A 461,373-nucleotide genomic window follows, 5' to 3' on the forward strand; every position below is an offset into this window, starting at 1 on the left:
CAGCAAACGTCGCCCGCAGGATCCAACCCGCGGCAGACATGATCCGCAGGATCCGGCCCTCGGTGGATGCATAACGCTCGAACTCGCACCTCCCGCCTTCGCCCCTTACACAGCACAACGCCCACCTAGGCCCATGGCACGATCCCCAATTATTAAACAAGGACCGGCCTAGTGGCCGAGGTGGGCGCTAGATCGAGCTGCGAGGCGGCGATTTTCTACCGACCCCCAGCGCGCGGGACACAACTGCGAGCACTCCGCCGCAGACCCCCTGCGCGCGGCGCCATGCCGCACTTGAGGAGCTTCGCCAGCGAGCACTCCGCCGCGCGGTTTATTTCCTCACGTAGAGCCGCAGGGTGACATCGGCGGTGATGGCTGCAAAGCCCACGCCGATGAGCGCGATCACGGGCGCGAGCACCCACACGTGCTGGTCGAGCACGGGCGCAATAATGTGCGAGGAGTAGAGGTCGGACAGTGCCTGGTCCACCACGAGTTTCTTGCCGGCGAACAGCCCAGCAACGGCGAGCACAGAGCCGATGAACGCCGCAAAGACAGCCTCCATGATGAACGGCGCTTGGGTGTACCAGCGCGAGGCTCCGACGATGCGCATGATCTTGGTTTCCTCACGCCGGTGGTAGGCGGCCAATTGCACCATGTTGGCAATGAGGAACACTGCTGCCACGGCCTGCACGGCGGCGATGAGGAAGGTGGCGTTTCTAATCGAGTCGAGGTTGTCCGTGGCGGCGCGCACATCATCGTTTTGGTCGATAATGGCGATGACCTGATCTTTGTCACGGATGGGATCCAGCGGCGAGTCGTCGAGCGGATCGGTCAACTGCACATGCAGCGCAGCCGGCAGCGCGTCCTCGCTGGTGGATTCCACCAGTTGAGGGTCGGTGTCTTTAAACAGCTCCACGAAGCGCTGGTAGCTATCAGAGCGGGAGCGGAAAGTAACTGATTCCACGCCCTCGGCCCCGTCGAGCGCTTCACGAACCTCCTTGCAGGCGTCGCTCTCACAGGTGGGGTCGTTGGCCGAGATGTCATCGTCGAATTGCACGATGGTTTCCACTCGGTCGAGGTAGATGTCCTTGGTGCGTTCGGTCATGTTGGTCACCAGAATGCCGGTGGCGAGCAGCGCCAGCGAGATCGCGGTGGTGATGACGAGCGCGATGGTCATGGTGATGTTGCGGCCTAAGCCTTGCAGGGCTTCGCGCAGCACGATTCCAAGCCTCATGATGTTGTCTCCTTTTGTATCCCGCTGCTACTAGTTGCCTTCGCCGTAGACGCCGCGGACGTCGTCACGGACGAGCTTGCCTAGGTCTAACTCGATCACGCGACGGCGCATGGCATCCACCGCGCCGGCATTGTGGGTAGACATCACCACGGTGGTACCGGTCTTGTTGATGCGGTTGAGCAGCACCATAATGTCCGAGGAGGTGTGCGGGTCAAGGTTGCCGGTGGGCTCGTCGGCCAGCAGCAACAGCGGCCGGTTCACAAAGGCGCGCGCGATGGCGACGCGCTGCTGCTCACCACCGGAAAGCTCGTTGGGCATGCGGTTGGCCTTGGCCTCAAGACCAACCATTTCGAGGGTTTCGGGCACGAGTTTCTCGATGGTCTTTCGGTCCTTGCCGATCACTTCGAGCGCGAAGGCTACGTTGTCATAGACATTCTTCTTCGGCAGCAGCTTGAAGTCTTGGAAGACAAAGCCGATTTTGCGCCGCAGCTCGTTAATCTTCTTCCCGCGCAGGGCGTTGACGTGGAAGTCGTCGAAGTATATATCGCCACTCGTCACGTCCTCTTCGCGCACGAGCAGCTGCAGGAAGGTGGACTTGCCCGATCCTGACTGTCCGATCAGGAAGACAAATTCGCCTTTTTCAATCTCGAGGTTGATATTGTCCAACGCTGGGCGCGTGGAGGTCTTGTATGTCTTAGTTACACCATCAAACGTGATCACATGAACCACCCTAGTTCCCAACAGTCACATTGAAAACTCTGCTGTTGGCTGGTGTTAAAGTCTGCGGCTTCGTCACGAGCACGAGCTTATCGACGCTCACCTGCGTCAATTCCACGCCTCGCCCGAGGCTTTAATCCTCTTCGGTGTCGCGCCCGACTCGCCAGCGAATGCCAGCCTCAAGCAGATCGTCGATATCCCCATCGAGAACCTTGGAGGGATCATTGACTTCGAAGTTCATCCGCAGATCCTTCACCATTTGGTAGGGGTGCAGCACATAGGATCGCATCTGGTTGCCCCACGAGGCATTGCCACCAGCGCCGAGGGCTTCCATCTCGCTGCGCTCTTCTTGACGCTTGCGCTCGAGCAGCTTGGCCTGCAGCACCCGCATGGCCGAAGCTTTGTTTTGGTGCTGCGATTTTTCATTTTGGCAGCTCACCACGATTCCGGTGGGAAGGTGCGTCAGCCGCACCGCAGAGTCGGTGGTGTTCACGCTCTGCCCGCCAGGGCCTGAGGAACGAAACACGTCGACGCGAATCTCGGAATCGGGCACATCAATGTGGTCGGTCTTTTCCACCACGGGCAGAACTTCCACCTCGGCGAAGGAGGTTTGGCGCCGCCCCTGGTTATCGAAGGGCGAAAGGCGCACCAAGCGGTGTGCCCCCTGCTCCACCGACAGGGTGCCGTACATGTATTCGCCGTGCACGACGAAGGTGGCAGATTTAATACCGGCTTCTTCGGCATAGGAGATGTCATAGACATCCACCTTGTGCCCCTTCTTGTCGGCCCAGCGGGTATACATCCGCATGAGCATCTCTGCCCAGTCGGCGGCATCCACCCCGCCCGCACCGGAGCGAATATTAATCACGGCCTCGCGGGAGTCGTACTCGCCCGACAGCATCGTGGTCACTTCGAGTGATTCGATCTCCTTCTGCAGCGACTCCAGCTCCTCGTTGGCTAGATCATCGGGTTCGCCTTCTTCCTCGGCGAGCTCGTACATCACCGGCAAATCGTCGACACGCTGCCGCAACTGGGTGAGCTTTTTCAGCTGGGCCTGCTTATTCGACAGCTCGGTGGTGACAGCCTGGGCGTGATCAGGATCGTCCCAGAGCGAAGGATCGGCGGCCTTCATTTCCAGCTCGCGCACGGCATCGCTCAACCCCACCGGGTCGAGCACCTTCTCGATGGTGCTCAGGGTGGAATCAAGGCTCGCATGCTGGTGCTGAATCTCGGGGCGCATAGTTGTTCATTCTTGCATATTGGGCGGGCACCCTGAGCGTGCTCTCCCCCACCAAGCGGCACTGTACTCACCCACAGGCAGCAGACAAGGCACAATGGTGGACATGAGTTCTTTAGCTGAGATGATCTCGTCTGTCACTAATACCTTCGTTGTGGCCCAACAGGACCGCTCTGATGAGCAGTTAGCCCAGGCGCTGGTGTACAACGCCAGCCGCCTGGCTTGGCGGATGCGGGAGGTGGGTATCACCACCGAACGCAAGACCAGCGTCTCAGATGTGGTCACCGAGGCCGACCGCGCCGCCGAAAGCTTCGTCTCCGATGCGCTCAAGGCACTTCGCCCCGAGGATGGGGTGCGCGGCGAGGAGGGCAGCTCCCGGGAATCCAGCTCCGGCCGCTATTGGGTGATCGATCCCATCGACGGCACCTTTAATTTCTCCCGCGGCTCGGATTATTGGTGCTCGGCTCTGGCATTGGTCAGCGGCGACCCCGAGAATCCCGAGCGCGTGCACTTTGGGGCAGTGCACCGTCCCGACATGGGCTACACCTGGTTTGGCGGCCCAGAGATCCCCACCACCCGCGATGGCAAGCCACTGACTGAACTCAGCGATGCTGATATTGCCTCGATTCCCCTGGCCACCTATCTCCACCCCACCTATGTGGGCAATGCCGAGGTGGCCGGCGCGTGGCAGGCGGTGGCACAACTGCCGTCTACGATCCGCATGTGGGGCGCCGGCAGCGTGGATCTGGCAAGTGTCGCCGATGGCACGATGGGGGCGTGGATGCAGCACTCTGTGCCCTGCTGGGATTGGCTTCCCGGCCGTGCCCTCGTGGAGGGCATCGGCGGCGCCACCGCCCAAGTGGAGGCAGGCGGTGTGCTCTGGTCCATCGCTGGTAACTCCCAAGCTGTGAAGCAGATCCGCGCCGCATTGCAGGCTTAACGCCCCCAGAACCTTCATTCATCTACTAAGGAGTCAGTAGTGCCAACTTATGCCGAGGATCTCGCCCTTGCTCTCGAGCTTGCGGACATTGCCGATGGCATCACCACCGATCGTTTCCACGCCGCCGACCTTAAGGTGGAGTCTAAGCCTGATCTCACTCCGGTCTCCGATGCAGACACTGCCTGCGAGCAGGCCTTGCGCGAGCGTCTTAGCACCGATCGCCCCCAAGACAGCATCCTGGGCGAGGAGTTCGGTGGCGACTACGAGGTTGCTGGCCGCCAGTGGGTGATCGACCCCATCGATGGCACCAAGAATTTTGTCCGCGGCGTACCCGTGTGGTGCACCCTTATTTCTTTGCTTGTCGACGGCACCCCCGTGGTCGGAGTGGTCTCGGCCCCAGCTCTGAGCCGTCGCTGGTGGGCTAGCTCTGGGCAGGGAGCATGGACCCAATTCCAGGGCGCTTCACCGCGGCGCATCGAGGTTTCGCGGGTCTCGAATCTGGCGGATGCATCGGTGTCCTTTTCCTCCCTTGCCGGCTGGCAGGAGCGGGGCCAACTCGAGGAGTTTGTGCGCCTGAGCGAGGACACTTGGCGGCTGCGCGGCTATGGGGACTTCTTCTCTTATGCCCTCCTAGCAGAAGGGGCGGTGGATATCGCCCTCGAGCCTGAGGTTTCCCTCTGGGATCTGGCCGCGCTCAGTGTTCTCGTCACCGAGGCCGGCGGGCGTTTTAGCTCCGTCGATGGCGAGGACGGCCCTCACGGCGGCAGCGCCCTAGCCACCAATGGCCTCCTCCACGAGGAGCTCCTCGGCCGCTTTGCCCGCTAAACCGCACTAAGGATCCGCCAGACAGTTCAACGCTCCCACCCACCTCCTTCTGATTCTTGGAGGGCGGGTGGGAGCGTTGGTGTCTCACGCGCCGCTGCGGCGCAGCGGGCTCTGCGGCGCTAGGCCAGCTCGATCAGCGACTGGCCGCCTTGGACGGCGTCGCCGGCATCTACGTTGATGGCCGCCACGGTGCCGTCGGCGGGAGCGGTCACCTCGGTTTCCATCTTCATGGCCTCGAGAACCACGAGCACCTGACCGGCGGAGATCTCCTCGCCCTCGCTGACGAGCACCTTGCTGACCGAGCCGGACAGCGGCGCCACGACGGCATTAGCGGAGACTCCCTGCACGGAGGCGGTAGCCGGCTCGGCGGACGGCGACGAGCTGCCGCCGAACACGATCGGGCCTAGGGTGCGCTTGTCTTCTTCAACCTCAACGTCCACGCTGTAGGCGATGCCGTTGACGGTAACTTTCAGTTTCATGATGCTTATACCTTTAACAACTTGATCTACAGGTGAGCGGAACGGGTTTGGATGACCTGGCGGCCTTGGTGTGCCCAGGTGCGGTGACGCTGGAAACGCACTGCCTTGACCTTGCCCTTGTTGCCCAAGTAGGCCGACACTGCGGCGCTAATGGCAAAGAGCACATCCTCGGGGATGTCCTGGTCGGAACGGGCCCTGAGCTCTTTGACCTCGTCCTCCAGCGCGCCAACTCGGGTGTTGAGCTTCTGGATGAGCTGGTAGAGCTCCTCGTTGCTTTTCGGTTTCATACTTAGACCTTCTCCCTCGCTTCGTTCGCGCCGCTGGCCTTAGGCCGGGCCCAGGCCGTGCTTCTTGAACGGGCGGGTAACACGCTTGTTGCGGAGCATCTCGAGGGCGTTGGCGATCACCGCGCGGGTATCGGCCGGGTCGATGATGTCATCCACCAGTCCACGGGAGGCGGCCATGTACGGGGTGGAGAAGGTGCGCTTGTACTCGGCCACCATCTCCTCACGCTTGGCCTCGGGATCTTCGGCGTTGGCGATCTCCTTGCGGAAGACCACGTTCACCGCCCCCTCGGCACCCATGACGGCAATCTCTGCGGTGGGCCATGCGAAGACGCGATCGGCACCCAGATCCTTCGAGCACATCGCCAGGTGGGCGCCGCCGTAGGACTTACGCAGCACCACCGTCACCTTCGGCACCGATGCCGAGGAGTAGGCGTAGAGCATCTTCGCTCCGTGGCGGATAATACCGCCATGCTCCTGCGCCACACCGGGCATGAAGCCTGGAACGTCCACGAGGGTGACCAACGGGATGTTGAAGGCGTTACAGAAGCGGATGAAGCTCGAGCCCTTGTCGGAGGAGTTGATATCCAGCACACCAGAGACCACATTGGGCTGGTTGGCGATGATACCAACGGTGCGGCCCACCATGCGGCCGAAACCGACCACCATGTTGCGAGCGAAGCCCTCTTGGACCTCGAGGAAGTCACCGTGGTCCACGATGCGGGCGATTACCTCGCGCACGTCGTAGCCCTTCTTGCCCTCCACAGGCACGATGTCGCGCAGCGACTCGTCCGGCTCCACCACGGGATCGGGATCAACCACCGGCGGCTCTTCGGTGTTGTTCTGTGGCAGGAAGCTGAGCAGTTTCTGGGCAATCAGGATGGCTTGGTCATCATCGTCGGCCACAAAGTGAATATTGCCGGCCTTAGCCATGTGAGCATCGGGGCCACCGAGCTGCTCGGCGGTGACATCTTCGCCGGTGACCGACTTGATCACGCCAGGGCCGGTGATGAACATATTGGCCTTGCGGGTCTGGATGATGAAGTCCGTGAGCGCCGGCGAGTAGGCGGCACCACCAGCGCAGGGGCCAGCGATGATGGACACCTGCGGCACCAAACCCGACAGGGTGACGTTTTCGTAAAACACCTTGCCGTAGCCGGAAAGGGAATCGATACCCTCTTGCACGCGGGCTCCGCCCGAGTCGTTGATGAACACGAAGGGAGTACCGGTCACGCCGGCCTCGCGCATGGTTTGCGCCACCTTATTGGACTGGGTCTCACCGGCGGAGCCGCCCATGACGGTGAAGTCCTGGGAGGCGACGTGTACCAAGCGGTCGAAGACCACACCGGTGCCGGTGACCACACCATCTGCCGGGGCGTTGGCCTTATCCATCCCGAAGTGGGTGGTGCGGTGCTTGGCAAACATGCCAGTTTCTTGGAAGGTGCCCGGATCCAGCAGCTTCTCGATGCGCTCGCGGGCGGTAAGCTTGCCGCGCTCGTGCTGCTTTTCTAGACGGTCCGCTCCTCCACCCAGGGATACGCGCTCGCGTTCCTCGGCAAGGTGGTCGAGGCGTTCTTGCATTGTTGGCTCGTGAGTATCAGCCATTGTTTACTGCTTTCCTCTTCTCGTACGTGTCTACGTGGCCCGCGCTGATTAAGCGGGCTCCACCTTGACGGTCTCGCTGCGGCCACCGACGGTGACTCGGTAGCTGATGGGCTCGCGCACCGCATTGGCGGCACCGGACGCAGCCTCTGCTTCCTTCTTCATCTGTTCCTCGGTCTTGCCCACATTCTTCGGGCCCTCGTGGCGGGTCTTAAAGAAGCCGGGCGCCACAGACGGGAATAGCGCGTTGGTCAACACGTCCTCATCGGTGCCGTTGAAGCCGTCGAGCTCCTCGGCGGCGGCGGTGAGCTGATCCCACTCCGGCTCGAGCAGATCGGCTGGGCGGCAGGTGATGGGTTCCTTCTTGGTCTGCTCCTCAGCCTGCTTGATCAACTCGGGGTTACGCTCGCCGATGCACTCGCCGTAGTAGCCGAGCATGAGATCAGCGAACTCCGCGGTAAGCACCTTGTAGCGCCCCATGAGCACGTTGAACACGGCCTGGGTGCCGACGATCTGAGAAGACGGGGTAACCAACGGCGGGAAGCCGGCATCCTTACGTACGCGCGGCACCTCCTCCATCACCTCGTCGATGCGGTCGCCCGCACCCTGGGCGGTGAGCTGAGACTCCATGTTCGAGAGCATGCCGCCGGGAATCTGCGAGAGGAAGATGTTGGTGTCCACCAGAGTCTTGGACTCGAACTCCTTGTACTTCGGGCGGACCTTCTTGAAGTGGTCACGGATGGCGATGAGCTTGTCCATGTCCAGATCAGTCTCGTAGTTCGTGCCCTCAAGCATTTCCACGAGAGACTCCGTCGGGTTGTGACCCGGGCCGAGAGACATCGAGGAAATGGCGGTGTCGACCACATCGGCCCCGGCCTCGATGGCCTTCATCAGGGTCACCATGGTGACACCAGTGGTGGAGTGGCAGTGCACGTTGATCTGCGTGTCTTCGCCGTAGGTCTCCTTAATGCCGCGGATGATGTCATAGGCCGGCTGCGGCTTGAGCAGTGCAGCCATATCCTTCAACGCGATCGAATCTGCACCCATGTCCAACAGGCGACCCGCCTGCTTGATGTAGCCTTCCACGTCATGCAGCGGGGAGACGGTATAGCAGATGGTGCCCTGGGCGTGCTTACCCACGTTCTTGACCGCCTTCATGGCGTGCTCGAGGTTGCGCGGATCGTTCAACGCGTCGAACACGCGGAAGACATCCATGCCATTTTCGGCAGACTTCTCCACGAACTTATCCACCACGGTGTCCTCGTAGTGGCGGTAGCCGAGGAGGTTCTGGCCGCGCAGCAGCATCTGCAGGCGCGAGTTCGGCAGCAACTTGCGGAAGGTGCGCAGCCGCTCCCAGGGGTCTTCGTTCAGGAATCGAATGCAGGCGTCATAGGTTGCGCCGCCCCAGCACTCCACGCTCCAGAAGCCGGCCTGGTCCATCTCTTCGCAGACATCAACCATGTCTTCCATGGCCAGACGAGTTGCAAACAAGCTCTGGTGCGCGTCGCGGAAAGCGACTTCGGTTACGCCAATTTTTTGTGGGCTCATACTGCTTCACCCTAGTGGGATTTCCGCCCTAACGCAGATCAATTGCCATGAGTGAACGGACACGATGGCGCAGGAAACCCACATAGAAATGTGGGAGAGTGCCTGCAATCCCCCTACCCCCACCCCAGTTGTGAGCGAAAACAAATGAACCCCACAAAACCGGACATTCGTCCCATGTCTTTAAATACATGAGCCCGCACACAGATGCCCGTCTATGTGTGAGCAATGTCCCACCTTTGAACGGCGTTCATGTTACGGCTCCGTAACTTATGGGGGTGGCGCAGCTCCCTCCAGGCACACAAAACCCCGACCCGCGCACCTGCACAGATCGGGGAGAAGTGAAACCTAGAAGGCTTTACTCAGCACCGGGGAAGGTGAAGTCGCCGAAGCTGATGAGATCGTCAGAACCCCAGTCGGTGGAGAACTGCTGGCCGTCAGAACCCCACTCGGTGGAGAACTGAGCGCCGGAGAAGTCAAGCTGCTCAGGAACAAAGTTCGGAGCGAAGGTAGGCAGGGAGCTACCGGCCTCGACGTACAGGTCCTTGATCGGGCCCTCAACGATTTCCTGGATCTGAAGAACGAAAGACATACACTGACTCCTCTTGGTCTGTAGCCACCGAGTGACTGCTGTTTACGTGCACAACAAACACTAAGAGACTGCCAAAATGATTGCAATAACTTTCCCTGCGTTAACCACCAGTTCACCTCGGTTATCTTCAGGCTGGATTCAGACTTTCCTCAGGAAACATTTCCAATAGCCCAGCTAAACCACTGATTTTCGGTGTCACAGCACACACCCACCCGGCCCGCAGGAGCCCTCGAGGGCCACATCCCACCCCCTCCTAGGCCACCCCCTCCATCCACCCCCATATCCCTCGGCGCACCATCCGATTGACACCACCTATCGTCTATTCCCACCCTTTCCCTCTTGCTTACGCCGCCGCTTTCTTTATCGATTCCTCCACCTAATTGTTCGCAGGAAGCGCTGTTTCAGCGCCATACACTGCAGATTTTTCCCTGTAGACCAATAGTTTTCGCCCCTCACAATCGCGCCCCTAAGACGCATCCAGAAAACAAAGGGTTACCTCAGCAGCAGCGTTAGCCACACAGGTGATTATTTTTCTGCCGCTCACCCACGCCGGACACCTGCCACCTCCCCGCTGTCCGAGTGGGGGCTGAGGATAAAGCGCCTAAGCGTGCGCTGAGAAACTGGCGTGGATGTTGGCAACGAGGAGGCGTCTATAAGCGCCTACAAAGAAACACCGCCCATACACAAGCATGGGCGGCGTAAGACAACGGCGAGCGCTAGAGGCGGCGGAAAGGCTTGATCAGCACACTGGGGTGCGGGTGTCTTGAGAGGTATCGCTACGCCCTTGGCCGTGTCCCTTGGTTGTGAGTACCACGTACTCGGTATCACCGTCATACGCGGGGACGCTGAGTTGTACACGGAAGGAGCCATCCTCCCCCATGGGAGCCGTGCTGGGCATACTGCTTGCCATGGAGGCCATGGCCGCGGGATACACCCACCAAGTGGAGCCGGCTTCCATAAAGTCCTTGTTAGGATCGGCGCCGACGAAGCTGTCGGAGTGCCCATAGAATCCCGGCACGGTGGAGGGCGCGATCGCGACGTAGATTCCGGGGCCACTCGTAGCAAATCCCGAGCCGCCGATCGTCACCTCACCACCCTCCCGGGCTGCGGTGCTGACCGTCACCATGGGTGTCGAGTCAGCATGGGCTGCCGGTACGGCCATGCCCGATAGGAGGAGTATGAAACCGAAGAACAGGCTCACTATCTGCCTGTGCGTCGTTGTGACCATGCGAGGTCCTTTCATCGAGGGAGAATGTCAGACCTCACTATAAATTAGGTTAGGCTCACATATACTTAGTTAGGTGTCTATGCTATCCCACCCATCCACTCCGACCGCGCTATGAGCATGTGAATTTTCCCCCACACACTGGCACAACAGCATGGCGCACGCCCACAGAGCGACAACCCCAGCACCACCATCCCTGCCACTACTGTGAGCACAATCGCAGCACCGCACAACCCCTTGGCTAGCCACCGCTAGCGACAGCCTGCCACCGCTACTTCGCGTAACTATTAGAAACTCGTCGGTCCGCTTGTCGACCAGGATGTGCGGGCACCGGTGCCGCTGGGTCGGGATAGCCCATGGCCACGATCACGGCCACACTGCGATCCTTCCGATCTCCAAGGCCGATGATGTCCTTGATAGCGTGTTCATCCCATCCCGTAGTCGGGTTAGTGACCAAGCCTTCGGCTTGAGCCGCAATCAGTGCGGTGCCGGCCGCGAGCGTGGCGTCGATAATCGCTGCCTTGACACGCTGTTGCTCGGTTTGTTGCTGCTTATAGTTGCGCACATAGTCGGCCTTTGCCCCAAGAATCTCCTCGGCATCCTCCGGCCACAACTCACTACGCCCCACAAACACTAGGACTGCTGGGGCGGCAGCGAACTGCGGTTGCCCGGAAGAGTCAGTTAGCGCCTGCCGAAGCGCCGGGTCAGTCACCACCACAACATCGCGCAGCTGCAGGTTGAAGGCACTAGGGGCCTCCAAAGCTGAGGAGACCACTCTGTCCAGCACTGCATCTGGAATCGGAGTATCCGCGTACGTGCGCACCGTACGACGCTGCGCAATAAGAGAATGAACAAGAGAAGACGTATTACCCATGCCCACTACAACAGTGAATGGGGGCTGTTATTCCGCACTCCCGCCCTGTAGGGCGGGCTGCTCGCTGCGCTGCTGAGCTAGACCGTCTGGTTCGCCGGTCTAAGGAGACTACCTGTGCTTCTTGTGCCCCTCTCCCCGCTTACTGACGCATTCCTGGATGTCTCCATCGCCGGTGAGCCTGTCTCCGCTGCGCAAAATGGCGGCTTCCTCGCCGCGCTCACCGACCTCGTCGCGGGCCAACTACTCGGTCCACATCATCGCTGAACACGCACACACCCCTAGCACGTCTCGTACCCGCTCTGCACGTCCACGCTTTCCCAGCGAGAACCCCAGCTGGGAGAAAATCGGACACCGCACCCCTCAGACTTCATCTACACTCAGGCTGTGTTCCACTCACGTGATGAAGCTCTCAAAGCCATAGCGGCTTTCAGCCAGAATTACCCACAGCACCTGCACGAAGGTCTAAATCAGCTTTTGGCTGAGCAGCTCATTCCCGTCGTGGGCGTGCACAGCGGCGAACACTCAGAGTGTCCTACCGGCTCGACCAAACTGGGCGGTAGTCCTGACATGGCGCCCGGCGCGACGTGGCCCGTCCCAGATCCGCTCTCAGCCGAGGATGCACCTGCGCAGCTAGCGTTTTTCGCACAGATCGACCTCGCTGAGCTCGCCCGAGTCACGGCAGACCGCCGCGCAGCTGAGCTCGATGTGCCTGACACCGGCAGACTCTTATTCTTTGCTTGCCCCGAAAAGGCCACCGCTGATGCCATTGATGAGGCGGAGGGAGATCCACAGCGCCGCTTCTGCCGGGTGATCTGGGATACTACACCGGCGGAAGAAACCCAGCGACTGGCTGTGCCCGCCGCGTTGCAGGAGGATACCTCCGACGGCGATGTTTTCCACGATCAGCAGTGGGACTCCTTTTGGTGCCCAGAAAAACCTTGCACACTCATTCTGGGCTGGTCAACCCTAGGCGAGGACTCACCCGAGCTTCACGACTACCTCGAGCATTGTGCAACCAATCCCCCAGCAGGACTGGCCGATCCGGAGCAACAGTCAGAAGCATTGAATGAGTTTTACTGGAATGCAGAAGAATTAGTGCCCGGCAGAGAGTGGACTACCACGATGATCGGTGGGGGCCCCATCTGCGAGCAGTCGGATCCTCGCGGCTATGTTGATGACACGAACCCCGCGGCGTGGCAGCAGCTGTTCCAGGTATCGCTGCCCGATCTCCTTGGGGAATACTCAGAGGGAACTGCTTACTTCCTTATCCCTCACGATGCCCTTAGACGCCGCGACTTCTCCGAAGCGAGGGTCGAGTTTCAGCAGACTTAACTCAGATCCAAGCCGAATCGGTTGTGAGAGACGAGTCTGAATTTAACGAGCCACTACTCACTACTTGGGTCTGCCTTATTCCCCAGCTAGCAGCGAATACACGGCACAATCCCTGAACCGATCTCGGTCAAACAGGGCTCGACGCAGCACTCCTTCGAAGGTGAATCCAGTCTTCTCTGCGACGCGCCGAGAAGCTCCATTATCGGCGATTGCTCGAATCTCTAGGCGTAGTGCACCGTGGTCGAAGGCGAATTGGCTCACGGTGCGCACTGCGTCGGTCATCAGCCCTTTGCCGCGGGCCCACGGAGCGGTCAGATAACCGAAGGATAGATACAGGCCCTGTTCTACGTTGCGCAGGTCGATCTGCCCCATGTAGCGAGCAGTGGTGTCGCCAGCGTCAGTGATCACCCAGTACATGCCGGAATCATCGTGCTGCGTCATGTCCACGAAACTCTCCGCCTGTTGCCGCCCGTATGGGTGCGGCACGGTGGTGAAGCGTTGAGTATCGGGGTCGTTACCGGTCACCAGCATGTCCTCGATATCGCTTGTGCTGTAGCCACGCAGCTTCACCTTGGTGCCTGTCAGTTCCTTCCACTTATACGGCCACGTCATATCATCCATACTGGACAATACTAGAGAAAGGTGGTGTGGGATCGGCGCGCGGTGGGCCGCTTCGTGTCACGTGCTAAACCGCTCACACAGGCGCACCGGAAAGATAGCGGCGTCCCCTTTGCCTCCCTATCTCTTAGCGGCCTCCACCCCCATACGGCACTTAGGGTGCTTTGCTCGGGATGCCTCCAGACTGCGAGCAGCATTGTCATCAACCCTCGTCTATCGGGTCCACGGGCACCATCTAGGCACGACTAGCGTTGTGACAACAGGCGTGCGCCGGCTCCCGGGTTCACGCGCCACAGGACCGTGGATGTGTCACTACAGCAAGACCCCCACCGGACATTCAAGTGCGGGTGGGGGATGGCCTGCCAGATTGGCGTAGAGATGCACGCCGCAGACGCTCAACCCTCGCCGAGGCTCCACCTACACATCCCGCCCCGCACCACACAATGCTCGCCACGTGTTCAGTTCTCAGCACGCTCGCCACATGTGTGCGGGCATCGTATAGAACCTCACTGGCCCTACCGAGAACTCCAGAACACACTGAGGCGTGACTAGTTCTCACCACCGTCCGCAGCCATCATTGCGATGTAGGTATCTACTGCCTGCCCCGAGCGACTGAGGTATTCCGTTAGCAACTCATCGAGCTGATCGTCTGTGCATCCGACTTCCCCCAGTGCCGCACCGGAATCCAGCTTCATACGCACACTGTTCTCCGAATCCACTGAAGGGATCGCAGTCGGTGCGACCGTGTTTTGGTTCCAGTTCACAGCTGGACCCATCCTTGAGCAAAGTCCAATGCGCTTGCTCCCCTAGCTCACCCAGTGCACCACCAGCTGATACCTAAGAGAACAGTCATTCCCGCGTGAGTGTGCGCATGCCAACCTTTTTGATCGTTAACCCACGCCCTCGGGAACGTACCAGCGCAGCAAGAAACCCCCGACTTCCAATCGGAAGCCGAGGGTTCTCGGAAAGTGGTAGCGGGGGCAGGATTCGAACCTACGACCTCTGGGTTATGAGCCCAGCGAGCTACCGAGCTGCTCCACCCCGCGTCGGGTGCATGTATGCACTTGTTGCTGCTTTAGAACCTTAAGCGGCTCTGTCTCAGCGACGTGTACCTACTATACAGACGAATACCTCAGCACCCAAATCGCCGCGTGCACTGCGGTTTCTTAGCCATCCGAGCCGCTGGGCCGGTGATTGAGAGTGCGCGCGGTGCGCCCCTAGTGTTCTAGGACCACGCAGACACCATGGCCTCACCTGCACGCGTTTCGTCCACACGCGTTCCTCTCGCCTACTGGAGCCCTGAGCGGTCTGTGCAGTTAACGAGAAAGCCCACAACCACCTCCACGGGGTTGTGGGCGTCTCGGCATCTTCGAATGCGTGTCAGGGCAGGAGGTTAGTTTTGGTAGTTCTCCTGGTAGTCACGCACCGCGCGGTCCAATTCGTCGAGGGCACGGCCATACTCCTCGTTGGAGCCATTGCGGGCATTCTGCAGCTTCTCGAGGGCGCGGTTAATGCGATCAATAGCTTCGCCCTGATCGCCGCTGCCGCTGGCCGGTCCGCTCGGGGTGTCCGAGTCTTCCTTCTTCTCCTCGGCGGATGCTTCCTCGTCCTTCTTCTCGCCTTCCTGCTTGGCATCATCCTTGGGCTCGTCCTTGCCGCCATCGACGCCTTCGGCCTCGTCCAAATCTGCGGCTTCCTTGGGGTCGATGCCCACTTGGTCGAGAGCTTCGGCGATGGTCGGCGCATAGCCCACCTTGCCGTTGTAGGAAATGAGCACGCGCAGCAGCTTCGGGAAGGCGGATGCCTGGTCCTTTCGCTGGGTGTACACCGGTTCCACGTACAGGATTTCGCCGCCGCCGACGGGCAGGGTGAGCAGATTGCCGTCAATCACCTTGTTGGTGCGCTCCCACAAGGAGCGGTCGCGGGCGATTTGGTCGGAGGAGATCATGGTGTCCTGTGCCTGACGCGGACCCTGGGTTTGGGTATTGGTCGGGAGCACGCGCACCGTGATGTGGCCGTAGTTGTCCGGATCGGAGGACACCGCCATGTGTGCGGACAAGAATTCTCGCTTCAGTCCGCGGAACGGGGTGATCATCTGGAAGCTGGGCTCACCGGTCTTAGGATCGGCGGCCACCACGTAATAAGGCGGCTGCGCCAACTGGCGCCCCTCGTTACCGCCGGACTGATCACCGGAGCGGGTTTCCGTCGCGGTCGGATCGGTGGGCACGGACCAGAAGGCATCGTTGTTGAAGAACACGCCAGGGTCATCCACGTGATAGCGGGTCATCAGCTCTCGCTGCACCTTGAAGAGGTCCTCGGGGAAGCGCAGGTGCTCCATGATCTCTGGGGAGATCTCGGACTTCGGCTTCACCGTATCGGGGAAGATATCGCTCCACGCCTTGAGCACCGGATCCTTCTCGTCGAAGGCGTAGAGCTCAACATCACCGTCGTAGGCATCCACCACCGCTTTGACGGAGTTACGGATGTAGCTGACCTGTTCATTGAACAAGGCTTGGTTGGTGCCTTCAGGGTTGCGGGCATCCTCAGTGGCGTTCGATAGCGAGGTGCGCTCGGCGTAGGGCAGGTTGGCCAGAGTGGTGTAGCCGTCCACGATCCACTTGATGCGACCATCCACCACTGCGGGGTAGGTCTTGGAGTCGGTGGTCAGCCACGGCGCCACCTTCTTCACGCGCTCTCGCGGGTCGCGGTTAAAAATGATCTTGGAGTCGCTTCCCACGCGATCGGACAGCAGCAGGTTCAGCTCCTGGTAGCGCAGGGCGAAGGCGGCACGGTTGAACATGTTGCCCACGTCCACACCACCGGTGCCGTCATAGGTAAAGCGATCGGTATCGGTGTCATACTCCACCGGCCCCGCCCCAGTATCGCCAACAATGGAGTAATCCACGTTCGCGGGCACCGCACTAATCACCGGACCGTAGTAGGTGCGCGGCTGGTCCACTTCGATGCCCAGCTTCTTTACTTCCTCATCGTTGCGGTTCTGCTTAAGAGATTGCAGGTCCGACACGTTGTAGACGGGGTAGCCACCACGGGTGGACCCCACATCCCGAGCCACCTCGTCCACTTGGTTGGCGGGGGCGGCGATGAAGCCATTGCCGTGGGTGTACACGGTGTGGCGGTTGATCCAGTCGCGCTGGTTATCACTCAACGCGTTGGGATCCATTTCGCGGGCGGTCACCACATAGTCACGCAGCTCCCCATCGGTGGTGTAGCGGTCGATGGCGAGGGTGTCGGGAAAGCCGTAGAAATTGCGCAGCTGTTGCTGCTGAGTGAAGGTTGCGGCCAATACCTCGGGATCAAGTAGGCGGATATTGGACAGGGTGGCGCGATCATTAGCCACCTCTTCATCGGTTGCGCCTTCTGCACCCCAGTTGTCCATGTAGGTGACGTTGTCGTCGGTGAGGTTATAGGCGTAGCGCGTGGAATTGATGTTGCGCTCGATATATTCGCGTTCCTTTTCCGCGCGGTTCGGCTTCACCGAGAATTGCTCAATAATGAGCGGATAAGCAGTTCCGATGACCACAGCGGACAGCACCATCAGGCCAGTCGCCAGCGCGGGGATGCGCAAATCCTTCAGCACAACAGCCGAGAAAAACGCAATAGCCACCACAATGCCGATGACCATCAATAGGATCTTGGCGGGAAGGATGGCGTTGATGTCGGTGTAGCCGCCACCGGTGAAGGTTTCGTGCTTATTAAAGAGGAGTGAATAGCGTTCGAGGTAGTAGCTCGCTACCTTCACCAGCATCCACAGCCCGGCGGTCACGGTCAGCTGTACCCGAGCGGCCTTGGAGATAGACCCGCGCACCCCAGCGGCGCGGTTGCCTACGCGAATACCACCGAGCAGGTAGTGGCCGATTAGTCCGATGAAGAAGGCAACAACCAGAAATACCGACGCATAGGACACGATGAGCTGCAGCATTGGCAGCACAAAGGCGTAGAAGCCGAGGTCGTGGCCGAATTGCGGATCCGTTTCACCGAAGCTTTCGCGGGAGAAGAACATCAGCACGGTGCGCCATTCACGCTGGACTGCGAAACCGCTGAACAGCCCGAGCAGAACCGGCAGCCCGATCAGTACGCCCCGCAGCGAGGACTCCACTGCCTTGCGGTACTGGTGAATGGGGTTGTTCGGGTCGAGAGCTTCGAGGGAATCTGGACGGTTTTTATAGGTGACATATCCGGCGATAAACGCGATCAGACCAGCCACGAGAGCGCCCACAAAGAACAGGACGATGCGGCTGAGTACTACTTTGCTGAAGACACCGGTGAAATCAACTTCTTTGAACCACAGCCAGTCGGTATAAAAGCCGACGACCATGGGGGCGATCACCACAAGAGCGATAATGATGCCTAAGGTCCAGCTGAGGGCCTTCGGTGGGCGTTTAATGGGCGGGCCGGACGAGGGCCGCTTATTCGACAACGCTATTCTCCTTGATGCACATTGTTAGGTTAAGTCACGCTCAATCAGCCACGGTTGCCGTACCGTTGAGGCATAAGGCGATACCGTGCGAGCGCGATCGACGCCAGCTAGCTAGTGCGGTGCGTGTGACAGTGCGCGTGGACCCCCTCATGCTGATCGAGGACGCCCGGCAGCCACACCTAGCTCCGGCACATCTCACACTCATATCTACCAAAACTGAATAGACAGTTCACCACATTACGTAATCCAAGGAAACCATGGGCAATCACGAAGAATCCGCAGCAACGTATCTTCTGCCGCAGGCCCTTAACAAGGCCATGCTGGAGGCAGTCGAGTTCATTCACGCCGAGGGGTGGGATGCATCCCCCACCCTGTTCGCACTGGTTCCTCGCGAGCGGCTTATCGACGCTCTCCCGGAGGATATCGATGACTCACCCTTCGTTCTCGTGGTGCAAGACAACCTGCCCGGCCACATCGTGGCAGGTTCAGAGGAATTAGGCGATTACATCGCCCGCATTGTCTGGCCCGAAGGCGTCGAAGGCGCCGTGCTGGCCCAAGAAATCATGTTCAAAGATAGCGAGGATCAAGCGGATGCGGATGCTCGCCCAGCACGGTTGTTTTCCGGCGTGGTACGCGGCGGCAGCGATCTGACTCTCCTGCAGCTTCGCCCCACCGAGGAGGAACTCGAAGCCAAGGGGGCCTTCGCGGAGGACGATATTGAGCTTCGCGGCGGCACTGGGGTGGCCCCTGGGGTCATTGCCGCCTTGCGCTATTCCTTTGAGGAAGAGTGATCACACAATCCCTATCACCCGCACTGCTGGGTGAACTAGCATGGATGATGCGCTGTGCCCACTGGATTCCTGCGGCGTGAGCCTCAAGAAGTCAGGCTTGTGGGAGATGGTGGCGTGCGCATCGGCCTTGCATCCACACGGAGGAAAATAGCACTGTCATGAAAGATTTTCGGTTGTTGCCTGTAGCGGCGCTCGCCGTGGCCGCTGTCGTCACAGTGGCGGGATGCTCTGATTCAGCGGATGCCCCGGATTCTCAGGACTCCTCATCCACCTCCTCTACGTCCTCCCAGTCCACGGAGCCCTCCTCCTCTGAGGCGGAAGAGAGCAGCGAGACGGCGTCGACAAGCGCCGCGGATAGCGCCGATGCCTCGGATTTCAAGGACGCCTCTATCGCCGAGGCCTATGACATCTATGGTGATTTGGCGCCGCGCGAGCTGTTTGAGCAATTAAATGATTGCCAACCCAATGGCCTGCCAAACTCGAAGACGTGCACCGGCCCTAAGGTGGGCACTTTTCAGTTCATGAGTTCGAAGACCAAGGCTGTATCTGTGATGCAGGCGCTGACTGAGTTTTCGAATTCGCAGGTAGTGGAAAAGTCCGAGGACCGGGTGGTGGGCTGGTCCATTATGGGCACGACGGCGATTGTGACTGTGGTCAATAAAGACAAGGGTTTATTGCTGCAGCAGATGGTATCGACCGATGATGTGGATCCGGAAGAGCGCATCTATGAGTTAGGGCTCGCCCAGCAGCCCGAGCAGTCGCAGGCGGAAACTTCCGAAACTAATAAGGACAACTCCGAAGATAAAGACACAAAAGACAACGGGGACGAAAAGTAGCTCACCTAGAGCCACAGCGCGCTAGGAGAGTAATGCAACAGGGCGATTATCCGCAGGTAGGGTAATCGCCGCCGGTGTGATAGGCCTCCAAGGCCGAAATGGCGCCAGCGAGGTCTGTGACCTTAATAATCTCCATGTCGCCGTGATCGCCCTTGAGCGCTTCAGCGCAGTTGGCTTCGGGGGCGAGGAATACCTCGGCGCCGGCGTCACGGTGGGCGGCGGTGACCTTGTGTTGAATTCCGCCGATGGGCCCCACGCTGCCGTCGGCACTGATCGTGCCTGTACCGGCTACATTCAAAGAGGCGTTGATGTCCTCCTCGGAGAGCTTTTCCACCACCCCGAGAGTAAAGATCAGCCCGGCAGAGGGGCCTCCCACATCCTCGAGGTGAAAATCCACATCCACGTTGTCGCCTGGAATCGCCCGCATCACAATGCCCAGCAGTGGCTCGCCCTCGCGCCGAGAATTCTCGCCTAGGGTGATGTTTTTCTCCTGTTGCTCTCCCTGCTCGGAGCGCACAGTAACTGTCACTTCATCGCCCACCTTGTGAGATTGCACGATCTCGCGGGCCTGCTCGGGCGTGGCCACCTTCGTGCCGTCAATGGCACGCACCACCTCACCCGGGTGTATCTGCCCATCTGCGGCGGAATCTGCTGACACCGACACCACCTCAACCTCAGTGGGGTGCTTGAGATAGTTCATAGCGGCCACTACCGCCGCGGACTCGGAGTCCACGAAGGCCTGCCGGTTGATCTCTTGGATCTCTTCTTCCGTCTTATCCTGAGGGAAGACGGCATCGATAGGCACGATGGTGTCATCAGTAAACAGCCACCGCCCCATCGTTTGCGCAAGCGACATGTTGTGGCGCACGACCACCGTGGTCATGTCTAGGCTGCCGGTGGTCTCATGGGTGGGGGTTCCCGTAATCTCCACCACGGGTTTCCCCGCGAACTCGGAGAGCACATCGTAGGTGGGACCAGGCCCCTCGGCAGCGTAGGGCACGGTGAGTGGGATGTCGGTGCCGGGAACGTGATCGAGGCTGGCGAGCACGGCGAGCGCCACCACGGGGATGGCGCCGTAGGTTAAGGTGCGCTTTCGAGGGTTCACGTCAGACCACATTACCTTCCTCACCCGCGCATCGATTCACCCCTACCGCGGCTGACGGGCGACGCGGCGGGTGTTCGCTCTCAGCGTGGCTGTGGTGCTAGCAAGCGCTCGTTTGGGCGCGGTAGATTTGGATCCATGAGCCGTAACGGATTTGGATTTTCCTTTGGTAATGATGACGATGACGATGACCGCCGTCGGGATGACCAATCGCCCTTTGGCATGTTCTTTTCCGGAGGCTCGGGGGGTGACCCTAAGTTTGTATCCGGTGGTTTAGGAGACATGCTCAACCAGTTTGGGCAGATGCTCAGCGATATGGGCTCGAGCATGAATGACCCCAACTCGGAGGGGCCGGTGAATTACAACCTCGCCGAGCGTATCGCCCGCCAAGCCGCTGGGTCGCCGGATTCGGTGCGTGCCAACGATGCGGAGGCAGTGCGTGAATCGGTGCGTTTAGCGGAGCTGTGGCTGGACGACGCCACCCACCTACCCACCTCGGAAGCAACGGTCCAGGCGTGGAACGCCCACGATTGGCTGCAACACACGCTGCCGATGTGGAAGCGTTTTGTTACCCCTGTGGCCGAGCAGATGAACGAGGCGCAATTCGATAACGTGCCGGAGGAAGCAAAGGAAATGATCGCGCCGATGCGCGGCATGCTTTCCCGTATGTCCTCGATGAATTTCGGCATGCAGCTTGGCAACGCGCTGGGCGAGCTGGCCACCCAGGCCCTGACGGGATCGGACTTTGGTCTGCCCGTGGCTCCGCGCGATACCACCGCCGTGCTGCCGCATAATCTGCACGCCATGTCCAAAGACCTGGGGGTGCCCGCCCAGGAGGCATTGGTGTATCTCTGTGCCCGCGAGGCCGCGCGCCAGCGCTTGTTTAAGCACGTGCCTTGGTTGGTGGAGCGGCTCGTCTCCTCCGTGGAGGAGTACGCTGCCGGGCTGGTGATCGACACCTCCAATGTGGAGGAAGCGATGCGGGAGATCCAGACCGAGGCCCAAGATCCCGAGGGTATTCAGGAGGCCATGGCCCGGCTGCAGGGCATGGACCTCTCCCCCACCGTCACCTCCCGCAACGCCGGCGCGGTGAGCCGTTTGGAAACGATGCTGGCTCTCGTGGAAGGCTGGGTGGAGCTGGTCGTGACCGAGGCTATGGGCGATCGGGTGCCGTCTACCGCGGCGATGAACGAAGCTTGGCGCCGCCGCCGTGCCACCGGCGGCTCGGCCGAGAAGGCCTTTGCCAAGGTGGTAGGCATCGAGTTCGCCGCCCCCAAGGTGGCCGAAGCTCAAGAGCTGTGGCGGCGGGTCGAAACCGCGGTGGGTATTGAGCGCCGCGACGCCGTGTGGGATCACCCCGATTTCCTGCCTGTTGCCGAGGATCTAGATAACTCCGCCGAGTTCATCGACGGGCTGCTGGGCTCGGAGGATGCCGGCGATTTCGATCCCATCGCTGAGATCGCCAAGCTTGAAGAAGAACTTGCGCGCGAGGCCGAGCAGGACACTGGTGAGGCCGACTCAAAGGGCACCGACTCTACGGACAGCGACCCTAGGGACACCGAGTCCGGCGACAGCGACGCCGATACCGACTCCTAGTCGTCTACTGCGACCAGCGGATCCTGCTCCTAGCCGGCGCAGGATCAGCTGGGCGCGCGCTGCTCCATGAAGCTGAGGGCTTCTAAAAAGCCCTCAGCTTTTTCTGTGTGCGGATAGCGCATCACCCATGCACGAAACTCTGGCCCGTGCCCACCGGGGACGAAGGTGTGCACCATTTCGTGCACTATCACCGCGTCCACCACATAGCTGGGCAAAGGCTTGAGCCTGTGGCTGAGGCGAATTGATCCCTCGGCCACGCTGGTAGATCCCCAGCGCCGATGCTGGTTGCGCACCCAGCGGATAGAACTTATGCGGGCGCGCGACTCGAGATACTGGGCGTTGAGTTCCTCGGCGCGGCGTCGTAAAGCATCATCGTCGTGCAGCTGGCCGCGAGCGCGCTTCGCTTCGATGCGACGGACCAAAGAGGCCACCATCTTTTCTTCCTCGCGGGCGCTCATCCGCGCGGGAATGCGCACCACATAGCCGTCGCCACGGGCCTCGATGGCGGCGGTTTTCTTGCGCTTTGCGGAACGAATCACCGTCACTGGGGGCTGCTTGTGAGTCACAAGCACGCCAGTGTAGTCCGCCTCCGCTGCGCGAGGGGTGTTCGTGTAGTAGAACTATCTCCAGACACGGCGGCGGCACGGGCCGCTGCCGATGCATCTTGGGGTTTGGGGGAACGTCACTATGCAACCACCGGCTGAGCATCATGCCACCGCTGCGGCGCGCGCATCGCTGCGCCTACGGGACGGGATTGCGGTATTCATCCGTCCTTGCGGCGCGCTGCAATTCGGGCAAAACCCGCACACCGCGGTAGTGATCGACGAGTTCACGCCGCTGATCGGCGTCGCCATCGCCCGCAGGTTCAGGCGGGTGCACACGCCCACACCCCGCTCCCAGCTGGCCGCATGGTTGGAAGAAGCCGGCATGTCGGCCACTGCGGCGCGCTCGCTTATCGACGATCTCCTCGAGCACCACATCCTTCAGGCCTGTCCAGACATCGGCCGCACCGCCAGCCTCATTGGGCGTTCCGAACTCGCCACGCAGGTGCAGGGCGTGCTCGAGGCCACTGGGGTGAGTGTGCACCGGCCGCAGCACCCGGATTTTGTGTATTCCTTCGTGCACGACATCGCCCAGCTTCCCACCCATCCGGTGCTCGTAATCGATGAAATCAGCCAGCATCGGCTCCTCGCCCCGCTGCTCACCCGGCTGCTGGCTGAGCAGCAGCCGCTGATCCTGGCCGATGTGATCGATGGCCACTATTGCATTGGGCCGATCCGCCGAGGCAATCGCGGCCCCTGCCCGCTGTGCATGGAGCTTTACCGCAGCGACGCCGACCCAGCATGGTCCGACATTCTCGCCCAGCGCATCCCGCATAAGCTCGAACCCAACCCCATCACCACCACCGCCACCGCCGCGGTGATCGCCGCGCTCGTGCAGGCCGTCCACGAAGGCACCCAGCCGCAGCTGGTGGCTGCCGGCACCCGCTGGAGTATCACTCACACCTCGGTGCGGGAAGATCAGGTGGCGGCTCACCCCATCTGCCCCGTGTGCTTCGAGGTGAACTCGACTAGGCCCTAAACAGCCTGGGCGCCGGGGGCTAGCGAAGCTCGTCGAGAAGCTGCAGCAAGGACTCGCCGAACTGCTCCACCTTCATCGGCCCGATCCCCGAAATATCCAGAAGCTCAGCTTTGGTGGCGGGCATCTCCTCGGCGATCGCGGTCAAAGTGGCATCGGTAAACACGATATACGCTGGGGCGTTGAGGTCTTCCGCCTCGGCGCGGCGCCACTGCTTCAGGCGCTCGAAGATCGCCGCATCCGCCCCCGATGGGCAGTCCTCATGCCGGCCCGCCACTTTGTCCTGCGGGGTCATCAGCGACTTGCCGCACACTCGGCAGCGCTTCGAACGGCGAGAACGCGGCGGAACCGAGGAGATATCCACCTCCGGCACCACAACATCCAAAAATCGGCTGCGCTTGCGTGAGGCCCGCCCGCCTTCTTTGCGAGCCAGCGCCCACGAACAAAACAGATGCTCGCGGGCACGGGTAATACCCACATAAAACAGTCGGCGTTCCTCCTCGATGGCCTCGTTCCCCGATTTGATGGCGTGGCTAATCGGCAGGGTTTTCTCCACCAAACCCACCACAAACACCGCATCCCATTCCAGGCCCTTAGCGGCGTGCAAGGTGGCAAGGGTGACACCCTCGACCGTCGGATCCTGCTTAGCGGCGGCGCGTTGATGCACCTGATCCATCACCTCCTGCAACCCCCACGTGGGATGCGAGGTGGTGAGATCCTCGATCACATCGGCCAGCGCCTTCAGGGACTGCCAGCGTTCGCGCTGCTTAGCGCCCTCAGGTTCTTTTTCGCTCAGGCCCACATCAGCAAGCAGATCGCGCACAAACCCATTGAGCTCCACCCCACTCGGGCCGATGCGCTTCAACTCTTCTTCGGCCACTCCCGCCGTGCGCTCCACCTGGATCTGGCGGTTGAGTTTCTGCGCGGCGCGCACCAGCAGCGCCATCGCTTGGCGTACCTCGGCCCGGTCATAAAAACCCTCGCCTTGCTGGACTTGATAGGGGATGCCGGCGTCGGCAAGCGCCTGCTCATACGCGGGCGACTGGGCGCGGATTCGAAACAGCACCGCAATCTCGGAGGTAGGAACCCCATTATTCATGAGCTCGTGGATGCGCTGAACCACCCCGCGAGCCTCGGCGTGTTCATCCGCAAAGGATTCAAAGCTCGGCGCCGGGCCCGGTGGGCGCAGCCCCTCTAGCTGGAGGCGCGTACCGGCAATGCGGCCGCTGGCCTCCCCGATCACCATATTGGCCACCGTGGTGATCTGTGGGGTGGATCGGTAGTCGCGCTGCAGGCGCACGGTGGTGGCGTGTGGATAGCGGCGCTGGAAGTCCAGCAGATAGCGCGGGGTGGCACCAGTAAAGGAATAAATGGTCTGGTTGGCATCGCCCACCACCGTGAGATCGCTGCGATCGCCGAGCCACGCATCCAAGACCCGCTGCTGCAGCGGGGTGACATCCTGGTACTCGTCCACCACGAAGGTGCGGTATTGATCGCGAAACTCCTCGGCCACCGCTGGGGCGTTCTCTAGGGCCCCAGCGACATGAATGAGCAGATCATCGAAGTCGAGCAGCACCCCCTCCTTGGTGTTTTTCAACTGCTCGTAGCGCTCATACGCCTGGGCGATCTTAGCCGGATTCGCCGGTGCGGTGCGCAGGGTCTTTTCTACCTCCTGCGGATAGGCCTCAGGGGTGAGCAGGCTCGCCTTAGCCCACGAGATCTCGCCTAGCACGTCTCGAATGGATTCTGTCGAGGTATCCAACCCCACCGCCCGCACCGCCCGGGCCACCGCGCCAAATTGATTATCCAGCATCCGCCACGGCAAATCACCGGCAATCGAGGGCCAAAAATAGGCCAATTGTCGGCGCGCCGCGGAGTGGAAGGTGCGGGCTTGCACGGCCTGAACCCCCATGCTGCGCAGCCGTTGCCTCAGCTCGCCCGCGGCACGGGTGGTGAACGTGACAGCCAGCACCCGGTTCGGCGAGACCATGCCCTCGTTTACGAGGTTGGCGATGCGGTAGGTGATGGTGCGTGTTTTACCGGTACCGGCGCCGGCCAGAATGCAGACTGGGCCGCGTGGCGCCGCGGCGGCGCGGCGTTGGTCCTCGTCGAGGTCATCGAGGCTGAACATGGCGTCGAAAAGCACCTTCCCTGTGATGGTGGTGTGGTCGTTCTTAGGCACGCAGCGCGTCGAAGAGCCTACCGGCCGCCCACGCGTGCATCATGCTGTGCGCTATAGATCCTGCCCGCGGCTGCGGAAAGCGCTGTTCACGAATGTCGCTGGCGCTTACCCACCGCGTTTCCCGCAACTCGTTATCGGTGGCGCTGTGGGGACGCACGTCGCTGGTGGTGCCGTACATGCCGAGCATAAGCGAGCCGGACAGCGGCCACGGCTGGCTGGCCACATAGCGCACCCGCTCTACCCGTCGGCCGGTTTCCTCCCGCACCTCACGAATGAAGGCCGACTCCACCGACTCACCAGGTTCGACATAGCCGGCGATGAGCGAAAAATACTGGGAGCGCTGCGCGTTCCGGCCCACCAGAATGCGCTGCTGTTCGCGCAGCTCCACCACCCCGATCACGGCGGGATCGATGCGCGGAAACACCCAGCCAGAGCCACCCCGCGCCTGGGCGGAATCCGCGAGATAGTCCAAAGCGGAGCCGTCCGCGGGGTCGAAATGCGTGTTGTCCTTGTACTCCACTAGTGCCAAGGCCCGCAGCAGCGCGGCGTGACCGGCGATGGAGCCGTGCCAAAACTCGGGATCTCCAGGCCCAAGAATCCGTGCCCCCAGCTGCTCGGCGCACGCGAGCGCCTGGGCTTCCCCCTTCACAGCAAAGAGGGCTCGCTGCGTATCCACGCTCACTCGCCGAGCAATAGCCTCGGCGCTCACGCCACAGACGTGAAGCTCCTCGCCGCTGAGCCCACAGGCGATGACATGCTGCGGACCGACGAGGAAATAGCGCGCTGTTGATTCCTGCGCCACGGGCTAGGTGCTTTCCCCGCGCGAGGACTCCGCCTCGGCGATATCGGCGGAAAGCACACGGCGCACATAAAGCAGTCGGTCGCCGGGTTCGACAGACTCCGCCTCCTGGGCATCGATGCGGTAGAGCTTGCCGGAGCGCACCACACCCAGCACGATATCCGCCAGGTGGCGGGGGTTGGCGCCCACCTCGTCTTCTTTCACCATCCGCTCCGCAATGGAGAACCCCTCGCCCGGGGAGAGAAGATCTTCCATCATCTCCACCACCGGCGGGGTAACAGTGGCCAGGCCCAGCATCCGGCCGGCGGTTTCGGAGGAAATCACCACCGAATCGGCGCCGGACTGCTCCACTAGGTGCAGGTTTTCGGATTCACGCACCGAGGCCACGATCATCGCCGAGGGCGCGATCTCGCGCACCGACAAGGTGATGAGCACCGCGGTGTCATCTTGGTTGGGAGCCACCACCACTGCCCGAGCACGCGACACCCCGGCTAGCTTGAGCACATCGGACTTGGTGGCGTTGCCTTGGACAGTCACGAGATTGTGCCCCGAGGCGCGCTCCAAGGCCTGCCGGTTGGTGTCAACTACCACGATCTGTCCGGGCGGTACACCGTCCGCCAGCAGCGCGGTCACTGCAGAGCGTCCCTTGGTGCCGTAGCCGATGACCACTGTGTGATTGCGCAAGCGCTTCCTCCATCGTTGGATTTGTAGGGTGCGGCGGGATTCCTCGGTGAGCACCGCCAGCGTCGTGCCCACCAAGAGGATCAGGAAGGCGATACGCAGCGGGGTCACCACAATAACGTTCAGCAGGCGGGCCCGGTCGGTCACCGGGGCGATATCGCCATAGCCGGTGGTGGAAAGCGACACCACCGAGTAGTACAGCGCATCGAGGAAGGACAACGGCTCGGTGTAGCCGCCGCTGTCGAAGTAAACGATCACCGTAACCGTGAGGATGAGCACGATGGCATAAACCACGCGGCGGGCGATGAGCAACCACGGCGAGGAGCGCCGCTCCTGCGGGATCCGGATGATGTTCAGCAGCGCATAGTCCGGCAGATCATCCAGTTCAGTGGGGCGGCGCACCACGGGTTGCCTAGCGCGGGCTCGGGTACCGAACCTATTACGCATTCTCGCCACGGCTACATCCTTGCTGCTCGGGTGCGGGGGTCATGGTGGTGCTCTCCAGCCCGCGCGCTCCACGTGATTGCCCAGCCTCATGGTTTTAGGACTGGTGGTCGTTGGCGTGCATAAGCGCGGCGAGCTCTATCTCATCGGGTAGCTTACTCGGTTCGAGAGTGTGATCGTAGGCGATGTAGTGGAAGGCTGCACGCACCGACTCCGGATCAATCTCCCGACCCAACCGGCTCGACAGCAGACGCGACCACGCAAGCCGGTAGACGGCCAGCTGGATTTGGGCTGCCTGCATGTCCGCACCTGTGGGCGGGCGTCCCGTTTTCCAATCCACCACATACCAGCCGGAGGCCTCATCGTCTCCGAAGTGGAAGATCGCATCGATACGGCCACGCACCATGCTGCCGCCAATAGAGATCTCGAAGGGATGCTCCACGTAGGTGGGGGTGCGATCCGCCCACTGGCTTGCAAGGAATTTCTGCTTGAGCTGCTCTAGCTCCACGCCTTGGGGATCGATCTCCTCCCCCGTGCCGGGCAGCTGGTCATCATCGAGCAAGGAGGTAGCTCCGAATCGATCCTCGATCCACTGGTGTAGTGCCGTGCCGCGCTTGGCGTAGGCATTGGGTTTGAAGGGCACGGGGCGGTGCTGGCGACGGGCGAAATCCTCTGGGCTGGCCTTGAGCGAGACCAAATCCGAGGTCGATAGCTCATGGCTAAGCTCCACGCTCACCACGGGATTAAGGGCCGCCTCGTGCTCGGCGATCAGGGCCGCCACCTCGTTGCGCCATAGCTGGCTGATCTCGCTGCTATTGGCGGGGAGATCTTCCCACCGCCGGTGGCGTGCCGCATGCACGGCCGTGGCGGCCTCGTCGAGTATCCGCGTGGAATAGTCTGGGTTGTCGTGGGCGATTCCTAGCGCTGTGGCCTTCTCCTGCTTCCACTGGCGCGGGAAGTAATTGTCCACCTCCGGCTCATCGGGCGCGGCTGGGGCCTCCTGGGGTGTGCTCTCCGCTGCGGCATCCTCACCGCTGGGCTCGTGCCAATGCACCACGGAGTCTGGGGCGAGGTCTCGCAGCGCGGTGAGGTGCTCGAAAGGCTTGACCTCTTTATCACTCGCTGCGGGTCGTGCCGAGCCGGTGACGATCAGCGTGTGCTCGGTGCGGGTTATCGCCACGTAGAACAGGCGCACCACCTCGTCGAGATGCCCCTGCCACAGCTCGTTGCGGTGCTCGGCGATCGCCCGCGAAGCCTCGGTTTGGGTGGTGCATCCCTCAAGGTCCAACACGGGCACCCCATTGGGATTCTCAACTCCGGAGATATCCACAACGGCGGCGTCACCACGAAGCACCGGCGGCAGCTCTTTGACCTCATTGATCCAGTGGTCGAAACTCTTCCGCTTGCTCTCCGAATCGTTGTAGGTGCTGTTATCGCAGTGCAGCACCGCAACGGTGTCCCACTCCAGGCCTTTGGATTTGTGAACGGTGAGCAGCTGCACACGGTCACTGTGTACCGCTACCTCAGCGCGGTCAAAACCGTCCTCTCTTTCTTTGGCCAGCTCGAAATAACTGAGCATGGACGGCAAAGACGCACCGGGAGTACGGCTAAATTCGGCCACCTTTTCTGCCAGCTGGTTCAGGTGTGCCACTCCGGCGCTGCCGTCCGCACTCGGGTCTCGGCGCACGAGGGCCTCAGTGCGGATGGAAAACACCCGCTCGATATCCGCAATGATCTCGGTCAGCGGCTTCGATAGCGAGTAGGAACGCAGATACCGCAGCTGGGAGCTCAGCTCGGTGAGGCGCCGGTAGCCTTCCTCGCTGTAGAGCTCTGGCTCTCCAAGATCGGCGATGGCATCCACAAGCCCCACGTGGGCATCGGGCTCATCGCTGAGAGCGCTGTCGATGGAGGCACGTAGCCGCTCGAGTGGATCGGCGGACGATAGCCTGGGGTCTTCTACCTTCTCCCCGCTGGAATTCACCCTGCCCGCTATGTTTTCGGCGCGGCGGTGCAGCACGGCGAGGTCTTGCAGGCCGAGGTTGACCAAGGGTCCACACAACACCCGCATGGCGGCGGCATTGTTATCAGGGGCCACCAGCATGGTGGCAATAGCAAGTACATCGGCCACCTCGGGTACCTCGAGCAGCCCAGCTAGGCCGACGATCTCATAGGGGATACCGCGCTCAGCCAAGGCTGCGGCGATGGCTCCGATGTGTATGTTCTTTCGCACCAGCACCGCCCCCGTGAACCGCTGCCCTGCCTCTTGTTTTTCGTGGAAGCGCCGGGCCAGACTATCGGCCACATACTCCACTTCTTCTTCGTTCGTGTCGAACCACCCGAGCGAGATATCGCCACTGCCTGCATCTGGCCGAGAGCTCAGCTTCTCGACGCTACGCTGGGCCCCATCCCGTTCCAGCACGGAGGAGGACACGGCGTTGGCTAGCTCGAGCACTCCGCTCGGGTTACGCCACGAGGTTGTCAGCTGCGCTTTCGGCGCCGCTGAGGTGGTGCCATCCTCTGCGATCGCAGGGAAGTCCTTGGCGAATTGCTCGAGGTTGGTGGAGGTGGCGCCACGCCACCCGTAGATAGCCTGCATGGGGTCGCCAACGGCGGTCACGCTTAGCGCGCGATCGGTGCCACCAAACAGACTCGACAGCAGGAGTCGTTGCGCATTCGAGGTGTCTTGGTACTCATCGAGCATGACCACGCGAAACTTGCGGCGTTCTTTATATCCCACCTGCGGGTAGTTCTGGGCGATACGCGCGGCCGCGGAGAGCTTCTGCCCAAAGGTAGCCACGTTGTCGCGCTTCATGTGGCGGCGGAGCTGCTGCACCAGCGGAATATAGGCCTCGCGGAGCTGGAGGCGGTGAATGAGTTTCTCCACATCTCCGGTGTATTTCTTTTTTTGGCGCGGGCCGGGATCGAGTCCATCAATCAGCGCCACGTACTCGCGTTGGGCAGCATCAAGATCCTCTTCATCCACGAGGTGTGAATCGAGTGCTTCCATGAGGTTGATGGTGTCTTTGATCGCCGTGCTCATACTGGGGCTGCCGGCGATGGGGGTGGAATGATCGCGCACGACTTCGTAGCAATATTGATACAGCTCGGTCTCAGTGATGAGCCGTGCGGTGGTTTCAATGGGAAGCAGCAGCCCATACTCGGATACAAGATCGCCGCAGTAGGAATCATAGGTGGAAACTTTCGGCTCAATGCTGAGCTCGCGACCCTGTTCATCCACCGCAAGCCCCAGCGTGTTCTTCAACGTTGCTAGGTTGCGCCGAATGCGTTGTTCCAGCTGGGATGCTGCTTTCTTAGTGAAGGTTAGGCCCAGCACTTGGTCTGGGCGCACGAGTCCGTTGGCCACGAGCCACACCACGCGCGCTGCCATGGTTTCCGTTTTGCCTGCGCCGGCGCCCGCCACCACCAGTAGTGATCCTTGGTCTGCCCCGATCACCTCGGCTTGCTGTTCGGTAGGCGCATAGGGCTGATTCAGCTTGTGTGAAAGTTCGCTGGGTGAGAGACGAGCGTGAGTGTGCTTAGCCATTGAAGAGGCTCCTTCCCTGCTCCTGTGCCGGGCACACCGCTGTCAGCGTGCAGTACTTGCATTGGTTTTCGTTGATCTCGGCGAGCAGCCGAGGCTGGGTGGTGTGGCGGGCAAGTTCGATGAGCTTTCCCTCGAAGTCCGCGAGCTGTTGCTCATCTAAACGCGCCTGCTGCCGAGTTGTGGTGCTTTTGGTGCCGGTTCCGACATACACCAGCACTGCCCCATCGCGCTCCAATTCCGGATCATCGGGGCCGCGGGTGAAGAGATTGCCTTCATCATCGAGGCGGGCATGGGACACCGCCACTTGGTAGGCCGAGAGTTGGGCGTGCGAAGCAACATCCTTCAGCCCAATGGCTTCGGCAGAGGTTTTGTAGTCCACCACACGCAGGTTGTCTCCAGCGCGGTCAATGCGGTCAAGCCGACCCGAAATCAGCACATCATGGTCGCCATCGTCAAGGTGGCCGATCCGCACCCTCGCTCGGCGCTCGATGCCCACGAGGGTGGTGTCAGTGTTGGCTCCCTCGATCCACCGAGCTGTTTTGTCCAGCATGGTCCGAAACTTCTCTGTCTCGGCCTCCACGCGCCACTCAGCATCGTCGAGCTGGGCGCGAAACGCCTCCATGACGAGTTCTCGAGCTGCCTGCTCCTCCGCACCATTGTCGAGGGTCTCGGCAAAGGCGTGAACGAGCGAGCCCACGATCTGCGGACTACCGCTGGCGGAACTAGCGAAATCACCCACAGAGCCCACGAGAGGACAATCGAGGCTTTTTTCGATACGCGAGGGAGACAGGCGCACCGTAGCGCCGGGTTTCACGAGTGGCTCAGTGGTGGAGCTTTCCCGCATACCCCACCATTCATTGGGGTTGGCGCCCAGCACTCCGGCCTCTGCTAGGCGGGCGAGATGATAAGCGGCGTGCTCCCGATCGGCGGGCCTAGACTGCGGGTTTTCGAGGCAGCGCCGCAGCTCCGCAATCACACTCGACGTAGAGAGCATGCGCGGCTGCACGATCTGCACGGCCGAGTCCGCATCCTCGCTGTCTACCACCGCCTCGGCGCTGTGTACTCGCATACTCACCGGATACTCCGCGAGGAAGCGGGAGGGTTCGGTGGTCCCGTCCTCGCTGCCGCTGTCATCCACAGCCACGATGTAGAGCTGTTCGGTCGCTCGGGAACACGCCAAGTTGAGCAGGCGGCGTTCCTCTGCTTCCCGCTCGACCGTGTGGGTGACATGCACCCCTGGGTCGATGTCCTCGTCTGTGTGGTTGATCAATTCTTCCTGACCGAAGAGGGTGCCCGTCTCTCCTAGTTGCGGCCACGCACCTTCATTGACTCCTGCAACTAACACGAGGCGAAAGTGCATGCCCACGACCGAGTGGGCGGTAAGGATGGTGACGGCGTCCGTTTTTGCGCCCCGCCGCTCGCGGGTGAGCGAAGGCACATCGAGGCTGTCGATATAGGAGATGAAGCTGGAAAAGGAGGCCCCGGGGCGACGCTCGGTGTAGTCACCGGCGGTGTCGAACAATGCCATGGCTGCGTCGAGATCTTGATCTGCCTGGGAACCGGACGCCCCACCACGTAGCGAGACCGCCTGCAGGTGCTGGGCTAGGCCGGTGGCCTCCCACAGCGCCCACAGCACCGCTTCCACGGACTCGCCTCGTTCATATGCCGCTCGGCCTGCATCGAGAACGTCAGCGGTGCGCTGCAAAATCTGGGTCTCGCGCTCCGTGAGATGCTCACGGATCTCGGCATTTTCCGGCGCGGTGTAGCCCGGGGATTGAGGAAGCAGGAGATCCTCAAGTACCTCGATGGATCGGCGGCCGCCACCGTGGTGTTTCTCTGCGGCTCGCAGACCGCGCAAGAGACGACGGTAGGTGACAGGATCGGCGCCGCCGACGGGGCCGAGGATGAGCTCACTGAGCTCGGCGCTACTGATTCGGCCCAGTAGGCTTCGTGCGGCGATGAGCAGGCTCGACACCACCCGCTGTTCTTTCAGCACCATCGCCGAGTTGTCCACGTGAACGGGCACACCAGCAATGAGAAGCGCACGTTGGAGGCTGCCAATCTCTCCTGAACTACGCACGATCACCGCGATATCGCGCCAAGCCACCTTATCGAGTAGCCCAGCACGACGCACGCGATCCGCGATGAAGTCGTGGTGGCTTCGAGCATCCGCAGCCACCACATACTGTGAACGCGCGTGGACGTGAGGCTGTGTCAGTTCGATGGTGTGCTCGGCTTGATAATCGGTGAAGAAGTCGGGATCCGCGCCGCGGAAGTGGAACACGGAATGCTCAGGGTTGCCGCCGAGCACCATGAGCGTGGTGTGCGGAGTGAGCGCCTCGATCAACCCAGCCGCTTTAGGGTCGAGATTCTGAGCATCATCAACCAGCACATACCGCGCTGAGCGGGCGACTTGTTGGGCGAGCCGGTCATCATCAATGATCAGGCGATGAGCCTCGGCCAAAAGCTCGGAGGCATTGAGCGAGTCCTGCCCCGAAAGCGCCATGGTGTGGCGATACTCTCGCAGAAACTGCCCCGCGGCAGTCCAGAGGGGGCGGTTCCAGTCCTCTCCGAGCTGCTCGAGGTCCCCGGCGCCGAGGCCGCGCTCTTGAGCGCGCAGCAAAAAATCACGCAGACCGCGGGCGAAGCCGATAAGTTCGAGTGCCTCGTGTTGCTCGTCCGGCCAATAGGCTCCGCCGCGCTCGCGGTGGCCGTCGAGAAGCTCGCGAATAACCGCATCCTGCTCGGCTCCGGTCATCATGCGGGGCGAGGTGCCGATATCGTTCTGGCGCGAGGCCCGGACAATTGCGAAAGCTAAGGAGTGAATGGAACGCACGAGCGTCCCCGCCGAGGCAAAGCCCTCTGCGCGGCTACCCAAAATAGAGGAGAGCTCACTGCGGTGATAGCTCGCCGTCTCCTTGGCGGTAGTGATCAGCGCAATCTCTGCCGGATCCACTCCCGCGTTGATCAACCCCACCACCGTATCGCTCAAGGCGGAACTCACGCCCGTGTTGGCGGCGCCACTCAGCTTGACGGTGCCCGTCAATCTAGCTTCCACTAGCTCGCGTGCCTCGCAGGACCACGTCCTGCGAGGCGTATCACGCGGACCAGGATAAGTCACTGTCACCGTAGGGTTCGGTGGTGGGGCCATCAGCGGGGTGCTATTCATGCCCATCATTGTTGCAGAGGAAGTGGACACTCACAGCGATCTCACCCTCAAAGAACTAGAACACGCATTCGACACTAAGGGTGGGGCGTGCCCTTACGCTCCCAAGGGCACGCCCACACCCCGAACTAGGAATGCGGTAGGCCTGCGCTAAGAATCGGCGTCCAATCGTTCACCTATTTCACGAGCCAAAGCCACGATACGGCGACTGTGTGCTGGGCGGGTTGCTGGGTGCAGCGCGTGAACGTAGAGGCGATACAGCACACCGCGGGCGGCAAGGGCGTCGAGATAACGCAGATGTGAGAAACGATCCAGTACCCCAATATCCACGGCATCGGCGATAATGCCGTCGACCATCGTCAGTGCCGCAGTGTAGGCATGCGGATGGGCCACGGGCACGATCTCAGTCACGATCGGAGCCTGGCTACCGGAAAAGATGGTTGTGCCCAGCATGTCAGCGTGGCCCAACTGCGTTTCGAGGGGAATATCAGGCACGCGGCTATGCAGCTCCGCAGCGGCAGTGAGCGCCTCCACCTCGTGGCCGTGGGCTTCCCGATTGCCGTCGAAAGCTCGGGCGAGCAGTTCGGCGGGCTGGTCTGACCAGGCAGCACGGTCAGCCAGGTGGAAGATACTGGCCTCACCGTCGATGCGCGGCACATCACGGTTGACCCACTGGGGCACGCGCACCTCGGCGAGGGCGTCCGCAAGCCGGAGCGCGGCACTGACGGTTTCATCGACGCGCTGAGCTGGCTCCCCCACGACGAAGGCGTTGGCACGAAAACCGGAGATCACCACGCGACCATCTGTAGAGCGCACCGGCCGTACGAGCCGCACCCCAGTGGGATGAAGGCTCTCGCGCAATTTCGCCGACCACGCAGCGAAAGAGGCGGAGGATGCTCGGGAGATCACCACGTTTCCGCATTTGATGCCGTTATCCCACGCACTGCCGAGCCGCGAGGACGCGGCGATGTGGTGGGTGGGCACTCGGAAAGCCTCGAATACATGCCCCGGTACCGAGCCCACGGGTGTCGAGTCGGTGGTGTCAGTCATAGCCCCTAGACTAGCGTTTCATCCCGCCAGCTCCGCGCTCACACCACGGCCGCGCGAGGATTTACTGCTGTGAGGGCTGCTCGGTGTCGTGATTAAGCCACCAGTACATGATGCCCCCGTCGAGGGTGATCACGCGCTCAAAGCCATGCGCTAGCAGGATTCGGGCGGCTTCCTCGGAGCGCACCCCAGCCTTGCAGTACAGCGCCACTGGCTGGGCCCGGTCTACCGCGGCCACGGGGCCGAGATCCCCAGCACGCAGTTGTGAGAGCGGGGCCAGCAGGCTATCGCCTAGCACTCCCCCTTCCCATTCGATGGGCTCGCGCACATCCACCGAGATCATGCCCTCCTCGAGCAAGACGGGCAGCTCGGCCATGGAGCGATGCTCCGGTTGGCCGCTGGAATCGGTGGGCTGCGCGGGGTGCGTGGGGTTCATGCTGTCCTTCCCTCCGGAGGTGTGAGGAGACGAAAAGCCCGTCGTTGACTGAACCTTCTCCGCCTCCGTATTGGGTTGCTCGGCGCCTGCGAAGTCACAGGCATCTGCCACGGGGGTGTGCCGTAGTTTCGCTGAGTCGGGGTTGGGCGCAAAGGAGAATGTTTTAAAGCTCGAGCGCGCGGCATCCCACGTGGCGAGTCGACCGATGAGCGGGGTACCGAAGCCGGTGATCAACTTGATCACTTCGGTGGCCATCATGGTGCCGATCACTCCGGGCAGAACCCCGAATACCCCAGCCTCGGCACAGTTGGGCGCGCTGCCCGGCGGTGGCGGGGTGGGGAAGATATCTCGTAGCGTATAGCCCTCGGCGAATACGGAGAGCTGCCCGCCGAATTGCTGGATGCTTCCCCACACCAACGGGATATCGTGCTCGGCACAGTGGTCAGCCACTAGGTAGCGGGTGGCGAAATTATCGGATCCATCCACCACGATGTCGTAGCCGTTGAGGATCTCCTCCACTGTGGTGGCGTCGAGTGCGCTCGGGTGGGTGCGCACCGTGATCTCTGGGTTGAGTTCCTGTACGCGCCGCGCTGCGGATTCCACCTTGGGCACACCGATATCACAGCTACGATGCACCACCTGGCGCTGCAGGTTCGAAAGCTCCACGTAATCGCCGTCGCAGATGCCCAGGCACCCCACCCCCGCTGCGGCGAGGTATTCGATCACAGGACTACCCAGCCCACCGGCCCCGATGCTCAGCACCGAGGCGCCGTTGAGCTTCTGCTGTCCGCGCAGCCCGATCCCAGGCAGGGAAAGGTGGCGGGCGTAGCGTTCCGCCGCCTGTGGTGGCAGCGGCCGCGGGGGGAGAGTCACCGAAGTTAGTCCTTCTTGCCTGTCGGATAGGGCCATGCGTTGTAGCTGCAGGTGGCCTGGTCATCGGGGTAGATCTCGTTGGGGTCGATCTTGTTCAGCTCCGAGTTAGAGAGACTGAGGGTCTGCTGCATCATGATCGGCGCGAGCGCGCCGTCGCGGCCGCAGGGCACGTGCTGGGCATAGCCGATGCCGTGCCCAACCTCGTGGTTGATGAGGTATTGACGGTAGGCGCCGAGGTCGCCGGCGAAGGGTCGCGCACCGCGCACCCAGCGGGATTCGTTAATCACCACTCGGTTGCCGTCGGAGGTGAAACAGGAGGTCTCCATGGCGAGGTTGGCGCCGCATTCCTTGTGGGTGGTGGCCACAGAGGTGAGCTGGATGTGCAGATCCGCTTTGTCGGCATCCGCAATGTGCTTGAAGCCAAATTCGGGATCGGCGGTCCAACCCTTGGGGTTGGTGAGGGTGGCATCCACCATCGCGGCAAAGCCGTCATCGCCGCCGTAGTGGGCGGGATCGAGCCCGTCTTCTACCTGGATGACATAGGTGAAGGTGCGGGGGCGCCCTGCCCCAGCTTCGGCGCCGGGATTACCCACGGTTCGGTAGGTGCCCTTCCCTTTGTCAGTGTAGGGCCCGCCATCAGGCAGCTCTCCGCCTTCGGTCATGAAGTCGAGATCAGCTGGGTTGGGCACGGGGGGACGGCGGTCGTTATCGGCGGTACTGGTGGCTGCGGGCGGGTTGGGCGGGGTGGTGTCCGCAGGCTGCTGAATGATGTCTACCAGCACCCATACGGTGATGATTGCGAGCACCGGAATCGCATAGGCTCGCCAGCCATAGTCGCGGGCAAAGCGCACGAAGAAGGAATCCTGAGCCTCGTCCGCTTCTCGACGCTCACTCGCAGCCTCGTGCCGCCCGTGCCGAGAGCGAGTCTCCTGCCGCTTCGGGCGCGGGTCAGCAAGATCATCGTGGTCATTCCACGCGTTGTAGCGGTCGGGGCGGTTCTCCCCGTCCAGGCCGCGTGGGTGTCTTCTCTCGTCGATGACTCGCTACTCCTTTTAGCTCGTGCGCGTGTGGGTGGTCAACCAGGTGCGTTAGTTGATAAAGCCCACCGGGTGCGCGTGTGCGGAACCAACTTCCACATATGCAATGGAGCTACCGCACACCACGTAGGTACGGCCCTTGTCATCGTCGAGAGTCAGCGAGCTCGGCTCTTCCGCCTCGAGCACCTTCTTCACCTGTGCCAGCACCTGGTCTTGGGCGGTGTTGGTGGCGATCACGAGCTCGCGTGGGCTGTCGTTGAAACCGATCTTGATGTCCATGAAGTGATGCCCTCTTTTCTCTATCTGTGCCATTCGCGCGGCACCTGCCTAGGCTACCGCGCCGGCGCGTATGAGCAACGATTATCGTCTCACATGCGCGGCCAGGAGGGTAGCTGCCTGCACTGCGCACTGAGGCATTCTCCAATACTAGTGGCAGGCCAGTTAGTATCTATAGATGTGTCTGACCAAGGATCCTCCACCGCTCACGATCAGCCTCGCTCTGCCCGCTCGAGGCATTCTCGACGCCGCGTACGCCGCGTAACCACCCGCCAGCGCCCAGCCGAGTCCCCGCAGCCGACTCAATCGGCACCACCCGAGGACACTCAGGCCCATGCCTCGGCCTCGGCTGCAGCGGCCGGCTCCTCGGCGTCGACCAGCACGCCCACCCCGCAGGGTTCGAGCACTCCCACCTTCGCCGAGCTGGGTGTAGCCGTAGAGATTGTTGAGGCCTTGGCAGCCAAGGGCATCACCCATACCTTCGCCATCCAGGAACTCACCTTGCCCTTGGCTCTTGATGGCGCCGACATCATCGGCCAGGCGCGCACGGGCATGGGCAAAACCTTGGGCTTCGGCGTGCCGGTGCTGGATCGCGTCTTCGATGCCGCCGACGTGGCTGAGCTCGATGGCACCCCACGCGCGCTGATCGTGTGCCCCACCCGCGAGTTGGCGGTGCAGGTGAGCGAGGATCTCATCAGCGCCGCCGCGAAACTGCCGGTACGGGTGACAGCCATTTATGGTGGCACTCCTTATGAGGATCAGATCTCCGCGCTCGAGCGCGGTGTGGACGTGGTGGTGGGCACTCCCGGCAGGCTCATGGACCTTGCCCAGCGCCAGGCGCTGCGGCTGGATCAGGTGGCTATCTTGGTGCTCGACGAGGCCGATGAAATGCTCGATCTAGGGTTTCTACCTGACATCGAAAAGCTCATGTCCATGCTCACCCATGCGCATCAAACCATGCTGTTTTCGGCCACCATGCCCGGCCCTATCGTCACCTTGGCGCGTGGTTTCTTGCACAAGCCGGTACATATTCGTGCCGAGTCAGCGGAGTCCTCGCAGACCCACTCCTCTACCCGCCAAGTGGTGATGCAGGCGCACCAGATGGACAAAACCGCCATCATCTCCCGCATCCTCCAGGCTCCCGGCCGAGGTCGCACCATCATCTTCACCCGCACCAAGCGCTCCTCGGCGATGCTGGCGGAAAACCTCGCCGCCCACGGCTTCTCGGTGGGGGCGGTGCACGGCGATATGGGGCAATCTGCGCGCGAGCGTTCGCTCAGCGCCTTCCGCGAGGGCCGCATCACGATTCTGGTTGCCACCGACGTGGCGGCCCGCGGTATCGATATCGACGATGTCACGCACGTCATCAATTACCAGACCCCAGATGATCCGATGACCTATGTGCACCGTATTGGTCGCACCGGCCGCGCCGGACACACCGGCATCGCGGTGACTCTGGTGGGCTACGACGAGGTACACAAGTGGGCGCTCATTAATGATGAGCTCAAGCTCGATACGCCCGAGCCTCCGCAGTGGTTTTCTACCTCGCCGGAGCTCTTTGAGGCCCTCGACATTCCGGAGGGTGCCACCGATTCCATCGGCGATGCCCGTCCGGTCTTTGGTGGCGGGGCCTCCAGCGTGCGCAACCGCGGTGGCCGAAAGCGGGGCTCGTCTCATAACCGCGACCGTGGTTCCCACCAGGGTCGCGGTGGCCGCGGCCGCCGGAACTAGAAAGTGACATTCTCTTCTTTCCTCGCCTATGACTTCACGTGACAGCGTGGCGGCCGACTCCGCCTCTTCCACCCGTCGCCGCGGTGTTGGCCCCGCCGGCACCGCCGGCTGGGCTGTGCTGGTGCTTGTAGTGGTGCTCATCTGCGTGCTCACTTTCATCAGTGCTCCAGCGCGCCATGCGCATCTACACAGCACTATCGGCCCCGATCAACAGCCCCCGGCGGTGCCGGACACTGTGACCTCGTTTCCACAGTCGCTACACAAGCAGTGGAGTATCGCTGCCGGGTCCCCGCTACACGAGGACGACACCTATGTGGTGGACGGTCTGGTGATTGCCGCGGAGGAGCATCGGGTCTATGCCTTCGACCCCGCTACTGAATCCGAGCGTTGGTCCTATGAACGCAGTGACGCCACGGTGTGTGCCCTGTCGGTTGCCTTCGCTCAGGTGATGGTGTCTTTTTCCACTGGTTTTGGTTGCGGTGAAACGACCGCGATCGATGCCGATACGGGGCGCTATAAGGCCACCCGTTCGGTACTCACCGCAGAGCCGGTGCACTCTGTGCGCTCGAATGACGCCGCAGGTGTGTACAACGATGAGTTGGTGGTGTTATGGCGCTCGGATTTGGTGCGCACCATCCAGGTGGGCACGGACCCCGCCCCGCAAGAGCGCGAGCAGCTCGGCACGGAGTATTGCCGTATTGGCTCAGCCCTGACGCGGCTCAGCTCCCTGGCATTGGTGGATGTGTGCGCCCCGGGCGAGGCGGATAACGAGACTGGCCAGCTGCTGGCACGGCTGCATTTTTTCGACCGTAATCCCGAGGATTCGCGAAAACCAGAGCCAGAAGAGACTATCGAGTTAGAGCAGCCGGACGCACAGTTGCTGGCTATCGCCAAGGAGGCTGCGGCGGTCTACTACCCACCGCTTGAGCCGGGGGCACAGGGCCGCATTGTTTCCTATGGTCACGATGGCTCGGTTCTGAGTGAGCGCAGTGTGCCGGCGCTGTCCGATCCCCACGATCTCATCCACGCCGATCTGCCGCATCACGTCACGGTGCACACCGATCGCGGTCTTATTCTCTTCCACCCCACCACCCTCGCGGTCGAGCACATCTTCGCCGATGCCATTGGCTCAGGTGTGGCGCTGGGCAGCGATGCGGTGGCCTATCCGGTCCGCGATGGCCTTGCCCTAGCCGAGTGGGGTTCGGGCGAGCGCATCGGGCATGTTCGCGCTTCCATCGATGATGGCGCCGATTCCACCCCCATCAACCTGCGCTTGGCTGGGGACACCATCATCGCCAAGCAGGGTTCGACGATCACAGGGTGGCGTCGATAAGCGCTTATCGACGCCACCCTGGCGGCCCGAATTCCCCGCTAGTACTGCGATGCAGCCCAGCGCACCGCTACCCCATTAAAGAGCAGGCCTAGGCCGATGAATCCTACGATTCCCACCGCGATGGCGAGTGGGGTGTGCCCGCCGCCGTGGATATAGAAGGCAATGGGGATGAGCAGCATGTTGAGCATGAGGATGGGGGCTCGGCCCCAGCGCTTACCGCGCGCGAGCACGATGGCGGCGGCGAACACCGCGCCGAAGAAGATGAGAAAGACCACGCCCGTGCCGAAACCAAGCAGATCGGCGCGGAGTTCGTCTTCGAAGACCGCAGAGTCATCCCGGTAGCCGAGCACGTCACGGATGATGAGAAAAAGCCCGTATCCGATGCCGGCGAGCCCCTCGATTCCGCCGAGTATCGCCGCCCACCGAATGGGGGCAGGCACGGCCGCCTCAGGGGCCTGCTCTGTGCGCGTAGTCGGACGAGGGCGTGGGGATTTATCTGCTCTGCTCACAAAGCATCAGTTTATACCCAGCCCTTGCGGCTTCCCGAGACGTCCCGCTGCTGCACCACGCACGATGCGGTGGGGGAAATCCTTTACACTGGGGAATCGTGCGAAGCCTACTTTTGATGAACCCGAACTCCACGAGCGTCAGCCATGCCATTGTCCGCGAGGTTGTGAGCGCGCTCGCGCCTGTGACGTCCATCAAGGCTGTCCATACGGCCTATCCGCAGCATGCGGAAGAGATCTGCGCCGGGCTGCGGCGTGAGGATTATGACGCCATCATTGTTCTCGGTGGCGATGGCACCGTGGGTGAGGTTATTAATGGCCTGCTCGGCAAGGACATTGATGCCCGCCCAGACGCAGATGTACTGCCACGGCTGGTGATTATTCCTACCGGCTCGGCCAATGTCTACGCCCGGGCCCTCGGATTGCCCAATGATCCGGCGGAGGCCGCCGCCGAGATCGCCGAGTTGCTGCGAGCCGAAGCGGTGCGGCGACTGCCGCTTGCCATGGCCCACAATGTGGGTTCGGCCGATAGCGATGCGCAGGATGATCAGTCCCGGCGCTGGCTGTGCGTGAACCTAGGCATCGGCATTGACGCCGCGGTGATCCACTCGATGGAGCAGGCTCGCAAGCGCGGCATGTCCGCCACTCCCGGCAAATACGCCCTCATCGCGGCCCGGGCGTGGCGCCGTCTGCGGGCGCATCCGCCGCACATCTCCTTCACCGCGGAAACCGCGAGCGGGGTACGCGAGGAAAAGAATCTGCCCTTGGTGGTGGTGTCTAATACGAACCCGTGGACATTCGCCGGCCCAGTTCCGGTTGTGACCAACCCCGATGCCCGAACGGAAGGTGGGCTGTCTATATTCGCCCTCACCAGCGGCGAAGGCCCCGGAGGTTTGGCCGCCCTGATGAAAACTGTGGGATCTAATGTCCGGTTCTGGTCCGCTTTGCCTGTGGATACCGGAGAAATCCAAGTTGACGATATCAACGCTCTTACACTCACCCTCACAGAGAAGACGAAGTGGCAGCTAGACGGCGAATTCATGGGCGAGACAGATCGTATCGATATCGTTTCTGTCCCCGAAGTCATCGACGTGATTGCCCCTGAAGGCCCTCAATTAATGTGAGATATTGCACATTTTTGCGCGAAACTCTAGCCAAGCGGACATACTCGTGCAAGAATTCACCTCAGCGAAGGCAAAGAAAGCAGAACCCTTTGCCACACTTCGGTAGAAGCAGAGCTTAACCACACGTTAAACCCGCAGCTGAGACGGAACGCTTGAGCGGCGGGCGTTATTTTTTCTCCTCTCTGGCTTCTCTGCGGCTAGCATGCACGGGCCCACCTTGAGTGGTGTTGCCCGCCAGCTGTGCGGCCCTGGGATGTTCAGATCAGTGATAAACCAACGCCCCGCGAAGCTTCCTCCCTGCACCCCTCTGTTTGTGTCCGGAGTCTTGTTATCACCACATAGATGCACAGAAACTTTTTGCTTATTTAAGGAGTACACATGGACTGGCGCCACAATGCCGTTTGCCGCGACGAGGACCCCGAGCTCTTCTTCCCTGTAGGAAATTCCGGCCCTGCCCTCGCTCAAATCGCCCGGGCGAAGCTCGTGTGCAACCGCTGCCCTGTGACGAACCAGTGCCTGAAGTGGGCCCTCGAGTCCGGCCAGGATGCCGGCGTATGGGGCGGCATGAGCGAGGACGAGCGCCGCGCGCTGAAGCGTCGCAATAAGGCTTTGGCTCGCCAGCGCTCCCGCGCCACCGTCTAGGACCTGTCTCCTCTCGCCCACCCTCGAGGTGAATTGTTTTCGCCTTTGTTGAGGCGATACACTGGGCACTCAAACTTTAGTTTCATTCTTCACCCACCTCTAGGAAGGAGACCACTATGAGCAAGCGTGGTCGCAAGCGTAAGGACCGTCGCAAGAAGGGCGCTAACCACGGTAAGCGCCCCAACGCCTAAGCCAGCACCGGCCTAGGCCATCGAGCAAAGACAAAACCCAGCCTGACTCTCACATCCGAGTCACGCTGGGTTTTTCCTTATTCACCACTTGCAGCGGTTAGCCGATGGTCCACTCCACCCGCATCTTAAAGCGGATGGTTTCTCGCAGATGAGTGGGCGCCTTCTGGCAGCAGCACCGCCTAAGCAGCTCCTTGACCTGCTCCTCTACTCCTAGCCGCTCGAAGCATTCGGGGCAGGCCTCGACATGCCGCCGCAGTCGCTCACGCTCGCCCGGGGTGCAATCCCCGTCGAGCAGCCGCGCGAGAGAGGCGTAGGCGCGCTCGCAACTTTCAGAGCATTCGTGCTTGCGTCCGCAGTCTCTCATTGGCTCACCTTCCGCGTCGTCGTGGCCGTCTGGGTTGTGTGAGTTTCACTATCTACGCCGATACCATGATCGGCCGCTACTTCCTTCAACGCATCACGCAGCTGTCTTCTTCCCCGATGCAGCCGGCTCATCACCGTTCCGAGGGGAGTGCCCATGATCTCCGCGATCTCTTTATAGGCCAGTCCTTCTACATCGGCGTAGTAGACCACCATGCGGTAATCCTCGCTCAGCTGATTCATCGCGTCTGCGATCTGCGTGTTCGGCAGCAGCTTCAACGCCTCCACCTCGGCAGATTCCAGCCCAGTGGAATCGTGAGTGGAGGTGCTCATCAGCTGATGATCGGTAATTTCCTCGGTAGGCATCTGCTGCGGATGGCGCTGCTTCTTGCGATAGCTGTTGATGTAGGTGTTCGTCATGATCCGGTACAGCCACGCCTTGAGGTTGGTCCCCGGGGTGAAAGAGGAGAAGGCCTGATAGGCCTTGAAATAGGTTTCCTGCACGAGGTCCTCTGCATCTGCCGGGTTGCGCGTCATGCGCAGCGCGCCGCCATAAAGCTGGTCCAGCAGCGGCAGCGCATCCTCCTCGAAGCGCTTTTCGAGGCTGCGCTGATCCTCGCCCGCATGCGCCCGGCCCGTGGCCTGTGCGTTGTCAGGTGTTGTCGCCATGCTTATTCCTGTGGCTCCTGCCTTAAATCGCGTTGTGCGCCTAGCGTTGTATCGTCTTTCATTCTAGGATCCGCCACATCCACGCAGCGCACCGCCTCCTCATTGAGCAGCACCGGCTCCGATGCCCATGCACCATCGGCCTGGCGTACATACAGCGCCACCATGCCGGCGAAGGGCGGTTCACCTACGCGAATCTCGGCACCCGGCACGATCGCGTGCTCGCGCAGGTAGCGCAGAATATCCACGCTGTGATCGTGAATCCGCTCAACCACCGTGTGCTCGCCGGTGGCGATGGCCCTGAGCGTGAACCCGCCCACCGTGTCGATCTCTCCGCTGGCACTGGGAATGGGATCGCCGTGGGGGTCGCGACTGGGGAAGCCGAGGAAGGTGTCGAGCCGGTCGAGCAGCCGATCAGAGATGGCGTGTTCGAGCATCTCCGCCTCCTCGTGCACCTCGTCCCAGCCATAATTCAGCGCCTCGACGAGGAAGGTTTCCACCAGCCGGTGGCGTCTCACCATCGCAAGCGCCAGCTGCCGTCCCTTCTCGGTGAGAGTGATGCCGTGATAGGGCTCGCGGTGGATATAGCCGTTGAGGGCTAGCTTCTTCACAGCCTCCGAGGCGGTAGGAGCCTTTTGCTCCATCGTGGTGGCGATCTCCTTCAACGAGGCTGGGGCATGCGTGCGCTCACAAATATCGAAAATGTTTTTCAAATAATCTTGAGTGCGCACAGGCAGATCGGTGATGGGCGGTACGGGCGTATCCATAGTCTCTAACCCTAATGCCCAGCGGCTCGTTCGCCATGTTTATGCAGCGCTATAGTGAGACGTCGTTATGGCAAAGAAGAAGAACAGGCCCACCTCCGGCGCCGCCACGCCCGCCGTGGCTACCCTCAAGGCCGCCGGGGTTGACTATCGCGTACACGAGTTCGACCCCGGCTCTGATCACTTTGGGCAACATGCAGCTCAGGCCCTCAGCGCCGCGCAAGGGGCCGAGGCATCGGCCATCTTCAAAACTCTGGTGGTGGATCTCAGCGCCGGCCGCGGTCCGCGTCGCATGCTTGCGGTATGTTGCGTTCCCGTCACCGGCTCGCTGTCTCTCAAGAAAGCCGCCCAGGCTTTTGGGGTGGCCAAGGTGAGTATGGCCGATCCCCACGATGCCGAAAAGTCCTCCGGATACATCACGGGCGGAATCTCCCCGCTGGGGCAGAAAAAGCCACTACCCACGCGTATCGACGCCACCGCTACCTCCCACCCCACCATCTACGTCTCCGGGGGCAAGCGGGGGCTGGATATCCAACTCAGCCCCCACGATCTAGCCACCGTGGTAGGCGCGGAATTCAGTGACCTTGCCGCCTCCTCCTAGCTGATGTCGGCAGGTGAAGGTGAGCGTCGAAAAGCGCACCCCTAGGAGATGAGCTCCGGGTAATCGTTACTCACCGCACCTACGGCCTTATCGGCCGGGGAGCTCACGATGTGGGCCCGCAGCGACTCCGGCGAGGGACCAGCGACAATACGCTCCGCCATGTCCTTTTCCCCCATCAGCCACGCGCGGGCTTCTTCTGCTGTGAGAAGACGCGGCATGCGATCGTGGAGCCAAGCGATCGGCTCGGCGCTAGCGGTCGTGATGATCGTGCTCGACAGCTGCTCCACACCGGTGGCCGCCAGCCCCGCTGCCCACAGCAGCTCGCGATCATCTCGGTGCACGAAATAGGGCTGCTTGTCCTTCCACTCGTAGTAGCCGTCCATCGGAATCACGCAGCGTGAACGGGAAAAGGCGGTGCGAAAGGACGGCTTGGAGGCCACCGTTTCAGCGCGGGCGTTAAACAACACAGGGCCGGTGGTGTCCTTCTTCCACTCCGGCAGCAAACCCCAGCGGGCGGCCCGCAGACTCACCGGCGCCGAACTCGCGGCATCGGCGAGAAGCTCGCTGAGCACCAACGCCGGTATCGACTGAGTAGGCGCGATGTTATAGCGCGATGGCGGGCATCCTTGGGGTGTATCGATGTCCGCGACATCCAGCACCCGGCGCGCCTCATCCACCAGCTGCTCATCGGTTGTGAACAAAACAAAACGACCACACATGTCGCCCATTGTGCCACCGCCGCGGCCACGACTCCCCCGTATGCCCACAGCCACCTGCGATTTTGGGGCGCCTCGACGCTAGCATGTGGCCCTGACCCTAGAATCTAAGGTATGGATTCAGCTCGCATGCCCCTGTGGGACAGCCCGTTTGTGAAGGACCCTGTGCGCGCCCGCGTGCACATTCCCGGTTCGAAGTCGATGACCAACCGTGCCCTCATCTTGGCCGCACTCGCAGACTCTCCCTCCACCATCTCAGGGGCGCTGCGCAGCCGCGACACCGACCTGATGATCTCCGCGCTAGCGGACTTGGGCACCTCCATCACCGATGTCTCCGCCTCCCACGGCAGCCCCAACATTGAACTGCGGGTTCATCCCCACGAACTCTCCGGCACCACCATTGATTGCGGACTGGCCGGCACCCTCATGCGCTTCGTCCCTTCGGTGGCGGCGCTCGCCCACGGCACCGTATTCTTCGACGGCGATGTCCAGGCCCGCACCCGCCCCATGGGTGCTGTGCTCAATGGGCTGAGGGGGCTAGGGGCGCGTATCGACGGCACCCGCCTGCCCTTCGAAGTGCACGGCACCGGCAGCCTACCCGGCGGCGACATCTCGATCGACGCCTCTGACTCCTCGCAGTTTGTCTCCGGTTTATTGCTGGCGGCTGCCCGCTTTGATGAGGGCATCGTGCTGCGCCACACCGGCACCGTGCTGCCCTCCCAACCGCACATCGATATGACGATCGCGATGCTGCGCGAAGCCGGGGTGGAGGTGGAGACCTCCGAGCGCCACGTGTGGCGGGTCCGTCCAGGAACGATCCGCGGCCGCCACTGGAAGATCGAACCCGATCTGTCGAATGCCACTCCCTTCCTCGCGGCAGCGGCGGTGAGCGGCGGCGAAGTCACGATCCCCCAGTGGCCCCACACCACCACCCAGCCTGGAGATGCCATTCGCTCCATCCTCACCCGCATGGGAGCGGAGGTAGAACTCCACGCCCGCGGTGATGGCCACGAACTCGTGGTCACCGGCCCTGCGCGGGGTTCTCTGCGCGGCATCGACATGGACATGAGCGATATCGGCGAATTGACCCCCACCGTGGCAGCGCTCGCCGCAGTGGCCAATTCCCGCTCCTTTTTGCGCGGAATCGCGCATCTGCGCGGCCACGAAACCGACCGGCTCGAGGCACTGAGCACCGAAATCAACCGCCTCGGCGGGCGTTGCGAAGCCTCCCCCGATGGGCTCACGATCACCCCGGCACCGCTGCATGGCGGAGTCTGGCACAGCTACCACGATCATCGAATGGCCACCGCCGGCGCCATCATCGGGCTCGTCACCGAGAACGTCCAGGTGGAAAACATCGGCACCACGGCTAAAACCTTGCCTGGGTTCGACACCATGTGGACGCAGATGATCGCTGGCACCCAGCCCACCAACCGCGGTAACGAGGAGTAAGACGAGACAGTGGCTAGATCCCGGCGCGACTTTGACGAATCCGATGTAAAGATTCGCCCCTCCAAGGGCTCGCGGCCCCGCACCAAGCATCGCCCCAAGCACGCTGATGCCGTGTTTGGCATGGTGATCACCAAAGACCGCGGCCGATGGGGCGTGGCGCTTGATGGGCGTAGCTCTGGGGAGACGATCACGTGCATTCGTGCCCGCGAGCTGGGCCGCACCGCCATCGAGGTGGGCGATCGCGTGGGCGTGGTGGGCGATACCAGTGGCCGTCCCGGCAGTCTGGCTAGGATCGTCAAGCTCGCCGAGCGATCCTCAGTACTGCGCCGCACGGCCGATGACACCGACCCCTATGAGCGAATCGTGGTGGCCAATGCGGAAAAGCTTCTCATCGTCTGTGCCGTGGCCGATCCCCCGCCCCGCGCCGGCTTTGTGGAGCGTGCCCTCGTGGCCGCCTATGTTGGCAACCTCTCACCGGTATTGTGCCTGACTAAGTCTGATTTGGCCGATCCTTCCGCTTTCGCCGCCGAGTTCGACGCCCTCGAGGTTCCGGTGGTGGTGTGTGGCATCGATGACTCCCTCGATGAACTCAACACGATAATCGATGGCCATGTCTCTGCCCTGATCGGCCACTCTGGGGTGGGTAAATCCACCTTGGTCAATCGCATCGTCTCTGACGCCCACCGAGCCACCGGCGAGGTCTCAAGGGTGGGCAAAGGCCGCCACACCTCCACCCAATCGGTGGCGCTGCCTCTGGATTCCGGCGAGGGCTGGATCATCGACACCCCCGGTATTCGCTCCTTTGGGCTAGCGCACGTGACCCCAGAGAACGTGATTGCCGTGTTTGATGATCTCGCGGCCGCCGCCGAGAACTGTTCCCGCGGCTGTACCCACCTCGGGCCTCCGGCCGATCCTGAGTGCGGATTGGATGAACTCGAAGGCCCCTCAGCTCGGCGCGCCGAGGCGGTGCGTCTGCTGCTCACCTCATTGCACTCCAATGATGAATGGAAGATGAAGAACCTGTGAGTAGCGAGCCCCGCCCCATACCGCAGCCCGGTGCCTCAGAGCGGGCGCCCGCCGATAGTGGTGATCGAGGTGAGCGCGGCACGAAGGGCACGGGAGTGGCCACGCCGCAGGCCCGCCTGAGGCGCTTGGCGCTGCTGTGTTTCTACACCCTCATCGTTGGCGTGGGCACAGGCCTAGGCGCGGCGGCGTTGGTGAAGACAATGCAGATGGTGGAGCTTGTGGTCTACGGTCGCCATGAGGGCATGACCGCACATCTGACGGCCGGCACCAGCGCCTCCCAGCGCTTCTGGGGCATCACTATCGCCGGGCTCTTAGCCGGTGGGGCATATTATCTGCTGCAGAAGAAGGGCAAGCCGATCCGCTCGGTCACCGAGGGCATGCAGGGCAAGCCCATGCCGGTGCTTTCTACCCTCATCAACGCGTTCCTGCAGATGATCACCGTGGCCGCCGGTGCTTCTGTGGGGCGAGAAAACGCGCCCCGCGAGCTGGGCGCGATGATGTCTAGCCAGCTCTCGCACCGGCTGGAATTAGATTCAGAGACCCGCCGCATCTTGGTGGCGGCTGCCGCTGGGGCCGGTCTGGGCGCGATTTATCACATTCCTTTGGCAGGGGCCATCTTTGCGGTGGAGATCCTGCTGGGCTCGATCACGATCCGAACGATGATGACGGTGCTGGCGTGTTCCGCAGTAGCAACAGTCACCTCCGGCATCGTAGTGGGTAACGATCCCCTCTATGCCACCATTCCACTATCAGAGGGCTGGGGCAATCTTGGTGCCGCGCTCATCGTGGGCGCGCTGTGCGGTGTGCTCGGTGTGATCTTCCGCAGCGTGATTTCGCGCGCAGAGAGTAACAAAACCCAGGGCCCGCACATGCTGTGGACCATCCCTGCCGCCTTCATTGTGGTGGGACTGATATCCATCGAGCTGCCCACCGTGCTGGGCAACGGCCGCTTGGCCGCGACCGAGGTGCTTATCGGCCGGCCGACCCTGGCCTTCGCCGCGGCCTTGCTGGTGGCCAAAGGCATCGCCGTGTTTCTCACCCTGCGCTCTGGTGCTGTCGGTGGTGTGCTTACCCCAGGTTTCGCCATGGGGGCGCTGGCCGGCTATTGCATCGGTGTGTTTGTCCAGCCCTTCATGCCAGGGCTGCCGGCCTCGGACTTTGCGCTGCTCGGCTGCGCCAGCTTCCTGTCCACCTCCATGGCTGCCCCGCTGTTTGCGGTGATCGTGACTATCGAGTTCACCGGCCAAACCTCGAGCGCCTACCTGGCGTTATTCCTTGCCGCCGCCACAGCCTCGCTAGTGGGCCGCGCCGCCAGCGAAACCATGAAGATTCCACTGAACGTCACCATGCCGTGGAACCGCCCTTAAGAGGCTGAACGTCGCTGCGGGGTGCGGCCGGAGAAGTTCAACACGATCTCCTTGACCCCAGGACGAATCTTCTTCAACATGCCCAAGCCGGTGGCCAACCCGCGGCGCACCCCGTTCTCCCCTTCTCCGATGTGCAGGTATTGTTCCACGGGAAACTTCTCACTAAAGGCCGCATTGGAACGCACCTCGGGGGCGTTGTCTTTATCCGCCACCATGAAACGCGGCGGCAGGCTCAACTTGAGCAGAGTCTTTTGCACTTTGAAGAACTGCGCGGGGAAAGACCCGGTGTGATACGGCAGGTCATAGTCGCGGGCAATCTGCTCCACCTTCGCGCCCACCTCCGCTAGACGGTTCGAGGGCATCGTGGGATAGAGGTGGTGCTCGATCTGGTAATTGAGGTTGCCCGAGAGCACGCTCAGCAGGAAACCGCCGCGGAAATTCGCAGAGCCAAGCATCTGCCGCAGGTACCACTCGTTGTGATCTTCGGTGGCGTGCTGCTTCTTGGTAAACGTTTCGGTCTCATCCGGGAAGTGCCCACAGAAGATCACCGAATAGGCCCACAGGTTGCGGATCAAGTTGGCAAGAACATTACCCTTCAACACAGTCGACCCAAGCCCGAAAGGCAGAGCCACGAGCGGGAAGATGGCGTAATCCTTGAGCAACTGATTGCGTACCTTGGCAATGGTTTGCCACAGCTTCGGTTTGGTCTCCTCCCATGTGGCCTTGCCGGCGGGGATTTTGCCCAGCTCGACATCGTAGAAGGCCACCGCCCATTGGAAGAAGGCCGCGAGCACGGCGTTGGTGAGCGGCTGCGCCAAGTGATACGGCTGCCACGGGCGATCCCGTGTGACCCGCAGAACGCCATATCCCACGTCATTGTCCATACCGAGGACATTGGTGAAGGTGTGGTGAATGTAGTTGTGGGAATGCATCCACTGCTCCGAGGGGCAGTTATTGTCCCATTCCCAGGTGGTGGAGTGCACGGTGGGATCATTCATCCAGTCCCACTGGCCGTGCATCACATTGTGGCCAATCTCGAGATTCTCGAGGATCTTCGACAGCGCGAGCAGCCCGGTGCCGGCGGCGAAGGCAGCTTTGTTCTTGCCCCAAAACAGCGCAGCTCGGCCCGCGATTTCGCAGCCCCGCTGCACCCTAATGAGATTCGTAATGTAGCGCGCGTCCCGCTCGCCGAGGTCAGCCTCCACCTCTTGTTTAATCGCGTCGAAGCGAGCTCCGATGGCGGCGATGTCCTCGTCACTGAGATGCGAATAGGCGCGAATATTATCGATAGCCATAATCTGTGTGTCTCTCCTTCGCGTTGCACCGATGGTGCTTTATCTATATCCGGACGTCCCCGCAGGGCACAGAGTTGCACACGCGCACCCGCTCCCCGGGCCCGCACACACTTCCTGTACTTAAATCCATCACGTGGCCCTCTTTGATCTCTTGGACGCAGGTGTGACAGATTCCCATGCGGCAGCCGTGCGGCAGCGCCACACCGGCCCGCTCTGCCGCCTCGAGTACTGTGGTAGCCCCATCGACATCCACCGATGCTTGGCCCCCGATGCTCACCACTCCCCCGGGATTAGCCTCGGCCTTCGAGCGATCCAGATTAAAGCGCTCGCTGCGGATCTGGGCGGGATCTATCACAGACCCCAGCTCCTGCTCCGCGGTACGGATCATCTCCTCGGGGCCACACACATAGACGGCGTAGCTGGATAGCTCCGGGATGGCGTCGATAAGCGACTGCATGGACATTCGCCCCTGCTCGCTGGTGATGGTGAGCAGCAAGCGAACTGAAGGGTGCGCGCCGAGGCGCTCGAGCTCCTCGGCAAAGAGCAGATCGTCGCGTTCACGCACCGAATGGGCGATCACGATGGAGCTGTGCTCGATGGCCCCGGTGTGCTCGATATAGCGCAGCATGCTGATGATCGGAGTGATACCGGTGCCAGCGGAGAGAAACAGCAGCCGCTCCGCCACGGGATCGGTGAGGTGAAAATCCCCAGCCGGCGCGGCGAGACGAATGGCCATGCCCACTCGAGCGTGGGCGATGAGATGCTGCGACACCACCCCACCATCGACGGCGCGCACGGTGATATGGAAGGTGGAATCGCCACCGCGCACCGGCGCATTGGTCAAGGAGTAGCTACGCCACACGAAACGGCCGTTGATGGGCAGGCCAATGCCAATGAATTGGCCGGCGTTAAAATCAAGAGGCACGCCCCACCCAGGGGCGATCTCGAGGTGCACGGTGCGTGCATTGACAGCAGTGATGCGGGTGATCTCCCCGCGAAGTTCGCGCGTGGACCAACGATGATTCAGCAACGCGGTGTAGTCATCAGGAAGCAAAGGGCTGGTGATCGCCCCAAGAATACGGCGGAAGCTACGTAGCCGATCCGGACTAAAGCGGCGGCTACCGGGGGTACGAGCAGGCGGAATGGCCATGGAACGGCCTCCAAATATTTTCTCCACGGGAACTAACTATTACGTTAGCGTACCTTAGCCCCGTCTGTATCGCCTGTCTAGTTTTACCCCCGAAATCTCATCCAGCTAGAGCAGCTCCACCACGAAGGGCAGTTCGGTGGGGTCGTACCACGCCAAGAAATGCTCGGCGGCATCCCCCACCGCTAGCTGCGCGTCCTCGTCCCCTAGCTCGGCAGCCTCCAGCACAGTCAACGCGCGCTCAATATCAGCCTCTGCATCCTCGAGATCAATGTGGAGCGCCGCAACATCGCGCAGCTGCACGGCCGCGGGGCTTAAACGCACAACGGATTCGCCCATGTCCGGCTGAAATTCCACTGCCTCATCGGCCACATCGGCGCTAATGACCACTCGGCGGTGTGGGAAACGTTGCTCGCTATCAATCGCCAGCAACCGAATAGAGGCGAGAGCGGCATCGTCGAAGGCCACCTCGGAGAGTTCCTCATCGTCACCGCTGGTATAAAACTCGCGCAGCGCTGGGGTGAGGGCGAAGCCCCAGCCGTTGCGGGCGTGGATCATCCCCTCGCTGTGCAGCTGCTCGAGCATCGGGAAAGTGGCCGGAAGATAGACGCGCATCGAGTTAGAATTCCCCTTCGATCTCGAAGACGCCGGCGATCTCCACGATGGCGCGATCGAACTGCTGGTAGTACACGCCAATCAGCCCAGCTTCCACAGCGCCACGCACATTCACGATGGAATCATCCACCATGACCAAGTCCTTGCGATCCAGCTCCAAGGTATCAGCGGCAAATTGGAAGGCCTCCACGGTGGGTTTTTCTGCCCCGATTTCACCAGAGAGCAGTACCGCATCCACGATGCCGCGGAACTCCCACTCGCGGATCTCATCGGCGCCGGGACCGCCGGGATCATTGGACAAAATGGCGATCGGCGCGCCCTTCTTCCGCAGGGCAGAGAAGAAATTGCGCCAGCGGCGCTGATCCTCCTCTGAACCGTCAAGCACACCCACATAATCCACTACTAATCCGCGCATGAATTCTCCTTAAAGTAACAACTGTCTCTGCAGCTGCCTTCACTAAAAAGGCGCTGCTATTTCTGATAATGCTTCCTTCACCCACCCCAAGGGGTGCGCTCGGCTAACTCGGCAGGCGCCGCGCCGCTAACCATGCCATACTATACGCGGACAACAGGGGGATTCCACGGGCCACCGGCATGCACGTGCCGGGGATGGTTGCGTTAGCGACCGCGCACCCGCTGCGCAGGAAGGCCATCGACGCGCCCATGAGCGAGAAGACGTTAACCTTTGCCTCGATTGCAGGCAGCACCCATTTGAAAAAATTGCAGCCACTGCCCTCTGCGGCAGTGGGTTCTACAGACCCCGACCATGCGTGTGGCGGCAGCGCGTCCGGTCCGCCGCACGACGCTGCGATCACGAATGCCAGCCGAGGCCCGCATACAGGCCCACATGCCCCGATGCCACGCCGGCACCTCTCGGATCTGCACGGCGTGGCCCTGCCTGCAGTGAGCCGAGTATTGGCGGTGCTCAGCGGTGCCGCCGAGCCGAGTAGCCTCGCCCCAGCCCGCTTCGCTGTGCAGGCGCGGGCACACGTGGCCATGATGCGCCGGCTGATCAACGCCCAAAACGCCTCGCCGGATACCACTGCCCCACCGATCGCTGAGCTCCGCGTGATTCCGGATGTGTATCGCCCCGATCGTTTCGACTTTTTGGTGAGGCTTGGCCGCCCCCTTGGCAGGCTCAGCGAGCACCGCTTTGTGGCTGGGGCCATGGAGCTTTCGACGCATAAAACAACCCGCAAGGTGTGGTGCGTCCACACCCTGCGGGTGTTCTAGTCTCGAGCGCCCTGCGGCCGCTGAGCCGCCTGACTGCTACTGCTCTGCCGGGCCGCGGTAGGTGCGCTTGGATTCGGCCTCGCGCACCTTGGCCACATCGCCGCCGATATCTTCGGCATCGATCTTGCCGTCATTGTTGATGTCAGCGGTGCCTGCCTCTTCCATCTTGGGCACAAACTGCTGGCGCAGGAGGAAGAGCTGGCGGACGGTTTCTTCCTTGATGCCGTCCTTCATGGCGTTGAACATGTCGCCGCCTTCCTTCTGGTATTCCACCAGCGGATCGCGCTGCGCCATGGCACGCAGGCCGATGCCCTCCTTGAGGTAGTCCATCTCGTAGAGGTGCTCGCGCCACTTCTGGTCCACGATGGACAAGATGATGGTGCGCTCTAGGTTGCGCATCTGCTCCTCGCCGCCGAGGGAGGTGACGGCCTCCTCGAGTTCGGCGTAGCGCGAACGGGCATCGTCGATCAATGCGCTGCGCAGATCCTCGGCGTCGAGCTCGCCGGCAGCACCATAGGTGGTGCCATCGATGAGTTCTTGGTAGCCGAAGCTGGGGCCGTAGAGCGCCTCAAGTGCGTTCCACAGCTCGTCGAGGTCCCAGTCCTCCACGTAGCCATGGGCGGTGGCGGCGGAGACATAGGCGGAGAGGGTCTCGTCGATCATGTTCTTCACGAAGGGCTCAACGTCCATGCCTTCGAGGATCTCGCGACGCTCGCCGTAGACCACCTTGCGCTGCTCATTCATCACTTCGTCGTACTTGAGCACGTTCTTACGTGCCTCGAAGTTCTGGTTTTCCACCTGCGACTGGGCGGTCTTGATGGAGTTGGACACCATCTTGGCCTCGATCGGCACATCGTCCGGCACGTTCAGGCGGTTCATCATGGACTCGATGGCTTGGCCGCGGAAACGCACCATGAGCTCATCGCGCAGCGAGAGGTAGAAGCGAGTTTCACCCGGATCACCCTGACGTCCCGAACGGCCGCGCAGCTGGTTATCGATACGGCGCGACTCGTGCCGCTCGGTGCCCAGCACATACAACCCGCCGGCTTCACGTACCTGCTCGGCGTACTTCTCGGAGCGCTTCTTGGCATCGGCGATGGCCTGATCCCACGCCTCCTCGTACTCCTCCGGGTTTTCCACCGGATCTAGGCCGCGCTCACGCAGCGCCAAGTCCGCGAGGATGTCTGGGTTACCACCCAGCACGATGTCGGTACCACGACCAGCCATGTTGGTGGCCACGGTGACATTGCCCGGCAGACCTGCCTGGGCCACATACTGGGCTTCCTGCTCGTGGTGCTTGGCGTTGAGCACGTTGTGCTTGATACCGCGACGCTGCAGCAGCACAGAGAGGTACTCGGAGCGTTCCACGGAGGTGGTGCCCACCAGCACCGGCTGGCCCTTGTCTACGCGCTCGGCGATGTCATCGGCCACGGCCGCGAACTTCGCCTCCTGCGTCTTGTAAATCAAGTCCGGCTCATCGGTGCGCTGGTTGGGGCGGTTCGGTGGCACGGCGATCACGTTGAGCTTGTAGATCTGGTGCAGCTCGGCGGCCTCGGTTTCAGCGGTACCGGTCATGCCGGCCAGCTTGTCGTAGAGGCGGAAGTAATTCTGCAGGGTGATGGTGGCGAGAGTTTGGTTCTCGTTTTTAATCTCCACCTGCTCCTTGGCCTCGATGGCCTGGTGCATGCCTTCGTTATAGCGGCGCCCAGAGAGCACACGGCCAGTGAACTCGTCCACGATCATCACTTCACCGTTGCGCACGATGTAGTCCTTATCGCGGGTGAACAGCTCCTTGGCCTTGAGCGCATTATTGAGGTAGCTGACCAGCTGCGAGTGCTCGGGGGCGTAGAGGTTATCGATGCCGAGTTGGTCCTCGACGAAGGCCACACCCTCTTCCTTCACGCCGATGGTGCGCTTGCGCACATCCACCTCGTAGTGGATGTCTTTCTTCATCAGCGGCGCGATCTGCGAGAAGGCGGTGTACCACTGCGAGGTTCCCTCCACAGCACCGGAGATGATCAACGGGGTACGGGCCTCGTCGATGAGGATGGAGTCCACCTCATCCACGATGGCGTAGTGGTGGCCGCGCTGCACCAAATCGTCGAGCGTGCGCGCCATGTTGTCACGCAGGTAGTCGAAGCCAAACTCATTATTGGTGCCGTAAGTGATATCGGCTGCATATGCTTCACGACGCTGCGCCGGGGTTTTGCTGGCCAGAATCACATCAGTACGCAGCCCAAGGAAGCGGTGCACACGACCCATCCACTCGGAGTCACGCTTTGCCAGGTAGTCATTCACCGTCACCACGTGCACACCCTTGCCCTCGAGGGCATTGAGGTAGGCGGGCAACACACAGGTGAGAGTCTTGCCCTCACCCGTTTTCATCTCGGCAACGTTGCCGAAGTGCAAGGCACCGCCACCCATGATCTGCACCGGGTAGTGCTTCTGGCCGAGCACGCGCCACGATGCCTCGCGGGCCACCGCGAAGGCCTCCACTACGAGGTCATCGACGGTCTCGCCGTCCTCGAGGCGCTTTTTGAACTCATCAGTCTTCGCGCGCAGCTCATCATCGCTGAGCTTTTCGTAATCCGATTCCACTGCGATGACCTGATCAGCGAGGTTGCGCAAACGCTTCACGGCGCGCCCCTCACCCATCCGGAGTAGCTTTGACAGTCCTAGCACAGGCTCTACTTTTCCTTATATATCGACAATCGAAGCGACGCGCCGCTGCATTCCTTCCGCGCCCATAACATCTCGGCACGGCGCACGGCACACTCACGTTCAAGCTTTTGCTGTGGGCAGCATAACGCACTATCGGAGATAAGGCGCAGCTGCCCGCACGTCTGGAACTATTGTACGCACCCCGGCGCGTGGGCGATGCAGCCTACCCTCAGTGCCCCGCACTGACGTGCACTTAACCCTAGGGAGCTGGATAAGTAGCCAACACGCCACCGACCCGCTCCGAGCACCATGGCTCCGAGCGGGTCGGACAGTACGTACTGACTTATGGCGTTAAGAGAGCTAGCTCTCCTCGTCCTCAGTGAGGGCGATCAGGCCGTAGTCGAAAGCGTGGCGGCGGTACACCACGGACGGGCGGTTGGTCTCCTCATCGATGAAGAGGTAGAAATCGTGGCCAACGAGCTCCATCTCCGAGAGAGCATCATCCACGCTCATCGGGATAGCGGCGTGCTCCTTCCGACGAACGATCTGACCCGGCATGACATCCTCCACCTTGTCGGCGTAGGTGTCTGTGTAGCGGTCATCCTCTTCCGCCTTCGCGGACTGAGCCTCGTCCACGAGCTCGCGGGCGATCTCGCCGGTGGACAGCGGGGCGCGGTGACCGGAGCGGCTGATCGTGCGGCGGGCCTTCACCTTGCGCAGGGAACGCTCCATCTTTGCCAGCGCGGTCTCCAGTGCGGCGTAGAAGCTATCTTCCTTCGCCTCGGCGCGAGCCAAGTGACCCTTACCGGTGGCGGTGATCTGAATGCGATCGGCGCGATCGGCGCGGCGCGGATTCGGCTCGTGCTGCAGCTCGACGTGGAAGAAAGTGAGGGTCGGATCGAGGCGCTCGATCTTGGAGAGCTTGGTGTTAACACGCTCAGCGAAGTGCTCGGGAACCTCAACGTTGCGGCCAGTGATGCGAACCTGTGCTTCTGGGCGCAGAGTCTCGGTGTTGTCAGCAGGTGTAGTCACGTGCGTGTACCTCCCGGGGTTGGCCACCACCATCAAAGGGGCTGGATTGCTCCTTCGTGGTCTGCGGTGACGTTGATGTCTTGCACCTCCAGAATACATCTGGTTATGACCAATCTTCTAGGGTTCTCAACCATGTTCGCCCCTAGCGGACACCCCGCTGAAAGCATTGCCCCAGTAACGTGGGTTTCTCTAAGCCGCCGCTAAGGTTATGGCGCCGATCACTGCTACCCCCGCATATGCCAGCGCGGCTCGACTCGCGGCGAGAGTCGAACCGGTGGTGAGGACGTCGTCGACAAGCACACTGGCATAAGGCGGCCGCACTGCCCGCGCCACCCGCACCGAGCCGCTGAGACTACGCCGGCGTTCCGCGGCGCTCATCCCCACAGAATCGCGGGCCCGAGGAATACGAAAGAGCAGTTCAGCAGTGTGTAATCGAGTGTGGCGACACAGGGCGGCCACATGATCACCGCCACGCTGGCGCGCATGTTTTCTGGTGGTGGGCGCCGGCACGAGACTCAGCTCCTGCGGCTCCGGCAACTCCCCGCGGGCGGCAAGATACTCGAGAGCGGCCCGCAGCACGGCGGCGGCATGCGGAATCACATCCACCCGCCCGCGCTCCTTCATATCCAGGATGATCCGGCGGTGCGGCCCACCATAGGGGCCACACGACCACACGGGGATATCCAGCGCCACGGTGGGCATAACCAGCTCCGGCGGCCGCGCCAATGCCCGCTCACAACGGGCGCACACCCGCACCCCCGGTGCCCGACAGCCAGCGCAGTGCACCGGCAGTAGCCATTCCACAGGCCCACTCACTGCATCCTCCCCCTCGTGCGTGCAGCAACCCTCGCCCCAAACGATCGCCGCTGCGGCAGAGAACTACCGCCGCAGCATAAGACTGTCCCCGCAGCTTAGCGCGCCACCACCGGCACCGCACGGGTTCCCTGTAGGGCCGGCACCTCGCGCCAGAAGGTGGAGTTGCCGCCCACGGGCAGCTGCAGCACCGAGTGCTGGTCGGCCACCACATAGGTGGAGTTGCTCGCCGCCACCCCACGCACTGGAGCGGTGATATTGCCACTCGGCAGGGCGATCGTCTCCGAACCATCGGTGGAGATCTGCCACACCGGGCTTTCTTGGCTCTTGGTGCCCACGATCAGCGCCCCCGTGGGCGTCCAGTCCAAGGTGGTGGCCTGGTTACCCAAGGAGGGCGCGATGTTATGGATCGCGGTTAGCTTGTACTCCCCCGGCTGCTCCGGCACTACAGTCGCCAAATACACATCGCCCTGGACGATGAACGCGGCACGCACCCCCGTAGGGGAGAGCCGCAACGCGGTAATTGGCGGGCGCCTGGATTCCTCCTCGGCGTCGATCTGCTCCCACAGCTCATCAATATCCACCTCGGTGTTCGCGATCTCACCGGTGGAAGTGGAGCGGGCAGTACGCACCACAGTGGTGCCATCCACCACGCTCCAAATGGCGTTGCCATCGGCGGCGAAGGTCGGCCGAGTGATACTGCGGCCATCGAGGGCCTTTTTCATCGGCGCGTCGAAGGCGCCGTAGTAGAGAGTGGAATCCTTCACGGACTCATCCACCCCCGACACCTCGGGGTCCTCATCCACGCTGGGGTCGGTGGAATACACCGCCGCCACAGACTCCGAGCTGGCAAACACATCTGCCGACTGCATCACTCCCTTGGTATCGCCTTGGGTAGACACACGCGCTGGGGTGTCGTTCTCGATGGAAAACAGCTCGCCCTGCGCCACGGCATAGAGCGGGAAGGACACCGCAGCGGAGGCGAAAGGATTGAACTCGGCCACATCCGACAACTCGGTGGTATTCGATCCCGCCGACAGCGGCAGCCCATCCGAGGTGATGGCATAGGGATCGGCGATATCGGAGCGGGCCAAGGTCCAGGCCACTTGGGCGCTAAAGAGCTGGCGCTCCTCGGAACTCAGCGTCTGCAGACCGGTGAACTCATAGGCCGAGTCCTGTTTACCAATGAAGGTGGAATCGGTGGGCAGCACCGTTTTCACTCCCTCGCGCAGCGCCTCCCTCGGACCTGCGGCCAACAGGGTGAGCAAGGTGGTGTCTAAGGATTCCTGATCCGAATACACCCAGCGCCGATCCGCCACCAGCCGCTGGAATTTGGGGTCGAAGAAGTAGATATCTCGCGGCTGATACTGCTTGCTCAGCTCGCTCATCTCGATGATCACCCCGTCCGGCAAAGACGCGATGCGCCACTCGCCGTCGACACGCTTAAGCGACATCTCCGCCTCGAAAGAGGCATGCTCGGGCTGATACACCCCTCCCTCACCGAGATAACCCACTACCTCGCCACGCACGGTGTATCCCACCGCCCCGTCGCGCGGGGTGCCCTTGGCGTTGAGGTCCACACGATCAACAATGATCGCCCCCGTGGTGGGCTCCGGGCTGTCCTTCCACGCCCCTGCCGCCTCGGGGGTCATGAAGTTTCGGGCACTGGCGTGGTTTTTGGTCGGATTCGCTGAGGCAGTAAAGAAATCACGCAGCAACAGATCCGGCTCCCGCCCAGGCTCCGGAGTGAGCTCTCCGCCCACATCCACCCCCGGTTCGAAAGACCGCAACGCCTGCGGATCGGAATCGGTGGGCAGGCTGGTGCAGCCCGCCGTGGCCATCGCAGCCGCCACCACCGTGGCGAGCACAGTCTTTCGGGCCGCCCAAATGCGACGCTCGGCCGCACAGGTGGCGGCGGAGAATCGGGGATTAATCGCGCCGGTCATTCTCCTCCTCCTTCGGGGTGTGCTCAGTGGTGTCCTGGTCTGTGGCCTCCGCCGCGTCTGGCTTGTCGAGATGGTCGGTGTCCTCGAGGGGGCCGAAGTCTTCCAGCTCCGCGGCGGCAAGTTCCTCTTCTGAGATTTCCATGAGATCGGCAAAATAATCTCGATGCGGCGGCCGCACCGCCGGCGGCTCATCGGGGCGCTGCCCCTCTGCACACTCGGCTGCCTGGTTCTCGGCGCCGGCCCCTGTGAAGCCGGGCTCGGAGGTGTCGGGGTGAGGATCATCGAAGGCATCGAGCTCCGCCCGCGCCCATTCTTCATCCGTGATCTCGTCAATCACCTGCGTGGCCGGCTCGGCGCCCACAGCTCCGGTCGGCAGCTGGGCGGGGGCATCCTCTGCGGCATCCTCTGGGAGTTCCGCGCTGGCACCCGCGGGCTCGTGAGGCTTATCGACGCCATCCTCTGCCACCTCATCGCTTTCGGTGTTGGCGGCCAGCGCCTCAAACTCATCGGTGTGCAACTCGGTCACGCCAACAGAAATCGAGGTGTCGATGAGATCGAGCGGCAGCGGCGACTCACCATATTCCTCGTGGGGGCGGCGCGGAACGGTGAGACGGAACATGGTGCCCACCCCGAGCTCGCCGATAGCTTCAAGACTGCCGCCGTGGAGTTGGGCATCCTCGCGAGACATCGCCAGCCCCAGGCCAGTGCCGCCGGAGTGGCGCTTCCGGGAGGGGTCGGCCCGCCAGAAGCGTTCGAACACCAGCTCCTCTTGGCAGGATTTCAACCCCACGCCGTTATCGCACACGGCCAGAGCCACGGCTTCGTCGTTGGCGCGCAGACGCACAAGCACCGGCTTGCCCTCGGAGTGGTCGATAGCATTGGCCACGAGATTGCGCAGGATACGCTCGACGCGGCGCGCATCCACCGTGGCCATCACCGGCTGTTGGGGCAGGTCGAAGCGCACCGACACTCCCACTTGCTCGGCGAGGTGCTTGACCTGCTTCCACGCGGAAGTAATTACCGAGCGCACATCCACCTCGGAGGCTGAAAGCGTGGCCACTCCGGCATCGTGTTTGGAAATTTCCAGCAGGTCCTTGAGCAAAGCCTCGAAGCGGTCGAGTTCACGGATAAGCACATCGGAGGCGTGCTGAGTGAGGGGGTCGAGATCCTCGCGCTGCTGGACGATGAGTTCTGCGGCCATGCGCACCGAGGTCAGCGGTGTCGATAGCTCGTGGGAGACGTCCGAGGTGAATTGGCGTTGCAGATCACCGTATTCCTTGAGCTGGTCAATCTGCTTGGACAGCTCCTCGGCCATCGAGTTGAAGCTCATGGCCATGCGCGCCATTTCGTCTTCGCCGTCAACCACCATGCGCTCACGGAAGTGGCCATTAGCGAAGCGCTGGGCGATGCGGGAGGCCGAGCGCACCGGCCCCGTAATCTGTTGGGTGAGCAGCCATGAGATGCCCACCAAGAGCACCAACAGCACCACGCCACCGGCGGCAAAGAGACCGCGCATGAGGGCGAGGGTTTGCTCCTCGTTTTCCATCGAGAGCACCAGATAGACCTGCAGCTCTGGCACACCAGAATCGGTGGGGGTGCCGATGATGAGCGATTTCACGCTCGAGCCGTCTTCTTTGTCCACCATGGTGAACTGGTAGGAGACTTGGCCTTCGCTCACGAAGCGGCGCAGCCGCGGAGGGATCTGGTAACCCTCGGGCGAGCTGATCACATCGGCGTCGTTATCGCTATTGACCACCACCACGGGCTCATACACCGCGGCTTTATCGGCCACGGGCCCGCCGGCGCGGGCTGCCAACGCCGAGCGCGCCGAATTCACCTGCAGCTGCAGGCTGGTGGCGGAGTCAATGGAAGAGATCTGCTGCTCCACAGTCACGCGCGCTCGGTCGATCTCCGAGTTCGCGATATCAAGCTTGGCGTCTACCAGGCGCTGCGTCATGATCGAGATCATAGACAGGCCCAAAATGAGCACAACAAGGGCACACACCACGAAGATCGACCCGATCACACGGATCTGCAGCGAGGTGTTCCACTTGTGGGCGACCGCGTAGCGCAGACGCCGCGCCTCGGATTTGAGTTGGCGGATGGTCACAACGATGAGCCGGCTCGTCTTACACTGCGCCGGTCTTATAACCGACACCGCGCACGGTCAGCACGATCTGCGGATTCTCGGGATTCTTTTCGATCTTGGCGCGCAGACGCTGAATGTGCACGTTCACCAAGCGGGTATCGGAGGCGTTGTGATAGCCCCACACCTTCTCCAGCAGTTCCTCGCGGGAGAGCACCTGGCCGGGCTTGCGGGCGAGCTCTGTCAGCAGATCAAACTCGATCGGAGTGAGCTGGGTTTCCTCCCCATCACGGGTGACGGAGTGGCTCGGGACATCGATCTTCAGCCCGCCGATCTCGAAGTGCTCACCGGGCTCGTCCTCGGTGCGACGCAGCCGAGCGCGGATACGCGCCACCAGCTCTTGGACCTTGAAGGGCTTATTCACATAGTCATCGGCCCCAGATTCCAAGCCAAGTACCACGTCGACGGTGTCGGTTTTAGCGGTGAGCATAATGATCGGCACGGTGGAGTTCTGGCGGATCGCACGGCAAATATCGATGCCGTTCATTCCCGGCAGCATGAGGTCCAGCAGCACCAGATCGGGCTGATGCTGCTCGAAAGCACTCACGGCTTCTGCCCCATCGAGAACCGGGATGGCTTGCAAGCCCTCGGTCTTGAGCACGAGGACCAGCATCTCAGAGATTGCGGGATCGTCATCAACGACGAGAATTTTCGGTGCACCCATAGTGTTTATACTTCCATACCTACAACATTCATGATGCGTTCAGCTGTTTTCTCCGGCGAATCCTGCGCGGAGGCTACGATCCACGGGCTGACCCATTCGGCCGCAGCGAGGCGTCGATAAGCGGCCGCCGTCCGCGTCTGCAGATCAGCGTCTCGCTCATAGGCATCGCGGGTGCGGTTCGCATCGTGAGCTTCGCGACGCCGCGCCCTATCCGCAGCCACCTCGACCGGTGTATCCAACAACACCTGCAGATCAGGCGCGGGCAGCGCGCAGGTGCCAAACTCGAGCTGACTGATCCACTCCACTGCAGACTCATCGTTCAACCGGGCCGACGTATAGGCGGCGTTAGAGGCCACATAGCGATCCAGTAGAAGCACCCGCTGGGGATCGGCCTGGGCGGCGCTGAGCTGCTCCACTACCTCGCGCCGGTCGAGGGCAAAGAGAGTAGCCATGCCATGGACCGAGGAGATGAGATCACCCATCTGCCCCTTGAGGGCGCGATCGGCGAGCTGGGCGTGAATCGAATCCGCATAGCGCGGGAAGGCCAGCACCTCTAGCCCAGTGATGCGCTGCTTAAGGGCAGTCACCAGGGTGTTTTTGCCAGCCCCGTCAATTCCTTCGACGGCAACCAGCATTAGTTGAGGGCCTCGAGGAAGACATCGATATCCATATCCTCCACCGAGTTCTCCAAGAGCTCGGCCGCGGTCTCGCGCAGTTCCTCGCTGCCTGCCCCGCTGAGCTCGCGGATGAAGGGATAGTCCTCCACCACCGCACCAGCGCTATACGGCGCGCCGGCCCAGATAGCGGCAATAGTAGCGGCCGCGAGCCCATTGCTGAGCTCGGCCTCGGATACCTCGGGTTGGCGGGCGGCGAGAGTGCAGGCATCGTCCACAGCCTCCACAATCTCTTCCTCGTCGAGGGTGGAGAGCTCATCGAGGAACTCCACGTTGACGTCCTCGGTGAAGATGCTTTCATCCCAGCTACTCATGTTGACCTCACTCACATGCTTCTTGGTTGACAGGTTCGTTATGCCGCCTCAGCGCCCCGCCACTGCCGAGGCGTGATGCATTACACATATAGCCCAGAGGCGCCCAGCCGGGCCATCGTTTCCGCCCCACCTACCTCGGGTGTGCCATCCCACCTCACCGGAGGGTAGGCGGCCGTGGTTACACCGTAGAAAAAGCGCGGCGACGGGCGCGTGTTTATCCCATATCTACCACGCCTAACGCCGCCGCAATACTCGTGGCCGCCATGGGATGTACACCGCGGCTCACAATGGCAACCCGCGGGTGGGAAAGGGCCCCCTTTGGCTGGGGCGGTGGCACCCTCGTCTGATGTCTGCACTGCCACCCGCCACCTCCGCCAGCGGCGACTCATTAGCACGGAACTCTTTTCACGGGGCCTTAAATCGTGTTATCGTCCTTGGCAAGTTATAGATTCGTTATATTTGCTTGATTGTGTTCCTTCGCAGCTCACGGAGCAGGAAAAGAGGTGAGTGATGGTTGATTCCGACCTCAAGCGGTTTTTCCTGTTCACCTCTGCTGGGCTTGCTATCGCCCTGATCGTGGGCGTGGGCGCATGGTGGCTATCTGCCCCCAACGCCAGCCGTGGCTCTAGCTCCGCCGAAACCCGTGGCGGGTATGTCTCCGTCAACGAGTCCGAGAGCGTGTCAAGCTCCGAGCCGTCCTCGGAGCCCTCCGACGAGCCTTCAAGGACGGAGGAGGACGATCCTAAGGAGTATCACGGCAGCACCTCACGGGTGACTCCGTTGCAGCCGGGTTCCGGCACCGCCCCGCAGGCCCCGAGCAGCTCCCGCACCTCTACCGTGCCGCCGACCAAGATCATTCGCCTGCCCAATACCGGCGAGCCGGGACCAAGCAGCACCCAGCAACAGCCCTCCGCGCCGAGCTCACCACAGGCCCCGAGTGTCACCAGCGAGGAGAGCACCCCTGTGAGCTCCCCGATCAGCAGCACACCAACGCGACCGCAGGATGGCACCTCTAGCCCAGAGAGCCCGAGCTCTCCGAGCAGCAGCGAGCCGGTGCCCACCAGCGCCCCCGATGCCCCGAAGGAGACCGCCCCCACGAGCTCGACGCCGAGCAGCGTGCACGTCGGTTCCTCGGAGACTGAGCCGAGCCCAAGCTCCACAGCGCCGAGCAGCAGCACGGAGCCCACTGCCACCCGCGAGGCCCCGAGCAGCGCCAGCTCCCGCCCGAGCAGCTCGGCCCCGTCCAGCTCCTCGCCGCGTACTTCGAGCCCGTCTAGTTCTTCGGCCCGCTCACCGGAGCCGGTGGAAGCCCCCAGCGTCACCAGCGCCGGCCCCACGGTCAGCTCACCGCGCAGCGTCCCCGCTCAGTAGCCTCGCCCCTACCCACGGCGATTGCCGCACACACCGCAGCTCCGCGTTTTTCTAGCACTACAGGCCCTCTCCCCTATGCGGGGAAAGGGCCTGTAGATGTATCTGCGGCTGCGTTTAGGCATAAGCCCAGAAGACCTGGGCCGCCTCCTCGGCAGTGAGAATCACGTTGCGGTCGCGCTCATCGAGCCACACCGCCTCGGTGGGGCCGATGCGCAGCTGCTCGCCGTTGGCGTTGGTGATCTCAACCTCGCCCGAGCTGCTCACCACGATGGTCGGCCCGTCGAGCTGAAGTTCGAGCGGCTCGGCGGTGGCGTCGATCGTGATGGCGGAAAGATTGAAATCCTCGATTGGAATGGGATAGCGGGTAATCTCTGCGCCCGCGCGCGTGTGCTGCTCTGCTGCCACGAAAGGATCGGCGAGCGGAGCGAAGCCAAGCACCTTCACCAGCTCGGGAACATCCACATGCTTGGTGGTGAGCCCGCCGCGCAACACATTATCGGAGTTGGCCATCACTTCCACGCCCACACCATGCAGGTAGGCATGAAGCGATCCCGCGCGCAGGTAGATAGCCTCGCCTGGGGCCAGTTGCACGTGGTTAAGCAGCAGGGCCCCCAGCACGCCAATGTCATTGGGATAACGCTCATTAATCGCCCGCACATTGTGCAGGGTGTGGGCGATCCACGGCTCTACCTGCTGCTCGTCGACGGCATCGATGGCTTCGATGAGGTGGCGGATCAGCTCCGCCCGCGCACCGGCGGGAATGGTAATCCAGGTGGTAAAGAGCGCCCGGAGGCGGTTTTCCTCTTCCCTCTCCCCCAGCGCCTGACCATCGTCGATCATGTGCAGGTAGCGATCCATCGCGGCGCAGTTGAGCTGGCGCAGCAGGCGGATGGTGTGCTCCAGCGGGCGGAATCCGGCCATGGCCTCAAAGTCGGACAGCGCCACCAGCACCTCGGGCTTGTGGTTATTGTCCTTATAGTTGCGCTGGGCCCCACTGACATCGATCCCGAGGGCATTTTCGCGCTCCCAGCCATCCTCAGCCTGCTGCTTGGACGGATGGGCCTGCAGGCTCAGGGGCTCGTCGGCTGCGAGAATTTTGACGAGGAAGGGCAGTCGGTTATCGAAGCGCTGCGCAATGCGCTTGCCCAGCCACGCGCTGGGGTCCTGGGCGATGAGTTCGCTCAGCGGCTTGCCATCCACCGTGGACGGAGAGGCCGGGTGCGCCCCGAACCACAGCTCGGCTATGGGATGCGGCGCGGGCGCCTGGTCCCCTTTCAACCGTGGGATGGCGGTGCGGGAGCCCCATGGATAGGCTCGCTCGATCCCCGCGAGACGGTGCATGTATTCTATGTCCTCCTTAGCGCGCGAATGTCAACGCGCGCTTGAAAGCGGCCCATGCCGGTGCACATGCCAGCCGTCGCGTCCACTTATCCTGTGGCGCAGCTGGCTGCCCACGCGCGAGCGATGAGCCTTAAGCCTGGTGCAAGTGCCTCGGTGGCGCCCTCGTGCGCGCCCCCGAGTGGCAGCGCGCCGGCAGTGTCTGCCGAATGAGTATCGCAGGATTCGCAGCGCGCTTCAACGGGCATCACAAGCTCGGCCGTGGGGCCGAGTGCCCAAACAACAACCTTCGAGGTTAGCATCACCGGCGGCTCGTCAAGGAATGGGTCATAGAAGATGTCTTCGCCCGTACTGGGGGCAGCCTCGGCGTGGAGGTGGTAATCCTGCGCCGATAGCGCGCTGTGCTGTCCGCCGGCGCGATTAAAAAGTGCAGCGATGAGGGCAGTGAATTCCTCGGTTCCCTCTTTGGCGGCCACATGCACCACGGGGGTGGTGTGCACATATTCGGCGAGCGCCCGCGCGGGATTGACCACCGCCTCGCGCTCGGGGTGGCAGGCGGCTAGCTCCTCGTCCACCTCGTCGGCCACGCAATCGAGAATCTCCGCCACCCCAGCTGGAGCCATGCGCAGCCCAAGGACGCAGGCTGCGAGCACGGCGATGGTTCGCGCTGGGGAGTTCTGGGCTACGGCGGGCAACGCCGGCAGTCCCGTAACTCCCGTTTCTTCGGCGGTATAGGAGGCATATGGGCTGATGAGCGTGCACACGCAGCCGCGGGCGTGGGCCGTGCTGGCGGCGGCATAAGCCTGGGGCTCATGGCGATCATCGCCAGTGATGATGACTACGTCCATCGCCCCGGCGTAGCGAGGTAGCTCGGCGTGGCACACCACCGGCACCGATACATCGGGCAATAGCGCCAGCCCGGCCCGCACCACACAACGATAAAAGTGGTCAGGAGCCACCACGATGATCGATCGCGGCGAGGTACTCAGCTGAAGCTGCCCCTCGCGCACCGCACTGGCGATGGCGCGAATTTGGGCGCCTTCGTGGGCGAGATCGAAGAGCTCGTGGTGATTAGGCATGAGGCGCGCCCCTTTGGGTGAGATGAGTTAGGCGCGAATGATGCCGAGAATCTCGGTGACGAGTTCCTGCACATCGGCCTCGGTGGGTGCCTCCACGTTGAGCCGCAGCAGCGGCTCGGTATTGGAGGCGCGAACGTTAAACCACGCGGGAGTGCCTGCGAGCTCCACGGTCACGCCATCGAGGCGGTCAATGGATTCCGTGCGGTCGGCGAAGGCCTCCACCACTGCTTCTCGACGCTCTTCTTGCTGCTGCGCATTCTCCAACACGGAGTTAATCTCCCCGGAGGCGGCATAGCGGGTGTAGCGGGCCATCAGCTCCGACAGGGGGCCGTCCTGCTCCCCCAAGGCGGCGAGGACGTGCAAAGCGGCCAGCATGCCGGAATCGGCGTTGAAGAAGTCGGTGAAGTAGTAGTGCGCGGAGTGCTCGCCGCCGAACTTGGCGCCGGTATCGGCCATGGTCTTTTTGATAAAGGAGTGGCCCACTCGGGTGCGCTCGGCGGTGCCGCCGTTTTCGGCGATAATCTCCGGCACGCTCTTTGAGGTGATGAGATTGTGGATGATCGTGGCCCCGGGGTGCTCAGCGAGGGTGCGCTCCGCGATGAGGGCGCAGATCGCCGAGGGGCTGACCGGCTGGCCTTTCTCATCGACCACGAAGCAGCGGTCTGCATCGCCGTCGAAGGCCAAGCCCACGTCCGCACCGGTGTCCACCACGAAGCGCTGCAGATCCTCAAGGTTCTTCGGATCCAAGGGATTGGCCTCGTGGTTGGGGAAGGTGCCGTCGAGCTCGAAGTAGAGATCCTTCACCTCAACTGGGGTTTCGGCAAACACCGCCGGTGCCGTCAGACCCGCCATGCCATTGGCGGCGTCGATAGCAACCCGCAGCGGCCGGATGGCAGAGATATCTACCAGGTTCTTGAGATAGTCCACATAGCCCTCGAGTACGTCGCGGCTTTCGGTGCAGCCGGGTTGGCCGTCGAAAAGCGGCACGCCCTCGATGAGCATGTCGGTGATATCGGCCAACCCGGTCTCCTGCCCCACGGGCTTTGCCCCGGAGCGGCACAGCTTGATGCCGTTGTACTGGGCGGGATTGTGGCTAGCGGTGAACATTGCTCCCGCGCACTCCAGCACGCCCGAGGCGTAGTAGAGCTCATCGGTGGAGGCAAGACCCAGCTGGATCACGTCCACCCCCTGAGAGGCGGCGCCATCAGCAAAAGTTTGGGAAAGCTCCGGGGAGCTGGGGCGCATGTCGTGGCCGATGGCCAACAGGCGAGAGCCTTCGCCATAGATGAGGCGGCCGAAGGCGGCGCCGGTGTCATACATAAATTCCGCGTCGATGCTCTCACCGACCACCCCACGGATATCGTAGGCCTTCACTACAGCATGGACTGCCTCTGGCGAGCGCATAAAAGTTCTTTCCTTTGCGGGCACGTAGATCTACAGGTTCACACAAACGTACCCACAACTATAACCTGCCGCTACAGCGCCGAGTCCGTGCGCTTAGGATTCCTCGTCCTCAGCAGGAACGATATACAAATGACGCTTGCCCACCGCACCCTTCGGGCGATCCTGGTGGCTGCGCGCGGGGTGGCGGCGGTTTTCCGCATCGCGGGCGCGCTGCTGCGCCTCAGCCCGGGTAGTGGAGCCGGTTTCGCTCAAGGGCGAGCGCGGGACCAGACCGGAGGCATTCTTACCCACCTCCCGCACGGCCTCGGCGAGAGCGGTGAGGTGCTCGTCATCATCGTGCAGCCCCGTATCGATGCCATCGACGCGCAGCATCTCCCAGCCCAAGGGGGCGGTGATGCGGGCAGCGTGATCGGCGCACAAATCCCAGCTATGGGGCTCATTGCGGGCAGCGAGGGGCCCCACCACGGCGGTGGACTCCGCGTAGGCGTAGGTCAGCGTTGCCACGGCAGGCTTGCCGCAGCCAGGACGGGAACAACGACGAAATTGGCTCACGACCCAAAAGTCTAGACTGTTAGTCAAGGTTTAGACAGTCCTAGGCGGCTGTGCCTCACCCATCTGCCCGCCCAAGCGGCTTAAGGTGAGTAGCTATGAGCACCCTTCCTGCCCGCCTGAACTCCCGCGATCGTCGAGGTCGTGGGGTGCGCGGCCCCCTGATGCCCGCGGCTTTGCCCCGCTTTGTCAGCCGCAGTGAAGATTTTGATCGCGCCGTCCTTCGAGCCTATGCCCCCATTCAGGCCCGCTTTGCCGCCGAGCTGGACCATCTCGACATCGCCATCGACATGATCCCGCGCATGCGATTGCGCACAGACCTCACGATCTTGCCCGACGATATCGCCTCCGATGGTCCCGTGCCCTTGGGGCGTGTCATCTCAGCCGGGGTGGACCGCTATGGCAACCCCACGCGGCCGCGCATCGTGCTCTTCCGCAAACCGATAGAGCTGCGCGCCCCGGACCCCAGCGACCGCGCCGAGCTTCTCGGCACCGTGCTGGTGGCATTGGTGGCATCGTTTCTCAACGTAGCCCCCACCGATATTGATCCCAGCTTCGAACTCTAAGGGCACCACCCCAGCCCCAGTCCCCCAGGTAGCGAAAAAACCTAGACCCTTCATAAGGTCTAGGTTCCTGTTATTGAGGACAGCTCTAGCCGAGCTGCTTCTTCAAGCGACGGCGCTCACGTTCGGAGAGCCCGCCCCAGATACCGAAGCGCTCATCGTGCAGCAGCGCGTATTCCAAGCATTCATCGCGCACTCCGCAGGCCTTGCAGATGCGCTTGGCCTCACGGGTGGAGCCTCCCTTTTCGGGGAAGAATGCCTCCGGATCGGTTTGGGCGCACAGCGCCTGGTCGTGCCATTCCTGCTCGACGGCTCCGAAGAGGTCATCAAAACTGAGTTCACCGTAGGAGGACTCCGCCGCTGCGGAGCGGGTGGTGGCGTCTCCGTGATCCCGCGTACCAGCATCGGAGTAATCACCGTCAATGCTGCTGACCACGAGATGATCGGCCTTATTTTCCACGTCAAGCCCCCTTTCTTTGCCGGCGTGATCTCTTTGCTTCTTCCTCGGCGCGTCTTAGGCGCGGCCCGCACTGCTATCTCTCACTAGATCAGTCCGACAGTATTCGGGGTGGGGCATTCCACGATGCATACGTGCGTGGGAATGTCCTGCTCCTCACCCACCGCAGAGGTGGGATTTTGACTCCGGCTAGCGAGAGGGAATGCGAGCCAGTTACACACTTGTGATTACACACGTGGGCCTAGATATCGTCAAGCCGCTCACGCCATCCGTGGATGAAATTGCACAAATTCGCTGGATAGTCGCCACATTTGTCACAACATTCACAAACCCCCAGCCTTGGGGGTGAGGCATGGGGGTACTACATATAGATGTTGGCGGCCATATATGCGATCACGCCGCCGCGGGATGTCGCGGCGGGCACCGGCGGCACGAGACTTTAGGCGTCCGTCGAGAAACGAATCCCGCCGTCCGGAATGGAGACCCCCGGCCAAATGCGCATCCCGCCGCGCAATTCACAGCGCGCACCCAAGGTGGCACCATCGCCCACGATGGCATCGTGAATATGGGTGTTGGGGCCAATGTGCACTCCGGCGCCGATGATGGAATTGGAGATGATCGCGCCCGGCTCGATGGTGGCGCCATCGAAGACCACAGTGGCATCGAGGCGAGAGCCGGCGCCGATCTCGGTGCCACGGCCCACTACCGTGCCGCCGAGCAGCAGCACCCCATCGCGCACCGCGGCGGAGGGCGCCACCACCGACTCACCGGTACGCCCCGCCAGCAACGGCGAGGGAGCGATTCCGCGCACCAGATCGGAGGAGCCCCGCACGAAGTCCTCCGGGGTGCCCATATCGCGCCAGTAGGAGTTGTCCACGTAGGAGAAGACGCGGCAATCATCCTCGAGCAGGCGGGGGAAGGTTTCGCGCTCCACCGAGACGTTGCGATTCGCGGGAATCGTCTCAATTACCGAACGAGAGAACACATAGGCGCCAGCGTTGATCTGATCGGTCGGCGGATCCTGGGTCTTTTCCAAAAACTCCACCACGCGCCCCTCGCTATCGGTGGTGACACACCCATAGGAACGAGGATCGGCCACGCGCACCAGATGCAACGTGACATCCGCCTGATTGGCGGCGTGGGTATCCAGCAGCGCCCCGAGGTCAGCGCCACCGAGCACATCGCCGTTGAACACAAGCGCGGTGTCATAGCGCAGCTTCTCCAGCACGTTGCGAATACCTCCGCCGGTGCCGAGGGCCTCTTCCTCCACCACATAGTCGATCTCAAGGCCAAACTCGGAGCCATCGCCGAAGTAGGACTCGAACACCTCAGCCTTGTAGGAGGTGGAAAGAACGATGTGGGTCATGCCGGCCTGCTTGATACGGGCCAGCAGGTGCTGCAGGAAAGGCACACCAGCAGTGGGAAGCATGGGCTTCGGTGTGTTCACCGTCAGCGGGCGCAGGCGGGTGCCCTTGCCGCCGACCAGGATCACGGCATCTACCTCGCGCGGCGGCACCTCGGTGCCCTCGGTCAGGGTCGTCGACGCCGGATCGAATGTGTGGGGTGAGCTCATCATCGAGTGCTTCTTTACCTTACTTGTCTCAATCGTCCCGCCCTCGTCTAAGGCGAGGGCAGCACGCAGGGGTGAGCCGCAGCCATAAACAGTGGCGCTTTCCTTGTAATGTAGCCCAGCCCGCGGGCGCGACGGTCGCGGCACGCCCACGCGCCACAGCGAATATCGGTGGTGATGTTCACAAGCGCCGCCCCCACCAGCAGCCGGCTAGCGTGTCGCGCTGCGGCGGGCTCGCGCGACGGCAAGCACTTCCCGCAACTTCAGCCCAGTTCGCAGGGCTAGGCGCAGCGGCAGGTGATAGATCTTGGGGTAACGATCGGCCTGAAAGCGATAGGCGGATTCGTGGTGAGCGGGCAGCAGCTTGCCGGGGTCTCGATCAGCCACATGCCCCTTGGCATGGGTGATGATCGCGGCGGGTTCAAAGACGTTGTCGTAGCCGGCGCGGCCTAGGCGGTCGCCAAGATCCACGTCCTCCATATACATGAAGTAGCGCTCGTCGAAGCCTCCGATAGCGTCGAAGGCCTCCCAGTTCAGCAGCAGGCAGGAGCCAGACAGCCACCCCGCGGTGTGGGCGGTGGCCATATCGGCGTCGTTGCGATAGGCGCGCGACCATGGGTTGTTTTTCCACACCCCGCCGAGCAGGGCGTGGCCAATGCCAAGCCCCAGGGTGGGCACGGCACGCGCCGAAGGATAGGCGGAGCCATCTGGTTCCTTAATATATGGCCCCACCGAGCCCACCTCGCCCTGCCAGGTGGCCGCAGTCTCTACCAGCTTGTCGATACTGCCGGGACTAAACACCACATCGGGGTTGACCACGAGCAGATAGCGCGGATCCACCTCGCCGGCCGCGCGAGCCTCCTGAAGATGACGGGCGGCAATATTAATGGCATGCCCATAGCCCACGTTGCCCCCGGTGGGCAGGAACTCCGCGCACTCATAGTCACGCGCCGCCGCCTCGGGGGCGCCATCGCGGGAGCCGTTGTCTGCCATGATCACCCGCACCGGCCGAGTGGTGGCTGCGGGTATGGAATCGAGGAAATCCCGCAGGTAGCTGCCCGGGGAGTAGGTGACGGTGATGATGGCTAGAGCATTGGTATCCACAATCACCCCATGCTACCGCTCACAGCGCGGCGCACCCCGCTGCGCCACTCCGGCAGCGGCGCCAATCCCGCCTCCCGCCAGGCTGTGCTCGCCAGCGCCGAGTTGTTTGGCCGACGCGCCGGCCGCGGATAGGCATCAGAACCCACTGGCTGCACCCGCGCTGGATCGGCGCCGAGGCAGCGAAAAACCTCCCGAGCGAGCGTGCACCACGTGACAGGATCCCCGCCGCCCACACCGTGCAACACCCCGGGCAGTGGATGGCCCTGTTCATGCTTATCGACGATCTCCCACAGCCCCCGTGCCAAATCGATCACGAAAGTCGGGTTACCCCACTGGTCGTCGACCACGGTGAGCGTGTCGTGCTCACGCTCCAAGCGCATCATGGTGGACACGAAGTCCTGGGCCTCGGGCAGCACCTCGCCGGAAAACACCCAGGCGGTGCGCACCACGCAGGCGGTCGCGCCCGAGGCGGCTAGGGCCCGCTCGCCGGCCAGTTTGCTGCGCCCGTACACCGTCTCTGGGTGGCAGGGCGCGTCCTCGGTGGCCGGCTGCGGGGCTGGGGCTGCTCCGGCACCCATCACATAATCAGTGCTCACGTGCAGCACGTAGGCCCCGGTTCGGGCGGCATGCTCACCGAGCAGCTGCGGCCCGCGGGCATTAACGGCCTCGGCGAGCTCTGGCTGCCCCTCCGCGCCGTCGACATCTGTGAAGGCGGCGGTGTTGATGATGAGGTCGGCGTCGATAAGCGCACACTGCCGCGCGGAGGTGATGTCCAGCTCACTACGGCGAAGCCAGGTGATCTGATCGCGGCGCTCGGGAGGGCAGGTGAGGCTGAGGGCACGGCCGAGTTGTCCTCCCGCGCCGGTGACAGTGATACGCATGATGGTCCTTCGCTACCGCAGGCGGCGTCTAGGAATTGTTGGGGCTTTGTCACTAGACTCTCATATGCTATCGGCGCGGCGGGCATAACTATGGCCCTGCCGCGCCCACCACCACACGCGGACCTGCCGTGTGCGGAGAAGAGAAATCGTGCGCCACAGTCAGGAGCGTGTAGCAGTAGTGTCAGGCTCGAATCGTCAACGCCACGTCCGCGATATCAGCCCCGCCCCCAAGGCGGGAGTGGACCTGCACCAGGCCGGGCCCAAAGGCTGGCGCGCCGTGGTGGCAGTGCTCTCGGTGGTGGTGCTGGCTATCAGCGGCCTCGGCTACTTTTCCGTGGGGCGCATCGGCTCCGATGTGGCCAGCGCCGGCAACCTCGCACTCGGCCAAGGCTCGGACACTCCCAACGATGGCGCCACCGACATCCTGCTGGTGGGCTCCGACTCCCGCACCGACGCCCAAGGTAACTCGCTCTCCCCCGAAGAAATCGACATGCTTCACGCCGGTGACGAGGAAAATGACAACACCGACACCATCATGGTGGTGCGCGTGCCCTCCGATGGTTCCTCCGCCACCGCCATCTCGATCCCGCGCGATACCTATATTCATGATGGCGAATTCGGCAACCTCAAGATCAACGGTGTCTTCGCCGCCCACAAAGCCAAAGCCACCGAGAAGCTCAACAGCGAGGGCGTGACCGATCCCCAACAGATCGCCCGCGAATCCAAGGACGCAGGCCGCAAGGGGCTGATCAACGCCATCGCTGAACTCACCGGCATCACCGTGGACCACTACGCCGAGGTGGGCCTGCTCGGCTTCGTGCTGCTCACCGACGCCGTGGGCGGAGTGGACGTGTGCCTTAACGAGGCCACCTACGATGAGTTCTCCGGCGCTGATTTCCCAGCGGGGCGCCAAACCCTCAGCGGTAAGGAAGCCCTGGCCTTCGTGCGCCAGCGCCACGGCCTGCCCCGCGGCGACCTCGACCGCATCGTTCGTCAGCAGGCCTACATGGCCTCGCTGGTCCAAACCGCCCTGGAGGCAAACACGCTCACCAGCCCCTCCAAGCTGAACCAGATGGGCGATGCCGTGACCCGCTCGGTGATTATCGACGAGGACTGGGACATCATGAGCTTCGCCACCCAGCTTCAGGATCTCGCCGGCGGCAACGTGCTCTTCGAAACGATCCCCGTCACCAGCATCGACGGCGTGGGCGATTATGGCGAGTCCGTGGTCACCGTGGATCTCAAAGAGGTGCACGACTACTTCGATCGACTCCTCAACCGTGGCGATGAAAACAAGAAGGACGATAAGAAGGACCACGACGCCCCCAAGGACGGCGATACCCCTGACGCCTCCGGCGCTAACAGCACCGGACCCAGCGCGATCACGGACGTCACCGTGCTCAACGCCACCGGCACCGCCGGATTGGCCGCCCAGGTGGGCGGGGCGTTGAAGAATGACGGCTACACCATGGGCGAAATCGGCAACGCCCCCGCCGGGTTGTACACCTACTCCCAAGTGGTGGCCGCCGATCCCCAGGACCCTGCCGCCCAGGCTCTCGCCGAGCAGCTCGGCGGGGTACCCGTCACCGCCTCCCCGAGCCTGAACCCGGGCAGCGTGGTGGTGGTTGTGCACGATGATTACATCGGCCCGAAGGACGAAAACGCCTCGTTGGACACCGAGTCCACCGAGGTCATCGGCGAGCCCGGCACCCAGTTGGAAGAGTCCCAGCTCTCCCCCACCCTCGATGCCGGCGGCGACGGCCCCCGCTGTGTGAACTAGGTTGGGGTGTATGCTCACGCTTTTCGACGCTCACCGCCACGCCCCCAGCGCTCCCGTGTTGACCTTCTATGACGACAGCCGCGGATTCCGCATGGATTTTTCGGCGCTCACCCTAGACAATTGGGCCTCGAAGATGGGCAACTTCCTCATCGAGGAGCTCGAACTCACCCCCGGCGAGCACATCGCCATGGATGTCGATAGCTCGTGGCAACGGCTGGTGCTGCTGCTGGGAGCGGCCGCAGCCCAGATCAGTGTGGTCGACGCGGCCGATCCGCAGGCTGAGGTTCTATGCCAAGAGTCCACCCGCCTCGATCCTGCCGAGCAACGCGAGCTGGTGGCTGTGACCATCGACGGCTTCGGCCGCTCTGCCGCCGAGTGCGGCATCGATATCGGCGATGCGATCGATCTCGGCGCGGAGGTGCGCCTGCACGACGATCACTTCCCACACCCCACCCAACCCTTGGGACAGCTTTACCCAGAAGGCATGGCGGCCCGGGTGCTGCTGCGCGGAGAGCAGCCCGATGCGGATGAGCGCGCACTCGCCGCGATTGGTGCTGGGGGAAGTGCTGTGGTGGTGGCCGGCGAAGCATCTGCTGAGCGTCTCGCGGAGATCGCCGCGGCCGAGAAGGCCTTGCTCGATCCCGCCGAGTCTTAAGCCGCCGCATCAACTGGTGTCTCCGCCCCCGCCCCTGCTTAGCCCTCCCCCGCTTGCCTGCAGCCTTTAGGATGTAGGCCATGGCTTCTGTGCGTTTTCATGATGTCTCCATCACCTACCCCGGCGCGACCCGCCCCTCGGTGAACCATCTCGATCTCGAGATCGCCGATGGCGAGTTCCTCGTGTTGGTGGGCCCCTCGGGCTGCGGCAAGTCCACTACCCTGCGGGCCTTGGCCGGGTTGGAGGCGACCAGCTCCGGCTCCATTTTTATCGGCGAGACCGATGTGACCACCATGGATCCGGCCGAGCGCGATATTGCCATGGTGTTTCAAAACTATGCCCTCTACCCCACTATGACCGTGCGGGAGAATATGGGTTTTTCACTCAAACTGGCCAAAAAGAGCAAGGCGGACATCACTGAGCGCGTAGAGCGGGCCGCCCGGGTGCTCGATCTGGACGGACTGCTGGACCGGCGCCCCAAGGATCTCTCTGGTGGCCAGCGCCAGCGGGTAGCCATGGGGCGCGCGATCGTGCGCGAGCCACAGGTATTTCTCATGGACGAGCCGCTATCGAACCTCGACGCCAAACTGCGTGTACAGACCCGCAGCCAGCTCTCCTCCCTGCAACGTGAGCTTGGCACCACCACCGTCTACGTCACCCACGACCAAGTGGAGGCAATGACGATGGCCGATAGGGTGGCGGTGCTCAACGAGGGCCAGCTGCAGCAGGTGGCCAGCCCGCAGGAGCTCTACTCCAACCCCGCCAATGCTTTTGTGGCTGGGTTTATCGGTTCGCCGTCGATGAACCTCATCGAGGTCTCTGATGCCCAGCACGGGCGGGTGCTGCTGGGCGTGCGCCCCGAGAATGTGCATGTGGCCGATCCGGATGCGCCCCGCACGGGCCGCTGGGCGCCGGTGGAGATCGTGGTGGACTTGGTGGAGGCATTGGGCTCCACTAGCTATCTCTACGGGCACCTGCCCGCGAGCCCCGAAGTGCGCCTAGCGGTGCGCCACGATGGTCGCCCCCTCGAGCGCGGCAGCACACTCACCGTGGAGATGGACCTTTCCCAGGCCCACTACTTCGATGTGGAGACTGGCGTACGCGTCACATAGCCCTCTTTAGGGGTGATCGGATGCACAAGTCCCACGAAGCGTGGGGGTGGGTCACTACATTTGAGGGAAGTTGTTCATAGTACGCAAGGAGTTTTATATGTCGACTTCCCGCAGATCCACCGCCGCTGTTCTCGCGGCCACCGCGTTGGCTTTCACCGCGTGTTCCTCCGACGGTGGTAGCGCCGAAGCCCCCGAGGTGGACAACGCCGATGGTCGTGGCCCCATCACCTTCGCGATGGGTAAGAATGACACCGATAAGATCACGCCCATTATCGAGGCATGGAATGCCGAGCACCCAGATGAGCAGGTCACCCTCTCCGAGCTGGCCGGTGAATCCGATGCGCAGCGTGACACCTTGGTGCAGTCGCTGCAGGCCGGTAATTCGGATTTCGATGTGATGGCCTTGGACGTGGTGTGGACCGCGGACTTCGCCGCCAACCAGTGGCTGGCCCCGCTCACCGATGACCTCGAGGTGGACACCGATGGCCTGCTGGAGGCCACCGTGGAATCCGCCACTTACGGCGACACCCTCTACGCCCTGCCGCAGAACACCAATGCTCAGTTGCTCTACCGCAACACCGAGCTGGTCAAGGACGCCCCAGAGACGTGGGAGGATCTCACCAACTCCTGCGAGGATGTCTCCGACAAGGACTGCCTGACCCTCCAGCTCAAGGAGTATGAGGGCCTGACAGTGAATACCTCCGCCTTCATCCACGGCTGGGGCGGCGAGGTGCTCAACGATGACGGCACCCCCGCGGTGGACTCCGAAGATGCCCGCGCCGGGCTGCAGGCGATGGTGGAGGCCTATGACAACGGCGTGATCGCCAAGAACGCCCTGGCCACCACTGAGGAGGAGACCAACCTGGCCTTCACCGAGGGCAAGACCGCCTACGCGGTGAACTGGCCATACATGTACCGCAACGCCGAGGACTCGGAGGCCACCTCCGGCAAGTTCGAGGTGCAGCCGCTGGTGGCGAAGGACGGCGTGGGCGTGTCCGCTCTCGGCGGCTACAACAACGCCATCAACATCCACTCCGAGCACAAGGCCACCGCGAAGGACTTCATGGAGTTCATCATCTCCGAGGAGAACCAGAAGAGCTTCGCCGAGAACTCCTTCCCGCCGGTGCTGGCCTCCATCTACGATGACGAGGATCTGGTGGACGAGTTCCCCTACCTGCCCGCTCTGAAGGAGTCTCTGGAAAACGCCAAGCCGCGCCCGGTGACCCCCTTCTACACCGCGGTGTCTAAGGCCATCCAGAACAATGCCACTGCCGCGTTGAAGGGTGATGCCACCGTGGACGAGGCCACCGAGTCGATGGCTGAGGCCATCACCAACGCCTCGCGCTAAACACCTGGTGCCCGTCACCTGAAACCCCACCGCCCCTCTGTTCATGTGGGGCGGTGGGTTTTCTGCGCTTATCGACGCCACCTCCCGCCACCGCTTTACTCTCCTTCGCGGGGGCAGCGTCGCTTCGCTGAGACGCAGCTGGCACTACATTAAGTAAAGAGCACCGAAGAATGCTCCACTGCACCCGAGCCCAAGGAAGCGAGTAGTAGCTGATGGAAAGGTTGAAGCAACGGCGGCACGCCGCGATCCTTATCGCGCCGGCCATGACCGTGCTGGCGATCGTGATCGGCTATCCGATCGTGCGCGCCATCTGGTTGTCGTTTCAGCAGGATAAGAGACTCGACCCCACCACGGGAGTATTCGTTGATGGCGGATTCGCCGGTGTCGACCATTACCTATACTGGCTCACCCAACGCTGCATGCAGCCTAATGGCACCGTCAGCACCTGCCCGTCCGGGGTTATCGCCTCCGACTTCTGGCCGGCGGTATGGGTGACTCTCTTTTTCACGGTGGTAGCCGTGAGCATCGAGGTGGTGCTGGGCATGTGGATGGCCATCGTGATGAACCGCGAGTTCAAGGGTCGCGCCCTACTGCGTGCCGCGGTACTCATCCCGTGGGCGATCCCGACCGCCGTAACGGCAAAGCTCTGGCAGTTCATCTTCGCCCCGCACGGGGTGGTCAATTCCCTGCTCGGCCACGATATCGCGTGGACCACCGATCCTTGGGCGGCGCGCTTCGCCGTGATCGTGGCCGACGTGTGGAAAACCACCCCCTTTATGGCGTTGCTCATCTTGGCTGGGCTGCAGATGATCCCGAAGGACGTCTACGAGGCAGCCAAGGTAGATGGGGCAAGCACCTGGCAGATTTTCACCCGCATCACCCTGCCGCTGGTGCGCCCCGCGCTCATGGTGGCGGTACTCTTCCGCACCCTCGACACCCTGCGCATGTACGACCTGCCAGTGATCATGATCTCCGCCTCCTCTAACGCGCCCACAGCCACCATCTCCCAGCTGGTGGTGGAGGATCTGCGCCAAAATAACTTCAACTCCGCCTCGGCGCTATCCACGTTGATCTTCCTGCTCATCTTCGCCGTCGCCTTCATCATGATTCGCTTCCTGGGTGCCGACGTGAACCGCGGCGCCACCGCTGCACAACAACGCAGCGACGACGATGAACACGACCTTCCCTCCTCCACCGTGGCGCTGCCCACGGTGAGCGCCCCGCTGCAGTTGAAGGAGACCAGCCGATGAAAGCTCTACGCAACTACCTAGGCGTCATTCTGATTCTGGTGTGGGGGCTAGCCCCCTTCTACTGGATGCTCGTGACGGCACTGCGCGATAGCGCCCACACCTTCGACACCACCCCGTGGCCCACGCACGTCACCGGCGATAACTTCCGCGATGCACTCGCCACCGATAAGGGCAACGACTTCCTCGCCGCCATCGGCAACTCGCTGATCATTGGTGTGGTCACCACCGCGCTGGCCGTGCTGGTGGGCGTGTTCACCGCCTATGCCCTCGCCCGGCTCGACTTTCCCGCCAAGGGATTTGTCACCGGCATCGTGCTAGCCGCCTCCATGTTCCCTGGCATCGCGCTGGTGACTCCGCTATTCCAGCTCTTCGGCGATCTCGGCTGGATCGGCACCTACCGCGCGCTGATCATCCCCAACATCTCCTTCGCGCTGCCGCTGACGATCTACACTCTCGTATCCTTCTTCCAGCAGCTGCCCTGGGAGCTGGAAGAGGCCGCCCGCGTCGACGGCGCCAGCAGAGGACAGGCATTCCGCACGGTGTTATTGCCCTTGGCGGCACCGGCGCTATTTACCACCGCCATTCTTGCCTTCATCGCCACATGGAATGAGTTCATGCTGGCCAAGCAGCTCTCCACCACCAGCACTGAACCGGTGACGGTGGCCATTGCTCGCTTCTCTGGCCCCTCGGCCTTCGAATACCCTTACGCCTCCATCATGGCCGCAGGCGCGCTTGTGACAGTGCCGCTCGTGATCATGGTGCTGGTTTTCCAACGCCGCATCGTGGCCGGCCTCACCGCCGGTGGCGTCAAGGGCTAGCACGCCGAGGGGCGCGTGGCGATCGAGGTGGCGTCGTCACGCATGCTCACAGCACTGCTCTGCCCTGTAGGATGAGCACAGATCTTCAGCGTGCTAGGAAGGAGCTCCACTGTGGCGCAGTCGGGCGAAATGAAGCGCAAGAAATTGGTGTGGGAGTGCCTCGTCGGTTTCTGTGGCACCTTCGCCGCCCTCGCCGTCGCGCAGGCCGTGGCCAACCTTTTACGCCCCGAACCTCTCGTGTGGCCAGCGCTACTGGCCCTTGTCCTCGTGATTGCCACCGTGACGCTGTGGCGCAGCGGTCAAAACAGGTTTGAGCTTCCGCCAGACGATCCGCAGCGCTGAGTGCCCCAGCGCCCCTGCTTCCCGCAGACACAGCCACAGCACCTCCGGACAGGGAGTGGGAGCGCCAATGGTCTCGACCTCGTAAGCGTGGTGCCACGCCCACAACCGGATGCGTGGCACGTGAAAACGATTAGACACCACCACATAGCGGATATCGTCTCGCCCATAATGCCGGCGCAGAAGCTCGCGCGCGTTCTCTAAATTCTCATTGGTCGATTCTGCCCGCTCCTCCAGCAGGATCAACTCGCGATCGATACCGCGATCGGCCAGCCACCGCGCCATCACAGGAGCTTCCCCACGGCCGGTGACCACCACTACATCGCCCCGTTCTAGCGCCTCGCGGCTAGGGCCGCAGGCCGCCCGCAGCCGCATCTCGAGGGGACGCCGCGGCTGCGCGTGCTCCACACTGGCCCCCAAAACCACCACGGGCCGCGGCTTCGCGCTCACCCGAGCAGCTTCTTCTGCAAGGCGCGGTCCTTTTCCAGCACCTCGTTTTTCATCGTCTCCTGGTAGTCCGCCATCTTCTGCACCAAGGCATCATCCCCAGCAGAGAGCACCCGAACAGCCAGCAGTCCTGCGTTCTTCGCCCCACCGATCGAGACCGTAGCCACCGGCACACCGGCGGGCATCTGCACGATCGACAGCAAGGAATCCATGCCGTCGAGATCCTTCAGCGCCCGCGGAATACCGATCACCGGCAAGGGCGTGGCCGCAGCCACCATGCCCGGCAAGTGAGCGGCCCCACCAGCGCAGGCGATAATGCACTTCAGCCCCCTCGTGTGGGCCTCGCGAGCATAATCCAGCATGCGCTCCGGGGTGCGGTGCGCCGACACCACACCCACCTCGAAGGGCACCTGAAACTCCGCCAAGATCTCGGCGGCAGGCTCCACAGTGGGCCAATCCGAGTCCGAGCCCATGATGATTCCAACGACTGGCTGCATAGTTTCTCCTTCGCTACCGACGCCTCTTATTAATGGGCGTATCGTTTAAGGCCATTGTGCATGAACCATGAAATAGGCGGCGGCCTGGGCCTCGGCGCGCAAGAGCTCCACATCCTGCTCACCGCTGATATTCACATGGCCGATCTTGCGGCCCGGCCGATGCCCCTTGCCATAGAGATGGATCTTGGCGTGTGGATAGCGCGCCCACACCTCCTTCTGCCGCTCCGCCCAGCTCAGTTCTGGATCAGTGTCGCCGCCGAAAATATTGGCCATCACGGTATGGGCGGCAGTGGGGGTAGTAGCCCCCAGCGGCATATCCGCGACCGCGCGCAGATGCTGCTCGAACTGGCTGGTCACACAGCCATCCTGGGTCCAGTGACCAGTGTTGTGAGGACGCATCGCCAATTCATTGACAAAAATCTCCCCCTCCGTGGTCTCGAACAGCTCGACCGCCAGCACTCCTGTCACACCCAAGGTTTCTGCCACCCGGCGCGCCATCGCGGCGGTGCGCTCCTCCACGGCTTCTTCCAGGCCTGGGGCAGGCGCCACGGCGAGCGCACACACCCCGTTGTCCTGCACTGACTCCACCACCGGCCAGCTCACACACTCCCCCGAAGGGCGGCGCGCCACCATGGCAGAGAGTTCGCGGTGCAAGTTCACCTTGGTTTCTGCCATGAGCTCAATGCCTTGGCCGTGTAGGTCGTCGACCAATTCGAGAAGCTCCTGCTCTCCTTGGGGAAACCACACGCCCTTGCCGTCATAGCCGCCGCGGCGAGCCTTCACGCACACCGCGCCCTGCACGCGGGCGTAGAAATCTCGAGCATCCTGGGCGGAGTCGATCGCAGCGAAAGCGGGGACGGGAGCACCCAGCTCGCTGAGGTGCTGGCGCTGGAGCAGCTTATCTTGGGCATAGACCAACGCCTCAGGCCGGGGCTGGATATTTACCCCCTCCGCGATGAGGGTGTGCTGATGCTCATTGGGCACGTGCTCGTGATCGAAGGTGACCACATCCGCGCCAGCACACACCCCGCGCAGATCATCCAGATCGGTGTAGTCCCCTACCACCACATCGTGCGCCACTTGGGCGGCCGAGGAGTCCGGCCGCGAGGCCAGCACGCGTAAGGATTGCCCCAACTCGATGGCCGCTGTCTGCATCATGCGGGCCAGCTGGCCATCGCCGATCACGGCAACGATCGGCACTCCGGGGGCGTGGGCTGGATGGTGGTCACATACGGGCTGCTCTGTACTCACGCATACATAGTGTAGGAGCTCACATCTGCAGTTGGGTATTTAGCCCACGGTCAGCGATACCCCCTAGCGGCGCTGCGCCACCACGGAATTAATAGCCTGGACCGCCTGCTTTGCTTTCGGCACCCCATGAAAGACCATCGGCTGCGGCTGGCCCGCCACCTCGAGGACCACGGCGCCGCGTTGCTTGCTAGCGCGGTAGATGTAGCTCATGCCAATCGACTGCGCACGCCCCCTCAAGAAAGGCCCCCGCACCACCACGCGCTGGGTGGTCACCTTAAATTGGCGCCGCCGAGCACGCACCACTGGCAGCACAAAACGCCACAGCACCAGCACCACCCATAGCAGGAGTACAAGCCCGCGGGTTTCGGCCGGGAAGTAGCCCACGTGCTCATAGCCGGGGCTGCCGGGCAGGCGGTCGAAGAAGCCAATGGCGATCCATGCCAGGCCTGTCCACGCCACCAGTTCGAGCGCGGGGAAGGTAAGCCCTGTCACCGGGGTGGTGGCGTCGAAAAGGCAGCGCTCGCGGTTGTCCACAATGGTCATAGTGGCCTCACAGCCTAGCGCTTCAACCGCAGGTGCTCCACATCCCCAGCGGAGAGCTCGTGCAGCTGCCCAGTAGTATCGCGTACCTGGATTCGGCCATCATCGGCCACCGCCGTGCACTCGCCCTCCAGCACGTGAGTTTCACTCAGATGCACCCGCACCTGCTGCCCAATCGAGCTACACGCCCGGCGATAGGCCTCCATGGGGCTTGTCACCCCTGCCGCCCACTGGCCCAGGCGGTGGTGCAGCGCCAACAGAATATCGCCTGTGAGCTCGGTGCGGTCCACCGTATAGCCCTCGAGCTCCAGCGAGGTCGCGTGCGGCACGGGCAGCTCCTCCGCAGTGAGCGAAACATTCAAGCCGAGGCCCATCACCAGCGCGGGCTCATCGCCTAAAGACACCGCTTCGCCAAGGATGCCGCACAGCTTCTTGCCGTTTAACAACACATCGTTGGGCCATTTCAACTGGGCGGTGATGTCGTGCTCGTGGAGGGCATCGATGAGCGCAAGCCCTGTCATCAGCGGCATGGTGCCGAGCCGGGCGAGGGCCGAGCCGTGCGGACGAAACAGCACAGACAGAGTGACCTGCGAATAAGGCGGGGTCACCCACACTCGGTTCTTGCGCCCCTTGCCAGCCGTTTGAGATTCCGTGACCGCCGCGGACCACGTGGGCGCGCCCTCAGTGGCGGCCTTGGCAAGATCCGCGTTAGTTGAGCCGGTCTCTTCCGTGTAATAGAGGTGCGTGAAAGGCCCGTGGCCGACGACCCGCTGGTGGAGTCGGGCCGTATCAATCGGTCTGCGCTCGTTCATAACCCCTAAGAGTAGTCGCTGCGCCCCGCGCTGCCGCTGGGTTGATGCTCACACCGGCGTGCGGCTTGGGGGTGCTGGAGCGATGGGGCGTGCTGGAGCGATGGGGCGTGCTGGAGCCGGCAAAAAATGTGAGCCCGATCAAAAAGTTCGCCGACATGCCCGAAATTTCTAGACACAAAACAAAGAATGCTCTACTATCCCCAAACATGACAATTTCCTCACCTTTCCGCACTGAGACTCTGCCCGACCCCAATCGGCGCCCCACCACCGCCGAGAAGATCGCCACCTTGAAGCAGCTGCGCTCCGAGGCCGCCACCCCCATGGGCACGCGTCCCATTGAGAAACGGCACGACCAAGGCCGGCTCACCGCGCGGGAACGCTTGGACTTCCTTCTGGATGAAACCTCCTTCGTGGAGACCGACCAGCTGGCACGCCACCGCACCCACGAGTTCGGCATGCATGCTCGCCGCCCCCTCACCGATGGCATCGTTACCGGCTGGGGCACGATCGATGGCCGCGAGGTCTGCGTCTTCTCTCAGGATGCTGCTGTCTTCGGCGGCGCCCTCGGAGAGGTCTACGGCGAGAAGATGATCAAAATCATGGAGCTCGCCGCCGCCACCGGCCGCCCCCTCATCGGCCTCTACGAGGGAGCCGGTGCCCGCATCCAAGACGGCGCGGTGTCGCTGGATCTGATCGCGCAGACCTTCTATCACAATGTGCAGGCCTCTGGCGTGGTGCCGCAGATCTCTGTCATCATGGGCGCCTGCGCGGGTGGAAACGCCTATTCCCCAGCCCTCACCGATTTTGTGGTGATGGTGGATGAAAGCTCCAAGATGTTCGTCACCGGACCGGACGTGATTAAGACGGTCACCGGCGAGCTCATCACCCAAGAGGAGCTGGGTGGCGCCTCCACTCACATGGCCACCGCCGGCAACACCCATTACACCGCCAGCTCAGACGAGGACGCCCTCGAATGGGTCCAGGATCTACTGCGCTATCTGCCGAACAACAACCGCGACCAGGCCCCGTTGGAGGAGCCGGTGGATCTGGCGGAGCTACCCAGCGTGGAGGAGCTGGCGCTGGATTCCATCATCCCCGACTCCCCCAGCGTGCCCTACGATGTGCGTGACGTGATCGCCGCACTCACCGACGACGCGGATTATTTCGAAATCCAGGCCGACCGAGCCGAGAATGTCGTCACCGCCTTCGGGCACGTTGATGGCCGTCCGGTGGGTTTCGTGGCCAATCAGCCCCTACACTTCGCCGGCTGCCTGGACATCGATTCTTCCGAGAAGGCCGCCCGCTTCGTGCGTACCTGCGATAGCTTCAATATCCCCATTGTGATGCTGGTGGATGTGCCCGGCTTCCTGCCCGGCGCGGCGCAGGAGTATGGCGGAATTTTGCGCCGCGGCGCCAAGCTGCTCTACGCCTATGGCGAGGCCACCGTACCGAAGATCACCGTGACGATGCGCAAGGCCTACGGCGGCGCCTACTGCGTGATGGGGTCGAAGGGGCTCGGCGCGGATGTGAACCTGGCGTGGCCGACCGCCGAGATCGCCGTCATGGGCGCGGCTGGCGCGGTGGGCTTCATCTACCGCAAGGAGCTGGCCGCGGCCGCTGCCGAGGGCAAGGATGTGGCCGCCCTCATCGAATCGTACGAACGCGAGTACAACGACCACTTCCTCACCCCCTATCAGGCTGCCGAGCGCGGGCTTATCGACGCCGTCATCTTGCCTTCCGAAACCCGGGAATCCATCATCCGCAACCTGCGCTTGCTGCGGTCGAAGGTGGAACACCGCCACGCCCGTAAGCACGGCAATATCCCGCTGTAGCCCTAGGCCCAGCCGCACCGCGGCCCCACCTCATCTCAGGCCAATACCCACCTTGCTGTGAGATGAGGTGGCAGTTTTTCTGCAGGAAGCTACCCCCGTTTACGTGGATTTTTTGGATGAAAATTGGATTGCAGGCTGCTTTGGACAACATTGTGGCCTTCGGCACCTAAACTTAGGAACTATGACTGCCGCACAGACTCCGGGCGATACCATGCCCGACGTAAACACGACCGCAGGTAAGCTCGCCGATCTGCGAGCACGCCTGGCTGAAACCCAAGCCCCCATGGGCCCTGCTTCTGTGGAGAAGGTCCATGAGGCAGGCAAGAAGACCGCTCGTGAGCGCATCGAGTACTTGCTCGATGACGGCTCCTTTGTGGAGATCGACGCCCTCGCCCGGCACCGCTCCAAGAACTTCGGCCTAGACGCTAAGCGTCCCGTGACCGACGGTGTGGTTACCGGTTATGGCACCATCGACGGCCGCAAGGTGTGCGTATTCTCCCAAGATGGCGCTGTGTTCGGCGGCGCCTTGGGCGAGGTCTATGGCGAGAAGATCGTCAAGATCATGGATATGGCCATTAAGACTGGCGTGCCGATCATCGGCATCAACGAGGGTGCGGGTGCGCGCATCCAAGAGGGCGTGGTTTCCCTCGGCCTCTATTCGAAGATCTTCTTCCGTAACACCCAGGCCTCCGGCGTGATCCCGCAGATCTCGCTGATCATGGGCGCCTGTGCCGGCGGCCACGTCTACTCCCCGGCTCTGACGGACTTCATCGTCATGGTGGATAAGACCTCCAAGATGTTCATCACCGGCCCCTCGGTGATCAAGACCGTCACCGGTGAGGAAGTTACCCAAGAAGAGCTGGGTGGCGCTTCCACCCACATGTCCACCTCCGGTACCTCCCACTACACCGGCGCTGATGATGCAGACGCCCTCGACTGGGTGCGTGAGCTCATCGGCTTCCTCCCGCAGAACAACCGCGATGAGGCTCCGCGCGTGGAAGCCGAAATCATGGAAGGCTCCATCCAGGACAACATCAATGAGTCGGATCTGGAGCTGGACACCCTCATTCCGGATTCCCCGAACCAGCCTTATGACATGAAGGATGTCATCACCCGCATCATCGACGATGGTGACTTCCTCGAGATCCAGGAAAACTACGCCGAGAACATCATTATCGGCTTCGGTCGCGTCGAGGGCCGCTCGGTGGGCATCGTGGCTAACCAGCCGATGCAGTTCGCCGGCTGCTTGGACATCAAGGCCTCGGAGAAGGCCGCCCGCTTCGTGCGCACCTGCGACGCCTTCAACATCCCGATCATCGAGTTCGTGGACGTGCCCGGCTTCCTGCCCGGCACCAACCAGGAGTACGACGGCATCATCCGCCGCGGCGCCAAGCTGCTCTACGCCTACTGCGAGGCCACGGTGGGCAAGATCACCGTGATCACCCGCAAGTCCTATGGCGGCGCTTACTGCGTGATGGGCGGCAAGGAGATGGGCGCGGACATCGTGCTCGCATGGCCCACCGCCCAGATCGCAGTGATGGGCGCCTCCGGCGCCGTGGGCTTCATCTACCGCAAGGAACTCAAGGCCGCCGCCAAGGAGGGCAAGGACGTTCAGGAGTTGATGAAGGAATACGAGGCCGAGTACGATCGCGAACTCGTTAACCCCTACATGGCCGCCGAGCGTGGCTTCGTGGACGCCGTAATTCCGCCGTCCGAGACCCGCGGCCAGATCATCGAGGGCCTGCGTCTGCTCGACCGCAAGGTTGTCAGCGTTCCCGCCAAGAAGCACGGCAACATCCCGCTCTAAGCAGGCGAGCGAGCGCGAGCCCACGAGAAGTTAAAGAGGAAGAAAAGCATGTCAGACTCCCGTCCAGAGAACACGGATTCCCCAGAGACCACTGAAGCAGCAGAGGCTGCGAAGAAGCCCTTCTTGAGCATCGTCAAGGGCAATCCGAGCGACGCTCAGGTGGCCGCGTTGACCACCGTGTTCGCTGGGCTTGCTTCTGCGGCCGCGGCAGCCGAGAAGAAAGAAGTCGACCGCAACATGTGGGGCAACTACGCCGAGCGGCTTAATCGCCCGACCACCTATAACCCCAACGCATTCCGCAACGTCAGCTTCTACTAGCTCCGCAGAAGCAACCAGCGTCGTTCTGCCAGCGCCGCCGCTGAGTGCCACCCACCGTGGTGCCACTCGACGGCGGCGCTGTCGCATGCTCTCCCCTCGAGTGTGCACCCAGTTAGTCCTGCGAGGCGGGCACGTTCTGGGCTAAACCAGCCCCCAGCTACCTCAACGGAGCCTGAAAGAGGATAATTGCTGTCGTTAGCACAACGCTTGCACTGTGACGACCTGGAGCACCTCGCGCCACCCCACCTCGCCTCACCGCTGGCGTGACGGGGCGCCGCGAGGGCCGCGGGATCGTCCAGTTTGTCTTCTTCACGATGGAAAAGAGGAACATGAACGCGACATCCTCCGACACGGGCTCGCCTGCGCCGCAGACGCGTGGCCCCATCAGCGAGTTAACGCTGAGGGCGGTGATCATCGGTGGTCTCATCACCCTGGTGTTCACCGCCGCCAATGTGTACTTAGGGCTCAAGGTGGGCCTGACCTTTGCCACCTCTATCCCGGCTGCGGTGATCTCGATGGCGATTCTGCGTAAGTTCGCGGGACACACCATCCAAGAAAACAACATCGTGCAGACGATCGCCTCTGCCGCTGGTACCTTGTCCGCCATCATCTTCGTTCTGCCCGGCCTGGTGATGATCGGCTGGTGGAGCGGCTTCTCCTACTGGGAGACCGCCTTCGTGTGCGCCATCGGCGGCATCCTGGGCGTGATGTATTCCATCCCGCTGCGCCGCGCCCTCGTGACCGGCTCGGACCTTCCCTACCCTGAAGGTGTGGCCGCCGCCGAGGTACTCAAGGTCGGCGATGAGCAGGGCTCCGCAGAGGAAAACAAGCGCGGCCTGGCCGTGATCGTCGGCGGTGCTCTTGTGTCCGCTGGTTATGGTCTGCTGGCTGCGGTGCGCGCCGTGGCTGGTTCGGTGACCTCCACGTTCAAGTTCGGTGCCGGCGGCACCATGATCGGCGGCAGCCTTTCGCTGGCGCTGATCGGCGTGGGCCACTTGGTGGGCGTGGCTGTCGGTATCGCCATGCTCGTGGGCTTGGCTATCTCCTATGGCGTGCTGCTGCCCATGTTTACCTCCAGCGATATCGCTGCCGGAGGGGATCTGCAGGAAATCGTGCCCAGCATGTTCTCCTCCGATGTGCGTTTTGTGGGCGCCGGGGCGATGGCGGTGGCCGCCATCTGGACCCTGCTGAAGATCATCGGCCCCATCGTTTCCGGCATGAAGGATGCGCTCGCGTCTTCCCGTGCCCGCCACGATGGCCAGTCGGTGCCGCTCACCGAGCGCGACATCCCCTTCAGCATCGTGGTCACCACCACCGTGGTGTCGATGGTGCCGGTGGGATTGCTGCTGTGGCTCTTTGTGAAGGACTCCTCCATCACCCACCACACCACCGGCCTGGTGCTACTCAGCATCATCTATGTGCTCTTGGTGGGCTTGGTGGTCGCTGGTATCTGCGGCTACATGGCGGGTCTCATCGGCGCCTCGAACTCCCCGATCTCCGGTGTGGGCATCATCGTGGTGATCACCGCGGCACTGCTGATCAAGCTGGTCACCGGTAATGAACACGAGACCAACGCCACTCCCCTAGTGGCCTACACCCTGTTTACCTCCGCGGTGGTCTTCGGTATTGCCACGATTTCGAACGATAACCTGCAGGATCTCAAGACCGGCCAGCTGGTGGGCGCGACCCCGTGGCGCCAGCAGTTCGCGCTGATTATCGGTGTGCTTTTCGGTTCGGCCATCATCCCGCCGGTGCTGCAGCTGATGCTCACCGGTTTCGGTTTCGTGGGCATGGAGGGTGCCGGCCCGGACGCCCTCGCCGCTCCTCAGGCGGCGCTGCTGTCCAGCGTGGCAGAGGGTATCTTCGGCGATTCCTTGGATTGGAGCCGTATCGGCCTCGGCGCACTCATTGGCGCCGGCATCATTGTGGTGGACGAGATTTTGCGCCGCACCACCCGTTTCTCTCTGCCGCCGCTGGCTGTGGGCATGGGCATGTACCTGCCCGTGTCGCTGACCCTGATCGTGCCGATCGGCGCGTTCATCGGTTTCTTCTACAACCGCTGGGCTGATAAGCACTCCGATCCGGAGCCGATCAAGCGTCTTGGTGTGCTGCTGGCCACCGGCCTCATCGTAGGCGAGTCGCTGTTTGGTGTGCTCAACGCCGGCATCATCGCCGCCGCAGGCACCTCCGAACCGCTCGCGCTGTTCGGCGATGATTTCGCCCCCATCGCTAACTGGCTGGGTGTGATCGTCTTCGCCGGCGCGGCCGCTGCCATGTATCGCTGGGTGGCTAAGAAGGCCACGAGCTAGGATTCCAGGAGCGTGCGCGCCATGCTCACTGTCGCACCCACTGTGTTGGCGCTTGGTTGTGTGCCTCGGTCGGGGCACCCCGAACGCCACGAGATGGAAGCCCGCTAGATAGCAGCGCTCACCGACGTGGGCCTTCCTCGGACCCCAGTAGGTCTCTCACCTACTGGGGTCCCTGTGTATCTAAGCTGCCGACGCTCAAGGGACACATGCCCCCCGTCTCGCGCAGCCCTACCCTCTTCGTGGGCTCCATTCTTGTCAGCATTCTATAATTTTATTATTTTAGATTCATGGAATTCCATAGTGAACACAGCGAGGACGACCTAGCCAACCTAATGCGTCGACACGGGGAGCTTGAGAACCGAGTCACCGCCCTAGAACGCACCGTGTCCCTACATCACGGCCTGCTCCCTGCAGCTGCAGACGTCGACACGCCTCAAGCACACACGTCTCACCGCGTGATCGAAGGTTCCTCCTCCAAGGAGCCTGACCTCTGGTTGTTGCGCGCTCTTGCTAAGCATTCTGACCCTGCGACGAGGCCTCAAGGATCTGTGGTTTTCGGTGGAAACGCACGCACTTCGGGAACGGGAGATGTTCAATACCAGTGGCATCGCGCGACCGATGCGCTGCTGGAGGTGGACTGGTCCCCCATGCTCGAGCGGCTGCAAGCGATCGCACACCCCATGCGCGGAGCGATACTCCAGCGACTCTTGCAGAGCCCTGCGACAGCAGCCCAACTCGTTAGCGACGGGATTGTCACCTCTCCTGGGACGGCCTATCACCACTTATCGGCACTCTCCGGCAGCGGTTGGGTGAGCAAATCAGGAGATGGCCACTACAGCGTGCGCCCCACTCGAGTAGTGGCACTTTTAACCATCATCGCCGCATCTGAAGACCACTAGGAGGCCCCATCAATGCACTCCTTTCAATCTCAATCACCTGACCGTACAAGGCCTCGTTATCCGGCAGCCGTCGTGGCTGCAATCGCGGTGGGATTAGCGGTTGCCATCTCGGCATTCTTTCTTGGTCCGCAGCGGATCTCACTTTCAACCCAAAGCACTGGTGATGGACACCTAGCCGCTGTCTTAGGCGCCCACGCCGACGCTGGGCAGCACGACCTCTCCGCCTTCGTTGTCTCCGGTGACACGACCACTTTTGCCGGCGTGGGAGCTGACGAAAATACTGAGCTTGAGATAGGTTCCATTAGCAAAATGTTCACCGCTGAGCTACTCAGCCACCGACTGGCAGAAGATTGCCTCACCCCACAGACAACCGTGGGAGATATTCACCCCACGGGCGGCGCCATCGACGATGCCACCCTCATCGAGCTAGCCGAGCACACCTCAGGGCTACCACGCTTGGGAGGTACCAGCCCTCTGCGCAGTTTGGGATTAGCTTTCCTCGGAACAGATCCTTATCGCGGGGTCTCGCCAGCGGAGGTTTTCAAGGCCGCAGGTCGTGCACGGCTTGAGGATCGTGGGCAGGTGCGTTACTCCAATCTCGGCTACGCACTGCTAGGACAGCTTTTAGCAGAACAAGCTGGAAAGCCGTGGCAGGAACTTGTGTCAGAAGAAATCCTAGAACCACTCGGCATGAGCTCTACCTATGCTCCAGTGAGCACGCTTCCCCCGACGGCACCCCATGGATTTACGGCATCAGGCCTGACTGCACAGCCCTGGATTATGGAAGGCTACGCACCAGCAGGCGGCTTACGCTCTACCAGCACCGACATGGCGAAGTTCGCGCAGTTGATTGCATCTCACGCCACATCTGCCGCTGTCAGTTTCGCTAGCCAAGACAGTCCGCTGAGTAGTGACAGGTCTTCCGACTCCCCGCGGGCCCCATTGGGATGGATGCAGGATGCGGACGGCCTGTGGTGGCATAACGGCGGCACCGGCGGTTACTCCACCATCCTCATCATCGATCCACGCACTGGGGACAGTGCATTCGTCGCAGGGAACACCGCTACCGGAGTCGACGATCTGGGCGCTGTCCTGTTGCGGGAAGGACGGTAGACGACTGTGAACACCTACACCGATATTCTCCCGTGGCTCATCCTCGCCTTCATCGTTGGTGACCTAAGTGTTTCCAGCTGGTTTCTGTACTCCAAAAACCTGCGAGGCAAACACCTCACCACAGTCGCCAGACCACAACTGCGTCCAGGTCGCGCCGCGGTACGTGGACTAATCGCCTTGTTCAATGTGGCCTTCGCAGTTTTCGTGCTGCGGGGAAGCCTCATTCCTTGGAACAGCGTTATTCCCGTAGAGCTGTGGTGGGCCGTGTGCATTCTAATTTTCCTCTATAGCTTTCTCACGACGCTGGTGATCGTGACGTCAATGAAGAAAACTGGGATCCCGCGGCAAGAGAGCGCAAGCCCAGACCGTAGCTGACTCACGCCGCGCGATACGTCCTGTTCAGCGACCACACCCCACAAGCGTGCAGCGCGCTGTCCTACACTTGCTCCCATGAAACTCGTGCTGGGATCCTCCTCCCCCTCCCGCAAAGGCTTGCTGCGTGCCGGCGGCATTGACCCGCTCATCCACGCCCCCAATGTCGACGAAGAAGCGGTGCTTGCTTGCCACACCGGAGCCAGCGCCAAGGACGCGGTGCTCGCCCTAGCCGAGGCGAAGGCGCAGGCGGTGGCCCCGCTCTACCCGGAGGATGTGGTGGTGGCGTGCGATTCCATGCTGCTACTGGACGGCAAGTTGCAGGGAAAGCCGAAGACGGTCGACAGAGCCGTCGAACGCTGGCGCCAGCAGCGCGGAAAGACAGCTGAGCTGCTGACAGGGCACTGCGTTGTGCTGCCGGAGACTGCACAACCCAGCGGTGGCGATTCCATAGGCACCGAACGAGTGCACCACGTGGAGTGCGTGCGGACCCTGATCCGCTTTGGCAGCCCGAGCGATGCGGATATTCGCGCCTATGCTGAGGGCGGTGAGCCTTTGTTCTGTGCTGGGGCCTTCACCTTAGAGGCCCAGGGGGCGTGGTTTATCGACTCGATCGAGGGCGATCCCTCCAGCGTGATTGGCCTGAGCCTGCCGCTGGTGCGCCGTGTTCTCGCCGAGTACGGGGTGGATATTTCTTCCCTATGGAACCGTGGGGATCACGCGCACAACTAAACTCCCCTCAGCAGCAGGAAATGGCTAGTGTGGGGCGCATGGCTATTAACAATCTCATGGCACCGCAGCCCGTTCACCTGCCCGCTGACCCCGCAGCCGAGCGCTTTGGCGCCCAGCCTCAGGTCAGCTCCGCAGGGCTGAGCGTAGATTCCGCCGCCGTCGAGGCCGCCCACGAGGCGGTCCGGGAGTACCCGAGCAGCTCGCTGGCGTGGTCCATTCTCGCTATCGATGCCCTCGACCGCGGGGCCGATGTGGCGGCCTATGCCTACGCCCGTACCGGCTACCACCGCGGGCTGGATGCCCTGCGCGGCTCCGGCTGGAAGGGCTTTGGCCCGGTACCCCACTCCCACGAGCCCAATCGCGGCGTGCTCTATGCCATCGCCGCCTTGGCGCTGGCCGCCCAGCGCATCGGCGAAACAGACGAGTACGAGCGCTGCGCGGCGCTGTTGGAGGACTGCGACCATGAGGCCGCAGCCTCACTTATCGTTTAAGATCGCGCATTCTTAGCTAGCGCCTCGGTGGTGGCAGCAAGCAGCGTAGGGATGTCGTCACGGTCGGTGATGACCTCGACCAAGGCCAGCTTTTCGCTGGCCTTTTCTGCGTCCTGCAGGGCGCGCTTGAGCTCGCCGGCGGTGGCCGCGCGGCTGACCTGGGTGGTCGATTCATCGCCGCCGAAGGCCGCGGGAATCAGTTCCCAGTGGGTGGTGGGGATGTCGTTGTAGTACTGGTCGGCGCCGTGGATGGCGCGTTCGACGGTGTAGCCGGAGTTGTTGATCACCAGCACGATGGGGTTGAGGCCCTCACGCACCATGGTGGCCACCTCTTGGATGGTCAGCAGTGCGGAGCCGTCTCCCACCAGCAGGACCGGACGGCGGCTGCGATCAGCAAGCCCGGCACCGAGGGCTGCGGGCACGGAGTAGCCGATGGAGCCCCACAGGGGCTGGCCGATGAACATGGAGCCAGCTGGCATATGCCGATCGGCCATGCCGAAGAAGCTGGTGCCTTGGTCGGCGATCACAATGGAGTCCGTGGGCAGCCACTCCGAGGCGATAGTCCACAGATCGTTTTGTTCCAGCGGGGCGTCGTCCGCGGCGCGCTGCTTCTCTGGGGCAGAGAACTCCCCCAGTGGGTAGGCCTGGGCGGATCCCTCTTCGCCGAGTACCTCGGTGAGGGCATCCATGGCGTCCACGATGTGGATGGGGGCGAAGGCGCGGCCACCGACCGAGGCCTGTTGGGCCTCGACCTCGATGATGCGCGCATCGTCGAGATTCGTAGAGAACCCTGCGGTGGTGTTGTCGGTGAACTCCACGCCTAAGGTGATCAGCCGCTCGGCGTTTTCCACTGCCCCCTTGGCTGCCGGCTTAGAAGCGGCACCGGCGTAGACACCGGCGAAGCGCGGGGAGCGCTCATCCACGAGGGTTTTGCCCCAAGCAAGGGTGGCATAGGGCAGGTCGGTGCTCTCGATCAGCTCTTTAAAGTGCTCCCAGCCGCCGAGGCGGTGCACCAGTAGGTCGGCGAGAATGGTGGTCTGTTTGCCGGCGAGGAACTCACGGGCGGCGTCTTTGAAGGCCTCCACCGCAGCGCGGGAGGACACAGCTGGGCGCTTCGCGGTGATCTCATCGTCTGGACGATAGATGGGGGCGCGGGCAACATCAGGGCTGAGCACAAGGTAGCCGGGGCGGCGCTCGGTGAGCATGGTGCGAATCACGCGGTCGATCTCTCCGGCGGCGTTGGCCGGGGTCAGCCAGGCCTGCGCGCACGTGACCTCGGCGGCCATGTCGAAGAAGTGGTTGAAGCGGCCGTCCCCGAGGGTGTGGTGGACCTTGCGGCCGCTGGCCTGCGTGGCGCGGGAGGGCGCGCCCACGATGTGCAGCACTGGGGCATATTCGGCGTAGGAGCCGGCGGTGGCGTTGATCGCAGACAGCTCGCCCACACCGAAGGTGGTGACCATGGCGGCAAAGCCGCGCACGCGGGCGTAGGCGTCGGCGCAGTAACCGGCGTTGAGTTCGTTGGTGTTGCCCACCCAGCGCAGACTGGGATGGGACAAGATGTTGTCCAGGAAGGGCAGGTTGAAGTCGCCGGGAACACCGAAGACATCGGTGGCGGGGGTTTCGGCCACGCGGTCGAAGAGATAGTCGGCAACGGTGTAGGTGCGCTCCGCCGCTGTGGGGGCGGTTGTCTGTTCAGCCATAGTGATGGAACTCCTCGTGTGATGGTCCAGCTCGATCCAGCACAGGCGGCCAGGGTGTGCCGCGGGGTAGTCCCCTGGATTCGAGCAATGGGTGATTCACGCCGAGGCGCGGCCGCCGGATCACGGTGCCGAGCCTCAAGCGTAGGGCCATGCTACGCCGCATCCGGCCACAGGCGCGGGGCGAAGCCGCCCCTCCACTGGGCATTCTCAAGGCTGAGCAGGAACATCTTTGCCAGCTCCTACAGGTGCATCATGCTTATCGACGCCACCTCGAAGCCTTCTCCCTTCGTGCCGCTTTACACGCGCGGCCACTCCTTCATCACGTCCTCGTGGTCGAGGCTGGTCCAACGGGCGTGCTGCGGTTCTTGGGTGCGCACTGCCGCCACGAGGGACTCCGCCACCCACACATCGCCAACGATCATCATTACGCTTTCCACCAGCCCAGTAAGGGTGCGCGGTTTAGTGGAAGCGGCCTGCTTGACCTTCTCGGTGCGGATGCGCCCGAGGGCGTTGTCCCGCTGGGCATCATCGACCACGAAGGAACGGATGGTATTCAGGGCGTCTACTTCTTGGGTGCCGTCTAAGCCGGCGGCGAGCACTGCCCGCACGAAGGCTTTTTCATCATCGCTCCCAGGCCGCAGCAGCACCATCAGCCGCCGCTGGTTGAGCTCCAGGGCTGCGATGCGCCGCTCAAGCGACTGCACATCAGTCATCAGTTTCTCTCCTTAAGTCACATGCGCCCACCGTCGGCGATGACGGGCGAGGGTGGGCTGATTATAAAACCGCCGCCTGTGCGCGCTACGAAGGCCCGGCCCCGATGAGATTCACCGGGACCGGGCCGAAGTACACGTCTGCTGGCTCAGTGGCCGCGCGGGGTCTTAGGCGTGCTTAGCTTCCACGCGCTTGATGGCTTCCTCGGCCACCATTTCCTGGATGCCCATGTCCAGCTCGGAGGTGAAGCCCACGCAGGAGCAGTTGATCTCACCGAGCACATAGGTGTCGCCGCCGTCGGTAGCGTCGTCAAGCATGAAATCAGCGGTCCAGATCAGCGGGATGTTGTCGCCGCCGAGCTTCTCGGCAATCACGGGACGCACATCGGCGAACATGTCGATGAGCTCCTGCCACTCCTCTGGCTTGTCGTAGGAGTACTTGGCGCCGGAGAAGAGGGTGGCGGAGAAGTTGTCACCGCCAGCGGCCGGCTTCTTGTGCACCACGAACACCGGGTGCGGGCCCACCAGCAGGATACGGATCTCGCCTTCGACGATGCGCGGCATGAAGCGCATATCGACGAGCATGCCGTTGTCGCCGATGATGTACTGATCGCAGAAGTCCATGAACTCGCCGAGCTCGCGCACCTCCGTGTGGTTGTCCACGGCCTCGGTGCACTTGAGCTTGGTGTCGAGCGGCAGCTCAGTACCCGGCTCGATAGAGGCGGACAGCTCCTTATCCTCCAGCTGCACGCGCCAAATGCCGGAGCCGGTGGAGCCGCGGTTCTGCTTGAGCACACGCTCGCCATAAGAAAGGGAGGACGGGAAGGTCTTGTGGAACTCCTCCACGTCGTAGTAGGCGTAGGTATCGTCCGGCACCAGGTCGGTGGAGGCGAGCTTGACCAGCGCATCCTTGGCGCCGTATGCCATCATCTCCTCTGGGGTGGACATGCCCACCAGGCCGGCCTCTTCAGAGAGCTTGGTCAACAGGTTGAAATAGCCCTTCTCGCCGCCGGGGATGTTGCCCGGGTTGACGCGGGAGATATAAGCGTCGAAGTTCTCGGACACGTAGTCAAACAGCTGCTCAGACCACTCAGGGCGGTAGTACACCACCTCGGCGTTCCAGCCCTTGTTCTTAATAGCGTCAACGATCGGCAAGGTGTCCTTGCGGTGACCGTTGAACTGCTTGTCGTTGCCGCCTTCAACCTCGAAAACGACGATGCCCTTCTTCATAAGCCTTAACTCTCCTTGTAGAGCGATTGTGTGTGGGGTGCAGTAGTGAAGCGAAAATAATGGCCGTATAGCCCACGACAGCTGCACTGGGGCGGCGCCGCATGCGCAGAACACACTCGGCACGGCCCCGTAGTAAATGGTCCCTAAGGCCCACTCACGGCAGTGCTCGGCCGCACGAGCGAACCAGCAATACTGCGCTCGCCGCGGATGTGCGATGGTAATTACCTGCACGATCGAGTGCGACTCTCTGGCACTGCCACGGTGCGGAGACTCGTAGAGAACGGGTGCTCAACAGCGAAAAAGCCTTGATAACCATTACTCAGTTAATTCTAAGGCAGCCCTGTTACTTTCGCGCCGCATGACCCTAAAGCGTAATGAATGCCACACTATGCGAGTGAGAGTGACGCTATAACTGGTGATAAAAGTAGAGTGGAAGCTTCTCAAGTGTGCGGGCCCTTATCCCGCTGCCACCGCCGCTGGCTCTGTGTCTGTGCGCCCAATGGTGGCGGGCGGCTTGCTCGTGGCGTCGTCACGCACAAGCCCATAAGGGCCGCGCACACCTATACGCCCAATGTGTGAGGAATGTGATTGCCCATGCCGATCCCCTTTGATCCCAACCCCGTGCTCGCGGACTATGCCCATCCGGAGAAGATCGTGTCGGCGTCGTGGCTGTCTGCTCGGCTCGGCACGCCGGGGCTGCGCGTCGTGGAATCCGACGAGGACACCCTCCTCTACGACATCGGCCACGTGCCGGGCGCTGTGCGCATCGATTGGCGCACCGAGCTCAACGATCCCCTCATCCGCGACTACATCACCGCCGAGCAGTTCGCGGAGCTGATGCGCTCCAAGGGAATCAGCAACGATGACACCGTGGTGATCTACGGCGACAAGTCCAATTGGTGGGCCGCCTACACCTTCTGGGTCTTCACCCTTTTCGGACATAAGGACGTTCGACTACTCAACGGCGGCCGCGACGCCTGGATGGCCGAGGAGCGCGACACCAGCTTCGTGGTTCCGGAATATCCGCGCACCAACTACGAGGTTCCCACGCGCGATGACGCCCCACACCGCAGCCTGGTGGCCGAGGTGCGAGAGAAGATCGGCGCCGCCACACTCATCGACGTCCGCGAGCCCGACGAGTACACCGGCGCAGCCTCCAACGCGGCCGGCTATCCCGCGGACACTGTCTCCCGCACCGGCCACATCCCGACCGCCATCAACGTGCCGTGGAACCGCGCCGTCTACGCAAACTCGCGTTTCCGTTCCCGTGAGGAGCTCGCCGAACTCTACGCCGACTACGATCCGGACGCCGACACCATCCTCTACTGCCGCCTCGGAGATCGCTCGGCACACAGCTGGTTCGTACTGACCTACCTGCTCGGATTCAGCAACGTGCGCAACTATGACGGCTCGTGGATCGAATGGGGCAACATGATCGGCATGCCCATCGTGCACGGAGATAAGCCCGGTACGCTTGACGACGCCACCTCCCGCCACTCCACCAGCTAGGCGCGTCATCTCACCTAGCGCTACTTTTGCCCACAAGACATTCCGGCTAGCATACGGTTAAGGCCCGCAGCCATACGCACCGAAGCTACAGCACCCTAGCGTTCGGCAGCGGGTCTACTACCACCGGTTATTGACCACCATCATGCACTCCCGAGCCCGCGGGAGCGACACAGAATCCCGGGGCCGCCATAGCCGCCAGTACGGCCTGAACGGTTTACCCAAATTTAGGTGTGAACGGTGGGGGTAATTACGAAATAACTGATCCAAGCCGCCTTTGCTTTGTTGTTAGGTGTGTAACAATGACAGGTAGCCCGAAGCTATCTTCACTGCGCACACCAGCGCATAGCGAGGATCGCACAGCAGAAACTTAAAGGTTTTCAAAACTCAGGAGGGGTTTTAGTGACCGTCGAACAAAAGAAGATCACCAAGGTGCTGGTTGCCAACCGTGGTGAGATCGCCGTCCGCGTTATCCGCGCTGCTCGCGATGCAGGAATCCCGAGCGTAGCGGTGTACGCCGAGCCCGACGCCGAGGCACCCTTTGTTGCCTTGGCCGATGAGGCTTTTGCCCTCGGCGGCTCCACTTCGGCAGAGTCCTACCTGGTCTTCGACAAGATCCTCTGCGCCGCCAAGAAGTCCGGCGCCAACGCCATTCACCCCGGCTATGGCTTTTTGTCCGAGAACGGCGACTTTGCCCAGGCTGTCATCGACGCCGGCCTGATCTGGATTGGCCCCTCCCCGCAGTCCATCAATGATCTCGGCGATAAGGTCACCGCTCGTCACATCGCGCTGCGCGCCGATGCTCCGATGGCCCCCGGCACCAAAGAGCCGGTGAAGGACGCCGATGAGGTTGTGGCCTTCGCTGAGGAGCACGGCCTGCCCATCGCTATTAAGGCTGCCTTCGGCGGTGGCGGCCGCGGTATGAAGGTGGCCTACAAGATGGAAGAGGTGGCCGACCTCTACGAGTCCGCCACCCGCGAGGCCACCGCAGCCTTCGGCCGTGGCGAGTGCTTCGTGGAGCGCTACCTAGATAAGGCCCGCCACGTGGAGTGCCAGGTGGTGGCCGATATGCACGGCAACGTAGTAGTTGCCGGTACCCGTGACTGCTCCCTGCAGCGCCGCTTCCAGAAGCTAGTGGAGGAGGCCCCGGCCCCCTTCCTCACCGATGATCAGCGCACCCAGCTGCACGAGTCCGCTAAGCGTATTTGTAAGGAGGCCGGCTACTACGGCGCCGGCACCGTGGAGTACCTGGTGGGCTCGGACGGACTCATCTCCTTCCTCGAGGTCAACACCCGTCTGCAGGTGGAGCACCCCGTGACCGAGATGACCACCGGCTTGGACCTGGTGCGCGAGCAGTTCCGCATCGCTGAGGGCCGCGAGCTGCACATCAAGGAAGATCCGAAGCCGCGTGGCCACGCCTTCGAGTTCCGTATCAACGGCGAGGACGCCGGCTCGAACTTCATGCCTGCCCCCGGCACTGTGGTGAAGTACCACGAGCCCTCCGGCCCGGGCGTGCGCATGGATTCCGGTATCACCCAGGGCTCCGTGATCGGCGGCCAGTTCGACTCCATGCTGGCTAAGCTCATCGTCTACGGAGAGACCCGCGAGGAAGCCCTCGAGCGCTCCCGCCGCGCACTCGCCGAGTACGTGGTGGAGGGCCTGCCCACCGTTCTTCCCTTCCACGCCCACATCGTGGAGAACCCCGCCTTCGTTGGCGATGGCGAGAGCTTCGATGTCTACACCAAGTGGATCGAAGAAGAGTGGGAGAACCCGATCGAGCCGTACGTGGATCCTGCCGATGCCGACGAGGACGAGGAGAAGCTGCCTTCCCAGAAGGTCGTGGTGGAGATCGACGGCCGCCGCGTAGAGGTGGCTCTGCCCGGCGATCTGTCCCTCGGCGGTGGCGCCGGCGGCGCCAAGAAGAAGGCCAAGAAGCGTCGCGCAGGCGGCGGCAAGAAGGCTGTCTCCGGTGACGCCGTCGTCGCCCCGATGCAGGGCACCGTGATCAAGGTGAACGTGGAAGAGGGCCAGGAAGTCAACGAAGGCGACACCGTGGTGGTGCTGGAGGCCATGAAGATGGAAAACCCCGTCAAGGCCCACAAGTCCGGCACCGTGGAGGGCCTCAGCGCCGAAACCGGCTCCGGCGTGTCCAAGGGCGAAGCGCTCATGGAAATCAAGTAGCCCTAAGCTCTCTCCCCCTCCCCCACAGCCGCGTGATCCGCAATGGACACGCGGCTGTGTCCGTGTGTGGCTTATTCATACACAAGCACCACGCACTACCGACCCCTGTCCCGAGTGAACGGGGCAGGGGCCGGCAGTGTGCGAGGGGCGGTGAGCTACTCGATCACGAGCAACAAGTCTCCACCTTCAACCTTGGTGGGCTGCTGCAGCGCCACACGGGTGATCGTGCCATCGATCGGGGCGGTAATAGAGGCCTCCATCTTCATGGCCTCGATCACGGCTACCGCATCGCCGGCCGAGACCTCGTCTCCCACCTTGGCGTTCACGGTGACCGCTCCAGCAAAGGGGGCGGCCACATGGCCGGGGTTGTTCGGATCCGCCTGCTCGGCGGCGGCGGTGATGGACTCCACCGCACGATCGCGCACCTTAATCGGACGGATCTGGCCGTTGACGTTGCACACCACGGTGCGCATGCCCTTATCGTCCGGCTCGGAGATCGCGTCGAGGCGCACCACTAGGCTGGACTGGTTCTCGAGCCGAATCACGGATTCCTCGCCAGCTTTGAGCCCATAGAAGAACTCGCGGTCGGTGAGCACCGAGGTGTCACCAAAGAGTCGACGGTGCTCGGCGAACTCCTTGGTGGGCTGCGGGAAGAGCAGATGGTTGAGCATCTGGCGGCGGGTGGTGGCATCCTCGCTGCGCAGCGCCTCCTCCGACTCGGCAGACAGGGCCTCGAGCGGATCCTTCCCCTGAGCGCGGCCATCTAGTGCTCGGCTGCGCAGCGGCTCCGGCCAACCCCCAGGCGGGGTGCCTAGCTCGCCGCGGAGGAAGGCGATCACGGAATCTGGGATGTCGTATTTCTGCGGATCCTTGGCAAAGTCCGCCGGATCCACGCCCGCTCCCACAAGGTGCAAGGCGAGATCGCCCACCACCTTCGACGAAGGCGTCACCTTAGTCGGCCGACCCAGCATGTCACTGACAGCTGCGTAGTAGTCCTCGATCAGCTCGAAACGATCCGCCAGCCCCAGAGCCGTGGCTTGGGCCTTAAGGTTGGACAGCTGCCCACCCGGGATTTCGTGTCGATACACTCGGCCGGTGGGACCAGCCAAGCCCGTCTCGAAGGGGGCGTACATCTGGCGCACGGCCTCCCAGTAGGGTTCCATGTCCGAGATGGCCTGCAGCGACAGCCCCGTGTCGCGCTCGGTATCGGCGAAGGCCGCCACGATGGCAGAGAGCGAGGGCTGGGAGGTGGTGCCTGCCAGCGGCGCGGAAGCGCCATCCACGGCATCGGCACCGGCTTCGGCGGCCGCCATGTAGGTGGCCAACTGCCCGCCGGCGGTGTCGTGAGTGTGCACGTGCACCGGCAGGTCGAACTCCTTGCGTAGCGCGGAAACCAAGGTGCGGGCCGCCTGCGGGCGCAGCAAACCGGCCATATCCTTGATGGCCAGAATGTGGGCACCCGACTCCACGATCTGCTCTGCGAGTTTCAGATAGTAATCGAGGGTGTAAAGCTTCTCGTTCGGGTCAGCCAAGTTACCGGAGTAGGCCATAGCGACCTCGGCCACGGCGGTATTAGTTTCCAGCACGGCCTCGATAGCAGGTCGCATCTGCGAGACGTCGTTCAGAGCGTCGAAAATGCGGAAGATATCCACGCCCGAGCGGGCCGCCTCCTGCACGAAGGAGTGGCACACGGTGTCCGGATAGGGGGTGTAGCCGACCGTGTTGCGACCGCGCAGCAGCATCTGGATGTTCACATTGGGCATGGCCTCTCGCAGCTGATCCAGCCGGCCCCACGGATCCTCGTGGAGGAAGCGCAGCGCCACATCATAGGTGGCACCGCCCCACGCCTCCACCGAAAGCAGCTCGGGAGTGAGATAGGACTGGGTGCGGGCGGCGTGCACCAACGCCGACTGGCGCACGCGGGTCGCCAGCAGCGATTGGTGGGCATCGCGGAAAGTGGTGTCGGTGACCGCCAGCTGAGAATTGGCACGCAGCTGCTCGGCGAACTTCTGCGGACCGAGCTCCCGCAGCACGTCGCGAGAACCCCGGGGGCGCTCCTCCTTGGGCAGGCTCGGCAGCTTCGCCTTGGCGCGCCCCACCTCAGGGGCGGGGCCGTTGGGCTGGTTGACAGTAACGTCTGCCAAATACTCCAGAATCCGGCTGGGTTCATCGTCGGCGGGCGGGGCCTGCAGCAGCCACGGGTGCTCCTTAATGAAGGAGGTGGACACCCGCGAGTGGAGGAAGTCCTCCTCGCGCAGCAGGGCACGCAAGAAACCGATGTTGGTGGCCACACCGGAGACGGTGAACTCGGCCAAGGCCCGCTGGGCGCGCAGCACAGCGGTGGCAAAGTTCGGACCACGGCAGGTCATCTTCACCAGCAGCGAATCAAAGTGCGCGGTGATTTCTCCGCCCAACATAGCGGCGCCGTCGAGACGCACGCCCGCTCCCCCCGGGGAGCGATAGGCGGTAATCACACCGGTGTCCGGGCGGAAGCCGTTATTGGGATCCTCGGTGGTGATGCGGCACTGCAGGGCCGCACCCTCGGTACGAATGGACTCTTGGGTCAGCCCCAGTTCCTTCAGGGTGGCGCCGGCAGCGATCCGCAACTGGGTTTGCACGATGTCTACCTGGGTGACCTCCTCGGTGACGGTGTGCTCCACCTGCACGCGGGGGTTCATCTCGATAAACACGTGGTTGCCATCCTCGTCCACGAGGAATTCCACGGTGCCCGCACCCACGTAGCCGATGGACTCACAGAACTTCACCGCGTCGGCACAAATACGCTCCCGCAAATCGGCATCAAGATTCTGAGCCGGGGCGATTTCCACCACCTTCTGGTGGCGGCGCTGTAGCGAACAATCGCGCTCATAAAGGTGGATAACATCACCGGAAGAATCGGCGAGGATCTGTACCTCGATGTGCTGCGGATTAATCACGGCGCGCTCAACATAGACGCTGGCATCGCCGAACGCAGACAGCGCCTCACGCGAGGCTTCCTCTGCCAAGGGGCGTAGCTCCTCGGGGCTGGGGATAAAGCGCATGCCGCGCCCGCCACCACCGGCCACGGCCTTCACGAACAGCGGGTACTGCTGCCCTTCGGCAGAAGCCACGATGTCATCAATATTGTCGCTCGGCGTGGACTCCTCCAACGTGGGCAGCCCAGCCTTGCGGGCAGCGCTGACCGCCGCCGCTTTATCGCCGGTGAGCTCGAGGATTTCTGCCGGCGGGCCCACGAAGGTAATTCCCGCCTCGGCGCACTTACGCGCTAGGGCGGCGTTTTCAGATAAGAAGCCATAACCGGGATAGACGGCATCGGCCCCGGATTTTTGGGCGGCGCGAATAATCTCATTCGGATCGAGGTAGGCCTTTACTGGCGCGCCCTCTTCCCCGATGCGCACGGCCTCGGTGGCGTGGGAGCGGTGGAAAGAATTGCGATCCTCAATGGGATACACCGCCACGGTACTGGCGTCGATCTCATAGGCGGCGCGGAAGGCGCGTACCGCGATTTCACCGCGGTTGGCGACGAGCACCTTCTTAAAGCTGGGTAAAGAATTGCTGTCCCTCACAGCGGGAACCTCCTAGTGCTCAGGTGACAATCAATCAGGAACGTGTGTTGCCGTTCACATTGGACACAGCTTAACAGCGTTAGCACCGGTGAACGATAAAGCACTGGACAGCGCATATAAGTGACACGCCCCCATCAACCTCCGGTGCCGTAGCACACATGGAGACCGTGGGGGCGTGTGATGGGATCGGTGCGGTGCCTGCGCACCGGACAGTTGAGACCTATTCGAGATCGTCGTGCTGCACGAGCTGGCGGGCCGCTTCCGTGATGGATCCCGACAGTGTCGGGTACACCGAGAAGGTATCCGCCAGATCGGAGACGGTGAGATTGTGATTCACTGCAAGAGCGATGGGCAAAATCAGCTCAGATGCGGTGGGGGCCACCACCACGCCGCCGATGACCAGGCCGGAGTTCTTGCGGCAGAAAATCTTGACGAAGCCGTGGCGCAGCGCACGCATCTTAGCGCGCGGATTGGTCGATAGCGGCAGCTTGATCTGGCGGGCTGCCACCTCACCGGATTCGATCTGCGCCTGGGTGATCCCCACGGCAGCGATCTCGGGGCGGGTGAACACGGCACTCGACACCGTCTTCAAACGGATCGGGCTCACGCCCTCGCCGAGGGCGTGGTACATGGCGATACGGCCCTGCATGGCGGCCACCGATGCGAGGGGGAACAGATCGGTGCAGTCGCCGGCGGCATAGATTCCCGATACGGAGGTACGGGAGACGCGATCAACCATGATGTGTCCCGAGCGGGCCACCTCTACCCCAACCCGATCAAGACCTAGATCCTGGGTGTTGGGCACGGCGCCGACTGTCATCAACGCATGGGAGCCTTCGATCTCGCGACCATCGGAGGTGCGCACGATCACGCTCTCGCCGGTATTCGTCACGCTATCGACGCGGGCATGCTTCTCCAGTGCCACGCCCCGTTCGGCGAGCACGTCCTCGAGAGTGTCGGCAGCATCGGCGTCATCGTGGGGCAGGATGCGATCGCGGGAGGCGACCATGGTCACCTGCACGCCCATCTCGGCAAACGCGGAGACAAACTCGGCACCGGTCACACCCGAACCGACCACGATGAGGTGCTCGGGCAGCTCCTCGAGGTCATAGATCTGGCGCCAGTCGAGGATGCGCTCCCCGTCGGGGACAGCCCCAGGGAGCACGCGCGGGGAGGCACCGGTGGCGATGAGCACGAGATCACTCTCGATGATCTCCTCTTCGCCCTCGGCGGGGTGCACCTTGACAAAGTGGGTGGCCTGCTTCAGAGAGTTATCGTCGAATTCGGCGCGGCCGTTGACCACGCGCACTCCGGCACGCTCGAGCTGAGTGATGATGTCATGGGACTGTGCCTTGGCCAGATCCAGCACGCGCTTATTGGCTGCACCGAGCGAGAAGAGCACGGTATCGCCGGTATCGACCAGCTTCATGTCATCGGCACGGCGCAAGTCCGTTTTCACGCTGGTGGTGGAGATAAAGCTCTTTGAGGGCACACAGTCGTAGAGAACTGCTGAGCCGCCGGCTCCTTGATCCTCGATGAGCGTGATCTCGGCACCGTATTTGGTGCCGGCGAGAGCAGCTTCGTAGCCGGCGGGGCCGCCGCCGATGATGACAATGCGCTTAGACAAGATTCCTCCGTGCGGATTAGTGCAAAACTATGGGTAGATTCAGTCTAACGAAACCTTAAGGATTCTCTGGGGTATCGGCCCCTGTCGCTGCTTCGGCTGCAAGATAGCGTTTGAGGATCGCGGCGAATAGGCGGATGCCGACGGTGATGGCGCGCTCGTCCACCACCAGATCCCCTTGGTGTAGATCGCCAGGCGTTCCAGTACCGTCCCAGCAGCCGAGCCGCGCCATGGAACCGGGCACGTGCTCGAGATACCACGAGAAGTCCTCGCCACCGGAGGATTGTGGCGCCTCCACCACCGCGTGCGGATCGACGCTCGTGGCGGCGTCGGCAAGCACTGCGGTGGCCACGTCGTCGTTGACTACCGGCGGCACGCCGCGCACGTAGCGCACCTGCACATCGCAGCCCGTGGGGGCCACGACCTGCTGGATGAGCTCCTCCATCAATGGCTGCATAATGCGCCACACCCTGATATCGGCAGTACGAACAGTGCCGAGCAGCACGCCATGCTGTGGCAGGGCGTTGGCGGCGAAGCCGGCCTTGACGGAGCCGAAGGCCAGCACGGTACCGGAGCGCGGATCCACTCGCCGCGATAGCAGCCCCGGCAACTGGGTGATCAGCGCGCCAAGGGCGTAAACCACATCTTCGGTCAGGTGCGGCCGTGCCGAATGGCCACCGTGGCCAGAGACGGTGATGGTGAGACTGTCGGCAGCAGAGGTGATCGCCCCAGTACGCACGCCCACCTTGCCTACCTTGAGTTTGGGCTCTACGTGTAGGGCGTAGATGCTGCTCACACCTTCGAGCGCACCATAGGAGATCACCTCGGGGGCGCCGCCTTCGAGCACCTCCTCTGCGGGCTGGAAAATGAATCTCACCCCAAGGTCCAGATCAAAGCTGGACAGGGCGCAGGCGGTGGCCAATGCGATAGTGGTGTGCACATCGTGGCCGCAGGCGTGCATATAACCGGGCTCTTGAGAGGCGAAGTCCAGCCCGGTGATCTCGGTGATGGGCAGGGCGTCAATGTCCGCTCGAAAAGCTAGCTTCTCGCCGGTGTCGGGGCCTAGATCCACCCGCAGGCCGGTATCGGGAAAGCGCACCGGCTCGAGACCATAAGAGCGCAGCACCTCCTCAAGGAAGGCGGTGGTTTCATACTCGCGGTGCGATAATTCCGGGTGGCTGTGGAGGTGGCGGCGCCAGCGGAGCACCTCATCCAGGTGCTCCTCGATCCAGCCCTGTACATGGCTCCACACATCGCTCACGCGGCTTCGCCCCTCCTTCACACGACAATCCAACTGTGCACTCTTCTTCCATTACACACTAGTGACTTTTCGGCACCAGAACGTGGGTAACACCGTCGGCTTCTACAGAATCCTCCGCTCGTGAATGAGGGTGGTGAGGGCTCGGCCCTATGCCAGCCGCAGCGGAGATCGAGATCTAGCGACATCAGGCCCCATACGGAGAAGGCTGAAGGAACTCGCCGTAGTGCGCGAAGCGATGATCTTATTCCTCCGGCCGAGAAACCCTACTGTCACGTTGGCCCTCGCCGTGCCACCTTGAACCAAGAAACCAGCCCACTGATCGGAGAGATCCTGCACGAGCTCACCACCGATGAGGATTACTCCACATATGGGCGGGTTGCCCATGGGCGCCGATCCGATTGCCACCGCCGTGATACACGCAGGTGAGAGCGTGGATGGTGAGGTGCTGAGCGGCGGCATCGTTGGCCTCGCTCCGAACATGTAACTGAACACACTCCTAACACACAACTGGAGTGTGTTGAGTTGTGTGTTGGTGTTATGTTGGTTTTGTTGCTGGTCACACGGGAGGTTTGAAAGCTATGACTCCATCGGAGCTGAGTGATCTTGTTGATACACTGCGCAAGTTAGGAGCAGATACGGCCAGAGTGGAGGTGAAGGCCTCCGTCAGCAAGCTTCCACGATCTCTTGCCGAGTCAGTAAGCGCTCTAGCAAATGGTGACGGCGGAATCATCATTCTTGGGCTGCAGGAAGCGGAAGGTTTCCGGCCAGCCGAACGCTTTCGGGCCAAGCCGATTGCCGATGCACTTGCGGGAATGTGTGCCAATGACATGCAACCACCAGTCCGCGCAGACATCGAGCTCGTCGAATTTGAGGGCGCAACGGTCGTGACTGCAGTAGTTCCAAGCCTCCCGCTCGAGGAGAAACCCTGCTACGTCAAGACGAAGGGGAAATACGGTGGTTCATTCATCCGAACTGGCGACGGCGATCGGAAGCTTTCCGCATACGAAATAGACCGACTAGAGGAAAACCGCAGGCAACCAGCGTGGGACAGGGTAGTTGTCTCCACTTCTAGCCTCGAAGACCTCGACCCGCAGCTCGTCGCCGGTTTATTAAAGAAGGAGCGATCCCAGAACCCTCGGGTTTTCGGGAAGAAAACCGACGAGCAGGCTCTTGTCTCACTCGGGGTCCTCGCGGAGGATGAGGATGGACAGTTACGCCCGCTACTCGGCGGGCTCTTGGCACTTGGTGAATACCCGCAGCAGTTTTTCCCAAGGCTCAATGTGACATTCGCGGTGTATCCGGGCAGTGATAAAACTTCCTTATCTACCGGACAGAGGTTTCTAGATTCCGCGACGCTATCCGGACCAATCCCGTACTTGGTGGGCGACGTCGTCAATAAAGTTGTGTCGAACATGCGTGTAGGTGGCGTCGTGAAGGGAGCCTTTCGCAGCGACCTGCCGGATTATCCTCCCGTTGCCGTGCGAGAAGCGGTGACGAATGCGCTCATGCACAGGGATTACTCGCCCCAAGCGCTGGGCGCGGGAGTTCAGGTAAATATGTATGCCGATCGCCTGGAGATCACCAATCCCGGAGGGCTGTTCGGGCCGGTCACCATCGAATCCTTAACGAATGGCACTGTGCTACCTGCGTCGCGAAATCAAGTGCTGTCGAAGCTGCTTGAGTCGGTTCCCTACCCTGAAGGTGGATATGTCGCGGAAAATCGGGGTAGCGGCTACCAAGAGATTGAGCGTCAGTTGGATCAAAGTTTGCTGCCTCCGCCTGAACCCGTCGATCGGTTAACGCAGTTCTCTCTAACGTTCGGTCGTCGCCTGCCGACGGAGGCGGAGCGGAGTGCTGCAGCGGGGATGTCCTCGGCAGATCGAATTGTGGAATACCTTCGCTCCCATGCAACGGCTACGAGCAAGGAACTAGCTGGCGCAGCCGGCATTGGTGTCGGTGGAGCCCGGAAAGTGATTAATGGGCTGATCGACAAGGGGATTGTGGAGCGAACTGAGCCGGCTCGAAGCCCGAAACAGCGGTACCGCTTAGCTTGATACGTGTGCCGCTGCCGTTAGCAAGCGTCCCCCCCCTATAACTGGAGGTGCGCTCGAAAGTTTTCTCCCTGTGCGCCATCCTGGCCTTCTTCCTTGGCGAACTCTCGTTACTGGTGCGGATGCACTCAGGCCACGCTCCGAACATGTAACTGAACACACTCCTAACACACAACTGGAGTGTGTTGAGTTGTGTGTTGGTGTTATGTTGGCGTGCCAAGAGCAAACTAGGTGCTCCTCGTCGCTGGATATCGTCGGCAGTCACTGAGGTAGGGGGAGACAATCTGCAGGCACTACAACAGCGCTTCACCAGCGGGTTAGTGAATCTTTCCGCCGCTCAGCGAAGTGAGAACCTACATCTGTAGCAACACTGGGTAAAGGTGAATGCCGATACCGATGCCCACAAGCAGTGCAGCAGATATCCATCCTCTTGTTGCAATGCCCAATACCCACCGCGGTAGCGAGGTGAAGGAAAAATCCCCAACTGTGGCCGAGCGCTGCCGCCCTCTTGTGTTGAGGATCTCAACGGCCATCGCTGCGAGAAGAAACTATCATCAGATTCCAGCCGATGTTCGTCAGTGTTCGGTTGAATAATCTGATCCCCAACCGTTGAGAAGTTTCAGGAGAGAGGGCGAGGCTATCTCAGAAAGTATTGGGGATGTGCCGTTCGAGAGAGTGTCCGACAAAGGGCGCTATCCCGAATCCGCCTGTGGTCATGATCGGTACCAGCAACCCTGCGGGTGCGGTAGGTGGGGCCGCCACGGTTCGTTCCACTGTCACAGTCTGCAGATCTATGAGGGATAGTCGTGGACAAGTGCGACAGCGATCCGCTGAAAGCGACGCGGCGTTGATCGTGTCCTCATCAAGGCGTGAACGACGCTGCACACGATGGGGCTAATCTGGAATATCCACCTCAGCTGCTTCGTGGCCACCCACGTCACCACCAGCAGGGTCACTCTCGCCATCAGCACCGGTGGAGGCTCCAGCATTGTGTTCTGCGCACATGAGCTGTGCCTCTCGCGCCTGCCGCCTGAGTAGGTAGAGCGGGTGGGCTTGGTCGACGAAGCGAGGATCATCGCCGTCGATCATCAAATGCGAGCCGTCGAAAGGCAGCACGTCCTCGGGAGTGCGGGGCCAGACCACATCCACCTCACTGGGTAGCGCTTGAGCGGCCCGGCAGACCCTACGTGGCGGGGTGGTGGCGTCGGGAAGCAGCACGGCCACGGGAACATGTAAGGCACGGGCCAGCCGGTAAGCGGTGGCCAATCGTGGATTAGAGCTGCCGCTTCGGGATGAGACGCCGCGTTCGATGCCGACCACCGCGTTGCGGTGCATCCCAGCTAGTTCCGCGAGGCGCTCTTGGCTGATATCGCGCATCGCCCGCAGTGTGCGTACGCGTTGGCCCAGAGCCACGGAGTAGCTCGGCCAGAAAATTACGTTGTCGTCATCAGCCACCAAAAAGACTCTGCCTACGATGATAGGCAGAGTCTGCACACCATGATGTGCATACCTCACGGGCGTGAGGAGCACCACCGTTGGGTGGGAAAAGCCCTTAGAGGTCGATGTTGCGCGGTCCGTAAAGGCGATCGCCCGCATCGCCCAAACCGGGCACGATGTAGGCATCCTCGTTCAGCTCGGGATCGATGGTGGCGGTCACAAGCCGCACGGGCAGGCCGGAATCTGCCAGGGCTTGCACGCCCGGCTGCGCCGAAACCATGCACACCGCGGTGATGTCGGTGGCGCCGCGGGCATGCAGCAAACGGATGGCGTGCAGCAGCGAGCCGCCGGTGGCGAGCATCGGATCCACCACAAAGACCGGCTGGCCGGTGAGATCCTCGGGCAGGGCCTCAAGATAGGGCACCGGCTCGTGGGTTTCCTCATCGCGCGCCAAGCCGATGAAACCCACCTGGGCGTCCGGGATCATCGACAGCGCGGGGTCGATCATGCCCAGCCCGGCGCGAATGACGGGCACGATGATGGGCGGGTTTTCCAGCCGCACACCCTCGGCCACGGCCACGGGTGTGTGGCAGTCGAAGGTTTCCACCGGCACGTCGCGGCAGGCTTCGTAGATGAGCATCGCTCCGAGGTCCCGGAGTGCGGCACGGAAGGTGGCGTTGTCGCTGCGCTTGTCCCGCATGATGGTCAGCCGCGATGCGACGAGCGGGTGGTCAATAACCTTGGTCTCCATAGGTTCCAGAATAGATCAGTACCCCCAGTGTCCGACGAGGGGAACCACCACAGGTGTGAGCAACGTCTAGATGAGCATGACTGATCTGACTCTCAACCCCGCCCACGCCCGCTCTCTCATCCACGATCTCCTCTCCGCGGCCGCGGCCACCAGCCCAGCTACGGCCTCACCATTGAGCCCCACGCCTGGAATGGAACGATTCGCCGCCGCGCTGCACCGTGCCACCACAGCCTCTGGCGAGCGCAGCCTACAACTCGCCCGGTGTTGCGAACGGCGAGCCGAGGACACAGCTGGTCATCTCAGCTCCATAGAGCTTGTCGACGCCGACCTCGCCGCTTGGCTGGACAGGCAGGTCTAAGAGCAATGCTGAAGGTAATGAACCAACTAGCCACGATGCTGCCCACCACCGCGCTGCCCACCCAATTCGGCGGGGTGACAGACATCTCGGCCGCGCACCTGCTTGCCTCCATGTTTGGCGCCGACGCTGCCCGTCTAACCCGCGCGGCCGGAACCCTGGGTGAAGAGAAAGCCGAGTTGCAGCAGATCATGAACGCGGCCCAGCCGATCATCGCCCGCGCGGCGGCCGACATCGTGCAGCTCGCTCAGCATTATCTCGCCCAATTCGCTGCGCTGGCGCCGCAGCTACTCAGCCCCCTTCCTGCCCAGCAGCTCACCGCCGCGCAGGCACTCGCGGGCCTGCCCCCTGCTACCTTGGCGGCGGCCGGGCAGCGCACCCAGCAGCTCGAGGCCGAGTTGGAGGCCCCTGCCGCCCAGTTGGATCGCATTGCCGAGCGCGGCCCGCTCGAGCTCGAGGAGGCGTCTCATTCTCCGGATAGGAGTCGGGAGGGGGAGGTGGCGTCGGCAAGCGATGCGGGTGCCCGCGCCGTGGCCGCTGCCGAATCACAGTTGGGCACTCCCTATGTGTGGGGCGGCACCTCTCCGAACGGTTTTGACTGTTCAGGGCTGGTGCAATGGTCCTATGCGCAGGCCGGAGTGGAGCTGCCACGCATGGCTCACGAGCAGGCGGTGGGGCGGCAAGTTAGTGCCGAGGAGCTCCAACCTGGGGATCTCGCAGTGTGGGATGGGCATGTGGCGATGTACGCCGGCGATGGAATGATGATCGAGGCCGGCGACCCTGTGCAGAAGAATCCCGTGCGCACCACCAACATGGGGATGGGGTTTCTAGGGTTCTATCGCCCCACCTCCTAAGGCTCGACTAGGCTTTAGCGCATGACTTCTCCGTCCTCTGAGGCACAACAGACGATTATTCCCATTAAGATTTCGCTCACAGAAGGGGACTTCTACACCCTGTGGGCGCCGGCCTACCGCGAGCACGGCAGTGTATGGCAGGCGTTTTTGGGAGACGATGACAATGTCTTCTTCTTCCACTCCCCTGCCGAGTTGCTCGCCTACATCTCCGCTCATCCGCAGCACGATCTCTCGGACCACCCCCGTTGGAAGGCATTCCAATCCAAGCCGGAGGCCCGCGTAGTGCCGGAGGAGTCTGGTCACGCTGACGTGGTGGGTGTGCCGGCGCTGTTGGCCGAACGCCCCAGCCACAATGCCGTATCCGGTACCGCCCGGGCGATGCGGGTGGCCCGCTCTCTCGGCGAGGTGCTGGCAGAGGTGAAGGTGACCTCCTTCTTCTCCGGCCACTCGGTGCTGGACAATCTGGAGCGCGGCTCGGATCACTACATCGGCGATCAGGGCTCGGAGGAATGGACCGGCGTGGGCCGCGTGGTGGTCAATGGCTGGAACGATGTGGTTGACGCCCTCGACGCCCACGTATTCACCCCGGATGTGGATGCCGATGCCGTCGCTGAGGCCGAGACAGCCATCGCCGCATCCCAGGAGCGCATCGCCGAGGAGAAGGCCGCTGCCGAAGCCAAGCGCAAGGAGGAGGCCGAGGCCGCTGATCCCTATGACTCCACCGTGTGGGCCGCCGCTGGTATCGATCCGGTGAAGATCTCCATCGATGGGCGCACTCTCTACACCTTGCGCACCTATGTGGAGGGCCGGCCCGTGTTCTTGGGCAAGTACGGCGAGATCTTCACCTTCAACAACCGCAAGACCATGCCGCGCTGGCTGGCCGAGCACGGCGATCACGATCTGGCCAAGCTCTCCACTTGGGAAACCGTGATGACCGAGGTCAACGGCGGCACCCTAGAGGTGACCGTGCACGAGGACAACGCCTACTCCTTCACCGGTCTCGAAAACGATATCCGCAAGGGCCCCAAGGAGGTGGATACCGAGCAGATGCGCCGCGCCTACGAGCTTTTGGCCGACGCCGCCGACTGGGCTGCCGACGACTCGCTCAACTCCATCCTGTTGGCCCGCCCCAGCCTGCAGGAGTACATCTCCTACATGCTTGGCGGCGCCTCCAGCTACGTGCCCGATCCTCCCTTCAGCAAGGAAGCCGAAGGCTGGAAGGCCCTCACCGAGACCCTCACCCAGCGCTTCAGCAAGTTCTAGGCGCCAAGGCGGCAGGCGCCTACCCCCAGCATCGCTTAGGTGCGGCGCCACCCCACTGACCCACCGTCACCGGTGTCCGGCCCCCGGAAAATATCCCGGGCGGGTGAGTTCCGGTCGGTGGGTTCATTCATGTCTGCGAAAAGATCATCAACACTGTCTTCGTCGAGGTCGTCATAGTCGTACTCGATGTCCTCGGAATCCTCGTCAAGACGGTCGAATACCCCGAATTGTTTGAGTTCCTCAGCGTCATAGAGCGCCAGAACATCCTCATAGTCCTCGCCCAGTAACTCGGCGAGCTCGCTGGGGCCCACCCTGTAGCCGCCGTAGCGGCTGCGCTCATCTGTGCCCTCGGGGTTGATGATCGGAACGATGTCCACCACCAGCTGCACCGGGCGGCCGATGACCTCGGCAATCTCATCAGCCATCGCCATGCTATCGCGCACTGCCAGTAGCACTGCGGCGCGGTGCACCCCGTCGAGCGCCACTTTCTCTCGGATCAGATACTCCTGGGCCGCCATGGTGGCCTTTTCCTCAATCTCTTCATATCGCTCGGGGGATATGCCCTTCAGCTCCGCATTCATGTCACCCCAGAAGGGCGTGATCTCGAGCCTGTCCATCACCACCAAAGGGATCTGACCATCCTCGGCGCGGGGGAACAACTCATTGAGCACAGCCCCAGGTACCTCCTCCTCAGCGCTCTCGGCGCCCACACCGATTCCCTCGGCACCGGTTTCCTCTTCACCGGTATCAGCCACCTCATCATCCTCGGCATTGCCCCTGCCCGCGTCGGGGCTGGAGGCGGCGTGTTCCTCGGTGTTCTCGCCTAGAGTGTCGAGATACTCGGAGTAGTGTGTAAACACCTCGCTCATGCGCGGCAGGAGATGCTCCTCGAGAAGCAGATTGCGTATCTCACGCGGCGCGAAGGCCGCATCGAGAGACAGCAGGGTGATGGTGCGAAGATCCTCAAGGCCTAGGCCACACTCCTGGACTAAAAACATCATCTCGTCGGTTTGGCTCACCCCAGAGACCGAACGATTGTCGGTGTTGATGCTGCACGCAATGCCGTGTCGGTAGAGCGCGGCAAAGGGATGTCTCTGCCCCTGCTGCACGGTTCCCGTCTGGTAATTCGAGCGCGGGCACACCTCGAGGCACACCTTGGTGTCAAAAATCTGCCGCGCCACGGGATGGGTGATGAAGCCATCATCTTCAGGCAGCACATCCGCCAGCCGCACCCCGTGGCCGATGCGGCGCGCTCCGAGCTCTAGCGCTTCGCGGATAGAGTCCACCCCGCTGGCCTCGCCGGCGTGAATGGTCACCGGCACGCAGTGGTGTCGCAGCAGCTCGAAGGCCTCGCGGAAGCGGGAGGCAGGAAAGCCCTCTTCTGGCCCGGCGAGATCGAAGCCCACTACCATGCCGGTCGCGTCTCCTGGTGCGTAGTTGTCCACGGTGAGCTGGGCTACCTCGAGCACCTTGTCTTGGTGGCGCATCCCGCACAGAATAAGGCGCACCACGAGGGTGATGCCGTGATCATCGAGCAGGCCGGTGGCCGCGTAGATCCCCTCGATCGCAGCATCCACCACCTCTTGCATGCTCAGCCCTTTGGTGGTGTGTAGCTCGGGGGCAAAGCGCAGCTCGGCGTAGACACAGTTGTCCGCGGCCAGCTGCATCACGGCATCGGAGGCCGCCATGGCAATGGACTGGGCATCTTGCATCAAGGCCACGGTGGGGGCGAAGCATTCGAGGTAGCCTTCGAGGCTGCCGGCGTTGGCGTTGGTGTGAAACCACTCAGCTAGCGCCTCGGGGGTGGACGCGGGCAGCTCATAGCCCTGCTGCTCGGCCAGATGCACCATGAGTTGGGGTGTGAGGCCGCCGTCGAGGTGATCGTGTAGCGAGACTTTCGGCAGGTCTTTGACGATGTCACGCGGTGGCGGAGGCAGGATCTGAGAGAAAAGAGGGTTCACCATAGCCCACATTCTAAGGTGACACTGGCCTTCTCGCCTTGCGCCGCAGTGGCAGTGATGTGCAATAGACTAGCGAGCTATCATGGCTCATCATTTTTCGCGCGCTTATCGACGCCTCCCCGCTTACCTGCTCGCGCTCTCGCTCAGCACCACCGGGATGCCCATGTCATGGGCGCAGGAGCAGCACACCCCGTCCACCACCCAGACGCCACCGCGCACCACCTCCCCCGACACAGATGATTGCCCCCACGCCACTACCCCTCCCCCGCCGGTGGATACCTCCGAGGAACCTGCCCCTGGCCACAGCTCTCCGCCCCCGCTGCCGGTGGCAGACACTAATGCCGGCGGGGCCAAGCTCAATGACTGCGGTGTGATTACCGCCCGCGGCTTCACCACCCCAGCAGGAAATACCGCCTCGAGCTGGATTGTCTTCGATCTCGATTCGGGAGAGGTCTTCGGCGCCAAAGACCCGCACGGCCGCTACCGCCCTGCCTCGGTGATCAAGGCCCTTTTGGCGCTGGTGAGTATCACCACCTTGGACTTGGACAAGAAGGTGGAAGTCTCCGCGGAATCGGCGGGAATCGAAGGTTCGGCCGTAGGCATCGGCCCAGGCGGGGTGTACACCAACCGGCAGCTGATTAGCGGCCTGCTCATGGCGAGCGGTAACGACGCCGCCCACGCCCTCGCCCAAGAGCTTGGTGGGGATGCTATCGCCCTAGAAAAGGTCAACGCCCTGGCCCAGAAGCTGGGGGCGCGCAATACTCGCGCCGCCACCTACAGCGGACTCGACGGCCCCGGCATGTCTACCACCGCTTTCGACTTGGCGCTCATCTATAGGCAGGCGTGGGCCAATCCCACCTTCGCGGAGATGGTGCACACCCGCTCCATGGATTTTCCCGGCTGGGGCGAGTACGAGGGTTTCGAGGTGTGGAACGATAACCAGCTGCTGTCCGAACACGAGGATTCCCTAGGCGGCAAGACCGGCTACACCGATGATGCCAACCATACTTTTGTGGGGGCGCGCGAGGTCGATGGCCGCAGGATCGCCGCGGTGGTTTTAGATGCCACTATCACTCCCGACAAGCGGGCCTGGCAGATGGCGGATGATCTCATCGACGCCGCCGCAGCCACCCCAGAGTCGAATCCGCCGCTTGGCACGGTCGCTGCATTAGACACAGACACCCAAGCAGCTTCGCCCTCCTCACCGACCGATACAGACAGCACGGAGGCTGCGGCCGCCGATGAAGGCGAAAGCACAGCCTCCCGCGGCAAGGACGTGGCCCTGGTGCTGGCCTTCTTCCTTGCCTTGATTACCGGGGGTGTCGTCGCGCTCGCCGGCTGGCGTTCGCGCCGCCGCGGCCATGTGCGTTAGTTATCCTCCACGAAACGCTTGCGCACAACCTCACCGTGTACAAGCTCATCGTGTTTGGCTACGTTGCCGCGCTGACCGGTAATGCTGAACAGGCACACCGCGCCGGCGATCATGGACACCACAGCCAGGGCGGGCTGCGCCATGAAAAACTTCCACCACGACCGCTTCAGAGATTGAGCCACCGTGAGGTTCTGGCCGGTGCGAACGTCCTTGGTGCGATAGCCCGCCGCCAGCTTCACTGGGGTGGCCCCAAGCAAGGTCTCGCTACCGCACACGTACGCAATCAACACCACGAGGGCAATAAGAGTAGAAGCCACCGGCTGTACATCGGAGACGCCTGCCGCAGCTTGGACAAGTTCCGTGGCAGTCATAGCAACCATCCAGTCGCCGGCACCGCACACAAAACGCACCCCAGGCCCAGGCCTGCGCTCAAGCGGATCTTGGATTGCGCCCTCCGCGCCAGTGACATAGCCTGCCGGGCCGTAGGGCATCATCCCATGCTGGGGCTGGGCCATATTCGGCATGCCCGGCACCGCCTGGCCAGGGGCGGTAGCCACCTGCGGTTGCCCCTGTGGCGGCAGGGTGAACCCTGAGCCCGAGTGAGGCCGTGCGGCGAGATCATCGGGAAGCTCGCCGATCTTGGCAAGGGTATCGAGTTCCTTCCAGCTGCAGGGCCTGCCCAAAGCTTTCTCATCGTATTCCCGCTGCGAATCGGCATCATCCATGATGTCGATGAGGATGCGTACCTCGCGCCGCGGCGACTGCTCGCAATCGAGGCCATCAAGCTCGAGCTCGGCGTCGATAGTGCACAGCCTTCGCAGGGCTGAGTTTCGGTCCCGATCCAGGCCCAACAATCCGTATATATCCACGACAGGCTCGGACGCGACGTGCTGGTAGCTCATTGAGATTCTCCTTGTCGGTGATAGACAGATTTAGAGTAGCGCACACTACGGACACCAAAAGCTATTACGGCGCCGCAGGCGAACAATAGTGCGGAGCCACTCGCCGAGGGACCGCTGCGTCCGCGCACCCCCTTCATCCGCAACACGGCAGGCTGGGGCGCCTCGAATTCCATCAATTCAAGGGCCCGATCGCTGGTAGCCGACCACGCGGTGCACAACATAACGATCTGCCACACAATGAACAGCAACACCATGATCGCGATCGCCGGACCAAACACCGCACCCGCTGGGTAGGCGAAGAAAAAGATGGCAATCGCGTTAGCGCCGCGCTTGAACAGCTCGAGGATGATCGCCCCCACCAGCGCAGGGCGCCACACAATGGACCACGGCACAGGGAATTTCGGCACCGCTTTCATGATCCACGCCACGGCGATGAAGTTGGCGAGCACAGCCACTCCGAATGCCGCTAGGATCATTCCCACTCCCATGCCGGGCACGTGATCCACACCGAGATAAACAATGATCCGCTCGGCTACCGCATTGGTCTGCACGGTGGTCACGCCAAAGGCAATGAGCATCACCACCATGAGGCCGATCAGTTCTGCCACATCGCGCAGCTTGGAGGTAAAGAAGTTGCTGCCACGGGGATCGGCCATCCACACCGCAGTGGTGCCAAAGCGCAGGTTGACCATCCAGTTCGTGCCAGTCCACAGGGCCGTAAAGGCGCCGAGCCCGAGCACCATGCCACGCTGATCCACCGCGGCGGTGATCACGGTCATGAATGTCGGCGCCACATCCCCGCCCAGGTATTCGCTGAGGAAGTCCTCGATGCCGTCGATCAGCCGAGGCTGACTGTTGAGCACGAAACCGGCCGCGGAGAAGACGAGCATGAGAAGCGGAATGATGGACATCACCGAGAAATAGGTGATGGCCGCGCCAAACTGCCAGCCGCCACAGCGAGCGTAACGCTCGATCATGCGCATGGTGTGATCGAACCAGCCCCACCTGGCGCGGCCCCGAGCGATACGGCCGCCGGGGGTGGCGTCGGTGCGCTCGATGCCGAAATCATCCACGGCGGCTGGGTTCGGTGAGGTAGTTGCGGACACGCGCGTGTGTACCCTCCCTAGCCATCTCGGCGCCAAAACCAATGGCAGCTTAGCAAAATCTGAGTTTCATGCCCTGCCGCGCCATCACAGAGCAATGGGCCCCGCTCACGCTGTGTGGTGAACGGGGCCCGCGTGGCGGTGCTGTTATTTGCCGCCGAAGAGCGAGGCGAGCAGCCCACCGGCCACCGCGCCGGCGCCGAGCATAGCCGCGGTCTTGGAGGCCGAGGTTCCGGTGTGGACCTCGCGGCGTACTCGGATCACGGCGGGCTCCGGCACATCGTAATCCACCAAAGCTAAGGACTCCTCGGTGGTGGCTGCCCATGCGGAGGAGTAGAGCAGGATACGCCAGATGAAGTACAGCAGCGCCATCACACCGATGATCGGGCCGAAGGTGGCGCCGGCCGGGTTGGATAGCGCATTGGAGAAGAACAAGGAACCGAATTGCTTCAGGATCTCGAATCCAATTGCGCCCACGAGGGCCGCCTTCGCGCAGGACTTCAACGGGGTCTTGGTGCGCGGCATAAACTTCACCAGCCAGAAGAACACCATGTAGTTCGCCAGCACACCGACGATCACGGCCACCGCATAGGTGATGTAATTAATGCCCGGGATATCGCCTAGGCCGATGTGATCGAGCAGATCGGCGGTGAGCCCAGAGGCGCCCACGGCGGTCACACCAAAGGCCAGCACGAGGGCCAGCAGCAGGGTGATCAGGCCGATGAGATCGCGCAGCTTGTTGACGAAGAAATTGCCGCCCACCGGATTGAGTTTCCACATCTTCGATACGCCGTAGCGCAGGTTGTTCATCCAGCCCAACCCAGACCACAGGGCGGTAAGGGCACCAATTCCAGCGACCGATCCGCGCTGCTCCACGGCGGTGTCGAGGATCTCGGTGAGGGTCTCCGAAATGGACCCGTCCACCGATTCGGTGATCTGCTGGCGCACCTCGTCCAACAGCTGCGGGTTGCCGGCCAAGACGAAACCGAGGCCAGCGAAGAGCAGCATGAGGATGGGGAAAATCGACAGCACCGAGAAGTAGGTGATGCCGGCGGAGTATTGGTTGCCGCCCATCGAGGAATAGCGCTCCTGCATGCGCATGATGTGGTCGAACCACTCGTGCTTAGCGCGAAACGCAGCGATCGCGCCGACATTATCGTCATTGGTGCGTTCGATGCCGTGCACGTCGGTGCGTGCCGGGTTAGCGGTAGTACGTGCCGCCATGGATGTGTGTCTCCTCAGTCTTAAAGTATGCGCGCCGCTTAGCGACGCTTCCCTGCCAAGAAACCCACCCGTTCGTAGACATCGTCCAGGGTAGATTCCGCGATCTCGGAGGCCTTGGCGGCACCCTTGGCCAGAATATTTTCCAGCTCGCCGCGATCGGCCAGGTAGCTGTCGAATCGCTCCTTGAGCGGGGTGGTGAACTCTTCCAGCGCGGCGGCGGTATCGGTCTTCAGCGCGCCGTAGCCTGCTCCAGCATAACCTGCAACGAGATCATCGATGCTGGTTCCGGTAAGCGCAGACTGAATAACCAGCAAGTTAGACACCCCTGGCTTGTTCTCGCGGTCATAGCGAATCTCGCCATCGTTGTCCGTGACGGCAGACTTGATGCGCTTAGCGGAGACCTTCGGCTCATCGAGCAGGTTGATCAGACCCTTGGGATTCGAGCCGGACTTGCTCATCTTCGAGGTGGGGTCCTGCAGGTCGTAGATCTTAGCCGCCCCCTCGGGAATAAAGCCCTCGGGCACCACGAATGTATTCTTGTAGGTGGAGTTAAAACGCTCCGCGAGAGTGCGGGTGAGCTCGAGGTGCTGACGCTGATCCTCGCCCACCGGCACCAGCTGGGGGCGATACAGCAGAATATCGGCAGCCATGAGCATGGGGTAGGTAAACAGCCCGGCACTGGTGCGTTCCTGCCCCTGCTTCGCGGACTTGTCCTTGAACTGGGTCATGCGGGATGCCTCACCAAAGCCCGTGAGACACGTGAGCACCCAGCCCAGCTCCGCGTGGGCGGGCACGTGCGACTGCACGAACAGGGTGGACTTTTCCGGATCAATACCTAGAGCCAAAAGCTGCGCCACGCCCTTGATGGTGCGCTCGCGCAATTCCTTCGGGTTTTGCTCAACGGTGATCGCGTGCAGATCAGGGATGAAGTAGAAGGCGTCATAGGAATCCTGCAGATCAATCCACTGCTTGAGGGCACCTAGGTAATTGCCGAGGTGGTAGGAGTCTGCAGTGGGCTGAATGCCTGACAGTACGCGCTGCTTCTTCTCTGGTCGCGGGGTAGTTGAGCAAGAGTTATCCATAATGTACGGATTCTACAACCCCTCCCAGACACCACCTACTCCCCCTCTCCCATGGAGCATGGAGACGCCTCTACCCTTGCCAGCTTATGGGTTACCCACTATGGTGGTAAACCATAGAACCTAGGAGGTAGTTATGGAGCAGCCGATGTTCGAGCGCATCGCCGCCGATATTTGCGATCTCATCACTCGGGGCGTGCTCTCCACCGGCGAGCGTGCGCCCTCTACCAATGAGCTCGCCCGCTATCACAGCGTTAATCCCACCACCGCTGCCAAAGCCCTCACCTTGCTGCACACCGAGGGTTTGGTGGAAAAGAGACGAGGGTTAGGCATGTTTGTCACCGAGAATGCTCGCGACACCCTCACCCGCCGTCGCAGGGAGCAACTTGATGAGCGCTTCATCGCCCCACTGCTTCGCGAGGCCCACGCCCTAGATATGGACCTCGATGAGGTCATCGAGCTTCTACGTTCCCACCCGATCCCAACGACTCCTACGGAGGTGTAGCACGATGCGCCGTTGCGAACTCAACAATCTTGCGGTACTGGGCATACTCAACGACACCACAACCAGCTTTACTGAAGGCGTACACGCACTTATTGGTCCCAGTGGGGCAGGGAAAACCACCTTTTGCGCGCCATCGCTGGACACGTAGGCACCACCGGTTCGATATCTCTTAACGATGCCACGGGGGTTTCCCTTGCACGGCATGCGTCCGATCTAGCGCTGTCTGGCCGGACTATCGCCGACTACCTCAGCATTCAGCAACTTGCACCTTGGGGGTTTAACCACAGCCACGCCCTCGACCTACTCGATCAGGTGGAGCTGAACCCCAAGACTCGGCTTAGCCAGCTCTCCTTAGGGGCTCGACAAACTCTGTCAGCAATTACCACTCTGGCTTCCCCAGCCACAGTGGCGCTGTTCGACGAGCCCTTTTCCGGTCTAGACGCACATCGTAGACAGTGGCTCCGGCAGCAAATGATTGAAATTTCCGATCGAGTCGTGGTGTTCACCTCGCATCGTCCCGAGGATATCGCGGGCCTAGCCGAAGATATCCGCCTCTTCGCACAGGGCACGCTGAGCGAGGCATTCACCCTCGAGGACACTCGCAATAACTACCCAGTAGTCACTGGCAAACGTAAGGATGTCAACCTCATCGGGGCTCGTACGGAGGTGATCCACTCAACCCACATGCTCGACGCTGTGACGGCAACTCTGTATGCACCCAATGGCATCGATGAGTGCGGCTCAGTACGGGTCGAGTATTTACCCGACACCGAACTCATCGACGCCATAGTTACCCGTACCAAACTCTCAGGAAAGGTCTCACCATGATGTCTGTGTATCTTCGCCCACACCCTCTACTGTTCTGGTCCTGCGCAGCATTGTTCACCTTGATCGCTACTATCGCTTGGGTATTCACACCCGATGGAAACTTGTGGGCCCTGCAAGCCATTATCGCTGCTGCCCCTATCATGTTTTTCGCCGGATTATCTGGGCGGGCCGTGGTTGCTGCTGGAGTACCACGGAGTCGATGGTGGCGAAGCTGTTGGATGGTCGGCGTAGCGTACAGCCTTCTCTTTGCACTGGCGTGTACTCCCCTATCAATGGTGAAACTGGATTACTTCAGCTCCTTTATCACCCAGGTCCCTGGCGTCGCGGGAGATGAGTCCTCGCATTGGGTACTGCTCGGAATTGTCACCTTCTTAACCTTCTTCGTGTCACATTTGATAAGCACAAGTATTGGTGCCACGGCAGCAGCCGTGCACAACGCCTACGGGATACGTGGCACAGCTACCCTCCTCGGAGCGATGGTAGTGATGTATCTCAGTTGTGTCCTCGCACTGAGTTATATTCTCGATCGCGGTACGGAGATCACAATCCCAGCGCCGTGGCCCGGGGTATTTCTCTTCGGCGTGCCCATCATCCTGTTGGCAGCGGCGGTGAGCTATCTCAGCGCCCGCCGCATCGAGCCCTAGAAGGCACCCGCCGAGACCCCTCTACGAGGCGTAGCGCACGTTCAACGGGGAGTGATCGGACCAGCGCAAATCATAGGCATCTGCCTTGTCCACCCACGTGCGCTCGGCGCGCTGCAGCATGGCGGCGGTGGCTGCTTGATAGTCGATGCGCCAGCCGGCATCGGTGTCGAAGGCTTTACCGCGGTAGGTCCACCAGGTGTAGGGCCCATCCACATCGCCTTCGAGGCGGCGAGCCACATCGAACCACGCAGGTTCGGTGGCCGGTTGGCGTAGCGGGGCCGCCGAGGAATAGGAGACCGCCCCAGCGAAGCTGCCGTGGGCCTCTACTTGGCTGGCCCCATCGGGGAAGGTGCCAAACACCGAGTCCATAAAGGCCCTCTCGTCCGGCAGGAAGCCGGACTTTTTCTTATTGGCCTTGTCATTTTTCAGGTCCTGACTGCGGTGGCAGATGTTCCAGTCGCCACCGATCACCATATTCGGATACTCCACGGCCAGCTCATCAAGCAGTGGCCCGAAGGAATCGAGGAAGGCGTATTTTTCATCTTGCTTCTCGGTGTCGGCGGCACCGGAGGGTAGATAGAGCGAGGCGACGCGCATGTTCTCCAGCGGAGCGTCGATAAGCGTGGCGGCGATGAAGCGCCCAGAGTCCTCGAAACCGGGAATGCCGATGGAGACATCCCCCAGTTCGAAGCGGGAGAGAATCCCCACCCCGGCGCGGCCCTTGGCGGCGGCCGGTGCGGTGGCGAGGTGCCAGCCGGAATCGAGAGCGGGCGCCAAGGCGGCGCGGGCTTGGGTGTCATCGGCGCGCACCTCCTGCATGAGCACCACATCCACCCCAGCATCCTCAAGCCAGGCGAGCATGCCGCGGTTGTTCTCGGAGCGCTGCTTGACTGCGGCGCGGACGCCATTGACGTTGACGGAAGAAATCGTAAGAGCCATAGCGAGCAATTCTATCGTGGCCCCCACCACCGTCCCGGCGGTAGCATTGCTTTCACAATCGAAAACTCAGGCAGAAAGGTGGTTTGGCCATGGCATCGAAGCAGGTTCTCGTCGCAGGAGCAGGACTGGTGGGGCTGTGTACCGCCTATAGCCTCGCCCGCGAGGGTCATGCGGTGACGCTGGTCGATAAAGGCCGGATGGGCTCGGGCGCGGCGCGGGGCAACGGCGGCGAGATCACCCCGCTGCAGGCGCTGCCGATGCCGGAGCCGGCGCTGGTGACTCAGCTGGCTGAGGGCGTGATCTCGAATCGCCACTACTTCACCATCGCCCCCTTGGCGCTGCCACGGCTGACGGTCTTTGGTGTGCAGTTCCTGCGCAACTGCACCACCGGGCGGCTCAAGCGCAACACCGCCGCGCTGGATCAGCTGGTGCGCGGGGCGATGGCCGCCTTTGATTCCTTCCACCGCGATGGTATCTCCCTCGCGGGTGGCGGCTGGGGTTATCTCAATGTGCACTCCGATCCGGAGGCGCTGCGTGTCTACCGCGAGGCCCAGATTGAGCGCGCCCGGCTGCTGGGGATTGAGGAGCCAGGCCCGATCCTCAGCCGCGCCGAGTTGGAGGAGCCGCTGCTGCGGGAGGAAGTTACCTGCGGCTATCGCATCCCCACCGAGCGCTATATCGATCCCGATCGTTTCTGCACCGAGCTGCACGAGGCGCTCGAGGAGATGGGCGTGAATATCCGCCCCCACACCGAGCTGCTTTCGCTCGATGACACCCGCGCTACCGTGCGCACTGGGCAGGGGGTGGAGACTATCGGTTTTGATAAGGCGGTTGTCTCCACTGGCGCTTGGCTGAATCGGCAGCTGCGAGGCATTCCTGGGCTCACCTTCTCCGCGGTCACGCCGGGCACCGGCTATAGCTTCCACGCCGAGATGGACACCCTGCCGCGCACGCTCACTATGGGTTTGCATCGCAAGACGCTGATTGTGCCGATGAGCGGCACCGCCCGCGTGGTGGGGTTGATGGATTTCGGGTTCCGCGTGGAGCGCTTCGAACGCCACCGCATGGATTTCTTGCGCGAGCAGGCCTCGCAGTTTATCCACGGCCTCGACGAGACACCGATCTCGCGCGAGTGGACCGGGCCACGCCCGATGACTCCCACCGGCCTGCCCTATATCAGCCCGGTGCGTTCGCATCCGAATATCATCGTCGCCACCGGGCACAACATGCACGGGCTCACCCTCGGACCAGTCACTGGCGAGGTTGTCAGCGCCCTAGTATCCGATCGCGATCCGGGCATCGATATGCGCCCCTTCGCCCTGCCGCGCTTCTAGCTGGAAGCGCTTGTCGACGCCTCCTCGCGGGCCTGTGAACGCTTGAGGTGATAGGCGAATGCCCAGGTGCACACACCCAACACGGCCAGACCGGCGCCGGCCAGCGCGGGGGCGGCGTAGGAGAATCCGGCACCAATAACCACCCCGCCCAACGCCGCGCCGAGGGCGTTGGCGGTGTTCAGCGCAGTGTGATTGAGCGAGGCGGCAAGCATCTGGGCATCGCCTGCATTATCCATCAGCCGAATCTGCAAAATAGGCACGAGCGCACTGGCGGCGGTGCCGATGAGCACGAATACCGGCACCGCTGTCCACACGTTCTGCGAAGCCAGATAGAACAGTGTCATGAGGATCGCCGAGGCGCTGAGCGCGCCCATGATGCCCTTTTCTAGGTTCCAATCGCTGAGCCGGCCGCCGATCACATTGCCAAGCAGCTGGCCAAAGCCGTAGACCATGAGCACCAGCCACATCCAGTGCGGGTTCAGCCCGGCGCGCTCTGTCATGGTCCACGTGATGTAGGTGTAGACGGCGAAGTTGCCGCCGAAACCGATGGTGCCGATCAGCAGCGTCAGCCAGATCTGGGCCTTGCCCAGGGCGCCGAGTTCCGTGCGGGGGCTGGTGGGCGGCATCTCTGTCATGTGCGGCATGAGGAACCACAGCGCCACCAAGGTAATCAGCCCCACCGCGGCCACCAGCGCATAGGCGATCTGCCAGCCGAATGCCGAGCCCAGGGCTTGGGCGGCGGGCACCCCAGCGACGGTGGCCACGGAAAAGCCCATGCCCACATAGGCGATGGAGCGGCCGCGCTGGCCCGCCGGCGCCATGGAGGCGGTGGCAAGGGCCGTGATGGAGAAGTAGGCACCGTGCGGCAGGCCCGCCACGAAGCGGGTGATGAGCAGCATCGCGTAGGAGGAGCTGAACACGGTGACCGCGTGCGAGACGGTAAAGGCTGCCATCAACAGCAGCAGCAGCCGGCGCCGCGGCATGAAGCCGGTGAACAGTGCCACCATGGGCGAGCCCACCATCACGCCCAAGGCGTAGACGGAGATGACGGTACCGGCTTTAGCTTCACTAATGCCGAAGTCGTGAGCGATCAGCGGCAGCAGCCCCATGGAGGCGAACTCGGTCGTGCCAATACCGAAGGCGCCGAGCGCGAAAGCAACCATCACGATGTAGCGGCGAGTATCCGAAATTTCGGTTTGGCGCGGCAGCCTCTTCGTCCGACGCAGCAACAGCTTCTCCCCTTATAAATCTTCACCGAAGTGCAACACGTAGTACAGAGCAGGAGACACTACACCTTTATGCCCACAATGCAATCTCGGCGGGCGGGTGTGGCCTAGGGCGGCGTCGTCCCGCCTTTTTACCCCCACTGGAAATGGGAACAGGTATCCTAGACGGCTGTACTGTTTATTTCCTCAACTCAGGATATATAGGAGACGCATGGCTAAGATCATCTACACCCGCACCGACGAAGCCCCGCTGCTGGCGACCTATTCGCTCAAGCCGGCCGTGGAGGCTTTCGCGGCGACTGCCGGAATCGATGTGGAGACCTCCGACATCTCCCTCGCCGGCCGCATCCTCGCCCAGTTCCCCGACTATCTCGGCGAGGACCAGAAGGTCAACGACGCTCTCGCTGAGCTCGGTGAACTAGCCAAGACTCCGGAAGCAAACATCATCAAGCTTCCGAACATCTCTGCCTCCGTGCCGCAGCTCGTGCGCGCCATCAAGGAGCTGCAGGGCAAGGGCTTCGCTCTGCCGGATTACCCGGAGAAGCCTTCCACTGATGAGGAAAAGGACATTCGCGCCCGCTACGACGCGGTGAAGGGCTCCGCCGTGAACCCGGTGCTGCGTGAGGGTAACTCCGATCGCCGCGCCCCTATCGCGGTCAAGAACTTTGTGAAGAAGTACCCGCACCGCATGGGCGAGTGGTCTGCCGATTCCAAGACCAACGTGGCCACCATGGACTCCGGCGATTTCCGCCACAACGAGAAGTCCGTGATCATGCCGGCCGCCGATAGCCTGAGCATCAAGCTCGTCACCGGCGAGGGCGAGCAGGTGCTCAAGGACAACCTGCAGGTGCAGGAGGGCGAGGTGGTGGACGCCACCTTCATGTCCGCCAAGGCCCTGGATTCCTTCCTCGCTGAGCAGGTGCAGCGCGCCCAGGACGAGGGTGTGCTCTTCTCCGCTCACCTCAAGGCCACCATGATGAAGGTCTCCGACCCGATCATCTTCGGCCACGTGGTGCGTGCCTTCTTTAAGGATGTCTTCGCCGAGTACGGCGATGTGCTGCTGGCCAACGGCCTGAACGGTGAGAACGGCCTCGGCGCCATCCTGGACGGCCTCGACTCCGTTGAGGGCGGCGAGGAGATCAAGGCCGCCTTTAACAAGGCACTCGCCGAGGGCCCGGACGTGGCCATGGTGAACTCCCACAAGGGCATCACCAACCTACACGTGCCCTCCGATGTGATCATCGATGCCTCCATGCCGGCCATGATCCGTACCTCCGGCCACATGTGGAACAAGAACGACGAGGAGCAAGACGCCCTCGCTGTGATTCCGGATTCTTCCTACGCCGGCGTCTACCAGGCCGTCATCGAGGACTGCAAGGCCAATGGCGCCTTCGATCCCACCACCATGGGCACCGTGCCCAACGTGGGCCTGATGGCACAGAAGGCTGAGGAGTACGGCTCCCACGACAAGACCTTCAAGATCGAGGCCGACGGCACCGTGCAGGTCGTCAACTCCGCCGGCGAGGTGCTCATGGAGCACGAGGTGGAAGCTGGCGACATCTGGCGCGCCTGCCAGGCCAAGGACGCCCCCATCCAGGACTGGGTGAAGCTGGCCGTGACCCGCTCCAAGCTCTCCGGCATGCCCGCTGTGTTCTGGCTCGACCCGGAGCGCGCCCACGACCGCAACCTGATCGAGCTGGTGAAGAAGTACCTGGCCGATCACGACACCGAGGGCCTGGATATCCAGATCATGTCCCCGGTGGAGGCAGCCACCTACTCCGTCGAGCGCATCCGCCGCGGCGAGGACACCATCTCCGTGACCGGTAACGTGCTGCGTGACTACAACACCGACCTCTTCCCGATCCTCGAGCTGGGCACCTCCGCGAAGATGCTCTCCGTGGTGCCGCTGATGGCTGGCGGCGGCCTGTTCGAGACCGGTGCCGGCGGCTCCGCCCCGAAGCACGTGCAGCAGCTGATGGAAGAAAACCACCTACGCTGGGATTCCCTCGGTGAGTTCCTGGCCTTGGCTGAGTCCTTCCGCCACGAGCAGCAGTCCAATGGCAACGACAAGGCCGGCGTGTTGGCCTCCGCCCTGGACAAGGCCACCGAAACCCTGCTGAACGAGGGCAAGTCTCCCTCCCGCAAGGTCAATGAGAACGACAACCGCGGCTCCCACTTCTGGCTGACTCTCTACTGGGCCACCGAGTTGGCTCAGCAGACCGAGGACTCCGAGATCGCCGCCACCTTCGCCCCGGTTGCTGAGGCCCTGCAGGAGGCCTCCGAGGAGATCCACCAGGCTCTCATCGACATCCAGGGTGAGCCGGCTGACCTGGGCGGCTACTACGCTCCCGAGGATGACAAGGCCAACGCTGTGATGCGTCCGGTCGCTCGCTACAACGAGATCCTCGACTCGCTGAAGTAAACACCAGCCCGCCGCAGCACCTATGCTGCGCTTAGCGGTCTGAGGCGACACTACTCACTGGGGCAGACGTGAAGGTCTTTCGCCCCAGTGAGTTTTTCTCTGCCGTCTCGACTGCGCCACCACCTCCGCGGCATGGGCGTTCGGTCCAGGGCTTAGGCCTAGGACATCCACCGCTCGGCAATATCGGCGGCGATGGCATCGGCGCGGCGCAGAATCCCGTGGTTGCTGCGCGCCTGGGCGGTCTCCGCCACCGGCCAGTGCAGCCCGGCCACGGAAATACCGAAGGCGTAAAGGCTCGCCCACGGCTGGCCATTAGCGGGATTGATCACCCGCATCGCATCCTCGGAGATCGCCAGCGCCCCGGTGGGGGCGGTACCGGTGGCGTCGCGCAACACCATCTCGGTGGCCACCTCATCGTTGAGGAGCTGCTGCATGAGCGGGTCTGCGCTCACGGAGACATCCGGATTCGGCTGGCGGGCCTCGATACACACCCGGCTGTGGTAGCGCTCGGTGGCATTGAGGCGGGAATAGCCCACAAACCCCTGCGGGGCGGCGGCCTCCACATAGAAGCTCGGGCCGGGCAAAGTGACGATGCCGGCGCTCATGAGCACGTCGAGCTGCTCGAGGCGGAACTGCGGCGGCCCCTGCAGGTTCGAGCTATTCACCCCAGTGAAGAAATCGGAGAAGTGGGAGGTGTAGCTGTGCGCAGACAGCCGTCCCGCCCCCACTGCTTGCTCGATGACAGGCCACGTATCGCGGATCGGTGTAAACCACGAGGCGTCCTCGGTGAGGTAGGTGTGAAGCCAGCTCGACCACTGCGACATATCCACCGCGGGATCTAGGACCTTCTGCCAATCCACATCGGGATAGTGGGCCTCCACCTCGGCGGTAATCAGCGGCCATAGGTCTCGCATGAAATCCACCGGCGGGGTGAGATCCGCTATCGCCTCTGGGGTGAGCACCTGCGGGGTGTACTGCTTAAGTAGGGCCCGCTTGCCGCGATAGGGCAATCCACCGGGAGATCCCGCCACGATGTGCGGCTCCTTCCCCGAAGGCTCATAGCCATCTGCGGTGAAACGCCCGCCGCGCCCCTCAGTGAGGGCCGCCATGTAATCAAAAAAGGACAGCCCGAGCCCCTTGATCAGTACGGTTTCACCGGGCTCGAGCGTCTCCAGCTCAGCCAGATGTTCTGCGGCATTGCCGGGATGGATGTGCAGTGTATCGGTGATATCGAGGTTCTTGAGAGTCTCATCGAGCTGGCGCACATCCGGCGGCAGGAGGGCGGGAATGTGGCCCAGGGTGAGCACGCAGGCGTCGACGCGGATCGATGTTTCCTCGTCCTCGCAGTCAATCTGCCAGCCCTCACCGAAGCGGCTGACCCGCCGCACCCGGCGCGTGTGCACCCGCACTCCCGCCCCGTTGAGCTGAGAAAAGCGCCACTGCAGATACAACCCGTAGAGGGGTCGGCTGGCGGGAGCGTCGGCAAGCAACTGCTCGGCCTCACGCTGCGCCCACTGCCCGCCGAGGGCCAGCCAAGGTTCGGCGGCAGCGCTGTGGGCCCATTCATACAGCGTCGGCCCAGTGCACAGCGGGCCGCTCAGTTCGACGGTCTCGTCGACGAAGGCGGTGACTTCCCCACTGGCGGTATTCATGAGCATCAACGGCGACTGCTCGGGGTTCCACACCGCGCCGGAGCCGGGGGCGTATTCCTCGAACACCTCGATGCACAGATCTCTCACGCCGCGCTGTTCAGCGAATGCCGTGAGCCTTTCTACTACCGCTAGCCCTCGGGGGCCACACCCAATAATCGCTATTCGAGACATACCCCTATTCTATTCCGGAGCGCGCGGCGCTTCGTTTCCGCGTTTCTTAGCGATAAACGCAGACACACTCTACTATGAGCCCCACCACAGTCTGTGCGGAAGCACCGGAGGAAAGGAGCCCATGGACACGAAGTACGAGCGTATTCTTGCTCGCCTCAAGGAACAGACCGCAACCCAATCGATCACGATCGAGTTCAACGGCAGACCTTCCTCGCTCCAGTCGAGCGCCGTGGGCGGCCAGCCCTATCTGGATCCGGGCGAGGAGGCGCCGCGCAGCGCGGATGGCGCGCCGATGGTGTTTCTCGCGCAGATCAACCTCGCGGAGCTTCCCGCCAACGATCTGCTGCCTGGCACTGGCATGCTGCAGTTTTTCATCGGCAGCGATGATCTGCTGGGCGCCACGGACTTTGAGGATATGCGCAAGAACTCCTTCCGAGTGATCCACCGCGACAGCATTGACCCGAGCGTGACCACCAGCGCCTACGCCCTCCCCGAGGATGCCAACCACCCCTTCGACAGCACCGAGGGAGTGGGGCTGGCCTTCAGCCTTGGCCAGCAGGCCATCACCTTCGAGGACTATCGCTTCGATGATGCCTTGGAGCGGGCCGTGATGGACGAGATCGATGACACTGACGATCCCGATGCGGTGATCGACGAGTGCAGGGATATCTTCTATGACATCCCCACCGTTGACGGCCACCACATCGGCGGCTACCCGCGCCTGCTCCAAGATGATCCCCGCACCGAGGAGGAGGATCTAGACGTTCTCCTGCTCCAGATCGACACCGAGGAGCCCATCATGTGGGGCGATCTCGGCGTCGGCACCTTCTTTATCTCCGCCGCCGACCTCAAGGCGCTGGGCTTCTCCCGCGTCGGCTACACCTGGTGCTGCTGCTAGCAGCCAACTAGCACTCAGCGGCGGGCAGTGGACTTCAGCGCCAGCCGCGGCGCTACGCGGCGTGCTCAAACGCTGCGTGCGTGTCTTTCCCCTCGGCCTCGGTGGTAGCAGGCGAGTCGCTCGAGCTATCGGCGTTCGTATCGTCTGCAGGCTCGCCGTTGCTGCCCGCAGAGCCCTCCTCCGCAGCATCGTCTGCAGTGCTGCTTTCTGCGGTGTCGTCCTCAGCGGCAGCGTTGTTCGGGGTTGCCTCTGTGTTCTCGTCCTTGGAGCGCTCGGAGGAAGACGGTGCGCCGGATCCGCAGACAGGCTCTACATCTGCCCCCAGTGCTCGGCGGGTGAGACTGATCGCGCGCGGCGAATAAGGCAGGCCGATGTGCGAGGAGCGGTCCTTAGAACAACCGTCTTGCACCACGATCGCCGTGGAGCCGGGCCCATGGAATTGGGAGTTTTGCAAGGGGGTGACGGTGATGTCCGAGGTGGAGGAAATAGAAATGTAGTTCACGCCCTCGGCTTCTACTCCCCCATCACCGAGAGTGTCCATGGCGTGGGAGCCCTCGAGGAGGTCCTTGGCTGCCCCGCCGAGCAGCCGGTCAGAGGCCTCATACATGGGCAGACCAGCCTCTTCGGCTTCGTGCACGAAGTGAGAAAGCCCCAGCAGGTTGGTGCCGTGGATGACACCACCGATGGTCACCACCGTGCCCACTCCCTCGGCGCCGACCTGCTTGGCATACATTGCGGCCAGCGCCCCGCCGAGGGAGTAGCCCACAATGTCTACCTGTGCCGCCCCGGTGTGGGCTTTGATGGCATCGATGTCCGCAGAAATCTCAGCCAAGGACTCCGAGGCTGGCTTGAGTCCATAGACCCCCTCCACGTTAGAGATCAACGGGCGAGACCCCTCGTACTTGCCGAAGGTGGGAGCATAGACGCAGCGGCCATCGGCAGCCAACGCCGGCCCCAGCGCCGAGAAGGAGCCGTAGGGGTTGGATCCCATGCCGTGGATGAGCACCACGGGGTTGCGGCCATCCTCAGGCACACATCCGGTGTTCACGCCCTCCGGCATCACGCTCGGGTTACGCATTTGGGTGAAGGCCGCGGCGGCCAGGTTCGGTTTCGCGGGGCCGTGGTTGCCTTCGTCGCTCACGGAGACGGCAGCGTGGGCGCTGGGTACGAGTGCAGCGGTGAGGGTGATGACCCCAGCACAGAGAGTGCTGAGATGGCGGCAGAATTGGCGGGATAAAGCCATGGCTGGTCCTTTTTCACGATTCTCTAAACGAATGCTCACAGCGGAGATCGTGCCAACACAAAAGCCGACACTTACCCCCCCCTTGAGCTGGGCTTTTAACGTCGAACCGCAGCCTAATTCTGCCTTATTTAATTTCCCACGAAGGGGTATATACACCACCCCCACCCCTTTTTTGCCAAGCTGGATACAGCTATTTCATCCGGAATATTAAAAACCGGCCGCCACTCGCCCACCCCACTGCTGGCAGTGAATGAAAATCACGCCCCGGATGCGTTCCTGTGTATGTACTGAGCCAACAGCCTTATCGGGCGCCCCCCTATGCCGACATAGCAACGCCCCCATACCTCTCACTGGGTATGGGGGCGATCGCCCTGCTCAAGCAGCTTGCGCGAGGCTTAAGCTAGCTGGAGCTGAAGGGTGCTGCGATATCGCGGTGGTCATAGCTCGAGCCCATGCCGCTCATGTCTGCAGAGAGCATCAGCCCGGGCCCGCAGGCGGCGTCTACTGTGGCACCGAGAGCTTGGCGGGTGAGGCTAATTGCACGGGGAGAGAAGGGCAGGCCAAGGTGGGAGGACATGTCCTGAGAGCAGCCGTCTTGCAGGACCAGCGCGGTGGCGTTGGGGCCGGTGAACTGAGAGTTGGCCAGTGGGGTGACCACCATGTCAGTGCGCGAGGAGATGGAGACGTAGTTCACCCCTTCTGCCTCTACCCCGCCGTCGGCGAGGGCGTTCATGGTGTCGGATCCAGCAAGCAGCTCCTTGGCCACTTCGCCGAAGATGGAATCCGCGGCGGGATAGACGGGCATGCCGGCAGCGTTGGCTTCTTGGGCGTAGCGCGACAGCCCCAGCAAGCTGGTGCCGTGAATGGCGCCGCCGAGGGTGACCACGGTGCCCACACCTTCAGCTCCGGCCTGCTTGGCATACATCGTGGCTAGCGCCCCGCCGAGGGAGTAACCCACAAGATCCACGTGCTGTGCTCCGGTATGGGCTTTGACTGCCTCGATGTCAGCGGTGATTTCGGCGAGCGACTCGGCGGCGGGCTTGAGCCCGTAGATGCCTTCGATATTGGAGGTGACGGGCAGCGGACCGTCGTATTTGCCATAGGTGGAGGCGTACACGCAGCGGCCATCGCCGGCCAGCGCCGGGCCGAGCGAAGCAAAGGAACCATAGGGGTTGGAGTTCATGCCGTGAATGAGCACCACGGGATTGCGGCCATCCTCGGGCACGCACCCGGTGTTGACCCCCTCGGGCATGATGCTGGGATTCTGCATTTGCACGAGCGCGGCGGCGGCCAGGTTGGGCTGGGTGGGGCCGTGATTGCCCTCATCATTGACGGAGATAGCAGCCTGCGCGCTGGGAACAAGGGCAGCGGCGAGGGTAACAACCCCTGCACAGACTGCGCCCATGCGGCGGCGGAAAGTTCGAGATGAAGCCATGTGTATTCCTTCTCTTCGGCGATTCGGTTCGGCGGGCGCACCACAGTTTCGCGCCAGCGGCTGCGGCTCAACATCATCGGCTGCGGCCTAGCCTCGGCGGCTGCGGCAAACATATGCGCCCTGCATGAGCGCTGCGCCTCGCCCTAACGAAAGCGCCGGCGATGTAACCGGCACTACTTTCACGTCAGCTGTGTTACTGGTGTTACACCGAAGCCTAGCCCTGTGTGACTTAATTTCCTACCAACCAGTAAGTTAGCCACCCCCTAAAACTATTTCTGCAGGGATTCAGGGGTATAGACAGGGGTGAATCAAAAAAGTAGGACAAAAGCATCTCGGTGTTATAGCCTTGAGTAAATACAACGTCATACCCACGGGAGCGCGCTGAGGCTGCGCGCTGAGAGGACCCAGCGCATGGGTCGACCGTATGAACCTGTCTGGATAATGCCAGCGAAGGAAGGACTTTTTTTCATGGCCACCCGTCTGTCCGCAGCCAAGAAGGCCCGCAGCGCCGCCCCGCAGCCAGGGGAGCTGACCACCGGCCCGATCTACCGCAGCCACAAGAGCTACCGCGAGGTCACCCACACCAACACCGATGGATCCACCACCACCATGCGCATCCCGGCGCGCGCCATCGAGCTGACCACCGGCGAGAACTTCGAGGTCTATGACACCTCCGGCATCTACACCGAGCAGGATCCACAGCTGGATCTGGAAAAAGGCTTAGAGCCCCTGCGCGAGCAGTGGGAAACCCCCGCCCCCGCACCGGCCTCTGACGCACACCCAGAGAGGCTGGTGCGCACCCAGCTGGCCTGGGCCCGCGCCGGCATTATCACCCCGGAGATGACCTATATCGCCCACCGTGAGGGCTTCACCCCAGAGGAGGTGCGCGAGGAGGTCGCTGCGGGCCGCGCGGTGATCTGCGCCAATCACAAGCACCCGGAAATCGAGCCGATGATCATCGGCAAGAAGTTCGCCGTGAAGGTGAATGCGAACATCGGCAATTCCGCGGTCACCAGCTCCATCGCGGAGGAGGTGGAGAAGATGGTGTGGGCCACCCGCTGGGGCGCGGACACCATCATGGATCTGTCCACCGGCGATAACATCCACGAAACCCGCGAGTGGATTTTGCGCAACTCCCCCGTACCGGTGGGCACGGTGCCGATCTATCAGGCACTAGAGAAGGTGAAGGGCGATCCCACCAAGCTCACCTGGGAGATCTACCGCGACACCATCATCGAGCAATGCGAGCAGGGCGTGGATTACATGACGGTGCACGCCGGCGTGCTGCTGCGCTACATTCCCCTGGCCGCGGAGCGCGTCACGGGCATTGTGAGCCGCGGCGGTTCGATCATGGCGGCGTGGTGTTTGAAAGAGCACCGCGAGTCCTTCCTCTACACCAACTTCGCGGAGCTCTGCGATATTCTCGCCCACTATGATGTCACCTTTTCCCTTGGTGATGGTTTGCGCCCGGGCTCTATCGCTGATGCCAATGACGAGGCCCAGCTGGCCGAGCTGCGCACCTTGGGCGAGCTCACCCGCATCGCCCACGACCGCGGCGTGCAGGTGATGATTGAGGGCCCCGGCCATATCCCCATGCACAAGGTGGCAGAAAATGTCACGTGGGAGGAGCAGTGGTGTGATGAGGCCCCCTTCTACACCTTGGGGCCTCTGACCATCGATATCGCGCCGGGCTACGATCACATCACCTCCGCTATTGGCGCTGCGATCATTGGCCAGGCGGGCACGGCGATGCTGTGCTATGTCACCCCGAAGGAGCACCTGGGTTTGCCAAATCGCGACGATGTTAAGACGGGCGTGATCACCTATAAGATCGCCGCCCACGCCGCGGACCTCGGCAAGGGCCACCCGCGCGCCCAGGAGCGTGATGATGCCCTATCCACTGCCCGTTTCGAATTCCGCTGGCACGATCAATTCGCCCTGGCCCTCGACCCCGATACGGCACTGGATTTCCACGACGAGACCCTGCCCGCCGAGCCAGCAAAGACGGCGCACTTCTGCTCGATGTGCGGCCCTAAGTTCTGCTCAATGAAGATCAGCCAGGACGTGCGCGACTATGCCCAGGAGCACGGGCTCACCTCAGCCGAGGCTATTGAGGCCGGCATGAAGGAGAAATCGGACGAGTTCACCGAGCAGGGTGAGCGCGTCTACCTGCCGATCAGTGAGGCTTCTTCCTAGTCTCCTCGAGCGCACGCTTATCGACGCCCCGTCGCAGCCACAGTGGCCTCGCCGCCACCGGCCACGGCGGGGTGTTTCCCCTCCCATCACCCCCAAAATGAGCTAACTCACATACCAAGCTGTCTATCTCAATGTCGCTGTTCAGCGCCCCTAACCCACGCTCATCCCGCCCTAAAATCCTTGCTGTAGACCGAGCTGTTCGTTAGAGTGGCTGACAACGCAACGCGGGGCGCTCACGATTCGATGCGACCCGCTTTCTTCTGCGGACACTTGGGAAGTCATTTCTTTTCAAGCGCTCGCCGCGGCCTATGGTTCCTCCTACGCGGCGAAGCTGTCTGATTGGTGTTCTTTCGGCGGATTGCTCGAACCGCCTCCGCGTTGTGGCCCACTCTAAAACCCCATGATGAGAGGAACCATCAATGCCTAAGTACAACAATGACAACGCCGCCGACTGGGGCTTTGCCACCCGCTCGATTCACGCCGGCCAGCCGGTGGATTCCGATACCGGCGCGCGCAACTTGCCGCTGTACTTCACCTCATCCTATGTGTTCGATGATGCCGCCCACGCCGCGGCCCGTTTCGATCTCTCCGATCAAGGCCCGGTATATTCCCGCCTGACTAACCCCACGGTGGCCGCCGTCGAGGAGCGCCTGGCCTCCCTCGAGGGCGGAGCGCACGCCGTACTCTTCGCCTCGGGCATGGCCGCCGAGACCGCCGCGATCCTTAACCTGGCCCGCGCCGGTTCCCACATCGTCTCCTCCCCGCGCATCTACGGCGGCACCGAGACTCTTTTCCAGATCACCTTGCCGCGCCTGGGGATCGACGTCACCTTCGTTGAGGATCCAGACGATCCCGCTTCCTGGGCGGCCGCCGCGCAGGACAATACGGTGGCATTCTTCGGCGAAACCTTCGCTAATCCGCAAGCCGATGTGCTGGATATCCCCGCGGTTGCGGAGGTGGCACATGAGCATAAGGTGCCGCTGATTGTGGATAACACCGTGGCTACCGCAGCGCTGGTGCGCCCCCTCGAGCTGGGCGCCGATGTGGTGGTGGCCTCGCTGACCAAGTTCTACACCGGCAATGGTTCCGGCCTCGGCGGAGTGCTTGTCGACGGCGGCTCCTTCGACTGGTCGGTAGAGCACAACGGCGAGCCGAAGTACCCCGATTTCGTCACCCCCGATCCCGCCTACCATGGCCTGCGTTATGTGGATCTGGGGCCGGCCGCCTACGGGCTCAAGGCTCGGGTGGGTCTGCTGCGCGATACCGGCGCCGCCCCCTCCCCCTTCAACGCCTGGGTTACCGCCCAGGGCCTCGACACCGTTGGCCTGCGCGTGGAGCGCCACAACTCCAACGCCCTCGCGGTGGCCCAGTTCTTGGAGTCCCAACCGAAGGTGACCAAGGTTAACTACGCCGGTTTGGAGTCCTCGCCCTTCCACGCCACCGCCGAGAAGCTCGGACTCAGCACGACCGGATCGGTACTGTCCTTTGATGTTGAGGGCGGGCGCGAAGAGGCGTGGGCATTCATCGATGCCCTGCAGCTGCACTCCAACCTGGCCAATATCGGCGACGTGCGCTCCCTAGTAGCCCACCCGGCATCGACGACACACTCGCAGTCCGATGAGGCAGGCCTTGCCCGGGCCGGCATCAGCCAGTCCACCATCCGCCTCTCGGTGGGTATCGAAGCCATCGACGACATCATCGCAGATCTCGAGCGTGGCTTCGCCGCCCTCGAAGCTTAAACCCACGGCGGAGACATACTCGAGGACCCCACGATGTTGAACCTAGGAGCCCCCGGCCAGCTGCACACCGTATCCCTCGGCGAATATCGCACGGAGGCCGGTATCAGCCTGCCGATCTCGCTGGCCTATATGCGCTTCGGCGAGCCCCGCTCCGATGGTTCCAACATCATCTTGGTCGAGCACGCCTTAACCGGCGATGCCAACGCCGCCGACTGGTGGGGCGGGCTCATCGGCTCAGGTCGCGCCTTCGATACCGACGAGTACTGCATCATCTGCACTAATGCGCTCGGCGGATGCCAAGGCTCCACAGGGCCTTCCTCTCTGGATCCGCAGGGCGTACCGTGGGGCTCGCGCTTTCCGGCGCTGTCGATTCGGGATCTCGTACACGCAGAAAAGCTGCTACTCGATCATCTTGGTGTGACCCACCTGCGGGCGGTGGCCGGCGGCTCCATGGGTGGCGCACGCACCCTCGAGTGGGCGCTGCTCTACCCAGAGATGGTGCAGGCTTGTCTCGTGGTGGCGGTGTCCCCGCGGGCCAGCGCCTGGCAAATCGGGGTGCAGCAAATCCAGATTGCGTCGATCACCCATGACCCTTATTGGAACGGTGGGGATTACTACACCACTGAGCGTCGTCCCGAGCGAGGGCTCACCACCGCAAGGAAACTGGCGCACCTAACCTACCGCGGCGAGCTGGAAATAGACGAGCGCTTCGGCACCACCGCCCAACACGGGGAAAATCCCTTGGGCGCGTACCGCGACCCCTCCCAGCGCTTCGCAGTGGAAAGCTATCTTGACCACCAAGGCCGAAAGCTGGTGGGGCGCTTCGATGCCGGCTCCTATGTCACCCTCACCGAAGCGCTCAACCGCTTCGATATCGGCCGCGACCGCGGCGGGCTGGTGCAGGCCCTGGCCAAAATTAACGCCCCCACCATGGTGGCAGGGGTGGATACCGACATCCTGTATCCCTACTATCAGCAGGAACTCATCGCACGGAACGTGCCCAACCTCATCGGCATGGCGCACATCTCTTCACCAGTGGGCCACGATGCTTTCCTCGTAGAGGTACGGCAAATGGACAATATTGTGCGCCGCTTCCTCGCCGGCAGTTAACTGCCGAGCGCGTCAATGGAGGCGGAGATATACATCATCACCCCGCCGATAATCGCCGTGAAGGCGACGTCGAAACGCCGCGAACGCACCGCAAGCACCCCCAGCACGCGGGAATCGCAGACATAGCGAACCGCGGCAAGATAGACCAAGCTGGCACCGAAAATGAAGGTTGCTCGGCGCCAGTGGTCGCTAAAGAGAAATACCGTGGCCACCACGAGCCCCACACAGAACAGCCCCATGAGTGCCTGCTGCAGGCGGATGGGTAGCACAGACGGCGGCAGAGCCCGATCGTGCGGGTTGCCGCTGAGATCCGAGATGGGGTCGACGCGTTCCACGGATCCGATTCTTAAAGCTCGCGCTGCGTCAAACCAGCGAGCTTCTCTGCCCGCTCCACCACATTGCGCACAAGGAAGGCGCGTGTCAGCGGGCCCACGCCGCCCGGGTTCGGCGAGACCGCACCGGCCACCTCCCACACATCGGGATGCACATCACCCATGAGCTGGCCGTCCTTACGGGAGACTCCCACATCCAACACGGCCGCGCCGGGCTTGACCATGTCTGCGGTGAGCATGTGCGGCACGCCCGCGCCGGCGATGATCACATCGGCCTGCTGGGTCTCGGCCTTCAAGTCGGTGGTGCCGGTGTGGCAGAGAGTCACGGTGGAGTTTTCCGAACGGCGCGTGAGCATGAGTCCGATGGGCCGGCCCACAGTCACGCCGCGGCCAATCACCACGACCTTGGCGCCCTCAAGCTCAATGTTGAAGCGGCGCAGAAGATGAATACAGCCATTGGGGGTGCAGGGCAAGGGGGCAGGCTCGTTGAGCACCAGCTTGCCCAAGTTCACTGGGTGCAGTCCATCGGCGTCCTTGGCCGGGTCGATAGCCTCCAGCACTGCATTCTCATCGATGTGCTTCGGCAACGGCAGCTGCACAATGTAGCCGGTACAGCTCTCATCGTTATTCAGCTCGTCGATCACCTCGAGCAGCTCGCCCTGGGTGACATCGTCCGGCAGTTCCTTGCGGATCGAGTTCACCCCGATCTTCTCGCAATCCTTGTGCTTCATGCACACATAGGACTGGCTGGCGGGATCCTCGCCCACCAGCACCGTCGCCAGCCCTGGAGTGATGCCCTGTTCCTTGAGTCGTTCAACTTTCTTCGCCAGCTCGGCGAAGATCTCGTCACGGTAGAGTTTTCCATCCAGTTTCATCGCGGTCATGGGTTCCATTATGACAGACACCCAATGCGTAGGATGAGCCTACGTGAGCACCGAGTCCAGCATCAGCCCCAGCCCCACCTTCCCGTACGCCCATGTGGTCTTCGATAATCCGGTGATTCCCCCGAACACCGGCAACGCGATCCGCATGTGCGCCGGCACCGGCGCAACCTTGCATTTGTGCGAGCCACTGGGCTTCGATCTCAGCGAAAAGCACCTGCGCCGAGCCGGTCTGGATTATCACGACCTTGCCCGCGTGCAGGTGCATTCCTCCCTCGCCGCCTGTCTCGACTCTCTACCCGGCGCGCGGGTATTCGCCTTCACCACCCGCGGCAGCTATCGCCACAGCGATGTGCGCTACCAGCCCGGCGATGTGCTGCTGTTTGGCACCGAGCCCACTGGGCTTAGCGACGCTGCGCTCGCCCATGAGCGCATCACCGCTCAGGTGCGTATCCCGATGCTGGCGGGACGGAGATCGATGAATCTGTCGAATGCTGCGGCTGTTGCGGCCTATGAGGCGTGGCGGCAGCTGGGGTTTCCGGGGAGTGCAGCGCAGGGAGCTTCCGCTGGCGAAGCCGATTAAGCAAAGCGAAGCCCTCCTCGGTGTCAATATGCGCAATCTGCATCTGCACCGGCCCATCCACGAGATCGAGCCGAACGCTGACCAGTCCCAGCCGCTGCTGCAGCGGTCCGCCACTGAGGGTGAGTTCTTGAATGTGCTCTAACTCCACCACGCTCATGGTGCAGCTGAACCGCCCTGTGTGGATGACGGCGTAATCATCCACCAGCGTGATCCCGCGGTAGCGATAGCTCAGCGGTCTAAACCAGCGTGCCTGGCGTGGAGAACGCACCGTGGGCGCACGCAACTCGCCCGGGCGAGCCGGGCCATCGAGATCCTCTTGGGTCACCGGGCTGAGCAGCACACATAGCGCGGTCGCGGTGTCATAATCGCCCACTGGGAGCACGGTGGTAGTCGAGGAGCTGCCCGTGATGTCACCGTAGCCGGCCACGGAAACCGTGAGCTTCCACCAGCCCAGTTTGCGCCACAACAGCGGCTGCGTGAGCGCCACGGCGTGCACACGGTGCAGTGGCACGGTTTGCGAGCGACGCTCCGTCAAGCCATAACGCAGCCGAAGTTCGTGGGTGTGCTCGTTGTGTTCTGCTCGAAAATTCCATGCCCGGTTAACGAAGCTGAGCATAGCGGGCGCACCACCCAACACGATGGGAATGAAAAACCCGAAGCCGATGGGGGTGACTACCACGGCGATCAGAGCGACCACCGTGAGAATGCTGGACCACTGCAGGGCTAGCGCCGCCAGCGCCTGCCGCACGGGCACCGCAGCCATCACCGTGGCCGATCGTGGGTGAGGATCTGCCGCCTCTGTCTGGCTAGCGCCGATATCCTCCTGCTCGCCACCTGCGGTGTCTTGCTCTGCACGGCTGTGGCGCAGCACGATTTCTTTCACCTGCTCGGCGGTGGCCTTTTTCAGATACTGGATTTCCAGTACCGAGTCATTTCCGCCCGCGGTCTCGATACGCACCGCGGCAAGACCGGCGAGGCGAGCGAGGAATGGCTCGGTCACATCGACCGCGTGGATCCTATCGCACCGCGCGGAGCGGGATTGCCGAGTAAACACTCCCTTTTCCACTACCACTTCGTCGCTGCCCAGCCGGTAGCCATTGCGCTTCCACCAGATACGCGACAGGGCCCAGGTGAACCCGAGCAATGCCACGGTGCCGGCGACGCTGAGCAGAACCGGCACCAGCTCGAAGGACTCATAGTCGCGGATCACGCCTAGGATGCCGGAGGCAAGCTCCCGCTGGTTGATAGCGATGGCGACGATCACCGCCAGTAGCGCCGACCAGAAACGAAGCAGGGGTGTCAGCGGGTGAACGCGCTGAAAATCGGCGTTATCTGCAGTGACGGCGGGCTGGGTGGTGTGTGGTTGTTGGTTCTCACTCACAGCCCGCTCATCCTCTCCTTCGCCTTCTCACTGAGGCGCACGCGCAGCTCGACGGCCTCATCAGCGGGCAAACCTGGAATGGTGGAGTCACTGGTGGAGGACGCGGTGTGCAATTCGATGTTCTTCAGGCCCAAAGAACGCTCGATGGGGCCGTTATTGATATCCACGAACTGAATACGCCCATAGGGCACCACGGTGAGGCTATAGAACAACCGACCTCGGCGAATCAGCAATTCATCCTCGGTTTCTGCCCAACCGATGCGCGCCACCTGCACCATGGTGAGCCAGACGATGAATGCGCTGAACCCAGCCATCACGAGCGCGGCCACGATGAGCACGATCTGCCACGCCCCAGAGGCAAAGAAGGCACCGATGGCGAGACCTAGTGTGGTCACGGCTAGCACGGGCACACGGCCGATCAGTCGCGCCTTCACGAGTGCTGGGGATACAGGCTGAAACGTCACGCCCATGGCATCGGCGTCACAGCGGTTGAGGTCAGTGTGGGAAGCCATGGGGTCATTCCTAGCACAGTCGATATATATAGCTTCCACTCAGCGAAAGTCACGAGACCGCAGTTTCAGCATGTCCCCGATGGCTAGCGGCTCGAATTTATCGGCCTCCACGGTGGCCGCCCCCGTGGCGATGCGCACGATACCGCGAACGATCACGGCCTTTGCGGTACGCGCAAGCCGGCGGTAGCGCGCCCACAGCCCCGGCGAGACCACCACATTGATCAGACCGGTTTCATCCTCCATGCCGAAAAACACGGCCCCACTGGCTGTCTGTGGGCGCTGGCGGTGGGTGATCACCCCGGCCACTAGGATGCGGCTGCCGTCTTCTTGTTCCAGCAGTTTCTCGGCGGGCACCACCGCTCGCCGGTGAAGCTCTGCGCGGATGAGCTCAATCGGCTGACTGCTGGGGGTGATTCCAGTGCTGGCAACATCAGCCACCATGAGATCGAAGGTGTTCATCCCCGGCAGCGGCGGGGCGGTGATAGCTGAGAGCCCGGGCAGCATGCCCTGCTGTTCGCTGGCGGCCACGCCCGCCACCCACTGTGCCTGGCGGCGGCTGATACCCATCGACTCAAACGCCCCCGCGCGCCCCAGGCTTTCCACATCACGCACGTTCAGCTCTGCGGCACGTGCAATATCGGCCACCGTCGAGTGAGTAGACAGCCGGTGCCGGATCTTCTCCAGCTTCTCGGCGGCCTGGGTTCGCAGCCCTGCGATTGAGCCCAGCCCCAGCCGAATGGCGCCACTGTCTACCCGCGGCTGCACATCAGAGTGCAGCACTGACACCGGTTGTATCTGCACCCCGTGCCGGCGGGCGTCTTGGATGAGGGACTGCGGGGAATAAAAACCCATGGGCTGAGCGCGCAGCAGGCCCACACAAAACTCGGCTGGGTAGTGATATTTGAACCACGCGGAGAAATACACCAAGGAGGCGAAGGATTGGGAGTGTGATTCTGGGAATCCATAGGCGGCAAAAGCCATGATTTTTAGCCACAGACCGCGGGCTACGTCTTCCTCTATATTGTTGGTGCGTTTGCAGCCGGCGTAGAACTTCGCCCGCAGCGCCTCCATCCTCTCCGGCGAGCGTTTGGAGCCCATGGCGCGTCGTAAAGCATCGGCTTCCACCCCACTAAAACCAGCGGCGTCGACCGCGATCTGCATGAGTTGTTCCTGAAACAGCGGTACCCCGAGAGTTTTACCCAAGGCATTTTCGAGACAGGGATGATCGAACTCCACGGGCTCGAGGCCATTGCGCCTGCGAATATAAGGGTGCACCGAGCCGCCTTGGATAGGTCCTGGCCGTACGAGGGCCACCTCCACCACGAGGTCGAAGAATTCGCGGGGCTTCAGCCTCGGCAGGGTGTTGAGCTGGGCACGGGATTCCACCTGAAACACCCCCACAGCATCAGCTCGGGCCAGCATGGCATACACCTCAGGCTCGGCGAGGTCGAGCTCCCACAGGTTCACCGTGATGCCATGCTGCTCTGCCACCAGATCGATCATGTGGTGCAGGGCCTCCAGCATGCCGAGGCCTAAGAGGTCGAACTTCACCAGCCCCGCAGAGGCGCAGTCATCCTTATCCCACTGCACCACGGAGCGCTTGTCCATGCGGGCCCACTCCACAGGCACCACGTCCGCGATGGGGCGATCGCACAGCACCATGCCGCCGGAATGGATACCCAGATGACGCGGCTGGCCTTCTAGGCTTGCCGCCAGCTGCTGCACCTGTTCTGGCGGGTCGGATACCCCGCGCGACCAGCCATCGCAGCTACCTTGGGGGAAGCCGAGCGCTCGGCCGGCATCGCGCACCGCGCCTTTGTGTCGGTAGGTGATCACATTGGCCACCATGGCGGCGTAGTCGCGGCCATAGGTGTCGTAGACATATTGGATCACCTCCTCGCGACGGCCGGACTCAATATCAATATCGATATCTGGCGGGCCCTCGCGCTCTGGGGAGAGAAAGCGCTCAAAGAGGAGCTTCGCGCTGATGGGCTCCACATTGGTAATGCCGAGGGCAAACACCACCGCGGAGTTCGCGGCCGAGCCCCGCCCTTGGCACAAAATATTGACGCGGCGGCAAAAATCCACGATGCCGCAGACGATGAGGAAATAGCCGGCAAACCCGAGGTGCTCGATCACATCCAGCTCATAATCGATCTGGTCATAGGCCCGGTGGGCGATCTCGGCTGGGCGGGAGGCATAGCGCTGTGGCGCCCACTCGGAGACCAGCGCGCGCAGCTGCGTCATCTCATCCTCACCGTGGCTGGGCAGATCCGGCGCCACAAGGGTGAGGGTGAAAGCGCACTCTTCTGCGATGCGCAGGTTTTCTGCCATGAGCTCTGCGGCGTGCGGCACCATGGTGGCTAGCGCCTTCTCCCCTAAAAGCCAGCGCCCACCCATCGGGTCCAGCTCGGGGGCGTGCTCCCCCACGCTGCGGCGGGCCGCGAGGGCATCCTTCGCGGCGGCGAGCCGACGCGCACCCATGTTGGCCGCGTTTGCCACGGCCGAGACAGTCCCTCGCAGCTGATAGCGGGCACGCAGCGCGTCCAGCTCGGCGTGGTCGTCTGCATCGGTGGGGCGGCGGGTAATGCGGTATTCGAGACGGATATTCTCCGAGCCGAATGCCGCGATGAGGGAAGGTAGATGGGCAGCCCAGGTGACGTCGACAAGCACATACCAGCGCCCACCGGCATCCGCTCCGAGATCGGCAAGAGTGGGATAGACTGTGCGGTCCTTCTGCCCGGCGGCCATCTTCGCGCGCGAAATCACGCGGCTGAGGCGACGGTAGCCCTCCACGTCCTTGGCGATCACGCACAACGGGGAGTCCATCCCCCACTGCTCGCCCACGCTGAGCTCGGCGCCGAAGACGGTACCTAGGCGGTAGCGTGCCGCCGCCTCGGCGAATTTCACCACCCCGTAGAGGCCATCGCGATCGCACACCCCGAGCGCGCGGTACCCCAGCTCGGCGGCCCGAGCCGCCAGCTCCTCCGGTTCGGAGGCGCCATGGAGAAAGCTATAGCTCGAGCGGCAATGCAGATCCACCACACGGCCATATTCTCCTCGAACAGATGATGGCTCAGAACGGGAGGAACGAGGGGCGAGAGCGAGCGTGCCATCATAGTGCCCAGAGAGGATCCTTTCGAGCCTCGACCAGCTCAAAGGTTGGGCATTCAGCCCTAAGAATCTACCATTCCATTCCATGCGCACTACGCTAGCACGATTAGCACATGCGTTCTACCACTCACCGGCCGCGGCCGTAGACCAAGCTGTACAGAACTTAAGTAAGGTGCTAGCGTAAGGCAGCGTCAAATAGACAGCTCTTTCTACAAACTGGTCTACTCCTCAAGGATTCCCCCATGAAGCGATTTACCCGCACCACCGCCGCCCTAGCTACCGTGGCCCTGTCCGCCACCGCCCTTGTGGCCTGCGGCAACGACGATTCCTCCACCATCAAGCTGGGCTCCAGCGATTCCACCCTGAAGCAGTTCGCTGCCTGGGAGGATGTGGCCGCCGATAACGACATCGACCTGGAAGTGGTGAACTTCAGCGACTACAACACCCCCAACAAGGCCCTGGCTGAGGGTGAGATCGATGCCAATAGCTTCCAGCACTTGAAGTTCCTCGCCGAGCACAACGTGGGCTCCGGTGATGATCTGGTGCCGATCGGCTCCACCTACATCGTGCCGCTGGCACTGTACTGGAAGGACCACGATTCCCTCGACGGCATCGAGGGCAAGGAAGTCGTGATTCCTAACGACCCCTCCAACCAAGGTCGCGCCATCAACGTGCTGGTGCAGGCAGACTTGATCACCTTGAAGAACGAGGTGGACAACCCCACCCCGGCGGACATCGATAAGGACAAGTCCAAGGTGAAGGTGCAGCCGGTGGATGCCGCACAGACCCCCACCGGATGGGGCGAGGGCAAGCCCGCCATCATCAACAACTCCTTCTTGGACCGCGCCGGCATCGACCCGAAGTCCTCCGTGTTCGCTGATGATCCCAACTCGGAGCTCGCCGAGCCCTACATCAACGTGGTGGTGGTGCGCGCCGAGGACAAGGACAACGAGCAGCTGAAGAAGCTCGCCGAGATCTGGCACAGCCAGGCCGTGGTGGATGCCGATCAGGAAGACACTGCCGGCACCTCCGTTCCGGTGGATCGCCCCGCCGATGAGCTCCAAGAGATCCTCGATCGCCTCGAAGACGAGATCAAGCAGGGCTAAACCCTCCAACGATCAAGCAGGGCTCAGGCTTGAAAAGCCCCCACCCTGCTCTTAGGCCCCCAGGCCGTGATGCTGGGGGCCTTGATTTTCCACTCTTTTACGTTTTTCCTCTACGTTTTAAGGAACATTTTCGCTCGTGGCACAACAACCACACGCGGCCGCCGCCGGCTCCACCCCTTCCGGCCCTACTGGCACCGCTATTGAATTCCGCAACGTGTCTAAGACATTCTCGACCAAGCGCGGCACGGTGACCGCTCTCGACAATGTCAATCTCAGTGTCGCCCCCGGCGAGATCCTGGGCGTGATCGGCTACTCCGGCGCGGGTAAATCCACCTTGGTGCGCCAGATCAACGGGCTCGATGTGCCGAGCTCCGGCGAAATCCTGCTCGATGGCACCAACATCGTGGGCATGCCGGAGAAGAAGGTACGTCAACTGCGCCGCCACATCGGCATGATCTTCCAGCAGTTCAACCTGTTCTCCGCCCGCACCGCGGCGGGAAACATCGCCTATCCCCTCGAGCTGGCCGGCATGCCCAAGGCCGAGCGCACTAAGCGGGTACAGGAAATGCTCGACTTCGTGGGCCTGTCCGACAAGGGCGGCTCCTACCCGGAGCAGCTGTCCGGCGGACAAAAGCAGCGAGTAGGCATTGCCCGCGCACTGGCCACTAATCCTTCTTTGCTGCTGGCCGACGAGGCCACCTCGGCACTCGACCCGGAAACCACCCAGGACGTGCTGGCGCTGCTGCGCAAGGTGAACGAGGAGTTCGGCATCACGATCGTGGTAATTACCCACGAAATGGATGTGGTGCGTTCCATCGCCGACAAGGTGGTGGTGATGGAAAACGGCCGCGTGGTGGAGCAGGGCTCTGTGTTTGAGGTCTTTTCCGATCCTCAAACCGCCGTGGCCCGCCGATTCGTGGCCACCACGCTGCGCAATGAGCCGGATAATGTGGAGTCCGATGATCTCCGCGGCAAGCCGGGCCGGTTGTTCACCGTCAAGCTCACCGAGAACTCGGGCTTTTTCACCGCCGCTGGCCATGCCCGCGAAGCCAATGTGAGCGTCAATATCGTGCACGGCGGTGTGACCACCCTGCAGGGTAATTCCTTCGGCAAGGTCACTGTGCGCCTCACCGGCGATGATGCCGCTATCGACGAGTTCTATCATTGCCTCACCCAGACCACCGAGATTCAGGAGATTTCTTAAATGGACACCACTTATCTCGCAGCTGATTGGGATCGGCTCGGCGACACGTTCATCGACTCCATCTTCGAAACCCTGTACATGGTGGGCATCACCATGGTGGCCGGCGGTTTCTTCGGGCTCTTGCTGGGCATTTTGCTCTACACCACCCGCCCGAGCGGCATTTTGCGTAACTCGGTTGTCTACGCCGTGCTCAACGTGTTGGTGAACTTCATCCGCCCGATCCCCTTCATCATTCTCATTGCGTTTATCGGCCCGCTGACGAAGCTGGCCATCGGCTCCACCATCGGCACCGGCGCCGCGACATTCGTGATGTCGATCGCCGCCACCTTCGCCGTCGCCCGCATCGTGGAGCAAAACCTTGTGGCCATTGATCCGGGCGTGATCGAAGCGGCCCGCGCGATGGGTGCCTCCCCGTGGAAGATCATCACCTCGGTGATCGTGCCCGAGGCCCTGGGCCCGCTCGTGCTGGGCTACACCTTCATCTTCATCGCAGTGGTGGATATGTCGGCCATGGCCGGCTACATCGGCGGCGGCGGCCTCGGCGATTTCGCGATCGTCTACGGCTATCGTTCCTTCGACTGGACCGTCACCCTTGTAGCCACCGCAGTGATCATCGTGCTCGTGCAGCTCGCGCAGTTCTTCGGCAACTGGCTGTCCAAGAAGATCATGCGCCGCTAGTTCGGCTCACCGCCCCGCGCTTATCGACGCAGCGTCCCTGCCTTTTCAGGGGCGCTGCTTTTTTATGCGCCTCTAGGACTCTTCCTCCTGACGAGTCCTCATGAATAGCTCCGCAAAGGGTCCCGCCGTAACCATGAGCTCCTCGAAGCTTCCCTCCTGCACAACTCGGCCTTTTTCCAGCACGATGATGTGGTCCGCGATGGCCAGCGTGGACACGCGGTGCGAGATCAGCAGCACGGTCTTCGGGGCCAGCCCTTCGCCGCCTTTGCTCCTTGTTTTAAGCATCCGGAAAATGTGTTCCTCGGCGGCGGCATCGATGGCACTGGTGGGTTCATCAAGAATCCAGACAGGGCGGTCCTGCAGAAGCAGACGGGCAATCGCTAGTTTTTGCCACTGACCGCCGGAAAGCTCCCTACCACCCCATTGGGCGCCCAGCGCCTCGTCTAATTCCACGTCTAGGTCCACCTGGTCCAGCGCTTCGTGGCACGCCGCAGCATCGACGCCCTCCGGATGGGTGTTTCCGAGCAGTAGAAACTCGCGGACCGTTAGCTCAAAGTGCTGGAAGTTCTGCGTGAGATAGGAGGTGGTGGCCGAGGAGAGAAGAGTGTGCCCACCGCTGATGTCCTCTGGGAACATCCCGGTCAAGGCATTCACCAGCGTCGTTTTTCCGGCCCCGTTGGCTCCCACGATGGCGGTGACCGCTCCTTCTTTGGCTGTGAAGCTCACATCCCGAAGGATGGGAGTTTGTGACAGCTCCACCGAAAGGTTCTGCACCTCGATGTCGCCGCCGACGCCTGCGGCGTTGTTTTGCCTGGGAGGCAGCGTCGGCGATGCCTGAATGAAATCGACAAAGCGGCGCGTCGACGGAATAGCGAGCGCCAGCTCCCCTACCTGGTAGCCCAGACCGGACATGACTGACGATCCCGTCAGCAACGCGACGATGATGGCCGTCACGTCCGCTACGGAGTCCCCCGTGTTCCACACGATGAGCGCCGAGGACACGAGTAGCCCCACAGTGACGACGCCTGCTATAAGGTCCGCCACAAGCGAGCGATACTCAAGCCCGCAGGCAAGACCCAGCCACGACCGCCAGCTAGCAGACGCCGGTTCCGTAAAAGAGCGGCCGAACTGGGCGAAGGAAATCTCACGGCCCGAGTGCTGGTACACCAGCTGGCTTTCCAAGTATTCGGCGCGACGGGCGTGTTTCGAGCGCTCACCCCATGCCTGGGACTCATAGCGCCCAGCCAGAGCTAGAGCGATGGCCGAGGGGAAAATGGAAAGCACGCACAGCAGCGCTCCGAGCACACTAATCTGCGCCAAGCTGACGAACAGGGAGACGGCCGCCACCACGGCCGCGGCGATGTTCAGCAGAGCCTGTGCAAATCCCACGAGGCGAGTCTCGGCGAGATATTCCTTGGCCTCGCGTGCGGACTCCAAAAAACTGAGCTGCGAGTACGCGGAGTGATCCACCTTGAGCATGGCGTCCGCGAAGAGCTTGTGGCTGTACACCCGCAGGTATTGGGCGTTAATGCGAGAAAAAGCGTAGGAAACGCGCTGAATGATGGCGAAGGAACCGATCAAAAGGGCAGCTAGCGCCACGGTCACACCATCCGCCGCCGCCCCTAGGCGCTGCGCCACCAGCACGGTGAGCGCGGGGATCACCGCCACTACGAGAGTCAGGCCCGTTGCAATGACCGCGCTCCAAGGTGAGCAGACAAAGAACGCTCTCAGCGCAAAAATGTAGGGGTTCTTCTTAGTCATTGAGCTCACCACATCTCATCCATCTGCATCGAAGACTAGACCACCGGGGCGCCAATGCTCCCGCACGTAGCCCTCTCCTTGGGAATCCCTTTTCCACCGACTCACACGTGTTAGGGGCAGCCCTTTTCGTAGCCTTCCCCCTCGAGTCCGGTTCGGCTCCCGCGATATCTGCTGAACTTCAGCTTATAGAATTCATCCCGGCCTGATGCGCCACATTCTTCTAGTCGAGCTACATATCCCTGAACCATACGGGTCTTTAATTTGCGTGAACCGGCCACACACCTTTGCTGAGGGCACGCGTCACTAGCGATGCAGACATCAGTGACCACCTATGGCCAGACTCGGGGTCAATCCCTGAATAAGTAGAGCTTGTCTAAGGGGCGGTCGACTTGCCGCTCACCGTAGGCTTCACTACCTCGCTGCAGAGCAGCACCGTTTCTTACTCCTGCCGATTTTACGAAGCCCACCCCACCTCCATATAGGGGTGGTCCGTAGTCAATTTACTGACACACAGACAGTATTGGTGTTAAAATCAAAGTCGAACTGAACCTCAGTAAGCACCGGCTAGTTTCCGGTTGCGGAATGCTCCAGCCGGACCTTCGGGTCCGGCTCTTTTCATATCTAGGAGGCCCTCATGGCTACGAAGTATCTCGTGGGCATCGATGTTGGATCGTACTCACTCGGATGCGCCGCTATCGAAGTCGATGATGCTGGAAATCCCATCCAGCTGTTGAACACCATTTCTTTTATCCACGATTCCGGGATTGATCCAGACTCGAACAAATCCGCCACCACCCGCCTCGCGGTCTCTGGCATTGCCCGCCGTACTCGGCGCCTCTACCGGCGTCGTAAGCGCCGCACAATAAAGCTCGAAAAGTTCTTATGCGCTCAAGGGTGGAAAACTGTCCCGTTCGAGCAATATACAGATCCGTATCTACCGTGGACGGCGCGAGTAGCGCTCGTTAACGGCTTTATTGCCGATTCAGAGCAACGCGGGGAATATCTATCGATAGCCCTACGCCATATTGCTAATCACCGCGGGTGGCGAAACCCCTACCACTCAACCTCCAGCCTGTATTCGCCCGGCGAACCCAGCGATGCGTTCAACGAGATTCGCGAAGGCTTGAGCAAGCGCATCGGCCACCCTATCCCCTGCGACGCCACCGTGGGGCAGCTCATATCCTTCGCACAGTTCGGCCGCGATCGTCTCCGTGGTGGCGGCAAAAAGAAGGATCTCAAGAACCCAGATCACGCCAAACAGGCCGTTATCTCCGCTCGTCTCCAGCAAAGCGACCATGCCCGCGAGATCAATGAGATCTGCCGCGTCCAAAAAATCGACGACGGCCTGCGTAAGAAGATCATTGATCTTGTCTTCGCTGCGGAATCACCCAAGGGGGCACAAGCGGGACGTGTGGGTAAGGATCCCTTGCAGCCCACCAAGTATCGCGCTCTCAAAGCCTCCGATAACTTCCAGCGTTATCGTGTTGCTGCCTTGATCGGAAATCTCCGTATCCGGCAATCCGATAAGACCCAACGGCGACTCACGGCCGAGGAACGCTCCTTGGTCTTTGACCATCTGATCAATATGCCGGCCAACAAAGAACCCTCGTGGCTCGATGTTGCCGAGATTCTGTCCGTGGATCGCGGGCGACTGCGTGGCACTGCAACCATTACCGACGATGGCGAGCGCGCCGGCGCTAGACCTCCGGTGCACGAAACCAACCGGGTTATTGCACGCTGCAAGGTTAAGCCTCTCACTCACTGGTGGACAGCAGCAGACCCCGATCACCGCGCCGAGATGCTCAAGGCGCTGTCGTACTCCGCGGCACCTAACTTTGACTCCAAGCCTGGTGCCGCAGTGCAGGCGTTTTTCGCGGGCTTAGAGGAAGATGACCACCAAAAGCTCGATGCCCTTCATCTTCCTATTGGCCGTGCGGCCTACAGCGAAGACACTCTTTCACGACTAACTGCTTGGATGCAGTCAGAGAACATGGACCTATATGAGGCGCGTCGCGCAGAATTTGGAGTCTCGGAGGACTGGACTCCACCGAAGCCTCGTATCGGTGAACCAGTGGGAAACCCTGCCGTCGACAGGGTTCTCAAGGGGCTTGCACGCTGGCTGGAAGCCGCTGAAGCCGAGTGGGGCGCACCCGAATCCATCGTGATTGAACATGTCCGCGACGGCTTCTCCAGTGAAAACGTGGCTCGGGAGATCAGTCGCGAGAACGACCGCCGCCATAAGAGAAACCTCAAGCTCTACGCCGAAATGCAGGAGAAACTCAACATCGATGGCGCGGTGCGGCGATCTGATCTATGGCGATACCAGTCCCTCCAGCGCCAGAACGAGCAATGCGCCTATTGTGGCTCGCCCATCACCTTTTCCAACTGTGAGATGGACCATATTGTGCCGCGCGCTGGACAGGGCTCAACCAACGTACGGGAGAACTTGGTTGCCGTATGTCATCGTTGCAATCTCGCGAAAAAGAACATTCCCTTTGCGGTTTGGGCACAGACCTGCACCATACCGGGTGTTTCACTCAGGGAGGCTCTCGAGCGCACCAAATTCTGGCTTCCCGATCCCGGTCAGAAGAAATCCGACTTTAACAAGTTCCGCAGCGCAGTGTGTGAGCGTTTGAAGAGAACTCACTCCGATGAGCCTCTAGACTCACGCTCCATCGAGTCTGTGGCTTGGATGGCTAATGAGGTGCGTGGACGCGTTGCCCAGCACTTCCGCGACTCGGGAACGAACGTTAGCGTGTACCGCGGCGCACTCACCGCTGAAGCACGAAGAGCATCTGGTATCCACAAGCGTTTGCGCTTTATCGATGGGCCTGGGAAAACTCGCTTTGACCGCCGGCACCATGCCGTTGATGCTGCGATCATTGCTTTCACCACCCCCTATGTTGCTCAGACCCTGGCTGAGCGAGCCAACAAACGCCAAGCTGCCTTTATTAACAACGCTCCTCATCAGTGGAAAGAGTACACAGGCGCCGATGATGCTCACCGTGCTGCTTGGAACTCTTGGGTGCCTAAAGTGCGCAAGCTCGCACTCATGCTCCAACAAGCACTCGACAAGGATCGAATCGTAGTCACTTCTAACCTACGACTGCGTTTGGGTAATGGACGCGCGCACGAAGATACCATCGGAGCGCTCAAAACCATTCGTCTCGGCAATGAAATTTCCGCCACCGACATCGACCGAGCATCCTCAGAGGCCCTTTGGTGTGCGCTTACCCGCGAACCCGACTTTGACCCCAAAAACGGGCTTCCTGCTAACCCAGACAGGCGCATTCGGGTTCACGGTTCATGGTTCGATGCCGATGACAATATCAAAGTATTCCCAGTCGGAGCGGGTTGCATCAAGGTTCGCGGGGGATACGCCGAACTGAGCAGATTCCACCACGCGCGCATCTATAAAATCACGGGCGGAAAGAAACCGTCCTACGCGATGCTACGTGTCTATAACGTGGACCTTCTCGACCATCGGGACGAAGATCTATTCTCTGTCGAGATCAAACCCCAAAGCATCTCTGCCCGCCAAGCAGAACCTAAGCTACGCAAGGCACTTGCAGAAGGCACCGCAGATTATCTTGGGTGGCTCGTAGTAGATGACGAGCTGGTGATTGACACATCCAGTTTCACAACAGGACACATCGGCGAGTTTCAGACCGTCTTCGGTCCGGTATCACGCTGGCGACTCGATGGGTTCTATAGCGAGAGTAGGCTCCGACTGCGCCCGCTCCTCATGAGCGCTGAAGGCATAGATCCCCAAATGCCCGATGTTGTGCAAAAAATTGTCGATCGACCAGGTTGGCTCCCATCAATCAACGTTGTCTTCGGCACCGGTCAGGCAAAGATCATTCGCCGCGACTCGCTTGGACGCGTACGCCTGTCTAGCGCAGCTCACCTGCCGGTCTCTTGGAAGGTGCGCTAACATGCATTCCGGCTGGAGAGTTGTAGACTGCTCGAACCTCGAGGGGAGTGTTCGCTATCGCCGCGGTCAGCTTTCTATCCAGCCGGACACCGCGGCAGAGCCTGTCAATATTCCGTTGAGCCACATCGCGGTCGTCATCATAGGCACAAAGGTGAACATATCCGGCGCAGTTTTCTCAAAGCTCAGTGAATATGACATCGCACTCATAATCACTGACTGGCGCGGGGTACCTGTGGCTGGGGCTAATCCTTGGAATGAGCACACACGCATTGGCGCGCGCCAGCAATCACAGGCCTCACTATCCCAGCCTCGGCGTAAGCAGGCGTGGGCGCGAATCGTAAGCGCAAAGATTCATGGCCAAGCAGCCGTAGCACGGGCTCTGAACAGACAGAACACTGAACTCTTGATGAAGCTCAGCCGAAACGTTCGCTCGGGCGATGTAGACAACAAGGAGGCAGTGGCCGCAAGAGCCTACTGGAGGGCCCTAGCGGAAGAACCGAATTTCAGACGACAACCCGGCACTAGTTCGGACGGGTTTAACTCTGCGCTCGACTACGGTTACACACTTCTCAGAGGCACCGGCATGCGGGCAGTAGCTGGCGCTGGTCTTGCTGGGACACTCGGTGTATTCCACCATGGTCGCGCCAACTCCTTCGCTCTGGTCGACGATCTCATGGAGCCCTTCCGCCCATTCGTTGATCAGTTTGTGTTTTCTGTACTTAGACCAACCTCTCCCCTCTCTGCTGATTACAAGCACCGCATTTCATCGTTTCTCCACGCTCAAGCCTTCAACAGTGCCGGCCAGAGTGTCGCCACAGTCTTTGACGACTTTGCCCAACAGTTTGGTTTATACGTAGAAGGAACGGTCGATCGACTGCAGGTGCCGCGTTGGGAGGGGCAGATCAGTGCCAGCGAAGGACAGTGAGCCCGTGTGGTGTGTCGTGATGTTTGATCTTCCGGTTCAAACTAAGAACCAGCGTAGGGAGGCTAATCGCTTCCGTAATCGCTTATTCGATCTCGGTTTCTGCCGAGCACAATTCAGCGTGTACGTGCAGTATTTTCCACTGGCTGCCCGTCTCAGCACAGTAGTGAAACAGGTCAAAGCGCAGCTTCCTGCAGGTGGAGAGGTTCGCATCCTATCCGTGACAGACCACCAGTGGTCAAAGGCGATCCGTTTTTCGAGCCGCAAAGAGCAAGCGGCCGAGGAAACCCCCTCGCAACTCACAATTTTTTAAATCGGAACGCAGAAAATACCCCAGCTCAAGCCCTATTTCTGAGCCTGACTGAAGTCTATCAGGGGTATATCGAACTGAACCCCAGCAGTAGCTTACGCAGCTCAGGGGACGGCGGAAGTCTATCAGGGGTATATCGAACTGAACCCCAGCTGACCGATGGGATCAAGAACGTGCCTCTGAAGTCTATCAGGGGTATATCGAACTGAACCCCAGCGGGTATGCGCAGGCCTACATGTCGAAGAGAAGTCTATCAGGGGTATATCGAACTGAACCCCAGCGCAGTCACTTATCGCGGTAGTCGCGGTGGAAGTCTATCAGGGGTATATCGAACTGAACCCCAGCGTGGTGACCGTGGCCGCGAGGTTCGTTGGAAGTCTATCAGGGGTATATCGAACTGAACCCCAGCGACGGTGCCGTCGATCATGTCCCGCGTCGAAGTCTATCAGGGGTATATCGAACTGAACCCCAGCCCGGGGAGCACGAGCTACGCGAGTTGGAGAAGTCTATCAGGGGTATATCGAACTGAACCCCAGCGGATGTAGGCGCGCTGCTTCTCGGTGGGGAAGTCTATCAGGGGTATATCGAACTGAACCCCAGCGATTCCGGTCGAGTTTCTGGTGAAGATGGAAGTCTATCAGGGGTATATCGAACTGAACCCCAGCGTTTGCCGAAGCCGGTGACTTGTACCCAGAAGTCTATCAGGGGTATATCGAACTGAACCCCAGCGCGATCTTGACTGCAGCGAACGGGTCGGGAAGTCTATCAGGGGTATATCGAACTTAACCCCAGCATGCGGCCAGCGGAATGTAAGCTTCGCCGAAGTCTATCAGGGGTATATCGAACTGAACCCCCGAATAATTCCACCTCGCCCACGCCCCGATCGCTTCAAGGCAGAGGAGTGGTCCACGCAAAAGGCGTCTGCGGTTCGTCGAGCTATGTCGCCCTTCCACGCCCTCTCCGTGAATTGGCCGCGCATCAGCCCCAGCCCCCTACTCGCCACATATGTGGACCCCGCAGGACGCCAATGTAGCCCACCTGGAAAGAGCTCAACGCGTTCCCTTTACGCCAAGCTGCTGCGGCCCCACAGAACAGCAAAATTCACGTGTGTGGAGCCGGGCCGCTTGGTACCCAACTCCCTACCGCGTCACCTCATCCAACAGGTACAGCACGTGCTCGTAGTTGCGGCCGGTGATTTGTTCCATTCCGAGCTCGCAGGTGCGGTTGGAGGATACGTAGGCGTCTACTCGTCCGTGGGCCTCGGCTTCGGCTAGGCCGATGCGTTCGTCGCGGGTGGCCGCGTCGAGAAGCTCAGGGTGGAGCATGCCGCGGTCGCCGGCGGTGCCGCAGCATCCTGCGCCGCGGGGTATGAAGGCTTCGTTGGCGGCGAAGTCGGCCACCGTGACGAGGGTTTCACTGAGTTCCATGTGGGCCAGTGAGCAGTTCGGGTGCACGGCCACCCGGCCGAGGCGCTTGGTGGGGGTGAGGTGCTCGATCAGGCGGGCGGCCCATTGGGTGGAGTCGAGGATCTCGATGCGGGCGAAGTTTTCTGCAAGCTCGCCGTCGAGGCAGTCGGGGATGCCGGAAATGATGCCGTGGGTGCAGCTGGAGGCGTCCACGATCACGGGGATGTCGCCGTGGCGGGACCACTCCCAGAGCTTCTCGGCGGTGCGGCGGGCCATGTAGGTCTTCGCATCCTTAAACCCCTTAGAGCTAAAGGGGGTGGTGCAGCAGGTGCCGGCCACATCGTTGGGAAGCGCCACCTTCTGTCCGGCGCGCCGAGAGAGTGCCATGAGGGTTTCTGGCAGGGAGGCACCGTCGCCTGAGCGACCGAACATGCGGTTCACGCAGGCTGGGAAGTACACTGCGTCGGCCGAGGACAAATCACACCCCGAAGGCAACGCAGCAGCCCCGCGAGATAGGCCATGCTCGGCGGAGGGCACGAGATCGTTATCCATGATGGAGCGCATCAACCCGGTGGCAATGGACACCGAGCGGGCGCCGAGGCTGTCTCCCACTACCTTCTTCACTGCGTCTTGGGCGCTCAGCCCGGCGCGGGCGGCGGTTTCTACTGCGGCCCAGTTTTTGGCGAGGGTCAGCGCCACCTTATTGGCAATCTGGCCGTTTTCGAGTTCGCGGAACAGCTTCATCATTTTGCCGGTGTCGATGCGCAGCGGGCAGGCGATGGCGCAGCTGGAGTCCGCGGCGCACATGTCGATGGCGTCGTAGCCGTACTCGTCGATGAGCGCGCCCAGCATCCGCGACCCGGCGGGCTGGCGCGCCATTTCGCGGCGCAGCACGATCCGCTGGCGCGGGGTGGTGGTGACATGCCGCGAGGGGCACACCTCCTCGCAGAAGCCGCATTCGATACAGGCGTTGGCGATGGCTTCGATAGCGGGGGTGGATTTGAAGTCTTGCAGGTGCACCTCAGCGTTGCGGGTGAGTTGCACGTCGGGGGCGAGAATGCCGGTGGGGTCGATGAGTCGCTTGACGCGCCACATGAGTTCGAAGGCTTGGCTGCCCCATTCGCGTTCCACCAGCGGGGCCATGTTCAGCCCGGTGCCGTGCTCGGCCTTGAGGGAGCCGTCGTATTTGCCAAGCACTAGTTCCGTCATCTCTTCGATGAACTGGTCGTAGCGGCGCACCTCGGCGGAGGAGCCGAAGGAGGGAGTCATGAAGAAGTGCAGGTTGCCGAAGGCGGCGTGCCCCATCACCGAGGGCGGGTAGTTATATTCTCGGAGCAGCTCCATGAGGTCTTTGGCTGCTTCGCCGATGCGCGCCGGCGGGAAGCACACGTCTTCGGTGATGAGCGAGGAGTTTTGAGGGCGCTGGTGCCCGAGCAGCGGCATCAGCCCGGAGCGGATCTCCCAAGCATTGGCTTGGTCGATTGCATCCTCCATGAAGTGCAGCGGGGCGATGAGCTCTGCATCGGCCAGCACGGCTTGGGCTGCCGCAACGGCATCGTCGCGTTCTTCTTCGGTGGTTCCTCCCACCTCGAGGAGAAGCGCCGAGGCGTCGTCGTCAAGCGATGCCCACTCCTCGTGCGCCCCTTTGAAGGAGCCGACCGAGCCCTTCAATACCGGGGAGACCAGCAGTTCGCAGGCCAAGGCGCCTGCCTCCATGAGGCGGTGTACGTAGTCGGCGGCGAGCTCCAAGCTGGGCAGGGTCACCCAGGTCACGGCGGTGTAGCGCGGTTTGGGCAGGGTGGCGATGTCTGCTTCGGCGATGAATCCGAGGATGCCCTCGGAGCCGATCATCAGCTTGGTGAGGATCCCGCTGGCGGTGTCTGCGTCGAGGAAGGCGTCGAGCCGCAGCCCGATGGTGTTGCGGATCGAGAATTTTGTGCGCAGGCGCGCCACAAGGGCCTCGTCGGCGCGAATCTCGTCGCGCAGATCGATCAGTCCCTGGGCAAGCTCCGGCTCGAGCCGCCAGAGGGTGTCATCGGCATCGGGCAGGCGGGTATCGATGATGGTGCCGCTCGGCAGCACAATCTTAAGCCCCTGGACGCAGTGGTAGGAGTCCTTTTCCAGGCTGCATCGCATCCCGCCGGCGTTATTGGCCAGCACTCCGCCGATCGTTGCCACGCTTGCCGACGCCGGGTCCGGCCCCAGCACCCGCCCGTAGCGAGACAGCACAGCCTGTACCCCACCCAGGGCTTCGCCGGGGCGCACCGTGACGGATTCGGGGTGTACCACGAGCCCGCGGAAGTTCTCGCGCACGTCCAGCAGGATGTCATCAGACTGGGCTTGGCCATTGAGCGAGGACCCACCGGAGCGGAAGGTGATCGTGCGATTGTTCTTCTGCGCATAGGCGAAGAGATCGGCGATGTCCTGCTCGCTGCTGGGGCTAGCCACGATCTGCGGGAAGCGCCGATAGGGGCTGGCATCGGTGGCATAGCGCACCAAGTCAAGGGCGCGGGCGCGCACCTTGTCCTCACCGATCAGCGCCTCAAGGTCCTGCTTGAGCTGCTGCGGGCTACCCTCGGCGAGCTCTTCGGGAAAATGATCCGGGTACTCGGCCCCCTCGGGCTGGGGCGGAACTCCAATGCGTGCGGGATTTTTCTGAAAGAGTGCGGGCATAGATAACAGCCTATGCCGTCATCCCATCACCCGTGTGTTTTTCCTAGCTTTCAGCCACAACACGCCGGACACGCCCCACCCACTTGTGGGCTTTCTTCGCCGGCTTGCCGCAGGACGGGATCATCTCCCCGGCTGGTCGCCGCTCGAGGAAGACGTGATAGCTCGACCCATCGGGCAGGCTCACTTCTCGCACCGTTTTCTCCGCACTGTCGTGGCCGGTGAGATCCACTTTCTCCACATAAAGCGAGCCGATCTCGGGGCTGCCATAACTGCGCGCCACCAGGATTTCCGCCACCTGGCCGGCGGCGTCGAAACAGCCGCGCCCGCGCAGCTGCGGCAGGTAGAGCTCTCCACGCTGCGCTGACTCCAGCATCTCGGTGGCGCGCTCAGCGTCCATGTAGGCATAGGAATAGCCCCAGGGCATGAGCATGAGGGTGGCGGCGAAACGGTGCCCCTTCATGTGCGAGGTCTCCCACACCCATTCCTCGTCGAAGCGCTCGCTCAGCTCCGCAGCCAGCGGCCGACCCTTAATGGCACAGCACTGATCGCGCTTGCCGTGGGTGCACACCAGCGCCAGTGGATGCGTCACCTTCTGCCCGCCATTGGCTAGCGGTGTCTCGAGGTTAAGCTCCAGCAGATCTTGAGGGCAGCGCACCTCCAACCGTTCTACTACCGGCGCCTGCAGACCGTTGCCGGTGAAGATGATGAACACGCGGTAGCGACAGCGCGGCTTCGGCCTGCCTGCTGGGCGAATCAGCTGGAAGGAGGCGTCATGCATCCCGAAGAAGTAGGTGAGCTTGCCGCTGAGCTCGCCGCCAAAAGTGCCGCCATCGAGCACATCGTGACTCCAGCCTTGGTGATGCTCAAAGAGCACAAACTTCTGGCCGGTCTTGGCCGTGCCTTCAATAGATTCCTCCCGCAGCTCCGAGCAGCGCATCTGCTCCGGCTCGCAGGACAAGCGACCATCAGTGGGGATTTCTCGGGGTGCACGCACAGTCATAATTCACTAGCTTAGTGGCCCCTTGCTTCGCGCCTCGGCACCTATGTCCGCACGCATGCTTATCGACGCCACCTACCACCCCCATTCCGTATCGCCCATGACACATCCCAGCCACGGCAGCCCAATGTAGTTAGTAGGGTGGAAGTATGAATAACACCACGAACACCCCTGTATTCTCCCGTCGTTTGGGCCGTGCCCTCACCTGCTTGGCCGTGGCCACCTCCCTCGCTGTGGCAGGCTGCTCCCCCGGTAGCTCTGATAGCGCACCCGATTCGCAGACCTCGAGCGCATCTGCCCAAGACACCTCCAGTACCCGCTCCACCGAAACTGTCACCTCCTCCACTACCCTGCCGGCCGAATACGACACGGACGACCGCGAGCCGGTGAATGAAGATCCCGGCATCAAACCGCTGGGCAAGCTCAGCGCCGCAGAGCGCACCTCGGACGAGGAATGGGGCAGCGGCACTGGCAAGGTCCTGCCCACCGCGGTGCGGGTGGGCCGCCACAAGGGTTTCGATCGCGTGGTCATTGACCTCGACGCCGAGGGCGATAGCACCCCTGGCTGGTATGCCGCCTACAAGGCCGAGCCACGCCAGCAAGCAAGCGGGCACATCATTGAAGTCGCCGGCGATACCTACCTCAACGTGGATCTCACCGGCACCGCCTACCCCATGGAATTCGGCGAGGAGTTCGACCCCCTCGACTGGAAAAACTCCTCCGGCAAGGGCATTGTGCAGGAAGTAAAAGACGCCGGCACCTTCGAGGCCCGCACCCAGTTCGTGATCGGCCTCAGCGGCGCTCAACGCCCCTTTTCAGTCACCGTGCTGAAAAACCCGCAGCGCGTCGTTATCGATATCGCGCACGACGCTTAACAGTAGCTGGCCTCAATGCGCCAGGCCCCGTGCACCCACACCAACACCCAGCCATAGACTCGGCTGTCATCACCGGCAGTGAGCTGCAGCCGAGCATGCGCAGGGTGAATACCGCCGCCTTGCGCATGCTGGGCAGACCACCATTGCTCATCAACCGGCCATGGCCCCGCCCAGCCGCTCACTCGCAGCCGCCGCGAACCCCACACCACCACCTCAGGAGCGGCACTGAGAAGCAAATCTTCTACCAACACCACCGGCTCACCGTTGGCGTCGACAAGCCCTATTCTGCTGGCCGGATGATTCCATCCCGGTCCGCGGCGAGTGGGCAGCGGCGCAGGTAGCCGCCCCGGCCACCTACCGGTGTCAGCTTCGGGAATGTGCTCACCACTACTCACATAGCCGATGCGTTCCTCCGCTCCCCGCCCTCCTTGGTCGAAGGGACGCAGCACGGTGTCGGTGCCATAGCGTGACTGCACACGCGTGATCACTTTCTCGGCCCGCTCAGCCCGCTGCGTACTATCGCCGAGGGCCTGCCACAAACCAGCTTCCGCACTGGGCTGCTCCGTTTCCATAGGGATCAGCTGCAGCTGCACAATCCCAGCGCCAAGCCCCTCCTCTTCGCTGCCTGCCTGTTGCTGCCGGCTGGTGATCCACCCACCCAACTGCCAACGCACCCTATCCGCGGTGGCGGACTCATCGAGCGGGGCGAAGGTGCGCCATATCCGCTCGAGGGTGAACTGGGTGGCGCCGTCATCCACGGTGGCCTGAATGCTCAGCTGCACGCATACCTGACCCGCCGCAGCGAGCTGCTCGTGCAGCCGCGCCGCAAGCGAGCGGGCGATGAAGGCGGCCTGATCCACACGCATGATGGGCTCCTCCGGGGTGTACACCACGGCTTCGCCCGGCCCCGCGTCTAAGGCGGGCGCAACGAGACGGGAGGTATCGGCGGCACAGATCTCATAGAGCCGCATCCCCGCGGCGGAAAAACGCGTAGCTACCGCCTCCCGCGGCAGGGCCACTAGCTCCCCACAGGTGCGCACTCCCATCTCTGCCAGCTGCCCCACCAGCCCCGGCCCGATCCCGAGGCTCGATTCAGCCCCAATCACACCCAGCCCTACTTGGTGTAGGAACGCGCGACCACCACCCGCGGGAACCACCGCCCCAAGGCGACCGGCACGGGCCGCGATGATGGCCGTGGCCAGCTCATCGGCCACCCCCGTGCGCAGGTCCACGCCCTGCTCTGAGGCGGCCGTCATGGCCAGATCGACCGCGCGATCCTCCGAACCGTAGTAGCGGGCTAGGCTATCGGCCGCCACTAGTACTAGGCCAGGTCGCAGGACCTCAATGGTGGCAGCCACCTGCGAAAGGGATTCCACAATCGCCGCGAAGGCCTCGCCATCGGCGGTATCGTCTCGGGCAGAGGTGAGCGCTTCGGGGCAGATCATCTGGGCGGCGCGTAGACGCATGCCCCGCACCACTCCCCGGCGCCGCCCCGCATGATTGACCACCCACACGCGCTGCTCGTCATGCACCACCACGGGCACATCTGGACCACTGCCCGTGGTGCGGGAAAGAACCTGCGCCGGCCAGTCGGGATACCACAATGCCAGCACCCGCATCCTAGATCACCTGCAACTGCGCTATCTCTGCACTCGTGCCGGCAGCACTCACTACCCCACCTGCTGGGCGCCCAGCCCCGCGCAGCTCGTAGCACACGGTGCGCGCAGGCAAACCTCGCTGCTGCACCTGCACATCAATATCCACTCCCGTGATCCGGCCGCGACCGGTGGCATCCACTCCGTGGAAGCGCCGCGGAATAGCGGCCAGCCGCATATCGGCATTCGACACCAACTGGGGGCTGCCAATGAGAACCACGGCGCAGTCCCCGCGGCGCAGTTTAGCCCGCAAGGCTCGCTCCGCGGCCGCACTCATACCGCTGAGCTCAGGGAGATAGGCCACCACCACATCCATCCCCTCAGCGAGCACGGAAGCGATATGCACGGTATCTTCTCCCCCACCGCGCACCACGATGATGTTTTCTAATACCCCACCTTCTTCGAGCACCTCGGCGAGGAGAAGATCCTCCCAGCCAACAAGCGCCAACCGCTGCCCATGGGCACTGATATAGGCGAGTAGAGACACCAGCAGGGCGGGGCAATCACTGGCGAGCGTGATCCCGCGACGCGGCAAACCACCACCGGAGATGACCCCCGCTATCACCGCCGGAAGCGCCACACTATCTGCTTTGTCCTGCTCTTTTCCTCCAGCCACCTCAGTAGAGGAAGCGGACTCCCCACCCTGAATACTCACCAGCTGGGCCCGGAGCGCGGCCACTTTTTGCTCACGGCTCAGCGCACTAAGATCAGGACACTGTGCACCTTCTGCACTCACAGCACCCACCCCTTTTGTGCGTTATTGCGGCCCGTTCGACACCCTCGCGTATCGAACATTCGTTCTTACTAGTGCTAGTAAACACCGCCACTCAGCGACCGTCAACCCCGTCGCTATCACCCCCTGCTCCACTGCCAGCGAAGGGGCTAGATAACCTAGGGGTATGCCGTCGATAAGCGAAGTGCGTTCTCTGCCCACCCCCATTCCCACTCCCACCCCCGTGCGTCTCGGCACCTCGGTGCTCTTTGGGTTGGGGGTGGCGGCGCTGAGCACCTCCCTGCCCCGCGGGGTGCAGGTGGCAACCATGGTTCTGTGCATCGGTGTCGGGGTGGCGCTCATTTTCACCCACCCCTACCGGCAGCGCATTCGCAGCTACCTCGAGGAGCGCGGCATGGAGTATCGCACGCGCGCCGGCATGCTCATGCCCCTGTTTCCGGTGTGGCTGGCCCTGATGCTCGCCCCGGTAACAGCACCCGCCGCCCTCTGGGCCACGGCCCTGCTTGGGCTGGCCACTTTCGGCTGGATGTGGCTGGTGTTTCCGCACGTCGATGGCACTCGGATGCTCGCATACGTGGATCAGGCGGACACGGTTTAAACTTTTTTCATGTCCTCAACTCCCCAGCTGATTCACAGCATTGCGCAGTTGCGCGCCCGTCTCGCCGAGCATGACGGCCCCGTGGCCCTGGTTCCCACCATGGGCGCCTTGCACCGCGGGCACCTTTCCCTAGTGGATCGTGCCGCCGCCCAGCCCGATGCGCTGGTGATCGTGAGCATCTTTGTTAACCCCCTCCAATTCGGCGCCGGCGAGGATCTCGATGCCTATCCCCGCACTCTCGACGCCGACATGGCGGCACTATCAGGAACAGGCGCAGATATCGTCTTTGCCCCCTCCCCCGCCGAGATGTACCCGCAGGGCCCACGCACCCTTATCCACCCCGGACCGCTGGGGACGGTGCTCGAAGGCGCGGCCCGCCCCACCCACTTCGCTGGGGTGCTTACCGTAGTGGCCAAGCTCTTCGCCATCACCGGCGCCACCGACGCCTATTTCGGGGAGAAGGACTACCAGCAGTTGGTGTTGATCCGACAGCTGGTTGCAGATCTCAACCTGCCAGTGCGTATCCACGGCTGCCCCATCGTGCGCGAGGAAGATGGCGTGGCGCTATCGTCCCGCAATCGTTATCTCTCCGCAGAACAGCGCACACTGGCCCGCACCCTTTCCGCAGCACTTGCCGCGGGGTGCGCCGCAGGCCATACCCGCGCTGAAGAGGCGGCACAGGAGGTGTGCGCCCGCCACCCCGAGGTCGTGGTGGATTACATCACCCTCACCGACCCTACACTCGGCCCCGCCCCAGCCAGCGGTCCGGCGCGGCTACTCATCGCCGCCCGAGTGGGCACCACGCGGCTGCTCGACAACGCCGCACTCGCAGACTCCTAAACCCGAGCGTGCTCGAGGCAGCGCGCCCGAGACAAGGCCTTAAAAGCAGTGCTCGGCGGCTGGGAAACTGCCCTCGCGCACCGCTTTCTTATAGGCCGCGGCGGCCTCGCTGAGCAGCTGCCCAGCCTCACCAAAGCTCTGCACGAAACGAGGGCGGCGACTGTCCGCGGGCACGGCGGCCATGTCCTGCCACACCAACACTTGGGCATCCGTGTGGGGGCCCGCGCCAATACCAATGGTGGGAATCGGGCAGGCGGCGCTAATCTCCGCAGCAAGCTCTGCGGGCACCATCTCAAACACCACCATCGCCGCCCCGGCATCCACCACTGCTTCCACGTCGCGGCGCAGGCGGGCGGCGGCGTCCTCGCTGGTTCCTTGCACTTTGAATCCACTGAGCGCGTCCACGGACTGCGGGGTAAAGCCCACATGGGCGCACACGGCCAGCCCAGCGCGGCTCAGAGCCGCGATGCGCGGGGCCATGCGCTCGCCGCCTTCGAGTTTGACCACGTGCGCGCCGCTGCGGCGGATCAGCTCGGTTGCAGAGCGCACCGCCTGTTCGTCGCTGGCCTCGTAGGTGCCGAAGGGCAGATCTACTACGACGAGCGCCTTGCCTGCACCGCGTACTACCCCGGCCGCGAGGAAAGCCATTTCGTCGAGGCTGATCTGGGTGGTGGAGTCATAGCCAAAAATCACATTGGCCGCGGAATCGCCCACGAGGAAGCATTCGATGCCCGCGGCCGCAAAGGCGCGGGTGGTGGAGTAATCATAGGAGGTGAGCATCGCCCACCGGGTGCCTTCTGCCTTGTATGTGCGCAGATCAGACAGCCGCACCTTCTTCTGTGGTACTAGGTATCCTGCCTCAGCCATGCTCGTTAGCCTAGCCCCTTTCGGCCCGCGCACCAGAAAAGCACCAGAAAAAGTGGGGGCAGCTGCGCTCTCCCCCTTTTACGGCACCAACTCCCCTTTTCATGCCACCAGCCCCACTCCCGGCGCGAGTTCACGCGGGATGTGGGGCTGGCGGGATCTTCCCAACTGCGGGCACCCCGAGGGGGTGCGGCCGAGACGGCTAGGACTTAGAGCATGCAGCTCACGCAGCCCTGCACCTCGGTGCCGGTGAGCGCGGTCTGGCGCAGGCGGATGTAGTAGATCGTTTTAATCCCCTTGCGCCAGGCGTAGATCTGGGCGCGGTTGATATCGCGAGTGGTGGCGGTGTCCTTGAAGAACAGCGTGAGCGAGAGCCCTTGGTCCACATACTTGGTGGCTACCGCGTAGGTGTCGATGATCTTCTCATAGCCGATCTCGTAGGCATCCTGGTAGTACTCCAGGTTGTCGTTGGTCATATATGGCGCCGGGTAGTAGACGCGACCAATCTTGCCTTCCTTGCGGATCTCCACCTTGGAGGCGATCGGGTGGATCGAGGAGGTGGAGTTGTTGATGTAGGAGATCGACCCGGTCGGCGGCACCGCCTGCAGGTAGCGGTTGAACATGCCGTAGGTGGCCACCGATTCCTTCAGCTCCGCCCAGTCCTCGGCGGTGGGGGTGTGAATGGTGGAGTTGGCGAAGATCTCCTTGACACGCTCGGTGCGCGGCGCGAAGTCGGCCGGATCGTAGCGGTCGAAGAATGCACCGGTGGCGTAGTCGGAGGTCTCGAACTTCGCGAAGTGCTCGCCGCGTTCCTTCGCAATCTGGTTAGAGGCCTTGATGCACTCGTACATCACCGCGGCAAAGTAGGCGTTGGTGAAGTCCAGTGCCTCCTCGGAGCCGTACTCGATGCGCTCGCGCCCCAAGAAACCGTGCAGGTTCATCTGGCCCAGGCCGATCGCATGCGCGTTGTCATTGCCCTTGCGGATCGACGGCACCGAGTCGATGGAGGTTTGCTCCGACACCGCGGTGAGCCCGCGGATGGCCGCCTCGATGGTGGCGGAGAAGTCCGGCGAGTCCACGGTCTTGGCAATGTTGAGCGAGCCGAGGTTGCAGGAGATGTCCTCGCCAATGTGGGAGTAGGTGAGATCATCGTTGTACTCCGAGGGGGTGGAGATCTGCAGGATCTCGGAGCACAGGTTGGAATGGGTGATGCGGCCATCGATGGGGTTGGCCTTGTTCACCGTGTCCTCGAACATGATGTAGGGGTAGCCGGATTCGAACTGGATCTCGGCGAGCGTCTGGAAGAACTGACGCGCGTTGATCTTGGTCTTGCGGATCCGCGGATCCTCCACCATCTCCGCGTAGTGCTCGGTAATGGACACATCGGCGAAGGGCTTGCCGTAGATACGCTCCACGTCATAGGGCGAGAAGAGGTACATATCATCGTTCTTCTTCGCCAGCTCGAAAGTGATATCGGGGATCACCACGCCAAGCGAGAGGGTCTTGATGCGGATCTTCTCATCCGCGTTCTCTCGCTTGGTGTCCAAAAAGCGCATGATGTCCGGGTGGTGGGCGTGCAGGTACACCGCACCCGCACCCTGGCGGGCACCCAGCTGGTTGGCGTAGGAGAAGGAATCCTCGAGCAGTTTCATCACCGGCACCACGCCGGAGGACTGGTTCTCGATCTTCTTAATGGGAGCGCCCTGTTCACGCAGGTTGGACAGCAGCAGCGCCACGCCGCCGCCGCGCTTGGACAGCTGCAGGGCGGAGTTGATGGCGCGGCCGATGGACTCCATGTTGTCCTCGATACGCAGCAGGAAGCAGGACACCGGTTCGCCGCGCTGGGCCTTGCCAGAGTTGAGGAAGGTGGGGGTAGCAGGCTGGAAGCGGCCGCCCATGATCTCATCCACCAGCATCTCCGCCAACCGCTCATCGCCGTCGGCGAGCGTGAGAGCCACCATGCACACCCGGTCCTCGAAGCGCTCAAGGTAGCGGCGACCATCGAAGGTGGTGAGGGTGTAGCTGGTGTAGTACTTATAGGCCCCGAGGAAGGTCTCGAAGCGGAAGCGCTTGGCATAGGCCCGCTTGAAGAGCGACTTCACGAAGGCGAAGTCCCACTTATCCAGTACGTGCTGCTCGTAGTAGTCATTCGTGAGCAGATAATCGAGCTTCTCCCGCAGGTTGTGGAAGAAGACAGTGTTCTGGTTGACGTGCTGCAGGAAGAACTGGTTGGCCGCCTCGCGGTCCTTATCAAACTGGATCTTGCCCTCATCGTCATACAGATTCAGCATCGCGTTGAGCGCGTGATAGTCCAGCTGATCTGCCTTGCGCACCGGTTCGGCCACGTTCTTTCCCATCTCGGCCACAGTTGATCGTTTCCTTTACGTCTTAATATGTTCGTTGCGCGCCACTGCCGGCGCCAACCTGTCATTGCTGTTGTTGGTACTTTTCTTCGCGGTGACAGCTCACGCCCCTAGCCATCCTAGAACACTGACTCTAGAAGCCGCTGGCATTCTCCGTGTGCTGAGAGACTGGCCGCAGCCCGAGCTGCTCAGCGTTCTCACTGAGCCCTTGCTGCACGAGGCGTACGTCCTCATCGGTGCCCATCAGTTCGAAGCGGTACACATAGGGCACGTGGCATTTGGCGGCGATGATATCCCCCGCCACCCCGAAGTCGGTGCCAAAGTTGGAATTCCCGCCAGCGATCACAGCCCTGATGAGCGAGCGATTGTGCTCATTATTGAGAAAGCGGATCACCTGGACAGGCACGGGCTTGGGCTCGCGGCCCATGATAGAAACCCCACCGCCGTAGGTGGGGCAGATCAACACGTAGGGCTCGTGCACGATGAGCGGGTCTGCGCTCTTGTGCAGCGGGATCCTCAGCGCGGGAAACCCGAGCTTATCGACGAACTTTGCCGTATTCCCCGTAGCAGAGGAGAAATACACTACAAGCATGGTGTGCCTGCCGAATCCTGTTATCTGAGTGGGCCAATAGAAACAGGGCCACTCGTTGGTGCTGTGTAACTACTACGAGTGGCCCTTCACTGTCCGCAAGCGATGAGCGGCTAGGCAACCTGGGCGCTGAGCGCGCGAATGCGCTCCGGGCGGAAGCCCGACCAGTGATCGCCATCAGCCACCACCACGGGCGCCTGCACATAGCCGAGAGCCATCACATAATCGAGGGCATCGCTATCCATGCTGATGTCCACGAGGGAGTACTCCAGACCGGCACGGTCGAGAGCCTTCTTGGTGGCGTTGCACTGCATGCAGGCGGGCTTGGTGTAGAGGGTGATAGCCATCGTCGAAAGTGTCCTTATCGCTTGGGGAATGAGTCGCAGACTGCGGGCGCTGCGGCGGAGGTAGGTCATGTCACCAACAAGGTCATCCCTGTGGCGAACTGCTGGAATAGACACTATACGTAGTGCCCATTTACCGCAAGGACACAACATGTAGTAGTTACACGCTGAGAATTCCCAAGATGACAACCGTGTAAGCACTACATCTGCCAAGGAGCTTGCCCCAGCAAAAGCACTTCTGTCTTTACCCGTCTTGGGAGAATGATAAAACCGCAGGAGGGTCGTTATCGAATCGTTATATTCACGGATCTATCCCCACCTACCTATAAAAAACACCGCCTATCCTCACATAGGTAAGGGTAGGCGGTGTATCTAGCGTAGGCTGACGCTTATGCCTGAAGGCTTAGCCCTGACGAGCCTTGAAACGGGGCTCCTTCTTGTTCAGGACGTAGACCTTGCCACGACGGCGCACAACCTGGGCGCCCGGCTTGTTCTTCAGCGACCGAAGCGACTTGCGGACCTTCATCGGGCGCTCCTTTCTATTAGCGCTTATAAGTTCTAGGGGCTTAACCCACCGCGTGGGAACCCTGCCGAACCGCGTCATGAGCGCACGGCACTCACGGGGTTCAATGACACGAACGATTATCATAGACCACCGGCGTGGCATTGTACAAAATGCCGCCGCCTCAGGTGTGGGACTACTATCGGCCGCATGCACACACTTCAAGCAGAGATCATCGACCACCTCGACGTCCACCCCACCATTGATCCGGCGGCGGAAATCACCCGCCGCGTGGATTTCTTAAGCGAGTATCTCATGACCACCGGCATGGCTGGTCTGGTTCTCGGTATCTCCGGCGGGCAGGATTCCACCCTCGCCGGCGCCCTCGCCCAGCGCGCTGTGGAGCAGTGCCGCGACCGCGGCCACAACGCCGAGTTTTATGCGGTGCGTCTGCCCTATGACCGACAATCAGATGAGGCCGATGTGGATGTGGCCATGCGCTTCATCCACCCCGATCACGAGCTGCGCATCAATATTAAGCCCGCTACCGACATGGTGGAAGACGCCGTAGCCCAAGCCCTAGATCAAACCAGCATGAGCGATTTTCACCGCGGCAATGTTAAGGCCCGCGAACGCATGGTGATGCAATATGCGATTGCCGGCGAGCGCAACCTGCTGGTGGTGGGCACCGATCACGCGGCCGAGAATGTTACGGGCTTTTTCACCAAGTTTGGCGATGGTGCCGCTGATCTTCTCCCGCTGTGGGGCTTGAACAAACGCCAGGGCGCGGCACTCCTCGCCGAGCTGGGCGCCCCAGAGAGCACCTGGACCAAGGTGCCCACCGCGGATCTCGAGGACGATCGCCCGCTGCTAGCAGACGAGGACGCCCTCGGGGTGCGCTATAGCGATATCGATGACTACCTCGAAGGCAAAGCCCTCAGCGACAGCGCCCGCGAACGCATCGAAACGCTGTGGCAGCGCGGCCGCCACAAGCGGGTGCTTCCCGCCACCTACGTAGATACTTGGTGGCGCAGCTAGTACCCGCCTTAAGCGTTAGTAGCGCTCCGGCTCTTCGCCGAGCCGGAAGGCGCGACCATTGAGCAGCCGCGGGGTGATGCGCACGAAGTTGTACTTCAGCGTCGGTAGCCACGGCTTGAGATCAAGGCCCTCGGCGTAGTCGATATCTTCGCGGCGATCGAGCACCTCCGCCGTGCCTTGCACCACCACAGACCAGGCGCGCTCCTCGGTGAAGTGATCCACCTCGAAAAGCACGTCCGGGTTGATGAAAAGCGAGAACAGCTTGTTGCCCTGCGCGGTGCGGATATAGATACAGCCATCATCCAACACGTAGTTCACGGGGAAGATGTCCATCTCGTCCTTGCGGCGCACCACCACGCGCCCCAGTTGCTGGGAGTCCAGCTTCTCGAGGCACTCATCGTCGGTGAGAATTTTTACAACATCATTGTCAGCCATAGGCCCCATTGTCCCACTCCCGCCCAGCCTTGGTGGACGGCCGCGACCGCCGGTGGGCCTGCCACATTCCCCTCCCCCAGCTCCTTGCCGCCGAGCGGGGGCCAATCTATAGCCTCCCACCTGCGCCATTAGCCCCACCCACCCCGACTGAGCAGACCCACCCACGGACGCCAGTAGTTGTGAGGATATTCACCGCCGTGCGCGGTGCGGCCACCATTTCGGGGTAGCCCCGGCGGGCCGTGGTGGGGGTGCGAGGTGGCGTCGATAAGCATGTGTGCGCAGGGCGGTGCTTTAGAAGAACAGCGCGTTTCATGGAAAGATGGGGCGACGTTACCTAACCGTAGAGATATCCCTAAGGGGCAACACACCATGAAAGAGAGCATGGCAATCGCCATGGCCTTTGTCGGACTACTTGTGGGAGCGGGCTTCGCCACCGGTAAGGAGATGATGCAATACTTCGTCTCCTTCGGCACCGGGCCTGGGGTGTGGGCGCTCGTGCTCACCGGCGTCATCCTCGTGGTGGTCAGCGCCGTGATCCTGCAGATCGGTAGCTTCTTCCTCGCCGACGAGCATGGCGCAGTGTTTAAGAACGTGGCGCACCCGCGCGTGTCTTGGATTCTGGACGTGGCGGTGTCGATCACCATGGCCACCATGGGCATGATGATGCTCGCCGGTGCCGGCTCCACCTTCGAGCAATCCTTCGGCATTCCCTCGTGGCTGGGTTCGCTGATCATGGCCGTGATCGTGTATTTCGTGTGCTTCCTCAATCCGGTGCGTGTCTCCGGAGTGATCGGTGCTGTCACCCCCGTGATGATCGTGGCCATCGTGGCGCTGTTCATCTACACGGTTGCCACCATCCCGGACGGGTTCTCTGTGGAGGCCGCCAACGAGATCGCCCGCAATGAGCCCACCCCGGTGAAGCCGTGGTGGTGGTCTGCTATTAACTATGCCGGCATGTCTTTGATCTGCGCGGTGGGTATGTCGCTGGTGATCGGCGGCTCCTACACCAAGCTCAAGGCCGTGGCGCGCGGCGGCATGCTGGGTGGGCTCATCCTCACCATCATCCTGGTGCTGGAGACCGTGGTGCTGTTCTTCAACGTGGACACCGCGGCCGGCAAGGACATCCCGATGGCAGCGATCGTCACCGAGATCCACCCGGTGGCCGGCATGGGCCTGTCACTGCTGATTCTGGTGATGATCTTCAACACCGCCCTGGGCGATGTCTATGCCTTCTCCCGCCGCATCCAGGTGGCTACCCCCGCCCCGCAGCGGGTGAACCTGCTGGTGATTCTGGGAATCAGCTGGGCAGTGAGCCTCATCGGCTTCGGCCCGCTCATCCAGATCATCTTCCCCATCCTGGGCTACATCGGCATGGTGATCGGCGTGATCTTCGTGATCTGGCGCATCCGCTGGTCGCACCTTGTGACCGGCGAGAAGCAGCGGCGCTACCGCATCCGCCAGCTCACCCGCGCCTACATCAACCCCAACATCTACGATGACAACTCCCTCGAGCTCAACCACGAGCTCGACGGCTCCAAGGCCAACAACGAAAAACTGCTGGCCACTGTGGCGGACGAGGAGCGCTCCGAGATCGACGCTGATGAGGATGTCAGCGACTATCACGAGCCCAAGGCTTAACGACGCAACCTCCGCGGCCGATACACGGCCAGGCCCGCGGCGAGCACGCACAATGCTCCCGCGGCCAGCGCCCCGATTACCCGGGCAATCAGGGACATAGTGCCCTCAACGCCGAGCGCCACGGCGAGCGCGCTCATCGCCAGCAGCGCCGCTGCGGTGTAGCCGAACAGCATTCCCCGCGCTACCCGCAGCTGGGCCACGGCCCACACCCCGCATAGCGCGCAGCCGCCTGCAAGCACGGCGGCGATAATGGCCCCTCGCGCCTCCCCGAGCACCGCGATCGCCCCCGTGATGAGAACCCCCACCGCGGTGGCAAGTGGTATCCAGCGCATATCGCTCTCCTCACATTAGATTTCAGGTGCGCAGATTATTTCGCGTCCTCGCCTACTGTGCCAGCGACCGCAGCCCCTCGAGGTAGACGCGCGCAAACCATTCCTGCTGATCATCGATGAGCTGCCGCCCCACGGCAGGTAGCTCGCGGGAGATCATGCCGATCCCCATGGCGAAACGAATGGGCGTGACATCCGCCGGAATGAAGCGATGCCGCCGCGCTTTCTTTAACACCCCTGCGAAGACCTCCGTGATGGCGGCGCGGCGTTGTTCCACGATCTCTGCCAGCAGGTTCTCGTCATAGGCGAAGCGGGAAATCTGCTCCGCCAGCGGAGTGATTCCCAGCCGCACTAGCTCGATGATCACGTCATTCCAGTTCTGCCACGGGTCCTCATCCCAGCTATGTTCATGGGCGCGCACAATATCGTGCGCCTGCGCGGTCACTCTTTCAGTAACGGCCGTCACCAGCACTCGCCGGTCGGGAAAATTGCGGTGCACCGTAGCCACGCCCACGCGGGATTCGGTGGCGATCCGCCGGAAGGACACATCGATGCCCTCCTCTTGAAAGAGGGTCTGGGCGGCTGTCACAATGGCGTCACGATTCGCCTGGGCATCTGCTCGCATCTCGGTTCGCTTTCTTCGTACTCGGGCACCACGCCTATAAGTGGAACTTTACACTCCACTTAGGTTCTGTGCGGCCGGTTGCATCCCGCGATACCCGCGCGGGGTCACCCATAGCTCCCCGCCCACCACTTTCCGCCCGACCGCAGCCGCCGTGCGTATCGACGCCACATTCGACGCCGATACATGCCCCCACACCACCGGCGTGGCCACCCCAGGCAACTCCGGCAGCTGCTCCACGAGGTGCTGAGTAGCGGCAGCCGACACCCCTGCCCCTTGAGCTTTAGGGTGTACACACTTCTCCTCCATCACCCACCCCTTGAGGCCATAGGAATGCTCCTCGCGGGCTGCGATCACTCCCACGTCTTCTCCGTCACGGCGGATAACGTACAGCAGCCCCTGCTCAGCTGCCTCACCTAAGGCCTGCTCCGTGGATGGCGTTGCCCACCACAACAGCAACGGGGCGATCTTTTCACACTCCGCATAGATCTCACCCACCAGCGGCGCAGCCTGATCTGCGGCGCACGCCACCAGCTGCACCTGCGAGTATGACGCGCAGCGCGGCGCGGCGCGAAGAACCGCCACCGATTCGGCCATGATGTAGATATCCACCTCGGCTGCAAGCCCTGAGCCCAGCTCGGCCAGCTGCCGCACCCAGCGATCTGGATCCGGCACGGTTATTCGCAGGCATCGCGGCTGTAGTTCTTCGAAATGACGCAGCGGCCCTACCTCAGGATCGGCTAGAAGTTTGAGAGCCTCCACGCTCGGCGGCGCGGAGGTGGCCACCACATCCACGAAGGGCCTGTCCAAGTCGCGATTACGAAAACGCAGGCCGCTGAGCGCCCAGGATCCGTCGATAAGCGTAACGTTCGCATTCGCCCACATCATGGGATCGCTGACTTCCAACGGGATAGCCGCATCGAGCTGCTCGGCAAAGTCGCGGTTATCGAGCCGCTCCCACTCGGGCGCAAGCCATGAGCGTACGAGATCCTCACACTCACCTGCGCCCCACCGCTTAACGGTGGGCGCAAGCCATGGGGTAGCCGCCGCTGAGATACCGCCTAGATCAATCACGCACCCCACATTATGCCCTTAGACCCGGAAAAGACATGCTTGAGCCTATTCGCCTCTGAGACAAGGCAGACACAGACATGTGTGAATACACAGGCAGCCCGGCCTTTGAACTCGGCTCAGCAGAACTAGACGGCCACGAGATCAAGCGCACCACGCCCCGCGCCTAAAAAGCGGCCTGTTTGTGGGGACCTTCTGGGCTGCACTGGGATGTTCTCGGTATGCCACGCCTGGGCCGGCTGCAGTGGGCTATGCCCTAGTGGCCTGCTTCTTGTGGGATTCAGCGGTATCTCCGCCGCCACTGCCTCCACCCTGATTCGACTGGCCACCCTCGCGATGGTGGCGTGGATCTTCGGCGGCAGCAAAAACAGCGATCTTTTTCCCTTGAATTGACTACGCGGCTGGTGGCTGCTCAGCGCCTTCTAGGAAGACGTGATGCTGCCCGCCCACGCCCGCCGCCCCTCTTCTTTCCAGACGTGGTGACAGCGCACACAAGCGCGATCAGACCCAGACGAGCGTCCGCCTGTTCGATAAGAACCGCCCAGATACCTGTGGTGTTCGACTCACACGACACGAGGTGTCCGAGCGTCGTGCTTACATAACTCTTAAGCAACAGCAATCGTCGAGAGAGAGGACCGCTATAGCCCCACCACTACCCCGCTAAAACACCCTTTCCCTTCCACCGGCGTCGATTACAGCCGTCTATCTCATCGACTCGCGGTGGCCCCTCGGCCCGTCCTGGGCCGCCTACTCACGAAAGATTTATACACCCGCCATGACCAATCAGTTCCCTCCCCAAGGACAAGATCCGAACAACTCCCACCCGCCGCAGAATGGCCAGTTCCCGCAGGGCGCGCAGCCGCAGAATGGGCAATACCCGCAGGGCCAGTTCCCGCAGGGCGCGCAGCCCCCGTACCCGCCGCAACCTCCCCAGAAAAAGAAGAAGGGGTGCCTCGTGTGGGGTGCGATCATCGCAGCGATCCTGCTGCTCGTAGGCGCTTGCTCCGCACTATTCAGCGATAGCGATAGCGACACCACTGCGACCAGCGACACCTCCAGCACGGCAGCAGCAGAGAGCACTACCGCCGACGACCAGGACGCCGAGGAAGTCGCCACGGAGGATGTTTCCGAGGAGAATGCCCCTGCCGATCAGCCTCCGGCTGAGGAGAAACCAGCAGAGCAGGATGTGCCGCGGGAACACCGGAACGCTTTGACGAAAGCAGAGTTTTATTTCTCGCAGCTGAACATGTCCAAAGCTGGCATCTATGAACAGCTCACCTCGGAATATGGCGAGAACTTTCCGCCGGAGGCCGCCCAGTATGCGGTGGATAATCTGGATGCGGATTACAACAAGGCAGCTCTGAAGAAAGCGGAGTTCTACTACACGGAGATGTCCATGTCCCTCGATCAGGTGTACGAGCAGTTGGTCAGCGAATACGGCGAGCAGTTCACTCCCGAAGAAGCCCAGTACGCAGTGGACAACTTGCAGGATTAAAAGCATTACCGCAGGGCAGTCAGTCTTTTGTGACATCGGGGCACCTAGCGTGAAAGCCCCGCCCGCATCACTGGAGACTGGCTGCCGTTGTGGAGCGCAGACCACAGCACCCCCACGCTATTTATCACAGGTGTGAAATTCTCGTTCTTATCTTCTCTCTGAGCCATCCAATCGACAGGCTAGATGCGAGAAAAGACAAGGACGAATCCCCATGCCTGCACACGTAGACGCCGAACGACGTCGGCAGCACGTATTGGTGTGCCTCTCGGTACCTGGATAGGCGGAAACGTTCGGGTGGCGGGCAAGTTTTTTGAGCATAGCTCTGGCGGGCTGTGTCGTGCTCTGCCGCATAGCCTTCACCCTGCCTCGTGATGAGGATAGCGATGACACTGCCGGTCTCGGGGAGCAACTGCGCATTATTCGACGACTGCCGGTGTCTCTGGGCCTCGCGGCCAATTGCGTGCTCATGACCGGCTCAACGATGATGCTCACCTACCTCGGCCCCTACCTCAGCGCGACTACCACCAGCGACATCACAGCCCGCGCCATCTCGTTTAGCTTCTCCGGTTTCGCGGGAATGATCGGTATCTGGTGTGGCGGCATAGCCACCGACTCTCTCGGGGCAGACCGAACATTGCTGATAGGAATCGGCACCATCATTGCCTCGATGCTTGCGCTGTGGATTCTGTGGCTTGAGCGTCCGGCATCCCCACCGCTCGTCATCGCCATCGTGTGCTTGTGGGGAGCAATGGCGTTTGGGAACTCACCCGCCATCCAAGCTCGCCTGTATCACCTAGCGGGGCCAGCATCCGAACAAGCACTAGCGTTGAACACCTCGGGCTCGTATCTCAGAGCCTCCTTCGCCTTCATCGCGGTGATCCTCTTGGCCTGGGCCGCACAGTGTTCAACACAGCATCACCGCGCTGACTGGCCCCCGCTCGGCGGACAATTAAAAAACACACACCCTGCGACTCAATCGATGAGAAGCAGGGTGTGTGTTTATCTAGTGGAGCTAACGGGACTCGAACCCGTGACCCCCACACTGCCAGTGTGGTGCGCTACCAGCTGCGCCATAGCCCCTTGGACGTTCTATAACTTACACAGCCCCGTTGATCTTAAGCAAATCAGCTGTTCACACCCACTTTTCCTGCCTGCTGCTCGCGGTGGGTGAAAACACACAAGGCGGCACCATTCCGTGCCGCCTTGCTGCTATCTACCGCTTCGATAACTATTTGCCTACGAGGTCCTTGACCCAGTTGTCGTTGGGCAGCAGTTCCTCGCCGTCGTGGATCACGTGCGGGCTAGAGACCTTACCGGTCTCCTTCTCCAGCTTGGATGCGTTGGCGGTGCTGATCTCGTCGTAGTCACCGCGCTCCGACTGCTTCGAGATGGAATCACGCAGGCTCTTGTCGGCGCCCACTTCGCCAGCGGCGTCGGCGAACTGATCCGGTTCCCAGGAGTACATGGCGTTCTGGTTATTCATCAGATGCGAACGGAAGTTCCAGTACTCGTTGGCCTTGCCGGCCTTAGCGAGGGTGTAGGCGGAGGTGCCTGCTTTGCTCGAGGCGCCATCTTGGCCGCGGTCGAGGAAGTTCAGCGAGCGGATATTCACCACGAGGGTGCCGTCCTCGATGGCCTTAAGCATGTCCTCATCGGAAGCCTCGGCCAGCTCTGCGCAGTGGGGGCAGGAGTAGTCTTCGTACAGGTCCACCTCGGCGGCGTCGTCTTCGGTTGCATCGCTCGTGAGGCGGATGGCGTTGTCCTCAACCTCCACGTTGATGGAAGTGTCCACGGTGTTCGCCGCGATCTCGGCCTTCTTGTCATTGCGGCCTTGGATCACGATGTAGCCAACAACGACCGCAATGATCGCCAGCAGGGCGACAAGCGCCCAGAGGAAGCCCGAGCCCTTGTCATTAGGGTTCTTAATCTTATTGCTCACGAGGGGATCTCATCTTTCACGTTGAGTGGTTGTTCTCGGGTGGGTGCCCCGAGGGAATACGTCTTTTAGGGATACAGTGCCCAACGGCGGAAGGGGTTACACCACACGATCGCCGCTAGGGCCATGAACGCCAGATCTCGCAGGATCTCGAGCGCGTAGGTAGTGCCGGTGACGCTATCATCTACTCCACCACCACCAAAGCAGCCGCAGTCGATTGTTAGGCCACGGGCCCACGCGGAGGCGATACCGAGAATGAACACCACGAGCAGCAGCGCTGACAGCGCCGCGGCGGGACGCAGGAAAAGCCCGAGCAGCAGCATGATCCCGAGGATTAGCTCCACGGCGGGCAGCGCCACACCAATGATGTTGCCCATATCCCAACTCACCAGCTCGTAGGCGTGAACCGCCTGGGCGGAGGCCATGGGGTCCGATATTTTCGCCGCCCCGCTGACTATCCAGATGCCTGCCAAGACAAAACGGGCGCATGCTCCCACAACGGGCAAGCTGAGTAGTCCCGTGAAACCTCGACGTGGCGCGGGCTGGTGTTGAGTGGTGGTCACAGCCTTGAAGGTACTAAAGCGACACAGTCGGATAAAACCTGGTCGGGTGTTTTCAAGGGGATTCACAGCATACTGACAGCTACCAGGGGTGGGCATTTCACACACATCCACCGGCCACGCCGCGCAGGGAGCAACCGGTGGAGGTGGACGTCGATAAGCGTGCCCAGTCTTAGCCGAGCACCTCAGAGACCAAAGCCTGTGCCTCGGCCTGAACCTTCTTGAGATGCTCCTCGCCTTGGAAGGACTCGGCGTAAATCTTGTATTTGTCCTCCGTGCCCGAGGGTCGAGCAGCGAACCATGCAGATTCGGTGGTCACCTTCAGCCCGCCAATGACGGCATTATTACCGGGAGCCTCAGTGAGCTTGCTGGTGATGGGTTCGCCGGCGAGCTCCGTGGCGGTCACATCCTCGGGGGAGAGCTTCTTCAGCACCGCTTTCTGCTCTCGGTTAGCGGGGGCATCGGTGCGGGCATAGGTGGGTGCGCCATAGGTCTCGGCGAGCTCCGCGTAGCGCTGCGAGGGGGTCTTGCCGGTCACAGCAGTGATCTCAGAGGCGAGCAGGTCGAGGATGATGCCATCCTTGTCCGTGGACCAGACTGTGCCATCGTGACGCAGGAAGGACGCGCCGGCAGATTCCTCGCCGCCGAATCCCACAGAGCCATCGATGAGCCCGGGTACGAACCACTTAAAGCCCACCGGCACCTCCACGAGGGTGCGGCCGAGCTCGGCGACCACTCGGTCGATCATGGACGAAGACACCAAAGTCTTACCCACAGCCGTATCGGCAGCCCAGTTGGGGCGGTGCGCGAAGAGATAATCGATAGCCACCGCGAGATAGTGGTTGGGGTTCATCAGCCCGGCGTCGGGGGTGACGATGCCGTGGCGATCCGCGTCGGCATCGTTGCCGGTGGCGATGTCAAACTTGTCGCGGTTATGCACCAAGGATGCCATCGAGTACGGCGAGGAGCAGTCCATTCGGATCGCTCCATCGGCGTCGAGCGTCATGAACCGCCAGGTGGCATCTACGCGCGGGTTCACCACGGTGAGATCCAGCCCGTGCTTCTCCGCGATCACGCCCCAGTAGTCCACCGAGGCACCGCCCATCGGGTCCGCGCCGATCCGCAGCCCCGAGTTTTTGATGGCCGCAAGATCCACCACGTTCGGCAGATCATCGATGTAGGTGTTCAGGTAGTCATAGGTGCCGGCGCGATCATCCAGCACCCCGCTGACCGGGGTGCGCTTTACCCCCTGCAGCCCTTGGGCCAGTAGCTCATTGGCACGGTCAGCGATCCAGTCGGTGGCGCCGGTATCGGCGGGGCCACCATTGGGCGGGTTGTACTTGAAGCCGCCATCGCGGGGAGGGTTGTGCGAGGGGGTGATCACGATACCGTCGGCACGCTTCGGATCGGTGCCCGTCACCCCGCCAGAGAGGCTGCGATTGTGACGCAAAATGGCGTGGCTGACTGCCGGGGTGGGGGTGTAGCGCCCCGCGGCGTCGACAAGCACATCCACCTCATTAGCCAGCAGCACCTCGAGTGCCGAGATCATCGCCGGCTCGGACAGCGCGTGGGTATCGCGACCGATAAACACCGGCCCGCCGATCTTTTCCTTTACGCGATAATCCACAATGGCCTGGGTGGTGGCCAGAATGTGGTGCTCATTGAAGGCCGTGTTCAGCGAAGAGCCGCGGTGACCAGAGGTACCAAACACCACCTGCTGATCCGGATCGGAGGCGTCGGGGGTTCGCGTGTAGTAGGCGGCGACCAGCTCGGCGATATCAATGAGATCGGAATCGAGGGCGACCTTGCCCGCGCGCTCATGAACCATAGGGAAATCAGTCTCCTTGGTTGTTGTTAACAGTGAACGATCACTTCCATCATCCTCCCTTTTTGGCGATCGCGCAGCGGCCTGCCCCACACTCCCGCTGCGTGGCACCCCCGAAACTATGCAGCCTGAGGAAAAAATACGCTTCTTAGTTACCTAGGACACACATAAGGAGTAAGCTGAGCACACTTACGGTGTACTCAGGTTGCGTTCAGGCGTAGATTCCGGGGCGCCACCACCCTGATCAGTTCTACCGAAGGGAGAACAATGGATTCATTGCTCGAGATCCTCAGCAAAATCGGCGGCTTCGTATGGGGCCCCTTCCTCCTGATCCCGTTGCTCTTGGGCACCGGCTTGTTCATGACGATCCGCCTCGGCGGTCTGCAGTTCCGCAAGCTCGGCGTGGCTCTGCGCCACGGGCTCTATGACAAGGGCGAAGAGGGCAAAGGCGATATCAGTAACTACCAGGCCCTCACCACGGCCCTGGCAGCCACGGTGGGCGTGGGCAACATTGTGGGTGTGGCCACGGCGCTGTCGATTGGTGGCCCCGGCGCATTGTTCTGGATGTGGATGACCGGCCTGGTGGGCATGGTGTCGAAGTATTCCGAGGCCTTCCTCGGTGTGCGTTTCCGTGTCACGGATGAAAAGGGCGGTCAATCCGGTGGCCCGCAGCAGTATTTGAAGCGCGGCATCAAGGGGCCTTTGGGCAAAATCCTGGCATTCCTCTTCGCCTTCTTCGCTATTCTCGCTTCCTTCGGTATCGGCAACCTCACCCAGGCAAATGCTGTGGCCACCGGCCTGGAAGATAGCTTCAACATCGATCCGATGGTGACCGGTATTGGCATGTTCGTGCTCGTCGGCACCGTGCTTCTCGGCGGCATCCAGGCCATCGGTCGAGTTACCTCCGCCTTCGTCCCGCTCATGATCATCATCTACATCGTGGGTGCGGTCACCGTGCTCGTGATCAACGTCAACGAGATCCCCCACGCCCTGGCGCAGGTCTTCACCGACGCCTTCACCGGCTCCGCCGCCACCGGCGGTTTCGTGGGTTCCTCCATCCTGGTGGTGCTGCAGATGGGTGTGGCACGCGGCATCTTCTCCAACGAATCCGGCATGGGTTCCGCCGCCATCGCTGCCGCGGCCGCCAAGACGAACCACCCGGTGCGCCAGGCTCTGGTGTCGATGACCCAAACCTTCATCGACACCATCATCGTGGTTACCTTCACCGGCCTAGCAATCATCACCACCGGAGTGTGGACCCTCGGTAAGGACGAGGCCGGCAGCATGACCGCCCGCGCCTTCGAAACCGCCCTGCCCGGCCAATGGGCGGGAACCATCGTTAACGTCTCGGTAGCGTTCTTCGCCTTCTCCACCATCATCGCGTGGTCCTACTATGGCGAGCGCTGCGTAGAGTCTCTCGTGGGCTGGCGCGGCTCTCTGCCCTACCGCATGATCTTCACCGTGGTCGTGTTCATTGGTGCCGTCAGCCACCTCGAAGTGGTGTGGACGATCTCCGACATCGCCAACGGTCTGATGGCCCTACCGAACCTGGTGGGCATCCTCATCCTTTCCGGCCTCATCGCGCGTGAGACCGCGGCCTATCTGCGCTTCGACCCGAAGCTGAAGGCCACCGACGAGCAGGTGCGCCAATTCCGCATCGACTCGAAACTCGACTGGGTATAACCCCCGCAAGCCATAACACTTCGACTACGCTCCTAGAAGTGTTATGGCCTTATATCTTTTAGCCGGCTCAGGCGCCGCACTCGGCGCACTCAGCAGATGGCTACTTTTAGGAGCAGTCGACTCTCTCTGGACGCTGCTGTTCATCAACGCTCTCGGCTCCTTTGCCCTGGGCGTGCTCACCCGCCGCGGTGCCTCTCCGTTCTGGACTACAGGCTTCTGCGGCGGGTTTACCTCATTCAGCGCCTATATGGCGATCGCGACCGCAGATGTTCGCTACGCCGCTCTCACCGTGGTGGTGTGCGTAGCCTGCGCCTATGTGGGATTGAGGGGCTCATGCTTATCGACGCCCTCACGCTAGCCACCGGAGCCTTCCTCGGCGGTGCGCTCCGCGCCTGGTGCTCAACGCACTTGCGGCAACCCTGGGGCACGCTCAGCGCCAATGCGGCAGCGACTTTCCTGCTCGGACTCGTCACCGGCGCCCCGCTGCAGGATTGGCTACTGCTGATTCTCGGCACCGGTGTCGCTGGGGCTTTGTCTACTTGGTCCACCTTGGCTAAAGAAATAGCCACCAGCCTCCAGGAGCAACAGTGGAGACTAGCGGCTGTGACGATCACTGCGCACCTCTTCGTGGGCACGATCGCGTGGTGGGCAGGAACGATGATTATGTAGCTGGAGCAGACGAGCTGCGTTGGGTGCGCTCGAAGAGCCGCACGCGTTGTTTCACAATCATCAACAGGAGAATCAGCGCCACAGTCATCAGTATGTGGCCAATGCCGGAGATACCAGCCAGCGCCGCGGGGTATTCCCCTGTTGGGTTGAGCACCTGCCAGCTGCCCTTAATGATCATGTGGGCGATCATCCATGTCAGCGCCACCGTGTAGGTGATGAAGAAGGCCGTGAAGCGCCGATGGGTATCAATCGATATGGACGCGCTGAGCGCGATGAGGACGAGCGGTACGATCACGCCGAGTACGAGGGCGTGGGTGTGGACGGTGGATAGTTGAGTGTCACCGTCGTAGTCGTGAAGGCGGGTAAATTCGCGGTAGTAGACGCCGGCGATGAGCCCGATTCCGAGGTACACCGCCGCGAGAGTGCTGAGTTTACGCATAATCAGCGATTTTAGCTGGGTATGGAAAAAGAGAGAAGGCGCACCGGGTGGGGTGTGCCTTCTCTCTGTGTTGTGTAGTTTTAGGTCGGCGGTGACTTACTCTCCCACACCCTCCCGGGTGCAGTACCATCAGCGCTGTCGGGCTTAGCTTCCGGGTTCGGAATGGGACCGGGCGTGTCCCCGATGCTATAACCACCGACACATCTATAGGTGTGTTTGGGTGTGTTGTTTCAGATACTGTGTAGTGGACGCATGCGGCTTATAGCGTTTGGTTTTTTGGTTTGTGGTGTGTTTTTTGTTGGTAGGTTAGTACCAGTCACCTCGAACACATTACTGTGCGTCCAGTTCTGGCCTATCAACCCCATAGTCTGTGGGGTACCTCAAAAGAAACCTGGTCTTGAAAGGGGCTTCCCGCTTAGATGCTTTCAGCGGTTATCCTGTCCGTACGTAGCTAACCAGCCGTGCTCCTGGTGGAACAACTGGCACACTAGAGGTACGTCCGTCCCGGTCCTCTCGTACTAAGGACAGCTTTTCTCAAGTTTCAACGCGCGCGGCGGATAGAGACCGAACTGTCTCACGACGTTCTAAACCCAGCTCGCGTGCCGCTTTAATGGGCGAACAGCCCAACCCTTGGGACCTACTCCAGCCCCAGGATGCGACGAGCCGACATCGAGGTGCCAAACCATCCCGTCGATATGGACTCTTGGGGAAGATCAGCCTGTTATCCCCGGGGTACCTTTTATCCGTTGAGCGACACCCAATCCACGATGAGGTGCCGGATCACTAGTCCCTACTTTCGTATCTGATCGACATGTCTGTCTCACAGTTAAGCTCCCTTGTGCACTTACACTCAACACCTGATTGCCAACCAGGCTGAGGGAACCTTTGGGCGCCTCCGTTACTTTTTGGGAGGCAACCGCCCCAGTTAAACTACCCACCAGGCACTGTCCCTAACCCAGATCATGGGCCAAGGTTGAGATATCCGAATCGGTCAGAGTGGTATTTCACCGTGCGACTCCACACCAACTAGCGTTAATGCTTCCACGTCTCCCACCTATGCTACACAAACCGACCCGAACACCAATACCAAGTTGTAGTGAAGGTCCCGGGGTCTTTTCGTCCTGCCGCGCGTAACGAGCATCTTTACTCGTAATGCAATTTCACCGGGCCTGTAGTTGAGACAGCAGGGAAGTCGTTACGCCATTCGTGCAGGTCGGAACTTACCCGACAAGGAATTTCGCTACCTTAGGATGGTTATAGTTACCACCGCCGTTTACTGGGGCTTAAATTCTCCGCTTCGACCCCGTAAGGGTCTAACAGGTCCTCTTAACCTTCCAGCACCGGGCAGGCGTCAGTCCGTATACATCAACTTCCACGTTTTCGCACAGACCTATGTTTTTAGTAAACAGTCGCTTCCCTCTAGACTCTGCGACCACCACCCCGCCACACAGTGACAGGGTAGGGTCCCCCTTCTCCCGAAGTTACGGGGGTATTTTGCCGAGTTCCTTAACTACAGTTCACCCGCTCGCCTTAGTATTCTCTACTCGATCACCTGTGTCGGTTTGGGGTACGGGCCGGTTATATACATCGCTAGAAGCTTTTCTCGACAGCGCAGGATCACCACCATCCCCACCAAGTGGGTACGTATCACGCCTCACCCTTAAAAGCGGCCCGGATTTACCTAGGCCACGGGCTGCGCGTTTACACCAACACAACCAACGGTTGGCGTGGCTACCACTCTGTGTCACTCCATCACTTGACTACGACAGATCAGGCCCCACGCATCCTCACACACCACACACCACAAGGCATGTGACATATGATTCAGGGTGGTTAGTATCACTGCATCATCATTGGTCGCATACAACCGGGTACGGGAATATCAACCCGTTTGCCATCGACTACGCCTGTCGGCCTCGCCTTAGGACCCGACTCACCCTGGGAAGACGAGCTTGACCCAGGAACCCTTGATCATCCGGCGGCAAGGATTCTCACCTTGCATTCGCTACTCATGCCTGCATTCTCACTCGCACACACTCCACCACTGCTTCCGCTATGGCTTCACCGTCGTGCACGACGCTCCCCTACCCAACAACACACACGGTGTTGCTGTCGTGGTTTCGGCGGTGTACTTCAGCCCCACTACATTGTCGGCGCAGAACCACTCGACCAGTGAGCTATTACGCACTCTTTCAAGGATGGCTGCTTCTAAGCCAACCTCCTGGCTGTCTTCGCGATCCCACATCCTTTTCCACTTAGTACACTCTTAGGGGCCTTAACCGACGATCTGGGCTGTTTCCCTCTCGACTACGAAGCTTATCCCCCGCAGTCTCACTGCCACGCTATAACATTCACGGTATTCGGAGTTTGGCTGATGTTGCTAAGATGATAGTCCCGCTCAACCAACCAGTAGCTCTACCCCCGCAAAGAAACACGCAACGCTGCACCTAAATGCATTTCGGGGAGAACCAGCTATCACGGAGTTTGATTAGCCTTTCACCCCTACCCACAACTCATCCCCTCAGTTTTCAACCTAAGTGGGTTCGCGCCTCCACAACCTCTTACAGCTGCTTCACACTGGCCATGGGTAGATCACTCCGCTTCGGGTCCAGGACACGCCACTAAACACACTAGTTAGTATTCGCTTTCGCTACGACTACCCCACAACACGGGTTAACCTCGCGACATGCCGCTGACTCGCAGGCTCATTCTTCAAAAGGCACGCCATCACACCACCACGGGTGCTCTGACGGATTGTAGACACACGGTTTCAGGTACTATTTCACTCCCCTCCCGGGGTACTTTTCACCATTCCCTCACGGTACTAAATACACTATCGGTCACGCCAAGTATTCAGGCTTACCGGGTGGTCCCGGCAGATTCACAGCAGATTCCACGAGCCCGCTGCTACTCGGGAACACGCACACAACCATCAGCACATGCGTTCGGCTACCGGACTCTCACCGTCTACGGTAGGTGATCCCACACCACTTCGCCTCACACACACCAACAATCGAGATGACACGGCAGTATCACCAACACACATGCCCCACAACCAGCCACACGCAACCCCTGCCGAGTATCACACGCATGACTTTTAGCCATCATCCGCTTTCGTTCGCCACTACTCACAGAATCACTCTTGTTTTCTTCTCCTACGGGTACTGAGATGTTTCACTTCCCCGCGTACACCCCCTATGCGGCTATACATTCACCACAAGGAAACACACACCACCACAGCAGCATGCGCTAGGTTTCCCCATTCGGACACCCTCGGATCAACGCTCGATTGACAACTCCCCGAGGACTATCGCGGCCTTCCACGTCCTTCATCGGCTTGACGATGCCCAGGCATCCACCGTGCGCCCTAAATAAAAAACAGACACACAAACAATCAAAAAACACTAAGAACAAACACAATAAAATTGCTCGCGTCCACTATACAGTTCTCAAACAACACACACACCACCAACCCCACCACCACAAAGCAGCAGAAGTCAGCCAGTGTGCCCAAACAAACAAGACAACCATGTTGCCTCAGACACCCAACAATGCACCAGCTTCACAAACGTTTCATCAACATGCTCGTCAACCACACATCCACGCAGCACACGCGCCATAAACAATCATGCGTGTTCCATACAGGAAATTTTTTTAAAAAAATACAAGCCGTGTCACAACAACCATGACACTTAAATAAGCTCCTTAGAAAGGAGGTGATCCAGCCGCACCTTCCGGTACGGCTACCTTGTTACGACTTCGTCCCAATCGCCAATCCCACCTTCGACCACTCCCCACCACAAAGGGCTTGGGCCATGGGCTTCGGGTGTTATCAACTTTCATGACGTGACGGGCGGTGTGTACAAGGCCCGGGAACGTATTCACCGCAGCATTGCTGATCTGCGATTACTAGCGACTCCGACTTCATGGGGTCGAGTTGCAGACCCCAATCCGAACTAAGACTGACTTTCAAGCGATCCGCTCACCCTCACAGGCTCGCATCGCGTTGTATCAACCATTGTAGCATGTGTGAAGCCCTGGACATAAGGGGCATGATGATTTGACGTCATCCCCACCTTCCTCCGAGTTAACCCCGGCAGTCTCTCATGAGTCCCCACCATCACGTGCTGGCAACATAAGACAAGGGTTGCGCTCGTTGCGGGACTTAACCCAACATCTCACGACACGAGCTGACGACAACCATGCACCACCTGTGAACAAGCCAAAAAGGAAAACACATCTCTGCGCCGATCCTGTCCATGTCAAGCCCAGGTAAGGTTCTTCGCGTTGCATCGAATTAATCCACATGCTCCGCCGCTTGTGCGGGCCCCCGTCAATTCCTTTGAGTTTTAGCCTTGCGGCCGTACTCCCCAGGCGGGGCGCTTAATGCGTTAGCTACGGCACAGAAACCATGAAAAGTCCCCACACCTAGCGCCCACCGTTTACAGCATGGACTACCAGGGTATCTAATCCTGTTCGCTACCCATGCTTTCGCTCCTCAGCGTCAGTAACTGCCCAGTAACCTGCCTTCGCCATCGGTGTTCCTCCTGATATCTGCGCATTTCACCGCTACACCAGGAATTCCAGTTACCCCTACAGCACTCAAGTAATGCCCGTATCGCCTGCACGCCCGAAGTTAAGCCCCGGGATTTCACAGACGACGCGACAAACCACCTACGAGCTCTTTACGCCCAGTAATTCCGGACAACGCTCGCACCCTACGTATTACCGCGGCTGCTGGCACGTAGTTAGCCGGTGCTTCTTCTATACCTACCGTCACCAAAAGGCTTCGTCGGTACCGAAAGGAGTTTACAACCCGAAGGCCTTCATCCCCCACGCGGCGTCGCTGCATCAGGCTTGCGCCCATTGTGCAATATTCCCCACTGCTGCCTCCCGTAGGAGTCTGGGCCGTGTCTCAGTCCCAATGTGGCCGATCACCCTCTCAGGCCGGCTACCCGTCGACGCCTTGGTAGGCCATTACCCCACCAACAAGCTGATAGGCCGCGAGCTCATCTTGAACCAAAAAAATCTTTCCACCACCGACACTAAACGATGGTCCTATCCGGTATTAGACCCAGTTTCCCAAGCTTATCCCAGAGTCCAAGGCAGATCACCCACGTGTTACTCACCCGTTCGCCACTCGAGTACCCCAGCAAGCTGGGGCCTTTCCGTTCGACTTGCATGTGTTAAGCACGCCGCCAGCGTTCGTCCTGAGCCAGGATCAAACTCTCCACAAAAAACCAAAAACAACCACCACAAAACGCGGCAGCCGAATCAGTAAAAAGCATACAAGCTTACATGAAAAGCCCAATACACTAGCAAAAAAACAAAAAACAAAAAAAGGGGCAGAATCCGACGAGGAAAACCCACCCCCAAAAAATCATCAACACACACTGCACAAAAAATACAGCACACGCATCAAATCACATGCGACCAAACAAACCCCAATCACAAGGGCACCTGACCCACACACAACCAACACGCACACCACACAAACATGCAGCACACATCAACAAAACAAAGCTGGCACACTATCGAGTTCTCAAACAACACGCGCACAACCAATCGAGTCAGATTACTGACTGTCTTAGGAGGCTTGGTATCAACGCTGTTTTCTTCCCGCCACTCTTCGTTGTGTTCTCACAACGTGGGGCGCTGTCGGTCGCGCTGACAGGAGATAAATCTACATAGATCGCTAGATACACGCAAATCCCCTGCTAGGAGGGGATTTTTCGGGAAGTTTATAGCGGGTTAATCCTTGGCATGACGCGAAGCCGACACTCGAGTGATGCTGGCACCCAGCTGATTCAAGGTCTCCACGAACTGCGGGTAGCCCCTATCGATATGGAAGACATCGTGTACCTCGGTTACCCCGTCCGCGCAGAGTGCCGCGAGCACTAGCCCTGCCCCAGCTCGGATATCGGAGGACCACACCGGAGTGGAGCTGAGCTGCTCTACGCCGCGGACCACGACGTGATGCCCATCCACCGATGTGTCCGCACCCAGCCGCTGCATCTCATCGACAAAGCGGAAGCGAGATTCGAAGACATTCTCCGTAATTACGCTCATGCCTTCCGATACCGCCGCCAAGCCGATGGACATCGGCTGCAAGTCGGTGGGGAAACCGGGGAATGGAAGGGTTTGGTAGTCCACGGCCGAGGGGCGACCATCCATGCGCACACGGAATCCGGTGTCGTAGGTTTCCACCTCGGCGCCGGCAATCTTCAGCTTTTCTAGCGCAATGTGCAGCGCCCGCGGGTTGATCCCGCCGACGGTAATGTCACCGCGAGTCATTGCTGCGGCGTAGGCCCAGGTTCCTGCCACGATGCGGTCGCCAATAACCTCGTGCTCGGCGGGATGCAGCTTGTCCACGCCGTCGATGGTGATGGTGGAGGTGCCTTCACCCGTGATCTGGGCACCCATCTCCTTCAGGAGCACGCAGAGATCCACGATCTCCGGCTCGCGCGCCGCGTTGTCCAACACAGTGCGCCCCTCGGCGAGCACCGAGGCGGTGAGAATGTTCTCGGTGGCACCGACGGAGGGGAAGTCCAATTGGATATAGGAGCCGTTGAGAGCATCCGCCTCCGTGACTACACATCCGTGCTTGATGTAGGTGCGCGCCCCGAGCTTCTCCAGTCCAGACTGGTGCATATCGAGGGGGCGGGAACCGATGGCATCGCCGCCGGGCAGGGCCACCACGGCTCGCCCGCAGCGGGCGGTCAAGGGCCCGAGAACGCACACGGAGGCGCGGAATTGCCGCACCGCATCAAAGTCCGCGTTGCTCTGGGGCGCCGCGGGGGTGCTAATGCGCACGGTGGATCCATCAATCTCCACGGTGCAGCCCAGCCCCTCGAGCACATCACGCATGAGCGGAACGTCCAAGATCTCAGGACAGTTGGTGAGCGTCGTGGTGCCCTCAGCCAGCAATGCAGCGGCCATGAGTTTGAGCACGCTGTTCTTCGCGCCGTGCACTTTCACAGCGCCCTGCAGCCGGGCGCCACCTTCTACCAAGAAATGTTCTTTCACAGTGCACCAGCCTAGTGCCTTGGGTGGGGTTGTGCGCTACCTGCTCGGCGAGCGGTTTTCCCTAGACTCGACGAGTATGAGCGTTCATTTGACCAAGATTTATACCCGCACCGGAGATGACGGCACCACGGGCCTGTCGGATTTCTCCCGCGTGTCCAAGAATGATTCCCGCCTGCAGGCCTATGCCGAGTGCGAGGAAACCAACTGCGCGATCGGCGAAGTGCTGGCGCTCGCCTCCCCCAGTGAGGAGGTGAGCACGGTATTGCGACGGATTCAGAATGAGCTTTTTGATTGCGGCGCGGACCTCGCCACCCCAGTGGTAGAGGATCCTAAATATCCGCCGCTGCGCGTCGAGCCGGAATATATCGAGCGACTCGAGCGCGACTGCGATCGTTTTAACGAGCAGCTTCCCACGCTCGATTCCTTCATTCTTCCCGGCGGCTCCCCAGCCTCGGCGCTGTTACACACCGCTCGGGTGAAGGCCCGCCGCGCCGAACGCGCGGCGTGGGCCGCTATCGCCGAGCATGGCGAGACCATGTCGGTGTTGCCGGCGAAGTATCTTAACCGCCTCAGCGATGCCCTCTTCATTATGGGCAGGGTGGAAAACCAGGGCGAGGATGTGCGCTGGATTCCCGGCGGTGAGCGTTAGGCAGCCGCCGTCTGCTTAGGGCAGGGCCCCAATCCGGCGGGCTGCGTTGACGGCCTCGTAACGGGTGTGGGCCCCGAGCTTGCGCATGACGGAGCGCAGGTAGCTCTTGACGGTTTCGGCGCCAATGCCCATTTCCTCAGCCGCCTCCACATTGGTGTGGCCGAGGGCCACGCAGGCGAGTACGTCTAGTTCACGGGCGGAGAGCTTGGTGGTTTGCTTGACCCGCACAGGCGAAACGAGCTGATCGCAGAGGCTCTCGATTTCCTTGCGCAGATCCTCGTCTCCCACGCGGTTGGCCAGCATCCGCAGCTTGGAGTGGGTGGAGCGCACCTGCTCCCACTCGGCGCCGTTCATCACCCGTCCCGGCTTGGCCCCGCTTCCGCTGACGTCCCCGCGACGCAGGGCGCTATTGACCGCGAGGTCTTGCTCGAGAGTACGGGCGGTCATGGTGACCTCTTCAATCACCTTGTCGCCCAAGCGCACGGGCGAGTGCACGCCCACGTAGAGCACGCCGCGCACATCGCGTTGCACGATCACGGGCACGGCCACGATGGAATGCAGCCCCTCGTCCTGGATGGGCTTGTCATGCTCGTGGGAGATGATGGAGGCTCGGGTGTAGTCGGACACGCCGACGGGGCGACGGGAGGAGACAACGCGGCCACCCACACCAGCGCCTGCCTCGATCACGAGGTTCTGCAGCGCCGGGGTTCGCAGCCCGACCCACGCACTGATCTGGAGTCGGCTATCGGGAAGCACCGTGGCATACATGGTGACCGGGATGCCCGTGGCGGTTTTTAGCGTGGTGAGTGCTGCGCGAATCGCTTCTTCGTCATCTTTGAGACGCTGCGGATCCATACTCTTCTTCCTGCGTTGTTCACCTAATGCCGTTCCGATGAGGAGCGGCACCTCCCACAGAATGTGACTCTTGGGAGGTAGTGGGTGCCCCTGTTCACACCCGCCTCGCTTAGGTTGCTCGTAGGTCAGGATTATAAACAAGAAACGGGGGTAATCATAAGTAGTTACAGGAAGTTTTCAGCACAGCCTGAGGTGAAAAGTTCACAGATTGCTGTATTAATCCCCCGTTTAGGTGCCCCCACCCCCACCGGTCCCACCTCCTCCATTAACCCCTTTTCTCGGCAAATATTTACCTTGCTCTCAGCTTGACGCCACAAATCCCACATTGCGTTCGCGCCGCTAAAAGTGCAGGTAATAGAGGTTCTGAGACTACAGACCTTAGAGCCACCCCCACTGCTACCCCACCCCCAAGCCCCCATAGGTCCATCCCACGCTGTGGGATTTATGGACACGCGGCCGATAATTGCGAAACAAGTCAGATCAAACACTCACGTTGTTTTAGGCCTGTTTAGAGTGATATAAATCACTCAGAAGTCTGCGGCGGCGCGGCTACATCTACGGCCCGCAGCACTGTTCTTCCCAGTGCTCGTGAGACCAGCGGCGCCCACGGAAGCTCCAGTCGCGCCCGCTCCATAAGAGCGGCGTCCGTCATTATCTCCCCACAGGCTCCGGTGCGCACTCCCCCGTCATGGAGCACTACCGCGGTATCGGCGAAGGCATAGGCCAGATCGACATCGTGGGTAGACAGCACAATGGCAGTACCCTCTTGGCGCAGCAGCGCCAGTGTGTGCACAAGCTGCGCGGCCCCAGCAGGATCAAGCCCAGCGGTGGGCTCGTCAAGCAGCAACACCTGCGGGCGCATCGCCAACGCCCCGGCTAGGCTCACCCGCTTGCGCTGCCCATAGGAGAGCTGCTGGGGAACACGTTCGGCGAGGTCGGTGATTTCGGCGCGCTCCATGGCCCAGTCCACCCGCGCCGCGATCTCCTTCTCACTGAGGCCCTGGTTGGTGGGCCCATAGGAAACATCGGCGCGCACGGATACCCCAAAGATCTGATCGTCCGGCTCTTGAAGCACGAGTTGAATCAACGAGCGGGCTCTGGTGCGCCCGGAACGGTTGTAGGTCGCGGGGATGGCGTCGATAAGCACCTGCCCGCTACGCGGCTGCAGCGCCCCGGCCATGAGCTTCATGAGCGTGGATTTTCCTGAGCCATTGGCGCCGAGCAGGGCCATGGCCGAACCCCGCCTGACCTGTAGGTGCACATCATGGAGCACCAAGGGGCCATGCGGGTAGGCGTAGCTGACGGCGTCGAGGGCGATGAGCGTTGGGGAAGCTGTCATGAGGGGTCACCACGCAAAGGGGATGAGGCTCGCGGCGGTTACCGCGGCTAGGCCGATAAGGATCAACGCCAGGCAGCGGGGCCGGGCGGGGGTGAAGGTGCCATAGACGGCAGCGGCGGCGCTATCGGCGCGCAGCTCGAGCCCTTCCTGTAGACGCTGGGCCCGCTGGAAGGCCGCGAGGAAGAGATTGGCCGCTTGATCAGCGGCCGAGCGCACACAGCGCCGCCAGGAGCTGTGCCCGAGCCGCCTCGCCTGGGCGCTCCACATCGCCTGCGACTGGCGATAGAGCAAGGAGGAGAAGCGGTAGATGTGCATGCTCACTACCACGAGAGACTCCGGCACGCCGATCCTTCGCGCCCACGTGAGCTGCGCTGCGATGGGGGTGGTGAGGGCATAAAGCATGGTGATGCTCATGCCCACCAGGCTGCGGCCTGCGACAACCGCAGCATGGCCAAGACCACCCTCAACGACCACAAAACCGCTGGTGGTGAGGTTGATTATGAGCGGCCACATTCCGAGCAGGATGAAGCCGAAAGGCGCCAGCACAAGCCCGAGATACAGCCGCCATCGCACCTGCGCCTGCGCCGCAGCGAACAGAACGATCACTAGCAGCAGCGGCAGTGCTGGCAGCGGCGGCAGTGCGAGGGCGAGGATTAGTGCCCCGCCGAAGCCGAGAACCTTTTCCGACACACTGTGCTGCGCCCAGGGAGAACAGGCGGCAGCAATGTCGACGGGGTTCATTGGGAGGCGGGTGCCTGTGCGCTAGTCTGCTCCCACTTGCTGCGCCCGCGGTAGAGCCCGATCACGTAGCCGAGTAGGCCGGCGCCGAGGGCGGCTTGGAGGGCGAAGAGCCCGGATTCCACCTCGCCGGGCAGTTCGCCCACGAGCGGCTCGAACCAGGGTTCGTAGCCGGGATCGGTGTCTTCCACCAGGGTTTCCGCGGTGGAGTCGGTGCCGGCGAAGGGCTCATCCGAGTCCTTATCGCCGACGTTGAAAAACATGGGGAAAGCGGCGATGACAATGGCCGCGAGGATGAGGGCGATGGTCACGCCCGTGCTGTTATTTTTCATGCCTTCTGCCCTGCCTTTGGCTTATCGACGCTACCCTGCTGCTGCTTCGCCCCAGTGCCGGAACCCAGCACCCCGAGGATGGAGAGCTCGCGGGCGGCGATGGTACGCAAGGAACGGAAGATGAGCACCGTGATGATGGATTCCACGATCGCGAGCGGCACCTGGGTGGGGGCGTAGAGCGCGAGGAAGGTCATGGCCGAGTTAAAGAAGCCATGGGCGTGGTGGGCACCAGCCAGCTGGAAGGCCGTGACCACATAGGTGGACAGGTCCGCGAAGAACGCCGCCAGGGCTATGCCGATGGTGGCGCTGCCGCCGGCCTTGCGCACGGCCAGCCACACCCCGTAGCCAATCCACGGGCCCACGATGGCCATGGAGAAGATATTGGCGCCGAGGGTGGTAATACCGCCGTGGGCGAGCAGCAGCGCCTGGAAGAGCAGCACGATACTGCCCAAGAAGGCCATCACGGGTGGTTTAAACAGCACCGCTCCCAACCCCGTGCCGGTGGCGTGGGAGGAGGAGCCGGTGACGGAGGGGATCTTCAGTGCCGAGAGCACGAAGGTGAAGGCGCCGGCGGCGCCGAGAAGAAGTCCCGTTTCGGGCTTGTCTTTGAGTTGCTTATTGACGCGGAGTGCTCCGTGGATCACGAAAGGCGCGGCAGCCACGCCCCAGCCCACGGCCTGCTCAACGGGCAGGAATCCTTCTGCGATATGCATGGTGGTAGAAACGCTCGTTTCTCTGACTCATGTTCTGGCGAGTCCTCGCACCGGAACCGGTTCGCGCCGAACTGGGCTGACGAAAAGTGTTCGGCTATCGTGTCGCGGCCGGTCTCCTGGCTTAGCTCTCGGCGTATCGATAAAACACCTTCCCGCAGCCCTGCGCTGCAGTGGTGGGTCGGGGATGTGCTCCGACGACATAAGTGATCGAGCGCCTGTGTCTCACGCTGTGGCGAGGCGAGCCCTACAGTGGCGAGGTCCGCTGCGGCGTGGCTGCACGCTGTACCGCATTCCCGTTCTCCGCGACTCACTCACCATAACGCTGTGCACTGGCTTTCGTGGACGAAGGCCCCATATAGGGGTACATCTATAGACCTCTTTGTCTATCTATGTAATACTGGCCTGTCTGGTAATTGTGGGAGCAGAGCGTTATGCTGGGAAGCTGTAACTCTCACTAACGTCTGTGTAAAGGAGTGCAAGACATATGTCACGCATCTACAACAATGTCACCGAGCTCGTTGGCGGTACCCCGCTGGTTCGCCTCAACCGCCTCACCGAAGGCCTCGAGGCCGAGGTGCTGGTCAAGCTCGAGTTCTATAACCCCGCCAACAGCGTCAAGGACCGCATTGGCACCGCTATTATCGACGCCGCCGAGCAGTCCGGGGAACTAAAGGAGGGCGGCACCATCGTGGAAGCCACCTCCGGCAACACCGGCATCGCCCTCGCCCTGGTGGGTGCAGCCCGCGGCTACAATGTGGTGCTCACCATGCCCGAGACGATGTCCATGGAGCGCCGCATCATGCTGCGCGCCTATGGCGCGGAGATCGTGCTCACCCCCGGGCCGGCAGGCATGCAGGGTGCCGTCGATAAGGCACACGAGATTGTGGAGACGCGCGAGGGAGCTATCCTGGCGCGCCAGTTCTCCAACCCGGCCAACCCCAAGATTCACCGCGAGACCACTGCCGAGGAGATTTGGTCTGACACCGACGGCGATATCGACATCTTCCTCGCCGGCTTCGGTACCGGTGGCACCATCACCGGTGTAGGCACCGTGCTCAAGGAGCGCAAGCCCGAGGTGGAGATCATCGCCATGGAGCCCGCCGATTCTCCGCTGCTCACTGAGGGCAAGGCCAGCTCTCACAAGATCCAGGGCCTGGGTGCCAACTTCATCCCCGAGGTGCTGGACCGCAAGGTGATCGATGAGGTCGTCACCGTAAGCAACGAAGACGCCATCGCCACCGCCCGCACGCTCGCCGAGAAGGAAGGCATCTTGGGCGGCATTTCCTCCGGCGCCAATGTATTCGCCGCACTGCGCGAGGCCAAGAAGCCGGAGAACAAGGGCAAGACCATCGTTACCGTCGTATGCGACTACGGCGAGCGCTACGCCTCCACTGTCCTCTTCGAGGATGTGCGCGCTGAATTTAATTAATCGGCTCTGATGTAGGATCGATCCCCATGATCGGTTTCATCTCCACTGCCATCTCCCGCATGCGCGAAGATCTCCAGAACGCCCGCGAGCACGACCCCGCCGCCCGCGGGGACGTGGAGAACGCCCTTGTCTACTCGGGCTTGCACGCCATCTGGATGCACCGCGTTGCCCACGCACTGTGGGTGCGGCAGTGTCGCGGCCCCGCCCGGGTACTGGCGCAATTCGCTAGGTTCCTCACCGGCGTGGAGATTCACCCCGGGGCCACCATCGGCCGCCGCTTCTTCATCGATCACGGCATGGGCATCGTCATCGGCGAGACCGCAGAGATCGGCGATGGAGTCATGCTCTACCACGGCGTGACTCTCGGCGGTCAGGTACTCACCCAAACGAAGCGCCACCCCACCCTCGAAGATGACGTGGTGGTGGGCGCCGGGGCGAAGGTCCTAGGCCCGATCACCATTGGCGCGGGGTCGGCGATCGGCGCGAACGCCGTGGTCACCAAGGATGTCCCGCCCAAGCACATCGCCGTGGGCGTGCCCGCCAAGATGCGTCCGCGGGGCTCGGCTGAGTGCGTGAAGCTGGTCGATCCTGACTGCTACGTTCCAGGCAACGACTACGCCATCTAAGCCCCGCCCACATACACCAATCCCAGTGGACTCTCTGAGACCACTGGGATTGCTGCGTATCTAGCCGGCCACGTGCTCCTGATACTCCGGGTTCTTCGCAATGAAGTGCTCCACGGCGGAGCAGCTCGGCATGATCTTCATCCCTGCCCGGATCGAATCATCCAGCGCGTAGCGGATCAGCGGCGAGGACAGCCCCTGGCCGCGGTACTCATCAAGCACCACGGTGTGGTTGAAGTCGCGCACCGTCTCGTCCACGGCCCGAAACTCGGCATAGCCGGCCATCTGGCCGTCCACCTCGATCACGTAGGTGTTCGAGCCCTCATCGAGGCGCACATGCTGGGAAGCGCTCATCGTATGTATCCGTCCTTTTCTCCTCGTAGTCACACTGTGCTCTGCAGCCGAGGATAGCGCATAAGCGAAAAGCAGCCTTCTCACACGAGGCGAAAAGACTGCTTTTCTTCTTGTGGCCAGAAGCAGGATCGAACTGCTGACCTTCCACTTTTCAGGCGGACGCTCTACCGACTGAGCTATCTGGCCACGATCCTTGCTGTAGAGCAACGATCTGCGACCCTGACGGGACTCGAACCCGCGACCTCCGCCGTGACAGGGCGGCGCGCTAACCAACTGCGCCACAGGGCCATATTCTTTTATGTACCAGCCTCCGATGTATTAATCGGTGCGCTGTGCACGAGTGGATACTCTACATAACGCGCTCCTATACCCGCAAATCCGCAGTTCATAGCGCATTTTTAGGACTATTACGCAATTCTTTCTCTCGCGGCAGGGCTGTGCCCGATGTATAAAGGCGCAGATGCACAAAGCGGCTACCCACTAGAAAACTAGTAGATAGCCGCTTGAAATTGGCGACCCTGACGGGACTCGAACCCGCGACCTCCGCCGTGACAGGGCGGCGCGCTAACCAACTGCGCCACAGGGCCATATTCTTATATGCACTTTCCACGACAGGTGGAAAGTACCCCCAACGGGATTCGAACCCGTGCCGCCGCCGTGAAAGGGCGGTGTCCTAGGCCGCTAGACGATGGGGGCGTAGCCCGCTTTTGGACTGAGATGAATCATACATGATCCTGCAGGGTGCACAAAACCTCAGCTCTAGGGTGGTTTCTTGAGGGCTTTATCAGACTATACTCAGCAGACATGACCACATCTGCTCCCTCACGTTGGTACCGCCTAGGCCTCCCGCTTCTTCTCATCGCCGTGTGGGTGGTGGTCATGGGGCTAGGCGGCCCCCAGTTTGGCGCGATCAGCGAGGTCTCCTCCAATGACCAGGCCTCCTTTTTGCCCGAAAGCGCCGAGTCCACCACTGTGAGCGAAGCTCTGCCCGAGTTCCGGGGTAGCGACTCCATCCCCGCGGTGGTGGTGATCACCGGCGATGCCATATCCCCGACCGAACTGAGCGATCTCACCGAGCAGCTGGGATCCAGCTTCCCCAACCTCGAGTTCAGTCCGCTCATCCCCTCGGAAGACGGCGAGGCCCTCCAGCTCGTGGCGGCCATCCCGAGCGATGCCGATGTGGCAGACACCGTCAGCCGGCTCGACACGGCGCTCTCCGAGCGCCTTCCGGACGGCGATGAATTCTGGGTTACTGGGCCGGCAGGTTTGAGCGCCGATCTTTCCGCCGCCTTCGCCGGAATCGACTCCCAGCTGCTGCTGGTCACCGTGGCCGCGGTACTGCTCGTGCTCATTGTGGTCTACCGCTCCCCGATCTTGCCGCTCATGGTGCTGCTCTCCGCCCTGACGGCGCTGTGCCTAGCGGTGGCCATCAACGTGGCCTTGGCTCGAGCTGGGGTGGTCACCATCAATGGCCAGGTGCAGGGTATTCTCTTCATCCTCGTCATCGGCGCGGCCACCGATTATGGGCTGCTTTATACGGCCCGCTACCGCGAGGAGCTCAGCACCCACGAGCAGCCATGGCAGGCCACGCGCGCAGCCCTCAGCGGCACGTGGGAGCCCATTGCCGCCTCGGCCGGCACTGTGATCGCGGGCTTGCTTTGCCTTGTGCTCTCAGATCTGGTGTCCACTGCCGCCCTAGGCCCGGTGGCTTCACTCGGCATCCTCGCCGCGGTGGCGACCTCGCTGACCTTTCTTCCAGCCATGCTGCTGCTCGCTGGGCGAGCGGCGTTTTGGCCGCGTCGCCCGCGCACGAGCGATGGGCAGACCAGTTCGGCAACGTGGACTCGGGTGGCCGATGCCACCGCCCGCCGGCCCCGTGCCCTGGCCCTCGGTATTTCTGCCGCGCTTGCGTGCGGCTGGTTGGGGCTCATCGGCTTTCAAGCGGATGGGGTGCCCCAATCCGACTTTGTCCTCGGCCAGAGCGATGCCCGTGATGGCCTAGAGGTGCTGGATCGTCACTTTCCCGGCGGCTCCGGCTCGCCCGTGTATGTCTTAAGCGATGAGGCCGATCTGGACTCCACCCTCAGCATCATCGACGCAACCGCCGGGGTGGAACAGCCCAGCGCGCTGCCGGCCCGCGCCGCCGAACCCACCGTGATCGATGGCCAGGTGATGATCCAAGCCACCCTCGATGACCCCGCCGACTCCGACGCAGCGAAGGACACGGTGCGCCGGCTGCGCGAGGCCCTGCCCTCGGCGGCGGTGGGAGGCACCACGGCCGTGGATATGGACACCACCGCCACCTCCCTGAGAGACCGAAACATCATCATCCCCCTCGTGCTGGCGGTGATCACCGTAATGCTTGCGGGTTTGCTGCGCTCGGTGCTGGCGCCGGTGGTGCTTCTCGCCACCACCATCCTCTCCTTCGGCACCGCCCTGGGCCTGTCTGCGCTGATCTTCCACCTCATCGGCTTCAGCGGCGCCGACCCCACCGTGCCCCTCTACGGTTTCGTATTCCTAGTTGCACTCGGTATCGACTACAACATCTTCCTCATGACACGCGTACGCGAAGAGGCCCTCCTCCACGGCACTTATCGCGGGGTGCGGCGCGGGCTCATCACCACCGGCGGTGTGATCACCAGCGCCGGGGTGGTCCTGGCCGCGACCTTCGCCGCCCTAGCGGTGATCCCCATCCAATTCTTGGTGCAGCTGGCAGTGATCGTGGCCCTCGGCGTGCTTATCGACGCCCTCATCGTCCGATCCTTCCTCGTACCCGCGCTGAGCCTGTGGCTCGGCAACCGGATCTGGTGGCCTGCCCACTCCAAGTATCCCCACACATAACAATGCACTCCCCACGCCACTGAGGCGTAGGGAGTGCAGTAAGCGGTGGGCCCTGTGGGGCTCGAACCCACGACCTGCGGATTAAAAGTCCGTAGCTCTACCAACTGAGCTAAAGGCCCGTACGTGATGAGTAGTGTATCAATGCCGCGCGGTGTTTGGAAAAAACCACCCCGCCCACGGGTGGGGCGGGGTGGTTGCTGCGGCTTAAGCGGCCACTAGTCCTGCGGCATCATGGAGCCGTGAGTCATGAAACGCTGGTGGAAGGACAGCGCAGTCTCCAGATCGTGCGGGGTCTGGAGGGTCTTGTTCTTCTTCGCCGCCTCGAGCGCGCGGGAGTAGTACTCCTCCAGCACCGGACGGTAGTCCGGGTGGGCGATGGCGATGATCTTCTCCACGCGCTGGCGCGGTGCCAGGCCACGGAGGTCGGCGTAGCCGTACTCGGTGATGATGACCTTGACGTCCTGCTCGGTGTGGTCCACGTGAGAGACGAAGGGCACGATGGCGGAGATATCGCCGTTCTTGGCCTGGGAGGGGGTGATGAAGGAGCTGATGAAGCCGTTGCGGGTGAAGTCTGCGGATCCGCCCACACCGTTCATCATCCGGGAGCCGGTGACATTGGTGGAGTTGACGTTGCCGTAGATGTCGGCCTCGATCAGACCATTGGTGGCGATCAAGCCGAGGCGGCGCACGACCTCGGGGTGGTTGGAGATCTGCTGCGGGCGCAGCACGATGGACTTGGCGTAGCGATCAGCCTCGGCATTCATCTTCTCGGCGTACTCGGGAGAGAGCGAGAAGGAGGTAGCGGAGGCCATGGTCATCTTGCCGGCATCGATGAGGTCCACCATGCCGTCCTGGATCACCTCGGTGTAGGCCTTGATGTTCTCGAACTTAGAGTCCAGCAGGCCGGACATCACGGCGTTCGGCACGTTACCCACACCGGACTGCATGATGTACTTGTCGTATGCCAGACGACCCGCGGCCACCTCGGCCTCGAGGAAGTCGAGGAAGTTGCCGGCGATCTGCTTGGAGGTCTCGTCCAGCGGCTTGAAGGGGGCGTTGCGGTCCTCGTTATTGGTCTTAACCACAGCCACCACCTTGTCCACATCGATGTCGATGTAGGTGGTACCGATACGATCGCCCGGCTTGGTGATCGGAATGGGCTGGCGGTTCGGCAGCGGCTCGATGCGGTAGATATCCGCCATGCCTTCGAGGTTCTCGGACTGCCACTCGTTGACCTCGATGATGATCTTGTCGGCGGCGTCCAGGTACTCCACGTTGTTACCCACGGAGGAGGAAGGAACCAGGTGGCCTTCCTCGGTGATGCGGGTAACCTCCACGATGGCCACGTCCATGTTGCCGAAGAAGCCCTGGGACACGTACATGCCCAGCTCGGACAGGTGGTAGTCGGCGTAGTAGGTGGTGCCGTCGTTGATCTTGCCGCGCAGGATCGGATCCGACTGGTACGGGGTACGGAAGCGGAGGGCATCCGCCTCGGCGAGAACACCATCGCACTCGGGAGCGGTGGAGGCGCCGGTGAAGAGGTCAATCATATACTCCTCACCCTTAGCGTGAGCCTCCTTGGCGCGCTCTGCGATAGCGGTGGGGAGCACCTTCGGGTAGCCGGCGCCGGTGAAGCCCGACACACCTACCTTGTCGCCGTGGTTGACAAACTGGGCAGCCTCATCCGCGGTCATAACCTTTCCGCGAAGCTTGGCGTTGGCAATACGATCCGACATGAACTCTTAGTTCTCCTTATTTCTGTGTGCAATCCGGTGCGGGCGTGACAGCCCTGCAAGGCGTGATTGCGCCTACCTTTCCTAGCGCAGCGGCAAGCGTGTGCTAGCAGACATCAGTCGTGCGACCGCGCACGCGTCCGCACACCCGCTGTGAACTAGGTTACGCGTCCCACAATAGACGAACTTTTGGTTCGTGTCTCAGGTTCTTCTTCACTACCCCCACCTTGCGGGAGAGCTGCGAATGGGAGGTGGCGCAGATAAGCATGCACACCGTAGAAAAATTGCGCTGAGCGCTGCGGATAGGCGACACTGGGCGGGTGACTACATCGCTCAATCATCAGCCGCTGCAGATCGGTCCGCTCACCCTCGAATCGCCCGTCGTGCTCGCCCCTATGGCGGGGGTAACCAACGTGGCGTTTCGCACACTCTGCCGTGAGCAGGAGTTGGAAAAGATGGGGAGCGTATCGGGGCTGTACGTGTGTGAAATGATCACCGCCCGTGCCCTCGTGGAGCGCAATGAGAAGACGATGCACATGATCGCCTTCGACGAATCCGAGAATCCTCGCAGTATGCAGCTCTACACCGTAGATCCGCACTACACCTACGAGGCGGCGCGCATGATCGTGGACAATGATCTCGCCGACCACATCGACATGAACTTCGGATGCCCCGTGCCCAAGGTCACCCGGCGCGGCGGCGGCTCGGCCCTGCCCTATAAGCGCCAGCTCTTCGCCAACATTGTGGCTGCCGCGGTGCGCGCTACCGAGGGCACGGACATTCCTGTGACGGTGAAGTTCCGCGTCGGTATCGATGACGAGCACAAGACCCACCTGGATGCGGGGCGTATCGCGGCGGACAATGGTGCCGCCGCGGTGGCCTGCCACGGCCGTACCGCCGCCCAGCGTTATTCCGGCACGGCGCGGCTCGAGGAGATCGCTGCCCTCAAGCGGCACATGGTTGAGTCCGGTTTCGGCGATATCCCGGTGCTGGGCAATGGCGATATCTTTGCTGCTCGGGATGCGGTGACCATGATGGAGCGCACCGGCTGCGATGGCGTGGTCATCGGCCGGGGCTGTTTGGGCCGTCCTTGGTTGTTTGCGGAGCTGGCCGCGGTGCTGCGCGGCGAGCCCATGCCTCCCCAGCCCACTTTGGGTGAGGTCACCCGAATCATTCGGCGCCATGCCGAACTCATGGTGCGCCACGATGGCGAGGAGAAGGGCTGTCGCGATCTGCGTAAGCACATGGGCTGGTACCTGCGCGGTTTTCCCGTGGGCGGCGATGTGCGCGGCCAGTTGTCGCGGGTGACCTCGCTGTCTCATCTGGATGAGCTGCTGGCCCCCTTCGCCGAGAGCACCGCCCTGGCCGATGATGCCGAGGGCCCGCGCGGTCGCCAAGGTTCGCCGGCGAAGGTGCTGCTGCCGGAGGGCTGGCTGGATGACCCCGAGGATGCCCGCGTTCCCGAGGGCGCGGAGATTATGCACTCCGGCGGATAGGCGCGCTACCCAGCGCAGCTGGGGTGAAGCCACTATAGTGCAGCGTATGCGCACTGCCTTTCGCGAGCACCTTGACGGTTTTTCCCACGACCTGCTGGTCTTGAGTGATCACGTCCGCGAGACGATGCGGCTAGCCAGCAAGGGTTTGATTGATAATGAGCTCACCCCGGCCGAGGAGGCGCTGTCGGCTGCCACCGCCATGGAGGCCACCCGGCAGCGCTGCGAGGAGCGGGCCATTGCCCTGCTGCTTTTAGAGGGGCCGATGGCTAGGGACCTGCGACAGATCATTTCCTCTATTTATATTGTGGAGCACTTTGATCGCATGGGGGCTCTGGGCATGCACATCGCCCGCGTGGCGCGCCGCCGCCACCCGCATAATGCCGTGCCGGCCACCTTGGTGGGCTATTTCGAGGAGATGTCGCGGATCGCGCTGCAGATGTCGGACAAGATTCATGAGCTGCTGCTCAACCCGGATGCGGATGTGGCCTTGGCGCTGAGCGACGAGGACGATGCCATGGATGATCTCCACGCCCACATCATGCACGTGCTCACCCAGCGCGAATGGCAGCACTCCACCCTCGAGGCCGTGGATGTGACTCTGCTGTCTCGTTACTATGAGCGCTTCGCCGACCACACCGTGGACGTGGCGGCCAGGATTGTGTATCTCACCTCCGGCATGCAGCCGGACGAATACCGGCTGAAGTTGGAGAATGAGCGCAGCGAGGCGGATTTTGCGCGCCGCATCGCGGATCTGGAGCGGCGCTTCTCCCGCGATTAGCCCAGGTCTAGCCGAAGCGCCCGGAGATGTAGTCTTCGGTTTCTTTCTCGTCGGGATTTTCGAAGATCTTCTTAGTCGGCCCGACTTCCACCAGCCGCCCCGGCTTGCCGGTGGCTTCGAGGGAGAAGAATGCCGTTTGGTCGGAGACGCGGGCGGCCTGCTGCATGTTGTGGGTCACGATCACGATGGTGTAGTCCTCTTTGAGCTCGTGGATCAGGTCCTCCACGGCGAGGGTGGAAATGGGGTCGAGGGCCGAGCAGGGCTCGTCCATGAGCAGCACTTCCGGTTCGACGGCGATGGCGCGGGCAATGCATAGCCGCTGCTGCTGGCCGCCGGAGAGCCCGCCGCCTGGTTTATCGAGGCGGTCTTTGACTTCTTCCCACAAATTGGCGCCGCGGAGCGATTTCTCGCACACCTCAGCGAGCTTCTTCTTGTTCTTCACCCCCGCCAAGCGCAGCCCGGCCACGACGTTGTCGGCGATGGACATGGTGGGAAAGGGATTGGCTTTTTGAAACACCATGCCAATGGTGTTGCGTACCGCCACCGGGTCCACCTTCGGGCCGTAGATATCCTCCCCGTCAAGGCTGATGCGCCCCTCTACCCGCGCCCCGGGGATCACTTCGTGCATCCGGTTTAGGGTGCGCAGCACGGTGGATTTACCGCAGCCGGAAGGGCCGATGAAGGCGGTGACAGATTGCGGCGGCACATGCAGGTTCACGTCCTGCACGGCGTGGAAGTCGCCGTAGTAGATATTGACGTCGGTGAGATCAAGACGCTTGGCCATTGTGGTGAGGTTCTCCTGGTGCGGGGGCTAGTGTTTCACAGAGAATTTCGCGGACACGATCCGGGCCGCGATGTTGAGCAGGGCGATGAGGAGCACCAGCGTGAGCGCCGCGCCCCACATCTTGGCCAGCACCGCATCGGAGGAGCCGGCTTTGTACATGTCGAGCATCATCAGCGGCAGCGAGGATTGCGGGCCGCTCGCCGGATCCCAGTTGATGCCCTGGAAGGAGCCGACCAAGATGAGCACGGGGGCTGACTCCCCCATCACGCGCGCAATGGCCAGCATGATGCCGGTGACGATTCCGGACAGGGCGGTGGGCAGCACGATCTTGGCGATGGTCTTCCACTTGGGCACGCCGAGGGCATAGGAGGCCTCACGGAGATCATCCGGCACCACCCGCAGCATCTCCTCGGTGTTGCGCACCACCACCGGAATCATGAGTAGCACCAGCGACAGCGCCACCGCCATGCCGGAGCGCTCGAAGCCGAAGAGCACCACCCACACCGAGTAGATAAATAGCGCGGCCACGATCGAGGGCACCCCGGTGAGGATATCCACCATGAAGGTGGTGACCTTGGCCAAGCGGCCGCCGTTGTTGTATTCCACCAGGTAGATGGCGGTGAAGATGCCGATGGGAATGGATAGCGCCGAGGCGATTCCCACCTGCACCAGGGTGCCCACGATGGCGTGCAGCGCGCCGCCACCCTCGACGTTGTAGAGAATGCCCATTTGCGAGGTGGTCCACCATTCCGGCCGCGCCACCGCACCGATCCCGCGGGAAAACACCTCCCACAGCACCCACACCAGCGGCACCATCGCCACCAGCATCGCGCCGTAGATCACCACCGTGGCCACGCTGTTTTTCGCGCGCCGGCTGGAGGAGATGTGCTGAAAGGAGCTGGATGTGTGTATGTGGGTCATGCTACTTCTTTCGCTTGACGACGCCACGAGCTGCCGCATTCACCACGAAGGTGAGGAAGAACAGCACGAGGCCGGCGGCGATATAGGCGCCCGCCTTGAGGTCATTGTTGAACTCGGGGGCCGCATTGGCGATCGCGGTGGCGAAGGTGGTGCCGCCATCGAAGAGCGAGGCCCGAAATGCCGAGGAGGGCGAGATCACGAGGTAGAGCGCCATGGTTTCGCCGAGAGCGCGGCCCAATCCGAGCATCGCCCCCGAAACATAGCCGGACATACCGAAGGGCAGCACCGTCATCCGCACCACTTCCCACCTCGTGGCGCCGAGCGCTAGGGCGGCCTCGATCTGGCCTTTGGGGGTCTGCACGAAGACTTCCCGGGCCGTGGCGGCGATGATGGGCAGGATCATGATCGCGAGGACGATGCCACCGGTGAGGATCGTGCGGGAGGTGGCGAAGGACGGCGAGTTGTCATAGTGGGCAAAAAGAAACAGCCCACCGGCCCAGCTGTTGATCCACTCGAAGAAGCCGCCGAGCAGTGGGCCCAGCACCTTCACTCCCCACAGCCCGTAGACGATGGAGGGCACGGCGGCCAGCAGATCCACCACGAAGCCCAGTGGCTTCACCCAGCGCGCGGGCGCGTAGTTGGAGAGAAAGATCGCGATGCCCAGCGCTACCGGCATCGCCAGCAGCAGCGCCACCAATGAGACGGTGACAGTCACCGCAAAGAGATTAGGAATGCCGAAGTACATCGCAGAGGTATCGGCGGTGTTCCAATCTCCCGAGTAGGTGAAGAATCCGCGGATCCCCTCCGCGTTATTGAACAGCGCCGGCAGTGCCCGCCACAGCAAAAACGCGCCGATGGCGGCAATGAGCACGGTGATCAGCGCCGCCGAGGCTGTCGACAGCGAGCGGAAGATGCGGTCACCGGGCCGGAAAGAGCCGCGGCTGCTGGGGGCGGGGGCTGCGGGTGGCGTGGCACGCACGTCACGCTGCGGCGTGCTCACCATGGTGGTGCTGGACATGGGTGATACGTCCTTAGGAAAGCTAGTACCGGGTGCTTAGTGGAGGGCGTCGACGGCGTCTTCCAGCTTCTGTTTGAACTCACCGGAGACGGGGATATAGCCCTGCTCCTCGAGTTCCTCGCCTTGGTTAGCGAGGGCCACCTTGAGGAAGTCCTTCACTAGTCCGGCGGTGTTCTCGTCATAGCCGGCGGAGCAGACGATCTCGTAGGTGGTGAGCACCATTGGGTAGGCGCCCTCAATGTCCATGGAGAAAAGCTTTTCTGCGTCTACCACCATGTCGTGGCCCTCGCCGGCATAGTCCAGGTTGTCCAGGGCCTTGCCCACGGTCTCGTTGTTCAGCTCAACGGGGCCGTGGCCGAAGTCGATGTTCGCGATACCCAGGCCGGCCTCGGTGGCAAAACCGGACTCCACATAGGTGATCGCACCCGGGGTGGCGGAGACCTGCCCCACTACGCCAGTGGAGCCATTGGCCCCCGCGCCGGTGGAGGAGGGGAAGGACTTGCCGGTGGTGTCCCACTGATCCGGGACGGCGGCCTTGAGGAACTTTTGGAAGTTATCGGAGGTACCGGATTCCTCGGAGCGGTAGACCACCTCGATCTTCGAATCGGGCAGCTCCACGCCCTCGTTCTCGGCGGCGATGGCCTCATCATTCCACTGGGTGATCTCGCCCTTGAAGATCTTGGCCACGGTCTCCACAGAGAGGTTCAGCCCATCTACGCCCTCGAGGTTGTAGGCCACGGCCACAGGCCCGATCACCATCGGCAGATGCCAGGCGTCATTGCCCTCGCAGCGCTCAGCGGCGGCGGCAACTTGGTCCTCGTCCAGCGGGGAGTCGGAGCCACCGAAGGCCACCTGGCCGGCAATGAATTGCTTCTGGCCGGAGCCGGAGCCGGTGGCGGTGTAGGAGAGGTTATTGCCTGTGGACTCGTTGTATTTAATACCAAAGAGGTCCATGGCCTTCTGCTGGGAGGAAGCGCCCTCCGCTACCAGCTGACCAGAGGAATCAGAGAGGTTCTCCACAGGCTCGGTCCCTCCCGCAGCGTTGTCTCCGGTTTCGGAGCAGGCGGCGAGCACCACAGAGCTGGTGGCGACAAGGCCGAGGAGGGTGGCTGAGCGCTTGAAGTTGTACGTCACAGTGGGTGTCCTTCCGGTGGGTCATGTGTGGGCCGTCCGTGCCCAAGGAATCAACCTAAGGGCGCTACATGACCGCCACGCCGCAGCGCGGTTAACGGAAGGTGAAAAGACAGCAAAACTTGCCCGAACTGCCTTTAGGAGTACACCACGTGCCTTTCGATGGTGCGGAATCCTGCCTGCTCATAGGCCTTGACGGCCGGGGCATTATCGGCTTCTACGTAGAGAATCACGCTGCTGTGGTCTGCAGCCACCAAATGGGCCACGCCGGCGGCGATCAGCGGCGCGCCCAGGCCCTTGCCGCGCCAATGATCGGCCACGCCCACGACATAGATCTCGCCCTGCTCGGCGTTATGCGACTTGGTCCAGTGGAACCCCGCCACCTCGCCGGTGTCGCGGTGCATATACAACAGCACTCCTGCGGGATCGAACCATTCGGTATCCATGCCCGCCTGCAGCCGCGCGAGATCCCATCCCCCTTGCTCGGGATGCCAAGAAAAAGCGGAGTTATTGGCCTCTAGCCAACCGCGCTGCACTGTCTGCTCGCCCCAGCGTTGACAGGCAGTGCTGTAATCCACCAGCTCCAGTTCCTCCACCGGCGGGGTGGTAGAGCTACGGCGCACATAGGCGGTGAGCTCCTCGCCGTCGATGCCCATCACCAGCAACTCACGGCTCACGCTCGCGTGACGACGCCGCGCCAATGCCTGAGCAGCCGGCAGATCGCCGTGGGCCCACACGGCGGGCACGTCTGCATGATCGAGCAGGTGGGTGGCAACGTGGCGGCGTCGACAAGCGGGGTGCACTGCGAGCTCTGCCGAGTCCTCGGCTACCGCCAGCACGCCCGCCGCCGACTCCCCATCAAGGGCCAGCCAGTGGGTGTGGTGAAGGGTGGCGTCGTGTATGCCCCGCACGAAGTGCTCGGACAGCGCCTCCACGCCGTCCTCGTCGTGCACGGCTGCGAGCAGGCTCTCGGTGCTCGAACGCAACGCGTCGTGGGTGGGCAGGTGCAACTTCTCATAACGCATATCCACTAGGGTAGTGATCGTGAAAGGCAAGCGGAGACTACTGCGCGTCACCGCCGTGGTGGCAGCGCTCGGGGTGGCCGGCTGGTTGGCTGATGCCGCCGTGGCTATCAACGTGGAGCGCACGATCTCCCGCTCGGTGGAAGATGCCACCCACCTGCCCGTGCCGCCGCGCGTATATGTGGGCGGCGCGCCCTATAGCGCGGCGCTGGTCACCGGCAATGTGCCTAAGATCTCCACTCACGTCATGGATGTGGATGTGCCTGGCTTCGGCGTGGTCAACGCCACCACGGACGTATTCAACCTCACCATGGACCGCGAGCAGGTGCTCTCCGGCGACCTCGAGGGCGTGGTGGCGCGCGTGATCTCCCGCTCGGTGAGCCTCGACGGCGTGGCCCTGGGCGAGCATTTGAACATGACGGATCTGCAGATCAGCCACCCCTATGACATCTCCCCTTCCGGTGGCACCGCGGCGGAGGTGTTGCTCACCGGCACCCCTGAGGGCCTCGATGCCCCAGTGACGGTGCTGGCGCGGCTGCGCATCAATGGCACCACCATCACCATGACCCCCACCGAGCTGCGGGAGGGCGATGCCCCGCCGGAGGTCATGCAGCGATTCTTCTTCCAGATCGATTCCCGCGAGCTGCCCCTGCCCTCCCAGGCCTCGCAGGTGTTCGTGCGCGGCGGCTCGGTGGTGTTTGAGTCGGAACAGCGCAATGTGCGCTTGGACATCCGCGATCTTTCGCCGCTGGGGCCGCAGGTGCAGGAGATCACCTCCGAGGGAGAGCGCAGCAGCGAGGCGGAGATAGGCAAGCTCGGTTCTTAAGCTTCGTTACTATGGGAGGTTGTGACTAATTCATCGACGAACCATCCCGAAAACCTCACCCCGCGCCTGGACGGCAACGAGGCCGTAAACCGCGCCGCCGAGGTGGCCAAGACCACCGGCGGGCGCAATATTCCGCGTCTCGGCGAGCTGCCGATTCCGGCCGATACCGCCAATCTGCGTGAGGGCCCCAGCCTGCACGATGGGCTCTTGGCGCTGCTTCCCTTGATCGGTGTGTGGCGCGGCGAAGGCCAGGCCGATACCCCCGAGGACGGCGAGTTCACCTTCGGCAACCAGCTGATCTTCTCCCACGATGGCGGCAACTACATCATGGTGGAGTCCACCTGCTGGAAGAAGGACTCCCCCGAATCGCTGGAGTCTCGCGAGAGCGGTTTTCTGCGCATCAACGATAAAGACGAGATCGAGTTCATTCTGTGCCACTCCGGCGGCGCGGTGGAGATCATGTACGGCGAGCCGCTCAACGAGCGCGCCTGGGAGCTCAGCTCCGCCTCCACCATGGCCACCGCCACGGGCCTGACCACCTTGGGCCCCGGCAAGCGGCTCTATGGGCTGCTGCCGAATGGGGATCTTGGCTGGGTGGATGAGCGCCTAGTGGATAAGGAGCTCAAGCCCCGCCGCTCCGCGCAGCTGCAGCGCTACGCGGGCTAAAGCAGCACCGCTTGACCTACATCAGCGCCGCCGTGATCATTTCCTGGATTGCGGCGGCGTTGTCTGTGCCACGCCCTCGGGTGGAGTGGCCATTGATGGAGGTGACTTGGGCTGCAATACGCACCGAGCTGACCAGCCACACCGAGTCGGCGGCCAGCAGCTCACTCACCGAGATATCCCCGGTTTCGCAGGTGTAGCCCTGGGCTGTGGCGTAGCTAAACAGCGCCGCCTGGGTGGTGCCGGGCAGGATCTCCCCGCCCGGCTTGGGGGTGCGGATGGTGGAGCCACTAACGGCCACCACCGTGGAGGTCGCGCCCTCGAGGACCCTGTCGCCCGAGGTGTAGATCACATCATCCATGCCCTGCGCGGCGGCCTGGCGCAGCGCCGCCATGGCGGAGGCGTAGCTGAGGGTTTTTGCCGCGCGCGGACTCGAGCTATCGGCCCCGCGCTCGAGGGTGAGCACCGCCACGCCTTGGGCCCGCTGGGCGAGCTGCTGGGCCCCTACGGCTTTGACGCTGATCCACGCCGAGGGCTCGCCGGTGCTGGCGCGGCCGCGGGTGTAGGTCCACACCATGGCGCCGTCGCAATGGTGGGCGTCCTCCCAGCGGCGGGCCGCACGGCTGATGGCCCGGGCCCAAAGTTCTTCTGCGGGCGGCGGCAGGTGCATCAGCTGTGCCGAGACGGCGAATCGTTCCACGTGCCGCTGCAGATTGCAGGCTCTGCCTTGGCGAACAAGCACCGTTTCAAACACCCCGTCGCCGCGAGTGACGGCGGAATCATCCCAGTACACTAGGGGCGTTTCCGGATCGTGGTCGGCGATCTCTCCGGTGCGCAAGTCGAGGGTGACGATGATGGGGCGTGGAGTCATGCCTTTCATTATTCACGCCCTGCCGGCCTTTGGGGCACAATCAGTGGTATGAGTCATCAAAGCGGAATCACTGGTCTGGGCACCACCGACCACATCTTTCTTGAGTTCGATCTGGCCCCCGGCGCGGACGGGTGCGCGGTACTGCGCCACCTGGCCGAGGCCATCAACCTGCCCACCACCCACGGCGTCAACGTGGTGCTCGGTGTGCGCCCGAGCCTGTGGGCGGCCGTGGCCGACGCCGAGTTTGTGCCGGAGAATGTGCATGACTTCTCCGAGCCGATCTCGGGTCCGTCCATGTCCATGCCCGCAACTCAGCACGATGCGTGGGTGTGGGTGGCTGGCTCCTCTCGTTCCCAGGTGTTCGACATCGCCCGCGAGGTGGCGGATACAGTGCGTTCTTCCGCTACCCTCGCCGGCGAGACCACCGGCTGGGTGTATCAGCACAACCGCGATCTCACTGGATTCGAGGACGGCACCGAGAACCCGCCGGCTCTCGAGGCCCCGGGCGTGGTCGCGGTGCCGCATGGCCAGCCGGGTGCGGGCAGCTCGGTGCTGCTCTACCAGCTTTGGGAGCACAAGTCCGTGGAGTGGGAGGGGCTTGAGTCCCATGTGCAGGAGCAGATCATCGGCCGCACCAAGTCCGATTCCGTTGAGCTGGATGAGGACACCAACCCGGAATCCTCCCACGTCAACCGCACCGTGGTAGAGGTGGACGAGGAGGAGCTGGAGATCTTCCGCCGCAATGTCTCCTATGGCGATATGTGTACCCACGGCACTGTGTTTGTGGGCTTCAGTTTCGATCAGTGGCGCATGGAGGAAATGCTGCGTCGCATGGCCGGCGCCGATGGCGGCCCCGCGGATCGACTCACCGAGTTCACCACCCCGCTGACAGGCGGCTGGTACGTGTGCCCCTCCACGCAGGCTCTGGCCGCGCTCCTCTAGTATGGGCGGGATGAGTGAGACATCCTATCGTTCCCCCGCCCTGTCGCGCCTCGGCGCCTGCCCCGCTCAGGACGCCGATGCCCACCCCGCCTATGAGGGCGTGGCGTGGCATTATGGGGATCCTTTAGGCGAGCAGCGCGCTTTTTCCGAGCAGCCGGTGGTGATCGATCGTTCCCACCGGGTGGTGCTTAAGGTCAGCGGCGAGGATGCCGCGGAGTTTCTCAATAAGCTGCTTTCCCAGAAGCTCGATGACCTCCCCATCGGCGCCGGCACGGAGGCCCTGGACTTGGATGCCCAGGGTCACATCCTCCACGCTCTTGGCGTGTTGCGCACTGAGGAGGGTTTCCTGCTCGACATCCCCCGCCCCAGCGCCGCCAGCCTGGAGGATTTTCTGCGCCGCATGGTCTTTTGGTCCGCGGTGGAGATCACCCGCACGGACTACGGTCTGCTCACCCTCTGCGGCGCCAGCGCACCCTCGGGGCTTAGCCGCAGCGTGAGCGCTCCACTACCGCACACCGACCTGTATGTTCCCGCAGCGCTTATCGACGCCACCCTCACCGACCTCGAATCCCGCGGCACTCGCGTGGTGGGGCTGATGGCGTGGACTGCGGAGCGGGTGAGGCATCTGGTGCCGCTGCCGGAGGTGGATCTGGACGATAAGTCCATCCCGCACGAGGTGCCGCACTGGGTGGGCGGCAGCGCCGTGCACCTGAACAAGGGCTGCTATCGCGGCCAAGAGACGGTGGCCCGGGTGGAAAACTTGGGCTCCTCACCCCGCGTGTTGGTACGGCTTCACCTCGATGGCTCCGCCCCCAGCTTGCCGGTGCCGGGGGCGAGCATCACCAAGGGCAGCCGGCCTCGGGCGGTGGGTCGAGTGGGCACGGTGGTGCAGGATTGTGATTTCGGCCCCATCGCCTTGGCTGTGCTCAAGCGTTCCGCGCTGCAGGCGAAGGATCTGCACGTGGGCGACTGTGCCGTGGCCGTGGACCCTGAGACGATTCCGCAGGATAGCGGGCCCCAAGCCGGCCGCGAGGCGGTGCGGCGTTTCCGCTCCGGCACCCTCTAAAGGCCCCCAGGTGCGACTTTTTTCGTCACATTAGCTATTGTGGACTAACAGGAATACAAGATTGAAGAAACCGATAATGGGGTGCCCTACGCCCGAGGCACTTCAGGCACACTCCAAGGGGGTCTAGCCATGGGTCGCGGCCGCGCAAAGGCTAAGCAGGCTAAGGTAGCTCGTCAACTGAAGTACCACACTCCTGACATGGACTTAGAGCAGTTGCAGCGTGAACTCGCCAGCAACAGCTCCCGTTCGGAGGAGGACGTCCGCGAGGACGATCTCTACTCCGAGTGGGCCGACTACTTCGAGGATGAAGACGAGAAGTAGCGCGTTACTTTAAAAAAACCTCCTTGCTCTTAGAGCAGGGAGGTTTCTTCATGCCTAGTACTGGGGGTGTTCGCCGCTGAGCTGCACCCCGGTGCTGGAGGCGCTGCGCACGGTGCCGATTTCCCAGGCTTCTACGTGCCGGGCGGTGAGCATGGCCAGGGCCCGGTCGCGGTCCGCGGCGGAGACCACGGCCACCATACCGACACCCATATTGAAGGTTTTCTCCATCTCTTCGCGGCTGACCTTACCCAGCTCGGAGATGAGCTTGAAGATCGGCTGCGGCTTCCACGCCGAGCGAGAGATCTCTGCCACGGTGTTCTCCGGCAGCACTCGCACCAGGTTGCCCGCCAGGCCACCGCCGGTGACATGGCAGAAGGTGCGCACATCGCATTCGGCGGCGAGCGCCAGGCAGTCCTTGGTGTAGATGCGCGTGGGCTCCAGCAATTCCTCGCCGAGGGTGCGCTCAAGCTCATCGATCTCTTGATCCAGCGGCAGCCCCGCCGATTCCAACAGCACGTAGCGGGCCAGGGAGTAGCCATTGGAATGCAGCCCCGAGGAGGCCATGCCGATGATCACATCGCCATCGCGCACCCGCTCTGGGCCAAGCAGCTCATCCTCTTCCACCACACCGACGGCGGTGGCGGAGACATCGTATTCCTTCTCCCCCATCACACCCGGGTGCTCGGCGGTTTCTCCGCCGAGCAGGGCACAGCCGGCCAATTCGCAGCCGGTGGCAATGCCGCCGACAATCGCGGCGATGTGCTCGGGCACCACCTTGCCCACGGAGATGTAGTCCTGCAGGAATAGCGGCTCGGCGCCACAGACCACCAAGTCATCAACACACATGGCCACCAGATCGATGCCGATGGTGTCGTGCTTGTCCATGGCTTGGGCCACCGCCAGTTTGGTGCCCACTCCATCGGAGCCGGCGGCGAGCAGCGGCTTGTCATACTTACCGAGGGCAAAGAGCCCGGCGAAACCGCCAATGCCACCACGGACCTCGGGGCGGGTGGCCTTCTTAGCCAGCGGGGCGATGAGCTCTACCGCGCGGTCGCCGGCGGCAATATCCACCCCGGCCGCTGCGTAGGAAGCGCCATCAGAGGGAACGTGATCGGTCATGTCGTGGTCACTTTCTTCAGATTGCGCTGCATGTCCTCCACGAGCGCGGTGTTCGGGTTTCCAGCCGGCATGCCCAGCGGGTACACACCGTCGAAGCAGGCACAGCAGAGATCCTCGCGCTTCTGCTTGGAGGCCTCAACCATGTGGTCGATAGAGACGAAGCCGAGCGAATCCGCGCCGATCGCGGTGCAGATCACATCTACGGCTTCCTCGAGGCTGCGGGCGCCGGTGCCATTGGCAATCAGCTCCCCCGGGGAGGCGAAATCGATGCCGTAGAAACACGGCCACTTCACCGGCGGGGAGGCGATGCGCACGTGCACCTCGGCGGCACCAGCCTCGCGCAGCATCCGGATCAGGGCCCGCTGCGTGTTGCCGCGGACAATGGAATCATCCACCACCACCAGCCGCTTCCCAGCCAGTACCTGCTTGAGCGGGTTGAGCTTGAGCCGGATGCCGAGCTGGCGGATGGTTTGCGTGGGCTGGATGAAGGTACGGCCCACATAGGCGTTCTTCACCAGCCCCTGGGCAAAGGGAATGCCCGAGCCATAGGAATAGCCCACCGCAGCGGGGGTGCCGGACTCCGGCACTGGGATCACCAGATCACCATCGACCGGGTGCTCCTGCGCCAAGGCCGCGCCGATCCCAACCCGAGTGTCGTTGACCGACTGGCCACGGATCACAGAATCCGGGCGCGCCAAGTACACATACTCAAACACACAGCCTTTGTGCCGGGTGGGGGCAAACTGGTGGGAGCGGATACCGGAATCGTCGATAGAGATGAACTCCCCTGGCTCCACCTCCCGCACAAAGGAGGCTCCCACGATATCGAGGGCCGCGGTTTCCGAGGCCACCACCCAGCCCCGCTCCAAACGGCCGATCGACAAGGGGCGGACACCGTGGGGGTCGCGGGCGGCATACAGCTTATGGCCGTCCGTGAATGTCAGGCAGTAGGCGCCGGTGATGCGGGGAAGGAGGTTGAGGGCGGCGTCGACAAGCGAGACCTCCTCGGAGATGCCATCGGCGAGCAGCGCGCACATGATGTCCGAGTCGGAGGGGTGTGTTGCGGGGTCCACCAAACCCTTTTCGGTGGCCTCCTGCAGCAGCTCGAGATAGTTCACGAGATTGCCGTTGTGCCCCAAGGCCACATCGGTGCCATCGGGGGCCACGCGGAACATCGGCTGGGCATTCTCCCAGCAGGCGCCGCCCGCTGTGGAATAGCGAGTATGGCCGATGGCGAGATTACCCCGCAGGGCCTCAAGCGCACCCTCATCGAAGACCTGAGAGACGAGGCCAAGATCCTTGTACACCACCACATTGTCCCCATCACCCACCGCAATACCGGCGGCTTCCTGGCCGCGGTGCTGCAGCGCGTACAGACCGTAGTAGGTGAGCTTGGCGACTTCTTCCCCAGGGGCAAAAACACCGAACACGCCGCACTCCTCGCGCGGGGCGTGTTCTCCGAGATCATCGAAAGCGGATAGGGGCCGGTTTTTCATAGCCACGTGGGTTAATCGTAGTTGCTCATGCCACACCGTGGCGAATATTTAGCCCCACGCGGGGGCGCAGAGCACCACCTCCAGGCCCTCCTCGATGTGAGAATCAGGGCTATATCAGCGGCAACCAGTGGGCTAATTCGCCCGCCCGAGTGCCCGAGACGCTCAGCCGCCCCGCGGCCAGTTCTTCCTCCCATGTGCTGCGCCCGGCGGCGAGACGAAGCCACACCTCAGGGCTCATCTCCACCACATTCGGCGGGGTGCCACGGGTGTGGCGCGGCCCCTCGATACATTGCACCGCCACGAAGGGCGGTACCCGCACCTCCACGCTGTGGCCCGGCGCGAGCTGCTCCACCGTGCGGGCGCTGAGCCGAACCGCCCGGGCGATAGTCGAACGCGGCGCCTGGGGATCCTCACTCTCGCGCACAGCGGCGCGCATCTCTGCGGGGTCAATCTTTTTAGCCATAGTAGGCCCCAGCTTAACTGTTGGTAGCCTGTGAGCTACTGACCCAACCCCTCCGGAGAAAGCGCTTATGTCTGAACTTGTTCACTCCTCCCCCAACCGAGCCCCTTCGCCCAAGGTCACGCTGCGTTTTTTGGCGGCACCCACCGATGTGGTGATGGCCGGTAACTGGGGCGTCTCGGGCGGTCGAGTGTTGGAGTGGATCGATAAGGCAGCCTATGCCTGCGCGGTGGGATGGTCCGGCACCTACTGCGTGACCGCCTATGTGGGCCACATTCACTTCAACCGCCCGATCCCCTCCGGCCACGTGGTAGAGGTGCGCTCCCGAATTGCGATGACGGGCCGCTCCTCGATGCACATCGTGAACGAGGTGCTCTCCGCCGATCCCCGCGACGGCCACTTTTCCCGCGCCTGCGACTGCCTGGTGATCTTCGTGGCCAAGGACCCCAAAACCGGCCGTTCTACCCCGGTGCCGAAGTTCCAGGCCGCCAGCGAGGACGAGCAGCGCGTGGAACAGGCCGCGATCTCGCGCATCGAGCTGCGCCAGGCCATCGAAGAGGAGATGGAAAAGCAGAGCTACGACGGCCCCAGCGACGCCCCGCGGGTGATCACCCGCTTTTTGGCCAAGCCCACCGACGTGAACTGGGGCGGCAATGTGCACGGTGGCACCGCGATGGAGTGGATTGACGAGGCCGGCACGGCCTGCACCATGGAGTGGGCTGGGGAGCGCACCATCGCCGTCTACGCCGGCGGTATACGCTTCTACCGCCCGATCTCGATCGGCGATCTCATCGAGGTGGATGCTCGGTTGATGCGCACCGACACCCGCAGCATGCAGGTGTCGGTGCACGTGCGCAGCGGCGATCCTCGCGGCGGGCGCGAGGAGCTCAAGCAGGCGATCCACGCCACCTTCACCTATGTGGCCACGGACCTCGACAATAATGTGCTGCCTGCCCGGCAGTTCGAGCCGCGCACCGAGGACGACGTGCGCCTCGCCGAGCACGCCACCACCCTGCGCGAACTGCGCGCCCAATACACCCCGCGGCCGCTGGTGCTGCGCGAGGGCCGGGCGTTCGTGGATTAAATCAGCCCCCGCTCGGTGGCCACATGCACCGCCCGGGTGCGGGAATCCACCCCCAGCTTGGAAAAGATATGTACCAAGTGGGTTTTGGTGGTGGCCTGGGAGATGAAGAGCTGCTTCGAGATGTCCTTATTGCTCGCCCCCGTGGCCACCAATTGCAGCACATCGCGTTCCCGCTCGGTGAGCTGGGCCGGGGCGGGTGCTGCCAAGAGTTTCCCGGCGAGGGAGCTTTGCACGTATACCTCGCCGCGGGCGACGGCGCGGATGGCCTCCACGATTGTGTCTACGGGGGCGTCCTTGACCAGATAGCCGTGGGCGCCGGCATCGAGGCAGGCGCGGATGTCGCGCTCGCGATCATAGGTGGACAGGATCACCACCGGTTGCTCGCTGCCGCGGATCACCTCCACCCCGTCGCTATCGCTGGCCCCGAGGCGCAGATCGCAGAGCACCACATCCGGGCGGGCCTCGGCGATAGCGGCCACTGCCTCCGCCACGCTCCCGGCCTCGGCGGCGACGCGGATCTCCGGCTGGGCGTTGAGAATGGCCTTGAGCCCTGAACGGACCACGGGGTGGTCGTCGATAAGCGCTACTGCGATGGACATGCCTTGTAGTTTAGAGCGGCACCCACGCGGAGATGGCCGTGCCCTCGCCTGGGGCCGACTCAATATCCAGCCCGCCGCCCAGCTTCTGCAGGCGCGAACGCATGAAACTCAGGCCGAAGCTCGTGCTGGCGCGATGACGCTCCCACGCCTCGACATCAAAACCAATCCCATCGTCCACGATGTCCATGCGGACATGCTCCTGATCGCTGTCCAGGCTGACCCGCACCCGTGAGGCCGCGGCGTGCAGCCGCACATTCGCCAGCGCCGATTGGGCCACACGCAGCAGCGCGATCTCGATGGGCTCGCTGAACTGGGCGGAGCTGTGCACCTCCAGCTCGGCATCGATCTCGCTGCCGTCCACCATCGTCTGCAGGGCGGCGGCGAGGGGATTGTCCTCCAAGCCATGCGGGGCGAGATCGGCAACAATGCGGCGGACCTCCGCCAGATTCTCGGTGGCCACCTCCTCGATCAATGCCAGCTTCTCCTCCGCCGGGGCCGGATTGGAGGGCTGGGCCAGCAGCCGAATGGAGCTGAGCCCCTGAGCGATCGTGTCATGAATGTCCTGGGAGATGCGGGTGCGCTCATCCATGGCCCCCGACTCACGCTGAGTGGCGGCAAGCTCATCCTGCAGATACGCCATCTCCTCATGTGCCCGCTCGAGATCGCTGAGAATACGCAGCAGCTCCACATAGCCGCGGCTCATGCCGATGGCCACCAGAGCACCGATCGCCGGACCCAGCAGCTGCGGCGCGCTCACCTGATCGTTGTACACCCACGTGGCACCCCATACCCCGGCCAGTACCAGCAGCGCATAGCCCACGAGCAGGGGACCGCGCAGATAGTGCCCGGCGAGCAGGAACAACACAAAGGCCACCCAGGTGAAGGAAAAGCTCACGCACAGCAGACCCAGCCAGATGCACAGCAGCAGCACGGGCCGCCGATGCAGGGCGAAGGCCCCACAGAACACGGCCACGGCGGGCAGCACAATCCACGGCGAGGCCTCGCTTAGCGCCCCGATGGCGCCGACGATCACCAGGATGCACGCGGTGATCGTCTCCCCCACCGCGAGGATGGCAGCGGGCGAAGAGCTCCGCATGCCGAAGGGGTGTTTAGCTGGCGCTACCTGCATAGGCATACTCGGTATTCTCCTTGGGCGCGGCTGGGGCACGGCGGGGCCACCAGATGGCATCACCCAGGGCGCCGAAGGCGGCCGGCACGATGATGGTGCGGGTGATGATGGTATCGAGCAGCACACCGAGTCCCACGATAATGCCCAGCTGGCCCAGGGTCACAAGCGGCAGCACCCCGAGCGCGGCAAACACGCCCGCCAGCACCACACCGGCCGAGGTGATCACCACACCCGTGTGGCTAACCGCCTCCACCATGCCCTCTCGGGTGCCGTGGAGCGCCCGCTCCGTGGAGGCCCGGTGCACGAGGAAGATGGTGTAGTCAATGCCCATGGCCACGAGGAAGAGGAAGGAAATCAGTGGCACCGAGAGATCCAGGGCGTCCACCCCGAATACCGCGCCCGAGATCCAGCTGCCCACGGCGATAGCGGCGCCAGCACTGAGCACATTCAACGCCAGCAAGATTGGTGCGGCCACCGAGCGCAGCAGCATCGTGAGCACCAGCAGGTTAATGGCCAAGATGACCGGCACCAGCACCTTCAGATCGCGCGCATTGCCATCGCGGGCATCCACCTCGGTGGCTTGCTCGCCGCCGACCTTCGCATCGGCCCCCGGAACCTCATGTACGGCTGTACGGAGCTCGCGGACAAAATCCAGCGACTGCTCGGTGCCCGGGGCGGCGTCGGTGGTGACCATGATCTTCGCCCACTCGCCGTCCGTGGACACACCCAGCGGCATGGCGCGCACGACATCGTCGAGGTGGTTGATGGTGGAGAGCACCTCATCCTGATGCGAGGCGCGGGCCAGCACATAGTTCGGCTGGGCCTCCCCAGCTGGGAAGTGCTCCTCCAGGGTGGCGAAGCCGGCCGCGGACTCGGTTTCGGTGCGGAACTTCTCCATTTGATTCAGGCCCACCGTGGTGGAGACCAGCCCGGCAGACAACGCCCCGAGCACGACCACCCCGGCGACAAGCACGGCCACCGGGCGGCGCATGACGGAACTAGCCACGCGGCGATAGAGCGAGGGCTTGACGGACTCCTCCCCCACCTTCGGGATCAGCGGCCAAAAAGCCTTGCGCCCCGCCAGAGACAACGCCGGTGGCAGCACGAACAGCACCGAAACCAGGGCAATGAGAATACCCACAGCCGAGACGATGCCCAGCCCACGGGTGCCGGGTATAACAGCCAGACCCAAGCTCAGCAGGGAGAGCACCACGGTGATATTGGAGGCCGCGATCGCTGGGAAGGACTGCCGCCAGGCCGCGGCGAGGGCCGCGCGGTGATCCTCGTGTCGGACGAGCTCCTCGCGGTAGCGAGAGATGAGAAGCAAGGCGTAGTTGGTGCCGGCACCAAAGACCAAGACGGAGACAATGCCGGCGTCGAACTCGAGGCCGAACTCGCCACCGATCCACGCGGTGACCAGCGCGGCCACCCGATCAGCGATGGCCACCACGGCCAGCGGGATCAGCCACAACACAGGGCTGCGGTAGGTGAGGATAAGTAGGAGGGCGACGATGGCGACAGTAACTGCCAGCAGCGTGAAATTAGCCCCCTCGAAGGCAGCGGCCACATCCGCGCCGAAGGCGGCACCGCCGGTGACGGCGATGTCCAGCCCCTGCGGAGTGTCGGCGGCGATATCGGCGCGCAGATCCTTGAGATAGCTGCCCATCTCGCTACCGCTCTCGGCGGCGGGCACGTCCAACATGATGAGCCCGGCGTGGGCATCATCGCTGAGAATAGGGCGGGCCTGCTCCGCCCCGGGGATCGCCGCTGCGGCGGCGGCAAGATCCTGCTCGCTCAGCGCCGAGTGATCCTGCTTCTTCACCACCGCCATTACGGTGTCCTCGTCCGCGCCGGGGAAATCCTCCATGAGGCGTGCCACCTGGGTGGACTCGGAATCCGAGGGGGCGGCGTCTCGGGCGTGCGAGGCCTCGGTGCCGCCAAGGAGGGCGAATAGAGCGGTGAGTATGCACGCTACAAGGCCGAGGCTGATCCAGCTGTGCCGAGCGCTGCGAAAACTACGAGTGACATCCATGCCTTCAATTTCAGCATCGACGCAGCTCAGAGCACATCGTGCAAGGGGTTGAACCTGGTATCAACCTTTTGGTTGATACCAAGCTCTGCGCCGCTACTCCACCACCGAGTTAGCGCCGGCGGCGTGGCCGAAGAGATCCGGCAAGGTGGAGCTCCATGCTTGCTCCAGCTCGGTCACGGAGACCTCCAGGCTCTCGCCGCCGGGCAGCTCGATGGCCACGGTGTCGCTGTCCGAGGTGGCACCGAGATCCGTCACCGGCACCCCACAGGAGGCGGCGCGGGACTGCACGGCGTCCACATCCTCCTCGCGCACGGCGATCACGGCCCGGGAGGCCGATTCCGAGAAGAGGGCGCTGGTGGGCTGCGAGGCGACGTCGACAAGCGAGAGGCTCATGCCGCAGCCGGAGTGAATAGCCAGCTCAGCGATGGCCTGGGAGAGCCCGCCCTCGGAGAGGTCGTGGGCGGCGAGGATGTCGGTGGAGCCGTGGAAGAACGTGGCCAGGGCCTGCTCTCGGGAGAGGTCCACGCTCGGCGGCATACCGGAGAGATCCCCTGCCACTACCTCCTGGTAGATGGATCCGCCCAGCTCATCCTTGGTTTCGCCGAGCAGCAGCAGGCGGGTGCCCGGAGCGGCGTCGGCGGGAAGATGGGCAGGAATGGAGTGGGCGACATTGTCGATCACGCCCAGCACACCCACCACCGGGGTGGGCAGGATCGCCTCGGTGCCCGTTTGGTTGTAGAAGGAGACATTGCCGCCGGAGACCGGAATCCCCAGCTCGCGGGAGCCATCGGCCAGCCCGTGCACGGCTTCGCGGAACTGCCACATCACCGCCGGATCCTCGGGCGAGCCGAAGTTGAGGCAGTTGGTGACGGCGATCGGCTGGGCGCCAGTGACCGCCACGTTGCGGTAGGCCTCCGCCAGCGCGAGACGGGCGCCGGTGTTCGGGTCGAGCTTGGTGTAACGGCCGGAGGCATCGGCGGAGACGGCCACCCCGCGGCCCGTCTCCTCATCGATGCGCAAGACACCCGAGTTGGCGTTGCGGGCCTGGACGGTATTGCCGCGCACGTAGCGGTCGTACTGCTCGGTGATGAAGGAGCGGGAGCACAACGCCGGGGAGCCCACCATGCGCAGCCACACCTCGCGGGCCACCGCGGCGGACTCGGCCTGTGGGAGGTCGCGCTGTTGCTGCAGCTCATCCTGCCAGTCGGGGCGGGCGAAGGGACGCTCGTACACCGGTCCCTCGTTGGCGATGGTGTGCGCGGGGGCGTCCACCACCACCTCGCCGCGGTGGCGAATCACCAGGTGCTCGCCCTCGGAAACCTCGCCGATCTCGGCGCAGGTGACATCCCAGTGCTCACAGATCTGCTTGAAGCGTTCGACATCCTCGGGCCGAACCACGGCGCACATGCGCTCCTGGGATTCGGAGGAGAGGATCTCGGCGGCCGTCATGTTCTCGGCACGCAGCGGCACGGCATCCAAGTTGATGCTCATGCCGCCGTCGCCGGAGGCGGCCAGCTCGGAGGTGGCGCAGGCCAGCCCAGCACCGCCGAGGTCCTGGATGCCCACCACCACTCCGGCGGCGTACAGATCCAAGCAGCACTCGATGAGTACCTTCTCCGCGAAGGGATCTCCCACCTGCACGGCCGGCAGCTTGCGCTCGGCGCCTTCCTCGAAGGTGTCGGAGGCGAGCACGGACACCCCGCCGATGCCGTCGAGGCCGGTGCGGGAGCCGAAGAGCATCACCTTGTTGCCCTTACCTGAGGCGAAGGCCAGCTTGAGATCCTCGGTTTTGAGCGTGCCCACACACAGGGCGTTGACCAGCGGGTTGCCCGCATAGGAGGGGTCAAACACGGTTTCGCCGCCGATATTCGGTAGGCCGAGGCAGTTGCCGTAGTGGGAGATGCCGTCCACCACGCCCGGCAGGACGCGCTGGGTGTCCGGGGCGTCGGCGGGGCCGAAGCGCAGTTGGTCCATCACCGCGATGGGGCGGGCGCCCATGGCCATAATGTCGCGAACGATGCCGCCCACACCCGTGGCCGCGCCCTGGTGGGGCTCCACATAGGAGGGGTGGTTGTGGGATTCCACGCGGAAGGTCACGGCGTTGCCGTCGCCGATGTCCACCACGCCAGCGTTCTCGCCGATGCCGGCCAGAATCTTGGAGGCCATCTCCTCGGTGGTGGTTTCGCCGAAGTAGCGCAGATGCACCTTGGAGGACTTATAGGAGCAGTGCTCGGACCACATCACCGAGTACATCGCCAGCTCGGCGTCGGTGGGGCGGCGACCCAAGATCTCGGTGATGCGCTGGTATTCGTCATCCTTGAGGCCGAGTTCCGCATAAGGCTGCGGGGCGTGGGGGTCCTGGGTGGCGGCGGCCACTGTGTCATTGAACGTCATGAATAGTACTTCCCTTGTCCTAGGCGGCGACTCGTCCGATAGCAGAAAGGAACAGCTCCAACCCGTCGAGCGAGGGGCCAGTGAGCTCTTCCACGGCGTGCTCTGGGTGCGGCATCAGGCCCACCACGCGGCCATTCTCCGAGCACACGCCCGCAATGCGGTTCATGGATCCGTTGAAATTATCGGTGTAGCGAAACACCACCCGCCCGGTATCTTCCAGCTGCTTAATAGTTTCGGCGCTGGCTTGGAAGCGGCCTTCCCCGTGCTTGGCGGGGATGAGGATCTTTTGCCCCTCGCTCAGAGTGGAAGTCCAGGCCGTGTCGGCGTTCGCCACCTCGAGATACGTATCGACACAATGAAAATGCAGGCCTTGGTTCCTGGTGAGCGCCCCAGGAAGCAGACCTGCTTCTGTCAAAATCTGGAAACCATTACAGATCCCCAGCACCGGCATGCCCTTCGTGGCTGCCTCGATCACCGATTCCATCACCGGCGCCAGCGCAGAAATCGCACCGGAGCGCAGATAGTCCCCATAGGAGAAACCGCCCGGCACCACCACGGCATCCACCCCATGGAGATCCGTATCTTTATGCCACAGGCTCACCGCCTCCGCGCCAGCGAGACGCACCGCACGGGAGGCGTCGACATCATCGAGCGTGCCTGGGAAGGTAATGACACCAATCTTCGCGCTCACTTACACCACCTCAACGCCGAGGACCTCGAAGTCCTCGATCACGGTGTTCGCCAGCAGCTTCTCGGCCACCTTCTCCAGATCCTCCGGGGTGACGGTGTCTTCAACGTCTAGCACGAAACGCTTACCCTGACGCACATCGTTCACGCCCTCAACACCCAGCCGGCCGAGCGCACGCACCACAGCCTGACCTTGGGGATCGAGAATTTCCGTCTTGGGCATCACGTTCACAACTACACGAGCCATAAGTTTTTGCTCCCTTATCACGCATGGATTCTAGGCCCACCCAGCTTAACGCTTTCACAGGACATTCCCATCTCATTTGCCCGCAGCGGGGGTGAGGCCACATGCTTAAGGCATGCTTCGACATGTGATCCCGCGGCGCGGCCGACTCCCTGAACTGCACAGTTCCGGCCGGCTCGTGGTTCTGCTCCACGGCACACTCAGCTCGCCCGGCAACTTCGCAGAACTCGCCACAGAACTCGATGCACGAGGCCGACGCGTCATCGCCCCCGAGTATGGTCGCCGCGGCACCGCACCCCTCAACGACTGTGTCGCCGAGGTGCGTTCCATGCTTATCGACGCCAACTCGCACCTCGACATCATCGGGCATTCCCTTGGCGGGCTGGTGGGGCTCCTCGCCGCCGACTGCCCCGAACTCCAGGGACGCATCGGACGCATCATCGGGCTTGGAGCCTGTTGGCGCGGAGTGCCACCCCACTCGGCACTCAGCCAGATGCTCATCTCTCGCCTCTTGGGGCGCAGTTTCACCGATATCATGCAGCCCTTCGCACCAGTCGTGCCCGAGGGGGTAGACATTGTGTCCATAATCAGCAGCCACGACACGTCCGTTCCGGAATACTCCTCACGGCTCGGCCGAGTCATTGAGCTCTCTGGCGTGCATCACGCTCGGATTCCCGACGAGGTGGAGACCGTGTGCGCGGCGTTGGAGGAGGAGTGAGGGACGGCCCGGCGGTTGAGCATTGGCGGCCGAGTATTGGCGGCTATCGATGCACTCCCAAATGTGCAATGCTAGACCGCACCCAATTAATTGGTGAGGGAAAGTATGTGGAGTCGCCGTATTCCCTCAACCTTAGGAGACCGCCATGGGATCCACCCTTAGCGTCCGCTGCATACCTACCGAGCTGCGCGAAAGCTACTCCTCCCACCCGCTATGCCCACTCGTACTAGAGCTGGCAAACGACCCCATCCTGCGCTTTGACGTGGAGAGCGACATTGACGCCCGCGTCCGCCACCGCGCCGCCCACCGGGCGCTCGTTACCGACGGCGTCTGCCTGCGCCAGCTGCCTCTACTTGCTGCATTCCTACAGGCGCGGCCCATCTTCTCGGCGATGCACTATGAAATTGTGCAACGTAGCGTCGGCACGCTCGACGCCGCCACCGCGGTAGAGGTGGATCTCACCCTGCTGTGGCAGCTCCTTCCGGACTCTGACAACCACACACTTCCCTGCCCCTTTGAGCTGCAGCGGCTGGTGCTCTGGGTTCTCAGCTCCACAACGGAGAATGTGCAGTATGACTGAGGTGTTCGAACCTACCTGAGAGGCTTGCGATGCTTACGTGCTGGTTCGATTAGGAATGTGCAGAACTTGCTCTATCGAACCTATGTTCTATTCAGCCCTAGACAGTGTCCCGCGTCGGTGGCATACTAAGCCCAACAAAACAACCACCCGAACATAAGGACACTCATGATAGATCCCCAGGCTTTCCCCTTTCCCGACGATCACCACTACCAGGGTTTCTTCGGCTACTCCTCGGTCAAGCGGCGAATACACGATGAGTCACTCCGCTTCTGCCACGAGCGCCACTGGGAGCCCGACTCCCCGCTGAGTTCGGAGCTCACCCTCAGCGAGTTCGACCCCCTAGCGGAGAATGCTCGGCGCATCCGCTTCGCACTGCACCTTTTCCGCCAATACGAGGAGCAGCAGGAGCATTACGACGCCTTCTGCTCCTACATGGCCAAACGCTATAGCTGTACCGATGGCTACATTCTGAAGCACCTTGACCTCGCTCAGGCGCTGCTCCGCTTCCCACTGATAGCGGCCTTCCTCAATCTCAGGCCGGTGTTTAACGAGGCTCACCTGTGGGCCTTCACCTACGCGGTGGAGGCCATGCAGGATGAGTTCACCGCCGAGTTCGAAGTGCGCTTCCTCGATCGAATACTCCCCCGAGTCGACCGCCAGGCGCTCAAAGGCCCCTACTGGCTACGCTCCCGCATTGCCGAGATCCTCCGGATGATTGACCCACCGGCCGCCGAAACCGATCAGCCCGACCCCCAGCGCGAGGAGCACGAGTGGGTGGACCTCCAGCACAACCCGCTGACAAATACCTACACCATCACCGCTAACCTCAACGCTCACCGCGGCATGCTGGTAGCCGAGGCCATCTCGGCAGCCGCCCGCGATGGGCGCACCCGCGCGGACGGGTTCGTGGGCCTAATCCTCAATAGCATCGACCTCGACGTGGTCATGCACGTCTACGGCGACTGGTTCAACAAAGGCGCTTGGACCCCGACCACCGGCTGGCTCGGGGATCTCGCCACAGACGAGGTCCTCAGCTGGATCACCCACCTTCAGCTACTGTCCGACTCAGAAAAGCCCGGATACGCCCCCACCGAGGCGCAGCGCCACGAGGTGATCGCCCGCTACGGATGTTGCAACCACCCCGGCTGCCCGGTCCCCGCCAACCGCTGCGAGATCGACCACATCGCCGAATGGCACGAGGGTGACCTAACGGCCACCTGGAACCTCCAGCCGCTGTGCAAGCGGCACCACAACATGAAGACCCTTGGCGAGTACACCGTCACGGTCGACCCGCAGGGCACCACCACGTGGCGCTCCAAGACCGGCGAGATTTCCCGCTCGGTCGCAGAGGGGGTGTCCTCCAAGATGCGGCGCGTCAGCCTAGACAACCGGATGACCCGCCGAAAGAGGGTCAAGCGGCAAAAGAATGAGCGCGTCATGGCCGCCACCGGCACCACCCCAGAAGACCGCAACGAGCCGGCCCCCTTCTAGAGCCGAACAGAGAGAACTGAATAGCGACCACACAGGAACATAGATTAGGCTATCCTCGCCTTAAGTCAAGGAAAGGATGTATGTTGAACAGCCCCTACCAAAGCCTGACACTGCCCAAAGCCCCTCGGCGTAACGATCCTCAGATCATCACCGCTGAGGTGGCGAGCCGCGAGTGGATCGCCCCGCGACTACTCAGGATCACGCTGGCGGCCGAGGAGTTCCACCATTTTCGCCTCACAGGGCCCGATGAGTACTTCGGACTTTTCATGCCCCCACCGGGCACCAACTACGAACCGCTCGAGCCCTATAACGGAGGTAATATTCGCCAGCACACCTGCTACCTACCTGAGGAGCAGCGACCAGCGCTGCGGTGGTACACCGTTAGGAAGCTCGACCCCACCGCTGGGACCATCACCGTCGACATCGCCACCCACGGCGTTACCGACCCCAACACCGAAGGCATCGGCCCCGGACTGCGCTGGGCGTTGAGCGTTCAGCCCGGCGCGGCAGTCGGATACTTTAGCGCCCAAGGGCTGTGGTGTCACGCCCATCCCGAGCAATTGCTCATCGGCGATGCATCCTCCACACCTTCGATTCTCGCGATCCTTGAGTTTCTTGAGTACACAGCGCCAGAAAGCTTGGAACACGTCTCGGTGCTCGTGCTCACGGAAGACCCCGATGATCTAGAGCCAGGGTTGGTGGAACGATGGAGCGCACAACTGCAGTCGTGCCGCGTACAGTACGGCTCCTCGGTAGAGCCCACCCCACTACTCGAGGCCTACCACCCTGGCTACGTGTGGGGCTGTGGCGAGCAATCACTCAGTCGAGCGGTCAAACGCCATGCCTCAGAAAAATGGGGGCTTCCAGCACACAACATTCGCTGGAGCCCCTATTGGATCTACGGTTCGCCTAGGCCCTAAACCTTGGAAATGGCCTCGTCAATCAGTTTCTTGTAGCGATCAAGCATCCATGGCACGCTCAATGGGTTAATCATCGACGATGCTGTGACAAGCGACTGGTCAGTGGGTGCCACCTCGGATCCGCGTTCAATGGCGGGGATCCGAGAATAGGCTGGGTCTTCATGCATCTGGGTCCGATTCTCCTCATCTCGATAGAATGTGAAAATTAGATCGGAGCCGTCTAGCTTGTCCAAGTTTTCAGGACTCAGCGGTGCAGAATCGGTGCCCTCGACGATATCTTTCTCTAGCTCCTCCACTACGGGATCCACGGCCAAACCAAGCTTCCTCACCACGGCCACACGCTGCTCGTCAGGCATAAAGACGCCTAGAGCCTCAGGCCCGGTGTTGTAGATGAAGCTGAAGGTAGTGTCCTTGTAATTCGGCTCCTCGGCCGCCGCAAATTCGTCGTTGATCTCCTTGATGAGTTCGTCCGAACGATCTTTCTCCCCCAGGGCGGTGGCAACGGTGGCAATTTGCTGCTCCCACGTGATTGTCCACGGTTCCTCGGGGTAAGCAACCGTGGGGGCGATCGCACTGAGCTGATCGTATTGGTCTTGGGTAATACCGGACCACGGCGCCAAGATCAGATCGGGCTCGAAACCCAATACCTCTTCGGCGGAGAGCTCCTCGCCACCCTGGAAGAGCTGAGGCAGTTCGCCCTCCATATCGTCGACGGCCTCCTTCACCCACGGCAGGTAGCCAGATTCATCAGCACCCCACGCGTACTCCTCCACGGCAACGGGTACAACACCCAAAGCGATAGCGGTTTCGGCCGACCCCTGGCCGAGAGTGACAACGCGCTCAGGTTTGGTGTCGATCTCAGCGGTCCCAAGAGCGTGCTCAATGGTGATGGTCTCGAAATCGGAGTCTTTGGCGGTCGAAGTGTCACCGCCATCGCTGCTGCAGCCGGTCACGCCAATCGCCGTAGCGACAACGACAGCGACAGCGCGTTTTGCAAGGGAAAAGTTCAGCATGGTGCCCTTTCTCACTAGGTTTCTAGGTAACACTAACTAACCCCAGCCTTTCCTACAATTGGGTGTGTTACTATCGCGGCGTTCCCGATTTCCTCGAATCTGCCCAGTGAGGATCATGTCCCTACACCGTCGCCGCCTCTACGGCCTGCTCCTATTGATCATCATCGTGGTACTCGGGGTCCTTTCCAGCTTGCTATTGGGGGCCCGCGACATACCCCTCGGCACAGCTGTCCGAGCCCTCCCCCACATAGGGGATGACCATATCGTTGATCGGGACATACACGTCATTGCCCACTTGCGCTATCCACGCACACTTCTTGCCTTGCTCGTCGGCGCGGCGTTGGGTGTTGCTGGGGCACTCATCCAAGGGCATACGCGCAATCCGCTAGCAGACCCGAGTCTGCTCGGGATTTCCTCAGGCGCCGCCCTAGCCGTAGTCACAGGATTTTCCTTCTTTGGACTATCCAGTATTACCTCGACCTCATTGTTGGCATTTGGCGGGGCGATTGCGTCCACAATCGTGGTATTTGGTCTTGCCACCTCCGGTAAGGGCCGGATGAATCCCCTCACTCTCATTCTCTCTGGTGCCGCGCTCAGCGCTGTCCTGTACTCATTCACGAGCGCCCTTGTTCTCACCGATGAACAGAACCTTAACCTCATGCGTTTTTGGACGGTTGGTTCCGTAGCAGGCCGCGATCTCTCGGTATTCTATGGTGTACTGCCACTCGTACTCTTAGGGGTTATCGCAGCCCTCGCTACCGGTCCTACGCTCAACGTCCTCAACCTAGGTGAGGATGCGGCGGCAGCCTTGGGTATCAACACCTATCGGGCCCGCATCTGCGGCATGCTCCTCATCTCTCTCCTCGCCGGCGCTGCCACCGCCGCCGCCGGCCCAATCGGTTTCTTAGGTCTAGTCGTACCTCATATTGCGCGCGCGCTGACCGGCCCAGACTACCGTTGGTTACTGCCTTACTCAGCTCTCGCAGGTGCCGCTTTGTTGCTCGTAGCTGATGTCGTTGGCCGGCTCATCGTACGCCCCGGCGAGCTGCAGGTGGGCATTGTCCTAGCGTTTGTGGGAGCCCCGTTCTTCCTCATGCTGATGTACCGAAAGCGGGTGAACGCACTGTGAGGGCACTGCGCTACGGACCCTTATCTACTGTGTGGCGCGTCAGAGCTTTCGTGGCCACCCTCGCCCTCGCAGCGGGCATCATGGTGCTTGCTGGATTGTCTGTGTCGATCGTGGGCGACTACCGGCTCAATATTCTCTCCGTGCTGGCTGGTCACGGTTCTCGCGCCGAGCAACTCGTTGTGTATCAATGGCGCCTGCCCCGAACGGCTACGGCCATAGTGGTAGGCATTGCCTTAGGGCTTTCGGGGGCACTCACTCAATCTGTCACCCGCAACCCACTGGCCAGCCCTGACATCCTTGGCATCACCAGTGGTGCCTCAGCGGCGGCGGTCACGGTGCTCACTCTCGGAGCCGCGACATGGAGCCTACCGCTGGCCGCTCTGGTTGGAGCTTGTGTGACTGCACTCGCCATTTGGGCACTTGCATTTCGACGTTCACTCGACCCCTATAGGCTCGTGCTGTGCGGGATTATTGTGACGGCCCTGTTGCAGTCGTACATCAATTTCTTGATGATCCGCGCTGATATCCGTGATGCAACCAGCGCCCAATTTTGGCTCACCGGTTCACTGAACGCAGCCCACTGGGGGCGAGCGCTTCCACTCTGTGTGGTGATCATTGCGCTGCTGCCGCTCATCGGCTGGATGGCGCATCAACTCAAGGCCACGTCGCTAGGAGAAGATTCGGCGGCCAGCCTAGGAGTTCGAGTCAATGCCAGCTATCTCACATTCCTAGGTGTGGCGGTGCTCGTGGCAGCTCTCGCAGTATCGGCCGCTGGACCCATCGGGTTTGTTGCCTTTGTGGCGCCACAGCTGGCATTGCGGGTATCAGGTGTGTCTACTCCGCCCCTGCTGGCCTCGGCACTGATGGGCGCAGCATTGGTGCTCGCTGCCGATATCACAACCCAAACTCTTCTTCCCACAGAGCTGCCTGTAGGTCTCGTGACCTCAGCACTAGGTGGCCTGTTCTTGATTTATTTGTTGAGAAAGGTCAACGCATGAGTATGAGTGTCACCGCAAAGAATCTCAGCGTCAGCTACGACAAACGCGTGATATTAAACGATCTCAACGTGGAATTTCCCGCAGGCAAGATAACCACAATCATTGGCCCCAATGGCTGCGGAAAGTCAACCTTGTTGCGCGCTACCGCCCGCCTTATGGACGCATCGGGAACGGTAACCCTTGGAGGCCACGATATCTCTACGATGAAGCGGAAGGCGCTGGCGACACGAATCGCGATGCTACCCCAAAGCCCTGAAGCTCCATCAGGTTTGCGCGTAGCCGACTTGGTTTCTCGTGGTCGCCACCCACACCAGCGGTGGTATAACCAGTGGTCCTCTACAGACGAAGCGGAGGTAGAGAAAGCGCTAGCACTCACCGGCTCCACCGAGTTGGCAGAACGGCAGGTAGACGAGCTCTCGGGAGGACAACGCCAGAGAGTGTGGATCTCCATGGTGCTGGCCCAAGATACCGAGGTGCTCTTTCTTGATGAGCCCACCACCTACCTTGACTTGTCGCACTCCCTTGAGGTGCTGCGGCTGGTTCGCGGGCTGCGCGGGCGCACCGTGGTGATGGTTCTCCACGATCTCAACCTAGCGGTGCGCTACTCCGATCATCTGATAGTGATGAAAAAAGGCGCGATCGCCGCCGCGGGCGAGCCGCAGGCAGTGATCACGCCAGAACTGTTGCGCGAAGTCTTTGATCTTGACGCGCTGGTCGTTCAGGACCCGGCAACAGCGGGGCCGTTGATCGTCCCGAAAGACGATCGGCCCTCTACTCCCACTCGATAGTTCCCGGGGGCTTGGAGGTGACATCCAAGACAACTCGGTTGACGTCCTCGACCTCGTTGGTAATGCGGGTGGAAATCTTTTCCAACACATCGAAGGGCAGTCGAGTCCAGTCGGCGGTCATGGCGTCCTCGGAGCTCACCGGGCGCAGCACGATCGGGTGGCCATAGGTGCGGCCGTCGCCCTGCACGCCCACGGAGCGGACGTCTGCCAGCAGGACCACGGGGCACTGCCAGATCTCCTGGTCAAGCCCAGCTGCGGTGAGCTCGGTCCGAGCAATGAGATCGGCCTTGCGGAGTGTCTCGAGACGCTCCTCGGTGACCTCACCGATAATGCGGATACCCAAACCAGGACCGGGGAAGGGCTGGCGGCCCACGATCTCCTCGGGCAGACCCAGCTCGCGACCCACTGCGCGAACCTCGTCCTTAAACAGCAGCCGTAGCGGTTCGACAAGCTCGAACTCGACATCGTCCGGCAGACCGCCCACATTGTGGTGGCTCTTAATATTCGCGGTACCCGAACCACCGCCGGATTCCACCACGTCTGGGTACAGGGTGCCCTGCACGAGGTAGTCCACGCTGGATCCCTCGGGAGCATCCTCCAGCACACCAGCAACGGCACGCTCGAAGGAACGGATGAACTCGTGGCCAATGGCCTTACGCTTCTCCTCCGGATCGCTCACACCCTTCAGCTTGGCGAGGAAGGCATCGGCCTCGTGTGCCGTCACAAGCTTCGCGCCAGTGGCCGCCACGAAGTCCTGCTCCACCTGCTCGCGCTCACCGGCACGCAACAGGCCATGATCCACGAATACACAGGTGAGGCGATCCCCAATGGCTCGCTGCACGAGAGCGGCTGCCACGGCGGAATCCACACCACCCGACAGGCCGCAGATGGCGCGGCCGTGCTCGCCCACTTGGGAGCGGACGGCGTCGACAAGCTCGGTGGCGATATTCGCGGCGGTCCAATTCTGCTCCAGCCCGGCGATCTCCGTAAGGAAACGGGTGAGCACCTCCTGGCCATGCGGAGAATGCATGACCTCGGGGTGGTACTGCACGCCCGCCATGCGCTTATCGACGTTCTCAAATGCAGCAACCGGCGCACCAGCCGTGGTGGCGGTGACATCGAAGCCCTCGGGGGCCTGAGTCACGGCATCGCCATGGCTCATCCACACCTTGTGGGTGGAGTCGAGCCCGGCGTGAAGCACGCCCTCGGTAGCGGTGAGATCGGTGCGGCCATATTCGCGGGCGCCAGTGGCGGCCACAGTGCCGCCCAGGCTAGCGGTCATGTATTGGAAGCCATAGCAAATGCCGAAGATCGGCAGGCCAAGCTCGAAAATATCGGAATCAAGGCGCGGCGCCCCCTCGGCGTACACCGAGGATGGACCACCGGAGAGGATCAGCGCGGCGGGATTCTTCGCCTTGATCTCTTCAGCGGTCGCGGTGTGGGGCACCACCTCTGAATAAATATTCGCCTCGCGCACACGGCGCGCAATTAACTGGGCATACTGGGCGCCGAAATCGACGACCACAACGGGATGAGAATTCACTTGCGTCACAAATGCTTAGCCTAGCAGCCTCCCTAGGCGCCACCGACGTCCACCATCACCAAGCTCATGTGCGAGGCTTCGAGGGCCTCGAGGGCGTGGCGCTCATTGGGTGCAAGATAGATGACATCGCCCGGGTGCATCTCGTGGGGCTCGCCGGCGACGGTGACGTTCAGTCGGCCGTCGATGAGCTGCACCACCACGGCCCGTGGGGAGGAGTGCTCGGCGAGGGTGTCGCCGGCATTGAAGCTAAAGATGACGGTGCGCAGGTGCTCGTTGTTGACGAGGACCTTCGAGGTGGCTGCGGGGAAATCGTTCAGCACGCCAAGCGCGACGGTGGAGGAATCCATGCTTAACTCCTAGGTAGGGTACGCACGGTATTTTACACGCCATTTTCCGTGTTTAAGTTTTTGAAGCCGATGCCCACCGGCACACCGACATTGTCGATCACCCGCACGCCGTCGATCGTGGCGGCCACGAGCAGGCGGGCATCACCGCGCTCAGGAGGGGGACCGAAGGTGCGGGCATCACGCAACTCGACATACTCCACATCCACCCCATCATCGGCACCGAGGAGCTCACGAGCGGTAGCAAGCACGGCCTCGGCGCCTTCTTCGGCGCGGTGGGTAGCGGCAAGCAACGCGGCAGAGAGCACCATGGCCCGCTCGAGCTGCTCGGGACCAAGATCGGCGAGGGCTGGCTGCAAGGCCACACCCGAGGCCGAGCGCGTCGGCGGAACACCACGCACCGAAGCGGTGAAACCATACTCGGAAATCAGCCTCTGCGTGAGCAGCAGAAACTCATAATCGCGCTCGCTGAGCACCACCACATGGGGATTCACCAGCACCAGCAGCCTCAGCATCAGCGATGCACGCTCTTCCAGCTGCTCGAGCCCCGCAGAATCGAGGGCCAGCGTGATCCGCGGTGCGTCCAGCCCAGGCACGCTGGCATCCACCCCCAACTCGCGGGCGTGCTCCTCGGAACACTCCCCCACGAGCACCACGACAGCACGGGGAACGCTCCTTGCGGCGCGAACAAGCGCAACATGCTGCGGCGCCCACGGCTCGGCGAGCGGCACAAGCACCACGGGGCGGCCCGTTTTACGCATGGCGGAGGCAAAGGTGCGCAGCAGATCAGGGGAATCAATCACCCGGGCCGCGCCAGGTTCGAAAGCCATTATTTGTTGAAGTTCTTCAGCAGATCAGCAACCGAGACCGACCCAGCGCGCTCATCAGCACGGCGGCGCCCGTGGTGGGAAGGCTCGGGCTCAGGCTCGGGCTCCGGTTCCCACAGCGGCTCGGGCTCAGGCTCGGGCTCCGGTTCCCACAGCGGCTCGGGCTCAGGCTCGGGCTCCGGTTCCCACAGCGGCTCGGGCTCAGGCTCGGGCTCCGGTTCCCACAGCGGCTCGGGCTCAGGCTCGGGCTCCGGTTCCCACAGCGGCTCGGGAATGTCTTCGACGCGGTTGAACACGGTGGTTTCCGCATCGAAGGGAAGGGGGCTGCTCGGCGGCTCCGGCCGCTCGTCCTCGAGGGAGCTGGTGGCTTCTTCGATCTCGTGGATGCGCTCGGCGGCGGCGCTGAGGGTCTTCGGCTCGTAGTAGATTTGCCCAGTCAGCTGCTCCAGCTGCTCCCGCAGGATCTCGAGCTGCTCACGCACGGCGGCGATATTGTCGTCATGTTCCTCGCGCAAGGCCTCGAGATAGTCTTGCTCGATCTCCAGCTGCTCCGAGCGGTGATCGGCGCGCTCGCGCTCCAGCTTCTCCTCGTACAGGTCGCGCTGGGCATTCAACGCCGCATTCGCCTCCTCCACTTGGTTGCGGTAGCGGAAGACGAGGAAGAAGCCCAGCACCGCGGCCCACAGGGCGGCGAGCACGGCGAGCTTCATCATGGCGTCATTGTTCATGAATAACATGAGCAAGCTGGCGGCAAGTGCCAGCACCACCAGCACGATCAGCGCGATCTGGCCTTTGTCGCTTTGCTCGGCGTGCTGCTGTTCTTCACGAGGGGTGGGGGAGCTCATGAGTCCTTAATCTACCTAAAACTGCCCCGTAGTGGGCTGAGCCCGCGCGGCACGTCAGGCCGGTTCCCCATCCGGCGGCGGTGGCAAGGTGCATCCGCGCTCCAGATATATTCCTGCCGCGGCCAAGGCCACACCGGCTGCCGCGGAGATCACCACGCCCGGAAGATCATTCTGGGCGGCGGCCAAGGAGGAAGCCTTCGGCAATACAAAGGTGGCCATGCCCACATACCAGCCGCCCACGATCGCCCCAGTCCACGCCGATGCTTTCGCCACCACCAGCCACAGGGCCGCGGTGGTGGGATTGAGCTGGGAGCGATCCATGCCGATGTTGTTGTGATCGAGATTCTCTCGCACTCTCCTCCCCCAGATCACACAAACCAGCGCCATCACCCAGAGCGTGACGGAGGCAGTGGCCGAGACTGTCACCAAGGAACCATAGCGTCCCCACGTGAGGATCACGCCAACCAGAGCGCTAAAGCCCCCGGCGGCAAGAAGCCACGAGACAGGTGTGCGTTTCATTCGATCACCTCGATACCGGTGCGTTCGGCGGCCGGGAGAGCGTCGATAAGCGTGCTCAGTGGAGTGCCGCCAAGAGCAGCGTCGGGAGCGATCTCGTGCCAGGGGATGAGCACGAAGCCGCGCTGGTGAGCATAAGGATGCGGGACGGTGAGTGTGGGATCTGTGCTGGTGAAGCCCGGGATATCCACGATGTCCACGTCGAGAGTGCGCGGACCCCAGTGGCGCTGGCGTACCCGCTCGGCGCGGGCCTCGAGGGCCTGGCCGCGGGCGAGTAGCTGCTGCGGAGTGGACTCGGTGTCCACGATGAGAACCGCGTTGAGGAAGTCCGGCTGGTCCTCCACTCCCCATGGCGCGGTGACATAGAGCGAGGAGCAGGCCACCATCTCGGAGCGGAACTCCTCCAGCACGCTCGCCAGATGGGAGCGAGAAGCACCAGTATTGGAGCCGATCGATATCACTGCGCGCATGATTCACTACCTCCTGCGAGAGCGGCGCGCCACCACGGCCACGTCCTGGAAGGGCAGATCGATGGGGGCATCGGGCTTGTGGATGCGCACCTCAATGGCGTGCAGCTGCGGGAAGCGCTCCATGGCCTGCTCCGCGATGGTGGAGGCGACGGTCTCGATGAGATCCATGGGAGGTCCGGTGAGCACCGCGTGGGCCAGCTCGGCGAGCTCACCATAATGCACTGTGCCGGCGAGGGTGTCCTCGCGGGGAAAGTCGAGCCAACAGGTGAGATCCGCCAAAAAGCGCTGCCCGGCGCGTTTCTCGAAGTCGAAAACCCCGTGATAACCGGTGGCTTCGAGGCCAGTGAGTTCAATACGATCAGCCATTAACTCTCCTCAGGATGGTTCCACAACTGGGCCACGTCCACCGCGTCGCGCGAGACAGCCACGTCGTGCACCCGGACACACCACGCGCCCTGCTGGGCGGCAATCGCGGTGACAGCGGCGGTGGCCGGATCCGGATGGGAATCTAGGCCGCGGGCCAGGCGGATGGCGTTGAGGAAACGCTTACGCGACGCCCCCACCAGCACGGGGAACTCACCGGCGGTGAACACGTGAAGGTTGTGCAACAGCTCCCAGTTGTCGCGGGCGGTCTTGGCAAAGCCCAAGCCGGGATCCACGGTGATGTTCTCCGGCCGCACCCCGGCGTCGATGGCGGCGGCGGTGAGCTCGGCGAGGGCGCGGCGCACATCCTCCACCACGCTGCCCGGGGCGTGGGCGGCACCGGAGGCGTTGCCGAAGGTGGCGGCCTTCCAATGCATGAGACACACCGGAAGGTCGGTCTCGGCCATCACCGCACGCATCTCGGGGTCGGCGAGCCCGCCGGAAACATCGTTGATAAGGTCCACCCCCGCCTCGGCTGCGGCGGCGGCCACGGAGGCGCGCATCGTATCAACCGAGGTGGCGATCCCCTCGGCGTGAAGCGCGGCGATCACCGGCACCACGCGCTCACGCTCCACGGCGGCATCCACGCGGGTGGCGCCGGGCCGGGTGGATTCCCCGCCGACATCAATAATGTCTGCCCCCTCGGCCACGAGCCGACGGGCGTGGCGCAGCGCCGCGTCCGGATCAAGGTACCGGCCGCCATCCGAGAAGGAATCCTCGGTCACGTTCACGATGCCCATCACGGTGGCGCGGTGCGGGTGCTGCAGGATCATGGCGGTTTCTCCTAGCATCCGCGGATGAGGCTGAGGGCTTCGGCGCGGGAGGCGGCATCGCGTTGGAATCCGCCGCGCACCGCCGATGTGGTGGTCATCGCACCGGGCTTGCGGATGCCGCGCATCCCCATGCACATGTGCTCGCATTCGATCACCACGATCACCGAGTGCGCGCCCAGCTTCTCCACCAGCGCATCGGCCACCTGGGTGGTTAAACGCTCCTGCACCTGCGGTCGCTTGGCATAGAGATCCACCAGCCTGGCCAGTTTGGATAGCCCCGTCACGGTGCCGCTGGGCCCGGGAATGTAGCCGATGTGGGCGCGCCCATAGAAGGGCACGAGGTGGTGCTCGCACATGGAGTAGATGGGAATATCACGCACCAGCACCAGCTCGCGGTGATCCTCCTCGAAGGTGGTGTTCAGCACTTCGGCGGGGTCCTCGCGCAGCCCTGCGAAGATTTCGCGGTAAGCCCGCGCCACCCGGGCTGGGGTGTCCACGAGGCCATCGCGGTCCGGATCCTCCCCAATGGCGAGAAGGATCTCGCGCACCGCGCGCTCGATGCGCTCGGCGTCAAACTCGTGCTCGCTCATGCTCGCCTACTCCTGCGCCCGGTGGTTGCCGTTGTAGTGCTCGTCCTCGGCGTCTGGGCGCTCGCGCTCCGGCAGGCGGAAACCGATGGCCTCGGTGCTATCGCCGTAGTTTTCCACCCCCGGGTGCTGCTTCTGCGGGTCGGGCTCGTCCTGCGGCCAGCCGGGCACTGTCCAGCCCTCGGGCGGCGGGGTGCCGTAATTCGGAGTGGAGCCGGAGTTCGGAGTCCACGGGCCCTGTTCCGGCGCCACGGGGGACAGCTCCTGCTGGCGCTTGGCCATCTCCGCTTCTCGACGCGCCCTCGCTGCCTTCGAGGCCTCGAGCAGGGAGAAGGGCTTCGGCGGCTCCTCGCCGCGCTCGATAGCCTCCTCCACGGGGGTCTTGACGGGCTCGCGGTCGAACTGGGCCGGGAAGTCGATGTCCTCGGCGGGGAAGACCTCGTCCACACCGCGCGGTTCGATATCGGAGAACAGCGCCTCCAGATCGGGCCGGCGCAGCGTTTCCTTCTGCAGCAGCTTGTAGGCCAGTGCATCGAGGGTGTCGCGGTGTTCGCGCAGGATGCGGTAGCTGGTTTCGTGCGCCTTGCGCAGCAGATAACGCACCTCGTCGTCGATGGTGGCGGCCACCTTCTCGGAGTATTCGATAGAGCCGCCGCGGCCCATGCCGGCGAAGGGATCGCCCTGCTCCTCGCCGTACTTGACCAAACCGAGCTCCGGGGACATGCCGTATTCGGTCACCATGGCCCGGGCGATCTTCGTGGCCTGCTCGATATCGGAGGAGGCACCCGTGGTGGGGGCGCCGAAGACGAGTTCCTCGGCGGAACGGCCACCCATGGCAAAGACCAAGCGGGCAAACAGCTCCTTGCGGTTGTACATGCCCTTGTCGTCTTCCTGGGCCGTCATCGCATGTCCGCCGGTGCGGCCACGCGCCAAGATCGTCACCTTGTACACGCGCTCAATATCCTTCAGCGCCCATGCAGACAGGGTGTGGCCACCCTCGTGGTAGGCGGTGATCTTCTTCTCCTGCTCGGAGATCACCTTGGAGGAGCGGCGCGGACCGCCGATCACGCGATCGGTGGCTTCCTCGAGGGCATCGGCGGTGATCACACTGCCGCCCACTCGGGCGGTGAGCAACGCGGCCTCGTTGAGCACATTGGCCAGATCCGCGCCGGACATGCCGGCGGTGCGCTTGGCCAGAGCCTTGAGATCAGCATCGGAGGCGAAGGGCTTGCCCTTCGCGTGCACCTCGAGGATCTTTTCACGGCCCTTCAGATCCGGGTTGGTCACCGGGATCTGGCGGTCGAAGCGGCCCGGGCGCAGCAGCGCGGGGTCCAAGATATCGGGGCGGTTGGTGGCGGCCATGAGGATCACGCCCTGGCGGTCGCCGAAGCCGTCCATCTCCACCAGCAGCTGGTTGAGGGTTTGCTCGCGCTCGTCGTGGCCGCCGCCCATGCCGGCGCCACGCTGGCGGCCGACGGCGTCGATCTCGTCGACGAAGATAATGCAGGGACTGTTTTCCTTAGCCTGCTTGAACAGATCGCGCACTCGGGAGGCTCCCACACCCACAAACATCTCCACAAAGTCGGAACCGGAGATGGAGTAGAAGGGCACCCCGGCCTCACCGGCAACGGCGCGGGCCAGCAAGGTTTTACCCGTACCGGGCGGGCCGTAGAGCAGCACGCCTCGCGGGATCTTGGCGCCCAGCTTCTCGTAGATGGTGGGATCCTGCAGGAAGTCCTTGATCTCGTGGAGCTCGTCCACGGCCTCGTCCGCACCCGCCACATCCGCGAAGGTGTTGGTGGGCATGTCCTTGGTGAGTTCCTTGGCCTTGGAGCCGCCGAAACCAAAAGGCCCCATGCCGCCGCCCTGCATGCGGCTGAAGAAGAACATGATGAGGGCGAAGATGAGCAGCAGCGGCAGCATCATCGTCAGCATCGAACCGATGAAGGAATCCCGGGTGACCTTGGTGGTGAACTTCTCGGGGTCGGCCTTAGTGACCCGATCGAAGATCTCCGGGGCGGTGCGGGCCGGGTACTGGGTCTGGATCTTCTCCACACCCTCCGTTTTGTCCACGGTGGTGGGCTTCTTCAGCTCGATGAGTATCCGCTGCTCGCGGTCATCAATACGCACCTCTTTGGCGTTTTTGTCATTGAGCTGGGACAGCGCCACCGAGGTATCGACCTCGCGGTAGGAGCGGGTATCGTCCGTCAGCTGCACAATGAGAAACAGCCCCACCAGCGCAACAGCCGCGATAAGCCCGATATTGAGGATCTTTTTGTTCTTCATAGAGGCCTTTGAGTCTAGTCCTTATACACGCGTTCTTTGAGTAGACCGATATACGGCAAATCGCGATAGTGCTCGGCATAGTCGAGGCCATAGCCGACGACGAACGCGTTGATGATGTCGAAGCCGACGTCGAGAAGCTCCACCTTGGCGGACACAGCCTCCGGCTTACGCAAAAGCGTGACCACCTTGAGGGAGGCGGGCTGGCGGTTGGAGAGGTTCTTCATCAGCCAAGAGAGGGTGAGACCGGAATCGATGATGTCTTCCACGATGAGCACATGCTTGCCAGCGATATCGCGATCCAGATCCTTGAGAATGCGCACCACCCCGGAGGAGGACACCGAGTTGCCATAGGAGGACACCGCCATGAACTCCATCTGTGCGGGAATGGAGAGCTCGCGGGAGAAATCGGTGATGAAATACACCGCGCCCTTGAGCACGCACACCAACACGAGGTCATCCTCAATATCGGCGTATTCCTCGCTCACCTTCGCGGCGAGCTCGCGGATACGTGCTTGCAGGGTGGTTTCGTCGATGATGACGGCTTCGATGTCGTCGTGATACTTGCCCGCGGGAACGGCGATGTCCTTGGCAGATTCCATGATGGTTCCTAGCTGCTAATTAGGGGGATTCGTCCATGACGAGTGTGCCACTTTTTCGGCGCACGACCAACCGTAGCCCCTCCGCGGTTTTCCCCACCGCTACCCCACCTTGGCCATGCCAATTCACCAACAGCGCATCAACCGCGTCGATTGTGGCCGCTGAGACGGCCGCATCGTGGTGGCGCAAGAAGGCGATAATGCTTCGTACCCGCAGTGCCCGCGGGGCGGAAGCCAGCGACACGCTCACCCCGTCGGAGTCGATCTCGGGCACCTGAGCAGCAATGAAGTCCGCATCCTCGCGGGCAGTGGCCGCGGCCCGGGCGAGTGCAGGAGCCACATCGGCTCCGGTGATCTCCTCCAACAAGGGCATCACCTTCGAGCGGATCGCTATACGACGCACACTCGCGTCCTCATTAAGCGGATCCTGCCACGGCCTCAACCCCAGCTCCGCGCAGGCACCCACGGTGTCGGCACGCCGCAGGCCTAGGAAGGGCCGCTGGACGTGCCGGTCGCTCACCGCCATCCCCGCAACTCGGCCCCGCAGCGCCGAGAGCAACACAGTCTCCGCCTGGTCATCGAGGGTGTGCGCCACCCACACCGGCCGCGATCCCGCCTGGGCGCGCAGCGCGGCGTAGCGGGCACGGCGCGCGGCCGCCTCCATCCCGCCGGCGCGGGCATCCACCGTCACCGGGGCCACCACAGCCTCCGCCCCCATGCGGCGGGCCGTGGCCGCGGCCTGCTCCGCCACCTCGCGGGAGCCCGGCTGCAACTGGTGGTCCACGCAGATCGCCCGCACCTGCACCCCCTCGGCGAGGGCCGCCGCCACGAGGGCGAGGGAGTCTGGCCCGCCCGACAGGCCGATGGCTGCGGCGGGAGAGGCATGGACGCGGAGGTGGCGTCGACAAGCAAGAAAGTGCGGGCTGCGCCGCGGGAGCGGAATCTCGCCGATGTGAGTGGGCATGGGCTAGAAGGAACGGATCGAGGAGGCGAGCTCGTCCATTGCGGCACGAGCCGGCAGGACAGAGGCATCATTGCAGATGAACGCGAAGGCATAGGTGTGGCCGTTCTCGGCGGGAATGAGCCCGGCCAGCGCCGCGGTGTTGGTGAGCGTGCCCGTCTTGGCCCGCACCCAGCCCTCCCCGGAGCTGCCGCCGAAACGGGCGCTGAGGCTGCCCTCGCCGCCGGCCACGGGCAAGGCATTGAGCAACGGGCGCAGCGCCGGATCGCTCGCCACCGTAGACAGCACCCGCACGAAGGCGGCCGCGGAGATGGCGTTATCGGTGGACAACCCAGAGTTGTCCACCATCTCCATGCCGCTGGTGTCGATGCCATGCTCGGCCAGCACCGCGAGAGTTGCCTCGCGGGAGCCCTCCTGGGTGGCAGGATAGCCGGTGTGTACCGCCACCTCGCGGCCGATCGCCTCGGCCATCACATTGTCCGAATGCACCATCATGGTGTGCAGGCGTACCGCCAGCGGCTCGGAGCTCACACTCGCCACAGCCGGCCCGGTCGCCTCGGCGGCACCCACAAACTCCACGCCCAGCTTCTTCGCCAACGCCTGGGCCACATCCTCCGCCGGGGTGGTCGAGCGCGGCACATCGCCGTACTCGGCGCCGATGCGCGCACCGTTGAGCATCATCGGCTGCATGGGCGCGATGTAGCCGCCGGCGATGTCATCCTTATTCCACTTGGGGCTGAAAGGCTCATCCGGCCACACCGAGGTGTCCATGGCCACCGCCTCCACCGGGGTGTCGGACAGCTGCTCCACCACGCTATCCAGCTGGGCATCATTGAGCATCACATCACCTGCGGCCTTGAGCACCACGGTGCCGGAGCCATCATCGTGAACGGTGGTGGTGAGCTGATCATTCTCACCCAGTGCGATCAGCGCGGCCGCTGCGGTGAGCAGCTTCGTGGCCGAGGCGGGACGCACCTGCTCATCGGGGTTCACCGACCACACCTGCTCGCCCGTACTGGTATCGCTGACCACCCCAGTGAAGGAGCCGAGGCGCGGATCAGTGGCCTTGTCCGCAATCAGCGCGCCCAGCTGCCCATTGTCCACCTCAGCCTGGGGCTCGGCGGCGGCAAAACTGCCGGTGACATCGTGCGCGCTCACCACCTCGGGGTGGCTGAGGCCCCGCTCTGTCACATAGGCCTGGATGCCCACCCCAGCGATGGAGGCGACCGCGGCGCCGGCCACAACGATGGAGGTAACCCACCACGTTTTCGGATTCTTCGCCTTCGCAGACATCTCTTCCCCTACTCTTATGCGCCGCACGTACCCGAGCGATTATAGGCCACGCTACGATAGGAACAGACCCTCCCAGCGAGGGCGTTGTTTGTACCACCCGATACATTTCCAGCCGAAAGGGGCTGCAGCTCACGCCATGTCTGTTGAAGTAACCATCGAGATTCCCAAGGGCTCCCGCAATAAGTACGAGGTGGACCACGAGTCCGGCAAGGTGTATCTGGACCGCTACCTGTTCACCCCGATGGCCTACCCCCTGGACTACGGGTTCATTGACCACACCCTCGGCGAGGATGGCGACCCGATGGATGCCCTCGTGATCCTGCCCGAGCCCGTGTTCCCCGGCGTGATCGTTGAGGCCCGCCCCGTGGGTGTGTTCAAGATGACCGACGAGGCCGGCGGCGATGACAAGCTGCTCTGCGTGATCGACGACGTCCGCTGGGAGCACATCCAGGACATCACCGATGTGCCGCAGGCGCTGCGCGACGAGATCGAGCACTTCTTTGTGCACTACAAGGATCTCGAGCCCAACAAGGAAGTGCAGGGCTCTGGCTGGGGCGATAAGGCCGAGGCCGAGAAGATCCTGCAGGACTCCGTGGAGCGCTACGGCAAGTAAATGATTCTTGTGTGGCAGATGTGATCTGTCTAGGATCAGGTATGAGGAGTCGGCTCCTCCCTTCGAAGTGGAGATCGAAGGGGGCGGGTCGGCTCCTTTATGCTGCTATGCGCCCTTTTTCGCACTCGGTTGGTTAGACTAACGGCTATGGCCATACATCCTGATCTCCCCCAGATGTTGCTTGAGTCCCCTTCTTTCCAACTAGAACGCCTCCGCAGACGCACCCGCGACGAGGTGGAGGCAGCGCTCCACGAGGAGCACACTAACCTGCGGGAGTACTGGGTGTTGTGCTGTCTGGCCGCTGCGAGCGCCTCCAGCCAATCCAAGCTGTGCGACATCCTCTCCATGGACGCCTCCGACATGGTGCGGCTCATCGACGCCCTGGAGGAGAAGAACTGGGTCAAGCGCGAGCGCGATAAGCAGGATCGACGCCGCCAGATCGTCACCACCACCAAAAAGGGCACCAAAGCCCGCACGCAGCTGGCGGAGATCGTCGCCGCGGCCGAGGACCGGGCCCTCGATGAGTCTACGAATAAGCAGCTCAAGCATCTGCGCAAACTGGCGAAGGCGATCATGACCGCCGAAGCCTCCGAGGATTAGGCCGCGTGCTGCCGCCCCACTACCGCGCCCGCGAGCGCGCCCCTCAGCCCCGCACGCTCATCGACATCCTCCACGCCACCGCCGAAACCTTTCCGCAGGCCGCCGCCATCGATGATGGCACCGTGCTGACCTACGCAGAACTGCTGGAGGAGGTCCGCGCCACGGCCACACAGCTGCAGGCCTTGGGCATTGGCCGCGGCGCCCGGGTGGGCATCCGGATGGCGTCGGGAAGCGCGCAGCTGTATGTGGCGATTCTCGGCACCATGCTGGCCGGTGCCGCCTATGTGCCCGTGGATGCGGATGACCCAGATGAGCGCGCCACGCTTGTCTTCGGCGAAGCGCAGATCGATGCGCTTATCGACGCCACCGGGCTGCGCCTGACCACCCCGCTGACCGAGCATTATCCCGCCGGCCCACCCACCGTGGACGACGACGCGTGGATCATTTTCACCTCCGGCTCCACCGGCACCCCGAAGGGTGTGGCGGTCACCCACCGCAGCGCCGCCGCCTTCGTGGATGCGGAATCCCGCTGGTTTTTGGTGGACGCCCCGGCCGGCCCGCTGGGCCCAGACGACCGCGTGCTGGCTGGGCTGTCCGTGGCCTTCGACGCCTCCTGCGAGGAAATGTGGCTGGCGTTTGGCCACGGCGCCTGCCTGGTGCCGGCCCCGCGGTCACTGGTGCGCTCCGGCATGGATTTAGGCCCCTGGTTGATCCGCCGTGGCATCACCGTGGTCTCTACCGTGCCCACCCTCGCTGGGCTGTGGCCTGATGAGGCCTTAGATAATGTGCGCCTGCTCATTGTGGGCGGCGAGGCCTGCCCCCAGGAACTCATCGATCGCCTAGCCACCCCGCAGCGACAGATGTGGAACACCTACGGCCCCACCGAGGCCACGGTGGTGGCCTGCGGTACTCAGCTGCATCCCGGCGCGCCCGTGAGCATTGGCCTGCCCCTCGACGGTTGGGATCTGGCGGTGGTCGATAGCAACCGGCAGCCGGTGGCGGTGGGCGAGGTGGGAGAGCTCATCATCGGCGGGGTGGGGCTGGCCCGGTATCTGGATCCGGCCAAGGACGCCGAGAAATATGCGCCGCTTCCGGCGCTCGGTTGGGAGCGGGCCTATGCCTCGGGCGATCATGTGCGGCTGGAAGAGGATGGCCTGTACTTTGTGGGCCGGATCGACGATCAGGTGAAGATCGGCGGCCGACGCATTGAGCTCGGGGAGGTTGATGCAGGGCTGTCCGCCGTGGAAAATGTGCGCTCCTCCACGGTGGTGGTGCAGAAAACCGGTGGCGGTGATTCCGTGCTGGTGGGCTATGTTTCCTTGAGCGATCCGGCAGCGGGCTTCGATGTGCAGCGGGCGCAGCAGCGTCTCGCTGAGCTCATGCCCGCCGCACTCGTGCCACGGCTGCATGTGATGGAAGAGCTGCCGGTGACCACGGCCGGCAAAGTGGATAAACGGGCACTGCCGTGGCCGCTGCCCAGCGCCACCGTGCACGACGCGGGCATGAATGAGACCGAGCGGTGGCTCGCCGCCGTGTGGGTGGAGGTACTCGGCGTGGCCGTGGATAGCCCCCAGGCAGACTTTTTCTCCCTCGGCGGCACCTCCCTGGCGGCCGCCACCTTGGTGGGCCGGATCCGTGAACGTATCCCCACCGTGTCCGTGCGGGATCTCTACGATAGACCCCGACTGGGGGCACTGGCCGAGTATCTCGATAGCCTCGATCCCCCTGCCACCTCCCAGCGTTCCTGCGCCCCAGTGCCGCGCCGCAGCCGGCTGATCCAGGAGGCCATCCAGCTGCCGGTGATGATGCTGCGCGCCGCCCAGTGGATCAGCTGGCTGCTGCTGGGCAATACCGTGATCCCCGCAGACTGGACGGTGCCGGTGCCGTGGCAGCTCTCCGTGCTGTGCGGGCTGGTGTTTCTCACCCCCGTGGGCCGCTTGCCGCTCGCGGCGGGGATCATCCGGCTACTCACCCGCGGCATTGTCGCCGGGGATTATCCCCGTGGGGGCGGGGTGCACCTGCGGATCTGGACGGCGGAACGAGTAGCGGATGTGTGCGGGGCCCGCTCGATATCCTCGGCTGCGTTTACGGTCAGTTTCGCCCGCATGCTCGGCGCCCAGGTGGGCAAGGGCGTGAACCTGCACACTCCCGCCCCAGTGACAGGCCTGCTGCGGCTCGGCGATTACTGCTGCGTGGAACCAGAGGTGGAACTCTCCGGCTATTGGCTCGACGGCGACATCCTGCACGTCGGCCCGGTGCGCATCGGCGCCTATGCCCGGGTCGGCGCCCGCTCGGTGCTCCTACCAGGTAGCCGCATAGCCGAGGGCGCCCAGGTGGAGCCCGGTTCCTGTGTCACCGGGGACAAGAAGGTAAAGAAGTGGTCCCGGTGGGCCGGCTCGCCTGCCCGCAAAGTGGGCAAGCCGAAAGACGACTTTCCTGATTCTCCCCCGCCCCGCAACGCCCGCTGGGTTCCGGTGTACTACCTCACCTCCCTGCTACTCGGGCTGGTGCCCATCGTGGCTCTAGCCGCCGGAGCCGGCGTGGTGGTGTGGGCAGCGCAGCACCACGGCGCGGTGGGGGCGCTCGCTAGCGCCCCGCTCGGCGCCCTGGTGGCCCTGGCCGCCCTGGCAGCGGTGATTTGGACGCTGGTGCGGCTGCTCCAACTCGGCCTTCAGCCCGGGGTGGTGCCGGTGCGCTCCGTGGGCGGCTGGCGGGCCTGGACGATCCACCGGCTCATGGACGATGCCCGCCACTACCTCTTCCCGCTCTATGCTGCGCAGCTGACCCCCGTGTGGCTACGCAGCCTCGGCGCGCGGATCGGGGCTGGCGCCGAGGTGTCCACCGCCGTGATGATCCCCGCGCTCACCGAGGTGCGCGCGGGCGCTTTCCTCGCCGATGACACCTCCATCGCCGGCTATGAACTAGGCCGAGGCTGGCTCTACGTCGACCGCTGCAAGGTGGGCAAGAAGAGCTTCCTCGGCAACTCGAGCGTCACCGGACCGGGCCGAAAGTTGGGCAAAAACTCGCTCGTCGCCGTTCTGTCCTCCACGCCGACCAAGGCCAAGGCGGGGTCGAACTGGTGGGGATCGCCACCGGAGCGCATGCGCCGCGTGGAGGCATGCGCCGATGATGCTGCGGCCCTGACCTACGATCCACCGGCCTCGTTGAAGGCCCGGCGCGGCGTGGTGGAAACCCTAAGGCTTTTTGCCCCCATGACCTCGGCGGTGCTGGCGGCGGCCGTGATGATCAGCCTCCAGGCCCTGCTCGCTGCCCTGTGGCCCAGCTCCCCTACGGCCGCGCTGGCGGTGCTGCTTCTCGGCGGCGGTCTGGTGCTCATGGTCGCCGGGGCGCTCGCGATGGCGGTCACCACGGCCGTGAAGTGGGTGTGCGTGCGCACCATCCGCGCCCAGGACCATCCTTTGTGGAGCCGCTTCGTCTGGCTCAATGAGCTGCAGGATGCCTTCGTAGAAACAGTGGCGGCGCCGTGGATACTCACCCACACCCTCGGCACGGCAACGCTGTCTGCGTGTCTACGCGGCCTCGGGGCGCACATTGGTGAAGGTGCGTGGATCGAGTCCTATTGGTTTCCCGAGGCGGATCTGTGCCACGTGGGTGCTGGGGCCACCGTGGGCCCTGGCACGGTGGTGCAAACCCACCTCTTTCATGACCGGGTAATGAGTCTCGGGACAGTGACCATCGGTGAAGGCGCCACCCTCGGTGCCCACTCCGTGGTGCTGCCGGGCAGCAGCATTGGCGAGTACACCACCATCGCCCCAGCTTCTCTGGTGATGCGCGGCGATTCCGTGCCGTCCCATTCCCGCTGGCAGGGCAATCCGATCGAGCCGAGCTAGGGCAAGTGGTACCGGCTGCATATCGCATCGATGTGCAGCTGAAACAGCTCTTCGCCGTGGGCGGAGAATTCTGCGCCTAGGTGGCCGAAGACTTCCGCGCTGATCAGCCCCACCGTGGCCGTCCACGTGTTGAGTATCTCCGGCAGTTGCTCTGGGCGGCAGCCCACGCCCGCGTCGAGGAGTTCTGTGCGGGCCACCGCATGCAGCGCCGGTGATAGCGGCACCTCTGGCATGTTGCCGGTTGAGAGGATGCGGGCTAGGAGCACAATGACGCGTGTTCCCGCAGCTTCTGTGCTGGCGGGGGCGTCATAGCCAACGACTGGGGTGCCGTAAAGCAGCGCCCATTGTTCGGGGTGTTCAACGGCCCACTCACGTAGCGCGAGCATGCTGCGCTCTAGGCATGCTCTGGGGGCATGGGTGGTGGTATCTGCGGCTTGTTCCACATATGAGGCAAGCTCCTCATACGACGCGATGAGCAGGATGGTGAGCAACTCATCTCGGCTGCGTACATAGCGATACACCGCTGAGGGAGCTACCTCGAGTTGGCGGGCAATAGCGCGCACAGAAAGTTTCGCTGGCCCGTGGCCGCGGAGCTGGCGGCGCCCTTCGCGCACGATGCCTTCCTGCATGGCGGCGCGGGCTTCGGCGTGTGTTCTCCGTGGTTGGGGCATGTATTCAGTTTTACCTGTTGCGCCCTAGGGATGACATACCCATAATTTTAGAGAGCACTGTTCACTATATTGGGGAGGAGCACATGCACGCTCTCATCACCGGCGCGGGACAAATCGGGCGCGCCCTCACCACGCACCTCGACTCTTTCGGCCACACCTGCACTCTGCTGCGGCGTTCCTCCAGCCCGGTACCCGGTGCACGGGTAGTCACAGGCGATGCGGGGGATCCCGCGCTATTGCGTAGTCTCAACCAGCCAGCCTTCGATGCCATCTTCCATTGCATCCACACCTCCTATACTGAGCAGGCGTGGCGCCGCGAATTGCCCTCACGGGAACGAGCGATCATGGACTTGGCCGCCGAGTTGGATATTCCGGTGATCTTTCCCGAGTCGGTCTATGCCTTCGGCGTATCTGCTCGCGATCTCCACGAAGGCACAGCAGTTCAGCCCTGTTCCCCTCTCGGGCAGGTCCGAGCGGAACTCCTTGAGCAGCGGGCGGGCCACCGCGCCACCACAATCTCGGTCGTGGCCGCCGATCTCTGCGGCCCCACTGCTCATCGTGCGGCATCGATACCCACGCTGTCGGTGATTGCCCCTACTGCCCGAGGCGCGCGCGGATGGCTGCTCGGCGATGCCGATCTCCCCCACTCGATCACCTATCTGCCCGACCTCGCCCACGCCATGACGTACTGCGCGCACCACCGTGAGAAGATCGCCCCCGCGGGGACAGCGGTGGTGCACTGCCCCTGCCCCGCCCCGGAAAGTATGCGCCAGCTGGCGCAGCGCGTAGCAGCCTACGCAGGCACCACCCCGAGGCTCTCGACCGTGCCTTCCTGGCTCGTGCGCGTGGCGGGCCACGCCCATCCCGTAGCCCGCGAGCTGAACAATCAGCGCTATCTGTGGCGCGAACCCGCCGTGCTTCGCCCCGGCCGACTCGGCATCACAGCCAGCAGCTGGCCGGAGATCATCGCCGGATCGCTCAGCTAGCCTAGTCGCCGATCTGGTCGCGGCCGCGACGCACGATCAACGGATCAGGCTCGCCCACTAGCTCGTGGTCCTTGCCGGTGTATTCGAACTTGCTCAACACATAACGCATGGCGTTGATGCGGGCGCGCTTTTTGTCATTGGACTTAATGGTGATCCACGGCGACTCGTCGGTGTCCGTGTAGCGGAACTGCTCCTCCTTAGCGCGGGTGTAATCATCCCACTTATCAAGGGAGGCGAGATCCATCGGCGAGAGCTTCCACTGGCGCACCGGATCCACCTGGCGGATAGCGAAGCGGGTGCGCTGCTCCTTCTGCGTGACCGAGAACCACAGCTTGGTCAAGGAAATCCCCGAGCCCATGATCATGTTCTCCAGCATGGGCACCTCGCGAAGGAACTCGGCGTGCTGGGCTTCGGTACAAAAGCCCATGACCCGCTCCACGCCGGAACGGTTGTACCACGAGCGGTCGAAGAACACGATCTCACCGGCGCTCGGGAAATGCTCGATATAGCGCTGGAAATACCACGAGGTGGATTCGCGCGGGGAAGGCTTCTCCAACGCCACGGTGCGGGCACCGCGGGGATTGAGGTGCTCATTGAAGCGCTTAATGGTGCCGCCCTTACCGGCAGCATCGCGGCCTTCGAAAAGAATAATGTGCGCCTGGCCGGTGTCCTTGGTCCAGTTCTGCCACTTCAGCAGCTCGATCTGGAGGGCGCGTTTGACGTGCTCGTACTCCTCACGGCTCATGCGCTCGTCGTAGGGGTAGTTCTCAAACCACGTATCTACGGGGCTGCCATCGGGCTTAACGAGTACCGGATCGTCCTCATCCGAGTCATCTACGTAATAACCCTCGGTTGCCGCAAGGTCGATGACCGGCAGCTCTTCATCCTTCTTTTTCTTGTCAGCCATACCAATCAGTCTAATCCCGATAGTGCTGCTCTGTTGGGCAAAAGAAGCAAATCCTTTTATTCGCTTGTCGACGCCACGAGCACCCCCTGCGCGCCACTCTGCTCAGCGATAGCGCGGGCCAGGGCCACGTAGCTGTCGCGGACTGGGCCGGTGCCGATGACCTCGAGGTGGCGGCGCACAGCCGCGGCGTCATCGCGGGCTGCGGGGCCGGTGATCGCTTCCCAGCCGCCGTCGAGAGCGGCCGCGATGCTCTGCTGCATGAGGGGGCCGAGCAAGCGGCGTGCGGTATCGCTATCGTCCTGCACGGCGCACTGCTCCACCAGTTCCCTGGCTTGGGCGGCGATCGCGGCCGCGTGATTAGAGGCATGGGCCATGGCCGCGTGGTACAGCGCCCGGTGCTGCTCGGCGATGGCGATGGCGCGACCATTCATCTCTGTGATGAGCAGCTCTGCGACTGTGGCCGTAAGATCATCGCCGGTGGTGACACCCCAGCCGCAGCCGTCGAGACGCTCCACATCGGCATCGGTGCCGGAGAAAGTCATGGCTGGGTGAGCGGCGATGGTCAGCGCCCCGCGCTCGGCGAGTGGTGCGAGCACCTCCACCCCATGACTACCGGAGGTGTGAAGCACGATCTGGCGCGGCTGTACGTGCGGGGTAATTTCTTCCACCACCGCTGCCAGCTGCGGATCGGGAACGGCGAGCACGAGCAGTTGGGCACGGGAGGCGGCTGTGCCGCAGCTGGCTATTGCGGCATGCGGCAGGCGGGCATAGGCCCGCTCGAGCGACTCTGGCGAGGGTGCCACCGCGTTATAGATGTGATGGCCTGCCGCGGCGAGCTTTTCACCGATAGCTGTGCCTACCCGTCCAGCAGAAATGATGGAGACCCTCATGCGTGGTGCGTTCATGATCGCCGATGGTAGCGCACAGCATACAGCCCCAGTCCCGCATGGGGATCTGGGGCTGTGGTGCTTAAGGGGTGGGTTACATCATGCCGCCCATGCCACCCATGGCGTCAGCGTCCGGCATACCGGAGCCGGCAGGCTGCGGCTTGTCGGCCACGACGGCCTCGGTGGTGAGGAACAGCGCCGCGATGGAGGCAGCGTTCTGCAGGGCAGAGCGGGTGACCTTCACCGGGTCATTGATGCCAGCCTCCATGAGGTTCTGGTACTCGCCGGTAGCGGCGTTCAGACCCTCGCCGACAGGCAGGTTGGAGACCTTATCGGCCACCACACCCGGCTCCAGACCGGCGTTGAAGGCGATCTGCTTCAGCGGAGCGGAGAGAGCGGCGCGCACGATCTTCACGCCGATGGCCTCGTCACCGGTAAGGTCCAGATCGGAGTCCAGCACGTGAGCGGCCTGCAGCAGGGCCACGCCACCGCCGGCAACGATGCCCTCTTCCACGGCAGCCTTGGCGTTGCGCACGGCATCCTCGATGCGGTGCTTGCGCTCCTTAAGCTCCACCTCGGTGGCGGCGCCGACCTTGATCACAGCCACGCCGCCGGCCAGCTTGGCCAAGCGCTCCTGCAGTTTCTCGCGGTCGTACTCGGAGTCAGAGTTCTCGATCTCGGCGCGGATCTGGTTGACGCGACCCTCGATCTGCTCGGCGGAACCGGCACCCTCGACGATGGTGGTCTCGTCCTTGGTCACCACAACCTTGCGGGCAGTACCCAGCAGCGGGATGTCGGCGGTCTCGAGGGAGAGGCCAACCTCCTCGGAGATGACCTGGCCGCCGGTGAGGATAGCCATATCCTGCAGCATGGCCTTGCGGCGGTCACCGAAGCCCGGAGCCTTCACGGCGACGGACTTGAAGGTGCCGCGGATCTTGTTCACCACGAGGGTGGACAGAGCCTCGCCCTCTACATCCTCGGAGATGATGAGCAGCGGCTTGCCGGACTGCATGACCTTCTCCAGCAGCGGCAGCAGGTCCTTGATGTTGGAGATCTTGCCGGAGACCAGCAGGATGTAGGGATCCTCGAGGACGGCCTCCTGGCGCTCCATGTCGGTAGCGAAGTAGCCGGAGATGTAGCCCTTATCAAAGCGCATACCCTCGGTCACGTCGAGATCCACACCGAAGGTGTTGGACTCCTCAACGGTAATCACGGACTCCTTGTTCAGCTTGCCGCCGCCCACGGCGTACATTGCTTCGGCGATCTTAGCGCCGATGGCGGGATCCGCTGCGGAAATGCCGGCGGTAGCGGCGATCTGCTCCTGGGTCTCTACTTCCTTGGCCCCCTCGAGCAGCTTCTCGGTAACGGCCTTCACGGCGCTCTCGATACCGCGCTTGATGCCCATGGGGTTAGAACCAGCGGCAACGTTGCGCAGACCCTCGGAGACGAGAGCCTGGGCCAAAACGGTAGCGGTGGTGGTGCCGTCACCGGCAACGTCGTCGGTCTTCTTAGCTACTTCCTTGACCAGCTCAGCGCCGATCTTCTCATAAGGCTCTTCGAGCTCGATCTCGCGCGCGATGGACACACCGTCGTTGGTGATGGTCGGCGCACCCCAGCTCTTCTCCAGAACCACGTTGCGGCCCTTGGGGCCGAGGGTAACCTTCACGGCGTCAGCCAGGGTGTTCAGGCCCTTCTCGAGGCCACGGCGTGCTTCTTCATCAAAAGCGATGATCTTTGCCATGTTGTTTTAGTGCTCCTTATATACAAGTTAAGGGACGACACTCAAGCGTCGATATCGGCGGGCGCCCGCGACGGCTGTAGTTGGTGAGTGTTGGTGATGCCAACTTCACCCGCGTTTATCGTTCATTCTTTGTTCTAGGCTGGCACTCGAAATGTCCAAGTGCTAAGACCTGTTCTAGCACTCTACCCTATCGAGTGCAAGAACACCGGAATGCCGCGTACGCTGGTCAGCATGACTACACCTGATGTGGCGCGAGAGAGCGTCGAAAAGCAAAAAGACCGTATCTTCTCCGATCTGTCCGAGCTCTGCTCCTTTAACTCTGTACACAGCGTGGAGGAGCTCAAGGACCAGCACACCGCCGCCGGCGACTGGGTGCAAGCGGCACTGGAGAAGCACGGCCTCGATGTGACCGCCTACCAGACCATCGACGGCACGCGCACATTCATCGGAACCAGCACCGTGGACGAGTCCGCGCCCACCGTGTTGCTCTATTCGCATTATGATGTCGTCCCTGCCGGCGACCCCGCGGCCTGGACCTCGGATGCTTTCACCCTCACCGAACGAGACGGACGCTGGTACGCGCGGGGCGCCGCCGACTGCAAGGGCAATCTCGTCATGCACCTGGCCGTGCTCCGCACCCTCTCCGAGATCGGTGGACTGAGCTGCAATATCAAGGTTGTTATTGAAGGCTCCGAGGAGCGCGGCGGCGCGGGGCTCGATGCGCTTATCGACGAACGACCCGAGCTTTTCGCCGCGGACGCCATCCTCATCGCAGACTCGGGCAACGCCGCTGTGGGCGTGCCTACCCTCACCACCTCGCTGCGCGGAGGGGCCTTGCTGAACGTGAAGGTCGACACCCTCGCCACGGCGGTGCACTCCGGCTCCTTCGGCGGCGCCGCCCCGGATGCCGTCGCTGCCCTCATGCGCACGCTGGACTCCATCCGCGATGAACACGGCCGCACCGTCATTGACGGGGTGGACTGCACCGCGAAATGGCAGGGGATGGACTATGACCGAGACACCTTCCGCACCGATGCCGGCATGCTCGAGGGAACCGAGATCATGGGAACCGAGGAAGACAGCCCCGCCGACATGCTGTGGGCACGTCCCGCCGTGAGCATCATCGGCTTTAGCTCCACCCCGGTGAGCGAGGCGGTCAATGCAGTTCCAGCCACCGCAGAGGCACAGTTGAACCTGCGCGTGCCGGCCGGACTGGACTCCGCGGAAGTTGCCGAGGCACTGAAGCAGCACCTGATCAACCACACCCCCTGGGGCGCGCACGTGGACGTGACCGTCTTCGACGTGAACAAGCCCTTCTCCACCGCCCCCGAAAGCAAGACCCTGAGCGTTCTCGGCGAGGCCCTCTCCCAGGCCTATGGCGACAAGAACACCGTGGTCATCGGCTCCGGCGGATCGATTCCGCTCACCTCGAAGCTGCAGGAAAAATTCCCCGAGGCCGAGATCGCCCTCTTCGGCGTAGAGGAACCCTCCTGCACCATCCACTCCCCCAATGAGTCGGTGGATCCGGAAGAGATCCTCTCCATCGCCGTTGCAGAGACGCTCTTCCTGCAGAACTACGCAAAGTAGGGGTACCTGCTCACGCATACGCCCTCCCAGCTGGCTGGGAGGGCGTATATTGCTATCACAGGCTTTTCCATAAAGGCATGGCTTCGTCTCCTCATGCCCACCCTGGGAGCAGCGTCAGCTCACTGCACGACGCCGATGTGTGCCGGCGCGCTCGCTGTTGAAGCGCTAGTCTTCGAGCTCCACGCCCGCAGCGACGGCCCGGTCAATGATCTTCTTCAGTTCGGAAGGATTAGCGAATAGCTCGCTCAGCTGTTGCTTCAACGGCCCCAAGACTTCCTTACTGCCGATGACGCTGAACATGCCGGCCTCGCTATCAAAGCTCAACTCCTCGGGGGCTTGGCCGTTCGAGGCAAGAAGGAAAGAGGCAAGGCCTTCAATGAAGTATCCATGGGGCTCATAGCCCGCCTTGGATACCACCTCTTCTACCTCTTCACTGATGGCGCCAGTATCGGTGGCGGCGAAGAGATTGCTGACTCCTTCTCGATCCATCAGCCTGAACAGTTCGGGAGTATCGGTGGCCATGGGGTTCCTCCTTAGGTGTTACTGCTATGAACGATCATGCGGGGCCTAAAGGCCGCGCGCTATGGCAGTGAAGCCGTAGCAGGACTGGCTCGCCCTCCCCTGCGACTATAGACACAAATGTCCAGCGGCGTCGTTGCGAGCCAGACCCAACGAGTGATACACCTCACTCCACCTGGCGTCTCGCAGGGTGGGTACCCCCATCCCATTCTATGTCTGCATAACACTTGCCATCTCCGTGTGACGCCGCTTACTATGCCCCACATGATCACCCGCCACGTATGCAGCCTTCGCGCCCTTAAAAGCCCGGCCCTTCGAGCCGCCGGCCTTCTAGGCGTACGAGTACTGAAGGCTACGTACCTTGGCGGAGGAGCTCACAGCGAGGACTGAAACCTCCGTACAAGGAAGTAGTCGTTAAGACCCCCACACCGCCGCTATCTCTGGCGAAGAAATCTTCAGTCCTTCGACACCGTTGTTTTCAGCTCCGTTGTACAAGGAATGTGATCAGGCATCATGCCCACCACTTACGCTCATCAGTCTCTGCGCTCCACCATTGTCGAGTACCACCGCCGTCCCACGCCGGCTGGTCACCACATCCCCATCCCCGCTGAGCGCACCACCTCGCGCACCTTTGCCGATGATCCCTTCCGGGCCCGCTTTGGCCATCGCTTGCCCCGCGGCCTGCGGGAGGAAGCACGCGGTATGGAGTGGCGCACCTTCGCCGCCACCTACGCGCCACTGGGAGACCTCCGCATCACCCACATGGACAGCGAACGTCTGCGCGGCGGCCGCTACCGATACACCGCCGCCATCACCGACACCACCACAGGCACACGCCACGAATCCACTCGGGAAATCATCGCCACCGGCCCCTGCTCCGCTGTCACCAACCTGCTGGCCGATATGGGCCGCCGCGTGGAAGTCCTCAGCTTTCACCAGTTCGACATCTTCGAGGCCACCGTTACCTTCATCTACACCTGCGAGCACAACAAGCGGGCATGGGCCATGGGGTTCGGACCGACCTCGGAGGCTTCCATTGCCGCAGCGCTGAGCACGGCTGCTGCCCGCCTGCACGGCTAAAAGCATTCGACACCCGGTTCCTCTTGTTTAAGGGTGTGTTTACCTTGTTCTGCGAAGTCACACGTGCTCTCCGCAGGAGATCGAACTTGCCGCCGGTTGCTTTCTCACTGGCCAGAAGCATGGCACTGTAACAACCTCCCCCAAGGGGCCGAGGGTGTCACATGGGTTGATTGGCGGCTTCCCTCTTGCGGCCCTCGAAGGCTTCCTGCCGCGTCTCAACTCCACACCGCCGGCTAGGTAGCCAAGCCGTCACATGCCTGAAATGCACAAGGTAAAAATCCCCCAATAGCTGCGTGGAATCAGTTGAGAAATCACACTAGAGCTAGGAGCTTAGCTACCGGTATGGTGAACAGCTTTACTGAAAAAGCTGCCGCTGTATTGTGCTATTCGGGAGGTGGTATTGCCAGAGATAGTATTGACTGCTCAGTGTCGAGGGACATCGATCTGGGCGTGACGCCCACCAAGATTGAGCGGGAATTGCAACCACTTGTCGAACCCAGACCTGGTTCGATCCATCCACACAGCAACTGGTGCGGCAAGGGGCATAGCGGCCCAGGAGTAGGTAGAAATGGTAGGACCACAGCCGAAGTGATTATTTTCCGGCTCGACCACAGAGGTTGTACGTGGCACTAATGAATACCGGCGCAATGGACAAGCTGATTCTCATCCTCGGCTGGGCTGCCGTCGTGATCTCCATTGCGATCCAGACGATCGGTTCGATATCCATGCTGGGGCAGGCGTGGCCGTGGATCTTTATCTCCGCGGCGGTGGGATGTGCGGCATGGCTGCGAAATACCGCGCTCGCGTGGGGCGTGGTGGTGGCCGTACTGTGGCCACTCATGGTGCTGCTGATGTTTGTGCTGTTCTTCAACGCCCCCTAAGGCTGCGGTTGGTGTCCGAGGTCTCGTTTAGAATGAGACACGTTGCTTCCTCTACTAGATGAGGTGGATGTGTGCTTCTTCTGCTCCTCTGCTTAATTGCCGCGTCGCTGCTCGCACCCGTACTCCTGCGGGTGATAGGGCGCGCGGCATTCGGTGTGGTGGCGCTCGTACCGGCAGCCGGGTTTGGCTGGGTGCTCACCACCTTCTTCACCACGCCCGAGCCCACCATCCGCACTGCGGAGATTGAGTGGATGGGCGGCGCACACCTCAATCTAGACTTCCGGCTCGATAGCCTCTCAGCGCTATTCGCCCTCATTATCTTGGGGATCGGCGCGCTTGTGTTGCTGTACTGCTGGGGCTATTTCGACGCCAACCCGCGCCGACTCGCCACCTTCGGCGGATGCATGGTGGCGTTTTGCATGGCCATGTACGGCCTAGTGATCTCGGACAACCTGCTGCTCATGTACGTGTTCTGGGAGATCACCTCTGTACTCTCCTTTTTGCTGGTGGGCTACTACGGCGAGCGCGCCTCCTCCCGCCGCTCCGCAGGCCAGGCACTCATGGTCACCTCCCTCGGCGGGTTAGCCATGCTCGTGGGCATCGTGGTCTTCGGCACCCGCTCTGGTCAGTGGACTCTGTCCGGGCTGGTGAACCACGGCATCGGCCCCGATGCCCCGTGGATGGGCGCGGCCGTGGCCCTCGTGCTGGCGGGGGCACTGAGTAAGTCCGCCATCGCACCCGCCCACTTCTGGCTCCCCGGCGCGATGGCGGCCCCCACGCCAGTCTCGGCCTATCTACACTCGGCGGCGATGGTCAAGGCGGGCATCTATCTGGTGGCGCGGCTATCGCCCACCCTCAACGGGATCACCGCCTGGCATTTGATCGTGCTGCCGCTGGGTATCTTCACCATGTTGTTGGGCGGCTGGATGGCGCTGCGGCAGAAGGACCTGAAACTCATTTTGGCCTATGGCACCGTCTCGCAGCTGGGCTTTATCATTACGGTCATGGGTGTCGGCGCCAAGGAGGCGCTCATCGCTGGACTGGCGCTCATGCTTGCCCACTCGATGTTCAAAGCCACCCTGTTCATGGTGGTCGGCGCCATCGATCACTGTGCGGGCACCCGCAACAAGAACAAGCTCTCTGGGCTGGGGCGCACGAAGCCCGGGCTGGCATTGATCGCCGCCTTAGCTGGGGCGTCGATGGCGGGCATTCCGCCCTTCTTTGGTTTCGTCGCAAAAGAGGCGGTATTTGAGACCCTGCTGCACGAACCCTTGCTGGTGGGTCTGCCAGGCCAGGCCACCCTTCTCGGGCTAGTGGTGGGCTCGGTGCTCACCATGGCTTATACCTTGTACTTCTTCCACGCAGCCTTTTTAGTCAAGCGCCCCGATCACCCCAGCGGCGGCGGGATTTCCCCGGCGGTGGCAGAGATGGAGCCGTTAAGCTTCACCCAATGGGCCCCGCCGCTGGTGCTGGCATGCTTGGGGCTGTTTTTTGGGCTGCGCCCCGAGCTGCTTGACCAGGCGATCAGTATTCACGCCGGCACTGTCTACGATGGCGCCGAGCACACCGCCGTGGCCCCGTCCGGCGAGCTGGCGCTGTGGCATGGATTTGGTATCCCGCTGTTGCTTACGGGCGTCATCATCCTGCTTGGCGCGATCATGCACTGGCAGCGCAAAACCTTAGAAAGGTTCCACTTTGATAAGCCCGCGCTGGGTTCTGCGGATGCCGCCTATGACGCCACCCTCGATATGCTGCGCCGCTGGTCGCTACGCATCACCGCCAACACCCAGCGCGGCTCACTGCCGATCAACGAGGCCGTGATTCTCGCGACCTTCTGTGTGCTGCCGATGGTGGCGATCGTGCTGGGCGAGCGCACCGATGTGCGCATGAAACTCTGGGACACTCCCGTCCAAGGAGTATTGGCATTGATCATCATTGTGGTGGCCATCGCCACCACCCGGATGGATAATCGTCTTTCCGCAGTGGTGCTGCTGGGCGTGACGGGCTACGGCTTGGCGATGATTTTTGCCACCTACGGAGCACCCGATCTGGCGCTCACACAACTGCTGGTGGAGACCGTGTCCATGGTGGTATTCATGCTGGTGCTGCGAAAGCTGCCGGCAGAGACCTCCGCGAAGACGCGCACCGGATATCTGCGTGGCCGAGCGTGGCTGGCCGCGGCGGTGGGCATGACCACGGTGGTGCTGGGGGTCTTTGCCATGAATGCCCGCAGTGCGCCGGCGATCTCCGAGGCGATCCCCGCGTTGGCGAAGGAGATCGCGCACGGGGCGAACGCGGTGAATGTGCTGCTGGTGGATATTCGCGCCTGGGATACCCTGGGCGAGATTTCGGTGATCGTGATCGTGGCCACCGGTGTGGCCTCGCTGGTGTATCGCACCCGCAGTTTCTCTCGCACCTCTCGGCGGCCAGTGCTGCACGATCACACCTTTGGCGGGCAATGGCTCTCTGCCCCCGGAGCCCATGAGCGTGAACGCAACCGCGCCCTCATGGTGGAGGCGGCGGCGCGGCTGAGCTTCCCCGCGATGATCGTGCTCAGTGTGTTCTTCTTCTTTGCCGGCCACAATGCTCCGGGCGGCGGTTTCGCCGGGGGCTTGGTGGCGGGCCTGGCCTTCGCCCTGCGGTACTTGGCCGGCGGGCCAGAGGAGCTAGAACAGACCATGCCGGTGGATCCGGGCAGGATCATTGGAAGTGGCTTGGGGTTGGCGTCGATAAGCGCCCTTGCCCCCATGATTGTTGGTGACGCCCCGCTGCGCAGCTATGTGCTGGATCTGCACGTGCCACTGATCGGCGAGATGCACCTGGTGAGCCCGCTGGTCTTCGATCTTGGGGTGTATCTGATCGTGGTGGGGCTGGTGCTCTACATTCTGCAATCGCTGGGCGGGCAGCTGGATCGCGATGAGCGCCACCGCCGCGCGAAAAACAAGAAGGAGAACACAAAGAAGGAGATGGCGCGCCATGGTAGTTAATCTCTCCCTCGTCCTCGCCGCCGGAGTGCTGGTGGCGGCGGGAACCTTTCTGCTGCTGGAACGCGCCATGACCAAGATGCTCATGGGGCTGATACTCATGGGCAACGGCGTGAATCTGCTGATTTTGCTCGCCGGTGGCGCGGCGGGAGCCCCACCGATTATGGGGCGCAGCTCCGCGCTTGACCACACCGACTCGGACCCGCTCGCCCAAGGGATGATCCTCACCGCCATTGTGATTTCCATGGCGATGACGGCCTTTATCCTCGGCCTCGCCTATCGGCAGTACCGCTACGGCGCGGCCGACTTGGTGGAGGACGACAGCGAGGACACCGCCGTGGCCACCCGCCCGCTGGCAGCCTCAGCGGCACCGGACCACGACGCCTCCGATGATCCCCTCACCGGCGAGCCCACGGAGCGCGGCGATCTCTTTGGCCCCACCAGCTTCGAGGCACCGGTGCATGGCCAGGGCAAGAAGGAAGGAGATACGCAGTGATGGATACGCTCGCGCCGCTCTTTCCTTATCTCATCCCCGGCCCCATCCTGCTGCCGGTGATCGCCACTGCCCTCATCCACCTGCTCTCGAGCCGACGGCTACAGCACGTGGTGGCTATGGGCACCTTCATTCTGCTGCTGGCGATGTGCACGCTCATGGTGATTTACGTAGACCACGCGGGGGTGCAGAGCCTGCAGATCGGCGGCTGGGATGCCCCCATTGGGATCACCCTGGTGGCGGATCGTATCTCCACACTCATGCTCACTGTCTCCTCGCTGGTGCTGCTCGCGGTGATGTGGTTTGCCATCGCCCAGGGTATGCGCGACGGCTCGGACAAAGACCCCGTGAGCGTGTTTCTGCCGGCTTATCTCCTGCTAAGCATGGGGGTGAATATCGCCTTTCTCGCTGGGGACCTCTTCAACCTGTATGTGGGATTCGAGGTGCTGCTGGTGGCCTCCTATGTGCTGCTCACCTTAGGGGCCGCGCGGGAACGCATCCGCGCCGGCATCTCCTATGTGATGGTGAACATGCTTTCCTCGGTGATCTTTCTCATCGGCATTGCCCTCACCTACGCGGCAGTCGGCACCCTCAACCTGGCGCACATCTCCATGCGCATGGACGAGGTCCCCTCAGGGGTGCGCACCGCCATTTTCGCGGTACTGCTCGTGGCCTTCGGAGTGAAAGCCGCAGTGTTTCCGCTCTACTCCTGGCTGCCGGACTCCTACCCCACCGCTCCCGCGCTGGTGACTGCGGTGTTCGCGGGGCTTCTGACCAAGGTGGGCGTGTACTCCATCATCCGGATGCGCTCCGTGGTGTTTCCTGATGGCAGCCTCGACACGCTCTTGATGTGGGCCGCGCTTTTTACCATGCTCTTCGGCATCCTGGGCGCGATGGCGCAAAACGATATCAAGCGACTTCTCTCCTTCACCCTGGTCAGCCATATCGGGTTCATGATCTTCGGCATTGCCCTGGGCACCGCGGAGGGATTGAGCGGGGCCATCTTCTATGCCGTGCACCATATTTTGGTGCAGACCGCCCTGTTTTTGGTGGTGGGCCTGATCGAGCGCCAAGCTGGGTCCTCCTCGCTGCGGCGCCTCGGCTCGCTCGCATGGACCTCGCCGGTGCTCGCCGCGCTGTTTCTCATCCCCGCGCTCAACCTCGGCGGCATCCCGCCCTTCTCGGGGTTTTTGGGCAAGGTGTTGCTCATCCAAGCCGGTGCCACCCATTCGGGAGCACTGGTGTGGCTACTCATTGGCGGCACGGTGCTCACCAGCCTGCTCACCCTCTACACCATGGTGGTGGTGTGGTCCAAGGCCTTTTGGCGGGACCGCTCCGATGCGCCCGAGGGCAACCAGGCTTTCGCCCGGCCCACCCCACTGGTCGAAAACACCGACACCATCGAGATCACCGAACGCAGCGACGTAGGCCGGATGCCCACCGGCATGGTGGCCTCCACCTCCCTGCTGGTGGCAGCCTCCCTTGCGATTACGGTGCTTGCCGGTCCGCTGTCTGAGGTGACCACCCGGGCCGCGGAGTCCACCCAGGATCTCGATAACTATCGCAGCGCCGTGCTTGGCCACGAGCTGGAACACTACGAACCGGGGCGCCAGCCCTCACTCCGAGGAGGCCAGCGATGATCGAGGGATTCAAACGCCGCTTCCGGCCGCTGTCTGTGGTGGTGCTGGCCGTAATCTGGGTGATGCTCTACGGCGAGATCACGTCCGGCAACATTCTGGCGGGCCTGGGCATCGGCCTAGCCGTGACGGTCTTGCTGCCGCTGCCGAGCGTGCCCATGACGTGGACCCGCATCAACCTCTGGCAGCTGCTCCGCCTAGCCGGTGCCTTCGCGGTGGACCTCGTGGTCTCCTCCGCCCGGGTGGCGTGGATCGCGCTGCGCCCCAGTGAACCGCCTCGCTCCGCAATTGTCTATGTGCCTATGCGCGTGCAGGACGAGTTTGTGTTTGCCCTAGCCGCCACCATCTTGAACCTCACCCCAGGGGGCGCGGTATGTGATCTGGATGTGGCCAACCGCCGCATGGTGTATCACGTGCTCGACGGCCGCTCCCCGGACTCCATCGCCGCAGCCACCGGCAGCGTCCGGGCGCTGGAGAAGCGCCTCATCGCCATCTTTGAAACCGACACCCAGCGGGCGCACACCCATAAGGAGAAGGTGACACCCCATGGATAATGATCTCTACATCACCCTGCTGATCATCCCCTCCACGATGCTCGCGGTCGCCGCGCTCATCGCGGTAGGCCGGATCCTGGTCGGGCCCAACTCCCTCGATCGGCTGCTTAGCTTCGATGCGATCGTGGCCATGTCCCAGGCAGGCCTTGCGCTGTATATCTGCTACACCCTCGATACCACCGTGTCGAATGCCATGATGGTGCTGGCGCTACTGGGGTTCATCTCCACGGTGGCCGTCACCCGATTCCGGAAGCGAGACGCCCGCCGATGACCTCCGCCCTATTGATCGCCTCGTTCATCTGCCTCACCTTCGGTGCCCTGCTCTCGCTCTCCGCGAGCCTGGGGTTGGCCCGCTTTCATGGCACGATGCAAAGGCTGCACGCCATCACCAAGCCGCAGACTCTCGGCTTGGTACTGGTGGTGCTCGGCGCGATCCTGCGCGTCATCGCAATTGAGGATTTCGGTTCCTCGGAACGCGGCGATATCACCGCGATGGTGCTAGTCATGTTTTTCGCTCTGCTGACCGCGCCGGTAGTTGCGCAGCGCTTTGGCAGGATCGCTAGGCAGGAAAAGCTGTACGACGCCGAGCGCGTGACCCGCGACGAGCCCGCCGAAAAGCAGCGCAAGGCGCGGGAAAAGGAGCAACGGCAGCAGAAGGAAGAGCAGCGCCGCCGCAAGGAGCAGACACAGGGCGGCTATGGGCGGCCGCGGTAAAGCTCCTCGATGGTGAGGTCCACCACGTCCTTCCAGTCGCCGCTGGCCTCAAAGACGGCGCGCTGCCGAGCATAGGCGGCGGGGCGATCCAGCATCGCCTCCAACTCGGTGAACTCCTCGGCGCAGCCCAGCTCCCCAGCCAGTGGTCGCAGGGTGGCGATAATCTCGCGCAGGGAGTCACGCACCCATTCCTCTTCAGTGTTGCGACCAGTAATGACCAACGCATCCATGCCGTATCGGGCGGCGCGCCATTTATTTTCCGCGTTGTGCCACAGCGGAAGCTGTGGCAGTTCCTCGCCGCGATCGAGAGCACGGTCAAAGTAGACCACCAGGGTGTGGGTAAGTGCGACGAGCGCGGCAAGCTCGCTGAGCGTGGAGGGCGCATCGCAGGCGCGCACCTCGATGGTGCCCCACTTGCCGGCGGGACGGATATCCAGATGCATCGAACCGGTGTGGCTGATCACCCCGGAGGTATCTTGATCCTCCATGTACTCCGACCACTGCTCCCAGGTGTCAAAGACAAAGGGCAGCCCAGCAGTGGGCAGCTGCTGGTAAAGCATCGTGCGATTGGAGGCATAGCCGGTGTCGAGCCCATTCCAGCCCGGCGAGGAGGCCGAGAGGGCCAGCAGGTGCGGGAAGGTGGTCATTAGCGCGTTGATGATCGGCCACACCTTATCCTCGTGCTCGATAGAGACGTGCACGTGCAAACCCCAGATGAGCATCTGCCGGCCCCAGTACTGGGTGCGTTCGATGATCTCCGAATAGGGGCCCTTGTCCGAGACCGGCTGCTCGCGCCAATCCGCGAAGGGGTGCGAGCCCGCCGACCACAGCTTCACGCCCACATGCTCGGCGGCCTCCTGCAGGGCAGTCAGGCCAATGTGGAGCTCATTGACCACCTCGGGCACGGTGGATCCCACACCAGTGATGAGCTCCACGGTGTTGGCCAGAAATTCCCGCTCCACGTGCACATCCGGATAGTGGGTGTTCATGTAATCCACCACCTCGTGGGCGCGGGGCACGAGATCACGGGTTATGGGATCCACGAGGGCGATCTCCCACTCCACCCCGAGGGTGTGAGGGCCGCCCCGTTTGAAGCTTTGGTGATGGGAGACAGAACGGCGTTTCTCGCCGGCGGACAGCGAGGAAGACGAAGAGGGAGTCATGGTGAAGTACTACTCAATTCCAGCGGGATTCACTACCCGCAGGGTGGGACAATCGCCGGCTAGGGGGTGCGCAGATCCTTGGTGAGGATGAGGACCACGCCCTGCGGGGCGGTGGCCACGGCCTCGTTGCGCGGCTGGGCCTGCACGCCGAGCTGCTCGGCGAGGGAACGGGCGGCGCGCTCTTCCTCCGCATTGCCCGGGGTGAAGAAGACGGTGGTCTCCGGCAGCGGGGTATCGGCAAAGTTGCCCACCTCGCGCACATCCCAGCCAGTGTCGCGCAGCTCGGTGGCCACGGTATCGGCCAAGCCGGTGATGGTGGAGTTGTTCAACGTGGTCACCGGTACCGCCTTCGGATCCCCGGTGGCGCTGGGCTGCGCCGGGCGCGGCGGCTGCTCGCCCGCTGGGCGATCGGCCTCCGGCTTCTTCTCCCCTTCGGGGCGCTGAGACTGCGGGCTATCCGGGCGCTCCTGCTTCTGCTCCGGGGCGGAGGATTCCTCCGAGGAGCTAGAGGAGCCGGGATCAGCCACCACGGTCTCGTTGGGATCATCGGAGTCGATGAGGGTGAACGCTCCCCACAGCGCCAGCAGCACGGCCACGCTGATGAGGATCATCGCCAGGCCGCGGACGGGCGTCTCGGAACCGCGCGAAGCGGGCGCGGGGTCGTGCTCAGTGGGCTCGTGGGTGGAGTAGTTCATCTCAGACACGCATGCCATCTTAACGTGAACTATCGGCGGAGCTGAAAGTTTCTTAAGATCGCTGCTCGCGCAGGCGCCGCAGGCGGGCGATGAGCAGCGGCTCGCTCTGGGCAGCGAGGGGGGCGTCGATAAGCTCATTCAAGCGCTGGTAGTAGCGCACAGGCGTGGTGCCGAGAGCACGAATGGCCTCCTCCTTCCGCCCTGCTTGCACGAAGCGTTTCTTCTCCAACTCGAGAATCGCTTTGTCGTGCTCACTCAACTGACTCATGGGTCTACACTCTATTGCATGACAATTCGCCCCATCGTGATCTACGGAGACCCCGTCCTCCACTCCCCCACCGAGCCTGTGACCGAGCCGGTGAGCGAACTCTCAGAGCTCATCGCCGATATGCACGAGACCCTCGTGGCCTCCAATGGGGTGGGCTTGGCGGCCAATCAGGTGGGTGTGAGCAAGCGGCTGTTCGTCTACCGCTGCCCCGATATCGACGGCCCCGAAGGCAGCGATAAGGCCCCCGAGGATATCGAGCGCGATGGCGGCCGGATTCGGGTGGGCTGCGTGATCAACCCGGTACTGGAGACCTCCACCATTCCCGAGACCATGCCCGCCGAGGACGGCTCCGAGGACGAGGGCTGCCTCTCCCTGCCCGGCGAGGGCTTTCCCACCGGCCGCGCCGACTGGGCGCGGGTAACCGGGCTGGACGAGAATGGCGAGGAGATCTCCGTAGAAGGCTATGGCTTCTTCGCGCGGCTACTGCAACACGAGGTGGGCCATCTCGACGGCTATGTCTACACCGATGTGCTCGTCGGGCGGAATAAGCGCGCCGCCAAAAAGATGGTGAAGCGCAATGGCTGGACCGAGGCGGGCCGCACTTGGCTGCCCGGCACCGACCCCGACCCCTTCGGCTTCGACAACTAATGCTGCCCTTCCCCTACCGCGGCCGGGCGCCCAAAGTGGGCGACCGCGTCATCGTTCGGCGCTGCCTCCCCGATACTCCCGGCCATCTCACCGATGTGATCGGCCACGTGCTGAGCCTGGAGCCGCTGGAGATCCGCCCGCAGTCCGTGGGCGGGTTGCCCTCTTCCGCGCCCTCGCTGCGTATCGACGCTTCCTTGGTCACAATCCTCAAAGTCTTAAGCCCGCGGCGGGTGATGAACTCCGATATCCGCGCCATCGAGCACGCCACTGCCTTGGCATTTCCGGGCATCGAACACACCTGGAGCTCGGACGGCCACTGGTTGCTGCGCGCCGGCGATGGCATCACCGAACGATCCAACTCCGCCACCCCGCTCGGCAGCTCCGCTGGCTTTAGCCTGCCGCCGTTGCAGGAGATCCGCGAGTTTTATGATCGCCACCAGCTCCCTGTGCGCATCCACCTGCCCGATCGCATCGCTCGCAATGCCGAGCGGCTCTGCCAGCCACCCGGTTGGGAGATAGGCCCGGAGATCATTGTGATGACCCGCTCGCTCAGCGACTGCGCCACCGAGCCTGCCGATCCACTGCCGGAGAACATGACAGTGAGTGTGGATACGCAGCCGGATGAGCAGTGGTTGGAGCAGTACCACTTCCGCGGCCAAGCGCTGCCGGTGCACGCCCTAGAGCTCCTCATGCGCCAGATTGACGGGCGCATGGGCTTCGCCCGCATCCAGGTTGATGGGCACACCGTGGCGATCACCCGCGCCACCATCACCAGCTCCCCCGATGGGCGGCGCTGGCTGGGCTATTCGGCCGTGGAGGTCAAGGACGCCTGGCGGCGCCGCGGGCTGGGAACCCTGCTGGGCCGCGCGGTACTGCATTGGGGTGCACGCTCCGGCGCCACGGACGCCTATCTGCAGGTAATAGCCTCCAACACCGCCGGTATTGGGCTCTATGAGCGGCTCGGCTTCATCGAGCATCACCGCCACCGCTACGCCACCGAGCGGCATTAGCTACTCGGGCCGGACCACGCGCAGCTCAGCACCTCGATCGTGCGGGCCCATGCCGAAGGCATCGGTGCGGGCATCCGCACCGAGCCAGCCGGCCACGCCGAGCGCAGCCACCGGGCCAGCGACGGGGATGTAGTTGAGCAGGATCCACAGGTTGCGTCGAGCAGCCGAGCTGATCGGCACCGGCATGGCGGCCGGGGCCACCACCCGCAGGCCCATCAGCCTTTTGCCGACGCTGCCGCCGCAGACATCACCGGCGGTCTGATACAGGTAGTAGCCGCCGGGCCAGCCCAAGATCATGGTGAGAGCCGCCGCTGAGGTGAGCGCCTCGGAGCCGGTGCCCCAGATCACGGCTATGAACATCGCTAGTAGCGCCACGCTGAACACGGCGGCATCCAGTGCCTGGGCGGCTAGTCGGCGTAGCACCGGCGCACAGTGCACATCCCGGCGACCGCGGTTTCGGCCCGGGCTAAACGCCTGATAGCGCTCTAAATCGGAGTAGTTCACCGGCGGACTCATCATGTCCTGCACACCGGACGGGAAGAATCGCTGCCGCTGTCCCGCCTGCGCAGAGCGGCTGTACTCATACTCCATGGCTACCTTGTCACTCCTTGTCTCTCGGCGGCACAGCAGTGCCCGTTCTTATCCCTCTCAACGTGGGATTACCCCCATTTGTTCCAACGACTACTGTAGTGAGCATGCGAATTGCCTCGTGGAACATTAACTCCGTGCGCACGCGCATCGAGCGCGCCGTGGATCTGCTGCAGCGCCATGACATCGATGTGCTGGCGCTGCAGGAAACCAAGGTCAAAGACGAGGCCTTCCCCACCGAGCCCTTCACCGAGGCCGGCTACGAGGTAGCGCACTTCGGGCTCAACCAGTGGAATGGCGTGGCGCTGATCTCCCGCGTCGGCCTAGAAAATGTGCGCACCAGCTTCCCGCAGCAGCCCGGCTATCACAACGATCCCACCGCCCCGCAGGACATTGAGGCTAGGGCGCTCGGCGCCGAGTGCGGGGGCGTGGAAGTGTGGAGCCTGTATGTGCCCAATGGCCGCGAGATCGCCCACCCGCACTATGACTACAAGCTGCGTTTCCTCTACACCTTGGGGGCCTACGCCCACAGCCTGAGCACGCCTGCGGTATTCGTGGGCGATTACAACATCGCCCCGCGCGATAGCGATGTGTGGGATGCCTCCTTCTTCGCGGGGAAAACGCACCTCACCGAACCGGAGCGCCACGCTTTCTCGTTCCTCTGCAGCGAGGGCGTGGAGGAAACCTCCCGCCGCTTCACCGAGGGCGAGTACAGCTACTGGGACTACACGGCCATGCGCTTTCCTAAAAACGAGGGCATGCGCATCGACTTCCAGGTGGCCACTGCTGCCCTGGCTGGCCGCGCCTGCGCGGGGTTTATTGACCGCGAGGAGCGCAGCGGCAAGGGGGCGTCGGATCACGCACCCGTGGTGGTGGACTATGAGTAATGGGGGCGTGCCTGCGTGATCAGCGTGAGCTTGGAGTGGTGGCAAACGGTAGGGCTGATCATCGACTACTCCATTCGTATCTTGGCCATCGGCATTGTGCCGGAGGGGCGTCGCCCTGCCGCGTCCACGGCGTGGCTGCTGATCATCCTTGTGCTGCCCATTGTGGGCCTCCCCTTGTTCCTGCTCATGGGCTCGGCCTATATCAATCGCCGCCGCCACCGCCTGCAGCAGCAGGCGAATCAGGCCATTGAGGCCGTGCAATCGGAGGCCCCAGACTATCCGCAGCACACCACACTCAGCCCCGAGCTGGAATCCATTGTGCGGCTTAACCGCACGCTCACGAACATCCCCGCTGTCACCGGCACCACCAAGGGGCTGCTGCCGGACTATTACAACAGCCTGCGCCGCATGGCCGAAGCCATCGATGGTGCCACCGATTATGTGCACATCGAGATCTACATCATCGCCTGGGATGACACCACGGATCACTTCTTCCGGGCCTGCGAGCGGGCAGTGCAGCGCGGGGTGCGGGTGCGCTTGCTCTTCGATCACGTGGGCTCGTGGAAGTATCCGGGATATATGCGCTTGGGCAGGCGGCTCGACGCCATCGGAGTGGAGTGGCATGTGATGCTGCCGCTGCGCCCGTGGTTTGGCCGCTGGCGCCGCCCCGATCTGCGCAATCACCGCAAGATGGTGATCGTGGACTCCGAGGTGGCCTTCATGGGATCGCAGAACCTCATCGATACCCACTATCTGCTGGATGCCAATATCGAGGCCGATCGGCACTGGATCGATCTCATGGTGGAGCTGGAGGGGCCGGTGGTGAACTCGCTGCGCGCGGTGTTCGCCATGGATTGGTACTTCGAAACGGGCGAGGCGCTGAACGTGCTGGAGGAAAAACCCAGCCCCGAGCTGCCGGAGGATCCGGATTCGGATATCAATATTTTGCAGCTGGTGCCCTCTGGCCCGGGTATTCCGACCTCGCCGAATCTTCGTTTGTTTAATTCCATCGCCCATCACGCCAAGCAACGGCTCATTCTCTGCTCGCCCTATTTCATCCCCGATGAGTCCCTGTTTGAGGCCATCACCAGCGCCTGCTACCGCGGGGTGCAGGTGGATCTGTTGGTGAGCGAGCGGGCCGATAATTTCATCGTCCATCACGCCCAGTCCAGCTACTACCAGGCGCTGCTGGAGGCGGGGGTGCGGATCCACACCTACCCCAAGCCCTATGTGCTGCATTCGAAGTTCATGGTGGCCGATCCGGCCTCCACGGATCGCGACGCCATTGGGGTGGTGGGCTCCTCCAATATGGATATGCGCAGCTTCAACCTCAACTACGAGGTCTCGCTCATGGTGGCGCGCGGCTCGCTCACCACCCGTCTCACCGAGCTGGCCGATGCCTATATCGCCAGCTCCTCGCAGATTGACCTTGAGCAGTGGTCTACCCGCGGCTTCTGGCGCAAGTACCTAGACAATGCTTGCAAGCTCACCTCCGGCTTGGCCTAGACCACGGCGCTGATTAGGGCGCGGCGCACGCCCCGCATTAGTGTTGAGGCCACATCAACTGGCCGTGCGAGGGGAGGATCATTTTTCAAGGTGGCAGCTGATTCCCCCGCCCGCCCATTGGGCACCACTCACCCGCGTAATCCGCGGATCACCACCTCCGATTCGGATGTGCTTGCCCCGTCCTTGCTGGGCATGGCGGTGCGCTGGTCCGGTGTGGTGGGCGCAGTGGTGCTTCTCCTTTTGGCTTTGGCATTGCTTGCCGACGCCACCTCCATGCTCTCCCACGACACCATCACCACCCTGGTCGCGGCGGCCGCCCACCCAGTGGTGGGGCTGTGCCTAGGGATCGCCGCCACGGCGGTGGTGCAATCCTCCACCACCATCACCACGGTGACGGTGGCCGCAGTAGCCACCGGGGTGGTGCCTTTACCTTTGGCGATCGCGATCATCATGGGCGCCAACATCGGCACCTCGGTGACCTCGGCGATCGTGGCCTTGAGTTTCATGCGCTCGCCGGTGGAGTTTCGCCGTGCCTTTGCCGCCGCCCATGTGCAGGGCATCTTTAATACCGCGAGCGTGGCAGTGCTCTTTCCCTTCGAGCTGGTGGCGCATCCTCTCGAGCGCGCCAGCCACTGGCTCACCTCGCGGATCTTAAGCGAAAGCCCCCACCAGGAGATCCCCACCGCGGAGTTTGTGCGGCGGCTGACAGATCCCGTCGTGGAGGTAGCGGGGACGCGCGGGGTGGCGGGCAGCGTGCTTGGGCAGGCGGCAGCACCCTGGGTGGTGCTTGTTCTGGGGGCTGCGCTGCTACTCGGGTCGGTGTATCTGATTACCCGGCAATTGCATGTGCTCATGGCCCAGGCCACCCGCACGCTCATGGAGCGGGCCCTCGGCGATTCTCAGGCCACTGGGGTGGCGGCCGGGGCGGCGCTGACGGCGCTTATTCATTCCTCGTCCACGGTGACGAGCTCGATCGTGCCTTTTGCCGCTGTGGGCTCGATCACCACCCGCGAGGCGCTGTCCCTGACCCTCGGGGCCAATATCGGCACCACGCTGACCACGCTCATGGCCACGCTCGCGGTGCAGGGGCCAGCGGGCACCACCGGGCTGGAGGTGGCGCTGGTGCATGTGCTCTTTAATCTGCTCGGCGTGATTGTGGTGATGCTGATCCAGCCCGCCACCGATGGCATCATCCACCTGGCGGACTGGTTGGCCGGGGTGGCCCAGCCGCACCCGGGCTTAAGCAGCGCGGCGGTGCTGGCCTACTACCTAGTTCTGCCCGGCGCAGTGGTGGCGCTGTACGTGCTCTTGGGTTAGGCGTCGCGCTTGTTCATCACGATTGCGCCGGCCACAAAGAAGGCGAGTGCCCACGCGGCAAAGTAGAGCCCGCTGGTGGTGGCTCCCCAGTCCGGTCCCTCGTTGACGGGCATGGTGGATTGGAAAGCGGCGAGGTGATTGAAGGGGCCGTAGCCGCTGATGTAGGGGCCGACCTTGGGGATGGTCACACCGAGGATGGATTCCAGTCCGAAGCTCCACACGAGCACCACCAGCAGCGTGCCGGCAGTGTTGCGCAGCAGCCAGGCCATGCCCATGGCGAAGGTGACGCTGAGCATGATGGCGATCGGCTTGGCCCAGAGGGCGCGTTGGACGTGTTCGTCTCCCCAGATATCCATTGACGCGGCCGCGTCGCCGGCGATGAACTTGCCCAGGTACAACGCCACGAGGACGGTGACGAGGGAGATGATCGCAGCCAGCACGGCGTAGAGGAGCCACTTGGCCACCACGACCCGCCAGCGCTGGGGGATGGCGGTGAAGGTGGAGGTGGATTGGTTGCGGCTGTATTCGGAGGTGACCATGAGCACCGCCTGGACCATGAAGATCACGGTGACCACGTCTACTGCGAAGAGCAGGCCTTGGGCGTCGAGGGCGACATCAGCATTGGCCTCCGCGATCTCGGGGTTGGCGGCCAGTTGGCGTGTGCCGAAGCCCACCATGCCGGCGAGGCCGATTCCGAAGAGGAAATACAGCAAGGAGGTGATGTAGAAGGAGCGGGTGGTGGTGAGTTTGATGAACTCCGCGCGAATGGCATTCCACATGGTTTAGATCTCCCCTTCTGGGCGCTGCGGCGCAGCGGTGGTGGTGTGGGCGTGGTACTGCACGGCGTCGCCGGTGCTGCGCATGAAGGCATCCTCCAAGGAGCCGCGCTGCTCGGTGAGCTCGTGCACGGCCACGCCGATGGAATAGGCCAGCCCGCCCACCACATCGGTGGTGGCGTCGTGGACCAGCAATACCTCGCGGCCTTGGGGGTCGGCGGAGGCCTCGGCGCGGAGGTTTTCCTCCTGTAGCGCTGCGGCGAGCTCGCGGGGATGATCGGTACGCACGAGCACCGTGGATTGCGAGGAGTTGTTGATGAACTCCTCGGTGGGGCAATCAGAGACGAGGCGCCCGCGACCAATCACCAAAAGGTGATCGGCGGTTTGCGCCATCTCGGAGAGCAGATGGGAGCTGACGAGAATGGTGCGGCCCTCCGCCGCGAGGGAACGCAGGAAGGTGCGCACCCAGCGGATGCCCTCTGGGTCAAGACCGTTGACGGGCTCGTCGAGCAGCAGGTACTCGGGATCGCCCAGCAGCGCGCCGGCCAGGCCGAGGCGCTGCGCCATACCCAGGGAGAAACCGCCGGCCTTGCGGCCAGCGACATCGCTCAGGCCCACCAGCCGAAGCACCTCGTCCACACGGCTGGAGTCGATGCCATTGGAGGCGGCCATCCAGCGCAGGTGGTTGGCGGCACTGCGGTGCGGGTGCACCGCCTTCGCATCCAGCAGCGATCCGACGGTCCGCAGCGGATCATCGAGCTCCGCATAGGTGCGGCCATCGATCGTGGCTGTGCCCGAGCTGGGGCTATCCAGCCCCAGAATCATGCGCAAGGTGGTGGATTTACCGGCGCCGTTGGGCCCCAGAAATCCGGTGACGACGCCCGGCTTGACGCTGAAGGAGAGATTATCCACCGCCAGCGTGGAGCCGTAGCGTTTGCTCAGCCCAGAAACTTCAATCATGTCCCACAGTCTTACACATCACCGCCATCAGTGCTGCGGGCGCCCTGAGCTTATCGACGCCACCTCGCCGGCGGCGATCACCGATCGCATGAGGGGCAACGACTCGGCGAAGGCCGTCATGAGCGGATAGGAAGAAAGCTCCGCCAGGGGCACCCAGTGCAGCTCCACGGACTCCTCATTGCCCTGCGTGGCCAGCGGTTCAGGGCAGGTGGCCAGCACTTGGGTGTAGCTCCAGCCGGAGAGATAGGGCCCCGCAGTGACCACGGAATCCACCACATCGACGCGGGAGGTATCAATACTGGTTTCTTCCCGGGCCTCACGCAGGGCGGCCTCCACGGCGGTTTCGTGCGAGTCCCGCGCCCCGCCCGGCAGAGCCCAGGTGCCGCCCTCTGCCGTCCAGTGGGCGCGGTGCTGCAGCAGTACCCGCGGGTTGCTGCGGGGCGAGGCGATGAGAAAAAGCCCGGCCGCGCCAAACAGGCCCCAGCGCCGCGAGCCGTCTGGGGCGAAGCTCCAACCGTTTCCGTCTCCATCCATGAGCCAAAGTGTAGTTCGGGTACTGGGTATGGCGAGATATCCTCGCTAGACTTGTGGACATGACTCTTTCCGGTACGGGCCAGAAAGCCGGCCCCACGGGTGACAGCGTGGCAGAAGCTGTCTCGGAGTTGAGGGCGGCGTCGACAAGCGAAGGCGATGCGTGGCTGGATCAACCGGAGCGCGCCGAGCGGCGTTTGAGCGACGTCACCCGCGAATTGGTGGATGTTCCCCTGCTGCAGCTGCGTCGATTTATTCGTTTCGTCGGCACCCCGCCGGGGCTGATGACCCTGATGTGCGTGGTGCTCAGCGTGGCGCTGCTGGCGGCGGGGCTGTCGATCGCGCGTTCCTCCCAAGACCAGGAACGAGATCTTAATCAGCTGCTCACCCACGTGGAACCGATGAGCTATTCGGCGCTGAATCTCTACACTTCCCTTTCTATCGCCGATACCACCGCCACCACGGGGTTTGTGGAAAACCGGGCGGAATCGCCGCGCGTGCGCGAACGCTATAACACCGCAATTTCGCAAGCAAGTATCGCCTCGGCGCAGACGATGGCGGCGGTGCGCGATAGCAACAGCGAGGAGATGCGGCTGCTGGCCTCCATCAACCAGCAGCTGCCGGTGTACACCGGCCTGATTGAGACCGCTCGGGCGAACTACAACATGGGCAACCCCGTCAGCACCGCCTACCTGGCGGAGGCCTCGAGCCTGATGCGCAGCGAGATCCTGCCCAATGCCTCTAGGTTGTACGAGCTCACCTCAGCCACCGTGGCCAAGCAGCAGCAGGACCTCACCCGCCCGCAGTGGGTGCCGCTCTCAGGGCTAGTAGCCGCGTTCGTGCTGCTGGTGCTGGCGCAGGCGTGGTTGTATAACCGCACTCGGCGCATCTTCAACCGTGGTTTCGCCACCGCCACCGTGCTCATGCTCGCCGCCCTCTTGTGGGTGGGCTCGGCCAACTGGGCCACCTGGCATGCCGGGCAGCAGGGCTTTAATAAGGCCGCCGGCCCCATGAGCGAGCTCACGAATGCGCGCATCGCCGCACAGCAAGCCCGCACCAAGGAGACTCTGGCGCTCGTGCGGCGCCAATCGGTGGCCGATAATGCCACCTTGTTCTATGCCAGCATGGACCGTATCGATAGCGCGATCGAGAGCTACCGATCCTCCCCGCTGCTGGATTCCGCGCAGGATCACATGGCCACCAACCGGGCCGAGCAGTCCGTGGAGCAGTGGCGGGTGTACCACGAGCGGCTGCGCAGCGCCCAGTCTTCCGGCGACTATGACACCGCCTTGGATGTGACTCTCGGTAATCACCCTCGCTCCGCTGCCACCGCCTTCGATGAGCTGGATGCCAATCTCTCCACGCTCATCAGCGATGCCCGCACCACCATGCGCGATTACATAGCCGATGGCCTGCGCGCGACCCGATTGTTGGCCATCATGGTCAGTATCTGCTCGGTGCTGTCTGTAGTACTGGTGTGGATTGGTATTCGTCCCCGACTCTTGGAGTTCCTCTGATGCGCGCGCCCGCCCCCTGTCGACGCCTCGTGGCGCTAGGACTCATCCTCAGCGTCACGATCAGCGGCTGCTCCGAGGTAGAACCCGACAACGATCCCGCTCCCACCTGGGTCAAAGAGCTGGCGCAGGAGCAGCCCTCCTTCCCCGCCGGCGCGCAGCGTGAGGAGGCGGGCAGCCACCCGCCGGTGGAGGTGGACGCGGCCACCACCTTCGCCTCCATCCGGCCCGATCGGCGCAGCCCCGCAGAGCGCATTCCAGAGATCGTGAAGCGCGGCTACATCATTGTTGGGGTGGATCAATCCCAGAATCTGCTCTCCTATCGCGATCCCGCCACCGGCGAGCTCTCCGGCTTCGAAATCGATCTGGCCCGTAACATCGCCCGCGATATCTTTGACGATCCGCATGCCATCGACTTCCGGTTTATTGACGCCTCAGACCGGGTCTCGGCGCTGGACAACGGCACCGTGGACATGGTGATCCGCACCATGACGATCACTCCAGAGCGCCAAGAGCAGGTGGCTTTCTCGGTGCCCTATTTCACCTCCCAAACCCGGGTGCTCGCCCACAAGGGCTCCGGCACCACCGGGGTGAACTCACTGCACGGGCGCACCGTGTGCGTGGCCGATCAGTCCACAGCGCTGCAGCACGCCCGCGCCTACGCCCCCAACGCCGATATATTGCGGGTACGTAACTGGGCGGACTGCCTCGTGGCCTTGCAGCAGGACCAAGTGGATGCCGTGGTGGGAGATGATTCGATTCTCGCCGGCATCGCCGCCCAGGATCCCACCACCGAGATCGTGGGCCGGCCCATCGGCGAGGAAAGCTATGGGGTGGGCATCGCCCAGCCCGACCGCCTGCACGACACCACCGGGCTGATCCAGCAAGTCAACTCCACCATCGAACGCATTATCCGCGATGGCACCTGGCGCTCGATCTACACTCGGACCCTCGGGCCCTACCAAACCTCGGTGTCTCCGCCCGAGCCCCACTACCTGGATGAGGAGGGAGAACGCTGATGAGCGAGGAGGAGCATCCCGTGATGGGCACCGAGGCGGTGCCCTTTGACCCCTTCGCCGATGAGGAGGATGAGGAGCAGGAACTCGATTCCGATAGCTCCATCCAGGCGCTGCTCGCGGATCTGGGCGCACTGCGCGACGGGCCGAACCAGCCCACCGCACCCACCAAGGTGCAGGACGATCCTTCCGAGCGCAGCCGCCGCGAGGCGCTCTCAACCTTCCGCGAGCGCCGCACCCACACCCGCGTGGGCCGAGTGGTGGCCGAGGGCATGGTGCAGCTTCCCTTCGTGCCTTTGCACGATCCCGAGCGCGCCCTCATCGATCCGAGTGAGGACATCGCCGCAGGCACCGAGGCCCCGGCGCTCAGCCCGGGCGATGTGGTGGCCAATCAGTACACGGTGCTCGGGGTGATCGCCCACGGCGGCATGGGCTGGGTGTATCTGGCCGAGGACAGCAATGTCTCCGGCCGCTGGGTGGTGCTCAAAGGCATGATGGCCGATACCTCACACCCCTCCCAGGGCGTGGCCGAAGCCGAGCGCGAGTTCCTGGCAGACATCACCCACCCGGCGATTGTGAAGATCTTCAACTTCATCGATGACCCGCGGGTAGACGGCGGCTTCATCGTGATGGAGTTTGTGGGCGGCCCCTCGCTGCGGGACCGGGCGAAACGCTCAGGAGGGACCATCGATATCGATGTGGCCATTGGCTACATTCTCGAGGTGCTGCCCGCCCTGTCCTATCTGCACTCCCGAGGTGTGGTGTACAACGACCTCAAGCCGGACAACATCATCGTTACCGAGGACCAAGTCAAGCTCATTGACCTCGGTGCGGTTTCCGGCATCGGCGCCTTCGGCTACATTTACGGCACCAAGGGATTCCAGGCCCCCGAGGTAGCCACCCAGGGCCCCTCGGTGGCCTCGGATATCTACACCATTGGGCGCACGCTTGCCGCGCTCACTCTGCCGCTACCGATGAGCGATGGGGTGTACGAGCCGGGTATCCCCTCCCCCACCGCGGAGCCGTTGCTGCGCCGCTACTTGAGCTTCTACCGGCTACTTCTGCGCTGCACCCACGAGGATCCGGCGCAGCGCTTCACGGACGTATCGCAACTGGAGATCCAGCTCTACGGTGTGCTGCGAGAGATCCTCGCCATTAGAGATGGCATCCAATACCCCTCGCATCATTCGGCCTTTTCGCCGCAGCGTACAACCTTCGGCACCAAGCATTTGGTGTTTCAGACCGATCAGTTGATCGACGGGGTGGATCGCACCGTGCGCATCACCCCAGACGAGGTGATCTCCGCGTTGCCGGTGCCCTTGATCGACACCAACGATCCCGGGGCCTCCTTGCTTTCTGGTACCTCCTACTCCGAGCCCACCGAGACCCTGGAGACCCTGCACCAGGCCATGCAGTCCAGCGAGTATGAGCATTCCACCGAGATCCCGCTCGGCGTGGTGCGCGCACTGCTGGACCTCGGCTTTAGGGACGAGGCGAAATCCTGGCTGGAGTCCTTGGAAGACAGGCTCGGTGGGGACTGGCGCCACCAGTGGTTTTCTGGGGTCACCACCATGCTCACCGGCGACCTACTGGCCGCACAGCGCCACTTCAACCAAGTGCTGCACATTCTGCCCGGCGAGCCGGCCCCGAAGCTAGCACTCGCCGCGGTCAATGACATGCTGCTGCAGGAAAGCTCGCACGATCACACCGCGTTGCTCAGCGATACCGCATTCAAGGCGGCGCTTTTAGGCCCCGATGCGGCGGATGTTACCCCCGAACAGATCAGCTCCATCAGCGATGATTGGAACTATGTAACCAGCGTGCCCGCGAAGCTTCGCTTCCACACCATCCAGCTCTATCAGCTGGTGTGGGCCACCAACCCCACCACCGTGAGCTCTGCTTTCGGCCTGGCCCGACAGCTCTACGCCGAGGGACAAGCGAACCTCGCGGTGGCGGCGCTCGATAAAGTGCCCCAGGCCTCTCGGCACCAGCGCATGGCGCAGCTGAGCACCATCATGATGCTCATCTCTGGCGAATCCAACGAGTCCGCTATCCGCCGCGCGGCCCGAAGGTTGGAGGAGATCCCCACCAACGAGCCCCGCTACCTGCAGCTTCAGGCAGCAGTCACGGCCGCTGGGCTCTATTGGCTGCGCAGCAACGACCTCGCCGAGGCATGTTCACCCAATGAGCTTTTCGACGATCCCTTCACCCAAACCGGCCTGCGCTACGGCCTCGCCCGCTGCCTCCGCGGCCTGGCCCGCAGCGCCCACCACACGCTGCATCGCTACGAGCTCATCGACATGGCCAATAAAGTGCGCCCCACCACTTGGCTGTAGACACCCCAAGCCGGCCTCGTGATCAGCGCTTTTAGCCTGTTACTTTCCTAGGACTACATGTAGACTGTGCCTTAGTTCACCTTTTGTGCACTCGCCGGAACTCCCGCTTTATGCGGGGCGCCACACTCATCGACGGTGTCTGGCGTTTTTCAGCTACGCTTTCCCTCCTTTCAACAGGGGGATGGGAAAGCATCAACGGTTCAGAGTTACGGCCACCTCAAGAACCATTAAGGAGAATGGTCACATGTCCTATAGCAACCAAAAAAAGGGGGGTAGCACTGCTCGCAGTGCGTGCCCTCTACAACATCATTCTTGCGCGAGGTGTTATCGATGCTACGTAAAGGCCCACTCATTTCAGGTTCCCTTTTCGCCCTAGCCTGCGCCTTGATTACTATTTCCGCAGCAATCACGGTGAAAGAAGAACTGGACACAGCCAGCAAGGTGGATAATGGCGGTCTGCCTTATTTCTTTTGTTTCCTTCTCGCCGGCTTGGGTGTCACTGCACTCATTGTGTACTCGATGTATCTCTCCATCACCGGGTGGTCTACCACGCGGTTTCTCCGAGCAATGTGCATGACAGTGAGATTTGCTGCATTGCTGGCGGTGGTCTGCTCCGTGTGGTTCATCGTGGTCACTGATCTCTTCGACATAGCAGGAGTACTAGGCATCATGCTTGCCCTATCCTGCATGTTCTGGGCCAATGGGCTATTCAAGCTACACACCACAGAACACGCCTAAAGAAACTCATGTGGCGGTACCGCGTTCAGTACCGCCACAGTGCTGTTCTGGGTGCTAGCTGTTTTTGGCCAATTGATCTGCGTAGCGGGCAATTGCGAGTTCCTCGTTCGTGGGAACCACAAAAACCTTCACCTGAGAATCATCGGCAGAGATCTCACGCGGGCCATCATTCGGCAGCTCATTGCGCTCGGGATCGATCTTGATGCCGAACCACTCGAGGTTCTCTAGCGCATCGGCACGGACAAACTTGTCGTTTTCTCCTACCCCAGCGGTAAACGTGATGGCATCCACGCGGCCCAGGGCCACCATGTAGGAGCCGATGTAGCGACGCAGCTGGTGAATGTAGATGTTGTAGGCCAGCCAGGCATCATCATCGCCCTCTTCGATGCGCTCGCGCAGGACGCGGAAATCATTCACCCCGGCGATGCCCTTCACACCGGACTTGCGGTTAAGCAGCTCATCGATCTCATCGATGCTCATATTTGCCTGGCGGGCCAGGTGGAAGACGATACCGGGATCGATGTCGCCAGAACGGGTACCCATCACCAGACCGGCCAGCGGAGTCAGCCCCATAGAGGTATCGATGGCCAGCCCACCGCGAATAGCGGCACAGGACGCACCATTGCCCAGGTGCAAGGTGATCTGATTTACCACATCAGCGGGCTTATCTAGCAGCGCGGGAACGTGCTGGGACACATACTCGTGGCTGGTTCCGTGGAAGCCATAGCGGCGCACCCCGTACTCGCCGGCCACCTCGTTGTTGATGGCGTAGAGCGCGGCAGCGGGCGGCAAGGAGTGGAAGAAACCGGTGTCGAACACGCCTACGTGCGGGATGTCCGGCAGGAGCGACTGCGCCACCTCAATGCCGTCGATATTGGCTGGGTTGTGCAGCGGCGCAAGGGGGATGAGATCGCGCACCATGCTGATTACCTCATCCGTGAGGATCACCGGCTGCGAGAACACCAAACCGCCGTGCACCACGCGGTGCCCCACTGCGGAGATGTCCACATCCTCGATGCCGCAGCCATGCTCGCGCATGAGGTCGAAGGCCAGTTTTAGCCCCACCGAGTGATCGGGAATCGGCGCCTCCACCACGTGCTTATCCCCTTGATGTTTCAGGGTCACACGGCCGGAGTCCTCCCCAATCTGCTCCACCAGCCCAGAGGCAAAGGGCTCGTCTTGGGCGTGGGAGGCAGGATCCACCAGCTGAAACTTGATGGAGGAGGAGCCAGAGTTAAGAACAAGGGAGTAGCTCATTGTTAGCGGTTGCCTCCGGTCTGAATGGCGGTAATGGCCACGGTGTTCACGATATCGGGCACGGTAGCGCCGCGGGAGAGGTCATTGACGGGCGCGTTCAGCCCCTGCAGCACCGGGCCTACGGCGAGCGCGCCCGCGGTGCGCTGGATGGCCTTGTAGCCGATATTGCCCGCCTCAAGGTCAGGGAAGATCAGCACATTCGCAGATCCAGCAACAGGCGAGTCCGGGGCCTTCTTGGCGGCGACGGAGTGGGTGACGGCGGCGTCGAACTGCAGCGGGCCGTCGATCCGCAGCTCCGGCTCGATTGCACGGGCAGCATCCACGGCGGCAATGGCGCGGTCCACATCCGGACCCGCCCCAGAGGAGCCGGTGGAATAGGACAGCACGGCCACCTTGGGATCCAAGCCGAACTGGCGGGCAGTGCGGGCGGAAATCGCGGCGATCTCGCCTAGCTGCTCAGCGGTGGGGTTGAGGTTAACGGCGCAGTCACCCACCGCCCAGATCCGGCCAGGAAGCACCATGAAGAACACGGAGGAAACCACGGATGCATCCGGGGTGGTTTTGATGATCTGCAGGGCAGGCCGGATCGTCTCGGCGGTGGTGTGCGCCGCACCGGAGACCATGCCGTCGGCGTCGCCGCAGTGCACCATCATGGTGGCGAAGTAGGAGACATCCTTCATCTGCTCGCGGGCCTGCTCGATCGTCACGCCCTTGTTGGCGCGCAGCCGCGCGAACTCAGCTGCATAGTCTTCAGCACGCACGCTCGACAGCGGATCCACCAGCTCGGCGCGCGAGAGATCCAGCCCCTCCGCGGCGGCGCGGGCGGAGATATCCTCCGGATCGCCCAGAATGGTTAGCTCGCACACCCCAGCGGCCAACAGCTGCGAGGCGGCCTGCAACACGCGGTCATCCTCGCCTTCGGGCAGCACAATGCGGGCACCGATGGCCTTGGCCTGCTCCAGCAGGGAGTGCTCGAAGAGCTCGGGGCTCATCACCGGCTCGCGGGCTCCCAATTCCTCCTTATTAATAGAGGATTCCTCGCCGGGGGCGATAACGGCGGCGACAGGAGCGAAATGCGCGGCTGCCTTCTGGGTGGCCAGCTCGATGGTGGAATCTGGGGCGTCGGCAAGCAGGAGCAGCGGCACGCCGAGGCCGGCGGCGGCGCGAGCATCAAAGTCGATATCGCCGGTGCCCACGAGGAGAGCATCCTCGGGGTAGCTGGTGCCCAAAACGGTGGAGAGCTGCGGGGTGGCGTCGATAAGCGCTTGGGGCTTGGCGTTGAGATGCTGGGCGAGAGGAGTGGGATCATAGGTGGCGAGATTGACACCAAGAGCACTCAACAGTACGGCGGTCATTATCGAGCTTTTTCCTTCCGACACATCGCTGATAGTTGTGTGTGATTCACCGCATAAGTGTAGCGGCAACGTAGCGCATCTATCGATCCGCGCTGCAATCCTTACTGGGACACAGAATACCGGCGCGCGCTGGACATATCAGCCGAGTGGATGCAGCTCCGCGCACTATCTTTGTGGCAAAACACACACCTCAGATGAGTGAGGCTACCCTGACAAGCCCGTGCGCAGGCCACTGGCAGTTTATGTTTGCCCAGCGTAAGGTAAATGCGGATTAGCGTCGCCACCGCCTCCATCCACCCGCGGTGGCGCCGCAGATAACTGCCCCAACCAGCACAAGTGAAGGATACGATGTCTCGCCCGATTCGCGTCGCCGTAGTTGGCGCCGGCCCCGCCGGCATTTACGCCTCTGACCTGCTCATGAAGTCCGGTCACGAGGTTTCCATCGACCTGTTCGAGCGGATGCCCGCCCCCTTCGGCCTCATCCGCTACGGCGTGGCCCCGGACCACCCGCGCATCAAGGGCATCGTGCAATCGCTGCACCGCGTTCTGGACAAGCCGGAGCTTCGCCTCCTCGGCAATATCGAGGTGGGCACCACTATCACCGTCGATGAGCTGCGCGAGTTCTATGACGCCATCATCTTCTCCACCGGCGCCACCGGCGACCGCGTGCTTAACGTGCCCGGTGCGGATCTGCCCGAGGCTTTCGGCGCCGGCGAATTCGTGGGCTTTTATGACGGCAACCCGGACTTCGAGCGCAACTGGAACCTCGAGGCCGAGCAGGTTGCGGTGATCGGCGTGGGCAACGTGGCCCTCGATATCGCCCGCATCTTGGCCAAGACCGGCGATGAGCTGCACGTGACCGAGATTCCGGACAATGTGTATGACAACCTCAAGGCCAACCAGGCCCGCGAGGTGCACATCTTCGGCCGCCGCGGGCCCGCCCAGGCCAAGTTCACCCCGCTGGAGCTGAAGGAGTTGGACCACTCCCCCACGATCGAGGTGGTGGTCAACCCCGAGGATATTGACTATGACGAGGCCTCCATCGAGGCCCGCCGCGCCTCCAAGTCGCAGGATTTGGTGTGTTCCACCCTGGAGCAGTACGCCATCCGCGACCCGCAGGATGCACCGCACAAGCTCTACATCCACTTCTTCGAGTCCCCGGTGGAGATCCTCGGCGAGGATGGGCACGTGAGCGGGCTGAAGACCGAGCGCATGCAGCTCGACGGCAATGGTGGGGTCACCGGCACCGGCGAGTACACCGTGTGGCCGGCCCAGGCCGTCTACCACGCCATTGGCTACCGCTCGGATGAGGTGAAGGATGTGCCCTTCGACGCCCAGCGCGCCGTGATCCCTAACGATGGCGGGCACGTGGTGGATGCCAGCACCGGCGAGCCGCTGCCGAAGCTCTACGCCACCGGCTGGATCAAGCGTGGACCGGTGGGCCTGATCGGCAATACCAAGTCCGATGCCAAGGAAACCACCGGCATGCTGCTGAAGGACTACGAGGACGGCAAGCTCGAAGCCCCGGCACGCCCCGAGGAAGATGCCATCATCGAGCTGCTCGAGGAGCGCAAGGTGCCCTACACCACCTGGGCGGGCTGGCATAACTTGGATGCCGCTGAGCGCGCCGCCGGCGAGGCCGAGGGCCGCGAGCGGAAGAAGATTGTGGAGTGGGATGACATGGTGCGTCACGCCCACCCGGAGTACGAGATCTAGCTCCGATCGCCCCCGCGGCGAGTACTGTGAGCTGGGCAATATCCCTGTGCCCGCAGGTGAAGGGAACTCTACAAGTGGCCGTGTCTCGGCTAAGGTGGTCTGCGTTGATTTACCTATAGTGCGAGAGAAGGTTGATGTAGAGATGACGCAGACGTTCCATGACGCCGCCGGCGGGCACATCCGCTCGGTGTCTGGCCGCACCCCCACGGACTCCACCACCATGGAGTTTTGGCAGGGATTGTCCGCCACGGTGATGGACTCCCTAGCCGAGAAGTGGACGGCCACCACCGAGTTGTATAAGAAGGGCCGCCGGCAGCACTATCTGTCTGCCGAGTTCCTTATGGGCCGCGCCCTGCTGAACAATCTGCTGAACTTGGGCCTGTTTGACCAGGCCGCCGAGACCGCTCAGGCCTATGGCCTTAACCTCTCCGAGGTGCTGGAGCAGGAGCCGGATGCGGCTTTGGGCAATGGCGGCTTGGGCCGCCTGGCCGCCTGCTTCCTCGATTCCTGCGCCACCCAGGACCTGCCGGTGGTGGGCTATGGCATTCTCTACCGCTATGGCCTGTTTAAGCAGGAGTTTGATAACGGCTTCCAAACCGAGCATCCGGATTCTTGGATGGAGGAGCGCTACCCCTTCATCATCCGTCGGATCGATGAGCAGCGCATCATTAACTACAACGACATGCAGGTGCGTGCCGTGCCTTATGACATGCCGATCACCGGCTATGGCACGGACAATGTGGGCACCCTGCGGTTGTGGAAGGCCGAGCCGATGCAGGAGTTCGACTACGATGCCTTCAACTCCCAGCGCTTCACCGACGCCATCGTGGGCCGCGAGGCCGTGATGGATATCTCGCGCGTGCTCTACCCCAATGACACCACCTTCGAGGGCAAGGTGCTGCGCGTGCGCCAGCAGTACTTCTTTGTCTCTGCCTCCCTGCAGGAGATCGTGGACAACCACCTGGCCCAGCATGGGGATCTCTCCAGCTTCGGCGAGTACAACTCGGTGCAGCTCAATGACACCCACCCGGTACTCGGCATCCCCGAGCTCATGCGCCTGCTCATGGACGAGCACGGCATGGGCTGGGAAGAGGCGTGGGATATCGTCTCCCACACCTTCGCCTATACCAACCACACGGTGCTGGCCGAGGCCCTGGAGACGTGGGAGTGCTCGATCTTTGATCGGCTCTTCCCCCGCATCATGGAGATTGTGCGGGAGATTGACCGCCGCTTCCGCATCGACATGTCCGAGCGTGGCGTGGCACAGGAGACCATCGACTACATGGCGCCGGTGTCCAATAACTCGGTGCACATGGCGTGGATCGCCTGCTACGCTGCCTACTCCATCAATGGCGTGGCAGCACTGCACACCGAGATCATCAAGCGTGAAACCTTGGGCGAGTGGCACGCCATCTGGCCAGAGAAGTTCAATAACAAGACCAATGGTGTCACCCCGCGCCGCTGGCTGAACCAGTGCAATCCGCGCCTGTCTGCGCTGCTCACCGAGGTCACCGGCTCGGATGAGTGGGTGCGCCACCTGGACGTGCTCGGCGAGTACCGCGATCAGGGCACCCCAGAGATCTACCAGCGTCTCAGCGAGATCAAGCACGCCAATAAGGTGGATTTTGCCGAGTGGATTCGCAGCCGCACCGGCATGGAGATCGATCCGGATGCCATCTTTGACGTGCAGATTAAGCGCCTGCACGAGTACAAGCGCCAGCTGCTCAATATCTTCTATGTGCTAGATCTCTACTTCCGCCTGAAGGATAACCCCGAGCTAGAGGTGCCGAAGCGGGTGTTCATCTTCGGTGCCAAGGCCGCCCCGGGCTATGTGCGCGCCAAGGCCATCATCAAGCTCATCAACGAGGTGGGCCGAGTGGTGAATAATGACCCCGCGGTCAATGACACGATCAAGGTGGTCTTCGTGGAGAACTACAATGTCTCCCCCGCCGAGAAGATCATCCCCGCCGCCGATGTGTCCGAGCAGATCTCTACCGCCGGTAAGGAGGCCTCTGGTACCTCCAACATGAAGTTCATGATGAACGGCGCGCTCACCTTGGGCACCCTCGATGGCGCCAATGTGGAGATCCTGGACTCGGTGGGCGATGAGAATGCCTACATTTTTGGCGCGAAGGAAGAAGAGCTTCCCGAGCTGCGCAAGAGCTACGATCCGCGGCACGAGTATGAGACCGTGCCCGGCTTGAAGCAGGTACTCGATGCGCTTGTCGACGGCACTCTGGACGATTCCGGCTCCGGCTGGTTCCACGATCTCCACTGGTCCTTGTTGAACTCCAACAACTGGGAGCCGGCGGATGTCTACTACCTGCTGGGCGATTTCGCCGACTACCGCGCCACCCGCGATCGCATGGCCGAGGACTACCGCGATCAGCAAGCATGGTCCGAGAAGGCATGGATCAACATCACCTCCTCGGGGCGTTTCTCCTCCGACCGCACCATCCGCGACTATGCAGACGAGGTGTGGAAGATCAGCCCGCAGCCGCTTGAGGCTTAATCCACCTCCTTCCAGCCATCACACCCCCGCCCTGAGCTTTCACGGGCGGGGGTGTCGTGCATGTGGGGGTGGGCCCACACATGATTATTCATTCCATTGAACTTCTAGAGTCAGTGTGCCAAACTCTAGGATGTCGATGCCCGCCTGCTTCCCCCTTTTTTCTTCTTCCCGGGCGGCATCGACGCACTGACCACTTGTTTCGTGCTTTGAAGAAATGGAATGCCATGAACCTCTTCTCTTCGCGCCTGGCGGCCACGGCGGCCGTCGCGGCGCTGCTCGGCGGCGGTGTGGCCGCCTGCGGCTCCGAATCCGCCTCCTCCGATGATGAGATCAAGGTGGTGGCCTCCACTACCCAGATCTGTGATTATGTGAAGCAGCTCGATATCGCGCAGGTGGATCTCACCTGCCTGCTCGCACCGAATGCCACGGCCCACGAGCTGGAGATGACGCACGAGCAGATCTCTCAAACCTCCGAGGCGGATCTACTCATGGTCAATGGCGTGGATCTGGAGCACTTCCTTGATGCGGCCATCGATTCGAGTGGCTTCTCCGGCACCATGCTGGTCACCAGCGGGGTGCTCACCGCCGCCGATGTGGAGAACACCCCGGCCGGCACCACCCAGGCCCCGGAGAAGTCCGATAGCGGCAGCTACACCATCGATCGCGGTATCGCGCGGGTCGATGTGGCCCCGTGGCCCTTTGCCCCCGAGCCGGGTGAGGAGGCGGAGTTCGCCTATGACCCACACGTGTGGACCTCGCCTGCACACGCCCAGATTCAGGTAGAAAATATCGGCTATGCCCTTGAGCAAGAGGCCGACAAGCGAGACAACGCGGCGCTGAAGAAAGAGATCCAGCAGAAGGTTCAGGCCTATACCGACAAGCTGCAGCAGCTGGATCAGTGGGCACATGAATCCATCGACAGCGTGAAGCATCCGGTGCTCTTTACCAGCCACGATGCCTTCGGCTACTTCTCTAAGGAGTTCAATGTGGACTTCATCGGCGCCGCACTGAGTGACTTCTCTGATCAGCAGGACGCCACCGCTAGCCACATTGCGGCCGCGGCGGAGACGGTGAAAGACTCCGGCGCCACCGCACTCTTTGCCGAGAACTCCAATAATTCCAAGTCCATCGAGGCCATCGCGAAGGCCGCCGGGGTGAAGGCCGTGATCGGCGATGATGCCCTCTACGGCGATTCCTTGGGCCCCGCCGGCAGCCCCGGTGAGACCTATATCGGCTCCATCACCCACAATGTCACCACCGTGGTCAACGCCTGGGATGGCCACGTGGCCGAGCTACCGGAGCAGCTGCAATGATTGTGTCGCTTCGCGACGCCGCCTTCAGCTACGGCCAGGCCCCCATCCTCAGCGCTATCTCCGCCCAGGTGAACGCCGGAGAGGGCATGGCGCTGATCGGCCCCAATGGTTGCGGCAAAACCACGCTGCTGCGCGGCATCGTGGGCACCGCCCAGCTGTGCGGCGGCACGATGGAGGTTCACGCCTCGCGCATCTCCTATGTGCCGCAGGTGGCCGATATTGATCGCACCTTCCCCGTCACTGCCTTCGACGTGGTGGCCATGGGGGTGCTCTCCCAGCTGCGCTTCTTCCAACCTTTGGGCGCGCACGCTAAGCGCGTGCACGCCGCGCTGGAGAAAGTGGGGTTGGGCGAGCGCGCCGGCACCCATTTCGGCAGCCTCTCCGGCGGGCAGCAACAGCGCGTCTTGCTGGCACGGGCCATCGTGGCCCAGCCCGATCTGGTGTTGCTGGACGAGCCCTTCAATGGTCTCGATACGGCCAACCGCGACATCCTGCTCGTGCTGCTTAATGAGCTTAAAGCCCAGGGCACCGCGCTCATCGCCTCCACGCACGATTATGAGCTGGCCGAAGGGGCCTGCGATACCGTGCTGGCGCTAGTGGATCCCCCGCAGTTCGGGCCGGTTAATGAGGTGGTGCCGGCCTATGTGGACTGAGCTGGCGCACCAGGTGGGCATGGCGCCATTCATGTTCCGCCCCCTCGTGCTGCTGCTCGCGCTCGGGGTGGTCAGCGGAATCTTAGGGGTGATTGTGAACCTGCGCGGCCTCGAGTTCAACGCCGAGGCGAGTGTGCACGCCATCTTCCCCGGGGTGGTGGCTGGGGCGGTCTTCGGTGGTATCGACATGATCGTGCCCGCCGCCTCTGCCGTGGCCGTGGTGGTGGCCATTGTGCTCACGCTGATCTCTCGGGCCCGCATCGGCGAGGCCGGGGTGGCTATTGTGCTCACCGGTTTCTTTTCCCTAGGGGTAATCATCTCCCTGCACAAGGGGGATCGCTCCGGCCAGCTAGAGGCCCTGATGTTCGGCCGGCTGCTCGAGCTGACCGATCAGCGCCTGACTATGGCCCTCGGGGTGTTCGCTATCGCCCTGGTGTTGCTGCTTCTTACCTGGTCCTCCCAGGTGTTCGCCGCTTTTGATCGCGATGGCGCCCAGGCCGCCGGGGTGAACCTGTGGGTGGTGGATCTCAGCATCAACGCAGCGATCGCGGCGGTGGTGGTGGCTTCTGCTGCCGCCATCGGTGTGCTGCTGGTGATCGGCTTCATGGTGGTGCCCGGCGCGGCGGCCAGGCTGGTGGTGCACCGGGTGCGGCACATGGTGCCGCTGGCGATCGGGATCTCGGTGATCAGTGGGCTCATTGGTTTGACCCTGGTGCCGCTCGGGCCGGTATCGCCGCAGGCGGTGGTGGCGCTGTCTGTGGTGGCTATGTATTTTGTGTTTCTCCTGCTGCGGCTGCTGCGGGATCGCCGGCGGACGGAGGTGGTCTAGCTCATGCTTTCCATTCTCACCCTGCCCATTATTGAGTTGATCGTGGTGGGCGCCCTCGCTGGGCTGGTGGGCTGTGTGGCCTTGTTGAATCGGCAGATCTTCTTTGCCGAGGCCATCACCCATGCCACCTTTCCCGGCGCGGTGCTGGGCGTGATCATTGGCGCGGCCTTCGGGCTGAATCAAGCGCAGCTATCTCTGGCGCTATTCGCCGGGGCGCTGCTGATGTGTTGGCCCATCGGGGCGCTGTTTTCGCTCTCCCGGGTGGGCACCTCCCAGTCGGCGGCGGGGTTGGTGCTGACCACGGGTTTCGCTTTGGGCTACTTCTTGAACAAGCTGTGTGCCCCGCTGCCGATCAAGGTGGAGAGCTTCCTCGTGGGCAGTGTGCTCACCGTGACCGCAGTGGACGTGCTGCTGGCGGTGGTGCTGCTGGCCATCGTGCTCGTGGTGCTCGCCGGCGGCTGGCGGCGGTTGGTGTTTTATGCCTTTGATCCGGCAGGTTTTGCGGTGGCGCACAAACGCCACCTCGCCCAAGGGCTCATCAGTGGGCTCATTGTGCTTAGCTTGGTGGCGCTGATCCCCGCGGTGGGCACCATCTTGTCCATCGCCCTGCTGGCCGCGCCGGCGGCCACCGCGGCGGTGTTTGCCACCCGCCCGAGCACTCTGTTTCTCACTGCCCCGCTACTGGGCGTGGCAATTGGGCTGGGCGGGCTGGCGGTAGCGGTGGCGTGCCACCTCTCCGCTGGGGGATGTATTGGCCTCGTGGCGGCAATGGTGTTTGCCGCCGCGAAGCTCGCCTCGCTCGCCGGGCTAGGCCGGGGTTAGCAGCAGCGCGACTGGGGGTTAGCCGCCGCTTGGGCGTGCCGGTTTTTCCAATACTCCCGCTCGGAGGGGATGGGCTGATCGGGGTGGTGGATGCGCAGGTGCTCCACGTAGTGGGCGTAGTCATGGTCTCCCATGAGCTCGCCGATGTACCAGCCCACCGCTTTGATAGCGCGTAGCGCGGCCTTCACTAGTGGCCGCCTACGTGCGCATGGGAGCGGGCGGTGGAATGGAAGCGGCGCTCATCATCTTCCGCTACCTCAGCCCACTGCTTCTCGATCTCCTGGTCCACATCGGTGGCCACCATGCCGCTGGGGGCGAAGTAGCGGGAGGCCACCTCGGGCTCCTCGCTGGTGGGCACGGCCTCACCGCGGGCGGCACCGGCCTTGAGGGCGCGGACGATGGCCACGATCCCGGCGGCCACCACGATGAGGGTGACCACGGCGAAGACGATGGAGAGGGTGCCTTGTACGGCGGTGTTGCGCACCACGGCGGCGATGTCCTCTGGGCTGTGGGCGTTCTGGAAGCTCTCCAGGCCACGGTCTTGGGCATCCTTGAACGCGGAGTGCAGCGCCCAGTAGCCGATCTTCGGATCATCGCTGAAGATCTTCTGCCAGGAGGCCGTCATAGTGACGATGAGATCCCACGTGAGGGGCACACCGGGGATCCACGCCCACTTCACGTATCCGCGCTTAACTACCACCACGGTGACGAGGGTGAGGGCGAGGGCCGCGAGCAACTGGTTGGCGATACCGAAGAGCGGGAAGAGCATGTTGATGCCGCCGAGCGGATCGGTCACGCCCATCACCAGGATCGAGCCCCAGCCGAGGCACACCACGGCAGAGGTGATGACATTGCCGGTGGTCCAGCCGGCATCGCGGAACTTGGCCATGCCCGGCACGTTGCCCATGGCGTCGGCAAGCATGAAGCGGGCCACGCGGGTGCCGGCGTCGATGGTGGTGAGGATGAACAGCGCCTCAAACATGATGGCGAAGTGATACCAGAAGGACTGCAGGGCGTCGCCGCCGAACACCTGGGAGAGAATATCGGACATGCCGAAAGCCAGGGTGGGAGCGCCACCTGTGCGGGAGACGATCGAGGCCTCCCCCACGGCCGCGGCGGCGGCGTCGAAGTGCTCGGCGCTCACATCGGGCGAGCTCAGGCCCAAGCTGTTGACGTACTGGGCTGCGGTGTCGGCTGCACCCCCGGTGAGTGCCGAGGAGGCGTTCATAGCAAAGTACAGGTGCTGATCAATGATCACCGCAGCGCACATGGCCATCACGGCCACGAAGGATTCCATGATCATGCCGCCATAGCCGATCATGCGCATCTGGGATTCCTTCTCCACCAGCTTCGGAGTGGTGCCCGAGGAGACGAGGGCGTGGAAGCCGGAGAGGGCACCGCAGGCGATGGTGATGAACAGGAAGGGGAAGAGCTGGCCGGCGAAGGCGGGGCCGGTGCCGTCGAGGGCGAAGTGGGTGACGGCGGGCATCTCGATGGACGGGCGCACAATGAGGATGCCGATGGCGAGCAGCCCGATCACGCCGATCTTCATGAAGGTGGAGAGATAGTCGCGCGGGGCCAGCAGCAGCCACACCGGCAGCACCGAGGCCACAAAGCCGTAGCCGATCAACGCCCAGGCGAGGGTGACCTTGTCCCAGAGGAAGACATCGTGCCAGAAGGGATCGGCATTTACCCAGCCGCCGGCCACGATGGCCAGTACCAGCAGCCCGATGCCGATGAGCGAGACCTCACTCACCCGGCCCGGGCGGATGTAGCGCAGGTACACGCCCATGAATAGCGCAATCGGGATGGTCATGGTAATGGAGAACACGCCCCATGGGGATTCTGCCAGCGCGTTGATGATCACCACGCCGAGCACGGCGATGAGGATCGTCATAATCACGAGGATGCCGATGATGCCAAAGATGCCACCCACCCGGCCGGTCTCATCATTGAGCATCTGGCCCAAGGAGCGTCCCTTGCGGCGGGTGGAGATGGCCAGCACCAAGTAGTCCTGGACGGCGCCGGCGAACACCGCGCCGAAGACGATCCAGATCGTGCCGGGCAGATAGCCCATTTGGGCGGCCAGGATGGGCCCCACCAGCGGGCCGGCACCAGCAATGGCGGCGAAGTGGTGGCCGAAGAGCACGCGACGGTCGGTGGGCATGAAGTTTTTGCCGTCGTTATACAGCTCAGCTGGGGTGGCGCGATCGTCTTTAGGTCGCACCACCTTGTATTCGATGAGCCGGCCGTAGAAGCGGTAGCCCACGATGTAGGTGCCCACGGCGGCGAGCACCAGCCAAGTGGCGTTCACGCTTTCGCCGCGGCGCAGCGCAATCGCAGCCCAGCCGAAGGCAGCCACGAGGGCGATAATGGCGAAGATGATGCGTTGCGGCACCGGCATTCTGCGGCGGTCAACATAACCCACCGGCGGTAGATCATGGTGTGGCTGAAGAAGCTCCACCCCATTCGGAATCGGCACGGGATTCCTTCCCTTCTATGTGTGAATAGCAGTTGAGACCAGACGCCACGGCATTGCCACACGGGCGCGGCAAGGTACGCCGGCGAGCCCAGACGATATCCGGCAATCGCATGCATAAGGGGTGGAATGCATGGGGGGTGCTTTCACGGCACGCCCCTGGTGTGGGGCGCCGAGAAGAGATGCGGGCGTGCGTCGAAGGAAAAGAGAAAAACTCGATGGTCGAGGTGAGCATACAACTTTTTCTTAGGTTTCCTTCAACTTACCTACCGCAGGTGGGGGTGAGATCAGACGCAAGACGCCCCACACCGATCAGTATGCGGTGTGGGGCGTGTAAAAATTCTGCTGTCAGTGGCGGCTAGATTATTGAGCCTCGACCGGAGGCTCGGCCGACCACGGGAACACGATCCATTCGGCGGTGCGCTTCCACACATAGGTCGGGTCCACCTCACTGGAGGGCTTGGCGTAAAGAACGGCGGAGCGCACATCGGCGCCGTGGGTGGCCAGAAGCTTCAACACGAGCGCCAAAGTGCGCCCAGAATCGGCCACATCGTCCACCACGAGCAGCTTCTTATCGCTAATAGCCTCAATATCCAGCAGCGGCTCGAGCAGCACCGGATCCGGCAGGGTTTCGTGCACGTCGGTATAGAATTCCACATTGATGGCGTCGGAAAGCTTCACGCCCATGGAGTAGGACAGCGCCCCCGCCGGCACGAGGCCACCGCGGGCCACGGCCACAATTATGTCTGGGGTGAAACCGTCATTAGCGATCGTCTGGGCGAGTTCGCGGGAAGCGCGACCAAATCCGTCCCAAGTGAGGATTTCCTTTTCGGGTAGATCCGCTGAGTCTGCGTGATAAGCCATGTTTAAACTCTACCCCGACCGCCGCATTCTGCCTACGTGGCTTAGCGACGCTTTCCTCTCGATACTGAGATGCCCATTAGAATAGTGAGCACCAACCCTTAATGACCCGAGTGGAAAGAAGGCACTGCGTGTATTCCCAGGACTGGATCGGTACCGCGCTCTCCGAGACGGCCACGAAAGTGATGCTGCTCGGCGCCGGCGAGCTGTGCAAAGAGGTGGCTATCGCCTTCCAGCGCCTCGGGGTGGAGGTGCACGCCGTGGACCGCTACCCTAACGCCCCCGCACACCAGGTGGCTCACGCCACCTATGTGCTGGATGTGCGCGACGGCGAGGCGCTCTATGATCTGGTCACCCAGGTGCGCCCCGACTATGTAGTTCCCGAAACCGAGCACGTGGACTCCGCCACCCTCGAGCGCATTGAGGCCGAGGGGATCTCTACCGTGGTGCCCTCTACGCACGCCACCACCATGACGAACTCCCGTGAGGCCATAAAGAACCTCGCCGCCTTCGAACTCGGGGTGCCCACCTGCCGCTTCGCTTTCGCCTCCGGTTTGGAGGAGCTGCGCCAAGCGGTGCTCAATGTGGGCTTGCCCTGCGTGGTCAAACCGAATCAGGGCACCGCCGCCCGCGGCCAAACCTTGGTGCGGGAGATGGCCGATGTGGAGCAGGCTTGGGATAACGCCCTCGAGGCCATCGACGGCGGCCCGGCGCATGTGATCGCCGAGGAGTTTGTGGACTTTGACTATGAAGTCACCATTCTCACAGTCCGTTCGAAGGATCCCCACTCCGATTCGGAGGCCACGTGGTTCTGCGAACCCATCGGCCACACCCGCTTGGGCGAGCTGGCGGATTCCCGCAGCGCCGCCGATAGTGAGGACGCTGCCGGCGACTTCCTAGAGAGCTGGCAGCCGGCGCCCATGAGTGATTCCACCCGCGATATTGCCCGCTCCATTGCGGCGCGGGTAACCAATGCGCTATCTGGGCGCGGGGTGTTTGGCGTGGAGCTCTTTGTTAAAGGCGAGGATGTGTATTTCTCCGAGGTGGCTCCCCGCCCGCACGATACCGGCATGGTGACTATGGCCACCCAGCGCTTCTCTGAGTTCGAGCTGCATGCTCGGGCGGTGATGGGCTTCCCCGTGGATGTCACCCTCACCTCCCCAGGTGCGGCGGCGGTGATCAACGGCGCCACCGAGGGCCACGCGCTGCGCTACACCGGTATATACGAGGCGATGAGCGTGCCCGAGGTGGACCTACGTTTGTTCGGCAAGGCCGATAGCTACCCGGGACGCCGCCTTGGGGTGGCACTCGCCACGGCAGAAACGATCGATGAGGCCAGGGAGCATGCCCGCCACGCGGCGGCATCGGTCACTCCCGTGGCCGGGGACGAATAAAAGGGCGAAGAACTAGCGGCGCACCATGGGGATGTGGGGTGTGCCGGCATCGTCGAACTCCTCGCCGCAGCGGGTGAAGCCGAAACGCTCGTAGTAGCTTTCGAGCCCGCTTTGGGCGGCGAGCACCACCGGCTGGCCGCTGAACTGGCCTGCGGCCATCTTCAGGGCTTGATCAATGATGTCTGGGGCCAGCCCGGTGCCGCGGGCGTCCTGCTCGAGGGCGAGGCGGCCGAACTGCACCACGGCCGTATCTGCTTCAAGCTCCTCGGCACTGGCGCCGGTGGCTGCGGCGAACTCACCAAAGGTGGTGGGCACCATGCGGGCACAACCCACGAGACGGCTGCCGTTGCGGGCCATGATGTGCATGGTGCTGGCCTGAAGATCAACATCATCGATCTCGTGATACGGGCAGTGCTGCTCGGCTACAAACACATCAACGCGCAGTTTGTAGAGCTGGTGCACCTCCTTAGCGGAGAGGTGACCGAGGTGGGATACGGAAAAGTAAGTTGTCATGGCGGGCCACTCTAAACCACATGGGGCCACATAACCAAAACGTTGCGTGTGGGAACTCCCACATACATCACACGGCCGCCTCCCCATGTTCTCTGAGGAGGCGGCCGTGTGAATGAAAGAGGTAGACGGTGCGCGGTGCTACTCGGAGCGGCCGCGGCGGGAGCTCATCCAGATACCGAGGGCCACGAGCAGGCCACCGGCGATCACAAGCCCGATCACGCTGGCACCGGTGCTAGCGAGCGGCCCGGAACTACCGGAGCTGCTGCCCGATCCGCCGCCAGGGGCCGATCCTGGTTCTGTGCCAGGCTCTTCACTTGGCCCACTGCCGCCGTCATCACCGGGGGCATTGGGGCTATCCGAAGGGCCGGGCTGATCGCCCAGCTCGGGCATATCAGGATTCGGAACCGGGATGGGAATGTCTGTGGGGTGGGGTGTGCAATCGCCGACTCGGGTGCTCACCTGGTTGGTGCGCACACCGGGGGTGGTGTCGGCAAAGAACTGGGGATAGCCCTGCACCAGCACGTATCCGCGGTTAGTGAGCTTCTGCCCCGTAGCCTCTGCCGGGCCCTTCACGGTGAAAGTCCACGAGACGGTGGTCTCTGGGTTGCCGCGACGCAGCTCCGCGAGGGTTGTCAGTGCCGTGTCGTGCAGGCTCATCTGTGCCACACCATTGGTGACCACCACTGTGTAGTCCTCGGCGGCGAGGGCAACATCCTTGAGCTCTTTACCGGGGCGCTGGATGCTCACCTTCGAGCTCCCTTCAACGAAGCTCACCTCGGCGGGCAGCGGATCGGCGATCTCGAAGCGGCTGATCGCACCGTTGACATCGGGGGCCGGGGTGGTGGCGGAGATGCCATAGTTAAAGGTGTCCCCTGCCTTGATGCACCGGGTAGAGACATCCTTATTAGCCATGATCCGCTGATCCTTGGCATTTACCTCCACCGTGTAGTTCCACTCGTTGTGGTTCTCACGGTCAGTGCTGGGGATGGTGACGATGAACGGGTTGACCAAGGAGAGGGAGTTCTTCTGGGCGGCGCTGGGTTCTTCTTCCACGAAGTAGGCACCCAGTGGGAGGTCGCTGAAGCGCGCCACTCCCTTCTCGTCGGTGCTCGCGGTGCGCGCCTCGCCGAGGTAAGCCTCCCTGCTGCCACCGGTGAAGTAATCACCGAGCCCGGTTTTTTCTAACTCCTGCCAGCCTTCGTTGGTGGTGAGATCCACGTTAGTGATCTGTCGGATCTTAAACGTCAAGCCTGGAATCGGCTCCCGGCTGAGGTCCGCATCGGGATTGCTGGGATCACCAAATTGAGTGAGGGGGTCTCCGAGGGATTTATGGATGATGAGTTCGCCGCGGGCTGAGGGATCAATGAGGGATGCCTGCGGCTTATCGACGGCGAGCACCGCCGGGGCCCACGCGATGACCAGCAGCAGCGCCCCGATGATCCAGCCGCTAAGAACCCGCATGCGGTGGTGAGACTGGGTGAGCATAGTGTTTACTCTCCTTGTTCGGATGCGCGCCGGCGCTGTTTCATAAACCACACGAAGGTAGCGATGAGCACGGCGGCGACGATGACTGCTACGAGCGTCATCCACCACTGCCACGGCGTGTAGGACTGTTCCAAGATCTGATCTGCTTCCTCATCATCCAGCGGCACGCGGTGCCCAGTGACGAGCAGCCGATGAGAGTTCACGCCGTAGGGCGTGCAGGTAATCAAAGTGAGCTTGTCTGCCCCGGCCTCGGGCTTGAGCAGATCGGTTTCGTTCGGAAGCACCACGTTGATATCGGTGACTTCGTACTTCATTTTCTGCCCAGCGACGCTGAGGTAGATGCCGTCTCCCTTTTCCACATCGGTGAGGTTGTCCCACAAGGTGGCGTGGGACAGACCGGTGTGGCCGGTGAGTACGGCGTGGGTGGATTCGCCACCGACCGGCAGGGAGCTGCCGTAGAGGTGCCCGATGCCGCGGTTCAGAGTCTCCTCATCAGTCCCGTGGTACACGGGGAGATCGGATTTGATCTTCGGGATCACGATGCGCCCCATCACGTCCGCCAAGTCCAGCTGGGAGAGGTACTCCTGGTATTCCAGATTGGACTTGTCTACACGTGCCAACCAAGGGTCCAGCACGGGCCCTCCCGCGTGGTTCTCGTTCCATTCGTGCGCGCGACGGATGGCCTCATCGCGTTCTTCCTGAGTGGTGTTATCCACGATGGTTTGGGAATAGGCCTGTGCCGCACTGCTCTGCTTGGAGTTGGCTAAGTAGGTAGCCACTACGGGGTAGCTCAGGATTGCGATCCCGAGCAGGATGATGATGAGGGGAACGAGGCGACGCCGCACCAGACCCGCATTCACTTGCTTCGGCGTGGGTGCGTCCGAGTTCACGATGGTGGTCACGGCGCCTCCTTTGTTTCTCTGGCTGTGGGCATTGAGCTATTCAATTGAGATTCAGGGTGTTTGAGTGGGGCCTATTTAGTCTCTGGCCCCAGAAGAGATGTCAGCCTATACGGCTAGCTTCGATTAGGAAGCAGCGTTCTGGCGACGGTTGGAATAGTAGGCGTAAGCGCCACCGCCAACGATCAACACGCCACCCAGCACGAGCAGCATGGTCACACCGCGACCACCAGTGAGGGGCAAGTCGAAGCCGGTGTTGGCCTCAACGTTCTCGATTTTTACGGTGGTGAGATCAATAGTGTCGTTTCCATCCTTTTTCACCTGGAAATAGACAGGCTTCGGGAGCAGCTCGTAGCCCTCGCCGGCCTTGGTCTCAACCAAGCAGTAGCCACTCGGGGTGGTTTCCCCCACTGCGCCATTTACATAGTCATTGACGTGGAGACCGGCGATAGTGAACCCATCAGCGGCTGAGACATTGATGTCAGAGATAACCGAGTCCCCCTGGAGGTCATTTTCAGAGTTGCAGCGGTAGAGATCAAAAGTAGCTTCAACCCTTTCACCTGAGGTGTTGGTCTTATTGATTTTAACGTTGCCGAAGAAGGTCTCAGGGCGGTCTTCCTCCGGAATCTCAACCTCGGTACCCGGCCCATCGGGGGAAGACGAGGTTGAGATCTTGGCATTATTCTTGATCGGGTCGGTCTCAGACTGCCCATTGGCCCTTACAGTGAAGTCAATGGTGGCCTTCACCTGACGAGCAGCACCTTCTTTGGCGACGAGTTTCTCGATACCGGATTCAGTCAGGCTAATTGCAACCTCACCCGACCGGTTTTCAACCGTGTAATCTTCGGTGGCAGTTAGCGGCGTGTCATCTCCCAAGGTGACGCTCTTAACCTCGGGGGTTTCTAGGCGAGCATCTGGGTAGAGGTCAGTCAAGACAACGGAAGATAGCGAAGACGCCGACGGGACCTTGCCGGAAACCGTGTACGTAATCTTGTCGCCAGCCTTAACCGCATTCTCGTCAGTTACGCTCTTGGTGACAACATCTTCCTGCTTCTTGTTCTTCGGGTAGACGTGCACCTCGGGGAGGAACCCGTCTCGCCCATCCGGATCTGTCAAGGGAACAGCAACGAAGAAGGGCTCGGACTGAGTAGCCTCGTAACCGGTAGGAGCGGCCGTCTCGGTAACGCGGTACAGTCCTATCTCGGAGAGCTCAAAGTCAGCCTGTCCGCCACTGGACGTCACCTTGGTTTCAATCTCACGAAAACTAGGAGCCTGTTCAGTTCCCTTCGCGATGCGCTCAGCCTTCTTTTGCCCCTCGTTTGTGGTTAGGTCCACACCCTCAACTTTCTCGACTTTAAAGGTGGCACCGTCAAGGGGAGCACCAAGAGAGCCAGTTTCAGAAATTTCGGTGCCGTTTCCTCGCTGGCTAGGCGAGCTATTCTCAAATTTATGGACGTGAAGCTTGAGGCCTTCGTCTTTAGCGGCCTGCATGGTGTCGCACACGCCACCTGCACAGGGTGCGTCCTGTGCAGCGGCGATGCCGGCGGAGCCAAATACAATCGCGCCGGAGGCAGCGACAGCGAAAGCGCTGCGTGCAAACTTATTCATGTGAATCCTTAAAACTAGAGGGAGTTCGAGGCGCATTGTGTTTAGCGCCTCGGCTTGAGGGGGTGGTAGCCCCGCCGATGAGGTAGGCGGCGGATGCATCCAGCTCCTCCACACGGGTTCGTCGGTGAACTCGGGGATGTGAGCCGGGCGGTGCTCACATCATTCGCTATTGCACCGAGGTCGATCGATCTGCATAATCACTCCTTTAGAAAAACTTGTCGCATCGTCTGAGCATGGACTATGTAGTTGTGCTGTGCTTACGCTTTTGCGCGTCGGAGTGCTAAGCCACCTGCTAGCGCTAGGGATGCGCCCGCTAGCAATAGGGGCCACACGCCCTTGCCACCTGTGAGGGGTAAATCTCCATTAAGGATGGGCAAGGTAAACATCCACGCGTCATCGGTTGCACTGACTGGACCGATAGCGTTTTGGTTCACCTTTTGATCTTCGGGGACGTTGAAGCTAGCCATAATTGTGGCCCTGTTGGCGTGGTAGTCACCGGGGGCCGCAGCCAAGCGATCGGATCGCCACGTGCAGGAAAGCGAACCTCGTGGAGCTAGTGCTTGAGCAGGCACCACGCGTACCGTGTCACCTTGCTGAACCACCCGAGCGTTCCTATCGCACGAGAGGCCAGTGGGGCGAATCTTCCCATTTGGTCGAGACGTATTCGGATCTAGCTGGGCGTCGGCGATGGTGAATGCTGTAAGCGGAGTCGAACCATCGTTGCGAATTGTGTACCTAACGGTCGTCTGTCCAGCACCTGTAGTGCTTGACGCGCTCTCCCTAGTGTCGGCGTCCTCACCGTTCAGGAACTTATTTACCGAGACAGCAGGCCTCGACATACTTACACACGCGTCAGCTCGCTTATTACCCGACAGCTCTACACGATTTTTCAAACCACCCGAGGGGCAGGTCAGATTCTCGGGAATATTGCCTACGTTATTGACTCTGTAGACCACATTGACTTTGACAGACCTAGTCTGCTTCGCTGGAATCGGCCGCATATTTGCTTCAGGTAGAACCCACGCTGGCCCGCTTTTGCTGAGCTGACCGGGGCGCTGAATCAGAGAATTACGTACTTCGTTTGGGTTCTGCACCTCAACTCGGAGAATACTCAGGCCTTTGGGAGCCGATGGAATTTCCTTAATTTGGGCTGGGGTGCCCTCGACTGTTCCGGTATTGCGCACGTCAACTTGGTATGCCGCTTTGAACTCTTGGCCGTTACCGGTGATTACGCGAGGCTGGGGAACCGCAGACTTCGACACATTGAACTCGGGAGTGCCAGCGGTGTTCTGCACCGTGCAGTCCACAATGTCCTTATCTCTCAATCCGGTGATGGTGAACTTCTTGTTATTCACCTCAGACTTGACCACTCGTCCGCTACCACTGCCGTAGGAGATTGGAGCGCTAGACCCCGCGTTCCTCACTTGACAAATGGCCGTAGCTTTCTGTCCGCCGGGAGCGTCTTGCGGTCGCAGCCTATAAGGCGAATTACCTCCAAGGACCTCTTCAATAGCGATGCTTGTGGTTCCGTTTTTAGTAACAGGGAAATTGAAGGTCGTTGCACCGTCGCCGCCCGTAGACTGCTGTACACGCTGCTGTTCGCGACCGTTGACCAGCGCCCGATCGGCGCGGAAGGTGAAGCCTCCCGTATCTGCACGGGTATCCACTCGGCCGTTTGCATCCACGATCTCCTTATGAATCGTGATGGTACCGACGCAACCGGAAGTCAATTTATCCAGCTCGTCCGCGAGCTGACCATAGTTGGACCCAACGACGGTGTCAGTCAGCCGCCCTAGGTAGGCGGCGGGACTATCAAACTGCCACTGTGTATATAGTGGTAGCCACCTTCCGTTGCTGTGTAGCCCTTCCCTGCTTCCTACGCTGCCGCGAATGCTTCGTGGTTTTTGGAATTTGTTATTGAAAATGACTACTTCCGAACCCGAGATCCTCGAGAATCCGGCAGGCACAGCTTGAGCATCGGGGAAAAGCTGATTTAATGTGCGCAGACCACCTACAGGTGCTGAGTTGAAGACTCGTGCCGTTTGCACATCCTCGTTAACACGCACTCCAAGAACCCGCGTGCCACTACTCCTCATTGCATCCGAGATGTTTATTGCTTCGAAAACGGGTGCACTGTAAGTGCCTGCCAAGTATCCCGACCGCGGTGGATCGTTGTACATGTAACCGTCGCCGATGAGAATTACGACGTCATAACCTTGGTTTTGCACACTGGCAAGGCCACGCTGGTAGTCAGACCGCTGTGTGTCTCCTTGCGGCCACTCTCCATCGAGCCGGTCAATGTAGCTATCGAAAGCTTGCTTCCCCGCAGGATCGAGCAATCGCGCAGAAAAGCCTCCATTCGGCTTCGCTGGCGCATTACTAGCAAAGGTTTGAACCCCTACGGTAGAACCAGTGCCTGCGAGATTAGCCCCTACTCGTCTCAATGCGTCCTTGTAGGCAGGCTTCTGCTGAGCTGTCGAACCCGATACATCGATCAGGATCCCTACCTTTTGGCCGCAGAGCCGCTGGTTGAGATCCCCAGCCGCCCGTGGCTTGCGGTTTAACTGACGAACCTCCGGCTGCTCGACGGGTTCAGCATCCTCTGGTTCCCCAGATTCGTCGGATTCCTCCGATTCCTCAGGCTCTTGTGTCTCGGTTGAGGTCGTCGATGTAGATGAGTTTGAGGTCTCGGATTGCACGCTTGAGGGCGTGACGGTGGAAGTGGCACTAGCCGTTAGGCCAGTCCCCCGCGGTTATCCTCGTTATCCTGCGATGAATCGCTATCGTTGACTGAAGTGTTTGCTTCATCGTCCTGTGCCCAAGCAGTGTTACCAGCACCGTACAGAACGACCGCAGCAACGAGCGCTAGTATCGCACACACCGCTAGGACACTGGTCAGCAGCCGCTTGGTGGCGTTAGGAGGATTCAAGACAGGACCTCGACAAAGTTAGGAAATTAAGATAAGAGGATGCTGAAGATTCACTCATCTCTCAGATCGGCGCCGAAAACGCTTGTGCGCAGCGATGACAGCTAGCCACTGCATCCAATTTTTAAGGTACAGCACCTCACGCACCTCCACAAGAGCTCAGTAACTCACACAGCTATTAGGCCATCCGGCGCCACCACTTATTCGGTTCTTAACTATTGAATCGCTAACGGCCACTAGTTTGTTTCACCAATCTGAAACCTTTTTTAGCTGCCGCAGCTAACCCACCGATAAGCAGGCTAATCTGCATCAACATCCTGTTCACGATCAAACACCTCACCACACTTCCTTATGTGGTGCACTCACGACGAAGCCCCCGTGGAAGTAAAGCTCGAGCCTCACTACTACGGGGGCGCACCAAGGGGTGTCGACTACTTAGATTCCATCACGTCATGAATGGTGATGGTTTGGTCGCGGCCAGGGCCGACGCCGATGTAGGAGATGCGGCAGCCGGAGAGCTCCTCAAGGCGGCGCACATAGTCCTGCGCCTTTTCGGGCAGCTCCTCAAAGCTGCGGCAGCCGGTGATGTCTTCGTCCCACGCGGGCATGGTCTCGTAAATCGGGGTGGCGTGGTGGAAGTCGGACTGGGTCATCGGCATCTCGTCAAAACGGGTGCCATCCACGTCATAGGCCACACAGATCGGGATCTCCCCGATGCCGGTGAGCACGTCGAGCTTGGTGAGGAAGAGGTCCGTGAAGCCGTTGACGCGGGATGCGTAGCGGGCCACCACGGAGTCGTACCAGCCGCAGCGGCGCTTACGGCCGGTGTTCACACCGACCTCACCGCCGGTGGTTTGGAGGAACTCGCCCCACTTGTCAAAGAGTTCCGTGGGGAAGGGGCCGGCACCCACGCGGGTGGTGTAGGCCTTAACGATGCCCAGCGAGGAGGTGATCTTGGTGGGGCCGATACCGGAGCCCACACAGGCGCCGCCTGCGGAGGGGTTCGAGGAGGTGACGAAGGGATAGGTGCCGTGATCCACATCGAGCATGGTGGCCTGGCCACCCTCCATGAGCACGTGCTTGCCCTCGTCCAAGGCGCGGTTGAGCTCCAGCTCGGACTCGATCACCATCGGCTTGAGGCGCTCGGCATAGGAGAGGAAGTACTGCACCACCTCTTCCGGGTCCACGGCCTTGCGGTTGTACATCTTCACCAGGATCTGGTTTTTCTGATCCAAAGCGGATTCCACCTTTTGGCGCAGGATGGACTCATCGAAAATGTCCTGGATGCGCACACCGACGCGCGAAACCTTGTCCGCATAGGTGGGGCCGATGCCGCGGCCGGTGGTGCCGATCGCACGCTTACCCAAGAAGCGCTCGCCCACGCGGTCGATAATCTGGTGGTAGGGAGCAACCACGTGTGCATTGGCGGAGATCCGCAGCCGGGAGGCCTTGGCACCGCGCGCTTCGAGGCCATCGATCTCATCGAAGAGCGCCTCGAGGTTGATAACCACACCATTGCCCAGCACGGGGGTGGCGTTCTCCGAGAGCACACCGGCGGGCAGCAGCTTCAGCTCGTACTTCTCGCCGCCCACCACCACGGTGTGGCCGGCGTTGTTGCCGCCGTTGGGCTTGACCACGTAGTCCACTCGGCCGCCGAGAATATCGGTGGCTTTGCCCTTGCCTTCATCGCCCCACTGGGCGCCGACGATGACCACAACCGCCATGGCGTGTCACTTCCCTTGATATCTATTAGAGGTATGGAGAGTAGGTAGCCCGAGTGCGAGCCGGAATCAGTCTACAACACCGGCCCTGTAGCGTTGTGTGGTGTCTTTATAGGCGGCCAGCGCTCGGGCGCGGGATTCTTTCACGTCCACATGCGGCTCCGGATACATCGGCGTGCCCCATTCCGGCACCCAGCGCTGAATGTAGCGATGCTTTGGATCGAACTTCTTTTCTTGGGTGAGTGGGTTGAAGATACGGAAGTAGGGGGCGGCGTCATCACCACAGCCGGCTACCCACTGCCAATTGAAAGGGTTGGAGGCGTAGTCGGCGTCGACAAGCGTGTCCCAGAACCATTCTTCGCCGTGGCGCCAGTGAATACCCAGGTTTTTGGTGAGCCACGAGCCCACCACCATGCGTACGCGGTTGTGCATGGTGCCGGTGGCCCAGAGCTCGCGCATTCCGGCATCCACGAGGGGCACGCCGGTGTGGCCGCGCCGCCACTGCTGTAATTGCTCGGCGTAATCCTCCTCCGGCGGGGTGAGTCCGTACTCTCCGGCGGCGGAATTCCACGCCCACGGGAAGTGATCGAATTGGGCGCGCACATTGGTGGTGGCGAGGTCTGGGCGGGCCCACAGGCGGCTCCATGCGAACTCGCGCCACAACAGCTCGGAACGGAAGGTGGAATCAGAGATGTCCTGCCAGGCGGCGACGGGGCTGATCTCGCCGAAGCGCAGGTGGGGAGACAGCCGCGAGGTTGCGGGCACCGCCGGGTAGTCGCGCTTATCCGCGTAATCGCCATATTCCGCGCAGCGCTGTTCGAAGCGGTCGAGTGCCTTCCACGCTCCGGCCTCGCCGGGCTGCCAGTGCTCGCGAAAGCCTGCGGCCCAATCGATCTCGCTGACTAGTCCGAGAGCACGGATGTCCTCATCCAGCTCCCAGTCAGGCTCCAGCTCGGGTGGGCGCTGCAGATCGCCTGGGCCTACATCCTCGCCCAGCAACTCACCGGCCTTGCGGGCATAGGGGGAATACACCTTGTAGGACGAGCCCTCGTTTGTCTGCACCTCCCACGGCTCGGAGAGCAAAAACCCGGGGAAGCTGCGCACCTCATAGTCGGCGGCAAGCGTGGATTTGATGGCTGCGTCGCGCTGCGCCAACTCCGGCACATAGCGGCGCTGCCACACCACAGCTTGGGCGCCACACTCCGCCGCGAACTGCGGGATCAGCTGCTCCGGATCGCCGGTGACGAGCTGCAGGCTGATGCCGAGCTCGGCGAGGCGGCGGCGATGAGCCTGCAAGGAATACGCCAGCCACCAGCGGCTCGCCGCACCTATGGGGCGCAGGCCCGACGGCGGGGATTCCCACACGTACACCGCACGGATGTCCTCATCGTGCTCACGCGCCCACTCGAGCGGGGCGTGATCAATCGTGCGCAAGTCATCGCGGTACCACACCAAAATCATAATGATCCAGCTTAGCCAGATACTATGGCCGATATGCCGACCCTAGTGCTGAACTGTGGCGATCACCCCTGCCCCCTTGACGCCGGTGAACTGGTAGAACTGCCCGCCCTGCCCCGGCGTGGCGACCTGCTGTTTCTCAGAGAGCGCGCCGCACAGCTCCTGCCGAAGGATGACACCCCAACCCTGGCGGAGATCCAAGCCCGCCCCGATGTGGAACATCTCGGCAGCCCCTCCCCCGCTCCGCAGCGCCCGGCTGAACCGTGGCGGATCATTGTGGTGGGCAGCGATGCTGCCCTTTCGGCGGTGCTGGCCCGGCTGATGAAAAGTGATGCGCTCTGGGCAGAGATCGGGTTTGTGCCCACCGATGCCGACTCGGTGGCCGCCCGTAACTATGGAATCCCCACCTCGCCCGAGTCCGCCTGGCGGCTCGCCCGCTACGGCTCGCCCAGGCCAAGCTGCCTGATTCGTGATGATAAAGGCAGCGTGGTGGCTGGGCATGCCACCATCAGCGACCCCGAAAACAAGCAGCTGGTGGGCGAGATCATCGTGGACGATGCGCAATTGCACCACAATGAGGACCGCCGCACCGCCAGCCGTGGGCTTTTTGGGGCCAAGCTTGTGCCCATGGTGGAGGCGCCAGGCATCGCCGCCGTGCGGCTGACCACTGCCCTAGCTGCCCCGCGGCGGCGCTGGTTTGGTCGCAATACCGTGGCCGGCGATACCGATGCCTCCTCCGTGTTGCTCGGCCGGGCGGTTCAGGCTGGCGGGCCGCAGCTGCAGGTGAGTATCGATTCTGTGCCTCGGCCTAACCCGGTAGAGGCGGTGACGTTCTACCGGCATCTGCGGGATCTACAGATCATCCGGCTCTAGGGGCTCCACGTGCGCCAGAGGGGCTAGAGTTCCTCCTCATCCCATAGCTCCGGGGGCACGTGCGGGGTATCCGAGGTGGGCTTGAGCACCGCCTGGGCGGAATCGCGGGAGAGCCCGCACACCTGCAGCAGATCCACCACGAGGGAACGACACTGGCCCAGCATCATGTGGGCAGAAAGCACCCGGCCCTCGGCCACCTCGAGGCCCATGCGGGCACCGAGCAGGCGCAGCCGCCGCACCACATACGGGATCTGTTGGGAGCGCACATTCTTTTCTCCGCGATCAAAAAGCGAAGAGAGCAGCAGTGTGATATCCGAGAGCTCATCAATGAGTGCCAGGTGCTCCTCGCTTACGCTATCGCCATCCTCAATCAGCACTTGGGCTCGACGGGCCAACACCCGGGTAGTGCGCACGGCATTATCCACCTGCTCCAGAGTGGTGAGCAAGGTGTTGACGCGGCGGGAGGCATCGCCCCACAGGAAGGGCGAGACCTCCACCGAGGCTTTGCCCTCCTTCGCGGCGGCAATCATGGAGTTGATATTGCCCTGGGTGCCGCGCACCTCCTCGAGCGCCTCGGCGATGGCCTGGGCATCGTTGTTGCGCAAGGCGGCTGCCACATCGGCCAGCACATCGGAGGCGATGCCCAGCACCTTCGCGATCTCGCGGCGGCCCGCCTTGAGCGGGGAGGCCGGGATGAGCGCCATCATCAAAATGGCCACCAGCCCGCCGATCACCGCATCAATCATGCGGTCAAAGCCACCGGCATCGCCCGGCGGCAGCAGCGTGGCCACCAACACCGCACCGATCGCGGCCTGGTTGGATACCAGCGGGGACTTATCCATAAACCGGGCGATCGCCTGGGTGATCACCACCGCCGCCACAATCTGCAGCGGGCCGGAGCCGACCTGCATGATGATGACATCACCAATACCCACACCGAGCACCACGCCCACCATGAGCTCCACGGCGCGGCGCATGCGCCCCACCCCGGAAATGCCGGTGACGATCACCGCGGCCATGGGGGCGAAGAAAGGCACATTGTGGTGGGTGATGTGCAGCGCGATGAAATAGGCCAAACCGGCGCCGAGGGCCGATTGGACAATCGTCAGCCACGAATCATTGAGGCGATTCTTGCCGTGGGACACGGCGCGTTTGATGCGCCCGGAGACGCTGCTGGGCACGCGCAAACGGCGCAGCACCCGGCCGGTGGTTGAGGGAGTACGGGCTGGCTGGGACATGGCTCACCATTGTAGGCTTCTTCAGCCGCACGCTGCACCAACGCCCTCTCGGCCGTGGTGGCGGGGAGAGGGCGTCGACAAGCGGCAGCGGGCACGAACTAGAGCAGGCCGGCACGCTCCACGATGGCGCGAATCGCCTCGCGGGAAGGCGTATCCGTAATCTGCGGCAGCGGCGGCGACATGAGATTAGAGGAGAACACCCCCATCAGCTCCAGTGCGGTCTTAAACGCGCCCACTCCCGCGGCCGGGCCTACCTTGCCCACCGGCTGGAACACGATCTCGAACAAGTCGGCCAGCCGGTTCTGCTGCTCGATCACCGTGGCAAAATCACCCGCCTCAAAGGCCTGCCACATGCACACATAGCCGGCCGGGTCCACATTGCCCAAGCCCGGCACGCACCCATCGGCGCCCGCGGCGAAGGCCCCATCCACCACCGCCTCGTGGCCGGTGAGCAGCACCAAAGGATGGCCCGCGGCCTCGTTGAAGTGCACGAGACGACGGAAGGAGACATCATCGCCGGAGGAATCCTTCACCCCTGCGAGAACGCCCTCCTCGCCCAACTGCACCAACAACTCCGGCGATAGCTTCGAGTGCACGCACACCGGGATGTCATAGGCGATCACCGGCAGCTCCGTGGCTTGGGCCACCAGCCGGAAATGCTGGGCGATCTCCTCTGGGCCGGTGATGGCGTAGAAGGGGGCGGTGGCCACCACGCCGTCCACGCCGCAGGCCTCCGCCTGGCGCACATGCTCGATCACGCGCTTGGTTTGGGTATCGATGCAGCCGGCATAGACCGGCACCCGGCCAGCCACGTGCTCGACAGTGGTGCGCAGCAGGTGGGTGCGCTCGGCATCGGTGAGAAAAGCCACCTCGCCGGAGGAGCCGAGGGCGAAAATGGCGTCCACGCCGGCGTCGATGAGACGATCGATCAGTCGCCTCAGCGCCGGGATATCCATCTCCCCATCGGCGCTCAGCGGGGTCAACAACGGCGGAATGATGCCGCGCGAGATGCGCGAAGAAGCAGTCATGATTGCCTTTCTACAAGCTGTCAACGTGTTTACAGCAGCGAGGGGGTTGCGGCGAGCAGGGTGCGGGTGTAGTCCTGCTGCGGGTGGGCGAAGAGATCATCCGTGGGCTGCTCCTCGATGAGCTCGCCCTTGTACATCACGCACATCCGATCCGAGACATAACGGACCGTATTAATATCGTGCGAGATAAACACCAGGCCAAGGCCCAGTTCCGTGCGAAGATCAGTGAGCAGATTGAGTACCTGGGCGCGCACCGAGACGTCCAAGGCAGAGGTGGGCTCGTCGGCGATAATGAGATCCGGCTCCAAAGCGAGCGCCCGGGCGATAGCCACGCGCTGGCGCTGGCCACCAGAAATCTGGCGCGGCAGCACCTCCAAGGCGGATTGGGGCAGCCCCACCAAATCGAGCAGCTTCTTCACCCGCTTCAGGCGGGCCGCCTCGGAATCGATCTTGTGCACACGCAAAGGATCAAGCAGTTGATCGCGCACACTCATGCGCGGGTTCAACGCCGTGGCAGGATCCTGAAACACTACCGAGACCGATCGGCCCAGCTCCTTGCGCATCCGGGAAGAATTCTTCAGCGGCTGGCCCTTAAACAGCACGTCCCCGGAGGTGGGCTGCTGCAGACCGACCATCACTCGCGCCAAGGTGGACTTGCCGCAACCGGACTCGCCCACAATGCCCACGACCTCGCCGCGGCGGATCGATAGGTTCACATCCTTATTGGCGTGCACCTTATCGGGGCGAAAGAGCTTGCCCGTGCGGGTCTTATGAATCACATTGACCTGCTTGAGCTGGATCAACGGCGGCGTGGCCGCAGCTGTGTCTGTGTTAGCCATAGTGATTCTAGGCTCCCTTCAAGCTGTTCAGCAGCTGGTCCGTGGCGGCGTAGGAGTGGCTCGGCGAGCCATCCACGGGGCGCAGCAAGGGCTTTTCATTCAGGCCGATCTCCGGATAGGAGGAACGCGGGGCAAAACGATCGCCCTGCACAAACTCGCGCGGGCTGGGCACCGTTCCCGGCACTTGGTAGAGCCGATCCGCCCCCGACTCGATCGACAGCACCGAGCCCAGCAAACCACGGGTGTACTCGTGCCGAGGATCGGCGAGCAGCTCGCGGGTATTGGCCTGCTCCACCACCTGGCCGGCGTACATCACCGTGATCTTATGGGCCAGCTTGGCCACCAAGGCCAGATCGTGGCTGACGAAGATCATGGAGAATCCGAGCTTGTCCCGCAGATCATTCAGCAAATCCACCACCTGGTGCTGCACGGTGACATCCAGGGCCGTGGTCGGCTCATCGGCGATGAGCAGACGCGGATTACGGGTGAGCGCCATAGCGATGAGCACGCGCTGGCGCTGGCCGCCGGACAGCTCGTGCGGATAGGACTTGAGGGTGCGCACAGGATCCAAGCCCACCAGCTCCAGCAGCTCCTCCGCCGAGCGGGTGCCGCCCCGCCGAATCAGCTGGTGCAGCTGGGACTTAATCAGCATCGAAGGATTAAGGGAGCTGAGCGCATCCTGGTAGATCATGGCCATGTCGTGCCCGCGCAGCGCATTGTGCTCCTCGGGCGAGAGCTTAAGCAGGTTGGTGCCATCGAAGAGGATCTCGCCGCTGATGCGGGCCGTGGGTGGCAGCAGGCCCATGATCGCCATAGAGGCGATGGACTTGCCGCAGCCGGACTCGCCCACCAGACCCATGGTTTGGCCTGGGGAGACGGTGAAGCTGATGTTGTCCACAATGTTCACATCGCCATGGGCGGCAGGGAACGCGATGGACAGATCCTTCACCTCCAGCAGCGGCTGCTTATCCAAGGTGTAGTCCAGGCGGCGGTTCTCCTTGGTTTCCGCCTCGCGGAGCGTAGCCAAGGAGCTCTGCAGAGAGGCGCGGGCCTCCGCGGCGGAGACTACACCAAGGGTGTCGCGGCTTTCCACCGTCTCGCCTTCGTCCTCGGCGGCCGCGGTGGGCTTGATCCGCGGCGAGGCCATGGCATCGGTGAGCCCCTCGGAGAGGATATTGAGCGCCAGCACGGTGAGCAGAATCATCAACCCTGGGAAGAAAGTGGGCCACCAAGCGCCATTGAGCAGCACCTGCTTGCCATCAGCCAAAATATTGCCCCAGGAGGGCTCCGGCGGGTTCACCCCGGCATTGATGAAGGACAGCGAGGCCTCGAAGACGATGGCATCAGCCACCAGCACCGTGGCGAACACGGCGATTGGGGCGATGGTGTTGCGGGCCACGTGCTTGAACAGGATATGCGGCACCCCGGAGCCCATGACTTTCGCGGCGGACACATAGTCCTCGCCGAACTCGGCCAGCACATTGGCGCGCACCACGCGGGAGAGCTGCGGAACGTAGAGGAAACCGATGGCGAAGACGAGCACGGGAATGGAGTTGCCGAACACAGCCACAAACACCGCGGCCAGCGCGATACCGGGGAAGGACATGATGATGTCCAGGATGCGCATGAGCACCTCGGAGACCACCTTGCCGGCGGTGGCGGCGATGGAGCCGAGCACCGCGGCCACGGCCAGGGCTGCGGCGGTGGCGCAGAGGCCGATGATCAGCGAGGACTGGGCGCCGTAGGCCACGCGGGAGAAGATATCGCGGCCGATGGCATCGGTGCCGAACCAGTGCTCGCCGCTCGGCGGCTCGATGGGCGCGCCCGTGGTGGCCAGCCGATCGTAGGGGGCGATCACGGGGGCGAAGATGGCCATGAGCGCCACCAGCAGCAAAAACACCAGCGCGATCTTGGAGATCACAGGCAGGGCTGCGAGGCCTTGGAAGCGTGCCCCGGCGGTGGATTCGAGTTGAGCAGTCAGTTTTTTACGCATTAGATGCTCCTGATGCGCGGATTAACGAGAACGTAGAGCATGTCCACGATGATGTTGATGATGATGAAGGCGATGGCCACGGTGAGGGTCACGCCTTGCACGAGGAACACATCATTGCGGGTCACGCCGTCGAGGATGAGCTGGCCCATAGCCTGGATATTGAAGATGATCTCGATGATCACCGCGCCACCCATGAGATAGCCCACGCGCAGACCCAGCACGGTGATGGGGGTGATCAGCGCGTTGCGCAGCACGTTGCGGGAGATCACCTCGTGCTTCGGGATACCGGAGCCGATGGCGGTGCGCACATAGTCCTTGTCCAGCTCCTCCACCATGGCGGTGCGCACCACGCGGGTGAGCGAGCCGGCCACCGGCAAGGCCAGGGCCACAGCCGGCAGGAACATGTTATTTACATAGGTGGCAGGATCCTCGCTGAAGGGCACCCAAGAGGTAATGAGCGCGGGGAAGATACCGGCGCCGCCGGGGATGGTGCCCAGCCACTGGATGAGCAGAATCGCCAGCCAGAAAGACGGGGTGGCCAAGGCGGCGATGGAGAACACACGGATCAGCTGATCCGGCCAGCGGTCGCGGTAGAGCGCGGCCAGCACGCCGAATACGAGGGAGAGGACGGCGGCGATGATCAGCCCCAAGAAGGTCAGCTGCAGGGTGATGGGAAAGGCCTTGGCAATCACATCCACCACGGGAGTATTGCCGGTGGTGGTGCCCAAATCGCCCTGCAGCATATTCACCACAAAGTGGCCGTAGCGCACCAGCAGTGGATCATTGAGTCCGTGGGCGTCGCGGTAGTTCTCCAGCGCCTCTGCCGAGGCGGCCTCGCCCAGCGCGAGGCGGGCGGGGTCGGCGGGGCTAAAGGACATGATGAAGAACACCAAAAACGTCACGCCGAGGACCATGATGGGCAGCGCCACCAGGCGCCGGCCTATCAATCGGAGCAGGTTAGACATAGATTCTTCTCATTTCGTGCATGCACACGGCCGCCGTCGAACAGGCGAGAAACAGCGCGGGGTCTCCCACGGCGGCCAATAAGGTGATGCGGCGGTGATGATTGCAGCCGCGGCGGATGCCTGCCCGGCCCGGCGCGGCGCTGGTGGGTGACGCGCCGGATGCGCGGCTCGGGCGGGGCGAGGCGGCGGGGGTTACTTGGTGGTGCCCACGTCCACGAAGCTCAGGCCGGTCAGCGAGATCGGCTGGAAGTCCACCAGGGTGGTGGCGTCGTAGGCGGTGGGGGCCTTGCGGTGGAAGAGCGGGTAGAGCGGGACGTTGTCCGAGAGAACGTCGAAAAGCTCGTTCCAGGTGTTTTGCTGTTCGGTGGAGTCGGTGGCGCGCAGGCCCTTATCCAAAAGCTGCTGCACCTGGTCATAGGACTCGCTGCCCTTCCAGTGCATGCGGGAATCGGTCCAGGTGTCGCCGGCGTACCACCAGCGCATGAGCAGGTCGGGGTCATTGCCGAAGACGCTGGGGTCGCCGGGGGCGATCACCACATCGTAGGCACCGGGCTTGCCGTCGATGGTGTTGTAGACATCGGAAGACTTCTTTTCGATGAACTCCACCTCGATGCCCAGCCCAGAGAGGGACTGCTCGATCAGCGGGGTGCACTTTTTCACCCAGTCGTGGTCCGTGCACAGCATGCGCAGCTTGCTCAGGCCGGTCTCCTTGAACAGGCTCTTGGCCTTGTCCGGCTCATAGGTGTAGACGGTGGAGGCCTCGTGATAGTTCGGGTGCTCCTTCTGCAGGAAGGAGGTGGCCGGGGTGGCCTGGTCCAGCATCGCGGTGGAGATGATCTTGTCCATGTCGATGCCGTAGAGGAAGGCCTGGCGGTTTTTCACCTCGGCGAAGGGGTTGTCCTTGGAGTTGTTGAACATGGCAAAGAGCAACCCGAAGCCTTGTACCGAGTCCACGGTGGACATGGCCTTGAGCTGATCCACCGAGAGATAGGGCACCGAGTCGATGGCCTGGACCTCGCCGGACTGCATGGCGTTCGTGCGGGTGGAGGCATCGGGGATGATCTGCCAGGTCATGGTGGCGGCGCGGGCCGGCTTGGGGCCGGTGTAGTCCTCGAAGCGCTCGAATTGCACCTTCTTGGAGGTGCCGCCGTTGTCGGTCATGCGGTAGGCGCCGGTGCCGGTGGGGTTGGCATCGAATCCATCGGGATCGGATTCCACGATCTTCTTAGGCACAATCTTGACCACCGAGAGGCGATCGGCGAACACGCCGGTCTCGTGCTTGGTGGTGATGGTGACGGTGTTGTCATCCTTCTTTTCCACCTTCTCTATGAAGGGGATGAACGAGGCGTAGAGGGACTTATTGGCCTCATCCATCACCCGCTCATAGGAGAAGACAACATCCTCGGCGGTCACCGGGGTGCCATCGTGGAAGACGGCGCCGTCGCGCAGCTGGATCTCGGAGGTGGTGCCGTCGAGGGTGGGCATCTCCTTGGCAAGCGCCGCATAGGATTCGCCGGTAACGGGGTCCATCTCCGTGAGGCCTTCGAGGGTGTGCCAGTTGGCGGCCAAGGTGAGCGCGGAGGTGGTGGTCATGGGGTCATAGCCATTGGTGCCCAGCTCATAGGAGATGGCGGCGTTGATGGCGCCGTCGGCTTTGGCGTCTTCTGCCGTGGCGGCATCCTGCTGGATTCCGCCGCCGCCATTACCCGATCCGCAGGCGGCCAAGGTGGCGCTCAACCCTGCGGCGGCGCCGAGGGCGCCGGTAATGCGGAAAAAGTCGCGGCGGCTGAAGGGGCGGTGCATTGAGTCAGTCATGGTGGCTGCTTCCTTATGTTCCTACAAGGTCCCAGCGACTCCACGCCGCGCATGCTGCGGCGTAGGCGGGGACGGGCCTGATGCGGGTATGAAATTGTTCTCAGGTCAGGCGGCGCACCAGCCGGCAGAAGCTACGGGGGCGTACCCTAGCTAGTGATGCTCGGTCTCATGACACTCGGTGGCTGCGCTGTGATCGGCCTCGGTGCGCACATATAAAGAGGCCTAGCTCACTGCCTATCCCAATAGTACGTCAGACATCTGATGAGGTAAAGGGATTCTGTTAAACTTGCACCTAAAGACAACTGTATAAGGCCACTTCCCCACCGTGACGCCCTTATGGCATTCATCACCCACTCCCACTGAGGTGCCCACCGCGGTGGCAGCACACCAGGGACGCGACGTCGAACACGCATCACTGCCACCTGTTTTTCCTAGTGGCCTTCTCCCACCACCCAAGAAAGCTGGAAGTGTCATGCCCGTCCGCAAGAACTCCCACGGCATTAGCCCCACTGCCACCGCGATCGAGGACTACATCCGGGCGAACAAGCTCGCCCCCGGAGACGTGCTACCCTCCGAAGCCGCCCTATGTGAGCTGCTCAATGTGTCTCGCTCCTCCGTGCGCGAAGCGATGCGCACCCTCTCCACCCTGGACGTGGTGGAGGTGCGCCACGGCTATGGCACCTATGTGGGGCAGATGTCCTTGGCGCCGCTGGTCAACGGCATGGTGCTGCGCATGAGCCTCAACGAGAAGGTGGCGCTCGAGCAGCTCAAGCACGTGGTGGATACCCGCATCGCCTTCGATCTCGCCGCCGCCGAGGACCTCATGGCCCACTATCGCGCCACCTCCACCGCCACCCTGCGCGAGCACGTGGCTAACATGCGCGCCGCTTGGGACAAGGGGCAGTCCTTTGCCGAGCACGATCGCGCCTTTCACCAGGAGCTCATCGACCAGCAAACCAACCCGCTACTCCGCGAGCTCACCATGGCCATGTGGGAAATCCACACCCGCGCCATCCCCATCATCGGCGTGACCACCCCGAAGGATATGGAAGACACCATCGATGCCCACGAGCTGATGATCGACGCCCTCGAGGCCGGCGATGTGAACGCCTACAAGGAGGTGGTCGAGCAACACTACCGGCCTTTACGCCGCGTGATCTCCGAGCAGCTCGCAGCCGAGGAGAATCAGCGGTGAGCAGCCATGTCATCGGCATCGATCTCGGCGGCACCAAAATCGCCGCTGGGCTTATTGCCACCGACCGCCCCACCGAGGTAATTCAACAGGTACGCACCGCCACCCCCGCCGCCAGCCAGATCATCCCCACGATCGCCGAGCTCATCGCGCCGCTTATCGACACCTCCCCGCAGCCCATTCACGCGCTCGGCATCGGCGCCCCCGGGGTGATCGACCCCGCCCGCGGCACGGTGGTCTCCGCCGGGCCCACCATGCCCGGCTGGGCGGGCACTCCCCTGCGCGAGCAGTTGCACGCCGCCACCGGGCTGGAGGTGCACGTAGCCAATGATGTTCGCGCCCTCGGCCTCGGTGAATCCCGCTATGGCGCCGGCGCCCGCTATGGACGCACCCTCTTTCTCAGCCTCGGCACCGGGGTGGGCGGGGCGCTGGTGATCGACGGCCAGCTAGCCTCCTCGCCTCACTTCACCGCAGGCGAGCTACGCCGGGTGATTGGCCGCGGCTTCGATGGCACCGCCACCCCGATCGAGGAGTTCGCCTCCGGCACCGGCCTCGCCGCCACCTATCACCGCGCGGCCGGCCACAGCGGGCCAGCTACGCGCAGCTGGCGCGAGATCATGGCCGACTATGAGCAGGACGATCTCGCACAGCGCGTGCTCAAACGCTGCATGCTCAACCTAGGCGAGGCCATCGCCGGGCTCGCCAGCGCCATCGATATTGACGCCATCGTCCTCGGCGGCGGAGTGGGATCCCTCGGCGATGTGGTGCTCTGCCCCTTCAAACGGGCCTTTCGCACCTATGCCCTGCAGCCGCTCGACACCATCGATATCCTGCCCGCCCAGCTGGGCCAGGCAGCGCCCATCATTGGTGCCGCCGCCCTCGTGCCCGCCTAAACGCAGCACACCCCTTACGCCACCGGAATCGTCTTCTGCCAAAGGAGAGTTAGCCTTACATGTCTGTATCCCTCACCGAGTTCGCCGCCCAGGTGCGCGGCAGCCTCATCGTCTCCGCCCAAGCACCCGATGGCCATCCGCTGCGCGATACCCACACCATCGCCCGGCTCGCCGCGGCGGCCGAGCACGGCGGCTCCACCGCGATCCGCTGCGGCGGCTACGGCGGGCTAACCGATATCCGCGCTGTGGTAGCCGCCGTATCCGTGCCCGTGATCGGGTTGACCAAAGAAGGAGACACCGGGGTCTACATCACCCCCACGGTCGCATCCGCGGTGGCCGTGGCCGAAGCCGGCGCACAGGTGGTAGCCATCGACGCCACCCAGCGCCCCCGCCCCGATGGCTCCAGCTTTGCCGAGCAGGTCCGCGCCGTGCACGACGCCGGCGCACTCGCCATGGCAGACATCGCCACCACCTCCGAGGCCGTCGCCGCCGTCGAAGCCGGCGCCGATATCGTCTCCACCACCTTGGCCGGCTACACCGAACACCGCGCCGCCACCACCGGCCCAGACCTCGACCTCGTGCGCGAGGTGCGCGCTGCCATCGGCGATGAGGTCTTCCTCATCGGCGAGGGCCGCTACCACAGCCCCGAGGCCGTGCGTGCCGGGCTGGACGCCGGTGCCGATGCCATTATCGTGGGCACCGCCATCACTGATACCGCATGGGTAACTGCCCGCTTCGTCGAGGCCGCTAAGGAGAGCGCACATGACTGACTACATCGCCACCCTCGCCCAACCGGGCACACCCGCCTACCCCGCCCGCGTGCATATTGACGGCTCCGGCACCGCAAAGATCGAACGACTAGAAGAGCCGGTAGACACCGGACTGGTGATTACCCCAGGCTTGGCGGATCTGCATAATCATGGCGGCGCCGGCTATTCCTTTCCCACCTCCTCGCTCGAGCAATGCCGCGAGGCCGCGCTGCACCATCGCCGCTTCGGCAGCACCACCCTGCTGGCCTCCACCGTCTCCCAAACCCGAGAGGTGCTGCTGCCCCAGCTGGAGATCCTGGCCCGCCTGACGGAAGAGGGCAGCCTCGATGGCATCCATGCCGAGGGGCCCTTTGTCAATACCTGCCGCTGTGGCGCCCAGGATCCGGCCGCTATCGTTGCCGGCGATCCACAGTTCTTCCAAGAGATGATCGACGCCGCCGCAGGGCAGCTGCGCTCGATCACCTTCGCCCCCGAGACCGCCCATGCCCACGAGCTGGTGGATCTGTGCGTAAAACACAACATCATCGTCTCGCTCGGCCACACCGATGCCAGCTTCGAGCAGACCGCCGAGATCCTGCACTACGCCACCAGCCACGGCGCGCAGGTCACCGCCACCCACCTCTTTAATGCCATGCCCCCGCTGCACCACCGCAGCCCCGGCCCCATCGCGGCGCTTATCGACGCCGCCTCCCAGCACCACAACGTGCACCTCGAGCTCATCGCCGATGGTGTGCACCTGAACAACCACACGGTGCAGATGGTGCTCAATACGGTGGGCTATCCCGCAGCCACCCTCGTCTCCGATGCGATGGGCGCGGCAGGCAAGGCCGATGGGGATTATGTGCTTGGCGCCCTCGCCGTGACCGTCCGGGACGGCGTGGCGCGGCTGCGCACCGAGGACGGCAGCGAAGGCTCCATCGCCGGCGGCACCTCCCGTGTCAGCGACCAGGTACGCCTCCAGAGCGCGGCCGGGCTACCGCTAGCGAGCGTGCTGCAGGCCGCCACCTCTGGCCATGCGCTGCTGGGTGTGGGCCATCGGGCCGGGGTGAGCGAGGGCCCAGCCAACCTAGTGGTGTGGGATGAGCACATGCACGTGCGTGAGGTCTACCGGGAGGGTGAGCACCTCACCCGCTAGCCACGCCCCTTGAGCCGTCCGTAGGGCGCCTCGGAGCATCATGCTCCGGGGCGCCCTTTTCTCCGCAGTCAAGTCTGGGCGCGTTGTTCATGTGCCAAATCTCACAGCACGGCCGCTGAATTTTTATTTTCCCTTCACCCCAGCGTTTTATCCGCCAGCAGATGCTGAGACTTGCTGATATATCCGCAGGCACAGGCGCTTTTCTAGACGCTATGCTCGAGCTAGGCGCCGAGCCGGCGAGGTCGTTTTATGCCCCCACATGAGGGTGAAACGAGGTGGCGTCGACAAGCGAAATGACAGCACATTCCTCACAGGTGGGATGTTTTATAATCAGTTCGCAGCGCTTTTCATCTGTTGTAGATTCGTGATCTACCTGCTTAGGATTTCGTCACCCCTATCCCACTTCGTGAGAGGATGACACATGTCCCTAACTCGAGCCCTACGCTCGATCGCGGTCGCTGCCGCAGCAGTGACACTTCCCCTTGTCAGCGCCCCCGCGGCGGTCGCAGAACCCGCCCCCGCCCTCGTCGACCAAGGTGACGTACTACTCACCGACGCCGGCGGCGGACAGGTGAGCTCCTGCACCATCGGCTACGTCGACGAGGCCAATGGCCGTGCCTGGACCGACGCCCACTGCGGTGGCAACGGCACCGAGGTCTACGACGCCTTCTACACCCCCATCGGCCGTCTGCACCACATCTACCCCGACGTCTTCGCCGCTGTGCAAAACAGCGACGACTCCCGCTGGGGCCCGGTGAGCCGCATGTCCGATGTGGCGTTCATCGAGTTCTATGACAGCAAGTTCATCGGCCAGAACTACTTCTCTGGCGACCCCATCGCCGAGCCGCAGGTGGGCGATAACCTGTGCACCTACGGCAACCGCACCCAGCGCATCGCCTGCTCCCCGATCCTGTACCTGAACGGCCCCGTGGCCATCACCGCAGACGTGGGAAGTGACCACGGCGACTCCGGCGGACCGGCCTGGATCGAGGGCAAGGGCTACTTCGGCCAGCTGCTCGGTGCCGACTGGATCTGGCGCTCCGACCAGGGCAAGATCACGACCACCGTGTTCCGCCAGATCGGCAACAACGATCTCGCCAACCCGCTGGATCTGCACCAGCCGGTCGAGGGCTACGAGCCTGATTTCGACCTGGTGCGCAGCCAGAACGTGACCACCACCGCTGACGCTGACCGTATCCTGAACGAGAAGCGCCAGCGCGACGCCGAGGAGCAGGAGCGCGTTGAGCGCCACCGCCGCGGCGAGCCGCTCGAGGAAGACCTCCGCCGCGCCCGCGACACCAAGAGCGAGCTGGAAGGCCGCAAGAAGGATGTCGAGGACAAGCTGGAGAACACCACTCCGGAGGATCAGATCGACTCCGAGGACAAGCTCACCGAGCGTGCCGAGCTTGAGCGCGAGCTGGAGGAGATCAACTCCACCCTCGAGATCGTGAACGAGCAGACCGAGATCTACGAGCGCATGAGCACCGACAAGGGCGACTACGAGCGCTCTGAGCGTTCCGAGCGCAGCGAGCGCAAGAGCATCATCTCTTGGCTCACCGGCCGCTAAATCTTTGAGCAGCCCTTAAGCCCCTACGGGCTTAACGCACCACACGCTCGTCACCGCCCCCAGCAAGGCCCACATGGCCAGGCTGGGGGCGGTGTTTGTGCATGATGCCTAGCTGGGCAAGCTGGCCCGCGGAGGGGGCGGCTCCGCGGCGGCTAGCTAGTGCCTAGGAAGGCCTGCCAGAGGCTGTACTCCTGCGCACGCCCTAGAGACTGCGCGCATGCAAACACCCTCCCCTGCCCGCGCTGCTGCGCGGTGGGGAGGGTGTGAAGGGGTGTTACTTGGACACGGAGGTGCCAGCGGAGTGGAGGTCCTGGCAGGCCTCGACGATGCGCTCGGACATGGCGGCCTCAGCCTTCTTCATGTAGGAGCGGGGATCGTAGACCTTCTTGTTTCCGACCTCGCCGTCGATCTTGAACACGCCATCGTAGTTAGCGAACATGTGGCGAGCGACCGGGTTGGTGAACGCGTACTGGGTGTCGGTGTCCACGTTCATCTTGATCACGCCGTAGCGCAGGGACTCCTCGATCTTCTCCTTCTCGGAGCCGGAGCCACCGTGGAAGACGAAGTCGAAGGGGTTGGAGCCAGCGTCCAGGCCGAGCTTCTTCTCAGCCACCTTCTGGCCCATATCCAGCACCTCGGGGCGAAGCTTGACGTTGCCCGGCTTGTACACGCCGTGGACGTTACCGAAGGTAGCGGCCAGCAGATAGCGGCCGTTCTCACCGGTGCCGAGGGCATCGATGGTCTTGGCGAAGTCCTCTTCGGAGGTGTAGAGGTTAGCGCCGGCCTTGGCCTCCACGCCGTCTTCCTCACCGCCGACAACACCGATCTCGACCTCGAGGATGATGTTGGCCTTGCGGGCCTTGGCCAGCAGTTCCTGGGCGATCTCGAGGTTCTCGTCGATCGGCACAGCGGAACCATCCCACATGTGAGACTGGAACAGCGGCAGCTCGCCACGGTCCACGCGCTCCTGGGAGATAGCGATCAGCGGACGCACATACTCGTCCAGAACTTCCTTCTGGCAGTGGTCGGTGTGCAGAGCCACGTTGATGCCGTAGTTCTTGGCTGCCTCGTGCGCGAAAGCGGCCAGTGCGCACGCGCCAGCAACCTTGTTCTTCACGTTGAGGCCGGAACCGAACTCAGCGCCACCAGTGGAGAACTGGATGATGCCGTCGGACTCAGCGTCTGCGAAGCCCTTCAACGCGGCGTTGATGGTCTCGGAAGAGGTGCAGTTGATGGCCGGGTAGGCGAAACCGCCCTCCTTGGCCTTGGTCAGCATCTCGTTGTAGACCTCGGGAGTTGCAATTGGCATGAAGAAAATCCCTCCATAGAGTGTGGTTGGTGACGCATCCTCTCGAGGCGACCGCCGCAGCTCAACCACGGTGGCAGCGAGGCTGCCTACTGGTCGATCCGAAATGTGCGCTTTGACCCTTATTATGCCAGCTTTAGTGCGCCATCGCAGTACCTATTTCGCCCCAAAACACGTGAAAAACCACACATTCGGACATGAGCGGGAGCTAAAATCGGGCCCGCATGTGTGTAAACAAAAATCGCGGGCCTGCGCTGCGACCCCCATCGCACACCCACCCGAAAAATGAGCAGACAAGCTCGCATCCATTTCCTAGTATCTAGGGACATGACTAACTCGGGCCTCACCTTGGATCAGCTGCGCGCAGAGATCGACCGCGCGAACCCACCCACCCCCGTGGAACGCGCCTCCGTACTCCTCGCCGCCACCGATCCCATCGCACCCGACTGGGAGGAGGCCGACTATGCACAGCTCCACACGCTGCTGGCGGATCTCTACGCCGAGGTCCTCAGCCTCGATCTGCATAGCATCGAAATGAACCGCGCCCCATCCCAAGGGGCGTTGTTGCGTCAGCTCAACCACCGCCAGCTCGCCGTGGCCATGGTCCTCGGCCGCTCCTCCGCGCTGCTCTCCACCCAAGCGTGGTCAGCCTGCACCGACTTCTTCGAGCAGTCCCCCACCTTCACCCAGCGCAAGGCCCTACTTGAAAGGGAGAAGTCCGAGGCACTGCGTATTCTCGAGGTGTTTTACACCCACTACACTGCCGCTGAGCAGAACGCTGCCGAGCAGCAGCGGGACGTCGACAAGCGCCAAGCCGAAGAGCGCGCGGCCGAAGCACACCAGCAGCGGGAGCTTAACTGCCTGAACAGCATGGCCGACTACTTTGGCGACCAGGCCTACGAGTCGGGCAGCCGCATGGCGGAGTTCCCGCATGACCTCGACACCTATTTCGCGCCGCTGGCTACCGCCGATGCGCAGCAGATCACCCAGTGCGCCACGTTGTTGAACGAGCACATCTGGGCCGAAGCTCGAGGCAATGAGATGATCCCCCCAGCGGAGGTGCCCGAGTATGCCGCTCGGTTGGATCGTTTCGTGTTGGCCAACAGCGCCGGTAGGCCTGATTTCTCCGCGAAGCTCGAGGCGCTGCGCCCGTGGCTGGATCTGATCCCGCTGCTGCCTGCACCGATGGTGTCACAGTGCCCCGCGCTCACCCGCTATGTGGCACTGGGCGAATACGTGGATGCGCAGGCCCGCAATCCCGATGATATTCCCAGCGTCCTGCCGCTTTTTGAGACGTATGCGGACGCCACGCTTCACTTCAATGATTACAAGCGGACAGGGGTGGTCTTGGTACAGATGTGCCAGCTGGCTAAGGCACTCGGTAGCGAGTACCACCGTCAGATGCTGGATAAGGCCCTGCCGATCCTGCACGATGCCTGCTTTACGGAGCACGTCTCGGCGGTGGCGACGCAATACATCTATCTGGTGCGCGAATCAGTCGACCAGTACCACAACGCAGGCAATCCCCAGGCGGCGTTGCAGGAAGCGGACAACCGCAGCGGCATGTTCGATATCGATCAGCTGCCCCCAGCCGCGGCGACCCAGCTGGCCTACGTATACGAGCACCATGCGGCGCTGCTGCACCAGCTCTACGGCCCGCGCGCCTCGGCGCCGCAATTTAAAAAGACCTTGCGGGCTTTCCGCAGGCTGGGCATGGATGCAGATGCCCACCGCGTGAAGCAACGCTTCACCGCTGGGTCCTAATACATCCGCGCGCCCCAGCGAGCCTTACACCGCTATAGTGGGCGGGCATGAAACTTGCGATCATCTCCCCGTCCTTTGCCGCCGCTGGGGCATTTCCCGAGGTGTACGCGCAAGCGCTCACCCGTCTGCGAAAGCTCGGTATCGAACCCGTGGAGTATCCCACCACCCGCAAGGTGGGGGCCTCCGCGCAGGAGCGGGCTCGCGATGTCACCGCGGCCTTCGCCGACCCGAGCATCGCTGGAGTGCTGGCTGTGATCGGCGGTAATGATCAAGTGACGGTGATCCCGCATCTTGACGACGAGGTGATTCGCAGCAACCCCAAACCTTTCCTCGGCTACTCGGACAACACGAACCTGCACAATCACCTGTGGCAGCTGGGAGTGCAGAGCTTCTACGGCGGCTCCAACCACGTCCATCTAGGATCCGGGCCGCGCATCGATCCCGAGCATCACGCGTCTTTTCTGGCCGCGCTACGCGATGGCGGCCAGCTAGAGATCACCCCCGTGGAAACCTCGGAGGACTTCGGGGTGGACTGGACCCAGCCCGCCGCCCTCGATAGTTATGGTCACCGTCGCCCGGCGCGCCCGTGGCAGTGGCGGGGTGCGCGCCGCAGCGTCACCGGCCCCACCTGGGGCGGGTGCTTCGAGGTGATCGACCAGCTCGCCATGTCCGGTCGCATGCCCTCCTTGGAGGCACTCAACGACCACCTCATTCTCCTCGAGGCAGCCGAATCGCTCACCCCGCCGGATCAGATCATGCGGCGTGTTCGGGCTCTCGGCGAATGGGGGCTTTTCGACGCCGCCTCGGGTGTCATCATCGCCTCCCCTCCGGTGAGCACGCATGACATAGTCCCCTCGCCCGAGCAGCAAGACGCTGATTGGCAGGCCCAGTGCGATGTGGTGTTTGGCCAGCTCGAGCGCTATAACCCCGAGCTGCCGGCTGTGTTTGGGGTGCCCTTTGGCCACACCCGGCCGCAGTGGGTGCTGCCCTATGGCGGGCAGATCACCCTCGATGGGGCGCAGCGCCGGATTGTGGCCGACTACGAGCTGAACTATCCGCGTCGGCGGTAGCCAAACCACGCCTGGTTGAAGGGCAGCCACAGAATAACGGCCGCCGCGACCGCGAGGAGGGTGGCGATCCACAGCGAGCCCACCACGATGAGGAAGATCGTGACCACGGACACCGCCGTCAGCAACCACCGGCCCCACACCTGGGCTTTGAGCACACCCACCACCCCGGTGACGATAACAACGATGGACACCACCTGCGCGATCACCAGCAGGTCGCGGGCATTAGAGCGCATCAGCTCCTCAACGAGGCTGTACAGCAGCCAGCCCACCAGCGCCGCGTAGAGCGCAGCCGCACCCCACACGGTCCACGGGGCGGACAACACCGACGTGGCGGAGAAGCTCGGCGAGTACTTCTCGGTGCGATCGTGCACCACGCCCGTGGTGTAGGAGCTCGCCGACTGGGGCGTGGCGGGTGGGGTCTGCTTGGAAGAAATTTCCCACTGGGGCTCATTCGGAGTCATCGGCGTTCACTCTCTTTCAACGCGCCGCGTTCGCGCAAGATCCACAGCAGCGGATCGAGACAACGGTAGGGGGCAATTCCTTTACGGCTGAGGCGCTCACCCACTGGGGCATCGCCCAGCGAGGAGACCGCGAAGTAGGAGTGCCGATCATGGGCATAGGCGGCCTCGACCTTGTTCAGCAATCGGCCCGCCTTCATGTAGCTCAACAGGGATTTCACCTCAAGATCCAACACCTTCTGGGCGTCGAGGTTGTAATCCCAGCCATTATCGCGGCGGAAGGCCGCGCCAGAATTGCCCATGATGGCTTTCCATTCCCCTTCGGGCATGCGCTCCAGGATCTGCAGCGAGTCGAACTTTGAAATCGTCAAAGCTAGGGGCGGGCGGGCATCGCCGAGGATGCGCATCAAATTAGAGAACACATCCTCCGGGTTGCCGCCGAGCCCATCCTGGCGCGGCACCAACCCCTGCACATAGACCTGCACTGAGGGAACCAGCAGCGGGTCGAAGAGCATGATCACTAGGTCGGCGTAGCAGAAGAAGCTCAGTGCCTCCCGATCCACGGCGGGGTTTTCTAAGTCCTCGCCGGCGACGTCGCGAAGCACCACATAATGCGGGCGCTCCGTGCCGTCACCATCGCGCCAACGACCGAGGGAGAAAATGAAGGGATCACGCTGATAGGCATCCTCCTGGGCGCTGGTGGGGGTGGGCGCCATCTGCTTCATCTCCACATACAGCGGCTGTTCATAGTGCTTGGCGTAGCGCTGCTTGGTGGATTCTGTCACCGGCTCCACCACCATGCCCGGGAACTTTTCGGCGGCGAGCATCTCCAGCTGCTTCACCACCACAGCCAGGTAGAGGCTCTTGCCCGTGGCGCGGGCGCCAGCCATCACCACACAGTGCACCACGGCCTCGCCCCAGTCGGCGGGCAGCTGTTCCCCAGAGCGGGTGGTGGTGGGGGCGGTATCGAGATAGCGGAACGTATCGGGGCAGCGCGGGCCCGCATACACCGACGGGTAGTAATCGGGGGTCACCACAGTTGTCCTCCCTCATTGATGGGGCTCATTCTCATCCGGTTCTCGCCGCCTAGAGGATCAGACGCGGCGGGCTCGTTCAGCTCATCGGCACACAGCCAGTGCACCAGCACCTCGGCCTCATCGTGCAGATCGGCGCGATCGCCAGCACTCAGTGCCTGGTGGAGAGCATCGTCGATCACCAGCACATTTAAGGGGTAGCGCTCGCCGTAGGCGTTGCGATACATATCGGCTTCCTCGCGGGCGTGCGGTCCGAGCACGATCACGAGGGTGCGTCGACCAGGCACATGCAGCGCAGGGCGGAGGTGGGTGCTGAGCACTGCCACGCAGTCCTCGGATGCGAGCGAGGAAAGATCCGCGCCCACGGTGGTGCGCGCCTGCTCAGTGGGAGTGCTGTGATCATCCACGGTGATGGAGAAGTACTCCGACACCCCCTTGAGGATCTCGTGCACTGGGGAGAGATCCACCTCGTGCAGCGCCGAGGCCACCGAGGCCGAATCGTCCATCCACACGCTTGCCCGGCGCACCGCGGCTGCCGGGGCCCCAATGGTGGTGAGCGCGGAGTAGACGGTGGTGGTGGAACGCGAGGATGTGGTGGAAATGCCGGAATCCACCGCACTGATCTGCACCGACTCTCCACTTGGGGAGAGGGTGAGCACGGTCTTCTCATTCAGCCCATCGAGCCGAATCTCCTCGGTCTGCACCGTCACCGGTTTCGCCGTGGCGGGCTGCAGCACCCGCATGATCACCGAGTGATCCGGCGGGAACTCCGCCCCCTGGGCCGGTACGAGCACCACGGTGACATCTCCCTGCAGCTCCGTGATGACGGTATCGGAGGAACTGTACTGGTTATGGGTGAGTTGGCCACGCACCTCGAGGCGCATATCTGTTTTCTCGCCGCGCACCCGGGTGGCGTTGATCTTGATGAAATCCCCAAGGGGCAGCTCGTAGCTGTGGCCGCCGCTGAGAGTAACGGTATTCATGTCCTTTAACTACCTTTCTCTGATCTCGCTGCCCTATCCGCGCAGCAGCCTGTGGAGTTGGGGGCCGACACAGCGAACGATCTCGCGATTCTCTGCCTCGCCCTTAAGCTTGTCTACTGCCTCTTCAATGCTGCGGAAAGGCGGCCGTAGCGGGTCACGGTAGAGCATTTTCTCAACCGGCTCGCGGTGCACGAGGAGATCATCTACTTCCTTGGCAAGGAAGGTGTGCAGGCGGTCGAGCTCGTGGCGATCAAGATCCAACAGCTGCCCTGGGCTGTCGCAGGCGTGCACATCATTGATCAGCGCCACCAAGGCGATGCGGGCCCGCAGGCGGAGAATATCGTCAGTGACGGGCTCCACCGCTGCCAGGCGGTTCATCCGAATCGCAATCCGAGTGTTAGCCGCGGCCTCAGCCGGGTGTTCCACGTTGAACCACTGCGTCATCAGCTCCACAAAGGCGACCAGCGGCATCCGAGCATGACGAAGATCATCCTCGGTGACCACGAAGGCGCTGGTGTGCGCCTCACCCGGCCGCAGCTGCCCGGGAGTAGCTGGACGGGATGTCGTCTGCGCGGCAGGCTCCTGGCTCAGAGCTGCCAGAAATTCCTCATCACTTTCGGGATCGTCCTCGTAATCGCCCCTCGGGCTCGCAGTCGTTGGCGCCGACCACTCGTTCTCATGTGGCAGCGGTGGCTCCGAAAGCGGCGGGGCCGCAGTGAAGGGCGAGCGATATTCCTGGGTCTGATCAGCAGGCGTGCTCTCGGTACGCGGCGGGCGCATCCCGCGCTCGGCCGCCGGTGCTTCGGCAAAGCGTGTCTCGGGTATGGCCATGCGTTGCGCCCCGCGCTGCTCGGCGATGCTTTCGCCGCCGGCCGCGCTCCCAGCCGCGCCACTAGTCTCGTCTCTGGTCTCTGGCCTGCTGTCACTTAAAGCCCGCAGCTCCTCAGGCAGCGGGGCGGTCACATCCAGTACCACCGCGGGTGCGGGCGCGTTATCGCGCGCAGCCTGAACATGATCGGCACGCACTGCCACCAGCTGGGCGGCGGAGCCGAGAATATCGCTCAGCCGCTCGGGGTTGTGGAAGGTGGAAAACCCGATGCGCTCACCCAGTGCGCGATAGATTGCCGCCACCCAGAGTGGGGCTTCCTCCAGCGGGCAGGCCACAACCACCGGGGTGGTGTCCCGCAGCACAGCCACGGCGGCATCCACATACTCCCGGCGTGGCCCACCACTGGTGCTGGGAGCAAGATTCTCCCAGGGCACAGGAAGCGATCCTTCGGGTTCCTCGGCAATAAAGCGCTGCAGCACGCTCTCGTCTACCGGCCCAGGCTCGGTGAGCTCGGCGGGAAGCGAGGCTGCGTCCACCTCGCGTTTGCCGAAGGGAACCGGGATCTGCGGGGAGTACATCATCCGGATCGGATCCGTTTGCTCGCCCGAGTCATGAACCTGCACAAAGGTAAACACGTTGCCGGGCCTGCCGGAAGAGTCCTGCCCAGCATGGCAGGAAGCATAAAAGGCCCATACTTCCGCGCCAGTGTCATCGATCACGGGCAGCCAGGCGAAACGCCGATTCAGATGCGCGATTTCTGCACTGCTCGGGTAGTTGCGGTAGCGGATGCCGTCGACAAGCGCTGAAGGGATGGTGGGGCGCAGCTTCTGAATGAGTTGTTGGGTGATGCGGCCAGTGGTGGCGCCCACACCCCAACCACCCGCGCGGGTGGCGCTGCGGCCGAAGGAGGCGAAGCTGAAGGTTCCGAGCACCTGCTGTGACAAGGGTGCAGACATTAGTTCAGCCCTCCTAGGTTCACTTCGAGGGTACCGGCATCATCATCCACCACCACTCGCTGCGGGCTGCCCAGTTGGTGCCGGTGCTCATCGGCGAGGAAGACGCGCACATAGCCGCTCTGGCCCGGGGACAACAATGCGGACCAGAACGTCTCGTCCGAGGTAGCCGCGGCCGCATTCGCGTGCGCGGCCAGCAGCTCAGGCACTATTTTCGGCGTCGGCTCATCGCTGCCAGAATTCGTAGTCAGTGAGGTGAGCAGCGGCTCCCCGTCTTGGGCGTGCAGGGGCAAGCGCGAACGGTTGTACACCAGCACGAAGCTGGGTGGGCGCTCATCCTCAAAGCCCTCGCGCCACAGCCACACCCCCAGCTCGAGACCAGGGCGATCGGCTCGCTGGCGAGTGCGGATCCTGTAACGGTAGATCCACAGCCCGTCGTAATTCAGGGTGGTTTTCTCCCCCGTCACGGGCGTGCCGCCGAAGTAGAAACGCGGCTCTAGCTCCACAATATCGCCTAGGTTGCTCAGCTCTAGACGCACCCCACCTTGGCGGCGATAGTCCTCCTCCACCAGGTAGCGATCGATGCGGCTGCGCGAGGTGCGCACGTGCACCACCGACGCCCCCTTGGGCCAGTCGAAGGTAACCAGCTGGCTGGAGACCCGCTCGTGCAAGGTCGCCTCGGCGATGGACTCCACCCGGTTGACCACCTGGTAGCTGCCCACTTGGAAAGAATCGCCCACCACATGCACCGGCACGCAAAACACCTGGGACCACTCGCCCGGCCACTGCACCACAGCGTGGTGATCCTCGCCGGGATTGTACTGGTCGATTTCATCGAAATTGTAGGTGTGCACCCACTTGGTGGAGCCCAAGGCATCATCGTCCAGAATGTGCCGCTCTTCCACCACTTCGAGCGCCAGATCCGCCTGGGGCGCTTTCTCGGTGAGATACACGCGCACCTCGCCCATCGACGGCACAGCCCACATCAGGCTGATCTGGTCGCCCTTGCTACTGGGCAGGCGCACCGCTTCTTTCATCTCAACCTGTTGAATATTCGCCGAGATCTGCACTTGCGCAATCTCAGAGCCCTCGCCCACTCGCCGGCTCCCTCGGAACTCGAAGGTGGGAAAGAGCTGGAACTCGTAGGTTTTACCGCGCTTGGCTACGGTGTGGGTGAAGTTCCTCAACCCCACCCCCGAGGGCACGCGGTGACGGGGATCGTACAGCGGCACATCGGAGGTGGATACGCGGGCATACACCTCAACCTGATCTACGCCATGAGGCAGCATCCACGAGCCGGTGACCGTGCCGTTTTTATCCTCTACCAGGCCGATATTGCGCGGCGGAAGCCCCACCGCCTCCTCGCCCACCAGCACCGGCTGCACGGCGAGGGTACCGGGGGCGGAATCAGCTGCATAGGCCCACACCGCATAGTGACGCATTCCCACAGAAGCTGGAATCACCTCGCGGAACGCACGGCCGCGGGTGTGCACCAAAATCGTGCCATCCTCGGGGCTGAGCGCGCCTTCGCCCACATGCCCCACGAGGCGATAGAGAACATACGGCGAGGAGGTCGGCAGCTCGTCCCAATACACGAGCACCTGGGTGCCCTCCTCGGTGATAGCCTCCACCTCCACCTTGAGCATTCCGCAGGGGCTGTCCACTTGGTGCGCGAAAGGCGCAAACCGGCGGCCCCGCAGCTTCTCATCCATAAACTCCGCTGGGTTGACCTGTGGTTTCTCCACCACTGGCCCCTCATCGAAGTTCCAATCATCTACGTCATCTGAGCTTGTCGACGCCACCTCCCCGTCCCGCTCGCGCACATCCTCAGCGCTGTAGACGTTCTGCTCTGCAGTCGCTGCGGGCTGCTCGGTGGTGTACTTCTTGCCGTTGAGCATTGCGGTGACGGCATCGATGTGCTGCGGAGCGGAATCGCCAAGAATGGCGGCCACCTGCTCACGACTCGGCGCAACTAGCTTGCTGAGCTGGGCGATGGTATCCGCACTGAAGCCCGTTGCCCATCTATTGATCGCCATGGGGTCTCTCTTTCCTAAACAACAATCTCGCGGCGGGTGCGAGGCCTACAGCAGGGTGGAGGGGCCGGGGAATCCATCGGAGTGCTGGCTGTCACGTGCGCTATCGGGGCCGGGGAAGGTGTCTTTCTGCGAGGAGAACGCAGTCCAGACGAAGTCGGCCTCACCTGGGAACTCGGCGTCGCTGGGGTTGAAATCCTCCACCGGGGCAGTGCTTTCGGCAAGCGGCACCAGCACAGACAGCTTCGCCACCGAGCCGAATTGCTGCTTGATCACGCTGCGCGTGAGGGTGCCGCGGCGAGAATCCGAGTAGTGGGTTCCGCTTTTGTCCTGATCGATGCTGGTTGCACCCTTTGTGGCGCCCAGAGCGCTGAGGGCTTCTGCGGGAAACTCCACATCGGCGCGATCCGGCTCCACCAGTCCTGCGAAGAACTCACTGCGATCCACCGTGTGCTCCCGGCCTTGCTCGAAGAAAGAGGCCTGCGGCAGGTAGCTATGAACATATTCGGCCGTGTTCTCCTGGCCGAGCGCATCAATCCAGCGCTGCTGCTCCTGCTCGGAGAGCTCTGGGATGGTCTCCGCGGCACACTGGGCGAGCCGGTCCAGCGCCGAGCCCGAGCCCAAGCCATTGAGGCCGTAGAGATCCGACACCCGCTGCTCGCGGCCACCAGTGTTGGAAGCCACCTGGCGGGCCAGCTCGCCCACCGTGCGCTCGAAGGCACTGCCCGCCCAGCCCTCGCGGCACAGCGACTGCCGCAAGGTGTGAGTAAGTTCGCGGCGCTTCTCCGGATCGGCCACCGCCCGACCCAAGCGTGCCGAGCGCGGCATGCCCGAGGTGGGGATCTCCTTCTTCACCCGCGAGTCGCGGGGCGCGCCAAAGGGATAGGCAAGCACTCGACCCAGCACCAAGGACCACGCCAAGAACTGCTGGTAGGCATCCGTGATTCGAGAAACATCACCGAGAGCAGCGTAGTAATTACGCATATGGATCTCTAGGTTCTGCTCCTGCAGCTGCCGCTGGCGCAATAAGTCATACACCCCGCGTCGGGCCTTGGCGAAGACGGACATTTGCACCGCAACAATGATCGCGGTGCTCACCACGGCCAACAGCACCGTCCACTGCCAGTTCAGGCCCTGCCAGCTCTCGAAAGGCACCCGCCAGTCCGGCTTGTAGTAACGGATGCAGCAGTAGATGAGCACCAGCATGATGACCGCCCATACTCCGCTCAGCATGCGTAGTTTCGAGGTCAGGCGGCGATTGATGGCCGCCGTGTCCTGGCTGCCAAGCTGGCTCAACGCCTGCTCGCAGCCCTTCACCGCCTCCCATGCAGACCCCACGCGTTGTTGGGCCTGGGAGAGGTAGTCCAGCAGGCCGGAGCCCACCTCGGAGGCGAAGCTGGTGCCGTTGCGGTCGCGCCACTGCTGGAAATCCTCACGCAGATCAAGCACCTCCGGATCCGAGGTGCGGGCCACAGCCTTGGTGAGCTTCCGATCAAAACTATGCACCCGCACCGCATCATAGGAGTGCAGGAACTTCTCGGAGTCCTCCCGCTTCATGAACTCATCCAGAATCGGCAGACCGGCATCGAAACCGCGGTCGCTATCCGGCACCACCTCAGCGGAGGTTCCCACCACCGCGGGGTTGGAATTATCGACCAGGTTGGGCAGCCGATCATGGAGACGATCCGAGCCGTCAATCAACGTGAGGGAGGCATCGCAATAATCCGCCCACAGGCTGGACAAGTTCGTCTGCCTGCCCACCTCAATACCGGCCTTGGAGGAGGTCTTCATCAGCTGGGCCGAGCTGGAGCGCAACTTTTCAATGCTGGCCTCGCCGCCAGTTCTGCGGCCGCTCTGCCCCATCACCACGCGGATTGTGCTCTCTTCGCCATAGAGGCCCTTTTGCAGCATGTCACGCATACGATCCGCCACGCCCTGCTGTAGCGAGGAGCTCCAGATGGAGCGCGACCCCACTGTGGCGCGGAAGAACTCACGGAGAAACGCCTTCACCGCGGCTGCGCCGCTTTGCTCTACCTGCTCGGCGCTCTTCGGCGGCTCCTCCTGGGTGAGCAGCTCGGACTGGTGCGCCTGCAGTAGCTCATAGGCGTAGCGGCGCACCATCTCCTCGCTGTGCTGCTGGGGAACGGTTTGTCGGCCATCCCGCATGTGCGTCACCGGGATGTCTTCGCTCACTGCGATGACCGCATCGCGGAGTTCCTCCTCCGCGTCGCTGGCATCCAGATCACGGAAGAAACAGCGGGCCAGCACGAAGGAATCAGCAAGGCCTTGGATGATCTCGCTGCCATCCTCCTTCAGCACCCCCACCACCGGGGCGGCGGAGAACCGGCCACACAGGCCAAGCACGCTGGGGGCATAGGCTCGAGCCACCTCGAGGGGGCCATCCTCGCGCTGAATACGGCGGGAGGAGGTAAGAGGAGAATCGGAATCAAACGCGGTGAGCGCCACCGTGGCCCAGCCTTCGCGATGTGCGGGCTCGGTGGTGGGCAGCGGCAGCTGTGGCATCAACATGCGCACCCGCCGCACCGAGTTGTGGGAGGCCTCGGACTGGATCAAGCGCATCCATTGATCCACAGCCTCGTAGTCCGTCTCCTCGTGCGGATCCACTAAATGCACCACAAGGATCAGGCCCCGCATCTCCCGCAGCGCATCCGACAGCCGCACGAAACTTTCGCAGGAGCGCGCCTGCTCTACGGGTTCTTCCATCTTCCGCAGCATCGAGCCAGTATCGCCACGGCCGGGCTCTTGGGCGCCGGCGTCAATCCAAAAGGTGCGCGAGATGTGCCCCAAGGCGGTGAGGTCTGCGCACACTCCCCGCAGCTCGCCGACGAGGCGTCCAGCGCCAATGAATACAACGTCTATGTCCTTGGTGTAACTCACAACAAACCACCACCGAATCCGGAGAACTCATCATCATTGTCATCGTGGGCAGAGCTGAAGCCTGTAGGCATCGAGCTGGTGGTTTCCGGCTGGGCCGCCACCCGCTTCGCCTCCTCGAGCAAGCCATGCAAAAGATTCGCCATCTCCACCACATCGGCGGCGAAGTCGCGATAGAAGGGCACCTTGGACGCCCGCTCCCTGCTGGTCGGGTGCGCCCAAGACTTATCCACCGAGGAGCTACCGGGAAAGCCCAGATCATCCATTGGGGCCAGCATCTCTGCGGTGTGCAGCGCGCGCTCCAGGTGCTCCTCCACCATGGCGGCACGCTCGGAGATGCTCTCGCCACGGATGGCGTTGCGCTCCGCTGGCCAGACGCCGGTGCGGAAGAAGTTAGCCAAAGTCGTGACAGCCGGGTGTCGCAGCCCGCCATCAACGTTGCTGGCCTTCTCGGGGGAGTCGTCGAAAAGCGCGCGCAAAGCCCAATAGGGATGCAGGGAAGCTCCGGGGGCGCCGCTGCGATCCCGTTCGTGGCTATTGGCATACGCCAGCAGGATCGATTCCAGCACCGCCGGCATCCAATCCAACTCATTACGCATCTCGGCTGGACCGGTCAGCATCGGCTGCGGGAAGTGATACCAGCTCTCCTGGGCCTGGCCGGCGCTGTGATGGCCGGGCAAGCGCCCATAGACGTGAGCTGCGGCCTGCATAGTCCCCCGGTCGGTAACGAAGACTCGGCCGGTAGCCATGCCCAAGAGCCAGCCACCCACCAGCGCCTTGCGCTCCTCATTACTCAAAGGCAATGCCGCCTCAAGAGTGTGCGTGCGGCGCAAATTCCAGAAATCGGAGCGATTCTGGCTGGCCTTCCACTCCTTCGCAATCTGCGGCAGCAGGGAGCTGAACACAATCGGCGAATAATTCGGGTAGGAGCCGAAAATATCGATGCGCTGAATATTGGTGCTGTCGCGCAGAGCATTATCGAACTTGGTGCGCGACTGCCCCTCGATCTTGCTCGAGCTCAACGTGCTCTCTAACTCGGCGGCCACGCGCTGATCCTTGAAAGGAATCTCCGAGAAGGAATAGCGATAGGTCACGCCCTGGCCGTGCACCGCCTGCACCATGGTGGCATCCACCGCCGCCAAGGGGCGGGACAGGGACAGGGCCTTGGAGAACTCGCTGCGGAGTCGTGCGATGCGCTGCTCGTACTCGGCGTCACTCAGCATCTCATCTTGGGTCATGTAGCTGCGCAGATCTGCGGAGATGAAGCGCTCAAAACTCTCTCCGGGGCGCATCACCCAGATGCGGGCGCGCTGCAAAAGATCGCGGGGACGAATCCGCGCCGCGAACACAGCATTCGACGTTTCGCGGCTCTCCCCGGAATTATCGGGGTTGGTGCGCAAATGCTTGCTGGCCCAGCCTGCACGGTTACCGCTAGAGATCTCGCCGGCGGCGCGGGCCAAGGTGTTGCGCGGTGCCTTGATGGCGTCGGTGGTTTCCCACTCGCCCTTAATGATGGAGCGGGTGATACGGGAGGTGGCCTCGTCGAGATCAGAGACGTTCGCGTCCTCGCCAGAAACAGCCTCCAACAGCTGTGCCTCGAAATCCTCCGGGAAGTTATCTACCTCGGTGATCACGATCTCGTTCACCGAGCCACGGAAACGATCACTGACCTTCTCATCATGCGGCCGCGGCCACGCTGCCGGTTCTTCCGTGGCCACATCCGCCAAATCGAGGGTTGATTCCTTGGCCGCATCGGCGGCGCGCACATCCTTGTGGGCGCGATCCAACTCATCGCGCAGGCGGCGTAGTACCCCAAAGCGGAAGTCCTCCAACACCGGACTGAGAGTACGGGCCAGCTCCACCAGCATGGCGGTGCGCAGCTGCGGGCTGTAGCAGCTCAGCAGCTGCTCCACTACGGCATCGGCATTATGAATACGCTTCTTGCCGGTCACCGGGTGCAGCGCCTGGTCTGCATCCGAAGGACGAGCCGCGGGGTCAATACCTTGGTGGTTCAGGATGAACTGCTCGCTGCCTGGCAGCAGCTTGTCCTTCATGATCACATCCAGCTCGGCGAGCATCTTCTCCACATAGGGCAAGCCCAACCGAGACAGTTCCTCCTCGGCTTCCGCGAGCATCTGATCTGTGATGAAATCCGCCCAGCGATACACCGCGCTATAGGCTGCGCGGCGCATCACCCTGCGCAAGTCGTAGCTGAGGTCAGAGCTACCCATCACGCTCTCCACCTCGGCGGCCCACTCCTGGCCCTTCTGCCCCTCCACGGGGGAAGGGATCTTCGAGCGCAGCGCGGCCTGGGACTCACCGACCGCAGCCTCCAGTTCAGAGTGGAAAACCACTTCGTACCAGTTGCGGATGATATCGGTGGTGGCGGCACCCGTAACCAACTCCGGGTGAATCCTCATCCGCTCCATGCTCCCCGGCATGCGCTCGGCCAAGCGTTCACGCAACTGCTCCTCGGCGGTGGAGTGATTGCGCGGATCGATGTGGCCGCGCAGCAGCTTATCGAAGCTGGCCCTAGCGATGCGCTGCGCAGCGTACTCCTTGTACTTATCGCGGCCCATGCTGAGCTGGGCGTATCCCATGGATCCCCACGGCAGGCCCGTCCACTTCAACTTCTCGTTGTCCGCCCAGCCCAGATAGGAACGCTTCGCATCGGGCGCTCCCGCATTGCCGAGATCATATTGCACGAAATCAGCGGAGGCCTGCTCGGAATAGACCAGACCAGACAGGGCGCGGCCCAAGCCGCGATAGATCTCCGTGGGCGAGCCCTCGCGACCGAAGCGGGCGCGTTCCTCACCCATGCGGCTGCCGATGGGAAAGAGTCGCGCAAAGGTGGAGCCCTGATCCGCAGTGGCGATACCCAGTGCTCGGTACAGGGAGGCATCAGCCGGGGCGGCCGCACCGGTCTGGGCAGCAAAAACCTCGCCGAACATGGCCAAAGCATTGGGCCAAGCGCCACTCATCGCGTCCTTAGGCAGCGACTCAAACACCTCGGGGGTGAGCAGGAATACCGCCGTCTGCTCCGGCTTGGCATTCGGCAGCCCGGCGAGCACGCGGCACACATCCAAAAACATGGAGGCACCGGAACCACCAGCCATGGAGGAAACCACCAAGATCGTGGGATCCGATTCGCTCTTATCTGAGGAAAAGCCCTGAATCTTGCGGTTGAGCTCATTGAGCTCCACATTGGCATCCGAGGTGTTCATATCCTCGAGCGCCTTGCGCAGCTCTTCGCGGATCTTCTCCAGCTTGGGCAGAGTAAGCATGCGGCCAAGGGTGCGGCGCTGAGCGGCGCCGGCGGAAATAGGAAGCTCGATAGCGTTAGGCACCCGCGGCGCCCAAGTGGCGATGTCCTTCAACCCATCGCCGCGAGCAAGCTCCGCAGAGACAGCAGCATCGAACGTGCGGTACGGCTGATTGCTACCGATACCGATATACCGCCCGCCGGCCTGTTCCACATTGGCTAGCCCGCTGGGCCCGTCCTCGGCGGCGAGCGGAGCATCAATGGAGACAAACTGCCACGCCTTGGGCAGCGTGTCTCGGCCCGGCTCTACCTCTCGGATCAGGGCCTTAAGCTGGTCCATCATATAAGCGAGGGTCTTCGCTCCGGAGCCACCGCAGCCGACTACCAAAAACTTCCGCATCTTCTTCGTTTCTCCTTGTATCTACCGTGTGTTCTGCCGTGTCAGCGTGAGGGTGCTAGGAATCCCAGCCTCGGGAGCTATCGGACCAGCCGCCCGAGGAGGGCCGATTGCGGGGCTGCTCATCGTTCCAGCCCGCTGACCAGTCACTATGGGAGCCATCTGCCGCACCGCCGGTGCTCGGCTGGTCCCAACCTCCCGGCGAACCAGCGCTGGATGACCAGGTGCTACTGCCACTCGGCTGGGAGGACTCGCTCGGCCCACCCCACGTGGCTGCCCCAGCAGCCGGCGCGGCCTTCTCCGCGTTCGCCTCCCCCGCCCCGCCGGCGCTGTCGCTGGCTGGGCTGTCGATGTCTTGAGCCAGGCGCGGCAGTTTCTCCCGCACTGCGCGTTCCATGCTGGCGAGGTTCTCGTCAGTGGCGAAGCGATCGGCCATCACCACCACGGAGCCGACTGTGCTGTTTCCTGGCTGCGGGTAGAACACCCAGTGCTGGGCAAGATCCAGCGGCAGCACAGCTGCGCCCTTGGCGCGGCGAGCATCATCGGCAACCGATGGTGCTGCGGTGGCCCGTGCCTGCGCGGAGCTGAAGGGATTGAGGCCTAGTGCAACCTGGAAGCTCTTGGAGCCGATGGTGGCGCGGCGGCCGCTCACCATGGATCCGGTGGTCGCCATGATCTCGCCGCGGTCCACGTGGAACGGCCGGCCCGTATTGGTACGGATCACCTGGTGGTCCTTGATCTCCACCGGGATGGTGAGCGCGTAGATCTTCTTTCGGGTCAGCGTGCCACTGAGGTATTTGAATAGATACAAAATGCCCAGCGGGATGAGCAGACCCAGCAGCAGCGCCAGCACCATCACCAGCGAGAACACGGTGGTGTTTACAGGTGCGCGCATGGAACCGGTGAGAGGAATATCCACCTCGGCGGTGCGGCCGTCGCCGTCTGTGCTAGTGAGGGTGAGGTGCAGGGTGCCGGCAATGGGACCATCAGCCAAGTGTTCACTGTCGATGGTGAACGACAGTGTGCCGTCCTCTCCCTTCCCAAGCTGCAGGGCAGACGCATCGCTGTGCACCTCAACACCCTCGGCTCCCTCGGGCACGGCACTGAGGGTGGCTCCCCTCAAGGTGGCTTCACCGGGGCCGGTGATGGGGATCGTGAACTGGGCGTGGGTGTCCTCCACGGTCACCTGCATCTCGCCGGGCACCACCGGCATATTCACTGGGGAGATCGATACGGGGTATTCCGCCACGATGGGCGACAAGGCAGTGCCTGGGGCGTCTCCTGTGCCCTTGGTGGTGATCTGGCTGCGCACCGCGATGGTGCCGTTGACGGGCTGGTCGATGGCATCCAAGGGCACCTCCACCGCAGCGGCATCCGCAATGGATTGCGGCTGCCCCAACGGCACTGGCGCAGCACCATCGGCACCGATGAACGCGGCCTCCACTTGGGCATCGCCCTCGAGCTTCACGGGCTCATTGGCTCGGTTGAGAAGCTGCACCTGCAACGGGGTGTCGGTGCTGATACCGGTGTTTTCTCCCTCGCTCAGCGCGGGGACATCCAGGTGCAGTCCGGGCAGGATCTGCATCTTCACTTTGTAGCGGCCGTCGGCTGCTGGGGAGTCGTAGCCAAAGGTCCACTCCCCCGCCCATGCATCGGAGTCATTCTTGCGTAGCTCGGCGTCGATCATGCCGGGCAGAACTCGGTTCTCGCCCAGCATTGTCAGTTCGGCGCCGGCCAGATTCTCGGTGCCTGAACCGTGGAGGTCAATGCGATCACCGCGGGGGTTGATGAGATAGGGCTGCACGCCCTCGTCCGTGCCGCGCTGCTGCGGTTGCGCCTCCAAGCGGATCTCATCGATGGAGTTATCCAGTACGAATCGGAAGGTGTCCGACATGCGCAGTTCATCGCGCGCGGAACCAGCATTGGGCAGAATCCCGCGGAAGGCGCTGAATAGTCCTGCCACGTCCTCGGTGGCGTTGATGAAGGCGCCATTGGGGGCCGCTTCACCGCAGTTGTCGGTTTCGGCCACATCGCGCAGCAGTTGCTCGGGCGAGTCGGTGCCACGCGGAATAAGGCCCACAGTAAAGAGCTGCACCCCGGATTGGCGGAGGTGATTCACCGGCCCATTCGCGGAGCACAGCTGCTGGCTGGCGGTGGCGGCATCTTCGCCGGGGGTGGTGATGAGTCCATCGGTAAAGAAGAGGATGGCGCGGCAGGAGTCGGCATCGCTGTGGGCGGCCATATCCGCTCCCGCCCCGCGCAGCGCGGTGCCGTAGTCGGTGTAGCTCTGCTGGTCACGATCCGCGAAAATCTCCGCGGTAGAGGCAAGCTCGTCGGCGTCGGTGGCCACATTGGTCCAGTCGCCATAGGCCTCGGGGGCAGATTCATAGGTCTCGCCGAAGCCGGCCAGTTTCACGTTAATGGTGGCATCCACATCGTCAGCGGCGATCCCGAGCTGGCGGATGAGGTCTTGGGCGGCGGCTACGCGCACCGCGTCTGGGTCGGTGGCGGGAAGATCCTCAAACCCGGAGAGAGATTGGGATTCATCCACCACAAACATCAGATCTGCGGACTTTTTCTGGGCGATACAGGAGTTCAGCCGCGCGATATTGTCGGCCGCGACAGGCGAGGGAGCCGGCTGCGCAGCCACTTGGGGTGCTGCGGCCACACCGAGCGTCGCCGCGAAGGCGAGCGCTGCACATCGACGAGCCATTCCACGGCGCTGGGCGGGGTGGTTCACTGTAATTTGTCGATCCTTAGTTCAACGGCAACGGGCATGTGTGCGCTAAGCGCCAACGGTTTTGGATACGGCGAGGGCGAATTCGATCGCGGTTATCACCACGCTCACTGCGCCTAGTGCTAAGGCTGCGCGTAACAACGCGGTTTGGGCCGTGTTTTCCACATAGAAGCTCTCTGCTTTTCGACGATTATCTGCAATCTTGTGAAACCCAATGGCCACAAAAGTCAGAATTCCGGCGAACACCCACCCCACGAGCGCGAGGGTACGGAAGCCATCGTCGGTCGCAGTGCCGCCCATTACTGGGGCGGCCACAGCGCAGAGAATGCCGATCAGGGAGGTCACGCCAGCGATAATCAGCAGCGGCCAGGGCCCTGAAACGGGGTTCAGCCGGGGTTGGGTGGCCGCCGGTGAATGCTGCTGCGCTCCCCATTGATCGCCCGAATCCCATGGCGACTGCCCTGATGGCCCCGGCGCGGACGAGCCTTGAGCAAAGCTGGAGCCGCCACCGAAGCTGGACGAGCCGGTGGCGGCTGAAGAAGAGGAGGGGGCAGAATCCCAGCCCCGCGGCGCAGTATCGCCGCGGGAGGATGCGGGCTGATCAGACCAAGAGTTGTTGTAATCCGATCCGAAAGTGGGATGTGACACCGTGAAAGCTTCTCCTTAAGAAAATAGGTTTAGGGCCTCATAATAGCGCCCTCACGGGACACACGTGCGGTTTTTCTCGCAATCTCGTTCCCGTCCGCGCTTGTGGGTGTCACTGTGGAAGCCAGAATGTTGTGCATTCTTTTTTTGTTTCGCACTGACGATCGAGCATCATCCCGAGAAGCTCATAATCGACTGGTTGAGACCAAGGCAGGCGCACAAGATTGGGTGTGTAATCCGCGCCCCTAGCGTCCAACTCGGCCGCCAGTTCCGCCATAATGTGCGGCTCGGCCGCCACCGAAAGATGTCTGGTGGCGGCCGAGAAACCGAGAATAAAAGTTTTGCCCCACAGCAGCATCGGCTGGTTCCACTTCATGGCAAGCCGCAGCTGTGGGGCTCGCTGCATGGCCCAGTCAGCCACCTCGCGCAGGCGCTCACGATGGGCGGGGGCGCTCAGGTTAGCGAGGTAGTCCTGAAAGCTGTTGGCGGTCATGGCACTATCCGTTCAGGCCGAGTTCCTCGCCTACCTCGGAGCTAACCCGCGCCGCGGCCTCCATGAGCATCCAGCCGCTGAGCTGTACCGACAAATCCCTCTCTGGGATACCGGAGCTGGTCAGTGCCCCGCCAACCTTGGCGGAGACCACCCCGGCATTGCGCGGCAGCTGGGCGTCCTCGGTCCACTCCGCGGGGAACACGGGAAGCCCATCGATTTCGAGGCGATGGCCCCACGCTGCCTCCGCTGAGGCCAGCACCAGCCGCGCGGCAATCTTCTTAGTGGAGGTGTTGCGCCCGCCGTCGCTGGGCAGGTTCACCGCCACCTCGGCAAGGTAGCGGGCCAAGATGCCCTTGAACAAACCGCCGTCGCCGCCACGGTTAACGGTGGTGATAGCACCGCGATCATCGGCCAGCTCCTTGGCCACGGCATGCACCAACTGCCGTACCCGCGCCACATAGTCCATGATGTCCTCGGCGCGGTCGGCATCCTCCAGAGTCTCAATACGCCCGTGGGGCTCAAGACCTGCCTGGCTACGCAGCTGCTCAATGATGGCCATACACGCGCCCATCATTACGCCCTGGCAGTACGGGTGGATGGGCTTGACTATCTCGGGGCCATGCATGCGCATACGCACCCCGTCCATGATGAGGCCCTTCTCATTGAGCAGGTTCTCAAACACCCAATCCGTCATAGTGCGGGCCTCATCCACATGCCCGGTGCGGGCAAGCATGATGGCGGCGGGCCCGTTGGTGGGCACGTTGAAGAAGTTTTCCCCCTCCCGCCACGGCAGCACCCCTAGGCTCGGATCCACATTGGCGCGCAGGTTCTCTTCCAGCTCGGCGGCGCAGGTAGGCGCAGAGAGCGAGTGCACGGAATCGATACGGCGCAGTGCCAAGGCGAGCCACGCTTTGTCGTCGTAATACTTATTACGGCTCAGTTTGTAGATATTGCGTACCCTGATCCCGCGAACGGTGTGCATCAGCCGCCTGCGCCGCGGCCGGGTGGCGGTGCGCAACGCCGCATCAATCTGGCAGTCCACATAGTGTGCCTGCCACCAGTAGTGCCAGTGCAGCATGATCTTTTCCTTGACGCCGCCAGGCCACGCCACCTCGGCCAGGTTGGTGCGCGGCAACGCCCACAGCCCAGTGGCGTGACGATCCTCAATCGCTGCCTCCGCTAGATCAGCGCGGTGAATCCACTTCTCGGGCACGGTGGTTGTCCTCATTCCATAAAGCTCGCTGGCAGCGCCCGCCGCTGAGGCGGCGCTCGTGGGTGCGCGGAAAAGCCCTATCTAGGCTCACAGCGCGGCGAGTGACACCCCAGTTCTAGACGGTGGCGGGACTCACCCACGTTCTACTCTTTTCTGCACTTGAAACGTTAACAGACACCCCGGACACCCGTGGTGAGCAGCACAGACGTCGATAATATGCGAAGTTGCTCGCCTACCAAGCGTGCCGCAGATCGGCGTGCTGCCTGATCCACGTGTGCATGGCAATACCCGCCGCCACCCCGGCGTTGATGGAGCGCGTCGAACCAAACTGCGCAATCGAGCACGTCATCACCGCCCCGTCTTGGGCCTGGGGGCTCACTCCTGGCCCCTCTTGACCGAAGAGCAGGAGGCAGCGCTCGGGCAGCTCGGCGGTTTCCAATGGCACGGAACCGGGAACGTTATCAATGGCCACCACAGTGAGCTCCTGCTCGCGGGCATAGTCCAGTACCTCAGCCACACTCGCGTGGTGTTGTAGATGCTGGTAGCGGTCAGTGACCATAGCCCCGCGTCGATTCCACCGGCGACGGCCCACAATGTGCACCGTGTCTACCGCGAAGGCGTTGGCGGTGCGCACCACAGTGCCGATATTAGAATCGTTCTCGAAATTCTCGATCGCGATGTGTAGCTGGTGTCGGCGGGAGTCGATATCCGCCACGATGGCTTCCATCGACCAGTAGCGGTAGGCATCCACTACATTGCGTCGGTCACCTTCAGCCAACAGCCGCGGATCGTAGTGCGGCTCTGAGGGCAGCCGCAGCCCTGGATGTTCCTCTTCCCACGGACCTACTCCGCGGGGTGCCTCGAACCACTCGGTGGGGCCGCGAGGGGTGTCCTGCTCTGGGCGAGGGGTGTGCGGCGGCTTAGGCAAGGCCGAGATCCTCAAGCCCCAAGAGATAGCGGTAGTCGAGCCCCTCGGCGGCGATCACATCCGCCGCACCGGTGGCACGATCGACCACAGTGGCCACGGCCACGACCTCGGCGCCGGCTTCGCGAAGAGCCTTCACTGCGGTGAGCGGGGAGTTACCGGTGGTGGTGGTATCCTCCACCACGAGCACCTTCTTGCCCACCACATCAGGACCTTCGATACGGCGCTGCATGCCGTGCTTCTTTGCCTCCTTGCGCACCACGAAGGCATCGATCGCACGGCCCTCGGCGTGCATCACGGCGGTGGCCACCGGATCGGCGCCGAGGGTAAGACCACCAACGCTGACATAGTCCAAGTCCTGGGTCTCTTCGCGCAACAGGGCACCGATCAGCCGCGAGGCCCGGTGGTGCAGGGTGGCGCGGCGCAAGTCCACGTAATAATCGGCCTTTTTACCCGAGGAGAGGGTAACCTCGCCGTGCACCACGGCCAGTTCCTTCACTAGTTCTGCCAATTCTGCCTTTGCGGCCACTACATCCATTGTCGACATTCACTTCCTATTTAGTGGTGGGGTTGTCATCCGGCTCGCCGTCCGGGCGCGGGGAGCCATCGCTGCCCTCCTGCTCTGGGGCATCCTCGGCAGCGGTGTTGTTGAGCCTCGCGGCAAACTCGGGCGTGAAACTGGTGCCCAGCTCAGCGGAGATGTCATTGAAAATAGAGGAAGACATCCCCGTATCGCGCAGTACCTTGGTGCCATCGAAGTTGCTTGTTTCGCGCTCTTCACCAGAAGCGATAGGAGCGATCGCATCAGTGCCCACCCCGCGAGAGCTCACCACTCCGCGGGAGACTTGCTGGGCACGCGAGGGCAGTTCCACGGGCTCTTCTGGGCGGGTAACCACCGCGGGCCGCGGATCAGAAAACTCCTCTGGCACGCTCACTTCATCCAACTCAATGGCATCAGCCACCGGGCGGGAGGGGTCGCGATCCTCTGGTTTCAGATCCAGCAATGCGCCACGGCGGGGCGGAAGGGCGCGGGCGGCGTCGGCAAGCATCGAAAGCGGCTGACACACCGCATCCCAATCATCCGACTGGGAGTGGGGCTGGAACTGGGCGAGCACCCAGTTACCCTCGCACCACACGGCATCGACAGACTGTGGCAGCGCCTCGAGGGCCGCGTGGACGCGCTCATCGAGGAAGCGCTCGGCCACATCGACTTCGCTGGCAACAACCCGCAGATCATTGAGCTGACCTGCCGGCAGCAGATCCTCACCCGTGCCGGGGGCATCGTCTACCCTGCCCCGGCGAGCATCGATCACCACATCAGAAACCGAGCCCCGGCGCATCGCCATCACGCACACCTCGCCGAGATCCACCACGTGCATCTCATGTCCACAGGCAGTACCACTAACCACGTTGCGAGCCACCGCGCCGGCCGCAGCTGCGCCGCGCGACCACTCATCGCTTAGGAATTCATCGCTCTTAGCAAAGAAATAATCGTGTTCTTTGGCCCATTCTCGCCGCTCGCGGCGGGCAGAGTTCATAAAACCTGGCAGCGAAAAGCGCCGCTTGGCCGCCGGTGAGCTATCGCCGTTGGGAGCGGGGGGTACGTCATCATCGGCCCGCTCATCCTCGTCTGCATGCGAAGCATCCTCAGTATCGAAAGCCTCGTCATCACCGGAAGGCTCCTTGGGCTGGTGGACTCCCTCTTCCGCGGCGGGGAGGTTATTCAGCGCCTCCTCGGTGTCCACATCCACCTCGGTTTCCCCCGCGCCGTAGACGGCATTCACACCATCCGGCTGCGGGGAGTCAGGCTTCGGTGCATCCAGCTGCGCGGCATCTGGCTGCTGTTCTCCATCCCCCTCCAGCTCAGGCGCGGCCTCCTGCTTGACCTCGGCAGGACCGCCGGCATCCCGCTCGGACTCAGGCTCTTGTACCGCCTCGATGTGCTCGGCAGGCGTCGGTGCTATCGGCGGCACTTCGGGGGCGGGGCTGGGCTCAGGGCCCGCTGTGATGCCAGCGTCCGGCGGCTCGGGGGCATCGATGGTGGGATCACTCAGGGCGGGCTGCTCAGCGGCGGGGGCGGCGGTAGACACTGCTGCCCCATCAGTAGGCTGAGCGCTCGTGCGCTGGGTGGTGCGAGTGCGGCGCTTGCGATCCACCACGAGCAGCCACAGGCCGACGAGGAAGAGGATCGCGGCAACGATAAAGATAACTACGTTCATCGCCCACCTAGCTTAATGGGTGCTGAACGGCGGTGAAACTAATTTCGCACAGACTCCGGCACGCGGGCGACGTCGCCCCGCTCCACGGGGTTATCGGGATCTGCGCACCACTGGGACCAACCCCCCGGATAGAGAGCTGCACCATCCAGTCCTGCAAGATGCATGGCGAAGATCGCCTGAGAGCTGTGGACACCCGAACCGGAGATCATGATGGTCTTCATGCCCGGAGTAATTCCTGCCTGAGTGAAGATTTCTCGAATCTCTTCTGGACTGCGATAACGGTGACCGTCGGTGAGGAGATCGGTGACGGGGATGTTCACCGATCCGGGAATGTGTCCCGCCTTGAGATCGAGGAACTCCTTGCGGCCAGCGAAGCGGTTACGGGAGCGACAATCGATGAGTACGGCGTCACCGGTGTCGGCCGCGCGCTTGACGTCTCGGTAATCTGCCACGGCCAAGTTTCCGAGATTCGGACGAATATTGGAAAACATCGGCAGGTTACCGGGACCACCGATGATCGGATGGCCGTCTTCCTCCCAAGCGGCCATGCCGCCGTCGAGCACGCGCACGTCCTGCACACCTGCCCAAGTAAGCACCCACCAAGCCCGGGCGGCGAAAAGCCCATTACCTTCGTCGTAGACCACAACCTTTTGATCGGTGTTAATGCCCCACCGGAGGAACCACTTCGCCAGCTGGGAGGCGTCGGGAAGCGGATTGCGACCTTCCGTCCGGGAGGGCACACCCGCCAACGCATGCGCGGTATCGCAGTACAACGAGGTGGGGATGTGTTCTGAATTGAACTTGTACAGGCCCTCGTTTTCGCCTGCCCGCCAGAAGGATGCAAGGAGGGTGGTCTTGCGTCCGAAGCGGATGCGGTCTGCCAACTCATCGGGGGTGATGGTGAGATTCATACACCCAAGCCTAAGGCAGGTTGAGGATCCACGCAGGTTGAGGCAATTTTCCTAGGGGCGAAACAAGGCGCGAATCTGTACTTTTGTTGCTAGCCTAGCGGGCCTTCACTCTCCACTACTTGCGGTAATCATCAGATGTCTACCCCTATCAGAAGGGTAAACCTTGAGCTATTAGACACATCTCACATGTCAAAAGTGTGAATCGTTTAGTTCTGAGATTCAAGACAGCGAGAGGCTGCCGTGAGGTCAGCGTGCCGTGGACTGAGCGCTTCCTTTGCACCCGCCCCTACAAGGAGGCCTTCACTTAGTGGCATACCTCGATAGTGTCGAAATTGTCCGAGGTGGGCATCGTAGAAAAAATCGGGTTGGCGGCAGCGAGCAGTCCCAGTATCGAGCAGATGACACACAGGATCATACTCAGCTGAAAGTTCCACGCAGCGAGCATAAACCCCGCAGCGGCAGAAGCAAGCACCGGCAGCAATCCAACAAGAAGACGCGGCCCTGCAGCGCATTTGCCGATCTTCTCCGGCGGAGCTGACAGCGCCAGGAATCCACCCCCAAAAGAATTATTGGCCACCGAAGGGATCACTATAAAGAAGGCCGCAACAGCAATGAATTGCCAGTGGGAGGCAAACGCCACGAGCAGGCCGTACCACGCAAGCTCCCATGCCAGACAGAAACGAATGATATTACCTCGCGGGAACCACCGAATCAGCCGGTCTTGAAGCAGACCACCCGCGATCATGCCCAGGGTGAACATGGCATTGGTGGCACCGATAATCCAGCCCGCAACGCCGAGATATACCAGCCACAGATCTACCGCCGAGATAAGAAAGAAATTAGAGAAATACGATGCCACTTCGGTAGCAAAGATCCACCGCAACGCGGGATAGCGGAAAATCCACGTTAGGGAATAGCGCAGATCAGACCAGAAGGTCTGCAACGGCGAAGGAGCGCTATCCACAGCGGGGTCGCGCTCGGCGCGCAAGGGGGTGCGTATCACCCGCGAGGCCCAGAGAGGACCGAAACCACAGATCATTTTCACCACGAAGGGCAGCACGGGAATGAGCCCATACAATAATCCCCCCAGCGGCAATCCACACATCCACACCACGCTGTCACGGGTTTGGTTTCTTCCCTGAGCGGGAACGAGAAGGCGCTCGGGCACAATAAAACGCAGAATCGCATTGGTGAGCCCGCCAAAGGTCCCCATAATCAGACCGGATACAGCACTGAAGAGCAACAGCAGGGGGAAGGTGAATAGATCTAGCACAAAGAGCAGTGAGAATACTCCCCAGATGAGCACCCCAGCGAGACCATAAAAGAAGAGCAGCTTCTTTTTATCGAAGGAGTCGATGATCATTCCGGCGGGAATTGCCATAAGCATCACCCCTGCCGAGGACACCGCCCCCACCACGCCGGCCTGAGCGAGGCTGCCCGTGATGTACAGCGTGACCATCGACATCGGCACAGAGGTCAGCGCCGCACCAAGAGCACTGAGGGTATCGGCGACAAACCAGTGCACATAATCGGGATGGTGGTTGCGTACTTCGCGCCAGAACCGAGGAGGAGCCGGGGGCGTATCAGACATCGCTTTACGCTCCTTAGCGTAAGAAGTACTTAAAAACAGAAATCATTTTAGCGTACATAGTATCAGTGGGCACTAATACTGAAGGCCCAGCCCTTCAACGACAAACCCACCCCAACCCACCACAACAAAACCGCTTGATTCCCCTCGGCAAAACATAGAGACACTCCAGACACCCCATGTTTAGTGGATCCATCCTACAAACCGGCACCGCTAAATAACCTAGACACGGTTTTCGCCTAGACCGAGCGGCCTGCCACTGGATTCACTGAGACAAATCCGAGAGTAGTTTATTGCCTAGTATCACTGGTGTTCCGTGTTGCCGGCTCTAGGCCCTTGATTACTCTGTGCGTATCACCCCGAGATGTCGCAGCACCGTAAGTGGGTGCAACATCTCGGGGCTGCGTCAGTATCGCTGCTTAAGCCGAGGTTCTTAGGAGCTCAGCTCGAGGTCCTCTCCGCCGTCAGCAACATCGACATGCACGGTGTTGCCATCGTGGATATCCCCTGCCAGCAGCTTGCGGGCGAGCTGATCGCCGATGGACTTCTGGATGAGCCTGCGTAGCGGCCGGGCACCATAGGCGGGATCGTAGCCACGATCGGCCAGCCACTGCTTGGCAGCATTGGACACCTCCAGGGTGAGTTGTCGGGCGGCGAGGCGCTCAGCGAGTTGGTTCACCTGAATCTCCACGATGTGGGTGAGCTGCTGCTGAGTCAGGCTATCGAAGATCACCACATCATCGAGGCGGTTCACGAACTCCGGTTTGAAGGTGCGTTTCACAGCCTCCATCATCTGCTCGTGGCTGCCGCCGGCCCCCAGATTCGAGGTGAGAATCAGCAGGGTATTGCGGAAGTCCACGGTGCGACCCTGGCCGTCGGTGAGACGGCCGTCGTCAAGCACCTGCAAAAGGATGTCAAACACATCCGGATGTGCCTTTTCCACCTCATCGAAGAGAACCACGGTGTATGGACGGCGTCGCACAGCTTCTGTGAGCTGGCCGCCGGCATCGTAGCCCACGTATCCGGGAGGAGCACCCACAAGGCGAGCCACCGAGTGCTTCTCCCCATACTCAGACATGTCGATGCGCACCATGGCGCGCTCATCGTCAAAGAGGAACTCGGCGAGGGCCTTCGCCAGCTCAGTCTTACCCACACCGGTGGGACCAAGGAAGAGGAAGCTACCCGTCGGGCGATTCGGATCGGCCACCCCGGCGCGGGCCCGGCGCGTGGCATCGGAGACTGCCCGCACCGCATCTAGCTGGCCGACCACACGCCGACCCAGCACATCCTCCATGTGCAGCAGCTTTTCGGTCTCGCCCTGCATCATCTTGCCGGCAGGGATGCCCGTCCAGGAGCTGACCACCTCGGCGATCACATCGGGAGTGACCTCCTCGGCCACCATGGCGTTATTTTGACCATCCTTCACCTGCGATTCCGCAGCGGCCACCTTCTTTTCCACTTCTGGAATCTTGCCGTAGCGCAGCTCGGCCACCTTGCCGTAGTCGCCGTCACGCTCCGCGATCTCCGACTCGGAGCGCAGGCGCTCGAGCTCTTCCTTGGCGTCGCGCATCTCATCAATCGCGCTCTTCTCGTTGGTCCAGCGTGCCTTCAACTCGCCCAGCTTTTCCCGCTCGTCGGCCAGTTCTTCGCGCAGTTTGTGCAGGCGCTGTTGTGAGGCGGCGTCGGTTTCCTTCGCCAGCGCCATCTCCTCGATCTCTAGGCGGCGGACGATGCGCTCGAGTTCATCGATCTCTTGCGGGGAGGAATCGATCTCCATGCGCAGCCGGGAGGCCGCCTCGTCCACCAAGTCGATGGCCTTATCAGGCAGGAAGCGGTTGGTGATGTAGCGGTTGGATAGTTCGGCGGCGGCCACCAAGGCAGAATCCTGGATGCGCACACCGTGGTGCACTTCGTAGCGCTCCTTGAGCCCACGTAGGATACCCACGGCATCATCCACCGAGGGTTCGCCCACGTAAACCTGCTGGAAGCGGCGCTCTAAGGCGGCATCCTTCTCAATGTAGGTGCGGTATTCCTCCAAGGTGGTCGCGCCCACCAAGCGCAGCTCGCCGCGGGCCAGCATCGGCTTGATCATGTTGCCGGCATCCATGGCGGAGTCGCCGGTGGCACCCGCACCAACAATGGTGTGGAGCTCATCAATAAAGGTCACGATCTCACCCTCGGCTCCCTTGATCTCATCAAGCACAGCCTTGAGCCGCTCTTCAAACTCGCCGCGGTATTTCGCTCCCGCCACCATCGACCCCAAATCGAGGCTGATGAGAGTTTTTCCACGCAGGGACTCCGGCACATCACCGGCCACGATGCGGCGGGCAAGCCCTTCCACGATGGCGGTTTTACCCACACCGGGCTCACCAATGAGCACCGGGTTGTTCTTCGTGCGACGCGATAGCACCTGCACCACGCGGCGAATCTCCGCATCACGGCCAATCACCGGATCGATTTTGCCCTCGCGGGCACGGGCGGTGAGATCCGTGGAGTACTTCTCTAAAGCTTGGAACTGGCCCTCGGGGTCTTCGGTGGTGACCTTGTGCCCACCGCGCACCGAGGGGAAAGCATTCTTAATCACGTCATACGTGGCGCCCGCCCCCTGCAGCAGTTCAGCAGCATCATCCTTGCCGCGAGCAATGGCAGCGAGCAGCACCTCGGTAGAGACAAACTCATCGCCCAGCTCGCCGGCCAGCTCCTGGGCGGCGGTGAGGGCGTTGAGCCCATCGCGGTTGAATTGGGGATTAGCCATCCCCTGCCCTTCGGCACTGGGATAGGAACTCACCGCGGCGCGTGCCTTGGTGGCGATCGCCTTCGGATCGGCGCCCGCGGCCTTCAACACTGGGCTGGCAATGCCATCTTCTTGTTCAAGGATGGCCACCAACATGTGGGCGGGGCGGATATCGGGGTTACCCTCAGCGCTCGCAAGCTTCAGGGCTTCTTGGAGCGCCTCGGAGGTCTTCGTTGTGGGGTTGAACCCTGCCATGATCGTTCTTTCCTCTCTTTTATTACTGTCGTTATAACTCTCCTACGCGGCCGGAGCGGCACCCATAAGAATCGGGGCTCTCGCCGCGCGGGGGATTCACTCCCTACAACGCACCAAAACTTGAGTCTGTTCCACTCAAGCAGAAAAAGTTTCAAAAAAAGTTGAGCACCCTCCCCTCAACTCTGCTGTCGTTTCCCAGCTCACCTACCTATGGGGCAGAATAGGGCCATGGCTACAGAGGACCTGAGCGACATCGCAGAGCGCCTTCTCTCCCGCGAAGAGGCGTTCAGAACCATGACCTACGAGCGGCTCATCGCCAGCCTTCCGGATATCGCCATCCTCTTTTCCTCCTCACCTGAGCAACGCCACCACTATTTCGTGCCGATGCTCGGGCACCTTCTGCGCAACACCCCCACCAGCGGCACCCTCACCCCGCGAATGCACCGCATCGTCGCCCAATTAGGCCGCGATCACCGTAAGTTCCGCGTGCCCGTCCACACCCTCCCCGAGTTTGGGCGTATCATCAACCGCGGCATCATAGAAAACTGCGCCGATATGTCCGTCGGGCATGTGCTCGGTGCCCAAGAAGCTGTGAGCAGCGCCTGCGACATCATGGCCTCGGCGATGATCACTGAGGAACACCGAGGAATTCCGGCGCTCTACCGCGCGGAAGTGGTGGAGGTCGAGCGCCGCACCAAGCGCGTCAGTGTGGTACGCGTGGTCACCGACCGCCCCATCCCTTACCGCGCGGGGCAGTTCTTGCCCTGCAACGCCAATCTCATCCCCGGCGAATGGCGCTTCCTCTCCCCCGCCAATCCCACCAACGCCCAAGGTTTGATTGAGTTCCACATTCGCATCAAGCAGGGCGGACGTTGCTCGCCCATGTTCGGGCTTGCCCGGCCAGGGGACGTGTGGTGGATCGGCAACCCCCTCGGCACTCTTGCCATCCCTGGAGATCGGGACGTGCTCATGCTTGCCCACACCCACGGTCTCGCGCTGTTGCGCTCGATGATCTTCGATCTCGCCGAGCAGCAGATGCGCGTCCACTCCGACGCCGTCTTAGGCGCAGGTGACACCAGTACCGCCACCACCGTGCACACCCCACCGAACGTGACGCTCTTCTACGGCGCCGAATTCCCCGCTGAGCTGTACGATCTCTCCACGCTCATGCAGCTCTCCGCTACCCATTCGTGGCTGCGGGTCTACCCGTGCGTGGACTCCCCCACCAATCCCTATTGGGCCCACGACAGCAACTACTCGCGGCTTCCCACTGGGCTGAACCTCAATATTGGCTCCCCGACCGAGGTGGCTATGCGCACCACACCGCCGGTACATGCCAGCTCCGGCTCAACCCTAGGCGCGTGGCGCAATCATGACATCTTCATCCACGGCGGCGGCGACTTCATCCTGCCTGCCCGCGAGCGGCTATATGACGCCGGAATCGACGCCGCCAGGATCCACACGATCCCCTTGGGCTAGCCGCCCGCGCACTCCGAGCGAGCAGCCCAGCGGCTGCTCTGCTGGCTACCGCTGCCTTCTCGCCGCGCCTTAGCTGTAGTTCGCCTCATTGACGAGCACCGGGATGGAAGTTCGCGCCGCGTCTAGTTGCTCGCGGTCGAGCTCCACATACAGGATCTCTGGCTCGTAGCCGGCTTCGGCGAGCACCTGCCCCGCTGGCCCCACTACGCGAGAGTGCCCGATGCCAGTTGGGCCATCATCCTCACCGGCTTTCGCTGCCCCACCGGGGCGTGCTTGAGCCGAGGCCAGAATGTAGCAGGTGGAATCCAAGGCCCGAGCGGTGGTGAGTGCGCGCCACTGCTGCCGCTTGCCTTCGCCATCCTGCCAGGAGGTGGGCACCGCGATCACTTCTGCGCCCTTCTCCCGCGCGAGATCCTTGAATTGTTCGGGGAAACGCACATCGAAACAGATGGCACATCCCAGCCTCCAAGTTTGACCATCTGTGCTCGGGACATCCACCACGAGCAGCTCAGTGCCGGCGCGCACAGTGTCTGATTCCCGGAAGCCGAAGGCGTCATAGCAGTGAATCTTGGTGTAGCCGGCGTGCACGCCGCGGCCTGTCACCAGCGCCACATTATCCACGCGGTTGATCTCCTTGCCCTCGCGGGTAATGGTGTCGGCGGTACAGAACATGCCCACCACGATCACCACATCGAGCTCGGCGGCAAGCTCGGCGACCGCAGTGGCAAAAGGACCGTCGATTGGCTCCGCTTTGTGATCCAGCCGACCTGTGCCAAAGGCTTGGGAGGTGGCTTCGGGGAACACGATGAGCTCCGCGCCGCTGGCGGCGGCCTCTCGCGCCTTGTCTAGCACCTGCGTGAGGTTGGCGTCTTTATCATCACTGCTCAGAATCTGCACTACCGCTGCTTTCATGCCACTAGCGTATGTGCATAACCCTGGGTTATCCACAACCATCGTCGTGGCGCACATGCGCAGCACGCGCGGTTGCCGCACAGTGATCGGCATGAATGAACTCAGTTTTAGCCCTCACAGTGTCTCCGCCCTCTTCCACGCCACACCAGTGAGCGTGCGCCCTCCCGAACCCACCATGCCGGCCTTTACCAGCCTCGTGCTTCGCGCCACCAGCGCCCGCTTTACCCATGGGCTATCGCTTGTCGACGCCGTCCTCAACCACCACACCCGCAGCATCGAAGAGTTCGTCCATCGCTGCCTCACCTGCAATGACGATCTTGCAGAGGCGCTCTCCCGTGGAATTGGAGGAGCCCTACGATGATTCCTTTCATCGCCGGCGGCCAACGGCTGCCCTTGGACGCCGAGGAATTGGCCTCACTGGCCGAGCGCTATGTGGCCCTAGCGGTCAACGTGTCCCAGCACATCGATAGCAATATCCATCGCTGGCAGCAGGCCTTCAGCGAGGGGGTGCGCGGGGCGGCCTTTTCCGTAGCCGCCAACCACGAGGAGCAGGCTCAAGTGCCCGCGGCGCAAACAGCGTGGCACATGCAGCAGATCGCCGCGGTACTCGATTCCGTTATTCCCTTCCAACGCACCCTTGAAACCCTATGGGCAGGGCTGCAGACCGCCGCCCCCTTGGTCGCTGCCGCAGGCCCCGGCGCGATGCAGCTACACCGACAGATGCGGATGTTTCTCCTCGCCACCGGCCGCGGACTGGATGCCCTCTGCGGCGCAGAAATCGCGCGCGTCTGCGGCGAAGATCTCCCCGCCCCGACCTCGCGCCTGGCCGACTTCGGGGATCTGCCCGCCCATGACATTAATGTGCTGCAGCGCGCCCAAGCCCCTCGCGAGATCCAGCCCCTCCTCGAGGCCAATCCGGATGCGCAGGTGCTCGAGGCCTCGGACGGACGGGTGGTGTTGGCTATTGGTGATATCGATTCGGCCGAAAGTATTACCACCGTGGTCGCCGGGGTGGGTTCTTCGGATATCTCCGGTTGGGATAGCTATGTGGATCGCACGCGCTCCATCGCCAAAGCCACGGGTGGTGCCGCCGTAATGTGGATGGGCTACAGCGCCCCAAGCACTGTGGGCCAAGCGCTCTCGCGTGATAGTGCTCTGCGTGGCAGTGAGGAACTGCGCACTTTTCAGCGCTCGCTTCGTGATCGCCGCCGCGCTCTCGCCACCGGCGGGGCCGAGGGCGAGCAGGGCGCAGCAGAACCGCGTCTAATCACTCTCGCTCACTCTTATGGTTCCACTGTCGCGGGCATGGCAGCTCGCGAGGAGGGGCTCGCCACCGATGCACTGGTTCTGCTTGGTTCCCCGGGCGTCGGGGTACGCCACCGCGATCAGCTGGTCTTCGATACCGACACAGCAGATGTCATCGCACTCACGGGCACGGCCGATATTATTGCGCTCGCCCCCGATCCCCACCTAGGAGTGCACGGGCCCAATCCCGCATCTTCTCGTTTCGGCGCCGAGGTGTGGCGAGGCCCGCACACCCACACCGGTTACTGGGACGATCCCGCGTTACTTGCTCGGCTTGGTGATCTTGCCCGCCGCTAAACGCCAACAGCGCCGCGCCCCCTCTCTAGCGGAAAGCAGGACGCGGCGCTGACGCCATATGTTGGACTTAGAACAGCCCGGTGGGATTGGGATCGTAGGAGGTGAGAACGCACTTGGTCTCGGTGTAGTGATCCAGCATCATGGCGTGATTCTCACGGCCAATACCGGACTCCTTGAAACCACCGAAGGCAGCACCTGCCGGGTAGTTGTGGTAATGGTTCACCCACACGCGGCCGGCGTGAATAGCGCGGGAGGCGCGGTAGGCGGTGTTTTGATCGCGGGTCCACACACCAGCACCAAGGCCATAGTTGGTGTCATTAGCGATCTCGATGGCCTCGTCAAAGTCCTTGAAGGTGGTGACCACCAGCACGGGGCCGAAGACCTCTTCGCGGAAGATCTGCATCGAGTTTTCGCCCTTCATGATGGTGGGCTCCACATAGAAGCCACCATCGAGGCTGCCCTCGAGCTTTGCCACGTTACCGCCGGTGAGTACCTCGGCGCCCTCGGCGGGCCCGGAGGTGAGGTAACCGGAGATCTTGTCGAGCTGCTCTTGGGATGCCTGGGCGCCCAGCATCACCTCGGAGTCGAGCGGGTTGCCCACCTTGATCTTCTTGGTGCGCTCCACCACACGGGCGATGAACTCCTCGGCGATGTCTTCCTGAATCAGCGCACGCGAGGGGCAGGTGCATACCTCGCCGGAGTTGAGGGCGAACATCACCACACCCTCCACGCACTTGTCCAAGAACTCGTCGTCCTTGCTCATGATGTCGTTGAAGAAGAGCGAGGGCGACTTTCCACCCAGCTCCAAGGTCACGGGGATCACTTGATCAGCCACGGCCTTGTTAATCATCTTGCCCACCTCGGTGGAACCGGTGAAGGCCACCTTGGAGATGCGTCGCGAAGCAGTGAGCGCCGCGCCCGCCTCCGAGCCGAGGCCATTGACAATGTTGACCACGCCCTTGGGCAGCAGATCAGCGATGAGCTCCATGAGATAGAGAACCGAGACCGGGGTTTGCTCGGCGGGCTTGAGCACCACACAGTTACCGGCAGCCAGAGCCGGAGCCAGCTTCCACGCCGCCATGAGGATGGGGAAGTTCCACGGGATGATCTGGCCCACCACGCCGAGCGGCTCCTTGAAGTGGTAAGCCACGGTGTTGTGGTCGATCTGTGTGGTGTGTCCCTCGAGGGTGCGAGTGACACCTGCGAAGTAGCGGAAGTGATCGGCAGCCAACGGGATGTCCGCCGCCAGGGCCTCGCGCACCGGCTTACCGTTCTCCCATGTTTCGGCCACGGCGAGCTTCTCAAGATTGTCTTCGATGCGCTCGGCGATCTTATTCAGCACCATCGCCCGCTCGGCTGGGGAGGTCTTAGCCCACTCATCCTTGGCTGCGTGTGCCGCATCGAGTGCCAGAGTGATGTCTTCTTCCTTACCGCGCGCGAACTGGCAGAACACCTCGCCGGTCACCGGGGTGATGTTGTCCAGGTACTCGCCGCTGGCCGGCGGGGTCCATTCGCCATTGATGAAGTTGTCGTAGCGCTCGCGGAAGGTGACGATCGAGCCCTCGGAATTGGGATGTGCGTAGACAGTCATGACGTTTCTTTCGTACCTCTCGTCAGGGGGCCATCAGGATGGCACCACGGTGGGAACTTCGTACACCATCACCACCCGATCGGCAGTGACGTGACACACAGCCTACGCACAAAAGAGATATGGCGCATGTGACCCACGACGCACCAGCGCGGACGGTGCCACACCCTGAAAGTGAGCCCCGTCCGCGCTGTCAAAAGCATCAGGACAACCTAGTAGCCGCGCTTGATCCACTCCTCCAAGTGGGGCGCCTCGCTACCGATAGTGGTGTGATCCCCGTGCCCAGTGCGCACGATAGTTTCGGCGGGCAGCTCCAACACCGAGGTACGCAGGGAATGGATGATCGTGTCGAAGCTGCTATAGCTTCGCCCAGTGGCGCCCGGTCCGCCTTGGAACAGGGTGTCGCCACTAAACAGCTCGGCCGCCTCCGGCACGTAGAAGCAGCAGGAGCCCGGCGAGTGGCCAGGAGTGTTCAGCACTGTCATCTCCGCGCCGCCGACGTCGAAAAGCATGTCCTCGCGCAGAGCCTCGTGCGCCACGTCTGGGTGGGTCTGCTGCCAGAGCATCTCATCACCTGGGTGCACATAGATCGGCGCATCAAGCCGGATGGACAGCTCTGGGGCAACGGTGATGTGGTCATTGTGCGCGTGGGTGCACAAGATACCGCGAACGCGGCGACCGGCCACGGCGTCAATGATCGGTTGGGCGTCGTGAGCGGCGTCGATGATGTACACCTCGGAGTCATCGCCCACGATCCAGATGTTGTTATCCACATCCCACTCGCCCCCGTCGAGGGCGAAGGTGCCGCTGGTCTCTACATGATCTACGCGAACCATGACTAGATCACCACCACGCTACGCAGCACATCGCCAGCCTTCATGGTGGCGAAGGCCTCTTCCACATCACCCAGCTCAATGCGCTCGGACACAAACTTGTCCAGCGGGAAACGGCCCTGCAGGTGTAGATCCACAAAGGCGGGGAAGTCTCGCTCCGGCAGGCAGTCGCCGTACCACGCGGGCTTCAAGCTGCCACCGCGCGAGTAGAAATCAATGGCCGGGATATCGATGTGATCGCTAAGGTTGGGCACTCCCACCATCACCATTCGGCCGGCATGGTCACGGGAGTAGAAGGCTTGGCGCCACGTAGGCATGATGCCCACGGCATCAATCGTGACGTCTGCACCGAAGCCATCGGTGATCTCACGCACCCGCTCGATCACCTGCTCCTCTGAAAGCTCAGCGGAGTTAATGGTGTGCGTGGCTCCGAATTCAGTAGCGGCATCCAGCTTGCGCTGATCCACATCCACCGCGATCACCGTGCGCGCCTGATTTACCACCGCGCCGGCGATCGCTGCCATGCCCACGCCGCCACAGCCGAACACGGCCACGGACTCGCCGCGCGCAATATCGGCGGTATTCACGGCAGCACCCAGCCCAGCCATGACACCACAGCCCAACAGTCCCGCAGCTGCCGGATCTTCTGCCGGATTCACCTTCGTACACTGCTTCTCATGCACCAAGGTCTTTTCCGCAAAGGCACCAATACCGAGCGCGGGACTGAGCTCGGTGCCATCCTCGAGCGTCATGGGCGTGGAGGCGTTATGGGTATTGAAGCAGTACTTGGGTTCACCCCGCTTGCAGGCGCGACATTCGCCGCACACTGCGCGCCAGTTCAGCACCACAAAGTCTCCCTCGGCCACGAAGGTGACATCCTCGCCCACCTGGGAGACCACGCCGGCAGCCTCATGCCCCAGCAGGAAGGGATAGGCATCCTCGATATCGCCATCGCGATAGGCCAAGTCGGTATGGCACACTCCGCAGGCCTTGATATCAACTACCACATCGGTGGGGCCAGGATCTGGGATTACTACCTGCGCCTTTTCTACGGGTGCACCCTTCTTGCGGGCGATAATTCCAGTCACGGTGGCTGTCATCAGCAGACCACTCCTTACACGTGTGTTGGGGATTATTGTGCAACCATCCAGCATACCCAGATTTTCAATTGTTGCCGATAACGTTTTTCAGTAGCGTCTTGTGTCGCGTGTCCATGGGGACTGTGCCGCGGGCATCCCTAAGACTCTCTCCTTCCCCGAACACGCAGAGGCACCCACGCGCACCCCTTCGATGGGGTGCGGGCGTGGGTGCCTGGCTGTAGTGATGTCCTCACGCTCAGGAGGTGAGGGGGTTTAGTGCTGGGGTCGGCTGCGGGAACGGCGCGGTTCCCATGCCACCACAGCGGTGGAACGGGGCACGTGCACGATCTCGCCGCGCTTGCGGCCGGCGCTGCGGCGCAGCTCATGCACCTCGCGCTCGAGGGCCGTGAGATCCTCATGGAGCTCATCGTTGGCCTGACGCAGGCGCTCGTTTTCCTGACTGAGCTCAATAATTGCCTTGATACCGGCGAGATTCACGCCGTCTTCTTGACTGAGCTTCTGGATCTTGCGGAGCAGCTCCACATCGCTGGGGGAATAGCGACGGCCGCCGCCGCGGGTGCGCTGCGGGGTGACCAGCCCGATGCGATCGTAGGCGCGAAGCGTCTGGGCGTGCATGCCGGCGAGTTCGGCCGCCACGGAGATCACGTAGACCTCCGTATGTTCAGAGTGTTCGTTCTGTTGAGCCATGACGCTGAGAAGACACCTCCTCACTCACATCCGGTGGTCGTATCACATGCTGCCGCGCGTCTGCGGCAGCATGCGCTGTACGTCGAAGTGTACCCAGTGGCTGCTGGGGCCACGTCGCTACTTAGTCATTGCCCGCCCAACCCTTACGGGGATCAAAGCCGGAATCCTTCTCCGCCTGCGCGTAGCTGCGCAGCGCCGAGGTGGCACCCGCGTCGAGATGATCGGGAACCACCACCTCGACAGTCACGAGCAAATCGCCCTTGGTGCCATCCCGCTTGGGCACGCCCCTGCCGCGCACCCGCAGGGTGCGGCCATTGGGGGTGTTTTCCCGCAGGCGCACCGTGACGGGGCCATCAAGGGTGGGCACGGTGACTGTGCTATCAAGTACCGCCTCCGCAAAGGAGATCGGAACCGTGAGCTCAAGATCATCACCAGAGCGGGTGAACACGGGATCCGGGCGCACGTGGACGGTGACGAAGAGATCCCCCGAGGGCAAGCCATTGGGTCCTGCCTCGCCTTGGCCGGCGAGCCGCACCCGCTGGCCGTCGATCACGCCCGCCGGCACCTTCACGGTGATGGAACGGGTGCGGTTGACAGTGCCGGTGCCTCCGCAGGCCTTGCAGGGATCGGTGATCTTGGTTCCGGTGCCGTCACAGTTGGAGCACGGCTTGGAAAATCCGAAGGTGCCTTTGCTCTCTGATTCGAAACCGGTGCCGTTGCACTGTCCACAGGTGGCAGGCTTCGCCGAAGCAGAGCCCGAGCCGTGGCATTTGTTACAGGGGGCATCGCCGGTGAGGCGAATCGGGATCGTGGTGCCCTTGGTGGCCTCACGGAAGTCCAGAGTGATCTGGGTTTCTACGTCCGATCCTCGCGTCGGCCGAGTTGCGTGGCGAGCACCACCGCCGCGGTTGAAAATGCCACCGAAGATATCCCCCAGACCGCCTTCCGCAGAAAATCCTCCACTGGATCCTCCGCTCGCTTGCCCGAAGAGGTCCGAGATGTCGAAGTCTTCCGAGGACGTCGACCGAAACCCGCCGGGAAATCCGGCGCCTCCTCTCTGGCCGAAACTCCGACCAAATCCACCCATGCCCGAGGAGAGCATGGCCTTCATCTCGTCGTATTCCTTCCGCTTCTGCTCATCACCGATGACGTCATAGGCCTCGGCAACCTTCTTGAAGCGGGTCTCCGCCTGGGTGTCACCAGGGTGAGTATCGGGGTGGTTGTCTCGTGCCAGTTTCCGGTAGGCGCGCTTGATGTCGGCCTGGGAAGCGGACGAGGAGACCCCGAGGTCCGCGTAATAGTCTTTCTCTGCCCATTCACGCTGTGCCATGAGACGTGCAGTCCCCTCCTTCCGCTAATAGATATCGTGGGCTTTTTATTCTTGATCCTCTACTGGGTCGTCGATGATCACCATGGCGGCGCGTACGACGGTGTCCTTGTACTGGTAACCGGGACGCACCACGGTTCCCAAGGCCTTCTCTTCTCCAGTGGAGGCGTCTTGAATGGCCTCGTGGATCGAGGGGTCGAACTCATCGCCGGTCTCACCGAAGCGCTTGAGACCCACACCGTTAACGGTGCGACGGAACTTCTCCGCGAAGGTCTTCAGCGGCCCCTGCTCGAGATCGCCGTGCTGTTCAGCCATGTCGAGATCATCGAGGATGGGCAGCAGATCCTTGAGCACCTTCACCGTGGCGGTGGAGATGACTCCCTCACGCTCCCGCTCGGTGCGCCGCCGGTAGTTGGCGTACTCAGCGGACACGCGCTTGAGATCCTCAGTGAGCTCCGCAATCTGCGCTTGGGAGGAGTCCTCGGCCTCGGCGGCCAGTTCCTCGCTCTCCGCGGCCCGGGCATCAGCTTCGGCTTCTGCCTCTTCCGCAGCCTCGGTGGCTTCGGCGTCGGCTAGTGCGGCTTCCTCATCGAGCAACTCGTTGATCTCCTCATCGAGGGGATCAATCACCTCGCCGTCGCCTGCCGTTCCGGCCTCGGCATCCGCCGCCGCTGCACCCGCAGCGGCAGCTTCGGCCTCGTTCGGGGAGTAGTTGGCCTCATCCGTGGCGTCGGGATCGCCCGGATTATCGGGCATCTCGCCTGGGTGGGTCACTTCTTCTCATCCTCCTCGTCGACAACCTCAGCGTCGACAACGTTGTCGTCAGCGGCCGGGTCGGCGCCCTCAGCCTGAGTAGCGCCCTGGGCGGCCTCGGCCTCGTAGAGTGCCTTGCCCATCTCCTGGGACTCCTTGGACAGGGTGTCCACGGCGTCCTTGATGGCATCAAGGTCATCGCCCTTCAGAGCCTCGTCCACACCGTTGGCGGCGTCTTCGACCTTCTTCTTGATGTCCTCGGACACCTTCTCAGAGTTCTCCTCGAGGAACTTGCGGGTCTGGTACGCCATGGACTCAGCCGAGTTGCGCACCTCCTGCTCCTCGCGGCGCTTCTTGTCCTCTTCGGCGTGCATCTCAGCGTCCTTGACCATGCGGTCGATGTCTTCCTGAGACAGGCTGGAGCCGTCCTGGATCTTGATGGTGTTTTCCTTGCCGGTGCCCTTGTCCTTTGCGGTCACGTGCACGATGCCGTTGGCGTCGATGTCGAAGGTGACCTCGATCTGCGGCACACCGCGCGGTGCCGGGGCGATGCCGCCGAGCTCGAAGGAGCCAAGCAGCTTGTTGGCAGAGGCCATCTCGCGCTCACCCTGGAAGACCTGGATCTGCACGGAGGGCTGGTTGTCCTCGGCGGTGGTGAAGGTCTCGGACTTCTTGGTGGGGATGGTGGTGTTGCGCTCGATGAGCTTCGTCATCACGCCGCCCTTGGTCTCGATGCCGAGGGAAAGCGGGGTGACGTCGAGAAGCAGCACGTCCTTGACCTCGCCGCGCAGCACGCCTGCCTGCAGAGCAGCGCCCATGGCCACGACCTCATCGGGGTTCACACCCTTGTTCGGCTCCTTGCCGGAGAGCTCCTTGACCATGTCGGACACGGCCGGCATGCGGGTGGAGCCACCCACGAGCACCACGTGGTCGATATCGGAGATGGAAATCTCGGCGTCCTTAACCACCTGGTTGAAGGGGGCCTTGGTGCGGTCCAGCAGATCCTGGGTGATGCGCTGGAACTCGGTGCGGGTGAGGGTCTCATCCAGGAAGAGGGGGTTCTTCTCGGAGTCGACGGTGATGTAAGGCAGGTTGATGGATGCCTGCTGGGAGGACGACAGCTCAATCTTGGCCTTCTCAGCGGCCTCGCGCAGACGCTGCAGAGCCATCTTGTCCTTGGTCAGATCAATGCCGTGGGAGCTCTTGAACTTCTCAGCCAACCAGTCCACGATGCGCTGATCCCAGTCATCGCCGCCCAGCTCATTGTCGCCGGCGGTGGCCATAACCTCGACCACACCGTCACCGATCTCGAGCAGGGAGACGTCGAAGGTGCCGCCACCGAGGTCGAAGACCAGGATGGTCTGCTCCTTGTCGCCCTTCTCCAGGCCGTAGGCCAGAGCAGCGGCGGTGGGCTCGTTCACGATACGCAGCACGTTCAGGCCTGCGATCTGACCGGCCTCCTTGGTGGCCTGACGCTGAGCGTCCTCGAAGTAAGCGGGGACGGTGATCACGGCGTCAGTGACATCGTCACCCAGGTAAGACTCGGCGTCGCGCTTGAGCTTCATCAGCGTACGAGCGGAGATCTCCTGCGGAGTGTACTTCTTATCGTCAACCTCCACGGTCCAGTCGCTACCCATGTGGCGCTTCACGGAGCGCACGGTGCGGTCGACGTTGGTGACGGCCTGGTTCTTAGCGGACTGGCCAACCAGAACCTCGCCGTTCTTTGCGAATGCAACCACCGAAGGGGTGGTGCGGGAACCCTCGGAGTTGGCGATAACGGTTGCCTCGCCACCCTCGAGCACGGATACGACCGAGTTGGTGGTACCCAAGTCAATGCCTACTGCACGTCCCATAGTTGTGATGTCCTCCTGTTGTGTTTATGTGCCCGCCGTGACCAGCGGGCGAGGTTTGAATTCATCGAGTTGAGCGATCTCCACTCAATGTCTGCGACTACGCTAACAAACTCTGCATATAATCGCCAACCTTCTTGAGTGGATGTAACTCAACTTTCCACCCCATACAACGGCACCACCATCAAAGTTGTTCCCAATCCGCTCAACTTTTTTATTTCACCAGTTCACAGCCTTAGTCAAGGGAGGGTACAGGCAGCGAAACGGCGCCCACGAGTGCAGCAGGTGTGCACCTCGGGGCGCCGTTGCAGCGCGGCTAGGCAGGCCCGTGATCTATTCTTCCGCCATCAGCTGGGCTGCGCCCTGCTCTAGCAACTCCGTGGCCACAGTTGCCCCCAAGGTGCGGGCATCCTCCATGCCAGCGACCGCGGTGGAGGCGCTGCGCACCAGCTGCGCGCTGCCGTCGAGGGCAAAGACCCCAGCGGTGAGGCTCACCGCGCCCTCGCTGTATTCGGCATGGGCGGCCACTGGGGCGGTGCACCCAGCCTCGAGGGTGGCGAGCACCGAACGCTCGGCTGCGGCACACAGCTCAGTAGGCTGATCGGCGAGTGCACGAATTGCCTGCACCGCGTGGTCATCATCGGCGCGGCACTCGATCGCGAGTGCCCCTTGGGCCGGGGCGGGCATCAGGCGGGTGGCGTCGAAAAGCTCCGTGGCGCGATCGAGCTGCCCCATACGGGTGAGCCCCGCCGCAGCCAAAACCACCGCATCGAGCTCGCCGCTAAAGACCTTGCCCATGCGGGTATCAATATTGCCGCGTAGCGGGCGAATATCCAGATCAGGGCGCAGCGCCTTGAGCTGGGCGATACGCCGCGGCGCGGAGGTGCCCACCGTGGCGTGCGGGGGCAGCTCATCGAGGCTCAGACCATCGCGGGCAATGAGGGCCTCGCGACGATCCTCGCGGGCCGGAGTGGAGAGCACGAAACGATCATCCCGCGCGGTGGGGAGATCCTTGAAGGAGTGCACGGCCACATCGCACTCGCCGCGGGCCATGGCTTCGCGCAGCGCTTGGGTGAATACGCCAACACCGATGCGCTCCACCGGCGACATGTTCTTATCCCCAGGAGTGGTGATGATGGTTAATTCGGCGTCGTAGCCGAGTTCAGCCAACGCAGCGCGCACGTGGCCGGTTTGTGTGGTGGCAAGTTGAGATCCGCGAGTACCAATCCGAAACATGCCCACTAAGGTTACTCGCCGATGCTCAGCGAGGAGGGGTAAGTCTCCGCTACAGACTCAGCGCGCACCGGCATGTGCCCCATATTTTCCGGCAGCTCGCCCATCGCCACCGCAATAGACCTGCCCGGCACTGGATCCTGCAGGCCAAAAAGCTCCTGAATCACCGTCTCATAGGTAATGGTGCCCGAGCGCGCCGCCAGCTGCTTGACCCGCACGGTAGGTTGATGCAGCAGCTTATCGACGATCCTTCGCACCGTCCGGTTGACCTCATTGCGGTCCGCATCCTCCATGCCAGGGGTGCGCCGCAGCAGCTGCCCCATCTCAGCCTCCACCAGCTCGGCGGCGTGCTTGCGCAGAGCCGACACAGCCGGCACGACCTCGCGCACCCGCTGCTGCGAAGTGAACTGCTCTAGGGCATCGCGAACAATAGCCAGCGACTCGGTGTGCACCTGCGAGATCTCACTATCCGCATGCTGGTGCAGCTTCTCAATGTTGATCAGGTGGCATCCGGCCCGATCAGCGATGGCATCGTCAAGATCGCGCGGCAAGGACAAATCCACGCCCACGAGCCCTGGGTGCTCGGCCGGAATATCGCTGGCGTGAATAGTGAAACCATCGGCGCCGGTGGCTGACACCACCATGGACACCTCGTTGAGCACCTCGCGCCGCTGCTCATAGCGCACCGCCTGGGCATTGACCCCCGCCTCTAGGGCATGGGCCACTAGGTTCTGTGCCCGCTCGAAGGTGCGATTGCACACGATCAGCTTGTCCACCCCCATGCGGCCCACGTGAGTGGAGGCCAAAGAGGCCATCGCGCCGGCGCCGAGCACGAGAACGCTCACCCCGTGAAGGGGTAGCTCTTGGTCCAAGCGGCCCATCTCCGCCACCGCTTGGTTCAGGGCAAAGGAGACCATGGAGGCCCCCGCCTCGTCGATAGCGGTCTCGGTGTGCACCCGCTTGCCGGTGTGCAGGGCGGTTTGGGTGAGCGAATGCAGTGCCGGGCCGGCGGTGGCTGACTGCGAAGCCAGCTGGTAGGCGTGACGAACCTGCCCGATAATCTGCTGCTCTCCCACCACCATGGAATCTAGGCCCGCGGTGACCATGAGCATGTGTTCTGCGGCCGCATCGGCATAACGCACATAGAGCTTGGCACGCAGGGTATCGATATCAACCCCACTGTATTCATGCAGGACATCCACCACTTCGTGGACACCGGCGTGGAAGGAGGAGGTAACGCAATACACCTCTACCCGATTGCAGGTAGAGACAATGAGGGCCTCGGTGAGCGAGGGGCGGGTAATCAAGGTGGATGCAACGCGGATTGCTGCGTCATCATCCATGCTGAGCTGCTCAAGCAACGACACAGGTGCCGACCGGTGGGACATCCCCACAACTAGCACGCTCATTGAAATAGCTCACCGCTTCCTCATCCGTCACATTAAAGCCTGATAAGAACGCTAGTCTGCTTTCCCCGTCAAGCCAACAAAGTGTTGGCTAACTCAGCACTGTCTACTTCCCAGCACGCGAACTCCTCGTCGTCCACCACAACCACCGGCACGCGATCGCCAAATTCCATGGCCAGCTCGGGGTCGTGGTCCACATCCAGCACCTGCCACGCGGCCCCGGCGGCGCGCACAATCGGCTCAATTTGCTTGGCGACGCGGACACAGGATCCACAACCGGCACGGACCATGAGTTCAACGCGGTGGGTAGACATAAGAGAGCGTCAAGGCCTCCATCCTTGTAGCGAGTCTAAGACGGCGAGCTGCGCCTTAACCTTATACGATGGCAAGGGTCCCACCTTCGGGCGTGTCGTACCAGCTTTAGCCCCTATTCGGAAAGTCACTGAATATTCGCCGTGAACTCCAACAACGTTTCGCTCGACCCCTTCGACGGGCCTAACTCGCCCTCGGAATTCCTGGCGGCGTGGTCGACCTCGCGGGGGAATCTGCGCCACTTCTTTGAAGATCGCGCGCTTCCGCCCATTGATGAGCAATCCCAGCGCGCCGCCGGCGAGGCTGCGGTGGCCGAGGCCTTCGGGCTTGATCCTGCCGATTTCGACTCTGGAATGACCAGCGTTTCTGGGGCCTTCGAGGCGGCGTCGGCACGCGCCGTCACCACCCCAGATCCGGATATCCCCCAAGACCACACGGCGGCTGCCTTCTTCGATGTGGATAACACCCTCATCCAAGGCGCCTCCATCATTGTCTTCGCCATGGGGTTGGCGAAGAAGAAGTACTTTAAGTTCTCCGAGATCGCCCCCGTGGCCTATAAGCAAGTGAAGTTTCGCCTCACCGGCTCCGAGAATGCCAATGATGTGGCAGAAGGGCGCCAACAGGCATTGGAATTCATCAAAGGCCGCGATGTAAACGAATTGGTGGAGCTCTGCGAAGAAATCGTAGACACCCACATGTCCGACAAAATCTGGCCGGGCACCAAGGAACTTGCGGACATGCACCTCAACGCCGGCCAGCAGGTGTGGCTCGTGTCCGCCACCCCGGTACAGCTCGCCCAAATCCTGGCGCGCCGCTTTGGATTTACTGGGGCACTCGGCACCGTCGCGGAGGTCAAGGACGGCAAATTCACCGGCCGGCTCGTGGGCGATATTTTGCACGGTTCCGGCAAGCGCCACGCCGTTGCCGCCCTGGCCGCCGTGGAACAGCTGGACCTGCGCCGCTGCACCGCCTACTCCGATTCCATTAATGATCTGCCCATGCTCTCCATGGTGGGCACGGCGGTAGCGGTGAACCCGGACGCGAAACTGCGCAAAACCGCCACCCAGCGGGGCTGGGAGGTGCGCGACTATCGCAATGTGCGCAAAGCCGTGCGCAAGTTCGGTCTGCCCGCCATTATTACCGCCGCCTTTTCTACCGGCGCGTGGCGTTATCTCGGCAAATCCAAGAAGAAGGCCTAACCTGCGGGCCTCACCCGCAGGTCGCACTCGGTGCGCCGGTGCATATAAAAACACACCGCCTAGCGGTAGATATTTCTACCGCGGCGGTGTGTGAGCAGGCCCAAGATTCGTGCCAAGGGCCGCGCGCATGAGGCTTACTTGCCAAGCTTGCGACGCTGAACGCGAGTACGGCGCAGCATCTTGCGGTGCTTCTTCTTGGACATGCGCTTGCGGCGCTTCTTGATAACAGAACCCATAGGGCATCCTCACTTACTTAAGATCGTTGTGCATGTATATACATAGTGTGCGCATCTGCGACGGCCATATGGCAGCCGTGGGCTGCCGGGGCGGACGGGCATCTCAAGACGCACCGCCCAGCAAAAAGTGCCGTAGCGCTCCGTCGTGGGAGCAGGTGTGATGCCACACGAATGCTAGCAATCATACCTAGAGGGTGAGCGAGGATAAAATTCCCCCTCGCTACACCCCATCCAGCGACTCGGTGCGCTAACCAGCACGCACACCCCACACCCCAGCCGCAGAGGCTGCCGGTGCGGGGAGTGTTTTAGCCGGCGTCGTAGAACGATGCCTCGAGGTACTCATTCACGGCCTTCTCGTGAACTCGGAAGGAACGGCCGACGCGCACGGCGGGCAGCTCGCTGGAGTGAATGAGACGGTACACAGTCATCTTGGACACGCGCATGATGTCAGCGACTTCTGCGACGGTCAAGAATGTGCCATTGTCCTCGTGTGCCATAGTGTTAAACCCTTCATAACGCGAACGCGCTGCAGGCTTCCCCTCCTGCAGATGGAGACACGATCGTGTTCGTCAACAGCTTAGCGTTAATCCTGTTACTAATGCGAGCTGTTGGGATGTGGTTTATCTCAGCTGTCACATGAGTCTGGTGGGAAAAACACAACCACGTGAGTCACACGGGCGCGCCCCTGCCCCACCCTGCTCGTCATTTGTGCAGATGACAGCACATACGCAGCTCAGCCGCACCAGCCATATCCCGTCCACAACCGCCCCGCCCAATCACGGCGCGCACCCCAGTCGAACGGGCTGACATGAGAAAAGCACTCCACCCATCGGCGGGGTGAAGTGCTACTTAAGGGTTTGCTGTGGGCGGGATTAGGACAGCTCTGCAGAACGCTGAGCGCAGGCCTCCATGGCCTTATAGAAGGCAGCCCTGATGCCCGACTCCTCCAAGGAGCGAATCGCGGCCACCGTGGTGCCCGCCGGGGAGGAAACCGAGGCCCGCAGCTCCACGGGTGACTTGCCGCCATCCTTGAGCATCGCGGCCGCACCATCGATAGCGCCCACCGCCAACCGCTCGGCGAGTTCGCGTTTCAGGCCCAGCTGCACGCCGGCATCCGTCATCGCCTCGGCCATGAGGAACACATAGGCCGGGGAGGAACCCGACATGGCGGTGACCACGTCAATATCGGATTCCTTCACCTGCACCACCTCGCCGACTGCGGAGAGAAGCTCGGAGACCGTATCCATGTCAGCCTCACTGGCGAAGCGGCCCGCCGCCATAGCGGATACGCCCTTGCCCACGAACATGGGCGTATTGGGCATCACGCGCACCAGCGGGGTGCCGGCAGACACAACCTCTTCCATCGCCGCCAAGGAAATACCGGCGGCCATAGACACCACGATCGCATCTTCGGTGTTTTCGTTGAGCGAATCCGAGATCTCATCCAGCACCTGCACGAGCAGGTGAGGTTTGACCGCCAAGAACACCACATCCACGCCCTCGACGGCCTGGTAGTTATCGGTGTAGTCGTTGATCTCGAAGCGCTCCGCAAGCTCGCGTCCGCGCTCCTCCCGGCGGTTGGACACGTTAATATCCTGCGGGCGGGTTCCACCGGCAATGAGCCCAGAGACGAGGGCCTCACCGATGTTGCCGCCACCAATCACTGCAATCTTGGTCATAGAACCACTGTGCCAGATTCGCTTGCCAGCGCAAGAAACAACCCCCGCCGGATGGTATCTCTCCGGCGGGGTTGGACAGGGATAGCATGGGGGCAAGCGACGCTGCTAGAGCCCGGCTATGAGCGAGGGCCCGAAGGTGAGCACCAGCCCGACCACCGCGGCGAGCACCATGGTGAGCTTGTCGCGGTCGGTGCGCATGGCATGAACAATGCCGACGATACCGCCGGTGACCGCCACGGCCAGCACCCCAGTGATGATGTTGTTGAAGTTCGACCACAGCAACTCGAAGCCCTTGAAGATGGCAATACCGATCACCACGGCCACCACCGTCATGCCGATGATCGCGGGGATGGACACCGAGCGCTCGGAATCCTCATCCACCGCCGGTGCATCGGCCTCCGGCTCGGCCAGCTCATTGGGCTGGGCCTGGGACTGATCCGACTGTGCCGGTGCCGCCATGTAGGGGGCGCGGCGCTGCGGGGTCTCGCTGCGCGGCTGCTCGCCTACGGCGTCGAAGTGGGCGGTCGGGGCCTCATCGCGGGCCTCGCCCTCGGACTCCGGGGAGCGCTCGATGGACTCAACCTGCTCCGGCTGGGCGGGCGCCGGCTGGTTCTGCTCAGCGTGGGCCTTCGCCTGCTCTGGGCTCACAGCCTGGAAGGTATCGGTGGTCAGGCGCGGCTGCTCGTTTTCGTGCACCACGTCCAGCACCATCGTCTCATCCTTGTCCTGCTTGGCACTGCCGCGCGGAACTCGGTTGAGCTTGGGATTAAAGGCGGGCGCCTGATCCTGCTGCGGCTCAGACTCAGCGGTCGCAGCCTCGTTGCTGCCCTGGGCGGTGGATGCTGCGGCACCGTCCTCCTCTGCGGGGGCGTCTGCCGCCGGTGCGTCCGCCCCTGCGCGGGCAGTGTTTTCCGCGTCGATCGGCTGGGAGGTGTGCTTGGGCTGCTCTGGGCTTTCGTCTACCTTCGGGATCGAACCGGTGAGCTCGGCAACGGACACTCCGCCTTCTTCGAGGCTGCGGCGCCGGCGACGTCTCCGCGGAGCATCATCGCCGCTTTCTTTGGACGCGCGGGCTAAGAGCTCTGCGACTGTCAGCTGTTGGTCGCTCATACTCGCTTCCTTTCCTAGTCCAATCCCTTATCAATCCGTCTAAGGATAACCCCTTCACGCAGCGCCCATGGGCAAATCTCGATCTTTTCGAGCCCCAGGGCACGCATGCTTGCCTCTGCAACGAGGGCACCTGCGACAATCTGATGGGAACGGTCCGAGCTTACTCCTTCGAGCTCCGCTCGGTCACTCGCTGTCATGCGGGAAATAAATGCGATCAGCTGGCGCAAGCCCGGCGCGGTCAGGGTGCGCTTAACGCGCGGCCCCGCCGAGGAGGGGGCGGCACCAGTAAGCCGGGCCAGGGTGCGGAAAGTTTTGCTGGTTCCCACCGCCAAGTTGGCATGGCCGCAGTTCTTCAACTGCTGAGCGGGTTCCGCGAGTTCGGCATCGATGTAATCGCGAAGGATGTTGATCTTCTTTCGCGAGGGCGGGTCCGTGTCGAACCAATTGTGAGTAAGCCGACCCGCTCCGAGATCGAGCGAGAAGGCCTTCTCTGGGTGTTCGTCGGTACCGGTGGAAAGCTCGAGGGAGCCACCGCCGATATCGAGGTTGATGATGCGGCCGGCGGACCAGCCGTACCAGCGTCGTACCGCGAGGAAGGTGAGCACGGCTTCTTCCTCGCCGGTGAGGACTTCGAGCCTGATGCCCGATTCCTTTTCGACGCGATCCAATACTTTCTTCTGATTCGTGGCAGAGCGAACCGCGGAGGTGGCGAACGCCATGACCTCATCGCACTGCAGCGTGTTGGCGAGTTCGCTCGCCTCTGCCACATTCTTGATCAGCTTCGCCTGTCCCTTGTCATTGAGGGCGCCGTCTGCGTCGAGGAATTCCACGAGTTTCATCGTGGTCTTCCAATCGCTCATGGGGGTGGGATGTCCACCCGAGCGCGCATCGACTGCCACCAAGTGGACAGTGTTACTGCCAACGTCCAATACACCTAATCGCACAACTTTAGGGTAGCGGGTCTAAGTTGGAAAAGTGTGAACACCCCGCATGAGACGTCGACATTTCTTGGCTTTCCCGCCACCTCCCCGGCCGGCCGATCCATTCTCGAGGGACGGGAATTAGCACCCGATTTCCCCCGCCAATGGCTGGAATTTCACAACCCCGAAGACCCGAATCACCTGTTCAAAGTGGACATCACTTGGCTGACCGCTCAGTGGCGCTGCCACTTCGGCCAACCCGAGTGCCTTGGCATCGACGAGAACAACCGGGTAGTGGGGTGCTGCAATCATGGGGCTTTTCTCACAGACGAGTCCGATCAGGATCTGCTCTATAACTCCGTGGCTGAAATGCCAGCGAAGTTTTGGCAGCTTCGCCCAGCGGAAGTCGATGAATACATCGCCGCTGCCGACGCCACCGAGATCGAGCCGTGGCTGGAATGGGACGAACTCGAAAACGAAGACGGGGAGATGGAACCGGCGTTGAAGACGAAGCTTGTCGACGGCGCCTGCATCTTTGCCAACCGCACCGGACACGGCACAGGCCCCGGCTGCGCCCTCCACCAATACGCGATGGCCAGCGGCCAGGACATCACGGAGATCAAACCGGAGGTGTGTTGGCTGGTGCCACTGCGCCGCGAAGAGGAATGGGTCGTGCGCGCCGATGGCGCCGATATTCTCACCACCACCATCTCTGAGTATGAGCGCCGGGCGTGGGGCAATGGCGGCGAGGACTTTGATTGGTGGTGCACCTCCGCGCCGTCCTGCCACACCAGCGAGGAGCCGATGTGGCGCAGCTATGAGACGGAGCTGCGGCGCGTCATGGGCGATGCCTCCTATGACCGGCTCGTGGAGCTGATCACTCAGACTAAAGGCTCCGCTCTCGCCCATCCGGCCACGGTGGCGGCGAGGGAGCGTCGATAAGCGCCATGCGCTGAGGGGCTATGCCTCGAACTTGTAGCCCAAGCCGCGCACAGTAATGAGGTATCGCGGCTTGGATGGCTGCTCTTCGATCTTCGAGCGCAGGCGTTTGACGTGCACATCGAGGGTTTTGGTATCGCCCACATAGTCCGCACCCCACACCCGATCGATCAGCTGGGAGCGGGTGAGTACCCGTCCAGCGTTGCGCAGGAGATACTCCAAGAGATCGAACTCCTTCAGGGGCAGGGCGATCTCCTCGCCGTCCACGGTGACAGTGTGCGATTCCACGTCCATGCGCACTCGGCCACCCTTGAGTACCTGCTCATCGAATTCCTCCTCGGCAGGCCGCTCGCCGCCGCGGCGTAGCACGGCACGGATTCGGGCAATGAGCTCGCGGGAGGAATACGGCTTGGTCACATAATCGTCGGCGCCGAGCTCCAAGCCCACTACCTTATCGATCTCGGAGTCGCGCGCCGTCACCATGATCACCGGTACTTGCGAACTCTGGCGCAGCTGCTTGCACACATCGGTGCCGGACATCCCGGGAAGCATGAGGTCCAGCAAAACGATATCGATATCGTTGTTATTAAACTCCACCAGCGCCGAGGGGCCATCGGAGGCGGTTACCACCTCAAAGCCCTCCTTCGCCAGCAGGAATGCCAAAGGTTCTGCGAGCGATTCTTCGTCCTCAACAATGAGAATGCGCGTCATGGTTACTCAGTGCCATCCTTCCGCCTGCTGCCTTCATCGCGCGCACCCTGCTGTGGGGACGCGCTACTACTTCCCACATGATCCATCACACTGTCCTGCCGCACAGCCGGATGCTGCTCGACACCGCGGCGCCCACGTCCCCCTCCACGCGGGCGGCGGGGGAGCTTTGGGCGCTTGGGCGCTGCAACCGTTGTATCGGCGGGAAGCGCTGGAGCCTCAGACGTCAGCGGCTCACCCTCTCCGCTATCCCGGGCATCGAAGACGGGAAGCTCGAGGGTGAACGTCGACCCAATGTTCGGCTGAGACCACAGTTTAATCGATCCCCCGTGATTTGCGGTGACATGTTTAACAATCGCTAGCCCCAAACCGGTGCCTCCGGTTTGGCGCGAACGGGCCTTATCCACGCGGAAGAAACGCTCAAATACGCGCTGCTGATCCTCTTCCGAAATGCCGATACCGCGATCGGTCACCCGCACCTGCACGGTGCGCTCCCCACCGGGAGAGTGCACCACCTTCTGCGAGATCGTCACAGGAGTGGACTCTGGGGAGTAATTAATGGCATTCACAATGAGATTGGTGATGGCGGTAATCAGCAGGGTGCTATCTCCCCGCACCTGCACGCCCGAGGGCATATCCCGCATGATCTCGATGCCGGCGGCATCCGCCGCCAGCTTGTTACGACGCACCGCCTCATCGATCACCTCATCCACCGATACCGGCTTCATATCGGGCAACTTTTCTGCGCCCTGCAGCTTCGACAGCGCAATGAGCTCATTAATAAGCGAGGACATGCGGTGTGCCTCGTTGAGCAGACGCTCGCCGAAGTGCAGCACCGACTCAGGATCATCCGCGGAGTTGAGCAGCACCTCCGCCAGCAGCGCCATCCCACCCACTGGGGTTTTTAGCTCGTGGCTCACATTGGCCACGAAGTCGCGGCGCGCCGATTCCATGCGCACATGCTCCGACTCGTCGGTGGAATAGACCACCACGAAACGCTCATCCGTGAGAGTCAAGGGCGCCACCGTGGCATCCACCGCGGAGACTCGGCTGGCGAGCCGGCGGGGCAGCTCGAGGGAGACTACCCGGGCGTCTTGGTCGGCGAAGACCTCGAGCGCCGATGCCCAGATCTGGGTGTTGACCGTGTGCTCATGAATAATGCCCATCTCGTGGGCAGGCACATTGGACAGCACCACCGAGCCACTGCGATCAATCACCGCCACCCCTGTCGGCGATCCCTGCACGGTTAAGTGCAGCACCTGCGAGATCGTGGTGATGCGATTATCAGTGATCGTGTCGGCCTCGCGGCGGCGCTGCGCCCAGCGGCGCAAGAAACGAGCAAGCGGCATCATCACGAGAGCCCCGATGACTCCCACGATGATTCCGACAATAAACATGCGTTGGCCTTCTCTCACCCCACACGCGAAGAGTGTGGGCTCATGCGACACTCCACGCGACCGCGCAGGCACTCTCGGCCGCCACCGTCGCGCAATGTCTCCTAGACGCTGGTCTTGTGTCCCACCCAAGCACAGTTTGGGGGCCGCCGCTATGCGAGCAGCAACCACTACCGCGATGCGGGGGCAGCGGGCATGGTACGCCACGCCAAAGCCCGCAGTGCGCGCTCAGCCACCTCGGGCTTTGACACTGCGGGCTTGGGCACTACGGGCTTGATCCTAGATTGCACTCACCATTCACCCTATGCGGCGTCCGCCCCGAGGACCTGGCCGTGGGGGCAGACAGCAGCGGGGCGACGGATAAGGCTCTCTAGCGTGGGGGTTACTTACCACCCTGGGCGGCCACGGCGGCGGCTCCGGCGGCAGCAGCCTCCGGGTCCAGATAGGTGCCGCCGGGATTGAGCACCGTGCCGTCGGCGTCGAGCTCGTAAACGAGCGGGATGCCGGTGGGGATGTTCAGCCCAGCGATCTCCTCATCGGAGATGTTGTCCAGGTGCTTGACCAGCGCGCGCAGGGAGTTGCCGTGCGCGGCGAGCATCACGGTCTTGCCTTCCTTGGCCTTCGGCAGGATCTCTTCCTCGAAGTAGGGAACGAAACGCTCCACAACATCCTTCAGGCACTCAGTCTTCGGCACTGCGGGCAGATCGGCATAGCGCGGATCCCCAGCCTGGGAGTACTCGGAATCATCATCCAGCTCCGGCGGCGGGGTGTCATAAGAACGACGCCACGCCATGAACTGTTCATCGCCGTACTTATCCTTGGTCTCTGCCTTGTTCAGACCCTGCAGTGCACCGTAGTGGCGCTCGTTCAGGCGCCAGTCACGGATCACGGGAATCCAGTGGCGGTCAGCAGCATTGAGAGCGATGTTGGCGGTGTTGATCGCGCGACGCAGCAAAGAGGTGTAGAGCAGATCAGGCAGGACACCCTGCTCCTTGAGCAGCTGCCCACCGCGCTGCGCCTCCTCGCGACCCTTGTCGGTGAGGTTGACATCCATCCAGCCGGTGAACTGGTTGGAGGCGTTCCATTCACTCTGGCCGTGGCGGAGAAGAATTAGCTTTCCAGTCATGCTCACCATTGTGCCACGCTGAGGAGATCATCGCCGTGTGCTCCAGCTATTGAGTGCCCCACATTCACACACCCTGCTGTGGGCTCTTGCCGCCCCACCGGAAACTAGGGCAGCTGCTAGCCGTGCGCCTTGCGCGGGGCGCACTGATCCACCGGGGAGTTCAAAGCCTCCGAGTACACGGTCAGCAGCCGCTCCGCCGAGGCCGCCCACGAGAAGTTCAGGGCATGCTCGCGAGCGTTTTCTCCCATCTGGATGCGGGTGACATCGTCGGTGACCATGGTGCTCAGCGCCTCTGCCCACTCCTCGATTTCGTGACTGTCAGTGAGCAGGCCCGTCTCGCCGTGGCGCACCGCAATAGGCAGCCCGCCGACGCGCGCCGCCACCACCGGCGTGCCCGTGGCCTGGGCCTCCATAGCCACCAGCCCGAAGGATTCGTTATAGCTCGGCACGGCCACCACATCGGCGGCTTGGAACACCGTGGCCAGTTCCGAGGGCGGACGCGGCTCAAGGAAACGCACCACGCGGCCAATCCCGAGGCTATCGGCCATGCGGTAGTACTCCTCGCCAGTGGCATTAGGCCCGGAGGCGCCACCGCACACCACAACACGCACATTGAGTTCGGGTTCCTGCTCGAGCATGCGCGCTACTGCCTGCAACAGAATATGGGGGCCTTTGAAACGCTGAAGCCTGCCGACAAATGCAATCACTTTGGCATTGAACGGCAATCCCAATTCACGCCGTGCCCGCTCGGTGGCGCGATCATTACCGGGGGTGAACAAATCGGTATTGGCCCCCGGATAGACAATCTCAATTTTCCCGCGCTCGGCATCATAAAAGGAGACTAGATTGTCCTCTTCTTCGAGGGTATTGACCACGAGCCTGTCGGCATTATCCACAATTTGTTGCTCACAAATGCGGCGCGCCTCGGATTCCTCGGTGTCATCGGCGGTGCGGTGGGCGTTTTTCACCGCCGCGAGGGTGTGCGCGGTGTGCACCAGCGGCACTTCCCACAGATCCCGCAGCAGCCAGCCGACCTGGCCGGAGAGCCAATAGTGCGAATGGATGAGGTCATAGGAGAGTTTGTGGCAGCGCACAAACGCCAACATGCCGCCGGCGAAGGCCGCCAATTGGGTGGGTAGCTGCTCCTTAGCCAAGCCATCGTAGGGGCCGGCGACAATATTGATCACCCTAATCCGTGGCCCCACCTCCACAATTTCCCCTTGGCTCGGGCGGTGGGCCCGAGTGAATATATCGATCTCCATGCCTTGATCCGCCAGCGCTTGGGCCGTGGCCATGACATAGACGTTCATGCCGCCGGCATCGCCCTGCCCTGGCTGCTGCAATGGGGAGGTATGCATGGAAATCATCGCGATACGCATAAGTGTTTATTCTAGATCTCTTCCGCGCGCTCAGGGCACTTATCGACGCCACCCTCGCTCCCCTTCCCCACCCTGCCGCGCCACGAACGACACCACCGATGAGCGTGAAAGGTGCGGCCCGGCGCGGCCCCCAGTTAAGATTCAGATAAGAACACACGGTGCCCCCTCCCACACTAAACATGAGGGATTCATCGTTATACTGTTGGCAACCTGACCTCGATACGCCCAGAAGAGACGTCCGAATCTCTCACTTCGACGCCACGCTGATCGAAAGGCGAGCTCATCTCCACCATGACCGACCACACCACCACCCCGGAACCCGGTTCGAAGCCGTGGCTGAAGTACTACGCCGAGTGGACTCCCCACACTTTGGACTATGGCGAGACCACCCTGCTGGATCTGTATGACAACAATCTGCAGATCAACGGCGGCCGCCCAGCCACCTACTTCTTCGGTAAGTCCCTGACCTTTAGCGAGTTCGACACCCAGGTGCGTGCCTGTGCCGCCGGCCTGCGGGCACTGGGTGTGCGCAAGGGCGACTGTGTTGCCATCATGCTGCCGAACTGCCCGCAGCACCTCATCGCGTTCTATGCGGTTCTCAAGCTCGGAGCCACCGTCGTGGAGCACAACCCTCTCTACACCTCCCACGAGCTGGAGCCGCCCTTCGCTGATCACGGCGCCCATGTGGCGATCTGCTGGGATAAGGCCGCCAGCGTGCTGGAGTCGCTGCGCGGCTCTACCTCGCTGGAAACGATCGTGTCGGTGAACATGATCAATGCGATGCCGCTGGTCAAGCGCATGGCCCTGCGCGTGCCGCTGCCGTCGATCCGCAAAACCCGCAAGCAGCTTTCCGCCCCCGCCCGCAATTCGATTCCGTGGGAAACCCTGCTGGATCCGGTGATCGGTGGCGATGGCGCAGAGCTCGAGTCCTGCCCCGATGTCACGCCCGAGACTGTGGCACTCATTCTCTACACCTCGGGCACCACCGGTCGGCCGAAGGGCGCGCAGCTCACTCACGGCAACCTCTTCGCTAACCTGCTCATGGGCAAGTCGTGGGTGGAGGGCCTCGGTGAGCACGAGGAGCGCATGCTTGCCGCACTGCCGATGTTCCACGCCTATGGCATGACGATGGTGGCCACGCTCGCGTTCTTCGTGGGCGCGCAGGTGCTGCTGCTGCCGTCACCTGATCTAAAGTTGATTATGGATGTGGTGAAGAAAAAGAAGCCCACCTGGCTGCCGGGCGTTCCCACCCTCTACGAGCGGATTGTGGAGGCTTCGCAGGAAACCGGCATCGATATCAGCTGTTTCCGCAATGCCTTCTCTGGCGCGTCCACTCTGCCAGTATCTGTGGTGCAGGCCTGGGAGGAATACACTAACGGCCGCCTCGTGGAGGGCTATGGTCTCACCGAGTGCTCCCCGATTCTCATTGGTAACCCGATGACGAGCGATCGCCGCCCCGGCTATGTGGGGGTTCCCTTCCCCGACACCGAGATCCGCATCGCCAACCCAGAGAATCTGGACGAAACCCAGCCTTATGGCGTGGAGGGCGAGGTGCTCGCCCGCGGCCCCCAGATTTTCGCTGGGTATTTGAACAACAAAGAAGCCACCGAGGCTGCCTTCCACAATGGCTGGTTCCGCACCGGTGACGTGGGATTCATGGACGAGGACGGCTTCGTGAAGCTGGTCTCTCGCCTGAAGGAAATGATCATCACCGGCGGATTCAATGTCTATCCCGCCGAGGTAGAGGATGTGCTGCAGGGTCACTCGGATGTCACCGACTGCGCCGTGGTGGGTATGCCCCGCGGCGATGGATCGGAAAATGTGACCGCCGCAATCACCTTGGCCGAGGGCGCCACCTTGGACCCTGACTCCCTCAAGGCGTTCTGCCGCAAGAACCTCACCCGCTACAAGGTGCCGCGCGTGTTCTACCACTTCGAGGAGCTCCCCCGCGACCAGCTGGGCAAGATCCGGCGCCGCGATGTGCAGCAGCTGCTGGTGGAGCGCTACGGCAGCGAAAACGAGTTCTAGCTTCCCCTCAAGGCGCAGCCCCAGCTGCGCCCTACCCCTAGCCCCGCGCACTTGCTTGCCGCGGGGCTTTCTTCCTGCCTTGTGTGCCTCGGCTACTTGCGCACGAGGTGCACCACGGCGTTATCGCCACCGCGGCACGTGAAGCCGTCGGACTTCTGCGGCACGCACTTCATGGTGTATGTCGTGTGCGTGACCGGCGATGTCGCCTTAATCGTGAGAACGTCCGTGGCGTGTGCATGAGAGCGCATCTGCTTGGCTACCTCGGCGGCGAAAGGTTCGCTGGTAACAGAGCTGCCCGTGTAAAAGTCGAAGGTCCCAGTGGAACCGGCAAGGGTGCCATTGGGGCGGAAATGGTCCCGCGGCTGAGGAGCCCGGGACGATGTGCTCGTGGAGGAAGAACTCGAAGTGGACGACCCGGAGGGAGTCTCTTCTTCCGTGATCGTCTCGATCACAGTCTCTACTGCCTCTTCCTCAGCGCCGGTGGCAGCTGCCTCCGAGGGATCCTCCTGTTCACTGCCACCGCTAAAAACTTGTCCGAGAACCACCGCTGCACCAAGCACGCATGCGCACAGCACCACCACGCCCGCGATCACAACGGGAGTCTTGTTCCCTTTACCCTCCTGCGGCTGTTGTGGCTGCTGCGGCGGTGGGGACTGGGGCGGATGCGGCTGCTGCGGCGGTCCGTAGTGACTGGGCGGGCCATAACCGCCCGCTGCTGCGCCCGCACCGGCTGGGGCGGCAAAATCCGCGTCCGGCGAGTAGTTCTGCTGCACCGGCCGCATCACCTGGGTGGGCGGATCAGTGTGCTCATGGCTCGCCTGCTCCTGCGGATCGCGGAAACGGCGGAACTGTTCGCCGGAATTGCCGGTGTTGCTCATCGAAGATCACTCACTTCCCTATCGCGGCCATAACGCCACGCCGTAGCATCGTGCGGTGTTTTCGCCATTCTAAGGTTTCACCCCGACACGAGGGGGTGAAATCACACGTCGTCGATGCCCACACCCACCCAAATGGGCTCTGGTTCCAATGTCACGCCGAGGCGCTCGCGCACCCCGTCGCGCACCTCGCGGGCCAATGCCACCAGCTCTGCCGAGGTGGCGGACCCGCGGTTGGTCAGCGCAAGAGTGTGCTTAGTGGACAGCCGGGCGGGGGCGTCTGGCCCCGGGTGGCCGCGGTGGAACCCGGCGCGCTCGATCAGCCAAGCGGCGGAGAGTTTGGCTCGGCCTTCACCGCTGGCAAACACGGGCATCTGGGCTGCCTCTTCGTCGCCCACCAGCGCCGCCACGTTGGCGCGCACGGTGTCCACATCGGCGGAATCGATAATGGGGTTAGTAAAGAAGGACCCGGCTGAGTAGGTGTCGGGGTCGGCGTCGTCAAGCACCATGCCCTTGCCCCGCCGCAGCGCCAGCACTGCCGTGCGCACCTCAGCGACCGGCCGGCGCGGGGTGTCTTCCTCTTCCGCTACTCCGAGCTCGCGGGCGAGTTGGCCGAAGCGCAGCGGGGCGGATAGGCCGTCGGTGCTCAGGCGCATTTCCACGTCCAACACCAGCCCGCGCTGGGTGAACTTCAGGTTGGAGTAGCGATAGGACAGCTCGAGGGCGCTGGCCTCGACCCATTCCACCGTGTCGCTGTGCCGATCGTAGAGGCGCACCCGAGTGAGCACATCGGCGATCTCTGCGCCGTAGGCCCCCACGTTTTGCACGGGGGTGGCCCCGGCCGAGCCGGGAATGCCGGAGAGACACTCAATTCCGCCGAGACCAGCCTCTACGCTGGCCGCCACCACATCGTCCCACACCGCGCCGGCCTCGGCACGCACGATGCCGCTGTCTGCGTCTACGCGCACTTCGTCGAAGTCCATGACCACAGCCACCAGTTCAAGGGGGCCGTCCGCCACCACGAGGTTGGAGCCGCCACCGATGGCTAGTACGGGCACCTGGGCGGCGTCGCATAGCCGCAGGGCCTGCACTGCCGCCTCGGGGGTGGAGGCCACGGCAGTGAGGCGAGGCTGCCCGCCAAGGCGCAGCGTGGTGAGATCCGCCAATGCTATATCTTGGAGCGAAAGGCCCTCACACGCAGCAAGTTTCGATGCCAACTGGGAGTAATTAGGGGTGATAGTCGAGTCACTCACCCCTCTAACGGTAGTCTTAAGTCCATGGCTACTCGTACAACTACCACCGTGACCATTAATTTCCCACCCGCAGATGTCTACGCTGCGTTTGCGGATAAGGCGTATTGGGATCACAACACCGCCACTCTGTCCCCCGAGCCGGGCGAGGTGCACGAGTTCACTGCCGACGATAACGGCGCCAAGGCCGTGCTCTACGAGGTGATGCCCACCGATATGCTGCCGGAGGCTGTGAGCGCCATGATCAGCCAGGCACTCAAGATCAAGCGCGTAGTCACCTACAAGGCTCTCGAGGGCACCTCTACCGAGGGTTCCTACACCGCGGATGTTAAGGGCGCTCCGGTGGACTTTGAGGGCGAGATCGCCGTCAGTGGCGATGATTCCTCCACCACCCTGACCTACAACAACGTCATTACCGTGGACATCCCCTTCATGGGGCCTGCTATCGAGCCCAAGGTGGCTGACGCCGTGGGTGAGCTGCTCGCCAACGAGGCGAAGCTCACCGAAGAGTGGATCTCCTCGCACTCCTAAACTGCACAGAATGCTCCGAGACGCCGTGCGCGCAGAGCGCTGAGACACATCATGGCTGACCACGCGCACAATCTCGCATTCGCCTCCCATGCCCTTCACCGCCCCACCACCGGGCCGGTGGGCGTGGTCACGCGAGGCACCACTGGACATAATCGCCTGCGCAAACTCGATCGCTGGATGCACTACCAGCCCGAGGTGCGCAGGCTTGTGCGTTCCGCGGAGTCTCCCCTAGCTATCGATCTCGGCTACGGGGCATCTTTTACCACCACCTGCGAGTGGGCCCGCTGGCTGCGCCGCACCCGTCCAGATATTGAGGTGGTGGGCCTCGAGATCGAGCCCTCGCGGGTGCTGCCCCCGCGAGACGGAGTGCGTTTCGAGCTCGGAGGCTTCGAGCTTGCCGGCTACCGCCCACACCTCGTGCGTGCCTTTAACGTGCTGCGCCAATACGATGCCGGCCATGTTCTCGACGTGTGGCAGGCGGTGGGCGACAGGCTCGCCCCCGGCGGGTTCTTCGTGGAGGGGACCTGCGATGAACTGGGACGGCGCAGCTGCTGGGTACTGCTCGATCGCCACGGCCCCCGCACCCTCACCCTGGCATGGGATCCGCACCACACAGATAGGCCCTCGGAGGTGGCGGAGCGACTACCGAAGATCCTCATTCACCGCAATGTGAGCGGCGAGCCCATCCATGAGTTCCTGCGCGCCGCCGATGCCGCTTGGGAGCAGGCTGCTGGGTGGTCCAGCTTTGGCCCGCGCATCCGCTGGCGCCACGCATTGGACACCCTCGCCCGCCAGTATCCCCTGCACGGGTGGCGGCGCGGAGTAAGAGACAACCTCGTTACCGTGGACTTCGCCGCCGTGGCGCCGCGTTCGCTGGGATAGCCCGCTGCGCTAGCTCGCGGCTGTGGCTCGCTGCGCCAGCCCGCCGCCTGCTGGGCGAGATAAAGTCGCTCACCGAGCGTGTTAGAGCCGCCCGATGCCGCCCGGCGCCAGCCCGATCCGGGCGTGGGGCTAGTTGCCCGCGCTTGTTTTTTCGACCACACTGATACAGGTGTCTGCTTCTTCTGGGTCCAAGAACTCCCCTATGAAAATCCTTGTTGGTGTGCTCCTCGCCGTGCTGGTGATCGCGGTGGTGGCCGAGGTAGGAACCCGCTTCTATGTGGGTAAGCGCATCACTGATGAGGTGCCCGGCTCCTCGGTGAGCTTCGGTGCCTCCCCGCTGCTGCTCGGTGCCGCCACCGGCACCGTCAATCATCTCACCGTCACCACCGACAACACCCTTCAAATCATGGCTACCGAGGCTCACCCGGATAAGCCTCATGTCACCGGCACCCCAGAGGCCACGGTGGATATTGACAAGCTCAATATCCGCGGCGAGCGCCTCATGGCCGAGCACTTTGTGGCCGATGCGATCCTGCCGGATGATTATCTGCTGGCCATGGCGCAGCGTACGAAGGCAGAGCGCAGCGGCGGCAGTTTCTTCGCCGATCTCATTGAGGTCACCGACATCGACACCACCGGCAACACGGTGCGGGTGTTGATCAACGATGGCCTCGCCACCATGACGCTCACCCCGCAGGTGGGCTCCAACCAGTTGGAGTTTCATGTGGACAGCATCGAGGTAGGCACCGTGCGGCTTCCCGACGCCTTCTCCCAGGAAATTGGCCGCGCCCTGCAGGTGGCTGTCGCCGAGGCCACGGTAGACCTCCAGATCACCGAGGCTGAGGTGGTAGACAATGGTCTGCGCGTGACCGCGGTGGGCGATAACGTGGACCTCAACAGCCTGCAGGATCAGCTCTAAATCTCTACCGTGTCCGTGTAAAGCCGGCCGCAGCCGCTTAGCTCTGCGGTGGTGATCACTCCCCGCACTCCCATAGCCCGTGCCTGCGTGGCGCGGGCTTCGTGCTGTGCGGGATCAGTTTCAGGCCCGAGCACGATCCATAGCCCGGCGGGTTCGGGCACGGCCTCGCTGAGTAGCGCTACCTCGGCGAAGAAATGAGACTCATCGCCGGCTTGGTCAAGCATGGCGAGCACTCCTTCCGCCCCGGACTGCACCGCCAGCCGCGCCTCGCTCGCCTTGATCAGCGGGGCGTGATTGCCGCTCGGCCACCCAGCCGTGGACAGCACCGGCAGCTGCGCATACTGCGCAAGGTGCAGCTTGTGCGGTGGGATCACCACGGCGCCAGCCCCCGAGCTGGCCGCGGCATCCATACGGGCGCGGATATCCTCGTCACTCACCCCCGGATCGAGGGCCATCAACCATGTCATGGCTACCTAGGCTAGCCGATCATCTGCTGCGCCAGGGCTGGTGGCCAGCGCCGAGATGTTTGTGAGCCTGCTGATGACAGATGTCATGCACACCGGTGGCAAAGCACACTACTCCAGCGCCTCGCACCAGCGGATAGTGAAAGCCATGACGACACAACACTCTCCTACTTCTGAGCCGATAGTGCAGGTCTGCGGGTTGCGGCGCAGCTATCGCACATCCTCTCGCTCACCGCTGTCGCGCGGTGAGGAGTTCGTTGCAGTGAAAGATGTGAGCTTCGATATCCACAGCGGGGAGGTCTTTGGGCTGCTCGGCACCAATGGCGCGGGCAAAACCACCACCCTGTCCGTGCTGGAAGGACTCAACAGCCCCACCGCCGGCACGGTGCGAGTCTTCGGGCTTGATCCCCGCACCGATCGGGCGAAAGTGCGCCCTCGCGTGGGCATCATGCTGCAATCCGGTGGGCTGCCGCACGAGCTCACCGTGGCGGAAACTCTCCGTATGTGGCGCGGCACCTGTTCCACTCCCCGCCCCACAGCCGCTGTCCTCGGCGATGTTGATCTGCAGCACCGAGCCGATACACGTGTTCGATCGCTTTCTGGCGGCGAGCAGCGGCGCCTCGATCTCGCCTGCGCCCTCATCGGGGATCCGCAGCTGCTCTTCCTCGACGAGCCCACAACTGGGCTTGATCCCGAATCGCGCCAGCGCACCTGGCAGCTACTGCAGCGGCTCAACGCCAATGGCATGGCCATGGTGCTCACCACCCACTACCTGGAAGAGGCCGAGGCCTTGTGCGATCGCATTGCCATCATGCATCGCGGCGAGATTCACCTCCACGGCAGCCTCAGCGACCTTGTTGCCACCGTGCCTTCCACCATCAGATTCACCTGCGCCCCTGAGCACACGCCCGTGCTTATCGACGGCATCCGCGGCACCAGCACCACCCACGGGTCAGAGGTACGCATAGAGACCACTCACCTCGAAGAAGATGCCTACACGGTGCTCTCCCATGCCCACCAGCAGCACCTCGGCGTGCAGGATTTCACCGCCCAACCCGCCAGCCTGCACCAGGTATTCATGCAGATCGCCGGCGATACCAGCCCACTGCAGCAGACCACCACGAAGGAGAACCCACGATGACCACCGCCACCTCCGCGCTTCGCACCCCGCGCCGCTTAGTGTCGCTCGCCCGCGCCGAGTGGATTCAATTCCGCCGCAACAAGGTGATCCTCTTTATGTCCGCCTTCGTACTGCTGGTGATCCCCGTGCTGTTTTTTCGATCCATCTCTGGCGCCGAGTCAGCGGCAGATTCCCGCGCGCTCGCATCCACAGCACTGCAGATGCTCGTGCTGATGGCCATCGTGTTTGTGGTGTACTACTCCGTACTTTCGATGGCCACGACCCGCAGGGATGAAGGCGTGCTCACTCGGCTGCGCACCGGCGAGGCGAGCGACCGCGAGATCCTCCTCGCAATCTGCACTCCCTCCTCCCTCTTCGCGATTCTCGCTAGCGTGCTCGGCGGCGTTCTGTGCGTGGCACTCGGCTCCGCACTACCGATCAATGTCTTCTTCTACCTAGTGGCTATCCTCGGCGGAGTGGTGCTCGCCGCTGCGCTTGCGCTGATCACCTCGGCTTATACCTCCAATGCCGAGGCTGCTCAGGTGACCTCGATGCCCGTCATCGTTCTCGGCATGCTCTCGATTCCCACTCTCCGAGGTTTCCTCCCCGATCCGCTGGCTCTCATCGCAGCCCGCAACCCCTTCGGTGCTCTTCTCGACCTCGTCCACCTAGGCTGGACAGGGCAGAGCGATCCTCTCAACTCCGAGGCCGCGACCATGAACCTGGCCGAGACGTTCAGCTCCGGCGGCATGACTGTGCTGATCCTTATGGCGTGGTGTGTCGCACTAGTGCTACTGGTGCCACGTGTCATGCGCTGGGACAACCGCTAGAACTACAGATCAGCGCCCACCTATGGTTGGATCAGCCACCGGTAGAATAAGGCCTTAAATGAACTCCCTCATCCGCACCCCCGCTGCACTGTCGGTGGTCACCCGCGCGGTACTGGTGCCCATGCCCCTGTTTGTAGTGGCGCTGAGCACTCCGCCCACTGCGAGCTTTCTTGTGCGCACCTCGGGAACCTGGCCGGTGCTTCTCTCCTATCTGCTTACGCTGCCCATTGTCGCCCTCTGCGCTGGGGCACTGTGGCTCGCCCCAGCCTTGCGGATGCACACCAGCGCGAAGCAGCGGCGCCTGTTTCATCTCTGCACCCGTTGGGGAGTCATCAGCGTCTGCTGCGCCATAGCGCTCAGCGCGGTCCTACTCTCACTCGGTGGAGACACCGGCCAGGGCATTGCGCTAGTGGTGTGGTTTAGCTGCACGGTGTGCGCAAGCTATGCGCTGGTGCCGTGGACGAAGCAGCCAGCGATCCTCGCCCTCATACTCACGGCACTGCTGATTCCAGTCGCCACACACATGGGGTGGCTCGTGCTCATCTGGCCCCTGCTCGGGGAATTCACCACGTGGTGTTCACGCTGGACCTTCGATGTGTTTAAAGCTCAGCGGCGAGTGCACGATGTAGAGGCCGCGCTCCAGCTCTCCCAGGAGCGGCTGCGCATCGCCCAAGAGCTGCACGATAGTCTCGGCCATCAGCTCGCCGCAATGTCTGTGAAAACTCAACTTGCTGCCGCGTTCGCGGAGAAGAACGATCCCCGTCTCCGGGAGGAACTGCACCAACTGCACGCCTTGATCCACGACTCCTCCGAGCACATGCGCCAGGTGGTGCGGGGCTATCGCACCGTCGATCCCGCCACCGAGCTCGATAGCGCTCGGGACTTACTCAGTAGCGCCGGGATCACAGTGAATGTGCGCGGCGATCTTGCAGATCTTGCCGCACACACCGCCGATCACTCCATGCTCGCGTGGTTCATTCGCGAGGCCGCCACTAATGTGCTGCGGCACTCTCACGCCCGCCATGTCGACGTAGAGCTCACCCCGCAGTCGGTGACCATGACCAACGACGGCGCCACTGGCCCGCTGGGCCCATTGTCCGGACTCGCCGCAATCCGTCAGCGCTGCGCCCCACTGGGCATCACTGTCGAGCTTTACCAGCAGCCACACCAGCGGGTCAGCGCAGCGATGCGGTGGAACTGCCCCGAGGAAAGCGATAACTCATGACACACACATCCAGCATCAGCGTGGCCATCGCCGATGATGAAACACTCATCGCCACCTCCCTAGCCACCCTGCTCTCCCTCGAGCCTGATCTCGAGGTGCACAGCACCTGTTTTTCTGCCGAGGAGTTGCTCAACTGGGTACGAGTGCATCCCGTGGACGTCTGCGTGGTGGATCTGCACATGCCTGGTATCGATGGGATCGCCGCTACCGAAGAACTCACCGGTCTCGGCTTGGCCGTGCTCATCGTCACCAGCCACAGCCAGCCCAAGGGTTTAAGGCAAGCGCTCGCGGCGGGCGCGTCGGGGTTTTTGCCGAAAACAGCCACCGCCGAGGAATTCGGGGCCGCCATTAGAGCCGTGCATGCGGGACGACGCTACATCGATTCCAGCGTGGCCGCGGCCGCCTTCGATGCCGCCCCCAACCCGCTCAGCGCGCGCGAACAACAGCTGCTTGAACTCGTCCCCGAAGGCAGCAGCGTGGATCAGCTCGCCGCGGCCGTGCACCTAGCCCCGGGAACGGTGCGCAACTATCTCAGCTCCGCGATTGCCAAAACCGGCGGGGCTAATCGCTTCGAAGCCTATAAGCTGGCTGCGGACAAGGGGTGGGTGTGAATGGGTGCGAGGTGGCGTCGATAAGCACCCTACGGCGCTAGTAGTACTCGCCGTTGAGGATGCTCTTAATCTGCGGGCGTACATCCCACCAGTAGACGCCGATCACCACGATGCCGACCCAGCTGAGGATCGGAAAACCGATAAATGTGGCGAGGGCGGAGCCGAGCACCATGCCGAACCACGTCCACTTATCCTTGCGGTCGGCCGCATCGAAGGCATCCGGACGGGTACCGGCGATCTGCACGGCACCAATCGCGCCAGCGATGGACACCGGCCAATACAGGATCATGGTTATCAGCGATATCAACCTCGGCTCCTTAAAGAACAGTCGGGCGTTGTTCCACCCACATTACCGACTGCATGCAGCCGACAGGGCGGTAAATAGCGAAGTGAACCGGCGCCTAGAGGGCACCGAATAGCAGGTGGGACAGGGAGTAGATGGTCACGCCGGCAAGCGCGCCCACAATGGTGCCGTTGAGGCGAATAAACTGCAGGTCCTTGCCCACCATGAGCTCGATCTTGTCGCTGGCCTCATCGGCGTCCCAGCGTTCGATCGTTTCGGAAATGATCCCGGTGATCTCATCTGCGTAGTTGTCGGCGAGAAAGGCGGCGCCGTCGGTGATGCGGCGCTCGAGGGAGTTACGCAGCTGCTCATCGGTGCAGATATTGTGGCCCCACTCGCGGGCAGCACCGGCGATCTTGGTACGCAGCACCGAGTCCGGATCCTCCGCTGCCTCCACAATGGAGGTGGAGGCACCGCGCCAGATCGCCGCCGGAGCACCCTGGATGGCGCTGGATGCGAGCACATCCACCTTCCAGCTCTCCAGCTTGGCGATGGTCTCTGGGTCGTGCTGCAAATCCTGGGCAAGTTTAGCCACTACGCGGCGCATCTCCCGGCGGGCCTCGTGATTCTTATCGCTGGCCACCGCGGCAGTCCAGGTGGTGAGCTCGCGATAGACCTTGTCCGAGACGAGATCATTAACAAAACGCGGCGCCCAGCTGGGGGCACGCTCCCCGAGGAGGCGATCGATGAACGCCTCGGAGCTCCGCGCCTTCTTATCAGCCCACGCGGCCACCGCATCCACCACCGGTTCAGTTTTGCCCTCCTCGATGAGCCCCTCAAGGATCCGGCCAGCGGGCGGCCCCCACTCCGGCTCGGCGAGGCGGTCGATGAGGCCGCGTTGAATAATGGCCTCGGCCTCGGCAGGATCCAGCTCCCGCACGATCGCCGAGATCAACCGGCCTACCTCGGCGGAGGTGCGCTCGGCATTGCCCTCGGCCACCAGCCACTCGCCGATGCGCTCGGGAATCCGTGCCTGGGAGACCTTCTCGGTGATGAGCTCGGCGTTGAGGAAGTTATCGCCCACAAAGCCCGCTAGGGACTCACCGATCTGGTCCTTCTTATTGCGCACGATCGCGGTGTGCGGAATCGGCAAATGCAGGGGACGACGAAACAGGGCCGTCACCGCGAACCAGTCGGCGAGACCACCAATCATGCCGGCCTCGGCGGCGGCGCGCACGAACCCCACCCAGGTGGCAGTGTGCCCCGGTTGCCCCTCCATCCAGCGGCAGAGCAAATACACCAGGGTGGCGAAAAGCAAGAGGCCAGTTGCGATGGCTTTGTGGGCGCGCAAGCTGCGGCGACGCTCGGCCTCGGCTTCTGGGGAGGGGCCGGGCACGGCGAGCCGGCTCGGGGCAGTATCGGCAGGGGCTTGTGCCTGGGTATCGGCTGGGCTCATCGAGTGTCGTCCCATGGGTGTTGTCACTCTCGGGTAGGTAGAAATGTAAGCCACCCCCGTCTTCACCGGGGGCGGGGTGAACTGTTGCACTATAGCGCACGCCTCAGACATGTAGCGAGATGCGCGCAGTGCACAGGCATTATCCCCGCGGGTACACGGCGGTGGCGATGGTTTAAAGCATGGACATGCCTGTGCTGATAAAGCGCACTCCGACGAGCAGGGTGAGGATGGTGATGAGAACAATGAGAATGATCCAGCGGGTGCGATCGGACATGGGCACCTCCTCTCCGCGGCGTGTGTAGGCGTAGCAAAAACCGCCGCACTCAACGATCCTCATGGATGTCGCTTGCGGCGGCTTGATGTCTCACTTCTGCGCTGACGCTTCACCCGCGTCAGACGCTCACACCACCAGCGCCACATTGCTGTGGAACGCTCGGCGGCGGAGATACTGAACGAGGCTGAGGGTATGTCAGCGTGCTAGTTGTGGCGGCCAGTGCGCTTGACGTACGCCTTGTAATCGCGGCGGCCGTAGACCACCAGGGCGATACCGAAGAGCAGCACTGCGGCCGTGGCGATCACACCAACGATGGTGTAGGTGTGTGCCTCGGGCTGGGAGTCCACCGAGCCGGCGGCCAGACCGAAGAGAATGATGCCGGAGAATGCGATCGAGGAGAGGATGAACCCCATACCCCACCAGGTAGAACCCTTGAGCAGGGAGGAGTGCGGCGCCTCCAAGCTGACGGGATCATAGCCCTCGATGTAGTTGTCCTCGATACGCAGCTGTGCGTCCGAAACCTTCTTCGCAGACATACCCTTGCCTTTCGTTCAAGTTAAGCAAATGTTAAGAATCAGCTTAGTGATCCTTGGCCGAGAATGCAGCCCGGGCGCGCTCATAGTTGATGGACGCCACAGCGGTCAGCGGGATGCTGGCCGGGCACACGTCGGCACATTCACCGTACAGGGAGCAGGGCCCGAAGTTGGTCTCCAGCTCGTCAATCATATTGCGGGCGCGGCGACCGCGCTCTTCCTTACCCAGCGGCATCATGCGCAGGTGCACCAGCTTGGCGCCGGTGAACAGGTGGGCGGCACCATTCGGGCAGGCGGCTACACAGGCACCGCAGCCGATGCAGGCTGCGTGGTCCAGTGCGAACTCGTTGTCCTCGTAGTTCATGTGCATGGTGTCGGCATCAGGCGCGGTACCCGCGTTGATGGACACATAGCCACCCTTTTGCATAACGCGATCGAGGGCGGAGCGGTCGATCACCATGTCCTTGATCACGGGGTACGCGGCGGAGCGCATCGGCTCGATCTGCAGCTTGTCGCCGTCTTTGAAGTCCACCAGGCGCTGCTGGCAGGCAGGGGTGTTCTTCAGGGGGCCGTGCGGGCGGCCGTTGACCATCAGGCCACAGGTTCCGCAGATACCCTCGCGGCAGTCGGAGGCGAAGGCGAAGGGTTCCTTGCCTTCCTCAACGTACTGGGAGTTGACGTGGTCGAGCAGCTCGAGGACCGACATCTGCGGTACAGCGTCCGGAACCTCGACAGGCTCGTAATGTCCCTCGGTGTTTGGGCCAGCTTGGCGCCAAATCTCTAGATGCAGTTTCATTACTTGTAATTCCTTGTCATCAGCGGAACGGCTTCGAAGTACAGCGGTTCGGCGTGGCGGATGAACTTACCCTCGCCGGCGGGCTCCCATGCGGAGACGAAGCACCAGTTATCGTCATCGCGGCGGGCCTCGCCGTCTTCGGTGAGGTGATCTTCGCGGTAGTGCGCGCCGCAGGACTCGTCGCGGTCAAGAGCGTCAACACACATGAGCTCGCCGAGGTCGATGTAGTCGGCCACGCGCAGGCCGTACTCCAGCACCTGGTTCATCTCATCGGCCTTGCCGGGGATGTTGACGTTGGCCCAGAACTCCTTGCGCAGGGCGCGGATCTTCTCGATGCCGTCGGCCAGGTCACGCTGGTTACGGGACACGCCGCAGGAGAAGTACAGGATCTCACCGAGCTGGCGGTGGAAGTACTCCGGGCCGTGCTCGCCCTTGACGTTCATCAGGGTGGAGATGCGGTCCTCTGCGCGCTGCACGGCGGCCTTAGCCTCCGGAGAGTCGGCGGAGAGAACTTCCTTGCCGAGGTGCTCGCCGAGGTAGTTCGGAACAGTGAACGGGATGGTGAACCAGCCGTCCACAGAGGCCGAGAGCAGCGAGTTGGCGCCCAGACGGTTAGCGCCGTGGTAGGTCCAACCACACTCGCCGGCGGCGAAGAGGCCGTCCACCGAGGTCATCAGGTTGAAGTCCGTCCACAGACCACCCATGGTGAAGTGGCAGGTGGGGGCAATACGCATCGGCACCTTGTAGGGGTTCTCGCCGGTGGCCTCCTCGTACATGGTGAAGAGGTTGCCGTAACGGGCGCGAATCTTGTCCTCGCCGAGACGCTGGATGGCGTCGCGGAAGTCCAGGTAGGCCGAGTTGTGCAGCGGTCCCACACCGAGGCCCTTGTTGATCTGCTGGGAGATCGCACGGGAGGCCACGTCGCGGGGCACGAGGTTACCGAATGCCGGGTAGCGACGCTCGAGGAAGTAGTCGCGCTCCTCCTCGGGGATGCTGTTGGCATCGCGGTCGTCCTTCTCCGTCACCGGGGACCAGATGCGGCCGTCGTTACGCAGCGATTCCGACATCAGGATGGTCTTGGATTGCCAGTGCGAGTTCACGGGCAGGCCGGTCGGGTGGAACTGGATGAAGGACGGGGAAGCCAAGTAGGCGCCCGCATCGTAGGCACGCATCATGGCAGAAGCGTTGGAGTTCTTCGCCAGCGTGGACATGTGATAGACGTTGCCGTAACCACCGGTAGCCAACACCACAGCGTGGGCGGTGTGGGCCTTGATCTCGCCGGTGATGAGGTTGCGCATCACAACGCCATCGCAGTGCTTGCCACCCTCACGCTCGTTGATGATCAGATCAACCATCTCGTTGTGGGTGAAGATCTCCACGGTGCCCTCGTGGATCTGGCGCTGCAGCGCGGAGGCAGCGGAAAGCTGCAGCTGCTGGCCGGTTTGACCACGGGTGTAGTAGGTGCGGGAGACCTGCACACCACCGAAGGAACGGGTGGCTAGGGTGCCGCCGTACTCGCGGGCGAAGGGAGCGCCGATGGCGCTCATGTGGTCGATCACACGGACGGACTCATAAGCCAGACGCCAGCAGTCATGCTCGCGGCAGCGGTAGTCGCCACCCTTGACGGTGTCCTTCACGTGGCGGTACGCACCATCGTTGTCCACCTTCTTGCCACGGGCGGAGTTCACACCACCCTGGGCGGCGATGGAGTGCGCACGACGCGGGGCGTCGTGGTAGGTGAAGCACTTGACGTTATAACCCAGCTCGCCGAGAGCCGCAGCGGCGCCGCCGCCGGAGAGGCCGGTGCCCACCACGATCACGGTGAACTTGCGGCGGTTCAGCGGGGAGACCAGCGTCATGTGGTCCTTCTGGTATTCCCACATGTCCTTGGTGGGAACCACGCCGTGCGGTGCCTGGTCGTTGAGGACCGAGCCGAGGGAGACACCCTCCACTACGGAGGCAGGAGCCTCGAAGTTGTCGAGGAAGGACGTATCGATTTCTTTACTCATGGAACTTAACTCTCCTGGAATCCTTAGCTGATCCAGCCCGCAAGGACTGCGACGGGGATCAGCACGTTGCCGATCAGGACGATGGCGGGAACAAGGTAAGCAATGAAGGAGAGCACGGCACGCCAGCGCTTACCCACAATGCCCAGGTCGCTCACTGCCACCCACATACCGTGAGTGAGGTGCAGGAACAGGCAGAGCTGAGCAATGATGTAGAAGATGGCCACGGCGGGACGGCTGAAGGTCGCCACAACGTTGGCATAGACCTCACCGTGCTCGAAGGCCGAGGATGCCGCCGGCTGGACACCAATGGTCAAGTCCAAAAGGTGGAAGATGATGAAGGCCAGCAGCACGATGCCGGTGACGATCATGGTCTGCGTAGCGAAGCTCTGCAGACCGCCCATCTTGTTGGTGCGGCGGAACTTGCCGCGGGATTGGTGAGCGCGGCCCACAATGGTGAAGGCTCCCCAGATGTGGAGGATGATGCCCACCAGCAGGATAATGCGCAGAATCCACAGCACGGATCCATAAGGCATAACGGGCTCACCGACGGTACGGAAGAACTCGCCGTACTCATCGATTGCGGGGCGGCCGTCATGATCCGGCAAGAAGATCTTCAGGTTACCCACCATGTGAACAACGACGAATCCAGCAAAGATCAGGCCGGTGATCGCCATCGTGAGCTTCACGGCCCAGGTGGGATAACCCGGCCGCTCGCGAAGTGGTTTTTCAGTGATTTTGCCGTGCGCGATTGCGTCACGGTCGTCATATTTAACAGTCATGGCACCTCCAGTGTCGCTAATACCTTACGGCCGTTTTCACAGGCAGAACCACTCGCTCCATAAGTGGGTGACCCAACTCACATCGCCAGAACTAGCGCATGAGAAGTGTTTTAGGTTAGGCTCGCCTTCAGAAGAAGTGTGCTGCGGGGCCGTTATGGCAGTTCACTGCGAATTCTCATTCCTCTTTCAGCCTACGCGGTCGACGGGCCGTTTCGAGATTCACATTTACCCCAATTCTCACAATCAACCCCTATTGGGGGCACTTTCGCGATCCTAAATTACGCAACATTTTTGGTTCTTAATTCAGGCTCCACTCAGGCGGAAATCTGCCCCACATCTTCCATCCCCCTTTACCACACTACCCACCGCCCACCTTCCCCATAATTGCAGCTCACAGCCCCAAAGGTCGCGGGCAGGATCCGGCAGCGCCGGCGGCGCTCGCGGGCCCGATGCGCGGGCACCACACCCATAGGTGGGCGTCGATAAGCGAGAGATCGCTCAGCCCAGCACCCCGAATACGCGGGTGGGGCGGCCCTGTCCAGCAGGTGGGTACCGATCCGGTTATAGTGACCCCGCTCACCTATTATGTCTCTATGGGAAAAACATACGTGGGCTCTAGGTTGCGGCAACTGCGACGAGAACGGGATCTCAGCCAGGCATCCCTTGCGGACACCCTCGGGCTTTCAGCCTCGTATGTCAATCAAATTGAACACGATGTGCGCCCGCTCACCGTCTCGGTGCTCTCGAAAATCACTGAGGCATTCGGAATTGATGCCACCTTCTTTTCTCGCGAGGACGATTCGCGGCTCCTCGCCGAAGTAAAAGACGTGATCGCCGATAAAGAACTTGTGTCCCAACCGGTGGATCTCGCGGAACTCTCGGAGGTCGTCGCCGATCACCCCGCCGTGGCCAAAACAATTGTGGATATGCACCGGCGCTATCGCAGCATTCGCGATAAACTCTCGCTGCTCACCGATCACCGCAGCCACGCCGATGAAATCAATGACCAGCCCGGCGATGTGCTGGACATGCCACATGAGCAGGTGCGGGATTTCATCCACGCCAATAACAACTACTTTCACAGCCTCGACACCGCCGCCGAAAAGCTCCACCACACACTGGGGCTGAGCCTGAACACCAGCCCCAGCATCCTGGCGGCGCTGCACCGGTATGTCACCGAGACTCACGGGGTGACAGTGGTGCCCACCACCGCCAGCAGCACCCTGCACCGATTTGACCCCAGCACCTCCACCCTGGAGATCTCCACTCTGATCAGCCCCGGCCAACAGGCCTTTCGCATTGCTAGTGAGCTGGCTTATCTCGAAATCGGCCCTGAGCTGCACCAGCTTGTCGACGAAGCCGAGTTCACCACCCACGAATCCACGCTGCTGGCGCTGCGCGGTTTGGCCAGCTACTACGCAGCGGCGCTGCTCTTGCCCTACACCGAGTTCCATGAGCGGGTGGAAAAGTCCCGGTATGACTTGGAGTATCTGGCCAGCTACACCGGCTTAGGCTTCGAAACGATCTGCCACCGCGTATCCACCCTGCAGCGGCCTGGGCTGCGGGGGATTCCCTTCACCTTTATCCGCGTGGACCGCGCTGGCAATATGTCCAAGCGGCTCTCCGCTGCGGGATTTCATTTCACCCACTCGGGCGGCACCTGTCCGCTGTGGAATGTCTATGAGGCCTTTTCCAGTCCCGGCCATCTGCAGCGTCAATTCGCCTCCATGCCCGATGGCCGCACCTATGTATGGGTGGCCCGCACCGTCAGCCACCGCTATGGCACCTTCGAGCAGCGCGGCAAAGAGTTCGCAATCGGGCTTGGCTGCGAGGCCCGCCACGCCGGACGCATGGTGTACTTCGACTCGATGCCGGTATCCACCCCCGCGGCCGCCGTGCCGATCGGACCCGGCTGCCGAGTGTGCGCGCGCACCGACTGCGCCCAGCGCGCCTTCCCCGCCATCCAAGGCATTACGCGCGTCGACGCCCACTCTTCCTCCCTGGCCGCCTATTAGCTCCCAGCGGGGTCTGTCACCTTTTCAAGCGGCTACCATGAGATTCATGCTGGAAGCCTTGCCCGTCTCACCCGCTGATCCCGCCGCGATCCTGCCCGATCTTGCCGCCGCACTCGCCGGCGAACGCAGCCTGCTGCCCCTGCCTGCCGCGGATCGCGCCCGGGCGCAGCAACTGGCCCGCACCATGCGCGTGGGCGAGCCGATCGATCCGGAGGTGGCGCTGGTGATGTCTACCTCCGGCTCCACCGGCACACCGAAGGGGGCGCTGCTCAGCGGGGAAAACCTCGCCGCCTCGGCGGTGGCCACCCACAACGCCCTGCATGGGCCCGGGTCGTGGGTGCTGGCTCTACCCGCTCACCACATCGCCGGCATCCAGGTGCTCGTGCGCAGCATCCTCGCCGAGACCACCCCCACTGTCCTCGACGTCTCCCGCGGCTTTAACCTCACCGCCTTCGCCAGCGCTACCGCCGAAGCCCGGCGCACAGGCGGTGATGATCCGCTCTACACCGCGCTCGTCCCCAATCAGCTGCACAAGGCCTTAGAGTCCTTGCAGGGCATCGAGGCTTTGCGGCTTTACGACGCCATCCTCATCGGCGGCGGACCCACCACCGACAGCACCCGCGCGGCCGCGAAGCGCCTCGGGATCTCGGTGGTGTGCACCTATGGTTCCTCGGAGACCGCCGGCGGCTGCATCTACGATGGCGTGCCTATCGAATGGGCCTCGGTGAAGCTCACCGGCACGCAAGGACGCATTCACCTCGGCGGGCCGATGGTGGCCCGCGGCTACCGCAATGTGGGGGCGAAGGAGACAGACGCCTTCGCCCACCCAGGGTGGTTTTCTACCAGCGATTGCGGCTATATCAGCGATGGCGTGCTGCACGTGACCGGGCGGCTGGATGCGATCATCTCCTCCGGCGGGTTGAAACTGCACCCCGAGGTACTGGAGCAGGAGCTGCTCAATATCGCAGGCGTGGATAGTGCCTGCGTCACCGGTATTCCCGACGCCCGGCTGGGCCAGGCGATCGTGGCCGCCTACTCCGGCAGCGCACGCGTGGGCGAGATCATCGAGGCACTCGATCACCTACCCCGCTGGCAGCTGCCCAAGCAGTTACTGCGGGTCGATGCCCTACCCACCACTGGTCCCGGCAAGGTGGATAGGCGGGCTGTGGCTCGGCTGTTTTAACCTCGGCTGTTTTAGCCTAGAGCCCGCCCCAGCTGCTGCACGTCCTCGACGCTATAGAGCTGGGCGATAGCGGCATCGTTGCCACGAGATAGGTTGCTGCGCACCAACGGCCGCCACGCCGCGGAGGGAAGCAGCGGAAAGTGAGCAGGTCTGGGGCGTACCTGCGCCACGGGCAGGCCGGCACGCAAGGCCGCGTGGTGCAGGAAAAGATCATCACAGCGCAGACTCGCCCCAAGATCCTGTCTGCTCAGCTGGGCGAGGGTGTGCACGAAGCGCGGCGGATAGCACACCGCGCTCACCCCAGTGGCCACGTGCAGCAGAGAGGCATCGGTGCTACGCACCGGCCGCCACTGGCTATAGGGGGCGATGCGCTGGTTGTTCAGCCTGATGCGGTGGGCGCGGTGAGCGGTGATGTGGTGGGGCCGGGCGGCGTCGATAAGCCGAGGCACGCACCAGGGAAGATAGAGCACATCATCATCAATGGTGATAAGCCATCGCCCAGGATGGGCCCGCGCCGCGGGAAGATATTTTGTGTGCGGCCCCAAGCCCGGTTCTGCCTTGCGGATGCGCAGGCCACGATCGCACAGCCGCTGTAGGCCGGCTGGACGCGGGGCGGCATAGTCCCGCGGTTCGAGCCACAGCTCCACTGGGCCGGCATGGGCCACTGACTCGATGGCCAAATGCACCCACCGCAACCGCCGACCGTGACTGGTGAGCGTGATGATCACCTCGGGGTGCTGCGGCAGCGGGGTGCGCGAGGTGCGGTTACGCCACATCAGCCGCAGCAGCAGCGGTAGATGCAGCAGCGCGTTAAGCGCCGCGGACAATAGATAACCCAGCCACACGCGCTTGAGCGTAGCCCACCTGCGCGCGCTCACTCAGCTTGGCCACCCCGAACACCGTGGCCGGCTAAGCCGCGGGGTAGAAATAATAGCTATGCAGAACTCCCGCTCCACCGCCACCGCCGCCGATTGGCTCGAAGGAGCCCGACCGCACACCTGGGCCAATGCCTTCGCCCCCGTGATTGCCGGCACGGGGGCGGCCGCCTACGCCCACGGGGCTTCCCTGCCCCGGGCGCTGCTGGCGCTGCTGGTGGCGTGGGCGTTGATCGTGGGCGTGAACTACGCCAATGATTATTCCGATGGCATCCGCGGAACCGACGATCATCGCTCGGGGCCGCTGCGGCTCACAGGCTCGGGTCTGGCCGCCCCAGCGAAGGTGAAGCGGGCCGCCTTCGGCGCCTTCGGCGTGGCCGCCGCGGCTGGGGTGGTGCTTTCCATCATGAGCGCATGGTGGCTGATTCTGGTGGGCGCGGCCTGTATCGCCGGGGCGTGGTTCTACACCGGCGGCACCCGCCCCTATGGCTATCACGGCCTAGGCGAGGTCTCTGTGTTCGTCTTCTTTGGCCTGGTGGCGGTGCTCGGCACCGAATTCACCCAGTCGGGCGCCATCAGTGGCGTGGGCGTGCTGCTGGCGGTGAGCATCGGCGCGCTGTCCGCCGCGGTGAATCTGGCGAATAACCTGCGCGATATCCCCTCCGATAGCGCGAGCGGCAAGACCACCCTGGCGGTACTGCTGGGCGATCGACGCACCCGCATCCTATGGTGCGGTCTCGTTGCCGTGCCGCTGGTGGCAATGGTGGCCCTCGCTATAGCTGCCACCTGGTGGAGCCTGCTGGCAGCTACAGCCGTGCCCTTCCTCCTCGCCGCCGCCCGCCCAGTGCGTGGTGGCGCCACCGGTGCGGCACTCATCCCAGTGCTGGGGCTCACTGGCCGGGGGATGTTTGTATTCTCCCTCGTACAGGCCGTGATGCTGGCCCTGGCCGGCTCCTAGCGCTTAACGCCGCGCGAGCTCTTCTTGCACCCACTTCTTGTGGGCCTTGCGCTGCTCGTCCCACTGCGCCATCTCGCTCGTTACCCGCATGCGCAGGCTACTGAACAGCAACAGCGAGAGCGGGAATGCCACGAGCAATGCCAACAGGGCGCAGATCAGCCACGGCACGGGCGAATCAATGAGCACCGCGGCCCCCTTGATGAGCGCGGTGAGCGCGGCAAAAAGCACAATGCGGGCGCCGGCATACAGCGCCGAGTCTTTCCACGCTCGGTTACGTAGCTGTGTATCCAACTCTGGTGCGTGCGTTTCAACCCTGCTAGTCACAAGGTTTGAGTGTAGCCGTATCCTTGGGGGAAGAACACGTTCAAGCCCGCATCATGTGTCTAAGAGATCGGAGTTGTCAGCGAGTGGGTCGTCTTATCGTCCTCATTCTCATCATTGCCGCCCTAGTGCTGATCTGGAAGGCCTTCGGGCCCTCGAGTTGGAAGCGTCGCCAACAGATCCAGCAGCCGCAGCGCCCCGTGATCAAAGGCCCAGATGATGATGAGGAGTTTCTCTGGGAGTTGGAAAAGCGCCAATTTAAAGAGCGCCGCGCCCGCGAACAGCAGCGTCAACGCGAGGAACAGGAGGCAGCTGAGCGCCGCCGCCGCGAGCAACGCCGCACCGGCTCCCAAGGCTCAGACACCCCACCGGATGATCCCACTGCCTCTGAAGGCGACGATCTTGGGGAGCAACCGGGCACCTAAGCTAGTGCGCGCCGCGGGCCGCTGCGGCGTGCTCGCGCTGCAGAATCTCCGCCAAATAGGCGCCGTAGCCGGACTTATCCAGCTGCTGCGCCCGCGCATGTAGATCTGCATCGGTGATCAGCCCCATGCGCCAGGCCACCTCTTCCGGACAGCTGATCTTGAGCCCCTGGCGCTTCTCGATGGTGCGCACAAAATCACCAGCATCCATCAATGATTCATGCGTTCCGGTATCGAGCCAGGCAGTGCCGCGCGGCAGCACCTCCACCTGCAATGCCTGCTGCTGCAGGTAGTGGTTGTTGATGTCCGTGATCTCAAGCTCCCCGCGGGCGCTGGGGCTGAGACCGGCGGCGATATCTACCACCGAGTTGTCATAGAAATACAGCCCCGGCACGGCGAAGTGCGAGCGCGGATCGGCGGGTTTTTCCTCCAGGGACAGCGCATTGCCATCGCTGTCGAATTCCACCACCCCATAGGCGCTGGGATCGGCCACCCAGTAGGCAAAGATGGCCCCGCCTTGCACATCGGCAAAGCGGCGCAGCTGCGTGCCTAGGCCGGCGCCATAGAAGATGTTATCGCCCAGAATCAGCGCCACACTGTCATCTCCGATGTGCTCTCGGCCGATACGGAACGCATCCGCCAAGCCCCGCGGGGAGTCTTGGGTGGCGAAGCTCAGGGAGATCCCAAACTGGGAGCCGTCCCCGAGGAGGCGTCGAAACTGCGACTCATCCCGCGGGTCCACGATCACGAGGATATCCTCGATGCCTGCCAGCATTAGCGTGGACAGCGGATAGTAAATCATGGGCTTGTCATACACCGGCACCAGCTGTTTCGACACCCCGAGGGTGATCGGCCACAGCCGCGAGCCCGTGCCGCCGGCGAGAATGATGCCCTTCACTACTGCGCTTCCTCGTTAGCCAACACCCACGCATCCTTATAGGCGTTGAGCAGCTGCTCGCACTCCTCGACGGTGGGCAGGTATTCCCGCGCCTCGTCGAGTCCCGGGGCGGAGCGATCCTTATCGCTGAGAATCGGCTCGGTGACCGGCCATTCGATCCCCAGGCTGCTATCGAGCGGGTCGATGCCATAATCCACGTTCGGATCGTATTCCGAGGAGGTGAGATAGCAGACGACCGCGTCGCTCACCGCGGCAAAGCCATGGGCAAAGCCGTCCGGAATATAGAGACAGCGGCGGTTCTCCGCGGAGAGGCTGATCCCTTCCCAGCGGCCGAAGGTATCGGAGCCAACACGCACATCCACCAGCACATCCCAGATTTCTCCCGCAACGCAGGTGACATACTTTTGCTGTCCCGGAGGAACCGCGGTGAAGTGCAGCCCGCGCAGCACCCCCGCCTGGGAGACCGACATGTTCGCCTGCTGCAAGGCGAAGGGGTGGCCGGTGAAGGATTCGAACTCGGAGGCCTTAAACCACTCGTGGAAACTGCCCCGCGCATCGGGGTGCACGGTGGGCTCGGTGTAAAAACTGGGCAGGGTGGAGAGCTCTTTCAACATAAGCACTACTGTAGTGGCGCCCGGTATCTGGGGGCACCCTGCCGCCTCTGCCAGCTAGAGGCCACGGGCAGCGTAGCGCTGCTCCGAGCGAGCATAGGCCGATTCCCACCACTGCGGGTTGCTGCGATAAAACTCCACCGTCTCCTCCAGTCCAGAGCGCAGGGTGGTGTGTAGCGGCTTCCAGCCGAGGGCCTCGGTGGAACTGGGATCGATTGCGTATCGACGATCATGGCCAGGGCGATCGCGCACATATTCAATGTCCCCGCCGCCGATGATATCCACCAGTAGCTCCGCCACCTGCCTATTGGAGGCCTGGCCGTGGGCGCCAATGAGATAGGTGGAGCCGATCTCGCCGGCATCGATGATCCGCCACACCGCATCGTTGTGGTCATCCACGTGAATCCAGTCGCGTACGTTACGGCCATCGCCGTAGAGCAACACCGACTCGCCGCGCAGTAGTTTGAGAATCTGGCGGGGGATGAGTTTCTCGGGGTGCTGATAAGGGCCGTAGTTGTTGCTGCAATTAGAGATCGTGGCGCGCAGCCCGAAGGAGCGCACGAAGGCGCGGATCATGTGATCACTGGCGGCCTTTGACGCCGAATAAGGCGAGGAGGGGCAATACGGGGTATCCACGGTGAACATCTCCGCAGTATCCAGCGGCAGATCCCCATACACCTCGTCGGTGGAGATGTGGTGCATGCGCACCCCATGGGCCACCGCGCACTTGGCCACGGTCACCGTGCCCTCCACATTGGTGCGGGCAAAGAGCTCCGGGTGGTCGATGGAGTTGTCGTTATGGCTTTCCGCGGCGAAGTGCACCACGAGGTCGGCGTCGTGAAGCACCTCGTGCATCAGCTGCTCATCACAGACATCGCCCTGCACCAGCTGGGCATCCGTGCCGGCGAGGCTATCTGCGTTGGCGGCATAGGTGAGCGCGTCCACCACGGTGATGCGCTCCACCTCGGGGCGAGTGAGCCGGGTGCGACGCACGAAATTCGCGCCGATGAAACCAGCGCCGCCGGTGACCACGATGTGCACGATGGAGTCCTTTTCTCGCTCAGAGCGCGACGCTTTAATTCAGCCCAGCGTAGGAGTGCAGGCCCGAGGTGACCATGTTGATGAAGAACAGGTTGAACACCATGGTGGCCAGGCACACCACGTTGATCCACGCGGAGAACACGCGGCTAAAAGAAGGGATAGCACGGGCGTGCAGATAAGCGGCCAGCAGCACCCACGTCACCAGAGACATGGTCTCCTTCGGATCCCAGCCCCAGAAACGGCCCCAGGCCGATTCCGCCCAAATGGCACCCAAGGCGATACCCAGACCAAAAATCGGCAGCGCCCAAATGGCGGTCTTGTAGGCGATCTGGTCCAGTACCTTCGCCTCGGGTAGCGGCCGAGCAACCCGGCCGAGGAAGGAGGCGGGTTCCTTGCCCTTGGGGAACCGGCTACGGAAAAGGAACACCAAGGAACCCACCCCAGACAGCATGCAAATCGAGGCGCCGGTGACCACGGTGGAGACGTGGATGGGATACCACATGGACTGCAGGGCCGGCACCAGCGGCGCCGACTCTGCGTAAAGCTTGGTGCCGCCGAAGAACATCAGTGCCAACACTGGGGTCAGCACCCACGGCCACAGGGCCGGGATGGCGCGGGAGGTGATCATCAACGCCGTGACCACCATGGTGCCGAAGGTGATCACCGAGACGTACTCATAAAGGTTGCCGAAGGGGAAGCGGGATGCGGAGATACCGCGCAACACCAGGGAGGTGCCGTGCAGCACAATACCGAGGAACACCATGGTCTGCGCCATGTTGGCAAAGCGCTGGGCCTTCGCCTCGAGGCTCTCTGCCTTCTCAGCGGCGGAGGCTGCTTCCGTATCGGCGGTGGGGGCATCAGCGGCCACACCGGAGCTGCCCGAACCTGCAGCGGAGCCGCCAGAACCTGCACCCACGAGCGCGGATTGGTTCTGCTCCACCGTGGTTTCCACGGCTGCGGTGTGTTTGACGTAATAGACGATCGCGAGCACGAGCGCCAAGAAGTACACCACAAACGCCGAGGCGAAGGTGAGATCCGAGAACGTCGCTACAGATTGATTAACCGGCAGGGAATTCACTAGTCGTCCTATCCCGTCAAGAGTTGATTCTTCGTGAGAGTGTATCGAACCTCAGGGCAATTTCATACAAGCCTGCCCTTCCACCCACTGGTCCCAGCGGGGCGAATTTAGCCCTTGATGTGGCGGGCATCCACCTCAGGATCAAAGTCCTCATCGTCCGGATCCGGTAGCCCGTAGAGGGCGCGGGCCAGCTCGTCGTGCTCCTCGCCCCACCCGGCGCGGTCGGTGCGGGCCAATCCGCCGGTCTCTACGTGGGTGCCACCATCAGCAGCGTGCACGCGAATCCAGATGCGGCGGCGTTTAATGGCCAGCGAGCCCACCAGCCCACCCAGGGTGATCAGTGTGGTGATCAGCACCCAGATCTGGGTGGAATCGTGGCTGATCTGAAGGTTCACAAATTCCTTGGCGCCGTCGAAGGTGACGGTGGTGCCATCATCGAGGGTCACGGAATCGCCCTGCAGCAGGTTCACGCGCTCCAGCTTCTGCAACTGTCCGGTGTGCACCAGGGAGGGGTCTAGGCTCCACAAGGATTGGCCGCGTCCGGTATCCAGCCCAGCGTCGCCGCGGTAGATATCGATAGCCAGGGCGGGATCCTGCATGGCGGGAAATGCCGAGGACAGCAGCTCGTTGTTCTCTCCCGACCAAGCGGCGGTGGGGGCGAAGAGGCCCTCGATCGCAATCTGGTTTTGGCGGCGCTCCGATAGCTCCTCATACATGCCCGCCGGCGGGTCGAAACGCATCGCGCCCGAGGAAAGGAAGAAGGTGGGATCATCGGGGCGGAACTGCAGGGTTTGGGTGCGGCTTTCCCCATCGGGCCAGGTGACGGTGACGGTGGGGGCGAAGCCGTGGCCCTGCAAATAGATGCGATCGCCGGCGATGCGCAGCGGATGGTTCACCCGCAGCTCGTAGTCCTTCCACGTGGAGGGATCGGAATACACCTCATCGCCCTCGGCCCAGGAGACATTGCTGTGGAACATCTCTGCTTGGCCGTTGGGCAGATAGTCGGCGGTGAAGTCATGCACATCGAGGCAGAAAGGATTGAGGCTGGTGCCATCGAAGGTGGCGCCATGGCGGAAGCTGTCATAGTTAGCCACCGCGGTGTTGCAGAACTGCGACTCCTCGGTATCGGCCACCACGATCACCTGGCCCTCGTAGTAGCTCAACCGCCCCCATGCCATGGTGATGAGCATGCCCACCAGGCCCAGGTGGAATACCAGGTTTGCCAGCTCGCGGGCATATCCCTTCTCCCCGGCGAGGGAACGCTGGCCCATACGGTCCTGCTCCGCCGAGTATTCCTTCAGCCGCCAGCCCTTCATGCAGCTGCGGGCGGCGGCAAGAACCTCATCCTCGCTGGCGGCCACGGTGCCGCGGGAGTGGTGCGGGAGTCGCTCCAGCCGTTTCGGCGCACGCACCGGAGGCTGCTTCATAGCCTGGTAGTGCTCCCAGCTGCGCGGCAGAATGCAGCCGATCAAAGACACAAACAGCAGCACGTAAATGGCGGTGAACCAAGTGGAGCTGAAGACGTCGAAAAGCTGCAGCTTGTCGTAGATCTCGGCGATACGACCATTGGTGGCAATGTATTCATCCACCTTGGACTCGTTCAGGCTGCGCTGCGGCAATAGGGCACCGGGGATGGCGCCTAGGGCCAGCAGGAAAAGCAGGATGAGCGCGGTGCGCATGCTGGTGAGCCAGTTCCATGCGCGAACGACATAGCGATTGAGGGTATTCATGAGGTACTCAGCGTTATCCTTACACGAGTCTGTTCCGCGGCCTTAGAGCAGCGTGGTGCCGTAGCTGACAGTCCACTGCCTGATCACGTTAATAAAGCTATCCCACAGCCCCGTGACCAAGCACACGCCCACCACGATGAGCAGGGCGCCACCGATTCTTTGAATGGTGCGGGAGTGCCGCTTCATCCACTCCACCGAGGTGATCATCCGCGCCGAGCCAAGCGCCACGAGTACAAAGGGCACACCCAGCCCGAGACAATAGGCGATAATCAGCGCCACTCCCCGAGCGGCGGTGGCACCCTCAGTGCCGACGGCCACGGAAATAATCGCCGCCAAGGTGGGGCCCAAACAGGGCGTCCAGCCGAGTGCAAACACCCCGCCGAGTAGGGGCGCACCCAACCAGGTGGACACCCGCTTCGGCTGCAGCCGAGTGTCTTTTTGCAGGGCCGGAATATAGCCCATGAAGGCCACGCCCATGACGATGGTGATGATTCCGCCCACCCGTTGCAGCGTGCTGGCCTGCACCGTCAGGACGTGAATGGCGCCGAACACGCTCACGGTGGCGAGGACGAACACGAGGGTGAAGCCGAGGATGAATAGCCCTGCAGCCCCGGCCACACGCCCGCGCGAGCCGCGCGCCACGGTACCGCCACGCTCGTCATAATGCACATCCCCACCCACCACGCTGGCGAGATAGGAGATATAGCCTGGCACCAGCGGCACCACGCAGGGGCTGGCAAAAGACACGAGCCCCGCGAGGGCGGCGCCGAGCAGCCCCAACAGGAGGGGCCCGCTGGCCACGAGGTCGGCGACGGCGTTGGTGTCCACTGCCGCTCCTTTACTTAAAGCTCTTGGTTGACTGCCTCGAGCAGCTCTGTGTCCGTGACTTCACGCAAAAACACGTGCGCGGGGCGGTGCTCTTTATCCAGCACGATGGTAGTGGGGATCACTGTGGCGGGAAAACCGCCCAGCGCCACGGCCGATTTGAAGGGCGGATCGTAGATCGAGGGATAGCTCACCCCGTTGTCTGTGACGAAATCCCGCGGCAGCTGCACATTGGGATCGCGCACATTAATCCCCAACACGGTGCCGCCGCGGGGCTCGATCTCCTCCTGCACCCGCTGCAGATCGTCCGACTCAGAACGGCACGGGGCACACCACTGGCCCCAGGCGTTGAGCACCACCACCTGCCCCTCGTAATCATCGAGGGAAATTTCTGTGTTCTCATCCATCAGCGAGGGCCCCTTGAGGGTGCCGATCGGCGCACGCTCGTCCTCGGGATAGTAGATATCGGTTTCGCCGCCAGGTGCAACGAAGGAGAAGGTGCCGCCCACGGCCACGGCATCATCGCCGGTGCTGCAGGCGGTGAGGGCGGTGGCGGCGGCCACCAGGCTCACAATCAGTGCAGTAATGCGCATATTTATAGATCTCGTGCGGGTTCGGTGTAGTGCATGTCCATGATGTGCTCGCCGTGGAAGATCAGCGAGGTCACAGACGCCAGCGAGCATTGCCGCAGGGCGGGGTTGTGATAGAGCGGCAGGTCTTGCACGTGCCGCTGCACGCACACAATGGGCAGCTGGTGGCTGATCACGATCGCCTCATGTCCGGCGGCCTCGGCGCGGATCCCAGCGATGGTGTCCATCATGCGATCAGCGATGTGGGCATAGGGCTCGCCCCAGGAGGGCACGCGCGGATCCACCAGCAGCGGCCAGCGCACCGGATTCCACAGTTGGGAGCGCCAGGACTTAATGCGCAGCCCCTCGAAGCGGTTACCCGCCTCCAACAGCCCCTCATTAGTCTGCACTGGCAGCCCCGTGACCTCTTGGAAAGGCTCGGAGGTTTCGCGGGTGCGCTGCAAAGGCGAGCTATAGAGGTGGGTGACATCATGGCCGGCGAAGGCGGAGGCGGTGGCCTGCGCCTGGGCGCGGCCCCGCTCAGAGAGGTGATAGCCGGGTAGGCGGCCATATAAGATGCGCTCCGGATTGTGCACCTCGCCGTGGCGAATGAGGTGCACAATGGTGGTCTCAGGGGTGCGGGCCACGTTAGGCACCGTCCTTCCGCGTGGCGGCGGCCGCAGCCTTGGCGGCCACGCCGAGGGCCTTCTCGATGGTCTCGAAGTCACGGTCGGTGAGCGCGGTAGAGACAAACCAGGTTTCGAACACGCTCGGCGGCAGGTGCACGCCATTGTCCAGCATGGCGTGGAAGAAGACCGAGTAGCGGAAGGTGTCTGCGCTCTGCATATCCGCGAAGTTATGGCCCGCGCCCTCGGCGAAGCGCACGGACATCATGGTGGCGGCGCGCTGAATGTGGTGCTCCACCCCAGCGGCGTTGAGGGCCTCGTGGGTGAGGCTGGCCAGCCGGTCGGCGTTGGCGCGCACCGTCTCGTAGACATCCTCGGTGGCATTGTCCAGCGAGGCCTTGCCGGCTGCCATCGCCACCGGGTTTCCGGAGAGCGTTCCGGCTTGGTACACCGGACCGTTTGGGGCGAGGTACTCCATGATCTCGCGGCGGCCGCCGAAAGCAGCGGCGGGCAGGCCTCCAGAGACCACCTTGCCGAAGGTGGTGAGATCGCCTGCCACCCCGTCCACGCCGTACCAGCCCTGGTAGGAGGTGCGGAAGCCCGTCATTACCTCGTCCATAATCAGCAGCGCGCCATACTCGCCGCACAGGTCCTTGAGCTGCTGGTTAAAGCCCTCCCGCGGGGCCACCGTGCCCATGTTGCCGGCGGCGGCCTCGGTGATCACGCAGGCAATATCTTCTGGGTGGGCAGCAAAAGCGGCGCGCACCGCTTCAATGTCGTTATAGGGCACCACGATGGTGTCGGCGGCCGAGGCGCCGGTCACGCCCGGGCTGCCGGGCAGCGAATAATCGGCCACGCCCGAGCCGGCAGCGGCCAGCAAGGCATCCACGTGGCCGTGGTAGCAGCCCTCAAACTTGATGATCTTCGGCCGCCCGGTATAGCCGCGGGCCAGCCGCACGGCGGACATGGTGGCCTCGGTACCGGAGTTGACCAGGCGCACCTCCTCCACCGAGGTGCGATCCACAATAGACTTCGCCAGCTCCACCTCTGCCACGGTGGGCGCGCCGAAGGACAGGCCCTTGTCTACGGCCTTCTTGACTGCCTCCACGATGGCTGGGTGGTTGTGCCCCAGCAGCATCGGCCCCCAGGAGCAGAACAGATCCACATACTCGTTGCCGTCCACATCCACCAGGGTGGCGCCGTGGGCATGGTCAATGAAGCGGGTTTGGCCTCCCACGGAGCCAAAGGCTCTCACCGGCGAGTTCACCCCGCCCGGGATGAGATTCTGCGCGCGATCAAAGTACTCAGCTGAGTGCGAGGTGCTAAAAGTCATGTGCTTCATTGTAGACGTCTCCAGCATCGCGCTTATCGACGCCCATCTCCACCGCCTAGGTGTTAGTCCACGCCAAGCAGGGCACGCGCAGTGGCACGCGCATGGGCGACCACCGCGGGCACACCGACCCCGCCAACCCAGGCACCGGTGACGGCCACGGCCGGATCCTCGGCCAGCGCCTCCTGCACATCGGCCACCGTGCGCAGGTGGGTGTGGGAATAGCGCGGAATACCGCCGAACCAGTACTGGGTGTAGATCTCGCTCAAGCCCGCGGCCCGGCCATCGAAGCCGGTGATGGCCTGCAGATCATCTAGGGCCCAGTCCACCAGCTGATCCTCATCGGTGCGCAGGTAGGAATCATCCCCGAAGCGGCCAAAGCTGGCCCGTACCAGCGCCCCGCCGCGGGCGGCGAGGTGCGGCCATTTCTTCGACGACAGAGTGAAGGCTTTGGTGTGCACCTGCGGCTCGTCGGCAGCCACCAAAATGCCGGAGTTGTCGGGCAGCCCAGTGGCATCGTCGAACTTCATGCCCACCACTACGGAGCCTGCCAGCTGCACCTGCCGCGCTGCGGCCGCGGCCTGGGGGTTGTGCTGCTTGAGCAACAGCGCGGTGGTGGGGGCCGGGGTGGCCAGAATGACCTTGTCATACACCTGATCTTCACCGCCTGTGAGCCGCAGCCCGCCCTCGACGCGCTGGAGACCAGTAATGAAGGCGTCCACGAAGATCCGGGCACCGGAGCGCTCCGCCAGCGTCTCGTAGAGCGTGGCATAGCCGCCATCGAAGGTGGCGAAAATGGGCGCCGGCTCAGCCGCTGGGGCGTCCTGCTGCGCGGCGCGGGCCGCGGCGCGCAGCTCGTTCATCTTTTTCACCGCCGCAGAAAGAGTCACCTTCTCCCCCGCCTCAGCCATGGCGTCGAAGGTGGTTGCGAGTGCCGGAATGGTGGCACGCACTCCCAGATCATCGGCTTGGCAGGAATACACCCCGCCGAGCAGCGAGCTGACCACGTGATCGACCACATCATCGCCATAGCGCTGCCGCACCAGCTGGCCCACGCTCAGGTCCTGGCCCACAGTCCAGTCAATCGGCTCCTGGGAGCCCTCTGCATCGATGCGCGCAGCCGTCTCCTCGGAGATCAGCTCACGAATCTCGGCGGAGGTGGCGGGAATGCCCATCGCCCCACCGCGCGGCAGGTGGTGAAGCTCGCCGCCGGAATACACCAGAGATTCCAAACCGGAGGGGTAGCGCAGCGCCTCACTGAGCCCCACCTCCTCCACGAACTCCTTGATGTCTGGGCGCAGATTCAAAAAGGCCTCCGCTCCCATATCCGTTGGCCCGGAGGCAAAAGGCACCGTGAAGAGTTTGCCGCCGAGCCGGTCGGAGGCCTCATAGACATCGATACGGGCGGAGCTATCGTGCTTGTTCAGCTCATAGGCTGCGGTGAGACCTGCGAGGCCTGCGCCGACAATGGCGTAGTTCATGATGAGTTCGGATCACTTCCTAAGTTTCGTGGATGATCTCGACAGCGCGGGTGATCATCTCTGCGTCGGTGCTGGGCAGCACCCCGTGTCCCAAATTGAAGATATGGCCGGTGGCATCCCCCGCCGCGATGGCTCGCTGCGCCTCCGCGTGGATGCGCTGGACCTCGCGGCGGATCACATCCTCGGAAGTAAAGAGCATGGCGGGATCTAAGTTGCCCTGGATCACCTTCGGGCCGGCGGCGGCATGGATGCGCGAGGCGGCGTCGTCAAGCGGAACGCGCCAATCCACGCCCACAACATCCGGTCCCGCCTCGGCCATCGCCCCCAGCAACTCGCCGGTGCCCACGCCAAAGTGAATGCGCGGAATGTCATACTGCTCGATGTGGGCGAAGATCTCCTGCGAGTAGGGCAAAACATACTCGCGATAATCGCGCTGGCTGAGGAACCCAGCCCAGGAATCGAAGAGCTGCATCGCATCGATACCAGCGTGCACCTGAGTATCGAGGTAGCCGAGCACCGTCGGCACGATGCGGCGCATGAGCGCATGCCAGCTCTCGGGATCGGCGTGCATCATGGCCTTGGTCTGCTCGTGGTTTTTACTCGGCCCGCCCTCGATGAGATAGCTGGCGAGAGTAAAGGGGGCGCCGATGAAGCCAATGAGCGCCTGCTGGTCCGTGAGCTCATCCACGATCAGGCCGATACCCTCGATGATCTCCTGCACATCGTGATCCAGAATCGGCAGAGCGGAGATGTCAGAGGCGCAGCGAATCGGCTCCGCCACCACCGGGCCACGCCCAGGCACGATATCGATATCGAGGCCCGCGGCCTTCAGCGGCACCACGATATCGGAGAAAAGAATCGCTGCATCTACATCGTGGCGCCGAACCGGCTGCAGAGTGATCTCGGCCAGCAACTCCGGCATAAAGCAGGAGTCCAGCATGGCGATGCCCTCGCGCACCTTGCGATACTCCGGCAGCGAGCGGCCTGCCTGGCGCATGAACCACACCGGGGTGCGGCTAGGGGTGCGGCCATGGGCGGCGGCAAGCAGGGGCGCGGAGGGGATCGTGCGGCGTCGGGCAGAGGCGGGGTCTGTCATAGTGTTCCATCATGCCCTACCCGCGCGAGGCGCCGCTAGCAAGCTGGCCCTTGTGTCTACAGAAGGACCCAGAAGGATACAACCCGCGGCTCAGCCGAGCGCTGTCTCGACGGCCGTGGCCGCAGCCACCACCCCCAGCAACGTGGCAAAAGCCAAGGTGAGCTGATAGGGCCGGACCCGGCGGGTGAGCGGCTCGCCCAGCATTCCCCCGACCACGGAGGCGGCGGTGAACACCACCACCGTGAGATAGTCCCCGCCAAACTCAGTGCCCACTCGCGCGGCCAGCCCCGCTCCTGCGGTGATAATCATGATCACCAGCGAGGTACCGGCGGCCAACCGCATGTGCATGCCCAAGGCCAGCACCAGCACCGGCACCACGATGAAACCACCACCGACGCCGAAAAACCCGGTGAGAAAACCGGTGAGGCACGCCAGCGCCAGCACCAGCCACCAAGGCCGCGAGGTATCCCCCGCCGGCGCGGCGGGATGATCCTGGGCGCGCCCGCGCACACCCCGAACACCCATATAGCCGGCCACCAGAGCCAGCAGCCCGGCAAAGGAGATCATGAGAACATCGGGGTTCACCAGCACAGATACCTTCCCACCGAGGAAGGATCCCACCACCGCCAACAGCCCAAAACTTCCCCCGCGGCGCCACGCCACCGTGCCATGGCGGGCGTGGGAGATGAGGGAGAACGCGGCCGTGGTGGCCACGATGATCAACGAGCCCGTGGTGGCATCGTGCGGGGCAAAGCCGAGCAGATAGACAAGCGCGGGAACAGACAGGATGCCGCCCCCGGCGCCCAGCGCGCCCACCACGAGCCCCACTCCGATACCGACGAGGATGGTGACAATGATCATGGTGCTCAGCCTAAGGCGCGCGGCATCAGAAGCGCCGCGCCTGTTGGGAGGACCACTCGGTGATGAAGGAACTGGTGAGCATGAGCACCGTGGCGGCCATCGGGTGCAGCAGCCCGGCAGTGGCCAGCACCATTGCCGTGATGTTATAGGCCCACGCGAACATCAGATTCCGATCTACCAGCGCCCCCACCCGGCGCGCCAAGGTGAAGGCCTCGGGGATGGCGGAGACATCCTGGCGCAGGATCACTACATCCGCCTCGGGCACATCGAAATCATCGCCTGGTTGAACCAGCAGGCCCACATCGGCCACGTTGAGGGGGCCGCGCACGGACTCGTCCCCCACCATGCCCACCACGTTGCCGCGGGTGTGAACGCTGCGGACGGTGATCGTCTTCTTGGCCGGCGCGATGCCGGCGAGCACCTTGGAGATGCCCATGAAGTTGGCCAAGCGTCGGGCCACCGGGTAGGCATCGCGGGTAAGCATGACGGTCTCGATGCCCATGTTCTCGAGGTCATCGATGGCGTCCATAGCATCGTCTTTGGGGTCGGTATGCATGGTGATCACCCCGCGCGGCTTGCCCTTCCAGTTGACCACCAGCGGGGTGCCGCCGGCGGAGATCGCGAGGGCGAGGCGCCCCTCGAGGTCGGACTCATCGCGCGGGCGCCACAGGGAGGCCTCCACTTGGCGCAGCTCGGTTTTGCCGCGGGAGACCTCGATGGGAATCTCCACGAGGCCGGTGAAGGTGCCGTGCTCATCCACGTGGGATTGGGCCACATCGATCCAGTGGGGGATGTCCTCGCCCCCGGCTCCGCGGTCGCGAGCCTCACGGGCAGCCTTGACCAACGCCTTCGATACTGGGTGATCGGATTCCATGGCCAAAGCGGCAGCGACGCGCAGCACCAGCTCGGCGTTTTCGCGGTCGCTGGCGATCACGGTCTCCACCGACATGGTGTCCTTGGTCAGGGTGCCCACGCGGTTAAAGATCACCGTGTCTACTCGTTCCATCACGCGGATGGTTTCCGAGTTACGGATCAACAGCCCCTTACGCGCCCCGGATTCGATGCCATAGCGGGTGGCCAGGGGTGCAGAAATTGCCAGCGACACCGGCGCCACACAGGCCAGGATGGCGAGGGCGGTAGCGAAGGCGACATTGTAGTTGCCGCCGATAAGCAGCCACATGCAGAAATCCACGATGGCGGCAGTCACCGCCCACGGCACCAGCAGGGAGGCCGACTTGGTGGCTAGCTGGGCGGAGCGGTTTTGCACCGCTGTGGACTCATCGATCCAGCGCAGCATCGCGGCCAACCGGGTGGCGGAGCCGGAGTGGCGTACACGGATCTTCAGGGGCCCACCCAGGTTGGTGGAACCGGCATACACCTTGGAGTTCACCTTCACCGTGCGGGCATCATGGTGGCCATTATCGCAGTCCACCGCAGAACGCAGCAGGCCCGAGGCCACCGTGGAGGCTCCGCCCACAACCCGCCCATCGCAGGGGATCACCCCACCGGTCGGCACCAGGATGTCATCGCCCACCCGCAGCTCCTGAACCGGCACCACCTGCTTCACCGCGGCCGCTCGCGGGCCGGCTTTCCGCACCACGGTGACCTCGTGCATGGTGCCCTCGTGTTCACGGCGGGCATCTTCCACCAGGTTCGAGCGGGAGCGACGCATCGCGATCCGCCCTCCCAGCAGCAGCACTGTCATGCCGCAGGCAACGTCTAAGAAGAGCTCGCCATCCAGGATGGAGGGATAGTTATAGGCGAACCAGCGCGGCTCGGAGGTCCAGCCGATCGAACCGGCTGGGGTGAAAAAGAGCATGATCATAGACCAGCCAAAGGCCGCCAGGATCGCCGCCGCGCTGGCCGCATCCAAGGCCGACATCTTCCTCCGCAGCCCCGCAATGGCAGCCCGGTGGAACGGCCACGCTCCCCATGTGACCACGGGGATCGACAGCGCGAAGCTGATCCATTGCCAGTAGTCGATCTGCAGGGAGGGGACGTAGCTAAAGACCAAAATAGGGATGGTGAGGATGAGGCTCACCAGCAGCCGGTCCAGGGTGACGAGCCCTCGGGCAGTAAAGAGCACATCGGCGTTATCGTTGCGCTCGATAGTAAGACCCAGGTGGCGGTTTTCGGGGTTGACCTCCGCGAGGGCCTGCTTGGTGCCTTTGATCCGCTCCAGCAGGGAACTACGGCGAGGATGCCGCTGCGAGTGGTGCAGCGGCGGGGCCATGAGCCGGTCGGCGCGTCGACGCAGCGAGCCTTCCGTGAGTTCCGCCTTGACCCCCATGTTGCGTAGCTTCTCGATGATTGTCTCAGGCGGAATGCTGGTGGGCGCGGTGATCCAGGCGATCGAGTTGGTGTAGATCAGCGAGGCGCGCACCCCTTCGGTGCGTTCGAGCGCTTTTTCCACATCCCGGGCTGCGGCTGCCGAGGTGAGACCCTGCAGCTCGAGGCCGAAGGAGATCAGCTCCGCTCCCTCGCGGGACGCGAGACGCTGGGAGGCAAGATCGGTGGAGGAGACATCACCGTTCAACCCGGCGAGGCTGGCCGCCTTTTTGGCTTCTTTGATGGCCTCATCCATATCCCGCCAGTCTGCGCGCAGGGCGGCCGGACTGAGGTCGGCGCGACTGCCATTGCTCAGAGGGCTCATTGTTTATTCCTCGCTCTCGCGATTTGATGCGGACTGGGGATCAGATGGCTGCACGCTCGGTCCGGTGAGGGCGCTGCACTCGGCCATGTACTCGCTGGCCGTGGGGCGATAGATCGCTAGCCCGCCCAATGCCAGCATCATGGGGATCAGCCCGAAGGACAGTCCCACAAACCGGAACACGAAAGCGAGCACATCCACCACAATCACGCTGGCGAGGACGAAGAGCAGCCGCCGCCGCGCCCGCAACGATCCGGAGCGCAGCTGCGCGGCAAGCCCCGCAACGGCCAAACCTAAAACCATATTAAAGGCCCCGATGATGCGTTGATTGCGCACCACACTGGCCTGAAAATCCGCTGGTGCGTGGGAATCGCCCTGGTAGCCGGCGACGGTGACCACAAGCCCGGCGAGCAGCATCAGCGCCGCCCCGGCGAGCAGGAGGAAAAATCCCACCCGGATGCTGGCGGGAGCCGGTGGCTGTGGAGCCTGGGTGGGAGGTGTCATGGGGTTTGTCTTTCAACAGCACGAAGGAGGAAGCACAGCGCCATCGCAATGAGGGGGCTTAGGAGCGCTGGCTGGTGGAGGGCTCGATCCAGTCCTTGGACTCGGGCCGAGAAAAGAACACGAGACCAAGCACCGCCGCCACGCCCACCAGGATTTGCAAGGAGCCGTCGATGAGGAATTGCACCGAATTCGGATCCGACATCGGCGGCGGGGAGAAGAACACAAACAGCGCCCGGATGGTGAAGTAGATACCGAAGAAGGTGAGCAGCCGCTTCGCACTGGCAGCCTTGGGCCGTGCACGGGCAATCACCGACACCATCCATGCCACGATGCCAAGGATGGCGAAAGCAAGCAGCATAATGATCACGTAATAGCCGATGACCGCCATATTCAGCGCGGTGTCTCCCATGCTCTCGAGCTGCGATACCTGCTCGGAATCCATGGTGGAGATCACCTGGGAGGCCACCCCGCGGGGGTTGATGGCGGTAGTGATCACCAGCACCAGGTGGCGCAGCGCCTCGGCGATGATCAACGCCCACCACACCTTCACTGCGAGGGAGATCGCTTCAGGGCGTTTCTTCTCTTCACTCCCCTCACCGCCACCCGGCTGGCCACCTGGTCCGCGCGCTTCCCGAGCCGGCTGGGGTTCAGCGGCTGAGTCCCACGGGCGGGAGGGCCCGCGGTGCGGGGTGCGCGGAGAGCGCTTGGTGGAGCGATCAGGCTGCGGCGGAGTAGGGCTACGTTCTGGTTCCCCGAGTCCGCCTTGGCGCTCCGGTGGTTGGCTACCGGGGTTACCGGGGTTGCCGGGGTTGCCGGGGTTGCCGGGGTTGCCAAGGCTCCCGGGGCCTCCGGGATTGCCAGGCCCGGCCGCGCCGGCCGCGCCGGTCGGGCCGCTCGGTCCAGTCGGCCCGCCGAAACCGCCGGGGCTAGGCGGCCCCTGAGGGCTGCTGGGTGGTGGTGCTGAGGTTCGGTTGTGCACAACTGACCTATTCATGCTCTGTCGTATGGTGGTGAAGCCCTAGCCGCAGCGGCGGGCCAGGTCCACGGCGAAGTAGGTGAGGATCTGATCGGCGCCGGCGCGCTTGATCGATAGCGCAGATTCCATCATCACGGCATCGAGGTCGATCCAGCCGTTGCGTGCAGCGGCGTGAATCATGGAGTACTCGCCAGAAACTTGGTAGGCGGCCACTGGCACGTCGACGCGCTCCTTCACAGCGGATAGCACATCGAGATAAGGCAGGGCGGGTTTGACCATCACGAAGTCCGCGCCTTCTGCCACATCAAGATCTACTTCCAGCATGGACTCGCGGAAGTTTGCGGGATCCTGCTGATAGGTGCGGCGATCGCCTTGCAGCGAGGAGCCCACCGCATCGCGGAAGGGGCCAAAGAATGCGGACGCGTACTTGGCGGAGTAGGCCATGATGGCCACATCCTGATAGCCGGCGGTGTCCAGCGCCGCGCGGATCGCGGCGATCTGGCCGTCCATCATCCCGGAGGGGCTCACAATGTGCGCCCCAGCCTCGGCTTGGGCCACCGCCATCTGCTGATAGCACGGCAGCGTGGCGTCGTTATCCACCACGGTCTGGCCGAAGCGATCGGTGCTAAGCACCCCGCAGTGGCCGTGGTCGGTGAACTCATCAAGGCAGGTATCGGCCATCACCAGCACATCGTCGCCGAAGCGTTCACGCACGGCGCGCACACCCCGGTTGAGGATGCCCTCGGTGGCCCAACTCTGGGAGCCGTTGTGATCCTTATCTTCCTCCACGGGAACACCGAAGAGATCGATGCAGCGCACGCCCGCCTCGGCGGCCTCCTCCACGGCACGCAGCAAGGAGTCTTCCGTGTGTTGGTACACCCCCGGCATGGAGGAGATCTCATTTGGGGCGTCGATCTTATCGGCGATGAACATCGGCAAGATCAGATCGCTCGGGTGCAGGCGGGTCTCGGCCACGAGCTCACGCATGGCCACTGAGCTGCGCAGACGACGCGGGCGCCGAAGGAGTCCGGCATCGTAGTTGGCGTCGCGGGACCCAGCAGTATTCTCGGAAAACTCAGACATGCTTCCTACCTTAACGCGCGACAGCGCGCGGGGGACTACCCGCGCGCTTGTCTTTTATGTGGTCGTCTTCTTACGGCTGCGCCGCTTCTTTCTGGGCGGCGGCAGCTGGTCGGCGGCCCGCAGCTGGGCCACGTGATCGGCCAGCGCATCTACCACGTTGTGCACGCTGGCCTCCTCAGGCACCACATCCACTCGCAGCCCCAATTCCTTGGCGGTGGCAGCCGCCATGGGGCCAATGCAGGCAATGATGGTGCGCTGGTGCGGCTTACCGGCAATGCCCACTAGGTTACGGACGGTGGATGAGGAGGTGAAGCAGACTGCATCAAAACCGCCGGTTTTGATCATGTCGCGAATCTCCGCCGAGGGCGGGGCGGCGCGCACTGTCCGGTAGGCCACCACATCATCAACCTCCCAGAATTTCGCCTTCAAGCCGTCGACAAGCACATCGGTGGCAATATCGGCACGCGGCAGCAACACTCGGCCCACGGGGTCGAGATCCTCGTCGTATTCGGGGAAGACCTCCACCAAACCATGCGCGTTCTGGTGCTTCTCGTGCGGCATCAGCTCGGGGCTAATGCCCCACACGCGGATCGCGGCCGCGGTCTTGCGCCCCACGGCAGCAATGCGCACCCCCGCGAGATCGCGGGCGTCTAGGCCAAACTCTTGGAGCTTGGACCACAGCGCATCCACCGCGTTGACACTCGTCAGCACGATCCACTGGTAGCGGCCCTCGACGATGCCCTTGACTGCCCGCTCCATCTGAGCAGGGTTGCGCGGCGGCTCGAGCGAGATCGTGGGCACCTCTTGGGGAATGGCGCCATGGCTAGCCAAGCGGGTAGACATGTCCGCCGCCTGCGATTTCGCCCGCGGCACCAGCACCCGCCAACCGTAGAGGGGACGGGTTTCCCACCACGAGTACTTCGAGCGGGCATCCACGCCACGGCCGATCGTCACTACCAGCTGGCCCGGAAACTCCCCGTTGAGTTTGCCGAGGGTGTTCAGCTGGGTGTCGTGGGTGCGCTGCAGCCGGGTGGTGCCGTGCACCGTGACTGACACAGGAGTGTGAGGGGCCATGCCGCGCGCACTCAGCTCGGTGGCGATCGTCGGCAGATTATCTTGGGTGGCGGTGAGCACCAGCGGCTGTGGCGCCTCGGCCAGCTGATCCCAGTCCACATCCGTGGCCGCCACATCAGTTTCGGTGTAGGTAGAGCCCGTGGCGATACCGGCAAAGGAGGGCACCGTCGCCGGCAGCGACATTCCCGGCACTACCTGGAACTCGATTCCACGGTGGGCCACTTCGTTGATCTCCCGCAGGGTGTTGTCATTCGACAGCGGGTTGCCGGCCACCAGCCGGATCACGTCATGTCCGTGGCGCACCTTCTGCTCGAGCCAATCCACCACGGCGTGCACACTGGACTCGTCGGGAGTGTCCGGCGAGGTGGCGTCGATAATAGCGGAGACCTCAGTGATCTCACCCGCGCCGGGCTGCGGCGGCTTCGGCGGCTTGCGGCGCGCGCCCTTAGCCTTGGCGGCAGCGCAGGCAGCCTCATAATCGCTATTCCACTGATCGATCTTCTCCTGCGGCACGCTCAGCGACTGCCCCACGATATCGCGGACACCCTGCAGCACCACCTCGTCGACGAGCGCGTAGGTGGTGTGGCTCAGCACATCGCGTGCACGCACGGTGAGTAGCTCGGGGTTTCCGGGGCCGGCGCCGACGAAAAGAACGGTGGCGCTGTTCACCCCAGCAGCAGCCTCGCTAACGCGGGTCTGCTCACTAGCGCGATCGTCGGCCTGCAAGTCCTGAGCTGTCATCTACTTCTTTTCTTTTGGCGCGGCGGATGGGGAGGGAAACATCACGGGGTCGTTGGGACGTGAAATAACCCCTTCGACCGTTCGCGGGCCTAAAAAACGCGGTCCTTATCGGCGAAGAGGTTCGTCCACATGCTAGGTAAAGGGTAGAGCATGAATCCGCATGTGAAAAATCGCTTTATACCACGGCCACTCATGGGGCCATATACTGGGGTCCCCTCTGTGCCGTCACGCTTATCGACGCCACCCCGCGCACCCGCAGCCTACGGCCGGTGTCCCACCCGTGGCTTAATATAAGTGCCAGCCGTACGTTCGTGACACCACCTGAAGGTTGCCTGCCGATGTTCCCCTCTGCCGTCTCCCCTGCCGATCACGGCGCATCCCCTGCCGAGACCGCATCGAGCGCCCCGCACCACATCAGCTTTCTGCTGTGGCACAAGGTGGCGTTTGTGTTGATGGCAGTGGTCTCGCTCGTCTACACCTTCTTCAATGACTCAGGCCTGCGCTATCGCGTGGACTTGGAGGTCTACCGTGTGGGCGCTCAGCGGGTGCTCGATAGCCAAGAGCTCTACAGCGGGGCGTTTCAAATCACCCCGGATGTGTTTTTGCCCTTCACCTATCCGCCCATTTCCGCGCTGCTGTTTGTGCCGCTCACCGTGGGGCCGCACGATGTGGCCTCGATCCTGATGACCATCGCTAATATCGCGGTGCTCTTCTGCGTCACCCGAGTACTCATTAGCCGCTTCGCCGCCGTGGACTCCCCCACTGTGCTGTGGCTGAGCATCGCCACCACCGCCGTGCTCATTCCGATCGGCCCGATCTGGTCCACCATCACCTATGGCCAGGTGAATATCTTCCTCATGGCGCTGATCTTTGTAGACACCATGATTCTGCCGCGCCGCTGGCGCGGGTTCCTCACCGGCGCCGCCGTGGCCATCAAGCTCACCCCCGCTGTCTTTGGACTGTGGTTTTTGCTCCAGCGCGACTGGGCCTCGATTCTGCGCATGGGTGCGGGCACCGTGGGTCTCACCGGCTTGGCGTGGCTGATTTTGCCGCGGGATTCTCACACCTATTGGCTGGATACGCTCTCCTCCACCGGCCGCATCGGCAACATGGACTTTCCCGCGAACCAGTCCTTCAACGGCGCGCTCTGGCGGGCGGGGCTGCGCGACGCCAACTCGGGCTCTTGGCTGTGGCTGCTGCTGGTGGCAGTCACCCTCGTGGTGATAACGGCGCTCATGCTGCGACTGTTTCGCGCGCAGGCCCCCTTCGAGGCACTCGTGGCCAATAGCTTCATTGCCCTGCTCGCAAGCCCCGTGTCCTGGACCCACCACTGGGTCTGGATCCCGCTGCTGATCATCGCCGTCACCCTCCGCGTGACCAATCCCGCCACCATGGGGGGCTTCACCCCGCGGATGCGTTCCTTCTGGCAGATCTTCGCCGGCGCAGGGTTTTTGTGCTTCGTTCTCGAGCCGAAGGCCTTCACCCCTATTCCGGAGTACGGCGGGGAGTGGAACCTGTTCTGGCATGTGGTGGGCAATAGCTACCTGTGGTGGACGGTGGCCTGCATCGTGGTGCTGTGGGTGATGTACCAGCCGCAGCCCCATCACGGCCACACCGATCGCGATCACGCCGATCGCGATCACGCCGCGGAGCAGACCAGCCCCTCCGCGCGCCCCAACAAGGGGTAAATCCTAAGAAATAGATAAACATAATCTAAGATCAGTCGCGTGAATGCAGTATTAATCGCGGTCATTGTCATGCTGGTCTTGGCAGTGTGCCGCGTCCATGTCGTGCTGGCTCTATTCATCGGCGCCCTCGTGGGCGGACTCATCGGCGGCCTAGGGCTCGATGGCACCATGCTCGCCTTCCAAGACGGCCTCGCTGGCGGCGCCAGCATTGCGCTGAGCTATGCCCTCCTCGGCGCCTTCGCTATGGCCATTGCCAGTACTGGGCTGCCCAAGATGCTCGCCGACTGGATCATCACCAAGATGGACAGCTCGGCCGGCGAGGCCTCCGGACGTGCGGAAGCCACCACCAAGTGGGCGCTGATCCTCGGCATCTTCGCCATGGCGGTGATGTCGCAGAACCTGATCCCAGTGCACATTGCCTTTATTCCGCTGCTCATCCCGCCGCTGCTTAAGGTGTTCAACCGCCTCGGCCTCGACCGCCGAGCCGTGGCCACCACCCTCACCTTTGGTCTTGTGACCACCTACATGTTCCTGCCGGTGGGCTTCGGCAACATCTTCCTCAATGACATCCTGCTGGGCAATATCAACGATGCCGGGATGGATACCTCCGGCATCAACATCATGCAGGCCATGGGTATCCCGGCACTCGGCATGCTCACCGGTCTGCTCATTGCGCTGTTTGTCAGCTACCGCGCACCTCGCCACTACGAGGATGTACCGGTACTTGGCACGGCCTGCGCCGGGCAGGTTCACACCGAGACCTCCACCCCGGCTGGCGGCTCCACCGCTGCCCCGGCCGCAACCGAGGCGGAGGCCACCTCCACTACGGCCTCTCGTGCCAGCACTTATCAGATCGTGGTGGCACTGGTGGCGATCGTGGCCACCTTCGCCATCCAAGTGGTAATGCAGGCCATGGGCGCAGAATCCAACTCGCTACTGGTGGGCGCCCTAGTGGGCCTGTCCATCATCCTCATCACCGGCGCGGTGAAGTGGAACGAGGCCGATAATGTATTCACCGATGGCATGAAGATGATGGCCATTATCGGTTTCATCATGATCTCCGCCCAAGGGTTCGCCGCGGTGATGAAGGAAACTGGTCACGTAACCACCCTCGTGGAGGATGCCACTAATGCCTTTGGCAGCAACCAGGCCATTGCCGCGATCGTCATGCTGGCAGTGGGGCTCGTGGTGACCATGGGCATCGGCTCCTCCTTTTCCACCCTGCCGATCATCGCCACGATCTATGTGCCGCTGTGCATGGAGCTGGGTTTTTCCCCGCTGGCCACTGTGGCCATCATCGGCACCGCCGGCGCACTCGGTGATGCCGGCTCCCCCGCCTCGGACTCTACACTTGGCCCCACCGCCGGTTTGAACGCCGATGGCCAGCACGACCACATCCGCGACTCGGTGATTCCCACCTTCCTCCACTTCAACCTGCCGCTCATGGCCGCAGGGTGGATCGCCGCGATGATTCTCTAGTCCGACTCCACCGGATCCCATTTCCCGCCCCGCCCGCCGCATCACGAAGACAGCGGTGCGCTGCGGGAAGTGCGGTTGCTCACTATTCAACGAGGCTTCGCGTCTTTCACACATACTGCCCGCTGCATTTAGCGTTGAGCTCACCTAATCCTTAGAATGTGTCTTACGCTGCTCCCATTCCCACCAGATGGGACGTCTTGTGATTACTCTGAGCAGCCTTTTTATTCCCTTCACTCGGCGTATGAGCCGAGTTTTCGCGGCGCGGGCGGACTACCTACTTCCAGCGCTGTGATTCACTGCGAAAGAGATGCAATGAACGATAAACCCCTAGATGGCCTCGAAGAGGTCACCGACACCGTCCGCGACGTGGAAAACGGTCCGCGTCACGCGGCCGCCCAGTCGCAGCAGGAACAGCCAACCCACTCCGGGTCCACTGCGGCCGAGCGCGCTACCGACACTTCGGCGGCCAACCCCGGCCCTGCCCCGCTGAAGAACGGCGGCGAGGAGTCGAGCCCCCAGGTGGATCGTGGGGCGATCCTCGGCGCCGATGGGCGTTGGCTGGCAGGCTGGGCCCTGCGCTTTGTGATTCTCGTGATCGCCGGCGCTCTGTTGTGGTTCGGTCTGGCCAAGATCTGGGTCGGTTTGCTTCCGATCCTGCTCGCCATCTTGGTGTGCACCGTGCTGTGGCCGCCGGTGCGCTGGCTGCGCAGCAAGAAGGTGCCCGCTGGGTTGTCTTCGCTGCTGGTGATTCTGGGATTCTTCGCCATCTTCGGCGGAGTTATCGCCGCTATCGCCCCCAGCATCACCTCGCAGAGCCAGGTGCTATGGAAAGAAGCGCGCCGCGGCGCCGATCAGCTCATTGACTGGGTCCAAGGCCCGCCGCTGAATTTAAAGCTCGAGCAGTTCAACGGGCTGATGGATCAGGTGACCGCGAAGCTGCAGCAGCAGTCCAGCCAAATCACCTCGGGCGTGTTCACTGGCTTGTCTGCGGCCTCCTCGATGGCGGTGACCTTCGCCGTGATGCTCGTGCTCACCTTCTTCTTCCTCAAGGATGGCACCGGCTTCCTGCCCTTTGTGCGCCGCTACGCCGGCCATAACGCCGGATGGCACTTGAGCGAGGTCCTCACCCGAACCTGGAATACCTTGGCGGGCTTCATCCGCGCCCAGGCCATCGTGTCCTTGGTGGACGCCGTGCTCATCGGCGCCGGACTGCTCGTGCTGCAGGTGCCGCTGGCTTTGGCTCTGGCCACCATCACCTTCTTCGCCGGGTTCATTCCCATCGTGGGTGCGATCTCTGCGGGCACAATCGCCGTGCTCATCGCGCTGGTGTCCAATGGTGTGGGTACTGCCATCGCGGTGCTGGCTCTCATCATCATCGTGCAGCAGCTAGAGGGCAATGTGCTCTCCCCGATCCTGCAGTCCAAGGCCATGAACCTGCACCCCGTGATTGTGCTGTTGTCGGTGACTGTTGGTTCCACCCTCTTCGGCATTATCGGCGCCTTCTTGGCTGTGCCGGTGGCCGCCACCCTCGCGGTGTGGCTGCGCTACCACTCTGACCTGGTGGCGCTGCGCGCCGGCGAAATCACTGCCGATGATATTGAGATCGCCACTGCCAAGGGCGATCAGTCCTCGGAAGGCATGCAAAGCTTCGAGACTATCCGCCAGAAAATGCTCGCCCTAGGCATCCGGAAGGAAGCAACCCTGAAGTCCACCAAGGAGGCCAAGAAGGCCCAGGACGAAGACGATTAGCCTTCCCCCAACGTAAAAACACGCCACGCACCGACACACGGATCACGGATCCGGCGGTGCGTGGCGTTTCTCTTGCGCTAGGGGTGGTGCTACCCCTAGCGCAACTGATGCCTAGAGGTAATCCCCCACCACAGCGGCAATCTCCTTGGCACTGCGGTCTACCACCTCAAACCACGTGGTGGCGGCATTTTCGTCTGCGGAGTCGCTGACCTGCTTGATGAGAGTGATGGGAATATCGAAGAAACGGGCGGCCTCCACAAAAGCCACACCCTCCATGTCCACGAGCTCGGCGTGGTGGCCGAGCCGAGCGCGCGTCTCGGAATCCCGAATGAAGCTATCGCCGGTGGCTAGGCCCGCCGCAGGCAGCGGCCCGATCTTCTCCAGCTCATAGGGCTCGCCCCAGCCGCGGCCCGTGGCATCTTCGAAGACGTCCCGATCTAAGTCGTGCTTAAACACGCTCGCGACCTCAAACACGCCCGACACACCGTCTTTGAGGCCTCCTGCCGTGCCAATGTTGATGATGCGCGAGGGTGTGCGCCCTTCGGCACGGGCCTCGGCCAGCAGGGCGGTGAGCTTAATGGCGGCGGCGAGAGTGCCGATTCCGGTGATAAGTACCGGCACATCATCGGGCAGGTAGGCGGCTTCCTCTTTCGTTGCAGAGACGATGAGCGGCCGAGAATCCACGATCTGAGTCATAGCCTCGGAGTCTAGCAAGACTAGAGCCCCACAGATTCGCCGTCGATCTCTGCCCGCGGCGGATCCAGCTCCACGCGCACATCCATGCTGTTGTGCTCGTCATATACTCGGTAGGCCAGCACCGCATTATCGATCTCAGTGATCTCGACCTGGGCGTCCTTGAGCCAAGGGTGAGCGCGCCTGCGCTCGCCGAGACGGCGGTGCAGTTGGTAGATCCAATCGCCAATATCGTGCAGCTCCTCCGGCGAGCCGGGAAAGGTGGGGCGCACGCTATCGTCGCCACCCAGCTTCTCCTCTTTCACTCCGGTGAAACCCTGCTCGTCGCCGTAGTAAATGGCGGGGATTCCAGGCAGGGTGTAGAGCATCACAGCGGCGATGGCAGCACCGTGTTCGCCCACCTGGCTGGCGATGCGAGTGGTGTCGTGATTGCCCACGAAGGTCAGCGGGGTGAAGCTGAGCTCGGCGTTGCGGCTTAAGGTCCACTCCAGTTCGTAGAAGTTGTGATCCTTAATGGAGCTCCAGATGGCTTTCCACAGCTCGTATTGGGTGATCGAGTCTAGGTGTGCCCGAGCCACATAGTCGTTGTAATCACCGTGGATCATCTCCCCCACGAACCAAGCGTGGGGGAAGCGCTCGCGCACCCGAGTGGTCACCCGCGCGAAAAACTCGGGGTCAGTGGCGTAGACGGCGTCTAGGCGCCACCCAGAAATCCCCCGCTCAAGCCAGTGGCACATCACGTTGACCACGTAGTCTTCCACCTCGGATGAGCTGTGGTCGAGCTCCAGCAGATCGCCGTGTCCCTCGAAATCGCCGCCGCTGACGTGCCCCGCTGCTGCCAGCTCGTGGCTGTCGGCCACGTGGTTAAACACCCCATCGAGCACGAGATCGAGGTTCTTCTCTCGGCACACACTGACGAGATGATCGAAGTCCTCGTCCGTGCCAAGCCGAGTGTCGATCGTGAAGTGATCGATGGTGTCATAGCCGTGGGTAGCGGACTCAAAGATCGGGTTCAGTAAAATGGTGTCCGCGCCGATTTCGGCCGCGTAATCCAGCCAGTTGCAGATATGACGCAGCCGCGGGGTGGTCTCGCGCTCGCCCTCGCTAGGGCGCACAGGCGCACCGGTGAATCCGAGCGGATAGATCTGCCAAATGATGTTGGGCATGGCTACTTCTTCGTGTCCTTCACTATCGATTGAGTGTGAAAAGCGGTGTCCGCATTCCAGCTTAGTGAGTTCCGCCGCTCAGTCTGGCCGTATTGCTTAGGCGGTGCTGACAACCGCGAGGTGGCGTCGTAAAGCTAAAATGCGAGGGACTATTGCCGAAGCTGAACGGGAACAAAACATGACTACCCTTCTGGGGATCGCGGGCGTCGTGCTGTCCTTGCCCGCATGGGCAGTGTTTCTCCACGGGTGCTGGCGCATTGTTCGCTTCGTTTCCCGTGGCACGCCCACCACCACCCGCACCGATCGTCCCTTTAGCCGCGCCGGGCAGGTGCTGCGCAAGGTGTTTGGGCACTCAGAGATGATGCCCAAACCGGCGGTGGCGATCGCCCACTGGTTGGTGATGGTGGGGTTTTTGTTTGGCGTAGTGGTGTGGTTTGAAGCTTATATCCAAACCTTCAACCCCTCCGGCGGATGGCCATGGCTGCATGAGCTCCACGTGTATCGGCTCCTCGAAGAAGTTCTGGGGCTGGGCACAGTGATGGGCATTGTGTTTCTCATCAGCGTCCGGTTGCGGGTGGGCCGCAATAATCGCGTCGATCGCTTCTACGGTTCCAATGCTCGGGCTGCCCATTTCGTGGAAGCAGTGGTGTTTCTTGAAGGGCTCGGGATTCTGCTGGTTAAGGCCGGTGCGATCGCCACCTACGGCGGCTACTCTCCGTGGACGGACTGGATCACCGGCCTCATCGCCCAACTTCTGCCCGCCTCACCGCTTATGGTCAGCGGTTTCGCCCTGTTCAAGCTGCTCACCGGTATGGCGTGGCTGATTGTGGTGGGCCGCAATCTGCATTGGGGGGTGTCGTGGCACCGCATCCTCGCGTTCTTCAACCTGTTTCTCACACGCAACTATGATGGTAGCTCCTCGCTGGGGGCTCTCACCCCGCTCATGGACGGGCCGCGGCCACTGCGGCTCGCTGATCTCGAACAGAGCCCCCCAGAGCGTCTCGGCACCGGCACCGTGCAAGATGCCTCCTGGAAGATGCTGCTGGATTCGGCCACCTGCACCGAGTGCGGCCGCTGCCAGGACGTATGCCCAGCGTGGAACACCGAGAAGCCCCTCTCGCCGAAACTACTAATGATGTCGCTTCGCGACGCCGCCCTCGAGGCCGATCTGGCCCCGCAAACCAGCCATGAAGGCGTGGATGTGCTCAAGCTTGTGGGCGCCAACCAGGCTGTGAGCGAGGATGTGCTGTGGTCCTGCACTAACTGTGGTGCCTGCGTGGAGCAGTGCCCGGTAGATATCGAGCACATTGATCACGTGGCCAATCTGCGCCGCTACCAGGTGCTCGAGGAATCCGCGTTCCCATCGGAGCTGACTGGCCTATTCAAGAACTTGGAAAACAAGGGCAACCCGTGGGGCCGCAACGCCCGCGATCGGCGTGCCTGGATCGAACGCGCCCGCAAAGACGGCATCGAGGTTCCGATCTTTGGCGAGGACATCACCGATTTCTGCGACACCGAATACCTGCTGTGGGTGGGCTGCGCCGGCTCCTTGGACGAGGACGGTGTGGCTACCTCTCGCGCGATCGTGGAACTACTCCACACCGCTGGGGTGAAGTTCGCAGTACTCGCCCACGATGAAACCTGCACGGGTGATCCTGCACGCCGCGCTGGCAATGAGCTGCTTTTCCAAACCCTCGCCGAGCAGAACGTGGCCACCTTAAACCAGGTGTTTGATGGGGTGCCGCCGCGCCAGCGCAGGATCATCACCAGCTGTGCCCATTGCTTCAACACGCTGCGTAACGAGTACCCGGACTTCGACGGCCACTATGACGTGCTCCACCACACCCAGCTGCTCAATCGCTTGGTTCGTGACAAGCTCATCACCCCCGTGCCTCGCGGGCCCGAGAATCGCCGCCCGCTCACCTACCACGACCCCTGCTTCCTCGGCCGCCACAACAAGGTCTTTGACCCACCGCGCGCACTGCTCGCCTCCACCGGAATGGAGCTGCGGGAGATGCCCCGTAACCGTGACGAGGGTTTCTGTTGCGGCGCCGGTGGCGCCCGGATGTTCATGGAGGAAAGCATTGGCCAGCGCATCAGCGATAACCGCGCAGCCGAGGCTGTAGCCACAGGCGCCGAGACCATCGCCGTGGGCTGCCCCTTCTGTAACACCATGCTGGGCGCTGGGGTGAAATCTACCGCCGCACACAGCGCCGCCAAGGAAGGCTCCGCGAGTACCGCCACTCCTGTGATTAAGGACGTGGCGCAGCTGATGCGCGATTCCATCATGGTCGACGGCGCCCTTCCGCCAGCACGCCCGAAAACCTTCCTCGAGCGCCCCGCCCGCGTGGCCGCCCCGCGTTCTGCCGCCGCGAACGCCCCCGTGCCCGGCCCAGAATCCCACGCCGCCGACAAGGCTGCCGCCCACCGCGCCCCTGCGACCCCGGCAGCTCCGGCAGCACCGGCAGCACCGGCAGCACCGGCAGCACCGGCAGCACCGGCGCCGAGCATACCCACTCCAACAACCCCCAAGCCCGCAACGCCGCAACCCGCAGTGCCCAAGCCTGCAACGCCGACCGCAGCGGTACCCTCGCCAGCAGTACCACAGCCCGAGGCGCCGAAACCCGCTGCCCCAAAGGCAGCGGTACCGACTCCTGTAACCCCCAAGCCCGCAACGCCACAAGCCGCAGCGCCAAAGGCCGCAGCGCCAAAGGCCGCAGCCCCAAAGGCAGCGGTTCCCACGCCTGCAGCCCCGAAGCCGGCAACGCCACAAGCCGCAACCCCCAAGGCGGCAGTACCAACTCCTGCATCACCCAAGCCGGCAGTGCCGAAACCCGCCACGCCTAAGGTAGCGGTACCGACTCCTGTAGCCCCGAAGCCGGCAACGCCGCAAGCGGCAACCCCTAAGCCAGTCGTACCGACGCCTGCATCACCCAAGCCGGCGGTGCCGAAACCCGCCACATCCAAGGCAGCAGTACCCACCCCAACGTCGCCGAAGTCCACAACCCCCACCCCAGCAACGCCTACCCCAGCAACGCCTACTCCCACGGCACCCACCCCGAAGGCTGCGTCGCCGAAGAAGGTTGCGCGCGAGGAGGCGTCGACAAGCACAGATGAGCAAGCTAGCGACACCGACTCGCGGACATAGCCGAAGCGGCTGGGTACAGTCGGTGGCATGTCGCTCGAAACAGCCCAGCCGGTTGCCCCCATCCGTTCGGTGTACGCCATACATGGCTTCCATAGTTCGCCGCAGAAACGCCTGTTTCAGTGGCTGAAGCTGGAGGCCATCACGCGGGGCGCCGCGCTGGAGGCCGTGGAGCTGCCCTGCCCTGATGCGCCGGTCGCGCGCCACTGGCAGGATGCGCTAGATCGTCAACTTCCGGAGCTCGACACCACGACGGGGCTGGTGACCCACTCGCTCGGTGGGATCACAGCGCTGCGCTATCTCACTCGTGACACCTCCGAGTGGTCGCTCGGCACTCTGGTGTTGGTTGCTCCTTTCGCCAGCACTTATGCGGGTATGCCGGAGGAGATTCGTGCTTTTTGCGAGGACGTGGATTGGGACACTATCCGTTCCCGCACCGCCTCGATCTCTGTGATTCGTTCCGATAATGACACTCTTGTTCCTGCCACAGCCAGCGATCACGTGGCAGAGAAACTTGGCGTGGAACCCATCATTGTGGCTGGTAAGGGTCATTTTCGGGATAGTGAGAACGTGGTGCAGGTGCCCGAAATCCGCGATGCAGTGTTCGGCTCCTAAACGCGGCACGCTTATCGACGCCATCCTCTACCACCGCCCCCGCCCCCGCCCACGGACATTGCCTCGACACTTTCCTGCATCGACAGCCGGTGGCATGATGGAGAAATGAGCAATGACACCCATCAGCCTCGCGGCGAGCGTCGAGCAGACGTGCCGCGCCGCGAGTTCGACCAGTCCGAGAAACTCAAAGACGTTCTATATGAGATTCGCGGTCCGGTGGCGGCGGAGGCCGAGCGCCTCGAGATGGATGGTCACCGCATCCTGAAGCTCAACACCGGCAACCCTGCAGTGTTTGGCTTTGAAGCCCCGGACGTGATCATGCGCGATATGATTGCTGCGCTGCCCAGTGCCCAAGGCTATTCCACCTCCAAGGGCGTGATCCCGGCGCGGCGTGCGATCGTGACGCGCTATGAGATGATCCACGGCTTCCCCGAATTTGATGTGGACGATGTGTATTTGGGCAATGGTGTATCCGAGCTGATCACCATGACCACCCAGGCGCTGCTGAACGATGGCGACGAAGTACTCATCCCCCGCCCGGATTATCCCTTGTGGACAGCCGCTACGTCCCTCGCCGGCGGCACCCCGGTGCACTATCTTTGTGATGAGGACAACGAGTGGCAGCCCTCGATCGAGGACATCGAGTCAAAGATCACCGACAAGACAAAAGCGATTGTGGTGATTAACCCGAACAACCCCACGGGTGCTGTGTACTCCCGCGAGGTGTTGAACAAAATCGCAGATATCGCCCGTAAGCACCAATTGCTGGTGTTGGCCGATGAGATTTACGATCGCATTCTCTACGATGACGCCCAGCACATCTCCATTGCGTCGCTCTGCCCAGATCTTTTGTGCATCACCTACAACGGTCTGTCCAAGGCCTACCGGGTTGCAGGGTATCGAGCTGGCTGGATGGTGCTCACTGGCCCGAAGGACCACGCCGAAGGCTTCATTGAGGGCCTCGATCTACTGGCTGGTACGCGCCTTTGCCCCAACGTTCCCGCCCAGCACGCAATCCAGGTGGCTTTGGGGGGTCGTCAATCCATCTACTCGCTCACTGCAGAAGGCGGGCGGTTGCTGCGCCAGCGCAATGTGGCCTATGAGAAGCTCAATGAGATTCCGGGTATCTCCGTGGTCAAGCCGATGGGTGCGCTCTACGCGTTTCCAAAGATTGACCGCAATGTCTATGACATTCACGATGACACCAAGTTGATGCTCGATCTGCTGCGCAAGGAAAAAATCCTGATGGTTCAGGGTACTGGATTCAATTGGCCGGAGCCCGACCACTTCCGCGTAGTGACACTCCCATGGCCCAGCGATCTCGCAGAGGCTATTGATCGCCTCGGTAACTTCCTGGCCAGCTACAAGCAATAGTGTTGGGCACTAGCTTCATCCACAAAGACTCACCCGCATTCCTCTTTTCATGGGCTTAAGGTGCGGGTGAGCCTTTGTTTGTGGGCTGAGGCTGCGCTGCGACGATGCGGGGGTTATTTCCCGCCTCGCACACAGGTAGTCTTTTCGTTTATGGGCAGACATTCGCAGCACTCGGAATCCACGCAGCCAGACAATAGCGCCGGCGCCTCGGCACAGCTGAGTGTGGCCCAGAAGATCCTCGCTGGGGCTTTGGCACTGGCGGGGCTTTTAACCGTGATCGGCACCGTGTGGCTGTGGCCTTCCTCCGAGGAACCACATATCGCCGAAGGGTTTAGCCTTTCCGTTCCTTTGGCGCATAAGCAGGTCGACGGCACCGTGGCCGTCGTGCAAGAAGGTGCCTGCGATTCCCCCAGCTCGGGCCAAGTGTTCGAAACCGCCCCTGCGGCCGCTCCCTCCGCCGCAGCAGCTGCTCCACCCGCGGCGGCACCAAGCAACCCCGCCGCTGCGCCACCCGCTGCGCCACCCGCTTCAGCCGGCGCAGCTGGCAGCCCAACAGAGCCAGACCGGACGTGCACGCACTCGATTGTGGATCTCACCTCGGGTGATGACGCTGGCATGCGCACGCTTCTGATCACCAACAATCTGCCTGGTGACCCCGAGCTCAAGGTAGGCGATCACATTCGCATGCTGGTCAATGACACCCCCGATGGCGGCACCCAGTACGCGTTTTCTGATTTTCAGCGCGGCACCCCGATTACTGTCTGGATGGTGCTTACCGCCTTGGGCATCGTGCTCATCGGTGGGTGGCGCGGCATGCGTGCACTTGTGGGTTTGGGGGTGACTCTCGCGGGGATCGCCGGATTCCTGCTCCCCAGCTTGCTGCGTGGTGGAGACCCACTGTGGCTATCGGTGGTCACCGGCTCCCTCGTCCTGTTCATCGTGATCTATCTGGTTCACGGGCTGAACTGGAAGTCCTCCGCGGCGCTGGCTGGAACGATCGCGGCGCTACTTATTGCGGCACTTCTGGGCCGCTATGCGATTAGCACCACGGGTATCCGAGGTTTGGGCGATGAGGACAATCTCTTGATTCAGCTTTATCTGCCTGATGTGACCGTTCCGGGGTTGATGCTCTGTGGCTTCATCATTGGCGCACTGGGGGTGCTCAATGATGTCACCATCGCGCAGGCCTCGACGGTCAATGAGCTCTATGAGCTTAACCCGCGTAGCACCCCTTGGGAGGTCTTCACCTCAGCCATGCGAGTGGGACGCGACCACATTGCCTCCATGGTCTACACCTTGGTGTTGTCCTACACGGGTGCGGCGCTACCGCTTTTGCTGCTGCTCTCCGTGGCTGATCGGCCTTTGAGCAACACGCTCACCTCGGACATCATGGCCACCGAGCTCATGCGCTCTGCCGTGGGTGCGCTGGCACTGTGTCTGGCTGTACCAATCACCACCGCTATTGCGGCTGTGACCGTGGGCCCCACAGCGAACACCGAGAACAACCCTAGCGGGCGAGCATTCGACGGCGTTTAAGACGAGCTGGGTTCCAGACTAGGGCGCCCCAGCGCATGTACACTCCACCCTGCGGCCAGCCACGCCTGCCGATCAATCACATTACGCCCGTCGACTACTCGGGGAGTACGCACCATCGTCGCAGCCTCGCTGGGATCAAGCTCGAGGAACTCCGGCCACTCGGTCGCCACCACGACGCAATCGGCCCCGCTAAGCACCTCTTGGGTATCGGTTGCGTAGTGCAGCGTGGGGAAGATCGCACGGGCATTGTCCATGGCTTGAGGATCGTAAACGCTTACCTCAGCCCCACCGAGAGACAGCGCACCGGCTACCGCAAGCGATGGAGAGTCACGCACATCATCACTATGGGGTTTGAAAGCGCAGCCGAGCACCGCAATGTTCTGTCCGATTAATGAACCTCCGCACACGCTTTTGACCACCTGCACAAGGTGATCACGGCGGCGCATATTGATGGCGTCCACCTCCCTAAGGAAGGTGAGTGCCTCATTAGCTCCCAGCTCTCCGGCGCGAGCCATGAATGCCCGTATATCTTTCGGCAAACAACCTCCGCCAAAGCCTAGTCCAGCATTCAAAAAACGCCGACCAATGCGCTTATCGTGGCCAAGGGCATCGGCCACCGCAGTGACGTCTGCCCCCGCGGCTTCACATACCTCGGACACCGCATTGATAAACGAGATCTTGGTAGCAAGAAAAGCGTTAGCTGCCACCTTCACCAGCTCCGCTGTGGCGAGATCCGTCACGATCATTGGAGTACCCGCCGCGAGAGCCTGGGCGTAGAGTTTCTCCACCACTTCTCGTGCTGGGGAGCTGGGCTGGGAGATGCCCAACACGATGCGGTCCGGGGTGATGGTGTCCTGTACCGCATAGCCTTCCCGCAAAAACTCCGGATTCCAGCACACCTCCACGTTGGCCCGATCCCCAGCCAGCTCATCCACCATCGCCTGCAGGTGCGCGGCCGTTCCTACCGGCACAGTTGATTTGCCGATGACCACGTGGTCTCCCTCGAGATGCGGCACTAGTGCACGTAGTACCTGCTCCACCGCGGACGTATCAGCAGCAAACGAGCCTTTGGCCTGTGGGGTACCTACCGCAATGAAATGGACCGTGGCGCGCGCAGCAACACTGATGTCAGTCGTAAACACAAGCCGACCGTTATCCATGGCCCGCCGGAGAATAGGCCCCAGCCCAGGCTCGTAGAAGGGGGTTGTACCGGCAGATAGGGCCGCAATTTTAGCCTCGTCGATATCCACACCAACAACAGAAAAGCCTAGTTCCGCCATGCAGGCTGCATGCGTTGCCCCGAGATAACCGGTGCCCAGTACTGAGATGTCCATGAATGTCATTCCTAGCCCAGAGGAGTAAACCGCAGCTAACGGGGTACTAGCCTGCACATGAATGCTTACTTACGGGCGGCGTTCTTGCCGCCCACGGCTGTGCCCCCGCCCCGTTACTTTCGGGACAGGGGCACGAGCACCCACGCTATATCGGCATAGCCTGCTAGAACACATCCTCGTTGTATTCGCGTGCGATCTTTACTGGGTCTTCCTTATCGGGTCCCACATTGCGCTTGTTGAGCTCCATGAGTTTTTCCGTTGTGAGTGTTCTATTCACCCAAGCAATCGTTTCTTTTGCTTCCCGTCCCAGCCGACCCTTGGCCATCAACGGAACAACATTTTGAGGCAAGATCATGCCCTTGGGATCCTCGAGCGTCACCACATCGATCTCGTCGCCATCGCTATTTAACACGGGAGAGGTGGTGTAGATGTCCGCGATCGTGGCAGTCCCATCAGTGAGAGCCTTCACTGTGAGCGGCCCACCGCCATCAGATATTGGCATGAAATCCATGGACGATTCTTTGACACCGTAGATATCGGTGAGTCCGTGCGGCCCATAGGGGCGCTCGGCCAGCTCGGGATTACCTGCAACCGTAATCTCGGGTACCGCATCCAAATCTTCCAAGGTCTTCAGGTCATACTTCTCCGCCACCTCGGGTGTCACGCGATAGGAATCTTTCGACTCAGCTTCCGCGGCCTCACCCAGAGCAAGGTTCTTCGGAGTTACCTTCTTCAGTGCGGAGAGCACATCCTCGCTGGACATGCCCACAGTCACCGTATCCTCATCACCCCCGAAGTACATGGCTAGGTTGCCGGAATACTCCGGCACGAGGTCGATAGATCCCTCCTCGATGGCTTGGATATAGACTTCGCGAGATCCGATGCCGGACTTCACCTCTACATCGATACCTTGGGTACGCAGAGCTTCCGCCCACAACTGCCCAATAAGCTCGGACTCTGGGAAGTTGGCCGTTCCGATAACGATGGTTCCTCGGTCCCGCTCCGTGTTCTTGTCTGCACTCGACTCTTCGCCATCGAAGGGGTCGCCGCCAGCACCACAGCCAGCCAGCACTAGGGCACTAGCCCCCACCACGGCAGTCATGCTCGCGACACTGCTATTCATTTTCATTTGTGCAACACCTTCTAAAATAATCTTGCTCCGTCAGGCACATCTCCCTCCAGACTACTGAGAACACCGGACCGAAGGGCGAAGATAGGCCCATGAAGGTGCGCCAGGCCCGCTACCAGATTGGAGCCTAGGGCACAGGGTGCCTGCCGGTTCTCGTGAGGCAATGTTCTAGCCTTCAGGAGATGCTCCACATGCTTAGTGTGACATAACGAGGTTCAGTAGATTCTGCCAAGACCACAACGAGCGAAGACACCCCATTGGCGAATCTTGGGATGGCGTAATTGATTGCACCATCCTAGACCCCCAAGAACCTCACGCTTAGGTCCTACAGGGTAGGAAGAACTCGCTCTGCAGGGCAGGACTCCGTGGAAGCGTCGAGAGGCTACGCTTCCTAGTGCACTTCGATATAGTGGCGTCGCACGCACTGGTAGGAACAATCAAGCCCTCGGCTCGAGCAGCTATACGGCATCGCGCTACTCTCTGATAGCTCAGCCCCCTACATCTGGCAATCCTTGGGACACTCAGGACGGCTACAAGACATCAAGAACTGGCCTCAGAAGGAAAGACCCAAACGTTTTGCAAGAGGAAATTAATAACTGTTGCCGCCCCTTGCGACACCACCCAAGACACCAGCAGAAAGTAGGAGCCGGTGCACACGCCCCTACTGATCAGGTCAACCAAGACAGCTACCGAGAAGCATAAAAAGTACGAGATGGCCGCTTTTCTTATCTCCGCTAAGGACTTATGTCCAGAAAAGGTAAATTTACTGTTTAGAGCATAGGCGAATGAACCTCCAGCAACGTAACTTAAGGCCCCAATCCACGACTTCACTAACTAGTCCGATCGTAATAAAATCCCTAACTTCTTAAAGATCGGTTTTACCACCAGCGACTCTGGAACCACCACTTTCCATCCGCATGACACCCACAAGACTTTTTGATATTGGCAAACATAAGCGGATTGTCCTGCGCTGATGCGAATAAACACGACGCACTACTACCATACGGCCCATTCCAAATAGGAGCCGCCTCCGCCACACCAGGCATGGCCGATGTAACGAATATCGCTGCCGCTGTCGCAAAAAGTAGAATTCTTTTTTTCGCGCTTTTTAGGCATACACTCTCTATTGCCTGCACCCCAGCGTAATAAAACCCAAGAATCTGCATCAACCGGCACAGACAGTTTCATCCATCAAAAACAGCTCGCCAATTCGGCCATTGGCTATGCGTAGCGAGCGCGGATCGATTCAGTTCACTCTGCGCGGCTGTGTGGTTCGTAGAGATCGATCCCACTCATCTGCGATGGGCAGCATCAATGCTCCATCGATCTACATGCGGGGCCGCGTTGCGCGTTGAGCCACGGCCAAGAGCATGTCTACGAACCAGGCCAGAGCAATCACCAGAAACGCTCCAGCAAGCATCTGAGGATAATCCCGCAAGGCGAGGCCGTCGATAAGCGGTCGCCCTAAGCCACCCAAACCGATATAGGCTGCCACGGTCGCGGTGGCGAGCACCTGCACAGTTGCGGAGCGTATCCCGCCAATAATCGTGGGCAGCGCCAAAGGAACATGCACAGCACGAAGCGCCTGCCATGGCGAATGTCCCATGGCCACTGCCGCGTCCACCACGCTGTGCTCGATCGCGGCGATCCCCGAGTAGGCCCCCGCCACCACCGGCGGCACTGCGAGGATAACCAGCACGATCACCGCCGGCACAGTGGGCATCGATATTCCGAAAGGGATAATGAGGGTCAGCCACGTAACCAAACCCAAAGTGGGCAAAGCGCGCAATGCGCCCAAGGCAGACACGATACTCGTGCCGCTCTTGCCGGTTCGGTGGGCGCGCACTCCCAGCCAGATTCCCACGGGTAACCCTATGAGTAGCGCACCAGCCATGGTGAGAAGGGTGAGCTGTAAGTGCTCAAGTATCCGCACCCCAAAACCGGTGGATCCAGACCACTGACTAGCGCTGGTGATCTGCTGAAAGGCTTCTACCACTGGCCCCATTAGCCCACACCTCCCTGCTGAGCAGCGCGTACCCACGGTGTACTCACGCGTCCAATGAGCACGATGATGAGATCGAAGATCACAGCAAGCACCACCGTTGCGAGCACTCCTGTAAGAATCTCAGTGGGAAACGCCCGCTGGAAACCGTGAGTAAACAAGGTACCGAGAGATTGCACACCAATGAGAGCGCCCACCGATATCAGAGAAATGGTGGAGGCAGACACCACTCGCAGACCCGCCACAAGCACTGGTAATGCGAGAGGAAATTCCACCTGCAGCAAGCGCTGCCACCGGCTATAACCCATAGCTTCCGCCGCTTCAATAGGCGCCCGGGGCACCGATGCGAAGGCATCGGTAGTGCTGCGGATTTGTAAGGCGAGGCCGTAGAGGATCATGGCCACCACTACGTTCACTGGCGAGAGCACTGAGGTGCCCAATAGCAAGGGCATCACAATAAATAGGGCCAGACTTGGCACCGCGTAGAGCAGCCCCACAGCCCCTATGAGAACCTCACGCGCCGCAGGGAAGGATCGCTGCCAGAATCCGAAGGGCAGCGCCAGAACGAAGCTCGCCACGATAGCCGGCACCGCTAATAGGGCATGTTGAAATGCGAGGTCAGCGATATAACCTATGTTCTCCGCTATCCACGAGATGTTCATCTATCCCACGATTCCCTGCACTCGGCCGAGATGATCCACGACGATCTGCTGCCCATCACGCTGCTCGATGTGCACCGTATTGGTGTGCATGCCGAGGAATCTGCGCACAAACTCATCGGCGGGCTCGCGGACAATGTCGGCTGGGGTTCCTACTTGCGCGATTTCCGCGGAGGTGCGCAACACTACCACTTGATCGCCCAGCGCAAGGGCCTCTTGCATGTCGTGGGTGACCAGCACAATTGTTTTGTGTAGACGCTGCTGTAGATTAAGCAACTGGTCCTGCAATTCCCGCCGCACCAGCGGATCCACAGCCCCGAAGGGCTCATCCATCAGCAGGATTGTCGGGTCGTGGGCCAGCGCACGGGCCACCCCTACGCGCTGCGCCTGACCGCCCGAGAGTTCGCTGGGGTAGCGATCCAGCAGCCCTGTATCAAGTCCGAGCAAGGTTAGAAGCGGTTCGGCGAGTTCACGCCCCTCGCTTTTCGACGCCCCCTCGAGGCGAGGCACCGTCGCGACATTTTCAGCAATCGTTCGGTGCGGGAGCAGACCGGAGGCCTGCATGACATAGCCAATAGATCGACGAAGCACGACAGGGTCCTGATCTGCCACCGAGTTGCCGTCGATAAGCACCTGCCCGCTGGTGGGCGTGACCATGCGGTTGATCATGCGCAGCAGGGTCGTTTTACCCGAGCCGGATGAGCCGACAAAGACGGTCGTTTTGCCGCTTGGAATCGATAGCGAGAAGTTCTTGACCGCGGGGGCGGAGCGATCCCCCTCGCGGGCTGGGTACGTTTTAGTTACATTCTCGAACGTGATCATAGAATCCTCTTGCTAGACCCAGCGCAGTGCAGGCGAGGCCTAGCGGAAGTTTAAATACGCCTTCGAGGGCGTTGGTCCGCGTTGTCCCTGATACTTGGAGCCGAGCGCGCTCGAACCATAGGGCACATCGGCGGGCGAGGTCATCTTAAATAGCGCTAGTTGACCGACTTTCATTCCCGGCCACAGCATGATCGGCAAGTTGGCCACATTGGATAGCTCCAAAGTGATGTGCCCATCGAAACCGGGATCGATGAAGCCGGCAGTGGAGTGCGTGAGCAAACCGAGCCGGCCTAAGGAGGATTTACCCTCGAGGCGTCCCGCGAGATCGCCGGGAAGACGGAAGCGCTCCAGCGTGGCGCCCAGCACAAACTCGCCAGGGTGCAGCACGAAGGGCTCGTCTTCCTCTACTTCCACCAGGCTGGTCAGCTCGTCTTGCTGCAGCTTGGGATCAATGTGGGTGTACTTCGAGTTATTGAAGACACGAAAGAATCGATCCATCCGCACGTCAATAGACGAGGGCTGAACGAGCGACTCGTCATAGGGGGTAATCACCAAGGCCTGAGAGTCGATGGCGTCGCGAATGTCATGGTCAGAAAGAAGCACGTTCGCAAGTGTAGCGGGTGAGCGACACAGAAGTCAGAAAAAGCACGAGCCCCCTCCCGCCCGTGGCGGTTAGTGGAACTGAGAACAAGGGTGCTACACTCTGAGCGTGCAACCTACGCCCCAGAGGCCATACAGATGCGCAGCAGGTCTACAGTTGCGCATCCCCAGCCTCAACGACGTACGTGGCTGTGCCGATGTAGTTCAATGGCAGAACATCAGCTTCCCAAGCTGAATACGCGGGTTCGATTCCCGTCATCGGCTCTCGCAAGGTAGCGCGGCAGTGTTTCAGACAGTGTCGCGCTACTTTTCTATGTTGAGGGCTCCCGTCTTTGTTGTGGACTCCAGCCCCTCATCCCGCGACCGGCCTATCAGCCCTTCACTGGGTGGGCTCATCGCAGAGCAGCATACTCTCGAAATAGCCTGGCGGCACCCCAATTCCACGAGGTGGGCGCGATCATAACAAGGGAAGCCGGTATTCGTTCTGCCGTCCGATTCAATCACCTCCCAGGAATCCCCGTTCCACCGGACATATTGCACACTGCCGGTATTAGGAGTTCCTACGCGCGCAAAACTGCCATCGCAGAAATTCACCGTGAATAAAGAACCCCAATCAATGTCAGTTCTGATTCGTTCAGGGTCACATATACCTCCAGCAATCTCGTCCACCGAGTCGCCCGACTCCCACTGATCAGCCGAGCTCTGGGCGGTGGTCGTGGTAGAGGCACTGCTACGAGTGACCGTCTCGGTAGCGGTCTCCGTCACGGTAGCAACAGCTGCTGCGGACTCTGAAGAAGACTCATCCGAGCCTTGAGAGATAAAAGGAAGAGAGGCACAACCCGTAAGAACCACCAGACCTACACCTGCACTGACAGAAGTTTTGCACACGGAAGAGAAACTCAGCATGCATTCAGCATAAGGGGAGCAAGTTGGCTGCGGTGGCGATACGGCTTTCTTTCTCCCCATTCACTACTTCTTCGCTTCCACACCGTAGAAACTACCGCCGCCCACCCCAAGCGGCGGGCCGGCGTGGCAGTGCAGGCGGCATGCCCCCCCCACATCACCTAGCGGGCCGGCAAGCCCAAGCCACTGGAAAAAGCGTGCCAGTCGGCCCATCGAAGAAGCTCAGCAGCCTCGGCCGGTAGCCTCACCCTGTTCCTGCATCCCACACCCGCCCCTGTAGGGCCGCCACCCCACATCTGGGTGGCCTCATTCCGCGCCCGTGCCAGCTTTAAGCTATCCCGCACGATCAGTAATTCCACGGCGATCGAGCCGATCACCTGCGCAATCACACCCCCATATTCCGCGCGTACCGCTTGCTCGGCCACCCACTGACACGCACCGCTATTGAGAATAGTCTTCCCTTCGAATCCTTTGGCTAGCCTTTGCTAGTGTCTGAGATGACCATGTGGGCTTTTAAGTGTGTCCACATTTTTCTACCCTGCGCTCCTGCGTGCCCGCGCGCCCCGATGTTCTCGCGCGACTAACGCCTGCCAGCGCACAACCGGAAGGATTCGATCATGCGCCGTGTAGCCGCCACTATCGTCGCCGCCGCAGCGGGCCTGTCCCTCGCCAGCTGCTCCAGCGGGGGCGACACCCCCGAGGAGTTCAACACTGACTCCCCCAACGTGGTGAACGTGTACTCTTCCCGCCACTACGACGTAGACAAGATGATCTATGACCGCTTCACCAAGGACACGGGCATTGAAATTAACGTGGTGGAAGGTAAAGCCGATGAGCTGATTGAGCGCGTCAAGCGCGAGAAGTCCGACCCGCCCGCTGATGTGTTCCTCACCGTCGGTGCCGAATCCCTTTTCTCTCTCAACGAGGAAGGAATTCTCGGCGACTCCATGACCCCCGAGATCGAGCAGGCCATCCCAGAGCACTTCCGAGGCGATAACTGGATGGGCGTGGCTTCCCGTGCTCGCGTCATTGCCTATAACAAGGACACCGTCAATCCGGAAGACCTCACCACCTACGATTCGCTCACGGATCCGAAGTTCAAAGGCAAGGTGCTCTCTCGCTCCTCCAGTTCCTCCTATAACCAAGCTCTGCTCTCCTCCTTCGTTGCGCTCAACGGCGAGGACGAGGCCAAGGAGTGGGCCCAGGGCGTAGTGGATAATTTCGCCCGCGACCCCAAGGGCAATGACCGCGACCAGGCGAAGGCCGTGGCTGCCGGCGAGGGCGATATTGCCATCATGAACTCTTACTACTGGGCGCAGATGAAGCACTCCTCCGATCCTGAGGAGCAGAAGGTGACCGAAAAGGTTGGTCTTTCCTTCCCAGAGAACACCCACCTGAATATCAGCTACGCCTCGGTTTTGGAGGGCGCGAAGCACGCCGACAACGCCAAGTCCTTCCTCGAGTATCTGGCCAGCCCGGAGATCCAGGAGCTGATCGCGGAAGAAAACGGTGAGTTCCCGATGAACCCACAGGCGCAGCTGCCTGAGGTCCAGAAGTCTTGGGGCGAGTTCACCACCCAGAAACTGGACTTCGCCACCTTCGGTGACGAGCGCCCGGTAGCCACCCGAATCTTCGATGAGGTCGGCTGGAAGTAGTATTCCTGCTATCCACTCCCGTAGATAGAAAGCCGAATTTGTGACGGCGAACCGATTCGTGCCCGCTCGTGGGCGGGCACCCTGGCTCGTGCTGAGTCTCGCGGTAGTAGCGCTCATGCTGCTGCCGCTTCTCGGCATTCTGTCGGGCCTTTTTGCCCCCGTGACGGACACCTGGCGGCACATCCAAGACACCCTCTTGCTGGGCTATATCAAGGAAACCGCGATTGTGGTGAGCGGAGTTTTGCTCATCACGTGTTCCCTGGCTTCTGTACTCGCGTGGTTTATTACCGCCACCGAGTTTCCGGGAAGGAAGTTTCTCAGCATCGCGCTCGTCGTGCCGTTGGCGATCCCGCCCTATATTGGCGGCTACACCTACGTGTCGATGACGAGCTACACCGGCACCATTCAGGTCTTTGCCCGGGAGACACTGGGCATCGATCTCCCACCGAAGCTCATGGATATTCAGAATGTGCCCGGCGCGATCGCGGTGTTTTCCCTTTTCCTCTATCCCTATGTGTATCTGGTGGTTCGGGCATTTTTGGACCGCCAGGCAGGGGCGCTGATTGAGGCTAGCCGCGTGTTAGGGGCGGGCCCAACACGCACATATCTCCGCGTTATTCTTCCTCTTACTCGCAATGCCGTGATTGCCGGCGCCACTTTGGTGGCCTTCGAGGTGCTCTCTGATTACGGACTCTCGCAGTATTTTGGCCTCAATGTTTTCACCACCGCCATCTTTAAAAGCTGGCTGGGGTTCCAGGATGTACATGCAGCGTTGAAATTGGCCGCCATCTTGCTGCTGGTGGTTACACTCATCAGCGTGGGCGAGAAGGCGATGCGCGGTTCGCGCTCGGCCGCGTATGCCTCGGGCAGGGTTACGCCGATCACCCGTCGTCGACTACGCGGGCCGATCCTCTGGGTCGCGATGCTGCTCAGCTGGGGAACCTTGGCGTTCGCCCTGCTCATTCCGGTGGCGCAAATGACCTATTGGGCGATCCTCTCTCTGCCCAATATCCGCACGGATGGGCTGCTCGATGCCGCGGTCACCACTGTATGGGTGGCAGGTCTTGGCGCTGCGCTCACCACGACTTTTGCCGTCATTGTGGCTAATCACCAGCGGCTGTGGCCTTCGCGCCTGTCGAGGCTGTTGGCCCGTATTACGGTGATGGGCTACTCGGTGCCGTCTACCGTGATTGCCTTGGCTATTTTGTCTGTGGCTTTGTGGGTGGATGCCCACTCGCCACTGCAGCTGCTGCTTTCGCCGGCGATCGTGGTGGTGGCCTATGTGATTCGCTACCTGGCAGTGAGCATGCAATCGGTGGAGTCCGGCTGCGAGCGCATTGGAATGCGCTTCCATGAATCGGCTCGGATGTTGGGCGCTGGCCCGACGCGGGCATTTTTCCGCGTCGACATGCCCATGATGTCCACCGCGGTGGTGGGCGCTTTCCTCTTGGCGTTTATTGACATGGTCAAGGAGCTTGCGATCGTGTTGATTCTGCGGCCATTCAATTTCTCCACTCTCGCCACCCGCGTGTTTGAATACGCTAATGATGAGAAAATTCCGGAGAGCTCCTTGGCGTCACTGCTGATTATTCTCATCGCCGCTATTCCGCTGCTGGTGTTGTTATGGCGGCAACGAGAAGGCGCTGCTGCCCGCGAGGGGCACCGCCCTGCCGCCCCTGCTCTGTCTGAAGGTTCAAGCCATGACTAATTCCTGCCCGCCACCCACGATCTCTCTTCGCGAGGTGAGCTTCAGCTACCCTGGGGCCGCCACCCCGCAACTCGATCACTTCTCTCTGCAGGCCCCCGCTGGGCAGTGCACGGCGCTGGTAGGTCCGAGCGGCTGTGCAAAGACCACGGTGCTGCGGCTAATCGCAGGACTCGAGCGCCCCAGCGAGGGAGAGATCTATCAAGATGACACCCTGCTGGCTGGCCCTGGGGTATTCACTCCCCCAGAACACCGCGCCATCGGCTTGGTGTTTCAGGATTATGCCCTCTTCCCGCACCTGACCGTGCGGGGAAATATTGCCTTCGGCCTGCGAGGACATGGCCGCTCCGACGCAGCGGAGCGGGTGCGCCGCATGCTCGCCACGGTGGGGCTCGAGGGGTACGAGAAGCGCTATCCCCACGAGCTCTCTGGCGGCCAGCAGCAGCGTGTGGCACTCGCCCGCGCCCTAGCCCCAGCACCACGAGTGTTGCTACTCGATGAACCTTTTTCCAACCTCGATGCTGACCTTCGTGGGCATGTTCGTGAGGAAGTCGCCTCCATCATCGAACACACCAGCGTGACCACCATCTTGGTCACTCATGATGAGCAGGATTCTGCGCGCTTAGCCCACCAGACCGTACGCATGTCACCTACAACCGCATAGCGGCGCGAGGTGGCGTCGATAAGCGGCGTCCTGGCTTTACACCATGCGCCGCTGCGCGAGCCACGCCACCATGCTTGTCGACGCCTTCCACAGCGCGATTCCAGCGATAAGAGACAGCGGTACCGTGATGAACTCGGTCACTGGCTGATCGAGAATATCGAATTGGATCAGGTAGATATACAGCGACGCCGAGGCAATCAACCCGACCGGGCGCACGAGAAGCCGGGGCACCGGCAGCCGCACCTCAGAGAGCAGAATCGCGCACACCAGCACCACATACACCCATTGGGTGGCGTACTCGAATAGGGTGATCGATCCAGCCACCACAATGGCTGCGGCAATGAGTTTCTGCCGGCGGCTGCGGGCCTGGGAGATCATGATTCCGGCGGCGATGAACCACACCACCCCCGGCGGCTCGAAGCGGGTTTGGGTAATGTCCCAGGCCCCCACAGCGAAACGCCACACCAACAGCACACCGGTGAGTACGCAGGCACTCAGGAACGGGGCGTGGCGATAGCGGCTATACAGCGCAGGAATGGCTAGCAGCCCCATGATCACCAGCATGCCCAACACGTAGGATTCAATAAACCAGAGCGAGCCGCTGGCCCCTTCGCTCGGGCGCCACCAATGGATAAACAGCAGGTTACTCACACCGTATCTGCCGGTGACGGCCATGCCTACCAGCACCACCAGCACTGTGGGCACCACCACCGCCACCAACGAGCGCGCCGTGGCCCGAAGCCGTGTAGCCGAACTCGCCACCGTCAACCCGAATGTACCCAGCGCCACTCCGGCGATCACCAGCAGAGAGTGGGCCCCTCCCATCATGAAGGTGTAGGGGGTGGCGTGTGTCATCACGATCGTCATCGCGCAGATCGCGCGCAACACCAAGGAAGAATCCAGCCACATCACACGGGGCTGGGACTTTTCAGCGTTTCGCGGTGCGCGAGATGGCGTGAGGGCGCCGCGTTTCGTGGCTCCGCCTTCTGCCTCACTGAGCTCTGGGGGCGCCACCGTTGAGCGGCTAGACGCGTTGGGGGCGTTCAACAAGTCCGCGAGCGGAATGTGATGCCAGCCGGTGGGCACGTCCACCCCGGCGCGGGCAAAGGCCATGGCAACCGGCACGAAACTCAAGGAACTGCCGCCATTATCCACAAACGACACATCGCGACGCACCGCGCTCGGCACGGTTCCCAGTGCGTGGGCGATACTAGCTATCACCTGCTCGGTCGCCGCCGGAGCAGGCTGCTGTGCCGCCCCGGCAGTGCGCGCCTGTTCGTTCGGTTGCGCATGAGCTTGGTCGTGCGGCTGGGCGTACACGGCGGCGTCTGCTAACTCGGCGCAGCGGCGACGATCCAGCTTGCCGTTATCGAGCAGCGGAAACTCGGGCAGAACTACCACCCGGATAAACGCCGGTGTCAGACCGGTGCGGGCGCACAGCTGCTCTGTGATCGCGCCGGCATCAGGTGAGCTCTGGGAAGTCTGCTCGTCCACAGCAACGCGCAGGGCGGAATCATCACCGGTGACGCACGCGGCGATTCCCTGCTGCGCCAACCACCCTCGGATCTGTTCACATGAGATGCGCAGGCCCGCTAGCTTCACAAAGTCAGAGGCGCGGCCTGTGATGCGTAACAGCACATCCGCGCCGGAGGCATCCACCGGCACGAGCTCTCCGAGATCGCCGGTGTACAGCTCATGGATCGTGCGCCCAGTGTTCAGATCGTCGGGGTGTTCAGCGTAGCCAAGCATCACCGAGGGGCCGCTGAAAACGAGTTCACCGGTGTCGCTGATGCGCATGCTGTGTCCAACCAAGGGAGCACCGACCGCATCGGGGTGAGACGCCATGAGCTGGCGAGGCATGATGCTCATGCGGGCGGTGGCCTCAGTTTGGCCGTACATCACCCGAAAATCCGTGCCGTGCTCGTCCAAATAGCGGTGCCACCACTGCACGTCTGCTGTATCAAGTTTCCCGCCGGCTTGATACACCAACCGCAGCCCAGCCAGGCAGCGACCACCGTCGGCGGTGCGGAGCACCTGCAACATGTGCGGCACTACCCCTACGTTGCTCACTCCATAGCGCTGCAGCACCTCAGCGAAGCTCGGATCCGCCACCGAACACTCTTCCACGGCGATGCTGGCTCCGCACGCTAGATGGGAATTCAGCACAGACAGCCCGAAGGAGTAATGCAATGGCAGCAGTGTGATCGCGCAATCTGTGGAAGTGAGGCCCAAGCCCCGCACAATCGCCTGAGCGTTTGCCCGCAGATTGTCTAGGCTCAGCTTCACCAGCTTTTTCGACCCCGTGGAGCCGGAGGTAGACAACAGCACCGCGATATCGGGATGCACAGGCTCACCCGGCTGCTCATTCCGCGGCTGCACTCGGCCTGTGAGCGGATCGATACTGGCCGCTGGACGGTAAGTGCGCAAAATATCCGCATAGGGGCCATCGGGGTCACTCGTTGGGCTAGCTGCGCCTGCCCTCGCGGTGTCTGCGGTCACTAGCAGCGGCATCTTCGCAGCTAGTGCCGCGAGATAGGACACGATGGCTTCTTTGGTAGGCCGAAAAGCGAGGTGCAGCAGCGTGCCAGGTTCATACGCCCGCCTGAACTCCTCCGCACGCTGTTGGGTAGCCTCTTCGAGTTCGCGATAGCTCATCGTCGCCGAGGGTGTGCGCAGGGCAACATCCGTGGAGCGATACGTTCCGGCCACCCCTTCTAGCAGCGGCGAAGTGTGCGCGAGGGACACAAATACTCCTTCCACCGTGCCTCTTTTACCGCGTTTTCACCCCACATGGTGGAGCGGGGAGCACTGCCGCGCATGAGAGAGACACCCAGCAAGTTCTCAGTTAACCCTAAAATAACCTAGGTTAGGCGCCCCTGCGTAATGCTCTCGTCTGCGCACCCACCAACTACGGGGTGGCTAGGAATGTGCACTGCTTATCGACGCCTCCCCGCGGACGGCGTGCCCCTTGGATAGTCGATACGCGCCCCGCGACCAGTGGCTACATCCGCTAGCAGGCGCTAGCGACTAGGCTGCGAGAACTTGCGCACGGCAAAGGCGAATAGTGCGCCAGCGACGTTGTGCCACACTGCCGCGATAGCTCCTGGAATTGCCGCCTCCGGGGAGAAGAACTTAGCTGACATCCCTGACGCGAGCCCCGCGGACTGCGTGGCAACCTCGATCGCGGTGGTTCGGCATGCAGCCTGCGGCATATTCATCACCCGCGCCGAAAGATAGCCAAGAATGTAGCCCAGCGCGTTGTGCAGCACGACCGCCACAAACACAATGAGGCCAACGTCCACCAGCTTCTCAGAGGCTTTGGCCACGGACGGAAACACCACCACCCCGATGCCGAGGATCGACAGCCACGGCAGTACCGGCAGGACGCGGTCGACCCACTTATTGAAGAAGACCCGAATGAGCAGCCCGCCGATAACGGGAAGAAGAACGGTCTGCGCGAGCATCCACGCAATCCCAGATCCATCCACGGGAGTATCAGCGTTTGCCAAGGTAAGCATGATAATCGGCGTAACCAGTGGGGAGAGCAGGGTGGAAACTGAGGTCATCGCCACAGAGAGGGCCACATCCCCCTTTGCCAGATAGGCCACAACGTTCGACGCGGTGCCTCCCGGCACCGATCCGAGCATCAGCAACCCCACTGCGAGCGCCGGGTTGAGCCCTAACACCCGCGCCACAGCCACGGCGACCAGCGGCATGATCACAAATTGCGCCACCACGCCAATCCCGATGGGCCAGGGACGTCGCGCCACCTCTTTCACATCGGGGATGGTCAGGGTGAGACCCATGCAGAACATGATGAAGGTCAGCGCGGGGGTGATATATGCGGCGATCGGCTGCACTGGCTCGGGAAAAAGGAAGGATAATACTGCCCCCGCCAGAATGAACGCAGGAAACGCCCACACGGCAATAGCGGCAGAGCGCTCCTCCGCGGCCACCGCCTGTGCATCCCTATCACGTGAATCTAGAGTCATGTTCTCACCATGCATGCTCCCACCATACGGGAAAACATGTTTACTATTTGGGATTTTCACAGAGTTGATTATGGCCGCACCTACACAGCAGCCTCGGGCACTGGTGGGTAGCCCTAGGCCCGCAGCTCGCTTATAGTCGTACGCTCTTCCGCTCTCGAGGACACCGGCACCACTACCGGAGAATCATCGACGTGGTGAATATCCACCTCCGCCCCGTAGAGCTCAGCGATACGTTCCGCAGTGAGCACCTCCGAGGGGCGTCCCTTCGCCACGATCTGCCCATCGTTCATGGCGATCATGTGGTGGCAATACCGGGCAGCGAGGTTGATATCGTGCAGCACCATCAGCACGGTCACGCCGGTCGTGGCATTACGCTCGGCCACAGCCTCCATGAGAGCTACTTGATGCGTTCGATCAAGATAGGTTGTTGGTTCGTCGAGAACGAGCACCGGAGTGTCTTGAGCCAAAGCACGGGCGAGCCACACGCGTTGCTGTTGACCTCCCGAGAGATGCCCCAGCGGCCGATGTCGAAGCGGCACAATATCCGCCAAAGCGAGTGCCTCCTCCACGGCCTGTTCATCCTCGCTACTCCAAGAATGCAGCCGGCGGCGGTGTGGATGCCGCCCCGCACTCACCACATCCTCCACAGAAAACCCTTCCAGGGCCGTGGCATGCTGCGCCAGTACAGCAATGTGGCGTCCTCGTTGCTGGGCACTCAGGGCATGCACGGTGCTCACTCCAGCCGTCGTCGCACACTCAACAGTGCCCGCCTGTGGGGCCACGATGCCCGTGAGAGTGCGCACCAGTGTGGACTTTCCACAGCCATTAGGGCCGATCACTCCGGTGATCATGCCTTGGGGAATCTCCATCGAAAGCCCATCGGAGACCGTGGTATCCCCATACCCCGTGCGTATCTCGCGAGCGCTCAGAGCCGCCGGTGGCGCGGCCTCGCGCGGGGCGGCAACACCAGCTCCGAGGTGTGGCATAAGTGCCGTCCGATTCCGAGCGTGAAGAAAGTGGCACTCGAGGCCGAAGACACTGCGATGAAGCTCGCTCGTGAGTACCTCTTGGCATGGGCCCGAGGCGATGATCTGACCGCGGCGCATCACCACGACCGTGTCGGCGACCTGTGCTGCAGAGTTGACGTCGTGAAGCACGACGATCACTCGGATACCGCGCGCTGCTATCGCCGATATGAGCTCGAGTACCCGCTGTTCCGCGCCGATATCGAGGTAGCTGGTGGGCTCATCGAGAAACACAATCGGGGTGGTCTGCGCGAGGGTCATGGCTATCCATGCGCGCTGCTTCTGCCCGCCCGACAGAGCATCCACAGCATGATCGGCAAACTGGGTGATCCCACAGTGTTCGAGCGCCTCATCCACGGCGCGCATGTCCGTATGTGTCTGCGGCTGAAAGAGGCCCTGATAGGGGTACCGCCCTTTGGATACCACGTCCCGAACGGTCATTCCGCTACTCGTGGCCCCATGCTGGCCAAGCACCGCCACTAAGCGCGCGGCGCTTTTCTTCGACAGGCGCGCAAGCTGATGACCATCAACCCACACCGCGCCCCCGCTCGGGCGGATAAGCCGCGATAGCGTGCGCAACAGTGTGGATTTTCCGCAACCATTCGGCCCGATGAGTGCCGTGACGCCCGGACCAATGGTGAGATTCAGCCCCTCAATCACAGCCTCGCCGCGGCGGGTATAGCGCACTGTGAGGTCCTCGGCTCGAATGCTTGACTCCGTCGGCTGGGTGGGAGTGGATGAGGAGGGATTCATGCACGCTTCCTTTGAAACAGAGTGAATACGATGAGGAAGTAGGGCGCCCCGATAGCGGCAATAATCACGCTCACGGGGACGGCAACGGGGAAAATATTGGCCCCGATGACGTCGGCAAGCATGGTGAGCACCCCGCCGCACACCCCAGTGAGAAGAACCGAGAGTCCAGTCACCTGCCCCACCATGAGCCGCACGATATGCGGCACGACGAGTGCCACAAAGCCGATCAGCCCTGCAACACTGACCGCTAGGGCAGCCAGCCAGCAGCCCAAGGCGATAAGCACGAGGCGCACCCGCCCCACATTCACGCCGCTGGTCGCAGCGCAGTCTTCGCCTAGAGCGATGATGCGCATCGACCGGCTATGCCACAGCACCACTGGCACCGCGAGCGCCAACCCCACAGCGATGAGGGTGACATCGGACCAGCGCGCACGAGAGAGCGAGCCGATGAGGAGGTTATCGGCCCAGATCACATCCTTGATAGGAAAACGCCGAACCAAGTACGCCTCAATGGCCGTGAGGAAGGTCTGCACACCGATTCCTACGAGAACCAAACGATTGGGATCGAGCTGTTGCCGCTTGGCCAAGAGATACACCACCGCGGTCGTGCCCACCGCCCCAAGAAACACCACATAGGGAAGCCCTGCGACATTTCGTGTGATCAGGATCCACACAAACCCCGCCGCGCCCGCACCCGAGGTGACTCCGATGATGTCTGGGGCAACCAAATCATTACGGGTGACACCTTGAAACAGCGCCCCCGAGATAGCCAGGGCCATGCCCACCAGGAAACCGAGAAGTAAGCGCGGCAAGCGGAGATGAAACACCACAAACTCTGTATGCGGATCCGCGCGCGACCATAGCGCGGTGATCACATCATTGAGTGCGACCGGCATATCCCCCATGGTCATTGCCAGAAGAGCCAGCCCAAGACCCAGCACCACTGCGCCGGCCAGAATGAGCAGAGTGGGCACATGGATGCGCATGCTCCACCATGGTCCCCGCCACGAGCGCCAGGAGCCGCTAGAAGAGACAAAGCCACGAGAAGAAGGAGCTGTCACGACGCCACCTTCGATGATTGACGAGCGATCAGAATGAAGAAGGGGGCACCCAGTGCACCCATGACGATGCTGGCCTCTAGCTCAGCGGGATGGAGCACGAAACGACCCACGATATCGGCAGCGACAAGCAGGCAAGCCCCCACACCAGCCGAGAGCACAATTCCCCATTCCACCGAGCCCTGCACGAGGGGGCGAACGATGTGGGGAACAGCAAATCCGACAAAACCAATGGGCCCGCAGATCGCGACACTCGCACCGGCCATCATCACCACCACGAAGGAAGCAATCAATCGGGTACGAGCAGTGTGCACCCCTGCAGCAGAAGCCACATCCTCACCCATCGCCAGCATCCCCACGCTGCGCGCCAAGACACAGCACGCCACGATGCCCACCACGCACAGCGCGATCGCCAGCGGAAAATCCTGAATGCGGCGCCCGCCGACACCACCAACCATGATGTAGCGCACCGTTTCGCGGGTGCGCTCATCACTAAAAACCATGATCGATGTCCACGTGCTCATCACGGTTCCGCCAATCATGCCCGCAAGCACGAGGCGCACCGGCGAGGAGTTCCCACGCGTGCCCTGTCCGATGAGGATGACAAGCAGCCCCGAGCCGAGCGCACCAAGAATCGCCATGAGGGTAAATTGCTGCGGGCTTTCAGCCCCGAAGAAAAACACCGCGGCGGTGATTCCGCAGCCCGCCCCGGAAGACACCCCCAACACAAAAGGGTCGGCCAAGGGGTTGCGTGTCACTGCCTGCATGACCGCCCCAGCCACCCCGAGAGTGGCGCCCACGAGCAACGCAATGAGTGTGCGTGGGATGCGCATGTCCGTGACCACTGTGTGGTTGTAATTCTGGGGATCGTGGTGGGCGAAGGCCGCAAGAATCTGGGACGGGGCGATGGCCACCGATCCCACACTCACGCTGGCCACAGCCACCACCGCGGTACACAGCAGCACCGCCAGCACTGCACCCCGACGCCGCCTTCTGGCCTTTCGCCCGGCGGGATGAGTGGGTGGCGACTGCCTAAGATGAGAGCTCTGAGTGAGTGTCACAACAGTTACCGCTACGTGTCGAGCGCACCAATGTGGGTGTCAAGATCGTCCAGCATGGAGTTCGCTTCCATCACGGACTCACCATTCCACACCGCGTTAACAAAGAAGGTTTGGTTGTTCTTCACTGCTTCTAGCTGGCTCCACAAGGGGTGGTTCTTCACCTGCTCCACATGCGCCAAGGTGGCTTTGTCTTTGTCGTCATGCTCCGAGGGGTTCTCGTGCACCTGCACCACGACAAACATGATGTCGGCGTCTGCCTCTTTCAAACGTTCTGGGGACAGCGGGAACGCCTCGATGGATTCGCCGTTAGTGGCCGCCTTGGTGGCCGCAAGGTCAAGATCTTGGTTGTGTGGGCGCCGAATGCCCACATCCTCCAACACCCCACCGGCGAAAGAACTCTTCGTGTAGATGATCAGATTGTCATTGCGGATACGCAGAACCGAGACCGTCTTGTCCTTGAGATACTCTCCATGCTTCTTGCGGAACGCCTCGACCCGCTCGTGGTAGGCATCCAGAAGCTCCTCGGCTTTATCCTCTTTGTCCATCACCCGGGCAAAGAAGCGCAATGTGTCATCCCAGCGGTGCTTGCGCTCATCGCCAGAGTCAATCACAAGGGTGGGCGCAATTGCGGCAAGAGTCTCGCGATTGTCATCATCGCGCGGCGTGGCTGCCACGATCACATCCGGCTGTAGGGACATGACTTTTTCGATGTTGAGCTCACGTTCGTTGAGATCGGTGACATCATCCTTGCGTAGCTGCTCCAGCACATCCGGATAGGGATACAGGTCAATCTCCATATTGGCGATACCCACCGGGGTGATACCGAGCGCCACCAGGGAGGTTATGCCCTTAGTGGAGACCAAACGCTGCGGATGCGCCGGAATGGTGACCTCCCGGCCGGCGTCATCAGTGAAGGTGCGGGTCTTTCCATCGTCGGTACTACCAGAATCGGCGTTCCCTGCAGCAGACGAGCCCACCCCAGAATCATCCGAGCAGGCCACGAGTAGTGACCCTGCGCCGAGCCCGGCCACACCGAGCCCTACAGAGGTGAGGAAATGACGACGACTCAAGGAGCTGTGCTGTTCTGCCACGCTGTCCCTTTCATAGACCCTACATAATTGTGTATTAACCGTAGGCTAACCATAACCGCTATAGAAAATCTGAAGCAACACCGCACGTATCCGCACACATACACCTCCCCCGACCTTCACTGAGCAAGGCAAGGCACATCACTGTTTCTAGACGAATGGCAGTTGCACATGGGATCAAGGGCGCGCCGCACAGACCGAAGCTGAAGACGAAGGGCACGGCAGCGCTCTACACACAGCAAACAACGATGCGGCACGACAACAGCCCGGCGCCGAAGGGCAATAGGTGAGCCTAAGGTTAATGCAACAGAGCAGCGTGCCCACACTTCTGCCCCCACCCCCGAGAGTGTCACTCCTTAGAGCATGAAGTACCCACTAGACCACGGCTCCGCAGGCCCTCCCCATGAGCGTTGACCGCCCGAACCGCACAGCTTCCTCTCGGCACTTTCGAAGCACATCTCCAGCACAGCGGGGGCAGATAACGGGGGTGAACAACCTGAGAAAGCAAGCAAATCATTCGCTTCACAGCCTTCACCGAGGGGGCCATGTTCAGCAAAGACACCTTATTGAACATTGGCATTATCAAGCGTTCCTGAGAGACTGCGGTAGCTTTTTAAAAGTGGTGGCGCACACACACGTGGCAGTGGTTCGGTAGAGAGCACACACCCGCTCGAATCTGCCGGCACCAGCACCTAGGCACCTCGGCAGCGCGAGCCCGATGCTTTCTCTAAGGAGTGCTTCACGATGACCGATACCTTCACTGCCGCTGTAGCCACAGAGTTTGGCCCAAACCTCACAATCAGCGATATCGACCTTCCCAGCCCCGGCCGCAACCAAGCCCTCGTCAAACTGCACACTTCCGGCATTTGCCACACTGATCTTCACGCCGCCGAAGGAGACTGGCCGGTAAAGCCCGGCCTTCCCTTCGTTCCAGGCCATGAGGGAGTGGGAGAGGTGGTGGCCCTCGGCGAGGGCGACCATGCCGACATCGAGGTGGGATCCATGGTGGGCAATGTGTGGCTCTGGTCGGCCTGCGGCACCTGCGAATACTGCCGCACGGGCAGGGAAACGTACTGCCCGAACGCCGAGTATGGCGGCTACACCGTCGACGGCTCCTTTGGCCAGTACATGCTGGTGGATACCCGCTACTGCGCCCGCATTCCCGAGGGCGCAGATCTGCTCGAGGTCGCCCCGATCCTTTGCGCCGGAGTGACGGTGTACAAGGGGCTCAAGGAAACGGAGACCCGCCCAGGGCAGTTTGTGGTGATCTCTGGCGTGGGCGGCTTGGGCCACATTGCCGTGCAATACGCGGTAGCCATGGGTATGCGCGTGATCGCCGTCGACATCGCTGAGGACAAGCTGGCCCTCGCCAAGAAGCACGGCGCAGAGTTCACCGTGAACGCCCGCGACGTTGACCCCGGCGAAGCGGTGGCGGACTACACCGGTGGCGGCTCCCACGGCGTGCTGGTGACCGCGGTTCACGAGGCGGCGTTCGGCCAAGCGATCCACATGGCACGTAAGGGCGGAACCATTGTGTTCAACGGCCTGCCGCCGGGAGACTTCCCCGCCCCGATCTTCGACATCGTGTTCAAGGGACTCACCATCCGCGGCTCTTTGGTGGGCACCCGGCAGGATCTCGCTGAGGCTTTGGACTTCTACGCCCGAGGCCACATCCACCCCACTGTCGCCGAATGCGCGCTGGAGGATGTCAACGACGTGTTCGAGAAGCTACGCCACGGCGGAGTCGACGGCCGCATGGCCATCCGCTATTAACTGCCCGCCCCGCCGGCGAGGTCTCGCAGATAGGCGCGCGGTTCTAGGCGGGCGCCGCCTGCGGCCTCGAAGGCGTGGGCAAAGCTCACCGCTTCCGCATCAGCACCAGGGCTGACAATAAAGCTCAGCCCGTGCGGGCGGCCGCTGTCTTCCGCCCCGTAGGGCACGGTGATCTGCGGGGCCCCAGCGGCACCGGCCAGTTCCGCCAGGCCGTTGTCATATACCACCAGCGCGTCGAGCTGATGCTCCTGCAGAGTGGTGCGCAACAACTCCGTGGCCTGATCAATCGTTGCCGCAGTAGCTTCTGGCTGCGGGGATCGCTCGGCGGCATCCTCGAGGAACCCTTGGCCATAGCGCGCTCGTCGCTGCGGGTCCGCATTATTAAAGCGCACCAATTCTCGCAAGCTTGTCACCGGCGCATCGTAGCGCTGGGCATAGTCCGCATAGTCGGCCGCGAAATTGCTCTCTACCACTCCGGCCACATCAATACCGGCGCTGTCTAGCTCGATATCCACCACCTCCGCGCCGGCGTGGCGCAGGGCATCCTTGGCCGGTGCTTCCAGCTCCTCATCACCGCGGGCCACAATACCTATCCGCCGCCCGAGGAGCGCCTGAGCATCAAGCTCAGTGGGCAGTTGCTTATCGACGCCTACCGCAGCATTGTGCACCGCCACGGCATCGGCGACCGTTCGCCCCATGGTTCCCACCGTGTCCAACGCCGCAGCCAGAGGGATCACCCCGTCTGCATCGATCGCGCCATGACTGGGGGTAAACCCCACCACAGAGTTCGCCGCCGCAGGGGCCACGATGGAGCCAGAGGTTTCGGTACCCACGCTCACCGTGGCCATGCTGGCCGCCACCGACACCGCACTGCCGGTGCTCGAGCCCAAGGGGGAGAAGGTTCGCGGCCCGAAGGGATTGTGGGTTTGCCCGTGTTTGCCGGAATAACCAGCGGGCGCCGAGGCTGAAAGAAATCCCGCCAGCTCAGACATCGCGGCCTTACCCAGGATGATCGCCCCTGCACCGTTGAGCGCATCCACCAGCGGGGCATTGTGTGCGGGCTGAAACTCGCTGAGCGCCAGCGTGCCGGCAGAGGTGGGCATATCGGCGGTGGAAATATTGTCTTTCAGCAGCACACTCAGCCCGAATAGCGGCGGGATAATCTGGCCGGTGTACGTCGCTTGTGCTCGGTCGTGATCCGCGGCACGAGCTGCGTCCATGGCATGAGGATTGATCGCGGTGACGGAATTAATGCCGCCTTCTGCTTGGTCAATATGGGCGATGCGCTCGAGATACACCGCGGTGATCTCCTCATAGCTCAACTCCCCAGCAGCCACCGCCTGCTGCAGGCTGGGGGCATCTTTATTCACTACCTTCTCGCCTGCGGCGCGCACCGCTTGTAGATTCATTCCCGCTAACTGCGCTAGGGCCTGGGAGCGTACCGAATCATCGTGGTAATTCAGCACTTCCTCGCCGCTGATTTCGGACACCTCGGGCGCGGGCCAGAGTGCCACGGCCGCGGCAGTCACTCCCGCTAACAGCACGCCCGCCACGGTGAGGACAATGGTGCGGCGCCGCGGGCCACGGCGCTTAACGTAGGCATCAGCCATCTGCCGACCTCATTTCTTTCACCCAATAAGCGGCTCAGCTTGCAGGGCGCCCGACGCGCCCCAAAAACGCATTGTAGCTGCACTTTTGCCCTGCGTAGAGGGGTTGTTCCCCCACGGTTGAACTGCCACAGCCCAGGAATATTATGTGCGCTCACGTAAGTTCTTCCCGCACCCTTTTCCGCTTTGCGCCAGCGCTAGGAATGTGCGAGACAGCCCAACCTACGCAAGGGTTACTCGCCCCCATCGCCACCCGCCCCTACCCCGCTAAGTGGAACACCCCCTTTCGGAACGGCTCAAGCTAGCAGCACTGAACCGCATTGAGTGATTGGTTCACCTACACCCCACTGACTCCCAGCTCGACACCGCCTCCTACCCCCTATTCCCACTCACTCACACAGATGCGTGTGGGTGGCGTCGATACGCCGCTTCTGCCCACAGATCACCCGCGTTGCAGGTAGATACCGCTTTAT

At 62.4% G+C, this 461,373-nt stretch carries 394 protein-coding genes, 8 tRNA genes, 3 rRNA genes, 2 pseudogenes, 1 CRISPR repeat array and 2 riboswitches; of the genes and pseudogenes, 152 read left to right on the forward strand and 255 right to left on the reverse strand.

Annotation, left to right across the window (positions count from 1 at the left end):
• Positions 1-328: 328 nt before the first annotated feature.
• From ftsX to prfB, 3 genes are all read right to left on the reverse strand, one after another.
• Complete coding sequence (gene ftsX / locus CCICO_RS08575) at positions 329-1,231, reverse strand: permease-like cell division protein FtsX (RefSeq protein WP_018020183.1); 903 nt, start codon at positions 1,229-1,231, stop codon at positions 329-331.
• A gap of 30 nt (positions 1,232-1,261) precedes the next feature.
• Positions 1,262-1,951, reverse strand: coding sequence for a cell division ATP-binding protein FtsE (gene ftsE / locus CCICO_RS08580; protein WP_018020182.1), 690 nt, complete (start codon positions 1,949-1,951; stop codon positions 1,262-1,264).
• A gap of 130 nt (positions 1,952-2,081) precedes the next feature.
• Entirely contained in the window at positions 2,082-3,188 is a 1,107-nt protein-coding gene (gene prfB, locus CCICO_RS08585) for a peptide chain release factor 2 (RefSeq protein ID WP_018020181.1), read from the reverse strand.
• 94 nt (positions 3,189-3,282) lie between these two features.
• On the opposite strand from prfB, the gene CCICO_RS08590 reads away from it, so the two are divergent.
• Entirely contained in the window at positions 3,283-4,125 is an 843-nt protein-coding gene (locus CCICO_RS08590) for an inositol monophosphatase family protein (RefSeq protein ID WP_018020180.1), read from the forward strand.
• Between the two features lie 39 nt (positions 4,126-4,164).
• A complete protein-coding gene (gene hisN, locus CCICO_RS08595) occupies positions 4,165-4,950 on the forward strand; it encodes a histidinol-phosphatase (RefSeq protein WP_018020179.1) in 786 nt (261 codons plus the stop codon).
• Positions 4,951-5,069: 119 nt separating this feature from the next.
• Here hisN and CCICO_RS08600 read toward each other — a convergent pair whose 3' ends face one another.
• The 7 genes from CCICO_RS08600 to CCICO_RS08630 form a co-directional block, all read right to left on the reverse strand.
• Positions 5,070-5,429, reverse strand: a complete 360-nt coding sequence (locus tag CCICO_RS08600; protein ID WP_018020178.1) for a biotin/lipoyl-containing protein — start codon at positions 5,427-5,429, stop codon at positions 5,070-5,072.
• A gap of 26 nt (positions 5,430-5,455) precedes the next feature.
• Complete coding sequence (locus tag CCICO_RS08605) at positions 5,456-5,716, reverse strand: hypothetical protein (RefSeq protein WP_018020177.1); 261 nt, start codon at positions 5,714-5,716, stop codon at positions 5,456-5,458.
• A gap of 39 nt (positions 5,717-5,755) precedes the next feature.
• Entirely contained in the window at positions 5,756-7,318 is a 1,563-nt protein-coding gene (locus CCICO_RS08610; protein ID WP_018020176.1) for an acyl-CoA carboxylase subunit beta, read from the reverse strand.
• 48 nt (positions 7,319-7,366) lie between these two features.
• Positions 7,367-8,863, reverse strand: a complete 1,497-nt coding sequence (locus tag CCICO_RS08615; RefSeq protein ID WP_018020175.1) for a methylmalonyl-CoA carboxytransferase subunit 5S — start codon at positions 8,861-8,863, stop codon at positions 7,367-7,369.
• Between the two features lie 355 nt (positions 8,864-9,218).
• Positions 9,219-9,452, reverse strand: coding sequence for a hypothetical protein (locus CCICO_RS08620; RefSeq protein WP_018020174.1), 234 nt, complete (start codon positions 9,450-9,452; stop codon positions 9,219-9,221).
• 739 nt (positions 9,453-10,191) lie between these two features.
• On the reverse strand, positions 10,192-10,614 hold the full coding sequence (locus CCICO_RS08625; RefSeq protein WP_301354526.1) for a hypothetical protein: 423 nt from the start codon (positions 10,612-10,614) through the stop codon (positions 10,192-10,194).
• A 334-nt stretch (positions 10,615-10,948) separates the two neighbouring features.
• The gene (locus tag CCICO_RS08630; protein WP_040357821.1) at positions 10,949-11,551 is read right to left on the reverse strand and encodes a nitroreductase family protein; all 603 of its coding nucleotides are present in this window, start codon (positions 11,549-11,551) and stop codon (positions 10,949-10,951) included.
• A 114-nt stretch (positions 11,552-11,665) separates the two neighbouring features.
• Here CCICO_RS08630 and CCICO_RS08635 point away from each other — a divergent pair, with 114 nt between their 5' ends.
• Positions 11,666-11,815 carry a hypothetical protein gene (locus CCICO_RS08635; RefSeq protein WP_018020171.1) on the forward strand — a complete coding sequence of 50 codons (150 nt, stop codon included), beginning with the start codon at positions 11,666-11,668 and terminating at the stop codon, positions 11,813-11,815.
• Positions 11,816-11,935: 120 nt separating this feature from the next.
• Positions 11,936-12,883 carry a DUF1963 domain-containing protein gene (locus CCICO_RS08640; protein ID WP_018020170.1) on the forward strand — a complete coding sequence of 316 codons (948 nt, stop codon included), beginning with the start codon at positions 11,936-11,938 and terminating at the stop codon, positions 12,881-12,883.
• Positions 12,884-12,958: 75 nt separating this feature from the next.
• Here the strand turns inward: CCICO_RS08640 and CCICO_RS08645 are convergent, their stop codons facing one another.
• The 4 genes from CCICO_RS08645 to CCICO_RS08660 form a co-directional block, all read right to left on the reverse strand.
• Positions 12,959-13,504: a GNAT family N-acetyltransferase gene (locus CCICO_RS08645; RefSeq protein WP_083878326.1), complete on the reverse strand. Its 546-nt coding sequence runs from the start codon at positions 13,502-13,504 to the stop codon at positions 12,959-12,961.
• Between the two features lie 545 nt (positions 13,505-14,049).
• Positions 14,050-14,265: a hypothetical protein gene (locus CCICO_RS08650; RefSeq protein WP_018020168.1), complete on the reverse strand. Its 216-nt coding sequence runs from the start codon at positions 14,263-14,265 to the stop codon at positions 14,050-14,052.
• A gap of 205 nt (positions 14,266-14,470) precedes the next feature.
• Positions 14,471-14,547: transfer RNA gene (locus CCICO_RS08655), tRNA-Met, on the reverse strand.
• Between the two features lie 347 nt (positions 14,548-14,894).
• Complete coding sequence (locus tag CCICO_RS08660) at positions 14,895-17,945, reverse strand: UPF0182 family protein (protein ID WP_156809882.1); 3,051 nt, start codon at positions 17,943-17,945, stop codon at positions 14,895-14,897.
• Between the two features lie 251 nt (positions 17,946-18,196).
• On the opposite strand from CCICO_RS08660, the gene CCICO_RS08665 reads away from it, so the two are divergent.
• Both CCICO_RS08665 and CCICO_RS08670 read left to right on the forward strand, forming a co-directional pair.
• A complete protein-coding gene (locus tag CCICO_RS08665; protein WP_018020166.1) occupies positions 18,197-18,730 on the forward strand; it encodes a PPA1309 family protein in 534 nt (177 codons plus the stop codon).
• A gap of 158 nt (positions 18,731-18,888) precedes the next feature.
• Positions 18,889-19,566, forward strand: a complete 678-nt coding sequence (locus CCICO_RS08670) for a hypothetical protein (protein ID WP_018020165.1) — start codon at positions 18,889-18,891, stop codon at positions 19,564-19,566.
• 46 nt (positions 19,567-19,612) lie between these two features.
• On the opposite strand, the gene CCICO_RS08675 is transcribed toward CCICO_RS08670, so the two are convergent.
• The gene (locus CCICO_RS08675; protein WP_026161530.1) at positions 19,613-20,671 is read right to left on the reverse strand and encodes a YlbL family protein; all 1,059 of its coding nucleotides are present in this window, start codon (positions 20,669-20,671) and stop codon (positions 19,613-19,615) included.
• Positions 20,672-20,806: 135 nt separating this feature from the next.
• Here CCICO_RS08675 and CCICO_RS08680 point away from each other — a divergent pair, with 135 nt between their 5' ends.
• A complete protein-coding gene (locus CCICO_RS08680; protein ID WP_018020163.1) occupies positions 20,807-22,264 on the forward strand; it encodes a zinc-dependent metalloprotease in 1,458 nt (485 codons plus the stop codon).
• A gap of 44 nt (positions 22,265-22,308) precedes the next feature.
• On the opposite strand, the gene CCICO_RS08685 is transcribed toward CCICO_RS08680, so the two are convergent.
• A complete protein-coding gene (locus tag CCICO_RS08685) occupies positions 22,309-22,830 on the reverse strand; it encodes a SprT-like domain-containing protein (RefSeq protein ID WP_040357856.1) in 522 nt (173 codons plus the stop codon).
• Between the two features lie 121 nt (positions 22,831-22,951).
• Between CCICO_RS08685 and CCICO_RS08690 the strand changes: the two genes are divergently transcribed.
• Positions 22,952-23,845, forward strand: coding sequence for a hypothetical protein (locus tag CCICO_RS08690; RefSeq protein ID WP_018020161.1), 894 nt, complete (start codon positions 22,952-22,954; stop codon positions 23,843-23,845).
• A gap of 19 nt (positions 23,846-23,864) precedes the next feature.
• On the opposite strand, the gene CCICO_RS08695 is transcribed toward CCICO_RS08690, so the two are convergent.
• The 9 genes from CCICO_RS08695 to CCICO_RS08735 form a co-directional block, all read right to left on the reverse strand.
• The gene (locus CCICO_RS08695; RefSeq protein ID WP_026161529.1) at positions 23,865-25,973 is read right to left on the reverse strand and encodes an ATP-dependent DNA helicase UvrD2; all 2,109 of its coding nucleotides are present in this window, start codon (positions 25,971-25,973) and stop codon (positions 23,865-23,867) included.
• Between the two features lie 43 nt (positions 25,974-26,016).
• Positions 26,017-26,826, reverse strand: coding sequence for an NAD(+) diphosphatase (locus CCICO_RS08700; RefSeq protein WP_244264008.1), 810 nt, complete (start codon positions 26,824-26,826; stop codon positions 26,017-26,019).
• 3 nt (positions 26,827-26,829) lie between these two features.
• Positions 26,830-27,951 carry a potassium channel family protein gene (locus CCICO_RS08705; RefSeq protein WP_051067272.1) on the reverse strand — a complete coding sequence of 374 codons (1,122 nt, stop codon included), beginning with the start codon at positions 27,949-27,951 and terminating at the stop codon, positions 26,830-26,832.
• Positions 27,952-28,045: 94 nt separating this feature from the next.
• Positions 28,046-31,492, reverse strand: a complete 3,447-nt coding sequence (locus CCICO_RS08710; RefSeq protein ID WP_018020157.1) for an ATP-dependent helicase — start codon at positions 31,490-31,492, stop codon at positions 28,046-28,048.
• Entirely contained in the window at positions 31,485-34,661 is a 3,177-nt protein-coding gene (locus tag CCICO_RS08715; protein ID WP_167540154.1) for an ATP-dependent DNA helicase, read from the reverse strand. Before CCICO_RS08715 ends, CCICO_RS08710 begins: the two co-directional genes overlap by 8 nt.
• Positions 34,662-34,808: 147 nt before the next feature.
• A complete protein-coding gene (locus CCICO_RS08720) occupies positions 34,809-35,708 on the reverse strand; it encodes a TIGR02569 family protein (RefSeq protein WP_018020155.1) in 900 nt (299 codons plus the stop codon).
• Between the two features lie 61 nt (positions 35,709-35,769).
• Positions 35,770-37,014 (reverse strand): HesA/MoeB/ThiF family protein, encoded by a 1,245-nt coding sequence (locus tag CCICO_RS08725; RefSeq protein WP_018020154.1) that lies wholly within the window; start codon positions 37,012-37,014, stop codon positions 35,770-35,772.
• 5 nt (positions 37,015-37,019) lie between these two features.
• Positions 37,020-37,865, reverse strand: coding sequence for a DUF3152 domain-containing protein (locus CCICO_RS08730; protein ID WP_018020153.1), 846 nt, complete (start codon positions 37,863-37,865; stop codon positions 37,020-37,022).
• Positions 37,866-38,102: 237 nt separating this feature from the next.
• On the reverse strand, positions 38,103-38,330 hold the full coding sequence (locus CCICO_RS08735) for a DUF3107 domain-containing protein (protein ID WP_018020152.1): 228 nt from the start codon (positions 38,328-38,330) through the stop codon (positions 38,103-38,105).
• 420 nt (positions 38,331-38,750) lie between these two features.
• Between CCICO_RS08735 and CCICO_RS08740 the strand changes: the two genes are divergently transcribed.
• Positions 38,751-40,058, forward strand: coding sequence for a DEAD/DEAH box helicase (locus CCICO_RS08740; protein ID WP_051067275.1), 1,308 nt, complete (start codon positions 38,751-38,753; stop codon positions 40,056-40,058).
• Between the two features lie 28 nt (positions 40,059-40,086).
• On the forward strand, positions 40,087-41,391 hold the full coding sequence (locus CCICO_RS08745) for an Rv3212 family protein (RefSeq protein WP_018020150.1): 1,305 nt from the start codon (positions 40,087-40,089) through the stop codon (positions 41,389-41,391).
• A 38-nt stretch (positions 41,392-41,429) separates the two neighbouring features.
• Here the strand turns inward: CCICO_RS08745 and CCICO_RS08750 are convergent, their stop codons facing one another.
• Complete coding sequence (locus CCICO_RS08750; RefSeq protein WP_018020149.1) at positions 41,430-41,831, reverse strand: hypothetical protein; 402 nt, start codon at positions 41,829-41,831, stop codon at positions 41,430-41,432.
• A gap of 167 nt (positions 41,832-41,998) precedes the next feature.
• On the opposite strand from CCICO_RS08750, the gene CCICO_RS08755 reads away from it, so the two are divergent.
• From CCICO_RS08755 to CCICO_RS11415, 3 genes are all read left to right on the forward strand, one after another.
• Positions 41,999-43,021: a diacylglycerol/lipid kinase family protein gene (locus CCICO_RS08755; RefSeq protein WP_040357819.1), complete on the forward strand. Its 1,023-nt coding sequence runs from the start codon at positions 41,999-42,001 to the stop codon at positions 43,019-43,021.
• A gap of 378 nt (positions 43,022-43,399) precedes the next feature.
• Positions 43,400-43,663 carry a WhiB family transcriptional regulator gene (locus CCICO_RS08760; protein ID WP_018020147.1) on the forward strand — a complete coding sequence of 88 codons (264 nt, stop codon included), beginning with the start codon at positions 43,400-43,402 and terminating at the stop codon, positions 43,661-43,663.
• A gap of 116 nt (positions 43,664-43,779) precedes the next feature.
• Positions 43,780-43,854, forward strand: coding sequence for a 50S ribosomal protein bL37 (locus CCICO_RS11415; RefSeq protein WP_370513275.1), 75 nt, complete (start codon positions 43,780-43,782; stop codon positions 43,852-43,854).
• A 97-nt stretch (positions 43,855-43,951) separates the two neighbouring features.
• On the opposite strand, the gene rsrA is transcribed toward CCICO_RS11415, so the two are convergent.
• Genes rsrA through CCICO_RS08775 form a run of 3 tightly spaced genes read right to left on the reverse strand, consistent with a single transcriptional unit; the run spans position 43,952 to position 45,647 of the window.
• The gene (gene rsrA, locus CCICO_RS08765) at positions 43,952-44,218 is read right to left on the reverse strand and encodes a mycothiol system anti-sigma-R factor (RefSeq protein WP_018020146.1); all 267 of its coding nucleotides are present in this window, start codon (positions 44,216-44,218) and stop codon (positions 43,952-43,954) included.
• Positions 44,215-44,883 carry a sigma-70 family RNA polymerase sigma factor gene (locus CCICO_RS08770; RefSeq protein WP_018020145.1) on the reverse strand — a complete coding sequence of 223 codons (669 nt, stop codon included), beginning with the start codon at positions 44,881-44,883 and terminating at the stop codon, positions 44,215-44,217. Before CCICO_RS08770 ends, rsrA begins: the two co-directional genes overlap by 4 nt.
• Before the next feature lie 2 nt (positions 44,884-44,885).
• On the reverse strand, positions 44,886-45,647 hold the full coding sequence (locus CCICO_RS08775) for a metal-dependent transcriptional regulator (RefSeq protein ID WP_018020144.1): 762 nt from the start codon (positions 45,645-45,647) through the stop codon (positions 44,886-44,888).
• Between the two features lie 67 nt (positions 45,648-45,714).
• Here CCICO_RS08775 and ybaK point away from each other — a divergent pair, with 67 nt between their 5' ends.
• Complete coding sequence (gene ybaK, locus CCICO_RS08780) at positions 45,715-46,245, forward strand: Cys-tRNA(Pro) deacylase (protein WP_018020143.1); 531 nt, start codon at positions 45,715-45,717, stop codon at positions 46,243-46,245.
• A gap of 41 nt (positions 46,246-46,286) precedes the next feature.
• Here ybaK and CCICO_RS08785 read toward each other — a convergent pair whose 3' ends face one another.
• On the reverse strand, positions 46,287-46,964 hold the full coding sequence (locus CCICO_RS08785; RefSeq protein WP_026161526.1) for an SOS response-associated peptidase: 678 nt from the start codon (positions 46,962-46,964) through the stop codon (positions 46,287-46,289).
• A 111-nt stretch (positions 46,965-47,075) separates the two neighbouring features.
• Here CCICO_RS08785 and aroA point away from each other — a divergent pair, with 111 nt between their 5' ends.
• From aroA to CCICO_RS08800, 3 genes are read left to right on the forward strand one after another with little or no spacing between them, the layout of a single operon-like run.
• Entirely contained in the window at positions 47,076-48,413 is a 1,338-nt protein-coding gene (gene aroA, locus CCICO_RS08790; protein ID WP_018020141.1) for a 3-phosphoshikimate 1-carboxyvinyltransferase, read from the forward strand.
• Positions 48,414-48,422: 9 nt separating this feature from the next.
• Positions 48,423-49,439 (forward strand): ribosome small subunit-dependent GTPase A, encoded by a 1,017-nt coding sequence (gene rsgA, locus CCICO_RS08795; RefSeq protein ID WP_018020140.1) that lies wholly within the window; start codon positions 48,423-48,425, stop codon positions 49,437-49,439.
• Entirely contained in the window at positions 49,436-50,806 is a 1,371-nt protein-coding gene (locus tag CCICO_RS08800; protein ID WP_018020139.1) for a chloride channel protein, read from the forward strand. Before rsgA ends, CCICO_RS08800 begins: the two co-directional genes overlap by 4 nt.
• Here CCICO_RS08800 and CCICO_RS08805 read toward each other — a convergent pair.
• From CCICO_RS08805 to CCICO_RS08820, 4 genes are all read right to left on the reverse strand, one after another.
• Positions 50,803-52,101, reverse strand: a complete 1,299-nt coding sequence (locus CCICO_RS08805; protein ID WP_018020138.1) for a fatty acid desaturase family protein — start codon at positions 52,099-52,101, stop codon at positions 50,803-50,805. The two genes, CCICO_RS08800 and CCICO_RS08805, sit on opposite strands and share 4 nt — an antisense overlap.
• A 43-nt stretch (positions 52,102-52,144) precedes the next feature.
• Positions 52,145-53,251 carry a flavin reductase family protein gene (locus CCICO_RS08810; RefSeq protein ID WP_018020137.1) on the reverse strand — a complete coding sequence of 369 codons (1,107 nt, stop codon included), beginning with the start codon at positions 53,249-53,251 and terminating at the stop codon, positions 52,145-52,147.
• 105 nt (positions 53,252-53,356) lie between these two features.
• Positions 53,357-53,863, reverse strand: a complete 507-nt coding sequence (locus tag CCICO_RS08815; RefSeq protein ID WP_018020136.1) for a DUF6912 family protein — start codon at positions 53,861-53,863, stop codon at positions 53,357-53,359.
• A gap of 4 nt (positions 53,864-53,867) precedes the next feature.
• Positions 53,868-54,278 (reverse strand): HAD family hydrolase, encoded by a 411-nt coding sequence (locus CCICO_RS08820; protein WP_018020135.1) that lies wholly within the window; start codon positions 54,276-54,278, stop codon positions 53,868-53,870.
• A gap of 440 nt (positions 54,279-54,718) precedes the next feature.
• Between CCICO_RS08820 and CCICO_RS08825 the strand changes: the two genes are divergently transcribed.
• Positions 54,719-55,096 carry a hypothetical protein gene (locus CCICO_RS08825; RefSeq protein ID WP_018020134.1) on the forward strand — a complete coding sequence of 126 codons (378 nt, stop codon included), beginning with the start codon at positions 54,719-54,721 and terminating at the stop codon, positions 55,094-55,096.
• Between the two features lie 36 nt (positions 55,097-55,132).
• Here the strand turns inward: CCICO_RS08825 and secA are convergent, their stop codons facing one another.
• The 13 genes from secA to CCICO_RS08890 form a co-directional block, all read right to left on the reverse strand.
• Complete coding sequence (secA, locus tag CCICO_RS08830) at positions 55,133-57,751, reverse strand: preprotein translocase subunit SecA (RefSeq protein ID WP_018020133.1); 2,619 nt, start codon at positions 57,749-57,751, stop codon at positions 55,133-55,135.
• 366 nt (positions 57,752-58,117) lie between these two features.
• Positions 58,118-58,789, reverse strand: coding sequence for a ribosome hibernation-promoting factor, HPF/YfiA family (gene hpf, locus CCICO_RS08835; RefSeq protein ID WP_026161524.1), 672 nt, complete (start codon positions 58,787-58,789; stop codon positions 58,118-58,120).
• Between the two features lie 189 nt (positions 58,790-58,978).
• Complete coding sequence (locus CCICO_RS08840) at positions 58,979-59,593, reverse strand: ComF family protein (protein ID WP_026161523.1); 615 nt, start codon at positions 59,591-59,593, stop codon at positions 58,979-58,981.
• A gap of 107 nt (positions 59,594-59,700) precedes the next feature.
• The gene (gene lpqB, locus CCICO_RS08845) at positions 59,701-61,548 is read right to left on the reverse strand and encodes an MtrAB system accessory lipoprotein LpqB (RefSeq protein WP_018020130.1); all 1,848 of its coding nucleotides are present in this window, start codon (positions 61,546-61,548) and stop codon (positions 59,701-59,703) included.
• The gene (gene mtrB / locus CCICO_RS08850) at positions 61,532-63,658 is read right to left on the reverse strand and encodes an MtrAB system histidine kinase MtrB (RefSeq protein WP_018020129.1); all 2,127 of its coding nucleotides are present in this window, start codon (positions 63,656-63,658) and stop codon (positions 61,532-61,534) included. The genes lpqB and mtrB overlap by 17 nt, the downstream gene beginning before the upstream one ends.
• A 19-nt stretch (positions 63,659-63,677) precedes the next feature.
• Entirely contained in the window at positions 63,678-64,358 is a 681-nt protein-coding gene (mtrA, locus tag CCICO_RS08855; RefSeq protein WP_018020128.1) for an MtrAB system response regulator MtrA, read from the reverse strand.
• 5 nt (positions 64,359-64,363) lie between these two features.
• Complete coding sequence (locus CCICO_RS08860; protein ID WP_018020127.1) at positions 64,364-64,993, reverse strand: dTMP kinase; 630 nt, start codon at positions 64,991-64,993, stop codon at positions 64,364-64,366.
• Positions 64,993-65,346, reverse strand: coding sequence for a DUF4259 domain-containing protein (locus CCICO_RS08865; protein ID WP_026161521.1), 354 nt, complete (start codon positions 65,344-65,346; stop codon positions 64,993-64,995). The genes CCICO_RS08860 and CCICO_RS08865 overlap by 1 nt, the downstream gene beginning before the upstream one ends.
• A gap of 752 nt (positions 65,347-66,098) precedes the next feature.
• Positions 66,099-66,668, reverse strand: coding sequence for a hypothetical protein (locus CCICO_RS08870; protein WP_018020125.1), 570 nt, complete (start codon positions 66,666-66,668; stop codon positions 66,099-66,101).
• Positions 66,669-66,831: 163 nt separating this feature from the next.
• Positions 66,832-68,058 carry a mannose-6-phosphate isomerase, class I gene (manA, locus tag CCICO_RS08875; protein WP_018020124.1) on the reverse strand — a complete coding sequence of 409 codons (1,227 nt, stop codon included), beginning with the start codon at positions 68,056-68,058 and terminating at the stop codon, positions 66,832-66,834.
• An 86-nt stretch (positions 68,059-68,144) separates the two neighbouring features.
• A complete protein-coding gene (locus CCICO_RS08880) occupies positions 68,145-69,134 on the reverse strand; it encodes a hypothetical protein (protein ID WP_018020123.1) in 990 nt (329 codons plus the stop codon).
• A gap of 27 nt (positions 69,135-69,161) precedes the next feature.
• Entirely contained in the window at positions 69,162-70,538 is a 1,377-nt protein-coding gene (locus CCICO_RS08885; protein WP_018020122.1) for a phosphomannomutase/phosphoglucomutase, read from the reverse strand.
• Positions 70,539-70,631: 93 nt separating this feature from the next.
• Positions 70,632-71,090, reverse strand: coding sequence for a DUF3499 domain-containing protein (locus CCICO_RS08890; RefSeq protein WP_083878321.1), 459 nt, complete (start codon positions 71,088-71,090; stop codon positions 70,632-70,634).
• 95 nt (positions 71,091-71,185) lie between these two features.
• Here CCICO_RS08890 and CCICO_RS08895 point away from each other — a divergent pair, with 95 nt between their 5' ends.
• Complete coding sequence (locus tag CCICO_RS08895; RefSeq protein ID WP_018020120.1) at positions 71,186-71,653, forward strand: metallopeptidase family protein; 468 nt, start codon at positions 71,186-71,188, stop codon at positions 71,651-71,653.
• Positions 71,654-71,738: 85 nt separating this feature from the next.
• Here CCICO_RS08895 and CCICO_RS08900 read toward each other — a convergent pair whose 3' ends face one another.
• The 4 genes from CCICO_RS08900 to rfbD all read right to left on the reverse strand — a co-directional run bounded on the left by CCICO_RS08900 (position 71,739) and on the right by rfbD (position 75,662).
• Positions 71,739-72,074, reverse strand: a complete 336-nt coding sequence (locus CCICO_RS08900) for a WhiB family transcriptional regulator (protein WP_083878333.1) — start codon at positions 72,072-72,074, stop codon at positions 71,739-71,741.
• 472 nt (positions 72,075-72,546) lie between these two features.
• Positions 72,547-73,683 carry a mannose-1-phosphate guanylyltransferase gene (manB, locus tag CCICO_RS08905; RefSeq protein WP_018020118.1) on the reverse strand — a complete coding sequence of 379 codons (1,137 nt, stop codon included), beginning with the start codon at positions 73,681-73,683 and terminating at the stop codon, positions 72,547-72,549.
• A 204-nt stretch (positions 73,684-73,887) separates the two neighbouring features.
• Entirely contained in the window at positions 73,888-74,787 is a 900-nt protein-coding gene (locus CCICO_RS08910) for a glycosyltransferase family 2 protein (RefSeq protein WP_018020117.1), read from the reverse strand.
• Positions 74,784-75,662 (reverse strand): dTDP-4-dehydrorhamnose reductase, encoded by an 879-nt coding sequence (gene rfbD, locus CCICO_RS08915; RefSeq protein ID WP_018020116.1) that lies wholly within the window; start codon positions 75,660-75,662, stop codon positions 74,784-74,786. The genes CCICO_RS08910 and rfbD overlap by 4 nt, the downstream gene beginning before the upstream one ends.
• 178 nt (positions 75,663-75,840) lie before the next feature.
• Here rfbD and CCICO_RS08920 point away from each other — a divergent pair, with 178 nt between their 5' ends.
• The 7 genes from CCICO_RS08920 (at position 75,841) to CCICO_RS08950 (ending at position 82,967) form a co-directional block, all read left to right on the forward strand.
• Positions 75,841-77,442: an LCP family protein gene (locus CCICO_RS08920; RefSeq protein ID WP_040357838.1), complete on the forward strand. Its 1,602-nt coding sequence runs from the start codon at positions 75,841-75,843 to the stop codon at positions 77,440-77,442.
• 10 nt (positions 77,443-77,452) lie between these two features.
• Entirely contained in the window at positions 77,453-78,097 is a 645-nt protein-coding gene (locus CCICO_RS08925) for a TIGR03089 family protein (RefSeq protein ID WP_018020114.1), read from the forward strand.
• Between the two features lie 80 nt (positions 78,098-78,177).
• Positions 78,178-79,209 carry an ABC transporter ATP-binding protein gene (locus tag CCICO_RS08930; protein ID WP_018020113.1) on the forward strand — a complete coding sequence of 344 codons (1,032 nt, stop codon included), beginning with the start codon at positions 78,178-78,180 and terminating at the stop codon, positions 79,207-79,209.
• Positions 79,210-79,306: 97 nt separating this feature from the next.
• Positions 79,307-80,557: an ABC transporter substrate-binding protein gene (locus tag CCICO_RS08935; protein WP_018020112.1), complete on the forward strand. Its 1,251-nt coding sequence runs from the start codon at positions 79,307-79,309 to the stop codon at positions 80,555-80,557.
• Positions 80,558-80,769: 212 nt separating this feature from the next.
• The gene (locus CCICO_RS08940) at positions 80,770-81,807 is read left to right on the forward strand and encodes a carbohydrate ABC transporter permease (protein ID WP_018020111.1); all 1,038 of its coding nucleotides are present in this window, start codon (positions 80,770-80,772) and stop codon (positions 81,805-81,807) included.
• Positions 81,804-82,625, forward strand: a complete 822-nt coding sequence (locus CCICO_RS08945; RefSeq protein WP_018020110.1) for a carbohydrate ABC transporter permease — start codon at positions 81,804-81,806, stop codon at positions 82,623-82,625. Before CCICO_RS08940 ends, CCICO_RS08945 begins: the two co-directional genes overlap by 4 nt.
• 129 nt (positions 82,626-82,754) lie before the next feature.
• The gene (locus tag CCICO_RS08950; protein ID WP_083878332.1) at positions 82,755-82,967 is read left to right on the forward strand and encodes a hypothetical protein; all 213 of its coding nucleotides are present in this window, start codon (positions 82,755-82,757) and stop codon (positions 82,965-82,967) included.
• Here CCICO_RS08950 and CCICO_RS08955 read toward each other — a convergent pair.
• The 5 genes from CCICO_RS08955 to CCICO_RS08975 form a co-directional block, all read right to left on the reverse strand.
• On the reverse strand, positions 82,875-83,414 hold the full coding sequence (locus tag CCICO_RS08955) for a YdcF family protein (protein ID WP_018020109.1): 540 nt from the start codon (positions 83,412-83,414) through the stop codon (positions 82,875-82,877). The two genes, CCICO_RS08950 and CCICO_RS08955, sit on opposite strands and share 93 nt — an antisense overlap.
• Positions 83,411-83,908 carry a 5-(carboxyamino)imidazole ribonucleotide mutase gene (gene purE / locus CCICO_RS08960; protein ID WP_018020108.1) on the reverse strand — a complete coding sequence of 166 codons (498 nt, stop codon included), beginning with the start codon at positions 83,906-83,908 and terminating at the stop codon, positions 83,411-83,413. The genes CCICO_RS08955 and purE overlap by 4 nt, the downstream gene beginning before the upstream one ends.
• 45 nt (positions 83,909-83,953) lie before the next feature.
• Positions 83,954-85,159: a 5-(carboxyamino)imidazole ribonucleotide synthase gene (locus tag CCICO_RS08965; RefSeq protein WP_425265823.1), complete on the reverse strand. Its 1,206-nt coding sequence runs from the start codon at positions 85,157-85,159 to the stop codon at positions 83,954-83,956.
• A gap of 63 nt (positions 85,160-85,222) precedes the next feature.
• The gene (locus tag CCICO_RS08970; RefSeq protein WP_018020106.1) at positions 85,223-85,702 is read right to left on the reverse strand and encodes a hypothetical protein; all 480 of its coding nucleotides are present in this window, start codon (positions 85,700-85,702) and stop codon (positions 85,223-85,225) included.
• Between the two features lie 14 nt (positions 85,703-85,716).
• Positions 85,717-86,511: a biotin--[acetyl-CoA-carboxylase] ligase gene (locus CCICO_RS08975; protein ID WP_018020105.1), complete on the reverse strand. Its 795-nt coding sequence runs from the start codon at positions 86,509-86,511 to the stop codon at positions 85,717-85,719.
• A 206-nt stretch (positions 86,512-86,717) separates the two neighbouring features.
• Here CCICO_RS08975 and CCICO_RS08980 point away from each other — a divergent pair, with 206 nt between their 5' ends.
• From CCICO_RS08980 to CCICO_RS09015, 8 genes are all read left to right on the forward strand, one after another.
• Complete coding sequence (locus CCICO_RS08980; RefSeq protein WP_026161517.1) at positions 86,718-88,343, forward strand: acyl-CoA carboxylase subunit beta; 1,626 nt, start codon at positions 86,718-86,720, stop codon at positions 88,341-88,343.
• 181 nt (positions 88,344-88,524) lie between these two features.
• Positions 88,525-90,150: an acyl-CoA carboxylase subunit beta gene (locus tag CCICO_RS08985; protein ID WP_018020103.1), complete on the forward strand. Its 1,626-nt coding sequence runs from the start codon at positions 88,525-88,527 to the stop codon at positions 90,148-90,150.
• 48 nt (positions 90,151-90,198) lie between these two features.
• The gene (locus tag CCICO_RS08990; RefSeq protein ID WP_018020102.1) at positions 90,199-90,468 is read left to right on the forward strand and encodes an acyl-CoA carboxylase subunit epsilon; all 270 of its coding nucleotides are present in this window, start codon (positions 90,199-90,201) and stop codon (positions 90,466-90,468) included.
• 329 nt (positions 90,469-90,797) lie between these two features.
• Entirely contained in the window at positions 90,798-92,777 is a 1,980-nt protein-coding gene (locus CCICO_RS08995) for an OPT family oligopeptide transporter (RefSeq protein ID WP_018020101.1), read from the forward strand.
• A gap of 971 nt (positions 92,778-93,748) precedes the next feature.
• Positions 93,749-94,789: a serine hydrolase domain-containing protein gene (locus CCICO_RS09000; protein WP_040357832.1), complete on the forward strand. Its 1,041-nt coding sequence runs from the start codon at positions 93,749-93,751 to the stop codon at positions 94,787-94,789.
• A gap of 6 nt (positions 94,790-94,795) precedes the next feature.
• Complete coding sequence (locus CCICO_RS09005; protein WP_018020098.1) at positions 94,796-95,164, forward strand: hypothetical protein; 369 nt, start codon at positions 94,796-94,798, stop codon at positions 95,162-95,164.
• A 75-nt stretch (positions 95,165-95,239) separates the two neighbouring features.
• A complete protein-coding gene (locus CCICO_RS09010; RefSeq protein WP_040357816.1) occupies positions 95,240-95,893 on the forward strand; it encodes a Maf family protein in 654 nt (217 codons plus the stop codon).
• 38 nt (positions 95,894-95,931) lie between these two features.
• Positions 95,932-96,384 (forward strand): DUF3151 domain-containing protein, encoded by a 453-nt coding sequence (locus CCICO_RS09015; protein ID WP_018020096.1) that lies wholly within the window; start codon positions 95,932-95,934, stop codon positions 96,382-96,384.
• On the opposite strand, the gene CCICO_RS09020 is transcribed toward CCICO_RS09015, so the two are convergent.
• From CCICO_RS09020 to CCICO_RS09030, 3 genes are all read right to left on the reverse strand, one after another.
• On the reverse strand, positions 96,381-98,084 hold the full coding sequence (locus CCICO_RS09020; RefSeq protein ID WP_018020095.1) for an alpha-keto acid decarboxylase family protein: 1,704 nt from the start codon (positions 98,082-98,084) through the stop codon (positions 96,381-96,383). The genes CCICO_RS09015 and CCICO_RS09020 overlap by 4 nt on opposite strands.
• 296 nt (positions 98,085-98,380) lie before the next feature.
• Complete coding sequence (locus CCICO_RS09025; protein ID WP_018020094.1) at positions 98,381-98,797, reverse strand: hypothetical protein; 417 nt, start codon at positions 98,795-98,797, stop codon at positions 98,381-98,383.
• A gap of 165 nt (positions 98,798-98,962) precedes the next feature.
• Positions 98,963-100,024, reverse strand: coding sequence for a Cj0069 family protein (locus CCICO_RS09030; protein ID WP_018020093.1), 1,062 nt, complete (start codon positions 100,022-100,024; stop codon positions 98,963-98,965).
• A gap of 594 nt (positions 100,025-100,618) precedes the next feature.
• Between CCICO_RS09030 and CCICO_RS09035 the strand changes: the two genes are divergently transcribed.
• Together CCICO_RS09035 and CCICO_RS09040 are read left to right on the forward strand one after the other, a co-directional pair.
• Positions 100,619-101,533: a sulfurtransferase gene (locus tag CCICO_RS09035; protein ID WP_018020092.1), complete on the forward strand. Its 915-nt coding sequence runs from the start codon at positions 100,619-100,621 to the stop codon at positions 101,531-101,533.
• Between the two features lie 399 nt (positions 101,534-101,932).
• Positions 101,933-103,711: an acetyl/propionyl/methylcrotonyl-CoA carboxylase subunit alpha gene (locus tag CCICO_RS09040; RefSeq protein WP_018020091.1), complete on the forward strand. Its 1,779-nt coding sequence runs from the start codon at positions 101,933-101,935 to the stop codon at positions 103,709-103,711.
• Between the two features lie 155 nt (positions 103,712-103,866).
• Here the strand turns inward: CCICO_RS09040 and CCICO_RS09045 are convergent, their stop codons facing one another.
• The 3 genes from CCICO_RS09045 to CCICO_RS09055 form a co-directional block, all read right to left on the reverse strand.
• Positions 103,867-107,277: a pyruvate carboxylase gene (locus CCICO_RS09045; protein WP_018020090.1), complete on the reverse strand. Its 3,411-nt coding sequence runs from the start codon at positions 107,275-107,277 to the stop codon at positions 103,867-103,869.
• A 220-nt stretch (positions 107,278-107,497) separates the two neighbouring features.
• On the reverse strand, positions 107,498-108,904 hold the full coding sequence (locus tag CCICO_RS09050; RefSeq protein WP_018020089.1) for an NAD(P)H-quinone dehydrogenase: 1,407 nt from the start codon (positions 108,902-108,904) through the stop codon (positions 107,498-107,500).
• Positions 108,905-108,959: 55 nt separating this feature from the next.
• Positions 108,960-110,162, reverse strand: a complete 1,203-nt coding sequence (locus tag CCICO_RS09055; RefSeq protein WP_018020088.1) for an amidohydrolase — start codon at positions 110,160-110,162, stop codon at positions 108,960-108,962.
• Positions 110,163-110,740: 578 nt separating this feature from the next.
• Here CCICO_RS09055 and CCICO_RS09060 point away from each other — a divergent pair.
• Positions 110,741-112,216 (forward strand): ATP-binding protein, encoded by a 1,476-nt coding sequence (locus CCICO_RS09060; protein WP_026161513.1) that lies wholly within the window; start codon positions 110,741-110,743, stop codon positions 112,214-112,216.
• Between the two features lie 891 nt (positions 112,217-113,107).
• Here the strand turns inward: CCICO_RS09060 and CCICO_RS09065 are convergent.
• Together CCICO_RS09065 and upp are read right to left on the reverse strand one after the other, a co-directional pair.
• Positions 113,108-113,707: a helix-turn-helix transcriptional regulator gene (locus CCICO_RS09065; protein WP_018020085.1), complete on the reverse strand. Its 600-nt coding sequence runs from the start codon at positions 113,705-113,707 to the stop codon at positions 113,108-113,110.
• Between the two features lie 58 nt (positions 113,708-113,765).
• Positions 113,766-114,401, reverse strand: coding sequence for a uracil phosphoribosyltransferase (upp, locus tag CCICO_RS09070; RefSeq protein WP_018020084.1), 636 nt, complete (start codon positions 114,399-114,401; stop codon positions 113,766-113,768).
• A 76-nt stretch (positions 114,402-114,477) separates the two neighbouring features.
• Between upp and CCICO_RS09075 the strand changes: the two genes are divergently transcribed.
• The 3 genes from CCICO_RS09075 to CCICO_RS09085 are packed head-to-tail and all read left to right on the forward strand — an operon-like array spanning position 114,478 to position 116,873.
• A complete protein-coding gene (locus tag CCICO_RS09075; RefSeq protein WP_156809878.1) occupies positions 114,478-114,759 on the forward strand; it encodes a hypothetical protein in 282 nt (93 codons plus the stop codon).
• Positions 114,760-114,776: 17 nt separating this feature from the next.
• Positions 114,777-115,610 carry a C40 family peptidase gene (locus CCICO_RS09080; RefSeq protein WP_244264005.1) on the forward strand — a complete coding sequence of 278 codons (834 nt, stop codon included), beginning with the start codon at positions 114,777-114,779 and terminating at the stop codon, positions 115,608-115,610.
• Positions 115,611-115,631: 21 nt separating this feature from the next.
• On the forward strand, positions 115,632-116,873 hold the full coding sequence (locus CCICO_RS09085) for a SatS C-terminal domain-containing protein (protein WP_018020081.1): 1,242 nt from the start codon (positions 115,632-115,634) through the stop codon (positions 116,871-116,873).
• 35 nt (positions 116,874-116,908) lie between these two features.
• On the opposite strand, the gene CCICO_RS09090 is transcribed toward CCICO_RS09085, so the two are convergent.
• Positions 116,909-118,837: an adenosine deaminase gene (locus tag CCICO_RS09090; RefSeq protein ID WP_018020080.1), complete on the reverse strand. Its 1,929-nt coding sequence runs from the start codon at positions 118,835-118,837 to the stop codon at positions 116,909-116,911.
• A 79-nt stretch (positions 118,838-118,916) separates the two neighbouring features.
• On the opposite strand from CCICO_RS09090, the gene CCICO_RS09095 reads away from it, so the two are divergent.
• Positions 118,917-120,206 carry a serine hydrolase gene (locus CCICO_RS09095; RefSeq protein WP_018020079.1) on the forward strand — a complete coding sequence of 430 codons (1,290 nt, stop codon included), beginning with the start codon at positions 118,917-118,919 and terminating at the stop codon, positions 120,204-120,206.
• Here the strand turns inward: CCICO_RS09095 and CCICO_RS09100 are convergent.
• The 4 genes from CCICO_RS09100 to trpS all read right to left on the reverse strand — a co-directional run bounded on the left by CCICO_RS09100 (position 120,203) and on the right by trpS (position 124,517).
• Entirely contained in the window at positions 120,203-121,108 is a 906-nt protein-coding gene (locus tag CCICO_RS09100) for an RDD family protein (RefSeq protein ID WP_018020078.1), read from the reverse strand. The two genes, CCICO_RS09095 and CCICO_RS09100, sit on opposite strands and share 4 nt — an antisense overlap.
• Positions 121,105-122,214: a YihY/virulence factor BrkB family protein gene (locus CCICO_RS09105; protein WP_018020077.1), complete on the reverse strand. Its 1,110-nt coding sequence runs from the start codon at positions 122,212-122,214 to the stop codon at positions 121,105-121,107. The genes CCICO_RS09100 and CCICO_RS09105 overlap by 4 nt, the downstream gene beginning before the upstream one ends.
• Positions 122,215-122,358: 144 nt before the next feature.
• Complete coding sequence (yhjD, locus tag CCICO_RS09110; protein ID WP_018020076.1) at positions 122,359-123,435, reverse strand: inner membrane protein YhjD; 1,077 nt, start codon at positions 123,433-123,435, stop codon at positions 122,359-122,361.
• Between the two features lie 38 nt (positions 123,436-123,473).
• Positions 123,474-124,517 carry a tryptophan--tRNA ligase gene (gene trpS, locus CCICO_RS09115; protein ID WP_018020075.1) on the reverse strand — a complete coding sequence of 348 codons (1,044 nt, stop codon included), beginning with the start codon at positions 124,515-124,517 and terminating at the stop codon, positions 123,474-123,476.
• Between the two features lie 133 nt (positions 124,518-124,650).
• On the opposite strand from trpS, the gene CCICO_RS09120 reads away from it, so the two are divergent.
• The 3 genes from CCICO_RS09120 (at position 124,651) to CCICO_RS09130 (ending at position 126,491) form a co-directional block, all read left to right on the forward strand.
• Entirely contained in the window at positions 124,651-125,019 is a 369-nt protein-coding gene (locus CCICO_RS09120) for a GntR family transcriptional regulator (protein WP_018020074.1), read from the forward strand.
• A gap of 123 nt (positions 125,020-125,142) precedes the next feature.
• Entirely contained in the window at positions 125,143-125,847 is a 705-nt protein-coding gene (locus CCICO_RS09125) for an ATP-binding cassette domain-containing protein (protein ID WP_156809877.1), read from the forward strand.
• A 272-nt stretch (positions 125,848-126,119) separates the two neighbouring features.
• Positions 126,120-126,491, forward strand: coding sequence for a hypothetical protein (locus CCICO_RS09130; protein WP_156809876.1), 372 nt, complete (start codon positions 126,120-126,122; stop codon positions 126,489-126,491).
• A gap of 21 nt (positions 126,492-126,512) precedes the next feature.
• On the opposite strand, the gene CCICO_RS09135 is transcribed toward CCICO_RS09130, so the two are convergent.
• Positions 126,513-127,430 (reverse strand): exodeoxyribonuclease III, encoded by a 918-nt coding sequence (locus CCICO_RS09135; RefSeq protein WP_018020071.1) that lies wholly within the window; start codon positions 127,428-127,430, stop codon positions 126,513-126,515.
• A gap of 89 nt (positions 127,431-127,519) precedes the next feature.
• Between CCICO_RS09135 and CCICO_RS09140 the strand changes: the two genes are divergently transcribed.
• Entirely contained in the window at positions 127,520-128,764 is a 1,245-nt protein-coding gene (locus CCICO_RS09140; protein ID WP_018020070.1) for an NAD(P)/FAD-dependent oxidoreductase, read from the forward strand.
• Here CCICO_RS09140 and CCICO_RS09145 read toward each other — a convergent pair.
• Positions 128,761-129,993, reverse strand: coding sequence for an MFS transporter (locus tag CCICO_RS09145; RefSeq protein ID WP_018020069.1), 1,233 nt, complete (start codon positions 129,991-129,993; stop codon positions 128,761-128,763). The two genes, CCICO_RS09140 and CCICO_RS09145, sit on opposite strands and share 4 nt — an antisense overlap.
• A 208-nt stretch (positions 129,994-130,201) precedes the next feature.
• Between CCICO_RS09145 and CCICO_RS09150 the strand changes: the two genes are divergently transcribed.
• A complete protein-coding gene (locus CCICO_RS09150) occupies positions 130,202-132,412 on the forward strand; it encodes an NADP-dependent isocitrate dehydrogenase (RefSeq protein WP_018020068.1) in 2,211 nt (736 codons plus the stop codon).
• 158 nt (positions 132,413-132,570) lie between these two features.
• Here the strand turns inward: CCICO_RS09150 and CCICO_RS09155 are convergent, their stop codons facing one another.
• Positions 132,571-134,235 (reverse strand): FAD/NAD(P)-binding protein, encoded by a 1,665-nt coding sequence (locus CCICO_RS09155; RefSeq protein ID WP_083878318.1) that lies wholly within the window; start codon positions 134,233-134,235, stop codon positions 132,571-132,573.
• Positions 134,236-134,356: 121 nt separating this feature from the next.
• Between CCICO_RS09155 and CCICO_RS09160 the strand changes: the two genes are divergently transcribed.
• The gene (locus CCICO_RS09160; RefSeq protein ID WP_018020066.1) at positions 134,357-135,133 is read left to right on the forward strand and encodes a YwqG family protein; all 777 of its coding nucleotides are present in this window, start codon (positions 134,357-134,359) and stop codon (positions 135,131-135,133) included.
• 52 nt (positions 135,134-135,185) lie between these two features.
• On the opposite strand, the gene CCICO_RS09165 is transcribed toward CCICO_RS09160, so the two are convergent.
• Positions 135,186-136,376 carry an esterase/lipase family protein gene (locus tag CCICO_RS09165; RefSeq protein ID WP_018020065.1) on the reverse strand — a complete coding sequence of 397 codons (1,191 nt, stop codon included), beginning with the start codon at positions 136,374-136,376 and terminating at the stop codon, positions 135,186-135,188.
• A gap of 400 nt (positions 136,377-136,776) precedes the next feature.
• On the reverse strand, positions 136,777-137,811 hold the full coding sequence (locus CCICO_RS09170) for an esterase/lipase family protein (protein ID WP_018020064.1): 1,035 nt from the start codon (positions 137,809-137,811) through the stop codon (positions 136,777-136,779).
• A gap of 360 nt (positions 137,812-138,171) precedes the next feature.
• Positions 138,172-138,284: riboswitch (TPP riboswitch) on the forward strand.
• Here CCICO_RS09170 and thiC point away from each other — a divergent pair.
• The 3 genes from thiC (at position 138,280) to metX (ending at position 142,856) form a co-directional block, all read left to right on the forward strand.
• Positions 138,280-140,007 carry a phosphomethylpyrimidine synthase ThiC gene (thiC, locus tag CCICO_RS09175; protein WP_018020063.1) on the forward strand — a complete coding sequence of 576 codons (1,728 nt, stop codon included), beginning with the start codon at positions 138,280-138,282 and terminating at the stop codon, positions 140,005-140,007. Its footprint overlaps the riboswitch before it by 5 nt.
• Positions 140,008-140,426: 419 nt before the next feature.
• Positions 140,427-141,746, forward strand: coding sequence for an O-acetylhomoserine/O-acetylserine sulfhydrylase (locus tag CCICO_RS09180; RefSeq protein WP_018020062.1), 1,320 nt, complete (start codon positions 140,427-140,429; stop codon positions 141,744-141,746).
• A gap of 33 nt (positions 141,747-141,779) precedes the next feature.
• Entirely contained in the window at positions 141,780-142,856 is a 1,077-nt protein-coding gene (metX, locus tag CCICO_RS09185; protein ID WP_018020061.1) for a homoserine O-acetyltransferase MetX, read from the forward strand.
• Here the strand turns inward: metX and CCICO_RS09190 are convergent.
• Together CCICO_RS09190 and CCICO_RS09195 are read right to left on the reverse strand one after the other, a co-directional pair.
• Entirely contained in the window at positions 142,853-143,191 is a 339-nt protein-coding gene (locus tag CCICO_RS09190) for a DUF3017 domain-containing protein (protein WP_018020060.1), read from the reverse strand. The genes metX and CCICO_RS09190 overlap by 4 nt on opposite strands.
• Before the next feature lie 11 nt (positions 143,192-143,202).
• Positions 143,203-144,072 (reverse strand): bifunctional methylenetetrahydrofolate dehydrogenase/methenyltetrahydrofolate cyclohydrolase, encoded by an 870-nt coding sequence (locus CCICO_RS09195; RefSeq protein WP_018020059.1) that lies wholly within the window; start codon positions 144,070-144,072, stop codon positions 143,203-143,205.
• 43 nt (positions 144,073-144,115) lie between these two features.
• Here CCICO_RS09195 and CCICO_RS09200 point away from each other — a divergent pair, with 43 nt between their 5' ends.
• A complete protein-coding gene (locus CCICO_RS09200; RefSeq protein WP_156809875.1) occupies positions 144,116-144,652 on the forward strand; it encodes a tRNA (cytidine(34)-2'-O)-methyltransferase in 537 nt (178 codons plus the stop codon).
• Positions 144,653-144,665: 13 nt separating this feature from the next.
• Here CCICO_RS09200 and CCICO_RS09205 read toward each other — a convergent pair.
• The 3 genes and pseudogenes from CCICO_RS09205 to CCICO_RS09215 form a co-directional block, all read right to left on the reverse strand.
• Positions 144,666-146,033, reverse strand: a pseudogene (locus CCICO_RS09205) (PH domain-containing protein); the annotation flags it as partial.
• Positions 146,030-146,545, reverse strand: a complete 516-nt coding sequence (locus CCICO_RS09210) for a PH domain-containing protein (protein ID WP_018020055.1) — start codon at positions 146,543-146,545, stop codon at positions 146,030-146,032. The pseudogene CCICO_RS09205 and the gene CCICO_RS09210, both read right to left, overlap by 4 nt.
• Before the next feature lie 39 nt (positions 146,546-146,584).
• A complete protein-coding gene (locus CCICO_RS09215) occupies positions 146,585-149,746 on the reverse strand; it encodes an error-prone DNA polymerase (protein ID WP_026161506.1) in 3,162 nt (1,053 codons plus the stop codon).
• 155 nt (positions 149,747-149,901) lie between these two features.
• Here CCICO_RS09215 and CCICO_RS09220 point away from each other — a divergent pair, with 155 nt between their 5' ends.
• From CCICO_RS09220 to CCICO_RS09230, 3 genes are all read left to right on the forward strand, one after another.
• Complete coding sequence (locus tag CCICO_RS09220) at positions 149,902-150,765, forward strand: MetQ/NlpA family ABC transporter substrate-binding protein (protein WP_018020053.1); 864 nt, start codon at positions 149,902-149,904, stop codon at positions 150,763-150,765.
• 136 nt (positions 150,766-150,901) lie between these two features.
• Complete coding sequence (locus CCICO_RS09225; RefSeq protein ID WP_018020052.1) at positions 150,902-151,969, forward strand: methionine ABC transporter ATP-binding protein; 1,068 nt, start codon at positions 150,902-150,904, stop codon at positions 151,967-151,969.
• Complete coding sequence (locus CCICO_RS09230) at positions 151,970-152,647, forward strand: methionine ABC transporter permease (protein ID WP_018020051.1); 678 nt, start codon at positions 151,970-151,972, stop codon at positions 152,645-152,647.
• 72 nt (positions 152,648-152,719) lie between these two features.
• On the opposite strand, the gene CCICO_RS09235 is transcribed toward CCICO_RS09230, so the two are convergent.
• Positions 152,720-154,408 carry an ATP-binding cassette domain-containing protein gene (locus tag CCICO_RS09235; protein ID WP_083878317.1) on the reverse strand — a complete coding sequence of 563 codons (1,689 nt, stop codon included), beginning with the start codon at positions 154,406-154,408 and terminating at the stop codon, positions 152,720-152,722.
• Between the two features lie 634 nt (positions 154,409-155,042).
• Here CCICO_RS09235 and cas9 point away from each other — a divergent pair.
• From cas9 to cas2, 3 genes are read left to right on the forward strand one after another with little or no spacing between them, the layout of a single operon-like run.
• Positions 155,043-158,342: a type II CRISPR RNA-guided endonuclease Cas9 gene (gene cas9, locus CCICO_RS09240; RefSeq protein ID WP_018020049.1), complete on the forward strand. Its 3,300-nt coding sequence runs from the start codon at positions 155,043-155,045 to the stop codon at positions 158,340-158,342.
• Position 158,343: 1 nt separating this feature from the next.
• Positions 158,344-159,267, forward strand: a complete 924-nt coding sequence (cas1, locus tag CCICO_RS09245) for a type II CRISPR-associated endonuclease Cas1 (RefSeq protein ID WP_018020048.1) — start codon at positions 158,344-158,346, stop codon at positions 159,265-159,267.
• Positions 159,268-159,271: 4 nt separating this feature from the next.
• On the forward strand, positions 159,272-159,577 hold the full coding sequence (gene cas2 / locus CCICO_RS09250; RefSeq protein ID WP_018020047.1) for a CRISPR-associated endonuclease Cas2: 306 nt from the start codon (positions 159,272-159,274) through the stop codon (positions 159,575-159,577).
• Positions 159,578-159,627: 50 nt separating this feature from the next.
• A CRISPR array of direct repeats spans positions 159,628-160,431; the repeat unit is 36 nt; unit sequence GAAGTCTATCAGGGGTATATCGAACTGAACCCCAGC.
• Positions 160,432-160,713: 282 nt separating this feature from the next.
• On the opposite strand, the gene CCICO_RS09255 is transcribed toward cas2, so the two are convergent.
• Both CCICO_RS09255 and CCICO_RS09260 read right to left on the reverse strand, forming a co-directional pair.
• Positions 160,714-163,653 carry an FAD-binding and (Fe-S)-binding domain-containing protein gene (locus CCICO_RS09255; protein ID WP_018020486.1) on the reverse strand — a complete coding sequence of 980 codons (2,940 nt, stop codon included), beginning with the start codon at positions 163,651-163,653 and terminating at the stop codon, positions 160,714-160,716.
• Positions 163,654-163,696: 43 nt separating this feature from the next.
• Complete coding sequence (locus CCICO_RS09260) at positions 163,697-164,653, reverse strand: ferredoxin family protein (RefSeq protein WP_018020487.1); 957 nt, start codon at positions 164,651-164,653, stop codon at positions 163,697-163,699.
• 146 nt (positions 164,654-164,799) lie between these two features.
• Between CCICO_RS09260 and CCICO_RS09265 the strand changes: the two genes are divergently transcribed.
• Positions 164,800-165,525: an AMIN-like domain-containing (lipo)protein gene (locus tag CCICO_RS09265; RefSeq protein ID WP_018020488.1), complete on the forward strand. Its 726-nt coding sequence runs from the start codon at positions 164,800-164,802 to the stop codon at positions 165,523-165,525.
• On the opposite strand, the gene CCICO_RS09270 is transcribed toward CCICO_RS09265, so the two are convergent.
• On the reverse strand, positions 165,522-167,144 hold the full coding sequence (locus CCICO_RS09270; RefSeq protein WP_026161590.1) for a Y-family DNA polymerase: 1,623 nt from the start codon (positions 167,142-167,144) through the stop codon (positions 165,522-165,524). The two genes, CCICO_RS09265 and CCICO_RS09270, sit on opposite strands and share 4 nt — an antisense overlap.
• Before the next feature lies 1 nt (position 167,145).
• Complete coding sequence (gene imuA' / locus CCICO_RS09275; RefSeq protein ID WP_040358004.1) at positions 167,146-167,916, reverse strand: DnaE2-dependent mutagenesis accessory factor ImuA'; 771 nt, start codon at positions 167,914-167,916, stop codon at positions 167,146-167,148.
• A 163-nt stretch (positions 167,917-168,079) separates the two neighbouring features.
• On the opposite strand from imuA', the gene CCICO_RS09280 reads away from it, so the two are divergent.
• Positions 168,080-168,511 carry a hypothetical protein gene (locus tag CCICO_RS09280; protein WP_018020491.1) on the forward strand — a complete coding sequence of 144 codons (432 nt, stop codon included), beginning with the start codon at positions 168,080-168,082 and terminating at the stop codon, positions 168,509-168,511.
• Between the two features lie 9 nt (positions 168,512-168,520).
• On the forward strand, positions 168,521-169,351 hold the full coding sequence (gene panC / locus CCICO_RS09285; RefSeq protein ID WP_018020492.1) for a pantoate--beta-alanine ligase: 831 nt from the start codon (positions 168,521-168,523) through the stop codon (positions 169,349-169,351).
• A 39-nt stretch (positions 169,352-169,390) separates the two neighbouring features.
• On the opposite strand, the gene panB is transcribed toward panC, so the two are convergent.
• The 5 genes from panB to ykgO all read right to left on the reverse strand — a co-directional run bounded on the left by panB (position 169,391) and on the right by ykgO (position 174,037).
• On the reverse strand, positions 169,391-170,218 hold the full coding sequence (gene panB, locus CCICO_RS09290; protein WP_018020493.1) for a 3-methyl-2-oxobutanoate hydroxymethyltransferase: 828 nt from the start codon (positions 170,216-170,218) through the stop codon (positions 169,391-169,393).
• Between the two features lie 206 nt (positions 170,219-170,424).
• Entirely contained in the window at positions 170,425-172,572 is a 2,148-nt protein-coding gene (gene nrdE / locus CCICO_RS09295) for a class 1b ribonucleoside-diphosphate reductase subunit alpha (RefSeq protein ID WP_208854334.1), read from the reverse strand.
• 139 nt (positions 172,573-172,711) lie between these two features.
• On the reverse strand, positions 172,712-173,170 hold the full coding sequence (gene nrdI / locus CCICO_RS09300; RefSeq protein ID WP_018020495.1) for a class Ib ribonucleoside-diphosphate reductase assembly flavoprotein NrdI: 459 nt from the start codon (positions 173,168-173,170) through the stop codon (positions 172,712-172,714).
• Between the two features lie 110 nt (positions 173,171-173,280).
• Positions 173,281-173,514 carry a glutaredoxin-like protein NrdH gene (nrdH, locus tag CCICO_RS09305; RefSeq protein WP_018020496.1) on the reverse strand — a complete coding sequence of 78 codons (234 nt, stop codon included), beginning with the start codon at positions 173,512-173,514 and terminating at the stop codon, positions 173,281-173,283.
• Positions 173,515-173,914: 400 nt separating this feature from the next.
• A complete protein-coding gene (gene ykgO / locus CCICO_RS09310; RefSeq protein ID WP_018020497.1) occupies positions 173,915-174,037 on the reverse strand; it encodes a type B 50S ribosomal protein L36 in 123 nt (40 codons plus the stop codon).
• Positions 174,038-174,223: 186 nt separating this feature from the next.
• Here ykgO and nadE point away from each other — a divergent pair, with 186 nt between their 5' ends.
• Positions 174,224-175,051 (forward strand): NAD(+) synthase, encoded by an 828-nt coding sequence (gene nadE / locus CCICO_RS09315; protein ID WP_018020498.1) that lies wholly within the window; start codon positions 174,224-174,226, stop codon positions 175,049-175,051.
• Positions 175,052-175,066: 15 nt separating this feature from the next.
• On the opposite strand, the gene CCICO_RS09320 is transcribed toward nadE, so the two are convergent.
• The gene (locus CCICO_RS09320; protein ID WP_018020499.1) at positions 175,067-175,486 is read right to left on the reverse strand and encodes a pyridoxamine 5'-phosphate oxidase family protein; all 420 of its coding nucleotides are present in this window, start codon (positions 175,484-175,486) and stop codon (positions 175,067-175,069) included.
• Positions 175,487-175,855: 369 nt separating this feature from the next.
• Between CCICO_RS09320 and CCICO_RS09325 the strand changes: the two genes are divergently transcribed.
• On the forward strand, positions 175,856-177,124 hold the full coding sequence (locus CCICO_RS09325) for a YkvI family membrane protein (protein WP_018020500.1): 1,269 nt from the start codon (positions 175,856-175,858) through the stop codon (positions 177,122-177,124).
• Here CCICO_RS09325 and CCICO_RS09330 read toward each other — a convergent pair.
• The 3 genes from CCICO_RS09330 to CCICO_RS09340 are packed head-to-tail and all read right to left on the reverse strand — an operon-like array spanning position 177,121 to position 179,149.
• Positions 177,121-177,456 (reverse strand): hypothetical protein, encoded by a 336-nt coding sequence (locus tag CCICO_RS09330; RefSeq protein WP_018020501.1) that lies wholly within the window; start codon positions 177,454-177,456, stop codon positions 177,121-177,123. The two genes, CCICO_RS09325 and CCICO_RS09330, sit on opposite strands and share 4 nt — an antisense overlap.
• Positions 177,457-177,508: 52 nt before the next feature.
• Complete coding sequence (locus CCICO_RS09335) at positions 177,509-178,078, reverse strand: TetR/AcrR family transcriptional regulator (protein ID WP_018020502.1); 570 nt, start codon at positions 178,076-178,078, stop codon at positions 177,509-177,511.
• Positions 178,079-178,126: 48 nt separating this feature from the next.
• The gene (locus tag CCICO_RS09340) at positions 178,127-179,149 is read right to left on the reverse strand and encodes a GNAT family N-acetyltransferase (RefSeq protein WP_018020503.1); all 1,023 of its coding nucleotides are present in this window, start codon (positions 179,147-179,149) and stop codon (positions 178,127-178,129) included.
• 772 nt (positions 179,150-179,921) lie between these two features.
• Between CCICO_RS09340 and CCICO_RS09345 the strand changes: the two genes are divergently transcribed.
• A complete protein-coding gene (locus tag CCICO_RS09345) occupies positions 179,922-180,641 on the forward strand; it encodes an Ltp family lipoprotein (protein ID WP_018020506.1) in 720 nt (239 codons plus the stop codon).
• Between the two features lie 295 nt (positions 180,642-180,936).
• Positions 180,937-181,479 (forward strand): annotated as a pseudogene (locus CCICO_RS11395) (MFS transporter); the annotation flags it as partial.
• Positions 181,480-181,648: 169 nt separating this feature from the next.
• Here CCICO_RS11395 and CCICO_RS09350 read toward each other — a convergent pair.
• The 4 genes from CCICO_RS09350 to pgm form a co-directional block, all read right to left on the reverse strand.
• A tRNA-Ala gene (locus CCICO_RS09350) sits at positions 181,649-181,721 on the reverse strand.
• A 148-nt stretch (positions 181,722-181,869) separates the two neighbouring features.
• Complete coding sequence (locus CCICO_RS09355; RefSeq protein WP_018020507.1) at positions 181,870-182,580, reverse strand: DsbA family protein; 711 nt, start codon at positions 182,578-182,580, stop codon at positions 181,870-181,872.
• Between the two features lie 65 nt (positions 182,581-182,645).
• On the reverse strand, positions 182,646-183,140 hold the full coding sequence (locus CCICO_RS09360; RefSeq protein WP_244264024.1) for a MauE/DoxX family redox-associated membrane protein: 495 nt from the start codon (positions 183,138-183,140) through the stop codon (positions 182,646-182,648).
• 169 nt (positions 183,141-183,309) lie between these two features.
• Entirely contained in the window at positions 183,310-184,965 is a 1,656-nt protein-coding gene (gene pgm / locus CCICO_RS09365) for a phosphoglucomutase (alpha-D-glucose-1,6-bisphosphate-dependent) (protein ID WP_018020509.1), read from the reverse strand.
• Between the two features lie 264 nt (positions 184,966-185,229).
• Between pgm and CCICO_RS09370 the strand changes: the two genes are divergently transcribed.
• Genes CCICO_RS09370 through CCICO_RS09380 form a run of 3 tightly spaced genes read left to right on the forward strand, consistent with a single transcriptional unit; the run spans position 185,230 to position 187,314 of the window.
• Positions 185,230-186,645, forward strand: a complete 1,416-nt coding sequence (locus CCICO_RS09370; protein WP_018020510.1) for an alanine/glycine:cation symporter family protein — start codon at positions 185,230-185,232, stop codon at positions 186,643-186,645.
• A 43-nt stretch (positions 186,646-186,688) separates the two neighbouring features.
• The gene (locus CCICO_RS09375) at positions 186,689-187,003 is read left to right on the forward strand and encodes a CrcB family protein (RefSeq protein ID WP_083878357.1); all 315 of its coding nucleotides are present in this window, start codon (positions 186,689-186,691) and stop codon (positions 187,001-187,003) included.
• A complete protein-coding gene (locus CCICO_RS09380) occupies positions 186,979-187,314 on the forward strand; it encodes a fluoride efflux transporter FluC (RefSeq protein ID WP_018020511.1) in 336 nt (111 codons plus the stop codon). Before CCICO_RS09375 ends, CCICO_RS09380 begins: the two co-directional genes overlap by 25 nt.
• On the opposite strand, the gene CCICO_RS09385 is transcribed toward CCICO_RS09380, so the two are convergent.
• From CCICO_RS09385 to murA, 5 genes are all read right to left on the reverse strand, one after another.
• Complete coding sequence (locus tag CCICO_RS09385; protein ID WP_018020512.1) at positions 187,307-187,753, reverse strand: DUF2871 domain-containing protein; 447 nt, start codon at positions 187,751-187,753, stop codon at positions 187,307-187,309. The genes CCICO_RS09380 and CCICO_RS09385 overlap by 8 nt on opposite strands.
• An 83-nt stretch (positions 187,754-187,836) precedes the next feature.
• Positions 187,837-187,953, reverse strand: a 5S ribosomal RNA gene (gene rrf, locus CCICO_RS09390).
• Positions 187,954-188,039: 86 nt separating this feature from the next.
• A 23S ribosomal RNA gene (locus CCICO_RS09395) occupies positions 188,040-191,135 on the reverse strand.
• A 327-nt stretch (positions 191,136-191,462) separates the two neighbouring features.
• Positions 191,463-192,990, reverse strand: a 16S ribosomal RNA gene (locus CCICO_RS09400).
• The 16S, 23S and 5S rRNA genes sit together here, the layout of an rRNA operon.
• A gap of 514 nt (positions 192,991-193,504) precedes the next feature.
• Entirely contained in the window at positions 193,505-194,779 is a 1,275-nt protein-coding gene (gene murA, locus CCICO_RS09405) for a UDP-N-acetylglucosamine 1-carboxyvinyltransferase (RefSeq protein ID WP_018020439.1), read from the reverse strand.
• Between the two features lie 76 nt (positions 194,780-194,855).
• Between murA and CCICO_RS09410 the strand changes: the two genes are divergently transcribed.
• On the forward strand, positions 194,856-195,428 hold the full coding sequence (locus CCICO_RS09410) for a cob(I)yrinic acid a,c-diamide adenosyltransferase (RefSeq protein ID WP_026161582.1): 573 nt from the start codon (positions 194,856-194,858) through the stop codon (positions 195,426-195,428).
• A gap of 15 nt (positions 195,429-195,443) precedes the next feature.
• Here CCICO_RS09410 and ramA read toward each other — a convergent pair whose 3' ends face one another.
• The 5 genes from ramA to CCICO_RS09435 all read right to left on the reverse strand — a co-directional run bounded on the left by ramA (position 195,444) and on the right by CCICO_RS09435 (position 199,405).
• A complete protein-coding gene (ramA, locus tag CCICO_RS09415) occupies positions 195,444-196,283 on the reverse strand; it encodes an acetate metabolism transcriptional regulator RamA (RefSeq protein ID WP_018020441.1) in 840 nt (279 codons plus the stop codon).
• Positions 196,284-196,806: 523 nt separating this feature from the next.
• Positions 196,807-197,622: an energy-coupling factor ABC transporter ATP-binding protein gene (locus tag CCICO_RS09420; RefSeq protein WP_018020442.1), complete on the reverse strand. Its 816-nt coding sequence runs from the start codon at positions 197,620-197,622 to the stop codon at positions 196,807-196,809.
• Between the two features lie 6 nt (positions 197,623-197,628).
• Positions 197,629-198,363 carry a CbiQ family ECF transporter T component gene (locus tag CCICO_RS09425; protein ID WP_018020443.1) on the reverse strand — a complete coding sequence of 245 codons (735 nt, stop codon included), beginning with the start codon at positions 198,361-198,363 and terminating at the stop codon, positions 197,629-197,631.
• The gene (locus CCICO_RS09430; protein ID WP_018020444.1) at positions 198,360-198,692 is read right to left on the reverse strand and encodes an energy-coupling factor ABC transporter substrate-binding protein; all 333 of its coding nucleotides are present in this window, start codon (positions 198,690-198,692) and stop codon (positions 198,360-198,362) included. Before CCICO_RS09430 ends, CCICO_RS09425 begins: the two co-directional genes overlap by 4 nt.
• Entirely contained in the window at positions 198,689-199,405 is a 717-nt protein-coding gene (locus CCICO_RS09435) for an energy-coupling factor ABC transporter permease (RefSeq protein WP_018020445.1), read from the reverse strand. Before CCICO_RS09435 ends, CCICO_RS09430 begins: the two co-directional genes overlap by 4 nt.
• An 89-nt stretch (positions 199,406-199,494) precedes the next feature.
• Positions 199,495-199,739: riboswitch (cobalamin riboswitch) on the reverse strand.
• Positions 199,740-199,889: 150 nt separating this feature from the next.
• Between CCICO_RS09435 and cysK the strand changes: the two genes are divergently transcribed.
• Both cysK and epsC read left to right on the forward strand, forming a co-directional pair.
• The gene (cysK, locus tag CCICO_RS09440; RefSeq protein ID WP_018020446.1) at positions 199,890-200,834 is read left to right on the forward strand and encodes a cysteine synthase A; all 945 of its coding nucleotides are present in this window, start codon (positions 199,890-199,892) and stop codon (positions 200,832-200,834) included.
• Between the two features lie 26 nt (positions 200,835-200,860).
• The gene (gene epsC / locus CCICO_RS09445; RefSeq protein ID WP_018020447.1) at positions 200,861-201,460 is read left to right on the forward strand and encodes a serine O-acetyltransferase EpsC; all 600 of its coding nucleotides are present in this window, start codon (positions 200,861-200,863) and stop codon (positions 201,458-201,460) included.
• A 60-nt stretch (positions 201,461-201,520) separates the two neighbouring features.
• Here epsC and CCICO_RS09450 read toward each other — a convergent pair whose 3' ends face one another.
• The 5 genes from CCICO_RS09450 to CCICO_RS09470 form a co-directional block, all read right to left on the reverse strand.
• Positions 201,521-201,895, reverse strand: coding sequence for a GNAT family N-acetyltransferase (locus tag CCICO_RS09450; RefSeq protein WP_482764165.1), 375 nt, complete (start codon positions 201,893-201,895; stop codon positions 201,521-201,523).
• A 29-nt stretch (positions 201,896-201,924) separates the two neighbouring features.
• Positions 201,925-201,997, reverse strand: a tRNA-Phe gene (locus tag CCICO_RS09455).
• A gap of 28 nt (positions 201,998-202,025) precedes the next feature.
• Positions 202,026-202,099 (reverse strand) — tRNA-Asp (locus tag CCICO_RS09460).
• A gap of 222 nt (positions 202,100-202,321) precedes the next feature.
• Positions 202,322-202,398: transfer RNA gene (locus CCICO_RS09465), tRNA-Asp, on the reverse strand.
• A 36-nt stretch (positions 202,399-202,434) separates the two neighbouring features.
• Positions 202,435-202,507 (reverse strand) — tRNA-Glu (locus CCICO_RS09470).
• A gap of 108 nt (positions 202,508-202,615) precedes the next feature.
• On the opposite strand from CCICO_RS09470, the gene CCICO_RS09475 reads away from it, so the two are divergent.
• Positions 202,616-204,652, forward strand: a complete 2,037-nt coding sequence (locus CCICO_RS09475) for an MMPL family transporter (RefSeq protein ID WP_018020449.1) — start codon at positions 202,616-202,618, stop codon at positions 204,650-204,652.
• Positions 204,653-204,698: 46 nt separating this feature from the next.
• Here the strand turns inward: CCICO_RS09475 and CCICO_RS09480 are convergent.
• Positions 204,699-204,771: transfer RNA gene (locus tag CCICO_RS09480), tRNA-Lys, on the reverse strand.
• Between the two features lie 96 nt (positions 204,772-204,867).
• Complete coding sequence (gene scpC / locus CCICO_RS09485) at positions 204,868-206,388, reverse strand: succinyl-CoA:acetate CoA-transferase ScpC (RefSeq protein ID WP_018020450.1); 1,521 nt, start codon at positions 206,386-206,388, stop codon at positions 204,868-204,870.
• A gap of 317 nt (positions 206,389-206,705) precedes the next feature.
• On the opposite strand from scpC, the gene dusB reads away from it, so the two are divergent.
• Both dusB and CCICO_RS09495 read left to right on the forward strand, forming a co-directional pair.
• Positions 206,706-207,881 carry a tRNA dihydrouridine synthase DusB gene (dusB, locus tag CCICO_RS09490; RefSeq protein ID WP_018020451.1) on the forward strand — a complete coding sequence of 392 codons (1,176 nt, stop codon included), beginning with the start codon at positions 206,706-206,708 and terminating at the stop codon, positions 207,879-207,881.
• Between the two features lie 46 nt (positions 207,882-207,927).
• On the forward strand, positions 207,928-208,659 hold the full coding sequence (locus CCICO_RS09495) for a phosphate signaling complex PhoU family protein (protein ID WP_018020452.1): 732 nt from the start codon (positions 207,928-207,930) through the stop codon (positions 208,657-208,659).
• A gap of 7 nt (positions 208,660-208,666) precedes the next feature.
• Here the strand turns inward: CCICO_RS09495 and pstB are convergent, their stop codons facing one another.
• From pstB to mshD, 5 genes are all read right to left on the reverse strand, one after another.
• Entirely contained in the window at positions 208,667-209,443 is a 777-nt protein-coding gene (pstB, locus tag CCICO_RS09500) for a phosphate ABC transporter ATP-binding protein PstB (protein ID WP_018020453.1), read from the reverse strand.
• 27 nt (positions 209,444-209,470) lie between these two features.
• A complete protein-coding gene (gene pstA, locus CCICO_RS09505; RefSeq protein WP_018020454.1) occupies positions 209,471-210,364 on the reverse strand; it encodes a phosphate ABC transporter permease PstA in 894 nt (297 codons plus the stop codon).
• A gap of 1 nt (position 210,365) precedes the next feature.
• Positions 210,366-211,382: a phosphate ABC transporter permease subunit PstC gene (gene pstC / locus CCICO_RS09510; RefSeq protein WP_018020455.1), complete on the reverse strand. Its 1,017-nt coding sequence runs from the start codon at positions 211,380-211,382 to the stop codon at positions 210,366-210,368.
• A 36-nt stretch (positions 211,383-211,418) separates the two neighbouring features.
• Complete coding sequence (pstS, locus tag CCICO_RS09515; RefSeq protein WP_018020456.1) at positions 211,419-212,516, reverse strand: phosphate ABC transporter substrate-binding protein PstS; 1,098 nt, start codon at positions 212,514-212,516, stop codon at positions 211,419-211,421.
• Positions 212,517-212,650: 134 nt separating this feature from the next.
• Positions 212,651-213,538 (reverse strand): mycothiol synthase, encoded by an 888-nt coding sequence (gene mshD / locus CCICO_RS09520; RefSeq protein WP_018020457.1) that lies wholly within the window; start codon positions 213,536-213,538, stop codon positions 212,651-212,653.
• Between the two features lie 13 nt (positions 213,539-213,551).
• Between mshD and CCICO_RS09525 the strand changes: the two genes are divergently transcribed.
• Together CCICO_RS09525 and CCICO_RS09530 are read left to right on the forward strand one after the other, a co-directional pair.
• A complete protein-coding gene (locus tag CCICO_RS09525; protein WP_018020458.1) occupies positions 213,552-214,361 on the forward strand; it encodes an LmeA family phospholipid-binding protein in 810 nt (269 codons plus the stop codon).
• Between the two features lie 21 nt (positions 214,362-214,382).
• Positions 214,383-215,027, forward strand: a complete 645-nt coding sequence (locus tag CCICO_RS09530) for a heme-binding beta-barrel domain-containing protein (protein WP_018020459.1) — start codon at positions 214,383-214,385, stop codon at positions 215,025-215,027.
• A gap of 16 nt (positions 215,028-215,043) precedes the next feature.
• Here the strand turns inward: CCICO_RS09530 and CCICO_RS09535 are convergent, their stop codons facing one another.
• On the reverse strand, positions 215,044-215,895 hold the full coding sequence (locus CCICO_RS09535) for an aminodeoxychorismate lyase (protein ID WP_018020460.1): 852 nt from the start codon (positions 215,893-215,895) through the stop codon (positions 215,044-215,046).
• A 48-nt stretch (positions 215,896-215,943) separates the two neighbouring features.
• On the opposite strand from CCICO_RS09535, the gene CCICO_RS09540 reads away from it, so the two are divergent.
• From CCICO_RS09540 to CCICO_RS09550, 3 genes are all read left to right on the forward strand, one after another.
• Positions 215,944-216,837 carry a Dyp-type peroxidase gene (locus CCICO_RS09540; RefSeq protein ID WP_018020461.1) on the forward strand — a complete coding sequence of 298 codons (894 nt, stop codon included), beginning with the start codon at positions 215,944-215,946 and terminating at the stop codon, positions 216,835-216,837.
• A gap of 10 nt (positions 216,838-216,847) precedes the next feature.
• Entirely contained in the window at positions 216,848-217,903 is a 1,056-nt protein-coding gene (gene ygfZ, locus CCICO_RS09545; RefSeq protein ID WP_018020462.1) for a CAF17-like 4Fe-4S cluster assembly/insertion protein YgfZ, read from the forward strand.
• A 129-nt stretch (positions 217,904-218,032) separates the two neighbouring features.
• On the forward strand, positions 218,033-218,224 hold the full coding sequence (locus tag CCICO_RS09550) for a DUF3073 domain-containing protein (protein WP_018020463.1): 192 nt from the start codon (positions 218,033-218,035) through the stop codon (positions 218,222-218,224).
• Between the two features lie 54 nt (positions 218,225-218,278).
• On the opposite strand, the gene purM is transcribed toward CCICO_RS09550, so the two are convergent.
• From purM to CCICO_RS09565, 3 genes are all read right to left on the reverse strand, one after another.
• Positions 218,279-219,343: a phosphoribosylformylglycinamidine cyclo-ligase gene (gene purM / locus CCICO_RS09555; protein WP_018020464.1), complete on the reverse strand. Its 1,065-nt coding sequence runs from the start codon at positions 219,341-219,343 to the stop codon at positions 218,279-218,281.
• Positions 219,340-220,839, reverse strand: a complete 1,500-nt coding sequence (gene purF / locus CCICO_RS09560; RefSeq protein ID WP_018020465.1) for an amidophosphoribosyltransferase — start codon at positions 220,837-220,839, stop codon at positions 219,340-219,342. Before purF ends, purM begins: the two co-directional genes overlap by 4 nt.
• A gap of 109 nt (positions 220,840-220,948) precedes the next feature.
• Complete coding sequence (locus CCICO_RS09565; protein WP_018020466.1) at positions 220,949-221,302, reverse strand: sterol carrier family protein; 354 nt, start codon at positions 221,300-221,302, stop codon at positions 220,949-220,951.
• Between the two features lie 67 nt (positions 221,303-221,369).
• Between CCICO_RS09565 and CCICO_RS09570 the strand changes: the two genes are divergently transcribed.
• A complete protein-coding gene (locus tag CCICO_RS09570) occupies positions 221,370-222,383 on the forward strand; it encodes an acyl-CoA thioesterase (RefSeq protein ID WP_018020467.1) in 1,014 nt (337 codons plus the stop codon).
• Here CCICO_RS09570 and CCICO_RS09575 read toward each other — a convergent pair.
• The 6 genes from CCICO_RS09575 to purS all read right to left on the reverse strand — a co-directional run bounded on the left by CCICO_RS09575 (position 222,380) and on the right by purS (position 229,471).
• Positions 222,380-222,982: a LuxR C-terminal-related transcriptional regulator gene (locus CCICO_RS09575; RefSeq protein ID WP_018020468.1), complete on the reverse strand. Its 603-nt coding sequence runs from the start codon at positions 222,980-222,982 to the stop codon at positions 222,380-222,382. The two genes, CCICO_RS09570 and CCICO_RS09575, sit on opposite strands and share 4 nt — an antisense overlap.
• A 10-nt stretch (positions 222,983-222,992) precedes the next feature.
• On the reverse strand, positions 222,993-224,117 hold the full coding sequence (locus CCICO_RS09580) for a sensor histidine kinase (RefSeq protein ID WP_026161584.1): 1,125 nt from the start codon (positions 224,115-224,117) through the stop codon (positions 222,993-222,995).
• Positions 224,092-226,143, reverse strand: a complete 2,052-nt coding sequence (locus tag CCICO_RS09585) for an MMPL family transporter (protein WP_018020470.1) — start codon at positions 226,141-226,143, stop codon at positions 224,092-224,094. Before CCICO_RS09585 ends, CCICO_RS09580 begins: the two co-directional genes overlap by 26 nt.
• A 93-nt stretch (positions 226,144-226,236) precedes the next feature.
• Positions 226,237-228,537: a phosphoribosylformylglycinamidine synthase subunit PurL gene (gene purL / locus CCICO_RS09590; RefSeq protein WP_018020471.1), complete on the reverse strand. Its 2,301-nt coding sequence runs from the start codon at positions 228,535-228,537 to the stop codon at positions 226,237-226,239.
• Positions 228,538-228,556: 19 nt separating this feature from the next.
• Positions 228,557-229,228, reverse strand: coding sequence for a phosphoribosylformylglycinamidine synthase subunit PurQ (gene purQ, locus CCICO_RS09595; RefSeq protein ID WP_018020472.1), 672 nt, complete (start codon positions 229,226-229,228; stop codon positions 228,557-228,559).
• The gene (purS, locus tag CCICO_RS09600; RefSeq protein ID WP_018020473.1) at positions 229,229-229,471 is read right to left on the reverse strand and encodes a phosphoribosylformylglycinamidine synthase subunit PurS; all 243 of its coding nucleotides are present in this window, start codon (positions 229,469-229,471) and stop codon (positions 229,229-229,231) included.
• A 112-nt stretch (positions 229,472-229,583) separates the two neighbouring features.
• Between purS and CCICO_RS09605 the strand changes: the two genes are divergently transcribed.
• The 4 genes from CCICO_RS09605 (at position 229,584) to CCICO_RS09620 (ending at position 233,177) form a co-directional block, all read left to right on the forward strand.
• Positions 229,584-230,186 carry a lipase family alpha/beta hydrolase gene (locus CCICO_RS09605; protein ID WP_083878354.1) on the forward strand — a complete coding sequence of 201 codons (603 nt, stop codon included), beginning with the start codon at positions 229,584-229,586 and terminating at the stop codon, positions 230,184-230,186.
• A gap of 145 nt (positions 230,187-230,331) precedes the next feature.
• Positions 230,332-230,766: a hypothetical protein gene (locus CCICO_RS09610; protein WP_018020475.1), complete on the forward strand. Its 435-nt coding sequence runs from the start codon at positions 230,332-230,334 to the stop codon at positions 230,764-230,766.
• A gap of 165 nt (positions 230,767-230,931) precedes the next feature.
• On the forward strand, positions 230,932-232,257 hold the full coding sequence (locus CCICO_RS09615; RefSeq protein WP_018020476.1) for an HNH endonuclease signature motif containing protein: 1,326 nt from the start codon (positions 230,932-230,934) through the stop codon (positions 232,255-232,257).
• An 80-nt stretch (positions 232,258-232,337) separates the two neighbouring features.
• Positions 232,338-233,177: a siderophore-interacting protein gene (locus tag CCICO_RS09620; protein WP_018020477.1), complete on the forward strand. Its 840-nt coding sequence runs from the start codon at positions 232,338-232,340 to the stop codon at positions 233,175-233,177.
• On the opposite strand, the gene CCICO_RS09625 is transcribed toward CCICO_RS09620, so the two are convergent.
• Positions 233,174-234,190, reverse strand: coding sequence for an iron-siderophore ABC transporter substrate-binding protein (locus tag CCICO_RS09625; RefSeq protein WP_018020478.1), 1,017 nt, complete (start codon positions 234,188-234,190; stop codon positions 233,174-233,176). The two genes, CCICO_RS09620 and CCICO_RS09625, sit on opposite strands and share 4 nt — an antisense overlap.
• Positions 234,191-234,305: 115 nt before the next feature.
• On the opposite strand from CCICO_RS09625, the gene CCICO_RS09630 reads away from it, so the two are divergent.
• From CCICO_RS09630 to CCICO_RS09640, 3 genes are read left to right on the forward strand one after another with little or no spacing between them, the layout of a single operon-like run.
• Complete coding sequence (locus CCICO_RS09630; RefSeq protein ID WP_018020479.1) at positions 234,306-235,319, forward strand: FecCD family ABC transporter permease; 1,014 nt, start codon at positions 234,306-234,308, stop codon at positions 235,317-235,319.
• A gap of 29 nt (positions 235,320-235,348) precedes the next feature.
• The gene (locus tag CCICO_RS09635) at positions 235,349-236,317 is read left to right on the forward strand and encodes a FecCD family ABC transporter permease (protein WP_341860344.1); all 969 of its coding nucleotides are present in this window, start codon (positions 235,349-235,351) and stop codon (positions 236,315-236,317) included.
• Complete coding sequence (locus CCICO_RS09640; protein ID WP_018020481.1) at positions 236,314-237,105, forward strand: ABC transporter ATP-binding protein; 792 nt, start codon at positions 236,314-236,316, stop codon at positions 237,103-237,105. Before CCICO_RS09635 ends, CCICO_RS09640 begins: the two co-directional genes overlap by 4 nt.
• Here CCICO_RS09640 and guaA read toward each other — a convergent pair.
• The 13 genes from guaA to dacB are packed head-to-tail and all read right to left on the reverse strand — an operon-like array spanning position 237,089 to position 248,569.
• Positions 237,089-238,657, reverse strand: coding sequence for a glutamine-hydrolyzing GMP synthase (gene guaA, locus CCICO_RS09645; RefSeq protein WP_026161587.1), 1,569 nt, complete (start codon positions 238,655-238,657; stop codon positions 237,089-237,091). The genes CCICO_RS09640 and guaA overlap by 17 nt on opposite strands.
• A gap of 23 nt (positions 238,658-238,680) precedes the next feature.
• Positions 238,681-238,995 carry a cupin domain-containing protein gene (locus CCICO_RS09650; protein WP_018020483.1) on the reverse strand — a complete coding sequence of 105 codons (315 nt, stop codon included), beginning with the start codon at positions 238,993-238,995 and terminating at the stop codon, positions 238,681-238,683.
• Positions 238,996-239,027: 32 nt separating this feature from the next.
• The gene (locus tag CCICO_RS09655; protein WP_018020484.1) at positions 239,028-239,822 is read right to left on the reverse strand and encodes a pantoate--beta-alanine ligase; all 795 of its coding nucleotides are present in this window, start codon (positions 239,820-239,822) and stop codon (positions 239,028-239,030) included.
• On the reverse strand, positions 239,822-240,664 hold the full coding sequence (locus tag CCICO_RS09660) for a DUF6779 domain-containing protein (protein WP_301354535.1): 843 nt from the start codon (positions 240,662-240,664) through the stop codon (positions 239,822-239,824). Before CCICO_RS09660 ends, CCICO_RS09655 begins: the two co-directional genes overlap by 1 nt.
• 54 nt (positions 240,665-240,718) lie before the next feature.
• Entirely contained in the window at positions 240,719-241,183 is a 465-nt protein-coding gene (locus tag CCICO_RS09665) for a DUF3180 domain-containing protein (protein ID WP_018019355.1), read from the reverse strand.
• Positions 241,180-241,650 (reverse strand): 2-amino-4-hydroxy-6-hydroxymethyldihydropteridine diphosphokinase, encoded by a 471-nt coding sequence (gene folK / locus CCICO_RS09670; protein ID WP_018019356.1) that lies wholly within the window; start codon positions 241,648-241,650, stop codon positions 241,180-241,182. The genes CCICO_RS09665 and folK overlap by 4 nt, the downstream gene beginning before the upstream one ends.
• A gap of 6 nt (positions 241,651-241,656) precedes the next feature.
• On the reverse strand, positions 241,657-242,016 hold the full coding sequence (gene folB / locus CCICO_RS09675) for a dihydroneopterin aldolase (RefSeq protein WP_018019357.1): 360 nt from the start codon (positions 242,014-242,016) through the stop codon (positions 241,657-241,659).
• A complete protein-coding gene (gene folP, locus CCICO_RS09680; protein WP_018019358.1) occupies positions 242,016-242,846 on the reverse strand; it encodes a dihydropteroate synthase in 831 nt (276 codons plus the stop codon). Before folP ends, folB begins: the two co-directional genes overlap by 1 nt.
• A gap of 11 nt (positions 242,847-242,857) precedes the next feature.
• Positions 242,858-243,436, reverse strand: coding sequence for a GTP cyclohydrolase I FolE (folE, locus tag CCICO_RS09685; protein ID WP_018019359.1), 579 nt, complete (start codon positions 243,434-243,436; stop codon positions 242,858-242,860).
• Between the two features lie 6 nt (positions 243,437-243,442).
• Positions 243,443-245,719, reverse strand: coding sequence for an ATP-dependent zinc metalloprotease FtsH (ftsH, locus tag CCICO_RS09690; RefSeq protein WP_018019360.1), 2,277 nt, complete (start codon positions 245,717-245,719; stop codon positions 243,443-243,445).
• A 14-nt stretch (positions 245,720-245,733) separates the two neighbouring features.
• Positions 245,734-246,318, reverse strand: coding sequence for a hypoxanthine phosphoribosyltransferase (hpt, locus tag CCICO_RS09695; RefSeq protein WP_018019361.1), 585 nt, complete (start codon positions 246,316-246,318; stop codon positions 245,734-245,736).
• A 19-nt stretch (positions 246,319-246,337) separates the two neighbouring features.
• Positions 246,338-247,279, reverse strand: a complete 942-nt coding sequence (gene tilS, locus CCICO_RS09700; protein WP_018019362.1) for a tRNA lysidine(34) synthetase TilS — start codon at positions 247,277-247,279, stop codon at positions 246,338-246,340.
• A 3-nt stretch (positions 247,280-247,282) separates the two neighbouring features.
• Positions 247,283-248,569 (reverse strand): D-alanyl-D-alanine carboxypeptidase/D-alanyl-D-alanine endopeptidase, encoded by a 1,287-nt coding sequence (gene dacB / locus CCICO_RS09705; RefSeq protein WP_018019363.1) that lies wholly within the window; start codon positions 248,567-248,569, stop codon positions 247,283-247,285.
• A 136-nt stretch (positions 248,570-248,705) separates the two neighbouring features.
• On the opposite strand from dacB, the gene CCICO_RS09710 reads away from it, so the two are divergent.
• The 3 genes from CCICO_RS09710 to CCICO_RS09720 all read left to right on the forward strand — a co-directional run bounded on the left by CCICO_RS09710 (position 248,706) and on the right by CCICO_RS09720 (position 253,633).
• Positions 248,706-249,182: an inorganic diphosphatase gene (locus tag CCICO_RS09710; RefSeq protein WP_018019364.1), complete on the forward strand. Its 477-nt coding sequence runs from the start codon at positions 248,706-248,708 to the stop codon at positions 249,180-249,182.
• Positions 249,183-249,329: 147 nt separating this feature from the next.
• Positions 249,330-249,782, forward strand: a complete 453-nt coding sequence (locus CCICO_RS09715; RefSeq protein ID WP_018019365.1) for a MarR family winged helix-turn-helix transcriptional regulator — start codon at positions 249,330-249,332, stop codon at positions 249,780-249,782.
• Between the two features lie 5 nt (positions 249,783-249,787).
• Positions 249,788-253,633 (forward strand): Pls/PosA family non-ribosomal peptide synthetase, encoded by a 3,846-nt coding sequence (locus tag CCICO_RS09720; RefSeq protein ID WP_018019366.1) that lies wholly within the window; start codon positions 249,788-249,790, stop codon positions 253,631-253,633.
• On the opposite strand, the gene CCICO_RS09725 is transcribed toward CCICO_RS09720, so the two are convergent.
• The gene (locus CCICO_RS09725) at positions 253,630-254,304 is read right to left on the reverse strand and encodes a TetR/AcrR family transcriptional regulator (protein ID WP_083878282.1); all 675 of its coding nucleotides are present in this window, start codon (positions 254,302-254,304) and stop codon (positions 253,630-253,632) included. The genes CCICO_RS09720 and CCICO_RS09725 overlap by 4 nt on opposite strands.
• 83 nt (positions 254,305-254,387) lie before the next feature.
• Between CCICO_RS09725 and CCICO_RS09730 the strand changes: the two genes are divergently transcribed.
• Positions 254,388-255,290, forward strand: a complete 903-nt coding sequence (locus CCICO_RS09730; protein ID WP_018019368.1) for an NAD-dependent epimerase/dehydratase family protein — start codon at positions 254,388-254,390, stop codon at positions 255,288-255,290.
• Between the two features lies 1 nt (position 255,291).
• Here the strand turns inward: CCICO_RS09730 and ppk2 are convergent, their stop codons facing one another.
• The 3 genes from ppk2 to groL form a co-directional block, all read right to left on the reverse strand.
• Complete coding sequence (ppk2, locus tag CCICO_RS09735; RefSeq protein WP_018019369.1) at positions 255,292-256,197, reverse strand: polyphosphate kinase 2; 906 nt, start codon at positions 256,195-256,197, stop codon at positions 255,292-255,294.
• 56 nt (positions 256,198-256,253) lie between these two features.
• Entirely contained in the window at positions 256,254-257,102 is an 849-nt protein-coding gene (locus CCICO_RS09740; RefSeq protein ID WP_083878283.1) for a DUF2520 domain-containing protein, read from the reverse strand.
• 76 nt (positions 257,103-257,178) lie between these two features.
• Positions 257,179-258,825, reverse strand: coding sequence for a chaperonin GroEL (groL, locus tag CCICO_RS09745; protein ID WP_018019371.1), 1,647 nt, complete (start codon positions 258,823-258,825; stop codon positions 257,179-257,181).
• 231 nt (positions 258,826-259,056) lie between these two features.
• Between groL and CCICO_RS09750 the strand changes: the two genes are divergently transcribed.
• On the forward strand, positions 259,057-260,412 hold the full coding sequence (locus CCICO_RS09750; protein WP_026161392.1) for a dipeptidase: 1,356 nt from the start codon (positions 259,057-259,059) through the stop codon (positions 260,410-260,412).
• Between the two features lie 165 nt (positions 260,413-260,577).
• On the opposite strand, the gene CCICO_RS09755 is transcribed toward CCICO_RS09750, so the two are convergent.
• Positions 260,578-260,934 carry an Imm51 family immunity protein gene (locus CCICO_RS09755; protein ID WP_018019373.1) on the reverse strand — a complete coding sequence of 119 codons (357 nt, stop codon included), beginning with the start codon at positions 260,932-260,934 and terminating at the stop codon, positions 260,578-260,580.
• Between the two features lie 510 nt (positions 260,935-261,444).
• Between CCICO_RS09755 and CCICO_RS09760 the strand changes: the two genes are divergently transcribed.
• The 8 genes from CCICO_RS09760 to CCICO_RS09795 all read left to right on the forward strand — a co-directional run bounded on the left by CCICO_RS09760 (position 261,445) and on the right by CCICO_RS09795 (position 269,274).
• The gene (locus tag CCICO_RS09760; protein WP_018019374.1) at positions 261,445-262,011 is read left to right on the forward strand and encodes a hypothetical protein; all 567 of its coding nucleotides are present in this window, start codon (positions 261,445-261,447) and stop codon (positions 262,009-262,011) included.
• 632 nt (positions 262,012-262,643) lie between these two features.
• Complete coding sequence (locus CCICO_RS09765; protein WP_156809832.1) at positions 262,644-262,892, forward strand: hypothetical protein; 249 nt, start codon at positions 262,644-262,646, stop codon at positions 262,890-262,892.
• Between the two features lie 71 nt (positions 262,893-262,963).
• Complete coding sequence (locus CCICO_RS09770) at positions 262,964-265,879, forward strand: Na+/H+ antiporter subunit A (protein WP_018019376.1); 2,916 nt, start codon at positions 262,964-262,966, stop codon at positions 265,877-265,879.
• The gene (locus tag CCICO_RS09775; protein ID WP_018019377.1) at positions 265,869-266,372 is read left to right on the forward strand and encodes a Na(+)/H(+) antiporter subunit C; all 504 of its coding nucleotides are present in this window, start codon (positions 265,869-265,871) and stop codon (positions 266,370-266,372) included. The genes CCICO_RS09770 and CCICO_RS09775 overlap by 11 nt, the downstream gene beginning before the upstream one ends.
• Positions 266,372-268,009 (forward strand): Na+/H+ antiporter subunit D, encoded by a 1,638-nt coding sequence (locus CCICO_RS09780; protein WP_018019378.1) that lies wholly within the window; start codon positions 266,372-266,374, stop codon positions 268,007-268,009. The genes CCICO_RS09775 and CCICO_RS09780 overlap by 1 nt, the downstream gene beginning before the upstream one ends.
• The gene (locus tag CCICO_RS09785; RefSeq protein WP_018019379.1) at positions 268,006-268,560 is read left to right on the forward strand and encodes a Na+/H+ antiporter subunit E; all 555 of its coding nucleotides are present in this window, start codon (positions 268,006-268,008) and stop codon (positions 268,558-268,560) included. Before CCICO_RS09780 ends, CCICO_RS09785 begins: the two co-directional genes overlap by 4 nt.
• A gap of 37 nt (positions 268,561-268,597) precedes the next feature.
• Positions 268,598-268,831 carry a monovalent cation/H+ antiporter complex subunit F gene (locus CCICO_RS09790; protein ID WP_425265819.1) on the forward strand — a complete coding sequence of 78 codons (234 nt, stop codon included), beginning with the start codon at positions 268,598-268,600 and terminating at the stop codon, positions 268,829-268,831.
• Positions 268,828-269,274: a monovalent cation/H(+) antiporter subunit G gene (locus tag CCICO_RS09795; protein ID WP_018019381.1), complete on the forward strand. Its 447-nt coding sequence runs from the start codon at positions 268,828-268,830 to the stop codon at positions 269,272-269,274. The genes CCICO_RS09790 and CCICO_RS09795 overlap by 4 nt, the downstream gene beginning before the upstream one ends.
• Here the strand turns inward: CCICO_RS09795 and CCICO_RS09800 are convergent.
• Genes CCICO_RS09800 through CCICO_RS09810 form a run of 3 tightly spaced genes read right to left on the reverse strand, consistent with a single transcriptional unit; the run spans position 269,256 to position 271,400 of the window.
• Positions 269,256-270,437, reverse strand: a complete 1,182-nt coding sequence (locus CCICO_RS09800; RefSeq protein ID WP_018019382.1) for a glutamate--cysteine ligase — start codon at positions 270,435-270,437, stop codon at positions 269,256-269,258. The two genes, CCICO_RS09795 and CCICO_RS09800, sit on opposite strands and share 19 nt — an antisense overlap.
• Positions 270,438-270,496: 59 nt before the next feature.
• Positions 270,497-271,132 (reverse strand): LytR C-terminal domain-containing protein, encoded by a 636-nt coding sequence (locus tag CCICO_RS09805; protein ID WP_244263989.1) that lies wholly within the window; start codon positions 271,130-271,132, stop codon positions 270,497-270,499.
• A gap of 52 nt (positions 271,133-271,184) precedes the next feature.
• Entirely contained in the window at positions 271,185-271,400 is a 216-nt protein-coding gene (locus CCICO_RS09810; RefSeq protein ID WP_018019384.1) for a DUF3263 domain-containing protein, read from the reverse strand.
• Between the two features lie 18 nt (positions 271,401-271,418).
• Here CCICO_RS09810 and CCICO_RS09815 point away from each other — a divergent pair, with 18 nt between their 5' ends.
• The gene (locus CCICO_RS09815; RefSeq protein ID WP_018019385.1) at positions 271,419-272,048 is read left to right on the forward strand and encodes a peptide deformylase; all 630 of its coding nucleotides are present in this window, start codon (positions 271,419-271,421) and stop codon (positions 272,046-272,048) included.
• On the forward strand, positions 272,048-273,058 hold the full coding sequence (locus tag CCICO_RS09820; protein ID WP_018019386.1) for an N-acetylglutamate synthase, CG3035 family: 1,011 nt from the start codon (positions 272,048-272,050) through the stop codon (positions 273,056-273,058). The genes CCICO_RS09815 and CCICO_RS09820 overlap by 1 nt, the downstream gene beginning before the upstream one ends.
• Here the strand turns inward: CCICO_RS09820 and CCICO_RS09825 are convergent, their stop codons facing one another.
• A complete protein-coding gene (locus CCICO_RS09825) occupies positions 273,059-273,649 on the reverse strand; it encodes an RDD family protein (protein ID WP_018019387.1) in 591 nt (196 codons plus the stop codon). It abuts the gene before it with no gap.
• 104 nt (positions 273,650-273,753) lie between these two features.
• On the opposite strand from CCICO_RS09825, the gene CCICO_RS09830 reads away from it, so the two are divergent.
• The 3 genes from CCICO_RS09830 to CCICO_RS09840 all read left to right on the forward strand — a co-directional run bounded on the left by CCICO_RS09830 (position 273,754) and on the right by CCICO_RS09840 (position 277,356).
• Positions 273,754-274,533 carry an exodeoxyribonuclease III gene (locus tag CCICO_RS09830; protein ID WP_026161393.1) on the forward strand — a complete coding sequence of 260 codons (780 nt, stop codon included), beginning with the start codon at positions 273,754-273,756 and terminating at the stop codon, positions 274,531-274,533.
• 15 nt (positions 274,534-274,548) lie between these two features.
• The gene (cls, locus tag CCICO_RS09835; RefSeq protein ID WP_018019389.1) at positions 274,549-276,039 is read left to right on the forward strand and encodes a cardiolipin synthase; all 1,491 of its coding nucleotides are present in this window, start codon (positions 274,549-274,551) and stop codon (positions 276,037-276,039) included.
• Positions 276,040-276,129: 90 nt separating this feature from the next.
• Complete coding sequence (locus CCICO_RS09840) at positions 276,130-277,356, forward strand: Na/Pi symporter (protein ID WP_018019390.1); 1,227 nt, start codon at positions 276,130-276,132, stop codon at positions 277,354-277,356.
• Here CCICO_RS09840 and CCICO_RS09845 read toward each other — a convergent pair.
• The 3 genes from CCICO_RS09845 to CCICO_RS09855 are packed head-to-tail and all read right to left on the reverse strand — an operon-like array spanning position 277,353 to position 279,626.
• Positions 277,353-278,135, reverse strand: a complete 783-nt coding sequence (locus tag CCICO_RS09845) for an ABC-2 transporter permease family protein (protein ID WP_018019391.1) — start codon at positions 278,133-278,135, stop codon at positions 277,353-277,355. The genes CCICO_RS09840 and CCICO_RS09845 overlap by 4 nt on opposite strands.
• A gap of 3 nt (positions 278,136-278,138) precedes the next feature.
• Entirely contained in the window at positions 278,139-279,092 is a 954-nt protein-coding gene (locus tag CCICO_RS09850) for an ABC transporter ATP-binding protein (protein ID WP_018019392.1), read from the reverse strand.
• Positions 279,093-279,119: 27 nt separating this feature from the next.
• Complete coding sequence (locus tag CCICO_RS09855) at positions 279,120-279,626, reverse strand: NUDIX domain-containing protein (protein ID WP_018019393.1); 507 nt, start codon at positions 279,624-279,626, stop codon at positions 279,120-279,122.
• Positions 279,627-279,685: 59 nt separating this feature from the next.
• Between CCICO_RS09855 and CCICO_RS09860 the strand changes: the two genes are divergently transcribed.
• The 4 genes from CCICO_RS09860 to CCICO_RS09875 all read left to right on the forward strand — a co-directional run bounded on the left by CCICO_RS09860 (position 279,686) and on the right by CCICO_RS09875 (position 285,227).
• A complete protein-coding gene (locus tag CCICO_RS09860; protein WP_018019394.1) occupies positions 279,686-281,140 on the forward strand; it encodes a GlnX family signal transduction membrane protein in 1,455 nt (484 codons plus the stop codon).
• Positions 281,140-282,156: a glutamate ABC transporter substrate-binding protein gene (locus CCICO_RS09865; protein ID WP_018019395.1), complete on the forward strand. Its 1,017-nt coding sequence runs from the start codon at positions 281,140-281,142 to the stop codon at positions 282,154-282,156. Before CCICO_RS09860 ends, CCICO_RS09865 begins: the two co-directional genes overlap by 1 nt.
• Positions 282,156-284,489 carry a serine/threonine protein kinase gene (locus tag CCICO_RS09870; protein ID WP_018019396.1) on the forward strand — a complete coding sequence of 778 codons (2,334 nt, stop codon included), beginning with the start codon at positions 282,156-282,158 and terminating at the stop codon, positions 284,487-284,489. The genes CCICO_RS09865 and CCICO_RS09870 overlap by 1 nt, the downstream gene beginning before the upstream one ends.
• A gap of 384 nt (positions 284,490-284,873) precedes the next feature.
• A complete protein-coding gene (locus CCICO_RS09875) occupies positions 284,874-285,227 on the forward strand; it encodes a hypothetical protein (RefSeq protein ID WP_156809833.1) in 354 nt (117 codons plus the stop codon).
• A 54-nt stretch (positions 285,228-285,281) separates the two neighbouring features.
• Here CCICO_RS09875 and CCICO_RS09880 read toward each other — a convergent pair whose 3' ends face one another.
• On the reverse strand, positions 285,282-286,484 hold the full coding sequence (locus CCICO_RS09880) for an acetate kinase (protein WP_018019398.1): 1,203 nt from the start codon (positions 286,482-286,484) through the stop codon (positions 285,282-285,284).
• Positions 286,485-286,486: 2 nt separating this feature from the next.
• Positions 286,487-287,842, reverse strand: coding sequence for a phosphate acetyltransferase (gene pta / locus CCICO_RS09885; RefSeq protein ID WP_425265820.1), 1,356 nt, complete (start codon positions 287,840-287,842; stop codon positions 286,487-286,489).
• 345 nt (positions 287,843-288,187) lie between these two features.
• On the opposite strand from pta, the gene CCICO_RS09890 reads away from it, so the two are divergent.
• The 6 genes from CCICO_RS09890 to CCICO_RS09915 all read left to right on the forward strand — a co-directional run bounded on the left by CCICO_RS09890 (position 288,188) and on the right by CCICO_RS09915 (position 295,684).
• Positions 288,188-289,555 carry an FAD-dependent oxidoreductase gene (locus CCICO_RS09890; protein WP_018019400.1) on the forward strand — a complete coding sequence of 456 codons (1,368 nt, stop codon included), beginning with the start codon at positions 288,188-288,190 and terminating at the stop codon, positions 289,553-289,555.
• 142 nt (positions 289,556-289,697) lie between these two features.
• A complete protein-coding gene (locus CCICO_RS09895; RefSeq protein WP_018019401.1) occupies positions 289,698-292,067 on the forward strand; it encodes a glycogen/starch/alpha-glucan phosphorylase in 2,370 nt (789 codons plus the stop codon).
• Between the two features lie 224 nt (positions 292,068-292,291).
• Complete coding sequence (locus CCICO_RS09900) at positions 292,292-293,380, forward strand: metal ABC transporter substrate-binding protein (protein WP_018019402.1); 1,089 nt, start codon at positions 292,292-292,294, stop codon at positions 293,378-293,380.
• The gene (locus tag CCICO_RS09905; protein WP_018019403.1) at positions 293,377-294,033 is read left to right on the forward strand and encodes a metal ABC transporter ATP-binding protein; all 657 of its coding nucleotides are present in this window, start codon (positions 293,377-293,379) and stop codon (positions 294,031-294,033) included. The genes CCICO_RS09900 and CCICO_RS09905 overlap by 4 nt, the downstream gene beginning before the upstream one ends.
• A complete protein-coding gene (locus CCICO_RS09910; RefSeq protein WP_018019404.1) occupies positions 294,023-294,862 on the forward strand; it encodes a metal ABC transporter permease in 840 nt (279 codons plus the stop codon). The genes CCICO_RS09905 and CCICO_RS09910 overlap by 11 nt, the downstream gene beginning before the upstream one ends.
• Before the next feature lie 3 nt (positions 294,863-294,865).
• A complete protein-coding gene (locus CCICO_RS09915) occupies positions 294,866-295,684 on the forward strand; it encodes a metal ABC transporter permease (RefSeq protein ID WP_018019405.1) in 819 nt (272 codons plus the stop codon).
• On the opposite strand, the gene CCICO_RS09920 is transcribed toward CCICO_RS09915, so the two are convergent.
• The 3 genes from CCICO_RS09920 to CCICO_RS09930 form a co-directional block, all read right to left on the reverse strand.
• Complete coding sequence (locus CCICO_RS09920) at positions 295,681-295,872, reverse strand: YbdD/YjiX family protein (protein ID WP_018019406.1); 192 nt, start codon at positions 295,870-295,872, stop codon at positions 295,681-295,683. The genes CCICO_RS09915 and CCICO_RS09920 overlap by 4 nt on opposite strands.
• Positions 295,872-298,166: a carbon starvation CstA family protein gene (locus CCICO_RS09925; protein WP_018019407.1), complete on the reverse strand. Its 2,295-nt coding sequence runs from the start codon at positions 298,164-298,166 to the stop codon at positions 295,872-295,874. Before CCICO_RS09925 ends, CCICO_RS09920 begins: the two co-directional genes overlap by 1 nt.
• Before the next feature lie 360 nt (positions 298,167-298,526).
• The gene (locus tag CCICO_RS09930) at positions 298,527-299,027 is read right to left on the reverse strand and encodes a phosphoribosyltransferase (protein ID WP_018019408.1); all 501 of its coding nucleotides are present in this window, start codon (positions 299,025-299,027) and stop codon (positions 298,527-298,529) included.
• Between the two features lie 128 nt (positions 299,028-299,155).
• Between CCICO_RS09930 and purT the strand changes: the two genes are divergently transcribed.
• Positions 299,156-300,418, forward strand: coding sequence for a formate-dependent phosphoribosylglycinamide formyltransferase (gene purT, locus CCICO_RS09935; RefSeq protein WP_018019409.1), 1,263 nt, complete (start codon positions 299,156-299,158; stop codon positions 300,416-300,418).
• Between the two features lie 12 nt (positions 300,419-300,430).
• On the opposite strand, the gene CCICO_RS09940 is transcribed toward purT, so the two are convergent.
• From CCICO_RS09940 to CCICO_RS09970, 7 genes are all read right to left on the reverse strand, one after another.
• Positions 300,431-300,931: a GNAT family N-acetyltransferase gene (locus CCICO_RS09940; protein ID WP_018019410.1), complete on the reverse strand. Its 501-nt coding sequence runs from the start codon at positions 300,929-300,931 to the stop codon at positions 300,431-300,433.
• A 138-nt stretch (positions 300,932-301,069) separates the two neighbouring features.
• Positions 301,070-302,416 carry a SpaH/EbpB family LPXTG-anchored major pilin gene (locus CCICO_RS09945; protein ID WP_018019411.1) on the reverse strand — a complete coding sequence of 449 codons (1,347 nt, stop codon included), beginning with the start codon at positions 302,414-302,416 and terminating at the stop codon, positions 301,070-301,072.
• Positions 302,417-302,421: 5 nt separating this feature from the next.
• Positions 302,422-303,318 (reverse strand): class C sortase, encoded by an 897-nt coding sequence (locus tag CCICO_RS09950; protein WP_018019412.1) that lies wholly within the window; start codon positions 303,316-303,318, stop codon positions 302,422-302,424.
• A 123-nt stretch (positions 303,319-303,441) separates the two neighbouring features.
• The gene (locus CCICO_RS09955) at positions 303,442-304,923 is read right to left on the reverse strand and encodes a SpaH/EbpB family LPXTG-anchored major pilin (RefSeq protein ID WP_018019413.1); all 1,482 of its coding nucleotides are present in this window, start codon (positions 304,921-304,923) and stop codon (positions 303,442-303,444) included.
• A gap of 257 nt (positions 304,924-305,180) precedes the next feature.
• A complete protein-coding gene (locus tag CCICO_RS09960) occupies positions 305,181-307,622 on the reverse strand; it encodes a vWA domain-containing protein (protein ID WP_156809834.1) in 2,442 nt (813 codons plus the stop codon).
• A gap of 658 nt (positions 307,623-308,280) precedes the next feature.
• Positions 308,281-309,573: an adenylosuccinate synthase gene (locus CCICO_RS09965; protein ID WP_018019415.1), complete on the reverse strand. Its 1,293-nt coding sequence runs from the start codon at positions 309,571-309,573 to the stop codon at positions 308,281-308,283.
• Between the two features lie 66 nt (positions 309,574-309,639).
• Positions 309,640-311,031 carry a cryptochrome/photolyase family protein gene (locus tag CCICO_RS09970; protein WP_018019416.1) on the reverse strand — a complete coding sequence of 464 codons (1,392 nt, stop codon included), beginning with the start codon at positions 311,029-311,031 and terminating at the stop codon, positions 309,640-309,642.
• A gap of 33 nt (positions 311,032-311,064) precedes the next feature.
• On the opposite strand from CCICO_RS09970, the gene CCICO_RS09975 reads away from it, so the two are divergent.
• Positions 311,065-311,901 (forward strand): hypothetical protein, encoded by an 837-nt coding sequence (locus CCICO_RS09975; RefSeq protein ID WP_026161396.1) that lies wholly within the window; start codon positions 311,065-311,067, stop codon positions 311,899-311,901.
• Positions 311,902-311,924: 23 nt separating this feature from the next.
• Here the strand turns inward: CCICO_RS09975 and CCICO_RS09980 are convergent, their stop codons facing one another.
• From CCICO_RS09980 to CCICO_RS10005, 6 genes are all read right to left on the reverse strand, one after another.
• Positions 311,925-313,139, reverse strand: a complete 1,215-nt coding sequence (locus CCICO_RS09980; RefSeq protein WP_018019418.1) for an FUSC family protein — start codon at positions 313,137-313,139, stop codon at positions 311,925-311,927.
• 98 nt (positions 313,140-313,237) lie between these two features.
• Positions 313,238-314,167: a dihydrodipicolinate synthase family protein gene (locus CCICO_RS09985; protein ID WP_018019419.1), complete on the reverse strand. Its 930-nt coding sequence runs from the start codon at positions 314,165-314,167 to the stop codon at positions 313,238-313,240.
• 29 nt (positions 314,168-314,196) lie between these two features.
• Complete coding sequence (locus tag CCICO_RS09990; protein ID WP_018019420.1) at positions 314,197-315,006, reverse strand: ABC transporter ATP-binding protein; 810 nt, start codon at positions 315,004-315,006, stop codon at positions 314,197-314,199.
• Positions 315,007-315,013: 7 nt separating this feature from the next.
• Positions 315,014-316,999, reverse strand: a complete 1,986-nt coding sequence (locus CCICO_RS09995) for a dipeptide/oligopeptide/nickel ABC transporter permease/ATP-binding protein (protein WP_018019421.1) — start codon at positions 316,997-316,999, stop codon at positions 315,014-315,016.
• Complete coding sequence (locus tag CCICO_RS10000; RefSeq protein ID WP_018019422.1) at positions 316,999-317,964, reverse strand: ABC transporter permease; 966 nt, start codon at positions 317,962-317,964, stop codon at positions 316,999-317,001. Before CCICO_RS10000 ends, CCICO_RS09995 begins: the two co-directional genes overlap by 1 nt.
• Before the next feature lie 192 nt (positions 317,965-318,156).
• Complete coding sequence (locus CCICO_RS10005; RefSeq protein ID WP_018019423.1) at positions 318,157-319,767, reverse strand: ABC transporter substrate-binding protein; 1,611 nt, start codon at positions 319,765-319,767, stop codon at positions 318,157-318,159.
• Between the two features lie 484 nt (positions 319,768-320,251).
• Between CCICO_RS10005 and CCICO_RS10010 the strand changes: the two genes are divergently transcribed.
• The 5 genes from CCICO_RS10010 (at position 320,252) to CCICO_RS10030 (ending at position 325,336) form a co-directional block, all read left to right on the forward strand.
• Positions 320,252-320,974 carry a FadR/GntR family transcriptional regulator gene (locus tag CCICO_RS10010; RefSeq protein ID WP_018019424.1) on the forward strand — a complete coding sequence of 241 codons (723 nt, stop codon included), beginning with the start codon at positions 320,252-320,254 and terminating at the stop codon, positions 320,972-320,974.
• The gene (locus CCICO_RS10015; RefSeq protein ID WP_018019425.1) at positions 320,971-321,864 is read left to right on the forward strand and encodes an ROK family protein; all 894 of its coding nucleotides are present in this window, start codon (positions 320,971-320,973) and stop codon (positions 321,862-321,864) included. Before CCICO_RS10010 ends, CCICO_RS10015 begins: the two co-directional genes overlap by 4 nt.
• A 59-nt stretch (positions 321,865-321,923) precedes the next feature.
• The gene (locus tag CCICO_RS10020; RefSeq protein WP_018019426.1) at positions 321,924-322,634 is read left to right on the forward strand and encodes a putative N-acetylmannosamine-6-phosphate 2-epimerase; all 711 of its coding nucleotides are present in this window, start codon (positions 321,924-321,926) and stop codon (positions 322,632-322,634) included.
• The gene (locus CCICO_RS10025; protein ID WP_018019427.1) at positions 322,627-323,769 is read left to right on the forward strand and encodes an N-acetylglucosamine-6-phosphate deacetylase; all 1,143 of its coding nucleotides are present in this window, start codon (positions 322,627-322,629) and stop codon (positions 323,767-323,769) included. The genes CCICO_RS10020 and CCICO_RS10025 overlap by 8 nt, the downstream gene beginning before the upstream one ends.
• A gap of 421 nt (positions 323,770-324,190) precedes the next feature.
• Positions 324,191-325,336 (forward strand): hypothetical protein, encoded by a 1,146-nt coding sequence (locus CCICO_RS10030; RefSeq protein ID WP_018019428.1) that lies wholly within the window; start codon positions 324,191-324,193, stop codon positions 325,334-325,336.
• A gap of 274 nt (positions 325,337-325,610) precedes the next feature.
• Here CCICO_RS10030 and fbaA read toward each other — a convergent pair whose 3' ends face one another.
• Positions 325,611-326,645, reverse strand: coding sequence for a class II fructose-bisphosphate aldolase (fbaA, locus tag CCICO_RS10035; protein WP_018019429.1), 1,035 nt, complete (start codon positions 326,643-326,645; stop codon positions 325,611-325,613).
• 324 nt (positions 326,646-326,969) lie between these two features.
• Between fbaA and CCICO_RS10040 the strand changes: the two genes are divergently transcribed.
• Both CCICO_RS10040 and CCICO_RS10045 read left to right on the forward strand, forming a co-directional pair.
• Positions 326,970-328,406 (forward strand): hypothetical protein, encoded by a 1,437-nt coding sequence (locus CCICO_RS10040; RefSeq protein WP_018019430.1) that lies wholly within the window; start codon positions 326,970-326,972, stop codon positions 328,404-328,406.
• Between the two features lie 47 nt (positions 328,407-328,453).
• Positions 328,454-329,476 carry a S66 family peptidase gene (locus CCICO_RS10045; protein WP_018019431.1) on the forward strand — a complete coding sequence of 341 codons (1,023 nt, stop codon included), beginning with the start codon at positions 328,454-328,456 and terminating at the stop codon, positions 329,474-329,476.
• On the opposite strand, the gene CCICO_RS10050 is transcribed toward CCICO_RS10045, so the two are convergent.
• The 17 genes from CCICO_RS10050 to clpB form a co-directional block, all read right to left on the reverse strand.
• Complete coding sequence (locus CCICO_RS10050; RefSeq protein ID WP_018019432.1) at positions 329,458-329,937, reverse strand: hypothetical protein; 480 nt, start codon at positions 329,935-329,937, stop codon at positions 329,458-329,460. The genes CCICO_RS10045 and CCICO_RS10050 overlap by 19 nt on opposite strands.
• Positions 329,934-330,971, reverse strand: coding sequence for a hypothetical protein (locus CCICO_RS10055; RefSeq protein WP_018019433.1), 1,038 nt, complete (start codon positions 330,969-330,971; stop codon positions 329,934-329,936). Before CCICO_RS10055 ends, CCICO_RS10050 begins: the two co-directional genes overlap by 4 nt.
• Positions 330,965-331,951: a hypothetical protein gene (locus tag CCICO_RS10060; RefSeq protein ID WP_018019434.1), complete on the reverse strand. Its 987-nt coding sequence runs from the start codon at positions 331,949-331,951 to the stop codon at positions 330,965-330,967. The genes CCICO_RS10055 and CCICO_RS10060 overlap by 7 nt, the downstream gene beginning before the upstream one ends.
• Positions 331,952-331,984: 33 nt before the next feature.
• Positions 331,985-333,736 (reverse strand): GAP1-N2 domain-containing protein, encoded by a 1,752-nt coding sequence (locus CCICO_RS10065; RefSeq protein WP_018019435.1) that lies wholly within the window; start codon positions 333,734-333,736, stop codon positions 331,985-331,987.
• Entirely contained in the window at positions 333,736-335,769 is a 2,034-nt protein-coding gene (locus CCICO_RS10070) for a SaeA-related protein (protein ID WP_018019436.1), read from the reverse strand. The genes CCICO_RS10065 and CCICO_RS10070 overlap by 1 nt, the downstream gene beginning before the upstream one ends.
• Before the next feature lie 45 nt (positions 335,770-335,814).
• A complete protein-coding gene (locus tag CCICO_RS10075) occupies positions 335,815-338,664 on the reverse strand; it encodes a hypothetical protein (protein WP_018019437.1) in 2,850 nt (949 codons plus the stop codon).
• Complete coding sequence (locus tag CCICO_RS10080) at positions 338,661-342,323, reverse strand: tubulin-like doman-containing protein (RefSeq protein ID WP_018019438.1); 3,663 nt, start codon at positions 342,321-342,323, stop codon at positions 338,661-338,663. Before CCICO_RS10080 ends, CCICO_RS10075 begins: the two co-directional genes overlap by 4 nt.
• A gap of 55 nt (positions 342,324-342,378) precedes the next feature.
• Positions 342,379-345,060 (reverse strand): vWA domain-containing protein, encoded by a 2,682-nt coding sequence (locus CCICO_RS10085; protein WP_018019439.1) that lies wholly within the window; start codon positions 345,058-345,060, stop codon positions 342,379-342,381.
• A gap of 45 nt (positions 345,061-345,105) precedes the next feature.
• Positions 345,106-345,705, reverse strand: coding sequence for a hypothetical protein (locus CCICO_RS10090; RefSeq protein WP_018019440.1), 600 nt, complete (start codon positions 345,703-345,705; stop codon positions 345,106-345,108).
• Positions 345,706-345,814: 109 nt separating this feature from the next.
• Entirely contained in the window at positions 345,815-346,195 is a 381-nt protein-coding gene (locus CCICO_RS10095) for an iron chaperone (RefSeq protein ID WP_018019441.1), read from the reverse strand.
• 4 nt (positions 346,196-346,199) lie between these two features.
• Positions 346,200-347,408, reverse strand: coding sequence for a glycoside hydrolase family 76 protein (locus CCICO_RS10100; protein ID WP_018019442.1), 1,209 nt, complete (start codon positions 347,406-347,408; stop codon positions 346,200-346,202).
• Between the two features lie 232 nt (positions 347,409-347,640).
• Positions 347,641-348,336 (reverse strand): TrmH family RNA methyltransferase, encoded by a 696-nt coding sequence (locus CCICO_RS10105; RefSeq protein WP_018019443.1) that lies wholly within the window; start codon positions 348,334-348,336, stop codon positions 347,641-347,643.
• Positions 348,329-348,871: an orotate phosphoribosyltransferase gene (gene pyrE, locus CCICO_RS10110; RefSeq protein ID WP_018019444.1), complete on the reverse strand. Its 543-nt coding sequence runs from the start codon at positions 348,869-348,871 to the stop codon at positions 348,329-348,331. The genes CCICO_RS10105 and pyrE overlap by 8 nt, the downstream gene beginning before the upstream one ends.
• 16 nt (positions 348,872-348,887) lie before the next feature.
• Entirely contained in the window at positions 348,888-350,552 is a 1,665-nt protein-coding gene (locus tag CCICO_RS10115; protein ID WP_018019445.1) for a TtfA family protein, read from the reverse strand.
• Between the two features lie 38 nt (positions 350,553-350,590).
• A complete protein-coding gene (locus tag CCICO_RS10120; protein WP_018019446.1) occupies positions 350,591-351,463 on the reverse strand; it encodes a sulfurtransferase in 873 nt (290 codons plus the stop codon).
• A 304-nt stretch (positions 351,464-351,767) separates the two neighbouring features.
• On the reverse strand, positions 351,768-353,054 hold the full coding sequence (locus tag CCICO_RS10125; protein WP_018019447.1) for an MFS transporter: 1,287 nt from the start codon (positions 353,052-353,054) through the stop codon (positions 351,768-351,770).
• Between the two features lie 430 nt (positions 353,055-353,484).
• Entirely contained in the window at positions 353,485-356,040 is a 2,556-nt protein-coding gene (gene clpB / locus CCICO_RS10130; protein WP_018019448.1) for an ATP-dependent chaperone ClpB, read from the reverse strand.
• Positions 356,041-356,268: 228 nt separating this feature from the next.
• On the opposite strand from clpB, the gene CCICO_RS10135 reads away from it, so the two are divergent.
• Complete coding sequence (locus CCICO_RS10135) at positions 356,269-357,519, forward strand: FAD-binding oxidoreductase (RefSeq protein WP_018019449.1); 1,251 nt, start codon at positions 356,269-356,271, stop codon at positions 357,517-357,519.
• Between the two features lie 69 nt (positions 357,520-357,588).
• Here CCICO_RS10135 and CCICO_RS10140 read toward each other — a convergent pair whose 3' ends face one another.
• Positions 357,589-358,431, reverse strand: a complete 843-nt coding sequence (locus CCICO_RS10140) for a carbon-nitrogen hydrolase family protein (RefSeq protein WP_018019450.1) — start codon at positions 358,429-358,431, stop codon at positions 357,589-357,591.
• Positions 358,432-358,522: 91 nt separating this feature from the next.
• Between CCICO_RS10140 and CCICO_RS10145 the strand changes: the two genes are divergently transcribed.
• Positions 358,523-358,792, forward strand: a complete 270-nt coding sequence (locus CCICO_RS10145) for a hypothetical protein (protein WP_156809835.1) — start codon at positions 358,523-358,525, stop codon at positions 358,790-358,792.
• On the forward strand, positions 358,789-360,033 hold the full coding sequence (locus CCICO_RS10150) for an alpha/beta hydrolase (protein WP_018019452.1): 1,245 nt from the start codon (positions 358,789-358,791) through the stop codon (positions 360,031-360,033). The genes CCICO_RS10145 and CCICO_RS10150 overlap by 4 nt, the downstream gene beginning before the upstream one ends.
• A 67-nt stretch (positions 360,034-360,100) precedes the next feature.
• Here the strand turns inward: CCICO_RS10150 and exaC are convergent, their stop codons facing one another.
• The 10 genes from exaC to CCICO_RS10200 all read right to left on the reverse strand — a co-directional run bounded on the left by exaC (position 360,101) and on the right by CCICO_RS10200 (position 371,124).
• Positions 360,101-361,624: an acetaldehyde dehydrogenase ExaC gene (gene exaC / locus CCICO_RS10155; protein WP_018019453.1), complete on the reverse strand. Its 1,524-nt coding sequence runs from the start codon at positions 361,622-361,624 to the stop codon at positions 360,101-360,103.
• Positions 361,625-361,833: 209 nt separating this feature from the next.
• Positions 361,834-362,457 carry an MBL fold metallo-hydrolase gene (locus CCICO_RS10160; RefSeq protein ID WP_018019454.1) on the reverse strand — a complete coding sequence of 208 codons (624 nt, stop codon included), beginning with the start codon at positions 362,455-362,457 and terminating at the stop codon, positions 361,834-361,836.
• Between the two features lie 2 nt (positions 362,458-362,459).
• On the reverse strand, positions 362,460-363,554 hold the full coding sequence (locus CCICO_RS10165) for an S-(hydroxymethyl)mycothiol dehydrogenase (protein WP_018019455.1): 1,095 nt from the start codon (positions 363,552-363,554) through the stop codon (positions 362,460-362,462).
• A 252-nt stretch (positions 363,555-363,806) separates the two neighbouring features.
• On the reverse strand, positions 363,807-364,241 hold the full coding sequence (locus tag CCICO_RS10170; RefSeq protein WP_018019456.1) for a heat shock protein transcriptional repressor HspR: 435 nt from the start codon (positions 364,239-364,241) through the stop codon (positions 363,807-363,809).
• A 121-nt stretch (positions 364,242-364,362) separates the two neighbouring features.
• Positions 364,363-365,571, reverse strand: coding sequence for a molecular chaperone DnaJ (dnaJ, locus tag CCICO_RS10175; protein ID WP_018019457.1), 1,209 nt, complete (start codon positions 365,569-365,571; stop codon positions 364,363-364,365).
• Positions 365,572-365,616: 45 nt separating this feature from the next.
• On the reverse strand, positions 365,617-366,342 hold the full coding sequence (gene grpE, locus CCICO_RS10180; protein ID WP_018019458.1) for a nucleotide exchange factor GrpE: 726 nt from the start codon (positions 366,340-366,342) through the stop codon (positions 365,617-365,619).
• Positions 366,339-368,174, reverse strand: coding sequence for a molecular chaperone DnaK (gene dnaK, locus CCICO_RS10185; RefSeq protein ID WP_018019459.1), 1,836 nt, complete (start codon positions 368,172-368,174; stop codon positions 366,339-366,341). Before dnaK ends, grpE begins: the two co-directional genes overlap by 4 nt.
• Positions 368,175-368,504: 330 nt before the next feature.
• Complete coding sequence (gene hemC / locus CCICO_RS10190) at positions 368,505-369,407, reverse strand: hydroxymethylbilane synthase (RefSeq protein WP_018019460.1); 903 nt, start codon at positions 369,405-369,407, stop codon at positions 368,505-368,507.
• Positions 369,408-369,418: 11 nt separating this feature from the next.
• A complete protein-coding gene (locus CCICO_RS10195; protein ID WP_018019461.1) occupies positions 369,419-370,813 on the reverse strand; it encodes a glutamyl-tRNA reductase in 1,395 nt (464 codons plus the stop codon).
• 68 nt (positions 370,814-370,881) lie between these two features.
• Positions 370,882-371,124, reverse strand: a complete 243-nt coding sequence (locus CCICO_RS10200) for a glutaredoxin family protein (protein ID WP_018019462.1) — start codon at positions 371,122-371,124, stop codon at positions 370,882-370,884.
• 141 nt (positions 371,125-371,265) lie between these two features.
• On the opposite strand from CCICO_RS10200, the gene CCICO_RS10205 reads away from it, so the two are divergent.
• Complete coding sequence (locus CCICO_RS10205; protein WP_018019463.1) at positions 371,266-372,321, forward strand: HAD family hydrolase; 1,056 nt, start codon at positions 371,266-371,268, stop codon at positions 372,319-372,321.
• Between the two features lie 134 nt (positions 372,322-372,455).
• On the opposite strand, the gene CCICO_RS10210 is transcribed toward CCICO_RS10205, so the two are convergent.
• From CCICO_RS10210 to CCICO_RS10230, 5 genes are all read right to left on the reverse strand, one after another.
• The gene (locus CCICO_RS10210) at positions 372,456-372,557 is read right to left on the reverse strand and encodes a 30S ribosomal protein bS22 (protein ID WP_003855542.1); all 102 of its coding nucleotides are present in this window, start codon (positions 372,555-372,557) and stop codon (positions 372,456-372,458) included.
• A 305-nt stretch (positions 372,558-372,862) separates the two neighbouring features.
• On the reverse strand, positions 372,863-373,054 hold the full coding sequence (locus CCICO_RS10215) for a helix-turn-helix domain-containing protein (protein WP_018019464.1): 192 nt from the start codon (positions 373,052-373,054) through the stop codon (positions 372,863-372,865).
• Positions 373,055-373,429: 375 nt separating this feature from the next.
• Positions 373,430-374,254: a pyrroline-5-carboxylate reductase gene (proC, locus tag CCICO_RS10220; protein WP_279625138.1), complete on the reverse strand. Its 825-nt coding sequence runs from the start codon at positions 374,252-374,254 to the stop codon at positions 373,430-373,432.
• Positions 374,255-374,341: 87 nt separating this feature from the next.
• Positions 374,342-375,346 carry an Rv0497 family membrane protein gene (locus CCICO_RS10225; RefSeq protein ID WP_018019466.1) on the reverse strand — a complete coding sequence of 335 codons (1,005 nt, stop codon included), beginning with the start codon at positions 375,344-375,346 and terminating at the stop codon, positions 374,342-374,344.
• A gap of 14 nt (positions 375,347-375,360) precedes the next feature.
• Entirely contained in the window at positions 375,361-376,290 is a 930-nt protein-coding gene (locus CCICO_RS10230) for a Ppx/GppA family phosphatase (RefSeq protein ID WP_026161402.1), read from the reverse strand.
• Between the two features lie 33 nt (positions 376,291-376,323).
• Here CCICO_RS10230 and CCICO_RS10235 point away from each other — a divergent pair, with 33 nt between their 5' ends.
• The gene (locus CCICO_RS10235) at positions 376,324-377,208 is read left to right on the forward strand and encodes a DUF3109 family protein (protein ID WP_018019468.1); all 885 of its coding nucleotides are present in this window, start codon (positions 376,324-376,326) and stop codon (positions 377,206-377,208) included.
• Between the two features lie 18 nt (positions 377,209-377,226).
• Here the strand turns inward: CCICO_RS10235 and CCICO_RS10240 are convergent, their stop codons facing one another.
• The 4 genes from CCICO_RS10240 to mshA all read right to left on the reverse strand — a co-directional run bounded on the left by CCICO_RS10240 (position 377,227) and on the right by mshA (position 381,812).
• The gene (locus CCICO_RS10240; RefSeq protein WP_018019469.1) at positions 377,227-377,916 is read right to left on the reverse strand and encodes a response regulator; all 690 of its coding nucleotides are present in this window, start codon (positions 377,914-377,916) and stop codon (positions 377,227-377,229) included.
• Positions 377,917-377,918: 2 nt separating this feature from the next.
• Positions 377,919-379,310: a sensor histidine kinase gene (locus tag CCICO_RS10245; RefSeq protein WP_018019470.1), complete on the reverse strand. Its 1,392-nt coding sequence runs from the start codon at positions 379,308-379,310 to the stop codon at positions 377,919-377,921.
• 379 nt (positions 379,311-379,689) lie between these two features.
• A complete protein-coding gene (locus tag CCICO_RS10250; protein WP_018019471.1) occupies positions 379,690-380,433 on the reverse strand; it encodes a phosphoglyceromutase in 744 nt (247 codons plus the stop codon).
• A 116-nt stretch (positions 380,434-380,549) separates the two neighbouring features.
• Positions 380,550-381,812 (reverse strand): D-inositol-3-phosphate glycosyltransferase, encoded by a 1,263-nt coding sequence (gene mshA / locus CCICO_RS10255; RefSeq protein WP_018019472.1) that lies wholly within the window; start codon positions 381,810-381,812, stop codon positions 380,550-380,552.
• Positions 381,813-382,103: 291 nt separating this feature from the next.
• Here mshA and CCICO_RS10260 point away from each other — a divergent pair, with 291 nt between their 5' ends.
• Positions 382,104-383,840: a long-chain-fatty-acid--CoA ligase gene (locus CCICO_RS10260; RefSeq protein ID WP_018019473.1), complete on the forward strand. Its 1,737-nt coding sequence runs from the start codon at positions 382,104-382,106 to the stop codon at positions 383,838-383,840.
• Positions 383,841-383,932: 92 nt separating this feature from the next.
• On the opposite strand, the gene CCICO_RS10265 is transcribed toward CCICO_RS10260, so the two are convergent.
• Together CCICO_RS10265 and CCICO_RS10270 are read right to left on the reverse strand one after the other, a co-directional pair.
• A complete protein-coding gene (locus tag CCICO_RS10265; protein ID WP_018019474.1) occupies positions 383,933-384,718 on the reverse strand; it encodes a hypothetical protein in 786 nt (261 codons plus the stop codon).
• Between the two features lie 101 nt (positions 384,719-384,819).
• Positions 384,820-385,968 carry a UDP-N-acetylmuramate dehydrogenase gene (locus CCICO_RS10270; protein ID WP_083878288.1) on the reverse strand — a complete coding sequence of 383 codons (1,149 nt, stop codon included), beginning with the start codon at positions 385,966-385,968 and terminating at the stop codon, positions 384,820-384,822.
• Between the two features lie 24 nt (positions 385,969-385,992).
• On the opposite strand from CCICO_RS10270, the gene CCICO_RS10275 reads away from it, so the two are divergent.
• The 3 genes from CCICO_RS10275 to CCICO_RS10285 all read left to right on the forward strand — a co-directional run bounded on the left by CCICO_RS10275 (position 385,993) and on the right by CCICO_RS10285 (position 388,297).
• Positions 385,993-386,496 carry a DUF2505 domain-containing protein gene (locus CCICO_RS10275; RefSeq protein ID WP_018019476.1) on the forward strand — a complete coding sequence of 168 codons (504 nt, stop codon included), beginning with the start codon at positions 385,993-385,995 and terminating at the stop codon, positions 386,494-386,496.
• Positions 386,497-386,547: 51 nt separating this feature from the next.
• Positions 386,548-387,378, forward strand: a complete 831-nt coding sequence (locus CCICO_RS10280; protein ID WP_018019477.1) for a hypothetical protein — start codon at positions 386,548-386,550, stop codon at positions 387,376-387,378.
• A 169-nt stretch (positions 387,379-387,547) separates the two neighbouring features.
• The gene (locus CCICO_RS10285) at positions 387,548-388,297 is read left to right on the forward strand and encodes an LmeA family phospholipid-binding protein (protein WP_156809836.1); all 750 of its coding nucleotides are present in this window, start codon (positions 387,548-387,550) and stop codon (positions 388,295-388,297) included.
• Here the strand turns inward: CCICO_RS10285 and CCICO_RS10290 are convergent.
• Positions 388,294-388,764 (reverse strand): hypothetical protein, encoded by a 471-nt coding sequence (locus CCICO_RS10290; RefSeq protein ID WP_156809837.1) that lies wholly within the window; start codon positions 388,762-388,764, stop codon positions 388,294-388,296. The genes CCICO_RS10285 and CCICO_RS10290 overlap by 4 nt on opposite strands.
• A 145-nt stretch (positions 388,765-388,909) precedes the next feature.
• On the opposite strand from CCICO_RS10290, the gene CCICO_RS10295 reads away from it, so the two are divergent.
• The 4 genes from CCICO_RS10295 to CCICO_RS10310 are packed head-to-tail and all read left to right on the forward strand — an operon-like array spanning position 388,910 to position 392,547.
• A complete protein-coding gene (locus CCICO_RS10295; protein ID WP_040357615.1) occupies positions 388,910-389,902 on the forward strand; it encodes an ABC transporter ATP-binding protein in 993 nt (330 codons plus the stop codon).
• Positions 389,899-390,711 carry an ABC transporter permease gene (locus tag CCICO_RS10300; protein ID WP_018019481.1) on the forward strand — a complete coding sequence of 271 codons (813 nt, stop codon included), beginning with the start codon at positions 389,899-389,901 and terminating at the stop codon, positions 390,709-390,711. Before CCICO_RS10295 ends, CCICO_RS10300 begins: the two co-directional genes overlap by 4 nt.
• A 58-nt stretch (positions 390,712-390,769) precedes the next feature.
• Entirely contained in the window at positions 390,770-391,936 is a 1,167-nt protein-coding gene (locus CCICO_RS10305) for a sensor histidine kinase (RefSeq protein ID WP_018019482.1), read from the forward strand.
• Positions 391,933-392,547, forward strand: a complete 615-nt coding sequence (locus CCICO_RS10310; protein WP_018019483.1) for a response regulator transcription factor — start codon at positions 391,933-391,935, stop codon at positions 392,545-392,547. The genes CCICO_RS10305 and CCICO_RS10310 overlap by 4 nt, the downstream gene beginning before the upstream one ends.
• 37 nt (positions 392,548-392,584) lie before the next feature.
• Here the strand turns inward: CCICO_RS10310 and CCICO_RS10315 are convergent, their stop codons facing one another.
• From CCICO_RS10315 to CCICO_RS10340, 6 genes are all read right to left on the reverse strand, one after another.
• Positions 392,585-392,854 (reverse strand): DUF2516 family protein, encoded by a 270-nt coding sequence (locus CCICO_RS10315; RefSeq protein WP_026161404.1) that lies wholly within the window; start codon positions 392,852-392,854, stop codon positions 392,585-392,587.
• A gap of 94 nt (positions 392,855-392,948) precedes the next feature.
• Positions 392,949-394,286: a DUF445 domain-containing protein gene (locus CCICO_RS10320; protein WP_018019485.1), complete on the reverse strand. Its 1,338-nt coding sequence runs from the start codon at positions 394,284-394,286 to the stop codon at positions 392,949-392,951.
• A 477-nt stretch (positions 394,287-394,763) separates the two neighbouring features.
• A complete protein-coding gene (locus tag CCICO_RS10325; protein WP_018019487.1) occupies positions 394,764-395,096 on the reverse strand; it encodes a hypothetical protein in 333 nt (110 codons plus the stop codon).
• Between the two features lie 43 nt (positions 395,097-395,139).
• Entirely contained in the window at positions 395,140-395,889 is a 750-nt protein-coding gene (locus CCICO_RS10330; protein WP_018019488.1) for a succinate dehydrogenase/fumarate reductase iron-sulfur subunit, read from the reverse strand.
• The gene (locus CCICO_RS10335) at positions 395,889-397,898 is read right to left on the reverse strand and encodes a fumarate reductase/succinate dehydrogenase flavoprotein subunit (protein WP_301354557.1); all 2,010 of its coding nucleotides are present in this window, start codon (positions 397,896-397,898) and stop codon (positions 395,889-395,891) included. Before CCICO_RS10335 ends, CCICO_RS10330 begins: the two co-directional genes overlap by 1 nt.
• Before the next feature lie 23 nt (positions 397,899-397,921).
• Positions 397,922-398,677, reverse strand: a complete 756-nt coding sequence (locus tag CCICO_RS10340; protein WP_018019490.1) for a succinate dehydrogenase cytochrome b subunit — start codon at positions 398,675-398,677, stop codon at positions 397,922-397,924.
• 593 nt (positions 398,678-399,270) lie between these two features.
• On the opposite strand from CCICO_RS10340, the gene ramB reads away from it, so the two are divergent.
• Positions 399,271-400,692, forward strand: coding sequence for an acetate metabolism transcriptional regulator RamB (gene ramB, locus CCICO_RS10345; protein ID WP_026161406.1), 1,422 nt, complete (start codon positions 399,271-399,273; stop codon positions 400,690-400,692).
• 46 nt (positions 400,693-400,738) lie between these two features.
• A complete protein-coding gene (gene menE / locus CCICO_RS10350) occupies positions 400,739-401,875 on the forward strand; it encodes an o-succinylbenzoate--CoA ligase (protein WP_018019492.1) in 1,137 nt (378 codons plus the stop codon).
• Positions 401,876-401,886: 11 nt separating this feature from the next.
• On the opposite strand, the gene CCICO_RS10355 is transcribed toward menE, so the two are convergent.
• On the reverse strand, positions 401,887-402,753 hold the full coding sequence (locus CCICO_RS10355) for a glycosyltransferase (RefSeq protein WP_301354560.1): 867 nt from the start codon (positions 402,751-402,753) through the stop codon (positions 401,887-401,889).
• A gap of 58 nt (positions 402,754-402,811) precedes the next feature.
• On the opposite strand from CCICO_RS10355, the gene CCICO_RS10360 reads away from it, so the two are divergent.
• A complete protein-coding gene (locus CCICO_RS10360) occupies positions 402,812-403,708 on the forward strand; it encodes a 1,4-dihydroxy-2-naphthoate polyprenyltransferase (RefSeq protein ID WP_018019494.1) in 897 nt (298 codons plus the stop codon).
• A gap of 3 nt (positions 403,709-403,711) precedes the next feature.
• Here the strand turns inward: CCICO_RS10360 and CCICO_RS10365 are convergent, their stop codons facing one another.
• Positions 403,712-404,032 carry a DUF4229 domain-containing protein gene (locus CCICO_RS10365; RefSeq protein ID WP_040357562.1) on the reverse strand — a complete coding sequence of 107 codons (321 nt, stop codon included), beginning with the start codon at positions 404,030-404,032 and terminating at the stop codon, positions 403,712-403,714.
• Positions 404,033-404,115: 83 nt separating this feature from the next.
• On the opposite strand from CCICO_RS10365, the gene CCICO_RS10370 reads away from it, so the two are divergent.
• On the forward strand, positions 404,116-404,454 hold the full coding sequence (locus tag CCICO_RS10370; protein ID WP_018019496.1) for a hypothetical protein: 339 nt from the start codon (positions 404,116-404,118) through the stop codon (positions 404,452-404,454).
• 1 nt (position 404,455) lies between these two features.
• Here CCICO_RS10370 and rfbA read toward each other — a convergent pair whose 3' ends face one another.
• The 17 genes from rfbA to CCICO_RS10455 form a co-directional block, all read right to left on the reverse strand.
• Positions 404,456-405,349 (reverse strand): glucose-1-phosphate thymidylyltransferase RfbA, encoded by an 894-nt coding sequence (rfbA, locus tag CCICO_RS10375; RefSeq protein ID WP_018019497.1) that lies wholly within the window; start codon positions 405,347-405,349, stop codon positions 404,456-404,458.
• Positions 405,349-405,963 carry a dTDP-4-dehydrorhamnose 3,5-epimerase gene (gene rfbC, locus CCICO_RS10380; protein WP_018019498.1) on the reverse strand — a complete coding sequence of 205 codons (615 nt, stop codon included), beginning with the start codon at positions 405,961-405,963 and terminating at the stop codon, positions 405,349-405,351. The genes rfbA and rfbC overlap by 1 nt, the downstream gene beginning before the upstream one ends.
• Before the next feature lie 54 nt (positions 405,964-406,017).
• The gene (gene rfbB / locus CCICO_RS10385) at positions 406,018-407,001 is read right to left on the reverse strand and encodes a dTDP-glucose 4,6-dehydratase (protein ID WP_018019499.1); all 984 of its coding nucleotides are present in this window, start codon (positions 406,999-407,001) and stop codon (positions 406,018-406,020) included.
• Positions 407,002-407,035: 34 nt separating this feature from the next.
• A complete protein-coding gene (gene ccsB / locus CCICO_RS10390; protein WP_026161408.1) occupies positions 407,036-408,070 on the reverse strand; it encodes a c-type cytochrome biogenesis protein CcsB in 1,035 nt (344 codons plus the stop codon).
• 116 nt (positions 408,071-408,186) lie between these two features.
• Complete coding sequence (locus CCICO_RS10395; RefSeq protein ID WP_018019501.1) at positions 408,187-409,809, reverse strand: cytochrome c biogenesis protein ResB; 1,623 nt, start codon at positions 409,807-409,809, stop codon at positions 408,187-408,189.
• Positions 409,810-409,851: 42 nt separating this feature from the next.
• Positions 409,852-410,637 (reverse strand): cytochrome c biogenesis CcdA family protein, encoded by a 786-nt coding sequence (locus CCICO_RS10400; RefSeq protein ID WP_018019502.1) that lies wholly within the window; start codon positions 410,635-410,637, stop codon positions 409,852-409,854.
• 14 nt (positions 410,638-410,651) lie between these two features.
• Entirely contained in the window at positions 410,652-411,227 is a 576-nt protein-coding gene (locus CCICO_RS10405) for a TlpA disulfide reductase family protein (RefSeq protein ID WP_018019503.1), read from the reverse strand.
• Between the two features lie 2 nt (positions 411,228-411,229).
• Positions 411,230-411,850, reverse strand: coding sequence for a histidine phosphatase family protein (locus CCICO_RS10410; RefSeq protein WP_018019504.1), 621 nt, complete (start codon positions 411,848-411,850; stop codon positions 411,230-411,232).
• Position 411,851: 1 nt separating this feature from the next.
• Positions 411,852-413,162, reverse strand: coding sequence for a glutamate-1-semialdehyde 2,1-aminomutase (gene hemL / locus CCICO_RS10415; protein WP_018019505.1), 1,311 nt, complete (start codon positions 413,160-413,162; stop codon positions 411,852-411,854).
• Positions 413,163-413,224: 62 nt separating this feature from the next.
• On the reverse strand, positions 413,225-414,640 hold the full coding sequence (locus CCICO_RS10420) for a protoporphyrinogen oxidase (RefSeq protein WP_018019506.1): 1,416 nt from the start codon (positions 414,638-414,640) through the stop codon (positions 413,225-413,227).
• Positions 414,641-414,659: 19 nt separating this feature from the next.
• Positions 414,660-415,736: a uroporphyrinogen decarboxylase gene (gene hemE / locus CCICO_RS10425; RefSeq protein ID WP_018019507.1), complete on the reverse strand. Its 1,077-nt coding sequence runs from the start codon at positions 415,734-415,736 to the stop codon at positions 414,660-414,662.
• A 90-nt stretch (positions 415,737-415,826) separates the two neighbouring features.
• The gene (locus tag CCICO_RS10430) at positions 415,827-416,597 is read right to left on the reverse strand and encodes a sulfite exporter TauE/SafE family protein (RefSeq protein WP_018019508.1); all 771 of its coding nucleotides are present in this window, start codon (positions 416,595-416,597) and stop codon (positions 415,827-415,829) included.
• Positions 416,598-416,622: 25 nt separating this feature from the next.
• Positions 416,623-419,250: a heavy metal translocating P-type ATPase gene (locus tag CCICO_RS10435; protein ID WP_018019509.1), complete on the reverse strand. Its 2,628-nt coding sequence runs from the start codon at positions 419,248-419,250 to the stop codon at positions 416,623-416,625.
• 3 nt (positions 419,251-419,253) lie between these two features.
• On the reverse strand, positions 419,254-419,751 hold the full coding sequence (locus CCICO_RS10440) for a hypothetical protein (protein WP_018019510.1): 498 nt from the start codon (positions 419,749-419,751) through the stop codon (positions 419,254-419,256).
• A gap of 58 nt (positions 419,752-419,809) precedes the next feature.
• Positions 419,810-420,745 carry a G protein-coupled receptor family protein gene (locus CCICO_RS10445; protein ID WP_156809839.1) on the reverse strand — a complete coding sequence of 312 codons (936 nt, stop codon included), beginning with the start codon at positions 420,743-420,745 and terminating at the stop codon, positions 419,810-419,812.
• Positions 420,746-420,769: 24 nt separating this feature from the next.
• Entirely contained in the window at positions 420,770-421,810 is a 1,041-nt protein-coding gene (gene hemB, locus CCICO_RS10450; protein WP_018019512.1) for a porphobilinogen synthase, read from the reverse strand.
• 54 nt (positions 421,811-421,864) lie between these two features.
• On the reverse strand, positions 421,865-423,625 hold the full coding sequence (locus CCICO_RS10455; protein WP_018019513.1) for a uroporphyrinogen-III synthase: 1,761 nt from the start codon (positions 423,623-423,625) through the stop codon (positions 421,865-421,867).
• A 338-nt stretch (positions 423,626-423,963) separates the two neighbouring features.
• On the opposite strand from CCICO_RS10455, the gene CCICO_RS10460 reads away from it, so the two are divergent.
• The 3 genes from CCICO_RS10460 (at position 423,964) to CCICO_RS10470 (ending at position 428,541) form a co-directional block, all read left to right on the forward strand.
• The gene (locus tag CCICO_RS10460) at positions 423,964-425,313 is read left to right on the forward strand and encodes a glycosyltransferase 87 family protein (RefSeq protein WP_018019514.1); all 1,350 of its coding nucleotides are present in this window, start codon (positions 423,964-423,966) and stop codon (positions 425,311-425,313) included.
• 39 nt (positions 425,314-425,352) lie between these two features.
• Positions 425,353-426,792 carry a Na+/H+ antiporter family protein gene (locus CCICO_RS10465; protein ID WP_018019515.1) on the forward strand — a complete coding sequence of 480 codons (1,440 nt, stop codon included), beginning with the start codon at positions 425,353-425,355 and terminating at the stop codon, positions 426,790-426,792.
• 312 nt (positions 426,793-427,104) lie between these two features.
• Positions 427,105-428,541 (forward strand): AI-2E family transporter, encoded by a 1,437-nt coding sequence (locus tag CCICO_RS10470; protein ID WP_018019516.1) that lies wholly within the window; start codon positions 427,105-427,107, stop codon positions 428,539-428,541.
• 111 nt (positions 428,542-428,652) lie between these two features.
• Here the strand turns inward: CCICO_RS10470 and CCICO_RS10475 are convergent, their stop codons facing one another.
• Positions 428,653-429,237 (reverse strand): nucleosidase, encoded by a 585-nt coding sequence (locus CCICO_RS10475; RefSeq protein ID WP_018019517.1) that lies wholly within the window; start codon positions 429,235-429,237, stop codon positions 428,653-428,655.
• A gap of 20 nt (positions 429,238-429,257) precedes the next feature.
• The gene (locus tag CCICO_RS10480) at positions 429,258-430,400 is read right to left on the reverse strand and encodes an alpha-amylase family glycosyl hydrolase (RefSeq protein ID WP_018019518.1); all 1,143 of its coding nucleotides are present in this window, start codon (positions 430,398-430,400) and stop codon (positions 429,258-429,260) included.
• A 178-nt stretch (positions 430,401-430,578) separates the two neighbouring features.
• On the opposite strand from CCICO_RS10480, the gene CCICO_RS10485 reads away from it, so the two are divergent.
• From CCICO_RS10485 to CCICO_RS10500, 4 genes are all read left to right on the forward strand, one after another.
• Positions 430,579-433,548, forward strand: a complete 2,970-nt coding sequence (locus CCICO_RS10485; RefSeq protein ID WP_018019519.1) for a (Fe-S)-binding protein — start codon at positions 430,579-430,581, stop codon at positions 433,546-433,548.
• Between the two features lie 27 nt (positions 433,549-433,575).
• Positions 433,576-434,160 (forward strand): RBBP9/YdeN family alpha/beta hydrolase, encoded by a 585-nt coding sequence (locus CCICO_RS10490; protein WP_018019520.1) that lies wholly within the window; start codon positions 433,576-433,578, stop codon positions 434,158-434,160.
• A gap of 105 nt (positions 434,161-434,265) precedes the next feature.
• A complete protein-coding gene (locus CCICO_RS10495) occupies positions 434,266-435,534 on the forward strand; it encodes a pyridoxal phosphate-dependent aminotransferase (RefSeq protein WP_018019521.1) in 1,269 nt (422 codons plus the stop codon).
• A 150-nt stretch (positions 435,535-435,684) separates the two neighbouring features.
• Positions 435,685-437,070, forward strand: coding sequence for a YibE/F family protein (locus CCICO_RS10500; protein WP_018019522.1), 1,386 nt, complete (start codon positions 435,685-435,687; stop codon positions 437,068-437,070).
• Here CCICO_RS10500 and CCICO_RS10505 read toward each other — a convergent pair.
• The 7 genes from CCICO_RS10505 to dcd form a co-directional block, all read right to left on the reverse strand.
• Positions 437,067-438,404 (reverse strand): UDP-glucose dehydrogenase family protein, encoded by a 1,338-nt coding sequence (locus CCICO_RS10505; protein ID WP_018019523.1) that lies wholly within the window; start codon positions 438,402-438,404, stop codon positions 437,067-437,069. The genes CCICO_RS10500 and CCICO_RS10505 overlap by 4 nt on opposite strands.
• Positions 438,405-438,567: 163 nt before the next feature.
• Entirely contained in the window at positions 438,568-439,506 is a 939-nt protein-coding gene (locus tag CCICO_RS10510) for an ABC transporter substrate-binding protein (RefSeq protein WP_018019524.1), read from the reverse strand.
• 567 nt (positions 439,507-440,073) lie between these two features.
• Positions 440,074-440,364: a GtrA family protein gene (locus CCICO_RS11400; RefSeq protein WP_083878289.1), complete on the reverse strand. Its 291-nt coding sequence runs from the start codon at positions 440,362-440,364 to the stop codon at positions 440,074-440,076.
• Positions 440,365-440,860: 496 nt separating this feature from the next.
• Positions 440,861-441,538 carry an ABC transporter permease gene (locus CCICO_RS10515; protein ID WP_018019525.1) on the reverse strand — a complete coding sequence of 226 codons (678 nt, stop codon included), beginning with the start codon at positions 441,536-441,538 and terminating at the stop codon, positions 440,861-440,863.
• Positions 441,538-442,197, reverse strand: a complete 660-nt coding sequence (locus tag CCICO_RS10520) for an ABC transporter permease (protein ID WP_018019526.1) — start codon at positions 442,195-442,197, stop codon at positions 441,538-441,540. Before CCICO_RS10520 ends, CCICO_RS10515 begins: the two co-directional genes overlap by 1 nt.
• Complete coding sequence (locus CCICO_RS10525) at positions 442,198-443,016, reverse strand: ATP-binding cassette domain-containing protein (RefSeq protein WP_018019527.1); 819 nt, start codon at positions 443,014-443,016, stop codon at positions 442,198-442,200.
• 39 nt (positions 443,017-443,055) lie between these two features.
• Positions 443,056-443,619, reverse strand: a complete 564-nt coding sequence (gene dcd / locus CCICO_RS10530) for a dCTP deaminase (RefSeq protein ID WP_018019528.1) — start codon at positions 443,617-443,619, stop codon at positions 443,056-443,058.
• A gap of 190 nt (positions 443,620-443,809) precedes the next feature.
• Here dcd and CCICO_RS10535 point away from each other — a divergent pair.
• The 4 genes from CCICO_RS10535 to CCICO_RS10550 all read left to right on the forward strand — a co-directional run bounded on the left by CCICO_RS10535 (position 443,810) and on the right by CCICO_RS10550 (position 448,543).
• Positions 443,810-443,880: transfer RNA gene (locus CCICO_RS10535), tRNA-Gly, on the forward strand.
• A 1,256-nt stretch (positions 443,881-445,136) separates the two neighbouring features.
• Positions 445,137-446,174: an extracellular solute-binding protein gene (locus CCICO_RS10540; RefSeq protein WP_018019530.1), complete on the forward strand. Its 1,038-nt coding sequence runs from the start codon at positions 445,137-445,139 to the stop codon at positions 446,172-446,174.
• 40 nt (positions 446,175-446,214) lie between these two features.
• Positions 446,215-447,882: an ABC transporter permease gene (locus tag CCICO_RS10545; RefSeq protein ID WP_018019531.1), complete on the forward strand. Its 1,668-nt coding sequence runs from the start codon at positions 446,215-446,217 to the stop codon at positions 447,880-447,882.
• Positions 447,875-448,543: an ABC transporter ATP-binding protein gene (locus tag CCICO_RS10550; protein WP_018019532.1), complete on the forward strand. Its 669-nt coding sequence runs from the start codon at positions 447,875-447,877 to the stop codon at positions 448,541-448,543. Before CCICO_RS10545 ends, CCICO_RS10550 begins: the two co-directional genes overlap by 8 nt.
• A 36-nt stretch (positions 448,544-448,579) precedes the next feature.
• Here CCICO_RS10550 and CCICO_RS10555 read toward each other — a convergent pair whose 3' ends face one another.
• From CCICO_RS10555 to CCICO_RS10580, 6 genes are all read right to left on the reverse strand, one after another.
• A complete protein-coding gene (locus CCICO_RS10555; RefSeq protein ID WP_018019533.1) occupies positions 448,580-451,288 on the reverse strand; it encodes an AMP-binding protein in 2,709 nt (902 codons plus the stop codon).
• Positions 451,289-451,563: 275 nt separating this feature from the next.
• Positions 451,564-452,535, reverse strand: coding sequence for a bile acid:sodium symporter family protein (locus tag CCICO_RS10560; protein WP_051067251.1), 972 nt, complete (start codon positions 452,533-452,535; stop codon positions 451,564-451,566).
• Positions 452,536-452,648: 113 nt separating this feature from the next.
• Entirely contained in the window at positions 452,649-454,313 is a 1,665-nt protein-coding gene (locus CCICO_RS10565; protein WP_018019535.1) for an ABC transporter ATP-binding protein, read from the reverse strand.
• Positions 454,310-455,299 (reverse strand): FecCD family ABC transporter permease, encoded by a 990-nt coding sequence (locus CCICO_RS10570; RefSeq protein WP_018019536.1) that lies wholly within the window; start codon positions 455,297-455,299, stop codon positions 454,310-454,312. Before CCICO_RS10570 ends, CCICO_RS10565 begins: the two co-directional genes overlap by 4 nt.
• Positions 455,300-455,370: 71 nt before the next feature.
• The gene (locus CCICO_RS10575; protein ID WP_167540147.1) at positions 455,371-456,336 is read right to left on the reverse strand and encodes a FecCD family ABC transporter permease; all 966 of its coding nucleotides are present in this window, start codon (positions 456,334-456,336) and stop codon (positions 455,371-455,373) included.
• Positions 456,337-456,443: 107 nt separating this feature from the next.
• Positions 456,444-457,523 (reverse strand): ABC transporter substrate-binding protein, encoded by a 1,080-nt coding sequence (locus tag CCICO_RS10580; RefSeq protein WP_018019538.1) that lies wholly within the window; start codon positions 457,521-457,523, stop codon positions 456,444-456,446.
• A 741-nt stretch (positions 457,524-458,264) separates the two neighbouring features.
• Here CCICO_RS10580 and CCICO_RS10585 point away from each other — a divergent pair.
• Positions 458,265-459,293: a zinc-dependent alcohol dehydrogenase gene (locus CCICO_RS10585; RefSeq protein WP_018019539.1), complete on the forward strand. Its 1,029-nt coding sequence runs from the start codon at positions 458,265-458,267 to the stop codon at positions 459,291-459,293.
• Here the strand turns inward: CCICO_RS10585 and CCICO_RS10590 are convergent.
• A complete protein-coding gene (locus tag CCICO_RS10590) occupies positions 459,290-460,903 on the reverse strand; it encodes an amidase family protein (RefSeq protein WP_018019540.1) in 1,614 nt (537 codons plus the stop codon). The two genes, CCICO_RS10585 and CCICO_RS10590, sit on opposite strands and share 4 nt — an antisense overlap.
• Positions 460,904-461,373: the final 470 nt, after the last annotated feature.

Source organism: Corynebacterium ciconiae DSM 44920 (genome assembly GCF_030440575.1).
In the GTDB taxonomy this organism is placed as follows: Bacteria; Actinomycetota; Actinomycetes; order Mycobacteriales; family Mycobacteriaceae; genus Corynebacterium; species Corynebacterium ciconiae.

Bases quoted from the DNA above. Each gene is read 5' to 3' on its own strand.
- ftsX (WP_018020183.1), bottom strand. From the start codon at position 1,231: ATGAGGCTTGGAATCGTGCTGCGCGAAGCCCTGCAAGGCTTAGGCCGC.
- prfB (WP_018020181.1), bottom strand. From the start codon at position 3,188: ATGCGCCCCGAGATTCAGCACCAGCATGCGAGCCTTGATTCCACCCTG.
- CCICO_RS08590 (WP_018020180.1), top strand. From the start codon at position 3,283: ATGGTGGACATGAGTTCTTTAGCTGAGATGATCTCGTCTGTCACTAAT.
- CCICO_RS08600 (WP_018020178.1), bottom strand. From the start codon at position 5,429: ATGAAACTGAAAGTTACCGTCAACGGCATCGCCTACAGCGTGGACGTT.
- CCICO_RS08605 (WP_018020177.1), bottom strand. From the start codon at position 5,716: ATGAAACCGAAAAGCAACGAGGAGCTCTACCAGCTCATCCAGAAGCTC.
- CCICO_RS08610 (WP_018020176.1), bottom strand. From the start codon at position 7,318: ATGGCTGATACTCACGAGCCAACAATGCAAGAACGCCTCGACCACCTT.
- CCICO_RS08615 (WP_018020175.1), bottom strand. From the start codon at position 8,863: ATGAGCCCACAAAAAATTGGCGTAACCGAAGTCGCTTTCCGCGACGCG.
- CCICO_RS08620 (WP_018020174.1), bottom strand. From the start codon at position 9,452: ATGTCTTTCGTTCTTCAGATCCAGGAAATCGTTGAGGGCCCGATCAAG.
- CCICO_RS08625 (WP_301354526.1), bottom strand. From the start codon at position 10,614: ATGGCCGTACCGGCAGCCCATGCTGACTCGACACCCATGGTGACGGTC.
- CCICO_RS08630 (WP_040357821.1), bottom strand. From the start codon at position 11,551: ATGGGTAATACGTCTTCTCTTGTTCATTCTCTTATTGCGCAGCGTCGT.
- CCICO_RS08645 (WP_083878326.1), bottom strand. From the start codon at position 13,504: ATGGATGATATGACGTGGCCGTATAAGTGGAAGGAACTGACAGGCACC.
- CCICO_RS08665 (WP_018020166.1), top strand. From the start codon at position 18,197: ATGGGCAATCACGAAGAATCCGCAGCAACGTATCTTCTGCCGCAGGCC.
- CCICO_RS08670 (WP_018020165.1), top strand. From the start codon at position 18,889: ATGAAAGATTTTCGGTTGTTGCCTGTAGCGGCGCTCGCCGTGGCCGCT.
- CCICO_RS08680 (WP_018020163.1), top strand. From the start codon at position 20,807: ATGAGCCGTAACGGATTTGGATTTTCCTTTGGTAATGATGACGATGAC.
- CCICO_RS08690 (WP_018020161.1), top strand. From the start codon at position 22,952: ATGCAACCACCGGCTGAGCATCATGCCACCGCTGCGGCGCGCGCATCG.
- CCICO_RS08695 (WP_026161529.1), bottom strand. From the start codon at position 25,973: ATGTTCAGCCTCGATGACCTCGACGAGGACCAACGCCGCGCCGCCGCG.
- CCICO_RS08705 (WP_051067272.1), bottom strand. From the start codon at position 27,951: ATGCGTAATAGGTTCGGTACCCGAGCCCGCGCTAGGCAACCCGTGGTG.
- CCICO_RS08710 (WP_018020157.1), bottom strand. From the start codon at position 31,492: ATGGCTAAGCACACTCACGCTCGTCTCTCACCCAGCGAACTTTCACAC.
- CCICO_RS08715 (WP_167540154.1), bottom strand. From the start codon at position 34,661: ATGAATAGCACCCCGCTGATGGCCCCACCACCGAACCCTACGGTGACA.
- CCICO_RS08720 (WP_018020155.1), bottom strand. From the start codon at position 35,708: ATGACTGACACCACCGACTCGACACCCGTGGGCTCGGTACCGGGGCAT.
- CCICO_RS08735 (WP_018020152.1), bottom strand. From the start codon at position 38,330: ATGGACATCAAGATCGGTTTCAACGACAGCCCACGCGAGCTCGTGATC.
- CCICO_RS08745 (WP_018020150.1), top strand. From the start codon at position 40,087: ATGACTTCACGTGACAGCGTGGCGGCCGACTCCGCCTCTTCCACCCGT.
- CCICO_RS08760 (WP_018020147.1), top strand. From the start codon at position 43,400: ATGGACTGGCGCCACAATGCCGTTTGCCGCGACGAGGACCCCGAGCTC.
- rsrA (WP_018020146.1), bottom strand. From the start codon at position 44,218: ATGAGAGACTGCGGACGCAAGCACGAATGCTCTGAAAGTTGCGAGCGC.
- CCICO_RS08770 (WP_018020145.1), bottom strand. From the start codon at position 44,883: ATGGCGACAACACCTGACAACGCACAGGCCACGGGCCGGGCGCATGCG.
- CCICO_RS08775 (WP_018020144.1), bottom strand. From the start codon at position 45,647: ATGGATACGCCCGTACCGCCCATCACCGATCTGCCTGTGCGCACTCAA.
- ybaK (WP_018020143.1), top strand. From the start codon at position 45,715: ATGGCAAAGAAGAAGAACAGGCCCACCTCCGGCGCCGCCACGCCCGCC.
- CCICO_RS08785 (WP_026161526.1), bottom strand. From the start codon at position 46,964: ATGTGTGGTCGTTTTGTTTTGTTCACAACCGATGAGCAGCTGGTGGAT.
- aroA (WP_018020141.1), top strand. From the start codon at position 47,076: ATGGATTCAGCTCGCATGCCCCTGTGGGACAGCCCGTTTGTGAAGGAC.
- CCICO_RS08805 (WP_018020138.1), bottom strand. From the start codon at position 52,101: ATGGCTATCGATAATATTCGCGCCTATTCGCATCTCAGTGACGAGGAC.
- CCICO_RS08810 (WP_018020137.1), bottom strand. From the start codon at position 53,251: ATGGCCATTCCGCCTGCTCGTACCCCCGGTAGCCGCCGCTTTAGTCCG.
- CCICO_RS08815 (WP_018020136.1), bottom strand. From the start codon at position 53,863: ATGCGCGTCTATCTTCCGGCCACTTTCCCGATGCTCGAGCAGCTGCAC.
- CCICO_RS08820 (WP_018020135.1), bottom strand. From the start codon at position 54,278: ATGCGCGGATTAGTAGTGGATTATGTGGGTGTGCTTGACGGTTCAGAG.
- CCICO_RS08825 (WP_018020134.1), top strand. From the start codon at position 54,719: ATGCCACGCCGGCACCTCTCGGATCTGCACGGCGTGGCCCTGCCTGCA.
- secA (WP_018020133.1), bottom strand. From the start codon at position 57,751: ATGGGTGAGGGGCGCGCCGTGAAGCGTTTGCGCAACCTCGCTGATCAG.
- lpqB (WP_018020130.1), bottom strand. From the start codon at position 61,548: ATGACCGGCGCGATTAATCCCCGATTCTCCGCCGCCACCTGTGCGGCC.
- mtrA (WP_018020128.1), bottom strand. From the start codon at position 64,358: ATGGGTGCACCGAAAATTCTCGTCGTTGATGACGATCCCGCAATCTCT.
- CCICO_RS08860 (WP_018020127.1), bottom strand. From the start codon at position 64,993: ATGCTGGTTGCCGTCGAAGGAATTGACGGGGCTGGCAAAAACACCCTG.
- CCICO_RS08865 (WP_026161521.1), bottom strand. From the start codon at position 65,346: ATGAGTAGCTGGGATGAAAGCATCTTCACCGAGGACGTCAACGTGGAG.
- manA (WP_018020124.1), bottom strand. From the start codon at position 68,058: ATGCACCGTCTCGCGGGGATCGAGCGAGCCTATCCATGGGGCTCCCGC.
- CCICO_RS08880 (WP_018020123.1), bottom strand. From the start codon at position 69,134: ATGCCTAATCACCACGAGCTCTTCGATCTCGCCCACGAAGGCGCCCAA.
- CCICO_RS08885 (WP_018020122.1), bottom strand. From the start codon at position 70,538: ATGCGCTCGCCAGAGGCAGTCCATGCTGTAGTGAAGGCCTACGATATC.
- CCICO_RS08895 (WP_018020120.1), top strand. From the start codon at position 71,186: ATGAGCACCCTTCCTGCCCGCCTGAACTCCCGCGATCGTCGAGGTCGT.
- manB (WP_018020118.1), bottom strand. From the start codon at position 73,683: ATGATGAGCTCACCCCACACATTCGATCCGGCGTCGACGACCCTGACC.
- rfbD (WP_018020116.1), bottom strand. From the start codon at position 75,662: ATGCGTATCACTGTCACCGGCGCGGGAGGACAACTCGGCCGTGCCCTC.
- CCICO_RS08925 (WP_018020114.1), top strand. From the start codon at position 77,453: ATGCTCACGCTTTTCGACGCTCACCGCCACGCCCCCAGCGCTCCCGTG.
- CCICO_RS08930 (WP_018020113.1), top strand. From the start codon at position 78,178: ATGGCTTCTGTGCGTTTTCATGATGTCTCCATCACCTACCCCGGCGCG.
- CCICO_RS08935 (WP_018020112.1), top strand. From the start codon at position 79,307: ATGTCGACTTCCCGCAGATCCACCGCCGCTGTTCTCGCGGCCACCGCG.
- CCICO_RS08940 (WP_018020111.1), top strand. From the start codon at position 80,770: ATGGAAAGGTTGAAGCAACGGCGGCACGCCGCGATCCTTATCGCGCCG.
- CCICO_RS08945 (WP_018020110.1), top strand. From the start codon at position 81,804: ATGAAAGCTCTACGCAACTACCTAGGCGTCATTCTGATTCTGGTGTGG.
- CCICO_RS08950 (WP_083878332.1), top strand. From the start codon at position 82,755: ATGAAGCGCAAGAAATTGGTGTGGGAGTGCCTCGTCGGTTTCTGTGGC.
- purE (WP_018020108.1), bottom strand. From the start codon at position 83,908: ATGCAGCCAGTCGTTGGAATCATCATGGGCTCGGACTCGGATTGGCCC.
- CCICO_RS08970 (WP_018020106.1), bottom strand. From the start codon at position 85,702: ATGACCATTGTGGACAACCGCGAGCGCTGCCTTTTCGACGCCACCACC.
- CCICO_RS08975 (WP_018020105.1), bottom strand. From the start codon at position 86,511: ATGAACGAGCGCAGACCGATTGATACGGCCCGACTCCACCAGCGGGTC.
- CCICO_RS08980 (WP_026161517.1), top strand. From the start codon at position 86,718: ATGACAATTTCCTCACCTTTCCGCACTGAGACTCTGCCCGACCCCAAT.
- CCICO_RS08985 (WP_018020103.1), top strand. From the start codon at position 88,525: ATGACTGCCGCACAGACTCCGGGCGATACCATGCCCGACGTAAACACG.
- CCICO_RS08990 (WP_018020102.1), top strand. From the start codon at position 90,199: ATGTCAGACTCCCGTCCAGAGAACACGGATTCCCCAGAGACCACTGAA.
- CCICO_RS08995 (WP_018020101.1), top strand. From the start codon at position 90,798: ATGAACGCGACATCCTCCGACACGGGCTCGCCTGCGCCGCAGACGCGT.
- CCICO_RS09010 (WP_040357816.1), top strand. From the start codon at position 95,240: ATGAAACTCGTGCTGGGATCCTCCTCCCCCTCCCGCAAAGGCTTGCTG.
- CCICO_RS09015 (WP_018020096.1), top strand. From the start codon at position 95,932: ATGGCTATTAACAATCTCATGGCACCGCAGCCCGTTCACCTGCCCGCT.
- CCICO_RS09020 (WP_018020095.1), bottom strand. From the start codon at position 98,084: ATGGCTGAACAGACAACCGCCCCCACAGCGGCGGAGCGCACCTACACC.
- CCICO_RS09025 (WP_018020094.1), bottom strand. From the start codon at position 98,797: ATGACTGATGTGCAGTCGCTTGAGCGGCGCATCGCAGCCCTGGAGCTC.
- CCICO_RS09030 (WP_018020093.1), bottom strand. From the start codon at position 100,024: ATGAAGAAGGGCATCGTCGTTTTCGAGGTTGAAGGCGGCAACGACAAG.
- CCICO_RS09035 (WP_018020092.1), top strand. From the start codon at position 100,619: ATGCCGATCCCCTTTGATCCCAACCCCGTGCTCGCGGACTATGCCCAT.
- CCICO_RS09060 (WP_026161513.1), top strand. From the start codon at position 110,741: ATGACTCCATCGGAGCTGAGTGATCTTGTTGATACACTGCGCAAGTTA.
- upp (WP_018020084.1), bottom strand. From the start codon at position 114,401: ATGGAGACCAAGGTTATTGACCACCCGCTCGTCGCATCGCGGCTGACC.
- CCICO_RS09075 (WP_156809878.1), top strand. From the start codon at position 114,478: ATGACTGATCTGACTCTCAACCCCGCCCACGCCCGCTCTCTCATCCAC.
- CCICO_RS09080 (WP_244264005.1), top strand. From the start codon at position 114,777: ATGAACCAACTAGCCACGATGCTGCCCACCACCGCGCTGCCCACCCAA.
- CCICO_RS09085 (WP_018020081.1), top strand. From the start codon at position 115,632: ATGACTTCTCCGTCCTCTGAGGCACAACAGACGATTATTCCCATTAAG.
- CCICO_RS09090 (WP_018020080.1), bottom strand. From the start codon at position 118,837: ATGGTGAACCCTCTTTTCTCTCAGATCCTGCCTCCGCCACCGCGTGAC.
- CCICO_RS09095 (WP_018020079.1), top strand. From the start codon at position 118,917: ATGGCTCATCATTTTTCGCGCGCTTATCGACGCCTCCCCGCTTACCTG.
- CCICO_RS09100 (WP_018020078.1), bottom strand. From the start codon at position 121,108: ATGAGCTACCAGCACGTCGCGTCCGAGCCTGTCGTGGATATATACGGA.
- yhjD (WP_018020076.1), bottom strand. From the start codon at position 123,435: ATGGCGGCACGTACTACCGCTAACCCGGCACGCACCGACGTGCACGGC.
- trpS (WP_018020075.1), bottom strand. From the start codon at position 124,517: ATGGATAACTCTTGCTCAACTACCCCGCGACCAGAGAAGAAGCAGCGC.
- CCICO_RS09120 (WP_018020074.1), top strand. From the start codon at position 124,651: ATGGAGCAGCCGATGTTCGAGCGCATCGCCGCCGATATTTGCGATCTC.
- CCICO_RS09130 (WP_156809876.1), top strand. From the start codon at position 126,120: ATGGTGAAACTGGATTACTTCAGCTCCTTTATCACCCAGGTCCCTGGC.
- CCICO_RS09135 (WP_018020071.1), bottom strand. From the start codon at position 127,430: ATGGCTCTTACGATTTCTTCCGTCAACGTCAATGGCGTCCGCGCCGCA.
- CCICO_RS09140 (WP_018020070.1), top strand. From the start codon at position 127,520: ATGGCATCGAAGCAGGTTCTCGTCGCAGGAGCAGGACTGGTGGGGCTG.
- CCICO_RS09150 (WP_018020068.1), top strand. From the start codon at position 130,202: ATGGCTAAGATCATCTACACCCGCACCGACGAAGCCCCGCTGCTGGCG.
- CCICO_RS09155 (WP_083878318.1), bottom strand. From the start codon at position 134,235: ATGTCTCGAATAGCGATTATTGGGTGTGGCCCCCGAGGGCTAGCGGTA.
- CCICO_RS09160 (WP_018020066.1), top strand. From the start codon at position 134,357: ATGGACACGAAGTACGAGCGTATTCTTGCTCGCCTCAAGGAACAGACC.
- CCICO_RS09165 (WP_018020065.1), bottom strand. From the start codon at position 136,376: ATGGCTTTATCCCGCCAATTCTGCCGCCATCTCAGCACTCTCTGTGCT.
- CCICO_RS09170 (WP_018020064.1), bottom strand. From the start codon at position 137,811: ATGGCTTCATCTCGAACTTTCCGCCGCCGCATGGGCGCAGTCTGTGCA.
- thiC (WP_018020063.1), top strand. From the start codon at position 138,280: ATGGCCACCCGTCTGTCCGCAGCCAAGAAGGCCCGCAGCGCCGCCCCG.
- CCICO_RS09180 (WP_018020062.1), top strand. From the start codon at position 140,427: ATGCCTAAGTACAACAATGACAACGCCGCCGACTGGGGCTTTGCCACC.
- metX (WP_018020061.1), top strand. From the start codon at position 141,780: ATGTTGAACCTAGGAGCCCCCGGCCAGCTGCACACCGTATCCCTCGGC.
- CCICO_RS09195 (WP_018020059.1), bottom strand. From the start codon at position 144,072: ATGACCGCGATGAAACTGGATGGAAAACTCTACCGTGACGAGATCTTC.
- CCICO_RS09210 (WP_018020055.1), bottom strand. From the start codon at position 146,545: ATGGCTTCCCACACTGACCTCAACCGCTGTGACGCCGATGCCATGGGC.
- CCICO_RS09215 (WP_026161506.1), bottom strand. From the start codon at position 149,746: ATGGAATGGAATGGTAGATTCTTAGGGCTGAATGCCCAACCTTTGAGC.
- CCICO_RS09220 (WP_018020053.1), top strand. From the start codon at position 149,902: ATGAAGCGATTTACCCGCACCACCGCCGCCCTAGCTACCGTGGCCCTG.
- CCICO_RS09230 (WP_018020051.1), top strand. From the start codon at position 151,970: ATGGACACCACTTATCTCGCAGCTGATTGGGATCGGCTCGGCGACACG.
- CCICO_RS09235 (WP_083878317.1), bottom strand. From the start codon at position 154,408: ATGACTAAGAAGAACCCCTACATTTTTGCGCTGAGAGCGTTCTTTGTC.
- cas9 (WP_018020049.1), top strand. From the start codon at position 155,043: ATGGCTACGAAGTATCTCGTGGGCATCGATGTTGGATCGTACTCACTC.
- cas1 (WP_018020048.1), top strand. From the start codon at position 158,344: ATGCATTCCGGCTGGAGAGTTGTAGACTGCTCGAACCTCGAGGGGAGT.
- CCICO_RS09255 (WP_018020486.1), bottom strand. From the start codon at position 163,653: ATGCCCGCACTCTTTCAGAAAAATCCCGCACGCATTGGAGTTCCGCCC.
- CCICO_RS09260 (WP_018020487.1), bottom strand. From the start codon at position 164,653: ATGACTGTGCGTGCACCCCGAGAAATCCCCACTGATGGTCGCTTGTCC.
- CCICO_RS09265 (WP_018020488.1), top strand. From the start codon at position 164,800: ATGAATAACACCACGAACACCCCTGTATTCTCCCGTCGTTTGGGCCGT.
- CCICO_RS09270 (WP_026161590.1), bottom strand. From the start codon at position 167,144: ATGCGGGTGCTGGCATTGTGGTATCCCGACTGGCCGGCGCAGGTTCTT.
- CCICO_RS09280 (WP_018020491.1), top strand. From the start codon at position 168,080: ATGCCGTCGATAAGCGAAGTGCGTTCTCTGCCCACCCCCATTCCCACT.
- panC (WP_018020492.1), top strand. From the start codon at position 168,521: ATGTCCTCAACTCCCCAGCTGATTCACAGCATTGCGCAGTTGCGCGCC.
- panB (WP_018020493.1), bottom strand. From the start codon at position 170,218: ATGGCTGAGGCAGGATACCTAGTACCACAGAAGAAGGTGCGGCTGTCT.
- nrdE (WP_208854334.1), bottom strand. From the start codon at position 172,572: ATGGGAAAGAACGTGGCCGAACCGGTGCGCAAGGCAGATCAGCTGGAC.
- nrdI (WP_018020495.1), bottom strand. From the start codon at position 173,170: ATGCTTGTAGTGTATTTCTCCTCTGCTACGGGGAATACGGCAAAGTTC.
- nrdH (WP_018020496.1), bottom strand. From the start codon at position 173,514: ATGGCTATCACCCTCTACACCAAGCCCGCCTGCATGCAGTGCAACGCC.
- ykgO (WP_018020497.1), bottom strand. From the start codon at position 174,037: ATGAAGGTCCGCAAGTCGCTTCGGTCGCTGAAGAACAAGCCGGGCGCC.
- nadE (WP_018020498.1), top strand. From the start codon at position 174,224: ATGCACACACTTCAAGCAGAGATCATCGACCACCTCGACGTCCACCCC.
- CCICO_RS09320 (WP_018020499.1), bottom strand. From the start codon at position 175,486: ATGGCTGACAATGATGTTGTAAAAATTCTCACCGACGATGAGTGCCTC.
- CCICO_RS09325 (WP_018020500.1), top strand. From the start codon at position 175,856: ATGAAAGAGAGCATGGCAATCGCCATGGCCTTTGTCGGACTACTTGTG.
- CCICO_RS09330 (WP_018020501.1), bottom strand. From the start codon at position 177,456: ATGCGCTGGATACCACTTGCCACCGCGGTGGGGGTTCTCATCACGGGG.
- CCICO_RS09335 (WP_018020502.1), bottom strand. From the start codon at position 178,078: ATGCGAGCAGATGCCCAGGCGAATCGTGACGCCATTGTGACAGCCGCC.
- CCICO_RS09345 (WP_018020506.1), top strand. From the start codon at position 179,922: ATGACCAATCAGTTCCCTCCCCAAGGACAAGATCCGAACAACTCCCAC.
- pgm (WP_018020509.1), bottom strand. From the start codon at position 184,965: ATGGTTCATGAGCGCGCGGGCAAGGTCGCCCTCGATTCCGATCTCATT.
- CCICO_RS09370 (WP_018020510.1), top strand. From the start codon at position 185,230: ATGGATTCATTGCTCGAGATCCTCAGCAAAATCGGCGGCTTCGTATGG.
- CCICO_RS09375 (WP_083878357.1), top strand. From the start codon at position 186,689: ATGGCCTTATATCTTTTAGCCGGCTCAGGCGCCGCACTCGGCGCACTC.
- CCICO_RS09380 (WP_018020511.1), top strand. From the start codon at position 186,979: ATGCTTATCGACGCCCTCACGCTAGCCACCGGAGCCTTCCTCGGCGGT.
- CCICO_RS09385 (WP_018020512.1), bottom strand. From the start codon at position 187,753: ATGCGTAAACTCAGCACTCTCGCGGCGGTGTACCTCGGAATCGGGCTC.
- CCICO_RS09410 (WP_026161582.1), top strand. From the start codon at position 194,856: ATGAGCGTTCATTTGACCAAGATTTATACCCGCACCGGAGATGACGGC.
- ramA (WP_018020441.1), bottom strand. From the start codon at position 196,283: ATGGATCCGCAGCGTCTCAAAGATGACGAAGAAGCGATTCGCGCAGCA.
- CCICO_RS09420 (WP_018020442.1), bottom strand. From the start codon at position 197,622: ATGACAGCTTCCCCAACGCTCATCGCCCTCGACGCCGTCAGCTACGCC.
- CCICO_RS09425 (WP_018020443.1), bottom strand. From the start codon at position 198,363: ATGAACCCCGTCGACATTGCTGCCGCCTGTTCTCCCTGGGCGCAGCAC.
- CCICO_RS09430 (WP_018020444.1), bottom strand. From the start codon at position 198,692: ATGAAAAATAACAGCACGGGCGTGACCATCGCCCTCATCCTCGCGGCC.
- CCICO_RS09435 (WP_018020445.1), bottom strand. From the start codon at position 199,405: ATGCATATCGCAGAAGGATTCCTGCCCGTTGAGCAGGCCGTGGGCTGG.
- cysK (WP_018020446.1), top strand. From the start codon at position 199,890: ATGTCACGCATCTACAACAATGTCACCGAGCTCGTTGGCGGTACCCCG.
- epsC (WP_018020447.1), top strand. From the start codon at position 200,861: ATGATCGGTTTCATCTCCACTGCCATCTCCCGCATGCGCGAAGATCTC.
- CCICO_RS09475 (WP_018020449.1), top strand. From the start codon at position 202,616: ATGACCACATCTGCTCCCTCACGTTGGTACCGCCTAGGCCTCCCGCTT.
- scpC (WP_018020450.1), bottom strand. From the start codon at position 206,388: ATGTCGGATCGTATTGCCAACGCCAAGCTTCGCGGAAAGGTTATGACC.
- CCICO_RS09495 (WP_018020452.1), top strand. From the start codon at position 207,928: ATGCGCACTGCCTTTCGCGAGCACCTTGACGGTTTTTCCCACGACCTG.
- pstB (WP_018020453.1), bottom strand. From the start codon at position 209,443: ATGGCCAAGCGTCTTGATCTCACCGACGTCAATATCTACTACGGCGAC.
- pstA (WP_018020454.1), bottom strand. From the start codon at position 210,364: ATGACCCACATACACACATCCAGCTCCTTTCAGCACATCTCCTCCAGC.
- pstC (WP_018020455.1), bottom strand. From the start codon at position 211,382: ATGTCCAGCACCACCATGGTGAGCACGCCGCAGCGTGACGTGCGTGCC.
- mshD (WP_018020457.1), bottom strand. From the start codon at position 213,538: ATGCGTTATGAGAAGTTGCACCTGCCCACCCACGACGCGTTGCGTTCG.
- CCICO_RS09535 (WP_018020460.1), bottom strand. From the start codon at position 215,895: ATGACTCCACGCCCCATCATCGTCACCCTCGACTTGCGCACCGGAGAG.
- CCICO_RS09540 (WP_018020461.1), top strand. From the start codon at position 215,944: ATGAGTCATCAAAGCGGAATCACTGGTCTGGGCACCACCGACCACATC.
- ygfZ (WP_018020462.1), top strand. From the start codon at position 216,848: ATGAGTGAGACATCCTATCGTTCCCCCGCCCTGTCGCGCCTCGGCGCC.
- CCICO_RS09550 (WP_018020463.1), top strand. From the start codon at position 218,033: ATGGGTCGCGGCCGCGCAAAGGCTAAGCAGGCTAAGGTAGCTCGTCAA.
- purM (WP_018020464.1), bottom strand. From the start codon at position 219,343: ATGACCGATCACGTTCCCTCTGATGGCGCTTCCTACGCAGCGGCCGGG.
- purF (WP_018020465.1), bottom strand. From the start codon at position 220,839: ATGAAAAACCGGCCCCTATCCGCTTTCGATGATCTCGGAGAACACGCC.
- CCICO_RS09565 (WP_018020466.1), bottom strand. From the start codon at position 221,302: ATGGCTAAAAAGATTGACCCCGCAGAGATGCGCGCCGCTGTGCGCGAG.
- CCICO_RS09570 (WP_018020467.1), top strand. From the start codon at position 221,370: ATGTCTGAACTTGTTCACTCCTCCCCCAACCGAGCCCCTTCGCCCAAG.
- CCICO_RS09575 (WP_018020468.1), bottom strand. From the start codon at position 222,982: ATGTCCATCGCAGTAGCGCTTATCGACGACCACCCCGTGGTCCGTTCA.
- CCICO_RS09580 (WP_026161584.1), bottom strand. From the start codon at position 224,117: ATGCCTATGCAGGTAGCGCCAGCTAAACACCCCTTCGGCATGCGGAGC.
- CCICO_RS09585 (WP_018020470.1), bottom strand. From the start codon at position 226,143: ATGGATGTCACTCGTAGTTTTCGCAGCGCTCGGCACAGCTGGATCAGC.
- purL (WP_018020471.1), bottom strand. From the start codon at position 228,537: ATGACGTTCAATGACACAGTGGCCGCCGCCACCCAGGACCCCCACGCC.
- purS (WP_018020473.1), bottom strand. From the start codon at position 229,471: ATGGCTCGTGTAGTTGTGAACGTGATGCCCAAGACGGAAATTCTCGAT.
- CCICO_RS09605 (WP_083878354.1), top strand. From the start codon at position 229,584: ATGCTTCGACATGTGATCCCGCGGCGCGGCCGACTCCCTGAACTGCAC.
- CCICO_RS09610 (WP_018020475.1), top strand. From the start codon at position 230,332: ATGGGATCCACCCTTAGCGTCCGCTGCATACCTACCGAGCTGCGCGAA.
- CCICO_RS09615 (WP_018020476.1), top strand. From the start codon at position 230,932: ATGATAGATCCCCAGGCTTTCCCCTTTCCCGACGATCACCACTACCAG.
- CCICO_RS09620 (WP_018020477.1), top strand. From the start codon at position 232,338: ATGTTGAACAGCCCCTACCAAAGCCTGACACTGCCCAAAGCCCCTCGG.
- CCICO_RS09625 (WP_018020478.1), bottom strand. From the start codon at position 234,190: ATGCTGAACTTTTCCCTTGCAAAACGCGCTGTCGCTGTCGTTGTCGCT.
- CCICO_RS09630 (WP_018020479.1), top strand. From the start codon at position 234,306: ATGTCCCTACACCGTCGCCGCCTCTACGGCCTGCTCCTATTGATCATC.
- CCICO_RS09640 (WP_018020481.1), top strand. From the start codon at position 236,314: ATGAGTATGAGTGTCACCGCAAAGAATCTCAGCGTCAGCTACGACAAA.
- CCICO_RS09650 (WP_018020483.1), bottom strand. From the start codon at position 238,995: ATGGATTCCTCCACCGTCGCGCTTGGCGTGCTGAACGATTTCCCCGCA.
- CCICO_RS09655 (WP_018020484.1), bottom strand. From the start codon at position 239,822: ATGGCTTTCGAACCTGGCGCGGCCCGGGTGATTGATTCCCCTGATCTG.
- CCICO_RS09660 (WP_301354535.1), bottom strand. From the start codon at position 240,664: ATGAGCTCCCCCACCCCTCGTGAAGAACAGCAGCACGCCGAGCAAAGC.
- CCICO_RS09665 (WP_018019355.1), bottom strand. From the start codon at position 241,183: ATGAAACGCACACCTGTCTCGTGGCTTCTTGCCGCCGGGGGCTTTAGC.
- folK (WP_018019356.1), bottom strand. From the start codon at position 241,650: ATGCGCGCAGTGATATCGATCGGCTCCAATACTGGTGCTTCTCGCTCC.
- folB (WP_018019357.1), bottom strand. From the start codon at position 242,016: ATGGCTGATCGTATTGAACTCACTGGCCTCGAAGCCACCGGTTATCAC.
- folP (WP_018019358.1), bottom strand. From the start codon at position 242,846: ATGATCCTGCAGCACCCGCACCGCGCCACCGTGATGGGCATCGTGAAC.
- folE (WP_018019359.1), bottom strand. From the start codon at position 243,436: ATGAGCGAGCACGAGTTTGACGCCGAGCGCATCGAGCGCGCGGTGCGC.
- ftsH (WP_018019360.1), bottom strand. From the start codon at position 245,719: ATGAAGAACAAAAAGATCCTCAATATCGGGCTTATCGCGGCTGTTGCG.
- hpt (WP_018019361.1), bottom strand. From the start codon at position 246,318: ATGGAATCTGCCAAGGACATCGCCGTTCCCGCGGGCAAGTATCACGAC.
- tilS (WP_018019362.1), bottom strand. From the start codon at position 247,279: ATGCCCACTCACATCGGCGAGATTCCGCTCCCGCGGCGCAGCCCGCAC.
- dacB (WP_018019363.1), bottom strand. From the start codon at position 248,569: ATGTCTGCGAAGGCGAAGAATCCGAAAACGTGGTGGGTTACCTCCATC.
- CCICO_RS09710 (WP_018019364.1), top strand. From the start codon at position 248,706: ATGTCTGTTGAAGTAACCATCGAGATTCCCAAGGGCTCCCGCAATAAG.
- CCICO_RS09715 (WP_018019365.1), top strand. From the start codon at position 249,330: ATGGCCATACATCCTGATCTCCCCCAGATGTTGCTTGAGTCCCCTTCT.
- CCICO_RS09725 (WP_083878282.1), bottom strand. From the start codon at position 254,304: ATGCCCCAACCACGGAGAACACACGCCGAAGCCCGCGCCGCCATGCAG.
- CCICO_RS09730 (WP_018019368.1), top strand. From the start codon at position 254,388: ATGCACGCTCTCATCACCGGCGCGGGACAAATCGGGCGCGCCCTCACC.
- ppk2 (WP_018019369.1), bottom strand. From the start codon at position 256,197: ATGGCTGACAAGAAAAAGAAGGATGAAGAGCTGCCGGTCATCGACCTT.
- CCICO_RS09740 (WP_083878283.1), bottom strand. From the start codon at position 257,102: ATGAACGCACCACGCATGAGGGTCTCCATCATTTCTGCTGGACGGGTA.
- groL (WP_018019371.1), bottom strand. From the start codon at position 258,825: ATGGCAAAGATCATCGCTTTTGATGAAGAAGCACGCCGTGGCCTCGAG.
- CCICO_RS09750 (WP_026161392.1), top strand. From the start codon at position 259,057: ATGACTACACCTGATGTGGCGCGAGAGAGCGTCGAAAAGCAAAAAGAC.
- CCICO_RS09755 (WP_018019373.1), bottom strand. From the start codon at position 260,934: ATGGCCACCGATACTCCCGAACTGTTCAGGCTGATGGATCGAGAAGGA.
- CCICO_RS09760 (WP_018019374.1), top strand. From the start codon at position 261,445: ATGCCCACCACTTACGCTCATCAGTCTCTGCGCTCCACCATTGTCGAG.
- CCICO_RS09765 (WP_156809832.1), top strand. From the start codon at position 262,644: ATGAATACCGGCGCAATGGACAAGCTGATTCTCATCCTCGGCTGGGCT.
- CCICO_RS09775 (WP_018019377.1), top strand. From the start codon at position 265,869: ATGGTAGTTAATCTCTCCCTCGTCCTCGCCGCCGGAGTGCTGGTGGCG.
- CCICO_RS09780 (WP_018019378.1), top strand. From the start codon at position 266,372: ATGGATACGCTCGCGCCGCTCTTTCCTTATCTCATCCCCGGCCCCATC.
- CCICO_RS09785 (WP_018019379.1), top strand. From the start codon at position 268,006: ATGATCGAGGGATTCAAACGCCGCTTCCGGCCGCTGTCTGTGGTGGTG.
- CCICO_RS09790 (WP_425265819.1), top strand. From the start codon at position 268,598: ATGCTCGCGGTCGCCGCGCTCATCGCGGTAGGCCGGATCCTGGTCGGG.
- CCICO_RS09795 (WP_018019381.1), top strand. From the start codon at position 268,828: ATGACCTCCGCCCTATTGATCGCCTCGTTCATCTGCCTCACCTTCGGT.
- CCICO_RS09800 (WP_018019382.1), bottom strand. From the start codon at position 270,437: ATGACTCCCTCTTCGTCTTCCTCGCTGTCCGCCGGCGAGAAACGCCGT.
- CCICO_RS09805 (WP_244263989.1), bottom strand. From the start codon at position 271,132: ATGAACTACTCCACCCACGAGCCCACTGAGCACGACCCCGCGCCCGCT.
- CCICO_RS09810 (WP_018019384.1), bottom strand. From the start codon at position 271,400: ATGAGTCAGTTGAGTGAGCACGACAAAGCGATTCTCGAGTTGGAGAAG.
- CCICO_RS09815 (WP_018019385.1), top strand. From the start codon at position 271,419: ATGACAATTCGCCCCATCGTGATCTACGGAGACCCCGTCCTCCACTCC.
- CCICO_RS09820 (WP_018019386.1), top strand. From the start codon at position 272,048: ATGCTGCCCTTCCCCTACCGCGGCCGGGCGCCCAAAGTGGGCGACCGC.
- CCICO_RS09825 (WP_018019387.1), bottom strand. From the start codon at position 273,649: ATGGAGTATGAGTACAGCCGCTCTGCGCAGGCGGGACAGCGGCAGCGA.
- CCICO_RS09830 (WP_026161393.1), top strand. From the start codon at position 273,754: ATGCGAATTGCCTCGTGGAACATTAACTCCGTGCGCACGCGCATCGAG.
- CCICO_RS09845 (WP_018019391.1), bottom strand. From the start codon at position 278,135: ATGTGGAATGCCATTCGCGCGGAGTTCATCAAACTCACCACCACCCGC.
- CCICO_RS09850 (WP_018019392.1), bottom strand. From the start codon at position 279,092: ATGATTGAAGTTTCTGGGCTGAGCAAACGCTACGGCTCCACGCTGGCG.
- CCICO_RS09855 (WP_018019393.1), bottom strand. From the start codon at position 279,626: ATGGATGGAGACGGAAACGGTTGGAGCTTCGCCCCAGACGGCTCGCGG.
- CCICO_RS09860 (WP_018019394.1), top strand. From the start codon at position 279,686: ATGACTCTTTCCGGTACGGGCCAGAAAGCCGGCCCCACGGGTGACAGC.
- CCICO_RS09865 (WP_018019395.1), top strand. From the start codon at position 281,140: ATGCGCGCGCCCGCCCCCTGTCGACGCCTCGTGGCGCTAGGACTCATC.
- CCICO_RS09870 (WP_018019396.1), top strand. From the start codon at position 282,156: ATGAGCGAGGAGGAGCATCCCGTGATGGGCACCGAGGCGGTGCCCTTT.
- CCICO_RS09880 (WP_018019398.1), bottom strand. From the start codon at position 286,484: ATGAGCTACTCCCTTGTTCTTAACTCTGGCTCCTCCTCCATCAAGTTT.
- CCICO_RS09890 (WP_018019400.1), top strand. From the start codon at position 288,188: ATGTCTCGCCCGATTCGCGTCGCCGTAGTTGGCGCCGGCCCCGCCGGC.
- CCICO_RS09895 (WP_018019401.1), top strand. From the start codon at position 289,698: ATGACGCAGACGTTCCATGACGCCGCCGGCGGGCACATCCGCTCGGTG.
- CCICO_RS09900 (WP_018019402.1), top strand. From the start codon at position 292,292: ATGAACCTCTTCTCTTCGCGCCTGGCGGCCACGGCGGCCGTCGCGGCG.
- CCICO_RS09905 (WP_018019403.1), top strand. From the start codon at position 293,377: ATGATTGTGTCGCTTCGCGACGCCGCCTTCAGCTACGGCCAGGCCCCC.
- CCICO_RS09910 (WP_018019404.1), top strand. From the start codon at position 294,023: ATGTGGACTGAGCTGGCGCACCAGGTGGGCATGGCGCCATTCATGTTC.
- CCICO_RS09915 (WP_018019405.1), top strand. From the start codon at position 294,866: ATGCTTTCCATTCTCACCCTGCCCATTATTGAGTTGATCGTGGTGGGC.
- CCICO_RS09930 (WP_018019408.1), bottom strand. From the start codon at position 299,027: ATGGCTTATCACGCAGACTCAGCGGATCTACCCGAAAAGGAAATCCTC.
- CCICO_RS09940 (WP_018019410.1), bottom strand. From the start codon at position 300,931: ATGACAACTTACTTTTCCGTATCCCACCTCGGTCACCTCTCCGCTAAG.
- CCICO_RS09945 (WP_018019411.1), bottom strand. From the start codon at position 302,416: ATGCTCACCCAGTCTCACCACCGCATGCGGGTTCTTAGCGGCTGGATC.
- CCICO_RS09955 (WP_018019413.1), bottom strand. From the start codon at position 304,923: ATGAATAAGTTTGCACGCAGCGCTTTCGCTGTCGCTGCCTCCGGCGCG.
- CCICO_RS09965 (WP_018019415.1), bottom strand. From the start codon at position 309,573: ATGGCGGTTGTGGTCATCGTCGGCGCCCAGTGGGGCGATGAAGGCAAG.
- CCICO_RS09970 (WP_018019416.1), bottom strand. From the start codon at position 311,031: ATGATTTTGGTGTGGTACCGCGATGACTTGCGCACGATTGATCACGCC.
- CCICO_RS09975 (WP_026161396.1), top strand. From the start codon at position 311,065: ATGCCGACCCTAGTGCTGAACTGTGGCGATCACCCCTGCCCCCTTGAC.
- CCICO_RS09980 (WP_018019418.1), bottom strand. From the start codon at position 313,139: ATGTCCCAGCCAGCCCGTACTCCCTCAACCACCGGCCGGGTGCTGCGC.
- CCICO_RS09985 (WP_018019419.1), bottom strand. From the start codon at position 314,167: ATGACTGCTTCTTCGCGCATCTCGCGCGGCATCATTCCGCCGTTGTTG.
- CCICO_RS09990 (WP_018019420.1), bottom strand. From the start codon at position 315,006: ATGGCTAACACAGACACAGCTGCGGCCACGCCGCCGTTGATCCAGCTC.
- CCICO_RS09995 (WP_018019421.1), bottom strand. From the start codon at position 316,999: ATGCGTAAAAAACTGACTGCTCAACTCGAATCCACCGCCGGGGCACGC.
- CCICO_RS10000 (WP_018019422.1), bottom strand. From the start codon at position 317,964: ATGTCTAACCTGCTCCGATTGATAGGCCGGCGCCTGGTGGCGCTGCCC.
- CCICO_RS10005 (WP_018019423.1), bottom strand. From the start codon at position 319,767: ATGCACCGCCCCTTCAGCCGCCGCGACTTTTTCCGCATTACCGGCGCC.
- CCICO_RS10010 (WP_018019424.1), top strand. From the start codon at position 320,252: ATGCCCGTCCGCAAGAACTCCCACGGCATTAGCCCCACTGCCACCGCG.
- CCICO_RS10020 (WP_018019426.1), top strand. From the start codon at position 321,924: ATGTCTGTATCCCTCACCGAGTTCGCCGCCCAGGTGCGCGGCAGCCTC.
- CCICO_RS10025 (WP_018019427.1), top strand. From the start codon at position 322,627: ATGACTGACTACATCGCCACCCTCGCCCAACCGGGCACACCCGCCTAC.
- CCICO_RS10030 (WP_018019428.1), top strand. From the start codon at position 324,191: ATGTCCCTAACTCGAGCCCTACGCTCGATCGCGGTCGCTGCCGCAGCA.
- fbaA (WP_018019429.1), bottom strand. From the start codon at position 326,645: ATGCCAATTGCAACTCCCGAGGTCTACAACGAGATGCTGACCAAGGCC.
- CCICO_RS10040 (WP_018019430.1), top strand. From the start codon at position 326,970: ATGACTAACTCGGGCCTCACCTTGGATCAGCTGCGCGCAGAGATCGAC.
- CCICO_RS10045 (WP_018019431.1), top strand. From the start codon at position 328,454: ATGAAACTTGCGATCATCTCCCCGTCCTTTGCCGCCGCTGGGGCATTT.
- CCICO_RS10050 (WP_018019432.1), bottom strand. From the start codon at position 329,937: ATGACTCCGAATGAGCCCCAGTGGGAAATTTCTTCCAAGCAGACCCCA.
- CCICO_RS10060 (WP_018019434.1), bottom strand. From the start codon at position 331,951: ATGAATACCGTTACTCTCAGCGGCGGCCACAGCTACGAGCTGCCCCTT.
- CCICO_RS10065 (WP_018019435.1), bottom strand. From the start codon at position 333,736: ATGTCTGCACCCTTGTCACAGCAGGTGCTCGGAACCTTCAGCTTCGCC.
- CCICO_RS10070 (WP_018019436.1), bottom strand. From the start codon at position 335,769: ATGGCGATCAATAGATGGGCAACGGGCTTCAGTGCGGATACCATCGCC.
- CCICO_RS10080 (WP_018019438.1), bottom strand. From the start codon at position 342,323: ATGCGGAAGTTTTTGGTAGTCGGCTGCGGTGGCTCCGGAGCGAAGACC.
- CCICO_RS10095 (WP_018019441.1), bottom strand. From the start codon at position 346,195: ATGACCGCCAACAGCTTTCAGGACTACCTCGCTAACCTGAGCGCCCCC.
- pyrE (WP_018019444.1), bottom strand. From the start codon at position 348,871: ATGGATGTAGTGGCCGCAAAGGCAGAATTGGCAGAACTAGTGAAGGAA.
- CCICO_RS10115 (WP_018019445.1), bottom strand. From the start codon at position 350,552: ATGAACGTAGTTATCTTTATCGTTGCCGCGATCCTCTTCCTCGTCGGC.
- CCICO_RS10120 (WP_018019446.1), bottom strand. From the start codon at position 351,463: ATGAATCTCACCATCACCCCCGATGAGTTGGCAGACCGCATCCGCTTC.
- CCICO_RS10125 (WP_018019447.1), bottom strand. From the start codon at position 353,054: ATGTCTGATACGCCCCCGGCTCCTCCTCGGTTCTGGCGCGAAGTACGC.
- clpB (WP_018019448.1), bottom strand. From the start codon at position 356,040: ATGGCAGGGTTCAACCCCACAACGAAGACCTCCGAGGCGCTCCAAGAA.
- CCICO_RS10135 (WP_018019449.1), top strand. From the start codon at position 356,269: ATGGCTACAGAGGACCTGAGCGACATCGCAGAGCGCCTTCTCTCCCGC.
- CCICO_RS10140 (WP_018019450.1), bottom strand. From the start codon at position 358,431: ATGAAAGCAGCGGTAGTGCAGATTCTGAGCAGTGATGATAAAGACGCC.
- CCICO_RS10145 (WP_156809835.1), top strand. From the start codon at position 358,523: ATGAATGAACTCAGTTTTAGCCCTCACAGTGTCTCCGCCCTCTTCCAC.
- CCICO_RS10150 (WP_018019452.1), top strand. From the start codon at position 358,789: ATGATTCCTTTCATCGCCGGCGGCCAACGGCTGCCCTTGGACGCCGAG.
- exaC (WP_018019453.1), bottom strand. From the start codon at position 361,624: ATGACTGTCTACGCACATCCCAATTCCGAGGGCTCGATCGTCACCTTC.
- CCICO_RS10160 (WP_018019454.1), bottom strand. From the start codon at position 362,457: ATGGTTCGCGTAGATCATGTAGAGACCAGCGGCACCTTCGCCCTCGAC.
- CCICO_RS10165 (WP_018019455.1), bottom strand. From the start codon at position 363,554: ATGACAGCCACCGTGACTGGAATTATCGCCCGCAAGAAGGGTGCACCC.
- CCICO_RS10170 (WP_018019456.1), bottom strand. From the start codon at position 364,241: ATGGCTCAACAGAACGAACACTCTGAACATACGGAGGTCTACGTGATC.
- dnaJ (WP_018019457.1), bottom strand. From the start codon at position 365,571: ATGGCACAGCGTGAATGGGCAGAGAAAGACTATTACGCGGACCTCGGG.
- dnaK (WP_018019459.1), bottom strand. From the start codon at position 368,174: ATGGGACGTGCAGTAGGCATTGACTTGGGTACCACCAACTCGGTCGTA.
- hemC (WP_018019460.1), bottom strand. From the start codon at position 369,407: ATGTTTCGGATTGGTACTCGCGGATCTCAACTTGCCACCACACAAACC.
- CCICO_RS10195 (WP_018019461.1), bottom strand. From the start codon at position 370,813: ATGAGCGTGCTAGTTGTGGGGATGTCCCACCGGTCGGCACCTGTGTCG.
- CCICO_RS10200 (WP_018019462.1), bottom strand. From the start codon at position 371,124: ATGTCTACCCACCGCGTTGAACTCATGGTCCGTGCCGGTTGTGGATCC.
- CCICO_RS10210 (WP_003855542.1), bottom strand. From the start codon at position 372,557: ATGGGTTCTGTTATCAAGAAGCGCCGCAAGCGCATGTCCAAGAAGAAG.
- CCICO_RS10215 (WP_018019464.1), bottom strand. From the start codon at position 373,054: ATGGCACACGAGGACAATGGCACATTCTTGACCGTCGCAGAAGTCGCT.
- CCICO_RS10225 (WP_018019466.1), bottom strand. From the start codon at position 375,346: ATGAGCGACCAACAGCTGACAGTCGCAGAGCTCTTAGCCCGCGCGTCC.
- CCICO_RS10240 (WP_018019469.1), bottom strand. From the start codon at position 377,916: ATGACGCGCATTCTCATTGTTGAGGACGAAGAATCGCTCGCAGAACCT.
- CCICO_RS10245 (WP_018019470.1), bottom strand. From the start codon at position 379,310: ATGTTTATTGTCGGAATCATCGTGGGAGTCATCGGGGCTCTCGTGATG.
- CCICO_RS10250 (WP_018019471.1), bottom strand. From the start codon at position 380,433: ATGACTGGAAAGCTAATTCTTCTCCGCCACGGCCAGAGTGAATGGAAC.
- mshA (WP_018019472.1), bottom strand. From the start codon at position 381,812: ATGCGTATCGCGATGATTTCCATGCATACCTCCCCATTGCAGCAGCCA.
- CCICO_RS10260 (WP_018019473.1), top strand. From the start codon at position 382,104: ATGACCGACCACACCACCACCCCGGAACCCGGTTCGAAGCCGTGGCTG.
- CCICO_RS10265 (WP_018019474.1), bottom strand. From the start codon at position 384,718: ATGAGCAACACCGGCAATTCCGGCGAACAGTTCCGCCGTTTCCGCGAT.
- CCICO_RS10275 (WP_018019476.1), top strand. From the start codon at position 385,993: ATGGCTACTCGTACAACTACCACCGTGACCATTAATTTCCCACCCGCA.
- CCICO_RS10280 (WP_018019477.1), top strand. From the start codon at position 386,548: ATGGCTGACCACGCGCACAATCTCGCATTCGCCTCCCATGCCCTTCAC.
- CCICO_RS10290 (WP_156809837.1), bottom strand. From the start codon at position 388,764: ATGACATGGTTGATGGCCCTCGATCCGGGGGTGAGTGACGAGGATATC.
- CCICO_RS10295 (WP_040357615.1), top strand. From the start codon at position 388,910: ATGACGACACAACACTCTCCTACTTCTGAGCCGATAGTGCAGGTCTGC.
- CCICO_RS10300 (WP_018019481.1), top strand. From the start codon at position 389,899: ATGACCACCGCCACCTCCGCGCTTCGCACCCCGCGCCGCTTAGTGTCG.
- CCICO_RS10305 (WP_018019482.1), top strand. From the start codon at position 390,770: ATGAACTCCCTCATCCGCACCCCCGCTGCACTGTCGGTGGTCACCCGC.
- CCICO_RS10310 (WP_018019483.1), top strand. From the start codon at position 391,933: ATGACACACACATCCAGCATCAGCGTGGCCATCGCCGATGATGAAACA.
- CCICO_RS10320 (WP_018019485.1), bottom strand. From the start codon at position 394,286: ATGAGCCCAGCCGATACCCAGGCACAAGCCCCTGCCGATACTGCCCCG.
- CCICO_RS10325 (WP_018019487.1), bottom strand. From the start codon at position 395,096: ATGTCTGCGAAGAAGGTTTCGGACGCACAGCTGCGTATCGAGGACAAC.
- CCICO_RS10330 (WP_018019488.1), bottom strand. From the start codon at position 395,889: ATGAAACTGCATCTAGAGATTTGGCGCCAAGCTGGCCCAAACACCGAG.
- CCICO_RS10335 (WP_301354557.1), bottom strand. From the start codon at position 397,898: ATGAGTAAAGAAATCGATACGTCCTTCCTCGACAACTTCGAGGCTCCT.
- CCICO_RS10340 (WP_018019490.1), bottom strand. From the start codon at position 398,677: ATGACTGTTAAATATGACGACCGTGACGCAATCGCGCACGGCAAAATC.
- ramB (WP_026161406.1), top strand. From the start codon at position 399,271: ATGGGAAAAACATACGTGGGCTCTAGGTTGCGGCAACTGCGACGAGAA.
- menE (WP_018019492.1), top strand. From the start codon at position 400,739: ATGCTGGAAGCCTTGCCCGTCTCACCCGCTGATCCCGCCGCGATCCTG.
- CCICO_RS10360 (WP_018019494.1), top strand. From the start codon at position 402,812: ATGCAGAACTCCCGCTCCACCGCCACCGCCGCCGATTGGCTCGAAGGA.
- rfbC (WP_018019498.1), bottom strand. From the start codon at position 405,963: ATGTTGAAAGAGCTCTCCACCCTGCCCAGTTTTTACACCGAGCCCACC.
- CCICO_RS10395 (WP_018019501.1), bottom strand. From the start codon at position 409,809: ATGAATACCCTCAATCGCTATGTCGTTCGCGCATGGAACTGGCTCACC.
- CCICO_RS10405 (WP_018019503.1), bottom strand. From the start codon at position 411,227: ATGCGCATTACTGCACTGATTGTGAGCCTGGTGGCCGCCGCCACCGCC.
- hemL (WP_018019505.1), bottom strand. From the start codon at position 413,162: ATGACTTTTAGCACCTCGCACTCAGCTGAGTACTTTGATCGCGCGCAG.
- CCICO_RS10420 (WP_018019506.1), bottom strand. From the start codon at position 414,640: ATGAACTACGCCATTGTCGGCGCAGGCCTCGCAGGTCTCACCGCAGCC.
- hemE (WP_018019507.1), bottom strand. From the start codon at position 415,736: ATGACAGACCCCGCCTCTGCCCGACGCCGCACGATCCCCTCCGCGCCC.
- CCICO_RS10430 (WP_018019508.1), bottom strand. From the start codon at position 416,597: ATGATCATTGTCACCATCCTCGTCGGTATCGGAGTGGGGCTCGTGGTG.
- CCICO_RS10435 (WP_018019509.1), bottom strand. From the start codon at position 419,250: ATGAGCCCTCTGAGCAATGGCAGTCGCGCCGACCTCAGTCCGGCCGCC.
- CCICO_RS10440 (WP_018019510.1), bottom strand. From the start codon at position 419,751: ATGACACCTCCCACCCAGGCTCCACAGCCACCGGCTCCCGCCAGCATC.
- CCICO_RS10445 (WP_156809839.1), bottom strand. From the start codon at position 420,745: ATGAATAGGTCAGTTGTGCACAACCGAACCTCAGCACCACCACCCAGC.
- hemB (WP_018019512.1), bottom strand. From the start codon at position 421,810: ATGTCTGAGTTTTCCGAGAATACTGCTGGGTCCCGCGACGCCAACTAC.
- CCICO_RS10455 (WP_018019513.1), bottom strand. From the start codon at position 423,625: ATGACAGCTCAGGACTTGCAGGCCGACGATCGCGCTAGTGAGCAGACC.
- CCICO_RS10460 (WP_018019514.1), top strand. From the start codon at position 423,964: ATGTTCCCCTCTGCCGTCTCCCCTGCCGATCACGGCGCATCCCCTGCC.
- CCICO_RS10470 (WP_018019516.1), top strand. From the start codon at position 427,105: ATGAACGATAAACCCCTAGATGGCCTCGAAGAGGTCACCGACACCGTC.
- CCICO_RS10475 (WP_018019517.1), bottom strand. From the start codon at position 429,237: ATGACTCAGATCGTGGATTCTCGGCCGCTCATCGTCTCTGCAACGAAA.
- CCICO_RS10480 (WP_018019518.1), bottom strand. From the start codon at position 430,400: ATGCCCAACATCATTTGGCAGATCTATCCGCTCGGATTCACCGGTGCG.
- CCICO_RS10485 (WP_018019519.1), top strand. From the start codon at position 430,579: ATGACTACCCTTCTGGGGATCGCGGGCGTCGTGCTGTCCTTGCCCGCA.
- CCICO_RS10490 (WP_018019520.1), top strand. From the start codon at position 433,576: ATGTCGCTCGAAACAGCCCAGCCGGTTGCCCCCATCCGTTCGGTGTAC.
- CCICO_RS10495 (WP_018019521.1), top strand. From the start codon at position 434,266: ATGAGCAATGACACCCATCAGCCTCGCGGCGAGCGTCGAGCAGACGTG.
- CCICO_RS10500 (WP_018019522.1), top strand. From the start codon at position 435,685: ATGGGCAGACATTCGCAGCACTCGGAATCCACGCAGCCAGACAATAGC.
- CCICO_RS10505 (WP_018019523.1), bottom strand. From the start codon at position 438,404: ATGGACATCTCAGTACTGGGCACCGGTTATCTCGGGGCAACGCATGCA.
- CCICO_RS10510 (WP_018019524.1), bottom strand. From the start codon at position 439,506: ATGACTGCCGTGGTGGGGGCTAGTGCCCTAGTGCTGGCTGGCTGTGGT.
- CCICO_RS10515 (WP_018019525.1), bottom strand. From the start codon at position 441,538: ATGGGGCCAGTGGTAGAAGCCTTTCAGCAGATCACCAGCGCTAGTCAG.
- CCICO_RS10520 (WP_018019526.1), bottom strand. From the start codon at position 442,197: ATGAACATCTCGTGGATAGCGGAGAACATAGGTTATATCGCTGACCTC.
- CCICO_RS10525 (WP_018019527.1), bottom strand. From the start codon at position 443,016: ATGATCACGTTCGAGAATGTAACTAAAACGTACCCAGCCCGCGAGGGG.
- CCICO_RS10540 (WP_018019530.1), top strand. From the start codon at position 445,137: ATGCGCCGTGTAGCCGCCACTATCGTCGCCGCCGCAGCGGGCCTGTCC.
- CCICO_RS10550 (WP_018019532.1), top strand. From the start codon at position 447,875: ATGACTAATTCCTGCCCGCCACCCACGATCTCTCTTCGCGAGGTGAGC.
- CCICO_RS10560 (WP_051067251.1), bottom strand. From the start codon at position 452,535: ATGACTCTAGATTCACGTGATAGGGATGCACAGGCGGTGGCCGCGGAG.
- CCICO_RS10565 (WP_018019535.1), bottom strand. From the start codon at position 454,313: ATGAATCCCTCCTCATCCACTCCCACCCAGCCGACGGAGTCAAGCATT.
- CCICO_RS10570 (WP_018019536.1), bottom strand. From the start codon at position 455,299: ATGCGCATCCATGTGCCCACTCTGCTCATTCTGGCCGGCGCAGTGGTG.
- CCICO_RS10585 (WP_018019539.1), top strand. From the start codon at position 458,265: ATGACCGATACCTTCACTGCCGCTGTAGCCACAGAGTTTGGCCCAAAC.
- CCICO_RS10590 (WP_018019540.1), bottom strand. From the start codon at position 460,903: ATGGCTGATGCCTACGTTAAGCGCCGTGGCCCGCGGCGCCGCACCATT.